General features: G+C 49.0%; 319 protein-coding genes, 1 rRNA gene, 4 pseudogenes and 2 riboswitches. Of the genes and pseudogenes, 223 read left to right on the top strand and 101 right to left on the bottom strand.

Annotation, left to right across the window (positions count from 1 at the left end):
• Nucleotides 1-173: 173 nt before the first annotated feature.
• On the bottom strand, nucleotides 174-926 hold the full coding sequence (locus EDM56_RS02250) for an MBL fold metallo-hydrolase (RefSeq protein ID WP_122916242.1): 753 nt from the start codon (nucleotides 924-926) through the stop codon (nucleotides 174-176).
• Nucleotides 927-1074: 148 nt separating this feature from the next.
• On the opposite strand from EDM56_RS02250, the gene EDM56_RS02245 reads away from it, so the two are divergent.
• The 4 genes from EDM56_RS02245 to EDM56_RS02230 all read left to right on the top strand — a co-directional run bounded on the left by EDM56_RS02245 (nucleotide 1075) and on the right by EDM56_RS02230 (nucleotide 4509).
• On the top strand, nucleotides 1075-1512 hold the full coding sequence (locus EDM56_RS02245; RefSeq protein ID WP_122916241.1) for a winged helix-turn-helix transcriptional regulator: 438 nt from the start codon (nucleotides 1075-1077) through the stop codon (nucleotides 1510-1512).
• A 110-nt stretch (nucleotides 1513-1622) separates the two neighbouring features.
• Nucleotides 1623-2405, top strand: coding sequence for a sirohydrochlorin chelatase (locus tag EDM56_RS02240; RefSeq protein WP_122916240.1), 783 nt, complete (start codon nucleotides 1623-1625; stop codon nucleotides 2403-2405).
• Between the two features lie 192 nt (nucleotides 2406-2597).
• Nucleotides 2598-3332 (top strand): ABC transporter ATP-binding protein, encoded by a 735-nt coding sequence (locus EDM56_RS02235; RefSeq protein ID WP_122916239.1) that lies wholly within the window; start codon nucleotides 2598-2600, stop codon nucleotides 3330-3332.
• Nucleotides 3325-4509: an ABC transporter permease subunit gene (locus tag EDM56_RS02230; RefSeq protein ID WP_122916238.1), complete on the top strand. Its 1185-nt coding sequence runs from the start codon at nucleotides 3325-3327 to the stop codon at nucleotides 4507-4509. The genes EDM56_RS02235 and EDM56_RS02230 overlap by 8 nt, the downstream gene beginning before the upstream one ends.
• Nucleotides 4510-4603: 94 nt before the next feature.
• Here EDM56_RS02230 and EDM56_RS02225 read toward each other — a convergent pair whose 3' ends face one another.
• Nucleotides 4604-5584, bottom strand: a complete 981-nt coding sequence (locus EDM56_RS02225; RefSeq protein ID WP_122916237.1) for an ROK family glucokinase — start codon at nucleotides 5582-5584, stop codon at nucleotides 4604-4606.
• Nucleotides 5585-5908: 324 nt separating this feature from the next.
• Here EDM56_RS02225 and EDM56_RS02220 point away from each other — a divergent pair, with 324 nt between their 5' ends.
• Nucleotides 5909-6799 carry a diacylglycerol kinase gene (locus EDM56_RS02220; protein ID WP_122916236.1) on the top strand — a complete coding sequence of 297 codons (891 nt, stop codon included), beginning with the start codon at nucleotides 5909-5911 and terminating at the stop codon, nucleotides 6797-6799.
• Between the two features lie 118 nt (nucleotides 6800-6917).
• The gene (gene rlmD, locus EDM56_RS02215) at nucleotides 6918-8393 is read left to right on the top strand and encodes a 23S rRNA (uracil(1939)-C(5))-methyltransferase RlmD (protein ID WP_425456267.1); all 1476 of its coding nucleotides are present in this window, start codon (nucleotides 6918-6920) and stop codon (nucleotides 8391-8393) included.
• Between the two features lie 186 nt (nucleotides 8394-8579).
• Here rlmD and EDM56_RS02210 read toward each other — a convergent pair whose 3' ends face one another.
• Nucleotides 8580-9758, bottom strand: coding sequence for a tyrosine-type recombinase/integrase (locus tag EDM56_RS02210; protein ID WP_122916235.1), 1179 nt, complete (start codon nucleotides 9756-9758; stop codon nucleotides 8580-8582).
• A gap of 451 nt (nucleotides 9759-10209) precedes the next feature.
• Here EDM56_RS02210 and EDM56_RS02205 point away from each other — a divergent pair, with 451 nt between their 5' ends.
• The 7 genes from EDM56_RS02205 to EDM56_RS02175 all read left to right on the top strand — a co-directional run bounded on the left by EDM56_RS02205 (nucleotide 10210) and on the right by EDM56_RS02175 (nucleotide 19307).
• A complete protein-coding gene (locus EDM56_RS02205; protein ID WP_122916234.1) occupies nucleotides 10210-10752 on the top strand; it encodes a VUT family protein in 543 nt (180 codons plus the stop codon).
• Between the two features lie 114 nt (nucleotides 10753-10866).
• Nucleotides 10867-12891 carry a tRNA-guanine transglycosylase DpdA gene (gene dpdA, locus EDM56_RS02200; protein WP_122916233.1) on the top strand — a complete coding sequence of 675 codons (2025 nt, stop codon included), beginning with the start codon at nucleotides 10867-10869 and terminating at the stop codon, nucleotides 12889-12891.
• A gap of 57 nt (nucleotides 12892-12948) precedes the next feature.
• A complete protein-coding gene (locus tag EDM56_RS02195) occupies nucleotides 12949-13740 on the top strand; it encodes a hypothetical protein (protein ID WP_122916232.1) in 792 nt (263 codons plus the stop codon).
• A 292-nt stretch (nucleotides 13741-14032) separates the two neighbouring features.
• Nucleotides 14033-14821, top strand: coding sequence for a tRNA guanosine transglycosylase family protein (locus EDM56_RS02190; RefSeq protein WP_246009224.1), 789 nt, complete (start codon nucleotides 14033-14035; stop codon nucleotides 14819-14821).
• The gene (locus tag EDM56_RS02185; RefSeq protein WP_122916230.1) at nucleotides 14775-15497 is read left to right on the top strand and encodes a hypothetical protein; all 723 of its coding nucleotides are present in this window, start codon (nucleotides 14775-14777) and stop codon (nucleotides 15495-15497) included. Before EDM56_RS02190 ends, EDM56_RS02185 begins: the two co-directional genes overlap by 47 nt.
• A 13-nt stretch (nucleotides 15498-15510) precedes the next feature.
• Nucleotides 15511-18693 (top strand): P-loop NTPase fold protein, encoded by a 3183-nt coding sequence (locus EDM56_RS02180; protein WP_122916229.1) that lies wholly within the window; start codon nucleotides 15511-15513, stop codon nucleotides 18691-18693.
• Between the two features lie 137 nt (nucleotides 18694-18830).
• Nucleotides 18831-19307, top strand: coding sequence for a hypothetical protein (locus EDM56_RS02175; RefSeq protein ID WP_122916228.1), 477 nt, complete (start codon nucleotides 18831-18833; stop codon nucleotides 19305-19307).
• Nucleotides 19308-19446: 139 nt separating this feature from the next.
• Here the strand turns inward: EDM56_RS02175 and EDM56_RS02170 are convergent, their stop codons facing one another.
• The gene (locus tag EDM56_RS02170; RefSeq protein WP_122916227.1) at nucleotides 19447-20760 is read right to left on the bottom strand and encodes a M20/M25/M40 family metallo-hydrolase; all 1314 of its coding nucleotides are present in this window, start codon (nucleotides 20758-20760) and stop codon (nucleotides 19447-19449) included.
• Nucleotides 20761-20845: 85 nt separating this feature from the next.
• Between EDM56_RS02170 and EDM56_RS02165 the strand changes: the two genes are divergently transcribed.
• The 13 genes from EDM56_RS02165 (at nucleotide 20846) to EDM56_RS02105 (ending at nucleotide 48712) form a co-directional block, all read left to right on the top strand.
• On the top strand, nucleotides 20846-21781 hold the full coding sequence (locus tag EDM56_RS02165) for a tetratricopeptide repeat protein (protein ID WP_122916226.1): 936 nt from the start codon (nucleotides 20846-20848) through the stop codon (nucleotides 21779-21781).
• A 140-nt stretch (nucleotides 21782-21921) separates the two neighbouring features.
• On the top strand, nucleotides 21922-22569 hold the full coding sequence (gene queC / locus EDM56_RS02160; protein ID WP_122916267.1) for a 7-cyano-7-deazaguanine synthase QueC: 648 nt from the start codon (nucleotides 21922-21924) through the stop codon (nucleotides 22567-22569).
• A gap of 306 nt (nucleotides 22570-22875) precedes the next feature.
• Complete coding sequence (gene dpdE, locus EDM56_RS02155; RefSeq protein WP_183192255.1) at nucleotides 22876-26142, top strand: protein DpdE; 3267 nt, start codon at nucleotides 22876-22878, stop codon at nucleotides 26140-26142.
• The gene (dpdF, locus tag EDM56_RS02150; RefSeq protein ID WP_122916224.1) at nucleotides 26139-28667 is read left to right on the top strand and encodes a protein DpdF; all 2529 of its coding nucleotides are present in this window, start codon (nucleotides 26139-26141) and stop codon (nucleotides 28665-28667) included. Before dpdE ends, dpdF begins: the two co-directional genes overlap by 4 nt.
• The gene (dpdG, locus tag EDM56_RS02145; RefSeq protein WP_122916223.1) at nucleotides 28664-29539 is read left to right on the top strand and encodes a protein DpdG; all 876 of its coding nucleotides are present in this window, start codon (nucleotides 28664-28666) and stop codon (nucleotides 29537-29539) included. The genes dpdF and dpdG overlap by 4 nt, the downstream gene beginning before the upstream one ends.
• A complete protein-coding gene (gene dpdH, locus EDM56_RS02140; RefSeq protein ID WP_122916222.1) occupies nucleotides 29539-32649 on the top strand; it encodes a protein DpdH in 3111 nt (1036 codons plus the stop codon). Before dpdG ends, dpdH begins: the two co-directional genes overlap by 1 nt.
• On the top strand, nucleotides 32643-33347 hold the full coding sequence (locus EDM56_RS02135; RefSeq protein WP_122916221.1) for a hypothetical protein: 705 nt from the start codon (nucleotides 32643-32645) through the stop codon (nucleotides 33345-33347). The genes dpdH and EDM56_RS02135 overlap by 7 nt, the downstream gene beginning before the upstream one ends.
• 15 nt (nucleotides 33348-33362) lie before the next feature.
• A complete protein-coding gene (dpdJ, locus tag EDM56_RS02130; protein ID WP_122916220.1) occupies nucleotides 33363-37898 on the top strand; it encodes a protein DpdJ in 4536 nt (1511 codons plus the stop codon).
• Nucleotides 37895-38407 (top strand): phospholipase D-like domain-containing protein DpdK, encoded by a 513-nt coding sequence (dpdK, locus tag EDM56_RS02125; RefSeq protein ID WP_122916219.1) that lies wholly within the window; start codon nucleotides 37895-37897, stop codon nucleotides 38405-38407. The genes dpdJ and dpdK overlap by 4 nt, the downstream gene beginning before the upstream one ends.
• The gene (locus EDM56_RS02120) at nucleotides 38404-41232 is read left to right on the top strand and encodes a hypothetical protein (RefSeq protein WP_122916218.1); all 2829 of its coding nucleotides are present in this window, start codon (nucleotides 38404-38406) and stop codon (nucleotides 41230-41232) included. Before dpdK ends, EDM56_RS02120 begins: the two co-directional genes overlap by 4 nt.
• 129 nt (nucleotides 41233-41361) lie before the next feature.
• Nucleotides 41362-44241 (top strand): PD-(D/E)XK nuclease family protein, encoded by a 2880-nt coding sequence (locus EDM56_RS02115; RefSeq protein WP_122916217.1) that lies wholly within the window; start codon nucleotides 41362-41364, stop codon nucleotides 44239-44241.
• Complete coding sequence (locus EDM56_RS02110) at nucleotides 44238-46475, top strand: UvrD-helicase domain-containing protein (protein ID WP_122916216.1); 2238 nt, start codon at nucleotides 44238-44240, stop codon at nucleotides 46473-46475. Before EDM56_RS02115 ends, EDM56_RS02110 begins: the two co-directional genes overlap by 4 nt.
• A gap of 416 nt (nucleotides 46476-46891) precedes the next feature.
• Nucleotides 46892-48712: a P-loop NTPase family protein gene (locus tag EDM56_RS02105; RefSeq protein WP_122916215.1), complete on the top strand. Its 1821-nt coding sequence runs from the start codon at nucleotides 46892-46894 to the stop codon at nucleotides 48710-48712.
• Between the two features lie 265 nt (nucleotides 48713-48977).
• On the opposite strand, the pseudogene EDM56_RS31760 reads toward EDM56_RS02105, so the two are convergent.
• Nucleotides 48978-49169 (bottom strand): annotated as a pseudogene (locus EDM56_RS31760) (IS110 family transposase); the annotation flags it as partial.
• A 213-nt stretch (nucleotides 49170-49382) separates the two neighbouring features.
• On the opposite strand from EDM56_RS31760, the gene EDM56_RS02095 reads away from it, so the two are divergent.
• The 11 genes from EDM56_RS02095 to EDM56_RS02040 all read left to right on the top strand — a co-directional run bounded on the left by EDM56_RS02095 (nucleotide 49383) and on the right by EDM56_RS02040 (nucleotide 56158).
• On the top strand, nucleotides 49383-49979 hold the full coding sequence (locus EDM56_RS02095; protein WP_183192254.1) for a tetratricopeptide repeat protein: 597 nt from the start codon (nucleotides 49383-49385) through the stop codon (nucleotides 49977-49979).
• A gap of 174 nt (nucleotides 49980-50153) precedes the next feature.
• Nucleotides 50154-50648: a hypothetical protein gene (locus EDM56_RS02090; protein WP_122916213.1), complete on the top strand. Its 495-nt coding sequence runs from the start codon at nucleotides 50154-50156 to the stop codon at nucleotides 50646-50648.
• A 179-nt stretch (nucleotides 50649-50827) separates the two neighbouring features.
• Entirely contained in the window at nucleotides 50828-51295 is a 468-nt protein-coding gene (locus EDM56_RS02085; protein WP_122916212.1) for a coagulation factor 5/8 type-like protein, read from the top strand.
• A 379-nt stretch (nucleotides 51296-51674) separates the two neighbouring features.
• A complete protein-coding gene (locus EDM56_RS02075) occupies nucleotides 51675-52112 on the top strand; it encodes a hypothetical protein (protein ID WP_122916210.1) in 438 nt (145 codons plus the stop codon).
• Between the two features lie 179 nt (nucleotides 52113-52291).
• Nucleotides 52292-52750, top strand: coding sequence for an NUDIX domain-containing protein (locus tag EDM56_RS02070; protein ID WP_122916209.1), 459 nt, complete (start codon nucleotides 52292-52294; stop codon nucleotides 52748-52750).
• Between the two features lie 106 nt (nucleotides 52751-52856).
• On the top strand, nucleotides 52857-53312 hold the full coding sequence (locus EDM56_RS02065; protein ID WP_122916208.1) for a hypothetical protein: 456 nt from the start codon (nucleotides 52857-52859) through the stop codon (nucleotides 53310-53312).
• Nucleotides 53313-53438: 126 nt separating this feature from the next.
• Entirely contained in the window at nucleotides 53439-53810 is a 372-nt protein-coding gene (locus EDM56_RS02060) for a hypothetical protein (RefSeq protein ID WP_122916207.1), read from the top strand.
• Nucleotides 53811-54011: 201 nt separating this feature from the next.
• On the top strand, nucleotides 54012-54461 hold the full coding sequence (locus tag EDM56_RS02055) for a nuclear transport factor 2 family protein (RefSeq protein WP_122916206.1): 450 nt from the start codon (nucleotides 54012-54014) through the stop codon (nucleotides 54459-54461).
• Nucleotides 54462-54614: 153 nt separating this feature from the next.
• The gene (locus EDM56_RS02050) at nucleotides 54615-54911 is read left to right on the top strand and encodes a hypothetical protein (RefSeq protein ID WP_148040348.1); all 297 of its coding nucleotides are present in this window, start codon (nucleotides 54615-54617) and stop codon (nucleotides 54909-54911) included.
• A 199-nt stretch (nucleotides 54912-55110) separates the two neighbouring features.
• Nucleotides 55111-55518: a DUF7674 family protein gene (locus EDM56_RS02045; protein WP_122916204.1), complete on the top strand. Its 408-nt coding sequence runs from the start codon at nucleotides 55111-55113 to the stop codon at nucleotides 55516-55518.
• Nucleotides 55519-55738: 220 nt separating this feature from the next.
• Complete coding sequence (locus tag EDM56_RS02040; protein WP_122916203.1) at nucleotides 55739-56158, top strand: tetratricopeptide repeat protein; 420 nt, start codon at nucleotides 55739-55741, stop codon at nucleotides 56156-56158.
• Between the two features lie 423 nt (nucleotides 56159-56581).
• On the opposite strand, the gene EDM56_RS02035 is transcribed toward EDM56_RS02040, so the two are convergent.
• From EDM56_RS02035 to EDM56_RS02025, 3 genes are read right to left on the bottom strand one after another with little or no spacing between them, the layout of a single operon-like run.
• Nucleotides 56582-57487 carry a tyrosine-type recombinase/integrase gene (locus EDM56_RS02035; protein ID WP_122916202.1) on the bottom strand — a complete coding sequence of 302 codons (906 nt, stop codon included), beginning with the start codon at nucleotides 57485-57487 and terminating at the stop codon, nucleotides 56582-56584.
• Nucleotides 57465-58604 (bottom strand): tyrosine-type recombinase/integrase, encoded by a 1140-nt coding sequence (locus tag EDM56_RS02030; protein WP_122916201.1) that lies wholly within the window; start codon nucleotides 58602-58604, stop codon nucleotides 57465-57467. Before EDM56_RS02030 ends, EDM56_RS02035 begins: the two co-directional genes overlap by 23 nt.
• Complete coding sequence (locus EDM56_RS02025; RefSeq protein WP_183192252.1) at nucleotides 58604-60091, bottom strand: tyrosine-type recombinase/integrase; 1488 nt, start codon at nucleotides 60089-60091, stop codon at nucleotides 58604-58606. Before EDM56_RS02025 ends, EDM56_RS02030 begins: the two co-directional genes overlap by 1 nt.
• 256 nt (nucleotides 60092-60347) lie before the next feature.
• Between EDM56_RS02025 and EDM56_RS02020 the strand changes: the two genes are divergently transcribed.
• The 12 genes and pseudogenes from EDM56_RS02020 to EDM56_RS32195 all read left to right on the top strand — a co-directional run.
• Complete coding sequence (locus EDM56_RS02020; RefSeq protein WP_122916199.1) at nucleotides 60348-61130, top strand: hypothetical protein; 783 nt, start codon at nucleotides 60348-60350, stop codon at nucleotides 61128-61130.
• A 69-nt stretch (nucleotides 61131-61199) separates the two neighbouring features.
• Nucleotides 61200-61364, top strand: coding sequence for a helix-turn-helix domain-containing protein (locus tag EDM56_RS02015; RefSeq protein WP_122916198.1), 165 nt, complete (start codon nucleotides 61200-61202; stop codon nucleotides 61362-61364).
• 301 nt (nucleotides 61365-61665) lie between these two features.
• Entirely contained in the window at nucleotides 61666-62154 is a 489-nt protein-coding gene (locus EDM56_RS02010; RefSeq protein WP_122916197.1) for a hypothetical protein, read from the top strand.
• Nucleotides 62155-62397: 243 nt separating this feature from the next.
• A complete protein-coding gene (locus EDM56_RS02005; protein WP_122916196.1) occupies nucleotides 62398-63684 on the top strand; it encodes an IS110 family RNA-guided transposase in 1287 nt (428 codons plus the stop codon).
• A 501-nt stretch (nucleotides 63685-64185) separates the two neighbouring features.
• Nucleotides 64186-64869 carry a hypothetical protein gene (locus EDM56_RS02000; protein WP_122916195.1) on the top strand — a complete coding sequence of 228 codons (684 nt, stop codon included), beginning with the start codon at nucleotides 64186-64188 and terminating at the stop codon, nucleotides 64867-64869.
• A 2051-nt stretch (nucleotides 64870-66920) separates the two neighbouring features.
• A complete protein-coding gene (locus EDM56_RS01990; RefSeq protein ID WP_122916193.1) occupies nucleotides 66921-67604 on the top strand; it encodes a hypothetical protein in 684 nt (227 codons plus the stop codon).
• A 983-nt stretch (nucleotides 67605-68587) separates the two neighbouring features.
• Nucleotides 68588-69898: a DEAD/DEAH box helicase gene (locus EDM56_RS01985; protein WP_122916192.1), complete on the top strand. Its 1311-nt coding sequence runs from the start codon at nucleotides 68588-68590 to the stop codon at nucleotides 69896-69898.
• A 91-nt stretch (nucleotides 69899-69989) separates the two neighbouring features.
• The gene (locus tag EDM56_RS01980) at nucleotides 69990-70172 is read left to right on the top strand and encodes a DUF3934 family protein (RefSeq protein WP_122916191.1); all 183 of its coding nucleotides are present in this window, start codon (nucleotides 69990-69992) and stop codon (nucleotides 70170-70172) included.
• 142 nt (nucleotides 70173-70314) lie between these two features.
• Nucleotides 70315-70605: a hypothetical protein gene (locus EDM56_RS01975; RefSeq protein WP_122916190.1), complete on the top strand. Its 291-nt coding sequence runs from the start codon at nucleotides 70315-70317 to the stop codon at nucleotides 70603-70605.
• Nucleotides 70606-70990: 385 nt separating this feature from the next.
• Nucleotides 70991-73138 carry an McrB family protein gene (locus EDM56_RS01970; protein ID WP_122916189.1) on the top strand — a complete coding sequence of 716 codons (2148 nt, stop codon included), beginning with the start codon at nucleotides 70991-70993 and terminating at the stop codon, nucleotides 73136-73138.
• Nucleotides 73107-75521 (top strand): restriction endonuclease-like protein, encoded by a 2415-nt coding sequence (locus tag EDM56_RS01965; RefSeq protein ID WP_122916188.1) that lies wholly within the window; start codon nucleotides 73107-73109, stop codon nucleotides 75519-75521. Before EDM56_RS01970 ends, EDM56_RS01965 begins: the two co-directional genes overlap by 32 nt.
• A 166-nt stretch (nucleotides 75522-75687) precedes the next feature.
• Nucleotides 75688-75811: pseudogene (locus EDM56_RS32195) on the top strand (IS256 family transposase); the annotation flags it as partial.
• A 14-nt stretch (nucleotides 75812-75825) separates the two neighbouring features.
• Here the strand turns inward: EDM56_RS32195 and EDM56_RS01955 are convergent.
• Nucleotides 75826-76758, bottom strand: a complete 933-nt coding sequence (locus EDM56_RS01955) for a reverse transcriptase domain-containing protein (RefSeq protein WP_122916187.1) — start codon at nucleotides 76756-76758, stop codon at nucleotides 75826-75828.
• Nucleotides 76759-76980: 222 nt separating this feature from the next.
• On the opposite strand from EDM56_RS01955, the gene EDM56_RS01950 reads away from it, so the two are divergent.
• Both EDM56_RS01950 and EDM56_RS01945 read left to right on the top strand, forming a co-directional pair.
• Entirely contained in the window at nucleotides 76981-77523 is a 543-nt protein-coding gene (locus tag EDM56_RS01950; protein ID WP_122916186.1) for a DUF1003 domain-containing protein, read from the top strand.
• Nucleotides 77524-77842: 319 nt separating this feature from the next.
• The gene (locus EDM56_RS01945) at nucleotides 77843-79798 is read left to right on the top strand and encodes an elongation factor G (RefSeq protein WP_122916185.1); all 1956 of its coding nucleotides are present in this window, start codon (nucleotides 77843-77845) and stop codon (nucleotides 79796-79798) included.
• A 103-nt stretch (nucleotides 79799-79901) separates the two neighbouring features.
• On the opposite strand, the gene EDM56_RS01940 is transcribed toward EDM56_RS01945, so the two are convergent.
• Complete coding sequence (locus tag EDM56_RS01940) at nucleotides 79902-80297, bottom strand: VOC family protein (protein WP_122916184.1); 396 nt, start codon at nucleotides 80295-80297, stop codon at nucleotides 79902-79904.
• Between the two features lie 305 nt (nucleotides 80298-80602).
• On the opposite strand from EDM56_RS01940, the gene EDM56_RS01935 reads away from it, so the two are divergent.
• From EDM56_RS01935 to EDM56_RS01925, 3 genes are all read left to right on the top strand, one after another.
• Nucleotides 80603-81310: a DNA alkylation repair protein gene (locus EDM56_RS01935; RefSeq protein ID WP_122916183.1), complete on the top strand. Its 708-nt coding sequence runs from the start codon at nucleotides 80603-80605 to the stop codon at nucleotides 81308-81310.
• A gap of 272 nt (nucleotides 81311-81582) precedes the next feature.
• The gene (locus EDM56_RS01930) at nucleotides 81583-82008 is read left to right on the top strand and encodes a hypothetical protein (RefSeq protein WP_246009223.1); all 426 of its coding nucleotides are present in this window, start codon (nucleotides 81583-81585) and stop codon (nucleotides 82006-82008) included.
• Between the two features lie 59 nt (nucleotides 82009-82067).
• Nucleotides 82068-82346: a hypothetical protein gene (locus EDM56_RS01925; RefSeq protein WP_122916181.1), complete on the top strand. Its 279-nt coding sequence runs from the start codon at nucleotides 82068-82070 to the stop codon at nucleotides 82344-82346.
• 221 nt (nucleotides 82347-82567) lie between these two features.
• On the opposite strand, the gene EDM56_RS01920 is transcribed toward EDM56_RS01925, so the two are convergent.
• Complete coding sequence (locus EDM56_RS01920) at nucleotides 82568-82750, bottom strand: peptide deformylase (RefSeq protein ID WP_122916180.1); 183 nt, start codon at nucleotides 82748-82750, stop codon at nucleotides 82568-82570.
• A 56-nt stretch (nucleotides 82751-82806) separates the two neighbouring features.
• Here EDM56_RS01920 and EDM56_RS01915 point away from each other — a divergent pair, with 56 nt between their 5' ends.
• From EDM56_RS01915 to EDM56_RS01900, 4 genes are all read left to right on the top strand, one after another.
• Complete coding sequence (locus EDM56_RS01915) at nucleotides 82807-83226, top strand: DUF1259 domain-containing protein (protein WP_122916179.1); 420 nt, start codon at nucleotides 82807-82809, stop codon at nucleotides 83224-83226.
• A 54-nt stretch (nucleotides 83227-83280) separates the two neighbouring features.
• Complete coding sequence (locus EDM56_RS01910; RefSeq protein ID WP_122916178.1) at nucleotides 83281-83703, top strand: DUF1259 domain-containing protein; 423 nt, start codon at nucleotides 83281-83283, stop codon at nucleotides 83701-83703.
• Between the two features lie 189 nt (nucleotides 83704-83892).
• Nucleotides 83893-84072, top strand: coding sequence for a hypothetical protein (locus EDM56_RS01905; RefSeq protein ID WP_122916177.1), 180 nt, complete (start codon nucleotides 83893-83895; stop codon nucleotides 84070-84072).
• A gap of 85 nt (nucleotides 84073-84157) precedes the next feature.
• Nucleotides 84158-84841, top strand: a complete 684-nt coding sequence (locus EDM56_RS01900) for a YdeI/OmpD-associated family protein (protein WP_122916176.1) — start codon at nucleotides 84158-84160, stop codon at nucleotides 84839-84841.
• Between the two features lie 93 nt (nucleotides 84842-84934).
• On the opposite strand, the gene EDM56_RS31755 is transcribed toward EDM56_RS01900, so the two are convergent.
• The 3 genes from EDM56_RS31755 to EDM56_RS01885 form a co-directional block, all read right to left on the bottom strand.
• Nucleotides 84935-85393 (bottom strand): hypothetical protein, encoded by a 459-nt coding sequence (locus EDM56_RS31755; protein WP_246009222.1) that lies wholly within the window; start codon nucleotides 85391-85393, stop codon nucleotides 84935-84937.
• A 188-nt stretch (nucleotides 85394-85581) separates the two neighbouring features.
• The gene (locus tag EDM56_RS01890) at nucleotides 85582-87282 is read right to left on the bottom strand and encodes a DUF262 domain-containing protein (protein ID WP_122916175.1); all 1701 of its coding nucleotides are present in this window, start codon (nucleotides 87280-87282) and stop codon (nucleotides 85582-85584) included.
• Nucleotides 87283-87331: 49 nt separating this feature from the next.
• Complete coding sequence (locus EDM56_RS01885; protein ID WP_122916265.1) at nucleotides 87332-87724, bottom strand: MerR family transcriptional regulator; 393 nt, start codon at nucleotides 87722-87724, stop codon at nucleotides 87332-87334.
• 111 nt (nucleotides 87725-87835) lie between these two features.
• On the opposite strand from EDM56_RS01885, the gene EDM56_RS01880 reads away from it, so the two are divergent.
• The 3 genes from EDM56_RS01880 (at nucleotide 87836) to EDM56_RS01870 (ending at nucleotide 91528) form a co-directional block, all read left to right on the top strand.
• A complete protein-coding gene (locus EDM56_RS01880; protein ID WP_122916174.1) occupies nucleotides 87836-88225 on the top strand; it encodes a carboxymuconolactone decarboxylase family protein in 390 nt (129 codons plus the stop codon).
• A 374-nt stretch (nucleotides 88226-88599) separates the two neighbouring features.
• Complete coding sequence (locus EDM56_RS01875; RefSeq protein ID WP_148040347.1) at nucleotides 88600-90408, top strand: sensor histidine kinase; 1809 nt, start codon at nucleotides 88600-88602, stop codon at nucleotides 90406-90408.
• Nucleotides 90383-91528 carry a response regulator gene (locus tag EDM56_RS01870; RefSeq protein WP_183192251.1) on the top strand — a complete coding sequence of 382 codons (1146 nt, stop codon included), beginning with the start codon at nucleotides 90383-90385 and terminating at the stop codon, nucleotides 91526-91528. The genes EDM56_RS01875 and EDM56_RS01870 overlap by 26 nt, the downstream gene beginning before the upstream one ends.
• Nucleotides 91529-91643: 115 nt before the next feature.
• Here EDM56_RS01870 and EDM56_RS01865 read toward each other — a convergent pair whose 3' ends face one another.
• Together EDM56_RS01865 and EDM56_RS01860 are read right to left on the bottom strand one after the other, a co-directional pair.
• On the bottom strand, nucleotides 91644-92261 hold the full coding sequence (locus EDM56_RS01865) for a Crp/Fnr family transcriptional regulator (protein ID WP_122916171.1): 618 nt from the start codon (nucleotides 92259-92261) through the stop codon (nucleotides 91644-91646).
• 40 nt (nucleotides 92262-92301) lie between these two features.
• Entirely contained in the window at nucleotides 92302-92949 is a 648-nt protein-coding gene (locus tag EDM56_RS01860) for a Crp/Fnr family transcriptional regulator (protein ID WP_122916170.1), read from the bottom strand.
• Between the two features lie 281 nt (nucleotides 92950-93230).
• On the opposite strand from EDM56_RS01860, the gene EDM56_RS01855 reads away from it, so the two are divergent.
• From EDM56_RS01855 to EDM56_RS01845, 3 genes are all read left to right on the top strand, one after another.
• Nucleotides 93231-94721: a 4-hydroxyphenylacetate 3-hydroxylase family protein gene (locus EDM56_RS01855; RefSeq protein WP_122916169.1), complete on the top strand. Its 1491-nt coding sequence runs from the start codon at nucleotides 93231-93233 to the stop codon at nucleotides 94719-94721.
• 410 nt (nucleotides 94722-95131) lie between these two features.
• Entirely contained in the window at nucleotides 95132-96766 is a 1635-nt protein-coding gene (locus tag EDM56_RS01850) for an ABC-F family ATP-binding cassette domain-containing protein (protein WP_122916168.1), read from the top strand.
• Between the two features lie 30 nt (nucleotides 96767-96796).
• On the top strand, nucleotides 96797-97555 hold the full coding sequence (locus EDM56_RS01845; RefSeq protein WP_122916167.1) for an SDR family NAD(P)-dependent oxidoreductase: 759 nt from the start codon (nucleotides 96797-96799) through the stop codon (nucleotides 97553-97555).
• Nucleotides 97556-97627: 72 nt separating this feature from the next.
• Here the strand turns inward: EDM56_RS01845 and EDM56_RS01840 are convergent, their stop codons facing one another.
• Genes EDM56_RS01840 through EDM56_RS01830 form a run of 3 tightly spaced genes read right to left on the bottom strand, consistent with a single transcriptional unit; the run spans nucleotide 97628 to nucleotide 100988 of the window.
• The gene (locus EDM56_RS01840; protein WP_122916264.1) at nucleotides 97628-98362 is read right to left on the bottom strand and encodes an SDR family NAD(P)-dependent oxidoreductase; all 735 of its coding nucleotides are present in this window, start codon (nucleotides 98360-98362) and stop codon (nucleotides 97628-97630) included.
• 32 nt (nucleotides 98363-98394) lie between these two features.
• Nucleotides 98395-100038 (bottom strand): flavin-containing monooxygenase, encoded by a 1644-nt coding sequence (locus EDM56_RS01835; protein ID WP_122916166.1) that lies wholly within the window; start codon nucleotides 100036-100038, stop codon nucleotides 98395-98397.
• Between the two features lie 20 nt (nucleotides 100039-100058).
• Nucleotides 100059-100988 (bottom strand): alpha/beta hydrolase, encoded by a 930-nt coding sequence (locus EDM56_RS01830; RefSeq protein WP_246009221.1) that lies wholly within the window; start codon nucleotides 100986-100988, stop codon nucleotides 100059-100061.
• A gap of 142 nt (nucleotides 100989-101130) precedes the next feature.
• On the opposite strand from EDM56_RS01830, the gene EDM56_RS01825 reads away from it, so the two are divergent.
• The 11 genes and pseudogenes from EDM56_RS01825 to hmpA all read left to right on the top strand — a co-directional run bounded on the left by EDM56_RS01825 (nucleotide 101131) and on the right by hmpA (nucleotide 116950).
• Complete coding sequence (locus EDM56_RS01825; RefSeq protein WP_122916165.1) at nucleotides 101131-101823, top strand: response regulator transcription factor; 693 nt, start codon at nucleotides 101131-101133, stop codon at nucleotides 101821-101823.
• 272 nt (nucleotides 101824-102095) lie between these two features.
• The gene (locus EDM56_RS01820; RefSeq protein WP_342772365.1) at nucleotides 102096-103673 is read left to right on the top strand and encodes an MDR family MFS transporter; all 1578 of its coding nucleotides are present in this window, start codon (nucleotides 102096-102098) and stop codon (nucleotides 103671-103673) included.
• A gap of 236 nt (nucleotides 103674-103909) precedes the next feature.
• On the top strand, nucleotides 103910-105364 hold the full coding sequence (locus tag EDM56_RS01815) for a polysaccharide deacetylase family protein (RefSeq protein ID WP_122916164.1): 1455 nt from the start codon (nucleotides 103910-103912) through the stop codon (nucleotides 105362-105364).
• A 229-nt stretch (nucleotides 105365-105593) separates the two neighbouring features.
• The gene (locus EDM56_RS01810; protein WP_425456265.1) at nucleotides 105594-107054 is read left to right on the top strand and encodes a polysaccharide deacetylase family protein; all 1461 of its coding nucleotides are present in this window, start codon (nucleotides 105594-105596) and stop codon (nucleotides 107052-107054) included.
• A 313-nt stretch (nucleotides 107055-107367) separates the two neighbouring features.
• Nucleotides 107368-108819, top strand: a complete 1452-nt coding sequence (locus EDM56_RS01805; RefSeq protein WP_246009220.1) for a polysaccharide deacetylase family protein — start codon at nucleotides 107368-107370, stop codon at nucleotides 108817-108819.
• Between the two features lie 27 nt (nucleotides 108820-108846).
• Nucleotides 108847-110160: a nucleotide sugar dehydrogenase gene (locus EDM56_RS01800; RefSeq protein WP_122916163.1), complete on the top strand. Its 1314-nt coding sequence runs from the start codon at nucleotides 108847-108849 to the stop codon at nucleotides 110158-110160.
• Between the two features lie 131 nt (nucleotides 110161-110291).
• A complete protein-coding gene (locus EDM56_RS01795) occupies nucleotides 110292-112115 on the top strand; it encodes a glycosyltransferase (RefSeq protein WP_425456270.1) in 1824 nt (607 codons plus the stop codon).
• A 44-nt stretch (nucleotides 112116-112159) separates the two neighbouring features.
• Nucleotides 112160-113923 carry a polysaccharide deacetylase family protein gene (locus EDM56_RS01790; protein ID WP_122916162.1) on the top strand — a complete coding sequence of 588 codons (1764 nt, stop codon included), beginning with the start codon at nucleotides 112160-112162 and terminating at the stop codon, nucleotides 113921-113923.
• Nucleotides 113924-114005: 82 nt separating this feature from the next.
• Entirely contained in the window at nucleotides 114006-115082 is a 1077-nt protein-coding gene (locus EDM56_RS01785) for a glycosyl hydrolase family 18 protein (protein ID WP_122916161.1), read from the top strand.
• A gap of 83 nt (nucleotides 115083-115165) precedes the next feature.
• A pseudogene (locus EDM56_RS01780) lies at nucleotides 115166-115528 on the top strand (TroA family protein); the annotation flags it as partial.
• A 204-nt stretch (nucleotides 115529-115732) separates the two neighbouring features.
• Nucleotides 115733-116950, top strand: coding sequence for an NO-inducible flavohemoprotein (gene hmpA, locus EDM56_RS01775; RefSeq protein WP_122916159.1), 1218 nt, complete (start codon nucleotides 115733-115735; stop codon nucleotides 116948-116950).
• On the opposite strand, the gene EDM56_RS01770 is transcribed toward hmpA, so the two are convergent.
• Nucleotides 116951-117475: a Crp/Fnr family transcriptional regulator gene (locus EDM56_RS01770; protein WP_122916158.1), complete on the bottom strand. Its 525-nt coding sequence runs from the start codon at nucleotides 117473-117475 to the stop codon at nucleotides 116951-116953. It abuts the gene before it with no gap.
• Nucleotides 117476-117701: 226 nt separating this feature from the next.
• Here EDM56_RS01770 and EDM56_RS01765 point away from each other — a divergent pair, with 226 nt between their 5' ends.
• From EDM56_RS01765 to EDM56_RS01690, 15 genes are all read left to right on the top strand, one after another.
• Nucleotides 117702-118997 carry an aspartate aminotransferase family protein gene (locus EDM56_RS01765; protein WP_122916157.1) on the top strand — a complete coding sequence of 432 codons (1296 nt, stop codon included), beginning with the start codon at nucleotides 117702-117704 and terminating at the stop codon, nucleotides 118995-118997.
• A 112-nt stretch (nucleotides 118998-119109) separates the two neighbouring features.
• Nucleotides 119110-120153, top strand: a complete 1044-nt coding sequence (locus EDM56_RS01760; RefSeq protein WP_122916156.1) for a glycoside hydrolase family 113 protein — start codon at nucleotides 119110-119112, stop codon at nucleotides 120151-120153.
• A 194-nt stretch (nucleotides 120154-120347) separates the two neighbouring features.
• Nucleotides 120348-121223 carry a radical SAM/SPASM domain-containing protein gene (locus tag EDM56_RS01755; protein ID WP_122916258.1) on the top strand — a complete coding sequence of 292 codons (876 nt, stop codon included), beginning with the start codon at nucleotides 120348-120350 and terminating at the stop codon, nucleotides 121221-121223.
• Between the two features lie 274 nt (nucleotides 121224-121497).
• The gene (locus tag EDM56_RS01750; RefSeq protein WP_122916155.1) at nucleotides 121498-123306 is read left to right on the top strand and encodes a hypothetical protein; all 1809 of its coding nucleotides are present in this window, start codon (nucleotides 121498-121500) and stop codon (nucleotides 123304-123306) included.
• Nucleotides 123307-123757: 451 nt separating this feature from the next.
• Complete coding sequence (locus EDM56_RS01745; protein ID WP_122916154.1) at nucleotides 123758-124033, top strand: hypothetical protein; 276 nt, start codon at nucleotides 123758-123760, stop codon at nucleotides 124031-124033.
• Between the two features lie 5 nt (nucleotides 124034-124038).
• A complete protein-coding gene (locus EDM56_RS01740) occupies nucleotides 124039-124482 on the top strand; it encodes a hypothetical protein (RefSeq protein WP_148040346.1) in 444 nt (147 codons plus the stop codon).
• 18 nt (nucleotides 124483-124500) lie between these two features.
• Nucleotides 124501-125277, top strand: a complete 777-nt coding sequence (gene fabG, locus EDM56_RS01735; protein ID WP_122916152.1) for a 3-oxoacyl-[acyl-carrier-protein] reductase — start codon at nucleotides 124501-124503, stop codon at nucleotides 125275-125277.
• Between the two features lie 57 nt (nucleotides 125278-125334).
• On the top strand, nucleotides 125335-126363 hold the full coding sequence (phaC, locus tag EDM56_RS01730) for a class III poly(R)-hydroxyalkanoic acid synthase subunit PhaC (RefSeq protein WP_122916151.1): 1029 nt from the start codon (nucleotides 125335-125337) through the stop codon (nucleotides 126361-126363).
• Nucleotides 126364-126809: 446 nt separating this feature from the next.
• Nucleotides 126810-127259, top strand: coding sequence for a poly-beta-hydroxybutyrate-responsive repressor (phaQ, locus tag EDM56_RS01720; RefSeq protein ID WP_122916149.1), 450 nt, complete (start codon nucleotides 126810-126812; stop codon nucleotides 127257-127259).
• Nucleotides 127237-127689 carry a hypothetical protein gene (locus tag EDM56_RS01715; protein WP_122916148.1) on the top strand — a complete coding sequence of 151 codons (453 nt, stop codon included), beginning with the start codon at nucleotides 127237-127239 and terminating at the stop codon, nucleotides 127687-127689. Before phaQ ends, EDM56_RS01715 begins: the two co-directional genes overlap by 23 nt.
• Before the next feature lie 10 nt (nucleotides 127690-127699).
• Complete coding sequence (gene fabG / locus EDM56_RS01710; RefSeq protein WP_122916147.1) at nucleotides 127700-128440, top strand: 3-oxoacyl-ACP reductase FabG; 741 nt, start codon at nucleotides 127700-127702, stop codon at nucleotides 128438-128440.
• Nucleotides 128441-128569: 129 nt separating this feature from the next.
• A complete protein-coding gene (locus tag EDM56_RS01705; RefSeq protein ID WP_122916146.1) occupies nucleotides 128570-130174 on the top strand; it encodes a sigma-54 interaction domain-containing protein in 1605 nt (534 codons plus the stop codon).
• Nucleotides 130175-130302: 128 nt separating this feature from the next.
• Complete coding sequence (locus EDM56_RS01700; RefSeq protein ID WP_122916145.1) at nucleotides 130303-131448, top strand: iron-containing alcohol dehydrogenase; 1146 nt, start codon at nucleotides 130303-130305, stop codon at nucleotides 131446-131448.
• Nucleotides 131449-131502: 54 nt separating this feature from the next.
• Nucleotides 131503-132942: an NAD-dependent succinate-semialdehyde dehydrogenase gene (locus tag EDM56_RS01695; protein ID WP_122916144.1), complete on the top strand. Its 1440-nt coding sequence runs from the start codon at nucleotides 131503-131505 to the stop codon at nucleotides 132940-132942.
• A gap of 185 nt (nucleotides 132943-133127) precedes the next feature.
• Nucleotides 133128-133376 carry a hypothetical protein gene (locus EDM56_RS01690; protein WP_122916143.1) on the top strand — a complete coding sequence of 83 codons (249 nt, stop codon included), beginning with the start codon at nucleotides 133128-133130 and terminating at the stop codon, nucleotides 133374-133376.
• Between the two features lie 64 nt (nucleotides 133377-133440).
• Here the strand turns inward: EDM56_RS01690 and EDM56_RS01685 are convergent, their stop codons facing one another.
• The 4 genes from EDM56_RS01685 to EDM56_RS01675 all read right to left on the bottom strand — a co-directional run bounded on the left by EDM56_RS01685 (nucleotide 133441) and on the right by EDM56_RS01675 (nucleotide 137536).
• On the bottom strand, nucleotides 133441-135105 hold the full coding sequence (locus EDM56_RS01685) for a ribonuclease J (protein WP_281274932.1): 1665 nt from the start codon (nucleotides 135103-135105) through the stop codon (nucleotides 133441-133443).
• A gap of 123 nt (nucleotides 135106-135228) precedes the next feature.
• Nucleotides 135229-135354, bottom strand: a complete 126-nt coding sequence (locus EDM56_RS32025) for a hypothetical protein (RefSeq protein WP_281274931.1) — start codon at nucleotides 135352-135354, stop codon at nucleotides 135229-135231.
• A 75-nt stretch (nucleotides 135355-135429) separates the two neighbouring features.
• Nucleotides 135430-136236, bottom strand: coding sequence for a WYL domain-containing protein (locus tag EDM56_RS01680; protein WP_122916141.1), 807 nt, complete (start codon nucleotides 136234-136236; stop codon nucleotides 135430-135432).
• Entirely contained in the window at nucleotides 136223-137536 is a 1314-nt protein-coding gene (locus EDM56_RS01675; RefSeq protein ID WP_122916140.1) for a helix-turn-helix transcriptional regulator, read from the bottom strand. The genes EDM56_RS01680 and EDM56_RS01675 overlap by 14 nt, the downstream gene beginning before the upstream one ends.
• 479 nt (nucleotides 137537-138015) lie before the next feature.
• Between EDM56_RS01675 and EDM56_RS01670 the strand changes: the two genes are divergently transcribed.
• The 14 genes from EDM56_RS01670 to EDM56_RS01605 all read left to right on the top strand — a co-directional run bounded on the left by EDM56_RS01670 (nucleotide 138016) and on the right by EDM56_RS01605 (nucleotide 154500).
• Complete coding sequence (locus tag EDM56_RS01670) at nucleotides 138016-139521, top strand: TROVE domain-containing protein (protein WP_122916139.1); 1506 nt, start codon at nucleotides 138016-138018, stop codon at nucleotides 139519-139521.
• 12 nt (nucleotides 139522-139533) lie between these two features.
• Nucleotides 139534-140322 carry a nucleotidyltransferase domain-containing protein gene (locus EDM56_RS01665; RefSeq protein ID WP_122916138.1) on the top strand — a complete coding sequence of 263 codons (789 nt, stop codon included), beginning with the start codon at nucleotides 139534-139536 and terminating at the stop codon, nucleotides 140320-140322.
• Nucleotides 140323-140327: 5 nt separating this feature from the next.
• Nucleotides 140328-141914, top strand: a complete 1587-nt coding sequence (locus tag EDM56_RS01660; RefSeq protein WP_122916137.1) for a limonene hydroxylase — start codon at nucleotides 140328-140330, stop codon at nucleotides 141912-141914.
• The gene (locus EDM56_RS01655; RefSeq protein WP_122916136.1) at nucleotides 141911-143137 is read left to right on the top strand and encodes an RtcB family protein; all 1227 of its coding nucleotides are present in this window, start codon (nucleotides 141911-141913) and stop codon (nucleotides 143135-143137) included. The genes EDM56_RS01660 and EDM56_RS01655 overlap by 4 nt, the downstream gene beginning before the upstream one ends.
• Before the next feature lie 279 nt (nucleotides 143138-143416).
• On the top strand, nucleotides 143417-144157 hold the full coding sequence (locus tag EDM56_RS01650) for an amino acid ABC transporter substrate-binding protein (RefSeq protein WP_425456269.1): 741 nt from the start codon (nucleotides 143417-143419) through the stop codon (nucleotides 144155-144157).
• Between the two features lie 204 nt (nucleotides 144158-144361).
• Complete coding sequence (locus EDM56_RS01645; RefSeq protein ID WP_122916134.1) at nucleotides 144362-145021, top strand: amino acid ABC transporter permease; 660 nt, start codon at nucleotides 144362-144364, stop codon at nucleotides 145019-145021.
• Nucleotides 145022-145036: 15 nt separating this feature from the next.
• Nucleotides 145037-145780, top strand: coding sequence for an amino acid ABC transporter ATP-binding protein (locus tag EDM56_RS01640; RefSeq protein ID WP_122916133.1), 744 nt, complete (start codon nucleotides 145037-145039; stop codon nucleotides 145778-145780).
• A gap of 165 nt (nucleotides 145781-145945) precedes the next feature.
• Nucleotides 145946-146395, top strand: coding sequence for a zinc ribbon domain-containing protein (locus tag EDM56_RS01635; RefSeq protein ID WP_122916132.1), 450 nt, complete (start codon nucleotides 145946-145948; stop codon nucleotides 146393-146395).
• A gap of 152 nt (nucleotides 146396-146547) precedes the next feature.
• On the top strand, nucleotides 146548-149238 hold the full coding sequence (locus tag EDM56_RS01630) for a response regulator (protein ID WP_183192250.1): 2691 nt from the start codon (nucleotides 146548-146550) through the stop codon (nucleotides 149236-149238).
• A gap of 60 nt (nucleotides 149239-149298) precedes the next feature.
• Entirely contained in the window at nucleotides 149299-150108 is an 810-nt protein-coding gene (locus tag EDM56_RS01625) for a CheR family methyltransferase (protein WP_122916130.1), read from the top strand.
• A complete protein-coding gene (locus tag EDM56_RS01620) occupies nucleotides 150062-152071 on the top strand; it encodes a response regulator (protein ID WP_246009219.1) in 2010 nt (669 codons plus the stop codon). Before EDM56_RS01625 ends, EDM56_RS01620 begins: the two co-directional genes overlap by 47 nt.
• Nucleotides 152072-152182: 111 nt before the next feature.
• A complete protein-coding gene (gene msrA / locus EDM56_RS01615; protein WP_425456264.1) occupies nucleotides 152183-153136 on the top strand; it encodes a peptide-methionine (S)-S-oxide reductase MsrA in 954 nt (317 codons plus the stop codon).
• Between the two features lie 168 nt (nucleotides 153137-153304).
• Entirely contained in the window at nucleotides 153305-153706 is a 402-nt protein-coding gene (locus EDM56_RS01610; RefSeq protein ID WP_122916127.1) for a hypothetical protein, read from the top strand.
• A 155-nt stretch (nucleotides 153707-153861) separates the two neighbouring features.
• Nucleotides 153862-154500: a LysE family translocator gene (locus tag EDM56_RS01605; protein WP_122916126.1), complete on the top strand. Its 639-nt coding sequence runs from the start codon at nucleotides 153862-153864 to the stop codon at nucleotides 154498-154500.
• Between the two features lie 87 nt (nucleotides 154501-154587).
• On the opposite strand, the gene EDM56_RS01600 is transcribed toward EDM56_RS01605, so the two are convergent.
• From EDM56_RS01600 to EDM56_RS01590, 3 genes are all read right to left on the bottom strand, one after another.
• Nucleotides 154588-156099 carry an MDR family MFS transporter gene (locus EDM56_RS01600; protein WP_122916125.1) on the bottom strand — a complete coding sequence of 504 codons (1512 nt, stop codon included), beginning with the start codon at nucleotides 156097-156099 and terminating at the stop codon, nucleotides 154588-154590.
• Between the two features lie 93 nt (nucleotides 156100-156192).
• The gene (locus EDM56_RS01595; protein WP_122916124.1) at nucleotides 156193-156654 is read right to left on the bottom strand and encodes a MarR family winged helix-turn-helix transcriptional regulator; all 462 of its coding nucleotides are present in this window, start codon (nucleotides 156652-156654) and stop codon (nucleotides 156193-156195) included.
• 126 nt (nucleotides 156655-156780) lie between these two features.
• Nucleotides 156781-158331 (bottom strand): class I adenylate-forming enzyme family protein, encoded by a 1551-nt coding sequence (locus tag EDM56_RS01590; protein WP_122916123.1) that lies wholly within the window; start codon nucleotides 158329-158331, stop codon nucleotides 156781-156783.
• Nucleotides 158332-158530: 199 nt separating this feature from the next.
• On the opposite strand from EDM56_RS01590, the gene EDM56_RS01585 reads away from it, so the two are divergent.
• A complete protein-coding gene (locus EDM56_RS01585) occupies nucleotides 158531-158959 on the top strand; it encodes an SRPBCC family protein (RefSeq protein ID WP_122916122.1) in 429 nt (142 codons plus the stop codon).
• A 97-nt stretch (nucleotides 158960-159056) separates the two neighbouring features.
• Here the strand turns inward: EDM56_RS01585 and EDM56_RS01580 are convergent, their stop codons facing one another.
• The 3 genes from EDM56_RS01580 to EDM56_RS01565 form a co-directional block, all read right to left on the bottom strand.
• The gene (locus EDM56_RS01580) at nucleotides 159057-159584 is read right to left on the bottom strand and encodes a CcdC protein domain-containing protein (RefSeq protein WP_122916121.1); all 528 of its coding nucleotides are present in this window, start codon (nucleotides 159582-159584) and stop codon (nucleotides 159057-159059) included.
• A gap of 114 nt (nucleotides 159585-159698) precedes the next feature.
• On the bottom strand, nucleotides 159699-160886 hold the full coding sequence (locus tag EDM56_RS01575) for a cytochrome P450 (RefSeq protein ID WP_122916120.1): 1188 nt from the start codon (nucleotides 160884-160886) through the stop codon (nucleotides 159699-159701).
• Nucleotides 160887-161138: 252 nt separating this feature from the next.
• Nucleotides 161139-161369 carry a hypothetical protein gene (locus EDM56_RS01565; protein WP_122916118.1) on the bottom strand — a complete coding sequence of 77 codons (231 nt, stop codon included), beginning with the start codon at nucleotides 161367-161369 and terminating at the stop codon, nucleotides 161139-161141.
• Between the two features lie 165 nt (nucleotides 161370-161534).
• Here EDM56_RS01565 and EDM56_RS01560 point away from each other — a divergent pair, with 165 nt between their 5' ends.
• From EDM56_RS01560 to EDM56_RS01545, 4 genes are all read left to right on the top strand, one after another.
• Nucleotides 161535-162014, top strand: coding sequence for a GyrI-like domain-containing protein (locus EDM56_RS01560; protein ID WP_122916117.1), 480 nt, complete (start codon nucleotides 161535-161537; stop codon nucleotides 162012-162014).
• A 250-nt stretch (nucleotides 162015-162264) separates the two neighbouring features.
• Nucleotides 162265-163161, top strand: coding sequence for a LysR family transcriptional regulator (locus tag EDM56_RS01555; protein ID WP_122916116.1), 897 nt, complete (start codon nucleotides 162265-162267; stop codon nucleotides 163159-163161).
• A 97-nt stretch (nucleotides 163162-163258) separates the two neighbouring features.
• Nucleotides 163259-163660, top strand: a complete 402-nt coding sequence (locus EDM56_RS01550) for a CidA/LrgA family protein (protein ID WP_122916115.1) — start codon at nucleotides 163259-163261, stop codon at nucleotides 163658-163660.
• A complete protein-coding gene (locus tag EDM56_RS01545; RefSeq protein WP_122916114.1) occupies nucleotides 163638-164333 on the top strand; it encodes an LrgB family protein in 696 nt (231 codons plus the stop codon). The genes EDM56_RS01550 and EDM56_RS01545 overlap by 23 nt, the downstream gene beginning before the upstream one ends.
• A gap of 50 nt (nucleotides 164334-164383) precedes the next feature.
• On the opposite strand, the gene EDM56_RS01540 is transcribed toward EDM56_RS01545, so the two are convergent.
• Nucleotides 164384-165082, bottom strand: coding sequence for an HAD family hydrolase (locus EDM56_RS01540; RefSeq protein ID WP_246009218.1), 699 nt, complete (start codon nucleotides 165080-165082; stop codon nucleotides 164384-164386).
• A gap of 155 nt (nucleotides 165083-165237) precedes the next feature.
• Between EDM56_RS01540 and EDM56_RS01535 the strand changes: the two genes are divergently transcribed.
• A complete protein-coding gene (locus tag EDM56_RS01535) occupies nucleotides 165238-166014 on the top strand; it encodes a GNAT family N-acetyltransferase (RefSeq protein ID WP_122916112.1) in 777 nt (258 codons plus the stop codon).
• Between the two features lie 103 nt (nucleotides 166015-166117).
• Here EDM56_RS01535 and EDM56_RS01530 read toward each other — a convergent pair whose 3' ends face one another.
• The 8 genes from EDM56_RS01530 to EDM56_RS01495 form a co-directional block, all read right to left on the bottom strand.
• Nucleotides 166118-167368 (bottom strand): aminopeptidase P N-terminal domain-containing protein, encoded by a 1251-nt coding sequence (locus EDM56_RS01530; protein ID WP_425456268.1) that lies wholly within the window; start codon nucleotides 167366-167368, stop codon nucleotides 166118-166120.
• Between the two features lie 170 nt (nucleotides 167369-167538).
• Complete coding sequence (locus tag EDM56_RS01525; RefSeq protein WP_122916110.1) at nucleotides 167539-168618, bottom strand: copper amine oxidase N-terminal domain-containing protein; 1080 nt, start codon at nucleotides 168616-168618, stop codon at nucleotides 167539-167541.
• A gap of 191 nt (nucleotides 168619-168809) precedes the next feature.
• Nucleotides 168810-169355, bottom strand: a complete 546-nt coding sequence (locus EDM56_RS01520; RefSeq protein ID WP_122916109.1) for a GNAT family N-acetyltransferase — start codon at nucleotides 169353-169355, stop codon at nucleotides 168810-168812.
• 46 nt (nucleotides 169356-169401) lie between these two features.
• Nucleotides 169402-170388 (bottom strand): sensor histidine kinase, encoded by a 987-nt coding sequence (locus EDM56_RS01515; RefSeq protein WP_122916108.1) that lies wholly within the window; start codon nucleotides 170386-170388, stop codon nucleotides 169402-169404.
• Nucleotides 170385-171056 (bottom strand): response regulator transcription factor, encoded by a 672-nt coding sequence (locus EDM56_RS01510; RefSeq protein ID WP_122916107.1) that lies wholly within the window; start codon nucleotides 171054-171056, stop codon nucleotides 170385-170387. Before EDM56_RS01510 ends, EDM56_RS01515 begins: the two co-directional genes overlap by 4 nt.
• Before the next feature lie 102 nt (nucleotides 171057-171158).
• Nucleotides 171159-171881, bottom strand: coding sequence for an amino acid ABC transporter ATP-binding protein (locus EDM56_RS01505; RefSeq protein WP_122916106.1), 723 nt, complete (start codon nucleotides 171879-171881; stop codon nucleotides 171159-171161).
• Nucleotides 171878-172531 (bottom strand): amino acid ABC transporter permease, encoded by a 654-nt coding sequence (locus tag EDM56_RS01500; protein WP_122916105.1) that lies wholly within the window; start codon nucleotides 172529-172531, stop codon nucleotides 171878-171880. The genes EDM56_RS01505 and EDM56_RS01500 overlap by 4 nt, the downstream gene beginning before the upstream one ends.
• A gap of 28 nt (nucleotides 172532-172559) precedes the next feature.
• On the bottom strand, nucleotides 172560-173342 hold the full coding sequence (locus EDM56_RS01495; RefSeq protein ID WP_122916104.1) for a basic amino acid ABC transporter substrate-binding protein: 783 nt from the start codon (nucleotides 173340-173342) through the stop codon (nucleotides 172560-172562).
• 152 nt (nucleotides 173343-173494) lie between these two features.
• On the opposite strand from EDM56_RS01495, the gene EDM56_RS01490 reads away from it, so the two are divergent.
• Entirely contained in the window at nucleotides 173495-174952 is a 1458-nt protein-coding gene (locus EDM56_RS01490; RefSeq protein ID WP_122916103.1) for an alanine/glycine:cation symporter family protein, read from the top strand.
• 94 nt (nucleotides 174953-175046) lie between these two features.
• Nucleotides 175047-175823: a gamma-glutamyl-gamma-aminobutyrate hydrolase family protein gene (locus tag EDM56_RS01485; RefSeq protein WP_122916102.1), complete on the top strand. Its 777-nt coding sequence runs from the start codon at nucleotides 175047-175049 to the stop codon at nucleotides 175821-175823.
• A gap of 56 nt (nucleotides 175824-175879) precedes the next feature.
• Here the strand turns inward: EDM56_RS01485 and EDM56_RS01480 are convergent, their stop codons facing one another.
• The gene (locus tag EDM56_RS01480; RefSeq protein ID WP_122916101.1) at nucleotides 175880-176335 is read right to left on the bottom strand and encodes a pyridoxamine 5'-phosphate oxidase family protein; all 456 of its coding nucleotides are present in this window, start codon (nucleotides 176333-176335) and stop codon (nucleotides 175880-175882) included.
• A 311-nt stretch (nucleotides 176336-176646) separates the two neighbouring features.
• Between EDM56_RS01480 and solA the strand changes: the two genes are divergently transcribed.
• Complete coding sequence (gene solA / locus EDM56_RS01475; protein WP_122916100.1) at nucleotides 176647-177792, top strand: N-methyl-L-tryptophan oxidase; 1146 nt, start codon at nucleotides 176647-176649, stop codon at nucleotides 177790-177792.
• A gap of 78 nt (nucleotides 177793-177870) precedes the next feature.
• Here the strand turns inward: solA and EDM56_RS01470 are convergent, their stop codons facing one another.
• Nucleotides 177871-178437: a histidine phosphatase family protein gene (locus tag EDM56_RS01470; RefSeq protein ID WP_122916099.1), complete on the bottom strand. Its 567-nt coding sequence runs from the start codon at nucleotides 178435-178437 to the stop codon at nucleotides 177871-177873.
• Nucleotides 178438-178614: 177 nt separating this feature from the next.
• On the opposite strand from EDM56_RS01470, the gene motA reads away from it, so the two are divergent.
• Together motA and motB are read left to right on the top strand one after the other, a co-directional pair.
• Nucleotides 178615-179418, top strand: a complete 804-nt coding sequence (gene motA, locus EDM56_RS01465; RefSeq protein ID WP_122916098.1) for a flagellar motor stator protein MotA — start codon at nucleotides 178615-178617, stop codon at nucleotides 179416-179418.
• Nucleotides 179411-180238 carry a flagellar motor protein MotB gene (gene motB / locus EDM56_RS01460; protein WP_122916097.1) on the top strand — a complete coding sequence of 276 codons (828 nt, stop codon included), beginning with the start codon at nucleotides 179411-179413 and terminating at the stop codon, nucleotides 180236-180238. Before motA ends, motB begins: the two co-directional genes overlap by 8 nt.
• Before the next feature lie 333 nt (nucleotides 180239-180571).
• Here the strand turns inward: motB and EDM56_RS01450 are convergent, their stop codons facing one another.
• The 3 genes from EDM56_RS01450 to EDM56_RS01440 all read right to left on the bottom strand — a co-directional run bounded on the left by EDM56_RS01450 (nucleotide 180572) and on the right by EDM56_RS01440 (nucleotide 181878).
• The gene (locus EDM56_RS01450; RefSeq protein WP_122916095.1) at nucleotides 180572-181036 is read right to left on the bottom strand and encodes a low molecular weight protein-tyrosine-phosphatase; all 465 of its coding nucleotides are present in this window, start codon (nucleotides 181034-181036) and stop codon (nucleotides 180572-180574) included.
• A 24-nt stretch (nucleotides 181037-181060) separates the two neighbouring features.
• Nucleotides 181061-181357: an iron-sulfur cluster biosynthesis family protein gene (locus EDM56_RS01445; protein WP_122916094.1), complete on the bottom strand. Its 297-nt coding sequence runs from the start codon at nucleotides 181355-181357 to the stop codon at nucleotides 181061-181063.
• A 167-nt stretch (nucleotides 181358-181524) separates the two neighbouring features.
• Complete coding sequence (locus EDM56_RS01440; RefSeq protein ID WP_122916093.1) at nucleotides 181525-181878, bottom strand: DUF3905 domain-containing protein; 354 nt, start codon at nucleotides 181876-181878, stop codon at nucleotides 181525-181527.
• A 198-nt stretch (nucleotides 181879-182076) separates the two neighbouring features.
• Between EDM56_RS01440 and EDM56_RS01435 the strand changes: the two genes are divergently transcribed.
• Genes EDM56_RS01435 through EDM56_RS01415 form a run of 5 tightly spaced genes read left to right on the top strand, consistent with a single transcriptional unit; the run spans nucleotide 182077 to nucleotide 186371 of the window.
• Complete coding sequence (locus tag EDM56_RS01435; RefSeq protein WP_122916257.1) at nucleotides 182077-183654, top strand: spore germination protein; 1578 nt, start codon at nucleotides 182077-182079, stop codon at nucleotides 183652-183654.
• Entirely contained in the window at nucleotides 183641-184834 is a 1194-nt protein-coding gene (locus tag EDM56_RS01430) for a Ger(x)C family spore germination protein (protein WP_122916092.1), read from the top strand. The genes EDM56_RS01435 and EDM56_RS01430 overlap by 14 nt, the downstream gene beginning before the upstream one ends.
• The gene (locus EDM56_RS01425) at nucleotides 184831-185055 is read left to right on the top strand and encodes a hypothetical protein (RefSeq protein WP_122916091.1); all 225 of its coding nucleotides are present in this window, start codon (nucleotides 184831-184833) and stop codon (nucleotides 185053-185055) included. The genes EDM56_RS01430 and EDM56_RS01425 overlap by 4 nt, the downstream gene beginning before the upstream one ends.
• A gap of 3 nt (nucleotides 185056-185058) precedes the next feature.
• Complete coding sequence (locus tag EDM56_RS01420) at nucleotides 185059-186159, top strand: GerAB/ArcD/ProY family transporter (protein WP_122916090.1); 1101 nt, start codon at nucleotides 185059-185061, stop codon at nucleotides 186157-186159.
• Between the two features lie 8 nt (nucleotides 186160-186167).
• Nucleotides 186168-186371: a hypothetical protein gene (locus tag EDM56_RS01415; RefSeq protein ID WP_148040345.1), complete on the top strand. Its 204-nt coding sequence runs from the start codon at nucleotides 186168-186170 to the stop codon at nucleotides 186369-186371.
• A gap of 26 nt (nucleotides 186372-186397) precedes the next feature.
• Here EDM56_RS01415 and sspK read toward each other — a convergent pair whose 3' ends face one another.
• A complete protein-coding gene (gene sspK / locus EDM56_RS01410; protein ID WP_003391014.1) occupies nucleotides 186398-186529 on the bottom strand; it encodes a small acid-soluble spore protein K in 132 nt (43 codons plus the stop codon).
• A 109-nt stretch (nucleotides 186530-186638) separates the two neighbouring features.
• Between sspK and EDM56_RS01405 the strand changes: the two genes are divergently transcribed.
• Together EDM56_RS01405 and EDM56_RS01400 are read left to right on the top strand one after the other, a co-directional pair.
• Nucleotides 186639-186905: a YqkE family protein gene (locus EDM56_RS01405; RefSeq protein WP_122916256.1), complete on the top strand. Its 267-nt coding sequence runs from the start codon at nucleotides 186639-186641 to the stop codon at nucleotides 186903-186905.
• Between the two features lie 184 nt (nucleotides 186906-187089).
• The gene (locus EDM56_RS01400; protein ID WP_122916088.1) at nucleotides 187090-187269 is read left to right on the top strand and encodes a hypothetical protein; all 180 of its coding nucleotides are present in this window, start codon (nucleotides 187090-187092) and stop codon (nucleotides 187267-187269) included.
• A gap of 38 nt (nucleotides 187270-187307) precedes the next feature.
• Here the strand turns inward: EDM56_RS01400 and EDM56_RS01395 are convergent, their stop codons facing one another.
• From EDM56_RS01395 to EDM56_RS01385, 3 genes are read right to left on the bottom strand one after another with little or no spacing between them, the layout of a single operon-like run.
• A complete protein-coding gene (locus EDM56_RS01395; protein WP_122916087.1) occupies nucleotides 187308-188495 on the bottom strand; it encodes an ABC transporter permease in 1188 nt (395 codons plus the stop codon).
• A complete protein-coding gene (locus EDM56_RS01390) occupies nucleotides 188492-189211 on the bottom strand; it encodes an ABC transporter ATP-binding protein (protein ID WP_122916086.1) in 720 nt (239 codons plus the stop codon). Before EDM56_RS01390 ends, EDM56_RS01395 begins: the two co-directional genes overlap by 4 nt.
• A gap of 12 nt (nucleotides 189212-189223) precedes the next feature.
• A complete protein-coding gene (locus EDM56_RS01385; protein ID WP_122916085.1) occupies nucleotides 189224-190483 on the bottom strand; it encodes an efflux RND transporter periplasmic adaptor subunit in 1260 nt (419 codons plus the stop codon).
• Nucleotides 190484-190646: 163 nt separating this feature from the next.
• On the opposite strand from EDM56_RS01385, the gene EDM56_RS01380 reads away from it, so the two are divergent.
• Complete coding sequence (locus EDM56_RS01380) at nucleotides 190647-192026, top strand: glucose-6-phosphate isomerase (RefSeq protein WP_122916084.1); 1380 nt, start codon at nucleotides 190647-190649, stop codon at nucleotides 192024-192026.
• Entirely contained in the window at nucleotides 192010-192240 is a 231-nt protein-coding gene (locus EDM56_RS01375; RefSeq protein ID WP_122916083.1) for an excisionase family DNA-binding protein, read from the top strand. Before EDM56_RS01380 ends, EDM56_RS01375 begins: the two co-directional genes overlap by 17 nt.
• A 142-nt stretch (nucleotides 192241-192382) precedes the next feature.
• On the opposite strand, the gene EDM56_RS01370 is transcribed toward EDM56_RS01375, so the two are convergent.
• Nucleotides 192383-193288 carry a LysR family transcriptional regulator gene (locus tag EDM56_RS01370; RefSeq protein WP_122916082.1) on the bottom strand — a complete coding sequence of 302 codons (906 nt, stop codon included), beginning with the start codon at nucleotides 193286-193288 and terminating at the stop codon, nucleotides 192383-192385.
• 1 nt (nucleotide 193289) lies between these two features.
• Nucleotides 193290-194408, bottom strand: coding sequence for a glycosyl hydrolase family 18 protein (locus tag EDM56_RS01365; RefSeq protein ID WP_122916081.1), 1119 nt, complete (start codon nucleotides 194406-194408; stop codon nucleotides 193290-193292).
• Nucleotides 194409-194686: 278 nt separating this feature from the next.
• Here EDM56_RS01365 and EDM56_RS01360 point away from each other — a divergent pair, with 278 nt between their 5' ends.
• The 5 genes from EDM56_RS01360 to EDM56_RS01340 all read left to right on the top strand — a co-directional run bounded on the left by EDM56_RS01360 (nucleotide 194687) and on the right by EDM56_RS01340 (nucleotide 200517).
• Nucleotides 194687-196972: an immune inhibitor A domain-containing protein gene (locus EDM56_RS01360; protein ID WP_122916080.1), complete on the top strand. Its 2286-nt coding sequence runs from the start codon at nucleotides 194687-194689 to the stop codon at nucleotides 196970-196972.
• 67 nt (nucleotides 196973-197039) lie between these two features.
• A complete protein-coding gene (locus EDM56_RS01355) occupies nucleotides 197040-197444 on the top strand; it encodes a YugN family protein (RefSeq protein WP_122916079.1) in 405 nt (134 codons plus the stop codon).
• Between the two features lie 135 nt (nucleotides 197445-197579).
• Entirely contained in the window at nucleotides 197580-198374 is a 795-nt protein-coding gene (locus tag EDM56_RS01350; RefSeq protein WP_122916078.1) for an NAD kinase, read from the top strand.
• Nucleotides 198375-198378: 4 nt separating this feature from the next.
• Nucleotides 198379-199341, top strand: a complete 963-nt coding sequence (locus EDM56_RS01345; protein ID WP_122916077.1) for a helix-turn-helix transcriptional regulator — start codon at nucleotides 198379-198381, stop codon at nucleotides 199339-199341.
• A gap of 63 nt (nucleotides 199342-199404) precedes the next feature.
• Complete coding sequence (locus EDM56_RS01340) at nucleotides 199405-200517, top strand: S-layer homology domain-containing protein (protein WP_122916076.1); 1113 nt, start codon at nucleotides 199405-199407, stop codon at nucleotides 200515-200517.
• Between the two features lie 9 nt (nucleotides 200518-200526).
• Here EDM56_RS01340 and EDM56_RS01335 read toward each other — a convergent pair whose 3' ends face one another.
• The 3 genes from EDM56_RS01335 to EDM56_RS01325 are packed head-to-tail and all read right to left on the bottom strand — an operon-like array spanning nucleotide 200527 to nucleotide 203628.
• Nucleotides 200527-201246: an exonuclease domain-containing protein gene (locus EDM56_RS01335; protein WP_122916075.1), complete on the bottom strand. Its 720-nt coding sequence runs from the start codon at nucleotides 201244-201246 to the stop codon at nucleotides 200527-200529.
• A complete protein-coding gene (locus EDM56_RS01330; protein ID WP_183192249.1) occupies nucleotides 201243-202262 on the bottom strand; it encodes a DUF294 nucleotidyltransferase-like domain-containing protein in 1020 nt (339 codons plus the stop codon). The genes EDM56_RS01335 and EDM56_RS01330 overlap by 4 nt, the downstream gene beginning before the upstream one ends.
• A gap of 22 nt (nucleotides 202263-202284) precedes the next feature.
• Nucleotides 202285-203628, bottom strand: a complete 1344-nt coding sequence (locus tag EDM56_RS01325; protein WP_122916073.1) for an ammonium transporter — start codon at nucleotides 203626-203628, stop codon at nucleotides 202285-202287.
• Between the two features lie 257 nt (nucleotides 203629-203885).
• Between EDM56_RS01325 and EDM56_RS01320 the strand changes: the two genes are divergently transcribed.
• The 6 genes from EDM56_RS01320 to EDM56_RS01295 all read left to right on the top strand — a co-directional run bounded on the left by EDM56_RS01320 (nucleotide 203886) and on the right by EDM56_RS01295 (nucleotide 207566).
• Complete coding sequence (locus EDM56_RS01320) at nucleotides 203886-204092, top strand: DUF1657 domain-containing protein (protein WP_122916072.1); 207 nt, start codon at nucleotides 203886-203888, stop codon at nucleotides 204090-204092.
• A 77-nt stretch (nucleotides 204093-204169) separates the two neighbouring features.
• On the top strand, nucleotides 204170-205030 hold the full coding sequence (locus EDM56_RS01315; protein WP_122916071.1) for a DUF421 domain-containing protein: 861 nt from the start codon (nucleotides 204170-204172) through the stop codon (nucleotides 205028-205030).
• Nucleotides 205031-205057: 27 nt separating this feature from the next.
• Nucleotides 205058-205531, top strand: coding sequence for a stage V sporulation protein AC (spoVAC, locus tag EDM56_RS01310; protein WP_122916070.1), 474 nt, complete (start codon nucleotides 205058-205060; stop codon nucleotides 205529-205531).
• A gap of 4 nt (nucleotides 205532-205535) precedes the next feature.
• A complete protein-coding gene (gene spoVAD, locus EDM56_RS01305; protein WP_122916069.1) occupies nucleotides 205536-206537 on the top strand; it encodes a stage V sporulation protein AD in 1002 nt (333 codons plus the stop codon).
• Nucleotides 206538-206551: 14 nt separating this feature from the next.
• Nucleotides 206552-206902: a stage V sporulation protein AE gene (gene spoVAE / locus EDM56_RS01300; protein WP_122916068.1), complete on the top strand. Its 351-nt coding sequence runs from the start codon at nucleotides 206552-206554 to the stop codon at nucleotides 206900-206902.
• 112 nt (nucleotides 206903-207014) lie between these two features.
• Complete coding sequence (locus EDM56_RS01295; RefSeq protein WP_122916067.1) at nucleotides 207015-207566, top strand: DJ-1/PfpI family protein; 552 nt, start codon at nucleotides 207015-207017, stop codon at nucleotides 207564-207566.
• 38 nt (nucleotides 207567-207604) lie between these two features.
• On the opposite strand, the gene EDM56_RS01290 is transcribed toward EDM56_RS01295, so the two are convergent.
• Nucleotides 207605-208096 (bottom strand): hypothetical protein, encoded by a 492-nt coding sequence (locus tag EDM56_RS01290; RefSeq protein WP_122916066.1) that lies wholly within the window; start codon nucleotides 208094-208096, stop codon nucleotides 207605-207607.
• Between the two features lie 198 nt (nucleotides 208097-208294).
• On the opposite strand from EDM56_RS01290, the gene EDM56_RS01285 reads away from it, so the two are divergent.
• Nucleotides 208295-209035, top strand: coding sequence for a response regulator transcription factor (locus EDM56_RS01285; protein ID WP_122916065.1), 741 nt, complete (start codon nucleotides 208295-208297; stop codon nucleotides 209033-209035).
• Nucleotide 209036: 1 nt separating this feature from the next.
• Complete coding sequence (locus tag EDM56_RS01280; protein WP_122916064.1) at nucleotides 209037-210386, top strand: sensor histidine kinase; 1350 nt, start codon at nucleotides 209037-209039, stop codon at nucleotides 210384-210386.
• On the opposite strand, the gene EDM56_RS01275 is transcribed toward EDM56_RS01280, so the two are convergent.
• Both EDM56_RS01275 and EDM56_RS31315 read right to left on the bottom strand, forming a co-directional pair.
• Nucleotides 210371-210724, bottom strand: a complete 354-nt coding sequence (locus tag EDM56_RS01275; RefSeq protein ID WP_122916063.1) for a hypothetical protein — start codon at nucleotides 210722-210724, stop codon at nucleotides 210371-210373. The genes EDM56_RS01280 and EDM56_RS01275 overlap by 16 nt on opposite strands.
• A complete protein-coding gene (locus EDM56_RS31315; RefSeq protein WP_183192248.1) occupies nucleotides 210705-210848 on the bottom strand; it encodes a hypothetical protein in 144 nt (47 codons plus the stop codon). Before EDM56_RS31315 ends, EDM56_RS01275 begins: the two co-directional genes overlap by 20 nt.
• A 168-nt stretch (nucleotides 210849-211016) precedes the next feature.
• On the opposite strand from EDM56_RS31315, the gene EDM56_RS01270 reads away from it, so the two are divergent.
• Nucleotides 211017-211232, top strand: coding sequence for a hypothetical protein (locus EDM56_RS01270; RefSeq protein ID WP_122916062.1), 216 nt, complete (start codon nucleotides 211017-211019; stop codon nucleotides 211230-211232).
• A complete protein-coding gene (locus EDM56_RS01265) occupies nucleotides 211229-212044 on the top strand; it encodes a CAP domain-containing protein (protein ID WP_246009217.1) in 816 nt (271 codons plus the stop codon). The genes EDM56_RS01270 and EDM56_RS01265 overlap by 4 nt, the downstream gene beginning before the upstream one ends.
• Before the next feature lie 61 nt (nucleotides 212045-212105).
• Here EDM56_RS01265 and EDM56_RS01260 read toward each other — a convergent pair whose 3' ends face one another.
• Nucleotides 212106-212888: an undecaprenyl-diphosphate phosphatase gene (locus tag EDM56_RS01260; RefSeq protein WP_122916061.1), complete on the bottom strand. Its 783-nt coding sequence runs from the start codon at nucleotides 212886-212888 to the stop codon at nucleotides 212106-212108.
• A 179-nt stretch (nucleotides 212889-213067) separates the two neighbouring features.
• On the opposite strand from EDM56_RS01260, the gene EDM56_RS01255 reads away from it, so the two are divergent.
• Entirely contained in the window at nucleotides 213068-214066 is a 999-nt protein-coding gene (locus EDM56_RS01255; RefSeq protein WP_281274930.1) for a CvfB family protein, read from the top strand.
• 28 nt (nucleotides 214067-214094) lie between these two features.
• The gene (locus EDM56_RS01250; protein WP_148040344.1) at nucleotides 214095-214718 is read left to right on the top strand and encodes a YesL family protein; all 624 of its coding nucleotides are present in this window, start codon (nucleotides 214095-214097) and stop codon (nucleotides 214716-214718) included.
• A gap of 26 nt (nucleotides 214719-214744) precedes the next feature.
• Here the strand turns inward: EDM56_RS01250 and EDM56_RS01245 are convergent, their stop codons facing one another.
• The 4 genes from EDM56_RS01245 to EDM56_RS01230 form a co-directional block, all read right to left on the bottom strand.
• The gene (locus EDM56_RS01245) at nucleotides 214745-215614 is read right to left on the bottom strand and encodes a carbon-nitrogen hydrolase (protein WP_122916253.1); all 870 of its coding nucleotides are present in this window, start codon (nucleotides 215612-215614) and stop codon (nucleotides 214745-214747) included.
• 55 nt (nucleotides 215615-215669) lie between these two features.
• Nucleotides 215670-217019 carry an APC family permease gene (locus tag EDM56_RS01240; RefSeq protein WP_122916059.1) on the bottom strand — a complete coding sequence of 450 codons (1350 nt, stop codon included), beginning with the start codon at nucleotides 217017-217019 and terminating at the stop codon, nucleotides 215670-215672.
• A gap of 20 nt (nucleotides 217020-217039) precedes the next feature.
• Complete coding sequence (locus EDM56_RS01235) at nucleotides 217040-218344, bottom strand: agmatine deiminase family protein (protein ID WP_122916058.1); 1305 nt, start codon at nucleotides 218342-218344, stop codon at nucleotides 217040-217042.
• A gap of 163 nt (nucleotides 218345-218507) precedes the next feature.
• On the bottom strand, nucleotides 218508-219080 hold the full coding sequence (locus tag EDM56_RS01230) for a TetR/AcrR family transcriptional regulator (protein ID WP_342772363.1): 573 nt from the start codon (nucleotides 219078-219080) through the stop codon (nucleotides 218508-218510).
• A 215-nt stretch (nucleotides 219081-219295) separates the two neighbouring features.
• Between EDM56_RS01230 and EDM56_RS01225 the strand changes: the two genes are divergently transcribed.
• Nucleotides 219296-220357: a tetraprenyl-beta-curcumene synthase family protein gene (locus EDM56_RS01225; protein ID WP_122916057.1), complete on the top strand. Its 1062-nt coding sequence runs from the start codon at nucleotides 219296-219298 to the stop codon at nucleotides 220355-220357.
• Nucleotides 220358-220366: 9 nt separating this feature from the next.
• On the opposite strand, the gene EDM56_RS31310 is transcribed toward EDM56_RS01225, so the two are convergent.
• Nucleotides 220367-220540 carry a DUF5325 family protein gene (locus EDM56_RS31310; RefSeq protein WP_183192247.1) on the bottom strand — a complete coding sequence of 58 codons (174 nt, stop codon included), beginning with the start codon at nucleotides 220538-220540 and terminating at the stop codon, nucleotides 220367-220369.
• A 124-nt stretch (nucleotides 220541-220664) separates the two neighbouring features.
• Between EDM56_RS31310 and EDM56_RS01220 the strand changes: the two genes are divergently transcribed.
• On the top strand, nucleotides 220665-221252 hold the full coding sequence (locus EDM56_RS01220; RefSeq protein ID WP_122916056.1) for a PilZ domain-containing protein: 588 nt from the start codon (nucleotides 220665-220667) through the stop codon (nucleotides 221250-221252).
• A gap of 83 nt (nucleotides 221253-221335) precedes the next feature.
• Here EDM56_RS01220 and ybaK read toward each other — a convergent pair whose 3' ends face one another.
• Nucleotides 221336-221818, bottom strand: coding sequence for a Cys-tRNA(Pro) deacylase (ybaK, locus tag EDM56_RS01215; RefSeq protein WP_122916055.1), 483 nt, complete (start codon nucleotides 221816-221818; stop codon nucleotides 221336-221338).
• A gap of 217 nt (nucleotides 221819-222035) precedes the next feature.
• Between ybaK and EDM56_RS01210 the strand changes: the two genes are divergently transcribed.
• Genes EDM56_RS01210 through EDM56_RS01195 form a run of 4 tightly spaced genes read left to right on the top strand, consistent with a single transcriptional unit; the run spans nucleotide 222036 to nucleotide 224771 of the window.
• The gene (locus tag EDM56_RS01210; RefSeq protein ID WP_122916054.1) at nucleotides 222036-222710 is read left to right on the top strand and encodes a bifunctional transcriptional activator/DNA repair enzyme AdaA; all 675 of its coding nucleotides are present in this window, start codon (nucleotides 222036-222038) and stop codon (nucleotides 222708-222710) included.
• Nucleotides 222691-223233 carry a methylated-DNA--[protein]-cysteine S-methyltransferase gene (locus EDM56_RS01205; RefSeq protein WP_122916053.1) on the top strand — a complete coding sequence of 181 codons (543 nt, stop codon included), beginning with the start codon at nucleotides 222691-222693 and terminating at the stop codon, nucleotides 223231-223233. Before EDM56_RS01210 ends, EDM56_RS01205 begins: the two co-directional genes overlap by 20 nt.
• Nucleotides 223226-223939 carry a 2OG-Fe(II) oxygenase gene (locus EDM56_RS01200; RefSeq protein WP_122916052.1) on the top strand — a complete coding sequence of 238 codons (714 nt, stop codon included), beginning with the start codon at nucleotides 223226-223228 and terminating at the stop codon, nucleotides 223937-223939. The genes EDM56_RS01205 and EDM56_RS01200 overlap by 8 nt, the downstream gene beginning before the upstream one ends.
• 13 nt (nucleotides 223940-223952) lie before the next feature.
• Nucleotides 223953-224771 (top strand): SPL family radical SAM protein, encoded by an 819-nt coding sequence (locus EDM56_RS01195; RefSeq protein WP_122916051.1) that lies wholly within the window; start codon nucleotides 223953-223955, stop codon nucleotides 224769-224771.
• Between the two features lie 56 nt (nucleotides 224772-224827).
• Here EDM56_RS01195 and EDM56_RS01190 read toward each other — a convergent pair whose 3' ends face one another.
• The 3 genes from EDM56_RS01190 to EDM56_RS01180 all read right to left on the bottom strand — a co-directional run bounded on the left by EDM56_RS01190 (nucleotide 224828) and on the right by EDM56_RS01180 (nucleotide 228978).
• Nucleotides 224828-226060, bottom strand: a complete 1233-nt coding sequence (locus EDM56_RS01190; RefSeq protein WP_122916050.1) for an MFS transporter — start codon at nucleotides 226058-226060, stop codon at nucleotides 224828-224830.
• Nucleotides 226061-226122: 62 nt separating this feature from the next.
• Nucleotides 226123-227262, bottom strand: a complete 1140-nt coding sequence (locus tag EDM56_RS01185) for a winged helix-turn-helix domain-containing protein (RefSeq protein WP_122916049.1) — start codon at nucleotides 227260-227262, stop codon at nucleotides 226123-226125.
• An 18-nt stretch (nucleotides 227263-227280) separates the two neighbouring features.
• Nucleotides 227281-228978: a sigma-54 interaction domain-containing protein gene (locus EDM56_RS01180; protein ID WP_246009216.1), complete on the bottom strand. Its 1698-nt coding sequence runs from the start codon at nucleotides 228976-228978 to the stop codon at nucleotides 227281-227283.
• A 209-nt stretch (nucleotides 228979-229187) separates the two neighbouring features.
• Between EDM56_RS01180 and EDM56_RS01175 the strand changes: the two genes are divergently transcribed.
• The 3 genes from EDM56_RS01175 to EDM56_RS32020 all read left to right on the top strand — a co-directional run bounded on the left by EDM56_RS01175 (nucleotide 229188) and on the right by EDM56_RS32020 (nucleotide 233045).
• On the top strand, nucleotides 229188-230108 hold the full coding sequence (locus tag EDM56_RS01175; protein ID WP_122916047.1) for a proline dehydrogenase family protein: 921 nt from the start codon (nucleotides 229188-229190) through the stop codon (nucleotides 230106-230108).
• Between the two features lie 139 nt (nucleotides 230109-230247).
• A complete protein-coding gene (locus tag EDM56_RS01170; RefSeq protein WP_122916046.1) occupies nucleotides 230248-231201 on the top strand; it encodes a DNA-3-methyladenine glycosylase family protein in 954 nt (317 codons plus the stop codon).
• A 272-nt stretch (nucleotides 231202-231473) separates the two neighbouring features.
• Nucleotides 231474-233045: a collagen-like domain-containing protein gene (locus EDM56_RS32020; RefSeq protein WP_183192246.1), complete on the top strand. Its 1572-nt coding sequence runs from the start codon at nucleotides 231474-231476 to the stop codon at nucleotides 233043-233045.
• A gap of 97 nt (nucleotides 233046-233142) precedes the next feature.
• Here the strand turns inward: EDM56_RS32020 and EDM56_RS01160 are convergent, their stop codons facing one another.
• On the bottom strand, nucleotides 233143-234036 hold the full coding sequence (locus EDM56_RS01160; protein WP_122916045.1) for a DMT family transporter: 894 nt from the start codon (nucleotides 234034-234036) through the stop codon (nucleotides 233143-233145).
• Nucleotides 234037-234443: 407 nt separating this feature from the next.
• Here EDM56_RS01160 and EDM56_RS01150 point away from each other — a divergent pair, with 407 nt between their 5' ends.
• Complete coding sequence (locus EDM56_RS01150; RefSeq protein WP_122916043.1) at nucleotides 234444-234842, top strand: acyl-CoA thioesterase; 399 nt, start codon at nucleotides 234444-234446, stop codon at nucleotides 234840-234842.
• A gap of 98 nt (nucleotides 234843-234940) precedes the next feature.
• Entirely contained in the window at nucleotides 234941-236323 is a 1383-nt protein-coding gene (locus EDM56_RS01145) for an MDR family MFS transporter (protein WP_122916042.1), read from the top strand.
• Here the strand turns inward: EDM56_RS01145 and EDM56_RS01140 are convergent.
• Complete coding sequence (locus tag EDM56_RS01140) at nucleotides 236320-236997, bottom strand: hypothetical protein (RefSeq protein ID WP_122916041.1); 678 nt, start codon at nucleotides 236995-236997, stop codon at nucleotides 236320-236322. The two genes, EDM56_RS01145 and EDM56_RS01140, sit on opposite strands and share 4 nt — an antisense overlap.
• A 44-nt stretch (nucleotides 236998-237041) precedes the next feature.
• Complete coding sequence (locus tag EDM56_RS01135) at nucleotides 237042-237803, bottom strand: DUF4184 family protein (protein WP_122916040.1); 762 nt, start codon at nucleotides 237801-237803, stop codon at nucleotides 237042-237044.
• Nucleotides 237804-237871: 68 nt separating this feature from the next.
• On the opposite strand from EDM56_RS01135, the gene EDM56_RS01130 reads away from it, so the two are divergent.
• On the top strand, nucleotides 237872-238408 hold the full coding sequence (locus tag EDM56_RS01130) for a GNAT family N-acetyltransferase (RefSeq protein ID WP_122916039.1): 537 nt from the start codon (nucleotides 237872-237874) through the stop codon (nucleotides 238406-238408).
• Nucleotides 238409-238410: 2 nt separating this feature from the next.
• On the opposite strand, the gene EDM56_RS01125 is transcribed toward EDM56_RS01130, so the two are convergent.
• On the bottom strand, nucleotides 238411-239202 hold the full coding sequence (locus EDM56_RS01125) for a GNAT family N-acetyltransferase (protein WP_122916038.1): 792 nt from the start codon (nucleotides 239200-239202) through the stop codon (nucleotides 238411-238413).
• A gap of 93 nt (nucleotides 239203-239295) precedes the next feature.
• On the opposite strand from EDM56_RS01125, the gene EDM56_RS01120 reads away from it, so the two are divergent.
• Both EDM56_RS01120 and EDM56_RS01115 read left to right on the top strand, forming a co-directional pair.
• Nucleotides 239296-239814 carry a GNAT family N-acetyltransferase gene (locus tag EDM56_RS01120; protein ID WP_246009215.1) on the top strand — a complete coding sequence of 173 codons (519 nt, stop codon included), beginning with the start codon at nucleotides 239296-239298 and terminating at the stop codon, nucleotides 239812-239814.
• Nucleotides 239815-239816: 2 nt separating this feature from the next.
• Nucleotides 239817-240338, top strand: coding sequence for a DUF6886 family protein (locus tag EDM56_RS01115; RefSeq protein WP_122916037.1), 522 nt, complete (start codon nucleotides 239817-239819; stop codon nucleotides 240336-240338).
• Here EDM56_RS01115 and EDM56_RS01110 read toward each other — a convergent pair.
• Nucleotides 240328-240729 (bottom strand): gamma-glutamylcyclotransferase family protein, encoded by a 402-nt coding sequence (locus tag EDM56_RS01110; RefSeq protein ID WP_183192245.1) that lies wholly within the window; start codon nucleotides 240727-240729, stop codon nucleotides 240328-240330. The two genes, EDM56_RS01115 and EDM56_RS01110, sit on opposite strands and share 11 nt — an antisense overlap.
• 155 nt (nucleotides 240730-240884) lie before the next feature.
• On the opposite strand from EDM56_RS01110, the gene EDM56_RS01105 reads away from it, so the two are divergent.
• Nucleotides 240885-241637: a hypothetical protein gene (locus EDM56_RS01105; RefSeq protein ID WP_122916035.1), complete on the top strand. Its 753-nt coding sequence runs from the start codon at nucleotides 240885-240887 to the stop codon at nucleotides 241635-241637.
• Here EDM56_RS01105 and EDM56_RS01100 read toward each other — a convergent pair.
• The 3 genes from EDM56_RS01100 to EDM56_RS01090 all read right to left on the bottom strand — a co-directional run bounded on the left by EDM56_RS01100 (nucleotide 241634) and on the right by EDM56_RS01090 (nucleotide 243969).
• Entirely contained in the window at nucleotides 241634-242212 is a 579-nt protein-coding gene (locus EDM56_RS01100) for an LOG family protein (RefSeq protein ID WP_122916034.1), read from the bottom strand. The two genes, EDM56_RS01105 and EDM56_RS01100, sit on opposite strands and share 4 nt — an antisense overlap.
• 81 nt (nucleotides 242213-242293) lie before the next feature.
• Nucleotides 242294-243514, bottom strand: a complete 1221-nt coding sequence (locus tag EDM56_RS01095; RefSeq protein WP_122916033.1) for an amidohydrolase family protein — start codon at nucleotides 243512-243514, stop codon at nucleotides 242294-242296.
• Between the two features lie 122 nt (nucleotides 243515-243636).
• Nucleotides 243637-243969, bottom strand: a complete 333-nt coding sequence (locus EDM56_RS01090; protein WP_122916032.1) for a DUF1904 family protein — start codon at nucleotides 243967-243969, stop codon at nucleotides 243637-243639.
• 292 nt (nucleotides 243970-244261) lie between these two features.
• Between EDM56_RS01090 and EDM56_RS01085 the strand changes: the two genes are divergently transcribed.
• From EDM56_RS01085 to EDM56_RS01075, 3 genes are all read left to right on the top strand, one after another.
• A complete protein-coding gene (locus EDM56_RS01085; RefSeq protein WP_122916249.1) occupies nucleotides 244262-244525 on the top strand; it encodes a DUF3817 domain-containing protein in 264 nt (87 codons plus the stop codon).
• Between the two features lie 180 nt (nucleotides 244526-244705).
• Nucleotides 244706-245212 (top strand): PIG-L family deacetylase, encoded by a 507-nt coding sequence (locus tag EDM56_RS01080; RefSeq protein WP_122916031.1) that lies wholly within the window; start codon nucleotides 244706-244708, stop codon nucleotides 245210-245212.
• 23 nt (nucleotides 245213-245235) lie between these two features.
• Nucleotides 245236-246636: a glycosyltransferase family 4 protein gene (locus EDM56_RS01075; protein WP_183192244.1), complete on the top strand. Its 1401-nt coding sequence runs from the start codon at nucleotides 245236-245238 to the stop codon at nucleotides 246634-246636.
• 92 nt (nucleotides 246637-246728) lie between these two features.
• On the opposite strand, the gene EDM56_RS01070 is transcribed toward EDM56_RS01075, so the two are convergent.
• Entirely contained in the window at nucleotides 246729-247196 is a 468-nt protein-coding gene (locus EDM56_RS01070) for a GNAT family N-acetyltransferase (RefSeq protein WP_122916029.1), read from the bottom strand.
• 160 nt (nucleotides 247197-247356) lie between these two features.
• On the opposite strand from EDM56_RS01070, the gene EDM56_RS01065 reads away from it, so the two are divergent.
• From EDM56_RS01065 to EDM56_RS01050, 3 genes are all read left to right on the top strand, one after another.
• Nucleotides 247357-248700, top strand: a complete 1344-nt coding sequence (locus tag EDM56_RS01065; protein WP_122916028.1) for a spore germination protein — start codon at nucleotides 247357-247359, stop codon at nucleotides 248698-248700.
• On the top strand, nucleotides 248693-249523 hold the full coding sequence (locus EDM56_RS01060; protein WP_183192243.1) for a GerAB/ArcD/ProY family transporter: 831 nt from the start codon (nucleotides 248693-248695) through the stop codon (nucleotides 249521-249523). The genes EDM56_RS01065 and EDM56_RS01060 overlap by 8 nt, the downstream gene beginning before the upstream one ends.
• A 236-nt stretch (nucleotides 249524-249759) precedes the next feature.
• A complete protein-coding gene (locus EDM56_RS01050) occupies nucleotides 249760-250833 on the top strand; it encodes a Ger(x)C family spore germination protein (protein WP_122916025.1) in 1074 nt (357 codons plus the stop codon).
• A 27-nt stretch (nucleotides 250834-250860) separates the two neighbouring features.
• Here the strand turns inward: EDM56_RS01050 and EDM56_RS01045 are convergent, their stop codons facing one another.
• Entirely contained in the window at nucleotides 250861-251319 is a 459-nt protein-coding gene (locus EDM56_RS01045) for a GNAT family N-acetyltransferase (protein ID WP_122916024.1), read from the bottom strand.
• Nucleotides 251320-251330: 11 nt separating this feature from the next.
• Nucleotides 251331-254654: a DEAD/DEAH box helicase gene (locus EDM56_RS01040; RefSeq protein WP_122916023.1), complete on the bottom strand. Its 3324-nt coding sequence runs from the start codon at nucleotides 254652-254654 to the stop codon at nucleotides 251331-251333.
• Nucleotides 254655-254820: 166 nt separating this feature from the next.
• On the opposite strand from EDM56_RS01040, the gene EDM56_RS01035 reads away from it, so the two are divergent.
• Genes EDM56_RS01035 through EDM56_RS01025 form a run of 3 tightly spaced genes read left to right on the top strand, consistent with a single transcriptional unit; the run spans nucleotide 254821 to nucleotide 255957 of the window.
• Complete coding sequence (locus EDM56_RS01035; protein ID WP_122916022.1) at nucleotides 254821-255234, top strand: SRPBCC family protein; 414 nt, start codon at nucleotides 254821-254823, stop codon at nucleotides 255232-255234.
• 1 nt (nucleotide 255235) lies between these two features.
• On the top strand, nucleotides 255236-255553 hold the full coding sequence (locus EDM56_RS01030) for an ArsR/SmtB family transcription factor (RefSeq protein WP_122916021.1): 318 nt from the start codon (nucleotides 255236-255238) through the stop codon (nucleotides 255551-255553).
• A 35-nt stretch (nucleotides 255554-255588) separates the two neighbouring features.
• Nucleotides 255589-255957: a VOC family protein gene (locus EDM56_RS01025; protein ID WP_122916020.1), complete on the top strand. Its 369-nt coding sequence runs from the start codon at nucleotides 255589-255591 to the stop codon at nucleotides 255955-255957.
• A 46-nt stretch (nucleotides 255958-256003) separates the two neighbouring features.
• Here the strand turns inward: EDM56_RS01025 and EDM56_RS01020 are convergent, their stop codons facing one another.
• Entirely contained in the window at nucleotides 256004-256426 is a 423-nt protein-coding gene (locus EDM56_RS01020; protein WP_122916019.1) for an NUDIX domain-containing protein, read from the bottom strand.
• Between the two features lie 262 nt (nucleotides 256427-256688).
• On the opposite strand from EDM56_RS01020, the gene EDM56_RS01015 reads away from it, so the two are divergent.
• A complete protein-coding gene (locus EDM56_RS01015) occupies nucleotides 256689-257321 on the top strand; it encodes a futalosine hydrolase (protein WP_122916018.1) in 633 nt (210 codons plus the stop codon).
• Nucleotides 257321-258151 (top strand): 1,4-dihydroxy-6-naphtoate synthase, encoded by an 831-nt coding sequence (locus EDM56_RS01010; protein ID WP_122916017.1) that lies wholly within the window; start codon nucleotides 257321-257323, stop codon nucleotides 258149-258151. The genes EDM56_RS01015 and EDM56_RS01010 overlap by 1 nt, the downstream gene beginning before the upstream one ends.
• 42 nt (nucleotides 258152-258193) lie before the next feature.
• Here the strand turns inward: EDM56_RS01010 and EDM56_RS01005 are convergent, their stop codons facing one another.
• A complete protein-coding gene (locus EDM56_RS01005; protein WP_122916016.1) occupies nucleotides 258194-258859 on the bottom strand; it encodes a CPBP family intramembrane glutamic endopeptidase in 666 nt (221 codons plus the stop codon).
• A gap of 179 nt (nucleotides 258860-259038) precedes the next feature.
• On the opposite strand from EDM56_RS01005, the gene EDM56_RS01000 reads away from it, so the two are divergent.
• The 4 genes from EDM56_RS01000 (at nucleotide 259039) to EDM56_RS00985 (ending at nucleotide 261042) form a co-directional block, all read left to right on the top strand.
• Nucleotides 259039-259449 carry a GNAT family acetyltransferase gene (locus EDM56_RS01000; RefSeq protein ID WP_122916015.1) on the top strand — a complete coding sequence of 137 codons (411 nt, stop codon included), beginning with the start codon at nucleotides 259039-259041 and terminating at the stop codon, nucleotides 259447-259449.
• A 331-nt stretch (nucleotides 259450-259780) separates the two neighbouring features.
• Nucleotides 259781-260344: a DJ-1/PfpI family protein gene (locus tag EDM56_RS00995; protein ID WP_122916014.1), complete on the top strand. Its 564-nt coding sequence runs from the start codon at nucleotides 259781-259783 to the stop codon at nucleotides 260342-260344.
• A 58-nt stretch (nucleotides 260345-260402) separates the two neighbouring features.
• Nucleotides 260403-260735 (top strand): patatin-like phospholipase family protein, encoded by a 333-nt coding sequence (locus tag EDM56_RS00990; protein WP_122916013.1) that lies wholly within the window; start codon nucleotides 260403-260405, stop codon nucleotides 260733-260735.
• Entirely contained in the window at nucleotides 260722-261042 is a 321-nt protein-coding gene (locus tag EDM56_RS00985; RefSeq protein ID WP_122916012.1) for a hypothetical protein, read from the top strand. The genes EDM56_RS00990 and EDM56_RS00985 overlap by 14 nt, the downstream gene beginning before the upstream one ends.
• Before the next feature lie 54 nt (nucleotides 261043-261096).
• Here EDM56_RS00985 and EDM56_RS00980 read toward each other — a convergent pair whose 3' ends face one another.
• Nucleotides 261097-262023, bottom strand: a complete 927-nt coding sequence (locus EDM56_RS00980; RefSeq protein WP_122916011.1) for an RluA family pseudouridine synthase — start codon at nucleotides 262021-262023, stop codon at nucleotides 261097-261099.
• 143 nt (nucleotides 262024-262166) lie between these two features.
• Here EDM56_RS00980 and EDM56_RS00975 point away from each other — a divergent pair, with 143 nt between their 5' ends.
• The 9 genes from EDM56_RS00975 (at nucleotide 262167) to EDM56_RS00935 (ending at nucleotide 269067) form a co-directional block, all read left to right on the top strand.
• Nucleotides 262167-262508, top strand: a complete 342-nt coding sequence (locus tag EDM56_RS00975) for a hypothetical protein (RefSeq protein ID WP_122916010.1) — start codon at nucleotides 262167-262169, stop codon at nucleotides 262506-262508.
• Between the two features lie 30 nt (nucleotides 262509-262538).
• Nucleotides 262539-262880 (top strand): hypothetical protein, encoded by a 342-nt coding sequence (locus tag EDM56_RS00970; RefSeq protein WP_122916009.1) that lies wholly within the window; start codon nucleotides 262539-262541, stop codon nucleotides 262878-262880.
• Between the two features lie 37 nt (nucleotides 262881-262917).
• Nucleotides 262918-263769 (top strand): EamA family transporter, encoded by an 852-nt coding sequence (locus tag EDM56_RS00965; RefSeq protein WP_183192242.1) that lies wholly within the window; start codon nucleotides 262918-262920, stop codon nucleotides 263767-263769.
• A 180-nt stretch (nucleotides 263770-263949) separates the two neighbouring features.
• Complete coding sequence (gene yhfH / locus EDM56_RS00960) at nucleotides 263950-264096, top strand: protein YhfH (RefSeq protein WP_122916007.1); 147 nt, start codon at nucleotides 263950-263952, stop codon at nucleotides 264094-264096.
• A 148-nt stretch (nucleotides 264097-264244) separates the two neighbouring features.
• A complete protein-coding gene (locus EDM56_RS00955; RefSeq protein ID WP_122916248.1) occupies nucleotides 264245-264796 on the top strand; it encodes a hypothetical protein in 552 nt (183 codons plus the stop codon).
• A gap of 129 nt (nucleotides 264797-264925) precedes the next feature.
• Nucleotides 264926-265513, top strand: a complete 588-nt coding sequence (locus EDM56_RS00950; protein WP_122916006.1) for a biotin transporter BioY — start codon at nucleotides 264926-264928, stop codon at nucleotides 265511-265513.
• Between the two features lie 98 nt (nucleotides 265514-265611).
• Nucleotides 265612-266778, top strand: coding sequence for a thiolase family protein (locus EDM56_RS00945; protein WP_122916005.1), 1167 nt, complete (start codon nucleotides 265612-265614; stop codon nucleotides 266776-266778).
• A complete protein-coding gene (locus tag EDM56_RS00940; RefSeq protein ID WP_122916004.1) occupies nucleotides 266775-268289 on the top strand; it encodes a class I adenylate-forming enzyme family protein in 1515 nt (504 codons plus the stop codon). The genes EDM56_RS00945 and EDM56_RS00940 overlap by 4 nt, the downstream gene beginning before the upstream one ends.
• Nucleotides 268279-269067, top strand: coding sequence for an SDR family NAD(P)-dependent oxidoreductase (locus EDM56_RS00935; RefSeq protein ID WP_183192241.1), 789 nt, complete (start codon nucleotides 268279-268281; stop codon nucleotides 269065-269067). Before EDM56_RS00940 ends, EDM56_RS00935 begins: the two co-directional genes overlap by 11 nt.
• Before the next feature lie 230 nt (nucleotides 269068-269297).
• Here the strand turns inward: EDM56_RS00935 and EDM56_RS31305 are convergent, their stop codons facing one another.
• Nucleotides 269298-269459: a hypothetical protein gene (locus EDM56_RS31305; RefSeq protein ID WP_183192240.1), complete on the bottom strand. Its 162-nt coding sequence runs from the start codon at nucleotides 269457-269459 to the stop codon at nucleotides 269298-269300.
• Nucleotides 269460-269868: 409 nt separating this feature from the next.
• Between EDM56_RS31305 and EDM56_RS00930 the strand changes: the two genes are divergently transcribed.
• Nucleotides 269869-271215, top strand: a complete 1347-nt coding sequence (locus tag EDM56_RS00930) for a cytochrome P450 (protein ID WP_122916002.1) — start codon at nucleotides 269869-269871, stop codon at nucleotides 271213-271215.
• A 183-nt stretch (nucleotides 271216-271398) separates the two neighbouring features.
• Here EDM56_RS00930 and EDM56_RS00925 read toward each other — a convergent pair whose 3' ends face one another.
• From EDM56_RS00925 to EDM56_RS00915, 3 genes are all read right to left on the bottom strand, one after another.
• Complete coding sequence (locus EDM56_RS00925; protein WP_122916001.1) at nucleotides 271399-272742, bottom strand: sensor histidine kinase; 1344 nt, start codon at nucleotides 272740-272742, stop codon at nucleotides 271399-271401.
• Nucleotides 272743-272744: 2 nt separating this feature from the next.
• Nucleotides 272745-273467: a response regulator transcription factor gene (locus EDM56_RS00920; protein WP_122916000.1), complete on the bottom strand. Its 723-nt coding sequence runs from the start codon at nucleotides 273465-273467 to the stop codon at nucleotides 272745-272747.
• Between the two features lie 185 nt (nucleotides 273468-273652).
• Nucleotides 273653-274177 (bottom strand): C40 family peptidase, encoded by a 525-nt coding sequence (locus EDM56_RS00915; RefSeq protein WP_122915999.1) that lies wholly within the window; start codon nucleotides 274175-274177, stop codon nucleotides 273653-273655.
• Nucleotides 274178-274184: 7 nt separating this feature from the next.
• A riboswitch (cyclic di-AMP (ydaO/yuaA leader) is annotated at nucleotides 274185-274326 on the bottom strand.
• 348 nt (nucleotides 274327-274674) lie between these two features.
• Here EDM56_RS00915 and EDM56_RS00910 point away from each other — a divergent pair.
• The 7 genes from EDM56_RS00910 to prpE all read left to right on the top strand — a co-directional run bounded on the left by EDM56_RS00910 (nucleotide 274675) and on the right by prpE (nucleotide 280113).
• Nucleotides 274675-275088 carry a LiaF transmembrane domain-containing protein gene (locus tag EDM56_RS00910; RefSeq protein WP_122915998.1) on the top strand — a complete coding sequence of 138 codons (414 nt, stop codon included), beginning with the start codon at nucleotides 274675-274677 and terminating at the stop codon, nucleotides 275086-275088.
• A gap of 69 nt (nucleotides 275089-275157) precedes the next feature.
• A complete protein-coding gene (locus tag EDM56_RS00905; protein WP_122915997.1) occupies nucleotides 275158-275874 on the top strand; it encodes a PspA/IM30 family protein in 717 nt (238 codons plus the stop codon).
• 86 nt (nucleotides 275875-275960) lie between these two features.
• A complete protein-coding gene (locus EDM56_RS00900; protein ID WP_122915996.1) occupies nucleotides 275961-276524 on the top strand; it encodes a class I SAM-dependent methyltransferase in 564 nt (187 codons plus the stop codon).
• Nucleotides 276525-276553: 29 nt separating this feature from the next.
• Complete coding sequence (gene liaF / locus EDM56_RS00895) at nucleotides 276554-277363, top strand: cell wall-active antibiotics response protein LiaF (RefSeq protein WP_122915995.1); 810 nt, start codon at nucleotides 276554-276556, stop codon at nucleotides 277361-277363.
• Nucleotides 277364-277376: 13 nt separating this feature from the next.
• Entirely contained in the window at nucleotides 277377-278513 is a 1137-nt protein-coding gene (locus EDM56_RS00890; protein WP_122915994.1) for a sensor histidine kinase, read from the top strand.
• On the top strand, nucleotides 278510-279142 hold the full coding sequence (locus EDM56_RS00885; protein WP_122915993.1) for a response regulator: 633 nt from the start codon (nucleotides 278510-278512) through the stop codon (nucleotides 279140-279142). The genes EDM56_RS00890 and EDM56_RS00885 overlap by 4 nt, the downstream gene beginning before the upstream one ends.
• Before the next feature lie 119 nt (nucleotides 279143-279261).
• Complete coding sequence (gene prpE, locus EDM56_RS00880) at nucleotides 279262-280113, top strand: bis(5'-nucleosyl)-tetraphosphatase PrpE (RefSeq protein WP_122915992.1); 852 nt, start codon at nucleotides 279262-279264, stop codon at nucleotides 280111-280113.
• Here the strand turns inward: prpE and EDM56_RS00875 are convergent.
• On the bottom strand, nucleotides 280091-280879 hold the full coding sequence (locus tag EDM56_RS00875; protein ID WP_122915991.1) for an N-acetylmuramoyl-L-alanine amidase: 789 nt from the start codon (nucleotides 280877-280879) through the stop codon (nucleotides 280091-280093). The genes prpE and EDM56_RS00875 overlap by 23 nt on opposite strands.
• A 192-nt stretch (nucleotides 280880-281071) precedes the next feature.
• On the opposite strand from EDM56_RS00875, the gene EDM56_RS00870 reads away from it, so the two are divergent.
• The 3 genes from EDM56_RS00870 to EDM56_RS00860 all read left to right on the top strand — a co-directional run bounded on the left by EDM56_RS00870 (nucleotide 281072) and on the right by EDM56_RS00860 (nucleotide 282185).
• A complete protein-coding gene (locus tag EDM56_RS00870; protein ID WP_122915990.1) occupies nucleotides 281072-281299 on the top strand; it encodes a YneF family protein in 228 nt (75 codons plus the stop codon).
• 18 nt (nucleotides 281300-281317) lie between these two features.
• Nucleotides 281318-281506 carry a hypothetical protein gene (locus EDM56_RS00865; RefSeq protein ID WP_122915989.1) on the top strand — a complete coding sequence of 63 codons (189 nt, stop codon included), beginning with the start codon at nucleotides 281318-281320 and terminating at the stop codon, nucleotides 281504-281506.
• A 238-nt stretch (nucleotides 281507-281744) separates the two neighbouring features.
• Nucleotides 281745-282185 carry an EVE domain-containing protein gene (locus tag EDM56_RS00860; protein ID WP_122915988.1) on the top strand — a complete coding sequence of 147 codons (441 nt, stop codon included), beginning with the start codon at nucleotides 281745-281747 and terminating at the stop codon, nucleotides 282183-282185.
• 405 nt (nucleotides 282186-282590) lie between these two features.
• Here EDM56_RS00860 and EDM56_RS00850 read toward each other — a convergent pair whose 3' ends face one another.
• Complete coding sequence (locus EDM56_RS00850) at nucleotides 282591-283358, bottom strand: TSUP family transporter (RefSeq protein ID WP_122916247.1); 768 nt, start codon at nucleotides 283356-283358, stop codon at nucleotides 282591-282593.
• 203 nt (nucleotides 283359-283561) lie between these two features.
• Between EDM56_RS00850 and EDM56_RS00845 the strand changes: the two genes are divergently transcribed.
• The 4 genes from EDM56_RS00845 to EDM56_RS00830 all read left to right on the top strand — a co-directional run bounded on the left by EDM56_RS00845 (nucleotide 283562) and on the right by EDM56_RS00830 (nucleotide 288427).
• The gene (locus EDM56_RS00845) at nucleotides 283562-284170 is read left to right on the top strand and encodes a superoxide dismutase (RefSeq protein WP_122915986.1); all 609 of its coding nucleotides are present in this window, start codon (nucleotides 283562-283564) and stop codon (nucleotides 284168-284170) included.
• Nucleotides 284171-284373: 203 nt separating this feature from the next.
• Nucleotides 284374-286089, top strand: a complete 1716-nt coding sequence (locus EDM56_RS00840) for an ABC transporter ATP-binding protein (protein WP_122915985.1) — start codon at nucleotides 284374-284376, stop codon at nucleotides 286087-286089.
• Nucleotides 286090-286308: 219 nt separating this feature from the next.
• On the top strand, nucleotides 286309-287205 hold the full coding sequence (locus tag EDM56_RS00835; protein WP_122915984.1) for a cation diffusion facilitator family transporter: 897 nt from the start codon (nucleotides 286309-286311) through the stop codon (nucleotides 287203-287205).
• A 16-nt stretch (nucleotides 287206-287221) separates the two neighbouring features.
• Entirely contained in the window at nucleotides 287222-288427 is a 1206-nt protein-coding gene (locus tag EDM56_RS00830; protein WP_183192239.1) for a serine hydrolase domain-containing protein, read from the top strand.
• 55 nt (nucleotides 288428-288482) lie between these two features.
• Here the strand turns inward: EDM56_RS00830 and pdxR (EDM56_RS00825) are convergent, their stop codons facing one another.
• Nucleotides 288483-289862, bottom strand: coding sequence for a MocR-like pyridoxine biosynthesis transcription factor PdxR (pdxR, locus tag EDM56_RS00825; protein ID WP_122916246.1), 1380 nt, complete (start codon nucleotides 289860-289862; stop codon nucleotides 288483-288485).
• A gap of 109 nt (nucleotides 289863-289971) precedes the next feature.
• Here pdxR (EDM56_RS00825) and EDM56_RS00820 point away from each other — a divergent pair, with 109 nt between their 5' ends.
• Nucleotides 289972-290601, top strand: a complete 630-nt coding sequence (locus EDM56_RS00820) for a LysE family translocator (protein WP_122915982.1) — start codon at nucleotides 289972-289974, stop codon at nucleotides 290599-290601.
• Between the two features lie 413 nt (nucleotides 290602-291014).
• Nucleotides 291015-292352, top strand: coding sequence for an APC family permease (locus EDM56_RS00815; RefSeq protein WP_122915981.1), 1338 nt, complete (start codon nucleotides 291015-291017; stop codon nucleotides 292350-292352).
• A gap of 54 nt (nucleotides 292353-292406) precedes the next feature.
• Here EDM56_RS00815 and EDM56_RS00810 read toward each other — a convergent pair whose 3' ends face one another.
• Nucleotides 292407-293408 (bottom strand): metal-dependent hydrolase, encoded by a 1002-nt coding sequence (locus EDM56_RS00810; protein ID WP_122915980.1) that lies wholly within the window; start codon nucleotides 293406-293408, stop codon nucleotides 292407-292409.
• A gap of 179 nt (nucleotides 293409-293587) precedes the next feature.
• On the opposite strand from EDM56_RS00810, the gene EDM56_RS00805 reads away from it, so the two are divergent.
• Entirely contained in the window at nucleotides 293588-293872 is a 285-nt protein-coding gene (locus EDM56_RS00805) for a hypothetical protein (protein WP_122915979.1), read from the top strand.
• Nucleotides 293873-293883: 11 nt separating this feature from the next.
• Nucleotides 293884-294981: an A/G-specific adenine glycosylase gene (gene mutY, locus EDM56_RS00800; RefSeq protein WP_122915978.1), complete on the top strand. Its 1098-nt coding sequence runs from the start codon at nucleotides 293884-293886 to the stop codon at nucleotides 294979-294981.
• 73 nt (nucleotides 294982-295054) lie between these two features.
• On the opposite strand, the gene EDM56_RS00795 is transcribed toward mutY, so the two are convergent.
• The 3 genes from EDM56_RS00795 to EDM56_RS31300 form a co-directional block, all read right to left on the bottom strand.
• Nucleotides 295055-296032, bottom strand: a complete 978-nt coding sequence (locus EDM56_RS00795; protein ID WP_122915977.1) for a S66 family peptidase — start codon at nucleotides 296030-296032, stop codon at nucleotides 295055-295057.
• Between the two features lie 27 nt (nucleotides 296033-296059).
• Nucleotides 296060-296221: a YrzI family protein gene (locus tag EDM56_RS00790; RefSeq protein ID WP_122915976.1), complete on the bottom strand. Its 162-nt coding sequence runs from the start codon at nucleotides 296219-296221 to the stop codon at nucleotides 296060-296062.
• Nucleotides 296222-296382: 161 nt separating this feature from the next.
• Nucleotides 296383-296544 (bottom strand): hypothetical protein, encoded by a 162-nt coding sequence (locus tag EDM56_RS31300; protein WP_183192238.1) that lies wholly within the window; start codon nucleotides 296542-296544, stop codon nucleotides 296383-296385.
• 845 nt (nucleotides 296545-297389) lie between these two features.
• On the opposite strand from EDM56_RS31300, the gene EDM56_RS00785 reads away from it, so the two are divergent.
• From EDM56_RS00785 to EDM56_RS00775, 3 genes are all read left to right on the top strand, one after another.
• Nucleotides 297390-297803 (top strand): GNAT family N-acetyltransferase, encoded by a 414-nt coding sequence (locus tag EDM56_RS00785; protein WP_122915975.1) that lies wholly within the window; start codon nucleotides 297390-297392, stop codon nucleotides 297801-297803.
• 68 nt (nucleotides 297804-297871) lie between these two features.
• Nucleotides 297872-298408 carry a DUF402 domain-containing protein gene (locus tag EDM56_RS00780; protein WP_122915974.1) on the top strand — a complete coding sequence of 179 codons (537 nt, stop codon included), beginning with the start codon at nucleotides 297872-297874 and terminating at the stop codon, nucleotides 298406-298408.
• Between the two features lie 307 nt (nucleotides 298409-298715).
• On the top strand, nucleotides 298716-300017 hold the full coding sequence (locus EDM56_RS00775) for a histidine--tRNA ligase (RefSeq protein WP_122915973.1): 1302 nt from the start codon (nucleotides 298716-298718) through the stop codon (nucleotides 300015-300017).
• On the opposite strand, the gene pdxR (EDM56_RS00770) is transcribed toward EDM56_RS00775, so the two are convergent.
• Nucleotides 300000-301433, bottom strand: coding sequence for a MocR-like pyridoxine biosynthesis transcription factor PdxR (gene pdxR, locus EDM56_RS00770; RefSeq protein ID WP_122916245.1), 1434 nt, complete (start codon nucleotides 301431-301433; stop codon nucleotides 300000-300002). The two genes, EDM56_RS00775 and pdxR (EDM56_RS00770), sit on opposite strands and share 18 nt — an antisense overlap.
• Nucleotides 301434-301603: 170 nt before the next feature.
• Here pdxR (EDM56_RS00770) and EDM56_RS00765 point away from each other — a divergent pair, with 170 nt between their 5' ends.
• The 4 genes from EDM56_RS00765 to EDM56_RS00750 all read left to right on the top strand — a co-directional run bounded on the left by EDM56_RS00765 (nucleotide 301604) and on the right by EDM56_RS00750 (nucleotide 305635).
• A complete protein-coding gene (locus EDM56_RS00765) occupies nucleotides 301604-303391 on the top strand; it encodes an ABC transporter ATP-binding protein (RefSeq protein WP_122915972.1) in 1788 nt (595 codons plus the stop codon).
• Nucleotides 303392-303426: 35 nt separating this feature from the next.
• Nucleotides 303427-304638 carry an MFS transporter gene (locus EDM56_RS00760; RefSeq protein WP_122915971.1) on the top strand — a complete coding sequence of 404 codons (1212 nt, stop codon included), beginning with the start codon at nucleotides 303427-303429 and terminating at the stop codon, nucleotides 304636-304638.
• 47 nt (nucleotides 304639-304685) lie between these two features.
• Nucleotides 304686-305315, top strand: coding sequence for a DL-endopeptidase inhibitor IseA family protein (locus EDM56_RS00755; protein ID WP_122915970.1), 630 nt, complete (start codon nucleotides 304686-304688; stop codon nucleotides 305313-305315).
• Between the two features lie 128 nt (nucleotides 305316-305443).
• Complete coding sequence (locus EDM56_RS00750; RefSeq protein WP_122915969.1) at nucleotides 305444-305635, top strand: hypothetical protein; 192 nt, start codon at nucleotides 305444-305446, stop codon at nucleotides 305633-305635.
• Between the two features lie 62 nt (nucleotides 305636-305697).
• Here EDM56_RS00750 and EDM56_RS00745 read toward each other — a convergent pair whose 3' ends face one another.
• Entirely contained in the window at nucleotides 305698-306519 is an 822-nt protein-coding gene (locus EDM56_RS00745; RefSeq protein WP_122915968.1) for a pyrroline-5-carboxylate reductase dimerization domain-containing protein, read from the bottom strand.
• Nucleotides 306520-306652: 133 nt separating this feature from the next.
• Here EDM56_RS00745 and EDM56_RS00740 point away from each other — a divergent pair, with 133 nt between their 5' ends.
• From EDM56_RS00740 to EDM56_RS00725, 4 genes and pseudogenes are all read left to right on the top strand, one after another.
• Nucleotides 306653-307660, top strand: a complete 1008-nt coding sequence (locus tag EDM56_RS00740) for a sporulation protein (protein WP_122915967.1) — start codon at nucleotides 306653-306655, stop codon at nucleotides 307658-307660.
• Between the two features lie 826 nt (nucleotides 307661-308486).
• A pseudogene (locus EDM56_RS32190) lies at nucleotides 308487-308555 on the top strand (hypothetical protein); the annotation flags it as partial.
• Between the two features lie 106 nt (nucleotides 308556-308661).
• On the top strand, nucleotides 308662-309000 hold the full coding sequence (locus tag EDM56_RS00730; protein ID WP_246009225.1) for a DegT/DnrJ/EryC1/StrS family aminotransferase: 339 nt from the start codon (nucleotides 308662-308664) through the stop codon (nucleotides 308998-309000).
• Complete coding sequence (locus tag EDM56_RS00725) at nucleotides 308997-309728, top strand: cytidylyltransferase domain-containing protein (RefSeq protein WP_122915965.1); 732 nt, start codon at nucleotides 308997-308999, stop codon at nucleotides 309726-309728. Before EDM56_RS00730 ends, EDM56_RS00725 begins: the two co-directional genes overlap by 4 nt.
• A gap of 49 nt (nucleotides 309729-309777) precedes the next feature.
• On the opposite strand, the gene EDM56_RS00720 is transcribed toward EDM56_RS00725, so the two are convergent.
• The 5 genes from EDM56_RS00720 to EDM56_RS00705 all read right to left on the bottom strand — a co-directional run bounded on the left by EDM56_RS00720 (nucleotide 309778) and on the right by EDM56_RS00705 (nucleotide 317568).
• A complete protein-coding gene (locus EDM56_RS00720) occupies nucleotides 309778-310095 on the bottom strand; it encodes a hypothetical protein (RefSeq protein WP_122915964.1) in 318 nt (105 codons plus the stop codon).
• A complete protein-coding gene (locus tag EDM56_RS00715; RefSeq protein ID WP_122915963.1) occupies nucleotides 310088-310774 on the bottom strand; it encodes a zinc metallopeptidase in 687 nt (228 codons plus the stop codon). The genes EDM56_RS00720 and EDM56_RS00715 overlap by 8 nt, the downstream gene beginning before the upstream one ends.
• A 270-nt stretch (nucleotides 310775-311044) precedes the next feature.
• Nucleotides 311045-315586 (bottom strand): glutamate synthase-related protein, encoded by a 4542-nt coding sequence (locus EDM56_RS00710; RefSeq protein WP_122915962.1) that lies wholly within the window; start codon nucleotides 315584-315586, stop codon nucleotides 311045-311047.
• A gap of 458 nt (nucleotides 315587-316044) precedes the next feature.
• Complete coding sequence (locus EDM56_RS31295) at nucleotides 316045-316185, bottom strand: hypothetical protein (protein ID WP_183192237.1); 141 nt, start codon at nucleotides 316183-316185, stop codon at nucleotides 316045-316047.
• Between the two features lie 84 nt (nucleotides 316186-316269).
• The gene (locus EDM56_RS00705) at nucleotides 316270-317568 is read right to left on the bottom strand and encodes a glutamate-1-semialdehyde 2,1-aminomutase (RefSeq protein ID WP_122915961.1); all 1299 of its coding nucleotides are present in this window, start codon (nucleotides 317566-317568) and stop codon (nucleotides 316270-316272) included.
• Nucleotides 317569-317837: 269 nt separating this feature from the next.
• Here EDM56_RS00705 and EDM56_RS00700 point away from each other — a divergent pair, with 269 nt between their 5' ends.
• From EDM56_RS00700 to EDM56_RS00690, 3 genes are read left to right on the top strand one after another with little or no spacing between them, the layout of a single operon-like run.
• The gene (locus EDM56_RS00700) at nucleotides 317838-318848 is read left to right on the top strand and encodes an ABC transporter ATP-binding protein (protein WP_122915960.1); all 1011 of its coding nucleotides are present in this window, start codon (nucleotides 317838-317840) and stop codon (nucleotides 318846-318848) included.
• Nucleotides 318841-319635, top strand: coding sequence for an ABC transporter permease (locus tag EDM56_RS00695; protein ID WP_122915959.1), 795 nt, complete (start codon nucleotides 318841-318843; stop codon nucleotides 319633-319635). Before EDM56_RS00700 ends, EDM56_RS00695 begins: the two co-directional genes overlap by 8 nt.
• A gap of 6 nt (nucleotides 319636-319641) precedes the next feature.
• Nucleotides 319642-320439 carry an ABC transporter permease gene (locus EDM56_RS00690; RefSeq protein ID WP_122915958.1) on the top strand — a complete coding sequence of 266 codons (798 nt, stop codon included), beginning with the start codon at nucleotides 319642-319644 and terminating at the stop codon, nucleotides 320437-320439.
• Nucleotides 320440-320521: 82 nt separating this feature from the next.
• On the opposite strand, the gene EDM56_RS00685 is transcribed toward EDM56_RS00690, so the two are convergent.
• Complete coding sequence (locus EDM56_RS00685; RefSeq protein ID WP_122916244.1) at nucleotides 320522-320848, bottom strand: hypothetical protein; 327 nt, start codon at nucleotides 320846-320848, stop codon at nucleotides 320522-320524.
• A 306-nt stretch (nucleotides 320849-321154) separates the two neighbouring features.
• Nucleotides 321155-321304, top strand: a riboswitch (FMN riboswitch).
• Nucleotides 321305-321551: 247 nt separating this feature from the next.
• Here EDM56_RS00685 and EDM56_RS00675 point away from each other — a divergent pair.
• Nucleotides 321552-322160, top strand: coding sequence for an ECF transporter S component (locus EDM56_RS00675; RefSeq protein WP_122915956.1), 609 nt, complete (start codon nucleotides 321552-321554; stop codon nucleotides 322158-322160).
• A gap of 170 nt (nucleotides 322161-322330) precedes the next feature.
• Here the strand turns inward: EDM56_RS00675 and EDM56_RS00670 are convergent, their stop codons facing one another.
• Complete coding sequence (locus EDM56_RS00670; protein ID WP_122915955.1) at nucleotides 322331-322945, bottom strand: winged helix-turn-helix domain-containing protein; 615 nt, start codon at nucleotides 322943-322945, stop codon at nucleotides 322331-322333.
• A 216-nt stretch (nucleotides 322946-323161) separates the two neighbouring features.
• On the opposite strand from EDM56_RS00670, the gene bcp reads away from it, so the two are divergent.
• From bcp to EDM56_RS00635, 7 genes are all read left to right on the top strand, one after another.
• Nucleotides 323162-323629: a thioredoxin-dependent thiol peroxidase gene (gene bcp, locus EDM56_RS00665; protein WP_122915954.1), complete on the top strand. Its 468-nt coding sequence runs from the start codon at nucleotides 323162-323164 to the stop codon at nucleotides 323627-323629.
• 30 nt (nucleotides 323630-323659) lie between these two features.
• Nucleotides 323660-324715 carry a M42 family metallopeptidase gene (locus EDM56_RS00660; protein ID WP_122915953.1) on the top strand — a complete coding sequence of 352 codons (1056 nt, stop codon included), beginning with the start codon at nucleotides 323660-323662 and terminating at the stop codon, nucleotides 324713-324715.
• A gap of 22 nt (nucleotides 324716-324737) precedes the next feature.
• Nucleotides 324738-325493 carry a class I SAM-dependent methyltransferase gene (locus tag EDM56_RS00655; RefSeq protein ID WP_122915952.1) on the top strand — a complete coding sequence of 252 codons (756 nt, stop codon included), beginning with the start codon at nucleotides 324738-324740 and terminating at the stop codon, nucleotides 325491-325493.
• 49 nt (nucleotides 325494-325542) lie between these two features.
• Nucleotides 325543-326091, top strand: coding sequence for a cob(I)yrinic acid a,c-diamide adenosyltransferase (locus tag EDM56_RS00650; protein ID WP_122915951.1), 549 nt, complete (start codon nucleotides 325543-325545; stop codon nucleotides 326089-326091).
• A 154-nt stretch (nucleotides 326092-326245) separates the two neighbouring features.
• On the top strand, nucleotides 326246-326899 hold the full coding sequence (nth, locus tag EDM56_RS00645; RefSeq protein ID WP_122915950.1) for an endonuclease III: 654 nt from the start codon (nucleotides 326246-326248) through the stop codon (nucleotides 326897-326899).
• Between the two features lie 106 nt (nucleotides 326900-327005).
• Nucleotides 327006-327437 (top strand): peroxide-responsive transcriptional repressor PerR, encoded by a 432-nt coding sequence (gene perR / locus EDM56_RS00640; RefSeq protein WP_122915949.1) that lies wholly within the window; start codon nucleotides 327006-327008, stop codon nucleotides 327435-327437.
• A gap of 199 nt (nucleotides 327438-327636) precedes the next feature.
• Nucleotides 327637-329379, top strand: a complete 1743-nt coding sequence (locus EDM56_RS00635) for a glycosyl hydrolase family 18 protein (protein ID WP_342772361.1) — start codon at nucleotides 327637-327639, stop codon at nucleotides 329377-329379.
• Nucleotides 329380-329428: 49 nt separating this feature from the next.
• Here the strand turns inward: EDM56_RS00635 and EDM56_RS00630 are convergent, their stop codons facing one another.
• Nucleotides 329429-329806 carry a DUF2614 family zinc ribbon-containing protein gene (locus EDM56_RS00630; RefSeq protein WP_122915948.1) on the bottom strand — a complete coding sequence of 126 codons (378 nt, stop codon included), beginning with the start codon at nucleotides 329804-329806 and terminating at the stop codon, nucleotides 329429-329431.
• Between the two features lie 130 nt (nucleotides 329807-329936).
• Between EDM56_RS00630 and EDM56_RS00625 the strand changes: the two genes are divergently transcribed.
• Complete coding sequence (locus EDM56_RS00625; protein WP_122915947.1) at nucleotides 329937-330809, top strand: nucleotidyltransferase-like protein; 873 nt, start codon at nucleotides 329937-329939, stop codon at nucleotides 330807-330809.
• A 313-nt stretch (nucleotides 330810-331122) separates the two neighbouring features.
• Nucleotides 331123-331417 (top strand): 16S ribosomal RNA (locus EDM56_RS00620); the annotation flags it as partial.

The following is a 331417-nucleotide window of genomic DNA, read 5'->3' as shown; positions in this document are numbered from 1 at the left end:
AGGCAATCGATTCATAACTCTCAGTTCCTTCTAAATAGCGATGAACCGCTGACAATTTATCGTCTATAGTAAATTTAGCCATAGAAAAACTGCACCTCCAATTGTTATGTGTCTAACAATTGGGGTGCAGTTCATTTTTAGCGGAAGCGTTTTTTGCATTTTCGTTGGACGTTTTACAGGACGAAATCGCCTGCTTCCGCCATCATCACTTCCACCTGGCTTTCACGTGCTGCTTGTTGCAGCCGTTTTTCAAGGTCCTCCGTTTCCAGATAGAAGGGCGGGTGGTGAAAGGTTTTGTAATGGATCGGAACCAGCTTTTTGGCTTGGAGAATGTGGGCTGCCTCCACGGCTTGCTCGGGTGTCAGGCATGCTGGCAGCCGACTCGGAGGTTGATGAGTCGGGATATCCAAGACGGCTCCGTTGACCGGTAAAAAGGCGATGTCGAACGGTCCGTACCGTTTGGTGATTTCCCAAAAGTAGCCGTGCCACACTGTGTCACCACAATGGATCACTCGCTGTGTCTTTGTCTCGACGATCCAGGCGACCTGCGGATTGCCGAATCCGTCGATAGATTGCACCGCTGTTACGAGAAACTCTCCGATTTTTGTTTGATCGCCGACATTCATTCCGGTAACCTGTGTCAGACCTTTTTGCAATGTTGCCTCAAGCGAGGAATGCGGGACGAAAAACGGGAGATCGTGTCCGAAAGCTTGGATGGCAGACTCAGGGTCAAAATGATCGGCATGCAAGTGGGTTGTGAGGATCGCGGATGGTCGCGGCAGCTTGGAAAAATGGGTCAACCGTTCAAGTGGTTGCCCAACAACATGGCTGGTAGGGGCGGGAACTTGCTGGATAGGATCAATGAGGATGACGGTTTCACCTTCCTGTAAAAACAGGCCTGCCCAAGCCAAACGTTGCACTTTCATCGAATTACCTCCTTTTCACCTTATTACCAGCATAAATCAGTAAGTTCTAAAAAACAACTTGCTTTTTAATTCAAATCCACTTCTGATTACGAACGCCGATTATGGTATAGTTGATCTATCTTGAAACACGAAAAAGGGAGTTTTGCTTGTGCCAAAACCGTACAATCAGCACTGCAATATCGCGAAAACATTGGATATCATCGGTGATCGGTGGTCGCTCTTGATTATTCGCGACCTTTTTTATGGGGTCAACAAATTCAATGATCTGAAAGAATCGCTGACAGGCATTTCGGCAAGTGTCCTGTCGGAACGTCTTCAGGCATTGGAAAGGCATGGAATGATCGAAGCCCGGCTGTATTCCGATCATCCGCCACGGTACGAATATGGCCTCACAGAAACAGGACGCTCACTGAAAAGTGTGCTCATTACGCTAGCCATCTGGGGCAATCAGCACTTTGACGAGAAGTACGTGGAGGTCCTCCATCAGAAGTGTGGCCATGAAATGGTTCGGGTTGATTTCCGTTGCCCTCATTGCGAAGAAACGGTACGTGATTTTTCGTTTTCCCCTGTTAAAGAAAAAAACTGACGGCAAATGTTCGAACCTCCACAAATTCGCCAAATAATGGACGCCCCATTGAGGTATAATACTATTTATAATGATTATTAAGTAGGAATGAGAGAAAGTGGGGGTTCTCTTTGAAGAAACACGGAGTACTGATTATTGGTCACGGTTCCAGCAACGCGTCTTGGGTACAGCTCGTTGACGATGCGGTAAGCCGTTTGGAGGTATCTGTTCCGGTAGCGGCCTGTTTTCTGGAGATGGTCGAGGGTCGGTTGATCGAGGACGGTATTCGCGCTTTGGAGAACCAAGGCGTGGAACGGATCATCGCCGTGCCGCTCTTTGTCGCTTCCGGCAGTACACATATTGATGAGATCGGTTGTTTGCTGGGCGTTTACGATAAAACACAGCTTGATGAAGAGTTCGAAAAAATTGAGACATCTGCGGAAATCCTCTACTGCTCGCCGATGGATGACCATCCGTTGATCGAGGAGATTTTGCTCGAACGCATTCGCCAGCTGAGCATCGATCCATCTGAGGAAGTCTTGCTCCTGGTCGGGCACGGAGCAGACGAGGGTGAGTACCATGCCAAGTGGGAAGGCGTGCTGCAGCGTCTGGCCGTATCCATGCGGACGCGTGCAGGCTTCAAAGGTGTCACTTATGGCACGCTTCATCCGGATAATTTGTCCAAGCGCGCACGGGCGATCACGCGCAAAAACCGTACCGTCGTGCTGCCGCTCTTTTTGAGTGAAGGATACTTTACAAAAAAAGTGATTCCGTCCCGTCTGGAAGGACTAGAGTACCTCTACAACGGACAAACGTATTTGCCGCATCCGTTTGTGACCCAATGGATGCAGGATGTTATCGAACGCCAGCTGATGCAGGAAAAGAAGCTTCTGAAGGAACGGGTAAGCGTTTAGTTCCAATTCAAAGAGAATCGTTGTACACGTGCGTTACGTGTGTGCAACGGTTCTTTTTTTCTGTGTTGATTTGCGAGTGGCACGTCTGAAAAAAGTGGAAGCACACGGTTGTCCCCGACATACACATAAGCAGATACCATCGTTGCCCAAACGGCTTTCATTGTAAGGGCAAAAGGAGTGTGGAAGGAAGCCATGATCGAGGTGGTGGAGGCGTCGAAGCGGTTTGGCACACTGGAGGCGGTCAGCCAGCTTTCGTTTACCGTGAATCCTGGAGAGGTGGTCGGCCTGCTCGGTGAAAATGGGGCGGGGAAAACGACAACGATGCGGCTAATCAGTGGGATATTGCAGCCAAGTGACGGGGAGATCCGTATCGGCGGCATTCTGACTTCAACAGAGCCGCTTGCAGCGCGCAAGCAGGTCGGCCTGCTGTTTGGCGGGGATGTCGGGCTGTATGGACGCTTAACGGCGTGGGAAAACATCGCGTATTTTGGCAGGCTGTACGGAATGGCGGAGCGGCAGCTGCGGGAGCGGATCGCGCAGGCGAGCGAAAAGCTGGGGATGGAAAGCTATGTGCGGAAGCGGGTAGCGGGCTTTTCGCGCGGAATGAGGCAAAAGGTGGCGATCGCCCGTGCTTTGGTCCATGACCCACCCGTTGTTTTACTCGACGAGCCGACGACAGGTTTGGATGTGAGTGGAGCGCTTGTTTTCCGCGAGTTGATCGCACAGCTGCGGCAAGAGGGGAAGGCGATCCTGTTCTCCATCCACAACATGAGCGAGGTGAAAAAGCTCTGCGACCGCGTCGTCATCATGCATAAAGGGCGCATTCGGTTCCAAGGCACCATTGAGGAGTGGCGCGCGCCGTACGACAGCGATGATCCTACAGATTGGTTTTTGCCGGTGATCCAAGGGGGCGGCTGTGATGAATAAGCGAATGGTGTGGGTGGTTTTTCAAAAGGAGTGGACCGATCTGATTCGGGACAAACGCACCTGGATCAGCGCGCTGCTGATCCCCATCGTAATCGTTCCCTTGCTCTTTTTGTTGATCGGCTATTCGATGAGCAAGGTGGAGGAGGAGGCGCGGGCGTACATCCCGTTTGCCGTGTCGGCTGGCACGGCGCCGGAGCTGATCAGACAGCTGGCGGTTATTCCAGGTGCAGTGCGGCTCCATCCTGCCGATCTGGTTCAGGCCATCAAGGATGGGACGATCCGCGTGGCGGTTGAAGCCGATGTGAATGCCGCGCAGCAGATCGAGCGAGAGCGAACGTTCAACGTGAAGCTGCTATATGATCCGACCAATCAAAAATCCGAATACGCCGAGGAACAAATCGCCAAGGCGATCGAACACTATGCCGAGCAACTCATGGATCAACGGCTGCAAAAAACGGGGCTGACTCGCGAATGGCTAACGCCGATCAAAATGGAGAGCCAAAGCGTTGCGAGCAAAGAGCAAGAGGCAGGAACGATGCTGGCCTCTGTGATTCCGCTCGTGCTTTTAATGGCGCTAGCATCCGGAGGTATGGCAGCGGCTGTCGACCTGATCGCAGGTGAAAAGGAGCGCGGAACGATGGAAACGCTCCTGGCCGCGCCGGTTCGTGCCGCCGACCTGCTTGCCGCCAAGCTCTTGATCGTCATGCTGATGGGCACCGCGAGCGCGCTCGCATCGTTGACCAGCATCAGCTTCGCGCTAGCAAGTGGTCAATCAGCTGAAGGGGGTATCGGCACATTGGCCGCGTTATTGAGTCCAGCTGCGGTTTGCCTGCTGCTCATGGTGGTGCTGTTGTCCGCTGCCATGTTCGCCGGGCTGCAGCTGATGATCAGCACGCTGGCACGGACAAACAAGGAAGCGCAGACGCTTATGGCACCGCTTGTGTTCGCGGCACTGGTTCCCTCGTATATTTTGATGCCGCTCAATCCGATTGATATTCCGGCCTACGTGTATGCGCTGCCGCTGTTCAACAGCGTTGCCGTGGTGAAGGAAATTTGTATGGGGCAGATTGAGCCGCTGCATGCCGGTTTGGCCATCACCTCGTCAGTCATTTATGTCAGTGCCGCGATTTATTTTGCCGCCCACTTTTTTCGCAAGGAGCGAATCGCAATCGCCTGAACGCAAAAAGTCCGCCTGTACGAAAAGCAGGCGGGCTTTCTGTATGGAAGGCGCAGGCGTGATCACAAAGATGCAAAGATGGAAGGTTGTAGCATTAGGTGACGGATTGCCAGGCATGCGCACGGACAAGCCAGGCGGCGCCGATGATGCCAGCGTCATTGCCGAGGGTAGCAGGGAGAATGTCGCAGGAAGCAAACGCTTGGGGAAAGGGGACGAACCGTTGGCAAACTTCACGAATTTTATCAAACAAAAATGGGCCGGATGCAGATACGCCGCCGCCGACAACGATCTTGGCGGGGTTCAGCAGGACGATGAGATGAGAGAAGGCAAGACCGAGGTAATAGGTAGCTTGGTCGATGACGCTGGTGGCTCCGGGGTCTCCGGCCTTGGCTGCATCGATGACATCTTTGGCGGTCAGCTTGTTGTGTTCGCTGAGGATATCGGCAAGCACGTAGCTTTGCCCGTTTTCAGCGGCTTCACGACCAGCCCGGATGATACCGGTGGCGGAGGCGTAGTTTTCCAGGCAGCCGCGTTTGCCGCAGTTGCACAGAGGACCGTGTGTCGGATCTACAGTGATGTGGCCGATTTCGCCTGCCACGCCGTTAATGCCATGCGTGATGGCACCGTTTACTATAATGCCACCGCCGACGCCGGTGCCGAGCGTAATCATGACCAGATTCGTCGCGCCAGTTCCGGCACCCTGCCACATTTCCCCGAGAGCGGCCGCATTCGCGTCGTTTTCCACGAAGACGCGGACACCGGTGAGCGCCTCCATTTTGGCTCGCAGCTCGGTCCGCTGCCAATGGAGATTGACCGCCTGATGAACGACGCCGCTGTCCGCGTCGATGGGGCCGGGCACCCCGATACCGATGCCTGCCAGCTGATGCTTGGCAACGTCGGAACGCTGCAGGAGGAGTTCAACCATTTCGGCTGTCCGCTGGATGACGCTGTCTGCGCCTAGCTCGACCAAAGTCGGCTGCTCCAGCTTGCCCACCATGCTGCCGGACGGCGTCAGCAGCCCCATTTTGATGCTTGTTCCGCCAATATCGATTCCTACCATGAATCGGTTGCCCATGAACGGTCTCACCCCATTTATTCATTTTTCGGAAAAATTTGTATGTGCCTATCTTATCATGACTCGGGAGGCATAGCGATTCCCAAATTTGGTTATACAGGATATGATGGAGAAGAACGGTTTTTGACGACTTCCGAATGAAAAAGCACAGATGCTTGCAATGGCTGCATTTGTCACAGGGCAAAGACAAACATCCTCGCCCAAAGCCACGCCTTGGAAATCACGCAGGAACAACGCGGCTAGGCAAAAGTGCGCTACGGCTCCGCCAAAAGAGCGGGGGAGCCACGTTTTCTAACTGTGGAACCATGGAAGAAGGGACAAAGTGTGAAAAGAGCACGTTTAATTTACAATCCGACATCGGGGCGCGAGCTTATTCGCAAACGACTGCCCGATATCCTCGATATTATGGAGCAGGCAGGGTACGAAACGTCGTGCTTTGCGACCAAAGGCGAAGGAGACGCCACGCGTGAAGCGGAGCGAGCGGCAGCGCGCGGCTTCGATTGCATCGTTGCAGCGGGCGGAGACGGCACCCTGTATGAGGTCGTCAACGGCCTCGCGGGCAAAAAGTCCCGGCCAAAGCTCGGCATCATCCCAAGCGGCACCAGCAACGATTTCGCCCGTGCCATCGGGCTGAACAAATCGCTGGATCGCTGCTGCCAAATCATCGCCAAGGGCAAAACGAAAAAGATCGACCTCGGTCGCATCAACGGCCGCTATTTCATCAACATCGCCGGCGGCGGCGCCCTGACCGATTTGACCTATGAAGTGCCAAGCAAGCTGAAAACCATGCTGGGCCAGCTCGCTTATTATTTAAAAGGCATTGAAAAGCTGGCATTCCTGCATCCGACACACATGCGCATCGAGACGCGCGAAGGTGTGAAGGTCGATGAGGAAATCACCCTGTTTCTCATTGCGAACAGCCGCGCGGTCGGCGGTTTCGACCGCCTGGCACCAAAGGCAGATCTGTCCGACGGTAAACTGGATTGCCTCGTGCTCAAAAAAACCAACCTCGCCGACCTGATCCGCCTCGCCACATTGGCGATCCGCGGGGATCATGTCAAAGATTCGCATCTGCTGTATTTCCAGACGGACTATTTGCGCATCACATCGCAGGATGAGCGGAACGTACTGCTCAACCTGGACGGTGAACTCGGCGGTGAGCTGCCATGCGAATGCCAGGCGCTGCCAGGGCATATTGAGATTTTTGTCCCATAGGGAAGCACTGGGCGGGACCGGACGGGACGTTCTGTGATATAGTTAGTTTCATAACATGGAGAAATGTGTGCACCCCTTGAAAAAGGGGGCATTTTCATAAAAAGGAGAAACGTGCGTCGTGGCAAAACCAACGAAAATGAAGCGACATCAATCAAACAAGCAGCGAGGTAGCCAGCAGGCAGCCGTGGAGCGCAACTATCCCGTGCAGCTCGGCCAAATCGTCGAGCTGGAGATCACCGGACTCAACCACGAAGGGCAAGGGGTCGGAAGATATAACGGCTATACGCTATTCGTTCCAAAGGCGTTGCCGAAGGAAAAAGTGCTGGCGGAAGTGGAGCATGCCAAAAAAAGCTTCGGCTTCGCCCGGCTGCTTTCTGTAACGGAGCCAAGCCCCGTGCGGCTCACCCCACCCTGTCCCGTGTTCGACCAATGTGGCGGCTGTTCGCTGCAGCATATGGATTATGTGGCACAGCTTGCGCACAAACAGCAGATCGTAAGGGACAACCTGGCGCGAATCGGCGGCTTCACCGTAGAAGGCGAGGATGCCGTCATCGTGCACCCGACACTCGGCATGGATGAGCCATGGCGGTATCGGAACAAAGCACAGGTGCCGATTGGGATGCAGGGCGGTAAGATTGTCAGCGGCTTTTATGCTGAGAAATCCCATGACATCATCGATATTGACTCCTGCTTGATTCAGCAGGATGTAAACGACAGTGTCGTGCGCGTCGTCAAGCGGTTGGCGGGCGAGTTAGGCATCACCGCCTACAATGAAGGGACGCACACCGGCCTCTTGCGCCACGTCGTCGCCAAAGTCGGCGTTAAGACAGGCGAGGTCATGGTTGTGCTGATCACTACGGAAGAGACGATTCCACAGAAGGAGCGGTTGGTCGAATCGATTCGCCAGGAGCTACCGGCGGTTACCAGCATCGTGCAAAATGTGAATGAACGGCAAACCAATGTCATTTTCGGCGACAAGACGTTCACTCTGTGGGGCAACGAAGTGATTTATGATTACATCGGATCGGTCAAGTTCGCTATTTCCGCGCGCTCGTTCTATCAGGTGAATCCGGCGCAGACCGAGGTGCTGTACAACAAGACGCTTGAGTATGCGGGGCTGTCCGGCGGGGAGACCGTGATTGACGCGTATTGTGGAATTGGGACGATCTCGTTGTTCCTGGCGCAAAAAGCTAAGCATGTATATGGTGTGGAAATCGTGCCGGAAGCGATTGCGGATGCGAACCGTAATGCGGAGTTGAACGGGATGGAGAACGTGACGTTTGCGGTTGGAGCAGCGGAGGTCGTGATTCCTGCATGGAGGAAAGACGGGATTACGGCTGATGTGATTGTGGTTGATCCGCCACGCAAAGGGTGCGATGAGGTGCTGTTGGAGACGATTTTGGCGATGGAGCCGGAGCGGGTTGTTTATGTGTCGTGTAATCCGTCTACGTTGGCGAGGGATTTGAAGGTGTTGAGTGGGAAGTATCGGGTGGTTGAAGTGCAGCCGGTGGATATGTTTCCGTGGACGGGGCATGTGGAGAGTGTAGCGTTACTGGAAAAGGGTGGTACAGTTGGCGGAAGTCTTTATAAATAAAAGGCAATTGATTATTACAGTTGGTTTTGTAATGTGATACAGAGGTTGTTTAGGGGCATTGGTGATAAATTGGTGTTAAACATCAGCAATAATTAGCCTAAATAAACGCATTTCCTCGGAAAAGTGCAGTTTAGTCAATACAACTATTTTGTCAACAATAAACAAAGAACCCGTTCAGTTGATTTTTCAACCGTTCGGGTTCTTAAGCTTAAGGGGAATAATTTGATCAAACTTATTAGCTGCCTCTTTGTCAGCTTTTGCTAAGACATGACCATATATGTTCATGGTTGTAGTTATGTCGGCATGACCTAGGCGTTCAGAAATTATTTTGGCATGAACTCCTTTGTTAATTAACAAGGTAGCTGAGGTATGGCGTAAATCATGGAACCTAATGTATTTTAAATTGTGCTTCTTTAAGAAGCCGCGGAACCATAGATATGGACTTTCTGGGTAAAATGCTCTTCCATACTGGTTAAAGAAAACAAAGAAATGATCTTTGTCTCGAGTCTCCTCTAATTTATCCCAATCTTGTTTACAGAAATTGTAGTATTCATTCAACTCTGAACAGACACCATCGGACAAACTAATCTTACGGACGGATTTACTCGTTTTGGGTTCCTTAATGATAGGCTTTCCGTTAATAAAGTTGGAAATGCTTTGTTTGACATATAAAGTACCTTTTTCGAAATCAATATGTTTCCATTCAAGGCCAACAAGTTCGCCGCGCCGAAGACCAGTGGTTAATGCAAGTGTGATCATCATTCGCCAATGGTATGGTTCAACTTCCAATGCTCGAAACAGCAAGTGAATTTCATACTCATCGTAAACTTGACTTTCTTTATGAACAACTTTAGGTGATTTAACATCTGCAACAGGATTGGATTTAATGATTCTCCACTCAACTGCTCTTGTAAAGACGTTTTTCAACACTCTATAAACGTATTGAATAGATCCGGAAGAGAGTGCCCCTTCTTTCCCATCCTGTCGACTCCCTTCCTTGCTTAGTTCACTGAGTAAGGAGACGATATGCATTGGTTTGAGTTGATCTAACCGAAAATGCCCGATTACAGGGAGAATGCGCTTTTCCAAGACTTTGAGGTATATAGATAATGTTTTGGTTTCAAGTTCATTAATTGCATACTTATCACGCCAGTCATTGATAAATGATCGAAGAGTTAATTTCTCTGGAGCAATGTATGCGCCAGCTTCAACCTCAATTTGGAATTTAGCAAGTTCTATTTCCGCTTCCTTTTTTGTTCGACAGCGGACAGTCTTATTGTAACGAATATACTTGCCTGAGGCATCTTTTCCTGCGCTTACAGTAAGCCTCCATGAATTTGCCCCACGCTTTTCTATACTTGCCAATCTAACACCTCCACTAAAGGCAGAAAGAAAAAGTATATTCTAATTATGGCCATTAACATATGGGAGGATACTGTTACAATTAATTTGATTTACCCAAATTATCCTCATTCAATACTGTTTTTTTCTGAAAAGCACAATCATAAGATCACGTTGCGCTGTATATAGAAGAAGCAGATGGAGTCCATGCTAGAACAACAGAAGAGTAAGGTTCAAAACCGAGGACATAAAATGTCGAGAAATTGTATCGGCACACGAAATAAAAGAAGAAGTTGATAGATCCTCTTCGGATATCTATAAAAATTATTAGAATATAGGTAACGTCTCTTATCACGTACACTTTATAAAAAGAAGAATCAAACGTTTGTGTGGATCCTTAACTGGGCCCATTTGGGGGTAGCTGATTTAAAAGGACTATTGTATAATGAGAGCAATATAAAAAAGAGGTGGAGCAATGAAGTATTTTATATTAGTGTGTTATCTTTTGGCGATCGTTTCGGCAAATGTGATTACTGCTAGCACAGTACCGTTTCAGTTTGGAGTATTCATTATTCCAGCGGGGACATTCATTATTGGTTTAACTTTTATTTTGAGAGACTTAGTTCAAAATGTTATTGGAAGAAAATATACCTATTACACTATTTTCTTAGCCACATTGCTTTCTGCTATAACATCTTATATTTTAGGTGACACCCTTTGGATTGTGCTTGCATCTATATTAACGTTCTTGGTTTCAGAAACAACTGATACTGAAATTTACTCTCGGTTAAAGTTACCTTTTTCTTGGCGAGTATTTTATAGTGGCATCGTTGGTGGATTTCTAGATAGTGTAATTTTTGTCATCATCGGATTATCGCCACTTGGGGCAAACTTCTTACCATGGGATGCAGTTGGATATGCAATTATTGGACAAATAATTGTTAAGACATTAATTCAAATGTTTGCAACAGGGATTATCCGGATATTTGCAGATAGGGCATTTAAAACTATCCAATAAAAGGGCCATTGGCCCTTTTTATGATGTTTCGTGTGTACATTACTTTCAAAAATTTTTACTATTAAGAGTGAAAACTATTAAAAGCAAATTATCGTATTCTAACATGGAGGACATATGGGAAAACGTATATTAGTTGTAACGTCCTGTACAGGAGAAAAAAAATTCAATCCAGAAAATCAACTAGTTTTCGAGGACTTTGTAAATAAAGAAAGACTTGTAGTAAGAGAAGGAGAGTTAATAGATTACCAACTACCAGCTGGTGAGATGTACACGGGAAGCCAGCATATCTCCTTAATGGAAGGAGTTAAGAAATATCGTTTAAATGGTGGGAAAATTGATGTAAGCATTATTTCTGCCGGATATGGACTGCTTGATGAATCAGATTTAGTTGTTCCATATGAGGTTACTTTTAATTCGATGGATACACAAACCATAAAAAAATGGTCGAAAACTCAAGGAATTAGCAAAAGACTTCAAGATAAAATTAAAAGTTACGATTTAGTCTTTTTCTTGTTGGGCGATAAATATCTTCAATCTGTAGATTGGCCTCTTGAAGTCGATATGAATCAAAGGCTAATTTTCTTTGCCGGAGGATCAAGTAAGGCAAAAGTATTGCTTGGAGATCGGACTCACGTTCTAGCAATTGGGGAAAAGGAAGCTAAAAAGTTTAAGTTCGGTTTAATTGGTATAAAGGGATTTTTGTTTGCCCATTTGCTTAAACGAGTTGCAGCATTCGAAACAGAAGCATTATGGACATCGATATTGGAAGAACCCAAAAAAGTGAGGGAGTGTATCCTACAATCATTAGATGAAAGGTTTAGCCAACTCGATCTTTTTGAGACAGAATCAACAGATGATCACTTACTAGAATTTTATAATGAGTTATTTCCCGTACCTGACTCATTATTTGCAAAGAATTTCAAATCTGAATTTAAGTTCTTTATCCCAGAAAATGATGATCGTGTAGATCCAAACTATGATTTTTTCAACGATCATTCTGAGAAAGATCGGAATCCTTTAATAAATGACGTTTATGCTCACGAAATATTTGGGACCCCTCAATATGATGGTGTACTTGTGTCGAAAGTCAATATTGATAACGCGACTCGTCAAAAGCGGACACTTATTGAGGACATGGGAGTGCATCAATTTTTACGATTGCCATCCGACTATCCTATAATGGGCGATTGTGGGGCGTTTAGCTACATTGATAAAGATGTTCCACCATATACGACAGACGAAATTATCAAGTACTATGATGATTATGGATTTGATTATGGCGTTTCTGTTGACCATCTAATCGTTGGACCTTTTAAGAGTGATGAAATAATTAAAAAGCAACGCTATGAAATAACCTTATCAATGGCTGAAGAGTTTATTAATAAGCATAAAGCGAATAGGGAGAGGTATAAGTTCCATCCAATTGGTATTGTTCAAGGATGGGACCCTGTATCTTTTCGAAAAGCAGTCCAGCATTTAATTAGTCTCGGCTACGATTATATAGCACTCGGTGGACTAGCAAGGGAACAATCGGAGAAAATTTATGAGATCCTAAAAGAAATTTCTCCATATATTCCTCATGAAAAATTCCGTATGCACCTTTTTGGTGTAGCGCGTGATATGCGGACAATGAGTTCGTTTCATAAGCTAGGGGTTACTTCATTCGACTCATCTTCTCCGCTACGAAGAGCATGGCTCGGAACGGGTCATAATTACCATACTAAATCAGGAAAACATTACACTGCAATCCGTATTCCTGAAGCAAAAGAGACAGCTGGAAGAGTAAAAAAGATGATTCAAGAGGGAAAAGGGGAATTTCAAGCATTTAAGAATTTAGAACAAGAGGCCCTTAATGCACTAAGAGCTTTTAGTTCTGGTGATATCGAATTTGAAATTGCTCTTGCGGCTATATTAAAATACGATGAAATGCTAGGAGAAAAAAGAGAAGTTCACGAAGAATTATATCGAGAACTGTTGACTGAACGTCCTTGGGAGAGCTGTGAGTGTAAAGTATGCAGAAGTATTGATATCGATGTTGTCGTATTTAGAGGAAATAATAGAAATCGAAGAAGAGGATTTCACAACACCCATGTTTATTATGCTCAATTAAATGAATTGAAAAAGGAATTAAATAAGTAACCCTAAAAATGCTCTAGTGTGATAAACTAGGGCATATTTGTTTTGGGGGATTGTCCAATGAACTTTACTCTGGAATGTATTAAAGGACTGAGTAGAGTAGATATTAATCTCTATTTAGGGATCGCAAAGTTAGGTACGATTAGAGGGTGGAAACTTAGTTATAAAAACCCTCATCAGATAAATAATGAGTTGTGCATTGTAGAGTATGCCGAATTGGTTGATATTTCCTCTAATAAGATCGATATAACTGAACCTATACTTTCCACTGCTTTACCTTTAGGAAATGATAATGATGAATACCCGGTACTTTTTATTCAAAATGGGAACAATCTTCCTGCATTCATTGAAGGAAGGCTACTTTCTCATAAACAATTTAATCGACTTATAGAGAAAGGAACAAAACTAAGTAAGAATTCCACGAAATTGTTAACAATTCAATCATTGAGAAATATTTTAAGAAAGACTTTCCCAGTTAATATACCAAGGTGTTCTTGGAATGAGTTATCGGATAATCTCTTGAGATTCATCGAAATACTCTTGGAAAAATTCCCATACTTGGATTACTTACCTGTTGCGGAAAGACGTGAGTTTAGGAAAAATAGTATTGCTGATGCAAGTCTTGCTTGGGAGTTATATCTTAAATATTTTAAGGATGAATGGTTAAAGAACGGTAATAGAAATTCATTACCTGATATAAACACAAGGATTAATTACCAAGGCTGGACTGGGAACTTTTTTGACCGACAAAATCCTTTATTGATTATTTATTTGGGGAAAAACGGAAAGCTTCAATTTAACGATGCGCAGAGAGAATTAATATATACCATTTGGAAAGACTGGATTACATGAGCCTGTAGAAGGCTCTTTTTTATTTTAAAAAAAGTAGCTCTGCTAAATAATATATGTTAGGATTAGTTTATCACGTACCATCACGTAGTTAAATGTGCTAGAAATCGTATACTTTTAATTGAAAGTGGGGGGAATTTTGGAATTCTATACAGGTTGGTCGCATAGTGATGCTTATTTTACAAACTATTTCCCTAACTGTCCTATTCTAATAAGTGCAGTACCAGATAATAGAGGGACAATTAAGAGGTTTAAGCAGAAACCAAAGAAGTTAATACTAGATTGTGGGTCCGTAATGTACGTTAAACAAAAGAATCGCCCGAAATTAAAAGATATTTTTGACCTTCAAGTCTCGCTATTACAAGATTGTAATCCTGATACGGAAATTACTTTAGTCCACTTTGACGAACCGATGTTACATAAAACTGATTTATCGGAAAAATATGCTGCGATGGAAAGAACACTTTTTAATGCGTACGAATATTTAAGACTCTTCGAGTCTTCAGGATTAATAAAGGATGCAAACCCTATGGGGGTAATTCAAGGATATGACCAAGCTAGTATCAAGTTTTCAGCTCATGAATTAATAAAAATAGGTTATAGAAAATTTGGAATAGGCTCCTTATTAGCCAAACATTACACAACACAAATAGACATGATTCAATATGCTGCTGACATTGTAGGTCCATCGAACCTTCATGTTTTTGGAGTTACTGGGATACAGCAAATGAATGCAATGGTTGATATCGGTGTAGCTTCTTTTGATTCAACACGACCAACTATGGCAGCTGCCTTTTTCCAAGTTTTTTATAGTAGGCCTTTTAGAACCTATTATCTTTCCGCGTCACATGCCAAGATAACAAGCACCAATAGATTAAATTCACCGCTCCCGTGTGATTGCCCAGTTTGCAAGGTAAACCCAAATGACTTATTTATACCTTCTCCTAGGGATTACATGAGATTACGATCTATCCACAATTATTTTCATTTACAAGTTGAATTTAACGATATTTTGGAAGAAAAGAGGGGGGCACTCGATGCTGTTTCAAATGTGTTATGGACCGGAGATACAAACGATCTTTGAAAGCATTAGGCGGAATCCTGGATTGAGCCGTTGTCAGTTGAAACATACATATCAATATCAAGAGGAAGGAGACATTAGTTCTCTAATTGATGGGGCATTGGTCATACTGAAAGACCTTAATTATATCCATGACGAAAATGGATTTCTATATTCAAATGATGTGGATTGGAAGGTGACAGATATCTTCCGAAAATTAAACAGAATATCACAAACGGAGGAGGAAGAAACTCTTAATTTCGTATTTTCAACGATGTATGATCAAGTTTTTGTTAAACCCGATAAGATGTTTGTTGTGAATATTCATTACCAAGTGAATAGCAAATTCTCAAAAACAATGGTTGGTCATGAAAAAATTAATGCTTGGAAACGCATCATGGAATTTCTAGGACTAGGTAGACGTGTATATTCTGGATTTTACGCATTACCCCAACTCTCATTGTTACAAGAAATCGTTCGAGAGGCAGGGGAGTATGAAGGAGGACTTCAACCATACTGTGAAAGAGTGATTCAACCTATTCTTCCATGCATAACGTCACAAGGCAACATTTTTAAAGGGATTCTTTACGGATTACTAGCACTCAATGATCAAAGAATTATTGAAATTAGCTGTAAGCAGGATTTGCCATATAAATCATATGGACCAAATCATGAGTGGAATTGGATCAAAGTTCAATGAGAGGAGTCTTTCAATGATACCATGCTTAAATAAGGAGTCGCTAAAACTATTAGTTGGAACAGCTGATGAAAGATATGAGTATTCACCTGAATATTTTCGTCAAACCCATTTTCCTCAGATGATGCATCGGTACCATGGGAGCCAATTAATCGCGGAGATTACTGAAGACGAACTTTTTGATGAATTAACAGAGGTGGATTCATCGGGAAATCGTGTTTACCTCATTTTTGGTTCAACGGGATCGGGAAAATCTGAATTGCTTTGTTGGATAAAAGATAAATGGATACATCAGAATGTAGAACGTCCTGTAATACGTATATCTCGAAGTGAACTAAATCCACAAGTTTTAATTAAGAAATGTTTTGATATATTGGGTATTTCTTTAAAAGTAACTATAGATGAAAAGCGATGGGATTTGTTACTGAAAAAACCAGTTACAATAATAAATCAAATTGTCTGGACGACCTTATCTGAGACTCTGGCCACGGATGAAGAAATTGTCCCAGTGGCACTCATGATTAGACCAATTATTGAAAGAAACGTAATAGAGTTTACTAAACAAATTGAACGAGGACGCGTAAAAAATCCGTTAGAAGTTATTCACCGGGAACAATTTGAGGATATTCTTTCAAAGACAACTCTTTCCTTTAAAATTGATTATGAGTCATTTCGCCAAACTATCTCACAAAAATTAGACCACTTTCTCTTCGAAGGATGGGATATTGGTTCTTTATTCAAACAGATCTCTGACCATTTAAAGTTAAATCAAATTCGCCCATTGCTGCTTATTGATGACCTTGTCCAATCAGTGAATATCTATGCCACTGAACTGTTAGATCAGTTAATAACTCTTGAAGAGGGTAATTGGGATGTGGTCATTGGCCTTACTCCAGGAGGATTTCAGGATTCGAAAAGAGGAGCAGATCTTACAAATAGGATACAAAATCTGGATACAATCGATGATCGCGTAAAGAAAATATGGCTATCAGATGAATCAGGGAAAAATTTTTATAGCCTCAATCGGAATCAAGTAGTACCTTACATGGCTAACTACTTAAAACATTTAAAAAGTACTCGAGGGTATACATGTTCACTGAAATGTTCCCATTTTTGGGATTGCAAAAATTTAGTACAATCTCCAGTTACTCAAAAAGAAGATATAGATGTCGATCTATCTGTAAATTTATTGCCATTTAATAGCCCTATGATGAAGAGGGTTTATGATGCAATACCGATTGGTAAAGGAAAATTACGATATCTGATCTTAAATAGTAAAGAAATTATTAGATTTTTCCTACAAGGTAAAAGAGAATTAATTTCTCGAGTGGTTCCCTTAATAAAAAGAGAAATGTTTGCAGATCATCCTGATTTGTTAATCAAAACTTTTTCTGAGTGGTACGTGTTTGAAGGGGACGACCAAGTAGTCTTACCCCAAGAATTATTAAAACACTTTAAGTATGAGCAAGGAGATCTTAGTGTAGCCCTTCATTCTATTAGTTACCAAATGCCTTTTAAGGAGCCAGTTACAGAATTTACAATTGATATACCAGAAGGACCGCTTGAGGTACGAGATTGGGTCGAAGGTAAACGGGTAAATGTGGAACTACTTGAACCAGTACGTCTTGGAGTTGCTACACTCGTGCATGATGTTGTTAAAGGTGTTACAATGTCAAGACCTTTTACTCCAAGAACACTAGGTATCTTACAAAGAAAAGAGGTTTCTAATCGGACACGGTATCCTATTACATTTACTGATATTGAAAAGTGTATGTCTCATGAGATTAAAGTAAGACGCGGGTATTCTGCTCTTGAGATTACGAACTTCCAACAATTGAAACCTGCGGAAAAGGCAAAGTTATTTCAACGGATTTCTAATGAATACGACACTGCCAGGTGGATTTACCAAGCCGATACTTTGCATTTATTGTGGCAACGTGAATTGGAACAAAAATTAGGAATTACGCTACCTTCCTTTGCGTATCACTTAAAAAAATGGGTTGAAGGATGTTTAAAAATCAGCCGAGCAAGTTGGGCAAATCAAATAAAATCGCCATTTACTCAAGAAGTCATACATGTTTCTGAACAATTGTATCAAGATTGGTTTTTGTTACGGGATAACATGCTAGACACAGTTGGTATAAATGCAGTTGAAAGTATTGATTTTGACAAATGGATCAGAGAATATAGTCCGGTGAAAGAACTTGAGGAATACGAAATTGGAGAACGATCATTTTCGGTATTTCTTATCGGGCTAAAAGAAGAGTATCTTCAATACTTTGAGACACTTTCACATACCTTAAAGCAGACAAATGAAGAAAGAAGTTCACTTGTTCACTACTTATTAACATCTCCAGAAGAGGATAACCATCTTTTTGCATCTAAGCTTGTCCTGATCCATAAGAAATCACACTACGAATATGAAGATTTCGTTGCATACTCTATCTTAGAGGAATCGATGGAATTACGTGAGATTATTAAGAAGTTTTCAGTAGATGAAGGCCTACGTGAAGAAGTAGTCGAATTAGCAAAAAGGTTAGAATCATATAGCCAACAATTAGTATCATTGCTCAACGAATATGGTCAATATCTAAGTTACTCGACGATAAGCGAGAAGCCATCTTGGGGAGACCTAAATACCGAGAAAGAAAGATATAGAGTGCTTATTGACGAGTTGGTTCGACTAAATAACTGCATATCACTCTCGCCTAAGCTTGCTTTGGCGACAATACTGAACTCAGCGATTGAGACATCTGAAGTTCTACATCTCAAAATGATGTGGACACACTTGGTGGAAAGCGGCCGTAAACTACTGAATAGAGAATTAGTAGGTCAAGATTTGATTCATTATATCGTCGGTTGGCAATCAATTGATTTGCATAGCATTAGTAACCACGTTGTGAATCAAACTCAAAAAGAAGTTGAAAGGCTTAAGCTTCTGAAGATGCTTCGTAGTGATCTGGGGAATGAAGATGCAGCGAATTTGAATCAGTTAATCGAATGTATCGAATCAAATAAAGAAATTCGGCCTGCTATCAAGAGGCAGCTACGACATTTAGTGGAACACGGCTATTGCACATTACCACCTGTCCAATGGAGGAAGTTACTTGATGATCTAAAAGAAAAATTTCCGAGTCTTTTCAAGATAGTTGAGATCAGGTTAGTAGCAAATAATAGCATGAATGAAAAAAACTATTGAGAAATGCAGGGGTATCTCTTAACATCAACGTGTAGTGGAACTTTTGTTTCACTACACTTCTTTTTATTTGAAAGTCAAATCCATAATCTCTACTGTATTCTTGTACAATTACTTTAAATGATGAGGTGATGTAGATAATGGAACATCCACGGGTACTTGATTTTGGGAAAGTAAGTGTAATTTTTAAAGAAATTTGTAATGAGATTGAGAATAATGGATTTCATATTGAGTGCCAAATGGGTGATAACGGAAAAATCAAGACTTGGCAAACCGTACAAGTTTATATGAAAGAAGAAGATCATTTTCGTATTTATGGACAATTAAATCATAAACGACTAGCGATAGGCGCTGTACAATATGAAGGGAGTAATGATTATTCTGTAAAACCACCTCACACAGTGAATTGGAGATTTTATCGGGATAATCTCCCCGATAAATGGAAGGAACGACTCGAACAAATTGACAATGATTTTCGTAAGGATAAGAACTCGGGACCACCAATTAACCCTAAAGCAACATCAATTGCGTTTAAATTTATCGAAAATGATGAACGTTCAAAACAGTTTATTTTGCAACTTTCCAATATTTTAGCTAGTTTACTACAAGCAGATTAGGATGAATTCAAGAAGCAGCCGAGTGGTATCGATTAAAAAAACGTGATCACGCTTAGTCAAAAATCAGAATACACTTGCTTAATGTGCAAGTGTATTCTTTAATTTGCTAAAATATTCAAAGAGATAAGAGGAGTAGAACTTAATTTTTCATTTTGTCTCTTGAACGAATTAATTGATGGTGTAGCAAGGTCAAAATAAGTGTTGCAGTCTGGAAGGTGGCAAAATAATCTACTGTTTCCCGTTCTGTGTGTTCATGTTGATAACCGACAGATAAATTGACTGAAGGGATGCCGAATTTTTGAAAAAAAACTTTAGCATCACTTGAACCACCTTCGGTTACTTTCCAGTCTTCCATCCCGGCCAATGCACCTGCTTGCTCGAATAGTAGTCCATAACTATCAGGGCAAAACGGAATGATTCCGGCGTAAGAGGTTACAATATCTCGATTACCTCTCCGATCAACTACAATAGCACTATCGATATCATAGAGAAACATGGGATCTAGTTGCTGAGATCCAATTAGCCCAATCTCTTCTCCAACCGTAAACGCGATCTTCAACGTACCATTAAAGTTAGTCTGATGAATGTTTTTTATGATCTCGAGGATTACTGCGATACCGGCTCTATCATCGGCCCCCAGAATCCCCGAGGTAGAGTATAAAGTGGTCCCTTCTTGAACAATTTGGCGGGATTCTTCAAGCTCTTGAAAAATATCCATGTGGGCTGACAAAAGTATAGTTGGACCTTGTCCGCAAAATACGAAAGCACACACATTTCCAGCCCGATCCACAAACATATTGTCTGTAATTGGCTTCAGTTTTCTTTTCAGAAATCGCCTGATAGGATCCTCATAGCCACTTTCACCTGGGATGTTCAATAACTCGATTAATGAGTGTTTAAAATGATCAGCTTCGTAGCGAATTAAAGCCGCCGGATCAGCGCAGATTGCATATAACTTTTCCGCCAGTAAAAGCAATAACTCACGCTGATGATTGCATTCAAAGTGAATTTCCTTGCCAGAGAAACGGATGTTCATTTCTTCGGGTGCAGAGGCTTTCAAGAGAGTTATTTGCTTATGATTAGGATGCGTGAGCAGGATAACTTTTGGATTTTTTCGTTCATGACCATCGCAGCAGTAAGCTGTGTGAATTCCAAGTTCGTTCATCCAACGTGTAATTCCACGCATATAAAGATCGATGTCAGCAAGAGGAAGCTCCTTCTCCAATGGATTGACTAAACATTCACCACCACGGCGTTCAACCTGAAAAGAGGTCAATCGCAAGGCTTCTACCCAAGTTTGTTCTGATACCTGATCTAAAAGATCATATGTTGTCCCGAGATGAGTTAATGTAAGAGTCAAAAGTTCACTAGCATGGCTAAGACGGAATGGAACCCAATTTTCTAAATCTGATGGTTTGAACCCATAACGAGTTAAAAGACTGATATTATTCATGTTGTCAACCCCTTTGTATTTGTTACTTAAAGTGTAAAGGGGCTGTGTGACACGTTGTCACACTGAAGAGGAGGAAAAAAACTGAATGATCGAAGAAGAAAAAGAATTTGTACCGTATCATGAAGAAAAGGCGTTGCGGGAGAAATTGAACGCTGCACTAAAACGCGGAGACCAGGTTGATAGTAAAATTTATAGAGAATCTCTTGTATCACTTTATGTATTATTCGGAGAGTCCTTTAAGATGTCGGATAGGCCCGATCCAAATTCCGCAAAGCGATATCTTGAAAAGGCTCTCCGTCTTCAAAGTAATCATCCAATTGCTAATTACCGTTATGCCCATATCCTTTATGGAAGTGGAAAATATATTGAATCGGCATGTTTTTTTAAACGGGCACTAGATGGGAATCGAGAACAAGGATTAAGTGATACGCAGACGCTAATAGCGCAAATTTTTACGGTTAACTGCGGAATATTAATGGCAAAGGATGCTATCAAGGAAGTAAATTATTTGGAATCCAGTAAATATGCTTCATTCGATAGTAAGATAATCGCCAATTATGCCGATCGGATGCTTGTCGACAGTGAAGAAATGTTGACACAATATCTTTATATAAAGGTGACGTCAACCGGCAGTGAACCAATATCAGAGGATTTCTTTTATAAAGAGCAAGAATCAAAAGGGGATTGCGATGTATTAATATGTATTACACAGCAAAAACGAGAACTGGTTTACCAGGATAGGAGAGAACCACTTACACAAACAGAATTTTTTGTTGCTCACACTGTATTGATGTCGAACGAATTTATTCAGGTGAAGGATATCTATGAATATCTTTGTAATGGTCCTCTCGGGGGGGTTATCAAACCAGAAAGTATTCGCAAGTGTTTAAGCAGGTTGGTGAGAAATCCGATATGGAATGTGGTTGTTGAAACTAATGCAAGGGGCAACTATTCAGCAAGAAGAAGAAGAGTAGGGCTTCAGTATGCTCTTTTATGTCACAGTAATGTAGTAGTACCATAGGGCAAAGAAGATCACTAAATTATCTTTCAATCATGTATAGTAACGATTGCATTAGTGCAATTTCAGGATATTAACACCTTGTAATGGTCGTAATTTGATATACCAAACGTATGACTTCAATAAGGAGAGTGGAAATGGTGATGAAGACTGGAAAAGCGATAGTTGTATTTAGTGGTGGTCAAGATAGTACAACTTGTTTATTTTGGGCATTGAATCGTTTTAAAGAAGTTGAGACTGTTACATTTAACTATGGACAAAGACATCGATTTGAGTTGGATTGTGCATCAGATATTGCTAAAGAACTTTCAATTAAGCATCATATCCTGGACATGTCTCTTCTTAATCAACTTGCTCCAAATGCACTTACTCGGAAGGATATAGAAATCAAAAGCGAGGAAGGAAAATTACCTACAACATTTGTTGATGGACGAAACCTACTTTTTCTTTCTTTTGCAGCAATACTTGCCAAACAAGTTGGTGCAAGGAATATTGTGACTGGGGTTTGTGAAACGGATTTTAGTGGTTACCCGGATTGCCGAGATGTTTTCATAAAATCATTGAATGTTACTCTTAACTTAGCGATGGATTACCAGTTCATTATTGATACGCCGCTTATGTGGTTAAACAAAGCACAGACTTGGGCCCTTGCAGATCAATTAGGAGTCTTAGACTTTGTAAGATATAAGACACTTACGTGTTACAATGGCATAATTGCTGATGGATGTGGAGAATGCCCATCTTGTAAATTGAGGAAAAAAGGTTTGGATGAATATTTAAGTAGTACCTAGAAAAGGAATCGGTGATCTTTTCAGTAGATAAATGATAGGTATTTAATTTCCGAAAAAGGAAATAGTACTAGTTATGTGTGTTGATGATCAGAGAGAAAATTTAAAGTCAGTATGAGACGTACTGATAGATAAAATAAATTAAACTAAGTTGACCATATAACAATATTTTGGTACGTTTATACTATAATGGAAGGAAATTTATAGGAGAGGTTAGTGCAAATTTAATATAAAACTCTACTCCTGCAGTAGGGTTTTTTTTATAAGAAGGTTTCCCTAACTGATTCCAAAGACGCGGAGGATAAAATGGTGAATATTCCTGTGGGTTCATTTGTAACTGTATTATCAAATTCTAGAGGAATTGGAAAGTTAACCTCGATCTCACCAGATAAACAATTCGCACAAGTAACCTATTTTCATTCCATACATAAACAAGAAACGCTCACTTATCCAGTTAAGGAAGTTAAGGCTACAGTGCTTAAAAGTCAGACTCGATGCTACTATTATTTTGCTAAAGAAGAGCGATGGATTATGGGACGAGCATTGAGAGTAATCGACAGAGAATATGAGGTTGATTTCCCTGATACGTTTTCTAAATACATACCTGAAAAGGATTTGCTAGTCAGATGTGAGGACTCAGTCCCAATTCCGACTGATGTCCTCTCAATTTTAGGTCAGGAAACTGCGTTTTTCCATATTAGGAGAACAAATTTTTTAATGACATTAATGGAGCAACGAGCTGCTGCAAAAGGGATGGCAGGCCTTATATCGTCCAATATTTCTTTGATGCCTCACCAAGTCGAAGTGGTTCGGCGTGTTCTTGAAGATCCAGTGCCACGTTACTTACTGGCCGATGAAGTTGGTTTAGGAAAGACGATAGAAACTGGTGTGATCCTTCGCCAGATGCTTCTCGATGATCCCAGGATGAGGGCACTTGTAATTGTCCCTTCATTTTTAATTACGCAATGGAATGAAGAGTTAAAGCATAGGTTTCAAATCGAACAGTTTGAAGGGCGTGTCGAGTTTACCTCGGTTGAATTGTTTCATTCTTACTCTGGATCATATCCGGATATTGTGATTATCGACGAGGCACATGAAGTAGCTAAATTGGGACTTACCAGCGGAATAAAGGAAAAAGGACGATATGAACAACTAAAACTACTTTGCCATAGGGCACACGTCCTTTTGTTATTGTCGGCTACACCTGTCCTTAACAACGAACATGAATTCTTATCAATGCTGCATCTACTAGATCCAGATAACTACAAACTTGATGAACTGGATGCTTTTAGACGCAAGGTAACTTTCCGTCAAGAGGTTGGAAAAAGCTTACTATCATTTCGGGAAGACAGTAAACCATTTATGCTGAAACGGGGGATATCAAACCTTCGATCACGTTTTAATAACGATCCAATACTTGAAAGTCACTTGGTTGAATTGGAGATTGGATTAGACCGGTTTGGTGAAGAAGAACGCCGTGATCTAATTAGGCGGATACGAGTGCATATTTCGGAAACGTATCGATTGCACCGTAGAATGCTAAGGAATCGTAGGGAGAATGTGCAGGATCTGTTTAGACATAGTCGAGGGGAGAACAAAGTAACTGAGGAGTTCGATCTAGACGAACGGACAGTACAATTACATAAATTACTTGATGAATACAGGTATGAGGCATGGGCAGCGGAAAGAGAGTTGTGGAAAGAAGTAGAGACGCGTGAATCTGTAAATTTCCGTATTTGGCTAACCCTCATAGAAGCGGCCGGTTGTGATGAAGATTTGTTCCAGAAAGTTGTTAATACTCGTAGAGCAAAAAAGGTTGAACGAAGCTTAGACGGAGTTTTTCCGGATGAAATATTGACTCTCTTAGCCAGTTCACCATATTTTCTTGGTGAACTGGAATTGCTCGACAGGATGATTGAAGTATTTAAATACCCAAGCGAAGAAGGGGATAAAAAGCTGCTACTGCTTGAGATAATCAAGAGTATACAAGATAAATCATTTCGCAACCGAGAAATTCCTAAAAAAATTATTATCTTCACTCAATTTACCAGGGTATGCGAGGATCTCCTTGAATACCTTAGGCATAATCTTGGAACTGAAACGGTAGGGGCTTATCATTCTGGAATGGAAAGAGAAGAGATCGAGTTTGTAACGAATTCATTTCAGAATAATCAGTCCTGTGAAGTGTTAATTTGTGATAGTACAGGAGAGGTAGGGAGAAATTTTCAATTTGCGGACCACATGATTCATTATGACTTACCGCTGTCCCCGAATCGATTAGAACAACGAATAGGTAGATTAGATCGTTTGGGGAGAACGAAACCATTTCAGATGTCCGTTTTAACGGGACCGGATGCAACGGTAAACTTTCAATTTGCTTGGCATAATCTTATGGATAAGGGGCTTGATATTTATCGTTCGTCAATTTCTTCACTTCAATTCTTTGTCGATAAACATATGCCCACTATTCTTCGATGCTTATATGTACATGGCATTGAGGGATTAGAAGTTGAAACTGAAAATATTCGGCTAACTATCCAAGAGGAAAAAGTTAATATTGCAGAGCAACAAGTAATTGATGAAATTGATGCACGTGAAAATCAGGCAACTTCATTTTTGGAGCAATTAGTTAGTTATGAGCGCAATCCACAAAAGATCCAAGATTCCGTCGAACCTTGGATTTGTGAAGCACTTAAGTTTGACAAAATAAGAGGGACTCATTTCAGTCAAGTTTTGTATGAGGGAACACCTAGTACTTTAGTGCCACGTTCACACCTTCAGACTCTGCATGATCAAATGAACATCCCAGGATGTTTTAGTCGAGAACAATCAATCGATTTAAAAAATACAAAACTGTTTCGGATAGGTGAGCCATTCTTTGACACATTAAGTGAATATTTACGTTGGGATGACCGAGGGCAGACATATGCGTTTTGGCGAACAGTTCCTTCATGGAGAGGGAGGGACCAAGACTGGTTAGGTTTCCGGCTTCACTATATAGTGGAGGGTGACACTGAACCGTTGAATAGTCTTATATCTTCTCGTGGAGATGATAATCAATCAAAAGCGTATAGACGATTGCTTGATAAGTTTTTTGAACCGACTTACATTTCGATTCTACTTGACTACCAAGGTAATATTGCAAATTCTACATATCGTGATCTTCTTGAAACGCCATTTTTCGATGTTGAAGAGGGGGGGAACGATACCAATATTATTAAAGAAAGACTAGGAAGGATTAGGAGCACTTTTAGTTCAGGGACCTGGGAAAATATTTGTCAAAAAGCAGCAGAAAATTCACATAGGTATTTACTTTCGGATACTTCCTTCCAAGAGTTATGCAAGCAAAACACAGACCGTGCACGATCTTATTTTGGATATATGAAAACCCAATTAGAGTTGAGGAACAATTATGAAAGTATGTGGGGGAAAAAGGAAGTATTTGACGATGAGTTGTACGAAGTAATTTTGAAAGGAATTGAAAATCCAAAGGTTCATTTAGATGCAGCAGGGTTTTTAGTTCTGTCGGATAAACCTTTGCGGAAGCAAACTCAACGAGGAGGGGGCAGATTTTGAACGATTGGGATGAATTAACGACTTGGTTAGAGGATGATAGGTATTTACCACAGTTTGAAAATCCATTTTACATAAGACTTTTTCAAGCAGTTAAAGAAGGTGCACAGGGAAGAGATCTTGCCGCGTTAATCAGAGGAGTGATTCGTCATGAAGCAGAAAAAAATGGAGTTGATCGTTGCATACTAAAAGTGCCTAGAACACAAAAATGGCCAGACCGAGAAATATACGAGAAAATGGGCATGGTTATCTTCGAGGAACGGGACGATTGCTACCTCTTGTATGCTTTACCATGGTCTCCTCAATGGTTGCCCCATTCTAAAGGAGAGGAACCAGATAGACCTCTGTTTGGACTAATTCATCGTAGCCATCTGAAGGAGGTGAGTGGAGACCCGTTTCTTACCGAGGTAGGGAGACAGTCCTATAGATGTGCCCCGCAAAGGGACGCCATAAGGACGATCTTAACATCACCAAATAATGCAACAATCTTAATTAACCTTCCTACTGGATCGGGAAAAAGCTTATGCGGACAACTACCTGCCTTACTTTTCTCTAAGCAGGAGGGAGTTACAGTTGTGGTAGTACCCACGGTGGCACTTGCTCTTGATCAGGAACGAGCACTTATGCCTTTTATTAATCATGAATCGGCATATTTTTCTAGTAATTCTCGTCTATCAGAGAATGATGCCATCCGTTCAAGAATTATGAATGGTACCCAAAGGGTTGTATTTGCATCGCCAGAAAGTGTAATGCAGGCGCTAGATTTTTCACTTCAAGTAGCAGCTAAAAAAGGGTATTTCAAAATGTTAGTTATCGATGAGGCGCACACCGTTGATTCATGGGGAGATAGTTTCCGACCAGCCTTTCAAGAATTGGCTGGATGGAGACGAATGATGCTGAGAAAAGCACTTGAACCATTCCGAACACTGCTCCTCTCAGCCACTGTAACGGAGTCATGTCTTGATACACTCGAAACATTGTTTGCTGGGCCTGGTATTTTCGATTCATACTCTGCAGTCACACTGAGACCAGAGCCTGCTTATTGGCAGGCGAAGTGTACCAATCAAAATGAAAAAAAAGAGCGATTAATCGAGTCCATAGATTACTTGCCTCGTCCTCTCATCGTTTATACAACTGAAGTGAAGCATGCCATCAAACTGTTCTCAGAGATTCGTACTGAAGGTTACAACAGGGTACGTGTATTTCATGGTGATACCAAACAGAACGAACGTGAAGCTATCATCGAAGATTGGCATCATCGAAGAATTGATATCGTTGTAGCGACATCGGCCTTTGGACTTGGTGTAGATCAGGGAGAGGTCCGTGCAGTGATTCACGCTTGTGTTCCTGAGAGCATTGATCGTTTTTACCAAGAAGTAGGGCGAGGAGGACGAGATGGTCGTGCCTGTATGTCACTTATGCTTTATGATTACGACGATATTCAACTGGCTAGAAAAATGAGTGCACCTAGGTTGATTAGTATAGAAAAGGGGAGACCACGTTGGGAGAGGATGTTTACAAATAAACGTACTATCCCCGAAGCGCCGGATAAGTTTCTTCTTCCTGTCACGATATCTTCAGGAATTGATCCAGATCGAATTGATCAGAAAAATGATTACAATGAGCAATGGCATCTCCGAACTCTGACGATGCTGAGTAGGATGGGTGTGCTTGAATTTGATTGGGAAGATATTGGAGCCTCCGAAGAGGGAGAAGAAAATCATTGGAGGATCGTGCGAATGTTACGGCATGATCATATGGGAGATGAATTTTGGGAGGAAGTAGAACAGTATCGTAAAAGTAGTAAGCGATCAGATAGAGATGAGTTTTCGTTGATGGAGAGATTATTAAAAAGTGGAGAATGTATCTCTAACCTACTTAAAGAGATTTATTCGATCCAACCTAGTATGAACCAGGACTATTTAAGGAGGGAAGTATATGTTGCCCCTGCTTGTGGTGGATGTCCTGCATGTAGACTTGAACACCGCAAACCTGGCAGTCCGGCCCTTAATAGATATCCACTGCAATGGCCTCCATTTGATACTATAACTGGGTTATTACGTCGTTATTTAGATCCCGCTTCCCATCAGTTGGTGTTGTTACGAGAATCTGGGAATGGCGGAAAGCAAACAATTGGGATGTCAGAAAAACTGTCTATGCTGAGAATGGTTTATTGGTTTGTAAACCAAGGGATTAAACATATCGTTGCATCAGAAAACATTTTAAATTGGTTGAGGGAAGATGTAACACTCTCGGATCGATACATATTATTTACCAGTAAAATGCATGAATACAATGCTCTTACCAGAGTTAAGTGGAAAATACCTACGCTCGTGATACACGAATGTAGAACGGATAATGAAATGGTATATCGATGGTTAAAGAGTGAGAATGTACGAGAGTATCCTACTATTTTTATGATCCCAGAAGATATGGATCACCCTTTACGGATAGGACAACGCCTAAGTGATAGTCTTGATATTCGGAACTATCGATATGATGCATTTAAACAGGAGGTCGGCTTATGAGTTTGTTGAAAAACGCTCAAGCATCGCCGAGCAGAGTCTATGCAATATATTCGTTAATCTTGCAAATGCCTGATAAGCGAATCGAAATGGACCTTTTGAAACGATTGCTTGCTCCACAGGCATTTGCATCAAAGGATCGAAATGAAACTGATTTTATCGGAGCGACAATTCCAGAAGTGATCACCCTCGGCCTTATACATCAAGAAAGTGCTGGGATTCTATCCATCTCTGATCAAGTACCATCCGAATTGCTTTTGAGCGATTCTGTCGATGTTGCCTTGCCGAATGCGATTAGGGAAAAGATCATGTCACAAGCGAATGATGAAAACAATAATAATGAAGATTTAGTAAAAGTCATTGCTTGGTATATGTCACAAAATCCGTACAAGGCTCCTGGTAACTGGGCATCGGTCGAAGAGTCCCTCTTGAAGCAATTGAACACAAAATTGGACTGTTCAAGTGACGCGCGTTATGGACAATTCGAAGATTGGGTAATGTATCTAGGTTTTGCTTCGCGAATTCAAAAATATTTATTGCCCGATCCTTCACATGTCATTCGTTATTACTTACCAACCTTATTCCGAGACAAGCGTACGCATAATATTGATACGATAATAAAGCGATTGGCCGAGATTTGTCCAGTATTTGAACGTGGCAGATATCGCGAGTGGTTGACTCAACAGTTCGGAGTAGAAAATTTACGTGAGGGTCAACTTTCGCAAGTAACATCATTCGCGTTTATGCGTCTTCATGACGAGAAATTGATTCGTCTAGAGAAAAAATCTGATGCTGATGTATATTTGTTTACTGAGAATCAGGAAACATATCGTTATTCAGAAATAACCTGGTGCGCACAGGAGGCGAATCATTGATGTCACATGTTTGCTGGCAAACTGAGCAGATTCATAAAGTTTTGGATACGGATGCTTTACACGTACAACGGCATCTGTTTCTAGCTACGCATCACCCGATTAAGATGTATAAGCAGACTGCAGGTACGAAAGTGCAGAATCGTGGTGTTGCATATGATGAAGTAGAGTTTCTACAAGATTTCATCACTAAAAAAGAATATATTTTCGTGCCCATACTTGGAGAATCAGGAACTGGAAAGTCTCATTTAGTCAGATGGCTTGATGCGCAAATTCCCAAAGAGGGTAGGAAGGTTTTGCTCATTCCGAGGCTTACCAATTTGAAGGATATCATTTTGATGATTCTCAAGGACCTTGAGGAACCTGAATTTGAAGATTTTAGACAAAGAGTTCGTCAATCAACAGGAAATGTATCGTTCGGTCAGGCAAAAGAGATGCTATTAAATAACATTACTCTTGCAATTGGACCTAACGGGAATCATTCCATTGAGAGATTGGACGATTTGGAACTTCACTTGATGGAAAACCTACCACACTTATTCCGAGATCCTGCTCTCTTTCAGGAGTGGCTCAAGGAGGGGGGGGTTATTCATCAATTGGCTTCCCATATTATAGGGGGAAACGGTGGGCGACTAAATGAGCGTAGGGAATTTTCTATCCAAGACCTGCCCTTGAATATAACGTTTATTGATAAAGCTAGCCAAGACGCAAAAAGTATATACGCAGATCTGGTCGGGGACTACGAGTTGCAGCAGAAGGCGGTTGAATGGTTAAATCTTAATCTTGATTCAGCAATTTCAGCTATGCTCAATCTATCAAGTACCGATCTTATCAAATTAATGAAACAGGTTCGAGCAGCACTGGCACGTAAAAATATCGAACTTGTATTACTCATTGAAGACTTTACTGTGCTACAAGGGATCGACTATCAACTACTTGATGCATTGATCTATAAACAGGCAGACAACGATGGGGAAGAGCAACTATGTGACATGCGAGTAGCGCTCGGTTGTACAACAGGTTATTTTCAACGATTCGAGGATACCGTACTTACCCGAACTGACTTTCGTGTAATCCTTGATGTCGACGAAGAATTGCTTAAATCAGGGGACGTAGAACGATTTGCTGCTAGATATTTAAATGTATTGCGTATGCCCGAAGATCGAATTAAACAATGGTTTGATGAGGAGGGAATCGGAAAACCACTCCGATCTGCATGTGTAGAACTAGAATGTCCAATGATTCACCAATGTCATGAAGCTTTTGGTCAGATCGATGGGATTGGTTTATATCCTTTTAATGATGCTTCCATTCATACAATGTACAAACGGAGTACAAAAGAGGAGAATTTTAATCCGCGACTGATGATTAGCAAGGTACTCCGTTATATCACTGAGAATTATGCAGAATCTATAAAAGAAGGTACCTTCCCTTCAACTGCCTTATTTGATCATTTTGGTGGAAAGACTGTGAACCGATTATCTACGATGGCGAAAAATGAAATCGAACGCAAAGATCCAGTGGATTATGATCGGCGTCATACTCTTATTGAGTTATGGACTAACGAATACGAAGTTACTAACTTGCACCCGTTTGTTCATGAGAGTTTCAAACTGCCTCTATTAAATATTAGAGAAAATGTACAAAAGGAAGTAGAAAAAGTTGAGCCCAATTTAATCTCAGAAGCAACGAAGGATCCTACAGATCCAACAAATAATCACGGTCTCAATGATCTGTCTGTAAAGGATCAGGTTAAGGGAGCGGACACCACTTCTACACTTAGTTCTGTAAATCCACCCAAATCATCATTGAATCAATTGCCCCAAAATGTCGAACAGAAAATTAGAACCATTGACGAGTGGGTTAATGAAGGAAAATTAAGTCAAAATCTTACTCAGGAACTACGCGAACTCGTTTTCGATTCCTTAAATGATTACATTCAATGGGATATTGAAAGGATTAATCACAAATGGTTCCAAGATTCCGGATTATGGAGTAAGAAAAGTATTAATTTTACTTCACAGTCGACCCAAATGGGGACAGGTCCCATATTATTACACTTACCTCAGAAAGAGTCTGAATGGAAAGATACGGCCCTTGTGTTACAGGGATTAATTTACTTCAGTCATTTTAAGCATTGGGAGTTTCGGCAAGGAGCTGAGTATCTTCGATTTGTGGCACGTTATTTAAATAAATGGAGCGAAACAGTCCTTGCACAATTTCGGGAGATACCGTTAGACGATGGCCCGTGGAACCCGCTCCCAATAGCAACGGAAGTACTTGTTGTTACTGCAGCGATGAGTGGGATTGTAAGTAACAACTCATCAGAAAATCTAATTTCATCTATGTTTGACCCGATCACTCAACAGGATGGAATACGAACAAGTGAATGGGATAAAGTACTACGTACGCTTCTCCAGCATCGAGAGGAAATCTCAAAATTTGCCCTTTCTCGACTTGCGATTAAAAAGGGTGATACTGGGCGTGTAAGAGTCATTGACTCGTCAAAAATAATAAACCAACTTGCTACACTTTCTTTAGAAAATCTAACTACTCCTCCTACAGATCGAGTAAATGCATTTGATCGATTGGTAAGATGTTCAGAGTTACTCCAAAAATCCCTACTTAAGGCAATTGAAACGGAACATCAAGATAAGAAAGAGTGGGTTGTGCGCATCAGGGAAGTACTTGGTGATAAGTTCAACGGCAAGAAAGTCGCCAACCAAGTCAAACAGGCATATAAAAGCGCTATTTCCACCGCCTCTTTACGCGGGGAAGGGCCCAAAATAGAAGCTGCAATAACTGGGTTAGAAAGTAGACCAATAGATCAGTTCGTTAAGAAGTTAAACGCTATGGAGGGAAACACACCACTTGAATTAGTAATTGGGCTAGGTCAACTTCCAGTCGCGCAAATGACAGAAGTTGAGAACCACGTAAAGATTTTAGAAAAGTTCTTGGACGAATCGACGTCGAAAATTGAAAGAGACTTGAATGAGCTTCAGAATAATGAAGCGGTAATGGAATTAGAAAAAGTTAAAGTGGAGATTAATGATCATCTAAAATTGATCACAGCCTGCTTTGATTCAATCCGGAAGGGAGGGACCACATGCTAGCAGTTAAAGCGTCCAGGTTAGTCGAGTTGGTTGAACAAAAGGAAAAGTTGGAGAGGGAAAAAGACCTACTTCTTCAATTCACTACTCGCAAGCAACAATTAAAAGAAGCACTTGAAGGGCTTGCTGAAGTTACTTTGAGTATGAATACAATGCGTAATATCGATATTGCATGCCCTGATTTTACTAACGTAATAAACAACGTATCGAACATGGCAGAAGTATACCGCAAAAATATTGAGCAACAGCCTGAATGGATCTTGGAATCGTCTGATATCCCATCTTTTGTAAGATCGTTGAAATCTGCAAGCACTACAGTTAAAAAGGCTTTATTAGATGCTTGGAAGACATACGTTAACAGTTTATTACCACAGATCAATCAGGAAACGTTATTGATATTCAGAAAGATTTCTAGCTTTCGCGCCGATATAGAAAAAATGGAGCATCATTTACAGGCGATTCATACAATCGCTTCTTGTCTGCCATTGAATGACAGTGATATAAAAAAACTGCAAGATCGATCCGCTGATATACATCAAATTTGGATGAAGTTCGGGCAAGGGAATGTGCCAAAAGAAGTACTGGACTTTCTTAAACTTGCTGGAAGTTCAGTGGGGGCACCAATACACCTTTTAACTCCTGAAGTAATTACATGGTTAGAAGATCATGGGATTACCAATCATTGTACGATTCGTATTTAGAAAAGAGGGAATACATTGATAGACTGGAGACAACTTTTCCTAAATGAACTTGAAGAAATCGAAGCTAAATACTTGTCATGGGGGTATGTCGAAGGTTCATTTACTAATGAAGAGTTAGATCAACTAGCCACTGATTTTGTTGAGCGGCACAACATAGTGGATATGTCTGCTGAGGAATTAAAAAATGGGTTAATGGAACAGTGGATGATCGCGGCACTTCCTGTTAAGGGCGAAGAGGTGTGGCGGACTCGAATGGCAGAAACTGTTCGACTTATGGCACGATTACGTCAATGGTTTCCATCAAAGAATTGGCAGGCTTCTCCTACACTTGTATCGGATTTCCGTTTTCACCAACGTACTCGTATCTATCCGCAGAGATTTATTGATGGACAATCCCTTTTCCAAGAGGCGGAAAGTATTCTAGAGACATTCGAACTAGATTCGCTTAGAATTTTTATAGAGGGAAAAGGAGAAGCTTTCCGCCTTTCCGAATTTCAGCGGGATGCAACTTTGCGAATGTTTCAGGAACTCCAAGATGAGAAATCTCGAGGATTCATTGTTACTGCTGGAACAGGTACTGGGAAGACATTAGCGTTTTATCTACCAGCTTTGACATGGGTTGCTTCTCGAATTGATAGTAATCGTTGGATTAAAGTTGTGGCTTTGTATCCACGCAACGAACTGTTGAAAGATCAGTTCATGGACACACTTTATGAAGTGCGTGCGTTAAATTCAGCATCCAATCTAGAGCGCTCGATTTCCATCGGGGCTTTGTTCGGTGATATACCTAGTAACAAAGATAAAGCAAAAGAAAGCTGGAAAAAGGGTTCACACGGCTACGTCTGCCCATTCTTAAAATGTTTGGATTGTAAATCAGAATTGGTATGGCCTTCCACTGATCTGGAAAAAGGGATTGAACGCCTAGTATGTACCAAGAGAGGGTGTGGCACTTCCATCGAAGGAGATGTAATGCCGTTAACTCGTACATCAATGCGTAAAAATCCGCCAGATATCATGTTTGCCACAACGGAAATGATGAATCGCTATATGAGCGACCACAATTATGGATCATTAATTGGTCTACGTACGCAAAATCCGCCTCGTATTGTTCTAATTGATGAGGCTCACACTTATACAGGAACACATGGGGCTCAGGTCGCTTTACTTCTTAGAAGATGGCGTCATGCACTTGGTGATACGCCTCTCCAGTTCACAGGGTTGTCCGCGACATTGCGAGATGCTGGGGATTTTTTCAGTCAATTGACAGGTCTATCTCGCTCAGAAGTAACAGAAATAGATGCAGCGTCCGGTAGAATGGAACCGAAAGGAAAAGAATATCAGCTTATACTTCGTGGAGATCCGGCTTCGGGAACGTCTCTCTTATCAACCACTATACAGGCTGCGATGTTGCTACGTCGTATGTTAGATGTATCTCATACAACAGGGAATGAGAAAGTTAACACTTATGGTTCGAAGTTATTTCTCTTTACGGATGATCTTGACGTTACAAACCGAATGTTTCATACCCTTCTAGATGCTGAGGGGAGAAATAACAAAACTCTTGCAAAATTATTAGACCGAGAACCGTTAGCCGCATTGAGGAGCCATTATACTAGTGATGCACCTAAACGAATGTTGCATGGCCAATCATGGTTATTTCCGGAGAATATAGGTCACAATCTTAGCCAACCACTACATATCGGGCGAACAAGTTCACAAGACGCTGGGGTTGATACCAAAGCAGATGTTATTGTATCGTCGCCATCGCTTGAAGTTGGATTTAACGATAAGGCAGTAGGAGCTGTCATTCAGCACAAAGCACCAAGAGATCTCGCTGCATTTTTACAACGTAAAGGACGTGCAGGGCGAGATCCCCAGATGAGGCCTTGGATGGTCACGGTATTGTCTGATTATGGAAGGGATCGATTCATGTACCAAAGCTACGATACGTTGTTTCAACCGGTCCTTGAGCGTCAGGCATTACCGATCATGAACCGATATGTTCTACGAATTCAAGCGGTATTCGCCTTTATGGACTGGGCTTCATATGAGTTAAAGGAGCAACGGTTTAATGCAGGTAGTCTCTGGTACATGTTTGCACAGCCTAACGATGAAAACTTGGGACAGCGAGAAGAAGTTGTAAAATTGATTAAACGCGTGCTCGAAGAATCAACTTTCCGCTCTCGGATGGAGACGTATTTGAAAATGGCTCTCAAATGTTCTCTAGAGAATTTGCATGCCTTAATGTGGGATCCACCACGGTCTCTCATGCTAGAAGTATTACCGACGTTGATGAGGCGCCTGCAGATGAACTGGGATTCGAATGATGGAAATGCAAAAGAAATGCATACAAAGAATCATCCACTACCAGAGTTTGTACCTTCAACTCTATTTAGTGAGTTGAGTCTTCCTGAAGTAATGATAGTGTTACCGTCTACCCAGGAAGCGAAGAGACCGGAAGAACCGATGGACATCCTCCAAGCACTCAATACTTTCGCACCAGGTAGAGTGTCTAGACGATTTGGAGTGGCGCATGGAGCAGAAAGCCACTGGATTTCACCTGTATCGTTACAAAAAACAGAGAAATTTCAAGAGTTACCCATATCGGATTTTTGTGAACCTGGGGATTATCGCCAACTTGGGATGTTTGAATTCTATGATCAAGAAACGCTGATTCAATTACCGGTTATTAGACCCTTTAAAATTCGACCTAAGCAATCAGAACGGATGGTAGATACAAAATCGAACGCCCGCCTTCTTTGGAAAAGTCAACTGTTTCCGTCGTCTGAAGGACTTATAGAAGGAAAAGCGTACGGTAGAGAAATGGATATTCCCAAAGGTACGAGATGGTCATCGGTAATTGCAGGGATTCGTTTCTTCACCCACGACACGTATAGTGCAGTTACGATTAGACGGTTTGCAGTCGGTTCGGAAGCATCGATACGGATGACGAATCAATCTGAACCAACGGAGATGTCCATCAGGTTCACTATTGAACAGAAAAGGCCGGCAGGAATTGGCTTTACTCAACAAGTGGATGGCATACGATTTTTATTGCACAACATTCCTGAGAATGTTGTTTCATCTTCTGATTCAAATCGAGCTAAAGTGCGTTCGTTCCGGTCTCTGTACTTTCAGCATCTTGTCATGAACGATGAAGTATTAACTGAGTTTGGGAATGCATTTGTACTGGAGAGAATGGCGGAAATATATTTATCAGCCCTTTTGCACACTGCGTTGGTAAATCATTGCACTCTTGAAGAATCATGCGAGGAGATTCATGCAAGAAGATCTTTTCCTGACGTTATGAACCAAGTAATGAATGTGGTTTTTCAAGTGCTGGCCAGAGAAGAAGAAACTGAGTTCGAAGAAGAGGAACAATATCAACGTACTCATTTAAAATTGATGAGTTTGTTTGATATGCCAGTGGTTGCAGAACGATTAAAACTTTTAGCAGTGACGTTGTGGGAAGATAATGACGAGTATTGGCAAAATTGGGCTCGCCAAAGATGGGTAACGACTCTCGGGGAGGCTCTACTACAGGCATGTATCGAAATGGCTGGATCACATCGAAATGGAGACCTTTTGCTTGATATAGGAGGCGGTAGTCGTAAACAACAAGATGGTTTATGGAGGGATGCATCCGACGAGATATGGATTACTGAAACCATTGAAGGTGGTAGTGGAATCATTGAGGAAATTGCATACGGATATCAACAGGACCCACGCCGCTTTTTCCGGTTGATCGAAAGTGCTCTGGCACCATCTGACTCAGAGATTGTTCATAGTGAGTTGTCCCGAATCCTTGAGGAGATTCAAAATAATTCAGTATTACGTGACAAGGTCAAGTGTTTCCGGGATGCGAACGGATATCAAGAAACTAATGAATCGATAGAACAATTGAAAAGACAGATGCAGGATCTCGGAATACTTGCAACAATGCCGGTAATGAACGGATTGTTCAACCGATTGCTTCGCCCAGGAAGTAATCCTGAAACAGACCAATTTCTTCTTGAGTTGCTAAGGGCATGGAATTGTGAGGAAAATCGTCTAGGAATCGAAATGGATGCACGTGTGTTCGCTTACGTTTACAGTGCTAATGAAAGTATTTCATCTGATTTCAGTAGGGCACTCCAGCATATTGATGTTCGAGCTCTTGAGGATGTAAACTGGCGTTTTAATGTAATATATGGAATGATTTGGCCGCGAGGATCACAAATTCGGCGCAGAGTACTGGAGTCGTATAATCCATTCGCGAACCGCTTGCCCACAGACCGTGAGCTAGTTCTTGATGTAATGCAACTTCATTATCGTGTTTCCTATACCGAATCGCAATGGAAAGAGCGCATGATTGATATGCTTATTACACATGGCATGGTTCAGCTTTTGGTTCCACTTGAACAGAAACTTGAGATGAGTGACATCATTGTAGGTTTGACTGATGCACCACTGGATCTGGGGTTTTTGCATGTGTATCCCCGTGTTGAAGGTATAGCAAGAGAAAGTGGTTATTACGTAGTAAATTTTGAAATCCGGGAGGCCCTGCAATGACGCGATATATTTACTCAAATGCAGCTTCCAGGGAAATACCTGACTTACTCCAAAGCGTATTTACCGCCGAGTTAATTCGACCGAGCCGTCGACTTTTTTTAGCATCTCCTTGGGTCTCCGATATTACTGTCATCCGTAACCGTTCTAATGAGTTTATGATATTAGAGCCACAATGGGCAAGAAGGGACATTACATTTACAGATGTTATTGCGAATCTCATTGAGAGAGGGACAGAATTTTATTTGGAAACACGAAAGTTGGAGTATAACGAGAATTTTGTGAAGGCTATCAAACAGAAAACATCGAAACCCTTCGAAACGTTTCGGTATAATGCTGTCCTCCATCGAAAAGGATTACTTGGCGATAACTTTTTTTTAAGTGGCTCTATGAATTTTACATTTAACGGAATTACTACGCTAGATGAATTCATTCAATATACATCGGATCCATCGGCTGTTTCGGAGAACCGAATTGTGTGGAGCCGCGGGTGGGGGAGGGGAGAGGAATGATGTTCTCACCAGAAACCCGTCAGTTTCTAGAAAAATTTTTTTCAAGCCCAAATCTGATTTCTTGGGCTCAAGTGGAATCGGGGGGTCTTAATAAGCTATTACCCTATATATCCAGGCTTGATGGGAATGTTCCAAAACCAACAATACTACCATTTATGGAACATGATAAATCGTTTACGTGGTTTGCAATCGCGTTTGACGAAACATCGTTCATTCAATTGCTAGAGCAGGTGCGTTCGTTTATTGGTCCTACCTATAGCGATTTTGGTGGATATCGCACCAATGGTGCACCCCATCCATTTGATTCAGTTGTCAATTCATTCACGGGGGGACTTTTTTTTTCGTTTCGTGGTAATGATACGAAGATTGGTGAAAAGATAAATTTATTATTTCGACTACTAGAGGGCCGTCCAGAACGACGTACTCAGGTTCCTGATAATCCATTCCCTCTGCTACGAAATTTTGAAATAGCTTTACAAGCACGAGATTTTAATAATGCTGAGACTCAAATAGACACACTAGAACGTCACCATTTAATAGATCCTCGAAATATCCTGTTTATGCGTATTGATATGCTTACCCGGTTCGAGCGTTGGGGAGAGATACTTGGACATCCCCAGATGAAAGATTTACTTAAGGCTCCACGTCCATCACGTATTACAGAAGGAATAATTCGGGCAGTATTTAAGGTGCATCTTACGCATTATCAGAATCAACCTGAAAAGATGAAGGAAATATTTTCTGAGATCGTTTGGCCACAGTATCATTCGCTTTACCGTATTCGTGGTTCTTTATCGCATCCTGATACATTAATTAGTTTTATGTTACGTGCGGTCGACCTAAATGACCCCCTACCGGTATTACGTGATGAGATATTAATGGTTGGAGCAGGTACTTCAGTTCAACCGTTATTACAACTTCTGGCGGACTCAGAGATGGATGTAGTGGGGAGTAAGCCTGAACCCACTATGTACACAATTGAAGATGCAAAATTACTTGCAGATCAGGGAAGATTTAATGATGCTTTTGACGTAGTTTCTCAACTTCCGAAATCAAAAGAGCAAATTCAATTGATGCTAAAATGTGCATTTGAATTAGAGGATTTGACGATTGACAAAAAAGTATCGGATGCTGTGTCACATATAAGTGAAGATGAGTGGTCGTCTATTTTAACAAGTAGACATATTCGGACTTGTTTTGAATATTTGGCACCGCGTCTGTTTAGTGCGTCTGGATCGAGCACTACTTCTTTTGTGCCAGGAAACTGGAACGAATGGTTTGAGCATATTTCTGAGCTTAACCCAGGCGCAGCAGTAGAATTTGCGAAGCGCGGAGCAGAGGAGTGGTCACGTGATGGCTTTCTAACAAATCATAGTGAGATGGAACGACTTATTTCTAATTTGCATGATAATGTGACTGAACATGGTCATATAATAGATTCCATTTTACCTTACCTACTTCGGTATTTTGTTAACGATTCGGAGTGGCCAAGAATGGAATTAAAGGCTGTTTACTCTGAAATACATCGTTTTTTCTTGTCCCGTATGCATGGGATGCGAGATGAGATGAAGATAGCCGTAGAGTGGTCAGATTTGTTGCTGGATTTGGGCCTTTCCGTAACAGAGTATAGTCAATTGTTTGGGAGTTTGCTCGAGGGGTGGAGGAAGTTTGCCTCACCTGACTTTTTAAAAGCATTATACCCATTTCTACAAAAAGCCGGTGAACGTCCATGTCCTGATTTATTGTCTCGCTTAAGGCTTATCCATCAGATTAGAAGCCATTTGCCGGGGCGTGCGATTATTGCGGAGAAGGAATGGTTAGATATTGAAAGCAGTTTTATTCCTAAGCAATGGGAGACCTGGTATAGCATTTTATACGATGCGCAGGAGGACTATCAGTTTTTGGCAGATTGGATAGAGCGGGTGGGGGACGGTTATGAAGAATGGACACCAACTTCAATCCATCGAATCAATGAATGGATTACGCAATGGATAATTGAAGAACCTGAACCAGGAAAAAAAGGGATTCTGTCCCGATCACTTTCTCCATTTGTCAAGTATGTGACGTATGATCCGAATTTTCCAGAAAACGAGGAAACTGAATTCTATGAGAATTTGGCAGATGCCATCCGTCATTTTGGTGGAAAAAATGAGGCTACTTTACAGCATTTAATAAGATTGATAGACGGATTACTGCAGAAAAAGCCAGATTCTACAGAAACACAGTGGAGGAACACACGAGATTGGATGACTTTTCAACCGATCCCAAAATTACTACCTGTTGTCTTTGATTGCATGGAGTTGTTTTACGATTATGGGACTATCGGTCTGGAGATAAAACATGTATGGGATAAGTGGCTCGGCATACTGTATGATAAATTGGATGAGGATACTGAATGGTTGATTCCTTTTGTCCTTAAGCTTGGAGAAGTAATAGTGGGGGATTATTCGATTCTTCAACATTTAAAAGAAAGGCTGCAACAAGATGCGGATTCTGAAGACGACCCCCTAAAAGTGTTACCAGCAATGACAGTTACGATTTTTTCGTGCAGGGAAAAGGCCGCGCAGCGTGCTGCCGAGCGTATAATGTTTAGAAATAAAGACATAAAAGTTCGCGTTTGTACTCATGATCGAGCGACCGATCAAACAACTGCTTACGCAAGACAGTCTGACTTGTCAATCGTAGTTACAGCATGTATCTCCCATGCTTTAACGTATGGTATAAAAGATAAGCTAAGCACTGACCCAATCTTTCCGCGTAGTTCAGGTGAAGCTGGGATTATCAAGATATTTGAGGAGTATGCTAAGGAAAGACTATCTTCCTAAATATTCTTGTTCTTATTTTGTTCCCGTTTCCAGAAAGGGATAAATGTGGTAATATCGACTTAGGTCTTTGGGAGTGTTATGCCCAAAGGCCTTTGTTTTTGCCAAAGTTCGAAACCTGGAGGGAATCGGATGCTGACCTTGTTTACATACGAGAACCAACGCCCAAACCGTACAGTACTTGAGAAATTTGTATTTAAAGGGCGTAAGTATACATACTTGACCGCGACAAAGGCATTGGCTGTTAAAAGAGTTGAGGACGGAGTAATTCCAGATGAACAACTACTGAATGACGAAAAAGGGAACTCAAGGAAATTAGCGCTATTTGCAGAAGTCATACGCGCCTGGACAAAGCGGGAATTCGATCTATCCTCACGTGGTGAAGAAAAAACGATGTTGTTCCGTGCGATGAATGAAGTTTCTAAGGGGGATCCTAAACTTCGAGATTTGCTACGTCACGATTTTCCCTCTTGGATCCGAATTTTATATGATTTAGCTGGGCAAGGTATTGATTTACGCAGTGTAAATTTGCCCGCAGATAAACGTAATCAACTCGTTAATCCTGTAATAGAAACTCATCTGAAGGATATTCAATCATCATTTTACAATATGCTTGATAGGGAAGGGAAAAAGGTGTATGAGGCAGCTGCCAGAGACTATTTATCTACAAGCCCTGTTCCCTTTGACTTGGTTGTTATGGAAGGATTCACCTTCCTAACAGATCTCCAAAAGTGGTTCATTAAGCAGTGCGATGAAAGTGGTAAGGAAGTTGTATTCCTTGTTCCCTACCGAGAACAACAGCAAAAAGCGTATCGGATCATTACGGAAACGTATCAATTTGTTGGAAAGAACCGTTTCAAACTTGATACACCTCTTCTTAGTGATCAGGAAGATATTGCGCATATACAGAAGTATCTCCTACAAACAGGGGAACCGGTGCGATATCCTGCTCCCACAGCGAACGTGATTTTAAGGCAATATGCAAACCGGGACCGTGAGCTTCAAGGGTGTTTAGGTGAATTGAAAGAATGGTTTGAGAGCGGTTTATACGAGCCGAAAGACGTGGCGATCGTGATGCGACGTTCTAAGGAGTTTATTGATCGCCTACGCGACTATATGGCCATGAAACCACTACAATATATTGATAAAGCGAGTGGTCAAAAGAAGAATGTCGAGCTAGCGACCAATCCGAGATTACTGTTGTTAACTCCAATGGGCCGCTTTATTTTGACGCTGTATCAAATTTGGCAGGATAATAAACTTTATCTTGAGTCAAACGAACTGGAGTCCATTATTTCATCTGGGTGGTTAGGTGCCACTGTTCAAGACTCTACCCCGACATTTCGTGCGGTGAAATATCAGTATTTCACTACTTGCAGAACGAAGGATGACTGGGTTAACGTCTTGAACCAATTGAAGCACGATTGTGAAGAAGAAACTATCTTCCGTGTGCCCGTTAAGTTGGCTGATGCTGAGATCATCCGCAAATGGATCGAAGTGATACATCTCCTTGATTCGGTATGCAGTCGTTTGTTCCGACTCGGCGAGAAATCTGTTGCACGACATATTCAAATATTACAAGAAGAATTAAATAAAATGTTACCCAAGGATTTACGCAAGGCGGAGCGGCAGGTATTGGAACATATCCAATCCGTGTTTAAGGATCTGAGTAATTTTTACTCAATCCCCATCACCACTGAAGAGTTTGGCGACGCCATTCATGCCCTGACTAGAGGTCAGAGTGAAGAGGAAGAAGATGATGATCAGGAAATTGACGATGCTAATCCTGCACAGTTGCGTATTGTCACACCGGAAACATTGGATGGCATGCTTTATAAAGCTGTTATTTATGTTGGCTGTGACAATGTACACGCACCCGTCCTGTATCCAGAACCTTGGCCATTCTATACAGACGGCAGAGAACAGCATTTAGCCAAGGAACGGTATATGTTCTTAACGGTAGTTCGAGCTTCAACAGGAAAACTTGTACTTAGCTATTCACAAAGGGATAGCGATCGTTCCTTCCAACCTAGCACGTATATGCAGGAGATAAAAAAGTTACTGGGAACGAAAATGGTAACACAAGGCATTTTGGATACACTTGATTTAGAGCGCTCTCACGATGGGGTCAAAGATGTAAAAGTACGTTCTGCAAAACGTAAGGAATACGGATTGAACGAACTTGCTCAATATGGTCTTTGTCCACTGCGTTACAGGCTTGAGTTGCTCCATCCGGAAGCGAGAATGTACAGAAGTGAATGGCAATTAGAAATTTATGCTCAGGGAATATGGCTACACTATATCTATGGGCTAATGGAGCAAAAAAACGGTACACCCCTTAGAAGAAGAAGGGATGAATTCTTTCAAGATTTGCTGGGATTTATGGAAGAAACAAGAGAAGGTATTAAAAAAATGTTTCCCGCGTTCAGTCCGGTAACATGGCATGCGATTGAATTACAGGTAAAAGGTCAACTTAAAAAATTTAGAGATCTTCGCTATAAATATTTCCGGAAAATTTTTAAAGGCAGCAAAGAGTCGTTGCGTGTAATGTTGGACAATGATCATGAGGAGCGCACAATTAAAATAAACCTAAACATTCCGTTTATGGCTGGCACTGCAAGATTTGATGTTGCAATTCTTGGAGATATCCAAACTGGAGAATGGCTATTACCAGGCGAAGCAGAAGAAAAAGAAAAGAGTAGAGACAAGGAAGAAGGTGAGATCGAGTTGGACGGCGTCCGACTGTTCCGTACCCAATATCAAGCTGTTTCTTGGTGGAGGAACTCGATTCATGCATTTTTCGTAGTCGAGAAGGAACAAAAAGCCGTAGATAATTGGTACACAAATATGTTGGAGATGCATTATGCGAGCATGCCGGAAAAGATCAACCATTTGATAAAAAGTATCGAACAAAACAAGTTTCCCAAACATGCGGGAGAACATTGTACGTCTTGTCCTGTCCGCTTGGAATGTTTAGGAATAGTTGACGAAGAAGGTGAGGTGACGTCATGAGTCTTAAACGTGGAGGTATTGAATTGTCTCAAGAACAGGCCGACATCGTAGATAGCGTCATGCAACCAGACTCGATCACGGTCGTTTCTGCGGGAGCAGGATCTGGAAAGACAAGAACAATGGTTGCTTCAGTTTTACATTTGGTGAGTGAGAAGAATGTAAGCATTGATGATTTTGCGCTGATCACCTTTACCAACAAAGCGACAGACGAAATGCGAGAGCGCCTTGAGAGTGGAGTTCTTGAGCGTATTGAAGAAGCAGAGAAAGCTGGGGATTGGGACCAGCTTTCTCGATGGTTCGAGCAAAAGGAGCGGATCGCCTCAACGTTTATTGGCACGATCCACCGATTTTGTGCAATGTTACTTCGGAATTTTGGATATACAGAGCTTATTGCACACGAGTCTGAGATCATTATGGCGAGTCATTACTTTCAGGCAGCTCTGAAAGACACGATGAACGAAGGATTGGAAGATTCTACAACAAATATTCTGTTTGATACGGAACAAGTTCATTGGGCACCCCATGTTATGGCTGAGCGCTTAAAAAGTTGGTATGAATATATAAGGGGACGCGGAAGGTCTATAACAGAGGTAGCCTCCGAGACGTTAAGACAAAATGAGAATGATGATAATCAGAAGTATCGTAACGCGGTGGCCACTATGCTGGAAAAACTGGAGAACAATTATCGGGAGTTAAAGCGTGAGAAGGGTGGTGTGGATACAAACGATCTTCTACACAAGTGCGCAGCGCTTGTTGAACAACACAAAAATCAAATTGGTCCTTTGGTTGCATCACGATTTCGCTACCTATTTGTGGACGAATTCCAGGATACTGATGAGTTACAAATGAATATCATTCAATCCCTAGCACCTCGATTAAAACATGTCCTTGTAGTAGGAGACCGCAAACAGGCAATTTATGGGTTCCGTGGAGCTGACCATTCAGTCATCCGAAAAATTGCTGAACTGAACAACAAGACACCATTATCGCTAAGTGCGTCACGTAGACCAACTGAACCACTGCATAAAGCACAATCTGTATTGTTCGACAATATGGGACTAAGATATGAATTTTTACAGGAAAAACTGACGCAACCAGACGATGCACATGTTCCAAAGGACTCTCTTGTTCCTTTTCAGTATGAACATGTAAAGACGTTTAAAGACAGACAAGGACCTATCATTGAGCGAATGGTAGGGAAGATTAGAGAATATGTAGGACAGAGAATACATGACAGGCATAAAGGTATACGCCAAGTTGAATATCGCGACATTTGTGTATTGTTCAGGTCAAATTATCAACTTCAGAGTTACCACTCACTCATTCCCTCGGATATCCCGGTTGTAACCGATACGGGAGGTGGATTTTTTCGAAAACCAGAAATCGTGGCCTGTTACCACATGCTGCAGGCTATTCTAAAATACCCAGACGATGTCTCTCTCGATTTAGCTTTAGGAACACCGTTTCTCCCTTTCAATGCACCTAATTCAATATATCGTAATGATGGAACGAATCTGGTATTACGAGATTGGTTCGAGGATGAGGATGACTGCAAGGAATGGTTAAAGGGAATCCGTAATATCCGTAAAAGAATGAAAGTCGATCTCGTACCTCAACTACTTACAAATATGTACGAATTTACGAGGGTTCGGGAATATTACGGGAAAATGGGGAATCTGCAGGCAGTAGCAAACCTCGAAAAATTAGTGATGTGGTCTCGAGAATTGATGAATACCGAGGCCTTAACGTTGCAGCATTTTTTTGATCGTCTGCAAGTAGCTTTACTTACAGGGATGGAAATGGACGAAGCGGATACAGGAATGGAAGATACCAAACCAAATTCTGTTCGTTTTTCTACTGTCCATTCGGCAAAAGGTCTAGAGTATCCAATTGTTATACTCCCTGACATTGGAAGGAGACTGCTGAATGATGAACAGATGCCTACATTCTTTGAAATACCTGGTTGGGGTCTTGATTTAGAATTACCGGGAGGACAAGGTTGTTCTTCAAGTTTTAATGAATGGGTAGACCATTATCGTCAGAATATGTTAGAAGAAGAGGCACGCATTTTTTATGTGGCGGTAACACGCGCAGAACATGTCATTTGTATGATTGGTCATGGATATGACAAGCCTAATCCAATTGGCGATGAAAATTGGTCATGGAAAGATGAAGTTTTGCATGCAGGGGATTCGTTAAAGGGACTTGGGAAGAAAATCGTAAAAATTGATTAAGAAATTAGGGCAGGTCCAAAAATGGACCTGCCCTCTCACAAGTAGGTGTGCAGAGATAATAAAGTGTCAGACCGTTTAATAAAGTATTAGACTGGATAATAAAGTATTAGACCTGCAATCGTTGTTCAACTAAACATGGTCAACCAGTAAAAACTGGCTGACCTCATAATACGAACGGACAGGATAGCATAGTAGACGGAATTTCTAGTTTCCTTGGTTCGTTAATTTGCCATAATGATTGCTATCAGTTGCTAATGGTGAGAACGAACAAAAAAACACCCTTTTTACTTTGCTGGGTTTAGAGGTGGTTTATTTGTTACGATTTTACTGATGAAATATAAAATCATGCAGTATATAAGTGTAACTAAGTTTGTAGATTAGGTGCAAATCACTAATATAGTGGAGTGAGAGATTACATGAATATTTTATTAGAAACTTTTAAAAGGTACATGAATACTCCAAAAATAGGATATGCGCTACATTTGGACGGTCCTTGGGGAAGTGGTAAGACTTATTTTGTGAAAAATGAGCTACAGAAGGTTTTGAAAAAGGATTACCAAGATTTTAAACTTATTTATGTTTCTTTGAATGGAATCAAAGAAGTTAATGAAATTGGGGAGAATGTTTTTTTACAGATTTTATCTCCAACAGCTTCTAAAGGCTACGTTGTAGCAAGAGGAACTGTAAATTTGTTCAAGAACTTGATCCCTTTTGGTAACCCCTCAGACATGGACTTTTCAAATATTGATACTAAAATACAGGAATTTATCAGTAGCAAAAATTTGGATAAAGTTTTATTATGCTTTGATGACCTAGAAAGAATTGATGATTCGCTTTCTATTGAAAGTTTACTTGGTTATATCAATTCTAACTTTATTGAACACAACCATGTAAAGACACTCTTGATTTCAAACTCTGAGGAAATGGAAGAAAAGGCTGAGTTTACTAGATTAAAGGAAAAGGTCATTGGAAGAAGTATTACCTTTTCTATTAAAAACGAACAAGTAATTTATGAAATTTTAAAAAATGACTATTCTAATTTGTATTCTTTCTTTGAAAAAAATAAGGAAGTAATGATTCCGATATTTACGTCCATAGATAAACTTAACCTAAGAACAATAAAATTTGTCTGTGATATATTTAATGAGGTTTTTGAATCCTTAAAAGAAAATGAGGTTTTCAAATCTCTAAAGGAAGAAGAATTATCTGATGAGGCGTTAATTAATATTTTTACGTGCGCTTTGGTTGTAGGTATTGAATATAAAAAAGGAACTATAAAAGACTTAGAAGAAGCGGGAAATAAACTAAATCCATATAACCTTTATTTTAAATCAAGACCAAATGATCAGGAAAAAGCAGAGTCAATACTCTTAATTGGGACTTTTGTAATCAGTAGACATTATGCATATTTTGACTCTATTGCAGAGTTTATAATAACCGGTCATTTTAATTTAGGTAAACTGGTGCAAGAGGTTAAGGACAAATACAACAAAGAAAGTGAAGAAGAAACAAGTCGTAATATAGTTGAGTCCTACTATGACTACGAACTTGAAGAGATAAAAACTTGCACAGAAATTGTAATTTCCGCTATTAAAAATGGCCATTATAGCCCACAACGGTACCCATATCTGTATACAGTATTAAAGGAGATGGTAGACAAAGGTTATGTGGAGATAGGGAATTTATTTGATATTGTTCATAATGGGTTGCTCTATTCTTTAGAAATCAACTTAAAAGACGTATCTCCGGACATAGAGCGTGCCCTAGAACGCTTCTTCTCAGGTAACAAAGATCAAGATTGTAACAGGTTGATTCAAATGATAAAGGAAAAAATGCAGAAATTACGTGAAGATGAAACAATCTCAAATGTAGAGTTATTTGTAAATGCATTAGATAATAGGGATTATAGCAATCTTAGTCAACTAGCAAATACTTTTAGGAGTTCAGCAAACCTTTTTGAACATCTGTGCAAAATATCCTTTGCTAAGCGACTACTCATAATGGGAAACAAGAGCATTGGGCTCTTTAACTCAATCCTTAATGAAATGTATCTGCGAATTATTAACGCTTCTGATTTCCATCATTCAGAAATTCCTTTTATAAAAGAATTAAAAGACAGTTTATTGCAGCAACTTGACTCAAGGGATTTAGATAGACTAAAGAAAGACTTATTGAACGAAGTGATTAAACAATTAGATAAAGTTACAGAACACGTAAATAATAAGAAAGAAGCCTAATTATATTGCTTGGAATAAGGTGTAGACGATAAGAATGGTGTTGGACACTTGATAATTGGTTAGTTGAACTAAAGCTAACTAAATTGGTAATAATAAAAATAATAAGGAGACTTATTGGAATCAATTTAACTAAAACCAGCTAATATCTTGTCAATGTTTATCTCTAAATTTCTTAAAAACCAGATGATATACTAAAGATGCGCATGCCAAATATCCTTCCAGAAAATTAGTGGAAGGCTTTTCTTTTTTTAGCCTCATTTGGGATTTAGGCTAAATCAAGGAAAGATTGTTTGCTTCTTAAAACGGCATAGATCCAATGAAGAAGTTTGTTTACACAAACTATAACTGCCACTCTGTATGGTTTTCCTTCTTCGAGTTTCTTGTCGTAGAATTCTTTTAATCTTTTATTGCAGGAGCGTCTTAGCCCACAAATTACCGCAAGGTACAGAGCGTGTCTAGTCAGCGTTTTTTTGATGAATATCATCATGGGACCGCTTCCTTTGCTCTATTATCCCAAATACATGACCGACGGTTCGCACTGATTTCACTGTCGCTTTGGAGTATGTACTATAGAGATATCCCACAGACTGAGGAGGCTTATCGCCTTCTAACACATTACATTCAAACGGGTGATCGAAGCTTACTGCAGCCTCTTCAGTTGGAGGACCCGATGAATAATCCCTTTATTTATCTTCCCGTCGACGTGGAGGAAAACGACGTTTCACCGGAGTTGCTTGCTAAAATCAGTTCCTTGCGGGAGCAAAGGCTGAAGGACTATATGCTCGCCGTCAATGAATTAAGAGATCTGACAGATGCGGTACCGTCAGAGCCGGTGAAGGCGCCAGCTCCCGTTACAGGAAAAAACCACCCTTGTCCGTGCGGAAGTGGCAAGAAATATAAGGTGTGCTGCATGGCGAAGACGCCGGAGCCGATTTCGCATTTCTTCCTGCCCCGAGCCGGCAGTGGAGATCGGTTGCAGTTTACACAGGACTTTGAAGCGGCGAACGGCGGCGACCAGGCTGCGCAATTTCGTTTATACAATCATTACTGGGAAGGAAAGACGGTTAAGCGAAATGTAAAGGAAGCGCTGAGATGGCTGGAGCTTTCGGCGGATGCGGGTTACGGCGAAGCGGCCCATCAACTGGGCGTCATCCACAAGAACGGCGCGGGTGTGCCTAAGGATTATGGTAAGGCTGTACACTGGCTGTCGAAGGCCGCGGGGCAAGGGAATTCGCTTTCTCAAAGCATTCTAGGTGTCCAGAGTTAATAAAGTTTTAGACTAAATAATATAGTATTAGACTGAATAATAAAGTTGTAGACTGGCAGTTGAGTTAAGCTAACGGGCAGGATAATGATAATCAGGTATAGAAATAACTGCTTAATATGGTTACCAGTTACAACTTGGTAGCAATGACATGAGATTAAGGTGAGTGACAAATCCGTGGATAAAGCAACAGAGAAAAAAGTAAGTGAACTTATAAAGAAAAGGCTTGCTTTATCTTTAAAACCATTTGGTTTTATCAGGACCAAACCAACTTTTTATACGAGGATTAAGCAGGATCGAATTGAATTTATTCATTTACATAAGTTTTCTTTTGATTCGAGTTTCAGAGTGCACGTAGGAGTCCGATTCTTGGCCGATTCTTTTGAAGCAGTTGCATTAAATGGAATAGATAGTGACTTTTTAAGACCCGAATTTAGTTTTGGATTCACACAAGATGACGGATCTGTAAATCATTGTGTAAGTGAATTGATGAGATTTTTGCAATCTTTTGGATTTAATTGGTTTGAGGAGTGGTCCAATCCACATACGTTGTTAAATGCCGAAAACTCACCAATTAAAGGTTTTGTAGATGAATATTTTCGATTTTGCAAAGGTGAAATCAATGAGGAATCGTTAAATAAAAGTTATAGAATTTTAGGTATTAAAAGGTAAAGGTTCGAGGGAGGATCTATTAAGCTAACGAGTACGATAGTTGAACAAACACAAATTGAGGCTGCTGGTGTTAATGCCGGCAGCCTTTGCTTATCTAACGGGCGGTTTAGTTTCAATATGTGATAATGTTAGTTTCTGTAAGACCAATAAATTAACAAGGGATATCCAAGGTGATATAAATGAGTTTAACCCACGAGTTTTTTCTTATTAGCAACGATTTTGATTTGAATTACAGATATGAATGGTACAGAACTAATCGGTATACATGGGATGAAAAGTCTGAAGTGTCAGATGATATTATCCAGTACATGATGGACTTCTTGAACTGGTTACCTTCATATAACCCCGAAACAAAAGAAAGTGACAAGGGGTTAAATTACTATGGGGTAACTGTTATTAATAAGCCAGGGGCAGAGAAGCTAATAAAGATATTAGGTAAGTGGCTTAAATTAATCGAAGAAGCACCAGACACATTTAGTATAAGAGGAGATATCGTTTGGAAAGAAGAGGAGAATGAAGAAGGCTACTGGGAGCAAACGAGAAATCGGATGAAGCGAGAAACAATGCAAAGTGAATTAGAAAATTTGATTGGCTTAGCTGTTAAAGCTTCAAACAATAATCAATTTATTATTCATTTCGGAATCTAAGTACAACCGACGTTTCATTAAAGTAACGAGTACAATTATTCAATAAACGACACCGAAATACTTCTTTAAGAACTACCGGTATCGATTGGTAGGAGGTTTCTTCTTTGAGTGACGATAAGAATATGTACGATTGTCCACTTTTACTACGCTCGCTTTGGATGGGGGATTGCTACGATATTAATGCAGTTCTTGAACAGATGGTTAATAAGTCGATTCTTAAGTCATTAGAATCTGAAATTGGAAAGCCAATTGACCTATCTCAAGCTGCTATTATATGTCCCGATTGCAGTCACTATAACTTTAAGGAATAGTTTCTGCTTACACTAACGGGATCGATAGCGTGGTTTTGTAATTAGTCGGATTAGTGGAGGAGATGAATTTGAACTTAGAGAACCAGGAAATGCTTTTCAGTATTTTCCACGATGGTGGTATAGAAGACATTAAGGAATCCGTTGATGGGATTGAATTTACCGTCGACATAATGTATCTCGCCGAACGAATTAAGCCTCAGTTTAGAAGCATTATCATAAAACTTATTTATCCTGCTGAGTTGTACTTAGAAGACGTTGACACGAAAGAGATAATTCAAGACTTTAAAGAACTAAACAAACTTGATATTGAAATCTTGAAGACAGATATTAGTGAGGATAAGGTAAAGATATTTTGCAGTGTCGACGGAGGGCAGTCCTTCGGATATCTTAACGTTAAGGCAAGTGAAATTAACATTTATGACCCTGAGCGTAATCCGAGTTCACTTGAAGACTTAAAAATAATTTGCAAAAATTATTGGGATAACTTTAGACATCGCGATTGCTGATTATTCAGTTAACGAGATCAATAGTTCAAAAATCCAAACATAAAGGTAGCCTTAACGACCGGCTGCCTTTTCTACGCTAACGGGCAGGATAACCCCAATAAACCCAGTTCCTGGAAGGGTTTTTCCCGCACAATCACGAATGCTTGTGGAATAATTAACCAAGTAGGGAGTAACAGTTAATGAAGATTGTTGTGACTGGCGGAGCGATAATAAGGGATAGTAAGGGCAGAATCTTATTACAGCAGAGATCTGATTACGGAGATTGGGGATTGCCAGGTGGAGGCATGAATCCCGGTGAGACTATACAAGAGACAATGATCCGAGAAGTTTTTGAGGAAACAGGATTAACTGTTAAGGACTGTGAATTGTACGCAATATATAGCGGACCTAGAATGGAATACACCTACCCCGATGGTAACAAGGTTGTTTTCGTCATGTTTCTATTTAATGCTATGACTAATTACAATGAGCATTTATCAGGAAATGGGGATACGATACTATTTCAGGATGATCTTTGCGAATCGTTGAAATTACAGTTCTGGAATATAGATGATATCTCACTGGATCAAATAAACAAAGTCCAAAGACCAGTCTTTGAAGATTTGCTTAATGGAAATATAGATATACTTAGAGTTTGAAACACTAGTTCGTTGAACTAAAGGGATCGACAGAGCAATAAATATAAAGAGAGACTGTCGGTGATTGATCAATCGGTAGCCTACCTTTCTTTAAAAGGGTGGTAATATGCTATCACATGAAGAAGTCAAAGTTTATTATATTGGATATTGCATTCACTTCTTTAAAAAAGAACAAGTGGTAGCTTGGGCTGACTCAATGATTGTTAAACTCAATTTGACTGAGATTCCCCAGCAATTATTTGATCTCTCCATGGTGAGAAGAGCAGAAGATATACCAAACATTCTTTTAGGTATGTGTTATGAAGCTGGTGAAGAAAATGTTTTAAGTCAGGTGGTTGGAATCATTGCAGAGAGTTACTTCTCTGGAGAATTAACCATGGAAGATGTTTGCAATTATCTTTATCGTCTCTCCAATTATGTTGGGCATGATCATAAGTGGCATAGCTATCTCTATAGATTGACAGGTGATTATGAGTTGGCACTAGATGGAATCTTTCCTGATCTAGAGCAGTATCAAAAAAATATAGAAAAGTTCCTTAAGGAAAACCTGGCAATTGAATAGTAGGGAAATACCATTCCTAAATTGTAAATCGAAGTATGTGGGTTATATCCTCACTATTGAACAAACGGAGATCGATAGTTCAACAATAGGTTCCTTATTAAACGCATAGAAGGATGATGATGTAAAATGTCAGAAAGCATTTATAAAGATTGGCCTTCCGATGAACATGCGAGATGGATCAAAATGGGGCATTTCTTCGGCAAGACACTAATGGATGAAGTTAAAGAATACGCAAAAGAGAGAATTAATGCTAATTGCACTATGGAGGAAAAACAAACTGCTGAAAAAGCTATTAGTGATACCTTGTATGGTTTTATGATGCTATTAGATGGAGTTATTGACAGTAGAATCGATAAGGATCATGGCGTTGAATTTGCATTGGTTGCAAGAGTATTTGATCAAAATACAAGAGAATATCTAGAAGAAATCGAATTGGCCCCAGACGGTGATGGTTTATGCATGGGTATTCATATGTGGGAAGATGGAGAATTTGAATGACTTGTTGTTAGACTACGGGGATCGATAGTTCAAAAATACGACGGCAGCCGCTAACGAACGGCTGTCGTTTTCCGTTGAAGTATCGGGCAGTTTATAATCTTACGCATCAATTCCGTGGGAATATAACGGCAACAAATCGAAAGATCCTATGTTCTATAATTAAGACGAAGCGGAGGTCAAAATGAATGGAGGATTATATGAATGAATAATAAATTAAGCGACAACAGCACAAGGGCAATGGAAATATTAAATCGAATGTTTTCAGCCGAAATGGAATTTATGCGTTCGGATGGAAATGACTTCAGCGGTCTTAAATCTGCGTTTCACCCCGATATCGTTGTTCATGAGCCTGCATCTCTTCCTTATCCGGGGGATTGGAGTGGTTATGAAGAACTCGGAAGCCTCTTTAATACTATGCATAATACGTGGAGTTCCATGAACGTCGAGAACATGGTTGCTACACTAGATGGTGACACCCTTTTTATGGGGTGTACTTTAGTGGCTAAGGCAAGACAATCTGAAAAAGAAGTTCGATTACCTTTCGCTCAAATCTTAAAAATTAAGGACGATTTAGTTATCGAAGCATTTCCTTATTATTTCGATACTGCTTTAATTAACGCAGCACTTGGTCATTCAGAATATAATAAATAAGACAAAGCTTTACGCTAACGGGATCGATAGTTCAATAATAGGTTCCTTATTAAAAGCATAGAAGGATGATGATGTAAAATATCAGAAAGCATTTATAAAGATTGGCCATCCGATGAACATGCGAGATGGATCAAAATGGGGAATTTCTTCGGCATGACACTAATGGATGAAGTTAAAGGATACGCAAAAGAGAGAATTAATGCTAATTGCACTTTGGAGGAAAAACAAACTGCTGAAAAAGCTATTAGTGATACCTTGTATGGTTTTATGATGCTATTAGATGGAGTTATTGACAGTAGAATCGATAAGGATCATGGCGTTGAATTTGCATTGGTTGCAAGAGTATTTGATCAAAATACAAGAGAATATCTAGAAGAAATCGAATTGGCCCCAGACGGTGATGGTTTATGCATGGGGATTCATATGTGGGAAGATGGAGATTTTGAATAGACTTGTTGTCAAGCTAACAGGTACGATAGTTCAATATTATGGGGGAGGGCTGCCGCGTTACAGCCCTTGTCTACGCTATGGGACAGGATAGTCTAAGTTACTTCGCGAATACCTCAGTTAAATGAAATACCGGGAATATTCAAAGAATAACAATAAAACCAATTAAAAGCTCTTTAATAAATCATAAGGATGGACGATTATGAGTGCTTGGAGGAGAAAGGGATTAGAATTGTTCTACGATATAAGATTTAGTTTCATAGGCAGGGATGATACGGTTTATTCATTAATATTTGAACTTAGAAACAGGGTTGTTAAGTCCCATTTGAATAATGATGATGAAGATCTTGATAAAATCTATAACTACGCTGAATGGTGTTTTTATCAATATCGAAGAAGTAATTATTTAAATAACGCCATCTGTGTTGGGTTTTATGAACATTTAGTTGAGGATGAAATAACTCGGAGAGCAATACCTTACAGAATTAAACCGGACATTTTCGAGAGTGTTATGACTTTATTTGAATGGATGTTACGGAAACAAAAGGGGCTCTATGAAGAATTAGTTGAAGAATATAATAAAATTAATAACACTGATTTTGTTATTTAATTCGAAGATAGCCAGTTTTTCATAAAGAATTGAACTAACGGGTTCGTTAGTTCAATGAGGCAGTCTACAACTTTATTATTCGAATTTAACTTATGAAACAATACAATACGACATCGAGTCTAATACTATTTATAAATATCTTGGCGATTAAAATGACCGGATTCCTTGATAGATAAGGAGTGCCGGTCTAATACTTTATTATCACTGAACACTAGGAGTCATGTACCGGGAAGGTTGGGGCGTGAAGCGCGATTACGCGAAGGCGATCGAATTATTCGAGCAATCGGGCGATGATCATGCGTTATCAAACCTAGGGTATATGTACCAAACCGGTCAAGGGGTGAAGCAGGATTCGGAGAAAGCCTATTTCTATTACATACAGGCCGCTGAAAAAGGAGATAACAACGCGCAGTACAACATCGCAATGGTCTTTCTATCAGGCCAGGGCATGGAAAGGAACCTTGATCTTGCCGAGCATTATCTCAAGGCAGCAACCGCCCAAGGAAATGAGGAAGCAGCGGTGATATTAACTGAGCTACGCAAGTATACTTGCCAGCCTTCTTATTTGTCTATGCTTCGGGTAAGAGCCCAGATTACACCAGCGCAGCGAGTGCTTCTTCAGGCGTTTAGAGACTTATAAGCTTGTCGGTTAAAGGGGGGGAGTTATAGAAAGCCAAGTTTGTTGTAACAATCGAAAGAAGGTTTTATAAATCTCTTGATTATTTTTACGCAAACATATAATGTAGCAAGTTTTCTTACTTCCGATAACGTTATGTTATTGGAAGTTTGTTTTTATATCTGTCGATATATCTTGTCGGATGATCTGTACGTTGTACTGATCATACTAGACGTAACTCATTTTGCTTTACGAACTTGTCTTTCTTACAGGAAAAATAGTATAGTTAAATCAACTTCTATTAGCGATCCTTTTCCCAAAAGGTGCCTGAGTGACTAAATCCTCCTACTGGTCAAATTAGGGTCCCCCAAGACTCTTATAATTTCTGACACCCCCCATTCTCCGTGTTGGAAAAATTGCCTACCAATGTTCTTTGTGTCCCTTTTTTTAGAAGGTATTGACTGTTGAAACGTACCTTAGTGTGGTTCCAAGCATTTTGTGGCGTAGTTGTCGTTGGATTACACGTATGCTGACTCCCTCTTTTTGCATTAAATAAGCCATTGTATGCCTCAAGCAATGAGCTGATACTTCCTTTTTAATACCTGCTTGCTTACTTAGCGTTTTGAGAAGGTTGTTAAGGGTGTCATTTCTATAGGGAGCATTATTTTTGTGGAATATGATGGAGTTATTTTTTTCTTTCCATTGTACGAAGTGTGGGTGGAACAAATATCTAGCCATCTCATCAGCTAAATTATCGGTCATATAAACAGTATTTGCATTTGTTTTTTGGCCTTTGTCAACGTAGATGACGTTTCGCTCGAAGTCTATTTGATCATAAGTTAGACTCCGCAGTTCGCTATTTCGGAGTCCAGTGGTTAAAAGTAAGAGGACGATTACATAATATTGTCTGGTAAATGGATCGGCTTTCAATGCAACTTGAAGAAGTTGTTCTGATTCCTTGAGAGAGAGTGCCCTATTATAAATTTTTCTCTGATAGTACGGATTATGAAAAGAGGAAACGGGATTTACCTTGATCAACCCAGATGCCTTTAAGAACCCAAAAAAATTGCGTAATGCAACGATTGTACTAAAAAGGACACCATGTGAAGCATTCTTTTGTTCTTTTAAGTATCTGATAAATCCACGGAGAAATTCCTCATCTATACTACTATATTCCTGTGTTGGCTTATAAAAGTAAAATTGATCAAAATTCAAACAACCTGTGAATCCGCTTTGTAGGATATATTCCTCTAATTTTTTCAACTCAGTCGTATATTGTTGAATTGATCTTGGACTCAGGGGAATGTAAGTTTTCCAGTAAAGATAATATTTAGATGTCAGTATTATGCTCATGATGAGTACCCAGCCTTTCTTGAATGGTTTTATATTCGCTTTTGGCAAAAGGGTGCTGCTCAATAGCGGTTTTCAACTGATGATCGAATAAATTTAAATATACAATCGTAGAACCGATCGACTTATGACCCAACAATTTCGAAAGGGTGTAGATGTCAATACCAGATTCGAGACCATAAATAGCGAAGCTATGACGGAACGAATGGGGTGAAAACCATTCTTTTTGATGCTCAGGGATTGATTTGGCTTGATTAACAAGTGATTTTACCATAAATTGTATGGTTCGGCTGGAAAGAGGATTTCTTCCCAAGTTATTTGAAAAGATATAGAGATTTTTATACGTTTCTGCAGGTAGTGTTTCTCTTAAATAAGAGTACTTAAAAGAAATATAGTCTTGTAGCAGAGTAAGAGCTAATTTTGTTATTTTTCGTGGAACTTTTGTTTCATCGTCTCCCTTTGGAATGATATAAACCGTTTGGGTATCTTCGGCAATATCTCCAATCTGTAAGTGTAATAGTTCGTTTAATCGTAAACCGGTCCCAAGGAAGGTCCATATGATGGTAGAATTCCTGTGACCATCGCGACTCATCTGAGAAAGACTCAACATTTCAGCCAACTGGATTTTGCTAAAGCCTTTTTGAAGATCGTCTTTTCTCCATTTCATTTTCAACAATGGCTTCAGATCATCTAACAGTTTTAAGTTAAACCGTCGAGAAATAGCTGAGAAAAATGTGCGTAAGAAAGCGCATTTTTTAGCCTTCGTATTCGGATTCGTTGAACGACTAATATATTCAAGAAGTAGTGTGGAAGTGGAAGCTTCGATAAGTTGGGGATCTGCCCCTAAATGTGCGTAAGTGAAGGAACTAAGGCTTTTCACTTCAGAAAGATAGGTTCGTTTGGAAGATGCACTTAATGCCAAAAACGTGGGACATGTAAGAAAATAATCAACGGCGTCCCTATAGGTGATCTCACAATTGGATGGGGTTGAATCATCTACTGTAATTCCTGAGGAGTGAAGAGCCTTCATAAATGTTTCATGTCCAAATTCCGATAGAACTTTTTGGAGTAATCGGTTTAGCCTCGAAAGGTCAGGTGGCCGGTTTTTGGTTATTGGCATCACATTTCCTCCTCAAAATAAGATAATCGATCAATCGCATCCGTAAGTTCTGTTCCCGAACGGTGAATGTAAAGAGAAGTGGTTTCCGGTCTTTCATGTCTCGCTAGTTTCATCAATAGCTGTGGTGGACAGGCCAGTTCTGATAATTTCGTGACAAATGTATGACGGAATAGATATAACCCACCAGGATAGTTCCAGTTTGCCATCAGTGAAAGGACCTTGTATATTCCGTATAATTTGTATTTAAACGTCCTTGGATTAGAATGGAAGAGATAACGACCATCTAGATGGCTAACCTTAATTACTTTTTGAAATAAGGTATATATTTCATCAGGAATGGGGAGTTGATGGGACTTTTTCGATTTACCCTCCACAATCAACGATCTTGTTTCAAGATTTACGTCATTCCAAGAGAGTTGACAAACTTCCATGGGACGTAATCCAAGGTAAAGCATAAGACCAAAGGCAAGTTGAAAGTGTTCAGGTTGATCTGAATAGATGCACAACAGATTGAAAAAAGTGGAAAGTTCCGCATCGGTTGGAATCTCCCTGTAATGATATTTTTTATTTGTACGAATGGGAGATGTTCCAATTGTAATATCCTTAGAGATCAACTTCTTTTGAAACAGATAAGCAAAAAAAGCCCGAGTGATGTAATATATGATGCTTGCGTGTACGATATCGAAATCTTTGTTTTTCACCTTTCGGAGTAGTACGGTTCGATACTCTTCAAGATGCTCTTGACAGACTTGATATAGTGGAACGTAATGGGACTCATATTTCTGAAATTGCACATATACTGTACACAGATACTCAAGAAACATCTTTAGAAAGTTTGCAGTCCTTTTAATTGCAGCTTGCATGTCTCCAAGATGGGCGAGGTGGTCGAGATATTTTTTTACTAATGGGTGTAATTGTTCTTCCATTCGTTTTTTTACTTTCCCTTTGAGATGTATTGGTGGTTGAAAAGGAAAACACCTTTTATAAAGATCGCGTAATTTCTTAGCCTGATTTTCTGAAATGTCTCGATCTTTTATATATGAAGAAAAGAACTCTGGAGGAATGGCTTCGCATTCTATTTGGGTGGATTGTTTACAGTAATTTATGAAATCTACGACAGTCACACAAATAGTGAAAAAATAATATGGTTCGTTGTGTTTCTTGGAAGACAAATATTTACGAATGATTTTTGATTCGATTTTAGGATAAACGACATTTTCTAAGATCCAGAGATTAATACCTAAGGAGCCAATATGTGTCTGATCTTCAAACGAGATAGCGTGAAGGGAACTCATCAATTCCAACACCTTTTCAAACGTGATCTGTTGAATATCATTATAGTCAAAAGCTTGAATTTCCAATCGTTCTTGCGAAAGTTCTTTCGTAGAAGGAGCATTCCACGAAAATAATTTCGTCCCATTCCAAAGATCCGGGGAAGTAATTGATGCAAACTTGTCTTGATCTTTCAAGCCATCTGTAATATCCATCTCAAATACACTCTCCTGACTTAACCATCTGCCAACATTCTTGAAAGGACGTGGGGTTTTATGGTTGTATTTTTTGATAAGCATTGTGATCTTTTTGACCTTGATATAGTGCTAAACCCCATAAATAGTGGATAGGTTGTTATGTAGTAATGTTTTTACGGGTAATAACAGAGTGTACAGAAATAAGAAAGCACTGTTTATAGTGCTTCAATGATAAATGAAGTGGAATTATTTATTCTGATTTTGGTGATTCCAAATGGACAATCCAAAATCATTGAATGATTACGCGTATCTCTTCATGAAAGATAAGATATCTGAAGAGTATTATGTAAAGAAACACCCAACTAACTCGAAGAAACTCTCATGGCCAGAAACAAAAGATATTTTCAAGAATTCTGCTTTAGCTTTTCAGTACTTGCGCACTTTTAAAACGCCAGGATATAGAAGAAAAGCTTTAAGTGAGTCAATGGGAATGAATGCAACTCAATTAGAATATCTATTTAAATCCGGAACCACTACCGCAACTGACTTGCTGAGGGACACTAATCGAAGATTTGATCCAAATTTGTTAGCGCGGTACGCTATTGTTCATCGATCAACTTATTCAATAGCAAATGCGGTTCATATCAGTAGTCAGTGGGATTTCCATGTCTTCGATCATTTGGGTGAATGCACGATAACTAGTAAGGAATTAACTCAGATTGCCACAGTAAAAGAGGATGAAGCCTGGTCCATTAACGGATATATTTTAACAATGAAGGGTCAAGGTGACGTGTATTTAAGAATTGAGAAAAAAGCAGGAATTGTTGTTGTGGACTTAATGAATCCTAGTAAAGGAACGTTCGATAGTATTAGTAGTGTACTTTTATCAATAAGACAGAATTGGTATTTTCTTGAGCTTCCATCCTTTGTGATAGGTCATATGTTTTACGTTTTTATAAGTGGGGCGGAACAGGGGGAGCTGATCAGCTTTATCAAGAGTCAATTTGGAGGGAGACCTTGTTTCAAATTAACCACTATTTATAGTGGCTCCAAATAATAGAGCGAAATTAAGGAGAACCTCTTAACATTGTTGTTAAGAGGATTTCTTTTATTTGGAGGAGATCGAATGAAAATAATGATAACTGTCAACGAACTTTCGGAACAAATAGGGGTTTCAACAGATTCTATCTATGCAATGGTGCGTGAAAATCAAATTCCACATGTAAGGATTAGAAGGAGAATATTATTCCATAAGGAAACAATTGAGAGGTGGTTGATGAGGGAAGTATAACGCGACGATGAAATTTCAAATATTGGGAATAAAGGGAGTTAAGATTATTCAAATCAAACCAAACCATATGAAATATCATCGGGGTGATTATAGAGGCCTTTTCAAACAAACACCAAACTATCCAAAGTTCTACCCCTGCTCTACAAAGCAACCTGACCCTATTAATATCTTTCTAAACATCAGTCACTCTTTCTGTTCAATATGCTGTCCGATATGTATGCATCCAGATTTTTTCGGGTTGTTGATACTATACTTATTTTCCGTATGCACTGAGGTAAGGTAAATTTGGAGGTTCTTGTTCATGGACATAGTTCTTCTTGAAAAAGCATTGTTGGTGGTTTACCCAGAAAGAAATTTGGAAAAGGAGAGAATATCAGGAAAAACACTCTCTTTCTTTGAGGAATATGAGATTCCGAATCAATTAGTTAATTTCTTGGAGAAGTTTTCGTTTGAACAGAATGTAAGATTTAACAATGTGTATTTCGATAAAGTTAATGAGATGCCTGATAACAATTTATATGAACAAAATAGAAGGTGTATGGATGCGAGGTTACTTATTATTGGTTCAGGGCTTAATGGAGACTTTGTTGTGCTGGACGTAGAGAACTTAAAAGTAGGCTATGTATTTCATGATGAGTTATGGGAAGATGAATTAGTAAACCCACGTGATATTCACATTAACTTAAACTGCTCCATCGGGGAATTTTACTATTATCATATTACAGTTCATGACTTCCCTGTTGATGGATATGAAGCAGAAGAATATGTAGAAAAAAATAAAATACTGTAAGAACCACCTAGTTTGAAGTGGTTCTCCATTTTAATGTTCCGTAAAAATAAAAATGTAGACTGTAAAATAAAGTATTAGACCGAAAAATAAAGTTGTAGACTCGCAGGGTCGTTACGCTAAAGGGCAGCATTCCTGTAATGAAGAGAAATGAAGTTTGAACATAAAAAGGGCCTCTTAGTATCATAAGTGTTGTCCTGAGCTGGCCAGCAAAAAGGACGAACTTAAATACTAGGAGGCTGCAAAATGAATTATAACCAAAATGATAAGATTGCTCAAATCACTTCACAAACGCTAATTATCGGTGTCGATATTGCTAAGCACAAACACGTTGCACGTGCGCAGGACTTTAGAGGGTTGGAGTTCGGAAAAGCTTTTTATTTTGAAAATACGAATTCAGATTTCAATCACTTTCTAGATTGGATTCAACAACTCATGAATCAACAAGGTATGGAAAAAGTGATTGTAGGAATGGAGCCAACGGGTCACTACTGGCTGAATTTAGCTCACTTTCTTATAGAGCAGCGCATTAACTTTGTCGTCGTAAACCCGATGCACGTTAAGAAAAGCAAGGAGTTAGATGACAATTCACCTACCAAAAATGATGTGAAGGATGCCAGAGTGATTGCGCAGTTAGTCAAAGATGGGAGATACGCTGTACCTAATATTCCGCAAGGAGTGTATGCAGAACTTCGTGTTGCGAGAAAAATACGTGATCTTTTATCAGTTGACTTACAAGCCGTTCAAGGACAAATCCACAACTGGCTAGATCGCTTCTTCCCTGAGTTTCTAACCGTATTCAAAGACTGGGAAGGAAAATCGGCATTACAGCTCTTAAAGCTAAATTTATTACCACATGAATTAAGCAAACTCACTGACCAAGAGATCTTAATTCATCTCAGAAAAGCCGTTACACGTGCGGTTGGACTCAGTAAAATAACTGAACTCAAGGATGCAGCCAGTCATTCGATTGACATTCGTGAGGGTTCGGGAATGGCTAAATTAGAGCTACGCACGTTAATAGATAAGTACGAACTCATAAATGAACAGTTCGACGAACTGGAATCTAATATAGACGATTTACTCAAACAGATTCCAGGTGTTGAACAAATGTTAGCCATCACAGGTATCGGAAAAGATACGGTTGCAGGCTTTTTTTCAGAGGTAGGAGACCTCAGTAACTATTCTCATCCTCGACAGATCATCAAATTAGCTGGACTGAGTCTGAGGGAGAATACATCTGGAAAGCACAAAGGACAAACCAAAATTACAAAGAGAGGGAGAAAGACGCTTCGAGCCCTCCTCTTTCGAGTTGCCATGCCTTTGGTCGCTAAGAACAGTGCCTTTAAAGCTTTACATCAGTATTTTACAAAACGCTCAGATAATCCTTTGAAGAAAATGCAGTCCCTCATTGCAATATGTAATAAGCTGATAAGAATTTTGTTTGCGATTGGTAAGAAGCAATGTGAATTCAGTGAAGAACGTATGTTAAGGGACATTCCCCATATGGTAGGACTTCCGAAAGCAGCTTAGATTGTCTTTTGAATTCTCAAAGCGAAGCAATAGGTGACAACATTTGAAGCACGGATTAGTCAGTAAAGCAACTATACTACGGGCAAAAGGATCCTGTCGGGCAGCATGACTGACATCCACCTCATGGAAAGGTTGGACGAAGGAATTTAGGAGCGAGGACTCTGTGAGATTTGGGAGGGTTGACCTCCATGAGAAATGTGGACATCCACCAGTGCGACCATAATTGAACTAGTAATCCACATTATGGATATAAGTGGTTAGGTAACTATGATTCGTTTTTTCTCCTCGGCTCCAAAATTAACCTTAAATACAGCCTTATTCCAGTATTCAAATGATTAGAAACCAACAACGCTATGAAAACTTGAGAAAACAAACGAAATCGGGAGATTTTGCTTTCTACATAGAGGGAGATTAGTTAATTCAAAGATTGTAACAAGGATAATTGCTTATAAATGTAAAATAATACAGGGGCCATAGCATGATATAAGGAGGTTTTGAAAAATGAATTCTTACAGAATAGAAACACCCGTCCTAAGGATTGCCTTAATTGGTGGATATAGTGAGAAGGAAACTGAATTTAAGAAGTTTATTAAAGATTACCACAAGTCACCCCCGAGTCTTGGTTATTCTTTAGACATTAGCGACTTTCAAATGTCTTCGGGAATTGATAAGTTAGGAAGACGTCTGCTAACTTATTTAGTAAAAGGAGCTTTTTCTATTACTAGAAGTGAGCTTTATGGAGATACATATTGTTTTGAACAAGCAATAAATGCATTTGCAAATACATATCGAGATGATATTAATAACGCTATAGATGAATTAAGGTATATAGCCACAGAGACAAGAACAGTGATATTAAACCAACAAAAAAATCAATTAACATTGGAAAGATTGGCACCTAACCATGAAGCAGATATTTTTAATATACAAGGGGAAGGAAAACTATCATACAAATACAGGCCCAATATTATTACATCACATTGTGATAAAATTGGAAATAATGATTGGAGTGGACAACAAACATGGAAACACCGAATTAAATTAATAAGGGATATACCCGTTGACGATATTATTACCCACCCTTTTCATTTCCCTATAGAAAATTTTATAGGAGAAGACGAAGTACTGGTTATAAATAGGTCAATCGAGATGGAAATAGACGGAAACAATGTTATTTGGCTTTAGTTTGGTAATATAGTAATATAAAATTATTAGAGAAAAGTTATTCTGTTAACGGGTTCGATAGTTCAATAAAAATAAGCCAGTCTAACACTTTATTTTCGTGTTTGACTGGCCTTTTTGTATTGAAGGATTAAATAGTCTAATTCCTTTTTTACAAAGGTAAAGAGCTTTCTTAACAGAAATAGCATCAAATCAACAACATCAGTCTACTACTATATTTTCTCTGAACATTTAACGAAAAAATCAACAAGAAATATCAACACTACCTAAATACATATATAAAAACAGTACACATAACAACATTAATAAGAAACTTTAAACGAGTGTATTTTTAAATGAACAGGCTGGACGAAATACAAAAAGCTGATTGGTGAACGACACAGATGCGCCAAGGGGAGCGTAAGCACTACCTCTCTCCAAAGGGGGCCAGAGCTATAACAGTGGTTAAGTCCAAGGCAGATAAACCGTGGAGACGGCGCTGCATAATCGAGAAGGCGGTCATCTAGCAGGCTTCCATCGTGGAACGGAAGGAAGTAAAGTTATTTATGGTATGGTAGTCCGTCCTTTTTGAAAAGTTTCCGCACCATACCATAAAGCTTTACAGGCATGTTAGGAAAAACGATGACCACTTGATTGGCACCATCCTTCAATAATGCAACAGGCGTCTCGACGACATAAGGTATCTTCATTAGTTCTAGCATACTTCGATATTGACCAACTAAAGATCGGTCAACTGAGTAATAGAACGATTTATCCAATTAATTCACGCTCCTTTTGAATCATTATAGCAAAGGGGATCGGAACAAAAAAAGAAACCATTAGGTTCCACAGGTTGTCGAACTCCACGGGCAGGTATGATCTGTTGCACAATATACTAAAGTAGACTGGATAATAAAGTTATAGACTGTGGCTAAGTTAAACTAAGGTGTGGCGGGGCTTCATTACGACGGATACGTTAGTTCTATTTTAACCATCACGAGGCTGCCGCTTGATCGGACAGCCTTGTTAAGCTATGGGGGAGGATAGTACAATCACTTCCGAAAACTTTATGTATGTGACTTTTTAAGAAGTTCGTAAAATAGATGTTATGCGAATCTGCCGAAAATATTGAGGTGAACATCTTTGAAAAGCTTTTTTAATCTCTTTAAATCTAAAAGCACCGAACAAGACAACCCAATTATTCAAGGGTAATCTGAACATCTTTCATTATATTTACGACTAAACAATCTCAGAACTAAATTCGATATGGAACTATCAGCTAATAATTCAAAAGTTCATGATCAGATTATAGTTTCTCCTCAGGGAAGAGTAGCTAATGTTGGAGCAAGAATTGGACGAGGAGTTGCAATATCTTTTCCTTATGATGAAAAACCTCAAGTCATCGGTGAAGTAATCATCGAAAGTTTATTATCTTTCTAGGAAGTAAATATTGATCTAAATAATACTCGGGAATGTATTCCCGAAGGGCCTGGGCCGTATGATATCGCCAAAGTGAAAACCATGAGTAAGTTCGACAGAGAATATATAGATTTAGACATTATTACTTTTCATCCGAGCTTGTATATTAAGGTTTTAGGCAAACCAATTAATCTATGGAATGAAGAACTTGAAATAGTAAAAACACTTACATAGACAATAACATTGACCTAATGTCTCTTTATTTAGGAACAACTGTAATGCAAATTTATAAAGCATGTATGAAATTAGATGAACAGAAATACTAGAGACTTTTGAGTAATACATAGAAGCAGAGCTTCGTATAACACCATATTCACGCTTCGGATCATTCGGCATGTTTCATTCCGCTAACGGAGATCAAGAGCTCGACATTTCAACGAAAAGGCAGTCGATTAAGACGGGATGCTTTTTCCACGCTAAAGGGCAGGATAAGTTAAGAGCATGTACGGTGAACCATACACAAGTAACGGAAAGTTTTGTATAGATACATGACGTGAGTTTTTACATCCATTTTGAAATATTCGTTTTCTACCAAATGCTACATAACTGTAAAACTATGGTAGGGTATTGTCATTAGATATGTAGGAGGAAGTCAAATGAAGCAGAAATGGTGGGTAGGCGCTATTGCGTCAGTGTTCTTGCTGGGTAACGCGACCGGAGCTTTGGCGGGATCTACCTGGAAGGAAATAAAAGCGTACTTTAATCCTTCGATCAAAGTGGAATTGAACGGACAGGAAGTCGATGGTGTCAACGCATTGCAGTACAATGGAAGCTTATATGTACCAGTAAGCAGCATTTCTGATTATTTCGGTCTGAATTCGAAACTTGTATTTGATAGCAAGGCGAACAAGTTGACCATTGGTGGCCCCATGTATGTAGATTTGTTTGATCGGGAGACCGCGAACTTCTTCCAGATCGTGATTAACGGCAATTGGAGGCCCTCTATTCTGACGGACAAGCGGAAAATGTACAGCAATTATTATATGGGCGTGGACTTTCGGCTAGAGTCAGCCAAGGGCATGAGCTTAGGCGAGTTTGTCAATTCGGCTTTAAAAGGCACGTTTAAGTATGTTCAAGCAAACAAGCTAACGAATGTGAAGGTTGCTGGAGCCGAAGCTCAAGTGATAGATTACGAGACGAGCGATTCAATAGGCAAGTTGGTCTTCGTTCGAAAGGACTCCGATTTCGTTACGCTGATGTTCTTTGTCGATAAGACCCGATATCAGGCGGCCGATTTGAAGGAATATGACAAAATTATCTCCAGTTTTAACATTCAATAGAGTACCGGCTTTGGCCCTCATTTTTTAGGAACCGTTCCGTTGCAAGCAGCGCGGTGGTTTTATGAGTGGAACCAGAGATGATTATGAAAATTATTTATCCTTATCCTCCAAAGTTATTTTATAGCAATCGATGCAAGGAATGATGGGCAGAATAGTCTGAGCAAACAAGGTAAAAAGTAGTGGTAAATTGGTGTTAAATTGGTGATAATGTTCAACACCATTCATCCTAAATCATCCTATACAGACGAAACGTTAACGTGGGAAATCTGGTTAAATCAAGGCTTCAACGGATTATAACAGATTAGATCATACAACCGCATTGACCCGTGGACGGGGCATGTGGAGTGCTGTGTGTTGTTAGTGAGAGAGTGATGCTATGAAGCTACATTTACCTAAATGAGCATTTTGCATAATTCCGTTTTTCCTCAAATGACAAAAGAGATAACCTGGTAGCTACCGTAAATTACTAGGAACTACAGAGGTTTCGCAAAAATGGGCAGACTTGCAGAATTTTCATTATCAGATTTTTAAGCGGCTACCTTTTTCGTTTGGCGATCTTGCGTGAGTGGTTAAGGCGTGGCTGGGTTATCCGAAAAGTCGATTATGATCGGGACGGAAAAACGCTCAAGCGCGAGGCTTATATGATGGGATACGAGTTGTATGTACACATGGAACTAAAAAAGTGTGAAGCAAATGGAAGGTTAGAAGAGCGGACAACCGATATGAAATAGAGGAATTCCCCGTAGAAATTGTTCGTGAATTTGATGTAACGGACGATGGTGATCCAACTGTGCCATCACAATTGGATGAGAGCTCTGTGGAGTACATCTATGAATGAAGCGGTAAAATTCCGCTTCTCTTTTTTTTTCTTCATTTGTGTTATGATGGTGAGTTATGGGATAAAGGAACGGTTTGCGGAGACGCTACAAGAGATAGTGAAAGTACGTGATTAAGAATGCATCTAATAAAAGTAAGGAGACAAAATGACATTTAAAGACTTGAAAATTATACCTTCGATTTTAAAGGCGTTAAGTAAAGAAAACTACGCTACGCCGACACCCATACAGGAACAGGCGATCCCAGCTGTGTTAGCCGGAAGAGATTTATTTGGCTGCGCTCAAACGGGAACAGGGAAGACGGCCGCATTTGCTGTACCGATTGTCCAACTATTAAGCGAACAACACAGTGGACCCAATGCACAACGCCGCATTCGCTCATTGATTTTAACGCCGACAAGAGAACTTGCTCTTCAAATTTCTGATAACATACAAGCGTATAGCCAATACACCGATTTGCGTTGTATTTCTATCGTTGGCGGTGTTTCACAAAAAGCACAGGAACGGTCGCTACATCAAGGTGCGGATATTCTTATTGCAACTCCGGGCAGACTCATCGATTTAATGAATCAAAAGTGTATTGATTTACAATATGTCAAAATTTTAGTGCTGGATGAAGCCGACAGAATGCTGGATATGGGCTTTATCCATGATGTGAAGAAAATCATCACAAACATGCCCAGCAAGAGACAAACTCTTTTCTTCTCGGCGACAATGCCACCGGAAATATCCAAAATGGTCAAATCGCTACTGATTAATCCAGTGAAAGTAGAAATCACGCCGGTGTCTTCTACTGTAGATAGGATAGAGCAATTGATTTATTTACTAGATAAGGAAAACAAACAAAACCAATTGAACCACCTGTTAAAAGATAAATCCATTGCATCCGCACTGGTGTTTACCCGTACAAAGCATGGCGCTGACCGTGTAGTGCGCGAACTGACTAAAGTGAAAATTTCCGCTCAGGCCATCCATGGAAACAAATCTCAAAATGCCCGCCAGACTGCATTGAGCAATTTCAGGAGTGGCATAACGCGAGTACTGGTAGCGACGGATATCGCAGCAAGAGGAATTGATATTGAGGAACTTTCTCATGTGATCAACTTTAACCTCCCTAATATTCCAGAAACCTACGTTCATCGAATTGGCCGTACCGGTAGAGCAGGACTGAGCGGGACCGCTATATCCTTTTGCGAAACTGATGAGATTCCGTATTTAAAGGATATTGAGAAATTGATCGGAAAGACCATTCCTCAAGTGAAAGACCATCCCTATCCGATGCTGGGTACAACAGAGCCTGTAAAGGTGGAAGGACCATCGACATCAGGAGTCTCAAAACCTGCCAAATCCAAGGCAAGCCCAAGGCTGAAACCGAAGGCAAATCCAGGGCCCAAGGAAAACCAGGGACCCAAGCCCAAATCCGAGCGTTTTAAAAAGGTGCGTAAAACAAGCAGATAGCATTAGAGATTCCTTTTCTCGTCTCAACCCATGGAGAGTGCTGTGTGTTTTTCATTAAAAGTTAAGTAAGAATCATAATGGAGTGGATGATTTGAGTAAAGCAAAAGGCAAGGGTGGAACAGGTAGGGGAACTGACAAAAAAGGGTGGAACAGATGGCAAGCTAGCGCCAATCGAGCAAAAAACGCACCCAAACCTTATATAAGCAAAGGCACAAAAAATCAGGATGGCGCTGCAACTTCCAGCAATCCTAAAGGCGACAAATCCGACATATAGGGCAGCCCACACCCCTTTTTGCGAAGTAAGGTGTAAATCAGGCTTGAGAAGTGGCTTGAAAATGAGGGGCTGACTTATCGAATAGCTAGGTGGGAATCGATAAAACAGATTTGGGAGTGGTAATTTGAGGAAACATAAGCCAATGTCATTTGAGGATCTGCTGAAAGAGTTACAAGGACAGAAAACGATTCAAAAAGATCCGGATCATATTTCATTAGACGAGTTGTTTAATGAATCATTCATGAGTAAGCATTCCAACTTTAAGAGTTTTGGAGAGTTTTTAGAGAAAGGCAACTTTCAAGTAACGACTCAAGAAGATATCAATAACATTCCTGACGAACTTTTTGATCGGTATGTTGTAAGAGAGACGGGTTTTGCCAATTGGAAATCTATGCTGGATACAGCTACTATGGAATATGCCGTTAAATCATGAGAATAAGAATGAAGCTGAGTTAAGGATGCCGATTCGGGATTGAGCTTAGTCTAGCACGAATCAGGTATTTACTTTACGTAATCGACACGTGTGGAGTCGGTGGCGAGGTTGACTTTGAAGTAAATGATACACAAAAGGCTAAACCATATGGGTTTAGCCTTTTTCATTTGAGGTCGGGAAATTATGTTCGAATTAGGACAAGAACCGTTAACGATCTTTTCATCAATCACTGTATTAACGAATTTCTTTGGTGAGGTCTGACTTGATAAAGGTAATCAAACCGCCAACGATATATCTGCTCTTATCAAGCCAAATATACTATAATTTATCCATATATTTGAACCTCAAAAAATTGAACAATTCAAGCAAATAGGCAGGTAATCCAATGATCAAAAAAAACCGCAGCTGGTGGAAAGATGACACCATTCCCAACCTAATAGGACGTAAGCAAATCGATTGGTCTATATTTGAGTATGGTACGCATATCCCGATGGACTTTCACGAAGATTTTGACACAGCAAATCAAAACATCGAGATTCCTTTAGGACAAAGTAAAAAAGCCCTTCTCACTATTGAAGGAAGTCAGTTTGAATGTAACTTAAGCCGTATCAATCAAAAAAAGCAACTTAGAGAAGCATTGCAAATCAGGTATGACAGTAACACAGAGCTTAAGGATTACATGATTGCCAAATTTCGTTCTACATACAATTATTTGTTCCATAAACGTAGCCAGGCGGCAAGTACAAAAAATCCAATAACGGTTCCAGAGCAATTTGCGGAATACGTAGAGTTTTACGCCACGGATCAACCGTTTGTGTATGAGCTGAAATTGATCACAAACGACGTCCCAATCCCTGAAAATCAACCAGCTATTTGGTGGGTATGTCAAGGGACGTCTTTTTCTGTCCAGAAACAAGAGAGTGTACTGTGGGCGCCACTCAAAGATAGTAGCGGAAAGACTCCACATCATTGGGAGACGATGAAGGATGTCAGGGTAAACGACATTGTCCTCCATTATTCTAATGGTGCTTTGCGGGCTGTTAGTCAGGTTCAGGAAGCAGCGGTTGAGCAACCGAAGCCGCAGAGTTTATCCGATCAACAGTGGGATGAGCAGGGGCGCCTGGTCGTTACCGAGTACCATGAGTTGAATCCACCAATACAATTAACAGCTATATCCCAAGATTTACTTCAACTACATATTACAAAGGGTCCGATTAACAGAAAGGGCGGCGTTAATCAAGGCTACCTGTTCCCGTTTACGTTACAGGGGTTAAGTGTAATCCAGAACAAATCGAAAGATACGCCATGGCCGGAATTTACGTTACTTTCCGAGGTGGAAGATGTGGAGCAGGAGGTGGAACTTGTGACCCTTACTGATGAGGAGACGAGCGCCCATATCCAAAGCGTGAAAAGCTATATTCAGCAGCAAGGCTTCACTTATCCGGATCTTATGATTGAGAACTTTTACTTATCTTTAAAGACGAAGCCATTCGTAATCCTGGCTGGGATATCTGGCACAGGAAAAACGAAGCTCGTTCAGAAATTTGCAGAAGCACTTGGCGCAACAGAAGCAAATGGCCGGTTCACACTGATTCCCGTTAGACCGGATTGGAGCGATCCTTCCGATTTAATCGGTTATAAGGATCTCAGCGGAACATTTCGTCGAGGCAAATTGACCTATGCGCTTGAAGAAGCATCTGCGCAAGAAAATCAACAAAAGCCATATTTTGTTTGTTTGGATGAGATGAATCTTGCGAGAGTAGAGCATTATTTCAGTGATTTACTTAGCATCTTAGAAACGCAACGGTGGCAAGAAGAGCGAATTGTTACAGATACCGTAGTGGGAGAAGAACAGGTTGGACGCAATATTGGCATTCCTGAAAATGTATTCTTCATCGGTACCGTAAACATGGATGAAACGACGCATCCTTTTAGCAAAAAGGTACTAGACCGGGCCAATACCATCGAATTCAACTATATCGAACTCGATAATTTTATAGGCTTAGAAGAAGCGGCTGTAACGCCAGAAGTGGAAATAGAATCGCTGTATCCTACGGCACGTTTTTTAACCAGTAACTACTTACAGTTAAAGGATGCATACGCAGAGTATAAAGATTTAATCCATGATACGGTTAATCAGTTGGTCAAGATCAATACGATTTTAGAAAGTATTCATGCTCATGTTGGCTTCCGTGTCAGAGATTCGATCTGTTTCTACTTGATCTACAACGAGCGATATTCCTTAATGACGGTTGAAGAGGCAATGGATTTTCAGATTTTGCAAAAAATCCTCCCCCGAATCCAAGGCAATCACTCAGGAGTTAAAAAGGTAATTATAGAACTCTTGGTGTTTTCTTTAAACGGATTCACCTCAAATAGCAAAGCATACGTGGAGGGTGAAAGAGATATCGAGCAGGAATGGAAAAAACTAAGAAAAGAAAATAACGTGAAATATCCTCAAACGGCTCAGAAGCTCATCTATATGCTACGGAGGCTCGATCATGACGGATTCACTTCATTCTGGGTCTCTTAAGAAAAGCGTAAACCTTCTACGCATCGAAACGAATCTGTTCGATCTCTACCTGGAAGGGAAACCGTACCATCCAACAGTAGATATGCTTCAATTGCATCGAACTGAGGGGAGGGAATGGGAGCAGGCTGATCTTCATGTGTCTTCTTACTCGGAACAATTGAGGGTTCTATCCATAGCTGTTTTTAATCCTATAACGGGAGAGCTAGAACCTTGGCAGAACCAACAAGCCTGTTTTCCAATCTTCTATGAAACGCAGACGTATAATCTATTGATCCAGAAGAAGAAGGATATAGAATTAACCTTTTACCATGAGAATTACGCGTTGCGCGAAGCGATTGTACCAAAAGGAGATCGTATTTTATCGGGGAATTTAAATTTTCAAAATGAGATCGGATATACGGAGCTGGAGCTTCACTCAGATAGCCTGACGCTATTGAAGCTAAGGCTGGAAATTTTCCCGGTGAAAATGGATTACAAGAGGGATTATCATACCATCCTACAAGATGTTAACAAGCAGATTCATAACCTAACGTTCGATTTCCTTCGCAAAACGTATCAATTAACTGGTCTCAAAGAGACAGAACAGCAGAGCTTGACGGAATTTTACACCATATTACGCTATCTTTTTGATCAATTAATAAACAGTGTCCAGCGGATTAAAGGTTCTCCTCACACGAGACTGCAACAAGATCAACGCATCGTCCCTGCTGAAAGAGCAAAGAAGATCAACCATAAAACCTTGAAATATTTGAGTAGAAATCCACAATCGCTGATCAAAGATCATGAAAATGGCATCGTTCATGTTCGAGGCGAACGATTTACTCCAACTCATGTATGGGACACACATAGAATTGTTAATTATGATTCGCATGAAAACCGATTCGTTAGTTGGGTGCTCCTCAGCATTGAGCGAAAGTTGAAAGACTTATGGGTACTATTGAAGAAACGGAAGAGACTACAGGACCCTGTTCTGGCTCAAACGATGACTCACATGCAGAAGGAAGTTCGCCGGGTACTTCAGTTCGACTTTCTACAAGTAGGGGTCATGAAGAACATGTCCGTTTCTCTAGTCATGCAGATGGCCCCAGGATATCGTGAAGTGTATAAGTCATATCTTATGCTGCTTAAAGGCCTAGCCATCCAGGATGACTTATTCCAGTTGTCCCTGAAGGATCTTGCCACTTTGTATGAATATTGGTGTTTCCTAAAGATACATCAGTTGCTAGGTCAGAAATATGAGTTAGTAAGTCAAGACATTATAAAGCTAGATTACAGTGGAATCTTCGTTACATTAAAGAAATCTGCCAAATCGACGGTTACATATCGCAATCCTCATAACGGGGAAATTTTTGAATTAAACTACAACCAGTTGCATCGAGGACCAACACTTGCGCAGAAGCCAGATAACGTTCTTACGTTGAGAAAGCTGGAAACGTCAACGGAGTATAAGTACGTGTTTGACGCGAAGTATCGATTGAACCCAGCTGAACCGGGGACTTCTTATCATAAGATATACGATGGATTACCGGGACCGGAGGAGGATGACATCAACACGATGCATCGATACCGAGATGCTATCGTACATGAAGAAAAGGACTCAGGGCGATTCGAGAGAACGATGTTCGGGGCCTATGTGTTGTTTCCTTACCCGGATGAGGAGAAGTACAAGAAACACCATTTTTACAAAAGCATCAAGGAAGTTAATGTCGGGGCATTTCCGTTTATGCCTGGATCTACAAAATTGGTAGAAGAGTTTCTGGACGAGATTATTTTGGATAGTCCGGAGAATGCTTATGAGCGCGCTGTCCGGCCCAAAGGATCGAAGGAGTATTACGATAACAAGTACAGCAAGAAGAATGTATTGGTTGGCTGCATGAGTCGCGAGGAGCAGTTGGAAATTGCGTTGCACCATAAATTTTACCATACGCCACTGGAGAATATCACGAATCACAAGCTGCTAACACAACTAGAGTATGTTGCGTTGTATCAGTCGAAAAAGTTCTTTGGTCAGACCAAAGAAATCGTTGGCGTGAAGTATTACGGGAAAATCAGGGACTGGAAAATTGTGAAGCGTGGTGAAATCACGGTAATTCCCTCAAAACACAATCCTCCCGATAAACTTTATGTTGTGTTCGAAATTGAAGAGTGGGTAGCAAGAGAGCAAGTGATTCTACCAAGTGGTCATGGGGTCCAGAGTATTGCTTTTACATCAAATTATATTTTCGACCGTGCCTTGGAGATATCCGAATTGAAGCTGGAAAATGAGGAAGAGCTCCTTCTATGGCGTGAAGCACGCCGCAGGGGACGTGTGGAAGTGAAGTTAGACCATGAACATATTGACTATGCGAAGAAGGTTATCCGTGTAGGCTTGAAAGGAGAATGATCATTGGGCAGACCTACCCGGATAATATCAGAGATAGCTTTTAACTGCGCAATCGACAATCAATAAAAAGCTCACTATAAAAAACTGCCTAATCCTTATAGCCAAACAGGATTAGGCAGTTTTTACTTTTGTATGAAATCGGGTCAATAACACTAGGGTACGATCTTTTAACTATCAGCCAGAGACTCGCAAGCTCATTTACACGACCAAAATGATTGATATCTGCCATCGTCAGCTCCAAACGGTGACAAAAGGAAAGCAAATCGTTCCAACAGGTGAAGCTCTCTTAATTGCTACTCCCAACTCAAAATCGTATCTTAGGCATAAAGCGAGCAATCGCATTTCCAGATTTGGTTTTCATTTTACGTGAACAAAAAGTGGCCCCTAAAAAATCGAAAGACACGTTTGCATAGTTCCGTTTTCGGGCAGCATCTTTACAATAAACAATTTTCGTTTTTTCTGGATTGGTGACAAGCTTGTAATTTCCTAATCTTTCTTGGATTTGGGAAAGTAACCTTTTCGCGATGGATTCACTTTTACAATGACAAATTATATCATCAGTGTAACGTTCGAATGGAATTTCGGGATGATTCTTTTGCATCCACTCATCAAAAATATTGTGCAAATAAAAGTTGCCCAGTAAAAAGTTAAGCTTGCTGCCTTGTGCGAGCCCCTTCTCTGGTTTGATTAAAGCCCCAGTTCTCGTTTGTACAGGTGCTTTCATCATTCGGTGTGTGTATAGCAATACCCATTTATTCTGTATGTGTTTCTTTAACATATTCATAAGTAACTGATGGTCAATGTTATCTCCAAATTGCTTAATATCCAGTACAAGCGCCCAATCATATCGTAAACACCGATTTCCGGCCATTCGTATAGCGTCTTCCCGTGCCCGCGAATTTTGCTTATACCCAAAAGAGCTTGGATGAAAGAGAACCTCTAATTTAGGAGACAGATTGTTCTTTAGTACAGTTTGTACAATAAAATCTTTCACAGTTGGAATGCCTATAGGCCTCCGTCCCCCCTTTTTCTTGGGGATAAAGGCCCGGCGAACAGGGGAAGGAATATAATTGCCGGAGGTCAGCTGATCCCACTGTTCCTGTACTAGTTTTATTCGATTTCGCTTATAGTACTGGATTGTCTGACCATCTACGCCTACTACTTTGGTTTTTTCTGATTGTTTGTATGCCTCCCAGAACATTTTCTTTGGTATTTGAAAGCGTCTAGTTCTCGCCATCTTACCCCTCCTAATTGATCAATGGAAAACGATAAGAACGTTACTATCGTATGAATTGGTTTCTTTCTTTGTTTGTGCAATAATCCATTTTTTACGATTGTAAATATCCGATCAGATATCGGTTTTTTCAGATCAAGTTAGAAAACATTTGAAAAGATAATAAGTAATCGTTAATAATTTTAGAAAGGCTGAAATCCATTAGAAAGGAGCATTTTGAAAAAAATGAATGACCAAAACAATTCTCAAAAGGAAGTAAAGGATTATGGTAAAAGAGTAGATCAATTAGTAGTTGAGTTTGAGAAACAAATACATGAGCATTTAAATGAAGAGTACATAAAGTCAACAAAATGGTCTGATAAATTGGCCGATAAAATAGCGGCATTTGGCGGCAGTTGGAACTTTATTATCATATTTTTTGCGATATTGCTCGTATGGATCGTTGTTAACACGCTATCCTTCACGAAAATCATTCATTTTGATGAACCGCCATTTATTCTCTTAAATTTAGTGCTATCATTTCTTGCTGGATTCCAAGCTCCTATAATTATGATGAGTCAAAACCGGCAAGCTGCAAGAGACAAGAAAGAAACAATTATTGATTTTGCGATAAATTATAGAGCCGAACAGGAAATTGATGACATGCAAGAACATTTGCATAGAATTGAGGCGAATTTTGCTGAGTTTCGAAGCGAAGTTAGAAATGAGTTAGCTGCCATAAAAGAATTACTTCAAGAAAACAAAAAACCGTTTAGCGGGGGAGAGTAATAATATAAAGCCTAAATAGTCGTACAAAAGCATTAAAAGTTTGCCTACGAGCCGAGCGAAATTCAGGTGTTCCCTCCTGTTTTTCCTCGGCTTTTTCTCAGCTTCAAAAGGGGCTTTCCCCTGCTCTTGTATCAAGACTTTATTTTAACCGGCATCGTAAGAACGCGTGGGAGTGGGGGGCGTTAAAATTTAAGATACAAGCTCCGGGTCTATGCCCCTCACCAATCAATCCCTCCTTAGCAACCCTATTCTTCCTCTCACTTCTTATGTTTTAATGAGAAAAGAAAATCTAGCCGAGAAGCAACGGAAGAGGGATAACATGAAGCGTCTAACGATCGGGTTGTTTGCTCATGTGGATGCGGGCAAGACGACTTTTGCGGAACAGCTACTATACCATACGAACAGCATCCGGTCGCGTGGCAGAGTGGATCATCAGGATGCCTTTCTGGACAGCCACGGCATCGAGCGGGCAAGGGGCATTACAGTGTTCGCGGATCAGGCGGTTATGCACGATAAGGGCGACGTTTATTATTTGATCGACACGCCTGGACATGTCGATTTTTCCTCCGAGATGGAACGGGCGATCAGGGTAATGGATTACGCTATCGTGATTGTCAGTGCTGTAGAAGGCGTCCAAGGTCATACCGAGACAGTCTGGAACATGCTACGCAAACATCGGATTCCGACGTTCTTCTTCATCAATAAAACAGATCGTATCGGGGCGGATGCAAACAGAACGGAGGAGGAGATACGCCGTCAGTTGACCGGAGATGTTTGTACCATCATGGATAACTTCTCCAACGGTATCGTCGGTGAGAGGCTACGGGAGATGATGGCGGAACGGGATGAGTCTTTGCTAGAAGCGTTCCTGGAGGGAAGGGATGATCCAATGTTTTGGCTGGGCGCCCTGCAGGAGATAATACGAGAGGGTCGTCTCTTTCCCTGCGCCTACGGCTCGGCGCTCCAGGATGAGGGAGTTATGGAATTCTTGGATCAACTGCACCTGTTGACGACATCATCTTATGACGAAACGGGTCCGTTCGGGGGGCGAGTTTATAAAATTCGACACGCCACAAACGGGCAGAGGCTAACGTTCGTCAAAGCGCTGAGCGGCACGCTGAAGGTCCGAGAGTTGCTCGCATATGAGAGCGGCGGAATTCGATACGAAGAGAAGATTACACAGATCTTATTGTTTAACGGCAGCAAAATGCAGGCGGTTGAACAAGTGGCAGCCGGCGATCTGTTCGCAGTCGCTGGCTTATCCGAGGCCGAGGCTGGACAAGGCTTGGGGCTATATTCAGACAAGTTGGCTTACGAGACCGAGCCGACGCTACAGTCGAAAGTACAATTCGAAGGTCCGCTTCACGTGCAGCAAGTACTCGGTGCGTTTCGCATTCTGAATGCGGAGGATCCGTCTCTGAATGTGGTTTGGGAAGAGAGTCTGCAAGAGATTCACATTCGCGTTATGGGTCTGATTCAGTTAGAAGTGCTGGAGCAGCTAGTGAAGGAGCGCTTCGGTTTCGTTGTCTCTTTCGGCCAACCGGAAATCTTGTATAAAGAAACGATACAGTCTGCTGTGACGGGTTATGGACACTTCGAACCGCTCAGGCATTATGCGGAAGTGCACCTCCTGATTGAACCGGGCGAGCGAGGCAGCGGGATCCACTTTGCTAGCTTATGTCATCCTGATGACCTAAGTTTTAGCTATCAGAATCTGATCCGGTCTCATCTCTACGAACGGGAGCATCATGGGCTACTGACAGGCATGCCGATCACGGATATGAAGATCACGCTGTTAAAAGGCAGGGCGCATAACGAACATACCCATGGGGGCGACTTCCGTGAGGCAGCCTTCCGCGCGCTGAGGCAGGGGCTGGAGAAAGCGGATAACCTGCTGTTAGAACCCTATTATGACTTCAAAATCAGGGTGGGAATTGACGAGATGGGGAGAGTGCTGTCTGATATTCAGCGCGCCTCAGGTGCGTTCGAGCCTCCGCAGATGTCGGATACGCATGTGGTCATTACAGGAAGGGTGCCTGTGTCGACATTCATGAACTACAGCACCGAGTTCGCTTCCTTCACACATGGACGAGGCAGCATCCGCTGCGTGTTTGGCGGCTACGACCGCTGCCATAATGCGGAGGAAGTGATCGGAAGGAAAGGTTACATCAAGGAAGCAGACCCTCTCTATACCTCCTCCTCGATCTTCTGTGCAAAGGGGGCTGGCTACTCGGTGCCGTGGGACGAGGCGGAAGCAAAGATGCATCTGCTCTGAGCGGAGCCAGGGTGCATATTTATTACAGCAAAAAGTGGTGGTGAATTGGTGTTGAATTGGTGATAATGTTCAACACCATTCATCCTAAATTAATAAAAAGATTCTATTTAGCGTTCACATCTGGCTGATGAATACCAAAAATATTGCCTTCGGTATCAATATAATATCCTTGCCACGCCATTCCAGGCAGAGCATACTTTGGAAGGGCGACCTTGCCTCCATTTTTTAGTATTTTTGCTTCAGTTGAATCGTAATCTTCCACTCCCATTGTACAGGCATAACCATTCAAAGACTGGCCAGGTTCTGGGGAAGCGCCTTGACGTTGCATCAAAGCTCCGTTAATTCCAGGCTCGTTTGCATCGCCAGTCACAGCACCAAAATAGGGCATTCCAGCATATTCACTCCAATCTTCAAATGCCCACCCAAATACTTCTCCATAAAACTTTTTAGCACGCCCCATGTCATCTACATGAATTTCGAAATGAACTAATCTTCCCATGATACCCTCCTGATTTTTTATTCCTTAATTTGTTATTTTGTATTCTACTTATAGTTTTGATACTCCTTTGTGTCAATTTTACTTATTCTATACATGTGAAGAATGTGGCGTTGCTAGTAAAATAACTCTTTTAGAGCAGCCTTGTAGTGTGGTCTGCTCTTTCGCTTTGTGGATTCCTCCAGCTATGATACGATACGCAATAAGGTTTCTATAGCTGTCAGAAATCAATATCACGTATTTCCGCTACTGATTTGATGGCTCTCATCTTAAGGTAAAATCCCCAAAAAAGAAGGGAGTATGAAACAGTGAATGTAGAAACGGTCATGCAGGAGCTTGAAGCTCTCGGTAAGGAACGACTCAAGAAAATGTACGTATCCAATGGTGCGCACGAACCGCTTTTTGGCGTGGCGACAGGCGCTATGAAGCCCCTTGTCAAGAAAATCAAAATCAATCAATCTTTGGCTGAGCAGCTTTACGCCACAGGGAACTATGACGCCATGTACTTTGCCGGCATCATTGCAGACCCAAAAACAATGACTGAGGCGGATTTTGAGCGCTGGATAGATGCAGCTTATTTTTATATGCTGTCCGATTATGTGGTTGCCGTAACCTTGGCAGAAACAGATATTGCACAAGAGGTTGCCGATAGATGGATCGCAAGCGGCGAAGAGTTGAGAATGTCAGCGGGCTGGAGTTGTTACTGCTGGCTTTTGGGTAATCGCCAGGATCGTGAATTTTCAGAGAGTAAAATTGCCAATATGCTTGAAATGGTAAAAAATACGATTCACGAATCCCCCCAACGCGCTAAATACGCGATGAATCATTTTATTTACACCGTGGGGGTATCCTATTTGCCGCTCCATGATAAGGCGGTTGAGACCGCAAAGGCAGTAGGGCCAGTAGAAGTGAAACAAAACAAGGGAACAAGCAGTTTCTTGCTCGCTTCCGTAAATATTCAAAAGGCAGTAGATAAAAACCAGCTTGGTTTCAAACGCAAACATGTAAGGTGTTAAACTGTTGGTATCTGCGAATATCTCCACGTGGGGAATGTCGCGTTGTTGGTCAGGAAAATTAAAACAAGATACATCGGTGAAAAAACTCTTCCAAAATGAATGGAAGGGTTATATTTTTACAGCTCGATCAATGGAGATTACGCTTTCTTCATTTAGACATTGACCAATTGAAAGATAATCAAAGAGATTATGTAAAGCTATGGATTGACCCGTTTTATAGACTTGTCAGGCGCAATCCGCCCCTTTGGTATTCTAGGTTACTCTTGGAATCCATGATTGAGGTATATCATTCATGGTATAGAGAACTTAGCCGGCTAAATGAACCTTTCTATCTCAAGATTTGGCTCTATCATCCAAACTTCATCAACTCTCAAATTGTAGTAGCGATTCGAGATTGTTTGCATAACTACGATAATGTGTTCGATAAAAGTAACGAAGTAAAGGAATTCCCATATAAAGCGCTGGGTAATCAAGAAATCCTAGGGCAATTTTTATGGGAGCTTCATATTGACTCTGATAACTACTGGATTTCAGATATTCTAGAAGACATTCAATTAGGCTTTAAGACGGAAAAACAGGTTGAGACTTTAAAGAGAAGAGCGTACAAATCGGAGACTGTTGAGGTGAGCTATGGTAAGGATGAATTGTATAAAATTAAGGTCGGGGATATTTGGGTTGGGCAGTCTAAACAGGGCTAGAAGACAGACGTAAGGAGAGAAATGGAGAATTTTATTTTGATAGCACGGGGGAGCAATAAGTGAACAATCCACGATTACAATCATTACGGATTCCTTCAGGTTGGAACGTGAAATTAAACGATTTTACGGAAATTGACCCGAACAGGATTAAAGAAGATGATGAGGAAATTTGGTTCAACTTTAAACAGGATTTATTGCAAGTAGAAAACAAGCGCTCAAGAATAATCGTTGATTTAGGGTGGTATCCTGATTTTTGTTCAGAGGGAAGCTTTAGGCTTGTTATTGTTCGTGATTATCAATGGGATGAACCCATTCACTCTATTCAAACAAGTGACTAAGATGAAATTGTAGCAATGATTGAATCTTGGCAAACAAAGCCAGGCTTTGAGGGTTAATGTTATTTTTAGCCCCGCTCTTATTTCTTTCTCAATAATTTTAGTGTCTGATGATTCATTACAGCACTAACCGTCAATAAAACTGCGGAACCTGCCAACACCGAAATCATAAGAATTTCCATTGCTCGATCCTCCTATATTTAAAGACTTACTTTGATTATAGCCTAGGATACTGTAAATGTACCTAGCGAGAATAGAATGCTATCGTCTCCATATAAGTTTACTCCAAAGCCGACGAGACTCAGGCAGTTGCCCTGAGTTTCACTCGGTTTTTTCTTTTGTTTAGCTACAACGACCGGAAAAGCCACACTCCATTTTTGTTCTCCTATCATCGGTGTTTCGTCCAAGACCCTTCTCCTCTTTGAACATAAGATAGTCCGAATATGGTCAAAGGAGGATTTATATGGCAGAACATGTGAAGGTAAGCCCGCGATTCAAACGGCTTTGTACCCAATTTGGCAAAATCCTAGGTGGGGAATCTGAGGTTGATGAAGGTCCGGTCTGTTTTGTCATGCGAATGAAGAACATAAAGGAGACGATACTGGGCAGAAAAACGAACTCTCCTTTGGTTCAAATGCAAATGTTTTCGTTTGAATCTCTGGATAAGTCTGGCCGGGCGCTTTGTTTGGGGGAGACTGCCTGCCATCAAAATCAAGTGAATCGCTTGATGTCGAATCTTCGCAAACGGGGGATAAAAGTAACTGCGGTTCATAATCACTGGCTCAAAGAAAATCCTCGCTTACTATACTTGCATTGGGAGGCCATTGAGAATCCGATTGTGTTTGCGAGAAAAACCAAAGAATCGATTGCATTCCTGGGCTAATGCAGTAGAGCAAAAAAGCGGAATGATTATCTTATAACGAAAGGCTGGTTTTGTATGGCTGCACACGCGAAAGCAAGTCCCCAATTTAGAAGACTATGCAACCAATTTTCAACTATTTTAGGTGGAACCGAGCATGAAATTACAAAAGGTCCGGTTTGTTTTGTTAGTAGAAACAGGAAGTTTAATGCAGCGATTTTAGGTAGACGTACCACATCTCCATTGGTACGTTATCAGCTGTTCTCATTTGAATCGTTGGACAGTAAAGGCCGCGCACTGTGTTTAGGGGAAACGGCTCTCTTCCAGAACCAAGTGAATCGATTGTTGTCCAATCTCCGCAAGAACGGGATCAAAGTGACAGCCGTCCATAATCACTGGTTGTTTGAGAACCCACGTCTGATGTATATTCACTGGGAGTCGATCGATAATCCCGTTGCATTTGCAAAGAAAGTCAAACGCTCGATTGCCTTTTTAGGCTAATGATGAGGAATCATATTAACAGAAAAGGTCTTCCCCGTGGCTAACGGGGCTTTTTCTTTTTGGGTAATGAGTAACACTGTCCAAAAATCCCCCTTTATGGAGATAGAAAATAGAAAGAAAGTGGGCTATTCTTTTACCAGCAAAACATAGCTCAGTGTGAAAAACGATAGAGAGGTTTGGGGATGAAATATGTATAACGCGTTCATTGCGTTTATCAGTGTTCTTTTACTCGGGGGAATTATTTATTGGACGGCATGGTGGGAAGGGTCTTGGGTGAGCCTTCGATTTACCAAGTGGTTTTTCACGATCTTCCTGATCGCGGCGGTCATTACCGGGATTTGCACCTATGTGGGAAAGATTCAATTTTAGAGAGCTTTTTCATGCTGCTTTCATGCAGTCCTCGGGTGGGATATGATAGGGGTAACGCAACGAACACCTGAGGAGGACGTGGAGCATGAATTCGGAAAAGACCATCGTCGACAAGCTGAATCTACGCAAGCATCCGGCAAAGCTCATTCTCAATAAACCGGCCGATGTTACCGACTTTGACGAGATCGAGTACGACACTACGATTACTAACGATAAGTATGACGTGATCGTGCTGTTCGTTTTCCAGCTAGAGGAATTCACTAGCAACATTCAGATGATCATCGAAAAACAGCTTGTGGCGGAAAAAGGATACGTCTACTTTGCATATCCAAAAAAGAACAATCCGCAATACGAACAATATATCGAGCGGGACAGCTTCTTTCAAAGCGTGCCTGTCGATGAGGACGGATATATTCAAGACAGCATCTTAAAGTTCGCCAAAATGGTGAGTCTAAATGATGTGTTTACCATCATCGGCCTGAAAGCAGAGGGAAAGAAAGCGAAAAAGGCAGCAACTGCTGCGCCAAAGAGTCAATGTGTGGATGATTATATCGAGCACGTGGAAGATATAAAAGCATTTTTCCAGGAACGGAACAAGGAGACACTCGACAAATACAACGGGTTGACGCCGGGCTACCAAAAAGACTGGGCACGTTATGTGTTTAGCGCCAAGAAAAAAGAGACGCAAGAGAAGCGCTTGGCGGAAATGGAGTCGGTTTTGGGCGAAGGCTATAAAACGATGGATTTGTATCGGCGGCAGAAGAAGTAGCGTGTAAGTTCGTGGGGCGGTTGTGAAATCAGCGACAGGATTGGACTTGCAAAGGAATGAGGGGCTTTCTATCAAAAAGAGAGCCCCTCATTTCTATTTCTTTTTCATAGCAGGTGTCCACTTAAAGCCGCAGTTCATACAGCCGTTGACGATTTCATTTCTTCCGACAAACCCGACAAGGATGCTTACCGGCAACGATAAACTAAGCGAAATCCAGCAAATGATAGCGATGAATGCGATAAGACCTTCATGAATGGAAGAACCGCTATTGAACATCAAATAGGTTGTTCCAAAAACACCAATCACCAGCACCAAAAGAGGAAGCAATGCCATCCAGCCAAGGGTTTTGAACATGTTGGCAAAGCTGTAGCCTCTTTTGTTGGCGACGATTTGCGGTGACTTGCATTTACGGCAAACAACAGCGTTAGCCGTGCCTGTTCCGTTTGGCGGATTGCTTGTTGGCTTTGCCTGATTGCCTGGTGCCCGATTGGCCTGGGGAGGGGTGGAACGGTTGGGTTGAGTGGGTGTCGGTCTTGTCGTACGCTGTTGCACGCTTGCTTCTCCTCTCTGACTGGAAAGTATGTAGGAATAAGGGATTAGGAATCAAGGACTATTTCGGCAAAGGTTGTCGATATCCTTTTTTTACAACTGTCGTACACTGTCGAACAGGGAACGAGGGGGATAGAGGCCGGACGAATAAGAAAAAAAGGGGAGCAGCTTGTGCAGCTCCCTTTTGGATTTTACTGTGGTTTTGCCAGCAAGGCAATCAATTGGACTTGGCGGTCTTGCAAAACGATCGGGGTCCATTTGGTATGCTGCTCGATAAATACTTTATTGGCGTGGAAGGCATCGATCCGCTTTGACAGATAGGTTTTCTTCTTCTGCTCAAAATCTTGGTTGCTTAGCGCGCTGTTTTTCTTCTGGCTGATCAGAACCAGATTGGCGATCTTGTTCACCCATTGGTTCCGTTCATCCTCAGTGAAATCGCGTGTCCACTGGCTGTTATCCGGCGGGTTTTGCGGCAAAACATGTTCAGCCGTGATGTATTGGTAGTTCGACAAGTGAACGGTATTGTCGCCGGATAAATACTCGACCTTCAGCAGCAGGTGCCGCGCATATTGCTTTTTGTAAATGTTTCCGTCGATCGTACGGGCGAATTCTTCCACGTCGATCTCAAAGAGCTGGTCTTTCGCCAGCAATTGGTCGGGCTGGTCCGCTGGGGTTTGGTCGATCATTTTCAAAATGCTGTTCATCGCATCCTGGCGAATTGTCGGTGTGATCCCGCAAACCCAGTCGCCGGTGAACTTGTACTCTAGTTTCTTCAGGAAGTGCTCCAGCTCTTTCGTGCCGAATTTGGCGTAATAGTGCATCAGCGGCGGAATCCAGTCTTCCGAGCGCAACCCGATTTTCATGATCGTCAGCAAATTTTTGAAGCTGTTACTGAGATTGGCGTTTTGCAGCTCGATGATCTCTTCATAAATCTCATTATACCGATGGATAAAATCGATAGTCTCCTTGCCCAATTGGAGGCGAGGGGTTTGAGGCGGCTTGACTTGGTAGATTTTCTCGTTGAACTCTTCCAGCAAGTTCGCCCGGGCTTTTTCCTGTACGAGGATGGTGCGGATGAATTGCAGGAAACGATCGAAATCATCGCCGTGCTTGCCTTCGATTTCTTCCCAAATTTTTGCGTGCTTGTTTTTTTCCTTTTCCGTCGGCAGCACGCCGATGTTTTGTGATTTCAGGATGTCGGCGTTCGTCAGCGGAATTCCGCGATTATTCAAAATGGTGAACAAGCGGAACGCATCTTCCGTATTTTCTGTCGACACATAAATGAACAGCGCTTTGTTGAAGATGAATTTGACGAACTCTTCCAGGCCGTGAGCTTGTTTGATCTGCAGCATTTCCTCGCGTAAAACGAGAATCGCGTTCGCCATATTGGCGATCGATACGTTGTCGCTCTCCAAGTGGGATTGCAGCGCAGCGGCATCGGTTGTGCCTTCCGGTTTGATCACGAATTGCTGGATGAAATCTTCCACGCTGTCCCGGATTTTATAGGTCAGTCTCGTACGGGAAGGAATGTTTTCGAGCGGGCTTTCTTCCTGAAAGATTTTTTTCTGGAGCGTACTCTTGTATTGCGGGGTGTCGATGGTATCCCTCAGGACTGCCATCATGAGAAAAAACGTCGTTAACCGCTGCTGGCCATCCAGCACTTCATACTCGGGGAACGAGCTTTCCTTCAGTTTTTTCAAAACCAATGAACCGAGGAAATAATCATTCTCGGGCTTGTTTTCAAAAGCGAAATACAAGTCATCGACCAGCTCGGTCAGATTGTCCGTTTGCCATACATATGACCGCTGATATTCCGGGATGAGAAACCAAAAATCCTCGGAAAAAATCTTCTGCAAAATCTCTTTGTTTGCTTCAATCGTTCCTGCTGCCATTGCCACTTCACACTCCGTTTATTGCGTTAGAAGAATTTTGAACTATGTATTACTGGTTGCCACTCGTTGATTGCTGAGGCACTCCCTCCAACTCCTTGTAATAGACGATCTTCTCTTCAATGCTCACAAGGTTTTCCTGCAAGTCACTGATTTGGTTCAAGACGTTTTTGCGATGTGTCTCCAATAACGCCCGCCGTGCGCTGATCGTTGGATCCCCTTGGCTACGCAGGTCGGAAAACTCCTTCATCTCGCTGATCGGCATGCCTGTTGCGCGTAGCCGCATGATAAATTGCAGCCAGGACAGGTCGGCTTTCGTATACCGGCGATAGCCGTTTGCGTCGCGGTCGACTCCGGAAAGCAGCCCGATTTTCTCATAATAGCGCAGTGTATGCACCGAAAGTCCTGTCATCGTCGATATTTGTTGAATTGTGAATTTTTCCATTTCCATAGACCTATTATAGCATAAAAGCTCTTGCCTTAGAGTGCACTCGAAACGATACGATTGTCTCGTTGCTACAAATAGATCTTGGAAACGAGCAAGGGAGGAACGGAAATGGCAAACGAACGTTTTGAACGAGGATGGGCAAAATTGATGGAGGTCGATGGGGAAGGCGGGCAGCGAGTGATCGATTCCTTACAGGACATCGCGCCTGATCTGGGTTCTTATATCGTGGAATTCGTTTTTGGTGAAATTTATCCAAGGCAGGGTCTGGACTTGAAGCAGCGGCAGCTGGTTACCATTGCTTCGCTTGCGACCCAAGGAGGCTGCGAACCGCAGCTCCATGTCCACATCAACGCAGCTCTCAACGTGGGGCTTACTCCAAAAGAGGTGATTGAAGCCATCACCCACTGCGTTCCGTATGCTGGTTTTCCAAGGGCCTTGAATGCGATTTTTGTGGCCAAGCGCGTTTTTGCGGAGCGGAATGTGCAGGTGGCGAATTGAAGGGAGGTCGAACGCAGAACGGCTGAATCTAGTGCATTCGAATCATATAGATAACGGATTGCTAGGGAAAAAGCTCACATTCTCACAACGAGACGTGGGCTTTTTTTTTGCGGTTTTTGCGAAAAGGTATCACTATGTTCCCAAGTTCAAACGATAATAAATATGTAAGGCAGAAAGGGAAATCGATGAAAAGTAGGCGTTTATACCCTCTGCTACTAATGGAATGCGCTCGATTATTTCGATCTGGAGATTAAATATAAAGTTGAAGCAAGAATTGACAGAGAAAATGATATTCTGTATGTAATCAGATTTATGCTGAACCGTCATGCAGGCGTTGGAAGTCAGCATGCACTTCATTCAAGGGAGACGAAACCGTGGACACTCGACAAGTTATGGCGATTACGCTTTTTCTCGCAACGGCGCTGATGGTGTTCGTCTCTTTTGTGTGTTATCGGAAACGTCATGTGCCTGTTGCCAAAACTATGATTTTGATCATGGTGGCGGCGGCTTTCTATGCGCTTGGCTATGCGTTTGAGGTACTGAGTCGAAACCTGGATGAGGTTAAGCTGTCGCTACATATCGAATATTTGGGCATTCCCTTCGTTACGACCCTCTGGCTTTTTCAGGTCATCCAATTTACCGGAACGGCAGCAACGTATCGCAAACGATTAGCGCTGTTGTTGTTCGCGATCCCCACTGCCGTTTTTTTCTTCCATTTGACCAATGATTGGCATCATTTGGTTTATGAGCGCTATGATTTCAATGAGCACGGCTTGGTCCCTTTGTATACGACGGTCAAGGGTCCCTGGTATAAGGTGCATGCGATCTATAATTATTTTGTTTTACTGTGCGGGATTTTGCTATTTATCCCGATGTATTGGCGGTCATTGCCAATCGTGAGAAAGCAGATTGGGATCCTCCTTTTGGGGGCAATCGCGCCGATGTTTTGCAATTTGTTTTTTTGGACTGGCAGCACCGTTGATTTAACCCCGTTCGGTTTCGCTATTTCGGGTATCGCTTACGTATGGGGGTTTTACCGATTTCATCTGCTTCGCCTAACTCCGCTGGCAATGGCGAAAGTGTTCGAAACGATCCGGGACGGGGTCGTCCTTTTCGATTATGAGGACCAGATCGTTACTTACAACCAAGCAGCCGGGGAAGTGCTGCCCGAACTCGTGTTGACGAAACAATACCCCGCCGATATGGGAAAGGTTTTGGTGGACAATCCGGAGCTGCTTGCTCACATTCGTTCCACGACGGAAGGGGATGAGCGCTTTCCGTTCCACCGATTTCAGGGGAACCGCACCAGGCATTACAACTGCAGCTTGTCGCTGGTCCACGACTCAGGCAAGGTGCTGATTGGCAAGCTGCTGGTGTTCAACGATATTACCCAGTTAAAAGAAAGCGAGACCCAACTGCGCGAGAACGCTCGCCAACTGTCCGAGCTAAACGAGTTTAAGGACAAGCTGTTCACCGTCGTGGCACATGACATTCGCGATCCGATCGCGCTGCTCGTCAATTTGACCGAACTGCTGGGGGATGAGTTGACCGCCGCCGACCTTGAACATGCCGGAGTGGTGCGGGAACTCAAAGGCCAGGTGCAAAGCACCTTTCATCTTGTTGAAAATTTGCTGGATTGGTATCGCAGCCAGAAAGGAAAGGTCGTGTTTCGTCCGTTAGGCTGGAATTTGCAACAGGTTGTCCGGCAGGCACTGCTGCTCGTAGGCTCGAAGGCAGGCATGAAGCGAATTTTGTTGACGGAGCAAGTCGATGAAAATCTGAAAGTGATCGCTGACAAAGAGATGCTTGATCTTATTTTGCGAAATTTGCTTTCCAATGCGATCAAGTTTACCGGAAGCGGTGGGGCGATTGAGATCGGGGCTGTTTTGGAAGGCGATTTGATCGTTGTGTCCGTGACAGACAATGGGGTGGGAATCGATGAGCAGACGGCGGAGCTGCTGCGCATGGAGGAACCCGCCTTAAAAGCGATGGCACCCGTTGACGAGTCGGGGGAGACGAGATTCGGATTGGCGTTGACCCGCGAGTTCGTCCGGATTCAGGGGGGAAGCCTGTGGTTCGAGAGCGAGCCGGGAAAAGGAACGACTTTCTTTTTTACCCTGCCTGTCTCAAACGATGGTGGAAGGGAGGAGGACGCGTATGAAAGTTATTTTGGTGGACGATGAGCCGGTGATGCACCTGATTTTGCGCAAAATGCTGGGTAAGCTGCCCGATGTTCACGTGGCAGGGGCTTTTACGGATACAGGTTCAGCGGCCGCTTTCTTGCGGGAGCATGCCGATGTCGGACTGGCTTTCGTAGACCTTTCCATGCCGGGTGAGAGCGGGCTGGCGTTCGCAGCAAGAATGGAAGTGGCTGATCCTGCGCTGCAAATCGTCTTTGTCACGTCTCACAAGGAATTTGCTTTGGAAGCTTACGATTTGTCCGTGATGGATTACTTGGTCAAACCGGTATCCCAAGAGCGGCTGCAGAAGGCGGTGAATCGCGCGCAGACGAACCGACGTGTCCTTCATCCTGCGGCGCCAACGGCTGTCCCTACAGAATCCGGAAGAATCGTTGTGACGATGCTCGGCGACGTTGTCGTTAGCAATGATGTAGGCCGCGTCAAGTGGATCTCACGGAGATGCGCGGAGCTATTCGCGTATTTGCTTCTAGGGCGCGGAAAACGAATTCCCCGCTCTATGCTGCTCACGGATATGTTTGGGGGAATGAACGAAAGTAATGCAGCGAATTACTTGAATACGACCGTGTACCAGCTGCGGAAGTCTCTGGAAGCCATCGGTATTCGCGATGTCGTACGTTCGGAAAATGATGGCTACGCGCTTGCGTTAAAGGATGCAGTCATTGATTACATCGAGTTCGAAAAACAGGTGGATAATCTGCTGACAATGGAAAGCAGGAATGTGGAAAGCGCGTTGCAAATCGAGCGGCTGTATACAGGCGACCTATTCGGCGACAAAGCGTATGTATGGGCCATTCATGAGACGGAACGCTATGTTGAAATGTACACTGCGTTCGTGAAGCGGCTAATAGAAGTGCTGGTTTCGTTGCGGGATACGGCTTCCGCGTCGAAGCTGCTGATCAAGCTGAACGAACGCAATCCATTGGACGAATCGGTTTTGCGCCAACGTATGACAATATGCGAGATGACTGGGGACAAAAAAGGCTTGAAGGCGCTGTATACCCATTATGTTCAACTGCTCAATCGGGAACTCGGCATTCGTCCGTCTGAGGAGCTGATCTATTTCTATGATTTGTGCATTCGTCGATTATCGAATAAAAAGTAAATCATCCTTCACTTGAAAAAAACGCGAAAGCTTGATGCTGCGCGTTTTTTTCGTTTTATAGCGAAGTCTCTCATTAATCTTTTAGTCGGTTTCGGCTATCAGCCGCTACTTACGGTTACCCCAAAATCGCCCGCACGCCCGCGACATTGACCACCCGAATGGTACTGCGTCCCGCAAGCTCGATTAGCCCTTGCTGCCTCCATTTTTGCAAAATCTTGTTCACGGTAATCCGCGACGTGTCGATATACCGGGCGAACGATGTCTGGTCGATGGGGACATGCTCATCGCCGTGGACTGCGGTCAGCTTCAGCAAAAAATTGGCCATTTGCAGCTCGACCGGACTGTCTTGGTAGGCGATGATCTCGGCGAGAAGGCGCACTTTGAAAATTTGTGAATTGGTAAACAGTATGGCTGCATGCGGATGCTCACGGCAGACGCGGGATAAAGCATCATCGGAAAAAAAGTGCAGCACGGACGGGGAGGTGGTGATGGCCGATGTCAGGTAGGTTCCGTTATAAGCGCCATGCTCCCCGAACAATCCGCCGGTCGGGACGTAATCGATGGTTCTCTCATGGCCGTTGTCTGACAGCAGCGTGATCTTCACACTACCCTTATCAAGATAATAAAACCCTTTCCCGGTTTCCCCTTGGCTGTAAACGGTCGTATGTTTACTACTTTCCAGCTTTTTGCCATACAGTAAGAATGGGGTCCATTGATAGCGCAAGCTCGCCATTTTGATCACCGCTCCTTTGCAAGCCTCTGTCGCCAGTCTGTTATACCGTTTGGATCGCCTGGCTTTCGACCAGCAGGGGCTTCAGCCGTTCGGGGTGCTTGATGACAAAGGTGCGGTTGCGCAGCTCAATGATGTCGTCTTCTTTCCATTTTTTCAGGATTTTGTAGACGGTGATCCGGGTGAGTCCGGCGCAATCGGCAAGCTCTTGCTGGGTGAGAGGGACTTCGTGGTTTTTGAAATCCTCGCAAATGTTGAGCAAGAGACGGGCGATCTGCTCTTCTGAAGTAAGCGCTTTCAGATTTATCACGTTCAGCAGGATGCGCATTTTTTGATTGACGGTTTGGGTTAGAAGCGACAGTAATTCGGGGCGAACTTTCAGCATGTCGAGAAATTGTGCGCAGGAGAAGTGGTAGACAACCGCATGCTTGACGGCGATGGCTGTGGTGAAGTGCAAATGCTGGTCCATGGACTGAAGTCCCATGATTTGACCGGGGACCACGATGTTGAGCAGGCGGTCGTTCCCTTTGACGGTTGAGGTAACGATTTTCACCAAGCCTTTATGCAGATAGTAAAAGCCTTCCCCCATGGTTTCTTGTCTGTAGATGGCCGATTTTGCTTTGAAAAATTGACGGGTGCCGAACTCCAAGAACGTTTCCCATTTCATATCGGTTTCAAATGGGGATACCATGACCAACGCTCCTTCCCACACAATGATCATGACAATGCATCAATAAAACAATTATCGCAATTATATAAAAATACGATCACTCATCACAATATGCCTGCTGTGAAATGACCGGCTTTTCCAGAAAAAATCGAAATCATGTTAATTGATTTACACTTCCGCTACCGCAGCAAACTCGCGACAGCCGTTATTTTCTTGGCGGTGACGTTAAGTAGGCTACAATGTTCGAAATCGTCAGATATTATAATGCAATCATCCAAACCATTTAACAGGGGGGAAACACGATGGGAATCCGCACTGGTGCCCAGTACATCAAAGGCTTGAAATCCCGGCAGCCGGAAATTTGGCTGCAAGGGCGAAGAGTGACGAACGTATGTGAGGAAGCTATTTTTCGGCAGCCGATCCTTGAAATTGCGAAGCTGTATGATATGCAGCACGATGAGGAGTACCAGGAGCAGATTACGCACATTTGTGAGGAGACTGGCGAACGGGTCAATAACGCATTCCTTGTCGTCAAAACACCGGCCGATCTGCAGGCGAGGCGCGCGCTGTATGAAGCGTATGCCCGCGCTACGTTCGGGTTGATGGGCAGAACGCCGGACTTTCTCAATGTTGTGCTGACCTCTTTGTACCACAACGCCTCGTTTTTGGAGAAGTACAATCCGCAATGGGCGGAAAACGCGAGAAATTATTACAAGCATGTGCGGGACAACGATCTGTTTTTGACCCATGCGATCATCAATCCGCAAAATGACCGCAGCAAGTCATCGCATGAGCAGCAGGATATGTATACGCATCTGGGCGCAGTGAGAGAAACAGAAGAAGGGCTGATCGTCAGAGGCGCCAAAATGCTGGCGACGCTTGCGCCGATCACGGATGAAGTGATCATTTATTCGTTCCCGGGCTTCAAGCCGGGGGATGAGCGGTATGCGCTCGCATTTGCACTGCCGATCGATACGCCGGGCCTGCGCATCATTTGTCGGGAGCCGATGCAGGATGGAACCCGGTCCGTTTATGATCATCCGCTGGCATCGCGCTTTGAGGAGATGGACGCGGTGCTCGTGTTTGACGACGTACTGGTGCCGTGGGATCGCCTGTTTCTATACAACAACGTGGAAGCGGCGAACGGCCTGTATCCGCAGACTGGCATCGGGCAGCAGCCTGCGCACCAGACAGGGGTTAGGGGCCTGCTGAAGCTGCAATTCGCCACAGAGGTAACGATGCGGCTTGCTGACTCGATCGGCGTGGACGTATTTCTGAATGTCCAAAATGATCTGGGCGAGCTGGCACAGTCGCTGGAATCCATTCGGGCGCTGCTGAAGGTCGCCGAGCAGGAGTACGACATCTTGCCATCGGGTGAGCTAATGCCGGGGTATGTGCCGCTCGAAACAATCCGCGGGCTTCTCCCGAAAGTGTATCCGCGCGCGATCGAGGTCATGCAGATCATCGGTGCAGGCGGGTTGCTCATGTCTCCGACCGATAGCGATATGGAGCATCCGGACCTGGCGGCAGATATGCAGAAGTATTATGCGGGACGAGAAGGAATCTCCGGCACGGAGCGGGTCCGACTGTTCAAGCTGGCATGGGATTTGTGCGGCGAAGCGTTCGGGCAGCGGCTGCTGCAATATGAACGCTACTATACGGGCGATCCGCTCCGCAAACGCGCGATTTTTTACAACAACTTCAAACGTGTGCACGCTTGTTCCCTGGTCGACGAGGCCCTCAGCGTGTATCAGGCAAAAGCGGAGACAGGATCGGAGACGATCTCGCAGTAGGAGTCTTGATTTATTAGCGGCAATTAGCTATAGTTAAAAGCATTAAGTATTCATTTTGTTCAAGGAAAGGAGGTAAAGGTGATGTACACTGTTTTCGCGATGAAAGTAAAAATGGTAAAAACACCCATTTTGCTCGGGGATTTGCTTGCAACGGGACCAGTCTGCCCTTTTTTCAGCATGCAAATTTCATATCGAGAACAGGTACCGGTACCTTTAGCCTTCTAAGCGTTGCGAATAGTCGCAGCTAGTTTTTTCATACCATTCAATGGAAGACGCCGGTATTGTTTCGGCGTCTTTTTTGCGTTTTCAAAAGGAGGAATGGAGTAATGCAAATGATTCGCTGGATTCCAGGCAGGCGTGCAGCTCATGAGGGGGTGGGATTTTACTATCGAAGAAAAGAGTGAGAACACATGTTACTTCAACTGAATGGAATCAGCAAACAGTATGGTGGCACGCCGATGCTCTCAGGCGTGTCCATGAAAATCGAGCCTGGCGAACGGGTGGGACTGATCGGCGTTAACGGGGCAGGAAAATCGACTCTCCTGCAAGTGATCGCAGGCGAGATCCCCTATGACAGCGGGGACATATTTCTCGCCAAGGGTGCGAAGATCGGTTATTTGCGTCAAAACGATGGACTGAGGATGGAGAATGCGATCGAGACGGAAATGCTCTCAGCATTCTCTGAATTGCGTCAGACGGAGCTTGAGCTGAGAGAGTTGGAAAAGCTGATGGGCGATCCTGCCATTTTAGCGGATGCCCAAAAATACGATACGACGATGGAGCGATATGCGGAGAAATCCAACTGGTTCATGGAGCAAGGCGGCTATGAGATCGAGCCGAAAATCCGAGGCATGCTACACGGCATGGGGTTTGGGGACGTTCCTTTGGATACTCCCATCCATACATTGAGCGGTGGCCAAAAAACAAGGCTGGCGCTTGCGAAAACGCTTCTTACCGAACCGGAGCTGCTCATCCTCGATGAGCCGACAAATCACCTTGATTTTGTCACATTAGCCTGGCTGGAAAAATATTTGCGCACGTATCCTGGGGCAATCCTCGTCGTTTCCCATGACCGCTACTTTCTGGACACGGTTGTCACGGGGATCTACGAGCTCGAGCGGGCTTGCATCCGCCGCTATACAGGCAATTACACAACATATGTAAAGGAAAAAGAGCTGACGAACGCCATCCAAGCGAAAAATTACACGCAGCAGCAAGAGCAGATTGCCAAAATGGAATCGTACATCGAGCGGCATATCGTTCGCGCCACCTCAGCGAAAAGCGCGAAAAACAAGAGGAAGCAGCTGGAACGGCTTGAGCGAGTCGACAAGCCCCAGGGCGAGCTAAAACGCGCAAAGCTGTCGTTTGGAAGTGGAAAGCCTTCGTTTAAGGACGTGCTTTTTGTCCGTGACGTCCGTATTAGCGCAGGCGAAGCGAGTGAATGCAAGACGCTGCTCCAAAACATCAATTTCGAGCTGCGGCGAGGCGAAAAGGTGGCGTTGATCGGTCCAAACGGGATCGGCAAAACGACGTTGCTCCGAACGCTGATCGGCGAAAAGCAGCCGGATGGCGGAGAGATCATATGGGGAAAGGAGGTGAGTATTGGGTATTACGACCAAGAGCAAGCCTCTCTCAATCTCCATAACACGATCTTAGTCGAGGTGTGGGATGCATTTCCCCATATCGAGGAGGCTAGAATCCGGGCTGTTTTGGGGAACTTCCTGTTCACGGGCGAGGATGTTTTCAAAAAAATCGTTTCGCTCAGCGGGGGCGAAAAGGCGCGCGTCGCACTTGCAAAGCTCATGCTGAAAGAAGCGAACGTCCTTGTTTTGGACGAGCCGACAAACCATCTGGATCTGGCGAGTAAAGAGGTGCTGGAGTCCACTTTGCAGGCGTATGAGGGCACACTTCTTTTTATATCGCATGACCGTTATTTCCTGAACAAGCTGGCCGATACAATCGTAGAGCTGCATCGCGATGGGGCTGTTGTGCATGACGGAAGCTATGAAAGCTATGTGGAAAAAGCGAGAGCGCTGAAGGTTTGAGACAAAAGACAACATAAAGGAGAGAATGAAATGATGCAGGAAAAACAAGTAGCGGTGGTAACGGGAGCGGCAAGCGGAATCGGCAGAGCAACTGGAATCAAGCTAGCAGAAAACGGGTACAAGGTTGTTCTGGTCGATTACAATCAGGCCGGGGGCGAAGAAACGCTGCAGCTCATCAAGGGGCAAGGCGGGGAAGGCATCTTCGTGAAAGCGGACGTTTCCAAGCAGGAAGATGTGGAGAATTATGTGAACCAGGCGGTTGAGGCATATGGACGCATTGATGTTTTGTTCAATAATGCCGGAGTCATTCAAAAGTTCGCTCCGTTCACAACCGTCGATGTAGCGGAATATGAGCGCATCATGTCCATCAATGTGAAAAGCGTTTTTCTCGGGATGAAATATGTGCTTCCGGTGATGGAGCAGCAAGGGAATGGCGCGATCATCAATACTGCCTCGTCCGCCGGCATCCGCCCCGAGCACAGCATCGCCGTGTACTCCGCGAGCAAGCATGCGGTCATCGGACTGACGAAAGGAGCGGCCATTGAGTATGCAAAAAAAGGAATCCGTATCAATGCCGTATGCCCTGGCGGAATCGAGACGGCCATTTTCAAAAGCGTAGCGGATACGTTTGCCAATGGCGGTTATGTGCCGGAGGAGCTGTCTCCGATGCGGATGGGGCGCCACGGTAAACCCGACGAGATTGCGGAGGTTGTCCTGTTTTTAGCGTCCGATAAAGCGAGCTTCATGGCTGGCTCGGTCGTGTCTGTAGACGGCAGCTTGACGGTGTAAAGAAAAATCGTAAGGAAGACCAACGGAAAAGAAGAACCATTCCACATCGGATGGTTCTTCTTTTCATGCTGCTTAACTCGTCAGCCCACCATCCACCGGAACAATCGCCCCATTCATATAGCTCGACTCATCTCCCGCCAAAAAGACGACGACATTGGCGATCTCTTCAGGCGATGCGGGTCGTCGGAGCGGACCGTTATGCTCCGGATTGTCCAAATCCATTCCTTTCGTCATATTGGTTAAAACGCCGCCCGGGCAAATCGCGTTGATTCGGATGCCCTTCGGGCCAAATTCAGCGGCAGCGGTCCGCGTGAGGCCGACCACGCCGTGTTTGCTTGCCGAGTATGCCGCCATGTAGGACTGGCTGTGAATGCCGGCAGCAGAAGAGGTGTTGATGATGACACCGGAATGCTGTGCCTCCATGACTTTGAGCACGTATTTCAGCCCAAGGAACACCCCTTTCAGATTGATCGCGATGATCTTGTCGAACATGTCTTCACTGTGCTCTGTCAAAAGGGTGGGGGTGCCGAGAAAGCCAGCGTTATTGTGGAACACATCGATCCTTCCGTACGCTTCCATCGCAACTGCCACATAGTTTTCCACTTCTGCCTGCTTGGAGACGTCAGCCCGGATGAACATGGCGTCGCCCCCTTGTTCTTTGGCCAGTCGGAGCGTTTCCCCTCCGCCGTTTTCATCGAGATCGACAATTACGACGCGCATCCCGATTTTGAGAAGCGCGAGGCTGGAGGCACGGCCGATACCGCTGCCAGCGCCTGTCACGATTGCGACGCGATTTTGCAAGGACATGTCATTTTCTCCGTTTCTTTTTTTGTTCATCGCTACTTCACGGCATCCCGAGAAGCCAGCAGTGAAAAGCCTTCGTATCCTTTCGCCGCGATATCATCGCAAATTTTCCGGTATACACCGAAGCCTCCCAAATAAATCAGGAATCTGCGCGGTTTGCCAGCGATGTTTGCGCCTGTGTACCAGGAATCGGTTTTTGTATACAGGGTCGATTCGGCAATTTCGCTGCAATGCTTGCTCCATGTTTCTTCGGCTTCTTCCGTCGCCTCGATTTTGTCGATGCGATGGTCGCGCAGGTAGCACAAGCAGTCCGCAATCCATTCGACATGCTGCTCGATCGCAAGCGGCATGGTGGTCAGTACGGAAGGGCTTTCGGGACCGGTGATCATGAAAAAGTTCGGGAACCCAGCATTGGCGATGCCGAGATACGTTCTGGTCTGCGCGCCGTCCTCCCATTTTTCCTTGAGCGTCACCCCGTTTTTGCCGCGAATATCGATTTTCAATAAAGGACCGGTCATGCCGTCGTAGCCGGTGGCGAAAACGAGGATGTCCAGCTCGTGCTCCGCCTCAGTCGTTCTGAGTCCGTTTGGTGTGATTTCCTCGATAGGTGTTTGCTTCACATCGACCAAGGTGACATTCTCGCGGTTGTAGGTTTCGAAATAATGCGTATCCAAAATCGGCCGCTTCGTGCCGAAATAATAGCGGGGCAAAAGCTTCTGGGCCACCTCGGGGTTATGGACTGTCTCGCGTATTTTTTCGCGGATGAATTCGGCTACTGTGTCGTTGGCAGCTTCATTAAAGGTCAGGTCGCTGTAGGAGTAGGACAAGGAGAATCCGCCTTTTGCCCAAGCCGCATCGTATTTGGCCTGACGCTCTTCCGGCGTGTCTTCCAACGCGGAACGCATGCTTGGCGCCACGGGGATACCGCCCCATGAATCCCACATTTTTTGCTTGATTTCACCGAAATTTTTCTTCGTTTGCTCGATAAAATCCGGATCGTATGGATGATTTCGCGCCGGGATCGTGTATTGTGGGGTCCGCTGGAATACGGTGAGGTGCGCCGCCTCCTGGGCGATGACGGGGATGGACTGAACGCCGCTTGAACCGTTCCCAATGACGCCCACTCGCTTTCCTTTGAAATCAACCGGTTCGTGCGGCCAATGGCCGGTATGGTACCAGTCGCCTTTGAAGCTCTCCAAGCCTTTGAAGATGGGGATGTTAGCAGCGGACAGGCAACCGACCCCGGAGATGAAATAGGTGGCACTGACGCTTGAGCCGTCGTCCAACTGGATGTTCCAGCGATTTTGGCCCTCGTCATAGTGGGCGGACGTGACCCGGGTCTCAAATTGGATATCACGCCGCAAATCGAATTTGTCAGCGACGAAATTGAGGTAGCGCAAGATTTCCGGCTGCTCTGGATAGCGGGATGACCATGTCCATTCCTGAATCAGCTCATCGGAAAACGTATAATTGTAGTAAATACTGTCGGAGTCACAGCGTGCGCCCGGGTATCGGTTCCAGTACCAGACGCCGCCGACTCCGTCTCCCGCCTCATAAGCCCGCGCGGAAAATCCGGCCTCACGCAACCGATGGAGCATATACAAACCCGAAAATCCTGCGCCGATGACCACCGCATCGAAGGCGGGAACGCGGGGATGGTGTTGTTGGACAGATGTCATTTGTTCAACCTCCCTGTCATTTATTCGACTTCTTGCAAAAACTGAGCGATTTTTGCAATTGCCGCTTTGATCCGATCCGGGAAGACCAGTAAATTAGAGAAATAACCGTGAACCAATCCTGCTTCGCAAAGTGACTCGACTTTGATATCGGCCGCTTGCAAGTGATTGGCATAGGCCAGCCCTTCGTCGCGCAGGACATCGTTTTCCGCAGTAATCACAAAAGCAGGCGGAAGGTTGCTGAAATCATCGGCGAGCAGGGGAGCCACATAAGGATGGCGGCTGTCCGCTTCATCGGCAAGGTAGTGTTGGCCGAACCAGATCATCAGCTCGCGATCCAAGCCGAACCCTTTTTGAAAGGATTGATAGGAAGAGGTGTTGAAGTCCAGATTGGTAACAGGGTAGATGAGGATTTGGGCTGAAATAGCTGGCCCTTGCTCATCCCGCGATTTCATGGCGACGACTGCCGCAAGATTACCGCCCGCGCTGTCACCGCCAACGACAATTTTGGAAGCGTTTGCATTTAGCTCGGCGGCGTTTTGCTGCACCCATTGAAGAGCGGCATAGGCATCATTCACCGGAGTGGGAAACTTGTGTTCAGGGGCAAGCCGATAATCGACAGACACGACCACATGGCTTGTTCGGTTGGCAATCATGCGGCAGCTTGCGTCCGTCATTTCAATATCGCCGATCACCCAGCCGCCACCGTGGTAGTACACAAAGAGAGGGAATGGCCCGGTTCCTTCCGGTGTGTAGATCCTGATCCGAATGTCCGTATCTGGATCAACGGGAATCAGCCGATCTTCCGTTTGGGCGAGCGGTGCCTGTTCGACTTCCATCGGCGGGGCTTGCGCAAGAATGTTACGCACGGCTTGTGGATCCATGGAAGGAAACTCGGACAGGATGGAAAACATCTCCACATGCAGTTTTGCTTGCGAATCGAGTGTAGCCACGAAACAACACCCTTTCCTTGGACATTTTCGCATTTCAACTTCAGTAAACAATCGAAATGACTACCTAAAGGGTATTATTTTTTGTATAATCTGAACATTCCCTCGATGTGGTGAGCGGTATCCCCCAAAAGGAGATGGTATGATGACCCCTGAGTATACCTTGCGTGAACATGTGCGAAAGATTGAGGCAATCGCCAGTCATGAAGAGCAACTATATATGATTCTTACAATCTATCTCGAGCTGTTTCCCGTTCTGGATGCATTCTTGCTGCGTTACTCGCATTTGGGTTACGTTGCGGAAGGGATCATATCGCTCCAATCGGATCAGCTGGTGCACATCGGCGAAATTCGCGAGGACATCCGGTCCTATCCGATCATCCACACGGCGATCCGCGAGCGCAAAGCTAAGTATTGTACGGGGCTCGACTATTTGAAGTTCATGAGTAGCAAAGACGTCATGCGTTCATCCATCAATGCCTTGGTCGTCACGCCGATTTGTTTTGGCACGGTGGTGATCGGGTACATTTGCAGCTCAACGTTTGAGGGGAAGGCGATCGATGATGATACGCTCTCGTCGCTTACGCTGTTTGGGAAGCTGGTCGGCAAGACGATGCATGGAGCAAACGGCGCAGTCGACTCGCAGCTCCTAAGCAAACGGGAATTGGAAGTCATGCGGCGCATCGCTTGGGGCGAAGAAACAAAGGAAATGGCCGATTCGATGGAAATCAGCGAGTTGACGGTAAAGCAATATGTGAAGACGGCGATTAAAAAGCTGGGGGTGCAGAACCGCTCGCATGCGGTTGGGGAGCTGTTTCGGAGAGGGTTCATTTTATAAGAGGATATCGGAGGTGTACAGGCACGCGGAGCGATGATCCGGTGTCTTTTTTTGAAAATCAATTCAAAACAAAAAAAAGCACCCTGCAATCCACAGGGCGCTCCTTAGCTATAGAATAACGCACCGGTAAGTATAAGTCTATTCTTTTTTCGGTCAGTTCGTTATATTTTGTATGCTGCTTCCGCGGGCCAGCGAAATAGACAGGAGGTCATTTTTTCAGCAAGGGCAATGAAGTCGACGCATTGCTCATCCTCCTGATAAGAAAAGGGAGCGTGCAAACTTTGACTCAGGAAAAACCGAAACTAGGATGGATTACCGCAGGGTTATTGCTCGGACTCGTGTTGGCTTCACTGGACCAATCCATCATCTCCACGGCCATGCCGACGATTGTCAAAGAGCTGGATGGCCTGTCGCTGTACAGTTGGGTGTTCACCATTTACATGCTTGCTTCCACGACGACGATGCCGATCTACGGGAAACTGGCGGACTTGTTCGGGCGGCGAAACATGTATCTGGTCAGTTTGGCCTTATTTCTTGCAGGCTCTGTTTTATGCGGGCTTGCTGAAAGTATGACACAACTGGTCATCTATCGCGCTGTGCAAGGGCTAGGGGCTGGGGCATTGATGCCGATTGCGTTTACGATCATCGGCGATCAGTTTCCGTTAGAATTGCGCGGGAAATTTATGGGGCTGTTCAGTGCGGTTTTTGCGCTTGCAAGCATTATAGGGCCCATGCTTGGCGGCTTAATTGCCGAGCATGTTCACTGGGGCTGGATCTTTTTCATCAATCTTCCGCTCGGGCTACCCGCTTTCTTCATCATGGCATTTGCTTTGAAGGAACGAAAAGTTGAGCAAAAGCGTTATATCGATTGGTATGGGGCAATCACCTTCAGCGCCGGGATCGTTTGCCTGCTGCTTGCGCTGGTACTGGCAGGCGACAGCGGTAGCAGCGCCGGACATTTCACTTGGAGCTCGCCTCCGATCATCGGGTTGTTTGCCGCAGGGATTGCACTCGTCGCTTTGTTTCTCTGGATCGAGACAAAAGTCAAGGAACCGCTGATTCCGCTGCATTTGTTTCGCAATCGGACCATCGCTGTAAGCAATATAATAGGATTTTTCATGAGTGCCGGCATGTTTGGAGCGATCGTCTACATTCCGTTGTTCGTGCAAGGGGTGGTCGGGGTAAGTCCCGCGATCGCCGGCTACATTTTGACGCCGATGATGCTGGCGGTTGTCGTCTCGACGACCATCGGCGGACGGATGATGAACAAGGTGACCTATCGGGCGATTTTGATTCCCAGCCTGTCTTTGATGGCTGTCGGGTTCATGCTGTTCAGCCAGATGACGGTAGAGACGACGAAGCTTGAGATCATCTTCTACATGATCATCACTGGTTTGGGCATGGGGGTGGTGTATCCGACAATCGGGACGGCGGCCCAGAACGCGGTCGATTTCAGCAACCGGGGAGTCGCCACCTCGTCCTCGCAGTTTTTCCGCTCGATTGGCGGGACGGTGGGCGTCAGCGTCCTGGGCAGCTTGCTGATGCAACGGATGAGTACACAGATCGAAAGTCTGAGCAGCCAGATGGCGTCATTGCCTGCGGATCAGCTCCACAAACTGACCGATCCGCAGGTGCTCCTGGATGCGGGGACGCGGGCTAGCCTGCCTGTAGACATCGTGGAAGGGCTTCAGCAAGCGTTCAGCTCGTCTTTGGATTCGGTGTTTTTGCTCGGATTGTTGTTCGTCTGCGTCAGCTTGGCAGCATCGGTGTTGATGGGGAATGCCCGTCTGCTTGCGAGTGCACCGACGAAAAGTAAGGCATCCGCACAGGATACAGTGACGAAATCGTAGTGCGCTGGGCTTTGCGCCAAAACAATACGGACCATGGTACCATTTCACGCCGCTTGTTCATTCTTACATAAAACAAGCGGCTGTTTTCTTTGTGTGGGAGAAGATGGCAGAAGGAAATGCCTAGCCATCAGTGTCGGAGTCGTTGTATAATTTTAACAATTGTCGATATTAACGAAACGTAATATTTGTATATCGACTCGAATCTCTGTTGTGATCGATAGAAAAGGAGCGTAAAGATGGCAGTAGTGAAACAAACAGGCTGGAGCTTCCTCAAAAAAGCGTTGGTGCTCGCTACGGCGCTTGTGCTGCTGGCCGGTACCGGAACATTTGATGGGAGAGCGGATTCCGCAGCAACAACCAAAAAGCCAGTCCCGGCCCCACAAAAAATCGTCCGTTACACCGGTCAAAAGAGCAAGGCGATCTCCATGGTGTACACGACACGGCGGGAGCTGGCTCTTACGTTTAACGGTCTTGGGGATGAAAAGAAGATGAAGCAGCTGCTGGATGATTTGGACAAGTACCAGATCAAGGCGACCTTTTTTCTCCCGGGCAACAAGCTGGCAAAGCAGCCTGCCATCGCGAAGGCGATTTTGGCGCGGGGCCATGAAATCGAAAGCAATACGATGAATCAGCAAGACTTGACCAAGCTGCCCTATGAAAAAGTTTACACAGAAATTAAAGCGGGGAATGAACTGATCAAGCAGAAGGCCGGGATCGCACCCCGGTATGTCAGGACGACATTGGCTACGTATAACGACGATGTCCGGCTGGGCGCAGCTCATAACGGTATGCAAGCGGTGATCGGCTACAGCCTTTTCTTGCACAACTGGGAAAAGGAGACACCGGAGCAGAAGAATCGCTATATCCGCAAATATATCAACCGTGGCGGTATCATCGCCTTGGATATCGAGGAAAACAGAGATCTGCCGGGGACGATTCCGCTTATTGCCAAGGCTGCGGCAGATGTTGGCTACAAGTTCGTCACACTGCAAAAGCTGATCGAGCAAGGCGGGGAACGAAAGCCGCTTGAAGCCATCGAGGGGTACAATGCGGCTGTGATCAATCCGAATTATAGCGATGCGACGTATAAGCTGATGTACCGCAAAGAAACGGATAAAAAAGAAGTCGCGATTACCATCGACGATTGGGGAAGCGACTATACCGTCACGAAGATTCTCGATATTTTGGCCAAAGAAGGCGTAAAGGCAACGTTTTTCCTGCGGGCAGACGGCACGGAGAAAAACCCCAATCTAGCGCGTGCAATGGTGGAAGCGGACCATGATGTCGGGAATCATACATACTCCCATCCGATCGGCACGACCATTCCTGCCGCACAGCTTCAGGAGGAGATCGTGAAGGCTCACCGGATCATTACCGAGGCGATCCAACAGAAGCCTGCGATGATTTTCCGACCGCCGGCTGGCGCTTACGATGAATCGACGCTGAAAGCGATCGGAGCTACCGGTTACCATACGATCGCAATGTTTGACGTCATCCCTTCCGATCACGACAGGAGCAAGACAGCGGAGGATATCGTGAAGACGGTCGTGGACAAGACCCAGAACGGCAGCCTCATCTTGCTGCACATGCTTGACGATACACACACCATCGAGGCATTGCCCGTGCTGATCGAGCAGCTGCGCAGCAAAGGCTATACCTTTGTGAAAATGTCGGAAATGGTGGCAGAGTGATTGCCGGAATAGCGGCGGAAATCCGAAACGTAAACGGATTTTCGCCGCTTTTTCTTTGTACAGGATTGCAACCATGTTCAGAAAATGTTCAGACAGGACCGATACAATGTTGAATTGGAAAGAACTGCGTCTCACTAAAAGCTTGCTGCTCGTCGATAAACAGATGAACGGCTTTTTTGGGAAGAAAATGAACCGTGATTTTCATAGAGAGAAAAGGAGCAAGGACAGGATGGCAGTACGCAATCGCGGGGCGAAAACACTTCGAATGATTCAGGCGTCGGTTTTGTTGGCAGCGCTCGTGCTCACGACCAGCTGCAGCATGCTGGGCGGAGGCCAGGAGGTCAGCGAGACACCCCCAAAAACAGCCCCGGAGCAAAAAATCACCCGCTACGAAGGGGAGAAAAGCAAAGTCATCCCGTATGTGTACACATCGCGCAAAGAATTGACGCTTACCTTCAACGGGATGGGCGATCGGGCAATGATGGACAAGCTGCTCGACGAGCTGGATCGCTATCACATCAAGGCGACGTTCTTTTTGCCCGGGATGAGGGTGGCCGAAGAGCCGGATATCGCTCGCGATATTTTGCAAAGAGGCCATGAGATCGAGAACAACACGCTAAACCAGCTGGATATGAACAAGCTCGGCTATGAGCAGGTCTACAAAGAAATCCAGCTGACCAACGAGGTCATTAAAAAGGAAACGGGTATCAGTCCGCGATATATACGAACCAAGTCCGGCGACTTTACAGATGATGTGCGTCTGGCAGCCGCCCAGCTTGGGATGGAAGCCGTCGTGAGCTATAACATCAATCCGAAAGACCGCGACATGAAAAAAGCGAAGGCCATCGGCGACTATGTCGAGCGATTCATTTCTAGAGGAGGGATCGTCTCGCTCAATGCCGACATCAATCCCGAGGTGATTCCGTCCATTCCCTTGATTGCCAAGGCGGCGGAGAACATCGGCTATCAGTTCGTCACGCTCAGCGACTTGGTCAAAAATGGCGGCGAGCGTAAGCCACTGGAGCAGATTCCGGGCTATGATGCGGTCAAAGTCGACATGAACTACCAGAACAAGCAGTACAGGCTCATCTATAATGTGGAAACGGACAAGCCGCAAATCGCGCTCACGTTTGATGACTGGGGCAGTGACAAAACGGTTACGAAAATATTGGATATTTTGGCGAAGTACGATGTAAAGGCGACATTTTTCCTGCGGGCGAAAGGGGTCGAGACCAATCCGAACCTGGCGAGAGCGATGGTGGACGGCGGCCATGATGTAGCGAATCACTCGTACAGCCATCCGGTTGTAACGACGCTGACGCCCGATCAATTGCAGAAGGACTTGGTTAAAGCCCATCAAGTCATCACCGAGGCGATCCAGCAAAAGCCTACGATGCTGTTCAGACCGCCGACTGGCGTGGTGGACGATCAGATGGGGAAAGTAATCTCCGCAGTTGGCTATCACGACATTGCCATGTATGATGTGACCACGTTGGATTGGGATTCCAAAAACAGCGCGGCGGATATCGTAAACGGCGTCATGAAGCAGACGCAAAAAGGCAGTGTCATTCTGCTGCACATGCTCGATGACATCCACACCATTGAGGCATTGCCGATCGTGATCGAAAGCTTGCGGAAGAAAGGCTTTGTTTTCGTGAAAATGGCAGATATGATCAAACAGGCGAAATAGTTGAGAATTGACACGGTATGCTTGAAGCCGTGTCTTTTTCATGCCGACAACGGTGTAGTTTTGATCAGAAAATGTTCAGATTCACTTGCTAGAATGTTGAAATAGGCAGGAAAACGGTGGCTAAACGCGATGAAAGCGGTTGTCGTAGGCACGCGGCAGCAAAAAGAGTGTCATTCCCCTTTTTCTGGCGGTTGAATCGGATGGTCTCGCATGACTATGATAGCAACATACAACGTATGTGAGCGGAAGTAGTTTACTAGAGAGAGTAGAGGTAACGTTGCTTTCGGGCATCTGGTAAAAAAGGAGCACGGTTATGGCAAAAGGCAAGAAGACAACAATGATGAATGTGGTAGCGAAATGGCTCGGGATGGCGACGGCTTTGACGATGCTGGCGGGTTGCGAACTCCCTGGCCACGAGGTAGGCGTCGACACAAAGCGGAAACCTCCTATCGCCAAAAAAATCGTCCGGTTTGCGGGAGAAAAAAGCAAGGCGATTTCCATGGTTTATACCACGCGAAGAGCACTGTCCCTGACTTTCGATGGGATGGCCGATCGCGAAACGATGGAGAAGCTGCTCGACAAACTGGATGCGTTCCATATCAAGGCGACTTTTTTTTTACCAGGCATGCGAGTAGCAGAAGAGCCTGATATTGCGAAAGAGATTGTGGCAAGAGGCCATGAGATTGAAAACAATACGCTGAATCGGTTGGATTTGACCAAGCTCAGCTACAATGAGCTCTATTCCGAGATCAATCTGGGGGATCAGGTGATCAAAAAGGCGACGGGGATTACTCCCCACTATGTCCGGACAAAGCTTGACAGCTTTAACGATGACGTCCGCTTAGCGACGGCACAGAGCGGACAGGAAGCCGTCGTTTCCGCCAGTTTATTCCTGCACAACTGGCAGAAGGAGACGGATCTGCAGAAAAGCCATTATGTGCGCAAGTATATCAATCGCGGTGGCATCATTGAGATCGATACGGAAGAAAACAAAAATCTGCTGGAAGACATCGCGCTGCTTGCCAAAGCGGCTGATGACGTCGGCTATCAATTCGTCACGCTGCACGACCTGATCGAAAAGGGCGGGGAACGGAAGCCGCTGGAAGAGATTCCAGGGTATGCTGCAGCCAAGATCAATCCAAACCAAAGTGGTGCTCAATACCGACTGGTTAGTAGTCTTTCTACCGAGAAAAAAGTGGTCGCCTTGTCGTTTGATGATTGGGGAACGGATGATACCGTCACGAAAATTTTGGATCTGCTGGATCGATATAACGTGAAGGCGTCGTTCTTTTTGCGTGCGGACGGGGTAGAAAAAAACCCGAATCTGGCACGAGCGATTTACGAAAAAGGGCACGACGTTGGCAACCATACGTATTCTCACCCTGTTGTCACCACCATTACACAGGCGCAGCTGCAGGAGGAGATCGTCAAAGCGCATCGCATCATCACCGAGGCGATCCAGCACGAGCCGACGATGTACTTCCGGCCACCGACAGGCGTGGTGGATGACAAAACGCTGCGCACCATCGGGGCGACGGGATACCATACGATCGCCAATTTCGATGTGACGCCTTCTGATTATGTCAAAACCCAGACTGCGGATGGAATCGTACAGGCGGTCATGGATCAAACCCATAGCGGAAGCGTCATTTTGCTTCATATGCTGGACGATATTCACACGATTGAAGCACTTCCGGTGATCATTGAGAAATTGAGAAGCAAAGGGTACTCCTTTGTAAAAATGACAGATATGTTTGGTACATAAATGAACGGGTACAGAGGAGAGAAGAGCATGGAGCTTTACGAATCAATTGTCGACCGACAGGAAAAAATCGCCGTTGTCGGCTTGGGGTATGTTGGGCTGCCAATTGCAGCAGCCTTTGCGAAACGGGTTGATGTGATCGGGTTTGATGTCAACCCCCAGAAAGTGGCGGCATTCCAGAACGGGACGGGCTGGCAGGAGCTTCTCGAAGAGGAAAGCCTGTCTGACAGGTCCATTACGTTTACGGCAGATGAGGAAATGCTGCGCGATGCGAGGTTTTTTATCGTGGCGGTACCGACTCCGGTCAAAAGCGGCAACGTACCGGATTTGCGCTACGTCCAACATGCGACAAGCATTGTGGGCCGGCATTTGCGGCCGGGCTCGGTCGTCGTGTTCGAATCGACCGTATACCCGGGAGTGACCGATGACATTTGCATCCCCATCCTGGAAGTGGAATCAGGCATGCGCTGCGGCGTTGACTTCAAGGTAGGCTATTCGCCTGAGCGGATTAATCCTGGCGACAAGGTTCACAAGCTCGAAAATATCGTCAAGATCGTGTCGGGAATCGATGCGGAAGCGCTTGAGACGATTGCCAAAGTGTACGAGCTCGTCATCGATGCGGGCGTCTATCGGGCAAAAAGCATCAAGGTCGCGGAAGCAGCGAAGGTGATTGAAAACGCGCAGCGCGACATCAATATTGCATTTATGAATGAGCTCGCCATGCTGTTCAATCTGATGGGAATCGATACGAAGGCAGTCTTGCAGGCGGCACAGACCAAGTGGAACTTCCTTCCGTTTTCGCCTGGGCTTGTCGGAGGGCATTGCATCGGCATCGACCCGTACTATTTGACATACAAAGCGGAAGACACCGGCTACCGCTCCAAAATCATCCTCGCGGGGCGGCATATCAACGAAGGTATGGGCACTTACGTCGCACAGCAAATCATTAAAACCGCCGTCCGCTTGAAGCTGGATATCAAAAACGCGCGGATCGCAATCCTCGGCCTCGCTTACAAGGAGGATTGCGCCGATATCCGCAACACAAAAGTGATCGATGTGATTCACGAGCTGAATGAGTACGGAATTGTTCCGCTCGTCGTAGACCCGCTGGTGGATAAAGAGGAAGCCTTCAAAGAATACGGCATTGAACTATCTGACTTGTCCACCTTGAGCGAACTGGATTTGGTTGTAGTCGCTGTTCCCCACGCTCCTTTTGCAGAGATGAGCGTCACTGATTTCGAGAAGCTGTACAGCGACGGGCAGACGAACATCATGGTTGACCTGAAAGGAATATTTTCACGAGCAGATTATGAGAGCAGGGGCATTCATTACTGGAGCTTGTAAACAGAAGATTGGAGAGAGCGACAGTGATTAGTCGAAAGGAAAGACAAGCTAGACAACTGGAGGCAGGGGAGCCGTTATACCAGAAAAAGCCGAAGAAACAAAAAGAGCCGAAGGAGAAAAAGCCGGAAGTTTTGACGCTCTCACGTACGGATCGCCGCGTGCTCTCCCATGTCCCGGACCCGGAGCAAATCCGCGTGCATGTCGATCGGCGCGGGATGAAGGACACTGCCTTCGATGGCAGTCATGTGGACCCCGAGTATCTTGATAAAATCCGTATGCTCAGCCTGCGGTATATGGCCGATTTTGACGTGGTGCTTTTCCCGCGCAGGCAGCTAAAAAAATCGGGGTTGAAAGGGCGCGCCGTCGATATATCGGCAACCGGGATTTTGATCGCGGTCGATGAGCAGCAAATCGCGGTCGGGCAGGTGGTGGAAATTCACTGCACGATCCCCCCAGGCACAATGCCGGAAGGATTCGAGCTATCGGTCAAGCTCGACGCCAAAGCAGTCCGCACCTTTACCCGCGAAATAGACGGCAGAGAGCAGGACATGGTGGCGTTTGAATTCGCTAGGCCGCTTACCGAATACTTCCAGGAAAAGCGCTGGGGTTACGCGATTTACATGTCCAGCGGAATGCTTTTCATCGCTGCGCTGTTCATTATGCTCATGCGCGCAGAGAGCATCATTTACTTCAAGTACAACATCCTGCTTTACCTCTACAGTTTGATCGCAGCAGCCTTTTTATTAACACGGTATTTGTTCGGAGCATTGTACCGTGATGTACCCGTCAATCCGGATTATACGCCCGGCGTTTCCATCATCATCCCTTGTTTTAACGAAGAGGAGTGGATTCACCGGACGATCTTGAGCTGTGTCAACCAAAACTATCCGATTAATAAGCTGGAGGTCATCGTCGTAGATGACCGATCCACAGACAGATCGGTCGAGCAGATCGAAAAGGTGATCGGCATGATTCATAGCGAGGCCGAACGTTACATGACCCAAGAGCGGGTGAAGATGTTTGTGTTGCCCCAAAACGGCGGAAAACGAGAAGCGTTGGTCCAAGGCGTGAAGATGGCCAAGCATGATTTGGTCGTTTTTGTCGATTCCGACAGCTTCCTTGAGCCGACGGCGATCCGGCATCTCGTCCAACCGTTCCAAGACCCGAAAATGGGGGGCGTAGCAGGCCGGACGGATGTGGAAAACAAATTCACCAACTCGATCACCAAACTGCAGACGGTCCGCTATTACATCGCGTTTCGGATCATGAAGGCGGCGGAATCATGGTTTGACAGCGTTAGTTGCCTGTCCGGCCCGCTGTCCTGCTACCGCAAGGATTTGATCCTGCAGCATGCGGATGCGTGGCTAACGCAAAAATTTCTCGGTCAACCCGCGACTTTTGGCGATGACCGCTCCATGACGAACTTTATCCTGAAAACCCATCGGACAGGCTACCAGGACTCAGCGATCTGTTCGACGATCGTGCCGTCTGATATGGGCGTCTTCCTCAAGCAGCAAATGCGGTGGAAGCGCTCCTGGCTGCGCGAATCGCTCCGTGCCAGCGGTTTTATTTGGCGCAAGGAACCATTCATGGCACTGTTTTTCTACGTCGGCGTGATCGTGCCGATCGCGGCTCCGATCATCGTTTTATACAATTTGGGGTATGTGCCGATCATTCATCATGTCTTCCCGAGCACGTTTTTAATGGGGCTGTTCATGATGGCACTGCTCATGAGCCTCGCCCATCTGCTGTTCCGCCGAAGCAAGCTGTGGGTATTCGGGATCGTCTTCTGCGTTTTCTACGAGCTTGTATTGCTGTGGCAAATGCCTGTTGCTTGGGTCACATTCTGGAAATCGACATGGGGGACAAGGGAAACTCCGCAGGATGTCGAGGCACGGAAACGCAAGGAAGCCCGCAAGCACAAAAACAAGAAGGGCATTGGATTGCCGTTCTAATGCAATCCTCGGAAAATCCGTAGAGTGAGGGTGTCAGAGTGAACATGGGGAAAAAAACGAATGTTGCCCTCGATTATCGCAAAAAGGATCGTAAGAAGGTTATCAAAACGATTGTGCAATTCGCCATTCTGCTGATCGTGGGCACTCTTTTATATCAAGCGGTGTTTCAGGTTACGAGTTACGCGGAGCCTGACCATAAGTCATGGACCAATGAAAAAGGGTTTATCGCACTCTCTTATTTCGGTGTGGGGCGCACAGGCACGTCTAAGCTAATCGCCAAAAATCAATTGGACGAACAGCTGCAGGCCCTGCATGATCAAGGCTATGTCACGGTCTCACAGCAGGACATCCTTGATTATTACAACAAAAAGAAGCCGTTGCCGGATAAAGCGCTCTTCCTTTCTTTCGAGGATGGACGCAATGACTCCGCCTTGTTTGCTGATCCGATTCTGGAAAAGTACAATTACAAGGCGACAGCGCTCTCCTATGCCAATAAGGTGGGGAACAGCGACAACAAATTCCTGCAGCCGGCCGACATGCTCAAAATGATAAAAACCGGCTTTTGGGAGCTGGGCAGCAATGGCTACCGCCTCACCTACATCAACGTATTTGACCGCAACGGCCAATTCATCGGGGTAAGAAACGAGAACCAGCTCCCCAACAAAGAGAACATTGAGTACTACAACCACTATTTGATGGATTTCATCCGGGACAGCAACATGATTCCTGTGGAGGACCGGACCGAGATGGAGGCGCGGATCACCAGCGACTACAAGGCGATGAAAGACATCTACACGAAAGAATTGGGTTTCGTCCCGGGCGTTTACATGATCATGCACGCCAATACTCTTTACGAAGGGATGAATCGGCTCGTCTCCCAAGTGAACGACAACAACATCCGCCAGATTTTCAACATGCACTTCAATCGCGAAGGCAACGTCTATAACGATCAGAGCGCAGGCTTGTACAACCTGACACGCGTGCAGCCTGCTTCCTACTGGTACACGAACCATCTTTTGATGAAAATCCAGAAAGACACCGGCCAGAAAATGAAGTTCGTGCGCGGCGACGAGGACCTGTTCGATCAGTGGCAGAAGCTTTCCGGCGCTGCTCAATTCACGGAAAACAAAATCGCGCTGACGTCCCCTCCTGCTGAAAGCGGCATGCTATACTTGAAAAATAGTGAGGGAAATCGGGATGTTCAGGTATCGGCCCAACTGGATGGCAATCTGGTCGGCAGGCAAACGATTTATGTCCGCTACGATCGCAAAACAGATGCCTTCGTTCGCGTCACCCTGGAGGACAACAAGCTGATTGTCGAGCAGAAGAAGCCGGGCGGTCAGGTGCAGGAGCTGTATTCCGGCAAGCTGAGCGATGTGAAGTGGGAATCGGAAGATCTCGCGTTCAACAAGGCTAGCGTGTACACCAAGGCGCAGACCCAGGCGGGAGCACCGGATGAAGAGGAAGAGTTCCCGACCAACATCAAAAACACGCGCCAGATGGAGATCACCATGAAAGGCGGCAGCTTGCGCGTAGTGGTGGATCAGAAGCCGGTTTTGGACAATACGGCGATCGATCCTGCTATCGGACAAGGTGGTGTGGCGCTTGAAGCGCAATATAGCAAGAAAAACAAGAAGGATGACATCTACGACGGCGTGTTCACGGATGTCAAGGTTGCGTCTGTAGGAGAGAAAGAGACGGATCAAACCGTATTGTTTACCAATTCGTACACAGGGTTTCAAGGGGCGATCAGCAGGGTAGAGAATGCGATTTCCGCTTCCATCGACTGGGTGATTGACACCTTCTAATCGGTTAGAAAACTTGGGCTTCGCCAAGCTTTTTTTGGCGGAGTTGCAATTGCACTTGTAGAAGCAAAGGGGTCAGGCAAAGGTGGCTAAAGAAAAACCGAGAGGCAAACGGACGGTCGTCATATTCAGCATCACAGTGATTCTCGGGGTGCTGGCCGCATGGGGCGTCAAGCAATGGAATGATCCGACCAAGCTGCAAAAAGCCGAGGCGGCCGAGCCGTCGCATGTCGAGCTGTCGGCATGGGTGGCCGACTGGCAGTGGCAGGAAGGAATCGAAGATTTGCGGAGCATTACGGATGGACTTTCAAGCGTGCAAATGTTTGCCGCTTATTTCAACGAGAAGGACAACCTTCTTTTCACAGCGGAAGCACAGCAGATGCTTCCGAAAATCAAAGAAGCGGCAAGGCAGAGCAGCCTCGTCAATGTCGACCTAACGATTGTGAACGATCGGGTGAATTCAGATGGAACCGAAGTACAAAAAGATTCCAGCATCGTCACGCGGCTCATGGCGACGGAAGACAGCCGGGAGAAGCATCTGAAAGAAATTTTGGATGCGGTTGAGCGCTTTAATTTCCACGGTGTCGAGCTTGATTATGAAAAGGTCGACGACAAAGATTGGCCCAATCTGATTCGCTTTATCGGCGATCTGAACCAGCAGCTGCATGAGCGAGAGAAGACGCTCCGCGTGGTGCTGGAGCCGCGAACCCCGATCGAGAAGCTGTCTTTGCCGCAAGGGCCGGTTTATGTCATGATGGCGTACAATTTGAACGGGCCCAACACAAAGCCGGGTCCTAAGGCGGATCAAGCGTTCATCACCCAGCTGGCAAATCGGTTGAAGCAGGTGCCCGGTGATAATGTCATTGCGCTGTCAGCAGGAGGATTCGACTGGGCAGAAAACGGCGAGGTCACCGCTGTGACCGAAAAACAGGCGGCCGAGCTGTCTCGGGGTAGCTTGGAGCCGCCAAAGCGCGATGCCGCCAGCAGCAGCCTGTCTTTCCAGTATGTCGATAAAGAGAATGGCAAGCATACGGTCTGGTATGCGGACGAAGAGACCGTCGAGCAATGGATTCAGGTGGCGAGACAAAGTGGCTACACCAAAATCGCGCTGTGGAGACTCGGAGGTTTGGGCAAGGAATTGCTATGGTATTTGAATCAATAGTGTTCAGTGAAATTGAAAATGAGAGTGTAAGAGAAGCCATGCGAGCGCATGGCTTTTTTCTTCGGCTGCGTGGCATCGGTCGCTGGATCTTCGGCGATAACGCGGGACGTGGATGCCAAGCTGTTTACAACGCACTGCAAATAAAGATGCCGTCCGTGAACAACACCAAAAACCAGACGCTGCAGCTGTCGATGGAGACGCTGCCGCAATACGCCGCTGACTATAGGTTTTTGACCACCTATGATCCAAAGGAGAAAGGCGACCAGCTGAAAAAGCTGAAAGAATCCAAGGTGTGGCAAGGGCTGAAGGCGGCGAAAAACAACACGATTTTTTATAACGATTTCAATACGTTCTATCGTTATGACCCAATCGCCATCATGGGCAAAATCGATTTGATTGTCGATATGTTGATCAAGCGCGCGGAAGAGAACAAGAAAAAGCAATAGCGCGTCGTACATGCAGCAAATAAAACCCGTCCCAGCGGTTATTCCGAAGGATGGGTTTTTGCTTGCAGTGGCGATGTTTCACATGAAGCATTCCACTGTCTGTCACAAATCGTTGCTTTTTCGTGTGATTTGAATCACATATGGGATGCGCGGCGCTCACTATACTTGATGTATATCAAGCCACACGAAGGTGAGTGAACGTTCATGCTAAGCGAAAAAACTAGACAAGTGATTACAGCGACAGTCCCTGTGCTCGAAAAGCACGGAACCGATATTACAAAACGTTTTTACGAAATGTTGTTTGCCAATCATCCGGAGCTGCTCAATATTTTCAACCATGCGAACCAAAAGCAAGGAAGACAGCAAACGGCCTTGGCGAATGCGGTATATGCGGCAGCGCTCCATATCAACAATTTGGAAGCGATCATCCCGGTCGTCAAACAAATCGGCCATAAGCACCGCAGCCTCGGGATCAAGCCGGAGCATTATCCGATCGTTGGGCAAAATTTGCTTGCAGCGATTAAAGATGTATTAGGCGATGCGGCGACGGAAGAGATTATTGGGGCTTGGGCGGAAGCATACGGCGTCATCGCCGATGTGTTCATTAGCATCGAGGCTGAGATGTATGACCAAGCGGAACAGCAGCAAGGCGGCTGGGAAGGGTTCCGACCATTTCGGGTCGAACGCAAGGTGCAGGAAAGCGACCGCATCACCACGTTTTACCTGGTTCCGCAGGATGGAGGAACAATTGCGAGTTTTGCGCCTGGACAGTATATCAGCGTGAAGCTGGACATCCCAGGTGAGACGAACACACACATCCGCCAATACAGCCTGTCCGATGCGCCAGGCAAGCCATACTACCGGATTTCGGTGAAGCGTGAGGATGGACAGCGGGATCGTCCAGCCGGAAAAGTATCGAATTATTTGCACCAAAAGGTGGAGCAAGGGGATACCTTGTTGCTGTCCGCGCCTGCAGGTGATTTCGTATTGAATCAGGAGGATGCACGCCCACTCGTACTGCTGAGCGGCGGTGTCGGACTCACGCCGATGGTCAGCATGTTACAGGCGTCGGTTGCAGCGAATGCACAGCGGCAAGTCATCTTCATCCATTCCACCCAAAATGGCGATACCCATGCGATGAAAGCGCAAATCGAGGAACTGGCCAGCAAGCACAGCCAGCTGTCCGTTCACTGGTGCTATACACAGCCGACTGAGCAGGACCGAGCAGCGGGCGCGTTTGAGAAGGAAGGGTATATCGATCTGGCGTGGCTTAAGCAGGTACTGCCAACGACGGATGCAGCGTTCTACTTCTGCGGTCCAGTGTCCTACATGAAGGCCGTGCACAGCTATCTCACAGAGATGGGTGCGGCTTCTGCCGACCTGCATTATGAGTTTTTCGGCCCTGCGGCAGATCTGGGCTGATCATTCCTCCGACGATTCGGGATGCTCCAATAACTGCGCGCGAAGCAGTCGATTCACCGTCTCGCGCCGCAGCCCGATGAACTGGCCGATTTCATCTTGCGTTAGAACATCGGTCAGCGCTTGCGGCGCAATGTAAACGTCAAACCACGCCTGCAGCTTTTTCAGCTTTGCGGCAGGAGCGGATTCGGTCAGCTGATCGATCCGCTGTTGCATCATCCGCAGTTTTTCTTGCAGCTGTAAGGCGATGGTGAGAGCTTTTTGCGGATGCTGCTGCAAGTCCTGGTACCATTCGCGTTCGGACAACACGTCGATCTCGCAGGTCGTCAGCGCGATTGCAGTGCCATAATACGGATTCGGGCTGATCAGCGAATGGTGGGGGATCGTTTCATTCGGAACAATCACATTCACAAGTATCGTCGTTCCATCTTGGTGAACGCGAACAATCTTCAACAGGCCGCTCTTCAAATGGAAGAGCGGTCCTTTTTCACCTTGTCGAAACAATGTTTCGCCTTTATGTAGAATCATCGTGACCTCCGTCAGTGACACAAGCGAACGTGCCCGATCAGCGCATTCGCTTGTTTTTCTCATTACAAGCATATCATTTTCAGTAAGAGGTGGTAAAAAGTATTGGGAACAAATCAATAGACCATTGCTGTGCTGTCGCTGATCCCCTATGATGAGGCTAATGTTATTTTTCCGTTCATAATATTTTGATTATTAAACAACCCGGAACAAAGGAAGGAGAATTCACATGGATCAACAAACGGCCTATGAAATTGCCGTACAAGCGTATTCTCATCGGACCCAAAAGTCAAAGGAGATGTATGAGGCGGCACGGCTAGTCATGCCGGGTGGCGACACGCGTACGACTGCGTTTTTTCGTCCTTATCCACTCACCGTAAGCGAGGGAGTTGGTCCGGAATTGCATGATCGGGACGGGAATCGCTACTTGGATTTTTTAAATAATTACACGTCAACCATTCACGGACATGCGCATCCGAAGATTATAGAGAGAGTCAATCACGCGCTGAGCTTGGGGACATCCTATGCCAGCGTCATCGAGGAACAGATCATACTCGCCGATGTGTTGTGCGCCAGAGTGCCGGGAATCGAGCGGATTCGTTTTTGCAATTCCGGTACGGAGGCGACCATGTTTGCCATACGTGCCGCCCGTGCATTTACCAATCGCGCCGGGATCATCAAAATGGAGGGGGGCTATCACGGGACTCACGACACAGCGCAAAGCGAGACGTCCTCGATGGGAGTCCCCGCACGGGTGGCGGAGGATATTTATGCTGTGCCATTCAATGATGTAGAGGCGATGGAACGACTCCTGATTCAGCGGGCAAAAGAAATCGCTGCCGTAATCGTGGAGCCTGTTATGGGGTCTGCCGGCGTCATTCCTCCTTTGCCGGGATATTTGGAGGGTTTGCGCGAGCTAGTGAACCGATATGACGTCCTCTTGATTTTTGATGAAGTTCAGACATTGCGCTTAAGCACAGGGGGCGCGCAAAGCAAGTATCAAGTGACCCCGGATTTGACCGCATTGGCTAAGATTATCGGTGGCGGTTTTCCGGTCGGGGCGTTTGGTGGAAGGGCGGACATTATGTCTCTCTTCGATCCCGCTCAATCGACATCTTTGTCACATGGTGGCACATTCAACGGCAACAGGGTTACGATGGCAGCCGGAATAGCTTCCATGGAGCTGTTGGATGAGCATGCACTTACGCGTTTAGAAACATTGGCCCAGAGATTGGAAACCGGTATGCACGAGACGATCGAGCGACTTGCCGTTCCCGCATCGATCACACGTACAGGCTCGTTACTACATGTGCATTTTACCGAACAGCCGCCCATCAACTACTCGTCTACATTGCTATCACGCAATGACCTCGCAGCGTTACTTCACATCGAGCTGATCAATCGCGGAATCTTTACCGCGCCACGAGGGATGTGGAATTTGTCCACGGTCATGACCGAATCCCATATCGAGCAAGCCGTACAGGCCTTTACCGATTCCATGAACGTCATTGCCAAATGTGTATAAAAAACACTCACCCTTTCTTTCACTTGTTCGTATAGGACGGTAGAAAAGAAGATTCGCTGGGCACAATTACCTTATGCGAACGTAAGGCTTTTGGAAAGGGGAGTGAGTCACGATGGCCGACTCGCAAACGCTCAATCGTAAAGGCATCAATTATGATGTAGGGACGTTTACCCGCGGACAGGGAGCATCGTCCCGCGATGAATTCAACCCTACCATCGTCAGGCGAGAAATGGAGATCATCAAAAATGAGCTGCATTGCACGGCGGTGCGGATTTCCGGCCAAGCGATCGATCGGCTGGTGCTGGCTGCCGAATACGCTGCAGCCCAAGGGTTGGAGGTCTGGTTTTCTCCCAGTTTCGTGGATGCGGATGAACGGGATACGCTACGCTACCTAGCCGATTGCGCCAAAGCGGCGGAAGTGCTGCGGATGCGCTCGCCCCACATCGTTTTCGTTGTCGGATGCGAGCTGACTTTTTTCATGAAAGGGCTTGTCGACGGTGAGACAGCATTTGACCGCATCCAGACGTTCATGAAGCCATGGCGTTTGCTGATAAGCACGATTCGCCGAGGATCGTTTCACAAAAGGCTGAATGTTTTTCTGGGCAAGGCTGCAGCACAGGTGAGGGAGCATTTTCACGGGCAGCTCACGTACGCGTCAGGTACGTGGGAGCATGTCCAATGGCAGCTGTTTGATCTGGTTGCAGTTGATTACTACCGCGATGCGTTCAGCCAAAAAACGTACCGCGAAAAGCTTCGAGGCTACTTCACCCATGGAAAACCCGTGGTCGTTACCGAATTCGGCTGCTGCACGTACAAGGGCGCTGAGGAGAAGGGAGGCTACGGCTGGGCAATCGTCGACAGGTCCCAACCCCCTCATAAGATCAAAGGGGATTATGTGCGGGATGAGGACGTTCAAGTCCGCTGCATGGAAGAGCTGCTGGACATTTTTGCGGGGGAAAAGGTGGATGGAGCTTTCTGGTTTACGTTCGTCATGGCCACCTATCCGCATCATGAAGACCCGCGCTATGACCTCGACATGGCAAGCTACAGCGTGGTCAAATCGTATGTCGGAAAAAACGGCGATGCTTATCCGGACATGCCGTGGGAACCGAAAAAATCGTTCCGCGCGCTGGCCAACCACTACGCAAAACCGTAGCTGCACCGTTTTACGTAAAAGGAGCCCTTCTGAATGAGCGGAAGGGCTCTTTTTTCATTACGAGTCGTTCGGTTTTAAGGAGTGTGCTTCCCCAGAATGCACCGATACCGAAGGAAAGTCTACCTATGGTACTATAGGAAGGATGACTAGCATTCGACATATAAAGACAGACATGGGGAATGGGGAACCACATCTTGAAAACATTTAAAAAAGTCTATATAGAAATCACCAGCGTCTGCAATCTCGCCTGTACGTTCTGTCCGCCTACGGAGCGCAAGGCGAATTTTATCAAGGTGGACGATTTCATCAAGCGCTTGGACCAAATCAAGCCGCATACGAATTTTGTTTATCTGCACGTCAAAGGCGAGCCGCTTTTGCATCCCAAAATCGATGAGCTGCTCGATATCGCCCACGCCAAGGGCTTCAAAGTCAATATTACGACAAACGGGACGCTCATCAAGAAAAATCGGCACAAGCTGCTCGGCAAGCCTGCGCTACGGCAAATGAATTTTTCACTCCACAGCTTCGACGGGCACGAAGGCTCGACAGACCGGGAAGGCTACCTGCGGGAGATTCTTTCGTTCGTGCGGGAAGCGGCGCAGCACAATGTCATCTTTTCGTTCCGCCTGTGGAATTTGACGCAAGATAACGCGACGAATATTCAAAAGAGCAGAAACCGGCAAACGCTTGCGATTATTGAAAAGGAATTCGATCTCGACTACAAGATCGAGGAGAAAGTCGTGCCGGGCAGCGGTGTGAAGATTGCGCCCCGCGTTTATTTGAACCAGGATCACGAATTCCAATGGCCGAGCCTGACAGCGCCTGCTGACGAGGGTAAAGGCTTTTGCTATGCGCTGCGCAGCCAAGCGGCCATTCTCGTCGATGGGACTGTCGTGCCATGCTGCCTGGATGGCGAGGGCGTCATTAATTTGGGTAATATGAACCAGGCGACGTTTACAGAAATCGTAGACGGCGAACGGGCTAATCAACTCGTTGAGGGCTTTTCCCGCCGAGAGGCCGTCGAGGAATTGTGCAAACGTTGCGGATATCGACAACGATTCGGCGCGTAGTATGTCGAAAGTCGCAAACCCCTAAAGACCAATATTAGTCCATCGGTTATAATGGAACTAAGGTCGAAAGGGGTATTTTTTACTGTGTCAACCAGCGAAAACGTCCTAAGAATGTCAACATGATACAGCGGGAAGTGCCAACCTCTATTACGATCGCTCTATGACAGGGCCGATTTGGATAGAGGTTTTCTTTTGGGGAAAAGGTGGGCAGTCATCGTCTGTGAACATTGTACCAGAGACCTTTCGATTCAAAACGTGAAAAGGAGACTGGGCAATGATTATAGAGCAAGCGGCGCTTACGCAAATGGCGGCACCCCAACGAATGGACGACCGCTCAAATGATAAGGAAACGTGGTACCGGATTTGGCTTGAGCCAAAAGAAGCGATTGAAGTGCAGGTAAGCAACATTCCAGATGGTCAAAGCTTTGCGCTGCACCTGTTTTGTGAGCACGAAACGGAACCTGAACAGTCGGTCTGCAGTAGCAATACGCCCGGCCTCGGCACGTATATCGCTGCGTCTGCAGGGTATTGCTACATCAAGATATCGACAGATGGCATGTTTGAGGAACCGGAGCCGTACCGCCTGCATGTCGAAAAATATGCGAGTTTGTCAGGATTCATCGAAGGTACCAGGCATTTATCCGCGCAAGCCGGCCCTTACATGCTGGGACCGGAGCCGCTCGTTTTGGCTCCGGGCGCCGTGCTTGAGGTGGAGCAAGGGGTTGTGCTGAATTTCCGCCACGGCCAATCGCTGCATGTGCATCAAGGCGGGACGCTGAATTTGAACGGAAGGCGGGAAGCGCCGATCCTGATCATGGGCGTAAAGGGAGGGAGCGCCCAGCATGCTTGGCAGGAGCTGGTCATTGATGAGCGGGCGTGCGTAAACCATCAGTTTGTCGTCGTACACTATGACAGCTACTCGGCTCTGCCCGATTACGCGCCGTTGTCTTCAGCTTTGGCAGACATCGAGGAGCCGACGACGATTCCGCCGTCTGCAAGGCCTGCATTGATCAAGCAGTGGTACCTGGAGGCTAGCCCTTATATCGTGGCGGTGGTAGACGGCTTTACAGGCAACCCGCTTCATCCGCTGGAAATGACGGAGCTATATTTGGGAATTGATGTTGAAATATTCACGCAATGGGAAGTGGAGAGCGGGCGACTCAGCGATGCGCGCTTTTCACAAGGACAGGTCAATTATTGGGAGTACGTGAACGGTAACTTCACCGCCGATTTGATGGAGGCGGCCCGCTTGAGCGCCGCCAATCAGTCGAGTGAGGAATACCGGATCCAGCGGCTCGTCGATTATTTGAACAAGGGGAAGGCATGGCGCGAGCAAAACGGCTATTTCCGCCTGCAGGAGTTCATCAACCCATTTGACGAGAAATCATTTTCTTCTTTTTATGCGATATTTTTGGAGATGTCTTATCAATTCTGGCTTTCGCACAACACCTCGGTCGTCTATTGGGACAAGAAGGCACGTGAGCTCGGAATCTACTCACAGGAGGACAAGGTCGAGCGCGCGTTTATCGATGGCGTGATCATCCGCGTCGATTTTACCGCGGAGCTTCCAATCGTGATTCCCGGCTACGAAAATAACGTGCCGCCTGTCGGTTTGATCGGCTTGTTCCTCAAGCATGGCCCGTTCCGCTATCCTGCGCATTATCCAGCACCCGCACCGCATGACGATCTCGATTACGGCAACAAAACGACTGCCGCGATGTTTTCCTATTACATTGAGCTACTGGTTGACGGCAAAACAAGTGCCGTTTACACGTGGTGGCTGCCTACGCCGGCTGATTCGGATTTGAAGGAGCAGCTGCAGGCGCATGGAATACGGCTGGACTCATCCTTGGAAGAGTGGGAGCGCGAGATCGTGCAGCCGGCCGCTTTATCGGTGGAAGAAATTCAGCGCAAGTATCTGAAGCCTGTCAGCAATTTGCATGCGCAGGTGTCACCCTACCGTTTTACCGCCAATCCGATTCAGTTCATTTTCCATTGGCTCAAGATGCTCTGGAAGCTCACAGTAGCATTTTGTCGAAAACTGTTTAAACGGACAAAGCAAAAACCTGTTACATACGATTAAAGATTTTGCACGAAATCTCCACAATAAATTAATATAGTTAAATTATACAATATATTTATGGTAAAAATTAGGGGAACATACAATTGCTCTCGAAGCGAATGTACGTTTCCTTTTTTTATATGAAAACGGACAGGCCCTTCGCGCTGGAAGCCTTTTCTTTGTTAACAATCTGTGAAGAAACTGTTAGATTCCCTCTTATTCGACATAATTTGTTCGCGAGGTCATATACCTGACTTATGCCAAAAAACGGAGCAGCAACACATCTTCATGACGTGCGGCGGGATGAAAAATAGTGAACCAACTATGGGAATTCTTGTCAAATTAAGTCAATGAAAAAGTGTTTCTTAGCTTCACGCCATCGATTATTGTATGGGTGTACTAGGACGAATCATTTCGTTCAACAGGGCGTTCAACAAAAGAGATGGCGCCATGAAAAAAGGGAGGGACCACTGTGGACCGATTGACAGATTATTATCTGGAACAGTCTCAGCGAAGTACCGCACAGCTGTTTGACGTGATGAAGCAGACCGTGACCGCTTCTGTCGACATGCTGAATTGGGCGCAAAGCGAGGCGCAGCGATTTGGCAACAGCTTGACGCAGCAAGGATCCGAGCAATTCTTGTCACGACTTGAACAGCTTCAGGCACAGCAGCTTGCCGCACACAAGGAATTCGAAGAGCAATTCCGCTCTCTGTTGAACATTTATCAGAATGAAGGGTCCAGGTGATTTTCATGCAAACGCCCAACTACATGGACCCATTCTCGATCTGGAAATCCATGTATACCGAAATGGAACCAACAATCTCCAAATCGATGCAAAAATGGCTGGAAAGCGATGAATACGCCGCATTCTCCGGTCAACTCCTGACAATCTCCCTGCAAATGGAACAGACGATGCGCAAACATGCGGAGCAGCTTTTCCAGACGTATAACGTTCCAACAAAAAGCGATCTGGCCCGCATTATGGATCTGCTCATCGGCCTGGAAGCGAAAGTGGATGCAGTCGAGGAACGTCTCGTGCAAATAGAAGCTAACGCCAATCCCCCACAAGAAATCCGTGATCAACTCTCCCAGATCACAAACCAGCTTGACACAATCTCTGTAAACCTGCTAGGTAACACTTCCAACAACAACCGGAAACGTGCGCAAAAAAGCGAGGATCACGCAAACGAATAAAATTGGAGGAATGAAACGATGGCACTTTTGGAGAAAAAATTGGCTGAACTGAATAAACCTTTGCAAGGAAAGGTGGCACTGGTGACAGGCGGCTCCCGGGGAATCGGGGCCGAAATCGCCAAGGAGCTGGCACTGCATGGCGCGACGATCGTCGTCAATTACGTGTCCAATGCCGAGCGCGCTGAGCAAGTGGTTCACGAAATTTATGAGTACAACCAAAACGTTTCGGCCATCCAAGGTGATGTGAGCAAAACGGAGGACATCGCTCGTCTTTGCGACGAGATTCTCGAAGCTCACGGTACTATCGACATCCTGATCAATAATGCGGGCATCACCCGCGACTCGCGTTTTCTTAACATGACGGAAGAAGCGTGGAACGCGGTCATCTCGACCAACATGAACAGCTTGTTCCATCTCACTAAGCGCGTTCTGCCGCATATGGTTGAGCAAGACTTCGGTCGCATCATCAACATTTCCTCCATTATCGGGCAGGCGGGCGGCTTTGGCCAAACCAACTATGCGGCGGCAAAAGCGGGCATGATCGGCTTTACCAAGTCGCTTGCACTGGAAACCGCGCGCAACAACATCACCGTCAATGCGGTGTGCCCTGGCTACACGTTCACGGATATGGTGGCTGAAGTACCGGAAAAAGTGCAGGAAAAAATCACATCTAAAATCCCGAAAGGCCGCTTCGGTACGCCAGCGGAAATTGCAAAAGCGGTGCGTTTCCTCGCGGTCGACGGCGAATATATCACCGGCCAGTGCATCAATGTAAACGGCGGCATGTACATGTAAGCACAAAGGAGGGCGCCCCGCTCTTAGGCGAGGGCGCTTTTACGGAGGGAATCGCGAGTGAACGGAATCGAAACAGATCGTTTTACGCAAGTATGCAAGGTGCTTACGCAAGCCCAGCCTGACACGGGCCAGACGCCAAAAGAAGTCATCTGGCGCAAAAACAAAACGAAGCTGTACCGCTTTTCGCTGCCGGGTGTGGAAATTAAGCACCGTGTGCCAGTTTTCATGCTCTATGCGATGATCAACAAACCGTACATCCTCGACATTGAGCCAGGCAATTCGTTTGTCGAGTATTTGGTAAACGAAGGCTTCGATGTTTACATGCTGGATTGGGGCGAAGCTGGCTACGAGGATCGCCACAATGGATTCGCCGATTATTTGTACGATTACTTGCATAAGGCAATAGAGCGCACCTGCTTACATAGCGGGCAGTCCCAGGTCAACCTCTTCTCCTATTGCATGGGCGGCACAATCGGGGCGATGTACACGTCGTTGTTCCCCGAGAAAGTGAAAAACCTCGTGGTGCTGGCGGCCCCGATCGATTTTGACCATGCGCCGCTGTACAACAAATGGCTGGACCCGAAAAGCTTTGACGTCGACAAGCTGGTCGAAACATACGGCAACGTCCCGTCGCATGTGATCGACTTTGGCAATAAGATGCTCAAGCCGCTGACCAATTTCGTCAATCCGCTGATGCATCTGTATGCCAACGTCGGCAACGACAAATTCGTCCACAACTGGCGCCTGCTCAACAAGTGGGTCAACGACGGAACTGACTTCCCAGGTCAGGCGTACCGCGAGTGGATCCGCGACTTTTACCAGCAGAACAAGCTGATCAAAGGCGAAATCGTCCTGCGCAATCGAAAGGTCGACCTCGCCACGATCACATGCCCGGTCCTAGTCCTCACCGCCGCCACCGACCACATCGCCCCATGCGCCCAGACGCGAGCATTGCTAGACCTGGTCAGCTCGACCGATAAGAAGGAACACAACTATCCGGTCGGACACGTCTCGCTAGTATTCGGCGGAACGGCGCGCAAGCAAGTGTACCCGGAGACGGCAGCATGGCTTATGGAACGGAATTAAATAAGAAGACTGGATAAAAAGCAAAAGACCCTTCGGACAGAGCGGTGCGTGTCCAAGGGTTTTTTCCATTTTGCTCTCAAAATTTTAAAGGATGATTCCATCTGCAGCGAAGGGATTTTCGGGAAAAAGTGGAGCGGAAGCCTTGACGATGCCTACCAGGCGGAGCGGAAAAATGGAAACGTCTTTCGCGTCCAACATCATCATTGAGATACACCCGCCGCGCAGCGTGTGGCTTTTGGGCGCGGTTTCCGTTTTTCCGCGGAGCCGTTCACCCCGACCCCCAGCGGGCATCGTAACAGCTGACGCGTAACTTTTTCCCGAAAATCCCCGTTCTACCACCGAAGTCAATCCTTATAATCAATTTGTTAATTTTTCCAAAACCCCGTATACAAACCAAACACCTAGGTGTAAAATACACATAAGTACTGATTAGAAGGTGATGAACGATGGCAAATGAAAAAACACCCGGCGGGCTGGCAGGAGCGCCGAAAAACTTTTTGCTTCCCTATATCCTGCTGCTCTTAAGCCGCATGCCAGCCCATGGCTATGATTTGATGCAACAGCTGACCTCGCTCGGCTTTCTCACCTTGGATCAAGGGAATTTTTACCGCACGATGCGCCAGCTTGAAAAAGACAACTATGTCAACTCCGAGTGGGACACAACGTCAAGCGGACCTGCCAAGCGACTCTATTCCCTCACGGACATCGGCGAGCAGTATTTGCAGCAGTATGCCGATGAAATGCAGCGTTACCAGGGCATGTTGAGCCAGTTTTTCAACATGTACAGCGCTATGTTTGACCTCTACATGCTTCCCGTCCGCAAAGAGGGGACCCATGTGGAGAAACATAATCAAACCAATAGGAGTGATCAGGATGAGCCAGAAAGAGAAAGCTAACGATACAGGTCTTTCTGTGGGCGAGGCGTTTGTGAATGCATGCTGGCAGCCGTACGAAGCGTTCACGGCACAGATCCAAAGCCAGCTGCAAAAGCAGGATGAATGGCTGACCCAAACGTGGAAAAGCACGACGCAAGAGCTCAAGGAGCAGCGGGAAAAAGCTCAGCAATTTTACCAGGAGGCGCTTGAGAACCAACCGGCTTTCGCCAAGAGCGAGGCAGTAAAAAATGTGGTGTCGCAAGCGCAAGCCATCGTGCAAACGCCGCTCACGTTTACACTGGAACTGCTTGATAAGGCTGACGCCCAGCGCGGCGAACGGCTGAAGTCGCTCACGAGCCTGCAGGAGCAGTTCGTCCAAGCCAGCAAACAAAACCAGCGCGCTCTCTTCCGCCTGGTGGAAACCAATGTCCAGAAGCTGTGGGGAGTGTAAAAACGATACCATGCGCTTGCAGGATAAAGTAGCACTGATCACCGGAGGGGCAAACGGCATCGGAAGAGCGACAGCGCTGTTATTTGCCAAGAACGGTGCGAAATTGATGATCGCCGACTACGATGAGGATGAAGGGCTGGAAACCGTCAAAGCATTGCACCAATTGGGAAGCGAAGCGGAATTCATTAAGGTGAACGTCGCCAACCTGCACGAGGTGCAGCATATGATGGATGCGACCGTCGCGCGCTTTTCGCGGATCGATGTGCTGGTGAATAACGCTGGCATCACCCGCGACGGCTTTTTGGCGAAAATGGACCCGACCCAATGGGACCAGGTCATTGCTGTCAATCTGACCGGTGTCTTCTATTGCGCGCAAGCTGCCAGCCGGGTCATGCTGGCACAGGGATACGGCGTTATCCTCAATGCCGCTTCTGTCGTCGGCATCTACGGCAATATTGGCCAGACCAACTATACAGCGACCAAGTCCGGCGTTATCGGCATGACGAAAACGTGGGCGAAGGAGCTGGGGCCGAAAGGGATTCGTGTCAATGCGGTGGCCCCCGGCTTCATCATGACCAGCATGACGGAAAAAGTGCCGGAGAAGGTGCTCGATTCGATGGTACAAAAAACGCCGTTGCGCCGGCTCGGCCAGCCTGACGATGTGGCCAACGCTTACCTGTACCTGGCGTCTGATGATGCCAGCTTCATCAACGGGGTTGTGCTGAGCGTCGATGGGGGACTTACGTTCTGATTGTGAGCATCCGCTCAATCGCAATATAATGTAAGCGCGCATCCGCTTTGTGTGGAAGCGCGCTTTTTCGCATAGAAAGCGTGTAAAATGAAGGGACTAGCAAATGAACGACAGCGAGGAGGGAAATCGATGCATCCGTTACGCCCAACGATGACAGTAGAAGAAGCGCTGGCCTACTTTTCGCCAGGGACGAATGGCGTACAGGCCGTTTACAGCGAAACGAACGAAATGATCGGCTATTTGACCGTCGATTCGATCGCGATCGCTGTCCATCGGGGAGAGCTGACGAGACCGATCCGCGAGTTCATCGTTACCGAAATCCCGCGGCAAAGCCTCGAGCCCCAATTCCGTTCGGATGAGCAGCTCCACGCATTTTTTCATAGTCCGTTGTGCAAGATTGTGTTCAACTCGCTCTATGACGGCGTCTACATTACCGATGGCGCTGGCATCACCCTGTTTATCAATCAAGCATACCAACGGATTACCGGACTCAATGCGGATGAAGTGATGGGCAAGCATATGAGCCAGCTGACCAAGCAAGGGATCATATCGGTTTCGGCTTCTTTGGAGACGATCCGGACAAAGCGGCCGGTCACCTTGATCCAGACGATCCGCAACGAGCGCAAAATCATCGTTTCGGCGACGCCGATTTTTTCGGACGCGCACGAAATCTTATACGTGATCAGCTGTGTGCGAGATATTACCGAGCTGATTCGGCTTAAGCACGAGCTAGACAGCCAGAGGCTCTGGCATCAAGGCATGCAGACGGATGTACCTCAGCCTGATCAAGAAGGATTGGAGAAGGTGGTATTGGGGCCGGCGACCCGTCCGATTTTCACGCTGGCGGACAAGGTGGCGAAGACCGAGGCGAAAATTTTGCTGCAAGGGGAGACTGGTGTCGGAAAAAGCATGATCGCCAAGTACATTCATGCCCGCAGCGCGCGGAATGGCGAGATTTTCATGGAGCTGAATTGCGCGACGATCCCGAGCCATCTGGTCGAATCGGAGCTGTTCGGCTACGAGCCAGGCGCTTTTACCGGCGCACTGAAGCAGGGAAAAGTCGGGATTTTGGAGAGCGCGCACCGCGGAACACTGTTTCTCGATGAAATCGGTGACTTGCCATTGGACGTGCAGGTGAAGCTGTTGAAGGTGGTTGAGGAGAACCAGTTTATGCGCGTCGGGTCGACACAGCTGCGCCATGTCGATGTCCGGATCATCACGGCGACGCACCGCGATTTAGCCGCGCGGGTAAGGGAAGGCTTGTTCCGGGAGGATTTGTATTACCGGTTGAATATCGTCACGTTTGAGGTTCCACCTCTGCGGGAGCGCAGAGAGGAGATCGTCCCCCTCTTGGAGACGTACTTGGCCAAATTCAACGAAAAATATAACGAGAACAAAGTGATGACACTGGAATGCTACGAGTGGCTGACCAACTACAACTGGCCGGGCAACATTCGCGAGCTAGCCAACCTGATCGAACGGCTTGTCGTGACGACCTATCACGATACGATCGATGTGGGCGATTTGCCAGCGATTCTCCAGCAGGTGCTTCCGTCAACGGAGCCTGCTTCCTTGAAAGAAGCGGTTGCGAAAGTGGAGCGCTCGCTGATTACAAAAGCGCTGCAAAAGCACGGGACGACGAGAGGGGCAGCAGCAGCGCTGGGGATCAGCCAAAGCGCGATTGTTCAAAAGATGAAAAAACTGCAGATGCGAGTAGAAAACGAATCATTTTAATCGATTTGATTCGTTTTCTACTCGCTTTTTTGTACTGATTTTTGAGAAGGCTTACATCTGGCAAGCTTTCTGGACTTGGCATGGGTCTTGCGTAAGTGTGATAGCAGAAACAGAAAGGAGATACCAGCTTGAATCTATCAACGTTTGCTGCAGCTAATAAATTGGTGACGGGCCGCGATTCGCTCAGCGTGCTCCCGGACGAAATCGACCGACTGGGTGTGGAGCATCCGCTGATCGTAACGGACAACATTTTGATCCAGGCAGGTGTCGTCGCGCAAGTGGAAGCGCTTTTACCGATGAGTGCGGGGATTTTTTCGGATGTGAATCCGGAACCGGAGATTGAAATCGTTGACCTTTGCCTGCGTAAGATCCGCGAAGGAAACCATGACGGCTTGATCGCAGTCGGCGGCGGCAGCGCGATCGATATCGCCAAAGCGGCCTCAGTGATGGCGACGAACGAAGGCAGCATCGAGCAATATGTCGGAACCAATCTGGTCAAAAAACCAGGCCTTCCGCTGATCGCGATTCCGACGACGGCTGGAACCGGATCGGAAGTGACGAACATTTCGATCCTTTCTGATAAAAAGGAGCAAGTGAAAAAAGGGATTGTAAGCCCTTATTTGCTGCCGGACGTTGCGATCGTGTCTCCGCTGATGACCTTAACGTGCCCGCCAAGCGTGACCGCAGCGAGTGGTGTCGACGCTCTGGTGCATGCGGTTGAGGCGTACATTTCCAAGTTCGCTTCCCCGGTCACCGACGCATTGGCGATCGGCGCGATGAAGCTGATCGCGGTCCATCTGCCGAAAGCATATGCGGCGCCTGACAATATTGAATCGCGTGAAGCCATGATCACGGCAAGCTTGATGGCAGGTCTTGCATTTGGAAATGCAGGGGTAGGAGCTGTGCACGCGCTGGCATACCCGCTCGGCGGACGCTTCCATATGGCACATGGCGTCAGCAACTCGCTGCTGCTGCCGTATGTCATGAAGTGGAACAAGATCGCATGCCTGGAAAAACTGCGCGATGTCGCGGTGGCATTGGGCGAAAACGTTGATGGGCTGAATGCCGATCAAGCAGCGGAAGCAGCGATCGAGGCCATGACCCGCCTGTGCCGGTATGTCGACATTCCGCAATCGCTACGCGAGTTCAACATCCCGGAATCGGCCATCGTCGAAATGGCGGAGGAAGCAACGAAGCAGACGCGCCTTTTGAAAAACAATCCACGCGCGTTGCGGAAGAAAGACATTGAAGACATTTATCGGGCAGCTTACTAAGCTGTTCAACCAGCCGGAGCAAAACAGCCAAAAGGGAAAGGTGGGTACAGCATCATGAAACAAGCTGAATTGAAAAAAGGCATGTATGTAAACGGAGAATGGGTTTATCTGGACAAGGCGTTTCCGGTGATCAATCCGGCAACGCTGGAAACGGTCGGAACGGTTCCGGATGGCACGGTGGCCTGGGCGAAACAGGCGGTGGACGCCGCACATGCCGCTTTTGAAACGTGGTCGAAAACGACCGCGTATGAGCGGGCAGCCCTGCTGGAAAAATGGCATCAGGCGATCGACGCACGCCTGGAAGAAATCGCCATGGTTATGACGCTCGAACAAGGCAAGCCGCTGGCGGAAGCGAAGGGCGAAATGCAGTACGCCAACAGCTTTATCAAATGGTATGCGGAAGAAGCGAAGCGCGTATACGGCGAGACGATTCCCGCTTCGTCCGGCTCCAAGCGCATTCTGGTGCAAAAGCAGCCGGTCGGCGTCGTGGCGGCGATCACGCCATGGAACTTTCCGGCTGCCATGATCACACGCAAGATCGCACCGGCTCTGGCGGCAGGCTGCACGGCTGTGATCAAGCCTGCGGAACAGACGCCGCTGACTGCGCTGCTGCTGGTGGAATGTGCACAGGAAGCGGGCATTCCGGCAGGGGTAATCAACATCGTCACGACGACGAAGCCGGGTGAGATCGTCGATGTCTGGATGGAAGACAGCCGCGTGCGGAAGGTCACGTTCACAGGGTCTACGCCGGTCGGCAAGTTGCTGATGCGCAACGCCGCTGCAACGATGAAAAAAGTGTCGCTTGAGCTCGGTGGTCTGGCACCCTTCATTATCGCGGAGGACGCCAACATCGATGCTGCGGTTGCCGGTCTGATCCAGTCCAAATTCCGCAATGCAGGCCAAACATGCATCTGCGCCAACCGCATTTTCGTGCACGAGTCGATTAAAGAGACGTTCCTCGAAGCGTTCACCAAAGCGACCGCAGCGCTTTCCGTCGGGAACGGGCTGGACGGAGCGGTGGACGTCGGCCCGCTGATCGATGAGGAAGCGGTGAATAAGGTCCGGCACCAAATCGAGGACGCCGTCGGCAAAGGGGCCACGCTCCATGGCGAGCCTGCGCTGGCGGGTGCAACCGGTTATTTCCTGAATCCGGTCGTGCTCTCGGATGTCACGGACGACATGATTTGCATGCGGGAAGAAACGTTCGGACCGATCGCGCCGGTTAGCACTTATTCGACTGACAAAGAAGCAGTCAAACGCGCCAATGAGACGCCGTTTGGTCTCGCTGCATATGTCTTCACACAGTCGCTGACCAAAGCGTTCTGGTTTTCTGAAAATCTGGAATATGGCATCGTCGGCGTCAACGACGGTGCGCCTTCCACGGCACAGGCTCCGTTCGGCGGGATGAAGGAAAGCGGATTGGGCCGGGAGGGAAGCCACTACGGCATCGATGAATATTTGGAAGTGAAATACGTCTCCATGCAGCTGCTCTAAGCAAAACGCAGTCGGTAGGAATGAAATGAGACAGCGCTCGTGATGAGCGCTGTTTTTTTGTGCAGTGAGCCTCTAGAATCCATGTGCAGAATCTAGCAAATGTACATTTCCACGATAAAATCGTGCAACTCGTCCATATCAAGCGATTCGGCCCATTCATAGGATAGTACGAGGGGGTGAGCGTGATGAAAGGACAAAAATTGAATCAAGTCTATTCGAATCGGGTTCTCCGATCTGAATTCGATAGCAAGTGGAAAAACTTTATCTCCAACGGCTATGTGGTCTATGTAGCGACTGCGGACAATGCGCGGGTAACGGTTCTCTTGGCAGGAAATCAGCGGAAGTTGATCATTTTCAAAAAAGGTGGACGTGTGCTTGTAGGTGGTGGGGGCACCAGCCATTACAGCAAGCCTCATATCACCAAAAATCTGTAAAGGTCGTTTCAACAGAAAAATACAGCCTTAGGTGGTAAGGCTGTATTTTTTCATGGGCGATGCGCTAGACTTCCATGATGATGGGGAGGATCATCGGCCGTTTTTTGGTCCTTTCATACAAAAATTGCCCAACAGCTTCCCGCATACCTTGCTTCAAGCGGTTCCACTGGTTCACATTTTCTTCCTGCAGCCGGAGAAGTGCGGCGGTTGCGATCCGTGTTGCTTCCTCGATCAGTTCTTCCGATTCGGGCGCATAGACGAATCCACGGGAAATAAGGTCCGGGCCGGTCAAAATTTTGCCATCCGCCTTGCTGCGCGTGACAACCACCACCATGATGCCGTCTTCAGATAGGTGTTTGCGGTCGCGCAGGATCATCGTGCCGACATCGCCGATCCCCAAGCCATCCACGAGCGTATTTCCAGCAGGGATTTTGCGCTCCTGCTTGACCTTCGAGTTATGGATGTCGACTACATCGCCGATGTTGAGGAGTAAGATGTGGTTCGGATCGATGCCGATCGCCTCCGCCAACAATCGATGCTGATAGAGCATGCGGTACTCACCGTGGATCGGGATGAAGTATTGGGGCTTCATCAGCGTAAGCATCAGCTTCAGCTCTTCCTGGCTGCCATGCCCGGATACATGCATGCCGGTAACGCTGCCGGAACCGTAAATGACTTTGGCGCCAAGGATGAACAAGTTATCTACGATCCGGGACACGTTGCGTTCGTTGCCGGGGATCGGCGTGGCGGACAAGATGACGGTATCGCCGGGCTGAACTTTGATGTGCCGGTAGTTCGATGTGGATAAGCGGGACAAGGCGGCCATCGGTTCTCCCTGACTGCCTGTGCACAGAATGACCAGCTCGTCAGAATCGAGCTCGGCCGCTTCCTCGGACTCCATCAACATGCCTTCCGGAATCCGCAAGTAGCCTTGCTCTGAAGCGATTTTCACGACATTGACCATGCTTCGTCCCAAGAGCGTCAGTTTTCGGTTCGTCGCCTCCGCCGCGTCTACTACCTGCTGCAGACGGTAGACATTGGAGGCAAAGGTGGACACGAAGATTTTTTTCTCTGCTTTGCGGAATGCCTCAAGCAAATGGTCGCCGACGAGCCTTTCGGAGGGGGTGAAACCGGGACGCTCCGCATTGGTGCTTTCCGAAAGAAGGACAAGCACGCCCTTTTGGCCAATTTCCGCCATGCGGTGAATGTCCGGGGTCTGATTGTTCACGGGACTCAAGTCAAATTTGAAATCACCGGTATGGACAACGGTTCCTTCCGGTGTTTCGCAGACGATGCCGAGGCAATCGGGGATGCTGTGATTCGTTTGGAAAAAGCTGACGTGGAGCGAGCCAAATCGGATGGTCGCTTTTGAATCGATCGGTGTCAGCTTTGACTTTTGCAGCAGGCCATGCTCTTTCAGCTTGGCCCCGATCAAGCCCAACGTGAGCTGCGTGCCGTATATGGGCATATCGATTTGTTTGAGCAAATAAGGGATTCCGCCGATGTGATCCTCATGGCCATGAGTCACCAGCAAGCCCCGGACTTTGTCCTGGTTTTCCAGCAGGTAGGTAACATCCGGAATAATCAAGTCGACCCCGAGTAAGCTCTCATCGGGAAATTTGGAGCCGCAATCAATCAAAATGATGTCATCCTCATATTGGATGCCATACATGTTTTTGCCGATCTCATAAACCCCGCCCAAGGCGAAGATGGAAAGCGCATGTGTCAAAGGAAGCCCTCCTGCAAATTGTGTCCTGGTTGGCTTTAGTATGTACAGGATTGCCAGTTTTTTTACGAATAAAAAAAGAAGCGACTGCAGGTGCGCGCTTCGCTTCTTTCTCTTTTTCATCGGTTACTCGGCGGGGCGATTCGGTCCTTCGAGCTTCTTGTCCCCGTAGCCGTCTCTTTTTTCAGCTTCATATGGCTCTTTTTCAGAAGCTTCGTTGCGGCGCAGCATTTCATCTTTTCTTCCAGCCAAGTGGGGTCAACCTCCGTTCTGTATGATAGATGGCAGAATCAGGGGTTAGTGTCTCCCATTTTTTTGATTGTTATTTCACGATTCGTCCTTTCCATACCTCGCCAATGCCCGCCATGTTGATTCCAGCATCCGATTGCGCATGTATTCGCCTTCCAGGATCCGGACCCGTTTGCCCAGAAAACGCAGCTTGGAGAGAACGTACTCGCGCTCTTCGAGCTGAAAAGTCAGCTTGATCCGGTATGTTTCACGCTCGTCGCTATACTCCACTTCTTTTTCAAAGCAGGAGAATGCGTACAAAATCCGCGAGAGTTCCTTGTTGTACAGCGGAATGACTTCGATCACGGCGGTTTCTTTGCGCGATTCGATGATTTTGGCGATATCGGTTAGGACGATCGCTGTGACTTGTTCTTCGAGCGGGCGTGGGCTGATGGAGGCGATATTTTGGAGCTTGGTCGACATCAGCGTGTGATGGCGCAGGTGATACCAAAGCAGATACCATTCCCGCTTCACCATGGAATACTCCAGCTTGTAAGGAAAGCCACTCTGCTCGGTTTGCAAACGGCCGTCTTTGGTCCGAAACGTCATGTGCATCCCCGCCTGCTCCAGCATAATGCGGCGGATTGGGCTGATGAGCAGGTGGTAGACATGCTTTTCCTTGCTCTTCGCTTTTTCGCGGAATCGGTCGCCCAGATCGAGGCTTTGCTCCGGCTGTAAGAGCGCACGCAGTTTTTCAAGAGTTTCTACGGAAAACGCGTCTGAGGCAGCCGGATGCTCCAGCATCGTTTTCAGCCAGGCCCGCTCATGCGAGGTGATCGTGAATGCGCCCGTTTCGTCCAAGCGGGACATGACCTGGTAATTGAAAATCTTTTCAAACAGATTCATAGTACGCCTGAATCTCCTTCCACTCTGCGATGAACTCTTTTCGCAGCCAGCGCGGCTCCAAAACCTCGCAGCTCGACCCGAAGCTGCGGAGCCACGGCTTGATCTCCGTTGTGCCGTTTACCCAGATTTCATAGGTGAACGACTCCGCGTCTTCTTCCACGATGCGTCCCCATTGCCCTTGCAAAAGAACCCGTTCCTTGACGAAATTGGTCCGGGCCCCTTCCGGATGGTAAAAACGCGCTTTGACCAGTACCGGATTGCCAGTATCGACGAGCCAGCTGTAACGTGTTTTGTCCTCCAGCTGTGCAAGCCTGTGGGCGAAGTCTTCTTCGGGAACGGCTTCTTGTTCTTCGATCTGGGTCAAGCCTTCCATGCGAAACTTCTTGATGCCGAGCCTCGGTGTATAGCCGAGCAAATACCATCTGCCGTATTGGTGGTCGTACACCACTTGCAGGGGCAAAACGGTCTCCTGCTTGCCTGCGCTTTGCCGTTCAAATAGCGGGTTGGTGTTTTGTGAGGCATAGCGCTTGCTCGTTTTCGGCGAAAAATAGAGAAAAGACACTTTACGTCGGTTGTGAATCGCCTGAAGCAACATCCCCAGATGGGCCTCATCCAAAATGCGCGAGTAGTAATGGTATTTGTACAAAAACGGATCCATCCGTTCAGGTAGAACGCCACGTTGCCGCAGCGCTTTTTTCAAACTGTCGCGCAGCAGGTAGCCTTGGACAGAGGGAACCTGGGTATTAGCCATGACGTCGACGAAATCGTACAGCGTCGTCAGCTCGTCGTCTTTCAAATCCGCAATCAGTCCGTTGTGGATCGTGTAACGGTACGGGCGGCCGCCCTCCTCGCGCCGGATAACACCGACTTCCTCCAAATATTTGAGGTCGGAGCGGATCGTTTTTTCATCGGGAAATGGGAAGTCACTCGGGAGATCCCGCGCGCACACGTCCATCAGTTCCATCGCGGTCAACGCTTGCGTCTGCAAAGCCGTGATAATCATGGAGAAACGGTAGCTTTCCGACTCTTTGACGGATTTGGCGCGGTAGAGGAAAAGCAGCATGGGATCGGCCGAATCATAATAATTGAAGCGCAGCGCGCGGTCGAACTCATGGCCTTGCTCTTCGGGCAACTGGAGGGAGACGGCATTCACGATCTCTTTTAACCGGCGCAGCGTTTTATCGAATGTATGTACAGAGATTCCGAGTCGCTCGGCAAACTGCTGCCGGCTGTAAGCGCCGCTTGCAAGGACAAGCATGCGCAAAAACTGGATTTCTTTATCGAAGCTTTCTTTTGCCACCAGAACACCTCGTTTCATGCTAAGCACAAATCTGCTTCCCATTGTAGCAGGAGATGGAAAATGGCGAAAATGGAAAAAGTTATCTTTCGTCGTAATACTTTTGCCATGTTCGGCAGAGGGGAAGTGCGCGATGATAAGAGTGTGAAGCGAACGCATCGAAATGCTTCACGGTAAACAAAACCATCGAGGCGCTTGGAAGGGCTCCTTCGTCTTTGAAACGGCCTGTTGTTGGTTCGAGTCCAACTCCCTCCGCCGGGGGGATAGCTCAACTGGTAGAGCAGCGCGACCTTTCCACCATTTTTCCTCGATGGTTTATGAAAAGCAGGGGAGCGAGGCGCCGGAGAGGGGTTCTTCGTCTAAAAACGACCATTGTTTCACCCGGGCTTCATGGCAGGTTCGAGTCCTGCAAACACCCTTCTCCCTTTTTCCTCGCCGTCTTTCAAAAGAGCACTCATGCGAACCGTAAGGAGGTCATATCCATGGGTTTTGCACGCAATCTGTTCAACTCCATGCAGCAGGCAGACCATCGCAACATTGACGGATTTCCCGCATATGCGCGTACGGCTGAGGAGCAATACGTACAGACGCTTTTGACAAATACATTGCAATCTGTTTTTTATGCCAACCAAACCGAATTGTTGGCCACGGCGAATCAGCTGCACCATCTAATGGCGGAACAAAATCCGCAGTTCATGGCTCGTGCTCTCGTATTTGCTCGCAACGTAGGATTCATGCGGTTGCAGCCGCTGTACGGATTGGCTGTACTGTCGACGCACCGCCCCGACTTGTTCGCACAGATATTTTTGGACGTGGTGAAAATACCTTCCGATTTGGCTGATTTCCTGACGATTTTGCAAGGGATGGGACGTGGCGAAGGCGGGCGCGCGGTAAAGCGGCAGATCAACCGGTTTTTGTCCGGGGTATCGGAGTATTGGGCTCTGAAATACAACGGGCGGGGACGCGGCTACAGCTTGGGCGACGCGATCGCGACGGCTCATCCAAAGCCTGCCGATTTGAAGCAGCAAGCGTTGTTCCGCTATTTGCGCGGCCATGAAGCGAATCTCGCCGTTATACCACAAGTAGAAGCGTTGGAGCGGCTGAAGCGGGCAAAGACGGAAGCCGAGCAGAGTCACTGGATCGAAACGGGGAAGCTGCCCTATGAGGTGGTGACGGGCGCGATCAAACCGACAAGAGCTGTGTGGGAAGCGCTCTTGTACCAGATGCCGACCTTTGCGCTATTGCGCCACCTGAATACGTTGGCGCGCGCAGGGGTATTTGCTAACGAAGAGCATCTCGCCTATGCCGTCGGCAGACTGACGGACCGCGAGTCCTTGCAAAAGGCGAAGATTTTACCGTTTCGTTTCGTAAAAGCGTTCCAGCAGCTAGAGGAGCCGCGGCTTCGCGATGCGCTGCGCCTAGCGGTGGAGCTGACGTTTGACAATTTGCCGGAGCTGGACGAGAACACCGCGATTTTTCTCGACATCTCGGGATCGATGAACGGTGAGTATTTGCAGATCGGGTCGGTATTTGCTCTCGGTCTGTATAAGAAAACAAAGGGGAATTCTCTGTTTTGGCTGTTCGATACCCAAGCGTTGGACGCCAAGCCGTCTCGCTATGACAGCATCATGAGCCAGGCCGAACGCATCCACACACGTGGCGGAACCGATACCGGCGCACCGGTCCGAAAACTGCTCCGCGAAAAGAAGAAGGTCGACCACATCATTATCATCACCGATGAGCAGCAAAACACGGGCAGCCCGTTTTACCGTGATTTGCAAACCTATCGGAAAAAAATCAATCCGCACACACAAGCGTTCATCGTCGATATCGCGCCTTACCATCATGCGATGGTTCCGCCGCAGGATGGGCAGACGCATTACATTTACGGCTGGAGCGACACCGTGCTCCCCTACATCGCCCAGACGATGCAGGGCTACGGCTCGATGGTGGAGCAAATCGCCGCGATAAATCTGACAAAAAGCTAAGGAGGGTACCACATGTCCGCCCTGAAGACAATCATCCAAAACGAACTACGCATCATTGAACAACAAGAGAATATCCGCATTTTATACGCATGCGAGTCGGGCAGCCGGGCATGGGGATTCCCGTCCAAAGACAGCGATTACGACGTCCGCTTCCTGTACGTGCGCCCTGTTGACTGGTATTTGTCCATTTTTGACAAGCGGGATGTCATCGAGCGGCCCATCAGCGACTTGCTCGACATCAACGGTTGGGATTTGAAAAAAGCGCTGCGCCTGTTCAAAAAGTCTAATCCGCCACTACTTGAATGGCTGCAATCGCCGATCACATACGCCGAATCCTCCTCGGTGGCGGAACAGATTCGCACGGCAGCGGTGTTTGCCTTTTCGCCAAAAGCGTGCATGTATCACTATCTTAACATGGCGCGTGGGAACTTCCGGGAGTATTTGCAGGGCGAGCAGGTGCGGATCAAAAAGTACTTTTACGTGCTAAGACCGCTCTTGGCGTGCGGCTGGATCGAGAATCACGGGAGCATGCCGCCGATGGCGTTTGACGAGCTGGTAGACGAGATGATTCCGCGGGAGAGTGCGCTATACGGGATGATCCAGGAGCTTTTGGCGCGCAAAAAAGCGGGCGATGAGCTGGATTTCGAGCCGCGCTTAGGGCTGATTCATGATTTTATTCTGGAGAGAATTGCCTACTACGAGAAGGTGGCGAATTGCTTGGAGACGGCGCCGGGGAATCAGGATCAGGCGTTGGATGAGATGTTTCGCGGGGCGTTGCGAGAGATTTGGGGGGAGAAGTGAGAGACATGCTGCGTTTTTTTCGAAGAGAGGCGCTTTATCCTTGGATGGGGAAGTCCTCGATTTATGAATTCATTCAAAACAACATGGATGAAGCAGGGCATCTTCGGGACAACACGTTGCCAGACGACGAGGAGTTTTGGGACGGTAAGGGAATCAGATGGGTTGCGGGTGGCTTGGACGGCGCTTTTTCTCATCATGTGGCGGGAAGCAATGGCGAGGTGAACGTTCGTGAACTGGTTCAGCTCATTGCCAAGCAGAGTCGCAAGCCCGGCAATAAAACACGCCGTGAGACTTATGTGAAGTTGATGCAGGTTGACCTTCTGTCGCTAATCGATCCTCTGCTTGAAGCGTTGCTGAGAGAGCCGGGGGGTTCTCTCGAAAATTTGTATAATGAAGCATACTGGATGGCAGAGCACGGTGCCGACCGGAATGTTGTAAAATTGGGAATGGCCATTCTAGGTCAGTTTCAAACGGAGCATCACAAGCAATTGGTGATGTTGCTCGGGAAGCACGATGAATTTACGCTTTATGCCGCGGTGGCGATTCAAAATAGTTTGAAAGACTCCAATTCGCAGCTATTCGAACTGGCTCGTTTTGCAAAGGGATGGGGAAAAATTCATCTGGTGGAGAGGCTGGAACCGGCAACGTCGGAAATAAAGGACTGGCTGATACGGAATGGCTTCCGCAATGAGGTAATGGATGCGTATTTGGCATGCATATGCGCGAGAAATGGAGAGCTGCATCTGGCATTAGAGAGCGAACTGATAGATTCAGCGTTATACGAGGGAGCTGGCGGGATCATCACGGCTCTGCTCTCTGGAGGACCGGCAGAAGACATCGACGATTATGAACACGCAGCAACTGTGGTGAAGCAGTATCTGCGGCATGCGGAGCGGATGTGTTCGACTCTTTCGCATCTGGTGGTACTCTTTGATCTAGTAGATTTCCTCAATCAAGACGAGGAACGCTGGGAAAGCCGTTACCAAACCGGGTGGAAAGCAGAGGACAGAGAGTCGCTTCAAGAAATATGCAGGTCGATCATTGAGAGAAAAGAATGGACCGATCAGATTTCAAGCGGGCTGCAATCAAGCGCCCCGGGTGAACGGTTTGATGCGATACGGGCAGGGAAAGCGCTTGGTTGGGATATATGGCCGATATTGTTCGAGCAGCTGCAAAAAGATCCGTTAAACCATACGTTATACTTCGAAGTGATGAACACAGATGAGAGGGAGCGTGCGCAAGCGGTAGTCGGCTTCGCTGAACAGGCATTGCCGCTGTCTCGCATTGCAACAGGATCGGCCGATGAGCTGGGGATTGGCCCTATGTTTGAACCGCATCGGCTATTGAGTGTATTGCTACAGAGCCTAGATCGATTTGAAGGACTCGGGGTGACTTTGATTACAACCGGCCTCAAAAGCCCTGTCGTGAATAACCGAAACATGGCGCTGCGTGCGCTGGAAGGCTGGACAGCCCGCTGGACGGATACGTTACGAGAAAATCTGCTTGAGGCAGCCACCAACGAACCCGACAACGGTGTAAAGGAACGAATCGAAAAATTACTACAGCAAAACGATGAGGGGAATTCAAAATGACCTACCAAACCATCAACAACGTCCGCGTCTGGGGGAACCCGGACCAAGGGGCTTTGGCACAAGCGAAAACATGCGCGGAGCATGGCAATGTGCTGCAGGCTCTCTTGATGGCGGACCACCATAAAGGATACAGCCAGCCGATCGGCGGTGTCATCGCGTATGACGGGCAAATTTCGCCGTCGGGGGTCGGTTATGACATCGGTTGCGGCAACAAGGCGGTGCGAACGAATCTGCAGGCGGCGGACATCGCGCCACAGCTGCCGAAAATCATGGATAAAATAGCCAAACGCATTTCCTTTGGCGTAGGACGCAAAAACAAAGACCAGGTTGATCACGAGCTGTTTTACGACCCGGACTGGTCGGTCTATGCCGCGGTCGGGAGGCAGGAGCACGATAGGCTGAAGGCATTGGCCCGCGATCAGCTGGGAACGGTCGGGAGCGGCAATCATTATGTCGACTTGTTTGAAGAAGTCGGTACCGGCCGTCTGTGGATCGGCAATCATTTCGGCAGCCGGGGCTTCGGCCACAAGACGGCCAGCGGCTTCATGAATTTGGCGAACAACCGGCCGTTTGCAGCCAATGCGCCGGGGGAATCGATGGACCAGCCGCCGATTTTGCTGGAGATGGGAAGCGAGCTTGGCGACATGTATTACCGCGCGATGAAGCTGGCCGGACAATATGCTTATGCGGGACGGGATTACGTGATTGACCTAGTGCTCGCCATCCTCGGGGCCGAAGCGGATTTTGAAGTCCACAACCATCATAACTACGCGTGGAAAGAGACGCACGGTGGCAAGGAAGCAATCGTCGTACGAAAAGGGGCGACGCCATCCGCGCCGGGTCAACTCGGTTTCATCGGCGGGAGCATGGGGGACATTTCCGTCATCGTCAGAGGCAAAGACACCGATGAAAACCGCGATGCCTTTTACAGCACGGTGCATGGTGCCGGACGGATCATGAGCCGCACGCAGGCGGCAGGCAAGCTGAACTGGAAGACACGGAAACGCTCTGGCGGGCTTATCACACCTGAGCAAATGCGCGATGCCGTTCGCACTTTCGGTGTGGAGCTGCGCGGAGCAGGCACAGATGAAAGTCCGTTCGTTTATCGAAAGCTGCAAGAGGTGCTTGATGCTCATCGGGATACCATCGATGTGCTGCATGTCTTGAAGCCGATCGGCGTGTGCATGGCAGGAGACAATGAGTTTGATCCATACAAAGATTGATGCAGTAGCGAAATGAACGATAAGCAAAAACATCCGTTTCCGATACATGATCGGAAGCGGTTTTTCGCATTGGAGAAGTGAATCCGGCGGAGGGATTTTTTGCAATAGAAAAACAATCCAGAACCACTCGACTCTTTGGATTTACTATGCTATCATGATAACTTGTTAATGCTTTACCACAGTAAAGGTATCTGAACCAAAAAAATGGCGCACTGCGCCGTCGTTTTCAGGAGGATTATCATGAAAAAATTTGCAGCCCTTTCATTTGCATTGGTCTTCATGCTTTCCATTATTACCGGCTGTTCCACCTCGACTTCCGCACCGGCGGGCGAAAAGAAGCTGGTCATCGGCGTTGACGACAAATTCGCGCCAATGGGCTTCCGCGATGATCAAAATAACCTGGTCGGCTTTGATATTGATTACGCCAAAGCAGCGGCAGAAAAAATGGGATATAAGGCTGAGTTCCAGCCAATCGACTGGTCCGCGAAAGAATCCGAGCTCAACAGCGGACGGATCGACCTGATCTGGAACGGCTACACGATCACGGATGAACGCAAAGAAAAAGTATTGTTCACCAAACCATACTTGAAAAACAGCCAGGTGATCATGACGATGAAAAACGCGCCGATCGGCAAGCTGGATGATTTGGCGGGCAAGGTAGTTGGCCTGCAATCGCTCTCCTCTGCCGCAGATGCGCTCGATGCCAACGAAATCAAAGGCAAAATCAAGAACGTTACCGAATTCCCTGACAACGTGCTCGCGCTGTCCGATCTGAAAATCGGCCGTGTGGATGCGGTCGTCATCGATGAGGTCGTTGCGGAATACTACATGTCCAAAGAAAAAGACACCTACAAGCTGCTCGATGAATCGCTCGCACCGGAAGAGTACGGGGTTGGCGTGAAAAAAGGAAATGAAGATTTGCTGAACAAGCTGCAAACCGCGCTGGATGAGCTGAACAAGGATGGTAGTGCAGCGAAAATTTCCGAGAAGTGGTTTGGGGAAGACAAGGTACTGAAGTAAGCATCTTTTGATGAACGAAAGCAGCAACCGATAAAAACCGGACGGCTACCACATGTCCGGTTTGGTTTTTTTTAATACAGATAAGAATTTATAAAATTCTTATCCAGTATAAGTGCAACCGCGGCTCCGCCAAAAGCTTGGCGTAGCCAGGTTTTCTAATCGTGTAGGAACGTTTACGTAGTTTTTGGATAGGAGCAAATGAACATGAGCCTCGAATACTTGCAAAAAATCATCATGCCCCTCCTGCAAGGGGCGGAAATGACAGTGCTGCTGTTTTTGATTGCCGTCGTGCTGTCGATCCCATTGGGATTTGTGTTCACCCTGATGGCAAACAGCAAAAACAAGGCGCTCGTCTGGTTTGCCAATACGTACATCTATGTCATGCGCGGAACGCCGCTGATGCTGCAGCTGCTCTTTATCTGCTTTGGCTTGCCGATTATTCCGTTCGTCGGCGAATATTTGGTCATGGATCGCTTTGTGGCGGCATGTCTGGGCTTTGTACTTAACTACGCGGCCTATTTCGCGGAGATTTTCCGCGGCGGATTGCTTGCGATCGACAAAGGGCAGTATGAAGCTGCACAGGTGCTCGGCTTCAACAGATGGCAGATGACGACCAAAATCATTCTGCCGCAAATGTTCCGCATCGCCCTCCCGGCAGTATCCAACGAATCGATCACGCTGATCAAGGATACGGCACTTCTCTATGCCGTAGCCGTGCCGGAGCTGCTGCATTTTGCGCAAACGGCGGTTAACCGCGATTTCACGATCGTGCCGTTTTTCATCGCGGGGGTCATTTATTTGCTGATGACACTGCTATTGACGGCGTTTTTCAAATGGCTGGAAAGAAAGTTTACATTCGAATAAAGGACTGGCTGACATATGGCAATGATTCAAGTTACAAATCTGAAAAAGTCTTTCGGCAATCTGGACGTGCTGAAAAGCGTCACGTTTGACGTGGAGAAAAATGATGTGGTTGCGGTGATCGGGCCATCCGGTTCGGGGAAAAGCACGATGCTGCGCAGCCTTGTCCACCTGGAGCAAATCAACGGGGGAAGCATCGCGGTACAAGACCGTTTTTTGGTCAAGGACGGGAGCTATTCCAGCCCGCAAGAAATCAAGCGCATCACCGGAAAGATGGGGATGGTGTTCCAGCATTTCAATTTGTTCCCTCATTTGACCGTGCTCGAAAACCTGGAGATCGCCCCTCGCGTCGTAAAAGGTGAAGCAGCTGCGGACATCCGCCGTAAAAGCATGGAGCTGTTGGAAAAGGTGGGCTTGTCAGCGAAGGCGGACGTGTTTCCGGCCAAGCTCTCAGGCGGACAGAAGCAGCGGGTCGCCATCGCACGGGCATTGATGATGAACCCGGATATCATGCTTTTCGATGAACCGACATCGGCGCTCGATCCCGAGTTGACGGGGGAGGTACTGCAGGTAATCAAACAGCTTGCGCTTGAGCACATGACAATGATCGTGGTGACGCATGAAATGGGCTTTGCGAAAGAGGTTGCAAACAAAGTGATGTTCATGGATCACGGCGAGGTCATTGAATCCGGTACGCCGGAGCAGCTGTTCAACAACCCGCAGCATGATCGGACAAAAGCATTTTTAAATCGCGTGATTTAACCAAAGGGACGAAAAAGCCGCCGGCTTTCGGTCCCTTTTTTTACACATAAAGTTTTCCCTGGATTTATTTCGAAACGTACAGAGACGGCCCATTTACATCATACACATGTAATGTATGGGCACTAAAGCGGTTCATACGATCGCAATTTTGCCAAGGAGGTCAGTATGAGCATTTTCGACAAGCTGAAGCAGGGCGTCAATGATGCGGGGCAAAAGGCCAAGGCAGCAGTGGAGCAAAACCGCATTAAAGCGCAGATCCAGGCGTCGCAAAAGCAGATAGAGGAAAAACAGACGTTCATCGGCGGAATCGTGTATCGCCAATATGAGCATGAGCATGACAGCACGAGTTCCCTTCCTCCTGCAGTCGAGACGGCTTGCCAGGAGATTGCCCAGCTTCAGGTGGAAATCAAGGAGCTGGACAGAAAGCTCAAGGAATTGAACAACGAAAAAGACTGCACATGCGGCAAGGTGGTACCGCTGGATACGAAATTTTGCCCGTTTTGCGGCCATCCGTTCGCCAAGCTGCCTGAAATCATTGAAGTCACGCTGAGAGAGTCGCCATCAAGCGAGACGAGCGAGATCGTGAAAGCGGAGGTCGAAAACAAAGAGACATAGGGAGCGGTATGACAGAGGGTGCTTACAGCATTCAGCTGTTTTTTTCTGTCCGGGTTTTTCTGCTTTCGACAAGGACATGTTGGTTATGTAGAGAATTTTTAAAAATTATCAATAATTTTGTCATCAGGTTAAGGAAGAGAAGGGAGCTTTTCATGCGATACAAGACGCGAATGTTCGTTGGATTTGGAGCATTTTTGATGATGCTCTTGGTGCTGCTTGCAATCATCTCCAGCATCCTGACCGATTTGAACAAAAACATCAACGAAATTGTTGATGATCGGTATGTCAAATTAAAGGCGGTTAATTCGATTCAAAATAACGTAAACAATATGAGCCGATGGATCAACAGCATTGTTTTGGACGAGACGAAAGAATCTGTGGACGCGGACATGCGGGCCTATGACCAAGCTACGGTCGAAATTACGCAGTCCATGCAATTTTTGCAAAACAAAATTTTGATTGAGCAGGCTAGGCGGAATGTGGTGGAATTGACCAAGGAAATCACGGCCTATGAGCAGAAAGCCGATGACGTGATCGAGCTTGTCAAAGCAGGAAAGAAGGAGCAAGCGATCGCGTTGGTCAATGGGGATATGCGGGCAGAACGCGATGACATGTTCGAAAAAATGGATGAGCTGAGAGATATACAGGAGACGCTGATGGATGAGGCGTATGCCAGCGCGAAGGAAAAATACAATTTTATCCGTATGATCGCGTTCGTCTTTACCATAGTGGGCGTTCTGGTCGGGTTGATCATCGCCGCTTGGGTCATCCGGGGGATCAACAGGAGCTTGAAGGAGATCGCTTCGGTAATCACCTCCGTCGTTTTCGACAATGTCAAAAGTCTGCCGCGCATGCAGGTCAAAACGAAGGACGAGATCGGGGAAATCGCGAGAGCCTACAACGAGATGGCCGAAACGCTGGAAGACCATGTCGATCAAGAGGACGAATACAAGGAGGCTATGCAGGAGCACAACTGGCTGAAAACGCAAATTGCCGAAATCACCAAGGGGTGTCAGGAAGTCCAGGACATCAGCCGGCTGTCACAATTTCTGATCAGCAAGCTAACACCGTTGGTGGGGGCTAGTCATGGGGTTTTGTATACGCGGGAGGGGAGTGTAAACTCAATCACACTCGTTAAATCGGGAACGTATGCCATCGACAAGCAGCTGTTGGCTGAGAAGACGATCGATGTGGGCGAAGGGATGATTGGGCAATGTGCCCTGGAAAACAAGCCGATCTATTTGTCCCAAATTCCGCCGAACTATTTCAAAATCGGCTCGGCGCTGGGGAATCTGGAGCCGACCACGCTGATTATCCTGCCGATCCCGTATGAAGGAAAGGTATTGGCGGTATTGGAAATCGCGTCTCTGTATGAGTTCAGCCCGCTGCAGCAAAACCTGTTGCATGAGATTACGAGCAGCATCGGTGCGATATTCAGCAGCATGTACAAGCATATGCAAGTGGTGAACTTGCTGCGCGAATCGCAGACATTGACCGAGGAGCTGCAAAGTCAGTCAGAAGAGCTGCGCTTGCAACAGGAGGAGCTGCGCAGCATCAACGAAAAGCTGGAGGATCAGTACAAGAGCGCGGAGTCGAAGGCGAAAGAGCTGGAAAAGGCCAAAGAAGAGCTTGAGGACAACGCGGTGCAGATTAAGCAAGCTTCCCAGTATAAATCAGAGTTTTTGGCCAATATGTCGCATGAATTGCGGACGCCGCTCAACAGCTTGCTCATTCTCGCGCAAATTTTGGCGGAAAACAAAGAGCACAACCTGACGGAGAAGCAGGTCGAATTCGCCAACACGATCTATTCGTCCGGCAATAATTTGCTGCTTTTGATTAATGACATTCTCGATTTGACCAAAGTGGAGTCCGGAAAAATGGAGATTCATCTTGCAGAGCTGAAGCTGAAGGAGATTCTCGATTACATAGAGCGCAGCTTCCGGCCGATGGCTCAGCAGAAGCAGCTGGCATTCACCGTCGCAATGGATGGCACGCTGCCGCATTCATTCGAGACCGATGAGCAGAAGCTGCAGCAAATCATCACCAACCTTTTATCCAACGCTTTCAAATTTACCAGTACTGGCAGCGTTCACTTCCAAATCAGCCTGCAGGAATCGGCTGAGGGCAGCAATCTGGCGTTTTTGGTGCGCGATACCGGCTGCGGCATTCCGTCTGACAAGCAGGAGATTATTTTTGAAGCGTTTCAACAGGCGGATGGTACCACGAGCCGCAAATACGGCGGAACCGGGCTGGGACTTTCGATCAGTCGGGAGATGGCGCGACTGTTGGGCGGCTTCATCCAGGTGGCGAGCGTCGAGGGAATCGGTAGCAGCTTTACGCTGTATCTGCCGCTATCACGAAAGGCAGAGTCAGTTGTGCTGGATGCGGACGCGTATATGCTCGCTCCGGTTGCGGCGGGCGTAGCCGAGCAGACGGATACGGATGTCGCTACAGGCCGTGAGGAAGGCATGACGGGGCGAAATGTGCTGGTTGTCGATGATGATATGCGCAATATTTTCGCGCTCACGGCCGCTTTGGAGGAGCGCGGGATGAATGTCTTCTTCGCGGAAAATGGACGTGAAGGCATCCAGGTGCTCCGGGAAAATCCGTTCATTGACATCGTGCTGATGGACATCATGATGCCTGAGATGGACGGATACGAGACGATTGAAGCGATCCGCAACGATCCGGGTTTTCATAAATTGCCGATCATCGCCTTGACGGCAAAAGCGATGAAGCATGACAGGGCGAAGTGCATGGAAGCGGGGGCTTCCGATTATATCAGCAAACCGGTCAATGTCGAGCAACTGATCTCGCTGATGCGGGTATGGCTGTATCGATAGGAGGGAGCGGCGATTCGAAACGAGAGACGCGCTGCGCTTGGGCCAGAGATAAGCGATGAGTTGGAGAAGATTGAGATTGGGTTGTTATTGGAAGGGATCTATCGACAATATGGCTATGATTATCGCAACTACACCTATTCTTCCATTCGGCGCAGAATCAGGCACCGTATGCGAATTGAAAATCTCCAGACCGTTTCGGGGCTGCAGGAAAAAGTTTTGCACGATCCCAAAGTATTGGACAAGCTGGTCGCTGATTTTTCGATCAATGTAACCGAGATGTTCCGCGATCCGGGCTTTTTTCTTAGCTTTCGCCAAAACGTTGTACCCGCCCTGCGCGAGCTTCCGTTTATCCGGATTTGGCATGCCGGCTGCTCGACGGGGCAAGAAGTGTTTTCTATGGCGATTTTGCTTCACGAGGAAGGACTTTTGCAAAAAACACGGCTGTATGGAACCGATATGAGCGAGCAAGTGCTAAAGCGGGCCAAAATAGGCAGCTTTCCCATCGAGAAAATGAAGCTCTATACGAAAAATTACATGCAGGCTGGGGGGACGCGGGCGTTCTCGGAATACTACAGCGTCAAAAACGATACGGTTTCTTTTGAGCCTTTTTTAAAAGAGTACATGGTGTTTGGGCAGCACAATCTTGTCACGGACCGTTCTTTCAACGAGTTTCATGTGATCATTTGCCGCAATGTCATGATTTATTTCAATGAGAGCCTTCAGAACCATGTTCACGAATTAATGTATGACAGTCTTTGCACAGACGGCTTTCTGGGTCTTGGGGATAAGGAAGGAGTTGCATTTACACGATATGCAGATCGCTATGAAGAAGTGGACAGAACGGAGAAACTCTACCGGAAAATCAAGTGACAGCCGCAAGCTGATTTCCCTTGAGCAGACGGGCAGTGGAGACGAACAGTGGGACAAGCCGGTTAATATTTTACTGGTAGACGACCGTCCAGAAAATCTGATGTCGCTTGAAGCTGTGCTCGATTCGCCTGACTACCGTCTTGTCAGTGTTCAGACGGGGCAGGAGGCGCTGCGCTGGGTCTTGAAAGAGGAGTTCGCTCTGATCCTGCTCGATGTGCAGATGCCGGGCTTGAACGGGTTCGAAACGGCCAAATTGATCAAGCAGCGGGAACGGTCCCGCCATATCCCGATTATCTTCGTGACAGCGATCAGCAAAGCGAATGAGCATGTGGAGCAAGGATATGCGGCCGGAGCGATCGATTATATTTTCAAGCCGTTCCATTCCAATACGCTAAAAATGAAGGTGGAGCAGTTCGTCCAGCTCTACCGGAAAAAGCGGCAAATCGAACACCAGCGCCAAATGCTTCATCTCAGTACGCTGGAATTGCAGAACGCCAACTACCGGTACGTGCAGGCGATGCTTGAGCTGCAAAAGAGCGAAGCGCTCTCTCGGACGATCGTGGAGACGTCGGCGGATACCATTTTGACACTGGATGAAAAAGGGGCAATCTTATCCAGCAATCCGATCGTGGAGCCGATGTTTGGATATTCGTTGCAAGAGGTGCTCCATGAGCCGATCGGCAAGCTGCTCGTATGGGAGGGGGACATAGCGGAGGGTCTGCAGGAAGGCATGATCGAAGCATGCGGGCTCCGAAAAGACCAGACGTCCTTTCCGATTGACTTGCAGGTGGGCAAAGCGACTGTCCATCAGCAGCACATCTTTGTCTGCTCCATCCGCGACATAACGGAACGAAAGCAGTTCGAAGCGGAGCGCAGACGCTATTACCAAGAACTCGAGAGCCTCGTGAGCGAGCGGACACAAGAGCTTCGTTTGTCGCAGGAGCTGTTCCAAAAAAACTTTCAGGCGAGTCCCTGCCTGATCGCCATTCGCTCGTGCGTAGACGGCCGCTACATCGACGTGAATCAAAGCTGGCTGGATTACACGGGCTACACCTATGAGGAAGTCAAAAATTGTGCAAGTGACCGCATCATCCAGGCGCCATCCCTCAAGCAGCGGTACGCGGACAAGGCGATCGACCTGTATGACGCCTTCCGGAATGTGAACATACATTTCCTTACCAAAGCCGGAGAGGTACGTGACGGGCTTTTATCCACGGAAAGCATCAACGTGCATGGTGTGTCATGCGTGCTCAGCGTCATCACGGATATTACGGAGCGCGTGTATTTGGAAAAGGAAATGGCCAGGCTGGACCGCCTCCACCTGATTGGTGAAATGGCGGCGGGCATCGCGCATGAAATACGCAATCCGATGACAACGGTCCGCGGCTTTTTGCAGCTCGGGAAAAAGCAGGATGGCGGCGCTGTGAAGCCGTTCCTCGATATTATGATCACCGAGCTGGACCGTGCGAACACGATTATAACGGAATTTCTTACTTTGGCGAAAAACAAAACCAACGATTTGCAGCGGAAAAATCTCTTTCAAGTGATCGATCCGTTGTTGCCACTTGTACAGGCGGAAGCATCCTTGGCGGGGAAAAACCTGCAGACGATGCTAGACGAGTGCCCACCCGTCGATCTGGACGAAAAAGAAATGTGCCAATTGTTTCTCAATCTTGCTTTGAACGGTTTGGAGGCCATGGAGACGGATGGCACACTGACGATCAAAATGTATCCCAAGGACAATGCAGTCGTACTGGAAATCATCGATGAAGGACCCGGGATCCAAGAGGAGCTGCTGGAGAAAATCTGGACGCCTTTTTTCACGACCAAAGAACAGGGGACGGGATTGGGCCTGGCGGTCTGCTACAGCATCGCCAATCGGCACCATGCCAAAATTGAGGTCAGCTCCAGCAGCAAAGGGAGCGTCTTTACGGTTCGGCTGCCGATTCCGCAGGACGAATAAGAGGGCGGCCGGAAGATCGAAAGTGCACGCAAGTGTTCGAGCCACTTGAGATTTGCTGGCGCAATGCGGTTAAATAGAGGGCAAGAGGAAATGCCAAGGAGGAAAATGCGCATGTCAACTCACGAAATCGCAACCTTTGCCGGCGGCTGCTTTTGGTGTATGGTCAAACCATTCGACGAACAGCCGGGCATTATCAAAGTCGTATCGGGTTATACCGGCGGAACGGTAGAAAATCCAACCTACAAGCAAGTGTGCTCCGAGACAACAGGACATTATGAAGCCGTGCAGATCACCTTTGATCCGGCGGTCTTCTCCTATCAAACGTTGCTGGATCTGTTCTGGCAGCAAATCGACCCGACCGATGCCGGCGGCCAATTTTATGATCGAGGCGATTCGTACCGGACCGCGATTTTTTATCACAGCGAAGAGCAGCGCGAGCAGGCGGAAGCGTCCAAGCGGGCATTGGAGGCGAGCGGCCGGTTTTCCAAGCCGATCGTGACGCAGATTTTGTCGGCGGGTCCATTTTATGAAGCGGAGGAGTACCATCAGGATTATTACAAAAAAAATCCGTTCCGCTACAAAATGTACCGTACAGGCTCGGGTCGCGACAAGTTCATCAAGACGCACTGGAAGGATGACAAGTCTGAGCAAGAGTTGCGCAAACGGCTGACGCCCATCCAATATGAAGTGACGCAAAACAATGCGACTGAGCCGCCGTTTCGCAATGAGTTCTGGGACAACAAGGCGGAGGGCCTCTATGTCGATATCGTGTCCGGCATTCCGCTGTTCAGCTCGCTGGACAAATTCGATTCAGGCTGCGGCTGGCCGAGCTTTACGAAGCCGCTCGACGAGGAAGAAGTCAAGGAGGAGCTAGATGTGACGCACAACATGGTGCGCACGGAGGTGCGCAGCGCCACAGCGGATTCGCACTTGGGCCACGTATTCGAGGATGGTCCTGAGCCGACGGGGCTGCGTTACTGCATCAATTCCGCAGCGCTCCGCTTTATTCCGAAAAGCGAGATGGAGAAGGAAGGCTACGGTAAGTATTTGGTTTTGTTCGATTGATTGAAAAAAGAGAGGGAATGCGTCCAGGGGAGCCTGGGCGCATTTTTTTAATTATAAAAAGGAAAGCGATGATCAAATGTTTGTGTTAACATCGTATGCACAATGTGTTTGCAATGTGATTACGGATCGTGTATGATACATCTATTCTTTCAAAGGGGGATTCGTGAGATGGATGCGAATTTGCACATACGCATGTCTAAAGAATTGAAAGAAAGTTTTCAACAGGTCGCAAAGGAAAACAATAAGGATACTTCATCGTTAGTGAGAGAGTGGATTTCAACCTATGTAGCTGAACATCAGAAGTCCGATGAAGAGCTGGCAGCTGATCTCTATTTGGCCGGATACCAGTTGCAACAAGCGTTCGGCGGGAGAGAAAAGGTCAGCAAGGAGTTCGCGCAGCGATTGCAGGAGCACGCCTTAACAAATCAAAAGGAATTCACACACCTGATCCTTTCAACCTACCTAGACCTGAACTTGACCATTCCTTCGATTGTCTCGAAAACATCGCATGGGTTCGCTTTTTCGCAAATGTTTTTGTTGGGTTTATTGGGAGAGAAGCCTAAGGGATAATTCCAGGCTGCCGCCTGACCAAACCAAGCCCTCATCGTCATGACGCATGATGTCCGACTCAAACTCCCTCTTGTGGAATCCGGTGGCTGCCGATATAATACTGATTATGTTAAATATTCTTACATTCAGTGTAATCTTTTCTGGGAGGCAGCCTCATGGAATTTTTCTTATCAGGATTTTTCCTTTCGATTTCACTGTGCCTCGATTTGGGCATGGTCAACGTGGCGATGATACGGACGGGTGTGGAGCGGGGATTTGTGCCTGCGCTGTTTCTCGGCCTTGGCTCAGGGATTGGCGATTTGATTTATGCGGCGCTGTCGATGGTTGGCATTTCTCTCTTGCTAGAGCAGGTGGTCATCCGCTGGATTTTGTGGATCGGCGGGACGCTGATCTTGCTCTATTTGACGTATAACATGTTCCGCGAGGTGGCGCGGCCGAAGCGGCTTGACCTCGATGCGGAGGGAAATGGCAACACGGGTCAGTCGCCGCTGAAAAACTTGATGTCCGGAATCGGGCTGGCGCTGGCCTCACCTTCTGCGATTCTTTGGTTCGCCACCGTGGGCGGGAGCATCATCGCTGCCAATCACGCTGTCGATGAGCTGTCGCTTCCGCTGTTCTTTTTCGGATTTTTCGCGGCTGGGTTGCTCTGGTCCTTTGCCGTTGCGATCGTGAGCAGCCAAGGCGGCAAGCTTTTGGGGCCGCGCCTGATTCGCGGGTTTTCACTCTTGTCTGCCTTGCTGTTTCTGTATTTCGCGGCGAAGGTGTTTTGGAATGGCTATCAGACTTTGATTTGACCGGTTAGCAATCGTATCATGGAAAAAACGCCTGACGGGCGGCATAAGGCCATCCGTTCAGGCGTTTTATATTTTGCTAGGCACGTATTATTGCGGCGCTTTTTCCTTCGCTTTGCCAGGAAGCTGCAGCTTGGCATTTCCCATGAAAAATATGCAGACAGCGGCCAGAACGCCGATCAAAATCGCCCATTGGTAAACGAAAGCGATGGAATCAGCCAAGGCAGACAGCAGGGTGTGATACAAATCGGCGGGAATCGCGTTTTTCACCGATTCCTGCAAAAGTCCGCGCCCATCGCCAAGCTTCTCAGCGAATTGGGGGGGAACGAGCTGCTGGATGCTTATTCCGAGTTGGTGTGTTTGCAAGGAGCCGAAAACGGTAACGCCGATTGCAGAACCGATAGAGCGGAAGAACGTGTTCATCGAGTTGGCGCTACCGCGCATTTTGAAATCAACATTATGCAGGGCAGACGTCGAGATGATCGGGAAGGAAGCGCCCATCCCGAATCCCATCAAAATCATGTAAAGAGTGACGACCCACTGCTTTGTCTCGATCGATATCGTGCCGAGCAGCGCAACCGCGATGATGATGAGGGCGACGGATACGAACATGATCGCGCGGTAGCTGGCTTTTCCAATAAAGCGGCCGCCCACCATGCTGCTGGCCACCACGCCAAGCATCATCGGCGTGAGCACGAGGCCTGCACTCGTGGCAGATCCACTAAAAACGCCTTGAATGAACAGCGGGATGTAGGTGGCACCGGAAATCATGATTGCGCCGTAAAAGAAAGCAATGCCCATGCTGGCGGTAAACAGGCGATCGTGAAACAGCGACAGCGTGACGATCGGGCTGCTTGCCTTACGCTCCCACAGAAGAAAGACAATAAGAAAAATCACAAATCCTGCGAACAACCCGATGATTTGGCCCGAGCCCCAAGCGTACTCTTTGCCGCCGAGCTCTAGGCCGAACATCAGGCACATGACGGAGAGCGCCATGAGTACGGTTCCCAGCAGGTCGATTTTTTGCTTATGGCTGGAACGTGTTTCGTGATAAGACATGTAGATCAAGATGAGCGACACGATACCAAGCGGCAGATTGACGTAAAAGCACCAGCGCCAGTTTACATAGTCGGTGAAAAACGCTCCGGCAAGCGGCCCGAGCACGCTGGACAGCCCGAAAACGGCACCGAATAAACCTTGCATTTTCCCGCGTTTTTCAGGTGGGAAAATATCGAACACGATCGTGAAGACGATCGGCATAAGCGCACCGCCACCGATGCCCTGTATCGCACGGTACAAGATCAATTGCGTCATGCTTTGCGCAGTTCCGCAGAGAGCCGATCCGAGCATGAAGATGACCAAGCCGAGGACGAAAAAACGCTTGCGGCCATACATGTCGGAGAGTTTGCCGAAGATCGGCATGCCGACGACGCTGGCGATCAGATAGGCGGAGTAGACCCAGACGAATTTGTCCAGCCCGCCGAAAATGCCCAGGATCGTAGGCATGGCGGTGGACACAATAGTTTGGTCCAACGCTGCGAGCAAAAGCCCAAGCATCAGGCCGACAACGGTCAGCGTCGTATTTGTTTTTTTCTGATCCATTGAAATCCTCCCATTTTGTAGGAAATATAAGTTCGAGTTCAAACTATTTTGTCACAATGCCTCTGTTGTAGAGAAGCAAATGAGGGCTTGGCGTTAAGAGTAGGCATTCACGACTTTTCGGAGCAAAATTCGCAAGATCTCGTTCTCCTCGGGGCTAAACGCCTGATTCAAGCGAACTTGTGCCTGACGAACGGCCTGAACGGACACCTTGTGCATCTGCATCCCTTCCTCTGTCAGGAAGATTTGCTTGATTCGCGCATCTTCTGGATGCTGCTTGCGAACGAGCCAGCCTCTTTTCTCCATACCGTTGATCAGGCTGGTGACGCTTGCTTTCTCGATGTGAAGCGGCTTTTCCAGATCGGTGTGGGTAATGCCCGGGTTGAGCGTCAGGATGGTCAAGGCATGGTGCTGCTTTGGAGTCAAGCCATGCGGGCGCAGCTGGTGCTCAATATCGCGCCTGATGGCATGAGAGGCCATTTTGAGCAAGTAGCCTGCGGGTGCATCATCGACTCCAAAAGGGAAACGGGGGGAACAATCTTCCTCGTCAGGATGCATGCAGATTCGGTCCTTTCTTTATTAATTCGAATTCGAACTTTTTTATTCTACGAAAGAGCGTATTGGCTGTCAATATGGAAAAAGGCGGGTCAGGCCTCATTCTAGCCCGATCCGCCCCAGCTCTCATCAAGGCGTGGAGGTGAGCTTGACATCGAGTTTCTTCACTGCAGACGGCGCCTTGTCACCGGCTAGCTGTTCTTTTAGCACAGCCTTCAATACTTTTCCTACGCCATTTTTGGGCAGGTGGTCGACGAACATGACGTCAGGAATTTTGTAGGCTGCTAGCCGTTCGCGGCATTCGTTGAGGATATCCTCTTTTGTAAGGCGACTGGTCGGGTGCTTGATGATGCAGGCAAGTGGAGCTTCGCCCATCTCCTCGTGAGGGACGCCGATGACGGCTACCTCCAGCACACCGGGAATTTTGTGAATGACTTCTTCCAGCTCTGCCGGATAAATGTTGTCGCCGCCAAACAAAATCATCTCCTTAAAGCGTCCTGAAACGTACAGGAGCCCGTTTTCATCAAGCTTGCCTGCATCGCCCATATGAATCCAGCCGTCTCGGATTGTCTGCGCCGTCGCTTCCGGATTGTTGAGGTACCCTTTGAACAAATACGGGCTTTTGACGATGATTTCCCCGACCTCTCCTGCCGGCAGCTCTTCTCCACTCTGCGGATCGACGATCTTGACCTGTACCTGTGGCATCAGCGTTCCGGTCGATTCGGCGGTGTCGATTCCCATGGATGGATTCCAATGGCTAACGAAAGCGGCTTCCGTGCTGCCGTAACCGCTTCCCATCGGAATGCCCATCTTCAAATAGCGGCGAATGAGCGAGGCCGGTACTTTCGTTCCACCTGCGGAGACGTACAGGAGGGAGGAGACATCCCGTCCCTCTTGGCGGATTTCCTCCCAGAGGTGGGCGTAAACGGACGGAAAGGCAAACATCGTCTGAATCTTTTCTTTTGCAATCATATCGAGAATGGCGGCGGGGGATTGGTCATCAAGGAACACCATCGTATTGCCCCGTAAAATGTGAAAGAAGATCAATGACGTGCTGCTCATATGAAACATCGGGTGGACGGCCAAAAAGCGCAAGCCAGCCTCGACCCGGGGGTGCGGTTGCTGCTGCCGCATGTACAAATCATAACATTCGTGGGCGATCATGCAGCCCTTGGGGATACCCGTTGTGCCCGATGTAAACAGGATGAAGGCCAAGTCCTGGTCGCTGATCGGGGCGCTGGCGGGTTCAGCTGTCGAGTAAGTTGAAAAGATCGAATCGAATTCGGGCGAAAGCACCAAGCCCTCGCTGACGGGCACGAACTTTATGCCGCGGAGCAGGGACAGGGTGTCGGCGAATTCTTCATCGTAAAACAGCATCCTAGGCTCGGCAATTTTCATAATCCCCTGCATCTCATAGGCAGTCAGTCGCCAGTTCAGCGGGATGGCAACCGCGCCGATTTTCAATGCCGCGAGCAAGATGGTGGGGTAAGGGTGGTTGTTTTTGCACAGGATGCCGATATGATCGCCCTTGGTAACGCCCGCAGCAAGCATGTAGGCGGCAAGCTGGTTCACGCGGTTGTTGAATTCCATATACGTAAAGCGCTGATCCGCTGCCACGAGCGCCTCTAAATGGGGAGTCGATGCGGCGCGCTGGGTCAAATAGGTGTGAAGCGTGGTCATGATGGTGTTGCTCCCTTCCACAGTGACAAATGAAGTTGGTTCCATTGGTAGTATGGTGACTTTTGCTTAGGTTTACCCAATGGTGGCTAATAACGGGAGCAGCTTGGAGTGAAGGAAGGGACTGGAAATGACGCTGTGTTTTGGCTAACGACGGTTTTATAATAACAAGTAGGAAGCATCATTAAAGGAGGGAACGGCGATGGAGCAAAGAGTAACGGGGCAAACGAAATCGGGTGGGTTTCAAATCGGCGTGAGGCGGACGTTCCCCATTCCGGCTGAACGTGCATGGGAGCTGGTTACGACAGGCGAGATTGCGGACATGTGGCTGGGAGCAAGCAGGATGGTTGCGCTTGAACCCAGGGCAACGTTCGGGTCTGATGCAGGCGTAAACGGACAGCTGCGGATCGTTAGACCGCATCAGCAGCTTCGTCTTAGCTGGCAAAAAGCGCAGTGGGACAAGCCTTCCACGCTGCAAATCCGATTTCTTGCGGCAAAAGGGGAGAAAACCACGATCAGCTTTCACCAAGAGCATCTCGCGAATGCAGCAGTCCGGGAAGAAATGAGGGTACACTGGGAACAGGTGGCGGCGGCGATTAAGGAAAAGATCGAAAGGGAGCAAAACGGCTGACAAAGCGGGGATGATCCTTCAGGTTTGCCACATCCCACGTATGGAAAAAGGCAGCAGCGTAGATAAGCTGCTGCCTTTTTTAGGAAGGGCTGCGACATCACTCGGTTTTGCCAGAGCCGAGGCGAGCGGTTCCTTCCTTGAGCAAAAAGCGGTAGTACCAAATGTAATAGGCGACCAAAATGAAGAATACGAAAGCCGTCCATGGGTCACGCGAGTATTGCTGCATTTGCGTTGGATCATTCGCCAGCGCGGCTTGCCCTGCCGGTGAAAACATAAAGGCAAAGCGAAATGCGAGCCTGCCGAGAAAGAGCGCCAATACAGCCATCTCGATCCCGATGTGTGTCCGGTGGTACAAATCGGGACCGCGCCATTCAAATGTACAGTGCCGAACGGCAAAAAACGCAAGCAGGATGCCGCAGGCGATGCCAGCAGCGTCAGCCAGATACAGGATCGGATGAACGTATCCAGCAACCAGAAGCAACAGCCCGATGATTGCGAATATCACCATACGAAAGCGCATCCGGCGCGGCGTAAATTTTTGAAAGCCCACCGACCGTTTGATCCGACGATACAGAACAAAGATGATCAGCAGAGCTGGGAAAGCGAATTGTCCCAGATTGTGCATGTCTTCGACCCCCAACCTTAATTGCATATGGTTAGATTGTAGCAGAAAATCCCGGTGGTTATCTTTGGGGATTTTTTGTGTCTGCTCAATTGGTGGGTCCATCCTTTTGTGGGCTTATATCTGGACAGGCAAGCTTTTTAGGCCGTAGACAAAGCCGCTCACAATCGGTTCGAGCTGCAGGTTTTCGGGCAAGCGCATGTCGGGAAAGCGGTTGATAAGCTCGGGCATAGCCAACGCTGCTTCCAGACGGGCCAGTGGGGCACCCAGGCAGAAGTGAATGCCTTTGCCAAACGCGAGATGCTTGTTTTGCTGCCGCGCAGGGTCGAATGTGTCAGCATAAAGGAAGTGCGTTTCATCGCGATTAGCGGAGCCGATCCAGCCGACGACCTCCTGGCCTTTTTTGATGGAATGGCCTCTCAATTCGATATCCTGCTTGGCAAATCGGTTGATCGCCTGAACCGGCGAGCGAAAGCGCAGCGTTTCCTCGATGGCTCCCGGAATCAGGTCGGGCTCCTTGTTCACCCGTTCAAAAATGGAGCGATCCTCTAATAAGCAATACATGCCATTGCCGATCAAATTCGTTGTGGTTTCATTCCCCGCAGCCAGCAGCAATTTGCAAAATGCGCGTATTTCGTTGTCAGCCAGCTTGGCGCCGTCCACTTCCGCCGAAATGATGACCGAAATCAAATCTTCTTGCGGATTTTTCCGTTTTTGCGCAATGATCTCATCAAAATACGCATACATTTCCTTCTGCTTGGCCAGTTTTTCGGTGAGCAGGGATTCGACGGCTTCGGCCGTCATACTTTTCGGCCCCTCCACCAAAATGTCCGACCACTCTTTGAATTTATCCATATCTTCATAAGGGACGCCGAGAATGTCAGCTATGACGATGACGGGCAGCGGATAGGCAAAATCCCGGATGATGTCGACCGTATCTTTTCCTTTCAAATCGTCGAGCAGCTTCGTCACGAGCGTTTGGATGCGCGGACGCCACATCTCCAGTTCACGCGGGGTGAAGGCTTTGTTGACGATTGCCCGCAGCTGCGTATGCTTTGGTGGGTCTAGGCTCAGCAGGCTGCGAACGTCTCCCTCCAGTGTGGGCCGCTCGGAGGAAAAGAGCGAGGCTTCTTTCAACAGCCATTCCACATCGTCAAAAAGGAACAGGTCCCAAGCACCGGCCTGTTCATCAAAATGAATTGGGCTTTCCTCACGCATTTTTTTATACCAGCCGAACCGCTCCCAATTTTCGAGTTTGCTTGGAAACAGATGACGAAAAAAGATCGCTTTCGTTGGCGTCGCCATAGAAGGGGGTCCTCCGCTCACAATTGAGATTGATCCTTATGCGAATCAGGAAAAGTATCCCTTATGGGCTGCCATTTTATGCGGATAACAACCACAGTGAAACGTGACCCAAAGAAGACCAGCCCAAAGGGACTGGTCTTTCGAATACAGATAAGAATTTATAAAATTCTTATCCAGTATAGGGGCAACCGCGACTCCGCCAAAAAGCATGGCGTAGCCAGGTTTTCTAATGGAAAGGATAAAGGCGGTTGATTAGAAATAAGGACCGGGCTGGGGTGAGCAGCCGGGGTAAGGTGTAATGTTTTGGATTTGGTCGAAGCGGTAATGCTTCGTCGCATACTGGGCTTGATACAAATATTGCATCAGGTAGATTTGACCGCGCTCAATTTTACACAAAACGCCGGACACACCTGTGCCGTCCACAAGCGAGACCCCTACGGGCTGGCCGATCAAATAGGTTGCGCGTTCTAACCATGGTGGCATTGCGTTCACCTCCCCCTATACTGTATGCGAGACAATCGCACAGAGAAATGGACAAACGCCCATGTATGGATGAAAAGGTTTTAAGGGAAAAAATTACTTTACAAGCCTTTTGTATATTCAAGATAATAATAATTGGTATGTAAATAAGGGTAGGAGTTGATAAACATGAAAACCATCGAGGCGCGACTGGAAAACAAACCTTCATTCACGGTTGCGGGGATCAAATGGGAAGGCACGTTCGAGGAGGCTGCTGCCGGGGGCATTCGGGACGTGATGCAACAGGTGAAGAAACAAGCACAAGTGGTTACGGGCGGTAACGAACCTGACATTCATTTGGGGCTCTCGTATCATCGGGAACCAGGGCGATTCATCCATCTGTCAGCGATTCAGATCGAGGACGGCGGACAGCTCCCGGAAGGATGGGAAACGGTAACTGTAGAGCCGACCACGTATGCAGTGGTAGCCCATCAGAAGGGAGACGATATCGAGCAGTCGTATCGCACCCTATATGCATGGATTGAAGAGCAAGGCTACGTCCGCAGCACCGATGGACTGACCCATTTGGAGGAATACCCATTCGGGCAGGATCCCTATGACAACCAACCCGCCTTCACCATTTTGATTCCGGTACAAGAGAAAAAATAAGTCTAGACGATAAAGGGAAACCAGCTACCCGCTATGGGAGCTGGTTTTTTTGTACAGATAAGAATTTATAAAAATTCTTATCCAGTATAAGTGCAACCGCGGCTCCGCCAAAAAGCTTGGCGAAGCCAGGTTTTCTAACATTCATAAAGTCGGGTTCCTGCAAAAAGCACAATTTAAGCGTATAATGGCAAGGGAAACGACCAATTCTCGCTGTACATATCGCTTACAACGTTGTAGGTTGGGGGGGCTTATGGATATACGGCAGCTAAAATATTTTGTGGAAGTGGCCAAGCAGAAAAGCTTTACGCGCGCCTCAACAACCTTGCTTGTATCCCAGCCGTCGATCAGCAAAATGATCAAGAGCTTGGAAGAGGAGCTTGGCGTGGTGCTATTGGACCGGAATGAGCGGAAGGTAGTGCTGACCGATGCTGGCGCCATGGTGTTCGAGCAGGCGCAGACCATTTTGCAGATGATGGAGCAGCTCACCTTGTCAGTGGACGAGCTGGTGCACATGAAACGGGGGAGGGTGAAGATGGGGCTGATGCCGACGGTCGGCTCGCTCTTGTTTCCTCACACGATCGCTCGCTTTCGTAAAGAATATCCGGATATCGAGATGCAAATGGTGGAGCACAAGGCCAAGCAGCTGCAGCATCAAGTGGAGCAAGGGGAATTGGATGTCGCAGTCACGGTGCATCCGGTCGATGAAGCACTTTTCGAGACCGTGCCGCTGCTGTCTGAGGAGCTGGTGGCCATCGCGGATAACGAGCATTGGTTGGTCGAACGGGAATCGGTCCGTCTTGCGGAGCTTAAAAATGAGTCATTCATCTTGTTTTCGGAGGAATTCGTCTTGCATGACGTGGTCAGGCAGGCATGCGCACAGGCCGGGTTCGAGCCAAAAGTGGCGTATGTGAGCCAGCTGTGGGATTTGGTCGGGGAAATGGTGGCGACCCAGCTGGGGATTGCGCTCGTGCCGCGCTCGATGGTGCGCCGGCTAAACCAGCGGAGCATCCAGGCAGTTACGATTAGTGAACCGCACATTGATTGGAAACTAGTGCTTATTTACCGACGTGATCGCTATCTTTCCTATGCGGCACGCGCTTTTATCCGCTATGCGGAGGCGAATTGGTCGATACGGGATCAGCTATAACTTTTTTGCATCAACTTCATGTATTATATGTATTTTACGAATGGATCGATGCACCTTAGAATGAGATCGTTATCATTGTGATCGAGGGGTGTCATCTATGAAGAAGTGGCTTCACGCGTTCCCGCAAATTTGTCTCATTCTGTTGTTTTCGCTGATCGGAAAAGCGTTTGTTGCTTATACGCATATCGGCATTCCTAGCAGCTTGATCGGACTTGCGCTTCTGTTTTTCAGTCTTCAGCTAGGTGTCGTGCGCCTAAATTGGGTGGAGGCAGGAGCGGCGATCCTGTTTGCCGACATGCTTTTGTTCTTCGTCCCTGCGGTTGTGGGGATCATGAAGTTTCCGTGGCTGATCGGAGTCAAAGGGCTGTTTGTCCTGTTGATCGTGATGTGCGGCACCGGCCTTGCGATGATGGTCACCGGTGTCGTTTCCGACCGTCTGCTGCGCGTGCGTATCCGTTCCGGTGAGGTGAAAACGCATGCTGCTGCTAAAAATATGTAGTGTCTGCTTTACCGTCGCCCTTTATTTGTACTGCAAACGATTGAATCGAAAAAAGCCGGGATGGCTCACATCTCCCATTATTCTGACTCCGCTCGCGATGATGGGGATCCTGTTTACGATCGGATTGCCGTACGAGGAGTACCAGCACGCGACGTCGCTGTTTACGGAAGCGCTCAATATGGTCACCGTTGCGTTTGCGATCCCGCTCTACCGTAACTGGGCGATCTTGCGGGCGAACTGGCGCGTCATCGTGTTCAGTCTTTCGGTCGGCTCACTCGCCGCCATCATCGGTGGAATGATTCCCACCTACTTGCTGGGAATGGGCGGACAGGCGGTGCTGAGCGTGATTCCGCGCTCGATCACGACACCAATCGCCGTCAGTCTATCCGAATCGATTCACGGCATTCCGGCATTGACCGCGGTGTTTGTCATGCTGACCAGCTTTGCCGGCATGTATTTGGGACCAAAAATCATGCGGCTGTTCCATGTCCGGCATCCGCTGGCCATCGGGATGATGTATGGAATGGGGGCTCACGCTTTAGGCACGGTGAAGGCGTTTGAGCGAGGCGAGGTGGAGGGAACGGTCTCCAGCCTGTCCAATATCGTCGGAGCGATCATCACCGTCGCATGGGCGTTTATGCTGCTGCCCATCGTTCAGGCATGGATGACCTAACAGCAAACAAAGCCTCCGCAGGGGAGTTGCATCCCGTGTGGAGGCTTTGTTTATTTCTTTTTCAGTACCGTGCGCAAATCCGCAAGCTGTTCGATCATGGCCAAGGGAACATGGGGCGTCTGCGGCTCGTGACCATGCGCATTCAGCCAAACCGCAGAAATGCCCGCGTCCATTGCGCCTGCAACGTCCGCGATCCAGTTGTCACCGACAAACAGAGTCTCATGTGCATCTGCGCCCATTTGCGCCAGAACATGCTGAAAAATCCGCTTGTCCGGCTTGTGATGGCCGATCAGCTCGGAGATGAAGACGGTATCCGGCGGGAACAAGTGGGCAAGCTGTAGGCGCTCTAGCTTTTTGTCCGTCATGTCGGCGGGACCGTTCGTGACGATCCCCAGACGGTAACGACCGGACAGCTCGGTTATAAGGGCCGTCGTCTCTTCTACAGGCAGCATGTTCTCCTCGTTTTTTTGCCGAAAGAGTGCCTGGAAATCATCCGACTCCTGCCGCTTTGCCTGGCGATCGAAGTGGCCGAGCGAGTTTTGGAGGCGAACGTGCCGGTATTCGTTAAAGGTGAGCGATCGATCGGCGATTTGCGGCCAAAGCGCATCATTGTAGTAAGCGAGCTTTTCATAAAAAGCGTCTGTGTCCAAATCGCGGGTCAACGGGTGCGTGCGGATTGTTTCGCGCATGCCGGTTTCCCAGCAAGCTGAAAAATCATAAAGCGTATCATCTAGATCGAATAGAATCACTTTGCAAGCTTCCAATGTTTTTCACCTCAAGTATCCGAAAGTAGCAATATAGTGAAGATACCTGACGATGGGTGTTCTTTCAATGAATTTTCATAGGAAGATCAGATTTGCTAACTTATTCTACTATATAATGGAAAAATGAGGGGAGGGGAAGCATGCAAACCAATCCGATCGAATTCATCAGCCTGACGGAGGCCAATATCGACCAGGAGCATATTTGCTGTGCGCTCGGCGATCCCAAAACGGCGAATGGCGTGCAAGCGAAAAAAGACTGGATGAAAGCACGTTTTGCGGAAGGATTTCGATTCAAGAAAGGAAACGTCCGGGGAAAAGTATTCATTGAATATGTGCCGGCCGAATTTGCCTGGGTTCCAGTCGAGGCGCCGGGCTACCTTTTCATCAATTGCCTGTGGGTTTCCGGTCAATTCAAAGGCCAAGGGCTCGCTGCCAGACTGCTAGCCGAATGCATCCGCGATGCCCAAAATATGAACGGGATCGTGGTGATCGCGGGAAAAGGAAAGCGTCCCTACCTGTCGGACAAGAAATTTTTTGCCCATCATGGGTTCGTTACCTGTGATACGGCGCTTCCGTATTTCGAATTGCTGGTCAATCGATTTCAAGCCGATGCACCGCTTCCGCGCTTTTGTCAACATGTGCAAAAGCAAAAGTCAGAAATCGATGAGCGGAACGGGCTACAGCTGTTTTATACGAATCAGTGCCCGTTTACTGAGTTTTATGCTGACGAGCTGGAGCAGGCAGCCCGTGAGGCAGGCATACCGTTTGAAAAACATAAGATCGCTACGCGGGAGGAAGCGCGTCGTGCGCCGTCACCGTATACGTCCTACAGCTTGTTTTATCGAGGCAAATTCGTGACACACGAAATCATGACGAGAGACAAGTTTAACAAAATAAATTGGCAAGAATGGACGTAAAGCAATGCCGGACTTCACCATAACCGAAGCGAGACCGGGACTCCTTATCAATCAAGGAGTCCCAGTCATTTTAATCGCCAAGATATTGGCTCGCAAACGTTCGCTATTCCTTTTTCCCGATTAACAATTCCACTTCTTCGATTTCCTTCGGGATCTGTGAAGATAGCACCTCGAAGCCGTCTGCTGTTACTAACACATCATCTTCAATCCGAATGCCAATCGCTTCTTCCTCTATGTACAGACCAGGCTCAATCGTGATCACCATACCTGGTTGCATGACTGCACTGTAATCCGAGATATCGTGCGTATCCAGTCCAAGGTGATGAGACACGGCATGATAGTAGTAGTTGGACAGCTCACTGCTCTCTTTTATGAGACCGAGACGTAGCAGGCCATCTGTGAAGACTTGTTTCGTGACCTCATTTAGTTGTTGAAGTGTGACACCAGGCTTCACTGCTTCGATGGTCTTGATTTCTGCTTCGAGTACGAGTTGATAGATCTCTTTCTGACGTTCTGTAAAGCGACCGTTCACGGGAAACGTTCGCGAAATATCAGCCGCGTAGTAGTTCGATGCTGCACCGAGGTCGAGGAGGACCAAGTCACCATCTTCCGTGCGCTGATCATTCGCTTCATAGTGCAAGACAGTAGCATTGATTCCGCTAGCAATAATAGGTAAATAAGGAAGCTCGCGAACACCATGCGACTTCAACGTGAAATCATAGTGCGCCTCTAGCTCATATTCCATGATTCCAGGACGTGCATGCGACCACATGCGTCGTATCGCTTCATCCGTAATGGCAATCGCACGTCTGATTTCTTCGATCTCTGCTGGACTCTTCACCATACGCAGTTCTTTCAGCCATGGGCCCGCATCGTGAATCTGCAGGGTCGGGTATTTCTTCTGCGCGTCTTCGGCAAAAGTCTCTGCAGGGGTCAGCTCATCGCTCCACAGATAGCGATACAAGTCAAGATAGAGCGAGCCCTTGCCTTCGCAGCGCCTCATAAAGGTTGCAAATGACTGGAGCCACTCATCGAGATAGTCGAAGTGTTCGATACCAGACTGCTCCTTTGCCTCTTGATCCGATAAGACGGCACCTGTCCATTTCGCTTCCAGTTCATTTGGTCGCTGAAGAAATAACGTTTCGGTCACAGTGCCAGCGCGTTTCGTGATCATGAGAATGAGGTTGCTGCGCGCAATGCCGGTTAGATAGTAGAAGTTGCGGTTCGGTGTATATGGATATTTATCGTCATGGCTGCGTGTCTTGACAACCCCTGAAAATAGTACAAGAGCGCTGTGATCAGGCATTTTTTCTGCGAGCCTTTGTCGGCGACTGATGAATTCTTTTGAATCCATTGTACTTGTCATTTGTTTTCTACCCCTTCGTTCGTGAGTTTCTTTATGACCTGATCCAGTATGTGAAAGGCGCTCTTCTTACTTCTATATTTTAGGATACTTTCATCTATTTGGATACGAAGAAAAAGCTGCTGACGGCTAGGGTCAACAGCTTTTTTTACGGTATCTGCTTATTTCGGCGCTGGAAGCGTCGTTTGCTCCAGTTCGACATCTACCAAAATCTTGATAGCTTGTGTTTGTGGAGGCAAGCTTTTTGTTGCAATCGGACCGTAGAAGGCGACAATTTTTTGGCCCTTCTTCAACTGATCCGCTTTGATCTCGCTGTTATCCAGCGTATTGATCAGTTTCGTGTCGGCGGAAAGCTTGAGCAGCACGCTCTCGAAGCCTTTATCGTTGAGGCCGATGCCGTTGGAGATGAGGACGGTTTTGGAGCCGTCTTTCTGGGTGGTTACTTCAGCGATTTCCCCTTGGGTCGCCAGCAGCTCAGGCACAGTTTCGTTCACGACGATTTTGGAGGCGGTCGCTTGCGGCGGAATGCTCATTGTCATCGCTGCGCCGATTGTGGCTGAAACGCTCATGCCTGGTTTCAGATCGGTTACCGCCAGCTTTTTACCGTCAGCCGAAACGATTTCGGTTTTGTCATAGATGCCGAGGCGCATGCCGTAAGCGAATCCGTTTATGGTGACGAAATAGCCTTCTTTGCCATGAACGATTTCGGTCACGGTGCCATCCTTGATCGGCGCAACATGTACGTCTGGCTGCGCATCTTGACTGGTGATGGTCAGGTGGAATCTGTCGTTGGCTTTCACGTTCTCTTTCAGCACCTCGCTGAAGAAGGACAATGGCACATACGTTTTGCCTTCATTCAGGATTGGGGCATCGCCCAATTTTACTTGCATCTTGTTGATATTGTAGTTGTCTTGGCCGATTTGAATCATGAAGAAGCGCGGGCCTTTGCTGAGCTCCAGCATTTTTTTCGTCTGGTTCCATTCGACCTTGTAGCCGAGCTTTTCAGCGGCTTCGCGCAACGGCACCATATAGTGATCTTTCTCGTTTTGGTAGATATAGTTTTTTTGCGGATCGAGCGCTTCGCCATTGATTTGCAGGTTAACCAGCGGCGCAGGCGGATCGATTTGGATCGCAGTAGGATTAAAGGTAGACTCCGCATGCACTTGCGGAAGAGTCGTGAACGATGTAGTGAGCAATGCCGCCATCATTAGAGCGGAACCGAGTTGTTTCGCACGTTTCATCAGGAATCATCTCCAATTTCATTGTTGTGTTGTGTGTGGTTCTGCATCCTTTGACGGCAGCATTCTTTCGAACGTTTCATCATGTTCACATATTTTTTTACAGCAAACAGGTTATTACTAGAGCTGACGACCATTCTTTCATTAAAGCGGGCACAAAAAAATTTTCGCAGATTCGCTTATTCGGCCGGGGCTTACTCGTGGAATCTGCCCATAACGATGGTGTCGTAGTAATTGCCGTCGGAAAGGATTTTGTCTTTTTTGAGCACCCCTTCAATGGCAAAGCCGAGCTTTTGGTAAAGGGCAATCGCTTTCTCGTTTGTTTCTAAAACGCTTAATGCGATTTTGCGAATCCCGGTGGAATCTGCCCAAGCAATCGACTCTTTCAACAAATTTTGCCCAATCCCACATCCCCAAAATTCTTGCAGCACGCACACCCCGAATTCGACTTTGTGCGCGAGTCGTTTCAATTCGCTGCCCTGGCATCGGGAATAGCCGACAAGCCGATCATCGACAGCCGCCACTAAAAACAAGTTGCGAGAAGCTTCGGCGTCCGCTTTGATCAGCTGTTCAAAGCCAGGCGCATCGATGAATGCCTCGCCTTTTTCCCTATCCATGTTTTCCGTCTCACCGTCAATTTTCACTCGCAAGGCAGACAGCTGTGCCGCATCGGCAACGTCTGCGGAGCGGATCGTGTAACGGACTTCCTTTACGTGGAATTCGCGCTTGTCAATGAACATGATATCCCTCGATTCTTTTATCGTTGGTCTCTGGCTCTCTGCCGGGTCAAACCGGCAGCAGAATCGTAAACAGCGGGCCTGCTTTTGTGTTGGTCGCCATCATATGACCGCCGTGGAACTGGATGATCTTTTGTGAGATGAACAATCCGAGTCCAAATTTTCCGTTTTTGCCTTTGTAAAAGTGATTGAACAAGTGATGAAGAACTTCCTCCTCAATCAGGGGACCGTCATTGAGGATGGAAATTTGTACATGCTCGGCAGCTTGATAGAGGCAAACATCTGTCGAGATGTGGATGGTCGTTGACGCGTAACGAAGATTATTTTCGAGGATGTTTTCCAAAGCGACGGTCAACTCATCCTCATTGCCGAGAATGAAAGCATCTTGTAGGCTTGTTTCGATCCGGTGATGATGCGAATTGAGGGCAAACCGTCGGGAAAGCTGCTCCAGTAAAGCTTTTAGATTGAGCTTATGACGTTCATTTTTGCGCTCCAATATATAATCAAGGCTATTGAGGTACAGCAGCTTTTCTACTTTTTGCTCCAGATTGACCGCTTCTTTTTCAATAATGGCGACCGTGTCTTCCAAAGAATCGTTCAAGTATACACCATCTGATAATGCTTGCGCGTAGCTGCGAATCACCATGATGGGTGTTTTTAAGTCATGAGAGACGTTTTGGAGGAAAATCTCTTCGTCCATCTCCATTTTTTTCAATGAATCTTGCATCATGTTGATGGACGTGGCCAGCTTGCCGAATTCGTCGCTCCGGTTAAGGCGGATAGGCTCGGCCCATTCCTTGTTGGCGATTTGACGCACCTTTCGCTCTAAATCACGTAACGGCTCCGTAATTTTGTTGGTGATGATTTTGGCGATGCCGATGTTCACAATCGAGATGACGAGCAGAATGCGAATGAGATTTTTCAAGAGGTCAAACGAGAGATAGTTGATCAGCACCAAGGTGACGATGCAGGTAATGAAGACGAGAAAAGCCGTCATGGTCATCCAGATTTGAAAGCCGAACGGTTTGTCTTTCATTTTTTCACCAGGCGGTAGCCATATCCGTACATGGTTTCTAACGGGAGATTGGGCAGTTTTTTGCGAATGCGCCGGATGGTATCATCCACCACGCGGTCCGATCCGTAGTAATGCTTGTCCCAGATTCGCTCCAAAATTTGTTCGCGCGAAAACGCCTGATTGGGGTTGTCGATGAAAAACAGCAGCAGGTCAAACTCTTTCGCGGATAAGGAAAGGGTGACATCGTTCTCACGGATGGTGTGGCTTTCACGGTTGATGACATACCCGGAGATTGTAGTCGTCTTGTTGTAAGCCGGTTTCACCCCATAGGTCAGCTCCAGCCACTTTTTCGCTTTGATGATCAGTTCGCGTGGCAAAAAAGGCTTGGAGATATAGTCGTCACAGCCCAGCTCCAGCCCGATCACACGGTCGATTTCTTCATTTTTTGCCGAAATGAAGATGATGGGCACATTTGGCTGAACTTCCTTAATCTCTTTCAGCAGCGTGTATCCATTGATATCGGGAAGCATGATGTCCAAAATCCAGAGATCGGGCGAGGTGTGAAGCCATTTTTGCGCCGTGTAGCCGTCCAAAAATGCTTCGACACAATATCCTTCCTTCTCCAAATATTTCTTCAAAATCGCGTTCAAATCTTCATTGTCTTCTACAAGGTAGACTTTGTACGGCATGATGTTCGCTCCCTGTGCGTGTTCTTCATCAATTATACAATACCGGAACGGGAAAAAACCTCCGAATCGAGTGGATGTCAGAGGTGTGGTCATGGTTGTGTCTTAGAGGACTTTCTTTAAAAAGGCTTGCGTTCGTTCGTGGCGGGGACGTGTAAACAGCTCGTCCGGCTTCGCTTCTTCTACGACGTAGCCGCCGTCCATGAAGATGACTCGATCTGCCACTTCCCGTGCGAATCCCATCTCGTGGGTGACGATCACCATGGTCATGCCTTCTTTGGACAAATCGCGCATCACCTGAAGAACCTCACCCACCATCTCCGGATCAAGCGCAGAGGTCGGCTCGTCAAACAGCATGACATGCGGCTCCATCGCGAGCGCTCGTGCGATAGCGACCCGCTGCTGTTGTCCGCCCGACAAGTTTGGCGGATAGACATTGGCTTTTTGCGTCAGCCCAACTTTTTGCAAAAGTCGCATGGCTTTTTCTTCGGCATCCATTTTCGACACTTTTTTCAGTTTGCGCAGTGCCAGCGTAATGTTCTCGAGCACTGTCTTGTGGGGGAACAGATTGAATTGCTGGAAAACCATTCCAACTTTTTGGCGGATGGCATTGATGTTCGTGCCAGGATCAGTGACATTGGTTCCCTCAATCCAAACCTCTCCGGAAGTTGGGGTCTCGAGCAGGTTCAGACAGCGAAGAAAGGTTGATTTGCCGGAGCCAGAAGGACCGATGATGCATACGGTTTCCCGGTTTGTGATCGAGACGTTAATTTCTTTTAACACATCAAGCTTGCCGAACGATTTGCACAGTTGATTGACTTGAATCATGATTTCGCCAGCCTCCGTTCCAGCCTGTTTGAGATGAGCGTCAAGGCATAGATGAGTATGTAGTAGATGACAGCGATTGCGCCCAGAATTTCGAATGCGCGGAAGTTGGACGAATAGATGGTTTGCCCTTCCATGGTCAGTTCAGCGATGCCAATGACGGACAAGAGTGAGGTATCTTTGATCGTAATGATGAACTGGTTGACGAAAGCAGGGATCATCCGTTTGACCGCCTGTGGCAGAATCACGTAATTCATGGTTTGTGCATAGGTGAAGCCGAGCGCCCGTCCTGCTTCCATTTGCCCTCTGTCGATCGATTCGATCCCTGCACGGAATATTTCAACGAGGTAAGCGCCGGCATTGATGCTGATGGCGATGACCCCGGCTGCAAAAGCCGAGAGCTTGAAATCAAAGGCACCGGGAAGTCCGAAATAAATGAACAGCACCTGCACCAAAAGCGGTGTACCGCGGATGATGTTCACGTAGAATTCGGCAATCCAGCGCAAAAGCGGGTTTTTGGAAATGCGGAGCAACCCGAAGGCAAGCCCGATCGCCATAGCGAAAAACAACGCGACGACGGCGATTTCCAGCGTAACCCAGAGGCCGCTTAGAAGGGCGGGGAGCGCTTTCTGTATGATGTTCAACGTATCCACTGATTCTCACCCAATCCATTAACCTAATTTAGTTAGTGCCGAAATATTTGTCGTAGAGCTTTTGGAATTCCCCGGAATCTTTCAGTTCTTTCAGGCCTTTGTTGAACTTGTCCAGCAGCTCTTTGTTGCCTTTCACAATCGCGATGCCATATTCCTCGCCTGTCAAACGGTCGCCCATGACACGCAGCTTGGTCGCATCTCCATCAACCTTGATTTTGTAGGCGACCATCGGAAAATCATTGATCAGCGCGTCCGAGTTGCCTGATTCCACATCCAAAAACAGCGTCGCGTCATCCTGCAAAATTTTTACCTTGGCACCGTACTGTTCGGCCAGCTTTTGTGCTGTCTCAAGACCGGATGTCCCTTGCTTGGCAACGATGGTTTTGCCGTTCAAGTCTTCCAGCTTTTGAATCGGGCTGTTTTTCGCGACGACGATGGACAACCCGGATTGGAAATATGGATCGGTGAAGTCCACCACTTGCTTGCGGTCTTCCCGAATGGTGATTGCGGAAACGGCTCCATCGACTTGTTTGGCTTGAAGAGCAGGTATAATCCCATCAAACTTCATTTCTTTCCATTCCATCTGCACGTTTGCTTTCTTTGCAATCGCTTCCACTAATTCGATGTCGTAACCGATCAGCTTCCCATTTTCCTTACCTGCGAATGGTGGGCCGTCATTGGTGGTGGCGATGGTGACGACCTTTGCATCAGCGCTGCTGCCAGTAGCTTCTTGCTTTGAACCGCACCCCGCGATGTTTAACGCTACCAAACCAACCATGCCTGCAGCCAGCCATTTTTTGAAATGAATCATAGGAAAACCCCCTTTTATTTTCGGTGTTCACTTGCGAATCATTGTAAAAAGAAAATGCGTGTCAAATTTCAAAAAAGTGTGTGAAATTTTGTGAACATCATGGTAAAATGCCCATTGTTCCGACTTCGGAAGGAAAGGAGGGGCCCTTTTGCATGCAGGAGAAAATCCTTGATGCTGTCGTCAATTTTTTATGGGATGTTCCTCTGGTCTTTGCCATTCTGTTTACAGGTTTTTTCTATACGATTGAAAGCAAGTTTTTTCAGCTGACACACTTGAAGCTGTTTTTTCGTGAAACCATAGGCCGGATTTGGCGGAAAGGGGACGAGCCTAGGTCGCCAGGGATGTTGACGCCCCTCGAAGCGGCTTATACGGCGATCGGTAGTACAGTCGGGATTGGAAGCATCGGCGGGGTTGCTACGGCGATTGCCATCGGCGGGCCTGGGGCCGTTTTTTGGATGTGGATCGCGGCCTTTATCGGCATGATCATCAAAACGGCGGAAGTTGCGTTGTCCGTTCATTACCGGACGGTGGACGAAGAGGGGAATTTGTATGGCGGTCCTACGTTTTATATCGAAAATGGGATCGGAAAAGAGATGAATGTAAAGGCATGGATCCTTCCTGCCTCGTTATTTGGAGTAGGCATTATTTCAACCGTTTTCATTTCGATTATCAATTATGCCGCTTCCGATGCGATCAGCTCAACGTTTGGCGTTAACATCTTTGCCGTGTCGATCGTCTATGCGTTGCTGCTCTATTTTCTCATCATGAATGGGATCAAGTATTTGGGGAAAATTTTCACGATCATGATACCGGTGACGACGACCTTTTACATCGTTCTTGGGTTGATAATTATTGGGATGAATGCCGAAAAGGTTTGGCCTGTGCTTGTGATGATCGGAAAAGACGCATTTTTGGGGACAGCGGCTGTGGGCGGCTTTGCGGGTGCTGCACTGTCGCAAGTGATTACGATGGGGGTCTCGCAAGCGGTGTACAGCAGTGAGTTCGGCTGGGGGACATCCCCGATGATTCATTCGACGGCCAAGGTGAACCATCCGGTGAAGCAAGGGTTCTGGGGTGGAATTGAGGTTTTTGTCAATACTATTGTCATTTGCAGTATTACCGCGTTCGTCATCCTTCTGTCTGGGGAGTGGACATCGGGCGAGTCGGGGATGACCTTGGCATTGAAATCCTACGAATCGATTTTAGGACCGGCGGGCAAGTATATGGTCACGGTGGTCATCTTCTTTTTTGCGATTACGACTTCAAGCGCTTGGTATTCCTATACCGAGATCATCCTGCGGCATTTGTTTCGCAAACAAACCGCGCTGAAAAACAAACTGTTGAAGCTGCTAAAGCTGGTTTATCCGTTGCCGGAGTTTTTACTCGTCATCTATGTGGTTATCTATCACATTTCGGACAGGAACGTATGGCTCATGACGGAGATTACGACGGCCGTTCCGACTTTCGTGAATATTTTCGTTCTCTTGATTTTGAGCCAACGCTTCAAAAAGCTGCTGCAAGATTACAAGGCCCGCCATATGGGGCGTGGGGTGGTCGATGAGGATTTTTCGCCTTTTCATTCCGACCAGCATGGGAAAAAAGCGGATTGATTGTGTGAAGATTTCACATATTCCTTTGATTTTTTTGCTGCATTCTTGGCCTAAAATGGGACCCAAGAAAAAGAGGCAAAAGGAGTATGAGACTATGGCCAAACCGCTTATCGGATTCACCACGTACTACGTCAATCCTTTTGAAAACAGCGATTTCCGGTTCGTTCCCGCCCAAGACCACATCATGACAGCGGTTGACGATCCGCTCTGCATTCACAAGGCAGGCGGGATTCCAATTGCGCTCTCCGTGATTGATGATGAAAGCTATATGGATGAGATTCTGGATCAGATTGACGGGCTCTATCTTGCTGGTGGAAGCGACATTTGCCCGTCTTATTACGGCCAGCCTTATAAAAAAGGCATAGGCAGCATCGTACCGGAGCGGGATGCTTTTGAAATCAAACTGCTGGAAAAGGCAGTCGCCCGAAAATTGCCGATCCTGGCTATCTGTCGCGGGTTTCAGCTGGTGAATGTCTTTTTCGGCGGAACTTTGATTCAAGACATTCAAAACTATTACCAGACAGACATTAACCATTCGGGCATCAATGGCCCCAGATGGAATATCGCGCATTCGGTAAAGCTGCAGGAAGGGACGTTTCTCCGCGAGTGCTTCGGGAAAGAGGAATTAGCGGTAAACAGCTTCCATCATCAAATTGTCGATGCGCTCGGCACCGGACTTGTGGTTTCAGCCCAGTCGGATGATGGGGTTATCGAGGGATTCGTTCATTCTGATTATCCTTTTCTCGTCGGGGTACAGTGGCATCCAGAGATGATGGCACACGTACACGCCGAACAGATGGAGATTTTCCGCAAATTTGTGCAATGTGCGCAACGAGGAAAAGCAAACGAAGCATTAATTTGCCACGCATAAGTTACGTGCGGCAAAGAAAAAACTCCGGCTCTCTTGGCAGAACCGGAGTTTTTTTATTAACGAAGCAGCCCTTGAAAAACCTGCTCATCCAACTCTTTCGATTTCTCGATCATCTGTGTTTTTTCGTAGGCCGGTTCTTGGACGATCTTGGAGCCCCAGAACATGCTTTCAAAAATGTTGTCGATGGACAGCTCAAGCTTCACCAGTTTCATTTGGATGCCTTCCATCGGCTCTTCACGGACGGTGACGGCACCCGTGATCGAGTAGACGGTTTCGAGCCCGATGACACAAATTGTGGCGCGCGGGTTGGCTTTCACGTTGCCGACGATACGTGAGTTGGCAGCGACTGCAAAGCGGATCGTGCCGGGATCAACGGTTTTGACCCAGGAGATGGCAGAGATGCTTGGGGTATTCGTCTCGGCATCGACTGTGGAGAGGAGCACAAGCTTATCACCATTGAGGTACTGGGCCAACTCTGGTGAAACGGCATTCTGGACTTCCTTTTTGCTCATGACAAGATTCCTCCTTGATTTTGATGTGATAGAACATTCCGAAAACGTTCATGAAAGCCATGTTGATGAATTGCCCCAATCGTACATGGCGCTTGCAAACGCGTTGCTTTATTGTACAATGTCTGGATCTGGGAGTCCATGGAAGCTCGTGAACTCGCTAGGTCGATGGGAGTGACGAGCGTATTAGCTTGTTCCTTTTTCCTTCATTCCATGTGGCAGCGGGCACGCGGAAAATTGTATAATCATTTCGAATGATCAAATAATTTTTCAACATTTCCCAGTCTGAGGGAGAAGGAGTGGATCTTTCGCACATGCATATATCTTATGAGGTCGCGATTGTCGGAGCAGGCTCGATGGGGATGGCTGCGGGCTACTATTTAGCCAAGCGGGGCGTAAGGACGCTGCTGATCGATTCATTTGATCCGCCCCACAGCTTGGGCAGCCATCACGGGGATACACGCATTATCCGGCACGCTTATGGCGAAGGCAAGCAATATGTGCCGCTCGCGCTGCGTGCGCAAGAGCTGTGGAAGGAGCTTGAGCAGGAAGCGGGAGTCCATCTGTTTGAAAACACGGGCGTACTATGCGTGGGATCGCCGGAATCGACGTTTTTTCCTGAAGTGATTGCAAGCGCACAAGCGTACTCGCTGCCGCTCGACGTGCTCGAAGCAGACGAGGTGATGCGCCGATGGCCGGGGATTGCGCTTCCCGAAGGGTACCGGGCGAGCTTTGAGCCTACATCTGGCGTTCTGTACAGCGAGCAGTGCATCCGGGCTTTCCGCAAGTTGGCCGTCGAGGCAGGAGCAAAGCTTGTTGTGAACAGCCCGGTCGAGTCGATCGATCTTGCGGCACAAGGTGCAGTGATTCAAGCGGGCGGCAATCGGTATGCGGCGGATAAGCTGATCGTGAGCGCAGGCGGATGGCTGGGCAAGCTGGCTGGTGCATGCGGTCTATCGCTGCCGGTCAAGCCTACGCGAAAAACGGTCGGGTGGTTTCAAGCGGATGAACAGCTTTACCACCCTGGGCATTTTCCCGCCTTTACCGTCAACTTGGCGGGAGGAGAGTCTTATTACGGATTCCCCAATTTCGGCGGACAAGGTGTGAAGATCGGACGCCACGATCTCGGACAGCCGTCCGATCCGGACCAGTTGAACCGCGAGTTCGGCATATACGCGGAGGACGAGGGCGATGTGCGCCGCTTTGCCGAGCGCTTCCTGCCACAGGCTGCGGGTCCGCTGCTGCAAGGCAAGGTGTGCATTTACACTTTCACGCCTGATGAGCACTTCATTTTGGACCGTCATCCTGAGCATGCGCATGTCTTGCTTGTCGGTGGGACTTCCGGCCATGGCTTCAAGTTCGCAAGCGCGATCGGCGAGGTGCTCGCAGATTTAAGCACAACCGGCGTGAGCAAGCATGACTTGTCACTGTTTCGCATCGGCCGCTTTGCAGAATCGTAATCGCCATCGAATGAATGGAAACGGAAAGGGCCTTGTGGGGCCCTTTTTGCTTTTGAACACGGCTCATGCTGGCCGGCTTCATGGCTGCAAATTTTTAAAAAATCCGCTTTTTACCATCCACGTTTTCGTACAGAGTACAGACAAGTCAGTCAGGCCAATCGACTGCCATTCCTGGCGGGTAAGCCTGCGTCCGATCAGGCTGCTGTAAAAGGCGGTGAGGATGCGTCCATGTGAAACGATGGCGACGGGGCGGCCATCTGCCTGGCTGACGATGTCACCCACACAGCGGTTGATCCGTTTGGCTGCTGCTTCAAACGGCTCGAACGCGGGATCTTCCTTTCCTTCCAAATGTGCGCCGACCCGCTTTGCAAACGCATCGTGCGCCATAAATCCGACGTCGGCCGCAAGCTCTCGCAAGTCCGGTTCGGCACGCATGATAAGACCGCGGGGGGCTGCGATGGCTTGCGCCGTTTCCACCGCTTTTTTCTCCGGACTATGGTAGATGCACTGGATATCTTCCCACGAAACTCGCTGGGCCATTTGGTCAGTCTGTGCCCATCCGCCAGGTGAGAGGCTCCATTCTGCCGGCGGTTTGGCGGGATCGATTTTGACTTGTGCATGTCGAATGACATAGAGAAATGACATCCTAATCTTCCTTTCTCGATTTCTGTCGACTGCCTATATCCATTATAATCCCAGGAAATCGTTGGATTTTGGCGAATTACGATAAATACTGCCATTTTTTGCTCATCCTTCGAGCATTTTTTTCCGAAAAGATATATAGAAGAGTTTTTCAGATCACGTGAAATAGGGAGTGGCAAGATGGAAAAATCTACATATATAGGACTTGGCCTTGGCGTCATAGCAGTCGGTTTAGGGATGGTGCTAAAAGGTGCGAGTCTTGTCGCGCTAGTCAATCCAGCTGCATTTTTGATCATCATCGCCGGTACGGCTGCTGCTGTCCTGATTGCATTTCCAATGAGCGAAATGAAAAAAGTGCCCAAGCTGTTCGGCGTCTTGTTCAAAGAGCAAGCGCTGCCAAACAAGCGGGAGCTGATTAACCAGTTCATGAACTGGGCATCGATCGCACGCCGTGAGGGCTTGCTGGCTCTGGAAAATACGTCCGACGAGATTCAGGATCCCTTCCTGAAAAACGGGATGAAAATGATCATCGACGGTGGCGAGCCGGAATTCGTACGGGATGTTTTGAACGAAGAGATTTATGCGATTGAGGATCGCCATCTGGCAGGCGCGCAAATTTTTACGCAGGCCGGAACCTATGCGCCGACGCTCGGGGTACTCGGTGCGGTAGTCGGTCTGATTGCCGCGCTCGGTAATTTGTCGGACATTGAAAAGCTGGGCCATTCCATTTCAGCGGCGTTCATCGCGACCCTTTTGGGTATCTTCACCGGGTACGTGCTGTGGCACCCTTTCGCCAACAAGCTGAAGCGCAAATCCAAGCAAGAGATCGAAATCAAAAAGATTATGGTGGAAGGGTTGCTTTCCATCCAGGCGGGTGTCTCTCCGACAGCAATCGAGCAGAAGCTGCTGGTTTACATCCCTGTGACCGAACGTGCTGTTGCCAAGGCGGAGACGCAGGAAGAAGGTGTCGAGGTGAATGGCTAAGAAAGGGAGAAGGGAACATCATGAAGAGCACGTTGATGAATCCTGGCTCATTCCGTATGCGGACTTGTTGACACTTCTACTGGCACTTTTCATCGTGTTGTTTGCGTCGTCCAGTGTGGACGCGAAAAAGTTCGAACAGATTATGCAATCATTCAATGTAGCGTTAACTGGCGGTGTCGGGGTGCTGGAGCAGCCAGCCCCTGTGCCCGTCAATACGAAAGACGTGCAGACGATTCAGCGTACTGTCACCAAAGGGAAAGGGAAGAGCGACAACCAGGAAGAGGAAAAATCCGAGGAACAGAAAAAATTTGAGGCGGCCTATCAAAAAGAGACCAATGATTTGAAACAGCTGCAGCAGCAGATCAACGATTATATCGTGCAGCACAAGATGACGGACAGGCTGCAAACCAAACTGTCCGAAGAAGGCTTGATGATCACGATTTTGGACAACGCGCTGTTCGCTTCGGGAAGTGCTACGATCCGTCCGGATGCCCGCGAGCTGGCGAAGGAAATCGCCAAACAGCTGGTGCCGCTGCCCAAGCAGGTGACAGTGACCGGTCATACGGACACGATGCCGATCAATACGTATGAATTCCCGTCCAACTGGGATTTGAGCACCAAGCGTGCGACGAACTTCCTCAAAATCTTGTTAGAAAACAAAAGCTTGGACGCATCCCGCTTCAGCGCTACGGGTAAAGGCGAATACCATCCGGTCGCAACCAACGCAACCCCGGAAGGCCGAGCCAAAAACCGCCGAGTAGAGCTAATGGTCCTCCGCGACTTCACCGATTTGCACCAACCCGCAAAAAAGACAAATTAGGCAGAAGAAAAAGAGCCTCCCGGAAACCGGAAGGCTCTTTTTCTTTTATCTTTTCTCTCTTTATATTTTTTCATATCAAAGCATTCCTCAGCAGCGAAGGGATTTTCGGAAAAAAGTGGAGCGACGCCTTTACGATGCCCGCCAGGCTCGGCGCAAAAAATGGAAACGCTTTGCGCCACATCTACTTCTTGAGATACACCCGCCGCGCAGCGTGTGGCTTTGGGGCGCTGTTTCCGTTTTTTGCGCCGGGCCGTTCACCCCGCCCCCCAGCAGGCATCGTAACAGCGTTCGCGCAACTTTTTTCCGAAAATCCCCGACCCTCCACTAACCGAGTTACCTCAGCCCTCCGGCTTTGATATGCTCCAACAACCCCTTGCTTCCCGCCAAAACAAGATCATAAACATGCCCAAACCGGCCGGTGTAATACGGGTCCTCCACATTCTCTTCCGTGAGCTCGCCAGCGAAATCGAGCAGGCGATAGATCGGTTTATCGGTTGGCGCCATGCGACGCAAGGCAGTGAGGTTTTGCTCATCCATGCAGACGATGTAATCGAATTGGTCAAAATCGATCGGTTTAATCTGACGCGCGACCAAATCGTCATGGAAAATGCCGTTCTGTTTCAATACCTCACGAGTTCCTTGGTGCGGAGGTTCCCCAGCATGCCAATCTCCGGTTCCAGCCGAGTCGATGCGGATCTGTTGCTCCAGTCCCTCTTCCTTTACCAAATGGCGAAAGACCGCCTCAGCCATCGGCGAGCGGCAAATATTCCCCAAGCAGACAAACAAGACATGTACCATTGAGAAGCTTCCCCCTTTTTTCGGTCAATCGAGCCGCGGATTGCTGAAGAAAAAGCCGTATTCCCCATACTTTTTATCATAGGTCAGCGCTCCGCCGTCAAAATACCAAAAGTCTTGCGGACGAATGACAAACGTCATCCCTTCCACTTCAAAAGCCGCATCATCGGCCAATTGTTCATCTTTTTCAATTGCATAAAACAACCCGCCTGTACCCGGCCCTCCCGTCCGGACATACAGCCGAAGGGTATCGCCAGGGCGGAAATCCGCATAACGCTGATACGCCAGCGCAAACTCTGGCTGGATGCGCAACTCTATTTTCACGAACAAAACGCCTCCAAACGATCATCTCAAAAAAATCAACACGTTCCTATTGTACGCGCTCCAAAGTGTTGGTGGCAAAGGAAAATCACGATGTCGGTCATTCTAGCGCAAAGCAAAAAGGCACTCGGTGGATGAGTGCCTTTCGTGCCCGTCCAGAGCGCATCTGGTCAATCGCCCCCATAACTGACATCCTTGTCCGCATGCTGAAAAGGCTGCGTCGGTGGAATGTCATGGAGCAAATCTTTGTTATCCGGGGAATTCCAGCCGATGTCGTTGGTGGGATGGACCCACTCGTCACCCGACATCTCACTGGGATCGGTTTCGGTGCTCCATTGATTAAGTGGGGAGTTGGCCGAGTTGTAAAAGCTGTCGCCAATCACAACGCCGTGCTCATTCACGAACGGTGCTTGCATGTCTTTGCTGGATTGTTTGAAATCGGGCGCATCAATTTGATGCGGCATCGTGCCATCAATCCCTACTTGCTGGAGCGTTTGTTTTTCTCGCGAGTTGTCGTTCGCCATTGCCGCTTCCTCCCAAACATGGATTCTGGTAAGAGTATGCAACCGATCTGCCATGATTATGCGCCATTGGAAAATAACAGGTATAACCGTGAACGAAGAGACAAAAACTTGAACTAGCTTATGGTGAAGGATGTGAAGCTTTTGCCAAGCGGAGGGCGCACGAGCAATTTCGGGAGAAGATGGAGCCGTCTCAAAGAGATGGCGACAAAGCAGCAGCAGAAAGAAACACCGTTGCACGAAATGATCAGCTATGATGTCGAAGCGCTCAAGCAATTGCCGCTTTCGGCGAGTTTGGCAGAGAATAAGAAATCGCTGGAAGGCCTGTTTTACGAGTGCTCGGACATGGTTTTCCGCGAATTTATCATTGAAGGAACATCGACGAAAGCACTGCTCGTCTTTATCGACGGGATGGTCAATACGGAATTGGTCGATACCAGCTTGCTGCGTTCGCTCTTGATCCAGGAAGGGCAGGAGGCCGACATCCAGTGTTTGATGGAGCATTCCATCAATGCGACACAGCTGAGCATTCTCGACAATTTCGGCAAGATGGTCTTGCAGGTGTTAAACGGCGACACCATCCTTTTTGTTGACGGCAATGACAAGGCTATCAGTGTCGGCTATCGCGGAGCCGAGCATCGGAGCGTATCGGAGCCGGAAACGGAGACTGTCATCCGCGGTCCCCGCGAAGGTTTTAATGAAAATATCCGCACGAACACGGCGCTTTTGCGCCGTAAGCTGAAAACACCGCGCTTGAAGATGAAATCGATCGTGATCGGAGACGAAACCCATACGAATCTGGTTGTGGCGTATTTAGAAGGAATCGTTTCCCCCGATCTGGTGGAAGAAGTGTTGGCCCGCTTAAAGAAAATTCATGTCGACGGCATTCTGGAATCGGGCTATATCGAAGAGTTTATCCAGGATGACACCTGGACGCTGTTTCCGCAAATCATGCACACCGAACGGCCGGATACGGTGGCAGCCTCCCTTTTGGAGGGGCGTATTTCGATCCTGGTGGATGGGACGCCATTTGCCCTGGTTGTCCCATCCACATTCTGGTCCATGATGCAGGCGTCTGAAGACTACTATGAGCGTTGGGAAATTTCCACTTTGCTCCGACTGCTGCGCATCCTGTTGCTCGGTGTAGCCTTGTTCACCCCTGCGCTCTACATCGCGGTCACCACGTTCCACCAGGAGATGCTTCCCACGTCACTGATGCTCAGCATCGCGGCCGCGAGGGAATCGATCCCGTTTCCGGCCGTGGTGGAAGCGCTCTTGATGGAGATCGCCTTCGAGGCTCTTCGGGAGGCGGGCATCCGGCTGCCGCGCACGATCGGGCAAGCCGTGTCCATTCTCGGTGCCTTGGTGGTAGGACAAGCAGCGGTGCAAGCGGGGATCGTGAGCGCGCCCGTGGTAATCGTCGTATCGACCACAGGGATCGCGACATTCGTCATTCCTCGTTTCAACCTGGCGATCCCGATCCGCATGATTCGTTTCCCGCTGATGATTTTGGCCTCAGTGCTTGGCATTTTCGGGATCATTCTCGGCTTCATGTTCATTGTGGGCCACCTCTGCAAGCTCAGGTCGTTCGGCATCCCGTACTTCTGGCCGATGGGGCCGATGCAGTTCTCGGAATGGAAGGATTCGCTCATCCGCAATCCGATTTGGCAAAACATGCAGCGACCTGTCCAATTGAATGCGCAAAACGATACTCGTGTAAGCGAGGAAACGCATAAAGAGATTGCCGATCAAGGAGGGATGAAGGGTGAAAAGCCGTAAGGGGCACCCTTTCTTAATCGTGACGCTGCTGCCAGCCCTTCTCCTTGCCGGTTGCTGGGACAGGCGGGAGATCAACGACGTCGCGTTTGTCCTGGCGAATTCTTTCGATATTGACAAGAATGGACAATACAAACAGGCGGCCATCATCGCGCTGCCCGGGCAGATGGGCGGGTCGACAGGAGGCGGTGGCGGCACAAGCGGCAAAAGTCCTTACTATATCGATGACTCGGTCGGCTTCCCCATCACGAATGGGGCAACTAAGCTGCAGGTAAGGATGTCGCGGGTGCTCAACTATGCCCACAGACGTGTGATCATCATCGGCGAAGAGCTGGCGCGAAAAGGGATTCGCTTTATCTTCGATGTGCTTGCCCGCATTCCGCAAAACCGGATCACCACCTTTTTCGTCATCGGCAAGGAATCAGGGGAAAAGCTGCTGAAGGCGAAACCCCATCTGGAGCGTTTTTCCGGCGAGGCGATCCGCGAGATCATCACGCTGAACCCGTCAGGCAAAGTCAATCTAAATGAGGTTTGGCAGAAGCTGAGCAACCAGGGGATCGACATGACGCTGCCGGTCTTTAAGACCGTGAAGAACAAGGGACCTACACCGAGCGATGAAGTAATGTTGATTGGCACTGCACTGTTTTCGGGCGACAAGATGGTCGGCATGGTCACGGGGAACGAGGCGCGCGCGATCCTATGGTTGACCAACAAATTTCAACGGTATCGAGAGGTCATCTCGTTCGGAGATAAACCAAAGGAAAAAGTGGGCATTCAAATTGAATCGGGCGATAAAAAGCTGGAGCTGATCAGCGTGAAGGAACCGCTGCGGTTTCGGCTTTCCCTTCACGCGGAAGGAAGCATCGTGGAAAGCACGGCAAATGTGAACTTGGATAACGAGCAATATATCAAAGAAATGGAGAAAATGTGGGCGAAACATATGAAAGTCGAAATGGAGAAGCTGATCGCCCAGATGCAAAATTTGCACAGTGATGTGATGGGGGCGGGGTATTTGCTCTACCAAACGCATCCGAAGGAGTGGGACAAGGTGAAAAACCGATGGTACGACGCATTCAAAAAAGCCAAGTTTGACGTTCATGCAAATTTATTGATCCGCAGGGTTGGTCAAGTCACGGAAAATGTGGACATTTGGAATAACCAATCGGGTACGCAAAAGCAATGAATACCATCATCGTCTGCATCATCCTGGCCTACAGCCAATTTTACAAAAATCTCGACAAGCACATCTGGCGAAAACAAGGAAATCGGCTCTACTACATCTTGTTCGTGGCATCGCTGTTGATCGCCATGATCAAGGATTTTCACTTACCACTAAAGCTGCCTGCCGAATGGATGAACCAATGGTGGGGAGGTTTGGGCCAAAATATTATGAGAGGAGACTAGGGCATGAGCAAGCAAACCATTTCTACCAGTCAACTGACATTGATCATGGCTTCCTTTCTGACTGCGGGGTCTGGGCTGTCATTGACGAAAGACTCGATCGTGTTTGCTAAACAGGATGCGTGGTTCACGTTTTTTCCTGCGATGCTCTACGGCTTCCTCATCTCGTTTTGCATCATCTATTTGTCGCGCGGCAGCGTGGAGTCGACCTTGTTCGAACTGATTAAAAAGCTGGCCGGCAACACGTTGGGCAGCTTGATCAACGTATGGCTGATGTTTTACCTGCTGCTGTCTGTTTCGATGGATTTGCGCGAGCTAAGCGAGTTCGTCAAGACAATTCTCCTATATAACACTCCTACACCTGTGATCGTCTTATGTATTCTCGCACTGACCGTCTACCTCGTTCGCGCCGGGATCGAGGTGCTTGTGCGCGTCAATCATATTTACTACCTCATTACGCTCATCATGTTTCTGACGTTGCCGTTGCTGCTGCTCAATGAGGTGACGCTGGGCAATTTGCGCCCGATGTTCACCTCGGGCTGGCCAGGCATCATGAAAGGGTCATTCAATTTTTTGGGGCTGTACGGCGAGGTGCTGATCATTAGCGCGGTCACATTCGCCTTTACACCGCAACGGGAGCCGGGCAAAGTGCATCCGCTCTTGCGCGGTATCATGCTGGGCACGTTTTTGGCGTCGATGATGATGGTCACCTTGCTGGTCAGTATCGGTACTTCGATGGGTGCTAAAGCAGTTTACCCGAATTTGTTCGTCCTGCAGATGATCCACATCACCGACTTTTTGGATCGATTGGATATTTTGATGACGACGGTGTTTATCCCGTCCTTGATCATGAAAATTTGTATGGTTTATTACGCCTTATGCGAATGCACCTGTTCCATCGGGCAAACGAAGATGGAAAGCCGGGCGTACGTGATCGTATTGATGCCCCTCGTGATGCTGTTCACCAAGTTTTCGTTCGAAAACGTCATCGACCTGCTGCATTTTGAGTCGCACGTCTGGCCCCTTTTTACTTTGATCACACAGCTGCCGCTGTTGCTGCTATTGATGGTCATGAAATGGAGGAGAAAGCGAAGTGTTAGCGTATGAAGGAGAATATGCATAAGGTATACCTAGGTTTTTTCCTGTTGTTGCTTGCGATGGCCGTTATTTTGGTTATCGGCTTGATGATCGGTAAAAACGGGGGAAGTCTCCCGCAAATGCTGGGAATCGCTTATGGCATCCTGTTTTCGTTCTTTGTTTTGTACTCCTGCGGATGGCTGCCCAAGCGGAAAAAAAACAAAAACCACCCTCAAAATTGAGCAGGCGGTTTTTACAAGCGGCGCACTTAGCGGTTTTCTTTTAGTCGTTCTTGTGGTTCACTATTGATAGAGCCGTCGGAGCGTACCGCTTCCGATTGGGCTTTGGGGCCGCGGATCTCTGCGGTTTTCCCGAAGTCTTTTGCTTTATTGCGGACCATGCTGGCTACACCCCCTTTACAGGAGTAGTATGACCGAATCAGATGGAAACCATGAGTGCAACATGATCGGACAACATGGACCGCGAATCCGAAGGAAGAGGTGTATGGCATGGCAAAAAAACAGGCGAATAACCGAAAACCACAGACGGCAGCGACGACAGCGGAGCAAGCGCCGATGACCTTGAAGGATATGCTGGGAGAGGCTGCGCTGGCCAAGTTGAAGCAAGCCGAGCGTGACTTAAAAAACGAGGTTGAGCGCGCTGCGCAAGAAGAACAGGAAGCGCGTCGACGCGAAAAGGAAGAGCGCGAAAAGAACAAGAGCTTCGGTGAATTGTTGGATGAGTATGACAAAAAATCGGGCGGGAAGTTTAGTTGAAAAAACGGCGATCGCGGCGTGTTTATCACCCAAAGCGGTCATGGCCGTTTTTTTTTTACAGATAGGAATTTTATAAAATTCCTATCCAGTATAAGTGCAACTGCGGCTCTGCCAAAAAAGCCTGGCATCGCCAAGTTTTCTAATGCATATAGCTTATAGGAAGGGGGAGGAAGGAGGACGGTGCATGGGGATATTCCTGTTGCTGGTAAGTCTCCTTTGTATTGCGGCAGGCACCTGGCAGCTGATCGGTCTCATCAAGGCTGATGAAACGCCGCCGCCAGGCAGCAAGCCGCTATGGATCATCATTACAGGAATAGGGGTCGTCTTATTTTTTTTGCTAAAAATCTTTGCCGACCCCATGTAGCGAGCAAAGCAGTCATGACCGTTTTGCCCGAATACGCACTATTCGTAGCGAAGCGCCTCGATTGGGTTGAGCTTCGCCGCTTTATTGGCCGGATAAAGGCCGAAGAAGATACCCATTGCGCTGGAGAAACCGAATGAAATCGCGACACTCTCCCAGGAAATCATCGGCGGCAGACCAGCAAAGTGGGAGATGATCATTGCGCAGCCGCTGCCCAAGAGCATACCGATCACTCCCCCGATCAAGCACACGATGATCGATTCGATCAAAAACTGGGTCAAAATATCGCGTCGTTTGGCCCCGAGCGCTTTGCGGATGCCGATTTCGCGCGTTCGCTCCGTTACGGATACAAGCATGATATTCATGACGCCGATGCCGCCAACGAGCAGGGAGATCCCGGCGATGACGCCGAACACCAGAGTCAGCATGCCGGTCATCTGGTTGAATTGGGCAAGCTCCTGTTCCATGCTGCTCACCATATAATGATTCTTGTGCTCATGCTTCCGGTTCAAGTATTGCTCCGTTTGCTTCATCGCCTGCTGCAACTGCGTTTTTGACTTGGCTTTGCCGGCAAGGCGGCCCACCTCATGTGTGTCATTCAATTCCTGCAGCACCGTGATCGGCAGATAGGCGGAATGGATTTGCGTCTGGTCAAAACGGAACTTGCTCTCCTGTACGACGCCGATGACGACGAGCGAGCTGGACCCGATAACGACACGCTGTCCCAACGGATTTTGGTTGCCGAACAAGTCTTTGGCCATGTCGGTGTCGAGCACGATGACGGAACGGCTTTCCTTGGTGTCCTCGGAAGAGTAAAAACGCCCTTTGACAACTTTGATGTTCGGCTGTAAAGCCAGGTAATCTTCGGTCGAGCCGTAAAAGGAGCCTTGTACTTCTTTTTTCGGGCCACGAATGGTGTTTTGCCAACTGTTGATCGGAACGATTTTATCGATATAGGGGCTGGTGCGGGCGAGAATGTCCGCGTCTTCAAGCTGTAAGTCTGTATCCTTGGCTTCTTCTGTCGAGTCCCATTTCACAAAAACGTTGAATGTATTGGTGCCGAACTTTTCCAATTCACTCACGACAGCTTGCTGGCCGCCCTGGCCGAGCGTGGTAACCGCGATGACGGAGGTGATCCCGATGATTATGCCGAGCATCGTCAGGCCGGAGCGTAGCTTGTTTGCCCAGATGCCTTCTGTCGCGCTGCGAAAGCTTTCCCACAAATTCACGGCTGCACCGCCTCTCCACCCGATTGGGCGATGCGTCGGTTTTGGACGCGATCGTCAGCGATGATCGCACCATCCCGGAATGTGATGATCCGTTCCGCGTGCTCGGCGATATCCGTCTCATGGGTGACCAGGAGAATGGTGACACCTTGGGCGTGGAGCTCTTGGAAAATCGCCATGATCTCTAGGCTAGAGCGTGAATCCAGATTGCCCGTCGGCTCATCCGCCAGCAAAATCGCGGGCCGGTTGACCAGTGAGCGCGCGATGGCAACCCGCTGCTTTTGTCCGCCGGACAGCTGATTCGGCCGATTGTGCAGCCGTTCGGCAAGGCCAACCCGTCCTAATGCTTCTGTCGCCCGTTCGCGGCGCTCTTTTCTGCTGAAGCCCGCATACAGCATCGGAAGCTCCACGTTCGTGAGGGCAGAGGAGCGCGGCAGCAGATGAAACGCCTGGAAGACGAAGCCGATCTTGCGGTTCCGCACGTCGGCGAGCTTGTTTTCATCCAGCTGGCTGATTTCGATGCCGTCGAGTACGTATGAGCCTGAAGAAGGCTTGTCCAAACACCCGAGCAGATTCATGAATGTAGATTTCCCAGAGCCGGACGGTCCCATAATGGCGACGAATTCGCCTTGCTCGACAGACAGGGAGATCGGTTGGAGGGCGAATTGCTCCAGGCCACCCGATTCGTATCGTTTGGTCAAATCTGTGATATGTAGCATGTGAATCCCTCCTTACATCATTCCCTGCGGCTGCTCCAAAATCGGATCATTGTCCTTCAGCGTGTCGGGAGGGGTGGTGATGATTTTTTCGCCTGGGGTAAGGCCGCTGCGAATTTCGCAGAACAGCTCGTTTTCCATCCCGGTTTCCACAGGCCGTTTCTTGGCGACGCCGTTTTCGCCGACCCAGACGAATGCGGTGCCGTTCGCATCCTGCTGAATGCTCTCGATCGGCACTTGCAGCGCGTTTTGCGATTGCAGCACGATGACGTTGACATCCACCTGATAGCCTGGCTTGAGCTGCGGTGCCGTTTCGAGCAGATCAAGCGTTACGGCAACGCGAATTTTTTTGCCCTGTGAGCTATCCGTCGTCGCCTCGGCGATCGGCGCAATGCGGGTGACTTTGGCTTTCAGCTGCTTTTTGCCCAAGGAATTGTCCTCAATGGATGCAGCCTGGTTCAACTGGATCTTCGGCGCATCCGATTCACTCACTTGCGCTTCCACGGCAAGCTTGGACAAATCGCCGAGAGTGAACAGCTCCTTGCCCTTGCCGACATACTGGCCGTTCTCGATTTTCGTCGTCAAGATCGTGCCGTCAAGCGGCGCCCGGATGACGCTTTGCACCCGGTCTTTTTCTATTTGACTCTTTTCAATCTGCAGCTTTTTGATTTGTGCCTCGATCGATTGCAATTCTTCAGGACGTGGTCCCTTTTGCTTCAGCGCCAGGTTCTGCTTGGCAATCTTGAGATTGGATTCGGCGGTGCTGACCGCTTCCGCCGTCTTATCTACCTCTTGTTGGGTGCTCGCCCCGGAATGGAACAAGGCAAGGGCACGCTCATGCTCACGCGCAGCCGTGTCCACATTGCGCTGTTCCGCTGCGACGCGCTCTTGCAGCTGGGCGATCGCCTCCGGTTCTTCGCCCAGCTTGGTCTTGGCCAGATCGGCCCGCTTCAGCTCGATCTGCGCATCGATGTCTAGCAAACGGCCATCCATATCCGATTGATCCAGCTTGCCGATGATTTGGCCCTGCTTGACGCTATCGCCGGCTTGAAGCGAAAAATCGCGCAAGAAACCGTCTGTGCCCGCATATAGTGTAACGGAATTTTTCACTTTCACCTGGCCCGTCGTCATCACTTTGTTTTGCATGCTGTTTTTCTCTACCGTCGCCATCGTTACCACGGCGCCGGTCGGTTGGCTGCCTCCCATCATGCTGTAGCTGCCGATTCCTCCAACTACTAGCACGACGGCGCCAATGATCCACCAACGTTTTTTCATTGTTTTGCTGCTCCTTTCAAAAGCTGATCCTCATTCAATACGAACAACTGGAAGAAATGTTACTCAAATGGAAATAGTTTTAGCTTGAATCGGGGATGGGGCAATTGACAGAATTGTGCTACAATTAAAAGGATATTTTTTACAATTCAGGTGGAGGTCGCTTATGAAGGGAACCGTATGCTTTGATCACTCAAAAGCAGTTCCGTTTACAGCACCGGAGGAATGGGGTCAGTTGGAGGCAGCCGTACGCCACGCCCATTTCATGCTCCATGAAAAAACGGGGTTAGGCCATGAATACCTTGGTTGGGTCGATTTGCCTGTCACCTATGATGAAACTGAATTGGTTCGGATGAAACAAGCGGCTACTCGGATCAGCCAGCAATCGGATGTACTCCTGGTCATCGGGATCGGCGGCTCTTATTTGGGGGCGAGGGCGGTCCTGGATAGCCTTGGGCACACATTCTACAACGTGCTTGGCAAATCGAAGCGCCAGACGCCGGAAATCTATTTTGTCGGCAATAACATCAGCTCTGTTTACATGTCTCACCTGATGGATGTGCTAGAGGAGAAACGTTTCTCGATTAATGTCATCTCCAAATCAGGGACGACGACAGAGCCTGCGATCGCCTTTCGTCTTTTCCGCGAGCTGCTGGAAAAAAAGGTGGGAAAAGACGAGGCGCGGCAGCGTATTTACGTTACCACCGACCGAAACCGAGGAGCGCTGAAGCAGCTTGCAGATGAAGCGGGCTACGAAAGCTTCGTGATCCCGGATGATATCGGTGGCCGGTTTTCCGTACTGACGCCTGTGGGTTTATTGCCCATCGCGGTGGGTGGGGCTGACATCGATGCACTGATGGCGGGAGCGGCCGATGCGCGGCGCCGCTACCTGACACCTGACCTCGGAGAGAATGAATGTTACCAGTATGCTGCGGTCCGCAACACACTGTACAGAAAAAATAAGACGATCGAAATGCTAGTTGGCTATGAGCCGCAGCTGCGATTTTTCGCCGAATGGTGGAAGCAGCTGTACGGCGAATCGGAAGGGAAGAACGGCAGAGGGATTTTTCCCGCATCGGCGGAGTTCTCGGCCGACCTGCATTCGCTCGGCCAATATATTCAGGATGGCATGCGCCACCTTTTCGAGACGGTGCTGCATGTCGAGCGCTCGCAGCGCGAGCTTGTGATCGGTGAAGAAGAGGTGGATCGGGACGGTTTGAATTTCCTCGCCGGCCAGAGCATCGATTATGTCAATAAAAAAGCGTTTGAAGGAACATTGCTTGCCCATCTTGACGGCGGCGTGCCGAATCTGGTAGTCTCAATTCCGGAATTGACCGCATACCATCTCGGCTGGCTGATTTACTTTTTCGAAAAAGCGTGCGGGATCAGCGGCTATCTGCTGGGCGTAAACCCGTTCGATCAGCCAGGTGTCGAGCTGTATAAAGCCAACATGTTCGCGCTGCTCGGCAAGCCGGGGCATGAGGAACGGAAGCGGGAGCTGGAAGCACGACTGCAAGGGAGATCGGATAATGTATTTAACGGTTAAAGAGACGGCTGACTATTTGCAGCTGCCCGTATCGTTCATCATGGAAAAGATCGCGGAAGGCCGCATTCGGGCTGTGCACAACGGGGAAGAGTACATGATCAACAAGGAGCAGTTCAACCAGTTTCTCGATCAGCTGGTGAAGCTGAAAGCGGAATGGGAGAAAGAAAAAGATGAACCGATTGTAGAAAGCTATGATTATAAAGACGAAGATTGATTAGATGTGATGCAGACCTTCAGGTATGTTCTGAAGGTCTGTTTGTTTTTCATACCGGCCTATTATATCGGTACGGCTTGATGCAGCGCCGTGACATGAGCGCCAACGATTATCCGATAGCCGAGCACGAGCGGCGGTACTGTTAAGCGAGCTTCCTGCTCGCGCTGCCGAGCTCATTGCGGCACAAATCGAGAAATGCTTTAACTGCGAGCCCGAAACGATGGTGTTCTTCGCGATGGACGAGTCCGATGGAAACCTGCAGCTTGATGTCCTCGACCGGTTTCAGCAAAACACCGTCGGCCAATGTTTCGGAAGACGAAAGTGGGATCAAGGCGATTCCCACTTTTGCCTGCACGAGCTGCTTCATCGCGTCGATGCTGCCGATTTGCAGGTTGGACTGCAGCTTGATGTCGCTTTCCATCAGGATGCGTTCGATCATTTCCTTGTACGCGCAAGTTGGCTCCGGCAAGATCAGGCGGTGATAGCTCAAGTCTGTCGCCGGCACATGAGGCTTATCCGCAAAGGGATGGTCATCCGGTACGAGCAGGCCGAAACGCTCGGAAAACAGCGGTTCAAACATGAGCCCAAGCCCGGACGTCGGCATCGTGCTGATGGCGAAATCCAGCTCATCGGCAAGAATGCGCTGGTGCAGCGGCAAAGCTGTTCCCACTTCAAGCGTCAGATTCACCAGCGGTCGTTCCTGGCAAAACTGCCGGATCAAACCGGGGAGTCGGACGCTTGCCGTCGGTTCGATCGCGCCGATCCGGACATGGCCGCTGTAGCCGGTGCTGATGTCGGTGATCGTCTGCTGCAGCTTCTCCACGTCCTGCAAAATTCTCTTGGACTGCTCGTACAGCATGCGGCCTGCCTCGGTCAAGACCGCTCGCTTGCCGATCCGGTCAAAAAGTAAAATCCCCAAGTCTGATTCAAGCTTCTGAATCTGCGCGGTAACGGTGGATTGGGCATATTGCAATTTTTCCGCTGCTTGCTGGAAGCTCCCGGAACGCACAATTGTTTGAAACGTCTTCAAAAAGCGAAGGTCCATCATGTCACCTCACTAGCGCATCCCAAAAGGATGGATCGTCAAGGCCCAGGCGCCAGATGCCGTAGCCCGCCAGATGGTATTTGTCGGCGAGCGCGCGTTTGGCGCTCAAGCTTTCCTCATTTTCAAACCAGAGAGTGTGGACCACACCATCTTTTTGATAGGTGAGATACGGGGACTTCAGCTGATCGTTCCATTGTACCTGTGCATGCTGGTTAGCAATGAGCTCGGGAATGGCCTTATAGGCCACAGCCTTGTTACCGGCTGCACTCCATTCGTAGCCGTAGCTCGGGATGCCCATCAGCAGTTTGTTCCCCGGAACCTGGCTCGCGGCAAAGCGCAGGACGCTGTCTACCCAAGGATAGGAGGCAACCGGTCCAGCTTCCATCCACGGGCCGTATTCGTCATAGCTCATGACTTGCAGAAAGTCGGCTTTGGAGCCAATCCCGCGGTAATCATAGGCATAGGTCCACGTTTCTTTTGGATCATCGCTCAGTTTGGCAGGAACAGAGACGACAAGCTGTTTTTTATTTTGATGCAGCTTGGCGGAAAGCTGCGATATAAGCTGCGTATATTTTGCGCGATCATCTGCCGGAATATTCTCAAAGTCAAGGTTAATGCCAGTGGCCTTCATTTTAACGGCTTGTGCGACCAGATTGTCGATCAATCGTGCCGTAGCGGTCGGATTGTTCAAAATCGTATGTACCAGTTTTTTATCAAACGTTTCCGTACCATGATTGGCGACAAGCAGATAGGAATCGACCGACTTGGCGCGCGCTGTGGTCAAGCCTGTCGCGGAAGGCGAACCTGTGAGGCTCCCATCGGCTTTAGCGTCGTAGGAAACGAGACTGACGTCGGTGATCACATCAGCATTGGCGGAAAGCGATCGGTACGAATTGCGGTCCGTGTCATAATACTCCACGTAGTAGCCAAGCACCTTTTTCGGCTTTGCAGCGGATTGGACAGGTGCGGTAGCTGGTGAAGCAACAGGTTTTGACGGGACAGCAGTTGGAGCGACAGCGGTCGGTGCGGTCGGGCCAGATGGTGCAGCCTCCGTTTGAGTAGGAACCGACGGGCCAGCTGTAATCATAGCGAGTGTAATCAGGAGCAGCAGTTGTTTCATCATAGATAGTAAAATCCCTCCCCCGAATTGTTGAAGAAAAGCTCTTATTTCAATATCGGGTGAGGGATTGTATTATTTTATATTCGTTAAAAAATTTTTAAATATGGATTGAAATTCCATCGGCTCGAAGTCTATACGAAAAGAGAAGGAAAGGCATAATCCGACAATCGACGCAGAATATGTCGGAAAATTATTTTTATTATGAAAAAGGATTTTCCTTAAAAATAAGGAATTATAAAATTCACTGTAATTTTCATTTATTTCCAGAGAGGGTGGTCAACATGAAGCGAAGAAAGGTTGTGGCTGGGCTATTGTCCACTGCACTGATCGTCGGTGTTGTGGCAGGTTCCCCGTTAGTGGGCGCGGCGAAAACAAAAAAGAAGCCGCATCAGGAAACGTCCAAGAAAGTAGACATGGCATTAGTCAACCAGGATCGGTTGGAACGCGCACTGAAAGAGCGTGGGGAGCTCGACAAAAACGCTTCTCCTGAAGAAGTGAAGCAAGCGATTGAAAACTATGTGCAGGCGCGCAGCTTCCAGTTTTCAGAAACGGATGGGATCGACACCTCTTCTGATTTCGGAAAAGACGCATACAAATCGCTGAAAGGCTTCCAGGAAAATGCCAAAGCCTTGGTGGATGGCGATGAGAAGGCGCGGAAAATCAAGGCGAGCAACAAAGTTGACGAATTTGTCGACAGAGCTGCGGTTGCTCTCGTTGAATTTCCGGACTTCAACCACAACCGTATCGAAGATAACGGAGTGGATTTCTGGACAAAAGATTTTAACCAAGAGCATTATCAAGGGATGCTGTTCAACAAGAGCGGCTATACATCGCCGGAAGGCAAAGAACTGCTTACCTTCAACCAATACTATCTCGAGCAATCGGCGGGAAGCTGGTCTGTCAATGGTGTCGTAACACCGTGGATCATGGCGAAGGAAAACGCCGCCTACTACGGCGGAAACGATAACCACGGCAACGACAGCGCACCGCGTGAGCTGGTTGTCGAGACGCTGGCGGATGTCGGCAAGGCGATCGCGGGCCATGAGGATGAGTACGACCAGCGCGACCCGTATGATATCGATGGCGACGGCAATGTGATGGAGCCGGATGGCATGCTGGACAGCCTGCTGGTTGTACATGCTGGCGTAGACGAGTCGGCAGGCGGCGGAGAGCTGGGCGACGACGCGATTTGGGCACACCGCTCGACGCTCGACGAGCCTACCAAAATCCCAGGCACCAGCCTGAAAGCCTATGATTATATCGTTCAGCCGGAGGACGGTACGGCAGGGGTATTCGCGCATGAATACGGGCACAACCTCGGCTTGCCAGATGAGTACGACACAGGCTATACCGGCAACGGAGAGCCAGTTGGCGTCTGGTCGATCATGTCGGCAGGTAGCTGGGCAGGTGTGACGCCGGGTGCTGAGCCGCCTGGCTTCAGCCCATGGGCAAAGCTGTACTTCCATGAAGTATATGGCGGTAACTGGCCTGAGCCAAAAACGATCAGCTCAAGTTCGCTCAAGTACGGCAAGGAATACAAGTTTAACCTGAGCGAAGCGGTTGCCAATACGAGCAACAACAAAATTCTCAAAATCGACCTGCCGGACCGCGGATTGGAACCGCCAACCCAGCCGAAGGGCACGAAGGCGTATTTCTCGACCAAAGGGAACAGTCTCAATACGAAGCTGACCTCCCATGAGATCGATTTGACCGGCGTCTCCAAAGCGACGCTGACATTCGATTCGTGGCGCCAAATCGAGGAAGATTTTGACTACCTCTATGTCAACGTCTATGAGGATGGCGCGGACAAACCGGAGCAGGTAGCCAAGTTCTCCGACACGACAAAAGGGGAATGGGAAACGAGCGAAATTGATCTGAGTGCATTCGCCGGCAAGAAAATCAAAGTCGAGTTCAATTACGTATCTGACGTAGGCTTAGCGCTGGAAGGCTTCTATGTGGACAACATTGTGGTGACCGGCGACGGCAAAACACTGCTTGAAGACGATGCGGAAGGTGACAGCGCGTTTGATCTCGACGGGTTCCAACTTTTCGACGGATCTTCCAAAATGATGAAAAACTACTACCTCATTGAATGGCGCAGCCACAATGGTGTAGACCAGGGCTTAGCTCACTACCGCCGTGCGGACAGCCTCATTTCGTACGACCCTGGCATGCTGGTGTGGTACTATGACTCCCGCTATGGTGATGACAACATGGTCGGCAACCATCCGGGCGAAGGCTTCCTGGGCGTAGTCGACTCGCACCAGCGCGGCCATTACTGGGATGACGGCACGATCGCGGATACGCGCTACCAGCTGTACGACGCGGCGTTCGGCAAGGCGAAAAAATCCGATCTGGAAGTGGTTTATCCGGAGCGCGCCATGTCCTACAAAGGGCTGCTCGGCATCGACACGTTCAACGACCAGAAAGATTACACGGCGAAAAAATACAATCCGGACGGCGGCAAAATTTTGCCAGTGCTCGGCTTGCAAATCAAAGTGCAAAGCGTAAAAGCCGACGATAAAGGCGCTACCATCGTCGTAACTCGTAACAAGGTGAAAAAATAGGCAAGTGACTACTTTTGGGGGATTTGTCGCACACTAGGAGAAACGGTGCGAAAGGCAGGTGCCTGTGATGCGGAAAATCCCCAGCAGCTTGACGGGTAAACAGGGAATGTTCGATACGTTGCGAGAAGTGCTGCGAGAAGATCAGTTTACCCTGTCTAACTGGGAGTATGAATATGGCTATTTCGACAAGCAACTGGACATGAAAGCGATGGTATTTTTGCGGCTGCCCATCGATACAGTGTCGGGCGAGCTTGACGACCCGGCGGCAGTGGTGCAGTTCGGCCAACCATTCGTGCTTAAGCACGTGTATCAGACGGGGAACGACCCGGATATCGGCTATGCGTCCGGACCCGCGATAGCTGCCTCATTCAACCAGTTCCAGGAGCCGCAAGACAAGGATGCCCAGGTCGAGGACGATTACGTGGAGATGGCGAAGCAGATCGTCCGGCGACTGGAGCAAAAATTGGTATAAGAAAGAGGGGCGGCATCTCATGTGCCGTCTCTTTTCTTGTACCTAAGCTTGGCGCAGGCTCGTTATGGGAAACTATGGTATAGTGAGAAAAAAGGGTGGCTTGATCACCCGGGAAAGAGTGAGGGTAAACGGCTTATGAAGATGGCGACCGTGCTGCGCAATGACGATTATTCGAGAGAAATGGATCGGTTGCTTCGTCAAAAAATATCGGGGAATGACAAATTCCGCTTTGTAGAGGGCAAGGAAGAAGAGCCGGAGCTCGTTATCTCAATTGGCGGGGATGGTACACTCCTGGAAGCGGTCCATGAATATGGCTTTGGCCCGCAATATGTTGGGATTCATACGGGACATCTCGGGTTTTATGCAGATTGGCATCCGGATGAGCTGGACGAATTCGTCGAGGCATTGAACCAGGTCCAGCCGCTTGTCGTGGAATATCCTTGCGTCGAATGCTGTATCACGACGGTATCCGGCGAGCATCACGCCAAATGGGCGCTCAATGAGCTGGTGATCCGCAATGCGTCACTGTCGACGCTCGTCACATGCGTGTTCATCAACGGTGAGGAGTTCGAGACATTCCGCGGTGACGGATTGATCGTCTCATCCCCATCCGGAAGCACCGCTTACAATAAAGCAGTGGACGGTGCCATCGTGCATCCGTCCATCGAAGCGATTCAACTATCCGAGATTGCGTCGATCAACAATCAGGCGTACCGGACGATCAACAGCTCGCTTGTGCTGCCACAGCACCATGTGGTTGAGCTGATCGTGATGAATCCGGAGATCATGATCGGGCTCGATCGTGAGCAAGCGGTATGGAAAGGCGTCCGTTCGATCGTGTGCCATGTCGGCCGCCAAAAGGTCAAATTCGCGCGGTATAAAAAGCTGCCATTTTGGCGCCGCGTACGTAAATCGTTCATAACGGGGTAATGGGATGAATCGGACCGATCGACTTTTGGCGATATTATTGGAATTGCAGCGGCAGCGAAATGTACGCGCTTGCGATTTGGCTGACTTGTTCGAAACGAGCCAGCGAACCATCTATCGCGACATGCAGGCGCTTAGCGAAGCGGGCGTGCCTGTCGTAGCTGTTCCGGGCAAAGGATATGCCCTTGTGGACGGTTATTTCTTGCCGCCCGTCGCGTTTTCTGCTGACGAGGCGGCGAGTCTTTTGCTCGGCAGCCGCTATGTGGCCAAGCAATTCGATGAGGAGTACAGCCGGTTGGCTATGACGGCCTCCGCCAAAATCGAAGCAGTTTTGCCGGAGTCGGTCCGCAAGCAGACGGATCGTCTATGTGCAGGAATCGCACTGTTCGAATCGCAGCCGGATTTGCGTCCGGACGAGCGGGAAACGGAAGAAAAGATCAAGCAACTGAGGCGGTCGATTTTGGAGGAGAAGCGGATCGCTTTCACCTATAGCGCCCGTTATCGCCAGCTAGCGCGCGATGAGGACGTGAACACACAGCGGGAGGTTGACCCGTACGGCTTGGTTCATACGAATGGCGCATGGTATTTGGTGGGCTGGTGCCATTTGCGCGGGGACCGTCGCCATTTTCGGCTGGAGCGGATCCAATCGTTGACCCGTCTTTCGCAGTCATTTGTTAGACCGGACGATTTTTCGTTACAGCAGGAGCGCAAGGAGCCGCCGATTGAGGTGCAGCTCCTGTTCGGTGCGCATCTAGAGGCGTGGGTGAAAGAGGAGCGGTCGTTTTTTACCGTGCTTGAGGAGCGACGCGAAGAAGGCTTTTATGTCAAGCTTCGGGTACGGCATGAAGCCGAAGTTCTACCATGGCTGCTGCGATGGGGAGGCGGCGTTCGAGTGCTTGCCCCGGAGGAACTTCGCCAGCGGGTCTTGGCGGAGGCGCAGGCAATAATTTCCGCAAACACGCCCATCTGAGGGCAAAGATTTGCTATACTGGAAGGAGTTGTTATTTTTCTTAAATCTCTTAAGGAGGTCTCTATGGCAAGAAAAGCGCTTATTATTTGTTTGTTGTTCCTTCTCCTGATCCCTGTCGGAGCGACTGCGGCTGCGCCTGCACCCGGCTTCACCGACATCAGCCGCCACTGGGCCAAGGATTATATCAATTCGCTTGCAGCTCTCGGCATTTATAAAGGGTTTGGGAAAGAGTTCCGGCCAGATTCGCCGACGACGCGCGGCGAGGCGCTGCTGCTTTTGAACCGAGCCTATCAAGCGAGCTATGGGGTGGTGGCAGGGCCTGTTACCACGAACCATCTGGATGCCAAGCATTGGGCGGCAGACGAGATTCGGGATTTCCTCGGTAATTTGAACGGGGTATTCTACACAGATATGCACTCGTATTCCCAGTTCAACCCGGGTGAAAACATGCTGTATTACTTGTGGCTGGCAAGCTCCGGCAAAAAAATGAAGTATGTCGATTTCCCAAGCAGCAACTGGTACTTGACCCAAGCGTATTTGAGCCAGCCGCTGTCTCGTGAGGAAGCCAGCATGATTCTGTTCCATGCGATGGCGCCGGCTATTCGCAACCAGCTGCAGGCAACACCGCTGGATGTGGAGTCACGCTTCACCGGCTTCTATAAATGGAAACAACCTTCCAACTATTTGGATACATCATCCCCGTTTGCAACCGCCTTGCAGGGATTCCCGATTTATACACCGGGTGAAAAGTATTTCTACCCCGAGAAAACGGTGACCAGAGCGGAATTCGCCGTCAATCTGGTGCGCTTCTACGAAGCATCCGGGAAGTATCGGGACATCCAGCTCCCGGTCAATAAAATGAACCTCCTGTTTTCCGCCGCCACCTATGCCTACCGTCAGCAAAACAGTACGGAGATGGACCGTTATTTTGGTGATGAGGCGAAGAAATCGCTGTCCCAGGCAGCAGCGGCAATGGGAGAAAAAGTGGTCCCGCTGCATCAGTACACCGGAACGCTGAATGTGATTGAATCGTCGACTGATCAGATGATCATTACGGGTCAATACAAGGATGGCAAGGTAGGGGGATATCAAGTGACCTACTATTGCAGTGTGGATCCGTCGAAGAGCAATCCATACGGGTGGATCATTCGGGGAGTGAATGTGGCGCAAAAGTAGTAGGCATGCTCACAGTCTTCTGCCGATATATTCGTAGATCATGAGTAAATCACGGAAGCCCTTGGCCATGGCTCGCTCCAGATAGATCGACCAAAGCTTGGCTGCGGCCAAGGCATCGTGATACGCATCGTGCCGCTTTTCAATGGGGAGATTGTGCCGCTCGCATAGCGCTTCGAGCGAGGCGTTTTCGAGTGTCCGGTCTTCCAGACGGAAGAGCAGGGTGGTGTCGAGCAAGCGGTGCGTCAGCTTGGAGCGTGAAGTTTTCCAAAGCCCGGCTTGCAAAAAATCCCGCTCGTGCCGCGAATGGTGCGCAACGAGCGTACGTCCCGCAACAAATGAGAAGAAACGGGAGAGCGCTGCGAGCAGCGCGGGAGCATCGCGCAAGTCTTCCGTCCGGATGCCGGTCAGCGCTTCGATTTCCGGCGGGACCGTCCGCTGCGGATTAACCAGCGTCTCGAATCGTTCGGCTTCCAAGATGGTTGTGCCGCGCATCGCGACGGCGCCGATCGAGATGATTTCATCTCCCTTTTGTGGAAAAAAACCGGTGGTTTCCAGATCGACGACAACCACCTCCAAGCTTTCCAAAGGACTTTCCAAGACACGGTCTTGCTGAAGGTCCTTTTTCATTGCGCGCAAAAAGGCAAGTTGGCCGGGATCGCTGCCCGTTACCGACGATGAGAGGGAATAAGGCAGCCGCAAATCAGAAAACAACCGGTTCCACAAACTCATGGGAGCATCCTCGTTTCATGGGAAGGTAAGCTTGGCTGCGAGGTGAGCTCCGCAGTCTTTTTTTGCAGGTCAAGCGCCGTACGCATCGCGTTCCGCAGCAGTCGCCACGATTCTTTCGTGAGCGAATCGGCTTTCAAATAGCTGTTGCTCAAATAATCGCCGTCATGCCATTGGCAGCAAGCCATAAGCCGCAAGCTGAGGGCAAAGCGAAAGTGCTGACAGACTTCCTGGCAGAGCGCTTTCGGCCAGATGGATCGCTCCTCTAAAAAGCGGAGCCTTTCCAGCGTGGAAGTAGCGCTGGCCCCGTTGACAAGCGCCCACAGCCTGACGCTGTTGACTAGCGGTAAATAAAGTCCGTTCTTAATATTGACTGCCCCTTGGTATTTGCCATGCGCCTCTTTATATATGTGTCCGAACCAGCCCAGTGGGACGCGGTGGTGCAGCGTATTGCTGATAAGCCGTTCGGTGAGGCGAGGCTGTTTTTGTATGAGACGATGCAGATGAAAGGAGAATTGCTGGAACAGGTGGAGGTCTCCTACAATACAGCGGGCATCGGAGACCATTAGCAGGTGGCGCATGTTTTCCCATGTCGGGTCATCGTACCAGCTGTCCAAATCCTGCTTCCAGCCATCCAGCGAACGGCGCCACCGTTCATTTGTGCAGACCACATTACCGTGGCAGGGCGGATACCCGGCCTCTTCCAGCCCTGCAACGAAAACGGCAGCCAGCTCACGGAAGTAATCGTGAAGTTGCCGAATCTGCTCCGGTGCGCTTTGCATTGGGAGGTCGTAAATCAACCCGTGGTCCTGATCGCTGACCAACGATTGTTCCTGGCGACCGCCGCTTCCGAATAGAAGGAGGGCAAAAGGTACGGGTGGCTGGCCCATGCCCTGCCCTTTGAGCGCGAGGATGGACAGCTGCAGGCAGCGGGCGATTACACGGTCATGGAGAAGGTTGATTTCCTCGCTTTCATGAGTGGAAAAATAAGACAGCCGCTCTCGCTTGAGAATCCCCAACTCTCGAAATGTTTGGCCTTCCTCAATAAATGGCAGGGGATTCGCCTCCCTCGCGTTTGAACGAGCGCGTTGGGATCGGTGCAGAAAGCAGCTCTGGATAGCCGTAGCTGCCATGCTCGCTCAAATCGAGTCCGACAACCTCTTCCTCTTCGTTGACGCGCAAGCCCATCGTCGCTTTCATAATGCCCAGAAGAATGAAGGAAACGACCAGCACATAGGCAATGGTGCCGATGAGGCCGAGCGCCTGAATGCCCAGCTGATGAACGCCACCGCCGTAAAAGAGTCCGGCAGATCCGACGCCGACTTGTTTGGCCAGTTCAGGTGTAGCGAACAGTCCTGTGGATAGAGTCCCCCAGATGCCGGCGATGCCGTGGACAGAGAAAGCGTAAATCGGATCGTCAATGCCCATCCGGTCGAAGAAGAGGGCGGTGAAGTAGGTGATGAACCCGGCGAGGAAACCGATGACAATCGCTGCCCACGGCTCAACGAAGGCGCAGGCGGCCGTGATGGCGACCAACGCTGCCAACAGACCGTTGAGCATGCTCGGGATATCCGCTTTGCCTGTCACCACCCACGAGGTCAGGAAGGCTGCGACCGCCCCTGCAGCTGCGGCCAGTACGGTCGTCAAAGCGACGTAGGCGAAGAAACCGGACGTGGCGTTTAAGGTGGAGCCTGCATTAAAACCGAACCAGCCGATAAAAATGACCAAGACGCCAAGCGCAGTGTAAACCTGATTATGGCCGTGAATCATGTTGGAGCTGCCGTCTTTGTTGTATTTACCAATGCGCGGCTTCAGCAGCAATGTGGCGACCAATGCAACCAACGCGCCTTGCAAATGGACGACGGTCGAGCCAGCGAAATCTTGCATGCCCAGTTGGCCGAGCCAACCGCCGCCCCACACCCAATGGCCGACGACCGGATAGATGGCGATGGTGAACAGTGCGCTGAAGACGAGATAAACGGAAAGTTTGGCCCGTTCGGCGAATCCGCCCCAAGCGATCGCGAGGGAAACAGCTGCGAAGCCAAGCTGGAACAGAAATTTGACGCTGATCGGGATGGCTGCGGCAGAAAGGGAATCATACGAGGCTTCTGCCTGCATGCCGGAGCCGTCAAAAAAGAATCCGGTCAAGCCGATGAAGGAGTTCCCGTTTCCGAATGTGAACCCGAAGCCGAGCGCCCAGAAGGCAATGGTGCAGATCCCGAAGGTAAAAATGGTTTTCCCCGCAATGTGCCCCGCATTTTTCATTCGGGTCGAACCCGCTTCGAGCAGCAAGAAGCCCGCTTGCATGAAAATGACCAAAATAGCTGAGAGCATGACCCAGATGGCATCCACGGATTGTGCGACGGTTGCAGCAGTTGGTTCCATAATCCTTCACTCCTAATGTAAGATTTTATGACATTTAAGATTATGTGTTAGATTATATGACATTGATTCTTTTACGTGCAATACATTTTTTGAAAAAACAGAATTGTTTCAGTTCCGGATAAAATTCTGAATGCGCTATCATCTATGCTGTGTAAGCTTTTCTTGCAGAAATACATGGGAAACAATTCCTGCCAAGTCGGATGATAAAAAAACTGCAAATGGAATACCCTAACTTTCGGTAAGGGAGGTGATTCGATATGACAGTTTCCGCACAAGTAAAGCAAACGCTTGCTAGCTTGAAGGGAGCTCAAGCGAACCTGGAATCATTTGCGCTGAGCACGCAAAATCAACAAGCGAAACAAACGTACACCCAAGCGGCTCAAGACACGCAAACGATCGTAACCTCGCTTGAGCAACGTGTTTCCCAATTGGAGCAAGAAGAACCACAGTACAAAGGCTTCTAATGCATGTTACGGGAGAGCAGTTGAACCACGGTTCTCCCTCCCCCTCTTTTTTTCGCCAGCTGCTAGGAGGTTATGTCATGCCGGATTGGCTGAATATCGTGGTACGTTCAATAGGTGCGCTTGTATATCTTTTTATTTTGACGAAAATCGTGGGCAAACGGCAGATCCGGCAGCTTACGTACATCGAATACATTGTTGGCATATCCATCGGTTCAATCGCTGCCTTCATGGCGACTGAGATGGACGGACCGCTTTATCATAGCTTGATCGCGATGACCATTTTTGCGCTTTTCCCTATCCTTTCTGAATATCTCTCCTTAAAAAGCAAGGTTGTCCGCAATGTCGTTGAAGGCAATGCGACGATCTTGATCAAAGACGGCAAACTGCTTGAAGATAACTTGAAAAAAGAGCGTCTGACTGTCGAGGATGTGATGGAGCAGCTGCGGCTCAAAAATGCCTTTAAGGTCGCTGATGTGGAATTCGCCTTGATGGAAGCGAGCGGTGAGGTAAGCGTTCTCTTGAAGTCGCAAAATCAGCCGATCACACCGCAGCATCTCGGAATCGAAGTGTCGCCTGCCGAAGAGCCACAAGCGGTAATCATGGATGGCGTAATCATGGATGAACCGCTCGCCAACATGGGGTTGAACCGCCGCTGGATCAATACCGAGCTGGCGAAAGCGGGCGTCGCGGTGGAAAACGTCTTTTTGGGACAGGTGGACAAGGCAGGCGAGCTGTATCTCGACCTGTACGACGACAAACTCCAGGCCCCTGAACCGCAGGAGCGGAAGCTGACGATGGCGACGCTAAAAAAGTGCCAGTCCGATCTCGAGCTGTACGCGCTTTCTACGGAAAGCGAGCAATGGAAGGCGAACTATACGGAAGAGGCAGCCCGCTTGCAAAAGCTGATCGAAGTGCTGGCCCCTTACCTGATCCGTTAACTAAAAAAAGAAGGGAGGGCATGAACGATGGCCGATCAAAAGAAGAAAAAGCTAACCCCTACACAGCAAACCTACCAGGCTCTGGCGAAGCGGCACGAGCCGCAGCGGCCGCTGTTGCGCAATTTTTCGCTCGCTTTTTTGATAGGCGGGTTTATTTGCGTCATTGGCCAGCTTCTGCAGGAAATGTTTATTCATTTCTTTCATTTCACGAAAGAGACAGCCGGCAATCCGACGGTTGCTGTTCTTATTTTTCTCTCGGTTGTCATCACGGCATTCGGCGGCTATGACAAGATCGCGCAATGGGCGGGGGCGGGCACGGCGGTGCCAGTTACCGGCTTCGCCAACTCGATCGCGTCAGCGGCAATCGAGCACAAAAGCGAAGGGCTGGTGCTTGGGGTAGGCGGCAACATGTTCAAGCTCGCAGGCTCGGTTATCGTATACGGGGTTTTCGCTGCTTTCGTGATCGGTTTGATCAAGACGTTGATTCAGATGGGGGGATGAAGCGATGCGAAAAGGTCACCAAACATGGGTTTTCGCCAATCGACCGGTCATCGCCGCTTCAGCCGCGGTCGGTGGGCCTTTCGAAGCGCAAGGGCCGCTTGCCGAGGACTTCGATACGCTCCACGGTGATTTGACGCTTGGTCAGGAGAGCTGGGAGAAAGCGGAGAAGGTGTTGCTTGAGGAAGCGTGCGACAAGGCGATGGAAAAAGCGGAGGTGCAGCGGGATCATGTCGATTTTTATCTCGCAGGCGATCTGATGAACCAGACGATCTCCGGCAGCTTTTCCGCCCGCACGCTGTCCATACCGTATTTGGGACTGTTCGGGGCATGCTCAACGGCGATGGAGGGACTGGCGCTGGCGTCTCTGCTTGTGGACAGCGGCAATGCGGGCTGTGTGTTAACCGGGACCTGCAGCCATAATGCGGCGGCGGAAAAGCAGTACCGCTATCCGACGGAATACGGCGCGCAAAAGCCGCCGACCGCGCAGTGGACGGTCACGGGCGCAGGCGCTGCTGTTGTCGTGCCGAATGGGAAAGGGCTTCATGTCACCTCGGCGACGATCGGGCGCGTGGTGGATATGGGCTTGACCGATCCGTTCAACATGGGAGCAGCGATGGCTCCGGCCGCTTTTGCGACGATTGAGCGCCACTTTCATGAGCGCGAGCTTCCTCATGACTATTACGATTTAGTTGTGACGGGTGATTTGGGCCGAGTGGGCCACTCGATTTTGTCCGAGCTTCTGCCCAGCCATAACATCAATATTCCTTTGGATCGATACGTGGATTGCGGCAGGCTGATTTACGGTGAGAATCCCAATGTGTGGGCGGGAGGAAGCGGCTGTGGCTGCGTTGCTTCCGTTACGTACGGTCATCTGCTGCGGCAGATGCGCGAAGGGGAGTGGCGCCGGATTTTGGTGGTCGCAACAGGAGCGTTGCTTTCTCCCTTGACGTTCCAGCAAGGTGAAAGCATCCCCTGCATCGCGCACGCCGTTTCCATCGAATCGTAAAGAGGAGGATGGCAATGATATTTCTCTGGGCATTTCTTGTCGGAGGGTTTATCTGTTTGATCGGCCAGTTCTTGATGGACGTAATGAAGCTCACCCCTGCACACACGATGTCTTCCTTGGTTGTATTGGGCGCGATTTTGGATGGGTTCGGCTTGTATGAGCCGCTGATCAATTTCGCCGGAGCAGGCGCAACGGTTCCCATCACCAGCTTCGGCAATGCGCTGGTGCACGGGGCGATCACGGAAGCCAAAACGGACGGCATTATCGGGATCATCACAGGCATTTTCGAGGTGACCAGCGCGGGCATATCGGCTGCGATCATCTTCGGTTTTTTTGCAGCCGTTTTGGTGAGGCCGAAAGGGTAAAAAGCGCGTGTAAATTTTCGATAAACCCGGAAGGAACAGCGTTCTTTTGCGTAGAATGGAATATCCTGTAAGTCCTGTGCAGGACCATTCTCAAGTAAAGGGAGGCTGTGTCATGAGCAAAAAGGTTTTGATTGTGACGGGTGATGCTGTAGAAGCGCTGGAGGTTTTTTATCCTTACTTCCGCTCCTTGGAGGAAGGGTTTGAGACGGTTATCGCGGCTCCTACGAAAAAAATTCTGCATACGGTATGCCATGATTTCGAAGCTCATTCCGAAACGTACACTGAAAAGCCGGCATACCAGCTTCAGGCTCACCTGTCCTTTGCGGAAGTGAATCCTGCCGAGTATGACGGGCTGATCATTCCTGGCGGCCGCGCCCCCGAATACATACGGCTCAATGAGTACCTTAAGCCGATCGTCGCCCACTTTTTCCTGGAGAACAAGCCGGTCGCCACGATCTGCCACGGATCGCAAGTGTTGACGCTGGTAGCTGAGCATTTGCGTGAAAGAGAGCTGACTGCTTATCAGGCGTGCCGCCCCGATGTGGAAGCGTGCGGAGCCACTTATCGCCATGAGTCGCTGTATGTGGATGGCAACCTCGTTTCCGGCCATGCTTGGCCGGATCTGCCGGGTTTCATGCGCGAATTTATCCGCTTGCTCAAATAATGGAGAAAAAACCGGCTGCAGAGCCGGTTTTTTGTCGTTTAGTTGATCGTTCCCGTCGTTTTTAGTTGATTGAGGAGCTGTTGCAGCTCAGCGGAAATTTGGTCAGCTGCTTGCTTGCGGGTTTGTTTCACGGCAAGCAGGTCTTGCAGATCTTTTTCCGCAGTCGCGAAATCTTTTTGCTGGATGGCTGCTTTGATCGCCGCACGAGCTGCTTCGTTGTCCGTTTTACGCTGTGCACGCTCATCCTTGCTGATTAGGTGGTTTTTCTTCCAGTCGATCCAGCTTTGCACCAGTTGCTTGCGCTGCTCTTTCGGAGTCGCTTTCACGATATCGCGCACTTGCTGGCGGAGCTGCTTGATTTCGTCCTGAACCGCTTGGCGTTCCGTGCGCAGGTCTTTGAGGGCTTGGCGCTCATCTTTCAATACTTGTTTCGGTTTTTCCTTAGGAGTGGCTTCTTCCGCACCTACGACGGAAACGGCCCCGAAAAAGAGACTGCTTGCTACCAGAGATGCTACCCATGCTTTTTTCATATTTCTTCACTCTCCTATGGCTTCGGTGTTGTTGCTTGCAAGATCAGTCTAGCTCTGAGACTTGGCAAAACCTTGGTGAAAGTGTGGAAAAAGTATGTAACTGCACGAGATGGCGCAAGCTGCCGTGCTTTTTTTGCTACAATGACGATGAGATTTGTGGAAAAGAAGCGAATGTTCCGGAGCAGGAGGGAGAATGAGATGAAGGAGCATATCATTGCTGTTGTAGATGATGATGACAACATCCGTGAGATCGTGGAGGCATACTTGCAAAAAGAAGGCTACCGGACAGTCGGCCTGTCCACAGCGGAAGCGGCCTGGGAGCTATGGACCCAGTCGCCACCCGATCTCTGGATTCTCGATATTATGCTGCCTGGTATGGACGGCTATGAGTTTTGCCGCCGGATCCGCAATGAGGCGGAGGTGCCGATTATTCTCATCTCGGCGCGCGATGAAGAGGTGGACAAAATCCTCGGACTTGAAATGGGCAGTGACGATTATTTGACCAAGCCGTTTAGCCCACGCGAGCTGGTGGCACGTGTGAAGCGGCACCTCCATCGGTGGGATGCGTTGAAACGGCTTCAGCAGGGTGGAAGGCCAGCTGAACCGGACGCCGGAAAAACGGAGCCGGGGACGCAGGCGGTCACGACGATGGAAAGCGGCGAGCTGCGATTGAAGCTGGATGAACGCCGCGTTTTTTGGGGGGCAGATGAAATCGAGATTACGGCCAAGGAATTCACACTGCTGCAAATTATGGTGGAGCGGCCGAACCGGGCTTTTGCCAGAGATGAGCTGCTGACGCTGGTCTGGGGCATGGATTATTTCGGCAGTGAGCGCGCCGTTGACGATTTGATCAAACGATTGCGCAAAAAAATGGAGGGGCTGCCGATCGAAACGGTGTGGGGATACGGATATCGCCTGCGTTTGGAGGCGGAGGAGTAGCATGAGGCTATCGCGTCAGCTCCATATTGCATTCGCCGTCTTACTGGTGGCGGTCATCGGTATCACTTCGATTTTGTTTTACTCGTTTTTGCTGGATAAATTGGTGGCGGAGCAGCGCAAGGAAATGAGGGAAAAGGGCAAGCTGTCCTTGCAGATCATTGCGGAAGAGGGGGATCGCCTGGATAAACGAGAATTGCAGGCGATCAACAACATTGCGCTGCGAGGTTCCAAGATGGAGATCATCTTATATCGGGGTAACGGCAATGTGTTGTTCTCGACTTTGTCGGAGCAAACGGCGGTCCAATGGATCGAAATGGCAAAGGATCAGAAGAAGCAAGGGAAAGAGTTGTTTCAGGGAAAGGACGATAAATACATAGTCGAGATTATCAACAATCGGGCGCAAGCGAAAGAAAAGTTGATTCTCGCTATGCCTTTGCACGGCATCAAAGAGATGCAGCTTGAGCTGGCCCAACAGGTGCTGCTGATTTTGCTGGTTGGCGGTCTTCTCGCCTATTTGCTCAGCCTTGTGGTGACAAGGCGTTTGGTGAAGCCGCTGACATTGCTGCGGTTGGAAGTGAATAAGGTGAAGGAACGCCGCTTCTCCGAGGTCAAAAGGATTGAGGCAAATGGCGAAATCGGCGACGTGGCCCATTCTGTCTATCAAATGGCGGATGAATTGGAACGGTTCGGGCGCATGCAAAAGGAGTTTTTCCAAAATGCGTCCCATGAATTGAAAACGCCGCTGATGGCAATTCAGGGGTATGCCGAGGGCATTCGGGATGGCGTCTTCGTCGGGGAGCGAGCAGAGCAAGGTTTGGACGTGATTGTATCCGAAAGCATCAGGCTGAAGGAAATCGTGACCGAAATGATCCTGCTTGCCAAGCTGGAATCCGAGGAAGACATTTTTCATCTGCAGCCCACCTCGCTCAATCAGATCGTCACGAAAACGACCGCTCGGCTCGGTCCGCTGCTGATGCAAAAAGGCTTGCATATTCACTCGGCCATCGAGGGACAAACAGATTACATCATCACTGCCGACCCTGACAAACTGCTGCAAGCCATGCTAAACATCGTCGGAAATTGCATCCGTTATGCCAAGGCAAACATTTTCATCGAATGCGTTAGAAACGGGAAAGAAATCATCCTATGCATCCGTGACGATGGCAAAGGCATCGACGAGACGATCCTCCCCCAACTTTTCCATCGCTTTGTCAAAGGTAAGGACGGGGAAACCGGGCTCGGGATGGCTATTTCCCGGGTGATCATCGAACGATGTGGAGGCAAGATTACGGCAGAAAACCATCTAGAGGGCGGAGCGATGTTCACCGTGCGTTTTCATGAAAGGGAATAGCGTAATTTACCCGTGCAGCTACGGGATTTTTGAAAGAAAGCGGAACAGAAGCATTGACAATGCCAGCCAGGCACAGCGAAAAAATCGGAAACGCTTTTACGCCACACATACATCGAAGAGATACACCCGCCGCGCAGCGTGTGCTTTGGGGCGCAGTTTCCAATTTTTTCTTTGGGCCGTTTACCCCGACCTCCAGTGGGCATTGTCACCACTTCCGTGGAGCTTTCTTTCAAAAATCCCCTCGCCTCCACTAAAACAAAAACAAAGAAAAAACCAGCCCATTGCAGCTGGTTTTTTTCTTTCCCCCTTAAATCAAAGCTATGGTTGCTTTCTTCCACGCCGCTTGCTGCTAGCCTCCTGATTCATCGCCGGATGTGTCGTGTCATCCGCCAACGTATCGCCGGTCAGCCCTGTCACGGCCAATCCTTTTTGATTCAAGTTTGCAGCGCCCTTCTTACCCATGCGAAAGCCCCCCTTTTTGGTTACATCGCGTAGTCTGTGCGAGTCTGCCCTTCCTTACGCTGTGAGTTGTTGCCCGGTTTGGCATGACGTGTCATGGATAACGCGGATGCATCCGGGTAATAACAACTGATAGTAAGGAGTAATGAAAGGGAAGGGGCCGAACTGAAAATGAACGACATCATGCAATATATCAGTCGGATGAATCTGGTTTTATGGGTAAGCGGAATCTTTGTCGCTCATCTCTTGCTTTACATGGTGCTCGGCACAGCCAACTGGGCTTGGACCGCCTTGCTGGCGACTGTTGTCTGGGCAATTGTTCTTGTCGTGGCGAGAGTTGCTTCCAGACGATGGGTTGAAGAACATGAAAAGGAGAAAAACCGATGAGCAAACGACCTTTTGTGATCGCTGGTTGGGTGGGTGTGGCCGTGCTTTGCCTCGCTCTCGTAAGAGCAAATGTACCGCATGGCAATCCGCCTGCAGGCAAGGACACCAATAATGCTCGGACAACGAGAGTCAAAGTGGCGGATACAGGTGTGCCTGGGACCGTCGGGGGTGCAGGCTATGAGACAATGCCGGGTTACGGAGTGAATCCGGGGGCCGGAGTTGGGCCAAATCCAGCCGCAGTCAATCCAGGGACTGGAGTCGTACCAGGTCCTGCGCTGGCCACTCCAGGCATGGGGGCAGGACCCGCGACAACCACACCAGGTGCTTCGCCGAACATGGGCAACACCGGTACGACCACCGGACCTGCCGCTGACAATGGAGCCGCAACACGAACTGGCGCCGGTGACAACACGAATGCAGGCGGGACGCAATCAAGCGATAACGCAGTGCTTTCGTTGGTGAACAGCGAGCGTTCAAAGGCAGGACTCTCTCCGCTGACTTTGAATAAGCAGCTTTCGGATGTGGCCCGAACCAAGGCACAGGATATGCGGGACCAAAACTATTTCGATCATACATCGCCGAAATACGGTTCACCGTCTGACATGATCAAGCAATTCAACATACCATTTCAAGCAATGGGCGAAAACATTGCCGCCGGCCAACAAACGCCTGCGGAAGTCATGCAAGGATGGATGAATTCAGAGGGACACCGCCGCAATATCCTCGATCCACAATTCACGCAGATGGGTATCGGCAACGTGCAAGGCGGACAGATGGGGACGTATTGGTCGCAGATGTTCATCAGCCAATAACAAGAGGTATAAAAAGAACAGGCGGTTGAACCGGCAACGATGCCGGTCAACCACCTGTTTTTCACCATAACCCCAACAGTTGCAGTACGACGATAAGTGCCCCCAAGATCCATACATAAACGGCAAAGCCTTTCATCGAGCCCGTGCTGATCACCCGCACCATCCAGCGAATGGCCAAATAACCGAAAAATGCAGCGAAAGCGGTACCGACAAGCATCGGCATGAAATACATCTCTTGGATAGGGTGCTCAATGACTTTTTTCGCTTGCAGGACGGAAGCGCCTAAAATGGCTGGTAGCGAAAGGAGAAAGGAAAAGCGGGCAGCATCCGGACGCGCGATGCCGCGCAGCAGGGAGCCTGCGATGGTCAGCCCAGAGCGCGATATCGCTGGTAAGATCGCTACGCCTTGCAGCGTGCCGATGATCAAGGCATCTTTGTACCCGATTTCGTCAAATTTGCGGTCGCCTTGGCGCATTGATTCAACCGCCCAGATGATGACCCCTGTCGCCAAGAATTCCAGCCCGATGGTTTGGCCGGTTCGGGATATGGCGTCAAAGAAATCCTCAAAGGCAAGCCCGATGACGGCTGTCGGGATCGTACCAACAACGAGGAGCCGCGTCAGCCTGCCAAATGGATTGGTCAGAATGGAGACGACTTCCTGCCAATAAAAAATGACGACGGCGAGCAAGGTGCCGAAATGAAGCATCGTATCGAAAAGAAGGCCCGCTTCGCGCAATCCGAATAGTTTGCCAAACAAAACAAGATGGCCGGTGCTTGATATCGGCAAAAATTCGGTTAATCCTTGGACAATCCCCATGATGATATGTTCCAGATAGATCAGCATCTCATCACCTTCAACGTTTTTTTAACATGTAAGAAGTAAGGAAGCGGGAAATCTCCCTTATTTTAGCACGGCTCTTTTTAAAAATATGGGAAAAGCTGTCGAGCTTCTTTCCAATGCTTTCGACGTTTTGTGTATAATGAGATGACACATAGAGTGAGGAACAGGAAGTGGTTTTTTTCATGAAGCAGCGTGGATTCACCAATAATGGTCGCGGTGGCGGCCGATCGCAGGGGATGAACCGGCCGAATCGGACGGCAAAACCGGCACGGATTGTGTCGAAGGAGCAAGGGAATGCCAAAAACAGCAAGCTGCCGGTCGGTACGACGGTGACGCTTTCGGTGGCGAAAATGACAGAGTACGGCTATTTTTTGACTGACGGCGAAACGAATATTTTGCTGCACAACAATGAAGCGACGCGAACGCTGAGCCAAGGGGAGCAGGTAGAGGTTTTCCTGTATACCGACCATGATGGGCGTGTAGCCGCTACGATGGAAGAGCCGATCGTGCAGGTGGGCGAATTCGGCTGGCTGGAAGTGGTTGAGATCATCACGCGCATGGGCGTGTTTTTGAACAACGGGATCAAGCGTGACGTCTTGCTCTTCGTCGATGACTTACCAATGCTGCGTAACGAATGGCCGCGTCTGGGTGACATGATTCTGGTCAGCCTGAAACGGGACAAAGAGGGACGGCTCTTGGCCCAGCCGGTGTCGGAAGAAGTAATCGCGCCCAATGCCAAGCCGGGAACGCCGGATATGCTGAACAAGGTGCTGGATGGAACGGTTTACAAAATCATCGGTGCAGGCGCATTTTTGCTGACCGAGGGTGAGCATGTCCTGTTCATTCACCGCGATGAGATGACGGAGCCGCTCCGATTGGGACAGACGGTTCAAGCCCGCATCAGCTATGTGCGCGAGGATGGCAAGATGAACGGTTCGATGAAAGCGCGCAAGGAGCAGTTGTACAGTGAAGATGCGGACAAGCTGATGCGGTATCTGGAGAATCGCGGCGGCTCGATGCCGTATACGGATGATTCGGCGCCAGAGGTGATTCGGGACGTGTTTGGCATGAGCAAATCAGCGTTCAAACGCGCGCTGGGCAAGCTGCTGAAAGAACGGCGCATCACGAGCGCGGAAGGTTGGACGCGAATCGCGGCAAGCAACGAAGCGGACAAATCGTAAATCAGCGCCGACAGGGAGGGAGTAGCGCGTGAGTGGCGGTCGATGGAGTGAAAAGATGATGGCGGCGTGCGAATGGGTCATGAGAATCGTCCTGCTGAACTTGCTGTGGCTCTGCTTGACGGTGCTCGGGCTCGGCATCCTCGGTGCTGGGCCGGCGACGGCAGCGGTTTACGCCGTCACGCGCAAATGGGTACAGGGAGAGTCGGACGTTCCGCTTTTCGCCACCTGCTGGCAAACGTACCGGGCGGAATTCGGCAAGGCGAATGCGCTGGGATGGATTACGGCGATCGCAGGATTCATTCTGTTCATGGATTATCAGTTTTTCCTTGCGCAGCAAGGGGCGATTTATTCCGTGCTCCGCATGATTATCACAGCATTTGGCTTGGCCTATGTCGTGATTGCGGTCAATCTGTTTCCGGTATTCGTTCATTATGACATCCGTTTTATGCAATGCTTCAAATTCGCATTTTTCATCGGCTTCGCCAAACCGCTGCACACGCTCGGTATGGCGGTAGCGGTAGCGGCGATGGTCGCGTTGACGCTTGTTTTTCCCGTGCTATTTCCATTCTGCGCCATAAGCGGCTCAAGCTTTTGGGTGATGCGGCTGGCAAACCGCTCCTTTCAAACGATTGAAAAAAGAAAGCAGGCCTGATCACAAGGGCCTGCTTTTTTGTGTATCTATTTTTTCATTCCCGAAAATGCCTCAAGCTCAAGCAATGGTCCGTAGGTTTCCGGTCGGCGATCACGCAAAAATTGCAGCAAATTGCGGGCGAAATCGATTTGCCCAAGATCAATCTGCTGGATCAAAATCCCTTCCTTAGCATCGAGCGATTGCAGCACCGTCCCCAAAGGATCGCTGACAAAGCTCCCGCCGTAGAAGGTCATTGCATTTTCACGACCGACGCGGTTGCTGGCAGCGATAAACACGCCGTTTGAAATGCCGTGTGCAGAAATGGCTTTTTCCCACGATGGGCGCAAGGAAAGCTCGGGATTGTCATGATCGGAGCCGATTGCGGAAGGGTAAAACAAGATTTCAGCCCCTTTGAGCGCCAAAATCCGCGCGACCTCCGGGAACCATTCATCCCAGCAAATGCCGATTCCGATTTTTCCAAAGCGTGTTTCATAAACCGGATAGCCCGTGTTGCCGGGGGCGAAGTAATATTTTTCTTCGTATTGGGGGGCGTGCGGAATGTGGTTTTTACGCGTTGTCCCCAAATGGCGACCATCGGCATCATAAACGGCTGCACTGTTGAAATACAAGCCTCGCCCGGCTTTCTCGTAAAAAGGGACGATCAATACGATGCCAAGGCTTTTCGCCAGCTCGCTCATCCCGGCGAGCATGGTGCAATCAACCGGTTCGGCGGTATCATACAGGGTGACATCCAGTTGTTGGCCGCAGTATTGGGCATTGAAAAGCTCCTGCAAGCAGACGATCTGGGCGCCCTTGGCAGCGGCTTCCTTGATTTTTTCCACGGTGCATGCGGTATTTTGCGCGATATCCTCGCCGCATTTCATTTGAACCAGGCCAATTGTTACGTTTTCAGTCATGATCATTTTTCCTCCACTCGTATCTTTTATTTTTCTCTTGTGTGAATCCGGTATGTCAGGCGGATTCCCCTTCGTCAAAGTGCAGCTCCGGCGGCTTTTTGCGAAACATCTTGGTGACATACATCAGATAAACGATGCCGCAAAAGAGCCAGCTGCCGCCAAAAAGCAGCGCATGCGCGTTTGATTGTGTCCAAAACCAGCCTGTACAAAGCGCGCCAACCAGCGGGATGAAGAAATAGCGAACCCAGCCTCCGGCGGACCGGTTTCTTTTTTTGATAAAGTAATGTGCGATGACCGACAAATTCACGAAGATGAACGCGAACAAGGCGCCAAAATTGATGAACGAGACGGCTTTATCGATGTCCATGTAAATCGCTGACAACGAAATCGCGCCAATCAGCAGCAGGTTGTACACCGGTGTTTGGAACCGGGGAGAAAGGTAGCCGAACACCTTTTGGGGCAAGACCTTTTCGCGTCCCATGGCATACAAAATGCGTGACGAGCTGGCACCCGATGCGACCGCAGATGCAAAGCTGGTTGTCACCATGACGGCGGTGAAGACTGCGTTGAGCGCGTTGCCGCCGAGAAACACGATGATCTGCGTAGCCGCTGTCTCTGGGCTCGCAAATTCGCGGAACTGAGGAAAAATCAGCTGCGCGAAATACGTGACCACGATAAACAAAATGCCGCCGATCAACGTGATCAGGAGGATCGCTCTTGGTAAGGTCGAGACAGGGTTCCTCGTCTCTTCCGACAAGGTTGATACGGCATCAAAGCCTAAAAAGCTGAAGCAGAGCAGCGGGATTACCCCGAACAGGGAAGCGAGTTCTACATGGGGATCATAAAACGGAAGCAGCGAAAAAACGTGTCCAGCTCCTTGCCCCGCTAAGAGTCCTTTAATCGATAGGAACGTGAACGCCGCAAAAAACAAAATTTGAAAAACAACTACACACATATTGAAGCTGGCTGCTATTTTAATCCCGAGAATGTTGACCGTCGTGATGACAGTGATAAACAGGATGATCCACACGAACATCGGGATAGACGGAAAGTAAGCGTTTGCGTACAAGCCGACGATCAAGGAGCTGATCATCGGGCTGAGCACATAATCGAGTAGGATCGTCCAGCCTACGAGAAAGCCGAGATGGGAGCTGATGGCTTTCTGAGTAAAGGTGTAGGAGGAGCCTGCAATCGGGAACGCTTTGGACATTGCCCCATAGCTATAAGCGGTAAACAGCATCACAGTCAAGGCGATGGCGTAGGCGGTCGGGATCATGCCGCGGGTGCTCTCGATGGCGACTCCGTAGGTGACAAACACGGTCAATGGCGCCATGAAAGCGAGCCCGAACAAAACCACGTGCCGCAAAGAAAGCGCGCGTGCGAGGGTCGAGGATTCATGTTTCATCGGATGGGTTTGATCCTCCTTCAAGGTGCGTTTTCAAAAAGCGGCTCTTGCTGCGTGATGCAATGAATGCCGCCGCCCCACCAGTTGATCGCAAGCGGATTGATCTGCACGATGTCACGGTCAGGGAATGCTTGCTTGAGGGCCGCTTTTGCTTGCGCGTCCAGACGCTTAAGCGATTCCGGCTTCCCTGGCTCCCAATATTTCGCGGCGATCACTACACCATTGGAGATGAGGAAATTCAAATAGCTCGCTGCGGGTAGCTCATACACGGTGTCGCCGACTTGAAAGCCGAATTGCTTGTAAGCATCCCCGGTTTCAACTGTGTGCTCATTCCAGACCGTCGATAGATTCGGGTTTTGGACGCGGATGATGCGAAACGGCTTGCCGTGCGTATCGGTGGCACGCTTCAACGTTTCGACCGCCTCCTCGATTCTTTCGTAGTCAGCTTTCTCCAACGCGTTGCTGTCCCGTGCCTCTCTGGAAACCTGAGCAACCAAAATCGTGTGTGGATCCACGAACCGCGCTACCTCATCCACATGCCCGTTTGCGCCATACCCGAAAAAGTTTTCGATGATCGGACTGCCATCCGCTGTCAATTTGTCGGAAAGCGGGCTCCGCGGAAGCCAAATGATTTTCTTTTGCCCGTAAAGTCGGAGGTATTCGCTTTCGATTTCCGCAAGGGACTTGCCCGGATTTCGCTGAAGTGCCGTATCTTTGTAGGTCATCATGACGCCCTCGCCGTTGACTTCAATGCCGCCGCCTTCCGCTACAATGTGGGATTTGACGAGAGGGATGTTCCGCTCCGCTGCCATTGCTTTGTCCACATCACCGATCGGTTTGGCCTTCGCTTCTGACCAAATCCCGTAGTAATTCCAGGCAAAATCGGCGATCAGCGGTTTGCCATCGTTCGTTTTGAGAAAGAGCGGTCCCATATCCCGCATAAACAAATAGCTGTCCGCATAGACGTGAAAACGAATCTTCGCGGGATCGACGCGATAAGGTGCTAAAAAATTCAGAACCTCCGCTTTGCGCGTTTCCGAATCGACGATCATCTCAACCGCCACATGATGTGCGTGCAGTGCCTCGATGATTTGGGCTGTCACAGCATGCATCGCGTCTGTTGTCTCCTGCCCGTATTCATTTTTGGCATACCAATCAAGCCAGACTGCGCGTTGGGTCTCCCATTCGGCAGGAAAACGATACGACGTTTTGTTTGTTGCAGCAGATTGCCCGACTGCCGCCGCCGCGATCGGAGAGCACGCCATCGCGATGGTTGCGGCAAGCGCGGACAGGTGAAGCAATGTTCGCCAGCCTTTCGTTTGCATCTGAAAAACCCCCTGTGTTTTCTAGTGTTTCTGTAACGAATGGCTCTGTGTTGAACAAACGGTTTACATAGCGCATCACTCCCTTCAAGCACAATAGGATACGAAGGAAACAAATGTTGTATTTATAGTTTCCAGAGGGTAAAAAGGAAGAATAAAAGATTGATTACCTTTTATTCTCTGGAATGAGCCCATATAGCAAGATGTCGACAATCCCCGCTAGCGCTTCGGCGATCGTGATATTATTCTGTTTGTAAAAATTTTGGTCCAGCGTGGAGTTCATTGCATCAATCACGATTTTCATGACCAGTGACAAGTTCATGGTGATGAGTACGCCTTCTTGCATTCCTCTTTCAATCAGGCCGTGCAGCAATTCCCAGTCGTTTTCCAGATAGGCTGCCATTTTGTCATACTGCTCCGGATAATATCGCTTCATTTGCTCATAGTTGTTCCGGTTGATGATATCGTAATGGTCTGGCAAAACGGTGATGACGCGCTTGATTTTTTCCAGCAGGGGCAGCTGTTCGTCGTTGATGATGGACGTCGCCTTTTCATTCATCTCATTGAAAATCCGATCGATGATCGTGTCGAGGATTTCGACCTTGGAGGGAAAGTGCTGGTACAGCGTCTTTTTACTGATACCGAGTCGTTTTGCCAACTCGTCCACCGAAAACTTGACGCCCTTGTCTTGCATTTCCTCAATAGCTGCTCTGATAATGCGATCCTTAATGTCGACCATCCTTTCATCGTTTGTGAGTGGAAACTACAAAAACTAAATTAGTTTCCTTTATTTTAATCAGGAAGGTCTTTCTTGGCAAGCGGGATTTTCCAATCCATTTACCTTTCACCGCTGCAACGTTCAAAAACTTTTCATCGCCCGTAAAAACGTGCATGAATGAAATGGATGGGGGCATTGTGATATGATGGAAGAAGCGAATTTTAGGAGGCATACAAGTGAAGGGCAAAGGAATTCGTAACCCGTGGCAGTTGCTCTATCGCGTCTATCGTCATGTAAACCCGGTCCTGGAACAGGAGTTTTCCTTTTGGTATAAAGAGGCGAAAGCCATACCTGATCCGGAGCTGCGTAAACAGGCAATAGCCAGCATGGAGACGAAAAAGTTCCATTGCCAAGGTGGAGCGGTCTATGCAGCGCAATCGCTGACGCATGTAGATGTGCTCGTCGCCTTAATCGTCGCGTACCAGACGATCAGCGACTATCTGGACAATCTCTGTGATCGGAGCACGTCGCTCGATCCCGTCGATTTCCGCCAGCTGCATCTGTCCATGCAGGATGCGCTGACACCGGGCGCGGAGATTCGAAACTATTATCTCTACCGCGAAGAAAAGGATGACGGAGGTTTCCTGGCGCGACTGGTCAAAACCTGTCAGCAGCAGGTGGAGCGTTTGCCATCGTATCCACAGGTTCAGTCGCTCGTGCTGAAATACTCCTTGCTCTATAGTGATTTGCAAGTACATAAACATATTGCCCCGGAAAAAAGAGAAGCCGCGCTGCTCCACTGGTGGGAACAGCATCGGCCCGAGTATCCCGATATTTTATGGCAGGAGTTTTCCGCTGTGACGGGATCGACGATCGGCATTTTCTCCCTGTTCGTGATGGCCACACAGCAAAAAATCGACCAAGCTGACATCGAGCGACTTGATGCGGCGTACTTCCCCTGGATATGCGGGCTCCACATTTTGCTCGATTACTTGATCGATCTGGAAGAAGACAAAGCGGGCGGCGATCTGAACTTTGTCAGTTATTACGCAAGCACTGATGAAGCGACCGCGCGGCTTACGCATTTTATCCAGCAGGCCAAAACCAGCGCAAAAGCGCTGCCGAACGCAGCGTTCCACAGCATGATTGTGGACGGCTTGATCGCCTTTTACCTTGTCGACCGGAAAGTTACCCGCGATCAGCCGCAAATCTATAACACGGCCAAGCAGCTATTGAAGCAGGCGGGCAGCATAACCTCTTTCCTCTTCTACGTCAACAGTTTTCTGGTACGGCGTTGAGCGAAACGACTAGCGCAAATGTTTGCGTTTGTAAGAAAAGCCTGCGCCCATCAATACGACTGAAAGGACAAGACAGCCGATAATGCCAAACGCGCTGCCTTCCGCAATGGCTACGCCTACGCCGCAATAGCAAGCGGCTACGAGAATAGCCAAACATAATGTTACGATTTGATAGCGACTCATGTGTGTAAACCTCCTACGATTACAAGTCCATGCCACCATTATACCCGAGAAATGGGTGTTTTGCTGATGGAAAAAGGTGATATATACATAAAGGAGGAGAATCATTAGGGGGAAAAAGGGAATTATGGATTCCATTGTGCAAATAAAGCTGGGCAAAAAAATGTACGAGGGGCAAGTCACCTATCAGGAAGGCGACGTGGTGGAAGTCGTTTTCAGCGAGCCATTGACCGCACAGGTTGGCGACCCGGTCTCCTGTTTAATCACCCATAATTATTCGGAAATACAAAATTTTAACGGGGTGATTTTGGCGAAGGACGACAAGCGTATCATCTTGTTTTATTCGCCGACTGCGACCGAGTTCCGCGAGCAGCGCCGCCGCTATCCCCGCTTCGATGTAAATTTTGATGCCGTTTTGGAGCGCAAGCAGGAGGATGGAAGTACAAACAAGCTGATCGTCAAAGTCACCAATGTCAGTCTAGGGGGATTGGCGCTCCATACTTCTGAAAAACTGGCATCGAAAACAGAGTACCGCATCTCGGTGCAGCTGCCGGATGCGCGTGTGGACTTGGCTGTCATGAACATTTATACCCGAGAAGAAAACGGATTTCACTATGGTTGCAAAGTGACAAGCATCTCCTCGAAAAATCTGCACGTGCTGCGCCGCTACATCTTGAACCGCCAGCTGGAAATGTTGAAGCTGCAGCATTCTTAATCGAAGCACTTTCCCCAACCCAGCCATAAAGCCAGTCCCCTTTGAAAAATGTGGAGACTGGCTTTCGATGTTTACGCAGGTTTTCAATTTTCTTTTTGCACATCGGCTAGGCGCGCTTTTACCACGTTGAGCAAATCGGCAGTCGCGAGCTCAATTTGCACGCCGATGCTACCCCCGCTGACGATAATGGTCTCTTGCGCTTGTGCCGCCTCGTCAATGATCGTCGGAAATAGCTTCTTCATCCCAACCGGTGAACAGCCCCCGCGAATATAGCCGGACACCTTCAAAATGTCGGCGACTGGGATCATTTCGATTTTCTTCTCTCCTACCGTTTTAGCTGCTTTTTTCAAATCAAGCTCGGCTTCTACAGGAATCACGAAGACGTAATAGGCTTTGCTGGCGCCCTGAGATATGAGCGTCTTGAAGACGACTCCTGCTTCTCTGCCGATTTTTTGGGCAACCGAGATGCCATCGATCTTTCCGTCGTCTGCATTATAGGTCAGCATTTGATAGGCGATTTTTTCTTTGTCGAGAATTCGCATCGCATTCGTTTTGCTCTGTTTCATGTCGTACTCCTTGTCTATGCGCGAATATCGTTGTGCGCCGTTGCGTCATGTAAGCTATCACAATCAGTCTATCACGATTAACGCCTGAAGGGCGACCTTCTTAGGCGACCCTCTCGCCAGGAATGTCCAAATCTATTTCGTTATCTTGCTCTTCTATCCCCAAAAACGTACAGAGATGACAGCGCGGGGTTATACTGTGGATGGAGGTGAAAACCACATGAATCATGACGGACACGGTTTTGCGCATGAGCATGAGCTGGAGAGCTTTCAGCCCGAGATTGTGGGGGACACCAGCGATGAGCGGCTGACAGACGAGCGATGGCGGGCAATTTTGAACAATGATGCGGCATACAACGACCAATTTTTTTACGCGGTCAAGACGACGAAAATTTTTTGCCGGCCCTCCTGCAAATCGCGGCCCCCGAAAAAGGAAAATGTCCGCATTTTCCACGCGGCAAGGGAGGCGTTGGCCGAAGATTACCGCCCCTGCAAACGATGCAAGCCGACTGGTCAGCGCTTGCCCGACAACGAATGGGTGTCGCAGATTACCCAGTACATCGACGCCCATTACAGGGAGGATATGACGCTATCGACACTGGCGGATGTGTGCCACGGAAGCCCGTACCATCTGCACCGGACGTTCAAACGGGTCAAAGGCATGACGCTGGTCGATTATGTACAGCAAAAGCGGATCGGCAAGGCGATGGAGTATCTGGCGGAAACGGACAAAACGGTAACTGCGATCGCAGGAGCCGTCGGCATCGCAAATACGCCATACTTCATTACGCTGTTCAAAAAGCTGACGGGAAAGACGCCGAAGGAGTATCGACAGTCACATGGCAAGAAATTAGATGAGCCGGGAGGGAAGAACGATGAATCAAAAGCGCAATGAGACGATGTATTGGACGGTGCTTGAACATGAAGGATGGTTGCTGCACATCGCTGCAACGCAAAACGGGCTCTGCTTTGTCGGTTCACAAGACAAAACGTTCGATGAGCTAGCGGAGTGGGCGAAAGCGCGCTATCCCCATGCAGAGCTGCAAAAAGACGATGATGAGATGAAACCATATGCAAACGAATTGCGCGAGTATATGGCTGGGGAGCGCAAAGAATTTTCGATTCCTTTTGATTTCCGCGGCACACCGTTTCAAACAGCTGTTTGGCAAGCGCTGGTTCAAATCCCGTACGGAGAAACCAAGACGTATGCGGCGATCGCACAGCAGATCGAGAAGCCGGCGGCAGTTCGCGCGGTCGGCGCTGCTATCGGGGCCAATCCGATCCTTATTTCGATCCCGTGCCACCGGGTGATCGGAAAGGACGGCTCTTTGACTGGCTATCGCGGCGGACTCGACATGAAGAAGAAGCTGCTTGCTTTGGAAAAAGCGGGTGTAGAAGGGGGCGCAGCCTATGCTTGAGCGGCTTGCGGACCGGATCGCAGCCTTGCCCTGGGAGCACCTGCAGCAGGAGCTTGACGAGAAAGGGTATGCGTCCATCCCGCCTCTTTTGACACTCGAGGAGTGCGAGGCGCTCGTCGACACGTATGGACAGCGAGACCGTTTCCGCAGCACGATCGATATGGCCCGTTACCGATTCGGGATCGGCCAATATAAGTATTACGCGGCACCGTTGCCGGATGCACTGGAGCAGCTACGGGTCGGACTGTACCCGGAGCTGGCGAAAACGGCGAACCGATGGCGCGAGCGGCTCGGCCTGGCTGCGGCGTATCCTTCCGATCTGCACAGCTTTCTGGACACCTGTCATCAGTCAGGACAGCTGCGACCGACTCCGTTGATTTTGAAATACGAGGCGGACGGGTACAACTGCTTGCATCAGGATTTGTACGGCGAGGTGTTTTTTCCGTTTCAGGTTGTGTTTGCCCTGAATCAGAAGGGCGTCGATTATACCGGGGGAGAATTCCTGCTTGTGGAGCAGCGGCCGCGGGCGCAGAGCAGAGGGCATGCAATCGCACTTGAGCAAGGAGCGGGGCTGATTTTTCCGACGAATCATCGGCCTGTGTCGGGATCGCGCGGTTATTACAAAACCACGCTCCGCCACGGCGTCAGCACGATCACGTCCGGGACGCGGTACAGTCTCGGCATCATTTTTCACGACGCGACGTAAAGGGGGCAGGCACATGAACATTTCGATCGCGCACACGCATCCGAAAACGTTGCTGAACAAAGGGACTGGCTACTTGTCCGGCTACACGCATTCGCTCAACCCATTTACCGGCTGTTCGTTCGGCTGCGCTTACTGCTACGTGCGGCAAATGCCCGTATCGACCTTTCGTGGGCAGGAGTGGGGGACCTGGGTGGACAGCAAGCAGGGGGCGGCAATGCTGCTCGCCAAGGAGCTGCGTCGGGCCAAAGCAAAGGGGCCGGTGACGATTTTCATGTCGTCCGCCACCGACCCGTACCAGCCGCTTGAATATAAGGAAAAAGTGACCCGATCTTTACTTGAGGCGATGGTCTGTGACCCTCCGGATTTTTTGCTTGTGCAGACGCGCAGCCCGCTCGTACGACGGGATATCGATCTGCTGCAGCGATTGGGGGAACGCGTGCGGGTCAGCATGACGGTCGAGACTGATCTGGATGAGATACGCCGCCATTTCTCCCCTTATGCACCGCCGATTGCCGCCCGCTTGAAGACGCTGCAGCTGTTGGCCGAATCCGGTGTCCCGGCGCAGGCGACCATCGCCCCGGTGCTGCCGAGCAGCGAGGCATTTGCGCATCTGCTGCGGCCCCTGGTGAACCGGATTTGTCTGGACGATTATTTCATGGGCGATGGCAGCGGTGGAAAGCGCACGCGCAGGTTGGGGATTGAGGCGCTGTATACGGAATTGGGCTTGGAGGAGTGGTATGATTCAGCGGCCTGGCGGATCGTGTATGAGCGGCTGAAAAAGGTGTTTTTGGAAGAACAGATTTTTTTGAATCAAGACGGCTTTGCCCCGTAATCCGCACAGGCTAGTTGGCGGAACGGGGCTTTTTTTATCGGCATTCTGCGTAGGCATCAGGCTGCTGCTGTGGACGAATGCTGCGCAGCTTTCCTCCACAGTAGGCTTTGGAACATGATGCCGATCAGTCCGATGCCGCCAATCGAGGCGCCGACATACAAAAACGTATGCGATGCACCCAAGAGGCCGATCAATGCGCCACCTGCTAGTGGTGCGACAATCAGGACGATGCTGCTCATCGAATCCAAAATGCCGCTGATTCGCCCGATCGCATCGACAGGCGTCTCTTTTTGCAAAATGTAGTTTAGACCTGTGGAGGTAAAGCCTGTGCCGACGCCACCTACAAAACAGGCGGCCAGCATGAGACCAAGCGGTGTATCGTGCTGGAAAAGGCCGGATGCGGCAAACATCAGCCCGATCAGCCCAAGGCCCCCTCCCAGCAGCCAGCCATAGGCAGACAGCTGCCGGAAGCGACGCAGCCAGGTGACGCTTGCGAGACCCCCTGCTCCGATGGCAGTGACGAGCCAACCGATCAGGTCGGGGCGGTCAGGCGCGATATCGCGCAGCAGGACCGTGATTTGGGCGTCAATCATCTGTATGCCTCCCATGCCGACCAGGCAAAAGAAGATGCTGACCATCAGGACTCGGCTTTTCAGCAGGATCAGCCAGCCCCCTTTCCATGCTGTGCGGAGGTTGAGTTTTTCCGAATCCGCCTCTGTTTGTTCGATCCGTCCCTGGTGTGCGGGCACGAAGAAGAGCAGCAGTGCGGAGAAGACGTAGCACACGGCATTGACAGCCATGCAGGCTCCTGGGGAAAAGGCGGTAGCCACGGATGCGCCGAAAAGCGGGCCCAGTACTTTTGACAGCTGAAAAATGGCACCGTTGAGGGAGGTTGCCTGCAAAAGCTGCTCGGTCGAGACGACTCGACGCGTCATCGCTTGCTGTGCCGGATAATGGAAGACGCGGGCGGTGGAGCGCAACGTGATCAACGCAAGCAGCACCCAGGCGTTGGGGGCGAAAATGAGCATTGTCGTGATCGCTGCGCGAATCAGGTCGGTAGTAAGCATCAAATTGCGCTTGTTCCAGCGGTCAGCGAGGATTCCCGCCAGCTGGCTGCACAGGATGCTCGGCACCGCAAAAGCGAGCGGCAGTAGCGCCACCGTCATCGCGTCAACTTTCCAGATGAAGCCAAGTAAAATCGAAACGGCCATGAAATCAAAATAGTCGCCGAAAGCGGAAAGTCCGTATGAGAAAAACATTTTCGTGAATGTCCGATTTTTCCAGAGCATGTGAAAACCCCCTGCCAGTATGTTCCGTAGACATAGCGTAGCAGGGGAATGTCAGAAGAATATCAGAGATGGCTGTTCAGCAGCTGTTCGGTCTCGGCCAAAAGCTGCCCGAATTTGTATTGCTCGGCCAGCTGGTCCCATTGCCGCTGGTATTTTTTGCGGTAGGGCTCATCTTTTATATGCTGCGAAAGTAACATGAGCGTGAGGTGCAGATTGCTGATCAGATGAGGGATGAATTGTGTTTGACGCGTCGTTTCGATGCCGTCGTCCAGCGATTTTCGGGCGGCCGGAACAGCGCCCTGCTGGTACAAAAAGAAGGCCTTGCCCACGAGAAAAGCACCGCGCTCGCGCTGGATCGGGTGCTGCTCAAGCAACGCCTCGCATTCCTGAAGTTTGCCTGCCGCCGCGTCCGGCTTTCCTTCCAACAGATGCACGTACATTTCTTTCAATAAAAAGATCGCGGTGAAGCTGGCGGATTGCAGATCCATGATCATCTGCCGGATATCGTCCAGATGACGGCGCGCCTTCTCCAGCATGCCTGCCTGCAAATAGAGAAAGGCGATGTTTAGCTGCAGATCGTACATCCATTTTTGCTCCACACTGTCGCCTTTGGCGATCAGCCGTTCCGCGTAGGAAAGCGATGTCTCCGGATCAGGCTGTATGGCAGCGTGGATAAAAACGGCGTAGGCCGCTTTCTGCCAAAACGTTAAGGTGTCCGTATGAATCAGCCACGAAAAATCGCCTCGGACAAAATGAAGGTAGGCATCATAAAACGGATCACCCGGCAAACCCAGCACGTCCCGATTCGAGGAGAGCAGCTGCATGGCTGCGCCCATGCCGAGTCCGTGATACTTGGCGAGCATCCGCTTTACGTCGGCAGCGAACTCTTCGTCCTGCAAAAGCGGGCTTTCCTTCTGCTTTGGGGCATGGCGCGTCAGCTTGTAGCCTTGTCCACGGATCGTCTCCACGCTGATCAGGTGCGACCAGACGGTGAGTTTTTTGCGGACGCGGTAGATGTGATCGTCGACGGTACGGTCGACGGGCATCTCCAACGGCCAGACAGCGTCGAGCAGCTCCTCGCGCGAAAAGATGCGTCCCGGGTGCTCAAAGAGGAAGCGGAGCAAGGCAAACTCCTTGGGCAGAAGCTGGATGCTTTCCCCGGCGTAAACAGCTTGAAGCGTATCCGGTTCAAAATGAATCATTGCGTCCTCCTCATCCGCCTAGTGCTCCGGGTCGATCCCGTGCTTGCGCATTTTGTTATACAACGTGCCCCGTGACATGCCGAGCAGCTCTGCCGCAGCCTTTTTATTGCCGTAGGTACGGTCGAGTGCAGCGATGATCCGCTCGCGTTCCTGTGCATCGTGTTTTTTGCCGGCCATTTCCGTAAAAGCAGGCATAGGTGCTGGCTCTGCAGTGGTGAAGCTGAAGGCGGGCGTTGGTTCACTTTGCTGCAACCGAATGCTGTGTGGCAAATGTTCGGCCGAAATGACACCATTTTCCTGCAAAATGAACAACCGTTCCATCACATTGCGCAGCTGGCGGATATTCCCTGGCCAATGGAAATGGAGCAGCGGCTGCATCACTTCAGGCAGCATCCGGGGAACCGGTTGGTTTTGGGTCGTCGCATATTCCTGTAGAAAAATTTGCACGAGCTCGGGAATGTCTTCGCGACGTTCGCGGAGCGACGGGATTTCAATGGAAAAGACGTGCAGCCGATAATAGAGGTCTTCACGAAAACGCCCTTCGGCGACCATCGCTTCGAGCTGCCGATTTGTCGCGGCGATGATGCGCGTGTTGACGCGGATCGGCTCCGTTCCGCCGACACGGTAAAACTGGCGCTCCTGCAAAGCCCGCAATAGCTTGACCTGCAGCTCAAGCGGGAGCTCTCCCACCTCATCGAGAAACAGCGTGCCTTCATGCGCAAGCTCCAGCTTTCCAGGCTTCCCTTTTTTCTCTGCGCCAGTAAATGCCCCGCCCTGATAGCCGAACAGCTCGCTCTCAAACAGTGCGGCTGGGATGGCGCCGCAGTTGATTGCGATAAAAGGCTTGTCGTGCCGCTTGCTCGCTTGGTGGATCGCTTGGGCAAACAGCTCCTTGCCCACGCCGCTCTCGCCGTACAAGAGAACGGTCGCATCGGTTTGCGCCACTTTCCGTGCCGATTGGATGGCGGACTGAACGGCGGCGGAATGCCCTTTGATCATGTAAAACGGGTCGTCGGCAGCCTGAAACCGGTTCATCTCCTGCTTTAGCGTATGCAGATGCGCTGTCGTGTCTGCCAGTTCTTCATTGAGGCGAACCAATTCGGTAATGTCTTGCTCGATGGAGATTGCGCCGATGATTTCCTCGTCCCGATAGATCGGAGCGGAGTTGATCAGCACATGCCGGTCCGGACGGGGCACGTGATAGACACGCTGTACCGAAGTACCGTGCGACAAAGCATCGATCAAACGGATGGATTCACTGGAAAAATGCGTCTCGAGCGAGGTTCCGACCACATCCGTGCGAGAGATTTCATAAATTTTTTCTGCTGATTCATTCCAATACAGTACGCGGTTCTCTTTATCGACGATCGTAATCGCCTCGCTAACGGTAGTCAGCATCGTTTCGAGCAGCTTGCTCTGGTTTCCCGCGATTTCCGCAAGTGCGGCGAATAGCTGGGAAAAAGCGATCAGCTTGTAAGCGTCGCCCGGATGCGTGGGCGCAATGAGCAGGATGGGTAACGGTGCAGCGGCCGCCTGCTGGACAAGCCGAATCGCGTCGATCAGCGGCGTATCGCCTGCCAGCATCAGCGCGGGCAATACGGAGCCATCTTCCATGCGCACACCTGTGGATGTGGCGCTGCGTATGATGGCAGTATCTTCGATGGAGGAAGCATCCAGTGAGGAGATGGGGCTTTGCAAGGAGAATAATGGCTTCACAAGATCACATCCTAAGGTGGATAGATGTTTAAAGTCGTACAAGTTTGTACTATCAATGTACAATAATGAACAATGATTGTACATATGTGTATAGAGCGTATACGGATTGTGGTTGCAATGATGACGAAATTCCTCGAATTATGGATGGCATGGAACATGCATTATGAATTGATCAGAGCATGCACGTTTAGGGAGGAGACTTAGTCACAATGGAACAACTCATGAAGGATTTCTTCCTGTTTTTGTCCAAAAACCAAGGCTTGAACGCAGCCGCGAAAAAATGGGGACTGCGTTTCGGAGCAAGCCGTTTCGTATCGGGTGAGACGATTCAAGAGGCGATCAAAGGTGTAAAAGACTTGAATCAGAAAGGTCTGTGCTGCACCCTCGACCATTTGGGCGAATTCGTATTCAGTGTGGAAGAAGCAAACGAATCTGCTGACTACTGCATCAAAACGCTGGAAGCGATCCACAGCTCCGGTGTAGACTGCAACCTCTCGTTGAAAATGACACAGCTCGGCCTCGACATCAGCCGTGACTTGTGCGTTACCAATATGCGCCGCATCCTTGATTCTGCGAAGAAAAACGGCAACATCTTTGTCCGCATCGACATGGAAGACTACGCGCACAACGAGGTCACGTTGGAAATCTTGCGCGAGCTCCTGCAGGATTATGACAATGTCGGTACCGTTATCCAGGCGTACCTGTACAAATCCACCGATGACATTGACAGTCTTAAAGACAAGCACCCGAATTTCCGATTGGTAAAAGGGGCTTACAAAGAGTCGCCGCAAGTTGCATATCCGAACAAAGCCGATGTGGATGAGAATTACAAAAAAATCATCAAGCAGCATCTGCTGAACGGAAATTACGCAGCGGTGGCAACCCATGACGACAACATCATCGCTTATGTAAAGCAGCTGGAGAAGGAACACAACATTCCGCGCTCTCAGTTCGAATTCCAAATGCTCTACGGCATCCGCACGCAATCCCAGGTGGATCTAGCGCGCGAAGGGTATCGTATGCGTGTCTACGTTCCTTACGGCAACGACTGGTATGGCTACTTCATGCGCCGTCTGGCGGAAAGCCCTGCCAATGTGAAGTTCGTGTTGAAAGGCATGTTCACCAAGTAATTTTCGTTCGCTCTTATATTCGGCTCTTCTTATCTCAAAGCCGGTTTCCTGCATACTGCGGGGGATCGGCTTTTTCCATTATAATGAAGTTGCCGAGGGCACGATCTTAAGAAAAGGGAAGAGGAGTGACGTCCAGCCGATGTTTGCCACCACCATAACGATGAAACCACCATATTCATTTGAACGGCTTTTGCAGCGTATGTTGACGCATCCTGATGAGCAGCTCCAGATCGATGCGTCAGCAGGCATAATCCGGCGGGCACTCCGTTTGGACGGGCAGCCTGTGCTTGTTGTTTTTCGCTTTTGCGGCAGCGTGGAGGAACCGGTTTTGCAGATCGAGACGGAGGCAGCGCTGACGCAGCGCCAGCAGGATGAACTAATTCGCGTCTCCCGGCACATGTACAGTGTCGATGTCGATCTGGAGCCGGTCTATCGCCGTATGCGCGAAAGTGCGGAGCTGCGCCCGCTGACGGAAAAGTTTCGCGGGTTGCGTCTCTTGCATGATCCCGACCTATTTCAGTCGATGGTCCGAACAATCATCGGGCAGCAGCTGAATCTAGCGTTCGCGGCGACCTTGACGCATCGGCTGATCAGACAGGTCGGGGATGTGATTGTGGATCAACAAGGGCGAGAGTTCCTGGTCTTCCCGACGCCGGAAGCGGTCGCCAGCCTTGAGGTGGAGCAGATGCGCGCTTGGCAGTTCAGCCAGCGCAAGGCGGAGTATATCATCGACTTTGCCCGTGCTGTCGTCTCAGGCGACGTTGATTTGGACCGTCTGCATGAGTTGACGGATGAAGATGTGATCGCCTACTTGTCCAAGCTGCGTGGAATCGGCCGTTGGACGGTCGAGTGCTTGCTGATGTTTGGCATGGGGCGCCCCGATCTGCTGCCTGCTGCCGATATCGGGCTACGCAACGGCATTCAGCTAGTGCACGGGATTGTCGAGAAGCCGGACGAGCAGGAGATCCGCCGGATCGGAGAAAGCTGGGCGCCCTATCGCAGCTACGTTAGCCTCTACTTGTGGGAGGCGGTGGGCGAAGCAAAACGGGAGGCTGCGCGGGAGAAGGCGGAAAGTAAGCCCCGTCGCAAGTGAGGCTGCCTCTTTCATGACTGAACCATCCGACATCGACTAGGTAGGAATATATTTATTTTTCCGTTTTGCCCTGATGGGAGATGTTCGTACCTCTCCAATTGATGTGTGCTGACGTATACAGTAAAGATTGGTTCATGTCATGCAAAGTGGGGGAAACGATGGAACGGAGGAAAAAGCGCAAAGGTTGCCGTCGTTGTGGGGAAAACGTTTGCCGCTGTAAACCAAGGCGAAAGCATTGCCGCCGCTGCGGCATGCGTAATTGCATATGTAAAATGATCAAACTGGCAGTGGCAGACATCGTCGGTCCAATTGGTCCGACCGGCCCGGCAGGCACGATGGGACCAACTAGCCCAACGGGGGCGCCCGGTCAAGCTGGTGGTTTCACGGACCCAGCTGGAATAGCAGGCCCGGCGGGAGCCGCGGGTATAGCGGGAGCCACCGGTTCAACGGGAGCCCGAGGTCCGACCGGCCCGACTGGTCCCGCAGGAGTGGCAGGCTTGATTGGTCCAACCGGTCCGACGGGAGCCCGAGGTCCAACCGGTCCAGCAGGAGTAGCAGGCTTGATTGGTCCGACGGGAGCAGCGGGTATAGTAGGGGCCACGGGCCCAACTGGAGCCGCGGGAATAGCGGGAGCTACTGGCCCAACGGGAGCCCGAGGCCCAACTGGCCCGACCGGCCCCGCAGGAGTGGCAGGCTTGATCGGTCCAACCGGTCCGACGGGAGCAGCGGGAATAGCAGGGGCCACTGGCCCAACGGGAGCGCGGGGCCCGACCGGCCCCGCAGGAGTAGCGGGCTTGATTGGTCCAACGGGTCCCACCGGAGCCATCGGCCCAACTGGCCCAACGGGAGCGCGTGGTCCAACCGGCCCCGCAGGAGTGGCAGGCTTGATCGGTCCAACCGGTCCGACGGGAGCAACGGGTATAGCAGGGGCCACTGGCCCAACTGGAGCGCGTGGTCCAACCGGCCCCGCAGGAGTAGCAGGCTTGATTGGTCCAACTGGTCCGGCGGGAGCAGCGGGAATAGCAGGGGCCACTGGCCCAACGGGGGCGCGGGGCCCGACCGGCCCCGCAGGAGTAGCGGGCTTGATTGGTCCAACGGGTCCGACGGGAGCCGCGGGAATAGCGGGAGCTACTGGTCCAGCGGGAGCTACTGGTCCAGCGGGAGCACAAGGTCCAACCGGCCCGACCGGCCCCGCAGGAGTGGCAGGCTTGATTGGTCCAACGGGTCCGACGGGTCCGACGGGTCCGACGGGAGCTGCGGGAATAGCGGGAGCTACTGGCCCAGCGGGAGCACAAGGCCCAACCGGCCCGACCGGCCCCGCAGGCGAGGCAGGTTTGATCGGTCCAACTGGTCCCACCGGAGCCACCGGCCCAACTGGACCAATGGGAGCAACTGGGCCGGCAGGCGAGACGTTTACCCCGCAATACATCAATGCCGCTACCATCGGCGGTTCTCAAGTGGTTGGTCCCGGGCAAGATGTCATCTTTGAACTCGTCAGCGCGCAAACCACGGGCTTTACTTTTACTCCGCTCACCACTACGATCACGATCAACATAGCCGGTGTTTATCGCTTTGATTATTCGCTGATGTTGATGGCGCCAGTGAACGCGGCCTACGCGATCACGATCAACGGAACAGGATTTCCGCTATCGTACTTTGGCGAGGTGGTGACGAATTCGAACACCGACAGAATTCGGCTTGGGGGATTTTTCATTAGTGCTGTAACAGCAGGCACCATCATCACGCTGCGCAACGAAAGCGCGACAAGCAATACGCTGGCTGGCACGGGCGTGAACAATATCGCTACGACGCGCGCGGCGATTCTCATTGAACGGGTAGGCTGATTGAAAACTCTTTCTGCTTTTTGAACCATCCTGTCCGAAAGAAAAGAAGAGCATTAGGGAGTAGCCTTCTCCCCGATGCTCTTTTTGTACGTGCCGATTAGTTTTCCGTGTTCTGCCGATTGGAAAACGCGACGCCGACCAAAATGCAGGCAGCCCCGATGAAAAAGCCGAAGCTCAAATGCTCGCCCAGCAATAGCCAACCAAACAGCGTACCGACGATCGGCTGAAAGAAGAAAAAGACCGCGCCGCTTCCGGCCTGCACCATCTCAAAGCCTTTGTTCCACAAATAAAAGGCGACGGTCGTCGAGATGACGCCGACGTACAGCACACCCGCCCAAATCTCCCAGCCAAAGCCCCAGTCGATCGGCGTAGTGGACATCTCCCAAATCATCAGCGGACTGCTGAAAAGCACCCCGAAAAATGACACATAAGCGGTAACGGTGAGCGACGAGTACGTTTGGGTAGCTCGTTTGCAAAGCACGGTGTACAGCCCCCAGCTTACGGCGGCAACAAGTAGGATAAGGTTTCCAGTCAAGGAATGGCCTTCTCCGGACGAATCCGGCAAGCCGACGACAACCAGGACGCCTGCCGTCGCTAATGAGATGCCGACGATTTGATGAATGCTGATGCGCTCCTTCAGCAGCCAGACGGCAAATACCGCTATGAATGCAGGCGAGGCCGAGGTGATGATCGCGCCCATGTGTGCATTCGATAGCTTGGTACCCAAAAACTGCGCGGCGATCGAGATCGTGACACCGACAAAGCCGGCCAGCATCATCAGCGGTAAATCGCGCTTGCTGACGTATTCCTTACGCGCGACGACGATTGCGCCGAGAATCAGAAGAGAAATGGTGAAGCGGATGATAAGTAAGGTAAACGGCGGAATGTACGCGAGCACGACTTTGCTCACGACATAGACCCCGCCCCAGATGGCTGCGGCAAGCGACAGCCAGAGACATCCCAACAATTGATCTTTTGTATGTGCATTCATGCGTAAAAGCCCTCCCGGAGTGGATTCATTCGTTGCAAGGATCCGCCTAGCCGGGGGGAACAAAGGTGGTTTGATCCATTCATTCCCGTCCGTCTAGGAAACGAAAGATCCGGGTACATCCCGCTCAAATCGGCTGTGCTGCATCATGATCACCTCCACATCGATGGGTTGCAAAATTCGCTTCAGCGGCGATTTCGAAAAACTTGATAAGAATGTACCACACTTTAGGCGGGACAGCTACGGGAATGGAAAGAATAATCTGACATCCCAAAAAGCAAGAATTGCAGCATTGCCCAAATTTTTCGCGGAACAATTTACCCTCCCAATATGCATTCATTATGAATGATCATTCACTCAGTATCGGTAATAAGGTATACTGGGAAAAAAGGAAAAGGGAGAGGTCGCGGATGAAAACGGTCTTTGCACATACGATACGTTCGACAGAAGTGGATTTGATCGGGCATGTCCATCACGCCAAATATTTGGAGTATATGGAATGGGCACGCAACGATCTGATGGAAGAGGCTTGTGGCTTTACGCTCGAAGAGATGATGAGCCGCAATACGCTGCCGGTGATCGTGAATGTGAACATCAATTACCGTAAAGAATTGAAGCTGGGCGAGCGCGTCAAGGTGATCTCGTGGCTCACCCGCGCTGGTCAAAAAAGCTTCACCATGCGCCAGGAAGTGTGGACAGAAGACGATATCTGCTCCTGCGAGGCCGATGTGACAATGGTGATGATCGATGGGGAGACGCGCCGTTCCATCGAGCTTCCTGCTGAAATCAGGGCCGTCTTCGAAGCGTAGCGCGCTGCCGATTCATATTGACAAATTTCCCTTGGTGATAAAAGATGGAAAGATGGATAAATCTAAGGTAGTGAATCATTAAGGGGATGTTTGGAAATATGAAGGACCCGCGGCGGAAAGTTTTGATCGCTCTTCTCGTCTCCACATTTTTGACCGCGATCGAATCGACGGTTGTCAGTACGGCGATGCCGAAAATTGTGCGTGACCTGGGCGAAAGCCAGTATTTATCATGGATCTTTTCTATTTATTTGTTGACGATGGCGGTTACGACGCCGATTTACGGGAAGCTGGCAGACCTGTTCGGCCGCAAACGCGTGTTTATGGTCGGGACAGGGATCTTCTTGGTTGGATCGCTTTTGTGCGGATTGTCGGGCTCGATGTTTCAGTTGATGGTTTTCCGGGCGGTGCAGGGCTTGGGCGCTGGAGCGGTCCAGCCGATCACCATGACGATTTTGGGCGACATCTTTAATCAGCAAGAACGGGCAAAGGTGATGGGCCTCGTGAGCAGCATGTGGGGCATGGCGGGGATCGTCGGTCCGCTCGTAGGCGGCTTTTTCGTGGATTATGTATCCTGGCACTGGATTTTTTACATGAACATCCCGATCGGTCTGGCATCGATCCTGTTGCTGGCCAAGTTTTTCAGCGAAAAAATCGTGCCGAAAAAAATCAATGTCGATTATGTGGGTGCAAGTCTGTTTACGATCAGCGTCAGCTTGTTCCTGTATCTGCTCCTCGCAGGCGGTGAAGGAAAGCAATCCGCTTGGGATGGCAATTCGTTGATTCTGCTGGTGATCAGCATCGTGGTATTTATCGGCTTTTTGTTCGTCGAACGGCGCGTGCCGGAGCCGATGCTGCCGATGTCGCTGTACAAAAGCAAGCTGAACGTGTTTTCACAGGCGGTCGGCTTTACGCAGAGCATTCTTTTGATCGGTGCGGGAGCCTATTTGCCACTATGGATTCAAGACATTCACGGTCATTCGGCTACGTATGCAGGGTTTGCGCTATTGCCGGAGTCGATCGGCTGGCTGATCGCGGCTTCCTTCGGCGGCCGTCTGATGTTGAAGCGTGGCTACAAGTTAGTTTCGATGATCGGAGCAGTCTTTTTGATCATCGCGGGCATCTGGCTGGCGACGGTCACGCCGGAAACACCGGAATGGGTCATTCCGGCTGTCATCTTCGTCATGGGACTGGGCTTCGGCGCATCGTTTACGGCGATGACCATCGCGGTCCAGAGCAGTGTCTCCTGGCAGCAGCGAGGCGTCGCCACCGGCACGCTGCAGTTCATGCGAACTATGGGACAGACGGTTGGGGTGGCGATTCTGGGTGTTGCGCTCAACGTGTTCGTGAGCAAAGGCGGCGAAGGCGCTTTGGCAAACGGGTTGATGAATGTGTTCATGTGGATGCTGATCATCTCTGTGATCGGCTTTGCGCTCTCGCTCTTGTTGCCCAAACCGGCTAAGCAGCCGGAGGGCGCGAATTAGCAGTTTCGCTCGGACATCAAGCGGGCAATATAACGGACCAACGGGTTTTGGGGATCGCCGATCTCCAGGCCCGTTTTTTGTTGTGCGAATTGGGCTGCAGCCACCATGGAGAGCTGTGCCGCCCAAATTTGTTCCTCATCGCCCACTCGCTGCTGCAGCTCGATCAAATAGCTGCTGACCGTCTGATTGTAAGCGTCGAGCTTCCCTTGCATGACAAGCACAAACGAATCGGGAACGACCTCGACCGTAATTTGCGGGGCTTTTCCGCTGGAAGCGGCGTAGGACATCAAGCGGGACACTGTTCCATCCATGGTTGCTGGATTCGTGAATACAAGGCGGATCGGTTTTGGCACAGCACACATTTCGGCAAAGAACGGCTCATCAATTTTGATGAGCGGAATGCTGTATTGCTGATCTTTCATGGCGGCGATGTAGTTCGTGCACGTGATCAACAGCAGGTCTGCTCCACATCGGGTGATCCAGTCCAGCTGGTCTGCGATTTTGCGCTCCGCCTGCTGAGTGTCGAAGGACGGGTCGTGCCCGAGGCGATGAACGAGGCCCGGATCGACGAAATGCACAAGCTCCACGTCGAATGGCACAAGCGCCGCATCGATGAGGGCAATGTTAGAATGGTGGGCGTGTAAGCAACTGATGCGAATCGGGGTGTTTTTCATAACGATCACTCCATTCAACGTTTCGGAATAAATGGTTGTTGCTCTTATGTCAGACGCCGATTTTCCCACAGCGATACGAGCAGCGTGGCGATCAGCACGCTGTCAAGCGACGTGACGACCAGCTCTCCGACCGGTGGCCATCCAAAAAGAGTGCTGGCAAAGAAGCAAAGTTTACTTGTCAGAATAACACAGCTAGCGAGAATGATGCGAATCCAGTAGTGACGTTTTTGCGCGCGTGAGCGTCCTTGTTGAAAAGCGTGGCTTCTCCGCCTGTCGCGCAGCTTGTACAAATACACGGTGATCAAGGCGAAACCGACCAGTGTACTGCAGTGCTGGGCTAGCTTGTACAACGGAACTTCGGCAAATAACAGCGGAATGCGTGTGCGTAGTGCGTCGACATGCATGACAAAATAGCCGTTCTGATGCGTGAAGTGGTCCCACAGCACGTGGGTAGCCATTCCGATGATCGCCGAGCTTGCGAACAACAGGAATGCTTTGCCTGATCGGATCGACCAGGACATACTGGCATACGGGGCGTACCAGCGATCGAGCGGGGCAGGCAAATGAAAAAGCAACGGTCGCTTGATCACGCGGTGGAACAACCAGCTTGCGATGAGTGCAAGCGGTAAATTGTAGAGGAAAAAGCCGATGAGCGTGTGCCCCCACACCGAATGCGGTTTGAAGTGGAGAAAGTATTCAAAATCAGGGGCCATACTGCCGACGATCAGACCGGAGAAACAGAAATAGCGGCGAAAGCGTGCCGGTAGCCAAATAACAGCGGCAGGATGGGCGAAAGTAAACGGCATCTCCACACGTCCTTAGCAAAATTTGATAGGCTCATCATAGCACATTACCAAAAAAAGGGTGGGTTAATATGGAAACGATACACTATCGCATCATGGAGCAGAAAGAGCTAGAGCGAATCGGGGAGATTGATAGAAAAGAGGAGTGGACATTCAAATACGTGTACAAGGACGGAGAGCTGCAAAAAGAGCCGGTACACTATCAAATTACGCGCTGGGATGAACAGCAAGTGGCAGAGCATAGCGACATGCTCCTGCCGCTATTGCAGGAAGGCGGCAGCATGGTCGGCGCGTTTGCCGGGGAGATGCTGGTAGGTGTCGCAGTCCTGGGGAACCGCTTGCTGGGCGAAAAGCAGGATTTGCTGCAGATGGCGTTCCTTTATGTCAGCCATGCTTATCGCCGCCAAGGAATTGCCCAGCGGTTGATGGACAACATGTGTGAGCTCGCAGTAGCGCGAGGAGCGGCAGGTTTGTACATTTCCGCCACTGAATCGGGCTCGGCCGTCGGCTTTTACCTCGATTACGGTTGCGAGCTCGCCGAGCGTGTCGATCCAGAGCTGTTTGCAAAGGAACCGGCGGATATTCACCTGATTCTCCGGTTTGCTTGATTTCAGTTTCCGGCGTGAATCTCTTTGATGCTTTTCCCGCCTAGAAAAGCGTGTGCCATACGCAATCGGCCAACCGTATCGAAATGGTAGCGCTTGTACACTTTCTCGACCTGTTCGTTGATCGGATACACCCAAAACTGCTTGTAGCCTTGCAGGGCAACTTCTTCCTGCATGTGGCGAATGAGGATGCCGATCAGTCCCTGTCCGCGCCATTCCTTGCGAGTGGCCACATTTTCCAGTCGGATGTGCGAGCCGGTCTTGAAAGTACAGGCAGTCGAGGCGGCTACGCCGTCTACGTACAGCAAGTAGTAATCGTAAGCGGGATTGGCAAACTCCAGCTGGAACGCCTTCTCGCGGACTTTTCTGCCTCCGAATTCCGCAATGCTGCACTCGACTTCCATCGCCTCCGTGAAATTGTGCGAGCTGACTCTTTCAATCGAGACTCGATCGTCATGAGGGACGTTTGCGAGCTGGCCATTCCACAGCTGCACAGCGTGATCGAACTCTTCATAGCCGAAGCCGCGAGCGGTCAGCTTTTCGATGAAAGGAGCGAGCGCTTCGACATTGTGCAAGTAAAAGCGTGGAATAATCGCTTTTTCACGGTAAAACTGGATCACCTCGTCGATGACCGCATCAGGATCGGCAGGTAGGACGCTCACATCGGCATGGTTGGCATCGTAGTGAGTCGGATTCTGCTCATTGAAAAACAAGTCTCCCCACGCGCGCTTTTCGCGTGACGCATAGCTTAAGATCTGGGCGGTATCGAATTCTTCCGTGATTTTTTCAATCATCATTTCAAGTGCTCTCCCTTGTACATCGCAATCTTGTCACAAGATTGGCGATCAATTAGAATTTTATGGATAAACCTGCCAGGGATGGTGAATCGAATGGAAACGTTGATTCAATCGGACATGTTGCTGTTCCGGCCGACCCGATCGGATGATATTCCTTTTGTGATGGTGACGGAAAGCGATGAAGAGAACAGCCGCTACGTACTGCAATGGACGGCTGAAAGGCATGAACAGGCGACAAAGGAAGCAGACACGGGACATATCGTAATCGAAACAATCGGAGAGAGGAAGCAGATCGGCTATCTGATCGTGGCCGGTTTGCAAAATCCGCATCATAGCATAGAGTTGAAGCGCATTGCCATCACTGAAAAAGGAAAAGGCTACGGCAGAGAGGCATTGAAGCTAATTAAGCAGTGGGTGTTCGAGCATGCGGGAGCCCATCGGTTATGGCTCGATGTGAAAGAACAGAATGCACGCGCCAGGCACTTGTATGAATCAGAAGGCTTCATCGTGGAGGGCGTTACCCGGGAATGCCTGAAAAACGGCGATTCGTTCGAGTCGCTTGTCGTGATGTCGATGCTGCGTCCTGAATATTATCGGGCCGAGCGGGCATAAACATGACCGTGTATTATTATCATTTTAGCGAAGAGGCAACCATCACGCGTTTCGAGCCGCGCTGCCATCCGTCGCATCCGGATTTGGGGCCTGTCGTGTGGGCCATCGATGAAAAGAGGGCGCCGCTGTACTTTTTCCCCCGGGATTGTCCGCGCATCGCATTCTGGTCCACTCCCGCTACGACTGATGGGGATCGAGAGCGATTTTTGGGGCATACCGCTGCACGTATGGTCATTACCGTCGAAAACCGCTGGCTTGATAAAATCAGGGAAACCAACGTCTATGTCTATCGTTTTGCGGCCGGGTCGTTTCGCTGCATTGATGAGGGAGCGGGATACTTCATTGCAAAGCAGCCGGTTACGCCGCTTTCCGTGGAGCCGGTCGGCGACCTTTTGCGGACGTTAGCCGATGCAGAGGTCGAGCTGAGGATGACGCCAACACTCGGACCGTTACGGGATGTTCTGCTTGGTTCGACGCTGCATGCGTCCATGATCCGGATGAGGAACGCAATTCTTATCCCTTAAATGACGGCCAATCTCCGCCAGGTACCAGTGTGCCGTGTTCGGCAAGCCACTCCCGACGATTAGGGGCATACAGGTAGAGGTAGCACTCCACCTCGTCTCCGCGTTCGGTGACCGCTTTGACCACGATCCGCTCATATTCATTCGTATCGCGATTCGGCTCGTAATCTTCCAGCTCGTCGAGTAGGCGGAGTGCTTCGGGCACATTTTGCAGCTCGACCAGTTCGCCTTTCACCGGGTTGTCGCCTTCGATCATGGCGGGGTACCCGACCGGCAGATCATACAGTGTGCCGCGCACCGTCGCTTTTTGCGTGTGTTTAGCAAAAGGCGCGATGATGTGATGGTAGCGTTGGCCTTGGCACAATGTACCGTAAACAAAAACTTTCGTCAGCATCAGCATCCCCCTAACGATTAGAAAACCTAGCTACGCCAATTTTATAAATTCTTATCTGTAAAAAAATTTCGGATTGAAACATTCCCATTATACGGTCGTCTTGGCAAAAAGAAAAGAAAGCATGGCAGCTGTGTTTTGCCAGAAAGGAAATACATATGGACGGAAAGAAATGCAGCCTCATGACAAGGGGTGTGCATGGCTTCCTGCTTGCATGTCTGCTCAGCGGCTGCTCGGTATCAGAAGGCCCGCTGGAACGAGCAGACGGTGACAGCCTTGTTCGCAGCGAGCCGTACCAGCTTTATCAGCATGTTACGGATGTAAAGCATGTGATGCCGCTTGCCATCGAAGCGGCGATTCCGCACATGCCTGAACAGATACGAGATAGCGTAAGTAAGCTCGGTGTGCAAAACCTGCCGTTTCAGGTGGGGAAGGCTTCGGCCTACCTGGTGACCTTCACGGATGAAACGTCCAAAACTCCGCTGAATCAGGTGCAGCTTGTCTTTTTGAAGGAAAAGGATGAGTATGGCAAATATGGCGAGGAGTTCGTGGCCATCACGATGACAGAGGCGAAAGTGGACCCGTTTGCGGGCCTTACCGTTGCCGAGTCGGGCGTCGATCTGTTCGGCAACAAGCTTCTCGTGGAAAAGGCAGGCAAGGATACGCAGCTTTTCCATCATATTTTGCAAACGAACGGCGGCTACGTCTCCCATTATTATGACTACGACGAAGCGGCGAATCGCGTGTCTATGACGACAACGAGCGCCAATGAACTGGATTTTTATGCGCATGGGTATTTGTATCAAATCAATTACGTGGTGAATGGGAATCAAGTAGATGAGGCCGTACAGCGAAGAATGGTGGAGCTGGCAAAGCAGCTGCTAACGAAAAAAGAAGAGGAACCAGCCTAGGAGAGCTGGTTCCATTTGTTCCCGAACACGGGAGTGACGTATGATTGGAGCAGTTGGATCAGCGATTCGCTGTCCGATGCCGAAAGCACCAATTGCTTGTGCTCTTCTTTGACGAATCCGGCTGCGATCGAATGGTCGATCATCTGCAGCAACGGTGTGTAGTAGCCAGCGATATTGAAAATGCCGATCGGTTTTTGATGGATTCCGATCTGTGCCCAGCAAATCATCTCAAACAATTCTTCAAACGTCCCGAAGCCGCCGGGAAGCGCAATGTAGGCGTCAGCCAGCCTGCTCATGGTCGATTTCCGCTCGTGCATATCTTTTACCTCGATCAGCTGCGTCAGTCCGGTATGGACCACCTCGCCGCGAAACAGTCCGGTCGGCATCACGCCGGTGACGCTTCCGCCGAGCTCCAGCACCTGATTGGCCAACTCGCCCATCAGACCCACCCGGGAACCGCCATAAACCAGCTCCAATCCGTTATTTACAAGCGCACGTCCCAATTCTTTGGCATGATGCACATAGTCTGGATGCGCCCCCAAATTGGAGCCTGCGTAAACACATACTCGTTTCATCCGCTTTTGTCCACTCCCTTCGACTCTATCCACAAGTATAAGGACATTCGAAAGGGAAGGAAAGGGCAAGTAAGCGAATTGCTAGAGCGACCCGTGCGCGAGCTTTCCTTTGAACAGGACTGCTGTTCGCTTTGAGCGGCGGGCGATGGTTTCCGCTGAGCAAGTCGCTTCCACAAGGACGAGGCTTGCCTCATCGCCGATCTGGGGCCACAGTCGGTTTCCGTTGCGGTCCAGCGTCGTTTTGCCGCCTGTGATGAACGTCAGTGCTTCCGTCAGCGAACGCTCATCGATCCAGCGGCAGCGTTCGGCCAGGCGATTCGCTTTGTCGAGCACCTCACCGCCGCCATAGGGCGCCCACGAGTCATAGAAGCCATCACAGCCAAGCGCGACCATGACGTCTTTTTCATGCAGGAGCGGGATTGGCGGCATGGCTCTGTTGATCGGTACGGTCGACATGATCTGGATGCCCAATTCGGCGAAGCGGTCGATCATCTCGCTCGCTTGCTCGACAGGCACATCGCCGAGCGCGAATGCGTGGCTGATCGCCATCCGGTTTTGCCAGCCAGCTTCCTCGGTCATGGCTGCGAGTCGCTTCATCGTATGCAGCCCGAGCAGCGAGCCGTCGTGCAGGTGGATGTCGACATCGGCATCGGCTTCCACCGCGATCTCCATCATTTGCGAAAGGGAGTGCTCGATATTTTCGTCCACTCCTGCGGGATCAAGCCCACCGACCAAAGTGGCGCCTTCCTTCATCGCCTGGCGCATCAGCGCAACAGACTGTGTGCGCAAGAGGCCGTGCTGCGGAAAAGCGACGATTTCATAGGTCAGCTTGTCGCTGAACGCCTCCAGCGCCTCGCGTACCCCTTCCAAATTTTTCAGCCCGACGTGTGGGTCGATATTGACATGCGTGCGAATATGCGTGGAGCCGGCGGCGGAGATCAACGACAGCATCGCCATCGCCCGGGTTTTTACACTGTCAAGTAAGACGAGCGATTCCTTGGCTTCAAAGTTAAGCCGCTCGATCAGGCCGTTCACCGGCTTGCACGATTTCCATTTATAGCCCATGTATGTTTTGTCGAGATGGTTGTGCTTTTCTACAAAGGAAGGGAGTGCAAGAAGTTCTTTCGCATCATAGCGAGGGAGATCAGTGTCAAGCGGCAGGCTGGCGGGGCGAATGTCTTCGATTTTGCCGTTTTCCACTTTCAGGTGGCACAGTTCAGAGCGCGTGTGTACCACGCCATCTTCATCTTCTTCAAAGCCGCTGTCCAATCGCACGTTTGTGAGCCAGTACAGAGAATGCATCCGTCACTCATCCTTTCCAAATTGGGCGTATATCTCCTAGTATAGAGCGACGGAAGCGATTCGTTTTGCTGGTGATTTACTAGTTTTTTAAAAATTTTTACTTTTTTATACGAACGCTGCTTTTATTCAAAGCAGCGCTCGCCGTTCAGATAGTAGCTGTCTTCGCGGTACGTTTTGAAAGCGACCTCGATTTCCGCCACTCCGGTCTCACGAACGTGTCTGGACAGCGCTTGGGCGAACCGGTCGCGCGTCTCGAGTCCGCGTTCGAACCAAGCGACCTCGATGAACGGGAACGATTCGACGACAGACCCTGCGAAAACGGCTGTCGTGGACAAGACTTCAATGGTGAAATTATCGGTGCCGCACTGGCAAATAGCGGCTAATTCTTCAACAAGCGGCGAGCTGATCTGTTTCATTTGTTCAACGCTAACACCGCGAACGAGTAAATGTGGCATGGGACATGTCTCCTTTTCGTCGAATGGCTCCATTATAGCAAAAAAAGTCAGCTTCCCTCGCAGCGTGTGTAACGAAAATCGTGCAATCGTCAAGGGGAGCGGCACATTTAGCGCGATTTCGTTCCATCACTTTCACACACAATTGAAATTATTATGAACAAAGCACTATTGCCATTATGTTAATGTGCTTAATCAACTATAATCAAAGCGGACAATCCTGATCGACTGCCGTCGATTTTAGTTTTACGTAATTTGTGGAGGTGCTTCCCTTTTGAAAACAGCCTTGTCGCGCATGCGTCTCATCGCACTGATCGAAGGTCTTTCTTACCTGTTTCTGCTTTTCATCGCCATGCCGTTGAAATACTTCGCGGGATTCCCGCAAGTCGTGACGGTAGCAGGTGGCCTACACGGGCTCTTTTTTGTTCTGTACTTGATCGCGCTCATCAATGTCACGATTGCGGACGGCTGGAAATTCGGCCGCGTACTGTTCACGTTCGTGATCGCATTCGTGCCGTTCGGCAACTTTATTCTTGATTCCCGCTTGCGCAAAGAATAGTCTTAGGAAATGGTGCAGCAATTGGAACTACGTATTTTTTAATCGCATGAATGACCTTAGAAGGCGATCGGAATCTGATCGCCTTTTTACCGTGTGCAAAAAGTGGGCGATCGTCCATTCCTGATTCCGCGCCGAGACATATCATAAAGTGGTGTATTGAATTCGCTGGGGGGCGGGGGCATGAGGAGCAATAAGTTAATGGTCGTTGCGCACCCGGACGATGAAGCGATTTTCGGCGGCGCACAGTTATTGAAAAAACCTGGGTGGAAGGTCATTTGCGTGACGAACGGCGATCACCGGGTACGGCGGCGCGAATTTATAAAGGTGATGAAACGGGCGGGCGCCGCCTATGAAATTTGGAGCTTTCCTGACCAATGGAAAGGCGATTTTGATCGGAAAGCCTTAAAGGAGAAGCTGAAAAAAGAATTGGCTTCGCATTCCTATAAAAAAATTGTGACGCACAACAAAAAGGGAGAATACGGACACACCCAGCATATCGCGCTATCGCAAATCATGCATTCGCTGGTGAAAAAGAACCTGCATGTATTTAAAAAAGGGAAAAAAATAATGCCATTGACTTTGCTGAAAAAAAAGCTGGATCTGTTGATGCTGTATCCGAGCCAGCGCTCCATCATCGAAATGTACAAAAAAGAGATCATGTATGAAGCGCTGAAAAAGGTGAATTGATGGCTTTTGGGGGAGGAAGGAGCATGAGGGTGCTGATTGCATATTGTTACAGTCTTCCCCATGTCGGGGGGCTGTGGACGTATGTGCATGAATTGAGGCAAGCGCTGGAGAAGAAGGGGCATTCGGTCGCAATAATGGGCGCCGATGTAAGGAACCAACACTATTATTTGCTTGGTACGGATCAAACGGTGCGGACGCGCTCGTTCTCCAGCGTGGTAAAGCCGATTGTCGAGCAGTATTACCGGAAGTGTTGGCCCAAGCTGGACAGATGGATCTTGAACCGAGAGACCTTTCGCTATTCCTTTGAGTTGGCTGCTGCCTATTTCGGACTAGAGCAATATGACATTATCCATACGCAGGACGCTGAATCGACACGGGCGATCAGCCGGGTAAAGCCGGCAAATACCCCGTTGATCAGCACGTTCCATTGTTCTCATACAAGGGAAACGTTTGTGGCGCAGAACAAGGCTCCCGGAACGATGCGGTGGCGCTACGTCGCTGTTGAAGAAGCGCTGGCGGTGAATGCAGCGGATAACCTGATCGTTCCTTCGAATTGGCTGCACTCGATCATTCAGTCGGATTACCATCCTGAAAAAAATCACATAAGGGTCATTCCGCATGGCATCGATGCAGCAATGCTGCGAGCGCGGATGGAGGCTCCCTCGCCGCTGCAGCGGAAGGAAGGCATCACCTCGATTGTCTGTGTGGCGAGGCTCGTTCCGGAAAAAGGGCATTGTTATTTGCTCGAAGCGCTGGCGGAACTGAAAAAAGTACGTCAAGACTGGGTGTGCTGGCTGGTGGGTGACGGCTACTTGCGAAGAACCTTGACGGAAATGCGGGATCGCTTGGGGCTGCAAGAACAGGTCGTGTTTGCGGGCTCCCAAGAAAATGTACCAAGCATTCTCGCACAAGCAGACATTTTCGTTCTGCCAAGCATGCTGGAAACACTGGGGTATGCGGCGATGGAGGCTCAGCTTTCGGGAAAGGCGGTAATCGTGACAGACACAGGCGGGTTGCGTGAAGTGGTCCAGCATATGAAGACGGGAATGGTGGTGCCAACAGAGCAAAGTGCTCCCCTATCGACCAGCCTGCTGCGTCTTCTCGATGACCGGAAGCTTGCCCGTCGGCTGGGGGCGAATGCGCGTCGGTGGGCACGAAAGCAATGGCCGGTCGAAAAAATGCTTGGTCAAACGATGGACGTTTACTACAATGCTTTTGACCAAACCAAGCGGGCAGCCGACAGCGAAAGTGAGGAAGTGGTTTTTGGCAATCAGCCGATCAAGCCGTTCGCCCGGCTCTTTGCCAAGCGCTACGCGGATAAGGTGGAGGATGTGCAGCAGTGGAAATACGCAATCGCTTCACTGCCTGACGGCTATGCCATTCCGGATTGGGAGATAGCCAAACGCCTCACCGCTGATACGTAAACGAAAACCAAATCGACAGCATGTTTCAGAATACGAAAAATTGACAAAAGAGCCACGCTGCGTTCAGCATGGCTCTTTTATTGCTATGTTCATCAATCGCGGTCAATGGTGAGCTTGTACACCAGCTCACTATCCATCGCGTCGCCGGTATCCGTGAACCCGAAACCTTGATACAGCTTCTGGGCAGCATGGTTGTGGGGGTGAACGGTCAACCGGATTTCCTTACACTGGGCAAACCGATTTTTGATATAAGACACCATTTCGGCTAATGCGGCTTTGCCGTATCCTTTCTGCTGCTGGGATTCATCGATGAGAAAGCCGTTGATCCAATACATTGTGGTCGTGCTTTCCACATAGGCATGCATGACGAATCCAACCATGGTTTTACCGGCATAAATGGCAAAGGGCAGGTAGTCCACATCATCGCCATCCGGCTTTACGTGCACTTTGGCGAGCGATACGGCGACTGCTGGGACGAAATCACGCTGGTCCTCCGAAACGCGCAAACGGATGGCTTCCAGCCAATTATCTCTAGTTACAGATCGTAAGGAAACATTCAATCAAATGCACTCCATTCCATAGCGGCAAGTTCGATGGAAAACGTTTCAAATCATTCGCGATGCAATGAGTGTTTTCCTTCCGCTGGCTGCTTAATCCGCATCCCCAAATGAATAATTGTTAGCAAAACCTGCCACCTTATAATTGGTGGTGAAGTGAGTGATGGGCTCGGTACCTCAAAATTTCCCGAACTGTTTAAATGATTCGCTTGGGAACAGCTCTGATTTGGTCATAAAGGAATTTGTGATTTGCCAAACAAGAGTGTACCTCTGCTTTCTCGAGTCATTGGTCGATTTCCCGAAGACAAATGAATATGTAAGGCAAATCGAATCGGGCTTGGTCATGGATGAAGACATCTTCGATCAATTGGCGGCATTGACAGCCGGACAGGCACAGGTTCCGTATTCAGATATCATCGTTTATTTGCTGAAAGGGAGATTGGTGATCGCTTCTTTCCATGATGACAGAAATGTTGTCTTGAACCCGCTGCAGATCTCACTAACGCGTGACATTCAAACCCCGCTTAACGAAAACGTTGTCCAGTCGTCCTTCGATGCTTTCACAGAAAACATCAATACAAACATCGGGATCATCCGCTCGAAAATAATCAGCCGCAATTTGGTTGTTGAGTCATTGGCGACAGGGGAGACAAACACGCGCCAATTGGCGGTGATCTATCGCAAAGACAAAGTAAGTCAGGCGGTTATCGACAGCATCCTCGACCGCTTGAGGAAAAATAAAAATAATAACATCAGGCATGTTCAGGACCTAAGCCGGGCGCTTGGCCAAAAAAAATGGAACCTGATCCCGACGATATTATCAACAGAAATACCTGCTGATACGGTGGAGTATTTATCGGAAGGGCGCGTAGCCATATTCATGGACCATTTCCCTTTTGCGCTCGTGATCCCATCCATCGTGTCAGATTTATGGTCAATCAAATCCGACCATAATTTTCCGGTTGTGTTTATGGCATCCATTCGGATCATCCGGATCGTTGGGCTTCTTGTGTCAACGCTTGCACCAGGTTTGTACGTTGCGCTGGTTTCAGTTAATCCTGAAGTGCTGCGAATCCAATTGGCGCTCGCGATCGCAAGAAGCCGGGAAGGGGTTCCGTATCCGGCGATCATCGAGATCATTCTTCTTCTATTTGTCCTCGAGATGATTGTTGAGGCGAGTGTTCGTTTGCCCAAAAGCATCGGGCCTGCGATTACGATGGTTGGGGGGATCATCCTTGGGGAGGCGGTTGTTCAGGCCAAGCTGGTAAGCAACCTGCTGATCATAACATTAGCCGCGACCACGATTGCCAATTTTACGTTATCCGGATTCACAAATATGCTGATGGTGCGTTTGTTTAAATATGTGCTGTTGCTGCCAAGCGCTATCTTCGGGGTATTGGGATTGATTGGAGGCTTGCAATTTTTTTGCTGCTACCTAGCCGCCGTCACAACGTTTTCCGTCCCGTATTTAACACTAAAGATGAGGGAAGGGGATCGGGTTGAATAAGTACTCATTGCTTATTTCCTTTATCAGCGTCCATTTGGCAGTCATCTTCTTTGCTTTTCCAGAACTAATGATCAGTGTGGAAACGAATGCCTATTGGATTCCTGTCACATTCATGTTTGTTCTCGAGTGGATATTGGTCTGGGTATACTTGAAAGGGCTATCGTTTTTTCCCGGAAAGGATCTGGCAGAGGTCTTGATCCAAACAACCGGAAAATCGGTTGCCTTCATCATTTTGATTCCGTTTGTTTTCTATTTGCTTACCGATGTCATCTTGATGTCACGAAATATATCGGCCATGGTCACGATGATTTTTCTCCCGATCACGCCACTTTGGGCGCTTTTGTCCTTCATCGCGATTTCGATTTTTTGCGCGATGGGCGGCCTTCCTACCATCCTTCGCTCCGGCATGGTTTTTCTCGTTCTCTTCAGCCCTGTTCTCCTGTTTTCGTTTTTCAGCACCGTGAATTACATTGATCTCCATAACGCGCTGCCGATAACGGATTGGCGGTTCAAGTTTTTAACCGATCACCGGTTTTATGCGAGTATGTTCGCCATCTCTCCGTTTTTGTTTCTTGGCGTGGTGCAATCCTACCACTTGAAGCTGTTTCCGAAGAAATGGCACGGTGTTCTTACTTTCATCGGACTGCTGCTGTTGTTTCAGCTTGCCGTGTATATCCCGCTGCTCATATTCAGCAAGGAGGCAGCAGTAACCTTTCACTTTCCGTTTGTGTTGGCTTTGGATACGGTCGATCTGGAATGGTTCCTGTTCGACCGCATTACGATCTTTTACATCATTTCTGTGGCAATCTTTTCGACTACATAGGGAGCGATGGCGCTATGGGTCGTGGGGACGATCGTCCATACGTTTTGCGGTTATTGGCGCACTCAGATTTATATTGCTGGCTTTGGCCTGTTTAACTATGTTGCCACTTTGCTTATACCGAATTTTGCTTGGATCGAACGGTTAACGCTCTTGGAAATCCCATTACGGATGTATTGTATAGCAGGTGTTCCTGCGATCGTACTCATCTTGGGATTGGCGCAAAGGAGGAAGCTTGCTTGAACCTGGGACGTCGATTTGCAGGATGGGCGATGCTGTTGATACTCGTTTTCCCGCTTGCAGGATGCTGGGACACCAAAGATATTAACAAGCGCTATTTGCCGATCGTAATGGCTGTAAATAAGTTGGACGATGGACAGTATCACATTATTTTGCACTACCCCCTTCCAAACGGAAAAGGGCTGGATTCTTTCGAAGAAAAAGCTCCGACCATCAGCAAAGCGGTAGACCTCATACGAACGAACGCCGAGAAAGATATTAGCCTCATTCATGTCAAATTGCTCTTGCTACACGAAAGCTTCGCCAAAAAGGGGATCGGGGAGCTGCTTAATTTCTCCATACGTTCCAATGACATTTCTGCCAAAGCATTTATCGCCGTTATGCGGGGGAATTTCGAACAGTTGAACAAGGCGATTGATACGAGAAAAAGACCGGAAACGGCTCCATTCGATACGTTCAGCAAGCAAGCCGGGTGGACTCCGAATATCTCCAGCGCGACCTTATGGCAAACGTATCGGGCCTGGCATAAACATACGGAGGATATTGCCATTCCGTTGCTGACGATGGGGAAGAAAGGCGGTTTTTTCACGATGGAGGGTTCAGCCGTCATGAAGGGCGATCGGATGGTTTCCCATATCAACAAGGACGAAACGATGATGTACAACCTTTTTCAAGGCACTTTTACCGGGGGGACAATAGAAGTGATGGGCCATGCCGCCGTTCAGGTTGTCAAAAGCTCGATAACCAATCATGCACAATGGCAGCAACAGGTTCCCGTACTAACGAGCAAGATCAATATCGTGATTTTGGGCCTGGAAGAAAAGGGGCCCCCCCTCTCGAACAAAGAGCTCAAGACTGAGCTGGAAAAAATCATATATCGGAGGATCGCAGAGCTAAGCACAAAGCTAATCGCCTGCCGCTCCGATCTGCTGGGAGCCGGGAATTCCTTCAGAGGCATGATGTCAGAGTCGGTGCAAAAGCAGTGGAAAACGAATTGGTTTCCGAAGCTAAGGCATGAGATCGATTTGAATGTGACGATCGGCAATGCTGGCTATCTGAAAAATGGTCGATGAGCGATATTCCACACGTTCGTCAACCGGTTAAAGCACGAATTGCATGAACGGGAGCATTCGGCCGGGAATAGCGGTGGAAGGGGTTTCGCCGATGCGAACCGCCCCCATCGCCAAATAAAACGGCTCGGCGAACGGATCGCTATGGATGGTCACGGTGCGGATGCCCAGCTGGTCCGCGATCGTCCGCATATGCGACCACAGCGCGCGGCCGTGCCCTTTGCCGATCGCCTGGGGATCGACGAAGAGGTAGCCGAGGGTTGCCGCATGCTCGTCCTGCTCATCCGTCTCCAGCGCATAATACCCCACAGCTACGTCACCATCCATTGCAACATACACGCAAGCGGAGGACAAATAGGCGGGCGTAATCGTCAGGTCCTCCCGACACGCCTCCATGAAACTGTCGCTGTACCCCCAATGCGCTTTCGAGCGAAAGGTTAGTTCGGTCAAAGCATTCGCTTGCTCCAGGCTCGCCTTTTGGATCATCATGATATTCCTCCTCATCCAATCATCAAAATTTCACGGATGTCCTCTTCTGTTAAAGCTGACAATTCCTCCTGTCCGGGCTTGATCACTTCTTCGATGAGGTTTTTCTTTTTCTGTTGAAGCTCGAACATTTTATCCTCCACCGTGCCTTGCGTGACAAGGCGGATGATCTGCACCACGTTCTTTTGGCCGATGCGGTGGGCGCGGTCTGCGGCTTGCTGCTCCACGGCGGGATTCCACCAAAGGTCGTAGAGGATCACCGTATCCGCACCGGTCAGGTTGAGACCCGTTCCGCCAGCTTTGAGCGAGATGAGGAACAGCTCGCGCTCGCCTTCGTTGTAACGGCGGCACAGCTCGACCCGTTCGGCGCCGGGGGTCTGTCCATCCAGATAGAAAAACGGGACGCCTTGAAAGCCTAGCTCGCGCCCGATCATGCGCAGCATGTCGGTGAACTGGGAGAAGATGAGCAAGCGTTTCCCCGCAGCGCGGCATTCCTCGATGATCTCAAACAGCTGCTCGAATTTGGCGGAGCTTCCGGTGTAGTCCTCGACGAATAGGGCCGGATGGCAGCAAAGCTGGCGCAGCCGGGTCAAGCCAGCAAGGATGCGAATCCGGCTTTTTTGGAAGCCGTCCTCGTTCAAATGCTTTAATGTTTCCTGTTGCAGCTTGGCTAAATAGGCCGCATACAGCTTCTTCTGATCGGGCAGGAGCGCTGATGCTTGCAGCGTCTCGATTTTGTCTGGCAGCTCTTTCAGCACGTCCGTTTTCAGGCGGCGCAGCAAAAAAGGGCGGATGCGCTTGGCGACCGCATCACGCGTCAGGTTGTGGAACGCCTTGCGATTGTCGAACAGCTCCGGAAACACCGCATCGTAAATGGACCACAGCTCCTCCAGCCGGTTTTCCACCGGTGTGCCGGTGAGGGCAAAGCGGTGTCGTGCCACGAGCTCTTTTACCGCATGCGCAGTCTGCGTTGCGTGGTTTTTAAAGACTTGCGCCTCATCCAAAAAGAGCGTATGGAACGATCGGGCGGCGTACTGCTCGACGTCTCTGCGCAGCAACGGGTAGGACGTGATCACCACATCCGCATCGGCGTACGCTTTGATTAATCGGGTCCGCTCTGCTTTCGTGCCGTCCGCGATGACCGAACGTATTTGCGGTGCGAATCGCTTCAGCTCATTTTGCCAATTGTAGACCAGGGAGGCAGGTGCGACGATCAGAACGGGTTCTTCGCGCTCCCTGATTTCCGGCAAAATCGAAACGATGAATGCAATGCTTTGCAGCGTTTTGCCAAGCCCCATATCATCGGCCAAAATGCCGCCGAACTGATAATGGGCAAGCGTCTTCATCCACTGGAAGCCATACTTCTGATAGTCGCGCAGCACCCCATCCAGCTCCACGGGCACGCGAAAATCGAGATTGTCGGGATTGCGCATGTTTTCCAGCAGGCGGCGAAACGATTTGCCCAGCTTGACACTGTTTCCTTGCCGTTCGCGGTCGAGCAGATGGAGCCCGCGTACGACGGGAATGTGGATGCCCGCAGTCTTTAGATCGATCGCTGTTACGCCCATGTCGCTCATCAGCTGACTGATCTCTCCAAATTCTGCGCTCTCCAACGGCAAAAGTGAGCCGTCAGCCATACGGTAATAGCGCCGCTTTTCCTCAAGAGAGCGTATGACGAGCCGGATTTCCTTCTCCGGAATCCCGTCCAACTCAAATCCGAGCTCGAGCCAATTGGTTCTTTCGTTCACATCCACCGTCACTTTCGGTACCGTATTGCCCGGATGCATGCGCAGCTTAACGGCGGTGGTGGCGAACACAGTGAGCAGTTTTTTCAGCTCCGGCAGCCGGTAGTACAAAAAGTCGTATTCCGCTTCTTCGTCCTCTAGGTAATAGCCTTCTTCGGTCTTGGTAAAATTGCTTTGGTCCATCAGCTCCAAAATACGCTGCTCTTTTTCACCATCCCGGATTAAAATCCTCTCGGCTCCCGACTTTTGACTGGATGCAGCCAGCGGGTTGATCTTGATGTCGCCATAGTGAAATTCAAGCCCCGCCAGCAGCCGGTCCCTGATCCGATCGAGATACAGTTTGGCCGAAAGCGGCGTCTGCTCAATCCGGTCTGAGACAGCTTGTGCGACATGGACACTGCCGAGCGAGAGCAAGCCGGGGACGACTTTAACCATGAAAGGCTCCATCTGCTCCTGCGCGATCAATAAATGCTGCTTGCCGGGCGAATGAAGCGTTTGCTTGATCTCGGCGAGCCGTCTGCATGGTTCGGGAGCGAGCTTGGTTACCTTCCCGTTGCACAGGACGATGTTGTACGGCTCCAGCACGGTGATCGTCTCCAGCCCTTGGATGTCTAGTCGATAGCTTGATTGGCTGGATTGATCAAAATCAAAATGGAGCGGCAGCGGGTCTGTCGTTAACTGAAGTCCATCATATACGGCTTCCTCCTGCACAAGCTTCACATTTGGCGCTTGGGTTAAAAGCGGGAACAGAGCGTCCCAGGAGGCGGGCGAAATCAGCATGCGTCGCTCATTGTCGTTGCGAGTGTAGCTGCTGTACATCGCGATGCTTTCGCGATACACCTGCTCATTTTGAAAGAGTCCGATCAAGGCCTGTATCACCGCATCATTTTCGCGCTGGAAACAATGCGCTGTGGGATCGTACGTGAAGTTTTTGGAGAAAAAATAGGTGGCTCCGCGGGCCACATGATCGAGAAATTCCCTGATCTTTTGTACGACATAAAGCCGTTTCGGTCCGAGCTTGAGCTCGATGCCAAACAATGAGCGGCGCTGGCCAAACCCGATCGTGGCCACTTTCAAGGTAAATTCCAAGTCCAGAACAGCCCGCGGATCGAACAAGGGCCGGGCGACGCTAGCACGCACCGGCTTTTCATGGAACAAATCCAGGATGCGGTTGGTGAGCTGCCGATCGGCAGCTTGGATTCCCGTTGTCCGCGAGTTAGTCGAGCGCGGCTGCAAATACCCTTCATCAGCCAAAGGTTGGCTGTCGGGATGAAGCATGGAAGCGAATGAGCGGATAGGAGTTTTGCCGCTTTGCGTATCGCGTATGGTGAGCAGCACAGCTGCGATATGTTTGCAGTAATAGTCGGAGGAACCGAAGGAGGAGCAGGTGCATTCCGCTTCGACTCCGGTCTGGTCCAGCTGGATGTTAACCTGATAGTTGCTAGTACCCCTGACCGTTGCTTCGTAGAGGGAGGCGTCCGCATCGTACGTGCTGAAGATCACTTTTTTCGCCCGGTTATATGCCTCTCCCCGATCATAGGCAAGGCGTCCGCACAACTGCATAATGATCCGCGATGTCAACTGAAAGCCCATTCACTGATCCTTCCTTTTCATTAGTTTCGAAACGAAAATATACCTGTTCAGTCTATCATAACAGAATCTGCTGCAAACTGAATGCGATAGCTTGACATGAAACCAATTCGTTTCATATTATAAAGGAAACCAAAAGGTTACATATTTAACGGGAGTGATTGAGAACATGTTGGTTCCTGACATTAAGCATCATGTAACATTGCATGCACCGATCCAGCAGGTATGGGAGACGGTTGCGACATCGGCAGGACTTGTATCCTGGCTGATGCCCAATACGTTCGTCCAAGAGCTGGGCGCGCGATTCACCATGCAATCGTCCCCGAGAGGAAATTGGGACGGGACGATCGAGTGCGAGGTGGTCAAGCTCGAAGCGCCGAACTTGCTCGCATTCACATGGGAAGGCGGCGGACTGACCAACCTGCTCGTGACGATCGAGCTTACCGAGCAGGATGGCAAGACCGATGTTTCGCTCGTTCACTCAGGCTGGACGGAAAGCACGAAGGCGATTCGCGACATGCTGGATCATGGCTGGGTTCACCATTGCTTCCCGCGTCTTGCTGCGCAGGTAGAGGCGAGCTGAGTTGGAACAGGCAAAACAGTATGATGTGTTCGAGGGCATAGCCGATCCGACCCGCCGTGCGATTTTATCGCTCTTGTCGGTGAAGCAGATGAACGTGACAGAGCTTTCCGGCCGATTTCCGGTGACGCGGACTGCCGTTTCCAAGCATCTACGCATTTTAAAAGGCGCCAATCTAATCAAGGAAGAGAAGAGCGGGCGCGAAAAGATTTACAGGCTCAATCCACAGGCGCTGCGGGAAGTTAAAGAGTGGCTGAACCATTACGAACAGTTTTGGGATGAAAAAATCATGAATCTAAAAAACTTGTTTCCATCAGAATAAGGGAGAACAGGAAAACGTTCAGGGAGGCGGACCAGATGAAAAGTGCAAGTCCATTTGTGATCGTGGAGGATTGCGGCGCGGCGGTGGAGCATTACCAACGCATTCTCGGCGGCGAAATCAAGGTGCTCAATGAGCACGCGGGTAAAATCATGCATGCTGAGCTGCACATCGGCAGCACGCTGATCCATTTTTCGGCAAGCTATGGAAAGCCTTTTACAAGCGGGGATCAAGTGAAAATCATCCTGCTTTGCGAGACGGAGGAGGAAGCGAGACGAGTATTCGAGCAGCTGGGGGCGAACGGGCAAGTGACGTTTCCATTGCAGGACACCTTTTTCGGCGCGCTGCACGGCCAGCTCATCGACCACAACAACATCACCTGGGTACTTAACTGCTTCAAGCAATAAAAAAATAGACCAGAGCGCATCGGCGTTTTGGTCTATTTTTCTTTGATTAGCGGGCGAGTTCAAGCTGCTTAAGCGCACGCACGGCTGGTACGGTGAAGCAAGCCAAATTCGGCGGCAGCTGGTCGAGCGCAAACCAGCGCATATCGCCGATCGCGCCGCCTTCTTCCATATTGCGCGCTTCCCCGCCGATGATCCGCACTTTGTAGATGGAGGATACCCAATGCTCGCCAAGCGCGGGGTCGATCGTTTCCGCCATGCAGAGGAGCTGCTCGATTTCCACATCGAGATTCACTTCTTCCTTGATTTCACGGACGACGGTCGTTTCCAGTTGCTCATACAGGTCCACTTTGCCGCCGGGAATGCTCCACGTATCCTTTTCCGGATTGCGGTTACGCCAAACAAGCAAGATTTCGTTTCGTTCATTGAGAATCACCGCACCGACTCCGATGCGTGGGTATTGCTCTGCCATGCGACGTCACGTCCAATCTTCACGAATTTCTTCCTAGTCTCGTTCATTTACAGCAATAGATATGTAAGCTTTTACGTATCGTTTTACGTCGAAAAACTTTACAAGGAGAGTGGATAGAGATAACTTTAAGAAAGTATACCAGAATTGAAAAGTCGTTTTACGAAAAAACGGCGCGGCATCATTGCCAAAAAGGACGAGCCGCTTTGCATAAACGGGGCTGCCGTCACGATTTTCACGAAGAAAGGAGCTGGGCATTCTGAGCATGTTGATTGTTACGTCTGTCGGACCAGAGCATGATGCGGTGGTGCGCGGCCTGAATGGTGATAAACGGTTTGAGGTATTGATCGGGGGCGTCGGCCCGGTTTCAGCTGCGGCGAGCACAGCTCGGGCGCTTGCCGGCAAATCGTATGAGCTGGTCATCTGCGCCGGGATTGCGGGCGGCTTTGCGGGTCAGGCGGAGATGGGATCAGTGATTGTAGCGAACGAAATCATCGCGGCCGATCTGGGCGCACAGACGCCGGACGGCTTTTGCAGCATTGATGAGCTAGGATTCGGCTCTGCGCGCATCGCGGTAGACGCAGCCAAGGCAACACGCGTCACAGAAGCGTTGCGGGCAGCAGGCGTAGCCACGGCGTCAGGACCCGTACTCACGCTGTCGACGGTTACAGGGACAGCCGAAACCGCAGCGGAGCTTGTCAACCGCATTCCGAGCGCGGCTGCAGAGGCGATGGAAGGCTTTGGCGTAGCGACTGCAGCCAAAGCGGCCGGCGTGCCGGTCTTGGAAATTCGCACCGTATCGAACATGGTTGGCCCGCGCGATCGGGCTGCTTGGCGCATCAAAGAAGCGCTGGAGGCACTTGAAGCCGCCAGCACAGTATTAGCGGAGGTGTTATGATGAAAATCGCATTTTCCCCTTGCCCCAATGACACATTTGTTTTCCATGCCTGGGCGCATGGATTGATTCCCGGCGCTCCTGAGCTGGATGTGATGTATGCGGATATCGATATCACAAACGGTTTGGCGGCAAGCGGCCAAGGCCCGGAGGTACTCAAAATTTCCTATGCGGCGCTACCGTGGGTTTTGCAGGAATATGCCCTCATTCCATGTGGCGGAGCACTCGGTAGAGGCTGCGGCCCACTCGTTTTGACAAATGGCGCAAGCCAAGACCCGGCAGCAATTTCAGGCAAACGCGTGGCCGTACCGAGCGAACGGTCCACTGCTTATTTGCTGTTCCGCTTATGGGCAGCGCAAAATGTTCCGGGCGGCGTAGGCGAGATTGTGGTCATGCCGTTCCACGAAATCATGCCTGCCGTACGCGACGGCAAAATCGACGCTGGTCTGGTTATCCACGAAGCGCGGTTCACGTATCAAAACTATGGCTTGTCCATGCTGACCGATTTGGGCAGCTGGTGGGAGGCTGACACAGGGTTACCGATTCCGCTGGGGGCAATTATCGCCCGCCGCTCGCTTGACCTCGAAGCGATCGCCAAATGGGCGCGCGCATCGGTCGAATACGCCTGGGCACATCCAGAGGAATCGCGGGATTATGTGATGTGCCATGCGCAGGAGCTGTCCCCGGAGGTGGCGCAGGCGCACATCGATCTGTATGTCAACAAGTTCACCGCCGATCTCGGTGAGGATGGTTATGCGGCGATCACCGCACTGCTCAGCCGTGCTGCAGACGAAGGGCTCGTGCCACAAGTGGACTTGGCGCTTCTGCGGTAAACGAAGCTGAAACAAAAAAAAAGGCGCATGCACGCGCCTTTTTTAGCTTCGCAAATAGAGCAAATACAGCAAAATGATCCCCGCGTCAGCAAAGATGTGGCTTGCGACAGCGCCCGCCAGCGAGCCGGTTTTGGCCCGCAGTATCCCCCAGCTCACACCGGCCACAAATACCGCGATGATGACGATGATAGGCGTTGGCCAAGCGAACAGCGGCACCACCGAGAGGAGATGATACAGGCTGTAAAAGAAGGAGCTAAGTAAAATCAGCTTCTTTTGTGCAAAACGGCCATTTGCTTTGTAAAAAAAATATCCCCGCCAGTACAGCTCCTCCAAAAACGGGTTCACCAATACCAGGACCAACACCAGCCACCAAAACAGCTCCCCGGAAAACTTCCACTCGACAAGCAGCCGCTCCAACTCGGCTTTTTCGAACAGGAGCGGAAGAAATAGCGAACCTGCCAAAAGGATTGCGAGAAAGTAAATAGCCCCGGACACCAAGCCGACCACGATGCTTTTTCGCTGGAGTCCAAAACCTAGCTGACGCAGAGTCTGTGAAAAGGTAAATCGTTTCACCAGCATCAAATCGACAAATGGGACGGCGAAAAGCCATCCGTAGAACAGCAAGAACGTGATCGGAACGCTGTTCATGACTTGCAAACCGAGAAAGATCAGCAGCGTCGGCGCCGCCAACAAAACAATCAGTGTCATGCAATCCCCACCCACATAAGGCTTGTTTATGTACATCAGCTCAATCTTATCGAGGCGGATGCGATTGGGGGAGTACCAACTTTTGCTGGTACCGCAGAGCGGAAATCAGAAAAGCTCCCACCGAATATTCATTTCGTTGTATAATTATTCATAAATGAACGAAGCTGGAGGGATCTCTTTTGATTGTACGCACTTTTCACTTTTTCGATTACGACGCTGTAATCGCGCTATGGCAGCGGGCGGGTATCCAGGTTTCCCAATCGGATTCGGTCGAAAGGCTTCGCCACAAACTGGAACGAGATCCGGAATTGTTCCTCGTCGCAATTCACGAAGAGCAGATCGTCGGCGCCGTAATGGGCAGCTATGACGGCCGGAGAGGCTGGGTCAACCATTTGGCTGTCGACCCTTCCTATCAGGGGAATCAGCTCGGAAAAATCATCATGGCTGAGCTGGAGAAGCGCTTCAAATCGATTGGCTGCGAAAAGGTGAATCTGCTCATCGAGCGGGACAATGAGGCGGTACAAGGCTTTTACGAAAAAAACGGATTCGCGTCAGACGATCTGATTTTTATGGAAAAATGGATTCGGTAACCGGCTAAACACATGCAGTATGCGGATGAATGATTTACAAATAACAGACAACTGGGTATAATTTACATTAACCAAATCCAAAGACAATGACGGAGACAAGTAACTGCTCTCAGCCTTTTCAGGGACAATATGCCGCCGACTGCAAGCATATTGAAGGCATGCGTAGCGAAATTCACTCCCGAGTCGTCGCTTGAACGGCGGCACGCCTAGTAGAGTGAAACGGCAAAGCCCGTTATCGTTTGCAAAAGAGAGCAAGCCTGTTTGAGATTCCTCGTCCCTTTTCGGACGGGGAATTTATTTTTTTACAGAAAAGAAAGGGGAGAGAGGCACGATGGAAAAGGCTGTGCATGTATTCGTGTTCGATTGCTTGGCGGACTGGGAGATCGGTTTGGTGACGTATGATTTGAAAACGGCGAACGGGAAGAAGCTGCACACGTTTTCAATGTCCGCTGAAACGATTGTGACGGGCGGCGGCTTGCGCGTAATTCCGGATAAAACGATCGCGGATATCTACGAAGACGAAGTGTCGATGTTGATTTTACCTGGCGGCTCGATGTGGGAAACGAATGATCCCGAGCCGATTCTTGCCCTCGTAAATCGCCTGCTTCAAAAAGGCATTCCGGTCGCTGCGATTTGCGGGGCGACGCTGTTTCTTGCGCGCCATGGGGTGCTCGATGAACGCAAGCATACGAGCAACGGGCTCGCGTATTTGCAGGAGGGGGCACCTGGCTACAATGGGGAGGCGCTGTATGAGGAGGTACCGGCTGTCTTCACAGAAGGGCTGATCACCGCGAGCGGTAGATACCCGATCGAATTCGCCCATGCGATCGTCAAGCGGCTTGCCATCTATGATGAGCAGACACTTGACGCTTTTCTGCAATTTTGGCGCGTGTAACCATCCGCTGGTGTCCCGCATATATGAAAGAGCGTGGATACATAGGTGGGGTGAGACAATGTGCGCCAAAATCAACAACTTGGTTTTTGAAGGCGGGGGCGTGCTGGGCATCGCGTATTTAGGTGTCCTCGATGCGCTGTACCAATTGGGGATTGCCCAGCAGCTACGGCGCGTGGCAGGCACCTCGGCTGGAGCGATTACCGCCTGCATCACCAGCTTTAACCTCCCGTTTCCCGAAATCGTTGCCATTGCGAATACGCTTGATTATCAGCAAATTCCGCAGCAGACTTCGCATCCTGCATTGGCGAACTTACCGGATGCGGCTAAAAGCCAGCTTGACAGCATCATCGGCGATTTGGATTCGGTCTATCGATTGGATGAATCGCAGTGATTCCCGCCAATACGGCATTCGTTTTGAAACTCTCGGAGCCCGATTCATCAGTCGCCCGCCGTGCAGCGAGATCAACAGTCTGCATGACTATATCAAAAATTTGTTCCAGTCGATTTTGAACGTGCAACAGGATCTCTTCCATCACAATCCGGATGACATCGCCCGCTCGATCCAAATTGAGACAAACGGCGTATCGTCGGTAGATTTCGATGTTACAACAGGCGATGAAACGTATCGCTATTTATACAAACAAGGCTTCGATGCGACCATGCAGTACTTTGCCTGGCGCTCTGGGGCCGCATATTAGCCCAAATAAAAAAGAGACGAGCGCTGCACGTGCAACAGCTTCGTCTCTTTGTCTTTATTTCGCGGGCGTGCTACGGAAAGGCTGGTAAAACGATTTGGGAATGTCGGTCTCAAAGCGCATCAACTTGCCGGTCGTCGGGTGTGCGAAGGACAGGACGCGCGCGTGAAGTCCCATTCGGCCGATTGGCTTTGTTTTGGAGCCATATTTTTTGTCACCCACGATCGGGTGCCCGATGTCTTGCATATGGACGCGGATTTGATTTTTCCGGCCAGTTTCGAGGCGGACCTCCAGCAGCGAAAAATGGCGGTCGGCGGTAATCACCTTGTAGTGTGTCACCGCATGCTGACCGTCGCCCGGATGGCGACTCGAATACATTTTCAGCGTGGCGCTTTCTTTCAGCCAGGAGGAAATCGTTCCCTCCGCCTTTTTCACAGCGCCTTCAACCAAGGCGACGTACACCCGTTCATGTACGCTGTCTTTCCAGCTGTTTTGCAATGCCTGCTGAATCTTCTCGCTTTTGGCAAACATCATCACGCCGGATGTGTCGCGGTCCAAACGGTGCACGATAAAAATCCGGTTATTCGAATTGGCCTGCCGGACATGCTCCATCAACTGCCGGTAGGCTGTCAGCTCGTTTTCTATCCCTTTGCCGGAAGAAATGGAGAGAAGCCCGGCTTCTTTTTGCACGACGATCACATCGTCATCCTCATGCAAAATTTTCAAGCCGATCAGTGGCGGCGCTTCCACGATCTTCTCCCGGCGAATCGTGACGATTTGCCCGGGGTGAAGCTGACAATTGTAGCGTGTCTCAACCTTGCCGTTGACAGCAACTTGGCCGCGGCTCAAAATCGCTTTCACGGAATTGCGCCCCAGATTCGAGAGCGTGTTCAATAAAAAACGGAGCAGCTCCTCCGGCTCCTTGACCGTGTACTGCTTGGGTTCTGCTGTGTTTTTGGGGGTGTGGCTGTTGCGTTTGTTCATCTGATGAGAACTCCTTTATACCGTTCATTTTCTTCTATTATAGGCGAAATGCTGGCAAAACGCATGGTTTGGGTAGATGGCGCTTTCTCGGACTATTTCTTTTTGCTATAATGTCACTAGAAAAGCGAGGGAGTGTTACAAGGATGCAAGCTTTGTTTGACAAAATGAAGGAATACCTCAACATGGATACTGAAATCTCGTTTGAGGAGTTCGACGGATATTATAAAGAAGTGATTGATTTCCTGGGCAAGGGCTGGGAAGGTTTGGGCGAGGAAGAAAGCATGCAGATGCTCTTTATCTTGGACAACCTCAAGTCCAACGCTGACGACCGTGCCAAGCGCCGTGTGAAGGAAATGAAAAAGTACAAAAAAATCGTGGAGCGCACCGACATCTGGATCAGCGCCATGATGAAGCGACTGCATGAGATGGGCTTGAACGATGAAGAGATCGGCAAGCGCTACGAAGCCATCTACGAAGCAGTGTAAAAAACAGCCTTTCGGGGCTGTTTTTTTGTTTTGGGAAAAACACAATCATCCTATGCTGCCAAGGGATTTTCGGAAAAAAGCGGAGCGAAAAGCTTTGACGATGCCTACCAGGCGGAGCAGAAAAAGGGAAACGTCTTTCGCGACACATATCATCGTGGAGATACATCCGCCGCGCAGCGTGTGGCTTTGGGTCGCGGTTTCCCTTTTTGTGCGGAGCCGGTCTTTCCCGACCCCAGCAGGCATCGTCACCGCTTTTCACGGAGCTTTTTTTTGAAAATCCCCGAACCTCCACAAATTCAAACTACATTGTTGTTTTTCTATGTATTTTCCTGTTTTATGTTGGATAATCCGCAGCCACACTCTATAATGTAGGTGTGCAAAACCAAATTCGCCTGATGAGGTGGTATTCTTGACGTCGATCGCAACACTGCTTGTCATCTGTTCAGGGGTGATTCACGCCTGCTGGAACCTTTTCACCAAAAGGAGCTTGAACAAGCAGGTGTTTCTCTGGTCCATCCACGTCCTTGCCGTTGCTGCACTGTTTCCGTTTGTCGCCGTGGAGCTGTTCACCAATGCGCTGCAAACCCCAGTCGTGTATTACGTGCTGCTCTCCTTTTTTTCTCAGTTGGCCTATGTCTATTTAATGTCCAAAGCTTACCAATTCGGTGATTTGTCCCAGGTGTATCCGATCATCCGGGGAACGTCCGCCTTTTTTGTCCCGATTGTCGGAATCTTGCTATTTGGTGAATCCTTGTCGCTATTCGGATGGGTTGGGCTTGCCTGTGTGACGGGCGGGCTGTTGATCATCAGCGGGTTGGGCACATCGAAGATGGACGCTTTGTCGTATAAAGCGATCCTGTTCGCGTTTCTGGTTGGCTTGAGCACAATTGGCTACGTATTGGGGGATAAAGTCACCCTGCAATACTTATCGCCGCTGACGGTACTGGAAATCTCCAATCTTGGCTTCGTCGTTGCATTTGCTTGGGTTTCGCTGAAATCAAAGGAGGAGCTGCGCCGGGAGTGGCAGGTGAACAAGAAGACGATTATTCTGGGGGCGATCATGTCACCGACATCGTATCTCTTATTTCTTCTTGCCATGAAGATGGCACCGCTCGCCCACATCGCGCCGGTGCGTGAGATCGGGACCGTCTTCGGCACGCTGTTTGGCATTTATATTTTAAAAGAACAGCAAGGCTTGAAGCGGGTGATGATGTCGGCGGTCATCACGGTTGGCATTATTTGCATCGGGATGTGGGGATAGATTGTAGTAGAACAGGTAAAAAATAGTCCGATACAGTGAGAAACAAAGAAAGAACGAGCGATTTGAAGGAAATCGATGAATTTTCTGCAAAATGGCCGTAAATGTATTACAACAAGAATTTACGGGATGATACTTGTTATAATACAATCATAACAACAAGATAACTGGAGGGACTGTACTATGACACCTGTTTCTACATTCTTTCGTAATTTACAACCGAAATGCTGCGCTGCTTGTGGTGAAGTGATTATGGAGCAGGCGGAAGCGTACATGAACGAGTGCTTCACTTGCCAAGAGAAGGAATACGTGATTGCAAATACAAAATAAGATCGGGCCAAATGAATGAAAAACCACTTGCTCTCAAATGGAGGCGAGTGGTTTTGTTGTGTTCAGGAATGCTGATTCCATTTTGCGTTTGGCGGAAAAAAAGCGCATGATAGGAAGTAGTGTTTCGAATGAGGATGGAGGAGAAGAAATGTTTCACCCGACCGTGTTTGACAATTTGAAGGTGGTGCTGGAGGGGGCCGTATACGACGCCGACTTCGACAATGTGATTTTCGTGACCGGACGCAATGATCTGGCAGATTTGGCTGCATTTCACCGCTCGTTTCAAATTGAGTTTTGCCTGGCCGACGATGTGCTGATCGACCCGGCCGATAAAGTCATGGCTTACGTGAAGCTCAAGACGTCATTGGCGGACATCGCAAGCGAACAGCTCGAAAAATCGCTGACGGATCATATCGGCTGTACCATCTGTATCACATTCAAAATGCGCGTGCGGGAAGTCGTGCGAGAAACCGAAGCCATCGATGCGATTTTGAACGAAATCTGGGGGAACCGGCCGCAAATCAGTCAGCAGCTCATGGCGCCCATCGATAGCGGGTCAAGACAGTGGCCGCCTGAGCAGTTTGAGGATACGATTACGCTGGATTTCCTCCGCAAGATTGATGAAGGAAACATCCAGGATATGCGTGATTTGCTGGATCACTGTTTTCTATCAATGAAAAAGCTGAAAGAACTGTTATAGTCCAGAATAGCGTTGTTTTTTGTTAACCTAAAAATATAATCGGTTGACAAAAGCATTCTCTCTCCCTTACCCTAAGAGTGCAAGCTGATGAATGGCACTCATTACATAATAGGAGTAGGGTGATGGATTGTGAGCACACGCAATTTGGTGATGGCCGCACTCATGATGGCGATTATAGCGGCACTGGGCTTGGTAAAAATATCGTTTCCTTTGTTTAATGAAGTACCGATTACCGGTCAGACGTTGGGGATTATGCTGGCAGGCGCTCTTCTTGGGGCGAGGCTCGGTGGGCTTTCAGTCGCTGCTTTTGTGGCATTGGCCGCTGTGGGCGTTCCGCTGTTGGCAGGGGGCCGTGGAGGAATCGGCGTTTTTGCTTCAGCAAGCGGGGGATGGGTGTTGAGCTGGCCGCTGGCTGCGTATTTGATCGGATATATGGTGGAAAAAAGCTGGTATTCGCTGCGCACGTGGAAAGTGATTTTGTTTAATATTTTGGGCGGCATCGTGGTTGTTTACGTGATCGGCATGGCTTACCAAGCGGCATTGACCGGCGTTCCGTTTTACACCGTCGCCATCAAGTCGATGATTTTCCTGCCAGGCGATTTGTTGAAAGCAGCTGTGGCAGCGGTGATCGCGGTGCGTCTGCGCTATGCTTACCCACTGATACAGGTAGCTGCGCCTTCTGACCGATTTAGCGAACAGCGCGGGCAAACATTATAAATGATCAGGGAAGGGTTGCTTCGGGCGAGCCTTCCTTTTTCCATGTAAAGAAACGATTCTAAAGAATGTAGTAGCGATGAGAGGGAGGGGATTGAAACATGCACCTACAAACACCTGTTATAGTGTACGCAAAGCGGACACCAATTGGCAAAGTCGGCGGTGTGCTGCGAGACATCGAGCCGCATGAGCTAGCTGCGGCGCTGATTGAAGACGCTGTTCAGGCGTGCAAGCTGGACGGTGAGGCGATCAGCGATGTGATACTGGGCAATGTCATCGGCCCGGGTGGTAATCTGGCAAGGCTTTCCGCATTGGAGGCGGGATTGCCTGTGACCGTACCAGGCGTGACAGTCGATCGACAGTGTGGCTCAGGCCTGGAAGCTGTCCAGCTTGCCTGTCGGCTCGTGCAGGCGGGCGCTGGCGACATTTTTTTGGCAGGTGGAGTAGAGAGCACCAGCAGAGCGCCGTGGAAAATGGAAAAACCGAGTAACTTATACGGACGGCTCCCCCGTTTGTATGGGCGAGCGAGATTTTCACCCGATGCTGTGGGCGACCCGGAGATGGGCGAAGCCGCCGAGAATGTCGCCCTGCACTACGGAATTGCGCGAGAGGAACAGGATCGCTGGGCACTGGAGAGTCATCGGCGCTACTTCGCCGCATTGCAAGGCGGAGCATATCGCGACCAAATCCTTCCCTTCCGGCTTGCAACCGGAGATGTGACAGCGGATGAATGCCCACGGGCGGACAGCAGCATGGAAAAATTGGCCCGGTTGCGCCCGGTGTTTTGCGAGGGCGGCACCGTTACTGCGGGCAATGCTTGTCCCATCAATGACGGCGCTGCGCTCGTCGTGGTAATGTCGGCGCAGAAGGCGGCACAGCTGGGCATCGCCCCGATGCTAGTCTACAAAGACAGTGTGGCATGCGGTGTCGACCCGAACTTGCTTGGCACTGGACCGATTCCGGCGGTGCGCCAGCTGCTTGACCGCAACGGCCTTGTGATCGGTGACATTGATCGGGTGGAGTTCAATGAAGCGTTTGCTTCGCAGGTGCTCGCCTGCGTCAATGAACTGGCGATCCCCCATGAAAAAATCAATCGTGATGGCGGTGCGCTCGCTTTGGGCCATCCGTACGGGGCATCAGGCACGATCTTGGTCGTGTCACTCGCGCACGGGATGCGGCGCACGGGCGGACAATACGGCTTGGCGACACTTGGAATAGGCGGCGGAATGGGGCTTGCCGTTTTGTTTGAGCGGGGGGAATACGCGTGAGCAATGGTGATGTACGTACCACAGCGGAGTCCCAACAGGAGACGATTGCCAGCGGTTTTTGGAGGCAGGCACGCAAAAACGCGGACGCGTGCGCCATCCGGGTCGAGCAAACGCGAGTCACCTATGGCGAGCTGCTCAAGAGGAACATACAGGTCGCCACATGGATTCGAGCGCAAAAGCTGGGCGGACAGCGTATCGGGATCAAGCTTGAAAACGGAGCATCGTTTATCGCCTGTTTTTATGGTGCCGTGCTGGCTGGTTCCATTGCGGTCCCGCTGCCAGCCGACTTGCCAAATGATCAGCTTGTGGATTGGCGGGAACATTTGGACTTATCGGTGGTGCTAGAGGCAGAACCGGGCTTGCTTAGCCAAGCTACCTCATGCAATGAGCAAGAAAACCAGCCTGAACTCGATCCAGAGCAGCTTTTTTACATGGCGGTTTCCTCCGGTTCGACAGGCATGCCCAAAGGCATTTTGCGCACCCACCGGTCATGGGTGGAGAGCTTTTACAGGATGAAGGAGGCTTTCGGAACAGGTGGACAAGACATGATCTTGCTGCCGGGGCCGCTGCATTATTCAGCCACGTTGATCGCTGCGCTGCAAGTGCTGCATGAGGGTGGCGAGGTCGTGCTGATGACGCGCTTTCACAGCCATGCGGTGCTCGAGCATTTGCAGTCCGGCGGGGTGACGGCATGCTTTATGGTTCCAGCGATGTATGCCAAGCTTTTGGCCATGATCGAGCAAGGCAGAGGAACCGAACCTTTCACGGACGAAAACATAACGTTCATTTCGGCGGGAGACAAGCTGTCTTTCGAGCTCGCGAACAAATGGCTGCAAGCCTTTCCTGGCAGCAGCTTGTACGAATATTATGGCGCCGCAGAGATCAGCTTCGTCAGCTATATTCGCCACGGACAGAATAGCGGCGAGGCTGGCAGCGTCGGGCGGCCGTTTCCCGGCGTAGAGGTGACCATTCGTGACGAGCAGGGGCAACTACTCAAGACAGGCGAGATCGGTGGTGTACATGTGAAAAGCTCGATGGTCGCGCAAAGCTACGGACATGCGCAGGCGCCGCCGTTTATCCAGCCGACTGTGGGAGGGTACACAGTGGGCGATCTCGGCTATCTCGATGAAGCGGGCTGCTTGCATTTGGTTGGGCGAAAACAGAACGTGATCGTGCGCGGAGGGGTGAACCTTTATCCCGCTGAAATCGAGCGGGCGTTGGTTGCCGACGAAGCGATTAGCGAAGCGGCCGTGTTCGGCGTGCCGGATCAGGTGCTCGGTGAACGGATTATCGCGGCGGTTATCCTTGCAAACAGGCAGGACGCTGACGGTGAGGACCCAGAAAACACTCGTCTTGCAGCTGTACTACAGCATCGCTTCGCCCGTGCCAGAAGGCCGGATGAATATTGGATCGTGCCACAGCTGCCGCGCAATGCAGCGGGCAAAACGGATAAGAGGAAGCTGCGTGACTTGTTTTTCGAGCAAAAGGGGAGGCGGGAAAATGAACGATAGGTGCGTCCAAGCCGCGATCGTTACGGGTTCTACGAGAGGAATCGGGCATGCAATCGCAACCAGCTTGGCCCAGGCGAACATTGCGGTCGTCGTCAACGGAACGACGGAAGAAGGCGTGAATCGAACCGTGGCCGAAATCAAGGAAGCGGGCTGCTTGGCAGTCGGTGTTACCGGTCGGGTCGAAGAGATGGAGACAGGCAAAAAACTGACCCAAGCGGCGCTCGACGCTTTCGGGCGCATCGACTATTTGGTCAACAACGCCGGCATCGTCGCCGACCGGATGAGCCACAAGCTGGACGAGCAAGACTGGGATAGAGTCCTCGCCGTCCATGCGAAAGGAACGTTTGCTTGCACGCAACCGTTTTTGCAAGCCAAAAAAGAAGTGGGCACAGGTGGCGTCATCATCAACATGACCTCGCTGGCAGGCTTGCATGGCGTCGTTGGCCAGCTGAATTACGCTGCCGCAAAAGGCGCGATTTTGGCGATGACCTACACGCTGGCACAAGAGTGGCAACAAGCAGGCATCCGCGTGCACGCCATTTCCCCAGCCGCCCTGACAGACATGACCCGCCCGCATGTAGAAAAGGCGGAAGCTGCAGCACGAGCAAAAGGTGAAGAACTTCCCGACTATTGGCGCATCGGCCAACCGGAAGACGTCGCCCGTCTCGTGCTCCATCTCATCACGCATCCGACCGAAACAGGGACCGTCTGGGGCGTAAATGGTGAACAGATCGGGTTATGGTCAAAACCAGCTTATCAGCAAACAATTATTGAATAACACAAAAGCAGCTCTCAATGGATAAAGACCCACCGGGAGCTGCTTTTTTAAAAACTACCTGGTATAGCCCACACAAAAAAATTGGCGTAGCCAACCCGTCATTTTTCTTTTTTAATTTCCTCATCCCGGCATGCTTTTGGTGCAGCTAAGGGATTTGTGAAAAAAGAGGGGGCGAAAGCCTTGGCGATGCCAGCAGAGGCGGAGCAGAAAAGCGGAACGGCTTTCGCGCGTCACAGCATCCCTGAGATACATCCGCCGCGCAGCGTGTGGCTTTGGCGCGCGGTTCCGCTTTTTTGCGGAGCCGGCCTTGCAAACACCCTTGCGGGCATTGCCACAGCGACAGCCACCTCTTTTTTCGCAAATCCCCTCGTCTCCACAAAAAGCTTTGCCATCCCCCCTCCCTCCTGACACAATTCGTTCACTTTTGTGTAAAAATTTCGCCTTATATCGCCACGTTGTGACTCCTTTTTTAGTGGTAAGATAAACACATCAAGCAGCGAGGCGCTTGAGCTTATGTGAAAGAGGAGTGAGGAGCAATGACACTGGAAGGCATGTTTTTCCTGGTTCTCACCATGACATTTGCATTCGTTGGCACGATGACAGCCGCTCGCAACAACTAGGTCATCAAGCACTTATAACGCGATTTTGTTCCCAAGCAGTCAGCCGATTTCGGTTGGCTGTTTTTATTTTTTTTCACGAATGCTCACCACGATTGCAGTCTGTCTCGCCATGCATCATTCGTAAAGGGGAAAAGGATACTAAAGAAGGAGATCACCCCCAATAAAAAGCGAGGCGAAACATTTGACGACACAAATTTCAGGACCGCGCGGGCTGCCGCTCTCGGGCAATCTGCTGGCCTTCCGTAAGGACCCGCTCTCATTTTTGACTCGCGCCGCGAGTGAATATGGCGATGTGGCCCACATCCGCATGGGGCCGAGCCGTCATGCCTATTTGATTAGCAACCCGGAGTATATCAAGGAAATCTTGGTCGCCAAACAGGCCCACTTCAAAAAAGCGAAAGGGCTGCAGGTAGCCAAGCTGGTTGTAGGAGAAGGAATCCTTACGAACGAGGGCAAAGATCATTTGCGGCAGCGGAGATTGATGCAGCCGGCGTTCCATCGCGATCGCATCGCCGGTTACGGAGACATCATGGTGGAAGAAGCCGTCAACCATATCGAAGCGTGGAAAGACGGGGAATTGTTGGACATCCACCATGAAATGATGCGTTTGACCTTGGCGATCATCACGCGCACGATGTTCGGCGCGAATGTCAGCAGCAATGCGGATGAGATCGGCCATGCCATCGAGGTGGGATTGCAGTACATCAGCAAAAAGGCAACCTCTGTGCTCGATATTCCGCTGGAAGTCCCGACCAAAGGCAATCGCGACTTCCAACAGGCCTCCGAGCTGCTGGACAAGACGATCTACGCCATCATTGAAGATCGGCGCAATGAACCTGAGGGAGCGGAGCATACCGATTTGCTTGCAATGCTTTTGGCAGCGCGCGATGAAGAAGATGGAACTGGCATGTCTGACAAACAGGTGCGCGATGAGGTCATGACGATTTTCGTAGCGGGCCATGAAACGACAGCCAATACGCTTTCCTGGACATGGTATTTGCTGTCGCAGCATCCCGAGGTGGAGGCTCGATTCCATCAGGAGCTTGATGAAGTGCTGGAAGGGCGCGAGCCAACGGTGGACGACATTCCGAGCTTGCCGTATGTGAATCAAATCGTGCAGGAATCGATGCGCCTGTATCCGGCGGCTTGGATGATCAATCGGGAGGTAGTCGAGAATGTCGAGATCGGCGGCTATCACTTTAAGCCAGGCGAGATTCTCATGATGAGCCAGTTCGTCATGCACAGAGATCCACGCTTCTATGACGAGCCCGACCGTTTCAAGCCGGAGCGATTTGATGGCGGCGAATTGCTCAAGCGTAACCCGCAATTCGCCTATTTTCCGTTTGGCGGCGGGCCGCGAATCTGCATTGGCAACAACTTCGCACTGATGGAGTCGGCGCTGCTTTTGGCGACGATCGGTCAACGATTCCGCATCAGTCGGGGTGAAAATGAGCCAGCGGCGATCCCGGAACCGGTCGTGACCTTGCGTCCGAAAAACGGCATGAAAATGACCATTCATAAACGATAGTCCTTTGCTACAGCAAAAAAAAGCTTACCAGGCGGCAACGGGCCGCTTGGTAAGTCTATATGGGGGGTTATTAACAATTGCATTGAAAAGTAGCTTCCTTACTGAATACTATAGCAACGAAAAATAAACTGTGTGTGAAAGGAATATAAACGTTCATAAAGCTTTTGTCCGAATTTTTCCAACCTACTGATGGATCGGAATCGAAACCGTGAAGCAGCTTCCTCTGCCCAACTCGCTGGTGACGGTAATCTGCCCTTGGTGCCGTTCGATGATGCTCTGGCAAATCGTCAGGCCCAGGCCGGTTCCGCCATTATTGCGGTTCCGTGATTTTTCAGCGCGATAAAACTTGGTGAAAATTTTCGGCAGCTCGTCCTCGGCAATCCCTTCTCCTTTGTCGATGACCGAAATGACGACCTGGCCATCGCGCTGGTCGCAGGTGAGGAGGATAGAGCCGTCCGGCTTGTTGTAATAGATCGCATTGTTTAACAAATTTTGCAGGACGCGTCTCAGCTTGAATTCGTCGGCCTCGATATGCAGCTCCGGGGATACGCGAATTTTGCTGTGAAAATGCAGACCCGCATCGCGCACTTTTGTTTTATATTCCTCGCTAATTTGGCGCATGAAATGATGCAGGCGGAAACGATTCGTCGTGAGCGGTAGCTCATTGCTCAAGCGCGAGTAGTCTTGCAGCTCATCGAGCAGCTCGTCGAGATCGCCGACTTTTTGCTCGATTTTGCCCATTTGCCTGCGGATGCGTTCGATATCTGTAATCCGGCCGGACGCGATATAGGAAGCATAGCCTTTGATCGTGGTGAGCGGCGTGCGGAAGTCGTGAGCGATCGCTGCAATCAGCTCCTGCTGCCGATCCTCGGAAATGCGGAGCTGCTCGACCATGTCGGCGAACGAATGGAGCAAGGCTGCGAATTCGTCGTTGGCCTTATACGAGAAGGAGACTTCCCGCTTCCCCGCCTTGATGTCCTGCGTCAGGACAGAGAGCTCGTTGACCGGCCGCAAGATCCAGCGCACCAGCATGAAAATAAGCAGCAGTCCGACGATGATCACGCTGCCATAAATATAGATGACCACCATCGTGACGCCTTTGGTGGCAAGAATATCGGAATCGTCGGTATAGAAACGGATGATGGTAGTTCCGAGTGATGTGGAGTCGTGTTCAAAGTGGTACTCGGACACGACTTTTTTGCTGGAGTCTTTCTTGAGTCTGTAGGCTTCCGACTCCTTGGTATACATGGTGTTGCCCCGTCCGTCCTCTATGGTGATCACATACATCATGTCATCCGGCAGTTGTTCGGAAATTTCCCGCGATTCCACCGGATCTTTGAAATGATAGCTGCGCAACAGCTGATTCAAACGCACTTTCGCGGCTGCATCCATTTCTTGCTTGAACTGCTCGTGGCGGTCGGTTTTGATTTGCTCGACGATGATATTTTCAAAGATGAACTTGTAGCTCAGCAAATTGAGGGCAATGACCGCCAAAAAGGAAAGGAACAGCCGTTTCCCGATGGTCATCGCTACAGGCGCTCCCCGATAAATACATAGCCGGTACCCCACTGGGTTTTAATAAACGTGCGTTCGACTTCCAGCTTTTCGCGCAGATTCTTGATGTGGACGGTGACGGTATTGAGCGAACCATACCCATAGCCCCAGACACGGTCATAGATTTGCTCTCGCGTAAAGACGATGCCAGCGTTCTCTGCCAAAAACAGCAGAAGCTGGAACTCCTTTGTTGACAGCTCTACCTTCTGCTCACCGATGTAGACGGAGTACGTTTCCTTGTGGATTTCCAAGCCTTTAAAGCGGAGGACGGTAATCGCCGGGGAAGCTGTCTCTTTTGGCGGCTGCTCTTCCTGCGTCTGTTTGCGAATCCGCTCGTAGCGGCGCAGGTGCGCACGGATTCGCGCGAGCAGCTCTTCCGCGTCAAATGGCTTCGTAATATAGTCATCAGCGCCAATCTCCAGGCCGACGACCTTATCGACCGGTTTTCCTTTTGCGCTGAGGAAAATAATCGGCATGTCCCGTTCACGGCGAATCTGGGCACACAATTCGTAACCACTCATGTGCGGCATCATGATATCGAGAAGAATCAGGTTGGGCTGGGCGTCGGCTTCCAGCTTGACAAGAGCCTGCTCGCCATTTTCCGCCCATACGACCTCATAGCCCTCGTTTTCCAAAATATCTTGCAGCAGTTCGAATATCTCCTGGTTATCATCAACAATCATAATTGTCTCTTTCATCAAAGACACCCCCAAAACTGATCAAATCTTTTTTTCTGGTAAGCTTGTGCTCCTATCATAGCATGGTTGTTGCGGATTCTGCACTGCATATAGAAGGATTTACTAGCAAATCTTGATAGCTGGTACTAATAGGGGCCAAAAAAAGCCAGAGATCGATATCCCTGACTTCATAAAAATCATTTCGTCTATTTCTTTTTAGGCGTTGGTTTTGTCTCGAGCGAAGCGGCTTGCACAACTTTTTTGTTATTCGACTCTTCTTTAGCGGCGATCAGTGCAGGAATTTCTACACGTTTTGCGCCGACAAAGCGCTTTTTCCAATAAGCTTCATCCAGCTTGGTGTTCATGACGCCATGGCTGGACTCGGAGTGAACAAATGTGTTGTCACCTATGTAGATGCCTACGTGAGAAACGCTGCGGCCATTGGTCTGGAAGAATACCAGATCGCCTGGTTGCAGATTGGACTTGGCAACGCTAGTTCCAACCTCGTACTGAGCAGCTGAAGAATGAGGCAAATCTACACCTAACGCATCAAAGACGTAGCGTGTGAAACCGGAGCAGTCAAATCCTTTTGGGGTAGTGCCGGAGGCCTTGTAGGGAGTGCCGTACAAATCTTTGACAGTATCTGTCAAAGGATTGCTTTGGGCGTACGCCGCACCTGCACCTACTACAAGCAGGCCAAAAATCAAAAAGCTACAAAACAACTTACGCAACTGAAGCTGCTCCTCTCTTTGAGCCTACGAGGTTAGCTGAAGGGTTCGGTCAGAAAGGTTGCCCTAAGCCGTGAGAAAAACACAGCTATTCACCCCAAAAAATTGGTTCCCCCGCTTCCGAACATGTCGGAATTCGGCCTACTATTAGATTTTTTAACACGCATACTATACCCAATTCGAGGAAATTAGACAAATTCCTCTTTTCTATCTCCTTGTTCACAAATTCGTCACAATATATTGTAAACTTTCCCCGATCGACTGCGTACGTGAGCGATTCTTTTGCAAATTCACGTAGAATTCGACCGTTGTAGCCGAATCCGTTGTGCGTTCCTTCATTATTAGCAGACAAACACTGCTGCCCTGCTAACCAAAAAGCAGGAGGACAGCTCCGTCTCAAGGCTGAGGCAAAAACCAATCGCACGCCCGTTATTCAGAGCACGCCGCCCGTCTACAATAAACACATAAGCAACACCACCACAATCATGGAGGGATGGATCATGGGTGAGCGGTCTGGGAAGATACTTCTCGGATTGGTTCTTCTCATCGTAGGGATCATGCTCGTATTCGATCAGCTGGGTATCCACTTTGGAACGATCATGAGGGTGTTTATTCCCGGACTGTTAATGGTCTACGGTGCGAAGAAAATCATTTCCACCGAGCCGGCTAACTCAAAAGGATGGGGGATATTCGTTTTCCTGTTCGGCCTTTTGATGCTGATTGGCAAACTGAACTTGCTGTTTTCCAGCTTAGTGGCAGTAGCCATCATTTACGCCGGCTTCCGCTTGTTGAAAAGTCACAAGCACCAACCGCCCGAAGCGGTTAGCATGGCAGAGCGCCATTGGGCGCAGTCGATATTGAAGCAAGATGAACTGGACCGTTTTGAGCGGGAATGGAAACAAAAGAAATCCTAAATCAGAAAAAAGAGCAAGATGTTTTTCACAATCAAACCAATAATGGTATAGTACAAGGAGGAATTCACAATGGGTATTTTTAAAAGATTGCGCACGTTAACGGTAGCTTCTGTCAATGAGGTTATGGATTCTCTGGAAGATCCGATCGTCATGCTGAATCAATATATGCGAGATATGGAAACGGAGATTGGACAGGTGGAAGTGGCGGTAGCCCGTCAGGTCGCTCTGGAAAAACGTTTCCGCCAGCAATGGGAAGAAGCCAACGCAATCGTGGAAAAACGCGACCGTCAAGTGACACTGGCTCTCTCGACGAACGATGACGAATTGGCGCGCCGCGCACTTGTTGACAAAAAGCTGCACGAATCCCGTGCACAAGAATATGAAACCCTCTTTAAATCAGCTGCTGAAGCTGCACAGCAAATGCGCGAGAAGCTCGCCGAGCTGAAAGACGAATTTTATAAAATGCGTGCGAAAAAATTCACGCTGATGTCTAGAGCGCAAGTGGCACGCACCCATAAGCAGGTCAATGAAGCGATCACTGGGATGTGCAACGATAATGCGAGCAAAGGCTTCATTCGTATGGAGGAAAAAGTAATGCGTATGGAGGCCGAAGCGGAAATGAGCGGCCAATGGAGAACGGCGAAGCTGGGGTTCGATGCCATCGACGATCGTTTCAAAAACACAGAGATCGATGACATTGCGGCTGAGCTGGCCCTGCGCAAAGAAAAGCTTCATCATCAAAAAGCCGAAATTGAGTCTGCAACGGTACAGGGAAAAGAAAGCTAAGTGTTGAATAGTTAATAGTTACAGCTTGAAAGTTAACAGCAGCTTGCGATTCGCGAGCTGCTTTTCCCCTAGGAGGTCGTAAAAAGGTGACAGACTTCATCTTGTTTTTGAGGCGTTTTGTCTCCCAACCGAATCAAGTCGGGAGCGTGATTCCGAGTTCCCGGTTTCTAAGCAAGCGTATGATGGAGGCAGTGCAGTGGGATGAGGCACGAGCAATCGTGGAATTGGGACCGGGTACAGGCGTATTCACCAAGGATATCCTGCAAAAAAAACGACCCGATGCCACCTTTTTCGTCATTGAGCGAGACGCAGAGTTCCAAGAGATTTTGCGCAGCCGTTTTCCAGGGCTTATTGTTGAAGATGAGGCGCAGAAACTGCGTGATTATTTGCAAGAGCAAGGCTTGGCCAAAGTGGACGCGATCGTATCCAGCTTGCCATTTGCCGTATTTCCGGAGCAGCTGCGCAATGAGATTTTGCAGGCAATTATGGATTCGTTGGACGACGATGGCGTTTTTGTCACGTATCAGTATTCCTTGCAGATGAAAGGGATGCTTAGCAGCTTGTTTGAACAAGTGGAGGTCGGGTTTACGCCGTTCAACATTCCGCCTGCGTTTGTTTATACTTGTCGCAAGCATGCGAAACCAAAATGACTTTAGATGAGTAGAAAGAGGAGACACATGTGAAACAATCGCGCGTGAATACAATTGTTGCCGGATTGGTCATAATCGCGGCCGGCATCGGACTCTTTCTCGACAGCCTGAAACTCATCCATTTCAGCATTTTCATGCTTTGGCCGTTCCTGTTCTTTTATTTCGGCATGAGGCTGTGGACAGCGAATCGCCGTATTTTCGGAGGCGTACTGTTAGGACTGGGTGCGGTTTTTGCATTGGATGAATGGCTGCATGTGGACGCATTTGACTTGATATTTCCGCTTCTGTTCATTTATCTGGGCTATCGGCTCATTCGCTACCGCAATGGTGAGCGTGGAAAGAGTTTGCCGAAAGATTTCGGTCAGACAGAACAGCAAACCGAGCAGCAAACCGAGCAGCCGTCATTTGGCTCATTTCCGCCGATAAACAGGAAGGCAAGCGATGAATGGCAAGGGCCGATTTTCCGGCAAGCGGAGACGCGAAGCACGTTCATCGGCGATTTTCATCTGACTTCCGGTCGCTTTGAACTGACCAATTTGCATATTTGGCACGGAATCGGTGACGTTGTGATCGATTTGTCGCGGGCGCTTATTCCGGAGGAGGAGACGCTGCTGATCGTGAAAGGCTGGGTCGGCGACCTGACGATTTATGTGCCGGTCGATTTGCCTGTTTCGGTCAACGCATCGGTGACAATTGGGGACCTGGAAGTATTCGGCCACCGTCAGGGAGGTTTGAATCGGCAAGTGATGATGCGTTCCGAGCATTTTGATACGGCTCCTCGCAAAGTGAAATTAATCTTATCGCTGCACGTTGGCGATATTGATGTGAAATACATCTAGGGGGTACTTGTTCATGCAGACGCAACGAAGGCTGGCAAGTATCCAATGGAGCTTCGTCAAGCAGGGCTTAACCCTCGCAGTAGGTACTGTCGTCATTGTTTTGGGATTATTGTGGCTTAGCATTTATTGGCTTGGCAGCTATGGGCAAGCGGCTGACTGGCTATTTCTTTATTTAGGCATACGGGTGCCATTCGGGCTTGATTGGAAATATTTATTGATCTTTTTTGTTGCTGCTATTATTTTTGCAGGTATTTTAGGTGTCATCAGCGGATATGTTGTAGGGAATTTGCTGAAGAAACGGTTGAATGCCCTCTGGGAGGCAGCGATGAACCTGGAGCGTGGTACGCTTTCCTACCGTGTGCCCGAGCTGGGGGCTGATGAGCTGGGGGATATCGGTTGGTCATTTAATCGCCTTGCCGCTAAGTGGGAGGAACAAGTAGTGTCGCTCCAGCGCCTTTCCAATCATAATGCTGCCTTGGGGGAACAATTGCGCCAAGCGGCGGTGGTTGAAGAAAGGCAAAGACTTGCACGAGAGCTGCACGATGCGGTGAGCCAGCAGCTTTTTGCGATTGCGATGACAACCGCGGCGATCAAACGATTGATGGAGAAAAATCCGGCCCGCGCCGCCCAACAGATCGAATTGGTGGAAGAGATGGCTTCCGCCGCGCAGACGGAGATGAGGGCATTGCTGCTGCATTTGCGCCCTGCTACGCTGCAAGACAAATCGTTGGGCGAAGCGGTCGTTGAGCTATTAGAGGAATTGAAACAAAAGCAGCTGCTCAAGATCACTTGGGAGCTAGAAGAGATCGACGGTATGTCAAGCGGGATCGAGGACCATCTCTTCCGCATCTTGCAGGAGGCGTTGTCCAATACGCTGCGGCATGCCCGCGCTGACCATATTGAGGTCAAGCTGTTCACGCTTCAAGGACAGGTCAGGCTGCGGATTACCGATGATGGCGTCGGCTTCGACACCGATGGCGAAAAGATGACCTCCTACGGACTCGTTTCCATTCGTGAGCGAGTCGCCGAGGTCGGGGGTTCGCTGGAAATATACAGCGCGATTGGAAAAGGGACGCAGCTGGAAGTGCGTATCCCGTTGATGGAACCGATGAATTATGTGGAGACAAAGGCGGCGGAGGGAAGCGAATGATTCGAGTGATGTTGGTGGATGACCACGAAATGGTGCGGATGGGACTAGCTGCCTATCTTTCGACGGAAGAAGATATTGAAGTGGTGGCGGAAGCCGGCAGCGGCGAGGAAGGCGTGAAGCTGGCCAAGCAGCTGGAGCCGGATGTCATCCTGATGGATCTGGTGATGGAAGGCATCGGCGGCGTCGAGGCTACGCGCCGGATTCGTGAAATCTGCCCGGGCACCAAAGTGATCGTTCTGACGAGTTTCATTGATGATGAAAAAGTATACCCTGTCATTGAGGCGGGCGCGTTCAGTTATTTGCTCAAGACGTCACGTGCGGTTGAAATTGCCCGGGCAATCCGTTCCGCAGCCGCGGGTGAGCCTGTGCTGGAATCACGCGTGGCCGGCAAAATCATGGCGCGCTTTCGCCAAGGCCAGGAAGCGGCTGCTCATGAGCAGTTGACGCCTCGTGAGCTGGAAGTGCTTACATTGATCGGACAAGGGAAATCCAACCAAGAGATCGCCGACGAGCTGATTATCGGGATCAAGACTGTAAAAACGCATGTCAGCAACATTTTGTCCAAACTGGGTGTAGAAGACCGTACGCAAGCGGCCATCTATGTACATAAGCATAATTTGAACGGATAAACCAAGGGGCCAGCTCCTTGGTTTCGTTTTTTTACAAAGGGGTAATAGGTATGCCATAGGTGAAATTGGTGATTCTAATAGAAATAGGAAAAAAACGGATGGAATGAAGGGGTGATACGATGAGAGAAAGGGTGGAGAAGCGCTCCAAAACCATGCAGGTCGATCGTGGAATTGATATAGTCGGCGATATTCACGGTTGCTATCAGGAATTTTTACAATTGCTAGGTTTGCTTGGGTATGTAGAGAAGGATGGCTATTACCGGCATCCACAAGGGCGCAAACTGCTTTCGCTCGGAGACATTACCAGTCGGGGACCGGAATCGCTACAATTGCTGCAGTTTTTTGTGCGGCATATCGCAGCGGGCTTGGCTGAGATGACGGACAGCAATCACGGATGGAAAATCGCACGCTGGCTGGATGGCAGAGCGGTAACGTTGGCGCATGGTGATGAAAAAGTGGCGGAAGAGTTCAGGCAGTATGAGGCCGAATTCGGGAAAAAGAAAGCGGACGAGCTAAAAGAGGCCTCGCGCAAATTGCTGCTGACCTCTCCGTCGCATATCATGTTAAAGCGGAACGGCGAAATCGTGGCGGTGGCCGTCCATGCCGGAATCCGCGATGATTATATCGGCAGAGAGTCGTCAGCTGTCCAAACGTACTGCCGCTATGGCGATATCGCAGGAGTCGCAGCGGATGGCCGGCCGATCCGCAAAGAATGGGCGAATGAACGGAAGTCGCAGCGCTGTTTGATCGTGTGGGGGCACGACCCTCGTTTGGAACCGGAATGGAAAAACAACACGTTGAACATCGACCAAGGCTGCGTTTTCGGTGGCAAGCTGACGGCATATCGCTTTCCGGACAATGAGCTGGTAAGTGTCAAAGCGGCCGAAAATTATTCAGGGCAAACCGATACGCCGCTGACTCGTTGCAGGGAGCGGATGCAAGCGGAACTCAAGCTTCATCCCGGTTCGTAAGCTTTTCATACAATCTGCGCAGCAAAATCGCCTCCGCCCACAGCGGAAGAGGCTGATCGATTTGATTGCGCCAGGTTGCATCGGTTAAAAGACCTTGCTCATACAGCCACTCAACCGCCTCTTGTTTCCAATCAGCCGCCGGTGTGTTGGGCTGTCCGGTGCCCGGAGTGGAAGGCGCTGGTGTATCGGTTGGGGGCGCTTGGATTTTCGGCGGTGTGTAGGGCAGCTTGTTGTAGGTACAGAAGCCTTTCACGACCGCTTCGGCAAGGCTTTGCCATTTGGTGTTGAGCAATTGGGCATCTTGTGCATTGTCTGCGAATCCGTATTCAATGATGACCGTCTCGACATTGCCCGTATCACGGTGCATGAAGTAGTAGTCTTGCTTGGCATTGCCAGGGTAGGTGCGCGTATAAACGCGCCGGACCGCCATGCCTGCCGCTTGCAGCTCAAGTGCCATCGCGCGGGGGAAAGCCGCGGTTCCGTAAATGGAGTAGATCAGCTCTGCTCCTTGCCCTCCACCTGCATTGATGTGATTGGAAAGACAGAAGCGCGCGCCGCTGCTTTTGACAAGTGCTGCTCGTGCTTCGCTTTCCAGCGTTTGGTCGGTTGTGCGGGTCAAGGTGGCGGAAATGTTCAGTTCCGCGAAACGGCGCTGCTGATACAGCGAAATTTTCAAAACCAAATCTTTTTCCGCAAAAAGCGCATTGGTCCCGCCTCCAGGGTCTATGCCCCCATGGCCGGGATCGATTATCACTGTTGGAGCCATACGATCACCTCGTACTACTTATATGCGCAAAGCTTTGCAAATGATTGGATGAAGGGGCGAATTGTACGACGGTTCAACCAGCTCCGCCCAAAAGCTTGGCACAGCTAGGGTGCTCATGAGATAGACGTGGAATCTTGCGGCGATTTAAGGTAAAATTGATCGGAAGACAAACAGAAAGGTTGGTAGTGACGTATGTGGTGGAACTGGGTCATTCCGATTGTGACGCTCATCATTGGTCTTGTTGGTGGATTTTATGCAGCGACCTACTATTTGAAAAAACAACTTTCCAACATGCAGATGGATGAAAAGCAAATTCAAAACATGGCCCGCTCGATGGGCATGAATTTGAACCAGAAACAGCTGAAGCAGATGAGCCGTAACATGAAAAATATGAAAATGCCCAATAAGTTCCCAAAATAGGCGAACGGAGGGATTCGCGTGGCAACCACCCGTTTGCGTTTCGCAATGATAGGGTTTATTGTGGGTGTCCTGATCGTTTACTTTATGAAAGATGCGCCGATCAGCACTGGTCTCAGGATTGCTGCCCCTGTGTATCTGTTTGGCGTGGGAATTATCATCGACGGCATCGTGCTCCGCATCAAGGAGCGCAAAGGAAAAGACGATTAATGCCGCTTGCGGCGTGTTTTGCAAAAGAAGAACGAGTGTAAGAAACAACCAGTACGGGTAAAACCGCGCTGGTTTTTTTTATGCAACCGCAGCTCCACCAAAAAACACGGCGTAGCCAGGTTTCCTAATACAATCGAGAAATTTCTGTTTGGCTGCTGACAATACGCTGTCAGTAGTGTGCTGTTATCATGAATATACAAGAAGCACACATCTCAAACGTAAGGCAGGAGGATGCTGCATGGAAACACCCAAAACGCGTTACTGGATCGGAGTCGTATCGAAATCGCATGTCGCAAGAGGAGTAGCAGGCGGGTTCGCCCAGCTTTGCCACGGAAAAGCCGCTCCATTGAAACGGATGCGGCAAGGGGATTGGCTCATTTATTATTCACCCAAAACCGACTTATCCAACGGAGAACCGCTTCAGGCTTTCACCGCAATTGGAAACGTGAAAGACGATTCCGTATACGAATACCAAATGAGCGAAACCTTCATTCCCTTCCGCCGCGACATACATTATTATGCATGCACGGAAGCCCCGATTCATCCACTCTTACACAAAATGAATTTCACCAAAGAAAACCGAAACTGGGGCTATCGCTTCCGGACAGGGCACTTCGAAATTGATCAAACCGATTTCGCGGTAATCGCAGAAGCGATGGGAGTAAAGGAATACTCATAGGTGAAAAAAACCGCAAAGTTGTTTTTGTACCTTCGAGTAACGCCGCGAGGGAACCGAAGCAACAACTCCCAATATCCGAGCAGCGGAGAAGCACGGCTGCAGTGAAGGGATTTTCGGAAAAAAGCGGAACGGAAGCCTTGGCGATGCCCGCCAGGCGGAGCGGAAAAAGGGAAACGTCTTTCGCGTCACATATCATCGTGGAGATACACCCGCCGCGCAGCGTGTGGCTTTGGGGCGCGGTTTCCCTTTTTCCGCGGAGCCGGTCTTTCCCACCCTCAGCAGGCATCGTCAGAGCTTCCGTGGAGCTTTTTTCCGAAAATCCCCTCGCCTCCACCAAAGCCTGACTTCTCATCCAAACAAAAAAGCCACCTCCCCAGCAGGAAAAGGTGGCTAAGCAGCAAAAAGCTATTTCCAAATTAACTCATAAATCATTTTTCCCATCAAGGTAATCGACACAAGCATGAAGAGCGGACGCACATATTTGACTCCGGTCTTTACCGCCATCCGTGTCCCCAGCGTCGCTCCGAGAATCATCGCAACACCCATCGTAAGACCTGGCAGGATCAATACTTTGCCTTCGAATAAAAAGAGTAAAAGTGCGGCTAAATTGCTGGCAAAATTGAGAATGCGTCCGTTTCCGGCCCCGATGACGAAATCGTAGCCGAACAAGAGCACCATGACGAAGATCAGGAATGAACCGGTGCCTGGTCCAAAAAAGCCGTCATAAAACCCGATGATGAACGCGAAAGGAATCCCGAGCCCCAGCGTGAAGCTGGTAAACCCTTTAAACTGCGTCTCTTTGCCGAATTTTTTGTTAATGAGCGTATAAACAAAAATCGCGGCGAGCATTACAATGATCAGCGTGCGAAGCACGGAGTCGGAAATAAACAGCACCGCTTTTGCCCCAATGAGCGAGCCAATGAAAGAAACTGGAAAAAGCATCAGCATTAATTTTTTGTCATACTTGCCCATACTAATAAATGTGGCCGAACTGGTAAAGGATGAAAAGGTACTGGCAAGCTTATTCGTGCCAAGGGCCAAATGCATCGGTATGCCCAAACCGACCAAGGCTGGCAGCGAAATCAGTCCGCCTCCGCCAACGCAGCTGTCGATAAACGCTGCGACAAAGCCGAACAATGCCAATAGCAGCACTGTTGTCAAATCTAAATCCATTTCGTACACCCACGTTTCCGTAAAAGTCAAACAATCTCCAGTTTAGCACTTCACCGTTTCATTGCAAGACTTATACTTACAGGTTAATGTTGGTTGGCACAGCTTGTTAATATACTTTACCGACTGATTTGTTGCATTAGTAAGGGGTATCGTTTATAATTGAGATGAAATTGAGGTACATACAAAAAGGAGGAGATTGTACTATGGCACATCAACTGCCTGCATTGCCTTACGCATTTAACGCTTTGGAACCGCATTTCGACGCGCTGACCATGGAAATCCACCATGACCGTCACCACGCTACTTATGTAAATAACCTGAACGCAGCTTTGGAAGGTCACGCTGACCTACAAGCGAAAAGCATCGAAGAGCTGATCGCGAACTTGGATGCAGTTCCAGAAGCAATCCGCACCGCAGTTCGCAACAACGGTGGTGGACATGCTAACCACACTCTCTTCTGGGAAATCCTGAGTGCAAACGGCGGCGGCGCTCCAAGCGGAGAATTGGCTGACGCAATCAACACCAAATTCGGCAGCTTTGACAACTTCAAAGCTGAATTCGCAAAAGCTGCAACCACTCGTTTCGGTTCCGGTTGGGCTTGGCTGATCGTCGATGGCGGCGAATTGGCTATCACGTCCACTCCTAACCAAGACAGCCCGCTGTTCGAAGGCAAAACGCCTGTCCTCGGTCTGGATGTTTGGGAGCACGCGTACTACCTGAAATTCCAAAACAAACGCCCTGACTACATCGGTGCGTTCTGGAACGTTGTAAACTGGGATGAAGTAAGCAAGCGCTACAGCGCAGCGAAGTAATCCCGCACACCTGAGTCAGTCTCAAAAAGGCGATCGCTCGGCCTATCTTTCGGCCGGGCAATCGTTTTTTTAGTGCAACCGCGACTCCGCCAAAAAGCTTGGCGTAGCCAGGTTATTGAAACGTGTTTTCAACGAACCAGCTTCCTTACAAAGGCTTCGATCAGAAGCTTTTCTTACATTGGGAGATGGGAGGATCATTTTACATGCTGAAACGGTTTTTCTCGTACTATCGCCCGTACAAGGGTCTGTTTTTCCTAGACTTTAGCTGCGCGGTGATCGCCGGGTTGCTGGAGCTGGCGTTCCCGATTGCAGTGAGCAAATTTATCGATGAATTGCTGCCGAAAGGCGACTGGCCGATCATCATCATGGCCTGCCTTGGCTTGCTTGCGGTTTACGCGCTCAATACGGTGCTCAACTATGTCGTCACTTACTGGGGACACATGCTCGGCATCAACATCGAGACCGACATGCGCGCAAAACTGTTCAACCATATCCAAAAGCTATCGTTCCGGTTTTTCGATAATAACAAGACGGGTCATCTGATCGGTCATATCACTAATGATCTCAATGAAATTGGCGAAGTCGCACACCACGGCCCGGAGGACGTGTTTATTGCCGTCATGACGCTGATCGGCGCATTTGTGCTGATGGCCAACATCAATCTCGAGCTTGCCTTGCTGACGTTCATCATCGTTCCGATTATGGCATGGATGATCCTGTTTTTCGGCAGCAGGATGACAGTGACGTATCGCGGCCTCTTTCGGAATGTTGGGAATTTTAATGCAAGGATCGAGGACAATGTCGGAGGAATCCGTGTCGTTCAATCGTTTGCCAACGAAGAGCACGAGAAGAAATTGTTTGCCAAAGACAATCAGCTTTTCCGCCAAACCAAGCTAAAGGCATACAAGCTGATGGCAAGAAGCATTTCGGTCAGCTACATGATGATGCGCCTCATCACCATTTTCGTGATGATCTGTGGCGCCTGGTTTTACATTCAGGGCAGAATCGAATTGGGCGAGTTCATGGCTTTCCTGCTGCTATCCAATATTTTCTTTCGCCCGATTGAGAAAATCAATGCGGTGATCGAAAGCTATCCAAAAGGAATCGCGGGCTTCAAGCGCTATCTCGAAATCATCGATACGGAGCCGGATATCGCCGATGTGCCTGATGCCGTCGGGATGAACATAGTGCGTGGTGACATTCACTTTGAAAACGTATCGTTTGGATATGAACCATCGCGGAAAATCTTGAACGGGATCAATTTGACGATATATCCGGGCGAGACCGTCGCGTTTGTCGGTCCATCGGGAGCAGGAAAAACCACGATCTGCAGTCTGCTGCCGCGCTTTTATGACGTCGATGCAGGCTCGATTTCGATCGACGGCATTGACATTCGCAACATCAAGCTGCAGTCCTTACGGGAAAACATCGGGATCGTCCAGCAGGATGTATTCCTGTTCTCAGGCACCATACGTGAAAATATCGCGTATGGGAATCTGAAGGCGACCGATGAGCAGATTTGGAAAGCCGCTCGTCGTGCTTCACTGGATGAGCTGATCCGCAAAATGCCGGAGGGGATGGACACGGTGATCGGTGAGCGAGGCGTCAAATTGTCCGGCGGGCAAAAGCAACGGTTGTCGATCGCCCGCATGTTTTTGAAGAATCCGCCGATCTTGATCTTGGACGAAGCGACTTCCGCCTTGGATACAGAGACGGAAGCGGCGATCCAGCAATCGCTGGCTGAATTGTCGCAAGGGCGGACGACGCTCGTCATTGCGCACCGTTTGGCTACGATCAAAAATGCAGACCGGATCATCGTCGTTAACGAAAACGGTATCGCCGAGCAGGGCAGGCACCAGGAGCTGGTCGCCTCGGGCGGTATCTACAGCCGTCTGCATCATGCCCAGTTCAACCGGTAAACAGTTGCATTTATGTCTGTCTTCAGCGTTTTGCCCCCAGCCCGTTTGCCGATTCGGGTTTGGGGGTTTTTTCGTTCGTCCAACTTTATTGCCCCTTGGCCTCTTTTGTTCGGTTTCACAAAAACGTTTCTCTGGACTAAAAAGGGGTTCATTTCTTACCATAAGACATGAAGAAAGAGACGCGCGTATGGTCTCGTGGGAAGGGCAGGAACAAAGGAAATGCGAAACAAGCAGGAGTTAGATCGTCATCAACAGGGGACTAGAGGTGTCTATATCAGCATTTTCACCTATATCATCCTGGCAGCGGGAAAAATCGGGTTCGGCCTTGCCACCGGTTCGCAGGGACTGGTTGCCGACGGTTGGAACAACGCTTCCGATGTGATTTCCTCGCTGGCGATCCTGTTTGGCATGATCATCGCGAGAAAACCGGCAGACCACGATCACAAATACGGCCATTTCCGCGCCGAAACGGCGGCAGCGCTGGTGGCGGGAATTATCATGGCGGTCGTAGGGATCGATGTGCTGAAAAATACAGGAACAAAGCTGTTTCAAGGGGAAGCGGCGACCATGCCGACGGTCGAATCGATGTATGTCGCGATCACGGGCGCTGTCATCATGTATATCGTCTATCTGATCAACAAGCGGATCGCCAAGAAAACGAACAACCTGGCAGTGATGGCGATGGCGTATGACAATCGGTCCGATGCGCTAGTCAGCGTAAGCGCGCTGGTCGGGATCGTGGTCACGCGAATCGGTTTGGGCTGGGCCGATGCGATCGTCGCAAGCATTGTCGGTATCATTATTTTGTATACGGCTTGGCAGGTGGTGTCACAGGCCATCCATGCGCTGATGGATGGATTCGAGGAAGAGAAGCTGAAGGAGATCGAGCAGCGAATCAAGCAAGTGGAAGGGATTCGGGAAATTATTGATCTGCGTGCGCGCTATCAGGGAAGCGCTGTGCTGGTCGACGTGACGATTGGCGTCGATCATCATCTCAACGTAGTGGAAAGTCACGGGCTGACAGAAACCGTTGAAGGAAAATTAATCGGTTTCGCTGAAATTAAACGGGTATATGTCCATGTGGAACCATTCATGGCAAAAGGCAAAACATGCTGAAAGGGAGTTTTTCGAGATGAGTCTTTGGAAGCAGCCGCCCGCAAAGGCGCCCACTACGCAAATTGATGAAAAAATGGCCGCACTCATGGAAACGTTTGCAATCGTTGGAGTATCGGCAGCCGTCGTCAAGGATAAACAGGTCATCTGGTCCGACGCATACGGTTGGGCCGATTTGGATCGGGAGCTCCCGGTAACGGAAGAGACCGTCTTTCGCATCGCTTCCATCTCCAAGCTGTTCGTCGCGACATCGTTGATGCAGCAGTACGAGCAAGGGAAATTCCAGCTTGATGACGACATCAGCGATACCCTCGGCTTCACTTTCCGCAATCCGCACCATCCGGACGTTCCGGTTACGTTCCGCCATCTGCTGACGCATACGTCCAGCCTGAATGAGGATGAACGAGGCGGTGAGCTGTACGTCGTCTTCTCGCAAGCGTCACGTAATTCGAACCCGCCGACGCTCGAAGATTTGCTCATCCCTGGCGGCAGGCTTTACGTAGACAGCCTGTGGAGCAGCTACAAGCCAGGTGATGTCCGTTGCTTTGCCTACTGCAATCTCGCCTCCATGATCGTCGCAGCGCTGGTGGAGCGCCTGTCAGGCAAGCATTTTGATCAATACTGCCGCGAGCACATTCTCCGTCCTTTGGGGATGACGAGCTCTGATTTCAATATCCAGGCGATGGGTGACATCAACAAGCTGGGCGTCATCTACGGTTGGGAAGATGGTCACTTTGAGTCAGGTGTCGATGATCTGAAAGGCGTCAAGCCGGAACCAATCGACTGGTCCGAATATGTTCCGGGCACCAACGGCTCGTTGTATGGACCGCAGGGCGGCTTGCGCACCAATGCCCGTGAATTGAGCAAATTCATGCTCGCCTTCATGCAAGGGGGCGAAAACAACGGAGCCCGCATCCTGCAGCGAGAGACCGTCGAATTGATGCTCTCCACCCAATGGCAGTACGAAGGCGTAGACCCTGCATTCTCTGAGATCGGCCTTCAGTTCCACATCACCGACCAATTCATTCCAAACAAACGCATGCACGGCCACGGAGGCAATGCATACGGCTTGTACTCCGGCATGTATTTCAACAAGGAAGAGAATTTCGGCATCATCTTCATCACCAACGGCTCCAACGCTACCGAAGGCACAAGAGGCGGCTTTAACAACGTAGAAGAAGCCATCAGCGACATGCTGTACCAGCATTTTTTTCAATCAAAATGAAAAAAAGAGGACCCCTTAGCGAAAACTTGCTAAGGGGTTTTTCTTAATCTTTTTATCAAATCCATGCCTTTTTTAAGAGCCCGACACCAAGCTCAATTTCATCACAAGAAAGATGACTAAATCCAAGTTTAATGATTGGGTCATCCGTATTATTTTTGATAAAGTAGAGTGAGGTGGGACACACTTTTACACCATAAGAAGAAGCTTGTTGGATTAGCCATTCTTCTGAACGGTTCAGGTGTACTTTGATTAATAAGTACAAACCAGACTGCTCGCCGATAATTGAAATTTTTTGGCCAAATTGCTTTTTTAATTCAGAAACTAAGTGCAGCATTTTCCTCTTATAAACAAGACGCATTCGTTTAATGTGGCGGCTCCACTCTCCCAATTCCATAAATTTTGCCATTGTGAGTTGGCTGAAAAGCGAAGTGGGAGTCTCAAAATGAGAAAAATACTTTTTATACCTTTTTAAAACTGATTCTGGCAACACCATATAGGTTAAACGTATTCCTGGAAGAAATGATTTTGAGAAATTCCCTAAATAAATGACTCTGGCGGCATCAATGGAGGCAAGAGCCGGAAATGGTTTTTGTGTATAACGAAATTCACTATCATAATCGTCTTCGATAATATATCCACGCATCTTGTTAACCCAATGAATCAGCAGTTGCCGTTGTTGAATCGACATGCTTACTCCAAGTGGGCTTTGATGGGAAGGGGTTACATAGATTAACCGTGAATTCATTTGTTCTAATTGAGTAAGATCAGCACCTGTTTCATAGACAGGCAACGTTTCAAACTGAAAACGATGGAATTGAAAAGCTTCCCTGGCACCGTCGTAACCAGGATCTTCAACGATAATGCTCTGGAACTCATCCTTCAGTACATGCCCAAGATAGACAAGCATTTGTTGGGTACTGCTTCCGATAATAACTGCATCTGCATTTGTTTTCACTCCACGTGATTGAAACAAATAGGTGGCGATTTGTTCGCGCAGGCATGCTTCCCCGAATGGTTCTCCATATCGAAAGCTATCCTCTACTGTTAATACTTGATTCGCAATCCTCCTCCAAATTTTCATTGGGAAATGTGTTTGATCAACGGCATCTGCCCTGAAAGTAACGACTGGAGGATTCGTCGACTCTGTTTGCTTTTGATGATGAGGAAGGTATGCCTCCTGAGATAGTAGAGGCTCTAACTCATTTACAACATAACCTTTTCGGCCCTCTCCACGAATGTAGCCTTCAGCAACAAGCAGTTCATATGCCATTAGTGTTGTATTACGGCTTACATGTAAGGAATCTGCAAGTTGACGAATGGAGGGCAAACTCTCATTCGCCACAATGTCGCCTTGCTCAATAAATGATTTGAATTTCTCGTAAATCTGTTTGTATTTTGGTGCGTTATCTTCGAAGGTAAAAATGGTATTGTTCATTTTCATTCCCTCTGACATGAATATTTTCTCGTTATTGTACCTTTTAGTATGTCAGTTTGTATAATATTATTTTTTTACAGGATTACATTACAACAAGGAGTTGCATAATATGGATTTTTCAATGATTTGGCTATTTGTTATTACTGCTGCTACATTGTTAATCATACCTGGACCAGCTGTGTTATATATAATGGCAAGAAGCATGGATCAAGGGAAGAAAGCGGGCTTGGTATCCGTTCTTGGTGTAGCTCTTGGTGGTTCAGTTCACGTTTTAGCCGGTGCCATTGGAGTATCTGCGATCTTGATGACATCAGCAACAGCCTTTTCAATCGTCAAATACTTGGGTGCTGCTTATCTGATCTATTTGGGATGTAAGACTTTATTTTCGACATCGAAAAGCACGGCTTCAGAAATGCCAAAAGCCCATCGTAAAAAATTAGGAAAGATTTTTTACGAATCAGCACTCGTGGAAATAATGAATCCGAAGACAGCACTCTTTTTTTTAGCCTTCTTTCCACAATTCATATCACCTTCTGCTGGATCAGTCTCCGCACAATTTTTGCTTTTAGGAGCGATTTTTATTATCCTAGCTTTCATTAGCGATGGCCTGTATGCGGTCCTTGCCGCAAGTATTCGAAAGCAGATGAATGTGAGTGCTAGGTTACAGAACCAGCTAACTGGTTATTTGTATATTGCTTTAGCGGTCATCTCCGCCTTTGCGAGCCAATCCAAAATATAACTCTACATGACCTCGCTGCGGCGGGGTTTTTTTATATCCCATTGTTGCCCGCGCCAATATCCCTCGTCCCTACATTTGTTTAGCAAAAGTTAAAATAATTGCAGCTACTATGCACAAATATTGCATAGATAATGCACTGGTGCATAACGAAGTGCAGGAAAATGTCGAATATTGCTACATCACGGTTGTCGAAAAGGTTGGAATAAAATCTGCTTTGTACAACCAAACGAATGGTAATTAGTTTAGTGAGTTACCAAGCGAGTGAGTTGCATCGGGGGGATTCAATGTCAACGAAGCTGTTTCTGATCGCCGTACTCTTGTCCATGGAATTACCTGACGCAGCCGATAGCAGGAAGTAAGACTACGCTGCGATTCGCTGCGGATAATTCCATTTTCCGGAGGAGATCACACATATGGAAAACCACCCTCAATTAAACCGATCGCTACGACTGTGGCACATTGTTCTGATCGGTTTGGGCTATATGGCCCCGATGGCTGTATTTGATACGTTTGGTATTGTGGCAGAAGTAACGGACGGGCATGTTCCTGCCGCTTATGTTTTGACGTTGGTAGCCATTTTGTTCACCGCTTCAAGCTACGGCAAGATGGTGCAAGTGTATCCGACCGCCGGCTCTGCCTATACGTACACAAGTCGTACGATTAACTCGCACGTCGGGTTTTTGGTCGGATGGTCAGCTCTGCTTGACTACTTGTTTTTGCCGATGATTAATGCGCTTTTGACCAAAATTTACTTGTCCGCTGCCTTTCCGGAAGTCCCGGGCTGGATCTGGATTGTCGGATTCGTCCTGTTTATTACGGTCGTAAACATTTGGAACATCAAGATCGGCGCCTCCATTAACGGCTTGCTCGTCTTGTTCCAATTCGCCACGGTCGTAATTTTTGTCTTTCTTGCGGTGAAAGGGCTGCATCAAGGGGACGGCACGGGAAAATTGCTGTCGCTTCAACCGTTTTTTACGGAGACGATGGATGCTTCTACATTGCTGACCGGCGCGTCCATTCTTTGCTTTTCGTTCTTGGGCTTTGATGCGGTGACCACGCTTACCGAGGAAACGATAGACCCGAAGCGCAACATCCCACGCGGTATCTTTTTGGTCGCTTTGATTGGGGGAGCGCTCTTTATCGTAGCGTCGTACTTCACTCAATCGCTGTTTCCGGACGTATCCAAGCTGCAAAACCCTGAGGGGGCATCGCCTGAAATCGCGCTGTATATCGGCGGTTTGTTGTTCCAATCGGTATTTTTGGCAGCTGCGCTCACCTCAACAATCGCATCGGGTATCGTTTCGCATGTCAGCGCCTCCCGGCTGTTGTATGCGATGGGACGCGATAATGTGCTGCCAGCACGGTTTTTTGCTTATGTGCATCCGAAATTCCAGACGCCGCTTTACAACGTCTTTCTAATCGGCCTGCTGTCGCTAACAGCCTTGTGGCTCGATTTGTTAACGGCAACATCGTTTATTAATTTCGGTGCGTTGGTAGCGTTTACATTCGTGCATCTTTCTGTCATCGCCCATTATGTTGTTAAGCAGAAGGAACGCTCATTAAAAGCGGTGTTCCAGTATATAGTCTCCCCATTGATCGGGATGAGCTTCATTCTGTTCCTGTGGTATAATTTGGAGCCAACCTCGCTTTACCTCGGATTTGCCTGGAGCTTGATCGGGTTCATTTACTTGCTAGTTTTTACCCGTTGCTTCACGCGGAAGCCACCACAGATTGATTTGAACGTCGAATAAAAAACAAAAAAATAAAGCACAGCTCGCGCAATGCGGCTGTGCTTTTTGCTTTTTCTATAACACCTGAATGTCTTTTTCCGGATCCAGTTTTTTTGCCAATTGCTCCTCGCCTCGATGAATCCAGCCGACGAACGAATCGCGGATTTGCAGCTGTTTATCCAAATAAACGACGGCGACAAACATATAGTGGCTTTTACCGTGGAATTTGGAGCGGTAGCGCAGGTCGATCCATTTCACCTCGTACCCGAAATCATGCTCCTTCACGAGGGGATGGGCGAAGCTGGTAAAGTACAGGAAAGATTGGACTTTGTAATCTTGCTTGGCGATGCGGACGATGTCCGATTCCGGCTTGATCACGAACGAATCGAGAATGATTGGCTCGCTGCCGTGCATTTCGCCGACGTGCCAATGCGTCGCGGTCTTAACGATCATGGTCCATTGCTGCCAAGAATGGGTCGGAATGAGCCAGTACTTCCCTTTTTGCTTGAGCGCTTTCTCTGCCGTTACCAATGCGCGCTGATGCACGCGGTAGCGCCAGACATAATAGCAGGCGATCAGCACGTAAATGATTAAAAAGGATTTGCCAGGATCCGCTCCGGCTAGCCACATGCCCAAGCCGAGCAGGTGCATGGCGAAAATGAACGGATCGAATATGAACATCGTGTCAAGCGCAATCCAACGCTTGTAAAACGGAAAGAGCCCTTTAGTCCCGTAGGAATTGAACAAGTCGACAAACACATGAAGAACAACAGCCAAAAAGGTCCACCCCAGAAGATGAAGCCAGAGGGTTTGCGGATAAAGCCATTGTATGACGCCGAAGATCAGCAGCGTCCACACAAAGATCGCTGGAATGGAGTGGGAGATTCCGCGATGGTTCCGTATATAAGCGGCACTTCCCAGCACGCGCGTGAATCCGTCCAAATCGGGGGCTTGCGAACCGATGACCGTTCCAAGCAAAACCGTTTCCGCCAGTCCGGGAACAGCGGCGACCGCCGGGTCAAGATGAGCCAGGCCTGCTAATCCGAATCCCATGACGAAGTGTGTGGCGGTATCCATGGGCAGTTGCTCTCCTCCTTTGCGCTCAAACTCGCTTAGATATATTATAGCGCTTTCGATCGTTGATTTTCCATGAAGCCATTATTTTGTATGCCCAGATTTTTACCCTCCTCTTGTGGAGCCTAAACCTGTTCCGCTAAGATGGAGAGAGTTGTCTGCAAGGACTGGAGGCGAATCGCATGTACACGATTTTTGTCGAGTACCGCATTTTACCGGAAAAGCGTGAAGCGTATTTCAACTATATGAGCACCATTCCCGCCCAAATCAGTGAGCGCGGCGGCGTTGGCTACCGGCACTTAGAAGGTGTGGAGCAGTCCAACACGTTTGTAGAGGCGTTCGAGGTCGAACAGCTTGAGACGTATCAGGCGATCCGTAGCTGGCGGCTGTCTGACACCGAGCTGCCAACCTTCATCAGCGGAGGCGCTGCCAAACTGCACATGTGGGCGTTTGCACCAAAGGAGTGAAACCGTACAAAATGAAAACAAGCACCAAAGCGATTCCAAAGCTGCCTGATGCATTCGAGGTGTTCGGCTTTGCCCGCGACTTGCTCGAATGGTACGATGCGCAAAAGCGGGACCTGCCGTGGCGCATCAACCGTGACCCGTATCGCGTCTGGGTTTCGGAAATTATGCTGCAGCAGACGCGCGTGGAGACGGTCAAACCGTATTATCATAATTTCATGGGGAAATTTCCAACGATCACCGCACTAGCCGACGCACCGGAAGAAGAGGTGCTGAAAGCATGGGAAGGATTGGGGTATTACTCGCGTGCGAGAAATCTACAAGCCGCTGCACGGGAAGTAAAGACGTTGTACGGTGGAGAAGTGCCTGACACGCTTGAGGAAATCTCCAAGCTGAAGGGCGTCGGCCCCTATACCGCTGGCGCGATTTTAAGCATTGCCTATGAGAAGCCTGAGCCGGCCGTGGACGGGAATGTGATGCGCGTGTTTTCCCGCCTGCTCTTGATGCACGACGACATCGCGAAGCCTGCGACTCGAATCAAAACCGAACAGCTCGTGCGGCAGACCATTCCGCATGGAAGAGCGGGCGATTTCAACCAGGCTTTGATGGAGCTTGGCGCTACCGTCTGCCTGCCCCGCACGCCGCAATGCTTGACCTGTCCGGTGTTCGACTATTGCCTCGCCCGCAGGGAAGGTGTCCAGCACGAGCTGCCGGTCAAATCAAAAGCGAAGCCGCCGCGTGAGGTCAATTATTTGGTCGCCGTCATTCCGCTTGAAGGAGCATTGTTGTTAAACAAGCGTCCCAACACCGGACTTTTGGCCGATATGTGGGAGCTACCGATGGTGGAAATGACAGGCAAGCGCACACCTGAAGACGAGTTGGCGGGATTTTTGCTGGAGCAGTATGGGGTTGATGTGGAAGTGGGCGAGCAGCTGCCGATGGTTCAGCATACGTTCTCTCATCTGCACTGGAATTTGCATGTTTATGCCTGCAATGTCATCGAAGTAGGAGAGCTTCCAGCCTCAGCGGTTTTTGCGACGCCACAGGAATGGGCGGACTTTGCGTTTCCCGTCGCGTTTCAAAAGATTTTGGAATACATTTCCCATTCTTAATCACAAAAAGAAAGCGGCCTGCCTGAACATTTTGCGATGTCGGCAGCCGCTTTTTTTTGCAAGAAAAACGTACTCAATGCTTTTGGATTTGAATTGTGACTTGACCGTTTTCGGCTTTTACTGCGATCGTTCCGCCAATCGGAAACGTAATGATCGGCGAGACGTGGCCAAAGTTCACGTTTGTGACCACTGGTATATGATCCAGCTCGCGTTTGGAGCGGATGATTTTATCTAGTGCGGCGTCTGTAACGCCCGAGGCATTTTGAAATCTGCCGATCAAAAGCGCCTTGACCTTGTCAAAGCCAGGCTGGTGCAGCAGCGATTGCAGGTCACGGTCAAAAATATGTGGATTCGAGTAATTGTCGTCCTCGACAAGTACCACCGCGTCTTCCAAGGAGGGCATATATGCTGTACCTTGCAGCAAATTGAGCGTGCAAAGATTGCCGCCGATAATTTTGCCGACCGCATGCCCTTCGCGCAAGACGGTGTAGCCGTCGTTTTCGATGAAAGTCCGGTTAACCTGATTCAGGTACCATTGGTCATCGCTCCAATAGGGAGAAGGCGTTACGTCGATCGGTTCTTCCGAGAAAAAGCACTTGCGGAAATAATCCAGTGTATACTCGAACCCTTTTTCCATCGAAAACGTGGAGTAATGTGGGCCGGAATAAGTGATGAGACCGGTTTTGACAGTGATTGCGGTCGCGATTGCCGTGATGTCGGAATAGCCGCAAAAGATTTTCGGATTCCATGCAATCAGCTCATAATCGAGATATTGCAGCATTTGGTTGGAGTTGAAACCGCCCAGCGTGGTCAAGATCGCTTTTACATTCGGATCGGCGAAAGCTTCGTGAAGGTCTGCTACCCGCGATTCGACGGAGGAAGAGGAGAACTCATCGCACTCTTCCGCATGCGCGGAATACGTGACGGTGAGCCCCAAATCCGCCAATCGCTCGTTGGCCAGACGCCTTTGGTCCGGTGTAATGACATGGAGGCTTGTTGCGGGTGAGATAACGCGTATTTCGTCTCCGGCTTTCAGTTTTAGCGGAATCACAACAAACCTCCTATATAGGATGAAGCATTATAAGCGCGTGATATAGCTTGGGTATTGAGACAGGAGCTTCGTATTTTCAATCTCGATGCGTTCCCGCTCTTTATGACGCAAGTATTCGGCGTATTGCGTTTCTGCCGTCTTGGCGCGTTTTTCAATGATGATGGTAAAAAAGATTAAAGAGATCTGCATTTCATATGACCTCCTTCCTGTTTAAGATAACCCAGTCAGGTACCATCCAGCACCTTGACTCCTACAATCTTCATTAGCTGACGGCGTTGCTTTTTATCCATCTGACACCCCTCCTACTATTGTGATAAACCATATGGCACAAACTTTGAAAACAAACCTTCTTACAGGCGGCTGGCAAAAGAAGAAATCGAAATCGCCTGCAGTTGCTCCGCTTCATTGCGGGCTTGAATCAGTTGCTCTTCGCGGAAGCGAGCGGCGCTCTCCTCAACGGAAAAACGACTGCGTTCAATCTTGACGGTAAACCAGATCAGGTTCAGTAACATACAAAATCACCTCCTTGAATACGAACGTACATTCGGTTAAAAGTCTATAGAAAAAGACCGAGGAAAATATGGGCCTACGGTCTTGAGCTACAACATGGAAGAGGATATAAAAAGCCGTAGATGCAGGCACCTACGGCTTTGGTCGACAAGGAATCGCAAGAATAAGCATTCACTTGCTCGTAAGATGCCGGTTATGGAGGATGCACTGCAATGTGAAGTTTTGAGTTGGGAGCCGATCTGCAAGAAACACCTGAACAACGTTATTCATCATTATAGCCATCCTCCTTTCGCTTCAAATTATTGTAAACATATGATATGGCAAAAATTTCTTTCTGTAAAGGGGTTTTTGTATTTTCGGAATAATCTTTTTTATGCAGATAAAAATTCTTATCCAGCATAAGTGCAACCACGGCTCCGCTTGAAAGACTGGCGAAGCCAGGTTTTCTAAGCGATATGCAAGGTTTACTCCCATGCGGGTTCTGATTGCCGTGAAGCGGAGGATAGCGCTGGCCGTCTTTTTTCTATATAATGTAGAGTGGGCCTTTAGTACCTCGTACTAAATCGTATGTCGAAAAAGAGCAAGATTTTCATAGCGCGAGGGGGAATGTTACAGGGAAGTCATGATACTTTCAGCAGATTGGATATACTGGTAAATAATGCGGCGTCGGTCGTTTTGCGCCTTTGTTGTTCCTGCGCTCTGGGCTTGCAGGGAATTGTGCGGCCCGACGCTTTAGTGGAGCAGCAGGAGTTCACTCTTGACATAAAATCCTTCCCTTTTATCAAAAGCAGACAAACGTAGAACTGTAGTGTAAAATAGAAAGACAAGCCATCTAAGGAGGCCATATATGCTGATTCGTTCGTTTCGCCTCGGTGATTATTCCGCTATCACTCGGATCTGGCAGGACACCAATTTAGATCGTTCAGAGACTGAATCACTAGATGCTTTGGCAACGCAATTAGCGTGGGACAGTGAATTAGTCATGGTGGCAGAGCAGGATGGGGAAGTTGTAGGAGTAGTCGTAGGAACGATAGACGGTACCAGGGCTTACTTTTACCGGCTCGCAGTTGATCCAAAAGTGCAAAAATCGGGTATTGGCCGCAAGTTGGTAGAAGCCATCGAGACTCGTTTTCGACAGCGCGGTGTGAATCGGGTGCTCATCATGGTGAATCAAGATAACGAAGAAGTCATTCCGTTTTATCATTCGCTTGGCTATGAATTGCAGAAATATGTTACACTTTCCAAAAAGCTCTCTTCTTAGCACGTACAGGATCGGATCGGAAAATAAGCGCGATTATCTCCATATAGAAGAGAAGAAAGGGGAGAGACATGTCGCCAACTCCGGGCAGTATTTTACGTATTGAAAGCTATAAGCACGACCAATCGCTTCATCGTTCATGGGACAAGACAACGCTGATACATACAAGTGACGCGGTGGTGATTGCTGGTAATGACCGTGTAAAAGTGACGGAAGCAGACGGCCGGGAGTGGCGTACGCGTGAGCCAGCCATTTGCACATTTGGCCGGGGGCAGTGGTTTAATACGATCGCCATGATCCGCGATGATGGGATCTATTATTACTGCAACATCGGATCTCCGTTCAGTCTGAAAGGAAATTTTCTCAGCTATATCGATTATGACCTGGATGTGAAAGTGTTCCCAGATATGACGTACTCCATCCTCGATGAAGAGGAATTCCGTATGCACAGTGAGCAGATGAATTATCCTCCGTTTGTTGTGGAGCGCGTCCGAACAGCATTAGATGATGTATTGCAATGGGTTCGGCTCAGACGCGGTCCGTTCCAAAGCGGATTCGTCCAGCGCTGGTATGAGCGTTACCAGCTTGTCCGACAGGATGAAGAGTAAATCCTTTTCCCGTTCATAACGGGAGAAGGATTTTCTTTTCGGCAGCTGAACTTGCATTTTTGTGCAGGTGTGATGTAAGATGATCATCAAACGATTTTCAGGGGTGTTTTCAATGTCAGTGATGAACATGAAACGATTTACCCAACTTCATCATCATCCATAGGCGTTTGTATCACGGTGCATGTTGGCCGTAGGTGCAAGCGCTATTCGTGCTTGTACCTACGGCGCTTCTAATAAGCCATGTAGGTATTTTGTTACCTGCATGGCTTTTTCTATTTTGCTCAAGATGAAGAGGGAGGAATGTGAGATGCAGCTTGAATTGCGGAATGTGAAAGGGACAAAGGATTACTTGCCAGAGGAGCAAAGGGTGCGCGCGTTCATCCGAAATACATTGGAGCGTGTGTTCCTTACGTACGGCTGCAAGCCGCTGGAAACGCCGATGCTGCAATACTACGATCTGCTGGCATCCAAATATGGCGGGGGCGAAGAGATTCTCAAAGAAGTTTACAAGCTCCAAGACCAGGGCCAGCGGGACCTTGCAATGCGCTACGATTTAACGATCCCGCTTGCGAAGGTCATCGGGATGAACCCGGAAATGCGGCTGCCGTTTAAGCGCTATGAGATTGGCAAGGTGTTTCGCGACGGTCCGATCAAGCTGGGCCGGTTTCGCGAATTTACACAGTGTGACGTAGATGTCGTCGGCGTTCCGTCCGTGATCGCAGAGGCGGAGCTGATGACGATGGCAGCGGATGCATTTGCGCAGCTTGGGCTATCCGTGGTCATTTCATACAACAATCGCAAGCTGTTGACCGGGGTTCTCGCAGCGCTTGCGGTTGAGGAGGAGCAATGGGAAGGCGCTATGCTATCGCTCGATAAGTGGGAAAAAATCGGTGCCGAAGGCGTGCGCAAAGACATGGAGGAAAGAGGAATCGGACGTGCCGCCATCGACAGCTTGCTTGCCTTTATCATGGATGAGCAGGAAAAAACAGTTGCTTATTTGGCCAGCCGGTTCGCCGATTCCGCACTGGTGCAGGAAGGAGCAGCCGAGCTTGCGCAGCTGGCTGAATATCTCATCGCGGCGGGAATCGCCGACCAAACCCAATTCACTCCGTTTTTGGCCCGCGGGCTCAGCATTTATACCGGCACCGTGTATGAGATCTTTTTACGGGATGGCTCGATCACATCAAGCATCGGCAGCGGGGGACGCTATGACCGGATTATCGGCCAGTTTTTGCAAAACGGAAAAGAGTATCCAGCTGTCGGCATCTCATTTGGGCTGGACGTGATTGCCACAGCGCTTCTGCAAAAGGATCGGGAGGTTGAAGAGGAGGAGCTCCGGGTCTTTTTCATCCCGATCGGCACGGAAAAGGAGAGCATGGCGATGGTCCAATTCTTGCGCAAGGCGGGGATACGAACAGAGCTAGAGCTGACCGGCAAGCGCATGAAAAAGGCGCTTGATTACGCCAACAAAGAAGGCTTCCCCTTTGTCTTGATTTATGGCGAAACAGAAGCGCAGAACGGGGTGGTTGTCCTGCGCAGCATGCGGGAGGGCGTGGAACAAAAAGTTGCCCAAGATGAGCTCGTGTCTGTGTTACAAAAGCTTTTGTAATGCCTGTGAAAAGCGTTCAATCGCCTCGTCGATCAGGTGAAGCGGCGCGTGACCGTACGTGAAGCGCACATAGCCTTCTTTGCTGCCCAGTACATTCCCTGGCACATAGACGACGCCCGCGCGTATCGCTTCCTTCAATAACGGGGTATCCTTGACCGGTGCTTTTACCTTGCACCACAGATGGATGCCGCCATCCGGCTGTTGGGTGTCGACCTGTCCCTTCAGGTGGCGGGTCAAGGCGGAGAGGATCGCATCGCGCTTATGGTGCAGCGCATCCGTCAACAGCTCGATGTGCGCGTCGAATTCGGCGGAAGCGAGAAAGCGTTGAGCGATCCACTGCGGAAAGATGCTGTGGCCGAAATCGACCTGCTGTTTGGCATCCGCCAATCGCTGGATGACCGTCTGCGGCCCGATCACCCAGCCGATCCGTAGGCCAGACGCCACGATTTTGGTCAGCGAGCTGATGTAGAGCACCGTTCCATGTCGATCGAGTGACTTGAGCGTCGGCATTTGTTGGCCAGCAAAGGTAATCAGGCTGTACGGGTCATCCTCGACGATCGGAATGCCGTATTCGGTGGAAATGTCCAGCAGCCGAAGCCGTTTTTCCATCGACATCGTCGTTCCGGTCGGATTTTGATAGGTAGGATTGACGAAAACCATCTTGATCCGATGCTTGCGGTGAAGCGCGATGATCTCTTCCGGATTGATGCCGTCATGCTCCACGGGCAAAAGGAACGTCCGCAAGCCGGCAGATTGGAACAGCGGAAGTGAATAGGAATACGACGGATCTTCGATCGCGACCGCATCCCCTGGCTTCAACAGGCATTGCACCACCAAATGCAACGCTTGCTGCGCGCCCGATGTGATTAGGATAGAGTCTGGTGTCGCCTCAATCCGCTTGAGGCTGCTGACATGCTCACAAATCGTTTCCCGCAAAGGAAAATGGCCTTGGGGATGGTCATAGCCGAGATGACCGTCAAACTGCTGCGTCGCCATGATGGTCTGAAAGGACGCGGTCGGAAACAGGTCTGCCGATAGCTCGCCGCTCGCCAAATCGATCAAGCCGTTTTCCTGCGTCTCTTTGCGGATGCGCTGGATTAGCGGGAGATTGGGCAAAAACGAGCCGCTTTCCACGAGGTGGCGCCAGTTGGGCACGCGATTTTTGGTTAAGCCCCAAATGTCGTGGCTGACGCGTGTCCCGCTGCCTTGGATGCTTTCCACCAGCCCTGCGGCGCGGAGCTCTTCGTAAGCAGCGACGATTGTGCTGCGATTCACGTTGAGCTCACGGGCCAGCGTCCGTTCCGACGGGAGAAAGCTGCCTGCGGGAAACTCGCCGTACGAGATGCGCCGCTCCAGATGTTCGGCGATTTGCTTATAAAAAGGGGTGCCCTTTTGCTGGGTAGGTTTCCAATCCATCCGTTCCATGACCGCCTTTACCAATTCCGTGTTTTGTCTCCTTATTATAGGGAAAATGGACGGGCGATGAAAAGCGGGACAAGGCAAAACGGCAAGACGGTTCAAAGTCGCTTCCAAAGAGACAAAACGGGAGGAAAGGTGTAGAATTTGGAAAGAAGAGGAGGGATGGCATGAACAATATAAAACGCTACATGAAATTCGTCATGCCCTACTGGAAACAGATCGTGCTTACCATTTTTATCGGGATTTTGAAATTCGGGATTCCGCTCCTGCTCCCGCTGATGATCAAATACATTCTCGATGACCTTCTGCCAAGCCAGATTCCGGCGGATGTAAAAATGAAGCAGCTGTTTTGGCTTATGATCGGGGCTCTTTTTGTCTTTACCGTTGTCCGCGCGCCTGTGGAATATTACCGGCAATACTATGCGCAATGGGTGTCAAGCAGGGTTCTCTACGACATCCGCAATCAGCTATTCACGCACATTCAGCGCCTGTCGATGCGGTATTACAACAATCACAAGGTGGGCGAGGTTATTTCGCGCGTGATCAACGACGTTGAGTCGACGCGCAGCTTTATCGAGACGGGTTTGATGAACATTTGGCTCGACATGATCACAATCGCGTTGACCGCCTGTATCATGCTGTCAATGGATACGACCTTGACGCTGGCCTCGCTCCTGGTCTTTCCGTTGTACGGCTTCTCCGTAAAGTTTTTCTACAAGCGGCTGCGCCAGCTGACACGCGACAGGGCCGCAGCTTTGGCGCAGGTCCAAGGCCATCTGCATGAGCGTGTGAACGGAATTCCCGTCATTCGCAGCTTTGCGCTGGAGGAATACGAGGAAAAGCAGTTTGACAAGCAGAACGGCAATTTCCTTTCCAAAGCTTTTGCTCAAACGCGCTGGAATGCGTACACATTTTCCGTGGTCAATTCAATTACGGATATTGCGCCGCTTTTGGTGATCTGGATCGCCGGCTATCAGGTGATCGCGGGGGGCTTAAGCATTGGGACGATGGTCGCGTTTTACGCATATTTGGAGCGGCTGTACACGCCGCTGCGCCGTCTGGTCAATTCCTCTACCACGCTGACGCAGGCAACCGCGGCAATGGATCGGATGTTTGAATTCATCGATGAAAAGTATGATATCACAGACAAGCCGGGGGCGGGCGTGCTGCCCGTGGTGCCGGATACCGGACGCATACGCGGGGAAATCCGGTTTGAGCATGTATCGTTTCGGTACCGCGAAGAAGGGGATTACGTGCTCGATGACATCGATCTGGTGATCCGGGCGGGCGAAACGGTGGCGATCGTCGGCATGTCAGGCGGGGGCAAATCGTCCTTGATCAGCCTGCTGCCGCGCTTTTGGGATGTGACGGAAGGGCGCATCACCATCGACGGAGTGGATATCCGCGATGTGACTCAGCAAAATTTGCGAAACCATATCGGCATCGTGATGCAGGACAACATTTTGTTCAGCGAGTCGGCGCGCGTAAACATCATGATGGGCAATCCAAATGCCTCCGAGAAAGAGATGATCGATGCAGCCAATGCGGCGAACGCGCACCAGTTTTTGCTGGATCTGCCGGAAGGCTATGAAACTGAGCTGGGTGAGCGAGGGGTTAAGCTGTCAGGCGGCCAGAAGCAGCGGGTGGCAATCGCGCGCGTGTTTTTAAAAAATCCGGGCATTCTCATTCTGGATGAGGCCACCTCGGCGCTCGATCTGGAATCGGAACACATGATTCAGGAATCATTGGCAAAACTTACATTAGATCGGACAACAATCATCGTTGCCCACCGCCTGTCGACGATTACCCACGCCGACAAGATCATCGTGATGAAGGAAGGGCGAATCGTGGAGATGGGACGGCACGAGGAGTTGCTGGCGAAGGAAGGCGTGTACCACACGCTATGGAATGTGCAAGATTTTGGTGTGCCAGCAGAATCCACACCTGCAACATGAATGTAACGTGCCCTGCAAGATAGGAGTGGAGCTTCGTGGAAGTGTGGAAACGCAATCTGTACGTGCTATGCGTCGCCGTGTTTGTCGTCATGATGGCGATGAGCATGATTATGCCGTTTTTGCCTCTCTATATTCATCAAGATTTTGGGATCGAGGACGAAAATAAAGTGACGCTATGGGCCGGAATCATTTTCGGCTCCAACTTTTTGACGGCGGGGATCGTCTCGCCGATTTGGGGCAGGCTGGCAGACCGTTATGGTCGCAAAATTATGGTGCTGCGCTCCGGCTTTTTCATGGCGATTACGGTCGCACTAACCGGATTCGCCCAAACCATGTGGCAGCTGCTCGCGCTGCGGCTCTTGAACGGAACGATGAGCGGATTCATCCCGTCGTGCACCGCGCTGGTTGCCTCCAGCGTCCCGCGCGAAAATTCGGGGTGGGCACTTGGCATCCTTCAGTCGTCTGCGGTGGCAGGCTCCATCATGGGACCGCTGATCGGCGGCATTTTGGCGGATCGCATCGGGTTCCGCATGATTTTTGTTTTTACGGGTGCCTTGCTGCTGCTGGCCACCCTTTTGGTGTTGGTAACGGTGAAGGAGCAGTTTGTTCCGCCTGCCAAGCAGGAAAAAACCAGCTTCCGCGAGGACACGCGCCAAATTTTCTCGCTGAAGATGATGCCGGCGATTTTCGGTGTGACGGTCATGATCCAGTTCGCCCTGTTCAGCATCGTTCCTGTGCTGCCGCTCTATATTCAGAGCTTGCTTGAATCACCGGAAAACGTCGCATTTTACGCTGGCATCGTTGCATCTGCGATGGGCATCGCCAATGTGCTGTCTGCTCCGCAGTTGGGCAAGCTGGGGGATCGCTTTGGCCCGAACAAAGTCTTGCTGATCTGCCTCGCGATCGCTGCAGTTCTGTTTATTCCGCAAGCGATGGTGACAAGCATCTGGCAGCTGGTAGCACTACGCTTTCTGCTCGGGCTGTGTCTTGGGGGGCTGCTGCCTTCCGTCAACTCGCTTCTGCGGCGAATCACGCCTACGCACATGGTGAGCCGTGTGTACGGCTTCAACAACAGCTTCGTTTGTCTCGGAAACTTGTTCGGCCCGATCACAGGCGGCTTCATCGCGAGCACCATTGGCTTGCGAAGTGTTTTCTACGTGACGAGCGGACTGCTGTTCCTCAATGCGATCTGGGTCGCTGTCAGCCTGTACCGCGCGCCTTTGGCGAAAGAGGGAAAGGAATTGTAACGTTTTTCCTGTCCATAACGTCTACGTTAGCAGGGAGTGATTGGAAAATGAAAAAATGGAAATTATTTTTCGTATTTGGGCTCATTCTCCTGCTCGCCGCAAGCGGTTGCTCGGGCAAAACCCCTGTGACGCCGCAGAAGCCAAACGCCGGCTCCACACATACAACCAAGCCTGAGACACCCACTGCCGAAGAGTCGGAGAAGTATATGCAAATGGATGAAGCGACGGCGGTTGAAATGACAGCAAGCGCAATCAAAACATACTGGCACGTGATGACAGGAGGCAAACCTGCTGAGGATGGTGCACCGGTACAAACGTTTCTGGTCGACGGAATGGAATACCGTTATCTCGGAAGCGATCTGGACACCATGGAAAAACTACGGGCCTATCTGGGCCAATACTTCACGGGTAAAGCGGTGGATGCATTCATCGAGCATGCCCGCATTATCGTGCAGGAAGGGCGAACGGCCCAACCGAACGCGGACGGCGGCAGCATCCTGCAATGGGACAAAGCGACGGCCGAGCTAGCCAAAGAGTCGGAGAATATGAAGCAATACGAGATGAAGGTGCCGGTCGGCGAGGGAAAAGAAGTCCAGTTTCAACCGGTCATGGTGGAAATGAAGCGGGAAAAGGGAAAAGCCTGGCTCATCAACACGCCCCCTCATGAATTAAAGTAGTCTTGCCGATAGAAGAAACAGGTGCCCTTTTGAGGAAAGATATTCCTTTTGGGGAGGCCGATTCTTATCGACAAGTGAGCGGCTTGGCGTTGTCCGAAGGTAGGCGAGCTCGGACGCTCTTTAGGAGGATGAAGCGTGTGGCAGTAGAGACGAGGGTTGATTTTCACTTTTGCGGCGGCGATACCGTCTCCATCATCACCACTGAACCGGAAGAAATTATCCAAATGGTTGCGAATCAAAGTGATGGATGGCTGCAATACGATGACATCGTCATCAACGTGAGAAACATTTCGTACATTAAAGTCCGTGCTTTAGACTAGCGGGCAGAAGAAAAAAGCACTCGGCTCGGGTGCTTTTTTCTTTTTACCATGAAGCGATTCATCTACGCTTTTTGCTGTTGAGCAATCATATCTTTGAGCAGCTGATGCTTTTGGGTAGTCATGGCGAAAACCTCATCAAAAGCGGTAGGCAAAAACTTACCGAGCACCTCCAGCCCTTCTTGCGTGATGCCGCCTTTTGTGGCGACGCGCTCGATCAGCTGGTCAAAGCCGAGGTTCTCCGCTTGCAGCAGCGTCGCTGTACCCAGCAACGTTTCGACCAAATAGCGGCGCGTCTGCTCGATGGACAATTCCGGCGTATGGCGCGTACCTGCCTGTGCGAACTGCTCCAGAATTCCGGCAATCAGTCCCGGCGCACTGCTCGTGAGGATGGTGGCCGTCTCAATCGTCGATTCGTTCACTTCCTCTGGTTTGCCCAAATGGTCGAGCAGGCTGATCAGCGCCTCGCGGTCGGGGGCTGAGACGGAACGGTGGCAGCAATAGAGTGACACGCCATGCAGCTCCTGCGAGGTGACGGTTGGAATCAGCTTGGAGACGGGGCCGGCATAACGGGAGGCCAAATCACCCAGGCTGACGCCGGCTGCAGCGGACACAAGATGCGCTTGCACCGTCTGATCCTTTGCGATTTCATCGACAACAGGCAAAATGTCGAGCGGTTTCGTGCACAAAAACAGCACGTCCACCTTTTCGGCACATTCGTGAACCGAATCGCATACGATGAACGGCCAGTCCTTGGCGAAGGCTTCTGCTTTTTCACGTGTGCGATTATAGACATAGAGTGAGTCGGCAGAAGCAGCTTTGCTGCGGGTGAAGGCTTTCACCAGCATTTGGCCGATGCTGCCCAGCCCGATGATACCGATTTTCATTGTAAGCGACCGCCCTTTCATTTTCTCATTCATCTATTATAAGCAAAGAAAGAGAAAATGAAAAAGTGTTAGGAATGCGCTATGATAACCATAAAGAAACACGCATGTTTCAGTTGGGAGAGTGGGGAAGCGCATGTTTAAAAAAATCATGGCAAAATTCGGCATCGGTGCTGCCACGGTCGATTTGCGCCTGGATCGGGAAGCATTCCGGCTGGGCGAGACGATTACGGGGATGATTCATATCGAGGGTGGCGCGGTCGAGCAGCGAATCTCGCAGCTTTCCGTGGCGCTTGTGCTCAAAGCAAACGTAAAAGGCAGCGTCGTGACCCGTGTTGTCGCAACGATTCCGGTGCTGCAGCACTTTATCGTGCAGCCGAAGCCATCTACACAAGAAGTTCCGTTCTACTATGAGCTCCCCAAAGAGCTGGCGATTTCGACACCGGCGATCGGGTATCACCTGCAAACCGTGCTGGATGTAGAGCTGGCTGTTGATCCGACCGATTTGGATCGCGTCACGGTGCTGCCCACAGCGGATGTTCAGCAAGTGTTCTACGCATTCGAGCAGCTGGAATTGCGCCAAAAGGCAAGCTCCGGCAAATTGACCCGCTTTGGCCAAGAATTTTCGTTTTTCCCAGGACGTCCGTTTTCTGTGCCGCTGCAAGAGATCGGCGTGACATTTTCAGAGGCGGTCGAGGGCTTGCGTCTATTGCTCGAATTGGATGTCGCGCAGGCTGGATTGTTCCGGCGCGAGCGTGAGCACCGGGCGGAAATCGTCATCCCGCGTGAGTTGCTGCAGGAGGATACGTTGCCGCAGTTGATTGATTTTCTGTCAGATAAGCTCGAACAGTATTTACAAAATCCGGAGTCGATTCCATATGTATCGTATCCGCGGTACGGCGATCGCTACGATCACTCGCCTTCCTCTTTCGGCATTGGGGAGATGATGGGCGGTATGGCGGTTGGCTTGTTGGGAGGCATGCTGCTCAATGAGCTGATCGATGATGCTAGTGAGATTGCGGGTGACTCCTTGTTTGGCGATGACACTGGTATTTTCAGTGATGACGATACTTCCGCGGATGACGGTGGCAGTGATGGCGGAGATTTTGGTGGGTCTGACGATTTCGGCGGATTCGACGAATAAGAGTGGGTGGGCAGTCGGGCGCATCGGTTGCGCCCGCTGTCCTATTCTTGTAATGTCGATGGGTGATTCAGCTTTTGCTGCAGCGCGCAAGCCTTTTCCACCATTTTGCAGTTGGAGCTGTCTTGATTAGCCTGCGTCGTCAGCTTTTTGAAGCGACTGCGGGCTTCACTGATTTTATCGAGACCGTCAATCGGCAAGGCTGTGTCATAAGTAAGCCTCCTCTACTTAGTGACCCAGAGTCATATTTTATAATAGAGCATGGCAAAAGGGGTCTATTTCCACAAAAATGCACGGATGAACGCTGCCAAATGCCTGTTCCGATGCGGTCAGGCTACATAGTAATAGAGTAAGAGGAGGTGGATCTAGCGGGACAAAAAGTCTTTCTGAAATTGCACATCCTTTAAAGCACAAGTCTTCCAAGCGATTGCATCAGCCTTAAACATCAGGACACGGCTATGTCAGCCCTGATGGAACGACCTTCCCAAAAGAGCTGTATTCGTAAGCCTTACTCGTTCGGCATTCTATACGTTTACGACCAATGGTTTTATCAAGCATGTCCGCGCCGCGTATCACAGAAGTCGGACTACCAGCGCAGTCGGCGTTCGAGTTTTCTTGCAAGGCCAAGGATAAAAAGGGTAAACGAATCCCGGATGGTGGCGTCCGGGATTTGGCTTAGGCTGAACCGAAAGCGGAATTGCTGCATACGGATAAAAGAGGACACCGACGGAATCACGGACGGCGATGAGGTGAACACCACGCCGAAAGATACACTCTTGATCGATCCGACGCAAATTGAGCGGTACATTACCGCACGAACCAAGCGGTCATCCCTGTTGATTATGCCGGACAACCCGCCAGCCTGGATGAGATCAGAGAGATCACGCAGCAGTACGGCTTGGTCGTCATTGAAAATGCGGCACAGGCGTTTGGCACCGATGTAGCGGGCAAGAAGGTCAGAGATCGCCGCGGCCTATACCGAAGCGTTTCACCATTTGAAAGCGGTGAGCTGTCCGGTTGTACGCAAAGACGTGCGGTCCAGCTGGCATCTCTATGTCATTCATCTGCGCGAAGAGCTGCTAGCCGCAGATCGGCAGCGCATTTTCGCGGCACTGGAGGTAGAAAACATCGGGCTCAATGTGCATTATATCCCGGTTTACCTACATCCGTACTATCAATCGCTCGGCTATGAGCGCGGCATTTGTCCGCAAGCCGAGAAAAGCTATGAGCAAATCATTACACTCCCGCTGTTTCCGGCCATGAGCGACCAAGATGTTCAAGACGTGATCAATGCGGTAGAGAAAGTCATCCTTTATTACAGGGCAAAGGGGTTTTACGGATGAAGGCGACAGCGATTGTGCAGGCACGAATGGGGTCGACGCGTCTTCCCGGCAAGGTCATGCTGACATTGCAGGATAAAACGATGCTTGGTCATGTCATCACCAGATTGCAGCGGTCTCGCTGCTTGGATGAAATCGTTGTGGCGACCAGCGATTTGACGAGGGACCTCTCGATTGTAGAGGAGGCCAAACGATACAACGTTCAGGTTTTTGCCGGCAGCGAGCAACATGTGCTCGAGCGATACGTTCAAGCAGCGCGAGCGTTTCCGACTGATTTGATTGTCCGGATCACATCGGATTGCCCGCTGATTGATCCCGGGATTATCGATGAAATGGTCGAACAGTTCACCGGTGAAGCGAGTGCCTTTGATTATATGAGCAATACGCTTATGCGCAGTTTTCCGCTCGGGCTGGATGTGGAAATTTTTACCACACGAGCTTTGGAGGCAGCTTACCTGTTTGCTACGCATGCCGATGAACGGGAGCATGTCACCCCGTATTTGTACCGGCATCCCGAGCAGTTCCGCTTGGGGATGTATGCCAATCCTATCGATTACTCTGCTTATCGCTGGACGCTGGACACAGTGCAGGATTGGCGTTTCATCCAGGAGGTGTATCGTCACTTATATCCGTACAACCCGTCGTTTTCTTGGAAAGACGTCCTTGCCCTGCTGGCTCAAAAACCGGAATTGGCGAAAATCAATGCGGGTGTTCAACAAAAAGAGGCATAACGGATGAATTGTGAATATTCGGTCTGCTTCCACTGCGATGCGGATCGGTTCACGGGCAGCGGTCTACCGAATTGACAAGGGGTAAGTGCAAACTATCAGGCAGCGCGATGTCAAACTCAAACTGATGCTGATTGACGATCTCGGGAAGCTTGGCCTTGGCGTGTATGACTGCGACCGGCTCCTCAATTAAAATGTGTACGCAGCCAAGCTGAGCTGGCTTTGTGGCGATAAAAGATACCGGATCGCTTATTTGGATGAGAAAAACAAACGATCGGACTGATTGAAAATAGTTGCGTGCAAGAAAAAAGCTGAACCGGTGGAAAACCGATTCAGCTTTTTCGCGTTGTGCTACCGACGATTTAATCATCGTCAGAAGAGCTATTGAAGATCCATACGTACTTGATCAACTCAAGCAGAGAGATCAGGGCTGCAGCTACATAGGTGAGAGCTGCGGCGTTGAGTACCTTGCCCACGCCGTCTTCTTCCGAATTACGGATGAAGCCCATTTGAATCATCAGCGTGCGAGCACGGCTGCTGGCGTTGAACTCGACCGGCAGTGTGATCAGCTGGAACGCAACAGCTGCCGAGAAGAAGATGATCCCGAACAAAATCAGGTTCGGCTGATGCAGCAAGAAACCGGCGATCAGCAGCAGCGGCGCAATACCGGACGAAAAGTTGACGATCGGGAAGATGCGGTGGCGGGCCACCAGCATCGGATAGGATACTTTATGCTGAATGGCGTGCCCCACTTCGTGGCATGCCACCGATACGGCGGAAATCGATTGGCCAAGATATACCGGGTCTGAAAGACGTACGACGCGATCGATCGGGTCGTAGTGGTCTGTTAACGTGCCAGGGATGTGCTCGACAGGAATGTTAGACAAACCGTTGGCATCAAGCATGCGGCGGGCGGCCTCTGCCCCGGTCATTCCGGTGGACACAGGAACCTCGGCGAACCGATTGAACGTTCCCTTGACACGAAATTGCGCCCACAGCGACAGACCGAACGCAATCAAAATCAGAAAATCCATCGGATGAAAGAACATATACGGGTTCACTCCTTATTTTCTTGCTCCTACACTTGTTTTATACGAATGAACTGGCAGGAGGTTTCTAAAAAAATTGTACACTTCCTTTTAGTGAATGACAATATTCACATGTGTTTATATGTTTAAATTTTCGCTCGATAATGGCAACGATGAACTGCACCCAAGCAAAAAGGCAGAGGCTGAATTGCCCCTGCCCTTTATCATGTCCAAAGCAGGCAGAATGTCTGCAGTGTGTGGCGAGCCCGTTTTGCAGCACTTACGCTGTGTTTACTCGGTCGAAACGGATGGGTCAGCCTGATCGCGCTTCGGCGAAATCATGATGAAGTTCGCTTTTGGCTCGTCGATCAACCTCTGTACGCCGTTGGCTGCTTCATATTGTTCGGTGGCCAGCAGCTCTTCGCGATAAGCGGTCAGTAGCTCGCGTACATCAGCTTCGCCTTTTTGATCCAGATCGTAGATGAACACTTTGGCGCCTTTGGCGATGCGGCGGTTCAGCGCTTTGCGGTCAAAGCCAAGCTCCGGCTGCATACGGACATAAATCACGCCTCCGGTCATTCCGGCACACATCCATGGACCAGGATCGCCCAACACGACGGCGCGGCCATTCGTCATATACTCGAAAGCAAAGCCTTTAATATTCGCGCGTGCCCCAATTCCCCCGAGCTCATCGCGGAGCGGTTCAGTGATTTCGCCGCCAAAGACGACGTCAGCGCCAGACAGGCGGATGCATGCGCGGGAGTCGGCGTTGCCCTGTACAAGGAACAAACCTTTTTGTGCACCATAGCAGAAGCTTTTGCCGACAGAGCCGTCCAGATAGGCACCGTTTGCCCCTTTTGCTTTCAAAATGGAGACGCGTCCGCCGAATCCGGTTTTGCCCACGCCATCCTGTGCACCGCCTTCGACGCGAATGTTAACGCCTTGTGCGTTGTATGCTGCCAAACCGTTGCCAGGCACGCTGCCATCCGTAAAGGAAAGCGATACCTCGGGGAAAGCGGTGTAGCTGCCGTCCAGATGATTTTTTACGCGTTCGCCGGACCAGCGGCTGCCCAATACGCGCTCGCCGGAGAGGATGCGGCTGAATGTCTCCTGAATTGGGCGATCTGCGCTGAAATAACGGGTTACCTCGCTTTCGCCGATGGTGCCTGCCGCCACCAGCACATGTGCTGCTTCGTGGTCTGCCGTCCGCACGTCGTCTGCTTCATAGAGTGGATGAACGTTCAGCAGGCTGCTCAAATCGATTTTTTCCTGCAAGCGTGCCTGGATCAGCAGATCGGAGCGGCCGACGAGATCTTGCACGCGTGTAAAGCCGAGGGCAGCGGTGAGACGCTGCACTTCTTGCCCGAACAAAGTGAAGAAGTTTTTCAGACCGCCGACAGCGAGATCCAGTTCACGCGGAACGAAGCGGCGCAGCCCTTTTTCGTGCGCTTCATCTAGGGAGTCGATCTGTGTGGCGATCCCCACATGGCACGTATCCAGATGGCAACCGCGGCACGTCGTGCATCCTACGGCGATCATCGCCAGTGTGGCAAACCCGATCCGGTTGGCACCGAGCAGCATCAGCTTCACGACATCTGCTGCGCTTTTCACACCGCCGTCAGCCCAAAGCTCAACTTGCTGGCGTAAGCCCGCTTCGAGGAGGGCGTTGTGAGCCGCTTTGACACCGATTTCGGCCGGGAGTCCCACATGCTGCAGCGCATGCACGCGTGCAGCCCCTGTACCGCCATCGAACCCGGACAACGTGATAATGTCAGCACCTGCTTTGGCAATTCCGACCGCGATCGTTCCGATGTTTGGCACGATCGGCACTTTCACGCATACTTTGGCGTGGCTGTTCGCGGTTTTCAATTCCGTGATCATTTGCGCCAAATCTTCAATCGAGTAAATGTCATGGTTGTTGGATGGGGAAATAAGGTCGGACCCGACTGTCGCATTGCGCGCTGCCGCGACTTTCTCCGTCACTTTGGATGCCGGAAGATGTCCACCCTCACCCGGCTTCGCCCCTTGGCCGATTTTAATTTCCAGCAGGTTGGTGGAATTGGCTAGTTCGATGTTTACACCGAAGCGGCCGGAAGCAATCTGCATGCCGCGCGTTTTTTTGTATCTACCTAGCATGTCTTTGATTTCGCCACCCTCACCGTTCATGCTCACCATGTTCAGCTGCTCAGCCGCTTCCGCATAGGCGCGGAACGCGGTTTCGTTTTGCGAACCGAACGACATGGAGGAAATGAGAAAAGGCAGCGAATGCTCTCCAACTGTGAGATCTACATCAGACGCAGCGATCGCACGATCAGTTTCCATAAAGGAGAAGTCTGTTAGGTGGCGCAAGGAAATCGGATTCTGACGCTCATTCTCCTCGATTTTTAGCGCATAGTCTGCATAAGGAATTTCGCCAGCGGCCACTTGACCGATCAGCTTCCATAAGCGCGGGAAGAGATGGAATGTCTTCGATTCGCGCGCTTGCTCATTGGCAAAATCCTGATAGCGACGGATACTGTCTTCCTGTAGGACGGCAAAGGAGGTGCCAGCCTCATCCGAGCCACAGAAGTTGACAATGGACAGCACATCTGCGACTTCATTATGCAAGCCGATGGAGGAGAACAGGCGGCCATAACCGCGCAGCTCGTGGATCCCGATGGTGGAAATCACCTTTTCCAGCCCTTTGTTCAAAGCCACGTACAGATTCGCAACCGAGCTTGCACCTGATTTGGCGAAAGCGGTGGCAAACATGCCATAAGGAGAAACGGCATCTGCGCCGAGACCCAATGCGAGCGCCAGATCGTGCAGACTGCGGATCGCGCCGGAGCGCAGCACAATGCTTGTTTGGCGGCGGTAGTTGCGGATTTCCTCCGATGCAGCCGATTTGAGCGAACGATCGATCTGTCCGACAGCAAGCAACGGATCGATCCAATAGCGGTTGTCGCGGTGGCAGTCCGAATCATCGAGGAGCAAGATGACAGCGCCATTTTCAACGGCCGTCTGAGCTTCTTTGGCGAGGCGAGCGAGGCCTGCTGCCAAACCTTCCTCAAGCGAGTAGGAAGTGGAGAGAATCACGATGCTGCTCGGATGGTCATTGAATGTATGGATGACTTGCTCTAAGGTAAAAGTGCCCTGCGCACCGGCTGTTTGCTGGAGCGACTGCCCTTCGAACAAAAGCGGCGACGGAAGCTCCATGCGCTTTCCATCGGTTTGCTTCGCTGCGAACGGAGCCCGTGCCCCAAGAATGACGCGTGTGGAAAAGTGTTCGATTTCGCGGTCGCGGTCGATTGCCGGATTGGTGACGACAGCGACGCTTTCTTTGATGAAGTCGGCCAAATTTTGACGTTCCTTGGAGAGAGCGGCGAGCGGGCCATCATGGCCGAGCGAGCGGATCTGCTCGGCGCCGCTTACCGCCATCTGCTCAATCAGCTGAATTTGCTCACGGTCCCAGCCAAACGCGCTATAAAAGGAAGAAGTTGGTTCAGCCGCGTCCGTTTCGCCTACTTGCAGGTCACAGGTGTAGCTATATGTCAGATGCTTGCGTTCGCCAGCAAAGGAAGCTTTTGCTTGGAAGCGCTCCAAGACAACCTGCTGCAGATCATGATGGTACAGCACTTCCACAGGGGATCCTGGCTCTAGTCGCAGTCCCACTTTTTCGCCGGGAGCGATCGATTTCGGCTCGGCCGTCATCAGCGAAACTGGCAGCACGCCTTGCTCGGAGGAGAAATACAGCGAGCTTTCGCTTTGCACCATCCAGAGCGGGCGTAGCCCCAGCGAATCAACACTGTAGACACATTCGTTGCCATAACGGGAAATAATGCCAGCAGGACCTTGGGCGAAATGGCCCCAAGCTTGGCGTAAATACACGTACAGATCCTGGAGATCATCTGAAAAGTTTTTCATTTCATGATGGATCGGTGGGAAAACGACTTCCATCGCTTCAAACAGGCTGAGTCCGTAGCGATTGATAAATGTTTCGATCGTGCGGTTGACGTTTTGCGAATCGCTTCCACCGTCGACCAGCGGTACATTCAGCATGCTTGCTTCTTCCTGAAGCTTGCTGATGGTGTTGATTTCGCCGTTATGACCGAGCAGTGAAAACGGTTGGACGCGGAAAAAGTTGGACAGGGTGTTGGTCGAATATCGGTTGTGACCGATCGTGACCGAAGAGGCAAACCCTTCATTGGAAAGATCAAGGAAATACAGCGGCAAAATGTTTGCTGCGCCCATCACCTTGTACACGGTTGAATGTTGGTTGAACGAAGCGACGTGCACGTTGTAGCTTGCTTCAATTTCGACGTGCGCATCGAAAAGCAGTGCGGAATAAGAGGCTCCAGCAGTGAATGATTCGCGTTCGGCAGGCATGACGGCGATTTGCCAGAACGACGGTTCATCTTGCTTTCCGTTTTTGCCGAGAACCCCTGAATTGACCACGTCGGTGTGTTCTAACAGAATATTCAGACCACATTTGGCGATAATTTGTCGAATGCCAGCTTTCACGGCTTCTTCATCATGTCCGTGGCGAGGAACGAAGATATGAGCGATAGCGAATCCCGGATCGCCAACGAGGGAAGGATCAAGTGCAGCTGCATCCAGATGGGAAGCCCAAAGTGCGCGAGGCAGGTCGGTCAAAATCCCGCAGCCGTCTCCCTCGCCGTCGATAAAGCCAGAACGATGCTCCATTTGAATCAGCGAGCGAATGGTTTCGTCAACATTGCGACGGGAAGGGATTCCTGATTTTTCAACGATGCTGATAATGCCGCAGCTATCGTGCTCAATGTCGCGGTACCCTTCAAAACGTTGGATAATCTCTCTATGGTCTCTTTTTTTCATACTCTGATCGGCTTTTTAAAACCGATCCTCCACCTCCTTTAAAGAATGACAGGCTTAGAAAGCGCTGCTGCGAGACAAGAATTGTTTAAAAATTCTTATCAGTACAAAAAAAGTATCATAAGGATAACACGAATATTCTGAAGATACAACCTGAGATTGGCTAATTATACAAATGTAAGCGTTTTTATACAAATTAATTTTTTAGCAATTTTGTGACATGTATTATCGAATGGTTATTATTCACGTACGTTCATTTTTAAATTAATAAAAACGTTCGTTTTTATACCGGTAAAATCAGTAAAAAATTTTGTGTTATAACAGTAAGTACGTCGCATGAACAAATGAAAATTTTCTGTAATATCTGTAAAATGAATATAATATGCAAATAGGATGAATTTTTATGTAAAAAACGAGGCACTCTGCACGCTGTTTAGCGCCCGGAGTGCCTCGTAAATGTCTTATGAATCCTGCTTTTGGCCCTTATGGTGCTCGGTTTTACGCGGATTTTGAAATCCGGTTACTTCAAGCATTTTTGAACTCATTTTTGAATCCAATGTTTGCTCAGGTGCTTGAGGATAGCTTTTTTCGCCTTTTGACATATGGCACCTCCTGATCATAATAAGAGACATTTCACTCCTAGTATGTCTTAGAACACGAGGCAGGCTTTCGGAAATTGCTGGTGATTAACGCGTGCTAGCCAATGCTGCGAAAGAACGGTCCACTGCAGCGAGCGTTTCGCGCACATCCGCTTCTGTGTGAGCGGTGGTGATGAACCATGCCTCGTATTTGGACGGAGCCAGGCAGATCCCTTCCTCGAGCATCAAGCGGAAAAAGCGGCCGAACGTCTCGCTGTCTGCCGTTTGCGCATCATCGTAGTTGACGACTTCTTTGTCCGTGAAATAAACAGCGAGAGCGCCTTTGACACGATTCAACTGGATGGGTACGCCATGTTTGGCAGCTGCCGAGCGGATTCCGTCCTCCAGAATGGCGCCAAGGCGATCGAGCTCTTCGTACACGCCAGGCTGTTTCAGCACTTCCAGGCAAGCGATGCCCGCTTGGATCGAAGCTGGGTTACCGGCCATTGTTCCCGCTTGGTATGCAGGGCCGAGCGGTGCAACTTGCTCCATGATGTCTTTGCGTCCGCCGTAAGCGCCGATCGGCAGGCAGCCGCCGATGATTTTGCCCAATGCCGTCAGGTCCGGTGTGACGCCGAGCAAGTTTTGCGCACCGCCGTAGCAGAAGCGGAAGCCCGTGATTACCTCATCGTAAATGACGAGCGCGCCTGCTTCATGCGTCAAACGGTTCACTTCTTCGAGGAAGCCTGGCTTTGGTTCGACGATCCCGAAGTTGCCGACAATCGGCTCGACCAGAACCCCTGCAACTTCACTGCCCCACTTTTTGATTGCGTCTGCATAGGCGTCGATATCATTGAACGGAACGGTGATCACTTCATTGGCAATGCTTTGCGGAATACCTGCGCTGTCTGGAATTCCAAGCGTGGAAGGGCCGGAGCCCGCTGCCACCAGCACGAGATCGGAGTGACCGTGATAGCAGCCGGCGAACTTGATGATTTTGATTCGATTGGTATAGGCGCGGGCCACGCGAATGCACGTCATGACGGCTTCGGTACCCGAATTGTTGAAGCGGATTTTTTCCATCGATGGGATCGCTTCGCGAATCATTTCCGCAAATTGGACTTCCCACGGGGTCGGTGTTCCGTATAGGGTGCCGTTTTCCGCAGCGCGAACGATCGCCTTGGTGATATGTGGATGCGCATGGCCGGTGATGATCGGGCCGTATGCCGCCAAGTAGTCGATGTAACGGTTGCCGTCGACATCCCAGAAATAAGCTCCTTGGGCACGTTCCATCGCGACAGGAGCGCCGCCGCCAACCGCTTTGAACGAACGGGACGGGCTGTTTACGCCGCCGACGATGCAATCCAGAGCTTTTTCATGAAGACGGGCTGAATTCTCGTGATTCATAAATCATTCCTCGCTTTTTTTCCGAAATGGTATCACCGAATATGATAACACATTTAAGCAAGCGGGGAAGGTCTGGGGCTCCGCGGCTGTCATCCCAGGTCGCATAGGTGAAGTTTCTATATATAGAAGAGATCATCTATTTGCTGGTTATCATGCCTGCTTTTTCGTAACGAGCAGATTCACTGCGCATTTTTCTTTGCATCGCGCTACGAGTCTCATATACACTTACAAAGGTATTCGATCTTTTCAAGTGGTAAGGATGTGTGAAAATGATCCACGTAAAGAACCTGCAAAAGGAATTCAAGATCCATCAGGCGCGCGCAGGGCTCGGCGGCGCGTTGCGGGATTTGTTCAGTCGGGAATACAAGACGGTGAAGGCCGTCGATTCAATCTCCTTTGATGTGGAGGAGGGCGAAATTTTTGCCCTGATCGGCGAAAACGGCGCTGGCAAATCGACTACGATCAAGATGCTTACGGGAATTTTGACGCCGACAGGGGGCGAAATGAGCCTGAACGGATTCGTGCCGTTTAAAGAACGGGAGGAATACGTCAAGTCGATCGGTGTTGTATTCGGTCAACGCTCGCAGCTGTGGTGGGACTTGTCACCCCTCGAATCGTTCCGCCTTCTGCGGCGTGTTTACAAAGTGGACGACGCTGCTGGCAACGCATGGCTTGACCGTTTGGTGGAGGAACTGGAGATATCTCCATTCGTCAACCAGCCGGTGCGGAAGCTGAGTCTCGGCCAGCGGATGCGATGTGAGATCGCCGCTTCCCTGATCCACAAGCCCAAGCTGCTGTTTTTGGATGAACCGACAGTCGGGCTGGATGTACTGGTGAAGCAAAAGATTCGCGACTTCTTGCACAATTTGAACCAGACGGAAAAAATGACCATCCTTCTGACGACACATGACGTGTCCGACATCGAAGCACTCTGTAAACGCGTCATCGTCATGGACAAAGGGAAGCTGATCTTCGACGGGCTGTTGCACGATTTGAAAACGCGTTGGGGCGACGGTACCGAGGTGGTGTTCCAGTTCAAGCAGCGCACGACTGTCGAACAAGTCCGCGCGGCGCTTGGCGATTATGTCTGTGATTTGACGGCCGAGAACAATTTGAGCGTGCGCGTACGGATGAAGCAGAGCCAAAATGCGCTCCCTCACGTCTTGTCGACCGTCATGGCTTCGTTTGAAGTAGCAGATGTGAAAATGCTGGAGACAAACACAGAAGAAATTGTGCGCAACATTTACTCGACGGATGGCGAGGTAGTGAGCCATGGGTAAACTGTACGCCGAGCTGATCCGCATGCGTTTTCTCACCTTGCTCGCTTATCGGGTCAACTATTACAGCGGTATCATCATTTATGGGCTGAATATCGGGGCGTATTACTTTTTGTGGAGCGCGATCTATGGCGACCAACCCAATCTGGCAGGCTTGTCCGTGGCCCAGATGACTTCCTATGTGGCGATTGCCTGGATGTCCCGGGCATTTTACTTCAATAATATCGATCAGGAGATCGCCCAAGATGTGCGCGATGGAAAAGTCGCCATCGAAATGATCCGGCCGTACAACTATTTGTCGGTCAAGACGGCACAAGCGCTGGGGGAAGGCATTTTTCGCATGATCTTTTTTGCGCTGCCGGGGATGGTGCTGGTCAGCATCTTTTTGCCGCTCAGCTTTCCGCCAAGCTTGGCTGCCTGGGGGCTGTATTTGGTCAGCTTGCTATTGGCCTTCATCATCAACACGGAGATCAACCTGTTGACCGGCGTGCTGACGTTCTTTTTATTCCGCAATGAAGGCATGATGCACGCAAAACGCGTCGTGGTCGATCTGTTATCTGGTTTGATTTTGCCGATCAGCTTCTTCCCGCTATGGGCGCAGACAGCAATGGGATGGCTGCCGTTCCAAGCGATCAATTACTACCCGAGCATGATTTTTACCGGAGCCATTCAGGCCGATCGGGCTTTGACGGTCATCGGCATCCAGCTCATTTGGGTATTCGTGATTTTGCTCCCGATCTGGCTGTTGTGGACACGTGCGCGCCGCAGGCTGATCGTGCAGGGAGGGTGATGTAACATGAAGAACGTGGGAACCATCTTTCGTTTGTTTGCCGATTACTTGAGCCAATATTTCAAAACGCGGCTTGCCTACCGCGCGGATTTCCTTGGCGAGCTCGTCTCGAATCTGGTATTCGAGCTGATCAATCTTGTTTTCATCATTGTCGTCTTCCAGCATGTGCCTACGCTGAAAGAATGGACGATGTATGAAGTGATTTTCATTTATGGCTTCTTTTTGATTCCGTACGCACTGTTCAGCATGTTTTTCGGATTTTGGGATTTCAACGAGCGCTACATCATCCGCGGCGAGATGGACCGCATCCTGACGCGCCCGGTTCACAATCTTGCGCAAGTTTGCCTAGAATCAATCGCGCCGGACCGCATTTTCGGCGTGATCAGCGGCTTGATCATCATGGGCTATGCTGCCTTTCAGCTCAAGCTCAGCTTTACGTGGTACGATCCGTTTATTTTTATCGGGCTAGTGATCAGCAGCGTCCTGATTTATGCTGGCGTGTACACGGCGATCGCTGCGGTCAGCTTTTTCTCTGATTCGCGGACCGGGATTTCCCCGATGATTTGGAACCTGCAAAACTACGGTCGCTACCCGGTGGAGATTTACAACAAGCTGATCGGGTTTTTGCTAACCTACATTTTGCCGTTTGCATTCGTCGGCTTTTATCCGTCCGCCTACTTCTTGAAAAAAGAGCAGTGGTACACGTTCACCATGCTGACTCCCGTGATGGGCGTGATCTTTTTTGCCATCGGTATCGCTGTCTGGCAGTATGGTGTGAAAAAATACCAAGGCGCCGGTTCGTAGGCGTTTATAATCCAAAAAGCAGTTAGCACGATACGCCGAATCCTTGATTTTCATCGGGATTCGGCGTATTTTACTGTGACGATTACAGTTCCTCTACGTAGTGTGACAAACGCTCTACTGCCAGCTTCGGATCCATATCGATCTGAAAAAGCATGTAGAGATGTGAAGAAGGGAATAAAGCTCTGCGGGCAGCACTATATAAGATTGGCTTTTGGGCTTTGATCAAGGTCATGATTTCCGCTGTCGGCGGGGTGACGATTTTGATGCGGAGCAGTCCGTTCAAGTACGTGAGAAGACTGACGACGGACGTACGGTTCGTATCGTCCGGCACCGATTTGATCAAGTGATAAAGGTTTGTGACAATCGCTTTTTTGGTTTGGGCGAGGCTTATTTGTACCTCATCTGCCATCAAGATGACCACCTTCTTCATGAGTATCGATCGACGCCTCTACGCGCTGTCGTATGGCAAAGAGCGCGGTCGGGTGCATCTCATTATTGCTGAAGAGGGGATGGTTGGGATACTAACGTTCAGGCAATATTGCCAAAAGGCAGTCAAGAAGAGGGAAGGAGAGAAGTACAGGACGAATGTCTAAGTACAAAAAAAGGTGGTTTTAACAACACGAGAAGCTCGAATGAAATAATTCCTAGGAATTAGGTAGCAATTCTTATTGTCAAAAACAATACCCGCGTATATAATAAGTGGGAAAAAACTTCACAATTCCTTCGGGGCAGGGTGAAATTCCCGACCGGCGGTGATCACGATTTTTGTGTAAGCCCGCGAGCCTCTCGTCGCTTCAAGCGGCAGGGTGCAGGATTTGGTGCGATTCCAAAGCCGACAGTACAGTCTGGATGGGAGAAGGATGACGACAGTACGTTCGCACACGTGCTTGTTTGCTTGTGCAAATGACTGGGGTGGATGAGGCGCCGTTTTGCGGGATGGAGCACCTCTTATTTCCCTATCTCATTTTCACGCAAGAAACGATACCCATGCCCCCGAATCATGCGTCTTATGATGCAGCTCAGGGGCTTTTTACGTTTCGTCTGGCAGGGCGTGCCGCGAGACTGTTGCCATTCCTCAAGAAGGAGAAGTAGCCAAAGAGGAGATGGAACAGATGCAAAAAAATGAATTGTCTTTGAATCAGCCGACACAGATGAAACGGCTGGTGGCGATCCCGGTTTTGGCGGCGGTTGCCTTTATTCTGCAAGCGTTGGAAATCCCGCTGCCGTTTTTCCCGACGTTCTTGAAGCTTGATTTCAGCACACTGCCCGGCATTTTCGCGGGACTGGTATTCGGTCCTGTGGCTGGCATCATGGTGGAATTGCTGAAAAACGGACTCCATTTGCTGCTGAAAAACACAGATGGCTTGCTGATTGGTGAATTGGCCAACTTTATTGCTGGCGCCTGCTTCATTTATTTGACGGTCACGATGCAGCGCTTGGGCAAGGGGAGAGGCTCGCTGATTGCCGGGTTCGCGCTCGGAACCGTTCTGATGACGGTGTTTATGTCGGTAGCCAACTATTTTGTGATGATTCCGGCCTATGCTGTCTTGTACCAAATGCCGGTAGAAAAACTGCTGGAAATGTTCCAGATGGACAGCTTGTGGTCGTTGATCGTATATGGCATTGCGCCTTTCAATATTGTAAAAGGTGTTCTTGTTTCCATTTTGGCATTTTTGATATATGTCAAAATCGAACCACGAATCAAACATATGGGAGAATGATAAAAAGGGGACAGCTCTCGAGAAGAGGCTGTCCCCTTTTTTGTAAATGCAACCGCGGCTCCGCCAAAAAGCATGACGTATCCAGGTTTTCTAACTGGAACGGGGTTATCATGACGAAGGCCCCGTCCAATCGCTTGGAGGGACCGCATTTCATTACAGGATGTGCGTGATTAATCGATGTCTTCAAACGGCTCGTCCGCATCTTCGGACGGATGTGGCGGTGTATACGGGAAGAGGATGTCGTAGAATTTGTACTTTCTGCGGTTCTCGTCCGGCTTCAGCTCACGGTACCGTTTGATCAGGTTGGAAACTTCGCTTAAAAACTCTTTCCGCTCTTCTTTTGTCAGGTTGAATTCGGTAGTGTTGTACCCGAATGTATCCTTATACTCTTTGCGGACATCGACATCGCTAGCGATGAAATGGTTCAATGTACGCATGAGGTCCTGCTCGGTGGTACGGATTGGCGTAAACATCACGTCGCTCAACTGGTGCGCATTTTCCTCGATCATCACTTGCAGTTTGACTGTGATCAGCTTGGCTACAGGCTGGTAATACTTTTCGACGATGGAACCTTTGACACGGGTATCCACCTGCTCAAGCAAGCCGACACGTACCAGCTCTTTGACATGATAGTGAAGGCGGGCTGCGTTTTCACCCAGCTCTGTCGCGATCTGCTTGGCTGTACGCGGCTCCAAATCTTCGAATAACTCTAGAATTTTCACACGCTCGGGGATCGCCAATGACTTTAAGGCTTCAGGATCTGTAACATCGTAAAATTCTCTCATGACTTTCAGTTCACCGTCCAGCTTCTATATGAAAGATTCATCAACGCTCTTAACAATTCTTTATAATTGTTGCCATCCATCAATTCTATCGTTTTCTTGGGCAAATCGCAACTTGCTCCTGTATGTTTTTAATACATTAATGTGCGAAAAAATTAAGTTTCTCGATCGTGTATGGTAAAATGTGAGCAAAACTATCTCTTTAAGGAAGGGATTTCCATGAATTCAGTCGGACAAGCCGCTCCTGCGTTTTCTTTGCCAGCCAGTAACAATCAGACGATCTCGCTTTCCGATTACAAAGGAAGCTATGTTGTGCTTTACTTTTATCCAAGAGACATGACACCGGGCTGCACGACAGAAGCATGTGATTTCCGGGATTATCACGGCGATTTCGCTAAACTGAACACGGTTGTTCTGGGCATTAGCGCGGACGATGTCAAATCGCATGATAAGTTTACGGTTAAGCACGAGCTTCCATTCCCGCTGCTTGCCGACACCGACCACCAGGTGGCGGAAGCATACGGCGTGTGGGTGCTGAAGAAAATGTATGGCCGGGAGTTTATGGGCATCGAGCGTTCTACCTTTGTCATCGATCCGGAAGGAAACATTGCCAAGGCATGGACGAAGGTGAAGGTGAAAGGCCATGTGCAGGAAGTGCTCGATTTCATTCGCGATCAACAGAAGTAGACTATTTGCCAAAGGGGATAATGATTACGCATGAGCATACCAACGGATTATATGATTGAATCGTTTGTCACACTTGCCAACATTCCAAGCCCGACAGGAAACGCAGGCCCAGCCATTGCGTGGGTGGAAGAAGAATTCCGCAAGCTTGGGCTGTTGGTGACGCGGACGAACAAAGGAGCGGTGTTGGCGACAGTCAAGGGAGCCAATGATGAGAAGCACCGTCTTGTAGCAGCGCATGTCGATACGTTGGGCGCGATGGTTAAGGAGATCAAAGGAAACGGTAGGCTCCGCCTGACCAATATCGGCGGCTATGCGTGGAATACGGTGGAAGGAGAGTATTGCACGATCGAGTCGGCCATTTCCGGTAAAACGTTTACCGGCACCGTCGTGATGATGAAGTCGTCCGTTCATGTGCATAGCGCCGAGGTAGGCAAGACAGAGCGGACGGAAAAAGTGATGGAAGTTCGCCTGGATGAAAAGGTGATGTCCAAGCAGGATGTGCTCGACCTCGGTATCCGTGTCGGCGATTTCGTTTCCTACGATCCGCGGGTGGCTGTGACGGACAGCGGATTCATCAAGTCGCGACATCTGGATGACAAGGCGAGCGTGGCGATTATTCTCGGCTTGCTGCGCCATCTGAAAGAGAGTGGACAAAAACTGCCGTACACCACGCATTTTTATATCGCTAATAACGAAGAGATCGGCTATGGGGCGAATTCCAACATTCCTGCGCAAACCGTGGAGTATTTGGCGATCGATATGGGCGCGATCGGTGAAGGTCAAACCACGGACGAATACTGCGTCTCCATCTGCGCGAAAGATTCGTCCGGTCCGTACCACTATGGTTTGCGCAAGCATCTGGTCAAGCTGGCTGATGAACTCGGGCTTAACTATCAGGTGGACATTTATCCGAGCTACGGCTCTGACGCAAGCGCTGCGTTGCGGGCGGGGTATGATATCGTACACGGCCTGATCGGACCGGGGGTCGATGCGTCTCACTCGTTTGAACGGACGCACCGTGAATCATTTGAAAATACCTACAAGCTGGCTCTCGCCTACCTGCTGCATGGCGAACTGATGGCGTAGGCGGCGGAAGGGGCAATCAAGGTTGAACAACATGTACAGCTGGGCGGATTACTACGATTTGACGCAGCGCGGCGTTCCTGGAGACGTTCCTTTTTATGTAGAAACGGCACGCAAATACGGTGGGGACGTTCTTGATCTGGCTTGCGGTACAGGCAGGGTCAGCATTCCTTTGGCGGAGGCAGGGCTTGAGGTGACGGGCATGGACTTGTCGAGCGAGATGCTGACTCGTGCCCAAGTCAAGGCGCAAGAAGCCGGTTTCTCCGAGCAGATCGCGTTCCTGCAAGGCGATATGCGCAAATTCGAGCTCGGCAAAACGTTTTCGGTCATCATGATTCCGTTCCGCTCGTTTCTGCATCTGCTGCAAATCCATGAGCAGATGAAAACGCTCAGCTGCATCAGGCGTCATCTGAAACCAGGTGGCAAGCTGATCATGAACGTGTTTGTGCCGAAAATCGAACACCTTTACGAAGAAAGTGAAAAAATGTCGCTGCGCAGCATCTTCCCGTTGGAATCGGGCGAGCAGGTAGCCATGTGGGATTACACGCGCTATGACCATTTCCAGCAGCTTTCGGAGGTGACGCGGACGTACGAGCGGCTAAGTCCACAGGGCGTCGTCACGGAAAAAGTGGTCGGCCGCTTCACACTGCGCTACATTTTTCCGACGGAGCTGCACCATTTGCTGCGGTTAAACGGCTTTAAAGTGATCGAACGGTACGGCGCTTTTGACAAATCGCCGTTTGATGCGAAAAGCAGCGAGCTGATTCTCGTTGCGGAATAATGGATGCTCACGGCTTGCAAATACGTAGTCTGGGGAGGGATTATGCGGTATGAAAATATACACGAAATCGGGCGACAAAGGGGAAACATCGCTTGTGTACGGCGCGCGTGTGCCCAAATATGCGGACCGGGTCGAGGCATACGGGACTTGCGACGAGGCGAACTCGGTGATCGGGCTTGCGCTGTCCACGCTGCCGCAGGACGATCAATGGGGCGAGCTGCGCGGTTTTTTCCATATTGTACAGACGAAGCTGTTCCATATCGGGGCAGAGTTGGCCACGCCAGCCGATAAAAAGGTGGGATGGCCGATTCAGGAGCAGGATGTCCTCGAGCTGGAAGCCCAGATCGATACGCTCGACGGTCATTTGCCGCCACTCACCAATTTTGTTCTGCCAGGCGGCCACCCAAGTGCAGCAGCGCTTCATGTGGCTCGTACGGTCGTGCGCAGAGCTGAGCGAAAAGCCGTTCAACTCTCGTCCACGGAAGAAGTGAATACGGTCGTCATCAAATATTTGAACCGCCTTTCCGATTATCTGTTTGTCGCCGCCCGCTATGTGAACAGCAAGACGGGCAATGTGGAGCCAAATTTGCACGAATAGAAGTTGCAACGAAAAGCGTGTTGGGCGGAAGTAGCGTCCCGACACGCTTTTTTTGTCCAGACGTGCGGATGAGGTTTTCCCAGAAAGGTCTTCTCAGTGAAAGTGGGATGACGTGCTATAATATAAGGAATATAGAAGAGGTGAGGAGCAGGCTATGGCGAAACTAACGATGAAACGTTTCCTGCAGACGCTCGCGGACATGTTCCCCGATGCGCATTGCGAGCTGAATCATACCAATGCCCTTGAGCTGACAATCGCGGTGCTGTTGTCTGCACAATGCACGGATAAAAAGGTGAACCAAGTCACGGAGCGACTGTTTCAAAAGTACAAAACGCCGACCGATTACCTGATGGTTCCGCTTGAAGAGCTTCAAGAAGACATTCGGCAAATCGGGTTATATAAAAATAAAGCGAAGCATATTCAAGAATTGTGTCGGATGTTGATTGATCACTACGATGGCGAAATTCCGGAGAAGCACGAAGAGCTGGTCAAGCTGCCGGGTGTCGGGCGCAAAACGGCAAACGTCGTCGTCTCGACCTGGTTCGGTGTCCCTGCTCTGGCTGTCGATACGCATGTGGAGCGTGTTTCCAAACGCCTTGGCTTTTGTGAGGAAGAGGACACGCCGCTGCAGGTGGAAAAGACGCTGATGCGCAAAATCCCGAAAAAGGAATGGACAGTGAACCACCATCGCCTGATCTTTTTCGGACGCTACCACTGCAAGGCACAAAACCCGCAGTGCGCAACCTGTCCGCTGTTCGATGCGTGCCCGTCAAGACGGAATCTTTCCAAGTCGAAGGCTTCATCGTAATAGATATTGACATCTTTGACAAACTAGAGATACACTTTATTTATAACAATTCTAAAATGATTGTAATTGTTACCACGATGCTTACGGATAGGAGGTGCAAGATGATATGGCGCGAGTGGAAAAAGCGATCGAAATTTTGAAGCATACCGGAGTGCGCATGACTCCGCAGCGTCATGCGATCTTGGCGTATCTTTTGGATGCAATGAACCATCCTACTGCTGATGAGATATACAAGGCGCTTGAGGGACAATTCCCCAACATGAGTGTTGCGACGATCTATAACAACCTGCGTGTCTTTAAAGATGCCGGGCTGGTTAAAGAGCTCACTTATGGTGACGCATCCAGCCGTTTTGACGCAAATGTAGAGGAAGAGCACTATCACGTGATCTGCTCCGGCTGTGGAGTTATCCGTGACTTCCAGTTTCCGTACCTGAGTGAAGCTGAGCATTCTGCTGTACAGCTTACAGGCTTCAAGGTGACGGGACACCGAATGGAAGTATACGGATTGTGTGAAGATTGCCAGAAAAAACCGCATTGATCGCGTTTCACCCTTGAAGAAGACATCTTATCTGCTGTGACGAACGGTAGTGAAGATGTTTTTTTGTTTTTGTCCAGGTGGAAGAGGGATACGGAAATGTAACTTCTTGTTGCCTTTCAACGTCTTATTGCTTGGGGAAATGCGGAAGTAAACATTACATACAAAGTATGATCGGGAAAAGAAATGAGGAGGAACCGTTGTGAGCCTATCGTTACATTCTCCTCCGCGCATCAAGCGAAAACGAAAATTGTGGGGACCGCGTCTGATGCTTCTCTGCTTTTTTGTCTTGGTTGTGGGGAGTATCGGGATTTGGTACGTGAATCAATTGCCTTCTACGGAACATGTCGCGCCTTTTGACGGGAAAACCAATGTCATTGTCTTTAACGGAGAAGCATTCGAGCAGCCGTATCGCACAGAAAATGGGCAGATCATGCTGCCATTCGATTTTATCAAGGCGCACCTCGATCCCAATGCTTTTTGGGACGAACCGACGAATTCCTTGATCATTACGACTAAAGACAGGGTATTGCGAATGGAGAGCGGCCAGCTGACCGCTTATTTGAACAAAATACCGGTTTCGCTGCAGATTCCGCTGACCGAGCAAGATGGCATCCGCTATGTACCGTATGCTCCGTTGGAAAAGCTGTATCCGTTCCAGCTCGATCTCGTGGCGGAAACAAATGTGCTGAAAGTGGCCAAGCACGGTGCTAGCGTTCAGGAAGGGAAAGTCCTATCCGATGGGGACGCTCAGCCGCTGCGGATCGGGGCTAGTGTAAAAAATCCGATTGTGGGCGAGCTGGCTGGCGATTCGATCGTGCAAGTTTTGGCTGAGCTGGAGGGCTGGTACCGGGTGCAAGCGGAAAACGGCTTGGTGGGCTACTTGCCGAAAGAAGCGGTTTCGCTGACTACCATCAAAACGATTGCCCCTGTCAGTCCAACGATTCAGCAGGAGGCAGCAGCTTGGAAGCCGCTCGGCAAAAAGATCGTTCTAGCATGGGAGCAGGTCACCAAAAAGACAGCAAATACAGCGAATTTTCCTGAAATGGCAGGCTTGAACGTCGTTTCGCCCACCTGGTTCGAACTGAAGGATGACAAAGGGACGTTTACAAACAAAGCGGATGCGGCTTACGTAAAATGGGCACACAGCAAAGGGTATAAAGTGTGGGGCCTAGTTTCCAACGGCTTCAATCCCGATTGGACCAAGGCGGTGCTGGGCAACTTTACGCTCCGGGAAAAAATGATTGCGCAGATTTTGCAATACGCCTCCATGTACAAGCTGGATGGAATCAACCTTGATTTTGAAAACGTCTATATTGACGAAAAGGATAAACTCGTGCAATTCGTCCGCGAGCTTACGCCATATTTGCATGAGCAGGGACTGACCGTCTCGATGGATGTGACCATAAAATCGACGAGCGATCGTTGGTCGCGTTTTTACGATCGTGCCCGCTTGGCCGAAACCGTCGATTACATGGCGGTCATGACCTATGACGAACATCCTGCTGCAAGCACCGTTTCCGGCTCCGTTGCTTCGCTGCCATGGACGGAAGATGGACTCAAAGGCGTGCTCGAGGAAGTGCCGCACCAAAAACTGCTTTTGGGCGTTCCGTTCTACACGCGCTTGTGGAAAGAAGTGAAGCAGCCGGATGGAACGGTGAAGGTGTCATCAAAAGCGCTCTCCATGACGAGCGCACAGGAATGGATCAGCGAACGGAAGCTGACGCCAGCACCTGACGCGGAAACTGGACAGCTCTTTGTCAGCTATACCGATCCAACCGATAACGCTACCTACAAAATGTGGCTGGAGGATGAGAACTCGATCCAGAAACGGATGGACCTTGTCCACAAATACAAGTTGGCGGGTGCGGCGGTATGGCGCCGCGGTTTTGAGACACCAAATATTTGGACGACGATTGATGAACAGCTCAAGCCAGGGAATTAACTTGGCGTTAGAATACAAAGCATATCGATCACACGAAAAAAACCACCGATCAGGTGGTTTTTTGTTCCATTTGCGAGCTTTTTGATGCGTGTTCGTCTTCTTCCAAAAAAAGAGGCTGTCCACAAAACATGCAGGCGTCTTCCTTACCGAGCATTTTGGTCGCCTTTTTGCAGGAAGGGCATTCGACCTGCGCTGCGGTCGTGGAAATCATGCCGGAAATCATGAATAATACCGTACTAACCATCATGCCGATGAAGCCGATCAGCAGGAGGCAGGTCATAAATATGTACGAGCCTTTCAGCCAGGAACCCAGATAGCCTGCAAAGAATGCATAGCCAAGATACATAAGTAAAATGCCGACGCCCATGTTCCAGTTGGCCCATGTGCGCATGCGTTTGATTTTGCTCAATCGGTCCGTTTTATGCATCGATCATTCCTCCTAGCCTCCAGTATAGCATAAGCCTTTTAAAAGCGTTATTCTCTCCCGTGCAAAAGCAGGAACTTTTCAACGACTGTAGAATCCATATTGGCAATTAAGAGCCACAGGAGGTGCACGTATGGCTGCAAATCTCGACGCATTTACACAGAAGGTAATTCAAGAGGAACAGATCCAGTCTGTGTTAGTGCTTCAACAGCCCAATCGTTTTTACCCGCTAGACGGTATTGATCTCCTGTATCTTATTATAGTGAATAGCGCTGCAACGCAAGTCGACGTTTCACAGCTCGTATTTGAAGAGAAAAACCTCCTCGTCTACCGCATCAGCCAATGGCAACTGGAGACATGTGCCATCCAAGGAGAAATTGACGAGCGTCTGCGTCAAATGCTGGTTTACGCAGAAACGGTTTGGGACAAAAATCAGTATATAAGCAAATTTAGCGAACGGTTGCAAAAACACGTTGCCAAAAGGAAGAAATACCAAGTGTGTGTCGAGTACTCTGGTTTCTTGCGTCATTATAACGAGGCGAAGGAGCTGCTGCACCGACATTTGACGCTGGATGCTTACCAAGCCGTGATCATCGCCCTGCAAAAATGGGCGCGCCTCGTCATTTGCGAATCTTGCGAGATGCACGACTTATCGCTGTGGGCGCGGGTGAAGCAGCTGGATCCATCCGTTTACAAACTGTATGAGGAGCTGATCACGAGTCAGGAGCCGTTAGAAAAGCGGATCGAGCTGATGCTTTTGCCGATTGAGGTGAACGTGATGTCAAAGCTGAAGTCATCCACTCAATTGCTGGTGGATGTGATGCAGACGGAAAACCGCCCTTGGTTTTTGCAGGAGCTGAAGCGGCATCCGGACCTGGAAAAGGTGGAAATCGATTTGCAGATGCTGTTGGACAAGATGGTCAAAAGAGGTCTGTTGTATGAAGTGGCTGTTCTGCAAGAGGCTGGCCAGGTTGCCGAAAAAGGATATTTAGCTACGGCCACGTAAAGCTTCTATGTTTCGATGTTTTTTAAAAAAGACTATTGACTCGAATAGAGCCCGCGTGCTATATTAACAAACGTCACTTCTGATCAACGACGAAATGAATCGAGCGAAACAAACGCAAGAAAATAGTTGTTGACACAGATGATGATGATGTGGTAAATTAAAAGGGTCGCTGTCAAGGAAAGGCGCGGCAAGCTTTTAAAAAACATGCTCTTTGAAAACTGAACAGCGAAAGCGAAAAGATAACGTGATTGTCCAAGTGACATCACATAATGTAACAAGCCAAGCAAGTCTTGGAATCAGCTTCAACTCAACTTTAATGGAGAGTTTGATCCTGGCTCAGGACGAACGCTGGCGGCGTGCCTAATACATGCAAGTCGAGCGAGTCCCTTCGGGGGCTAGCGGCGGACGGGTGAGTAACACGTAGGCAACCTGCCTGTAAGACTGGGATAACATAGGGAAACTTATGCTAATACCAGATAGGGTTTTGGATCGCATGATCCGAAACGGAAAGATGGCGCAAGCTATCACTTACAGATGGGCCTGCGGCGCATTAGCTAGTTGGTGGGGTAACGGCTTACCAAGGCGACGATGCGTAGCCGACCTGAGAG

The organism is Brevibacillus fluminis (genome assembly GCF_003710825.1).
Taxonomy (GTDB): Bacteria; Bacillota; Bacilli; order Brevibacillales; family Brevibacillaceae; genus Brevibacillus_D; species Brevibacillus_D fluminis.
Note: the sequence above shows the minus strand (reverse complement) of the source record. Positions and strands in the feature narration are given on the sequence as shown.

Coding starts and splice junctions, on each gene's coding strand:
- EDM56_RS02250 (WP_122916242.1), bottom strand. CDS start 926: ATGAAAGTGCAACGTTTGGCTTGGGCAGGCCTGTTTTTACAGGAAGGT.
- EDM56_RS02235 (WP_122916239.1), top strand. CDS start 2,598: ATGATCGAGGTGGTGGAGGCGTCGAAGCGGTTTGGCACACTGGAGGCG.
- EDM56_RS02230 (WP_122916238.1), top strand. CDS start 3,325: ATGAATAAGCGAATGGTGTGGGTGGTTTTTCAAAAGGAGTGGACCGAT.
- EDM56_RS02225 (WP_122916237.1), bottom strand. CDS start 5,584: ATGGGCAACCGATTCATGGTAGGAATCGATATTGGCGGAACAAGCATC.
- EDM56_RS02205 (WP_122916234.1), top strand. CDS start 10,210: ATGAAGTATTTTATATTAGTGTGTTATCTTTTGGCGATCGTTTCGGCA.
- dpdA (WP_122916233.1), top strand. CDS start 10,867: ATGGGAAAACGTATATTAGTTGTAACGTCCTGTACAGGAGAAAAAAAA.
- EDM56_RS02195 (WP_122916232.1), top strand. CDS start 12,949: ATGAACTTTACTCTGGAATGTATTAAAGGACTGAGTAGAGTAGATATT.
- EDM56_RS02190 (WP_246009224.1), top strand. CDS start 14,033: ATGTACGTTAAACAAAAGAATCGCCCGAAATTAAAAGATATTTTTGAC.
- EDM56_RS02185 (WP_122916230.1), top strand. CDS start 14,775: ATGCTGTTTCAAATGTGTTATGGACCGGAGATACAAACGATCTTTGAA.
- EDM56_RS02180 (WP_122916229.1), top strand. CDS start 15,511: ATGATACCATGCTTAAATAAGGAGTCGCTAAAACTATTAGTTGGAACA.
- EDM56_RS02175 (WP_122916228.1), top strand. CDS start 18,831: ATGGAACATCCACGGGTACTTGATTTTGGGAAAGTAAGTGTAATTTTT.
- EDM56_RS02170 (WP_122916227.1), bottom strand. CDS start 20,760: ATGAATAATATCAGTCTTTTAACTCGTTATGGGTTCAAACCATCAGAT.
- EDM56_RS02165 (WP_122916226.1), top strand. CDS start 20,846: ATGATCGAAGAAGAAAAAGAATTTGTACCGTATCATGAAGAAAAGGCG.
- queC (WP_122916267.1), top strand. CDS start 21,922: ATGAAGACTGGAAAAGCGATAGTTGTATTTAGTGGTGGTCAAGATAGT.
- dpdG (WP_122916223.1), top strand. CDS start 28,664: ATGAGTTTGTTGAAAAACGCTCAAGCATCGCCGAGCAGAGTCTATGCA.
- dpdH (WP_122916222.1), top strand. CDS start 29,539: ATGTCACATGTTTGCTGGCAAACTGAGCAGATTCATAAAGTTTTGGAT.
- EDM56_RS02135 (WP_122916221.1), top strand. CDS start 32,643: ATGCTAGCAGTTAAAGCGTCCAGGTTAGTCGAGTTGGTTGAACAAAAG.
- dpdK (WP_122916219.1), top strand. CDS start 37,895: ATGACGCGATATATTTACTCAAATGCAGCTTCCAGGGAAATACCTGAC.
- EDM56_RS02120 (WP_122916218.1), top strand. CDS start 38,404: ATGATGTTCTCACCAGAAACCCGTCAGTTTCTAGAAAAATTTTTTTCA.
- EDM56_RS02115 (WP_122916217.1), top strand. CDS start 41,362: ATGCTGACCTTGTTTACATACGAGAACCAACGCCCAAACCGTACAGTA.
- EDM56_RS02110 (WP_122916216.1), top strand. CDS start 44,238: ATGAGTCTTAAACGTGGAGGTATTGAATTGTCTCAAGAACAGGCCGAC.
- EDM56_RS02105 (WP_122916215.1), top strand. CDS start 46,892: ATGAATATTTTATTAGAAACTTTTAAAAGGTACATGAATACTCCAAAA.
- EDM56_RS02095 (WP_183192254.1), top strand. CDS start 49,383: ATGAATAATCCCTTTATTTATCTTCCCGTCGACGTGGAGGAAAACGAC.
- EDM56_RS02085 (WP_122916212.1), top strand. CDS start 50,828: ATGAGTTTAACCCACGAGTTTTTTCTTATTAGCAACGATTTTGATTTG.
- EDM56_RS02070 (WP_122916209.1), top strand. CDS start 52,292: ATGAAGATTGTTGTGACTGGCGGAGCGATAATAAGGGATAGTAAGGGC.
- EDM56_RS02065 (WP_122916208.1), top strand. CDS start 52,857: ATGCTATCACATGAAGAAGTCAAAGTTTATTATATTGGATATTGCATT.
- EDM56_RS02060 (WP_122916207.1), top strand. CDS start 53,439: ATGTCAGAAAGCATTTATAAAGATTGGCCTTCCGATGAACATGCGAGA.
- EDM56_RS02055 (WP_122916206.1), top strand. CDS start 54,012: ATGAATAATAAATTAAGCGACAACAGCACAAGGGCAATGGAAATATTA.
- EDM56_RS02050 (WP_148040348.1), top strand. CDS start 54,615: ATGACACTAATGGATGAAGTTAAAGGATACGCAAAAGAGAGAATTAAT.
- EDM56_RS02045 (WP_122916204.1), top strand. CDS start 55,111: ATGAGTGCTTGGAGGAGAAAGGGATTAGAATTGTTCTACGATATAAGA.
- EDM56_RS02040 (WP_122916203.1), top strand. CDS start 55,739: ATGTACCGGGAAGGTTGGGGCGTGAAGCGCGATTACGCGAAGGCGATC.
- EDM56_RS02035 (WP_122916202.1), bottom strand. CDS start 57,487: ATGAGCATAATACTGACATCTAAATATTATCTTTACTGGAAAACTTAC.
- EDM56_RS02030 (WP_122916201.1), bottom strand. CDS start 58,604: ATGCCAATAACCAAAAACCGGCCACCTGACCTTTCGAGGCTAAACCGA.
- EDM56_RS02025 (WP_183192252.1), bottom strand. CDS start 60,091: ATGGATATTACAGATGGCTTGAAAGATCAAGACAAGTTTGCATCAATT.
- EDM56_RS02020 (WP_122916199.1), top strand. CDS start 60,348: ATGGACAATCCAAAATCATTGAATGATTACGCGTATCTCTTCATGAAA.
- EDM56_RS02015 (WP_122916198.1), top strand. CDS start 61,200: ATGAAAATAATGATAACTGTCAACGAACTTTCGGAACAAATAGGGGTT.
- EDM56_RS02010 (WP_122916197.1), top strand. CDS start 61,666: ATGGACATAGTTCTTCTTGAAAAAGCATTGTTGGTGGTTTACCCAGAA.
- EDM56_RS02005 (WP_122916196.1), top strand. CDS start 62,398: ATGAATTATAACCAAAATGATAAGATTGCTCAAATCACTTCACAAACG.
- EDM56_RS02000 (WP_122916195.1), top strand. CDS start 64,186: ATGAATTCTTACAGAATAGAAACACCCGTCCTAAGGATTGCCTTAATT.
- EDM56_RS01990 (WP_122916193.1), top strand. CDS start 66,921: ATGAAGCAGAAATGGTGGGTAGGCGCTATTGCGTCAGTGTTCTTGCTG.
- EDM56_RS01985 (WP_122916192.1), top strand. CDS start 68,588: ATGACATTTAAAGACTTGAAAATTATACCTTCGATTTTAAAGGCGTTA.
- EDM56_RS01975 (WP_122916190.1), top strand. CDS start 70,315: ATGTCATTTGAGGATCTGCTGAAAGAGTTACAAGGACAGAAAACGATT.
- EDM56_RS01970 (WP_122916189.1), top strand. CDS start 70,991: ATGATCAAAAAAAACCGCAGCTGGTGGAAAGATGACACCATTCCCAAC.
- EDM56_RS01965 (WP_122916188.1), top strand. CDS start 73,107: ATGACGGATTCACTTCATTCTGGGTCTCTTAAGAAAAGCGTAAACCTT.
- EDM56_RS01955 (WP_122916187.1), bottom strand. CDS start 76,758: ATGGCGAGAACTAGACGCTTTCAAATACCAAAGAAAATGTTCTGGGAG.
- EDM56_RS01950 (WP_122916186.1), top strand. CDS start 76,981: ATGAATGACCAAAACAATTCTCAAAAGGAAGTAAAGGATTATGGTAAA.
- EDM56_RS01945 (WP_122916185.1), top strand. CDS start 77,843: ATGAAGCGTCTAACGATCGGGTTGTTTGCTCATGTGGATGCGGGCAAG.
- EDM56_RS01940 (WP_122916184.1), bottom strand. CDS start 80,297: ATGGGAAGATTAGTTCATTTCGAAATTCATGTAGATGACATGGGGCGT.
- EDM56_RS01930 (WP_246009223.1), top strand. CDS start 81,583: ATGATTGAGGTATATCATTCATGGTATAGAGAACTTAGCCGGCTAAAT.
- EDM56_RS01915 (WP_122916179.1), top strand. CDS start 82,807: ATGGCAGAACATGTGAAGGTAAGCCCGCGATTCAAACGGCTTTGTACC.
- EDM56_RS01910 (WP_122916178.1), top strand. CDS start 83,281: ATGGCTGCACACGCGAAAGCAAGTCCCCAATTTAGAAGACTATGCAAC.
- EDM56_RS01905 (WP_122916177.1), top strand. CDS start 83,893: ATGTATAACGCGTTCATTGCGTTTATCAGTGTTCTTTTACTCGGGGGA.
- EDM56_RS01900 (WP_122916176.1), top strand. CDS start 84,158: ATGAATTCGGAAAAGACCATCGTCGACAAGCTGAATCTACGCAAGCAT.
- EDM56_RS01890 (WP_122916175.1), bottom strand. CDS start 87,282: ATGGCAGCAGGAACGATTGAAGCAAACAAAGAGATTTTGCAGAAGATT.
- EDM56_RS01885 (WP_122916265.1), bottom strand. CDS start 87,724: ATGGAAAAATTCACAATTCAACAAATATCGACGATGACAGGACTTTCG.
- EDM56_RS01880 (WP_122916174.1), top strand. CDS start 87,836: ATGGCAAACGAACGTTTTGAACGAGGATGGGCAAAATTGATGGAGGTC.
- EDM56_RS01870 (WP_183192251.1), top strand. CDS start 90,383: ATGAAAGTTATTTTGGTGGACGATGAGCCGGTGATGCACCTGATTTTG.
- EDM56_RS01865 (WP_122916171.1), bottom strand. CDS start 92,261: ATGGCGAGCTTGCGCTATCAATGGACCCCATTCTTACTGTATGGCAAA.
- EDM56_RS01860 (WP_122916170.1), bottom strand. CDS start 92,949: ATGGTATCCCCATTTGAAACCGATATGAAATGGGAAACGTTCTTGGAG.
- EDM56_RS01855 (WP_122916169.1), top strand. CDS start 93,231: ATGGGAATCCGCACTGGTGCCCAGTACATCAAAGGCTTGAAATCCCGG.
- EDM56_RS01850 (WP_122916168.1), top strand. CDS start 95,132: ATGTTACTTCAACTGAATGGAATCAGCAAACAGTATGGTGGCACGCCG.
- EDM56_RS01845 (WP_122916167.1), top strand. CDS start 96,797: ATGATGCAGGAAAAACAAGTAGCGGTGGTAACGGGAGCGGCAAGCGGA.
- EDM56_RS01840 (WP_122916264.1), bottom strand. CDS start 98,362: ATGTCCTTGCAAAATCGCGTCGCAATCGTGACAGGCGCTGGCAGCGGT.
- EDM56_RS01835 (WP_122916166.1), bottom strand. CDS start 100,038: ATGACATCTGTCCAACAACACCATCCCCGCGTTCCCGCCTTCGATGCG.
- EDM56_RS01825 (WP_122916165.1), top strand. CDS start 101,131: ATGACCCCTGAGTATACCTTGCGTGAACATGTGCGAAAGATTGAGGCA.
- EDM56_RS01815 (WP_122916164.1), top strand. CDS start 103,910: ATGGCAGTAGTGAAACAAACAGGCTGGAGCTTCCTCAAAAAAGCGTTG.
- EDM56_RS01810 (WP_425456265.1), top strand. CDS start 105,594: ATGGCAGTACGCAATCGCGGGGCGAAAACACTTCGAATGATTCAGGCG.
- EDM56_RS01805 (WP_246009220.1), top strand. CDS start 107,368: ATGGCAAAAGGCAAGAAGACAACAATGATGAATGTGGTAGCGAAATGG.
- EDM56_RS01800 (WP_122916163.1), top strand. CDS start 108,847: ATGGAGCTTTACGAATCAATTGTCGACCGACAGGAAAAAATCGCCGTT.
- EDM56_RS01790 (WP_122916162.1), top strand. CDS start 112,160: ATGGGGAAAAAAACGAATGTTGCCCTCGATTATCGCAAAAAGGATCGT.
- hmpA (WP_122916159.1), top strand. CDS start 115,733: ATGCTAAGCGAAAAAACTAGACAAGTGATTACAGCGACAGTCCCTGTG.
- EDM56_RS01770 (WP_122916158.1), bottom strand. CDS start 117,475: ATGATTCTACATAAAGGCGAAACATTGTTTCGACAAGGTGAAAAAGGA.
- EDM56_RS01765 (WP_122916157.1), top strand. CDS start 117,702: ATGGATCAACAAACGGCCTATGAAATTGCCGTACAAGCGTATTCTCAT.
- EDM56_RS01760 (WP_122916156.1), top strand. CDS start 119,110: ATGGCCGACTCGCAAACGCTCAATCGTAAAGGCATCAATTATGATGTA.
- EDM56_RS01750 (WP_122916155.1), top strand. CDS start 121,498: ATGATTATAGAGCAAGCGGCGCTTACGCAAATGGCGGCACCCCAACGA.
- EDM56_RS01740 (WP_148040346.1), top strand. CDS start 124,039: ATGCAAACGCCCAACTACATGGACCCATTCTCGATCTGGAAATCCATG.
- fabG (WP_122916152.1), top strand. CDS start 124,501: ATGGCACTTTTGGAGAAAAAATTGGCTGAACTGAATAAACCTTTGCAA.
- phaQ (WP_122916149.1), top strand. CDS start 126,810: ATGGCAAATGAAAAAACACCCGGCGGGCTGGCAGGAGCGCCGAAAAAC.
- EDM56_RS01715 (WP_122916148.1), top strand. CDS start 127,237: ATGAGCCAGAAAGAGAAAGCTAACGATACAGGTCTTTCTGTGGGCGAG.
- fabG (WP_122916147.1), top strand. CDS start 127,700: ATGCGCTTGCAGGATAAAGTAGCACTGATCACCGGAGGGGCAAACGGC.
- EDM56_RS01705 (WP_122916146.1), top strand. CDS start 128,570: ATGCATCCGTTACGCCCAACGATGACAGTAGAAGAAGCGCTGGCCTAC.
- EDM56_RS01695 (WP_122916144.1), top strand. CDS start 131,503: ATGAAACAAGCTGAATTGAAAAAAGGCATGTATGTAAACGGAGAATGG.
- EDM56_RS01690 (WP_122916143.1), top strand. CDS start 133,128: ATGAAAGGACAAAAATTGAATCAAGTCTATTCGAATCGGGTTCTCCGA.
- EDM56_RS01680 (WP_122916141.1), bottom strand. CDS start 136,236: ATGAATCTGTTTGAAAAGATTTTCAATTACCAGGTCATGTCCCGCTTG.
- EDM56_RS01670 (WP_122916139.1), top strand. CDS start 138,016: ATGGGTTTTGCACGCAATCTGTTCAACTCCATGCAGCAGGCAGACCAT.
- EDM56_RS01665 (WP_122916138.1), top strand. CDS start 139,534: ATGTCCGCCCTGAAGACAATCATCCAAAACGAACTACGCATCATTGAA.
- EDM56_RS01660 (WP_122916137.1), top strand. CDS start 140,328: ATGCTGCGTTTTTTTCGAAGAGAGGCGCTTTATCCTTGGATGGGGAAG.
- EDM56_RS01655 (WP_122916136.1), top strand. CDS start 141,911: ATGACCTACCAAACCATCAACAACGTCCGCGTCTGGGGGAACCCGGAC.
- EDM56_RS01650 (WP_425456269.1), top strand. CDS start 143,417: ATGCTTTCCATTATTACCGGCTGTTCCACCTCGACTTCCGCACCGGCG.
- EDM56_RS01645 (WP_122916134.1), top strand. CDS start 144,362: ATGAGCCTCGAATACTTGCAAAAAATCATCATGCCCCTCCTGCAAGGG.
- EDM56_RS01640 (WP_122916133.1), top strand. CDS start 145,037: ATGGCAATGATTCAAGTTACAAATCTGAAAAAGTCTTTCGGCAATCTG.
- EDM56_RS01635 (WP_122916132.1), top strand. CDS start 145,946: ATGAGCATTTTCGACAAGCTGAAGCAGGGCGTCAATGATGCGGGGCAA.
- EDM56_RS01630 (WP_183192250.1), top strand. CDS start 146,548: ATGCGATACAAGACGCGAATGTTCGTTGGATTTGGAGCATTTTTGATG.
- EDM56_RS01620 (WP_246009219.1), top strand. CDS start 150,062: ATGAAGAAGTGGACAGAACGGAGAAACTCTACCGGAAAATCAAGTGAC.
- msrA (WP_425456264.1), top strand. CDS start 152,183: ATGTCAACTCACGAAATCGCAACCTTTGCCGGCGGCTGCTTTTGGTGT.
- EDM56_RS01610 (WP_122916127.1), top strand. CDS start 153,305: ATGGATGCGAATTTGCACATACGCATGTCTAAAGAATTGAAAGAAAGT.
- EDM56_RS01605 (WP_122916126.1), top strand. CDS start 153,862: ATGGAATTTTTCTTATCAGGATTTTTCCTTTCGATTTCACTGTGCCTC.
- EDM56_RS01600 (WP_122916125.1), bottom strand. CDS start 156,099: ATGGATCAGAAAAAAACAAATACGACGCTGACCGTTGTCGGCCTGATG.
- EDM56_RS01595 (WP_122916124.1), bottom strand. CDS start 156,654: ATGCATCCTGACGAGGAAGATTGTTCCCCCCGTTTCCCTTTTGGAGTC.
- EDM56_RS01590 (WP_122916123.1), bottom strand. CDS start 158,331: ATGACCACGCTTCACACCTATTTGACCCAGCGCGCCGCATCGACTCCC.
- EDM56_RS01585 (WP_122916122.1), top strand. CDS start 158,531: ATGGAGCAAAGAGTAACGGGGCAAACGAAATCGGGTGGGTTTCAAATC.
- EDM56_RS01580 (WP_122916121.1), bottom strand. CDS start 159,584: ATGCACAATCTGGGACAATTCGCTTTCCCAGCTCTGCTGATCATCTTT.
- EDM56_RS01575 (WP_122916120.1), bottom strand. CDS start 160,886: ATGGCGACGCCAACGAAAGCGATCTTTTTTCGTCATCTGTTTCCAAGC.
- EDM56_RS01565 (WP_122916118.1), bottom strand. CDS start 161,369: ATGCCACCATGGTTAGAACGCGCAACCTATTTGATCGGCCAGCCCGTA.
- EDM56_RS01560 (WP_122916117.1), top strand. CDS start 161,535: ATGAAAACCATCGAGGCGCGACTGGAAAACAAACCTTCATTCACGGTT.
- EDM56_RS01555 (WP_122916116.1), top strand. CDS start 162,265: ATGGATATACGGCAGCTAAAATATTTTGTGGAAGTGGCCAAGCAGAAA.
- EDM56_RS01550 (WP_122916115.1), top strand. CDS start 163,259: ATGAAGAAGTGGCTTCACGCGTTCCCGCAAATTTGTCTCATTCTGTTG.
- EDM56_RS01545 (WP_122916114.1), top strand. CDS start 163,638: ATGCTGCTGCTAAAAATATGTAGTGTCTGCTTTACCGTCGCCCTTTAT.
- EDM56_RS01535 (WP_122916112.1), top strand. CDS start 165,238: ATGCAAACCAATCCGATCGAATTCATCAGCCTGACGGAGGCCAATATC.
- EDM56_RS01530 (WP_425456268.1), bottom strand. CDS start 167,368: ATGGATTCAAAAGAATTCATCAGTCGCCGACAAAGGCTCGCAGAAAAA.
- EDM56_RS01525 (WP_122916110.1), bottom strand. CDS start 168,618: ATGAAACGTGCGAAACAACTCGGTTCCGCTCTAATGATGGCGGCATTG.
- EDM56_RS01520 (WP_122916109.1), bottom strand. CDS start 169,355: ATGTTCATTGACAAGCGCGAATTCCACGTAAAGGAAGTCCGTTACACG.
- EDM56_RS01515 (WP_122916108.1), bottom strand. CDS start 170,388: ATGAAAGACAAACCGTTCGGCTTTCAAATCTGGATGACCATGACGGCT.
- EDM56_RS01510 (WP_122916107.1), bottom strand. CDS start 171,056: ATGCCGTACAAAGTCTACCTTGTAGAAGACAATGAAGATTTGAACGCG.
- EDM56_RS01505 (WP_122916106.1), bottom strand. CDS start 171,881: ATGATTCAAGTCAATCAACTGTGCAAATCGTTCGGCAAGCTTGATGTG.
- EDM56_RS01495 (WP_122916104.1), bottom strand. CDS start 173,342: ATGATTCATTTCAAAAAATGGCTGGCTGCAGGCATGGTTGGTTTGGTA.
- EDM56_RS01490 (WP_122916103.1), top strand. CDS start 173,495: ATGCAGGAGAAAATCCTTGATGCTGTCGTCAATTTTTTATGGGATGTT.
- EDM56_RS01485 (WP_122916102.1), top strand. CDS start 175,047: ATGGCCAAACCGCTTATCGGATTCACCACGTACTACGTCAATCCTTTT.
- EDM56_RS01480 (WP_122916101.1), bottom strand. CDS start 176,335: ATGAGCAAAAAGGAAGTCCAGAATGCCGTTTCACCAGAGTTGGCCCAG.
- solA (WP_122916100.1), top strand. CDS start 176,647: ATGCATATATCTTATGAGGTCGCGATTGTCGGAGCAGGCTCGATGGGG.
- EDM56_RS01470 (WP_122916099.1), bottom strand. CDS start 178,437: ATGTCATTTCTCTATGTCATTCGACATGCACAAGTCAAAATCGATCCC.
- motA (WP_122916098.1), top strand. CDS start 178,615: ATGGAAAAATCTACATATATAGGACTTGGCCTTGGCGTCATAGCAGTC.
- motB (WP_122916097.1), top strand. CDS start 179,411: ATGGCTAAGAAAGGGAGAAGGGAACATCATGAAGAGCACGTTGATGAA.
- EDM56_RS01450 (WP_122916095.1), bottom strand. CDS start 181,036: ATGGTACATGTCTTGTTTGTCTGCTTGGGGAATATTTGCCGCTCGCCG.
- EDM56_RS01440 (WP_122916093.1), bottom strand. CDS start 181,878: ATGGCGAACGACAACTCGCGAGAAAAACAAACGCTCCAGCAAGTAGGG.
- EDM56_RS01435 (WP_122916257.1), top strand. CDS start 182,077: ATGGCGACAAAGCAGCAGCAGAAAGAAACACCGTTGCACGAAATGATC.
- EDM56_RS01425 (WP_122916091.1), top strand. CDS start 184,831: ATGAATACCATCATCGTCTGCATCATCCTGGCCTACAGCCAATTTTAC.
- EDM56_RS01420 (WP_122916090.1), top strand. CDS start 185,059: ATGAGCAAGCAAACCATTTCTACCAGTCAACTGACATTGATCATGGCT.
- EDM56_RS01415 (WP_148040345.1), top strand. CDS start 186,168: ATGCATAAGGTATACCTAGGTTTTTTCCTGTTGTTGCTTGCGATGGCC.
- sspK (WP_003391014.1), bottom strand. CDS start 186,529: ATGGTCCGCAATAAAGCAAAAGACTTCGGGAAAACCGCAGAGATCCGC.
- EDM56_RS01405 (WP_122916256.1), top strand. CDS start 186,639: ATGGCAAAAAAACAGGCGAATAACCGAAAACCACAGACGGCAGCGACG.
- EDM56_RS01400 (WP_122916088.1), top strand. CDS start 187,090: ATGGGGATATTCCTGTTGCTGGTAAGTCTCCTTTGTATTGCGGCAGGC.
- EDM56_RS01390 (WP_122916086.1), bottom strand. CDS start 189,211: ATGCTACATATCACAGATTTGACCAAACGATACGAATCGGGTGGCCTG.
- EDM56_RS01385 (WP_122916085.1), bottom strand. CDS start 190,483: ATGAAAAAACGTTGGTGGATCATTGGCGCCGTCGTGCTAGTAGTTGGA.
- EDM56_RS01380 (WP_122916084.1), top strand. CDS start 190,647: ATGAAGGGAACCGTATGCTTTGATCACTCAAAAGCAGTTCCGTTTACA.
- EDM56_RS01375 (WP_122916083.1), top strand. CDS start 192,010: ATGTATTTAACGGTTAAAGAGACGGCTGACTATTTGCAGCTGCCCGTA.
- EDM56_RS01370 (WP_122916082.1), bottom strand. CDS start 193,288: ATGATGGACCTTCGCTTTTTGAAGACGTTTCAAACAATTGTGCGTTCC.
- EDM56_RS01365 (WP_122916081.1), bottom strand. CDS start 194,408: ATGATGAAACAACTGCTGCTCCTGATTACACTCGCTATGATTACAGCT.
- EDM56_RS01360 (WP_122916080.1), top strand. CDS start 194,687: ATGAAGCGAAGAAAGGTTGTGGCTGGGCTATTGTCCACTGCACTGATC.
- EDM56_RS01355 (WP_122916079.1), top strand. CDS start 197,040: ATGCGGAAAATCCCCAGCAGCTTGACGGGTAAACAGGGAATGTTCGAT.
- EDM56_RS01350 (WP_122916078.1), top strand. CDS start 197,580: ATGAAGATGGCGACCGTGCTGCGCAATGACGATTATTCGAGAGAAATG.
- EDM56_RS01345 (WP_122916077.1), top strand. CDS start 198,379: ATGAATCGGACCGATCGACTTTTGGCGATATTATTGGAATTGCAGCGG.
- EDM56_RS01340 (WP_122916076.1), top strand. CDS start 199,405: ATGGCAAGAAAAGCGCTTATTATTTGTTTGTTGTTCCTTCTCCTGATC.
- EDM56_RS01335 (WP_122916075.1), bottom strand. CDS start 201,246: ATGAGTTTGTGGAACCGGTTGTTTTCTGATTTGCGGCTGCCTTATTCC.
- EDM56_RS01325 (WP_122916073.1), bottom strand. CDS start 203,628: ATGGAACCAACTGCTGCAACCGTCGCACAATCCGTGGATGCCATCTGG.
- EDM56_RS01320 (WP_122916072.1), top strand. CDS start 203,886: ATGACAGTTTCCGCACAAGTAAAGCAAACGCTTGCTAGCTTGAAGGGA.
- EDM56_RS01315 (WP_122916071.1), top strand. CDS start 204,170: ATGCCGGATTGGCTGAATATCGTGGTACGTTCAATAGGTGCGCTTGTA.
- spoVAC (WP_122916070.1), top strand. CDS start 205,058: ATGGCCGATCAAAAGAAGAAAAAGCTAACCCCTACACAGCAAACCTAC.
- spoVAD (WP_122916069.1), top strand. CDS start 205,536: ATGCGAAAAGGTCACCAAACATGGGTTTTCGCCAATCGACCGGTCATC.
- spoVAE (WP_122916068.1), top strand. CDS start 206,552: ATGATATTTCTCTGGGCATTTCTTGTCGGAGGGTTTATCTGTTTGATC.
- EDM56_RS01295 (WP_122916067.1), top strand. CDS start 207,015: ATGAGCAAAAAGGTTTTGATTGTGACGGGTGATGCTGTAGAAGCGCTG.
- EDM56_RS01290 (WP_122916066.1), bottom strand. CDS start 208,096: ATGAAAAAAGCATGGGTAGCATCTCTGGTAGCAAGCAGTCTCTTTTTC.
- EDM56_RS01285 (WP_122916065.1), top strand. CDS start 208,295: ATGAAGGAGCATATCATTGCTGTTGTAGATGATGATGACAACATCCGT.
- EDM56_RS01280 (WP_122916064.1), top strand. CDS start 209,037: ATGAGGCTATCGCGTCAGCTCCATATTGCATTCGCCGTCTTACTGGTG.
- EDM56_RS31315 (WP_183192248.1), bottom strand. CDS start 210,848: ATGGGTAAGAAGGGCGCTGCAAACTTGAATCAAAAAGGATTGGCCGTG.
- EDM56_RS01270 (WP_122916062.1), top strand. CDS start 211,017: ATGAACGACATCATGCAATATATCAGTCGGATGAATCTGGTTTTATGG.
- EDM56_RS01265 (WP_246009217.1), top strand. CDS start 211,229: ATGAGCAAACGACCTTTTGTGATCGCTGGTTGGGTGGGTGTGGCCGTG.
- EDM56_RS01260 (WP_122916061.1), bottom strand. CDS start 212,888: ATGCTGATCTATCTGGAACATATCATCATGGGGATTGTCCAAGGATTA.
- EDM56_RS01255 (WP_281274930.1), top strand. CDS start 213,068: ATGAAGCAGCGTGGATTCACCAATAATGGTCGCGGTGGCGGCCGATCG.
- EDM56_RS01245 (WP_122916253.1), bottom strand. CDS start 215,614: ATGACTGAAAACGTAACAATTGGCCTGGTTCAAATGAAATGCGGCGAG.
- EDM56_RS01240 (WP_122916059.1), bottom strand. CDS start 217,019: ATGAAACATGAATCCTCGACCCTCGCACGCGCGCTTTCTTTGCGGCAC.
- EDM56_RS01235 (WP_122916058.1), bottom strand. CDS start 218,344: ATGCAAACGAAAGGCTGGCGAACATTGCTTCACCTGTCCGCGCTTGCC.
- EDM56_RS01230 (WP_342772363.1), bottom strand. CDS start 219,080: ATGGTCGACATTAAGGATCGCATTATCAGAGCAGCTATTGAGGAAATG.
- EDM56_RS31310 (WP_183192247.1), bottom strand. CDS start 220,540: ATGAGTCGCTATCAAATCGTAACATTATGTTTGGCTATTCTCGTAGCC.
- EDM56_RS01220 (WP_122916056.1), top strand. CDS start 220,665: ATGGATTCCATTGTGCAAATAAAGCTGGGCAAAAAAATGTACGAGGGG.
- ybaK (WP_122916055.1), bottom strand. CDS start 221,818: ATGAAACAGAGCAAAACGAATGCGATGCGAATTCTCGACAAAGAAAAA.
- EDM56_RS01210 (WP_122916054.1), top strand. CDS start 222,036: ATGAATCATGACGGACACGGTTTTGCGCATGAGCATGAGCTGGAGAGC.
- EDM56_RS01205 (WP_122916053.1), top strand. CDS start 222,691: ATGAATCAAAAGCGCAATGAGACGATGTATTGGACGGTGCTTGAACAT.
- EDM56_RS01200 (WP_122916052.1), top strand. CDS start 223,226: ATGCTTGAGCGGCTTGCGGACCGGATCGCAGCCTTGCCCTGGGAGCAC.
- EDM56_RS01195 (WP_122916051.1), top strand. CDS start 223,953: ATGAACATTTCGATCGCGCACACGCATCCGAAAACGTTGCTGAACAAA.
- EDM56_RS01190 (WP_122916050.1), bottom strand. CDS start 226,060: ATGCTCTGGAAAAATCGGACATTCACGAAAATGTTTTTCTCATACGGA.
- EDM56_RS01185 (WP_122916049.1), bottom strand. CDS start 227,262: ATGATTCATTTTGAACCGGATACGCTTCAAGCTGTTTACGCCGGGGAA.
- EDM56_RS01175 (WP_122916047.1), top strand. CDS start 229,188: ATGGAACAACTCATGAAGGATTTCTTCCTGTTTTTGTCCAAAAACCAA.
- EDM56_RS01170 (WP_122916046.1), top strand. CDS start 230,248: ATGTTTGCCACCACCATAACGATGAAACCACCATATTCATTTGAACGG.
- EDM56_RS32020 (WP_183192246.1), top strand. CDS start 231,474: ATGATCAAACTGGCAGTGGCAGACATCGTCGGTCCAATTGGTCCGACC.
- EDM56_RS01160 (WP_122916045.1), bottom strand. CDS start 234,036: ATGAATGCACATACAAAAGATCAATTGTTGGGATGTCTCTGGCTGTCG.
- EDM56_RS01150 (WP_122916043.1), top strand. CDS start 234,444: ATGAAAACGGTCTTTGCACATACGATACGTTCGACAGAAGTGGATTTG.
- EDM56_RS01145 (WP_122916042.1), top strand. CDS start 234,941: ATGAAGGACCCGCGGCGGAAAGTTTTGATCGCTCTTCTCGTCTCCACA.
- EDM56_RS01140 (WP_122916041.1), bottom strand. CDS start 236,997: ATGAAAAACACCCCGATTCGCATCAGTTGCTTACACGCCCACCATTCT.
- EDM56_RS01135 (WP_122916040.1), bottom strand. CDS start 237,803: ATGCCGTTTACTTTCGCCCATCCTGCCGCTGTTATTTGGCTACCGGCA.
- EDM56_RS01130 (WP_122916039.1), top strand. CDS start 237,872: ATGGAAACGATACACTATCGCATCATGGAGCAGAAAGAGCTAGAGCGA.
- EDM56_RS01125 (WP_122916038.1), bottom strand. CDS start 239,202: ATGATGATTGAAAAAATCACGGAAGAATTCGATACCGCCCAGATCTTA.
- EDM56_RS01120 (WP_246009215.1), top strand. CDS start 239,296: ATGGAAACGTTGATTCAATCGGACATGTTGCTGTTCCGGCCGACCCGA.
- EDM56_RS01115 (WP_122916037.1), top strand. CDS start 239,817: ATGACCGTGTATTATTATCATTTTAGCGAAGAGGCAACCATCACGCGT.
- EDM56_RS01110 (WP_183192245.1), bottom strand. CDS start 240,729: ATGCTGACGAAAGTTTTTGTTTACGGTACATTGTGCCAAGGCCAACGC.
- EDM56_RS01105 (WP_122916035.1), top strand. CDS start 240,885: ATGGACGGAAAGAAATGCAGCCTCATGACAAGGGGTGTGCATGGCTTC.
- EDM56_RS01100 (WP_122916034.1), bottom strand. CDS start 242,212: ATGAAACGAGTATGTGTTTACGCAGGCTCCAATTTGGGGGCGCATCCA.
- EDM56_RS01095 (WP_122916033.1), bottom strand. CDS start 243,514: ATGCATTCTCTGTACTGGCTCACAAACGTGCGATTGGACAGCGGCTTT.
- EDM56_RS01090 (WP_122916032.1), bottom strand. CDS start 243,969: ATGCCACATTTACTCGTTCGCGGTGTTAGCGTTGAACAAATGAAACAG.
- EDM56_RS01085 (WP_122916249.1), top strand. CDS start 244,262: ATGCGTCTCATCGCACTGATCGAAGGTCTTTCTTACCTGTTTCTGCTT.
- EDM56_RS01080 (WP_122916031.1), top strand. CDS start 244,706: ATGAGGAGCAATAAGTTAATGGTCGTTGCGCACCCGGACGATGAAGCG.
- EDM56_RS01075 (WP_183192244.1), top strand. CDS start 245,236: ATGAGGGTGCTGATTGCATATTGTTACAGTCTTCCCCATGTCGGGGGG.
- EDM56_RS01065 (WP_122916028.1), top strand. CDS start 247,357: ATGGGCTCGGTACCTCAAAATTTCCCGAACTGTTTAAATGATTCGCTT.
- EDM56_RS01045 (WP_122916024.1), bottom strand. CDS start 251,319: ATGATGATCCAAAAGGCGAGCCTGGAGCAAGCGAATGCTTTGACCGAA.
- EDM56_RS01040 (WP_122916023.1), bottom strand. CDS start 254,654: ATGGGCTTTCAGTTGACATCGCGGATCATTATGCAGTTGTGCGGACGC.
- EDM56_RS01035 (WP_122916022.1), top strand. CDS start 254,821: ATGTTGGTTCCTGACATTAAGCATCATGTAACATTGCATGCACCGATC.
- EDM56_RS01025 (WP_122916020.1), top strand. CDS start 255,589: ATGAAAAGTGCAAGTCCATTTGTGATCGTGGAGGATTGCGGCGCGGCG.
- EDM56_RS01020 (WP_122916019.1), bottom strand. CDS start 256,426: ATGGCAGAGCAATACCCACGCATCGGAGTCGGTGCGGTGATTCTCAAT.
- EDM56_RS01015 (WP_122916018.1), top strand. CDS start 256,689: ATGTTGATTGTTACGTCTGTCGGACCAGAGCATGATGCGGTGGTGCGC.
- EDM56_RS01010 (WP_122916017.1), top strand. CDS start 257,321: ATGAAAATCGCATTTTCCCCTTGCCCCAATGACACATTTGTTTTCCAT.
- EDM56_RS01005 (WP_122916016.1), bottom strand. CDS start 258,859: ATGACACTGATTGTTTTGTTGGCGGCGCCGACGCTGCTGATCTTTCTC.
- EDM56_RS00995 (WP_122916014.1), top strand. CDS start 259,781: ATGGAAAAGGCTGTGCATGTATTCGTGTTCGATTGCTTGGCGGACTGG.
- EDM56_RS00990 (WP_122916013.1), top strand. CDS start 260,403: ATGTGCGCCAAAATCAACAACTTGGTTTTTGAAGGCGGGGGCGTGCTG.
- EDM56_RS00985 (WP_122916012.1), top strand. CDS start 260,722: ATGAATCGCAGTGATTCCCGCCAATACGGCATTCGTTTTGAAACTCTC.
- EDM56_RS00980 (WP_122916011.1), bottom strand. CDS start 262,023: ATGAACAAACGCAACAGCCACACCCCCAAAAACACAGCAGAACCCAAG.
- EDM56_RS00975 (WP_122916010.1), top strand. CDS start 262,167: ATGCAAGCTTTGTTTGACAAAATGAAGGAATACCTCAACATGGATACT.
- yhfH (WP_122916007.1), top strand. CDS start 263,950: ATGACACCTGTTTCTACATTCTTTCGTAATTTACAACCGAAATGCTGC.
- EDM56_RS00955 (WP_122916248.1), top strand. CDS start 264,245: ATGTTTCACCCGACCGTGTTTGACAATTTGAAGGTGGTGCTGGAGGGG.
- EDM56_RS00945 (WP_122916005.1), top strand. CDS start 265,612: ATGCACCTACAAACACCTGTTATAGTGTACGCAAAGCGGACACCAATT.
- EDM56_RS00935 (WP_183192241.1), top strand. CDS start 268,279: ATGAACGATAGGTGCGTCCAAGCCGCGATCGTTACGGGTTCTACGAGA.
- EDM56_RS31305 (WP_183192240.1), bottom strand. CDS start 269,459: ATGGCAAAGCTTTTTGTGGAGACGAGGGGATTTGCGAAAAAAGAGGTG.
- EDM56_RS00925 (WP_122916001.1), bottom strand. CDS start 272,742: ATGACCATCGGGAAACGGCTGTTCCTTTCCTTTTTGGCGGTCATTGCC.
- EDM56_RS00920 (WP_122916000.1), bottom strand. CDS start 273,467: ATGAAAGAGACAATTATGATTGTTGATGATAACCAGGAGATATTCGAA.
- EDM56_RS00910 (WP_122915998.1), top strand. CDS start 274,675: ATGGGTGAGCGGTCTGGGAAGATACTTCTCGGATTGGTTCTTCTCATC.
- EDM56_RS00905 (WP_122915997.1), top strand. CDS start 275,158: ATGGGTATTTTTAAAAGATTGCGCACGTTAACGGTAGCTTCTGTCAAT.
- EDM56_RS00890 (WP_122915994.1), top strand. CDS start 277,377: ATGCAGACGCAACGAAGGCTGGCAAGTATCCAATGGAGCTTCGTCAAG.
- EDM56_RS00885 (WP_122915993.1), top strand. CDS start 278,510: ATGATTCGAGTGATGTTGGTGGATGACCACGAAATGGTGCGGATGGGA.
- prpE (WP_122915992.1), top strand. CDS start 279,262: ATGAGAGAAAGGGTGGAGAAGCGCTCCAAAACCATGCAGGTCGATCGT.
- EDM56_RS00875 (WP_122915991.1), bottom strand. CDS start 280,879: ATGGCTCCAACAGTGATAATCGATCCCGGCCATGGGGGCATAGACCCT.
- EDM56_RS00870 (WP_122915990.1), top strand. CDS start 281,072: ATGTGGTGGAACTGGGTCATTCCGATTGTGACGCTCATCATTGGTCTT.
- EDM56_RS00860 (WP_122915988.1), top strand. CDS start 281,745: ATGGAAACACCCAAAACGCGTTACTGGATCGGAGTCGTATCGAAATCG.
- EDM56_RS00850 (WP_122916247.1), bottom strand. CDS start 283,358: ATGGATTTAGATTTGACAACAGTGCTGCTATTGGCATTGTTCGGCTTT.
- EDM56_RS00845 (WP_122915986.1), top strand. CDS start 283,562: ATGGCACATCAACTGCCTGCATTGCCTTACGCATTTAACGCTTTGGAA.
- EDM56_RS00840 (WP_122915985.1), top strand. CDS start 284,374: ATGCTGAAACGGTTTTTCTCGTACTATCGCCCGTACAAGGGTCTGTTT.
- EDM56_RS00835 (WP_122915984.1), top strand. CDS start 286,309: ATGCGAAACAAGCAGGAGTTAGATCGTCATCAACAGGGGACTAGAGGT.
- EDM56_RS00830 (WP_183192239.1), top strand. CDS start 287,222: ATGAGTCTTTGGAAGCAGCCGCCCGCAAAGGCGCCCACTACGCAAATT.
- pdxR (WP_122916246.1), bottom strand. CDS start 289,862: ATGAACAATACCATTTTTACCTTCGAAGATAACGCACCAAAATACAAA.
- EDM56_RS00820 (WP_122915982.1), top strand. CDS start 289,972: ATGGATTTTTCAATGATTTGGCTATTTGTTATTACTGCTGCTACATTG.
- EDM56_RS00815 (WP_122915981.1), top strand. CDS start 291,015: ATGGAAAACCACCCTCAATTAAACCGATCGCTACGACTGTGGCACATT.
- EDM56_RS00810 (WP_122915980.1), bottom strand. CDS start 293,408: ATGGATACCGCCACACACTTCGTCATGGGATTCGGATTAGCAGGCCTG.
- EDM56_RS00805 (WP_122915979.1), top strand. CDS start 293,588: ATGTACACGATTTTTGTCGAGTACCGCATTTTACCGGAAAAGCGTGAA.
- mutY (WP_122915978.1), top strand. CDS start 293,884: ATGAAAACAAGCACCAAAGCGATTCCAAAGCTGCCTGATGCATTCGAG.
- EDM56_RS00790 (WP_122915976.1), bottom strand. CDS start 296,221: ATGCAGATCTCTTTAATCTTTTTTACCATCATCATTGAAAAACGCGCC.
- EDM56_RS31300 (WP_183192238.1), bottom strand. CDS start 296,544: ATGTTACTGAACCTGATCTGGTTTACCGTCAAGATTGAACGCAGTCGT.
- EDM56_RS00785 (WP_122915975.1), top strand. CDS start 297,390: ATGCTGATTCGTTCGTTTCGCCTCGGTGATTATTCCGCTATCACTCGG.
- EDM56_RS00780 (WP_122915974.1), top strand. CDS start 297,872: ATGTCGCCAACTCCGGGCAGTATTTTACGTATTGAAAGCTATAAGCAC.
- EDM56_RS00775 (WP_122915973.1), top strand. CDS start 298,716: ATGCAGCTTGAATTGCGGAATGTGAAAGGGACAAAGGATTACTTGCCA.
- pdxR (WP_122916245.1), bottom strand. CDS start 301,433: ATGGATTGGAAACCTACCCAGCAAAAGGGCACCCCTTTTTATAAGCAA.
- EDM56_RS00765 (WP_122915972.1), top strand. CDS start 301,604: ATGAACAATATAAAACGCTACATGAAATTCGTCATGCCCTACTGGAAA.
- EDM56_RS00755 (WP_122915970.1), top strand. CDS start 304,686: ATGAAAAAATGGAAATTATTTTTCGTATTTGGGCTCATTCTCCTGCTC.
- EDM56_RS00750 (WP_122915969.1), top strand. CDS start 305,444: ATGAAGCGTGTGGCAGTAGAGACGAGGGTTGATTTTCACTTTTGCGGC.
- EDM56_RS00745 (WP_122915968.1), bottom strand. CDS start 306,519: ATGAAAATCGGTATCATCGGGCTGGGCAGCATCGGCCAAATGCTGGTG.
- EDM56_RS00740 (WP_122915967.1), top strand. CDS start 306,653: ATGTTTAAAAAAATCATGGCAAAATTCGGCATCGGTGCTGCCACGGTC.
- EDM56_RS00725 (WP_122915965.1), top strand. CDS start 308,997: ATGAAGGCGACAGCGATTGTGCAGGCACGAATGGGGTCGACGCGTCTT.
- EDM56_RS00720 (WP_122915964.1), bottom strand. CDS start 310,095: ATGATTAAATCGTCGGTAGCACAACGCGAAAAAGCTGAATCGGTTTTC.
- EDM56_RS00715 (WP_122915963.1), bottom strand. CDS start 310,774: ATGTTCTTTCATCCGATGGATTTTCTGATTTTGATTGCGTTCGGTCTG.
- EDM56_RS00710 (WP_122915962.1), bottom strand. CDS start 315,586: ATGAAAAAAAGAGACCATAGAGAGATTATCCAACGTTTTGAAGGGTAC.
- EDM56_RS31295 (WP_183192237.1), bottom strand. CDS start 316,185: ATGTCAAAAGGCGAAAAAAGCTATCCTCAAGCACCTGAGCAAACATTG.
- EDM56_RS00705 (WP_122915961.1), bottom strand. CDS start 317,568: ATGAATCACGAGAATTCAGCCCGTCTTCATGAAAAAGCTCTGGATTGC.
- EDM56_RS00700 (WP_122915960.1), top strand. CDS start 317,838: ATGATCCACGTAAAGAACCTGCAAAAGGAATTCAAGATCCATCAGGCG.
- EDM56_RS00695 (WP_122915959.1), top strand. CDS start 318,841: ATGGGTAAACTGTACGCCGAGCTGATCCGCATGCGTTTTCTCACCTTG.
- EDM56_RS00690 (WP_122915958.1), top strand. CDS start 319,642: ATGAAGAACGTGGGAACCATCTTTCGTTTGTTTGCCGATTACTTGAGC.
- EDM56_RS00685 (WP_122916244.1), bottom strand. CDS start 320,848: ATGGCAGATGAGGTACAAATAAGCCTCGCCCAAACCAAAAAAGCGATT.
- EDM56_RS00675 (WP_122915956.1), top strand. CDS start 321,552: ATGCAAAAAAATGAATTGTCTTTGAATCAGCCGACACAGATGAAACGG.
- EDM56_RS00670 (WP_122915955.1), bottom strand. CDS start 322,945: ATGAGAGAATTTTACGATGTTACAGATCCTGAAGCCTTAAAGTCATTG.
- bcp (WP_122915954.1), top strand. CDS start 323,162: ATGAATTCAGTCGGACAAGCCGCTCCTGCGTTTTCTTTGCCAGCCAGT.
- EDM56_RS00660 (WP_122915953.1), top strand. CDS start 323,660: ATGAGCATACCAACGGATTATATGATTGAATCGTTTGTCACACTTGCC.
- EDM56_RS00650 (WP_122915951.1), top strand. CDS start 325,543: ATGAAAATATACACGAAATCGGGCGACAAAGGGGAAACATCGCTTGTG.
- nth (WP_122915950.1), top strand. CDS start 326,246: ATGGCGAAACTAACGATGAAACGTTTCCTGCAGACGCTCGCGGACATG.
- perR (WP_122915949.1), top strand. CDS start 327,006: ATGGCGCGAGTGGAAAAAGCGATCGAAATTTTGAAGCATACCGGAGTG.
- EDM56_RS00630 (WP_122915948.1), bottom strand. CDS start 329,806: ATGCATAAAACGGACCGATTGAGCAAAATCAAACGCATGCGCACATGG.
- EDM56_RS00625 (WP_122915947.1), top strand. CDS start 329,937: ATGGCTGCAAATCTCGACGCATTTACACAGAAGGTAATTCAAGAGGAA.